The 456,719-nt window shown below is 59.5% G+C and carries 408 protein-coding genes, 25 tRNA genes and 3 rRNA genes (2 of these 436 only partly in view); 234 read left to right on the forward strand and 202 right to left on the reverse strand.

The genetic code is table 11. The features are described 5' to 3' along the window. Together FAZ30_RS09100 and FAZ30_RS09105 are read right to left on the reverse strand one after the other, a co-directional pair. On the reverse strand, positions 1-162 hold the start of the coding sequence (locus FAZ30_RS09100) for a methyl-accepting chemotaxis protein (protein WP_137009323.1). It extends 1,173 nt beyond the left edge of the window; 162 of the gene's 1,335 nt are visible here — the first part of the coding sequence; it begins with the start codon at positions 160-162; its stop codon lies off the left edge, out of view. Positions 163-193: 31 nt separating this feature from the next. Further along, a complete protein-coding gene (locus FAZ30_RS09105; RefSeq protein WP_137009325.1) occupies positions 194-1,141 on the reverse strand; it encodes a LysR family transcriptional regulator in 948 nt (315 codons plus the stop codon). Between the two features lie 132 nt (positions 1,142-1,273). Between FAZ30_RS09105 and FAZ30_RS09110 the strand changes: the two genes are divergently transcribed. Next, positions 1,274-2,032 (forward strand): SDR family NAD(P)-dependent oxidoreductase, encoded by a 759-nt coding sequence (locus FAZ30_RS09110; RefSeq protein ID WP_137009327.1) that lies wholly within the window; start codon positions 1,274-1,276, stop codon positions 2,030-2,032. 393 nt (positions 2,033-2,425) lie between these two features. Continuing rightward, entirely contained in the window at positions 2,426-2,785 is a 360-nt protein-coding gene (locus FAZ30_RS09115; protein WP_124643157.1) for a hypothetical protein, read from the forward strand. 114 nt (positions 2,786-2,899) lie between these two features. Here the strand turns inward: FAZ30_RS09115 and FAZ30_RS09120 are convergent, their stop codons facing one another. The 4 genes from FAZ30_RS09120 to FAZ30_RS09135 form a co-directional block, all read right to left on the reverse strand. Continuing rightward, entirely contained in the window at positions 2,900-4,516 is a 1,617-nt protein-coding gene (locus FAZ30_RS09120) for a methyl-accepting chemotaxis protein (protein ID WP_137009328.1), read from the reverse strand. A gap of 559 nt (positions 4,517-5,075) precedes the next feature. Continuing rightward, positions 5,076-5,170 (reverse strand) — tRNA-Sec (locus FAZ30_RS09125). A 22-nt stretch (positions 5,171-5,192) separates the two neighbouring features. Further along, positions 5,193-7,118 (reverse strand): selenocysteine-specific translation elongation factor, encoded by a 1,926-nt coding sequence (gene selB / locus FAZ30_RS09130; protein ID WP_137009329.1) that lies wholly within the window; start codon positions 7,116-7,118, stop codon positions 5,193-5,195. Beyond that, positions 7,115-8,053 carry a cation diffusion facilitator family transporter gene (locus FAZ30_RS09135; RefSeq protein ID WP_124643151.1) on the reverse strand — a complete coding sequence of 313 codons (939 nt, stop codon included), beginning with the start codon at positions 8,051-8,053 and terminating at the stop codon, positions 7,115-7,117. The genes selB and FAZ30_RS09135 overlap by 4 nt, the downstream gene beginning before the upstream one ends. A 174-nt stretch (positions 8,054-8,227) precedes the next feature. Between FAZ30_RS09135 and FAZ30_RS09140 the strand changes: the two genes are divergently transcribed. Continuing rightward, positions 8,228-8,572, forward strand: a complete 345-nt coding sequence (locus FAZ30_RS09140) for a GlpM family protein (protein ID WP_246043425.1) — start codon at positions 8,228-8,230, stop codon at positions 8,570-8,572. On the opposite strand, the gene selA is transcribed toward FAZ30_RS09140, so the two are convergent. Both selA and FAZ30_RS09150 read right to left on the reverse strand, forming a co-directional pair. After that, positions 8,569-9,987, reverse strand: a complete 1,419-nt coding sequence (gene selA / locus FAZ30_RS09145; protein WP_137009330.1) for an L-seryl-tRNA(Sec) selenium transferase — start codon at positions 9,985-9,987, stop codon at positions 8,569-8,571. The genes FAZ30_RS09140 and selA overlap by 4 nt on opposite strands. 9 nt (positions 9,988-9,996) lie before the next feature. Then, positions 9,997-10,224: a hypothetical protein gene (locus tag FAZ30_RS09150; RefSeq protein WP_124643145.1), complete on the reverse strand. Its 228-nt coding sequence runs from the start codon at positions 10,222-10,224 to the stop codon at positions 9,997-9,999. Positions 10,225-10,324: 100 nt separating this feature from the next. Here FAZ30_RS09150 and FAZ30_RS09155 point away from each other — a divergent pair, with 100 nt between their 5' ends. Further along, positions 10,325-11,317 (forward strand): serine/threonine protein kinase, encoded by a 993-nt coding sequence (locus FAZ30_RS09155; RefSeq protein ID WP_124643143.1) that lies wholly within the window; start codon positions 10,325-10,327, stop codon positions 11,315-11,317. Positions 11,318-11,333: 16 nt separating this feature from the next. Here FAZ30_RS09155 and FAZ30_RS09160 read toward each other — a convergent pair whose 3' ends face one another. The 13 genes from FAZ30_RS09160 to fdnG all read right to left on the reverse strand — a co-directional run bounded on the left by FAZ30_RS09160 (position 11,334) and on the right by fdnG (position 25,569). After that, on the reverse strand, positions 11,334-12,545 hold the full coding sequence (locus FAZ30_RS09160) for an EAL domain-containing response regulator (RefSeq protein ID WP_137009331.1): 1,212 nt from the start codon (positions 12,543-12,545) through the stop codon (positions 11,334-11,336). A gap of 13 nt (positions 12,546-12,558) precedes the next feature. Further along, entirely contained in the window at positions 12,559-13,620 is a 1,062-nt protein-coding gene (locus tag FAZ30_RS09165) for a protein-glutamate methylesterase/protein-glutamine glutaminase (RefSeq protein ID WP_124643139.1), read from the reverse strand. Then, positions 13,617-14,141, reverse strand: a complete 525-nt coding sequence (locus FAZ30_RS09170; protein WP_124643137.1) for a chemotaxis protein CheD — start codon at positions 14,139-14,141, stop codon at positions 13,617-13,619. Before FAZ30_RS09170 ends, FAZ30_RS09165 begins: the two co-directional genes overlap by 4 nt. A 132-nt stretch (positions 14,142-14,273) precedes the next feature. Then, on the reverse strand, positions 14,274-14,789 hold the full coding sequence (locus FAZ30_RS09175; protein ID WP_233578398.1) for a chemotaxis protein CheW: 516 nt from the start codon (positions 14,787-14,789) through the stop codon (positions 14,274-14,276). Then, positions 14,782-15,354, reverse strand: coding sequence for a chemotaxis protein CheW (locus FAZ30_RS09180; RefSeq protein WP_124643134.1), 573 nt, complete (start codon positions 15,352-15,354; stop codon positions 14,782-14,784). Before FAZ30_RS09180 ends, FAZ30_RS09175 begins: the two co-directional genes overlap by 8 nt. Positions 15,355-15,364: 10 nt before the next feature. After that, the gene (locus FAZ30_RS09185) at positions 15,365-17,008 is read right to left on the reverse strand and encodes a methyl-accepting chemotaxis protein (RefSeq protein WP_233578396.1); all 1,644 of its coding nucleotides are present in this window, start codon (positions 17,006-17,008) and stop codon (positions 15,365-15,367) included. 2 nt (positions 17,009-17,010) lie between these two features. After that, positions 17,011-19,152 carry a chemotaxis protein CheA gene (locus FAZ30_RS09190; protein WP_124643130.1) on the reverse strand — a complete coding sequence of 714 codons (2,142 nt, stop codon included), beginning with the start codon at positions 19,150-19,152 and terminating at the stop codon, positions 17,011-17,013. Beyond that, complete coding sequence (locus FAZ30_RS09195; RefSeq protein WP_124643128.1) at positions 19,142-19,432, reverse strand: STAS domain-containing protein; 291 nt, start codon at positions 19,430-19,432, stop codon at positions 19,142-19,144. Before FAZ30_RS09195 ends, FAZ30_RS09190 begins: the two co-directional genes overlap by 11 nt. Before the next feature lie 9 nt (positions 19,433-19,441). Further along, positions 19,442-19,810, reverse strand: a complete 369-nt coding sequence (locus tag FAZ30_RS09200) for a response regulator (RefSeq protein WP_124643126.1) — start codon at positions 19,808-19,810, stop codon at positions 19,442-19,444. Between the two features lie 275 nt (positions 19,811-20,085). Next, positions 20,086-21,006 carry a formate dehydrogenase accessory protein FdhE gene (fdhE, locus tag FAZ30_RS09205; RefSeq protein ID WP_124643124.1) on the reverse strand — a complete coding sequence of 307 codons (921 nt, stop codon included), beginning with the start codon at positions 21,004-21,006 and terminating at the stop codon, positions 20,086-20,088. After that, entirely contained in the window at positions 21,003-21,632 is a 630-nt protein-coding gene (locus FAZ30_RS09210; protein ID WP_124643122.1) for a formate dehydrogenase subunit gamma, read from the reverse strand. The genes fdhE and FAZ30_RS09210 overlap by 4 nt, the downstream gene beginning before the upstream one ends. Then, entirely contained in the window at positions 21,629-22,504 is an 876-nt protein-coding gene (fdxH, locus tag FAZ30_RS09215) for a formate dehydrogenase subunit beta (protein WP_124643120.1), read from the reverse strand. The genes FAZ30_RS09210 and fdxH overlap by 4 nt, the downstream gene beginning before the upstream one ends. Before the next feature lie 8 nt (positions 22,505-22,512). Next, the gene (gene fdnG, locus FAZ30_RS09220) at positions 22,513-25,569 is read right to left on the reverse strand and encodes a formate dehydrogenase-N subunit alpha (protein WP_137009332.1); all 3,057 of its coding nucleotides are present in this window, start codon (positions 25,567-25,569) and stop codon (positions 22,513-22,515) included. Positions 25,570-25,768: 199 nt separating this feature from the next. Here fdnG and fdhD point away from each other — a divergent pair, with 199 nt between their 5' ends. From fdhD to FAZ30_RS09245, 5 genes are all read left to right on the forward strand, one after another. Then, positions 25,769-26,587, forward strand: a complete 819-nt coding sequence (gene fdhD, locus FAZ30_RS09225) for a formate dehydrogenase accessory sulfurtransferase FdhD (RefSeq protein ID WP_124643114.1) — start codon at positions 25,769-25,771, stop codon at positions 26,585-26,587. A 217-nt stretch (positions 26,588-26,804) separates the two neighbouring features. Further along, positions 26,805-28,031, forward strand: coding sequence for an aspartate kinase (locus FAZ30_RS09230; RefSeq protein ID WP_059286973.1), 1,227 nt, complete (start codon positions 26,805-26,807; stop codon positions 28,029-28,031). Between the two features lie 59 nt (positions 28,032-28,090). Further along, a tRNA-Ser gene (locus tag FAZ30_RS09235) sits at positions 28,091-28,184 on the forward strand. A 6-nt stretch (positions 28,185-28,190) separates the two neighbouring features. Then, positions 28,191-28,267 (forward strand) — tRNA-Arg (locus FAZ30_RS09240). 2 nt (positions 28,268-28,269) lie between these two features. Then, positions 28,270-28,344: transfer RNA gene (locus tag FAZ30_RS09245), tRNA-Glu, on the forward strand. A gap of 138 nt (positions 28,345-28,482) precedes the next feature. Here the strand turns inward: FAZ30_RS09245 and FAZ30_RS09250 are convergent. Continuing rightward, positions 28,483-29,700, reverse strand: a complete 1,218-nt coding sequence (locus tag FAZ30_RS09250; protein ID WP_124643112.1) for a DUF1615 domain-containing protein — start codon at positions 29,698-29,700, stop codon at positions 28,483-28,485. 199 nt (positions 29,701-29,899) lie between these two features. On the opposite strand from FAZ30_RS09250, the gene FAZ30_RS09255 reads away from it, so the two are divergent. Next, a complete protein-coding gene (locus FAZ30_RS09255; protein ID WP_124643110.1) occupies positions 29,900-30,823 on the forward strand; it encodes a 2-hydroxyacid dehydrogenase in 924 nt (307 codons plus the stop codon). On the opposite strand, the gene FAZ30_RS09260 is transcribed toward FAZ30_RS09255, so the two are convergent. Beyond that, on the reverse strand, positions 30,817-31,491 hold the full coding sequence (locus FAZ30_RS09260; RefSeq protein ID WP_124643108.1) for a peptidoglycan DD-metalloendopeptidase family protein: 675 nt from the start codon (positions 31,489-31,491) through the stop codon (positions 30,817-30,819). The two genes, FAZ30_RS09255 and FAZ30_RS09260, sit on opposite strands and share 7 nt — an antisense overlap. 105 nt (positions 31,492-31,596) lie before the next feature. Between FAZ30_RS09260 and FAZ30_RS09265 the strand changes: the two genes are divergently transcribed. Then, positions 31,597-31,842, forward strand: coding sequence for a CDGSH iron-sulfur domain-containing protein (locus FAZ30_RS09265; RefSeq protein WP_103524883.1), 246 nt, complete (start codon positions 31,597-31,599; stop codon positions 31,840-31,842). Positions 31,843-31,899: 57 nt separating this feature from the next. Here the strand turns inward: FAZ30_RS09265 and ettA are convergent, their stop codons facing one another. The 8 genes from ettA to gpmI form a co-directional block, all read right to left on the reverse strand. Continuing rightward, entirely contained in the window at positions 31,900-33,567 is a 1,668-nt protein-coding gene (gene ettA, locus FAZ30_RS09270) for an energy-dependent translational throttle protein EttA (protein WP_124643107.1), read from the reverse strand. A gap of 84 nt (positions 33,568-33,651) precedes the next feature. After that, on the reverse strand, positions 33,652-34,131 hold the full coding sequence (locus FAZ30_RS09275) for a DUF456 domain-containing protein (protein WP_124643105.1): 480 nt from the start codon (positions 34,129-34,131) through the stop codon (positions 33,652-33,654). Between the two features lie 99 nt (positions 34,132-34,230). After that, a complete protein-coding gene (gene ppk1, locus FAZ30_RS09280) occupies positions 34,231-36,288 on the reverse strand; it encodes a polyphosphate kinase 1 (protein WP_124643103.1) in 2,058 nt (685 codons plus the stop codon). 71 nt (positions 36,289-36,359) lie between these two features. Continuing rightward, positions 36,360-36,632, reverse strand: coding sequence for an oxidative damage protection protein (locus tag FAZ30_RS09285; RefSeq protein ID WP_059286551.1), 273 nt, complete (start codon positions 36,630-36,632; stop codon positions 36,360-36,362). Between the two features lie 97 nt (positions 36,633-36,729). Beyond that, positions 36,730-38,037: an amino-acid N-acetyltransferase gene (gene argA, locus FAZ30_RS09290; protein ID WP_124643101.1), complete on the reverse strand. Its 1,308-nt coding sequence runs from the start codon at positions 38,035-38,037 to the stop codon at positions 36,730-36,732. A gap of 152 nt (positions 38,038-38,189) precedes the next feature. Further along, a complete protein-coding gene (locus FAZ30_RS09295) occupies positions 38,190-39,602 on the reverse strand; it encodes a S41 family peptidase (RefSeq protein ID WP_124643099.1) in 1,413 nt (470 codons plus the stop codon). A gap of 47 nt (positions 39,603-39,649) precedes the next feature. Then, positions 39,650-40,978, reverse strand: a complete 1,329-nt coding sequence (locus FAZ30_RS09300) for a murein hydrolase activator EnvC family protein (RefSeq protein ID WP_124643097.1) — start codon at positions 40,976-40,978, stop codon at positions 39,650-39,652. Between the two features lie 106 nt (positions 40,979-41,084). Beyond that, complete coding sequence (gene gpmI, locus FAZ30_RS09305) at positions 41,085-42,605, reverse strand: 2,3-bisphosphoglycerate-independent phosphoglycerate mutase (RefSeq protein WP_137009333.1); 1,521 nt, start codon at positions 42,603-42,605, stop codon at positions 41,085-41,087. A gap of 113 nt (positions 42,606-42,718) precedes the next feature. Here gpmI and FAZ30_RS09310 point away from each other — a divergent pair, with 113 nt between their 5' ends. Further along, positions 42,719-43,015, forward strand: coding sequence for an ArsR/SmtB family transcription factor (locus FAZ30_RS09310; RefSeq protein WP_045845528.1), 297 nt, complete (start codon positions 42,719-42,721; stop codon positions 43,013-43,015). Between the two features lie 36 nt (positions 43,016-43,051). Here FAZ30_RS09310 and FAZ30_RS09315 read toward each other — a convergent pair whose 3' ends face one another. After that, positions 43,052-43,510, reverse strand: coding sequence for a DUF4442 domain-containing protein (locus FAZ30_RS09315; protein ID WP_124643093.1), 459 nt, complete (start codon positions 43,508-43,510; stop codon positions 43,052-43,054). An 85-nt stretch (positions 43,511-43,595) separates the two neighbouring features. Next, a complete protein-coding gene (gene xseA / locus FAZ30_RS09320; RefSeq protein WP_124643091.1) occupies positions 43,596-44,951 on the reverse strand; it encodes an exodeoxyribonuclease VII large subunit in 1,356 nt (451 codons plus the stop codon). A 382-nt stretch (positions 44,952-45,333) separates the two neighbouring features. On the opposite strand from xseA, the gene FAZ30_RS09325 reads away from it, so the two are divergent. The 7 genes from FAZ30_RS09325 (at position 45,334) to trhA (ending at position 49,902) form a co-directional block, all read left to right on the forward strand. Then, positions 45,334-45,957, forward strand: coding sequence for a MotA/TolQ/ExbB proton channel family protein (locus FAZ30_RS09325; RefSeq protein WP_124643089.1), 624 nt, complete (start codon positions 45,334-45,336; stop codon positions 45,955-45,957). After that, a complete protein-coding gene (locus FAZ30_RS09330) occupies positions 45,954-46,373 on the forward strand; it encodes an ExbD/TolR family protein (RefSeq protein WP_124643087.1) in 420 nt (139 codons plus the stop codon). The genes FAZ30_RS09325 and FAZ30_RS09330 overlap by 4 nt, the downstream gene beginning before the upstream one ends. Next, complete coding sequence (gene lpxK, locus FAZ30_RS09335) at positions 46,370-47,401, forward strand: tetraacyldisaccharide 4'-kinase (protein ID WP_233578395.1); 1,032 nt, start codon at positions 46,370-46,372, stop codon at positions 47,399-47,401. Before FAZ30_RS09330 ends, lpxK begins: the two co-directional genes overlap by 4 nt. Beyond that, complete coding sequence (locus FAZ30_RS09340) at positions 47,391-47,573, forward strand: Trm112 family protein (protein ID WP_137009334.1); 183 nt, start codon at positions 47,391-47,393, stop codon at positions 47,571-47,573. Before lpxK ends, FAZ30_RS09340 begins: the two co-directional genes overlap by 11 nt. Then, positions 47,570-48,331, forward strand: coding sequence for a 3-deoxy-manno-octulosonate cytidylyltransferase (gene kdsB, locus FAZ30_RS09345; RefSeq protein ID WP_124643085.1), 762 nt, complete (start codon positions 47,570-47,572; stop codon positions 48,329-48,331). The genes FAZ30_RS09340 and kdsB overlap by 4 nt, the downstream gene beginning before the upstream one ends. Positions 48,332-48,410: 79 nt before the next feature. Then, positions 48,411-49,067, forward strand: coding sequence for an adenylate kinase (gene adk, locus FAZ30_RS09350; RefSeq protein ID WP_124643083.1), 657 nt, complete (start codon positions 48,411-48,413; stop codon positions 49,065-49,067). A gap of 217 nt (positions 49,068-49,284) precedes the next feature. Further along, complete coding sequence (gene trhA / locus FAZ30_RS09355; RefSeq protein ID WP_103524899.1) at positions 49,285-49,902, forward strand: PAQR family membrane homeostasis protein TrhA; 618 nt, start codon at positions 49,285-49,287, stop codon at positions 49,900-49,902. 73 nt (positions 49,903-49,975) lie between these two features. On the opposite strand, the gene FAZ30_RS09360 is transcribed toward trhA, so the two are convergent. The 15 genes from FAZ30_RS09360 to FAZ30_RS09430 all read right to left on the reverse strand — a co-directional run bounded on the left by FAZ30_RS09360 (position 49,976) and on the right by FAZ30_RS09430 (position 64,076). Further along, positions 49,976-51,559 (reverse strand): DUF3369 domain-containing protein, encoded by a 1,584-nt coding sequence (locus tag FAZ30_RS09360; RefSeq protein WP_124643080.1) that lies wholly within the window; start codon positions 51,557-51,559, stop codon positions 49,976-49,978. Then, complete coding sequence (locus FAZ30_RS09365; RefSeq protein ID WP_124643078.1) at positions 51,556-53,100, reverse strand: sensor histidine kinase; 1,545 nt, start codon at positions 53,098-53,100, stop codon at positions 51,556-51,558. The genes FAZ30_RS09360 and FAZ30_RS09365 overlap by 4 nt, the downstream gene beginning before the upstream one ends. Before the next feature lie 257 nt (positions 53,101-53,357). After that, positions 53,358-54,239 carry a DMT family transporter gene (locus FAZ30_RS09370; RefSeq protein ID WP_124643076.1) on the reverse strand — a complete coding sequence of 294 codons (882 nt, stop codon included), beginning with the start codon at positions 54,237-54,239 and terminating at the stop codon, positions 53,358-53,360. A gap of 98 nt (positions 54,240-54,337) precedes the next feature. Then, positions 54,338-55,795 carry an NAD(P)H-hydrate dehydratase gene (locus tag FAZ30_RS09375; protein WP_124643074.1) on the reverse strand — a complete coding sequence of 486 codons (1,458 nt, stop codon included), beginning with the start codon at positions 55,793-55,795 and terminating at the stop codon, positions 54,338-54,340. A 3-nt stretch (positions 55,796-55,798) separates the two neighbouring features. Beyond that, entirely contained in the window at positions 55,799-56,419 is a 621-nt protein-coding gene (locus FAZ30_RS09380) for a flavin prenyltransferase UbiX (RefSeq protein WP_124643072.1), read from the reverse strand. Between the two features lie 106 nt (positions 56,420-56,525). After that, positions 56,526-57,368 (reverse strand): RNase adapter RapZ, encoded by an 843-nt coding sequence (rapZ, locus tag FAZ30_RS09385; RefSeq protein WP_137009335.1) that lies wholly within the window; start codon positions 57,366-57,368, stop codon positions 56,526-56,528. Next, positions 57,349-58,305, reverse strand: coding sequence for an HPr(Ser) kinase/phosphatase (hprK, locus tag FAZ30_RS09390; RefSeq protein ID WP_059287117.1), 957 nt, complete (start codon positions 58,303-58,305; stop codon positions 57,349-57,351). The genes rapZ and hprK overlap by 20 nt, the downstream gene beginning before the upstream one ends. After that, a complete protein-coding gene (gene ptsN / locus FAZ30_RS09395) occupies positions 58,298-58,762 on the reverse strand; it encodes a PTS IIA-like nitrogen regulatory protein PtsN (protein WP_103524905.1) in 465 nt (154 codons plus the stop codon). The genes hprK and ptsN overlap by 8 nt, the downstream gene beginning before the upstream one ends. Before the next feature lie 121 nt (positions 58,763-58,883). Further along, the gene (hpf, locus tag FAZ30_RS09400; protein ID WP_124643068.1) at positions 58,884-59,207 is read right to left on the reverse strand and encodes a ribosome hibernation-promoting factor, HPF/YfiA family; all 324 of its coding nucleotides are present in this window, start codon (positions 59,205-59,207) and stop codon (positions 58,884-58,886) included. Positions 59,208-59,276: 69 nt separating this feature from the next. Next, complete coding sequence (locus FAZ30_RS09405) at positions 59,277-60,707, reverse strand: RNA polymerase factor sigma-54 (RefSeq protein WP_124643066.1); 1,431 nt, start codon at positions 60,705-60,707, stop codon at positions 59,277-59,279. Between the two features lie 3 nt (positions 60,708-60,710). Then, positions 60,711-61,442, reverse strand: a complete 732-nt coding sequence (gene lptB / locus FAZ30_RS09410) for an LPS export ABC transporter ATP-binding protein (protein WP_124643064.1) — start codon at positions 61,440-61,442, stop codon at positions 60,711-60,713. Further along, positions 61,439-61,996, reverse strand: coding sequence for a lipopolysaccharide transport periplasmic protein LptA (gene lptA / locus FAZ30_RS09415; RefSeq protein WP_124643062.1), 558 nt, complete (start codon positions 61,994-61,996; stop codon positions 61,439-61,441). Before lptA ends, lptB begins: the two co-directional genes overlap by 4 nt. Continuing rightward, positions 61,986-62,546, reverse strand: coding sequence for an LPS export ABC transporter periplasmic protein LptC (gene lptC / locus FAZ30_RS09420; protein ID WP_137009336.1), 561 nt, complete (start codon positions 62,544-62,546; stop codon positions 61,986-61,988). The genes lptA and lptC overlap by 11 nt, the downstream gene beginning before the upstream one ends. After that, on the reverse strand, positions 62,543-63,067 hold the full coding sequence (locus FAZ30_RS09425; protein ID WP_124643058.1) for a KdsC family phosphatase: 525 nt from the start codon (positions 63,065-63,067) through the stop codon (positions 62,543-62,545). Before FAZ30_RS09425 ends, lptC begins: the two co-directional genes overlap by 4 nt. 28 nt (positions 63,068-63,095) lie before the next feature. Continuing rightward, positions 63,096-64,076, reverse strand: a complete 981-nt coding sequence (locus tag FAZ30_RS09430; protein WP_124643056.1) for a KpsF/GutQ family sugar-phosphate isomerase — start codon at positions 64,074-64,076, stop codon at positions 63,096-63,098. 216 nt (positions 64,077-64,292) lie between these two features. Between FAZ30_RS09430 and FAZ30_RS09435 the strand changes: the two genes are divergently transcribed. Continuing rightward, on the forward strand, positions 64,293-66,260 hold the full coding sequence (locus tag FAZ30_RS09435; protein WP_137009337.1) for a monovalent cation:proton antiporter family protein: 1,968 nt from the start codon (positions 64,293-64,295) through the stop codon (positions 66,258-66,260). Positions 66,261-66,354: 94 nt separating this feature from the next. Here FAZ30_RS09435 and FAZ30_RS09440 read toward each other — a convergent pair whose 3' ends face one another. Continuing rightward, entirely contained in the window at positions 66,355-68,505 is a 2,151-nt protein-coding gene (locus FAZ30_RS09440; RefSeq protein WP_137009338.1) for an AsmA family protein, read from the reverse strand. Positions 68,506-68,891: 386 nt separating this feature from the next. Further along, positions 68,892-69,134, reverse strand: a complete 243-nt coding sequence (locus FAZ30_RS09445) for a hypothetical protein (RefSeq protein WP_137009339.1) — start codon at positions 69,132-69,134, stop codon at positions 68,892-68,894. 53 nt (positions 69,135-69,187) lie between these two features. Here FAZ30_RS09445 and FAZ30_RS09450 point away from each other — a divergent pair, with 53 nt between their 5' ends. Then, entirely contained in the window at positions 69,188-70,432 is a 1,245-nt protein-coding gene (locus FAZ30_RS09450) for an ammonium transporter (RefSeq protein WP_205676657.1), read from the forward strand. Positions 70,433-70,547: 115 nt separating this feature from the next. On the opposite strand, the gene FAZ30_RS09455 is transcribed toward FAZ30_RS09450, so the two are convergent. Continuing rightward, positions 70,548-70,621, reverse strand: a tRNA-Gly gene (locus FAZ30_RS09455). A 278-nt stretch (positions 70,622-70,899) separates the two neighbouring features. Here FAZ30_RS09455 and FAZ30_RS09460 point away from each other — a divergent pair. From FAZ30_RS09460 to pbpC, 8 genes are all read left to right on the forward strand, one after another. Beyond that, positions 70,900-71,466: a DUF4337 domain-containing protein gene (locus FAZ30_RS09460; protein ID WP_158613567.1), complete on the forward strand. Its 567-nt coding sequence runs from the start codon at positions 70,900-70,902 to the stop codon at positions 71,464-71,466. Positions 71,467-71,600: 134 nt separating this feature from the next. Then, the gene (hflK, locus tag FAZ30_RS09465; protein WP_124643048.1) at positions 71,601-72,659 is read left to right on the forward strand and encodes an FtsH protease activity modulator HflK; all 1,059 of its coding nucleotides are present in this window, start codon (positions 71,601-71,603) and stop codon (positions 72,657-72,659) included. Further along, complete coding sequence (hflC, locus tag FAZ30_RS09470; RefSeq protein WP_124643046.1) at positions 72,659-73,537, forward strand: protease modulator HflC; 879 nt, start codon at positions 72,659-72,661, stop codon at positions 73,535-73,537. Before hflK (FAZ30_RS09465) ends, hflC (FAZ30_RS09470) begins: the two co-directional genes overlap by 1 nt. Continuing rightward, entirely contained in the window at positions 73,534-74,784 is a 1,251-nt protein-coding gene (locus tag FAZ30_RS09475; RefSeq protein ID WP_199730981.1) for an NRAMP family divalent metal transporter, read from the forward strand. The genes hflC (FAZ30_RS09470) and FAZ30_RS09475 overlap by 4 nt, the downstream gene beginning before the upstream one ends. A gap of 33 nt (positions 74,785-74,817) precedes the next feature. Further along, positions 74,818-76,002 carry a YjbE family putative metal transport protein gene (locus FAZ30_RS09480; RefSeq protein WP_124643044.1) on the forward strand — a complete coding sequence of 395 codons (1,185 nt, stop codon included), beginning with the start codon at positions 74,818-74,820 and terminating at the stop codon, positions 76,000-76,002. Positions 76,003-76,125: 123 nt separating this feature from the next. Then, complete coding sequence (locus FAZ30_RS09485) at positions 76,126-77,379, forward strand: DUF1615 domain-containing protein (RefSeq protein ID WP_124643042.1); 1,254 nt, start codon at positions 76,126-76,128, stop codon at positions 77,377-77,379. Positions 77,380-77,467: 88 nt separating this feature from the next. After that, entirely contained in the window at positions 77,468-83,158 is a 5,691-nt protein-coding gene (locus FAZ30_RS09490) for an alpha-2-macroglobulin family protein (protein WP_137009340.1), read from the forward strand. Next, entirely contained in the window at positions 83,148-85,340 is a 2,193-nt protein-coding gene (gene pbpC, locus FAZ30_RS09495; protein ID WP_137009341.1) for a penicillin-binding protein 1C, read from the forward strand. The genes FAZ30_RS09490 and pbpC overlap by 11 nt, the downstream gene beginning before the upstream one ends. Positions 85,341-85,396: 56 nt before the next feature. On the opposite strand, the gene FAZ30_RS09500 is transcribed toward pbpC, so the two are convergent. The 5 genes from FAZ30_RS09500 to FAZ30_RS09520 form a co-directional block, all read right to left on the reverse strand. After that, positions 85,397-86,047: an HAD family hydrolase gene (locus FAZ30_RS09500; RefSeq protein ID WP_233578394.1), complete on the reverse strand. Its 651-nt coding sequence runs from the start codon at positions 86,045-86,047 to the stop codon at positions 85,397-85,399. Further along, the gene (locus tag FAZ30_RS09505) at positions 86,047-87,051 is read right to left on the reverse strand and encodes an ABC transporter ATP-binding protein (RefSeq protein WP_124643035.1); all 1,005 of its coding nucleotides are present in this window, start codon (positions 87,049-87,051) and stop codon (positions 86,047-86,049) included. Before FAZ30_RS09505 ends, FAZ30_RS09500 begins: the two co-directional genes overlap by 1 nt. A gap of 26 nt (positions 87,052-87,077) precedes the next feature. After that, on the reverse strand, positions 87,078-87,869 hold the full coding sequence (locus FAZ30_RS09510) for an ABC transporter permease (protein ID WP_103524931.1): 792 nt from the start codon (positions 87,867-87,869) through the stop codon (positions 87,078-87,080). Continuing rightward, complete coding sequence (locus FAZ30_RS09515; protein ID WP_124643033.1) at positions 87,866-88,780, reverse strand: ABC transporter permease; 915 nt, start codon at positions 88,778-88,780, stop codon at positions 87,866-87,868. The genes FAZ30_RS09510 and FAZ30_RS09515 overlap by 4 nt, the downstream gene beginning before the upstream one ends. Before the next feature lie 186 nt (positions 88,781-88,966). Beyond that, positions 88,967-90,064 (reverse strand): ABC transporter substrate-binding protein, encoded by a 1,098-nt coding sequence (locus FAZ30_RS09520; protein WP_124643031.1) that lies wholly within the window; start codon positions 90,062-90,064, stop codon positions 88,967-88,969. Between the two features lie 214 nt (positions 90,065-90,278). On the opposite strand from FAZ30_RS09520, the gene FAZ30_RS09525 reads away from it, so the two are divergent. The 11 genes from FAZ30_RS09525 (at position 90,279) to FAZ30_RS09575 (ending at position 98,991) form a co-directional block, all read left to right on the forward strand. Further along, positions 90,279-91,043: a UTRA domain-containing protein gene (locus tag FAZ30_RS09525; RefSeq protein ID WP_124643029.1), complete on the forward strand. Its 765-nt coding sequence runs from the start codon at positions 90,279-90,281 to the stop codon at positions 91,041-91,043. Between the two features lie 149 nt (positions 91,044-91,192). Further along, positions 91,193-91,708 carry a hypothetical protein gene (locus tag FAZ30_RS09530; protein WP_137009342.1) on the forward strand — a complete coding sequence of 172 codons (516 nt, stop codon included), beginning with the start codon at positions 91,193-91,195 and terminating at the stop codon, positions 91,706-91,708. A gap of 65 nt (positions 91,709-91,773) precedes the next feature. Further along, a complete protein-coding gene (locus FAZ30_RS09535) occupies positions 91,774-92,316 on the forward strand; it encodes a hypothetical protein (RefSeq protein ID WP_137009343.1) in 543 nt (180 codons plus the stop codon). Between the two features lie 248 nt (positions 92,317-92,564). Beyond that, positions 92,565-93,557: an asparaginase gene (locus tag FAZ30_RS09540; protein ID WP_124643024.1), complete on the forward strand. Its 993-nt coding sequence runs from the start codon at positions 92,565-92,567 to the stop codon at positions 93,555-93,557. A gap of 838 nt (positions 93,558-94,395) precedes the next feature. Continuing rightward, complete coding sequence (locus FAZ30_RS09545; protein ID WP_124643022.1) at positions 94,396-94,935, forward strand: AAA family ATPase; 540 nt, start codon at positions 94,396-94,398, stop codon at positions 94,933-94,935. Between the two features lie 200 nt (positions 94,936-95,135). After that, a complete protein-coding gene (locus FAZ30_RS09550; RefSeq protein ID WP_124643020.1) occupies positions 95,136-95,351 on the forward strand; it encodes an RNA-binding S4 domain-containing protein in 216 nt (71 codons plus the stop codon). Then, complete coding sequence (locus FAZ30_RS09555; RefSeq protein ID WP_124643018.1) at positions 95,351-95,554, forward strand: oxidoreductase-like domain-containing protein; 204 nt, start codon at positions 95,351-95,353, stop codon at positions 95,552-95,554. The genes FAZ30_RS09550 and FAZ30_RS09555 overlap by 1 nt, the downstream gene beginning before the upstream one ends. Positions 95,555-95,557: 3 nt before the next feature. Then, entirely contained in the window at positions 95,558-96,424 is an 867-nt protein-coding gene (locus tag FAZ30_RS09560) for a 3',5'-nucleoside bisphosphate phosphatase (RefSeq protein ID WP_124643016.1), read from the forward strand. Positions 96,425-96,444: 20 nt separating this feature from the next. Continuing rightward, positions 96,445-97,065, forward strand: coding sequence for an L-threonylcarbamoyladenylate synthase (locus FAZ30_RS09565; protein WP_124643014.1), 621 nt, complete (start codon positions 96,445-96,447; stop codon positions 97,063-97,065). 73 nt (positions 97,066-97,138) lie between these two features. After that, positions 97,139-97,780 (forward strand): site-2 protease family protein, encoded by a 642-nt coding sequence (locus tag FAZ30_RS09570; RefSeq protein WP_137009344.1) that lies wholly within the window; start codon positions 97,139-97,141, stop codon positions 97,778-97,780. 14 nt (positions 97,781-97,794) lie between these two features. Beyond that, complete coding sequence (locus FAZ30_RS09575) at positions 97,795-98,991, forward strand: tryptophan--tRNA ligase (RefSeq protein ID WP_124643010.1); 1,197 nt, start codon at positions 97,795-97,797, stop codon at positions 98,989-98,991. A gap of 547 nt (positions 98,992-99,538) precedes the next feature. Here FAZ30_RS09575 and FAZ30_RS09580 read toward each other — a convergent pair. Further along, positions 99,539-100,531 (reverse strand): arginine deiminase-related protein, encoded by a 993-nt coding sequence (locus FAZ30_RS09580; protein ID WP_137009345.1) that lies wholly within the window; start codon positions 100,529-100,531, stop codon positions 99,539-99,541. A 101-nt stretch (positions 100,532-100,632) separates the two neighbouring features. Between FAZ30_RS09580 and FAZ30_RS09585 the strand changes: the two genes are divergently transcribed. The 6 genes from FAZ30_RS09585 (at position 100,633) to greB (ending at position 105,918) form a co-directional block, all read left to right on the forward strand. After that, positions 100,633-101,529: a LysR family transcriptional regulator gene (locus tag FAZ30_RS09585; RefSeq protein ID WP_137009346.1), complete on the forward strand. Its 897-nt coding sequence runs from the start codon at positions 100,633-100,635 to the stop codon at positions 101,527-101,529. Further along, a complete protein-coding gene (locus FAZ30_RS09590) occupies positions 101,526-102,356 on the forward strand; it encodes a segregation and condensation protein A (RefSeq protein ID WP_137009347.1) in 831 nt (276 codons plus the stop codon). Before FAZ30_RS09585 ends, FAZ30_RS09590 begins: the two co-directional genes overlap by 4 nt. A 145-nt stretch (positions 102,357-102,501) precedes the next feature. After that, positions 102,502-103,134 (forward strand): SMC-Scp complex subunit ScpB, encoded by a 633-nt coding sequence (scpB, locus tag FAZ30_RS09595; protein WP_137009348.1) that lies wholly within the window; start codon positions 102,502-102,504, stop codon positions 103,132-103,134. A 382-nt stretch (positions 103,135-103,516) separates the two neighbouring features. Further along, positions 103,517-104,737 carry a 23S rRNA pseudouridine(2605) synthase RluB gene (rluB, locus tag FAZ30_RS20730; RefSeq protein ID WP_425456399.1) on the forward strand — a complete coding sequence of 407 codons (1,221 nt, stop codon included), beginning with the start codon at positions 103,517-103,519 and terminating at the stop codon, positions 104,735-104,737. Between the two features lie 107 nt (positions 104,738-104,844). Further along, positions 104,845-105,297, forward strand: a complete 453-nt coding sequence (locus FAZ30_RS09605; protein ID WP_158613566.1) for an NUDIX domain-containing protein — start codon at positions 104,845-104,847, stop codon at positions 105,295-105,297. Between the two features lie 66 nt (positions 105,298-105,363). Next, positions 105,364-105,918 (forward strand): transcription elongation factor GreB, encoded by a 555-nt coding sequence (greB, locus tag FAZ30_RS09610; protein WP_124642998.1) that lies wholly within the window; start codon positions 105,364-105,366, stop codon positions 105,916-105,918. Between the two features lie 78 nt (positions 105,919-105,996). Here greB and FAZ30_RS09615 read toward each other — a convergent pair whose 3' ends face one another. Beyond that, positions 105,997-106,452, reverse strand: coding sequence for a MarR family winged helix-turn-helix transcriptional regulator (locus FAZ30_RS09615; protein ID WP_124642996.1), 456 nt, complete (start codon positions 106,450-106,452; stop codon positions 105,997-105,999). A gap of 201 nt (positions 106,453-106,653) precedes the next feature. On the opposite strand from FAZ30_RS09615, the gene FAZ30_RS09620 reads away from it, so the two are divergent. Then, on the forward strand, positions 106,654-107,808 hold the full coding sequence (locus FAZ30_RS09620) for an aminotransferase-like domain-containing protein (RefSeq protein ID WP_124642994.1): 1,155 nt from the start codon (positions 106,654-106,656) through the stop codon (positions 107,806-107,808). 256 nt (positions 107,809-108,064) lie between these two features. Here the strand turns inward: FAZ30_RS09620 and FAZ30_RS09625 are convergent, their stop codons facing one another. From FAZ30_RS09625 to minC, 4 genes are read right to left on the reverse strand one after another with little or no spacing between them, the layout of a single operon-like run. Continuing rightward, positions 108,065-109,006, reverse strand: a complete 942-nt coding sequence (locus FAZ30_RS09625) for a LysR substrate-binding domain-containing protein (protein ID WP_124642984.1) — start codon at positions 109,004-109,006, stop codon at positions 108,065-108,067. A gap of 3 nt (positions 109,007-109,009) precedes the next feature. After that, positions 109,010-109,267, reverse strand: coding sequence for a cell division topological specificity factor MinE (minE, locus tag FAZ30_RS09630; RefSeq protein ID WP_059286884.1), 258 nt, complete (start codon positions 109,265-109,267; stop codon positions 109,010-109,012). A 3-nt stretch (positions 109,268-109,270) separates the two neighbouring features. After that, complete coding sequence (minD, locus tag FAZ30_RS09635; protein WP_103524951.1) at positions 109,271-110,083, reverse strand: septum site-determining protein MinD; 813 nt, start codon at positions 110,081-110,083, stop codon at positions 109,271-109,273. 24 nt (positions 110,084-110,107) lie between these two features. Beyond that, on the reverse strand, positions 110,108-110,821 hold the full coding sequence (minC, locus tag FAZ30_RS09640) for a septum site-determining protein MinC (protein ID WP_124642982.1): 714 nt from the start codon (positions 110,819-110,821) through the stop codon (positions 110,108-110,110). A gap of 354 nt (positions 110,822-111,175) precedes the next feature. On the opposite strand from minC, the gene FAZ30_RS09645 reads away from it, so the two are divergent. Continuing rightward, a complete protein-coding gene (locus FAZ30_RS09645) occupies positions 111,176-111,745 on the forward strand; it encodes a phasin family protein (protein WP_137009349.1) in 570 nt (189 codons plus the stop codon). 209 nt (positions 111,746-111,954) lie between these two features. Here the strand turns inward: FAZ30_RS09645 and FAZ30_RS09650 are convergent, their stop codons facing one another. Together FAZ30_RS09650 and FAZ30_RS09655 are read right to left on the reverse strand one after the other, a co-directional pair. After that, complete coding sequence (locus FAZ30_RS09650) at positions 111,955-112,680, reverse strand: hypothetical protein (RefSeq protein WP_124642979.1); 726 nt, start codon at positions 112,678-112,680, stop codon at positions 111,955-111,957. Between the two features lie 9 nt (positions 112,681-112,689). Further along, positions 112,690-113,589 (reverse strand): LysR family transcriptional regulator, encoded by a 900-nt coding sequence (locus FAZ30_RS09655; RefSeq protein ID WP_124642977.1) that lies wholly within the window; start codon positions 113,587-113,589, stop codon positions 112,690-112,692. 213 nt (positions 113,590-113,802) lie between these two features. Here FAZ30_RS09655 and FAZ30_RS09660 point away from each other — a divergent pair, with 213 nt between their 5' ends. After that, positions 113,803-114,012: a hypothetical protein gene (locus FAZ30_RS09660; protein WP_124642975.1), complete on the forward strand. Its 210-nt coding sequence runs from the start codon at positions 113,803-113,805 to the stop codon at positions 114,010-114,012. 121 nt (positions 114,013-114,133) lie between these two features. Here the strand turns inward: FAZ30_RS09660 and ppa are convergent, their stop codons facing one another. After that, entirely contained in the window at positions 114,134-114,661 is a 528-nt protein-coding gene (ppa, locus tag FAZ30_RS09665) for an inorganic diphosphatase (RefSeq protein WP_103524956.1), read from the reverse strand. A 128-nt stretch (positions 114,662-114,789) separates the two neighbouring features. On the opposite strand from ppa, the gene coq7 reads away from it, so the two are divergent. Continuing rightward, positions 114,790-115,410, forward strand: coding sequence for a 2-polyprenyl-3-methyl-6-methoxy-1,4-benzoquinone monooxygenase (gene coq7 / locus FAZ30_RS09670; protein WP_124642973.1), 621 nt, complete (start codon positions 114,790-114,792; stop codon positions 115,408-115,410). Between the two features lie 68 nt (positions 115,411-115,478). Continuing rightward, the gene (locus FAZ30_RS09675; protein ID WP_137009350.1) at positions 115,479-115,958 is read left to right on the forward strand and encodes a RidA family protein; all 480 of its coding nucleotides are present in this window, start codon (positions 115,479-115,481) and stop codon (positions 115,956-115,958) included. Between the two features lie 55 nt (positions 115,959-116,013). On the opposite strand, the gene FAZ30_RS09680 is transcribed toward FAZ30_RS09675, so the two are convergent. The 4 genes from FAZ30_RS09680 to FAZ30_RS09695 all read right to left on the reverse strand — a co-directional run bounded on the left by FAZ30_RS09680 (position 116,014) and on the right by FAZ30_RS09695 (position 116,331). Beyond that, a tRNA-Glu gene (locus tag FAZ30_RS09680) sits at positions 116,014-116,088 on the reverse strand. Positions 116,089-116,090: 2 nt separating this feature from the next. Then, positions 116,091-116,167: transfer RNA gene (locus FAZ30_RS09685), tRNA-Arg, on the reverse strand. Positions 116,168-116,172: 5 nt separating this feature from the next. After that, positions 116,173-116,247 (reverse strand) — tRNA-Glu (locus FAZ30_RS09690). Between the two features lie 7 nt (positions 116,248-116,254). After that, positions 116,255-116,331, reverse strand: a tRNA-Arg gene (locus FAZ30_RS09695). Between the two features lie 258 nt (positions 116,332-116,589). Here FAZ30_RS09695 and FAZ30_RS09700 point away from each other — a divergent pair. Continuing rightward, positions 116,590-117,987 (forward strand): 3'-5' exonuclease family protein, encoded by a 1,398-nt coding sequence (locus FAZ30_RS09700; protein WP_124642969.1) that lies wholly within the window; start codon positions 116,590-116,592, stop codon positions 117,985-117,987. A gap of 270 nt (positions 117,988-118,257) precedes the next feature. Here FAZ30_RS09700 and FAZ30_RS09705 read toward each other — a convergent pair whose 3' ends face one another. The 6 genes from FAZ30_RS09705 to flhB form a co-directional block, all read right to left on the reverse strand. Continuing rightward, entirely contained in the window at positions 118,258-119,007 is a 750-nt protein-coding gene (locus FAZ30_RS09705) for a flagellar motor protein (RefSeq protein WP_124642967.1), read from the reverse strand. Between the two features lie 165 nt (positions 119,008-119,172). Then, a complete protein-coding gene (locus FAZ30_RS09710; RefSeq protein WP_124642965.1) occupies positions 119,173-119,919 on the reverse strand; it encodes an RNA polymerase sigma factor FliA in 747 nt (248 codons plus the stop codon). Then, entirely contained in the window at positions 119,916-120,797 is an 882-nt protein-coding gene (locus tag FAZ30_RS09715; protein WP_233578391.1) for a MinD/ParA family ATP-binding protein, read from the reverse strand. Before FAZ30_RS09715 ends, FAZ30_RS09710 begins: the two co-directional genes overlap by 4 nt. Next, positions 120,794-122,299, reverse strand: a complete 1,506-nt coding sequence (gene flhF / locus FAZ30_RS09720) for a flagellar biosynthesis GTPase FlhF (RefSeq protein ID WP_124642961.1) — start codon at positions 122,297-122,299, stop codon at positions 120,794-120,796. Before flhF ends, FAZ30_RS09715 begins: the two co-directional genes overlap by 4 nt. 6 nt (positions 122,300-122,305) lie before the next feature. Then, positions 122,306-124,390, reverse strand: coding sequence for a flagellar biosynthesis protein FlhA (flhA, locus tag FAZ30_RS09725; protein ID WP_124642959.1), 2,085 nt, complete (start codon positions 124,388-124,390; stop codon positions 122,306-122,308). A gap of 6 nt (positions 124,391-124,396) precedes the next feature. After that, positions 124,397-125,563, reverse strand: a complete 1,167-nt coding sequence (flhB, locus tag FAZ30_RS09730; protein ID WP_124642957.1) for a flagellar biosynthesis protein FlhB — start codon at positions 125,561-125,563, stop codon at positions 124,397-124,399. Positions 125,564-125,744: 181 nt separating this feature from the next. Here flhB and FAZ30_RS09735 point away from each other — a divergent pair, with 181 nt between their 5' ends. Next, positions 125,745-126,539 (forward strand): thymidylate synthase, encoded by a 795-nt coding sequence (locus tag FAZ30_RS09735; RefSeq protein ID WP_124642955.1) that lies wholly within the window; start codon positions 125,745-125,747, stop codon positions 126,537-126,539. Beyond that, positions 126,536-127,033 (forward strand): dihydrofolate reductase, encoded by a 498-nt coding sequence (locus FAZ30_RS09740; RefSeq protein WP_124642953.1) that lies wholly within the window; start codon positions 126,536-126,538, stop codon positions 127,031-127,033. Before FAZ30_RS09735 ends, FAZ30_RS09740 begins: the two co-directional genes overlap by 4 nt. A gap of 241 nt (positions 127,034-127,274) precedes the next feature. Here the strand turns inward: FAZ30_RS09740 and FAZ30_RS09745 are convergent, their stop codons facing one another. The 3 genes from FAZ30_RS09745 to FAZ30_RS09755 all read right to left on the reverse strand — a co-directional run bounded on the left by FAZ30_RS09745 (position 127,275) and on the right by FAZ30_RS09755 (position 130,410). Further along, positions 127,275-127,946: a GntR family transcriptional regulator gene (locus FAZ30_RS09745; protein WP_124642951.1), complete on the reverse strand. Its 672-nt coding sequence runs from the start codon at positions 127,944-127,946 to the stop codon at positions 127,275-127,277. Between the two features lie 439 nt (positions 127,947-128,385). Continuing rightward, positions 128,386-129,087, reverse strand: coding sequence for a bifunctional 2-polyprenyl-6-hydroxyphenol methylase/3-demethylubiquinol 3-O-methyltransferase UbiG (gene ubiG / locus FAZ30_RS09750; RefSeq protein WP_124642949.1), 702 nt, complete (start codon positions 129,085-129,087; stop codon positions 128,386-128,388). 3 nt (positions 129,088-129,090) lie between these two features. Then, entirely contained in the window at positions 129,091-130,410 is a 1,320-nt protein-coding gene (locus tag FAZ30_RS09755) for a TRZ/ATZ family hydrolase (RefSeq protein ID WP_124642947.1), read from the reverse strand. A gap of 246 nt (positions 130,411-130,656) precedes the next feature. Here FAZ30_RS09755 and FAZ30_RS09760 point away from each other — a divergent pair, with 246 nt between their 5' ends. Together FAZ30_RS09760 and FAZ30_RS09765 are read left to right on the forward strand one after the other, a co-directional pair. Further along, positions 130,657-133,464: a bifunctional diguanylate cyclase/phosphodiesterase gene (locus FAZ30_RS09760; RefSeq protein WP_137009351.1), complete on the forward strand. Its 2,808-nt coding sequence runs from the start codon at positions 130,657-130,659 to the stop codon at positions 133,462-133,464. 174 nt (positions 133,465-133,638) lie between these two features. Next, entirely contained in the window at positions 133,639-134,583 is a 945-nt protein-coding gene (locus tag FAZ30_RS09765) for a sensor domain-containing diguanylate cyclase (protein ID WP_137009352.1), read from the forward strand. A gap of 143 nt (positions 134,584-134,726) precedes the next feature. Here FAZ30_RS09765 and lysS read toward each other — a convergent pair whose 3' ends face one another. The 3 genes from lysS to FAZ30_RS09780 form a co-directional block, all read right to left on the reverse strand. Further along, positions 134,727-136,235, reverse strand: a complete 1,509-nt coding sequence (lysS, locus tag FAZ30_RS09770) for a lysine--tRNA ligase (protein ID WP_124642941.1) — start codon at positions 136,233-136,235, stop codon at positions 134,727-134,729. Positions 136,236-136,358: 123 nt separating this feature from the next. Further along, positions 136,359-137,426, reverse strand: coding sequence for a peptide chain release factor 2 (gene prfB, locus FAZ30_RS09775; protein WP_158613565.1), 1,068 nt, complete (start codon positions 137,424-137,426; stop codon positions 136,359-136,361). Between the two features lie 150 nt (positions 137,427-137,576). Continuing rightward, a complete protein-coding gene (locus FAZ30_RS09780) occupies positions 137,577-138,557 on the reverse strand; it encodes a malate dehydrogenase (protein WP_124642937.1) in 981 nt (326 codons plus the stop codon). A 204-nt stretch (positions 138,558-138,761) separates the two neighbouring features. Here FAZ30_RS09780 and FAZ30_RS09785 point away from each other — a divergent pair, with 204 nt between their 5' ends. From FAZ30_RS09785 to FAZ30_RS09850, 14 genes are all read left to right on the forward strand, one after another. Further along, a complete protein-coding gene (locus tag FAZ30_RS09785; RefSeq protein ID WP_124642935.1) occupies positions 138,762-139,496 on the forward strand; it encodes a GntR family transcriptional regulator in 735 nt (244 codons plus the stop codon). Positions 139,497-139,720: 224 nt separating this feature from the next. After that, on the forward strand, positions 139,721-140,095 hold the full coding sequence (gene sdhC, locus FAZ30_RS09790; RefSeq protein WP_045845607.1) for a succinate dehydrogenase, cytochrome b556 subunit: 375 nt from the start codon (positions 139,721-139,723) through the stop codon (positions 140,093-140,095). Next, positions 140,089-140,433, forward strand: a complete 345-nt coding sequence (gene sdhD / locus FAZ30_RS09795; RefSeq protein ID WP_124642933.1) for a succinate dehydrogenase, hydrophobic membrane anchor protein — start codon at positions 140,089-140,091, stop codon at positions 140,431-140,433. Before sdhC ends, sdhD begins: the two co-directional genes overlap by 7 nt. Further along, positions 140,433-142,205 (forward strand): succinate dehydrogenase flavoprotein subunit, encoded by a 1,773-nt coding sequence (sdhA, locus tag FAZ30_RS09800; protein WP_124642931.1) that lies wholly within the window; start codon positions 140,433-140,435, stop codon positions 142,203-142,205. Before sdhD ends, sdhA begins: the two co-directional genes overlap by 1 nt. Before the next feature lie 13 nt (positions 142,206-142,218). After that, positions 142,219-142,929, forward strand: a complete 711-nt coding sequence (locus FAZ30_RS09805) for a succinate dehydrogenase iron-sulfur subunit (RefSeq protein WP_045845610.1) — start codon at positions 142,219-142,221, stop codon at positions 142,927-142,929. Continuing rightward, positions 142,926-143,174 carry an FAD assembly factor SdhE gene (locus FAZ30_RS09810; RefSeq protein WP_059285416.1) on the forward strand — a complete coding sequence of 83 codons (249 nt, stop codon included), beginning with the start codon at positions 142,926-142,928 and terminating at the stop codon, positions 143,172-143,174. The genes FAZ30_RS09805 and FAZ30_RS09810 overlap by 4 nt, the downstream gene beginning before the upstream one ends. A 63-nt stretch (positions 143,175-143,237) precedes the next feature. Beyond that, on the forward strand, positions 143,238-144,527 hold the full coding sequence (gltA, locus tag FAZ30_RS09815) for a citrate synthase (RefSeq protein ID WP_103524276.1): 1,290 nt from the start codon (positions 143,238-143,240) through the stop codon (positions 144,525-144,527). A 227-nt stretch (positions 144,528-144,754) separates the two neighbouring features. Next, entirely contained in the window at positions 144,755-147,583 is a 2,829-nt protein-coding gene (locus FAZ30_RS09820) for a 2-oxoglutarate dehydrogenase E1 component (RefSeq protein ID WP_124642929.1), read from the forward strand. A 67-nt stretch (positions 147,584-147,650) separates the two neighbouring features. After that, positions 147,651-148,901, forward strand: coding sequence for a 2-oxoglutarate dehydrogenase complex dihydrolipoyllysine-residue succinyltransferase (gene odhB, locus FAZ30_RS09825; RefSeq protein ID WP_124642928.1), 1,251 nt, complete (start codon positions 147,651-147,653; stop codon positions 148,899-148,901). Positions 148,902-148,955: 54 nt separating this feature from the next. Then, entirely contained in the window at positions 148,956-149,144 is a 189-nt protein-coding gene (locus FAZ30_RS09830) for a hypothetical protein (RefSeq protein ID WP_124642926.1), read from the forward strand. A 13-nt stretch (positions 149,145-149,157) separates the two neighbouring features. Further along, positions 149,158-150,591, forward strand: coding sequence for a dihydrolipoyl dehydrogenase (gene lpdA / locus FAZ30_RS09835; RefSeq protein WP_124642923.1), 1,434 nt, complete (start codon positions 149,158-149,160; stop codon positions 150,589-150,591). Positions 150,592-150,758: 167 nt separating this feature from the next. Further along, positions 150,759-151,928, forward strand: coding sequence for an ADP-forming succinate--CoA ligase subunit beta (sucC, locus tag FAZ30_RS09840; RefSeq protein WP_103524281.1), 1,170 nt, complete (start codon positions 150,759-150,761; stop codon positions 151,926-151,928). Positions 151,929-151,955: 27 nt separating this feature from the next. Continuing rightward, a complete protein-coding gene (gene sucD, locus FAZ30_RS09845) occupies positions 151,956-152,840 on the forward strand; it encodes a succinate--CoA ligase subunit alpha (protein WP_103524282.1) in 885 nt (294 codons plus the stop codon). 156 nt (positions 152,841-152,996) lie between these two features. Further along, positions 152,997-153,431: a hypothetical protein gene (locus FAZ30_RS09850; protein WP_124642921.1), complete on the forward strand. Its 435-nt coding sequence runs from the start codon at positions 152,997-152,999 to the stop codon at positions 153,429-153,431. Between the two features lie 6 nt (positions 153,432-153,437). On the opposite strand, the gene FAZ30_RS09855 is transcribed toward FAZ30_RS09850, so the two are convergent. Both FAZ30_RS09855 and FAZ30_RS09860 read right to left on the reverse strand, forming a co-directional pair. Further along, entirely contained in the window at positions 153,438-153,875 is a 438-nt protein-coding gene (locus FAZ30_RS09855) for an LEA/WHy family protein (protein ID WP_124642919.1), read from the reverse strand. A 16-nt stretch (positions 153,876-153,891) separates the two neighbouring features. Then, positions 153,892-154,782 carry a LysR family transcriptional regulator gene (locus FAZ30_RS09860; RefSeq protein WP_124642917.1) on the reverse strand — a complete coding sequence of 297 codons (891 nt, stop codon included), beginning with the start codon at positions 154,780-154,782 and terminating at the stop codon, positions 153,892-153,894. A gap of 106 nt (positions 154,783-154,888) precedes the next feature. Between FAZ30_RS09860 and FAZ30_RS09865 the strand changes: the two genes are divergently transcribed. Both FAZ30_RS09865 and FAZ30_RS09870 read left to right on the forward strand, forming a co-directional pair. Then, positions 154,889-155,308, forward strand: coding sequence for a CidA/LrgA family protein (locus tag FAZ30_RS09865; protein WP_124642915.1), 420 nt, complete (start codon positions 154,889-154,891; stop codon positions 155,306-155,308). A 1-nt stretch (position 155,309) separates the two neighbouring features. Next, entirely contained in the window at positions 155,310-155,993 is a 684-nt protein-coding gene (locus FAZ30_RS09870) for an LrgB family protein (RefSeq protein ID WP_233578388.1), read from the forward strand. Positions 155,994-156,196: 203 nt separating this feature from the next. Here FAZ30_RS09870 and FAZ30_RS09875 read toward each other — a convergent pair whose 3' ends face one another. After that, positions 156,197-156,856, reverse strand: a complete 660-nt coding sequence (locus tag FAZ30_RS09875) for a YiaD family glycine zipper/OmpA-like lipoprotein (RefSeq protein ID WP_168190918.1) — start codon at positions 156,854-156,856, stop codon at positions 156,197-156,199. 129 nt (positions 156,857-156,985) lie between these two features. Next, positions 156,986-157,615: a putative metalloprotease CJM1_0395 family protein gene (locus tag FAZ30_RS09880; RefSeq protein WP_158613564.1), complete on the reverse strand. Its 630-nt coding sequence runs from the start codon at positions 157,613-157,615 to the stop codon at positions 156,986-156,988. A 359-nt stretch (positions 157,616-157,974) separates the two neighbouring features. On the opposite strand from FAZ30_RS09880, the gene FAZ30_RS09885 reads away from it, so the two are divergent. Continuing rightward, on the forward strand, positions 157,975-158,460 hold the full coding sequence (locus FAZ30_RS09885) for an acyl-CoA thioesterase (RefSeq protein ID WP_059287108.1): 486 nt from the start codon (positions 157,975-157,977) through the stop codon (positions 158,458-158,460). Positions 158,461-158,501: 41 nt separating this feature from the next. After that, positions 158,502-159,179: a TIGR01621 family pseudouridine synthase gene (locus FAZ30_RS09890; RefSeq protein WP_124642909.1), complete on the forward strand. Its 678-nt coding sequence runs from the start codon at positions 158,502-158,504 to the stop codon at positions 159,177-159,179. Here the strand turns inward: FAZ30_RS09890 and FAZ30_RS09895 are convergent. The 5 genes from FAZ30_RS09895 to FAZ30_RS09915 all read right to left on the reverse strand — a co-directional run bounded on the left by FAZ30_RS09895 (position 159,176) and on the right by FAZ30_RS09915 (position 164,407). After that, complete coding sequence (locus tag FAZ30_RS09895; protein ID WP_124642907.1) at positions 159,176-159,982, reverse strand: ChbG/HpnK family deacetylase; 807 nt, start codon at positions 159,980-159,982, stop codon at positions 159,176-159,178. The two genes, FAZ30_RS09890 and FAZ30_RS09895, sit on opposite strands and share 4 nt — an antisense overlap. Then, a complete protein-coding gene (locus FAZ30_RS09900) occupies positions 159,979-160,368 on the reverse strand; it encodes a GtrA family protein (RefSeq protein ID WP_124642905.1) in 390 nt (129 codons plus the stop codon). The genes FAZ30_RS09895 and FAZ30_RS09900 overlap by 4 nt, the downstream gene beginning before the upstream one ends. After that, the gene (locus FAZ30_RS09905; RefSeq protein WP_124642903.1) at positions 160,365-161,375 is read right to left on the reverse strand and encodes a glycosyltransferase family 2 protein; all 1,011 of its coding nucleotides are present in this window, start codon (positions 161,373-161,375) and stop codon (positions 160,365-160,367) included. Before FAZ30_RS09905 ends, FAZ30_RS09900 begins: the two co-directional genes overlap by 4 nt. A gap of 17 nt (positions 161,376-161,392) precedes the next feature. Next, a complete protein-coding gene (locus FAZ30_RS09910; protein WP_124642902.1) occupies positions 161,393-162,865 on the reverse strand; it encodes an ArnT family glycosyltransferase in 1,473 nt (490 codons plus the stop codon). A 165-nt stretch (positions 162,866-163,030) separates the two neighbouring features. After that, positions 163,031-164,407 (reverse strand): peptide MFS transporter, encoded by a 1,377-nt coding sequence (locus FAZ30_RS09915; RefSeq protein WP_124642900.1) that lies wholly within the window; start codon positions 164,405-164,407, stop codon positions 163,031-163,033. Between the two features lie 211 nt (positions 164,408-164,618). Here FAZ30_RS09915 and FAZ30_RS09920 point away from each other — a divergent pair, with 211 nt between their 5' ends. The 4 genes from FAZ30_RS09920 to FAZ30_RS09935 all read left to right on the forward strand — a co-directional run bounded on the left by FAZ30_RS09920 (position 164,619) and on the right by FAZ30_RS09935 (position 168,374). After that, positions 164,619-165,224 carry a LemA family protein gene (locus tag FAZ30_RS09920; protein ID WP_124642898.1) on the forward strand — a complete coding sequence of 202 codons (606 nt, stop codon included), beginning with the start codon at positions 164,619-164,621 and terminating at the stop codon, positions 165,222-165,224. A gap of 77 nt (positions 165,225-165,301) precedes the next feature. Beyond that, the gene (locus tag FAZ30_RS09925) at positions 165,302-166,087 is read left to right on the forward strand and encodes a TPM domain-containing protein (RefSeq protein ID WP_246043426.1); all 786 of its coding nucleotides are present in this window, start codon (positions 165,302-165,304) and stop codon (positions 166,085-166,087) included. Next, the gene (locus tag FAZ30_RS09930) at positions 166,087-166,587 is read left to right on the forward strand and encodes a TPM domain-containing protein (protein WP_124642894.1); all 501 of its coding nucleotides are present in this window, start codon (positions 166,087-166,089) and stop codon (positions 166,585-166,587) included. The genes FAZ30_RS09925 and FAZ30_RS09930 overlap by 1 nt, the downstream gene beginning before the upstream one ends. Before the next feature lie 395 nt (positions 166,588-166,982). Continuing rightward, entirely contained in the window at positions 166,983-168,374 is a 1,392-nt protein-coding gene (locus FAZ30_RS09935) for a tryptophanase (protein ID WP_124642892.1), read from the forward strand. A 62-nt stretch (positions 168,375-168,436) separates the two neighbouring features. Here FAZ30_RS09935 and FAZ30_RS09940 read toward each other — a convergent pair whose 3' ends face one another. The 7 genes from FAZ30_RS09940 to ccoN all read right to left on the reverse strand — a co-directional run bounded on the left by FAZ30_RS09940 (position 168,437) and on the right by ccoN (position 174,139). Then, complete coding sequence (locus tag FAZ30_RS09940; protein WP_158613563.1) at positions 168,437-168,847, reverse strand: YbaY family lipoprotein; 411 nt, start codon at positions 168,845-168,847, stop codon at positions 168,437-168,439. After that, positions 168,844-169,371, reverse strand: a complete 528-nt coding sequence (locus FAZ30_RS09945) for a FixH family protein (RefSeq protein WP_124642888.1) — start codon at positions 169,369-169,371, stop codon at positions 168,844-168,846. The genes FAZ30_RS09940 and FAZ30_RS09945 overlap by 4 nt, the downstream gene beginning before the upstream one ends. A gap of 3 nt (positions 169,372-169,374) precedes the next feature. Then, positions 169,375-170,820: a cytochrome c oxidase accessory protein CcoG gene (ccoG, locus tag FAZ30_RS09950; RefSeq protein WP_124642886.1), complete on the reverse strand. Its 1,446-nt coding sequence runs from the start codon at positions 170,818-170,820 to the stop codon at positions 169,375-169,377. 147 nt (positions 170,821-170,967) lie between these two features. Further along, positions 170,968-171,882, reverse strand: coding sequence for a cytochrome-c oxidase, cbb3-type subunit III (ccoP, locus tag FAZ30_RS09955; protein ID WP_124642884.1), 915 nt, complete (start codon positions 171,880-171,882; stop codon positions 170,968-170,970). After that, positions 171,879-172,073, reverse strand: a complete 195-nt coding sequence (locus tag FAZ30_RS09960) for a cbb3-type cytochrome oxidase subunit 3 (protein ID WP_045845631.1) — start codon at positions 172,071-172,073, stop codon at positions 171,879-171,881. The genes ccoP and FAZ30_RS09960 overlap by 4 nt, the downstream gene beginning before the upstream one ends. Positions 172,074-172,076: 3 nt before the next feature. Then, positions 172,077-172,691 carry a cytochrome-c oxidase, cbb3-type subunit II gene (gene ccoO, locus FAZ30_RS09965; RefSeq protein WP_059285217.1) on the reverse strand — a complete coding sequence of 205 codons (615 nt, stop codon included), beginning with the start codon at positions 172,689-172,691 and terminating at the stop codon, positions 172,077-172,079. Between the two features lie 20 nt (positions 172,692-172,711). Further along, the gene (gene ccoN, locus FAZ30_RS09970) at positions 172,712-174,139 is read right to left on the reverse strand and encodes a cytochrome-c oxidase, cbb3-type subunit I (protein WP_124642882.1); all 1,428 of its coding nucleotides are present in this window, start codon (positions 174,137-174,139) and stop codon (positions 172,712-172,714) included. Positions 174,140-174,596: 457 nt separating this feature from the next. On the opposite strand from ccoN, the gene FAZ30_RS09975 reads away from it, so the two are divergent. The 8 genes from FAZ30_RS09975 to FAZ30_RS10010 all read left to right on the forward strand — a co-directional run bounded on the left by FAZ30_RS09975 (position 174,597) and on the right by FAZ30_RS10010 (position 185,270). Further along, positions 174,597-176,378: a M61 family metallopeptidase gene (locus FAZ30_RS09975; protein WP_137009353.1), complete on the forward strand. Its 1,782-nt coding sequence runs from the start codon at positions 174,597-174,599 to the stop codon at positions 176,376-176,378. A 111-nt stretch (positions 176,379-176,489) separates the two neighbouring features. Next, positions 176,490-179,114, forward strand: a complete 2,625-nt coding sequence (pepN, locus tag FAZ30_RS09980; protein WP_124642878.1) for an aminopeptidase N — start codon at positions 176,490-176,492, stop codon at positions 179,112-179,114. A 138-nt stretch (positions 179,115-179,252) separates the two neighbouring features. Further along, complete coding sequence (locus tag FAZ30_RS09985) at positions 179,253-180,173, forward strand: alpha/beta hydrolase family protein (protein WP_124642876.1); 921 nt, start codon at positions 179,253-179,255, stop codon at positions 180,171-180,173. A 64-nt stretch (positions 180,174-180,237) separates the two neighbouring features. Then, positions 180,238-180,885: a 2OG-Fe(II) oxygenase gene (locus tag FAZ30_RS09990; RefSeq protein WP_124642874.1), complete on the forward strand. Its 648-nt coding sequence runs from the start codon at positions 180,238-180,240 to the stop codon at positions 180,883-180,885. A 60-nt stretch (positions 180,886-180,945) separates the two neighbouring features. After that, positions 180,946-182,046: a chorismate synthase gene (gene aroC, locus FAZ30_RS09995; RefSeq protein WP_124642872.1), complete on the forward strand. Its 1,101-nt coding sequence runs from the start codon at positions 180,946-180,948 to the stop codon at positions 182,044-182,046. Positions 182,047-182,097: 51 nt separating this feature from the next. Next, positions 182,098-183,522, forward strand: coding sequence for an EAL and HDOD domain-containing protein (locus FAZ30_RS10000; RefSeq protein WP_124642870.1), 1,425 nt, complete (start codon positions 182,098-182,100; stop codon positions 183,520-183,522). Positions 183,523-183,807: 285 nt separating this feature from the next. After that, positions 183,808-184,044: an acyl carrier protein gene (locus FAZ30_RS10005; protein WP_124642868.1), complete on the forward strand. Its 237-nt coding sequence runs from the start codon at positions 183,808-183,810 to the stop codon at positions 184,042-184,044. Next, complete coding sequence (locus FAZ30_RS10010) at positions 184,041-185,270, forward strand: beta-ketoacyl-[acyl-carrier-protein] synthase family protein (RefSeq protein ID WP_124642866.1); 1,230 nt, start codon at positions 184,041-184,043, stop codon at positions 185,268-185,270. Before FAZ30_RS10005 ends, FAZ30_RS10010 begins: the two co-directional genes overlap by 4 nt. Before the next feature lie 187 nt (positions 185,271-185,457). On the opposite strand, the gene alkB is transcribed toward FAZ30_RS10010, so the two are convergent. The 4 genes from alkB to FAZ30_RS21005 form a co-directional block, all read right to left on the reverse strand. Next, positions 185,458-186,099 (reverse strand): DNA oxidative demethylase AlkB, encoded by a 642-nt coding sequence (gene alkB / locus FAZ30_RS10015; RefSeq protein WP_124642864.1) that lies wholly within the window; start codon positions 186,097-186,099, stop codon positions 185,458-185,460. Between the two features lie 21 nt (positions 186,100-186,120). Then, on the reverse strand, positions 186,121-187,194 hold the full coding sequence (gene ada, locus FAZ30_RS10020) for a bifunctional DNA-binding transcriptional regulator/O6-methylguanine-DNA methyltransferase Ada (RefSeq protein WP_124642862.1): 1,074 nt from the start codon (positions 187,192-187,194) through the stop codon (positions 186,121-186,123). 174 nt (positions 187,195-187,368) lie between these two features. Beyond that, complete coding sequence (locus tag FAZ30_RS10025; protein WP_168190822.1) at positions 187,369-188,391, reverse strand: porin; 1,023 nt, start codon at positions 188,389-188,391, stop codon at positions 187,369-187,371. A gap of 1,269 nt (positions 188,392-189,660) precedes the next feature. Further along, the gene (locus FAZ30_RS21005; protein ID WP_137010208.1) at positions 189,661-189,849 is read right to left on the reverse strand and encodes a transposase; all 189 of its coding nucleotides are present in this window, start codon (positions 189,847-189,849) and stop codon (positions 189,661-189,663) included. A 238-nt stretch (positions 189,850-190,087) separates the two neighbouring features. Between FAZ30_RS21005 and FAZ30_RS10035 the strand changes: the two genes are divergently transcribed. The 3 genes from FAZ30_RS10035 to FAZ30_RS10045 all read left to right on the forward strand — a co-directional run bounded on the left by FAZ30_RS10035 (position 190,088) and on the right by FAZ30_RS10045 (position 196,558). Next, entirely contained in the window at positions 190,088-191,395 is a 1,308-nt protein-coding gene (locus FAZ30_RS10035) for a DUF6119 family protein (RefSeq protein ID WP_168190823.1), read from the forward strand. A 1,732-nt stretch (positions 191,396-193,127) separates the two neighbouring features. Beyond that, positions 193,128-193,757, forward strand: a complete 630-nt coding sequence (locus FAZ30_RS10040; protein ID WP_137009356.1) for a hypothetical protein — start codon at positions 193,128-193,130, stop codon at positions 193,755-193,757. Positions 193,758-194,080: 323 nt separating this feature from the next. After that, positions 194,081-196,558, forward strand: a complete 2,478-nt coding sequence (locus FAZ30_RS10045) for a type I restriction enzyme HsdR N-terminal domain-containing protein (protein WP_137009357.1) — start codon at positions 194,081-194,083, stop codon at positions 196,556-196,558. Positions 196,559-196,794: 236 nt separating this feature from the next. Here FAZ30_RS10045 and FAZ30_RS10050 read toward each other — a convergent pair whose 3' ends face one another. Together FAZ30_RS10050 and FAZ30_RS10055 are read right to left on the reverse strand one after the other, a co-directional pair. Then, a complete protein-coding gene (locus FAZ30_RS10050) occupies positions 196,795-198,546 on the reverse strand; it encodes a site-specific integrase (RefSeq protein WP_137009358.1) in 1,752 nt (583 codons plus the stop codon). Between the two features lie 149 nt (positions 198,547-198,695). Further along, positions 198,696-198,785 (reverse strand) — tRNA-Ser (locus tag FAZ30_RS10055). 241 nt (positions 198,786-199,026) lie between these two features. On the opposite strand from FAZ30_RS10055, the gene FAZ30_RS10060 reads away from it, so the two are divergent. Beyond that, the gene (locus tag FAZ30_RS10060) at positions 199,027-200,178 is read left to right on the forward strand and encodes a pyridoxal phosphate-dependent aminotransferase (RefSeq protein WP_124642815.1); all 1,152 of its coding nucleotides are present in this window, start codon (positions 199,027-199,029) and stop codon (positions 200,176-200,178) included. A 176-nt stretch (positions 200,179-200,354) separates the two neighbouring features. Here FAZ30_RS10060 and FAZ30_RS10065 read toward each other — a convergent pair whose 3' ends face one another. From FAZ30_RS10065 to apbC, 4 genes are read right to left on the reverse strand one after another with little or no spacing between them, the layout of a single operon-like run. Then, positions 200,355-200,633 carry a barstar family protein gene (locus FAZ30_RS10065; RefSeq protein ID WP_124642813.1) on the reverse strand — a complete coding sequence of 93 codons (279 nt, stop codon included), beginning with the start codon at positions 200,631-200,633 and terminating at the stop codon, positions 200,355-200,357. Beyond that, positions 200,624-201,076: a ribonuclease domain-containing protein gene (locus FAZ30_RS10070; RefSeq protein ID WP_124642811.1), complete on the reverse strand. Its 453-nt coding sequence runs from the start codon at positions 201,074-201,076 to the stop codon at positions 200,624-200,626. Before FAZ30_RS10070 ends, FAZ30_RS10065 begins: the two co-directional genes overlap by 10 nt. A gap of 3 nt (positions 201,077-201,079) precedes the next feature. Continuing rightward, positions 201,080-201,859: a glutamate racemase gene (murI, locus tag FAZ30_RS10075; RefSeq protein ID WP_124642809.1), complete on the reverse strand. Its 780-nt coding sequence runs from the start codon at positions 201,857-201,859 to the stop codon at positions 201,080-201,082. 7 nt (positions 201,860-201,866) lie between these two features. Continuing rightward, positions 201,867-202,958 carry an iron-sulfur cluster carrier protein ApbC gene (gene apbC, locus FAZ30_RS10080; protein WP_370449626.1) on the reverse strand — a complete coding sequence of 364 codons (1,092 nt, stop codon included), beginning with the start codon at positions 202,956-202,958 and terminating at the stop codon, positions 201,867-201,869. A gap of 369 nt (positions 202,959-203,327) precedes the next feature. Between apbC and FAZ30_RS10085 the strand changes: the two genes are divergently transcribed. From FAZ30_RS10085 to FAZ30_RS10110, 6 genes are all read left to right on the forward strand, one after another. Continuing rightward, on the forward strand, positions 203,328-204,587 hold the full coding sequence (locus FAZ30_RS10085) for an MFS transporter (protein WP_124642806.1): 1,260 nt from the start codon (positions 203,328-203,330) through the stop codon (positions 204,585-204,587). A 144-nt stretch (positions 204,588-204,731) separates the two neighbouring features. Next, the gene (metG, locus tag FAZ30_RS10090; RefSeq protein ID WP_124642804.1) at positions 204,732-206,792 is read left to right on the forward strand and encodes a methionine--tRNA ligase; all 2,061 of its coding nucleotides are present in this window, start codon (positions 204,732-204,734) and stop codon (positions 206,790-206,792) included. A 232-nt stretch (positions 206,793-207,024) separates the two neighbouring features. Continuing rightward, positions 207,025-207,210, forward strand: a complete 186-nt coding sequence (locus FAZ30_RS10095; protein ID WP_059286504.1) for a hypothetical protein — start codon at positions 207,025-207,027, stop codon at positions 207,208-207,210. Positions 207,211-207,368: 158 nt separating this feature from the next. Further along, complete coding sequence (locus tag FAZ30_RS10100; protein WP_124642802.1) at positions 207,369-207,989, forward strand: VC0807 family protein; 621 nt, start codon at positions 207,369-207,371, stop codon at positions 207,987-207,989. A gap of 397 nt (positions 207,990-208,386) precedes the next feature. Continuing rightward, positions 208,387-208,463: transfer RNA gene (locus tag FAZ30_RS10105), tRNA-Met, on the forward strand. A gap of 187 nt (positions 208,464-208,650) precedes the next feature. Beyond that, positions 208,651-209,646, forward strand: a complete 996-nt coding sequence (locus tag FAZ30_RS10110; protein ID WP_124642800.1) for a 2-hydroxyacid dehydrogenase — start codon at positions 208,651-208,653, stop codon at positions 209,644-209,646. A gap of 25 nt (positions 209,647-209,671) precedes the next feature. On the opposite strand, the gene yaaA is transcribed toward FAZ30_RS10110, so the two are convergent. Both yaaA and FAZ30_RS10120 read right to left on the reverse strand, forming a co-directional pair. Continuing rightward, the gene (gene yaaA / locus FAZ30_RS10115) at positions 209,672-210,445 is read right to left on the reverse strand and encodes a peroxide stress protein YaaA (RefSeq protein ID WP_124642798.1); all 774 of its coding nucleotides are present in this window, start codon (positions 210,443-210,445) and stop codon (positions 209,672-209,674) included. Between the two features lie 51 nt (positions 210,446-210,496). Continuing rightward, positions 210,497-211,336, reverse strand: coding sequence for a PhzF family phenazine biosynthesis protein (locus tag FAZ30_RS10120; RefSeq protein WP_124642797.1), 840 nt, complete (start codon positions 211,334-211,336; stop codon positions 210,497-210,499). A gap of 51 nt (positions 211,337-211,387) precedes the next feature. Between FAZ30_RS10120 and dtd the strand changes: the two genes are divergently transcribed. Next, a complete protein-coding gene (gene dtd / locus FAZ30_RS10125) occupies positions 211,388-211,840 on the forward strand; it encodes a D-aminoacyl-tRNA deacylase (RefSeq protein ID WP_124642795.1) in 453 nt (150 codons plus the stop codon). A gap of 72 nt (positions 211,841-211,912) precedes the next feature. Here the strand turns inward: dtd and FAZ30_RS10130 are convergent, their stop codons facing one another. Further along, positions 211,913-213,730, reverse strand: coding sequence for a lytic transglycosylase (locus tag FAZ30_RS10130; protein WP_233578384.1), 1,818 nt, complete (start codon positions 213,728-213,730; stop codon positions 211,913-211,915). 293 nt (positions 213,731-214,023) lie between these two features. Beyond that, on the reverse strand, positions 214,024-214,782 hold the full coding sequence (gloB, locus tag FAZ30_RS10135) for a hydroxyacylglutathione hydrolase (protein ID WP_124642791.1): 759 nt from the start codon (positions 214,780-214,782) through the stop codon (positions 214,024-214,026). A gap of 20 nt (positions 214,783-214,802) precedes the next feature. On the opposite strand from gloB, the gene FAZ30_RS10140 reads away from it, so the two are divergent. The 12 genes from FAZ30_RS10140 to FAZ30_RS10195 all read left to right on the forward strand — a co-directional run bounded on the left by FAZ30_RS10140 (position 214,803) and on the right by FAZ30_RS10195 (position 226,173). Further along, positions 214,803-215,618: a class I SAM-dependent methyltransferase gene (locus FAZ30_RS10140; RefSeq protein WP_124642789.1), complete on the forward strand. Its 816-nt coding sequence runs from the start codon at positions 214,803-214,805 to the stop codon at positions 215,616-215,618. Beyond that, a complete protein-coding gene (rnhA, locus tag FAZ30_RS10145; protein WP_124642787.1) occupies positions 215,608-216,051 on the forward strand; it encodes a ribonuclease HI in 444 nt (147 codons plus the stop codon). The genes FAZ30_RS10140 and rnhA overlap by 11 nt, the downstream gene beginning before the upstream one ends. 60 nt (positions 216,052-216,111) lie before the next feature. Then, positions 216,112-216,834, forward strand: a complete 723-nt coding sequence (gene dnaQ / locus FAZ30_RS10150; protein WP_124642785.1) for a DNA polymerase III subunit epsilon — start codon at positions 216,112-216,114, stop codon at positions 216,832-216,834. Beyond that, entirely contained in the window at positions 216,831-217,514 is a 684-nt protein-coding gene (gene ispD / locus FAZ30_RS10155; protein ID WP_137009359.1) for a 2-C-methyl-D-erythritol 4-phosphate cytidylyltransferase, read from the forward strand. The genes dnaQ and ispD overlap by 4 nt, the downstream gene beginning before the upstream one ends. A 5-nt stretch (positions 217,515-217,519) precedes the next feature. Next, entirely contained in the window at positions 217,520-217,999 is a 480-nt protein-coding gene (gene ispF / locus FAZ30_RS10160; protein ID WP_137009360.1) for a 2-C-methyl-D-erythritol 2,4-cyclodiphosphate synthase, read from the forward strand. A gap of 85 nt (positions 218,000-218,084) precedes the next feature. Beyond that, entirely contained in the window at positions 218,085-218,744 is a 660-nt protein-coding gene (gene rpiA / locus FAZ30_RS10165) for a ribose-5-phosphate isomerase RpiA (RefSeq protein ID WP_124642779.1), read from the forward strand. A 291-nt stretch (positions 218,745-219,035) separates the two neighbouring features. Then, positions 219,036-219,740 (forward strand): phosphate signaling complex protein PhoU, encoded by a 705-nt coding sequence (phoU, locus tag FAZ30_RS10170; protein ID WP_124642777.1) that lies wholly within the window; start codon positions 219,036-219,038, stop codon positions 219,738-219,740. Between the two features lie 145 nt (positions 219,741-219,885). Further along, entirely contained in the window at positions 219,886-221,379 is a 1,494-nt protein-coding gene (gene ppx, locus FAZ30_RS10175; protein WP_483964202.1) for an exopolyphosphatase, read from the forward strand. Positions 221,380-221,382: 3 nt separating this feature from the next. After that, on the forward strand, positions 221,383-222,450 hold the full coding sequence (corA, locus tag FAZ30_RS10180) for a magnesium/cobalt transporter CorA (RefSeq protein ID WP_233578382.1): 1,068 nt from the start codon (positions 221,383-221,385) through the stop codon (positions 222,448-222,450). Between the two features lie 128 nt (positions 222,451-222,578). Then, entirely contained in the window at positions 222,579-224,921 is a 2,343-nt protein-coding gene (locus tag FAZ30_RS10185) for a heavy metal translocating P-type ATPase (RefSeq protein ID WP_137009361.1), read from the forward strand. Positions 224,922-224,937: 16 nt separating this feature from the next. Beyond that, positions 224,938-225,150: a heavy-metal-associated domain-containing protein gene (locus FAZ30_RS10190; protein WP_137009362.1), complete on the forward strand. Its 213-nt coding sequence runs from the start codon at positions 224,938-224,940 to the stop codon at positions 225,148-225,150. Positions 225,151-225,408: 258 nt separating this feature from the next. Further along, complete coding sequence (locus FAZ30_RS10195; RefSeq protein WP_137009363.1) at positions 225,409-226,173, forward strand: substrate-binding periplasmic protein; 765 nt, start codon at positions 225,409-225,411, stop codon at positions 226,171-226,173. A 122-nt stretch (positions 226,174-226,295) separates the two neighbouring features. Here FAZ30_RS10195 and FAZ30_RS10200 read toward each other — a convergent pair whose 3' ends face one another. The 8 genes from FAZ30_RS10200 to lgt form a co-directional block, all read right to left on the reverse strand. Next, entirely contained in the window at positions 226,296-227,138 is an 843-nt protein-coding gene (locus tag FAZ30_RS10200; protein WP_246043427.1) for a 3',5'-cyclic-nucleotide phosphodiesterase, read from the reverse strand. A 14-nt stretch (positions 227,139-227,152) separates the two neighbouring features. Then, positions 227,153-227,827 carry an amino acid ABC transporter permease gene (locus tag FAZ30_RS10205; RefSeq protein WP_137009364.1) on the reverse strand — a complete coding sequence of 225 codons (675 nt, stop codon included), beginning with the start codon at positions 227,825-227,827 and terminating at the stop codon, positions 227,153-227,155. Next, on the reverse strand, positions 227,824-228,561 hold the full coding sequence (locus tag FAZ30_RS10210) for an amino acid ABC transporter permease (RefSeq protein WP_124642762.1): 738 nt from the start codon (positions 228,559-228,561) through the stop codon (positions 227,824-227,826). Before FAZ30_RS10210 ends, FAZ30_RS10205 begins: the two co-directional genes overlap by 4 nt. Before the next feature lie 88 nt (positions 228,562-228,649). Beyond that, on the reverse strand, positions 228,650-229,456 hold the full coding sequence (locus tag FAZ30_RS10215; protein WP_124642760.1) for an ABC transporter substrate-binding protein: 807 nt from the start codon (positions 229,454-229,456) through the stop codon (positions 228,650-228,652). Between the two features lie 181 nt (positions 229,457-229,637). Further along, entirely contained in the window at positions 229,638-231,206 is a 1,569-nt protein-coding gene (gene phnE / locus FAZ30_RS10220; RefSeq protein ID WP_246043428.1) for a phosphonate ABC transporter, permease protein PhnE, read from the reverse strand. After that, entirely contained in the window at positions 231,200-231,997 is a 798-nt protein-coding gene (locus FAZ30_RS10225; protein WP_137009365.1) for a phosphonate ABC transporter ATP-binding protein, read from the reverse strand. Before FAZ30_RS10225 ends, phnE begins: the two co-directional genes overlap by 7 nt. Continuing rightward, positions 231,994-232,842, reverse strand: a complete 849-nt coding sequence (locus FAZ30_RS10230) for a putative selenate ABC transporter substrate-binding protein (protein ID WP_137009366.1) — start codon at positions 232,840-232,842, stop codon at positions 231,994-231,996. The genes FAZ30_RS10225 and FAZ30_RS10230 overlap by 4 nt, the downstream gene beginning before the upstream one ends. 296 nt (positions 232,843-233,138) lie before the next feature. Further along, positions 233,139-233,990, reverse strand: a complete 852-nt coding sequence (gene lgt / locus FAZ30_RS10235; RefSeq protein ID WP_137009367.1) for a prolipoprotein diacylglyceryl transferase — start codon at positions 233,988-233,990, stop codon at positions 233,139-233,141. Between the two features lie 198 nt (positions 233,991-234,188). Between lgt and ilvD the strand changes: the two genes are divergently transcribed. From ilvD to FAZ30_RS10280, 9 genes are all read left to right on the forward strand, one after another. Continuing rightward, entirely contained in the window at positions 234,189-236,042 is a 1,854-nt protein-coding gene (gene ilvD, locus FAZ30_RS10240; RefSeq protein WP_137009368.1) for a dihydroxy-acid dehydratase, read from the forward strand. An 85-nt stretch (positions 236,043-236,127) separates the two neighbouring features. After that, positions 236,128-236,514 (forward strand): nuclear transport factor 2 family protein, encoded by a 387-nt coding sequence (locus tag FAZ30_RS10245; RefSeq protein WP_137009369.1) that lies wholly within the window; start codon positions 236,128-236,130, stop codon positions 236,512-236,514. Positions 236,515-236,538: 24 nt separating this feature from the next. Then, the gene (gene yfcF, locus FAZ30_RS10250) at positions 236,539-237,177 is read left to right on the forward strand and encodes a glutathione transferase (RefSeq protein ID WP_124642747.1); all 639 of its coding nucleotides are present in this window, start codon (positions 236,539-236,541) and stop codon (positions 237,175-237,177) included. A gap of 746 nt (positions 237,178-237,923) precedes the next feature. Then, positions 237,924-239,033, forward strand: coding sequence for a hypothetical protein (locus FAZ30_RS10255; RefSeq protein ID WP_246043345.1), 1,110 nt, complete (start codon positions 237,924-237,926; stop codon positions 239,031-239,033). 95 nt (positions 239,034-239,128) lie between these two features. After that, positions 239,129-240,376, forward strand: coding sequence for a serine hydroxymethyltransferase (glyA, locus tag FAZ30_RS10260; RefSeq protein ID WP_124642743.1), 1,248 nt, complete (start codon positions 239,129-239,131; stop codon positions 240,374-240,376). Positions 240,377-240,525: 149 nt separating this feature from the next. Continuing rightward, positions 240,526-240,984, forward strand: coding sequence for a transcriptional regulator NrdR (nrdR, locus tag FAZ30_RS10265; RefSeq protein ID WP_103524666.1), 459 nt, complete (start codon positions 240,526-240,528; stop codon positions 240,982-240,984). A 103-nt stretch (positions 240,985-241,087) separates the two neighbouring features. Then, positions 241,088-242,197 (forward strand): bifunctional diaminohydroxyphosphoribosylaminopyrimidine deaminase/5-amino-6-(5-phosphoribosylamino)uracil reductase RibD, encoded by a 1,110-nt coding sequence (gene ribD / locus FAZ30_RS10270; protein WP_124642741.1) that lies wholly within the window; start codon positions 241,088-241,090, stop codon positions 242,195-242,197. Positions 242,198-242,368: 171 nt separating this feature from the next. Further along, positions 242,369-243,100, forward strand: coding sequence for a hypothetical protein (locus tag FAZ30_RS10275; protein WP_205676585.1), 732 nt, complete (start codon positions 242,369-242,371; stop codon positions 243,098-243,100). Positions 243,101-243,186: 86 nt separating this feature from the next. After that, positions 243,187-244,677, forward strand: coding sequence for a carboxypeptidase M32 (locus FAZ30_RS10280; RefSeq protein ID WP_124642739.1), 1,491 nt, complete (start codon positions 243,187-243,189; stop codon positions 244,675-244,677). A 72-nt stretch (positions 244,678-244,749) separates the two neighbouring features. Here the strand turns inward: FAZ30_RS10280 and FAZ30_RS10285 are convergent, their stop codons facing one another. Further along, the gene (locus tag FAZ30_RS10285) at positions 244,750-245,607 is read right to left on the reverse strand and encodes an HDOD domain-containing protein (RefSeq protein WP_124642737.1); all 858 of its coding nucleotides are present in this window, start codon (positions 245,605-245,607) and stop codon (positions 244,750-244,752) included. Positions 245,608-245,748: 141 nt separating this feature from the next. Further along, the gene (locus tag FAZ30_RS10290; protein WP_124642735.1) at positions 245,749-246,621 is read right to left on the reverse strand and encodes an alpha/beta fold hydrolase; all 873 of its coding nucleotides are present in this window, start codon (positions 246,619-246,621) and stop codon (positions 245,749-245,751) included. Between the two features lie 203 nt (positions 246,622-246,824). Between FAZ30_RS10290 and FAZ30_RS10295 the strand changes: the two genes are divergently transcribed. Then, positions 246,825-247,697 (forward strand): AraC family transcriptional regulator, encoded by an 873-nt coding sequence (locus FAZ30_RS10295; RefSeq protein WP_137009370.1) that lies wholly within the window; start codon positions 246,825-246,827, stop codon positions 247,695-247,697. A 13-nt stretch (positions 247,698-247,710) separates the two neighbouring features. Then, positions 247,711-248,196, forward strand: a complete 486-nt coding sequence (locus tag FAZ30_RS10300; protein WP_124642731.1) for an AraC family transcriptional regulator — start codon at positions 247,711-247,713, stop codon at positions 248,194-248,196. An 80-nt stretch (positions 248,197-248,276) separates the two neighbouring features. Here the strand turns inward: FAZ30_RS10300 and guaB are convergent, their stop codons facing one another. Continuing rightward, positions 248,277-249,740, reverse strand: coding sequence for an IMP dehydrogenase (gene guaB, locus FAZ30_RS10305; RefSeq protein ID WP_124642729.1), 1,464 nt, complete (start codon positions 249,738-249,740; stop codon positions 248,277-248,279). Here guaB and FAZ30_RS10310 point away from each other — a divergent pair. The 8 genes from FAZ30_RS10310 to FAZ30_RS10345 all read left to right on the forward strand — a co-directional run bounded on the left by FAZ30_RS10310 (position 249,730) and on the right by FAZ30_RS10345 (position 253,308). Beyond that, on the forward strand, positions 249,730-250,308 hold the full coding sequence (locus tag FAZ30_RS10310; protein WP_137009371.1) for a DUF4124 domain-containing protein: 579 nt from the start codon (positions 249,730-249,732) through the stop codon (positions 250,306-250,308). The genes guaB and FAZ30_RS10310 overlap by 11 nt on opposite strands. After that, positions 250,308-252,113 (forward strand): excinuclease ABC subunit UvrC, encoded by a 1,806-nt coding sequence (gene uvrC / locus FAZ30_RS10315; RefSeq protein WP_124642725.1) that lies wholly within the window; start codon positions 250,308-250,310, stop codon positions 252,111-252,113. The genes FAZ30_RS10310 and uvrC overlap by 1 nt, the downstream gene beginning before the upstream one ends. Positions 252,114-252,137: 24 nt before the next feature. After that, positions 252,138-252,719 carry a CDP-diacylglycerol--glycerol-3-phosphate 3-phosphatidyltransferase gene (gene pgsA / locus FAZ30_RS10320; RefSeq protein WP_124642723.1) on the forward strand — a complete coding sequence of 194 codons (582 nt, stop codon included), beginning with the start codon at positions 252,138-252,140 and terminating at the stop codon, positions 252,717-252,719. Positions 252,720-252,808: 89 nt separating this feature from the next. After that, positions 252,809-252,884, forward strand: a tRNA-Gly gene (locus FAZ30_RS10325). Positions 252,885-252,912: 28 nt separating this feature from the next. Further along, positions 252,913-252,988: transfer RNA gene (locus FAZ30_RS10330), tRNA-Gly, on the forward strand. Positions 252,989-253,014: 26 nt separating this feature from the next. After that, positions 253,015-253,090: transfer RNA gene (locus tag FAZ30_RS10335), tRNA-Gly, on the forward strand. Positions 253,091-253,116: 26 nt separating this feature from the next. Next, a tRNA-Gly gene (locus tag FAZ30_RS10340) sits at positions 253,117-253,192 on the forward strand. Positions 253,193-253,234: 42 nt separating this feature from the next. Next, positions 253,235-253,308: transfer RNA gene (locus tag FAZ30_RS10345), tRNA-Cys, on the forward strand. Between the two features lie 295 nt (positions 253,309-253,603). On the opposite strand, the gene FAZ30_RS10350 is transcribed toward FAZ30_RS10345, so the two are convergent. The 3 genes from FAZ30_RS10350 to FAZ30_RS10360 all read right to left on the reverse strand — a co-directional run bounded on the left by FAZ30_RS10350 (position 253,604) and on the right by FAZ30_RS10360 (position 257,540). Next, positions 253,604-256,114 (reverse strand): fimbria/pilus outer membrane usher protein, encoded by a 2,511-nt coding sequence (locus FAZ30_RS10350; protein WP_137009372.1) that lies wholly within the window; start codon positions 256,112-256,114, stop codon positions 253,604-253,606. A gap of 45 nt (positions 256,115-256,159) precedes the next feature. After that, the gene (locus FAZ30_RS10355; RefSeq protein WP_137009373.1) at positions 256,160-256,891 is read right to left on the reverse strand and encodes a fimbrial biogenesis chaperone; all 732 of its coding nucleotides are present in this window, start codon (positions 256,889-256,891) and stop codon (positions 256,160-256,162) included. Positions 256,892-256,985: 94 nt separating this feature from the next. Beyond that, on the reverse strand, positions 256,986-257,540 hold the full coding sequence (locus tag FAZ30_RS10360) for a fimbrial protein (protein ID WP_124642717.1): 555 nt from the start codon (positions 257,538-257,540) through the stop codon (positions 256,986-256,988). Positions 257,541-257,923: 383 nt separating this feature from the next. On the opposite strand from FAZ30_RS10360, the gene FAZ30_RS10365 reads away from it, so the two are divergent. Then, complete coding sequence (locus FAZ30_RS10365; RefSeq protein WP_137009374.1) at positions 257,924-258,931, forward strand: nucleoid-associated protein; 1,008 nt, start codon at positions 257,924-257,926, stop codon at positions 258,929-258,931. Between the two features lie 70 nt (positions 258,932-259,001). On the opposite strand, the gene FAZ30_RS10370 is transcribed toward FAZ30_RS10365, so the two are convergent. After that, entirely contained in the window at positions 259,002-260,198 is a 1,197-nt protein-coding gene (locus tag FAZ30_RS10370; protein WP_124642714.1) for an amino acid aminotransferase, read from the reverse strand. Between the two features lie 208 nt (positions 260,199-260,406). Here FAZ30_RS10370 and FAZ30_RS10375 point away from each other — a divergent pair. From FAZ30_RS10375 to FAZ30_RS10385, 3 genes are all read left to right on the forward strand, one after another. Then, positions 260,407-260,491: transfer RNA gene (locus FAZ30_RS10375), tRNA-Leu, on the forward strand. Positions 260,492-260,703: 212 nt separating this feature from the next. Further along, entirely contained in the window at positions 260,704-261,123 is a 420-nt protein-coding gene (locus tag FAZ30_RS10380; RefSeq protein ID WP_124642712.1) for a ProQ/FINO family protein, read from the forward strand. 91 nt (positions 261,124-261,214) lie between these two features. Next, complete coding sequence (locus tag FAZ30_RS10385; RefSeq protein ID WP_124642710.1) at positions 261,215-262,351, forward strand: glycerate kinase; 1,137 nt, start codon at positions 261,215-261,217, stop codon at positions 262,349-262,351. Positions 262,352-262,366: 15 nt separating this feature from the next. Here the strand turns inward: FAZ30_RS10385 and FAZ30_RS10390 are convergent, their stop codons facing one another. Further along, positions 262,367-263,236, reverse strand: a complete 870-nt coding sequence (locus tag FAZ30_RS10390) for an ion transporter (protein ID WP_124642708.1) — start codon at positions 263,234-263,236, stop codon at positions 262,367-262,369. 120 nt (positions 263,237-263,356) lie between these two features. Between FAZ30_RS10390 and cysK the strand changes: the two genes are divergently transcribed. From cysK to FAZ30_RS10415, 5 genes are all read left to right on the forward strand, one after another. Then, the gene (gene cysK, locus FAZ30_RS10395) at positions 263,357-264,289 is read left to right on the forward strand and encodes a cysteine synthase A (RefSeq protein ID WP_137009375.1); all 933 of its coding nucleotides are present in this window, start codon (positions 263,357-263,359) and stop codon (positions 264,287-264,289) included. 145 nt (positions 264,290-264,434) lie between these two features. Then, positions 264,435-264,908, forward strand: a complete 474-nt coding sequence (locus tag FAZ30_RS10400; protein ID WP_124642705.1) for a hypothetical protein — start codon at positions 264,435-264,437, stop codon at positions 264,906-264,908. Between the two features lie 7 nt (positions 264,909-264,915). Continuing rightward, the gene (locus tag FAZ30_RS10405) at positions 264,916-265,326 is read left to right on the forward strand and encodes a YchJ family protein (RefSeq protein WP_137009376.1); all 411 of its coding nucleotides are present in this window, start codon (positions 264,916-264,918) and stop codon (positions 265,324-265,326) included. Positions 265,327-265,423: 97 nt separating this feature from the next. Continuing rightward, positions 265,424-266,455: a histone deacetylase family protein gene (locus FAZ30_RS10410; RefSeq protein WP_137009377.1), complete on the forward strand. Its 1,032-nt coding sequence runs from the start codon at positions 265,424-265,426 to the stop codon at positions 266,453-266,455. 217 nt (positions 266,456-266,672) lie between these two features. Continuing rightward, on the forward strand, positions 266,673-266,981 hold the full coding sequence (locus tag FAZ30_RS10415; RefSeq protein ID WP_124642699.1) for a hypothetical protein: 309 nt from the start codon (positions 266,673-266,675) through the stop codon (positions 266,979-266,981). A 380-nt stretch (positions 266,982-267,361) separates the two neighbouring features. Here the strand turns inward: FAZ30_RS10415 and dcd are convergent, their stop codons facing one another. Further along, entirely contained in the window at positions 267,362-267,931 is a 570-nt protein-coding gene (dcd, locus tag FAZ30_RS10420) for a dCTP deaminase (protein ID WP_124642697.1), read from the reverse strand. Positions 267,932-268,153: 222 nt separating this feature from the next. On the opposite strand from dcd, the gene FAZ30_RS10425 reads away from it, so the two are divergent. From FAZ30_RS10425 to FAZ30_RS10435, 3 genes are all read left to right on the forward strand, one after another. Continuing rightward, a complete protein-coding gene (locus tag FAZ30_RS10425; protein WP_124642695.1) occupies positions 268,154-268,384 on the forward strand; it encodes a FeoA family protein in 231 nt (76 codons plus the stop codon). Beyond that, positions 268,381-270,150 (forward strand): ferrous iron transport protein B, encoded by a 1,770-nt coding sequence (feoB, locus tag FAZ30_RS10430; RefSeq protein WP_124642693.1) that lies wholly within the window; start codon positions 268,381-268,383, stop codon positions 270,148-270,150. The genes FAZ30_RS10425 and feoB (FAZ30_RS10430) overlap by 4 nt, the downstream gene beginning before the upstream one ends. A gap of 127 nt (positions 270,151-270,277) precedes the next feature. Then, a complete protein-coding gene (locus tag FAZ30_RS10435; RefSeq protein WP_124642691.1) occupies positions 270,278-271,216 on the forward strand; it encodes a dihydroorotate oxidase in 939 nt (312 codons plus the stop codon). Positions 271,217-271,272: 56 nt separating this feature from the next. Here FAZ30_RS10435 and FAZ30_RS10440 read toward each other — a convergent pair whose 3' ends face one another. From FAZ30_RS10440 to FAZ30_RS10450, 4 genes are all read right to left on the reverse strand, one after another. Continuing rightward, on the reverse strand, positions 271,273-272,052 hold the full coding sequence (locus FAZ30_RS10440) for a DODA-type extradiol aromatic ring-opening family dioxygenase (RefSeq protein ID WP_124642690.1): 780 nt from the start codon (positions 272,050-272,052) through the stop codon (positions 271,273-271,275). 136 nt (positions 272,053-272,188) lie between these two features. Beyond that, positions 272,189-272,347, reverse strand: a complete 159-nt coding sequence (locus FAZ30_RS20395) for a hypothetical protein (RefSeq protein ID WP_158613560.1) — start codon at positions 272,345-272,347, stop codon at positions 272,189-272,191. 220 nt (positions 272,348-272,567) lie between these two features. Next, complete coding sequence (gene katG, locus FAZ30_RS10445; RefSeq protein WP_124642688.1) at positions 272,568-274,742, reverse strand: catalase/peroxidase HPI; 2,175 nt, start codon at positions 274,740-274,742, stop codon at positions 272,568-272,570. Between the two features lie 512 nt (positions 274,743-275,254). Further along, positions 275,255-276,250 carry a recombination-associated protein RdgC gene (locus FAZ30_RS10450; protein ID WP_124642685.1) on the reverse strand — a complete coding sequence of 332 codons (996 nt, stop codon included), beginning with the start codon at positions 276,248-276,250 and terminating at the stop codon, positions 275,255-275,257. Between the two features lie 93 nt (positions 276,251-276,343). Here FAZ30_RS10450 and FAZ30_RS10455 point away from each other — a divergent pair. From FAZ30_RS10455 to FAZ30_RS10465, 3 genes are all read left to right on the forward strand, one after another. Next, positions 276,344-276,420: transfer RNA gene (locus FAZ30_RS10455), tRNA-Pro, on the forward strand. A gap of 79 nt (positions 276,421-276,499) precedes the next feature. Further along, positions 276,500-276,576: transfer RNA gene (locus tag FAZ30_RS10460), tRNA-Pro, on the forward strand. 61 nt (positions 276,577-276,637) lie between these two features. Then, positions 276,638-276,713: transfer RNA gene (locus tag FAZ30_RS10465), tRNA-Thr, on the forward strand. A 328-nt stretch (positions 276,714-277,041) separates the two neighbouring features. Here FAZ30_RS10465 and FAZ30_RS10470 read toward each other — a convergent pair. From FAZ30_RS10470 to FAZ30_RS10500, 6 genes are all read right to left on the reverse strand, one after another. Then, positions 277,042-277,548, reverse strand: a complete 507-nt coding sequence (locus FAZ30_RS10470) for a hypothetical protein (protein WP_137009378.1) — start codon at positions 277,546-277,548, stop codon at positions 277,042-277,044. Between the two features lie 197 nt (positions 277,549-277,745). Continuing rightward, complete coding sequence (locus FAZ30_RS10475) at positions 277,746-278,213, reverse strand: helix-turn-helix domain-containing protein (RefSeq protein WP_137009379.1); 468 nt, start codon at positions 278,211-278,213, stop codon at positions 277,746-277,748. Further along, positions 278,194-278,574, reverse strand: a complete 381-nt coding sequence (locus tag FAZ30_RS10480) for a hypothetical protein (RefSeq protein WP_137009380.1) — start codon at positions 278,572-278,574, stop codon at positions 278,194-278,196. The genes FAZ30_RS10475 and FAZ30_RS10480 overlap by 20 nt, the downstream gene beginning before the upstream one ends. A 326-nt stretch (positions 278,575-278,900) precedes the next feature. Next, entirely contained in the window at positions 278,901-279,683 is a 783-nt protein-coding gene (locus FAZ30_RS10490) for a hypothetical protein (protein WP_137009382.1), read from the reverse strand. Between the two features lie 24 nt (positions 279,684-279,707). Then, positions 279,708-281,054: a tyrosine-type recombinase/integrase gene (locus FAZ30_RS10495; RefSeq protein WP_137009383.1), complete on the reverse strand. Its 1,347-nt coding sequence runs from the start codon at positions 281,052-281,054 to the stop codon at positions 279,708-279,710. A gap of 402 nt (positions 281,055-281,456) precedes the next feature. After that, a complete protein-coding gene (locus FAZ30_RS10500; protein ID WP_124642683.1) occupies positions 281,457-282,470 on the reverse strand; it encodes a LysR family transcriptional regulator in 1,014 nt (337 codons plus the stop codon). 26 nt (positions 282,471-282,496) lie between these two features. Here FAZ30_RS10500 and FAZ30_RS10505 point away from each other — a divergent pair, with 26 nt between their 5' ends. Together FAZ30_RS10505 and FAZ30_RS10510 are read left to right on the forward strand one after the other, a co-directional pair. Next, complete coding sequence (locus FAZ30_RS10505; protein WP_158613559.1) at positions 282,497-283,741, forward strand: NAD(P)/FAD-dependent oxidoreductase; 1,245 nt, start codon at positions 282,497-282,499, stop codon at positions 283,739-283,741. A gap of 14 nt (positions 283,742-283,755) precedes the next feature. Further along, positions 283,756-284,865 carry a polyamine ABC transporter substrate-binding protein gene (locus tag FAZ30_RS10510; RefSeq protein WP_124642679.1) on the forward strand — a complete coding sequence of 370 codons (1,110 nt, stop codon included), beginning with the start codon at positions 283,756-283,758 and terminating at the stop codon, positions 284,863-284,865. A gap of 313 nt (positions 284,866-285,178) precedes the next feature. Here FAZ30_RS10510 and FAZ30_RS10515 read toward each other — a convergent pair whose 3' ends face one another. Continuing rightward, the gene (locus FAZ30_RS10515) at positions 285,179-287,470 is read right to left on the reverse strand and encodes a heavy metal translocating P-type ATPase (protein ID WP_246043346.1); all 2,292 of its coding nucleotides are present in this window, start codon (positions 287,468-287,470) and stop codon (positions 285,179-285,181) included. Positions 287,471-287,479: 9 nt separating this feature from the next. Beyond that, positions 287,480-289,051: a 2Fe-2S iron-sulfur cluster-binding protein gene (locus FAZ30_RS10520; RefSeq protein WP_158613558.1), complete on the reverse strand. Its 1,572-nt coding sequence runs from the start codon at positions 289,049-289,051 to the stop codon at positions 287,480-287,482. Positions 289,052-289,229: 178 nt separating this feature from the next. On the opposite strand from FAZ30_RS10520, the gene FAZ30_RS10525 reads away from it, so the two are divergent. From FAZ30_RS10525 to efeB, 9 genes are all read left to right on the forward strand, one after another. Next, positions 289,230-289,634, forward strand: coding sequence for a DUF1924 domain-containing protein (locus FAZ30_RS10525; RefSeq protein WP_124642675.1), 405 nt, complete (start codon positions 289,230-289,232; stop codon positions 289,632-289,634). An 11-nt stretch (positions 289,635-289,645) separates the two neighbouring features. Beyond that, entirely contained in the window at positions 289,646-290,161 is a 516-nt protein-coding gene (locus tag FAZ30_RS10530) for a diheme cytochrome c (protein WP_124642673.1), read from the forward strand. A gap of 188 nt (positions 290,162-290,349) precedes the next feature. Then, complete coding sequence (locus FAZ30_RS10535) at positions 290,350-290,598, forward strand: FeoA family protein (RefSeq protein WP_124642671.1); 249 nt, start codon at positions 290,350-290,352, stop codon at positions 290,596-290,598. Between the two features lies 1 nt (position 290,599). After that, the gene (gene feoB, locus FAZ30_RS10540; RefSeq protein ID WP_199730986.1) at positions 290,600-292,426 is read left to right on the forward strand and encodes a ferrous iron transporter B; all 1,827 of its coding nucleotides are present in this window, start codon (positions 290,600-290,602) and stop codon (positions 292,424-292,426) included. Then, positions 292,423-292,641, forward strand: a complete 219-nt coding sequence (locus FAZ30_RS10545; RefSeq protein WP_124642667.1) for a FeoB-associated Cys-rich membrane protein — start codon at positions 292,423-292,425, stop codon at positions 292,639-292,641. Before feoB (FAZ30_RS10540) ends, FAZ30_RS10545 begins: the two co-directional genes overlap by 4 nt. Positions 292,642-292,976: 335 nt before the next feature. Further along, complete coding sequence (gene efeU, locus FAZ30_RS10550) at positions 292,977-293,816, forward strand: iron uptake transporter permease EfeU (RefSeq protein ID WP_124642665.1); 840 nt, start codon at positions 292,977-292,979, stop codon at positions 293,814-293,816. 38 nt (positions 293,817-293,854) lie between these two features. Beyond that, complete coding sequence (gene efeO / locus FAZ30_RS10555) at positions 293,855-294,748, forward strand: iron uptake system protein EfeO (protein ID WP_124642663.1); 894 nt, start codon at positions 293,855-293,857, stop codon at positions 294,746-294,748. 74 nt (positions 294,749-294,822) lie between these two features. Continuing rightward, complete coding sequence (locus FAZ30_RS10560; RefSeq protein WP_124642661.1) at positions 294,823-295,191, forward strand: cupredoxin domain-containing protein; 369 nt, start codon at positions 294,823-294,825, stop codon at positions 295,189-295,191. A 40-nt stretch (positions 295,192-295,231) separates the two neighbouring features. Then, complete coding sequence (gene efeB, locus FAZ30_RS10565; RefSeq protein ID WP_124642659.1) at positions 295,232-296,512, forward strand: iron uptake transporter deferrochelatase/peroxidase subunit; 1,281 nt, start codon at positions 295,232-295,234, stop codon at positions 296,510-296,512. A gap of 335 nt (positions 296,513-296,847) precedes the next feature. Here efeB and FAZ30_RS10570 read toward each other — a convergent pair whose 3' ends face one another. The 5 genes from FAZ30_RS10570 to FAZ30_RS10590 form a co-directional block, all read right to left on the reverse strand. Beyond that, complete coding sequence (locus FAZ30_RS10570) at positions 296,848-297,072, reverse strand: hypothetical protein (protein WP_137009384.1); 225 nt, start codon at positions 297,070-297,072, stop codon at positions 296,848-296,850. Between the two features lie 263 nt (positions 297,073-297,335). Further along, on the reverse strand, positions 297,336-300,392 hold the full coding sequence (locus FAZ30_RS10575) for an efflux RND transporter permease subunit (RefSeq protein WP_124642655.1): 3,057 nt from the start codon (positions 300,390-300,392) through the stop codon (positions 297,336-297,338). A 9-nt stretch (positions 300,393-300,401) separates the two neighbouring features. Beyond that, entirely contained in the window at positions 300,402-301,529 is a 1,128-nt protein-coding gene (locus FAZ30_RS10580) for an efflux RND transporter periplasmic adaptor subunit (RefSeq protein WP_124642653.1), read from the reverse strand. Positions 301,530-301,577: 48 nt separating this feature from the next. Continuing rightward, positions 301,578-303,116 carry an efflux transporter outer membrane subunit gene (locus FAZ30_RS10585; RefSeq protein ID WP_124642651.1) on the reverse strand — a complete coding sequence of 513 codons (1,539 nt, stop codon included), beginning with the start codon at positions 303,114-303,116 and terminating at the stop codon, positions 301,578-301,580. Positions 303,117-303,197: 81 nt separating this feature from the next. After that, on the reverse strand, positions 303,198-303,812 hold the full coding sequence (locus FAZ30_RS10590; protein WP_124642649.1) for a TetR/AcrR family transcriptional regulator: 615 nt from the start codon (positions 303,810-303,812) through the stop codon (positions 303,198-303,200). Positions 303,813-304,304: 492 nt separating this feature from the next. Here FAZ30_RS10590 and scpC point away from each other — a divergent pair, with 492 nt between their 5' ends. After that, entirely contained in the window at positions 304,305-305,816 is a 1,512-nt protein-coding gene (gene scpC, locus FAZ30_RS10595) for a succinyl-CoA:acetate CoA-transferase ScpC (protein ID WP_124642647.1), read from the forward strand. Positions 305,817-305,914: 98 nt separating this feature from the next. Here the strand turns inward: scpC and FAZ30_RS10600 are convergent, their stop codons facing one another. From FAZ30_RS10600 to FAZ30_RS20575, 6 genes are all read right to left on the reverse strand, one after another. After that, positions 305,915-306,931: a Gfo/Idh/MocA family oxidoreductase gene (locus FAZ30_RS10600; RefSeq protein WP_124642645.1), complete on the reverse strand. Its 1,017-nt coding sequence runs from the start codon at positions 306,929-306,931 to the stop codon at positions 305,915-305,917. A 57-nt stretch (positions 306,932-306,988) separates the two neighbouring features. Beyond that, the gene (gene iolG, locus FAZ30_RS10605) at positions 306,989-307,975 is read right to left on the reverse strand and encodes an inositol 2-dehydrogenase (RefSeq protein ID WP_124642643.1); all 987 of its coding nucleotides are present in this window, start codon (positions 307,973-307,975) and stop codon (positions 306,989-306,991) included. A 199-nt stretch (positions 307,976-308,174) separates the two neighbouring features. Then, the gene (iolG, locus tag FAZ30_RS10610) at positions 308,175-309,182 is read right to left on the reverse strand and encodes a bifunctional inositol 2-dehydrogenase/D-chiro-inositol 1-dehydrogenase (RefSeq protein ID WP_124642641.1); all 1,008 of its coding nucleotides are present in this window, start codon (positions 309,180-309,182) and stop codon (positions 308,175-308,177) included. Between the two features lie 52 nt (positions 309,183-309,234). Then, positions 309,235-310,059, reverse strand: a complete 825-nt coding sequence (locus FAZ30_RS10615) for a TIM barrel protein (protein WP_137009385.1) — start codon at positions 310,057-310,059, stop codon at positions 309,235-309,237. 26 nt (positions 310,060-310,085) lie between these two features. Further along, entirely contained in the window at positions 310,086-310,823 is a 738-nt protein-coding gene (locus tag FAZ30_RS10620; RefSeq protein ID WP_205676586.1) for a sugar phosphate isomerase/epimerase family protein, read from the reverse strand. Continuing rightward, a complete protein-coding gene (locus FAZ30_RS20575) occupies positions 310,805-310,984 on the reverse strand; it encodes a hypothetical protein (RefSeq protein ID WP_205676587.1) in 180 nt (59 codons plus the stop codon). The genes FAZ30_RS10620 and FAZ30_RS20575 overlap by 19 nt, the downstream gene beginning before the upstream one ends. A 203-nt stretch (positions 310,985-311,187) precedes the next feature. Between FAZ30_RS20575 and FAZ30_RS10625 the strand changes: the two genes are divergently transcribed. The 6 genes from FAZ30_RS10625 (at position 311,188) to FAZ30_RS10650 (ending at position 319,363) form a co-directional block, all read left to right on the forward strand. After that, a complete protein-coding gene (locus FAZ30_RS10625) occupies positions 311,188-312,243 on the forward strand; it encodes a LacI family DNA-binding transcriptional regulator (RefSeq protein WP_137009386.1) in 1,056 nt (351 codons plus the stop codon). Positions 312,244-312,431: 188 nt separating this feature from the next. Continuing rightward, positions 312,432-314,288, forward strand: coding sequence for a 3D-(3,5/4)-trihydroxycyclohexane-1,2-dione acylhydrolase (decyclizing) (gene iolD / locus FAZ30_RS10630; RefSeq protein WP_246043347.1), 1,857 nt, complete (start codon positions 312,432-312,434; stop codon positions 314,286-314,288). Between the two features lie 403 nt (positions 314,289-314,691). Next, positions 314,692-315,630, forward strand: a complete 939-nt coding sequence (locus tag FAZ30_RS10635) for a sugar ABC transporter substrate-binding protein (protein ID WP_137009387.1) — start codon at positions 314,692-314,694, stop codon at positions 315,628-315,630. 58 nt (positions 315,631-315,688) lie between these two features. Beyond that, on the forward strand, positions 315,689-317,236 hold the full coding sequence (locus tag FAZ30_RS10640; RefSeq protein WP_137009388.1) for a sugar ABC transporter ATP-binding protein: 1,548 nt from the start codon (positions 315,689-315,691) through the stop codon (positions 317,234-317,236). A gap of 49 nt (positions 317,237-317,285) precedes the next feature. Next, positions 317,286-318,311 carry an ABC transporter permease gene (locus FAZ30_RS10645; RefSeq protein WP_103525526.1) on the forward strand — a complete coding sequence of 342 codons (1,026 nt, stop codon included), beginning with the start codon at positions 317,286-317,288 and terminating at the stop codon, positions 318,309-318,311. Between the two features lie 140 nt (positions 318,312-318,451). Then, a complete protein-coding gene (locus tag FAZ30_RS10650; protein WP_137009389.1) occupies positions 318,452-319,363 on the forward strand; it encodes a DMT family transporter in 912 nt (303 codons plus the stop codon). Here FAZ30_RS10650 and FAZ30_RS10655 read toward each other — a convergent pair. Then, entirely contained in the window at positions 319,293-320,159 is an 867-nt protein-coding gene (locus FAZ30_RS10655) for a MurR/RpiR family transcriptional regulator (RefSeq protein ID WP_124642627.1), read from the reverse strand. The genes FAZ30_RS10650 and FAZ30_RS10655 overlap by 71 nt on opposite strands. A gap of 235 nt (positions 320,160-320,394) precedes the next feature. On the opposite strand from FAZ30_RS10655, the gene FAZ30_RS10660 reads away from it, so the two are divergent. The 4 genes from FAZ30_RS10660 (at position 320,395) to FAZ30_RS10675 (ending at position 325,666) form a co-directional block, all read left to right on the forward strand. Next, positions 320,395-322,332, forward strand: coding sequence for a bifunctional 5-dehydro-2-deoxygluconokinase/5-dehydro-2-deoxyphosphogluconate aldolase (locus tag FAZ30_RS10660; RefSeq protein ID WP_137009390.1), 1,938 nt, complete (start codon positions 320,395-320,397; stop codon positions 322,330-322,332). A gap of 22 nt (positions 322,333-322,354) precedes the next feature. Beyond that, a complete protein-coding gene (iolE, locus tag FAZ30_RS10665; protein ID WP_124642622.1) occupies positions 322,355-323,272 on the forward strand; it encodes a myo-inosose-2 dehydratase in 918 nt (305 codons plus the stop codon). After that, complete coding sequence (iolB, locus tag FAZ30_RS10670; protein ID WP_124642620.1) at positions 323,269-324,066, forward strand: 5-deoxy-glucuronate isomerase; 798 nt, start codon at positions 323,269-323,271, stop codon at positions 324,064-324,066. The genes iolE and iolB overlap by 4 nt, the downstream gene beginning before the upstream one ends. 106 nt (positions 324,067-324,172) lie before the next feature. Then, the gene (locus FAZ30_RS10675) at positions 324,173-325,666 is read left to right on the forward strand and encodes a CoA-acylating methylmalonate-semialdehyde dehydrogenase (RefSeq protein WP_137009391.1); all 1,494 of its coding nucleotides are present in this window, start codon (positions 324,173-324,175) and stop codon (positions 325,664-325,666) included. A 204-nt stretch (positions 325,667-325,870) separates the two neighbouring features. On the opposite strand, the gene FAZ30_RS10680 is transcribed toward FAZ30_RS10675, so the two are convergent. Further along, positions 325,871-326,707: an SPOR domain-containing protein gene (locus FAZ30_RS10680; RefSeq protein ID WP_137009392.1), complete on the reverse strand. Its 837-nt coding sequence runs from the start codon at positions 326,705-326,707 to the stop codon at positions 325,871-325,873. A 139-nt stretch (positions 326,708-326,846) separates the two neighbouring features. Here FAZ30_RS10680 and ndk point away from each other — a divergent pair, with 139 nt between their 5' ends. From ndk to FAZ30_RS10765, 17 genes are all read left to right on the forward strand, one after another. Further along, complete coding sequence (gene ndk, locus FAZ30_RS10685) at positions 326,847-327,272, forward strand: nucleoside-diphosphate kinase (RefSeq protein ID WP_124642614.1); 426 nt, start codon at positions 326,847-326,849, stop codon at positions 327,270-327,272. Between the two features lie 70 nt (positions 327,273-327,342). Next, complete coding sequence (rlmN, locus tag FAZ30_RS10690; protein WP_124642612.1) at positions 327,343-328,437, forward strand: dual-specificity RNA methyltransferase RlmN; 1,095 nt, start codon at positions 327,343-327,345, stop codon at positions 328,435-328,437. After that, positions 328,434-329,177 carry a type IV pilus biogenesis/stability protein PilW gene (pilW, locus tag FAZ30_RS10695; protein ID WP_233578374.1) on the forward strand — a complete coding sequence of 248 codons (744 nt, stop codon included), beginning with the start codon at positions 328,434-328,436 and terminating at the stop codon, positions 329,175-329,177. Before rlmN ends, pilW begins: the two co-directional genes overlap by 4 nt. Before the next feature lie 2 nt (positions 329,178-329,179). Beyond that, positions 329,180-330,115 (forward strand): RodZ domain-containing protein, encoded by a 936-nt coding sequence (locus FAZ30_RS10700; protein WP_137009393.1) that lies wholly within the window; start codon positions 329,180-329,182, stop codon positions 330,113-330,115. Between the two features lie 14 nt (positions 330,116-330,129). Then, a complete protein-coding gene (gene ispG / locus FAZ30_RS10705) occupies positions 330,130-331,410 on the forward strand; it encodes a flavodoxin-dependent (E)-4-hydroxy-3-methylbut-2-enyl-diphosphate synthase (protein ID WP_124642606.1) in 1,281 nt (426 codons plus the stop codon). A gap of 57 nt (positions 331,411-331,467) precedes the next feature. Next, positions 331,468-332,739: a histidine--tRNA ligase gene (gene hisS / locus FAZ30_RS10710; RefSeq protein WP_124642604.1), complete on the forward strand. Its 1,272-nt coding sequence runs from the start codon at positions 331,468-331,470 to the stop codon at positions 332,737-332,739. A 17-nt stretch (positions 332,740-332,756) separates the two neighbouring features. After that, positions 332,757-333,386: a YfgM family protein gene (locus FAZ30_RS10715; protein ID WP_137009394.1), complete on the forward strand. Its 630-nt coding sequence runs from the start codon at positions 332,757-332,759 to the stop codon at positions 333,384-333,386. A gap of 3 nt (positions 333,387-333,389) precedes the next feature. Continuing rightward, on the forward strand, positions 333,390-334,529 hold the full coding sequence (gene bamB / locus FAZ30_RS10720) for an outer membrane protein assembly factor BamB (RefSeq protein ID WP_124642600.1): 1,140 nt from the start codon (positions 333,390-333,392) through the stop codon (positions 334,527-334,529). A gap of 11 nt (positions 334,530-334,540) precedes the next feature. Then, positions 334,541-335,953, forward strand: a complete 1,413-nt coding sequence (gene der / locus FAZ30_RS10725; RefSeq protein WP_059287277.1) for a ribosome biogenesis GTPase Der — start codon at positions 334,541-334,543, stop codon at positions 335,951-335,953. A gap of 89 nt (positions 335,954-336,042) precedes the next feature. Next, entirely contained in the window at positions 336,043-336,300 is a 258-nt protein-coding gene (gene hfq, locus FAZ30_RS10730; protein WP_124642598.1) for an RNA chaperone Hfq, read from the forward strand. A gap of 142 nt (positions 336,301-336,442) precedes the next feature. Continuing rightward, entirely contained in the window at positions 336,443-337,573 is a 1,131-nt protein-coding gene (gene hflX, locus FAZ30_RS10735) for a GTPase HflX (protein ID WP_124642596.1), read from the forward strand. Continuing rightward, entirely contained in the window at positions 337,560-338,762 is a 1,203-nt protein-coding gene (gene hflK / locus FAZ30_RS10740; protein WP_124642594.1) for an FtsH protease activity modulator HflK, read from the forward strand. Before hflX ends, hflK (FAZ30_RS10740) begins: the two co-directional genes overlap by 14 nt. A 1-nt stretch (position 338,763) precedes the next feature. Then, the gene (gene hflC / locus FAZ30_RS10745; RefSeq protein ID WP_124642592.1) at positions 338,764-339,642 is read left to right on the forward strand and encodes a protease modulator HflC; all 879 of its coding nucleotides are present in this window, start codon (positions 338,764-338,766) and stop codon (positions 339,640-339,642) included. Positions 339,643-339,753: 111 nt separating this feature from the next. Then, on the forward strand, positions 339,754-340,905 hold the full coding sequence (locus FAZ30_RS10750) for an ATP phosphoribosyltransferase regulatory subunit (protein ID WP_137009395.1): 1,152 nt from the start codon (positions 339,754-339,756) through the stop codon (positions 340,903-340,905). 32 nt (positions 340,906-340,937) lie between these two features. Beyond that, the gene (locus FAZ30_RS10755) at positions 340,938-342,233 is read left to right on the forward strand and encodes an adenylosuccinate synthase (RefSeq protein ID WP_124642589.1); all 1,296 of its coding nucleotides are present in this window, start codon (positions 340,938-340,940) and stop codon (positions 342,231-342,233) included. Positions 342,234-342,380: 147 nt separating this feature from the next. Then, on the forward strand, positions 342,381-343,433 hold the full coding sequence (locus FAZ30_RS10760) for an oxidoreductase (protein WP_124642587.1): 1,053 nt from the start codon (positions 342,381-342,383) through the stop codon (positions 343,431-343,433). Beyond that, the gene (locus tag FAZ30_RS10765; protein WP_124642585.1) at positions 343,430-343,921 is read left to right on the forward strand and encodes a heme-degrading domain-containing protein; all 492 of its coding nucleotides are present in this window, start codon (positions 343,430-343,432) and stop codon (positions 343,919-343,921) included. The genes FAZ30_RS10760 and FAZ30_RS10765 overlap by 4 nt, the downstream gene beginning before the upstream one ends. Positions 343,922-343,931: 10 nt before the next feature. Here FAZ30_RS10765 and FAZ30_RS10770 read toward each other — a convergent pair whose 3' ends face one another. Next, a complete protein-coding gene (locus FAZ30_RS10770; protein ID WP_233578372.1) occupies positions 343,932-345,041 on the reverse strand; it encodes a cytochrome-c peroxidase in 1,110 nt (369 codons plus the stop codon). Positions 345,042-345,388: 347 nt separating this feature from the next. Between FAZ30_RS10770 and acpA the strand changes: the two genes are divergently transcribed. The 3 genes from acpA to FAZ30_RS20740 all read left to right on the forward strand — a co-directional run bounded on the left by acpA (position 345,389) and on the right by FAZ30_RS20740 (position 348,575). Continuing rightward, positions 345,389-347,005, forward strand: a complete 1,617-nt coding sequence (gene acpA / locus FAZ30_RS10775) for an acid phosphatase (protein ID WP_137009396.1) — start codon at positions 345,389-345,391, stop codon at positions 347,003-347,005. 155 nt (positions 347,006-347,160) lie between these two features. Beyond that, positions 347,161-347,964, forward strand: a complete 804-nt coding sequence (locus tag FAZ30_RS20735) for an MFS transporter (RefSeq protein WP_246043348.1) — start codon at positions 347,161-347,163, stop codon at positions 347,962-347,964. Beyond that, positions 347,931-348,575 carry an MFS transporter gene (locus tag FAZ30_RS20740; RefSeq protein WP_246043349.1) on the forward strand — a complete coding sequence of 215 codons (645 nt, stop codon included), beginning with the start codon at positions 347,931-347,933 and terminating at the stop codon, positions 348,573-348,575. Before FAZ30_RS20735 ends, FAZ30_RS20740 begins: the two co-directional genes overlap by 34 nt. An 84-nt stretch (positions 348,576-348,659) precedes the next feature. Here the strand turns inward: FAZ30_RS20740 and FAZ30_RS10785 are convergent. The 3 genes from FAZ30_RS10785 to FAZ30_RS10795 form a co-directional block, all read right to left on the reverse strand. Beyond that, positions 348,660-348,746, reverse strand: a tRNA-Leu gene (locus tag FAZ30_RS10785). Between the two features lie 56 nt (positions 348,747-348,802). Beyond that, positions 348,803-348,889 (reverse strand) — tRNA-Leu (locus FAZ30_RS10790). Positions 348,890-348,939: 50 nt separating this feature from the next. Continuing rightward, positions 348,940-349,026 (reverse strand) — tRNA-Leu (locus FAZ30_RS10795). A 76-nt stretch (positions 349,027-349,102) separates the two neighbouring features. Here FAZ30_RS10795 and rnr point away from each other — a divergent pair. The 10 genes from rnr (at position 349,103) to FAZ30_RS10845 (ending at position 361,580) form a co-directional block, all read left to right on the forward strand. Continuing rightward, a complete protein-coding gene (rnr, locus tag FAZ30_RS10800) occupies positions 349,103-351,796 on the forward strand; it encodes a ribonuclease R (RefSeq protein WP_124642579.1) in 2,694 nt (897 codons plus the stop codon). 478 nt (positions 351,797-352,274) lie between these two features. Continuing rightward, positions 352,275-353,810 (forward strand): 16S ribosomal RNA (locus tag FAZ30_RS10805). A 64-nt stretch (positions 353,811-353,874) separates the two neighbouring features. After that, positions 353,875-353,951 (forward strand) — tRNA-Ile (locus FAZ30_RS10810). Between the two features lie 4 nt (positions 353,952-353,955). Beyond that, a tRNA-Ala gene (locus tag FAZ30_RS10815) sits at positions 353,956-354,031 on the forward strand. 276 nt (positions 354,032-354,307) lie between these two features. Next, positions 354,308-357,199, forward strand: a 23S ribosomal RNA gene (locus tag FAZ30_RS10820). Positions 357,200-357,346: 147 nt separating this feature from the next. After that, positions 357,347-357,461, forward strand: a 5S ribosomal RNA gene (gene rrf / locus FAZ30_RS10825). The 16S, 23S and 5S rRNA genes sit together here with 2 tRNA genes alongside, the layout of an rRNA operon. A 162-nt stretch (positions 357,462-357,623) precedes the next feature. Further along, on the forward strand, positions 357,624-359,027 hold the full coding sequence (locus FAZ30_RS10830) for a sensor histidine kinase (RefSeq protein ID WP_158613578.1): 1,404 nt from the start codon (positions 357,624-357,626) through the stop codon (positions 359,025-359,027). A gap of 124 nt (positions 359,028-359,151) precedes the next feature. Then, positions 359,152-359,667 (forward strand): hypothetical protein, encoded by a 516-nt coding sequence (locus tag FAZ30_RS10835; protein WP_124643582.1) that lies wholly within the window; start codon positions 359,152-359,154, stop codon positions 359,665-359,667. After that, positions 359,664-361,010 (forward strand): sigma 54-interacting transcriptional regulator, encoded by a 1,347-nt coding sequence (locus FAZ30_RS10840; protein WP_124643581.1) that lies wholly within the window; start codon positions 359,664-359,666, stop codon positions 361,008-361,010. The genes FAZ30_RS10835 and FAZ30_RS10840 overlap by 4 nt, the downstream gene beginning before the upstream one ends. 237 nt (positions 361,011-361,247) lie before the next feature. Further along, positions 361,248-361,580: a BON domain-containing protein gene (locus tag FAZ30_RS10845; protein ID WP_124643580.1), complete on the forward strand. Its 333-nt coding sequence runs from the start codon at positions 361,248-361,250 to the stop codon at positions 361,578-361,580. A gap of 67 nt (positions 361,581-361,647) precedes the next feature. Here the strand turns inward: FAZ30_RS10845 and FAZ30_RS10850 are convergent, their stop codons facing one another. After that, complete coding sequence (locus FAZ30_RS10850) at positions 361,648-362,001, reverse strand: DsrE/DsrF/TusD sulfur relay family protein (RefSeq protein WP_124643579.1); 354 nt, start codon at positions 361,999-362,001, stop codon at positions 361,648-361,650. 289 nt (positions 362,002-362,290) lie between these two features. On the opposite strand from FAZ30_RS10850, the gene putA reads away from it, so the two are divergent. The 4 genes from putA to FAZ30_RS10870 all read left to right on the forward strand — a co-directional run bounded on the left by putA (position 362,291) and on the right by FAZ30_RS10870 (position 368,807). Then, positions 362,291-365,887, forward strand: coding sequence for a trifunctional transcriptional regulator/proline dehydrogenase/L-glutamate gamma-semialdehyde dehydrogenase (putA, locus tag FAZ30_RS10855; RefSeq protein WP_137009397.1), 3,597 nt, complete (start codon positions 362,291-362,293; stop codon positions 365,885-365,887). 203 nt (positions 365,888-366,090) lie between these two features. Further along, entirely contained in the window at positions 366,091-367,320 is a 1,230-nt protein-coding gene (locus tag FAZ30_RS10860; protein ID WP_124643577.1) for a branched-chain amino acid ABC transporter substrate-binding protein, read from the forward strand. A gap of 137 nt (positions 367,321-367,457) precedes the next feature. After that, positions 367,458-368,201 (forward strand): metallophosphoesterase, encoded by a 744-nt coding sequence (locus FAZ30_RS10865; RefSeq protein WP_124643576.1) that lies wholly within the window; start codon positions 367,458-367,460, stop codon positions 368,199-368,201. Positions 368,202-368,453: 252 nt separating this feature from the next. Further along, positions 368,454-368,807 carry a cysteine-rich CWC family protein gene (locus tag FAZ30_RS10870; protein ID WP_124643575.1) on the forward strand — a complete coding sequence of 118 codons (354 nt, stop codon included), beginning with the start codon at positions 368,454-368,456 and terminating at the stop codon, positions 368,805-368,807. Positions 368,808-368,815: 8 nt separating this feature from the next. Here the strand turns inward: FAZ30_RS10870 and FAZ30_RS10875 are convergent, their stop codons facing one another. Beyond that, positions 368,816-369,949: a M14 family metallopeptidase gene (locus FAZ30_RS10875; RefSeq protein WP_124643574.1), complete on the reverse strand. Its 1,134-nt coding sequence runs from the start codon at positions 369,947-369,949 to the stop codon at positions 368,816-368,818. Positions 369,950-370,357: 408 nt separating this feature from the next. On the opposite strand from FAZ30_RS10875, the gene FAZ30_RS10880 reads away from it, so the two are divergent. After that, positions 370,358-371,179 carry a response regulator gene (locus tag FAZ30_RS10880; protein WP_158613577.1) on the forward strand — a complete coding sequence of 274 codons (822 nt, stop codon included), beginning with the start codon at positions 370,358-370,360 and terminating at the stop codon, positions 371,177-371,179. A gap of 76 nt (positions 371,180-371,255) precedes the next feature. Here FAZ30_RS10880 and FAZ30_RS10885 read toward each other — a convergent pair whose 3' ends face one another. The 12 genes from FAZ30_RS10885 to FAZ30_RS10940 form a co-directional block, all read right to left on the reverse strand. Further along, positions 371,256-372,191, reverse strand: coding sequence for a p-hydroxyphenylacetate 3-hydroxylase reductase component (locus FAZ30_RS10885; RefSeq protein ID WP_124643572.1), 936 nt, complete (start codon positions 372,189-372,191; stop codon positions 371,256-371,258). Between the two features lie 31 nt (positions 372,192-372,222). Next, the gene (locus tag FAZ30_RS10890; protein ID WP_124643571.1) at positions 372,223-373,392 is read right to left on the reverse strand and encodes a p-hydroxyphenylacetate 3-hydroxylase oxygenase component; all 1,170 of its coding nucleotides are present in this window, start codon (positions 373,390-373,392) and stop codon (positions 372,223-372,225) included. Between the two features lie 328 nt (positions 373,393-373,720). Further along, entirely contained in the window at positions 373,721-375,058 is a 1,338-nt protein-coding gene (hpaX, locus tag FAZ30_RS10895) for a 4-hydroxyphenylacetate permease (protein WP_124643570.1), read from the reverse strand. Positions 375,059-375,315: 257 nt separating this feature from the next. Continuing rightward, positions 375,316-376,116, reverse strand: a complete 801-nt coding sequence (gene hpaI, locus FAZ30_RS10900; protein WP_124643569.1) for a 4-hydroxy-2-oxoheptanedioate aldolase — start codon at positions 376,114-376,116, stop codon at positions 375,316-375,318. 132 nt (positions 376,117-376,248) lie between these two features. After that, entirely contained in the window at positions 376,249-377,052 is an 804-nt protein-coding gene (gene hpaH, locus FAZ30_RS10905; protein ID WP_124643568.1) for a 2-oxo-hept-4-ene-1,7-dioate hydratase, read from the reverse strand. After that, positions 377,046-378,515: an NAD-dependent succinate-semialdehyde dehydrogenase gene (locus FAZ30_RS10910; RefSeq protein ID WP_137009398.1), complete on the reverse strand. Its 1,470-nt coding sequence runs from the start codon at positions 378,513-378,515 to the stop codon at positions 377,046-377,048. The genes hpaH and FAZ30_RS10910 overlap by 7 nt, the downstream gene beginning before the upstream one ends. 5 nt (positions 378,516-378,520) lie before the next feature. Continuing rightward, positions 378,521-379,714: a Bcr/CflA family multidrug efflux MFS transporter gene (locus FAZ30_RS10915; RefSeq protein WP_137009399.1), complete on the reverse strand. Its 1,194-nt coding sequence runs from the start codon at positions 379,712-379,714 to the stop codon at positions 378,521-378,523. A 6-nt stretch (positions 379,715-379,720) separates the two neighbouring features. Next, positions 379,721-380,101 carry a 5-carboxymethyl-2-hydroxymuconate Delta-isomerase gene (locus FAZ30_RS10920; protein ID WP_137009400.1) on the reverse strand — a complete coding sequence of 127 codons (381 nt, stop codon included), beginning with the start codon at positions 380,099-380,101 and terminating at the stop codon, positions 379,721-379,723. A 63-nt stretch (positions 380,102-380,164) separates the two neighbouring features. Beyond that, positions 380,165-381,013 carry a 3,4-dihydroxyphenylacetate 2,3-dioxygenase gene (gene hpaD, locus FAZ30_RS10925; protein ID WP_137009401.1) on the reverse strand — a complete coding sequence of 283 codons (849 nt, stop codon included), beginning with the start codon at positions 381,011-381,013 and terminating at the stop codon, positions 380,165-380,167. Between the two features lie 236 nt (positions 381,014-381,249). Then, positions 381,250-382,710 carry a 5-carboxymethyl-2-hydroxymuconate semialdehyde dehydrogenase gene (gene hpaE / locus FAZ30_RS10930; protein WP_137009402.1) on the reverse strand — a complete coding sequence of 487 codons (1,461 nt, stop codon included), beginning with the start codon at positions 382,708-382,710 and terminating at the stop codon, positions 381,250-381,252. 28 nt (positions 382,711-382,738) lie between these two features. Further along, positions 382,739-383,518: a fumarylacetoacetate hydrolase family protein gene (locus tag FAZ30_RS10935; protein WP_124643562.1), complete on the reverse strand. Its 780-nt coding sequence runs from the start codon at positions 383,516-383,518 to the stop codon at positions 382,739-382,741. Beyond that, entirely contained in the window at positions 383,515-384,279 is a 765-nt protein-coding gene (locus FAZ30_RS10940) for a fumarylacetoacetate hydrolase family protein (protein WP_124643561.1), read from the reverse strand. The genes FAZ30_RS10935 and FAZ30_RS10940 overlap by 4 nt, the downstream gene beginning before the upstream one ends. Positions 384,280-384,638: 359 nt before the next feature. Here FAZ30_RS10940 and hpaA point away from each other — a divergent pair, with 359 nt between their 5' ends. After that, positions 384,639-385,526 carry a 4-hydroxyphenylacetate catabolism regulatory protein HpaA gene (gene hpaA / locus FAZ30_RS10945; RefSeq protein WP_124643560.1) on the forward strand — a complete coding sequence of 296 codons (888 nt, stop codon included), beginning with the start codon at positions 384,639-384,641 and terminating at the stop codon, positions 385,524-385,526. Positions 385,527-385,533: 7 nt separating this feature from the next. Here hpaA and FAZ30_RS10950 read toward each other — a convergent pair whose 3' ends face one another. Then, a complete protein-coding gene (locus FAZ30_RS10950) occupies positions 385,534-386,484 on the reverse strand; it encodes a helix-turn-helix domain-containing protein (protein WP_124643559.1) in 951 nt (316 codons plus the stop codon). A gap of 544 nt (positions 386,485-387,028) precedes the next feature. On the opposite strand from FAZ30_RS10950, the gene FAZ30_RS10955 reads away from it, so the two are divergent. The 7 genes from FAZ30_RS10955 to FAZ30_RS10985 all read left to right on the forward strand — a co-directional run bounded on the left by FAZ30_RS10955 (position 387,029) and on the right by FAZ30_RS10985 (position 395,767). Continuing rightward, on the forward strand, positions 387,029-388,528 hold the full coding sequence (locus FAZ30_RS10955) for an aldehyde dehydrogenase family protein (RefSeq protein WP_137010215.1): 1,500 nt from the start codon (positions 387,029-387,031) through the stop codon (positions 388,526-388,528). Positions 388,529-388,667: 139 nt separating this feature from the next. Continuing rightward, positions 388,668-389,999, forward strand: a complete 1,332-nt coding sequence (locus tag FAZ30_RS10960) for an aspartate aminotransferase family protein (protein WP_137009403.1) — start codon at positions 388,668-388,670, stop codon at positions 389,997-389,999. A gap of 63 nt (positions 390,000-390,062) precedes the next feature. Then, complete coding sequence (locus FAZ30_RS10965; protein ID WP_137009404.1) at positions 390,063-390,797, forward strand: helix-turn-helix transcriptional regulator; 735 nt, start codon at positions 390,063-390,065, stop codon at positions 390,795-390,797. Between the two features lie 119 nt (positions 390,798-390,916). After that, entirely contained in the window at positions 390,917-392,428 is a 1,512-nt protein-coding gene (locus tag FAZ30_RS10970) for an APC family permease (RefSeq protein ID WP_137009405.1), read from the forward strand. Further along, positions 392,409-393,020, forward strand: coding sequence for a DUF3156 family protein (locus tag FAZ30_RS10975; protein ID WP_137009406.1), 612 nt, complete (start codon positions 392,409-392,411; stop codon positions 393,018-393,020). The genes FAZ30_RS10970 and FAZ30_RS10975 overlap by 20 nt, the downstream gene beginning before the upstream one ends. A 37-nt stretch (positions 393,021-393,057) precedes the next feature. Further along, a complete protein-coding gene (locus tag FAZ30_RS10980) occupies positions 393,058-394,749 on the forward strand; it encodes an arylsulfatase (protein ID WP_137009407.1) in 1,692 nt (563 codons plus the stop codon). Position 394,750: 1 nt separating this feature from the next. Continuing rightward, on the forward strand, positions 394,751-395,767 hold the full coding sequence (locus tag FAZ30_RS10985; RefSeq protein WP_137009408.1) for a formylglycine-generating enzyme family protein: 1,017 nt from the start codon (positions 394,751-394,753) through the stop codon (positions 395,765-395,767). On the opposite strand, the gene hpaR is transcribed toward FAZ30_RS10985, so the two are convergent. After that, positions 395,764-396,240, reverse strand: coding sequence for a homoprotocatechuate degradation operon regulator HpaR (gene hpaR, locus FAZ30_RS10990; protein WP_124643586.1), 477 nt, complete (start codon positions 396,238-396,240; stop codon positions 395,764-395,766). The two genes, FAZ30_RS10985 and hpaR, sit on opposite strands and share 4 nt — an antisense overlap. A 157-nt stretch (positions 396,241-396,397) precedes the next feature. Between hpaR and FAZ30_RS10995 the strand changes: the two genes are divergently transcribed. After that, positions 396,398-397,186: an SDR family NAD(P)-dependent oxidoreductase gene (locus FAZ30_RS10995; RefSeq protein WP_137009409.1), complete on the forward strand. Its 789-nt coding sequence runs from the start codon at positions 396,398-396,400 to the stop codon at positions 397,184-397,186. 138 nt (positions 397,187-397,324) lie between these two features. Here FAZ30_RS10995 and FAZ30_RS11000 read toward each other — a convergent pair whose 3' ends face one another. From FAZ30_RS11000 to fabI, 3 genes are all read right to left on the reverse strand, one after another. Beyond that, a complete protein-coding gene (locus FAZ30_RS11000; RefSeq protein WP_137009410.1) occupies positions 397,325-398,104 on the reverse strand; it encodes an SDR family oxidoreductase in 780 nt (259 codons plus the stop codon). A gap of 9 nt (positions 398,105-398,113) precedes the next feature. Further along, positions 398,114-398,947, reverse strand: coding sequence for a MoaF C-terminal domain-containing protein (locus tag FAZ30_RS11005; RefSeq protein WP_137009411.1), 834 nt, complete (start codon positions 398,945-398,947; stop codon positions 398,114-398,116). A gap of 460 nt (positions 398,948-399,407) precedes the next feature. Beyond that, positions 399,408-400,196, reverse strand: a complete 789-nt coding sequence (gene fabI, locus FAZ30_RS11010) for an enoyl-ACP reductase FabI (RefSeq protein ID WP_103522851.1) — start codon at positions 400,194-400,196, stop codon at positions 399,408-399,410. Between the two features lie 330 nt (positions 400,197-400,526). Between fabI and FAZ30_RS11015 the strand changes: the two genes are divergently transcribed. From FAZ30_RS11015 to FAZ30_RS11050, 8 genes are all read left to right on the forward strand, one after another. Then, positions 400,527-402,314 carry an extracellular solute-binding protein gene (locus FAZ30_RS11015; RefSeq protein WP_137009412.1) on the forward strand — a complete coding sequence of 596 codons (1,788 nt, stop codon included), beginning with the start codon at positions 400,527-400,529 and terminating at the stop codon, positions 402,312-402,314. Between the two features lie 2 nt (positions 402,315-402,316). Next, positions 402,317-403,366, forward strand: coding sequence for a microcin C ABC transporter permease YejB (locus FAZ30_RS11020; RefSeq protein ID WP_137009413.1), 1,050 nt, complete (start codon positions 402,317-402,319; stop codon positions 403,364-403,366). Beyond that, positions 403,363-404,394 carry an ABC transporter permease gene (locus FAZ30_RS11025; protein ID WP_124643547.1) on the forward strand — a complete coding sequence of 344 codons (1,032 nt, stop codon included), beginning with the start codon at positions 403,363-403,365 and terminating at the stop codon, positions 404,392-404,394. The genes FAZ30_RS11020 and FAZ30_RS11025 overlap by 4 nt, the downstream gene beginning before the upstream one ends. A 1-nt stretch (position 404,395) precedes the next feature. Next, a complete protein-coding gene (locus tag FAZ30_RS11030) occupies positions 404,396-405,967 on the forward strand; it encodes an ABC transporter ATP-binding protein (protein WP_137009414.1) in 1,572 nt (523 codons plus the stop codon). 157 nt (positions 405,968-406,124) lie between these two features. Continuing rightward, on the forward strand, positions 406,125-406,451 hold the full coding sequence (trxA, locus tag FAZ30_RS11035) for a thioredoxin TrxA (RefSeq protein WP_045847065.1): 327 nt from the start codon (positions 406,125-406,127) through the stop codon (positions 406,449-406,451). Positions 406,452-406,573: 122 nt separating this feature from the next. Next, entirely contained in the window at positions 406,574-407,830 is a 1,257-nt protein-coding gene (gene rho / locus FAZ30_RS11040; RefSeq protein WP_103522856.1) for a transcription termination factor Rho, read from the forward strand. 93 nt (positions 407,831-407,923) lie between these two features. Beyond that, complete coding sequence (locus FAZ30_RS11045; RefSeq protein WP_233578429.1) at positions 407,924-408,568, forward strand: trimeric intracellular cation channel family protein; 645 nt, start codon at positions 407,924-407,926, stop codon at positions 408,566-408,568. Between the two features lie 5 nt (positions 408,569-408,573). Continuing rightward, the gene (locus FAZ30_RS11050; protein WP_124643545.1) at positions 408,574-409,182 is read left to right on the forward strand and encodes a CoA pyrophosphatase; all 609 of its coding nucleotides are present in this window, start codon (positions 408,574-408,576) and stop codon (positions 409,180-409,182) included. A gap of 1 nt (position 409,183) precedes the next feature. Here FAZ30_RS11050 and FAZ30_RS11055 read toward each other — a convergent pair whose 3' ends face one another. Together FAZ30_RS11055 and nadC are read right to left on the reverse strand one after the other, a co-directional pair. Further along, positions 409,184-411,052, reverse strand: a complete 1,869-nt coding sequence (locus tag FAZ30_RS11055) for a sensor domain-containing diguanylate cyclase (RefSeq protein WP_137009415.1) — start codon at positions 411,050-411,052, stop codon at positions 409,184-409,186. A gap of 133 nt (positions 411,053-411,185) precedes the next feature. Continuing rightward, positions 411,186-412,028: a carboxylating nicotinate-nucleotide diphosphorylase gene (gene nadC, locus FAZ30_RS11060; RefSeq protein WP_124643543.1), complete on the reverse strand. Its 843-nt coding sequence runs from the start codon at positions 412,026-412,028 to the stop codon at positions 411,186-411,188. 107 nt (positions 412,029-412,135) lie between these two features. Here nadC and FAZ30_RS11065 point away from each other — a divergent pair, with 107 nt between their 5' ends. Together FAZ30_RS11065 and FAZ30_RS11070 are read left to right on the forward strand one after the other, a co-directional pair. Next, a complete protein-coding gene (locus FAZ30_RS11065; protein WP_137009416.1) occupies positions 412,136-412,807 on the forward strand; it encodes an energy-coupling factor ABC transporter permease in 672 nt (223 codons plus the stop codon). A gap of 45 nt (positions 412,808-412,852) precedes the next feature. Beyond that, on the forward strand, positions 412,853-413,233 hold the full coding sequence (locus FAZ30_RS11070) for an MAPEG family protein (protein ID WP_124643541.1): 381 nt from the start codon (positions 412,853-412,855) through the stop codon (positions 413,231-413,233). A 111-nt stretch (positions 413,234-413,344) separates the two neighbouring features. On the opposite strand, the gene FAZ30_RS11075 is transcribed toward FAZ30_RS11070, so the two are convergent. From FAZ30_RS11075 to FAZ30_RS11095, 5 genes are all read right to left on the reverse strand, one after another. After that, the gene (locus FAZ30_RS11075) at positions 413,345-413,971 is read right to left on the reverse strand and encodes an HAD family hydrolase (RefSeq protein ID WP_137009417.1); all 627 of its coding nucleotides are present in this window, start codon (positions 413,969-413,971) and stop codon (positions 413,345-413,347) included. 27 nt (positions 413,972-413,998) lie between these two features. Then, positions 413,999-415,024, reverse strand: coding sequence for a UDP-N-acetylmuramate dehydrogenase (murB, locus tag FAZ30_RS11080; RefSeq protein ID WP_137009418.1), 1,026 nt, complete (start codon positions 415,022-415,024; stop codon positions 413,999-414,001). 11 nt (positions 415,025-415,035) lie between these two features. Continuing rightward, entirely contained in the window at positions 415,036-416,424 is a 1,389-nt protein-coding gene (locus FAZ30_RS11085) for an MATE family efflux transporter (RefSeq protein WP_137009419.1), read from the reverse strand. A gap of 137 nt (positions 416,425-416,561) precedes the next feature. Then, positions 416,562-416,861, reverse strand: coding sequence for a hypothetical protein (locus tag FAZ30_RS11090; RefSeq protein WP_124643537.1), 300 nt, complete (start codon positions 416,859-416,861; stop codon positions 416,562-416,564). A gap of 334 nt (positions 416,862-417,195) precedes the next feature. Further along, positions 417,196-417,933, reverse strand: coding sequence for a hypothetical protein (locus FAZ30_RS11095; RefSeq protein ID WP_124643536.1), 738 nt, complete (start codon positions 417,931-417,933; stop codon positions 417,196-417,198). Positions 417,934-418,140: 207 nt separating this feature from the next. Here FAZ30_RS11095 and pcnB point away from each other — a divergent pair, with 207 nt between their 5' ends. The 7 genes from pcnB (at position 418,141) to FAZ30_RS11130 (ending at position 423,336) form a co-directional block, all read left to right on the forward strand. Beyond that, entirely contained in the window at positions 418,141-419,505 is a 1,365-nt protein-coding gene (pcnB, locus tag FAZ30_RS11100; RefSeq protein WP_124643535.1) for a polynucleotide adenylyltransferase PcnB, read from the forward strand. Next, positions 419,502-420,008 carry a 2-amino-4-hydroxy-6-hydroxymethyldihydropteridine diphosphokinase gene (gene folK, locus FAZ30_RS11105; protein WP_137009420.1) on the forward strand — a complete coding sequence of 169 codons (507 nt, stop codon included), beginning with the start codon at positions 419,502-419,504 and terminating at the stop codon, positions 420,006-420,008. The genes pcnB and folK overlap by 4 nt, the downstream gene beginning before the upstream one ends. After that, a complete protein-coding gene (locus FAZ30_RS11110; protein ID WP_137009421.1) occupies positions 420,005-420,646 on the forward strand; it encodes a deoxynucleoside kinase in 642 nt (213 codons plus the stop codon). Before folK ends, FAZ30_RS11110 begins: the two co-directional genes overlap by 4 nt. A gap of 48 nt (positions 420,647-420,694) precedes the next feature. Continuing rightward, a complete protein-coding gene (gene panB / locus FAZ30_RS11115; RefSeq protein WP_137009422.1) occupies positions 420,695-421,486 on the forward strand; it encodes a 3-methyl-2-oxobutanoate hydroxymethyltransferase in 792 nt (263 codons plus the stop codon). Positions 421,487-421,503: 17 nt separating this feature from the next. Beyond that, the gene (panC, locus tag FAZ30_RS11120; RefSeq protein WP_137009423.1) at positions 421,504-422,337 is read left to right on the forward strand and encodes a pantoate--beta-alanine ligase; all 834 of its coding nucleotides are present in this window, start codon (positions 421,504-421,506) and stop codon (positions 422,335-422,337) included. Between the two features lie 23 nt (positions 422,338-422,360). Further along, the gene (panD, locus tag FAZ30_RS11125) at positions 422,361-422,741 is read left to right on the forward strand and encodes an aspartate 1-decarboxylase (protein WP_124643530.1); all 381 of its coding nucleotides are present in this window, start codon (positions 422,361-422,363) and stop codon (positions 422,739-422,741) included. Between the two features lie 187 nt (positions 422,742-422,928). Then, entirely contained in the window at positions 422,929-423,336 is a 408-nt protein-coding gene (locus FAZ30_RS11130; protein ID WP_246043350.1) for a GFA family protein, read from the forward strand. A gap of 20 nt (positions 423,337-423,356) precedes the next feature. Here the strand turns inward: FAZ30_RS11130 and rraA are convergent, their stop codons facing one another. The 9 genes from rraA to FAZ30_RS11175 all read right to left on the reverse strand — a co-directional run bounded on the left by rraA (position 423,357) and on the right by FAZ30_RS11175 (position 432,811). Beyond that, complete coding sequence (gene rraA / locus FAZ30_RS11135; RefSeq protein WP_124643529.1) at positions 423,357-423,836, reverse strand: ribonuclease E activity regulator RraA; 480 nt, start codon at positions 423,834-423,836, stop codon at positions 423,357-423,359. Between the two features lie 79 nt (positions 423,837-423,915). Continuing rightward, on the reverse strand, positions 423,916-425,394 hold the full coding sequence (locus FAZ30_RS11140) for a DegQ family serine endoprotease (RefSeq protein ID WP_124643528.1): 1,479 nt from the start codon (positions 425,392-425,394) through the stop codon (positions 423,916-423,918). A gap of 102 nt (positions 425,395-425,496) precedes the next feature. Beyond that, complete coding sequence (gene nth / locus FAZ30_RS11145; RefSeq protein ID WP_124643527.1) at positions 425,497-426,129, reverse strand: endonuclease III; 633 nt, start codon at positions 426,127-426,129, stop codon at positions 425,497-425,499. Positions 426,130-426,251: 122 nt separating this feature from the next. Then, on the reverse strand, positions 426,252-427,034 hold the full coding sequence (locus FAZ30_RS11150) for an RnfABCDGE type electron transport complex subunit D (protein ID WP_137009424.1): 783 nt from the start codon (positions 427,032-427,034) through the stop codon (positions 426,252-426,254). Next, the gene (gene rsxC, locus FAZ30_RS11155; protein ID WP_137009425.1) at positions 427,031-428,869 is read right to left on the reverse strand and encodes an electron transport complex subunit RsxC; all 1,839 of its coding nucleotides are present in this window, start codon (positions 428,867-428,869) and stop codon (positions 427,031-427,033) included. Before rsxC ends, FAZ30_RS11150 begins: the two co-directional genes overlap by 4 nt. Next, on the reverse strand, positions 428,866-429,447 hold the full coding sequence (rsxB, locus tag FAZ30_RS11160; RefSeq protein WP_137009426.1) for an electron transport complex subunit RsxB: 582 nt from the start codon (positions 429,445-429,447) through the stop codon (positions 428,866-428,868). The genes rsxC and rsxB overlap by 4 nt, the downstream gene beginning before the upstream one ends. Next, positions 429,444-429,998, reverse strand: a complete 555-nt coding sequence (locus FAZ30_RS11165) for an Rnf-Nqr domain containing protein (protein ID WP_168190825.1) — start codon at positions 429,996-429,998, stop codon at positions 429,444-429,446. The genes rsxB and FAZ30_RS11165 overlap by 4 nt, the downstream gene beginning before the upstream one ends. A gap of 99 nt (positions 429,999-430,097) precedes the next feature. After that, entirely contained in the window at positions 430,098-431,942 is a 1,845-nt protein-coding gene (locus FAZ30_RS11170) for a DUF294 nucleotidyltransferase-like domain-containing protein (RefSeq protein WP_137009428.1), read from the reverse strand. A gap of 125 nt (positions 431,943-432,067) precedes the next feature. Then, a complete protein-coding gene (locus tag FAZ30_RS11175) occupies positions 432,068-432,811 on the reverse strand; it encodes a substrate-binding periplasmic protein (protein WP_168190826.1) in 744 nt (247 codons plus the stop codon). 127 nt (positions 432,812-432,938) lie between these two features. On the opposite strand from FAZ30_RS11175, the gene FAZ30_RS11180 reads away from it, so the two are divergent. After that, complete coding sequence (locus FAZ30_RS11180; protein WP_124643520.1) at positions 432,939-433,856, forward strand: bestrophin family protein; 918 nt, start codon at positions 432,939-432,941, stop codon at positions 433,854-433,856. 116 nt (positions 433,857-433,972) lie between these two features. Here FAZ30_RS11180 and acs read toward each other — a convergent pair whose 3' ends face one another. From acs to FAZ30_RS11195, 3 genes are all read right to left on the reverse strand, one after another. Further along, entirely contained in the window at positions 433,973-435,937 is a 1,965-nt protein-coding gene (gene acs / locus FAZ30_RS11185) for an acetate--CoA ligase (protein WP_124643519.1), read from the reverse strand. A 68-nt stretch (positions 435,938-436,005) separates the two neighbouring features. Continuing rightward, positions 436,006-437,685 carry a cation acetate symporter gene (locus FAZ30_RS11190; RefSeq protein ID WP_124643518.1) on the reverse strand — a complete coding sequence of 560 codons (1,680 nt, stop codon included), beginning with the start codon at positions 437,683-437,685 and terminating at the stop codon, positions 436,006-436,008. Beyond that, the gene (locus tag FAZ30_RS11195) at positions 437,682-437,993 is read right to left on the reverse strand and encodes a DUF485 domain-containing protein (RefSeq protein ID WP_124643517.1); all 312 of its coding nucleotides are present in this window, start codon (positions 437,991-437,993) and stop codon (positions 437,682-437,684) included. The genes FAZ30_RS11190 and FAZ30_RS11195 overlap by 4 nt, the downstream gene beginning before the upstream one ends. A 315-nt stretch (positions 437,994-438,308) precedes the next feature. On the opposite strand from FAZ30_RS11195, the gene FAZ30_RS11200 reads away from it, so the two are divergent. From FAZ30_RS11200 to FAZ30_RS11210, 3 genes are read left to right on the forward strand one after another with little or no spacing between them, the layout of a single operon-like run. Next, a complete protein-coding gene (locus tag FAZ30_RS11200) occupies positions 438,309-439,205 on the forward strand; it encodes a LysR family transcriptional regulator (protein ID WP_103522885.1) in 897 nt (298 codons plus the stop codon). Between the two features lie 26 nt (positions 439,206-439,231). Beyond that, positions 439,232-439,699: a hypothetical protein gene (locus FAZ30_RS11205; RefSeq protein ID WP_137009430.1), complete on the forward strand. Its 468-nt coding sequence runs from the start codon at positions 439,232-439,234 to the stop codon at positions 439,697-439,699. A 46-nt stretch (positions 439,700-439,745) separates the two neighbouring features. Further along, entirely contained in the window at positions 439,746-441,206 is a 1,461-nt protein-coding gene (locus FAZ30_RS11210) for a protein adenylyltransferase SelO (RefSeq protein ID WP_137009431.1), read from the forward strand. A 75-nt stretch (positions 441,207-441,281) separates the two neighbouring features. Here FAZ30_RS11210 and FAZ30_RS11215 read toward each other — a convergent pair whose 3' ends face one another. The 5 genes from FAZ30_RS11215 to ppk2 all read right to left on the reverse strand — a co-directional run bounded on the left by FAZ30_RS11215 (position 441,282) and on the right by ppk2 (position 446,324). Further along, entirely contained in the window at positions 441,282-442,946 is a 1,665-nt protein-coding gene (locus tag FAZ30_RS11215; RefSeq protein ID WP_137009432.1) for an L-lactate permease, read from the reverse strand. 243 nt (positions 442,947-443,189) lie between these two features. Beyond that, entirely contained in the window at positions 443,190-443,912 is a 723-nt protein-coding gene (locus FAZ30_RS11220) for a UDP-2,3-diacylglucosamine diphosphatase (RefSeq protein ID WP_137009433.1), read from the reverse strand. A 107-nt stretch (positions 443,913-444,019) separates the two neighbouring features. Then, positions 444,020-444,511, reverse strand: coding sequence for a peptidylprolyl isomerase (locus FAZ30_RS11225; RefSeq protein WP_124643512.1), 492 nt, complete (start codon positions 444,509-444,511; stop codon positions 444,020-444,022). 82 nt (positions 444,512-444,593) lie between these two features. Next, positions 444,594-445,151, reverse strand: coding sequence for a peptidylprolyl isomerase (locus FAZ30_RS11230; protein ID WP_124643511.1), 558 nt, complete (start codon positions 445,149-445,151; stop codon positions 444,594-444,596). A 117-nt stretch (positions 445,152-445,268) separates the two neighbouring features. Continuing rightward, positions 445,269-446,324, reverse strand: a complete 1,056-nt coding sequence (gene ppk2, locus FAZ30_RS11235; RefSeq protein WP_137009434.1) for a polyphosphate kinase 2 — start codon at positions 446,322-446,324, stop codon at positions 445,269-445,271. Between the two features lie 216 nt (positions 446,325-446,540). Between ppk2 and FAZ30_RS11240 the strand changes: the two genes are divergently transcribed. Continuing rightward, entirely contained in the window at positions 446,541-448,208 is a 1,668-nt protein-coding gene (locus tag FAZ30_RS11240; RefSeq protein WP_124643509.1) for a SulP family inorganic anion transporter, read from the forward strand. 263 nt (positions 448,209-448,471) lie between these two features. Here the strand turns inward: FAZ30_RS11240 and FAZ30_RS11245 are convergent, their stop codons facing one another. Together FAZ30_RS11245 and FAZ30_RS11250 are read right to left on the reverse strand one after the other, a co-directional pair. Then, positions 448,472-449,815: an HD-GYP domain-containing protein gene (locus FAZ30_RS11245; RefSeq protein ID WP_137009435.1), complete on the reverse strand. Its 1,344-nt coding sequence runs from the start codon at positions 449,813-449,815 to the stop codon at positions 448,472-448,474. Positions 449,816-449,927: 112 nt separating this feature from the next. Then, complete coding sequence (locus FAZ30_RS11250) at positions 449,928-452,222, reverse strand: YgiQ family radical SAM protein (protein WP_124641160.1); 2,295 nt, start codon at positions 452,220-452,222, stop codon at positions 449,928-449,930. Positions 452,223-452,517: 295 nt separating this feature from the next. On the opposite strand from FAZ30_RS11250, the gene kdoO reads away from it, so the two are divergent. The 3 genes from kdoO to FAZ30_RS11265 form a co-directional block, all read left to right on the forward strand. Then, a complete protein-coding gene (gene kdoO / locus FAZ30_RS11255) occupies positions 452,518-453,372 on the forward strand; it encodes a Kdo hydroxylase KdoO (RefSeq protein WP_124641162.1) in 855 nt (284 codons plus the stop codon). A 142-nt stretch (positions 453,373-453,514) separates the two neighbouring features. Beyond that, entirely contained in the window at positions 453,515-455,200 is a 1,686-nt protein-coding gene (locus FAZ30_RS11260) for a glutamine--tRNA ligase/YqeY domain fusion protein (protein WP_124641163.1), read from the forward strand. 349 nt (positions 455,201-455,549) lie between these two features. Then, positions 455,550-456,719, forward strand: the 5' portion of a protein-coding gene (locus tag FAZ30_RS11265) for a 6-phosphofructokinase (RefSeq protein WP_124641165.1). The gene runs 48 nt beyond the window's last position; the window shows 1,170 of its 1,218 coding nt (coding positions 1-1,170); it begins with the start codon at positions 455,550-455,552; its stop codon lies off the right edge, out of view.

Below are 456,719 nucleotides of genomic sequence, written 5' to 3' on the forward strand. Positions count from 1 at the left end.
GCCCATGACGGAGAGAAAATTCTGGTTGGCTTCGATGATTCTACCGTCCGGATTGAAGCGGATCACGGCCATGGAGCGGTCAAGTGCCTTGCTCAATTGCTGCCCGGCATAGAGCCCTTGCTTGAGATCGGCTATTTCTTGTTTCAGTTTGCGATCGAACATGTTTTCCCCGTTATCGTCCTGCTTTTAATCGTTATAGCGGATTGGCGTCTGCTCTGACAGTGGCGTCGCCGCTATTGCTATGCAGGCAAGGTTGTAGCAGCTCGCTCAGCCATTGCATGAACACCCGGCAGCGCTGCGGTAACTGGCGGCGGTTGGCATACAGCAGGGAGACCGGCATCGGCGGTGCCTGCCAGTTTGGCAGGATTTCCACCAGCTGCCCCGTGGCCAGCTGGGCTGTCACGCCAGCCTGCGGTGCCTGGATGATCCCCATTCCAGCCAGGCAGGCGGCATGGTAGGCATCAGAATTATTCACCGTCAGTGCGCCCGGCATGCTGTGCTGGCGCAGGCTGCCGGTGCTGTCCTGATATTCGAAACCACCGCGCCGTCCACCCAGTACGCTTTGGTAATGGATCAAGCGGTGGTCGGCCAGATCGTCCAGGCTGTGCGGTGTGCCATGACGCGCCAGATAGTCCGGGCTGGCGCAATTGATCTGGCGCTGCCAGCCCAGATGGCGGGCAATCAGGTTGGAGTCGCGCAACTGGCCCACGCGCAGCACGCAGTCGAAACCTTCGCTGACCAGATCGACCAGCCGGTCGGTGCTGCTCAGCTCGATTTCCAGTTGCGGATGCCTGTGCAGGAAGTCTGGCAAGTGGGGCAGCACGGTGTGGCGGGCAATGGCAATCGGCAGATCCACGCGCAAGCGGCCGGACAAGCGTGTCGGTGTGCTGGCAAACAGCGCCTGCAGCTCCTCCACTTCATCCAGCAAGTCCTTGCAGCGCTGGTAATACATCTGCCCGTCCGGCGTCATGCTGACCTGCCGCGTCGTGCGGTGTAGCAGGCGTGCGCCCAGGCTGTTTTCCAGTTGCTGGATGGCAGTGGAAACGCTGGCCTTGGGCAAGGACAGCTGTGTTGCGGCCCGGGTGAAACTGCCCATCTCGGCCACGCGCAGGTAAATACGCATGGCTTGTAGCTGATCCATGGCATGGCACTCTATTGTCTGGAAATTACGAACAGTATGATCGCAGATGGCATGTTTATCACCATAAAACAAAACAATACACTGCAATCCTGCAGATGCACCCTGCTTCTGCCCTTTCATCAGGAGCTTCACATGCAACAGAAAATTGCCCTTGTCACCGGTGGCAGCCGTGGTCTGGGCCAGAATGCAGCCCGCAAGCTGGCCGCCCGTGGTGTGGCCGTGGTGCTGACCTACCAAATGAATCAGGCTGCGGCCGAGGCGGTGGTGGCGCAGATTACCGCTGCCGGTGGCCAGGCCGCTGCCATGCAGCTGGATGTGGCACTCAGCAGCAGTTTTCCGGCATTTGCCGAACAGTTTCGCCAGCTGTTACAGCAGCGCTGGCAGCGGTCACAGTTTGATTACCTGCTCAACAATGCCGGTATTGGCATCCATGCCGGTTTTGCCGAAACCACGGAAGCCCAGTTCGATCAGTTGCTCAATATCCAGTTCAAGGGTGTGTTCTTCCTCACCCAGGCACTACTGCCGCTATTGGCTGATGGTGGCCGTATCCTGAATGTTTCCACCGGCCTGACGCGGTTTGCTTTGCCCGGCTATGCGGCCTATGCCGCCATGAAGGGCGCGGTTGAGGTACTTAGCCACTATCTGGCCAAGGAATTGGGCCCACGTGGTATTGCGGTGAATGTACTGGCCCCCGGTGCGATTGAAACCGACTTTGGCGGCGGGGCTGTGCGTGATAATGACCAGCTTAACCAGTTTATTGCCAGCCAGACGGCGCTGGGACGAGTCGGCCTGCCAGATGATATTGGTGCGGTAATGGCTTTGCTGTTGTCGGATGAGGCCGGCTGGGTCAATGCGCAGCGTATCGAGGCTTCTGGTGGTATGTTTCTGTGAAAAGAGTGACAGTTTCAAACATTGCCAATACAATTGCATGAGCAATAATAGTCAATATTCAATACAGATAAAGAGCTGCATCTTGCAGCTCTTTTCATTTGCCGCGCACACTTGGCAAGGCAGATTGAAGTGATATGCTTGGGTTGTGAGTTTTCAGCAAGCGATTGTGCTTGTCGATGTGTCACCGTAGTCAGCAGGGTCGCTTAAGTACTTTTGCTGCTCAGATTATTTGTTTTTATTTGAAGATAAATACTTTAGTCGTATGGTATTTGTTTTGTTAATCGATTAATTTTTTGACACTTTGAATGAGTTTGAAGTTACCTGCCGGCTCCATTCTGGCCGGTGAGTGCAGCTTGTTATTCGGCAATAGTCAGTCAAGGTCAGTGTCGCATCATGATAAATATCAAACAAAATTTGACTAATTGCTGTGCGGATCTTTGCTCCGGAAAGGCGGACGAAGAAAAAATCGTCCAGATGATTGCTCTGCTCAAGGCATTTCACGTGCTGTATGTCAATGTTCATACACCGGAAGCCAGGTTGATTCAGCACGTGATCGAAAATCTGAAATCGGTTTATTCGGTTTATCAGTCACGGGATGAAATCGTGCTGATGCCTTACGAAATAAGAGAACTGACCGCTGCCAAGCAGGCCTGTATGGCAAAGTCTGGCCGCCGTGGGGCCAATGTTTTGAATCATCTGTATGCGGTTTATCTTGAATATTACCGCCAAATGTTGAAAGGTAATCTGGCCTGAGTAGCCCATTATGCAAAGGCGGTGTCATCATGCTTTCCGTGCAACTACATCAGTTTGATCATGGTCAGTCAAAAAGCCCGCATTGTGCGGGCTTTTTTAAATGATATTGCTGGTTTAAAGCCGGTAGCGGTGTACGGCCTCCGTCATGGATGCAACTGCCTGATCCAATTTGTCTGCTGTGGTCGCGGTTTCTTTTGCGGCGTCGCTTGATCGTTCTGCCATCTGTGCAATTTGTTCCACCTGAACGGCAATGGTGGTACTGGCAGTGGCTTGCTCACGAATGGCTTCTGTAATTTCTGTTACCAATTCTTTGGCATTTGATGAGGCATGGCCGATCTGCTCAATGGACTGCAAGGCATCATCTGCGCCATGGACACCTGCATCTACCAGTTTCTGCGTATCCGCCATAGCAACTGCACTTTGTCTTGAGGTCTCGGTAATACTGCGAATGACGCTATCTATTTCACTTGTCAGTGTTGTGGTACGTTCCGCCAGTTTACGCACTTCATCTGCCACCACGGCAAAACCACGTCCCTGTTCTCCGGCTCGGGCAGCCTCAATGGCTGCATTCAATGCCAGCAAATTGGTTTGCTCGGCAATATCCTTGATACTCCCAACTGCAGCAGCCACTTTGCTATTTTCCTGCTCCAGCTGATTGATGCGCTGTGTTGCCTGATTCACGGTGGTATGAATTGAACGAATATCTTGTACTGTCTTGCCAATGACCACTTGTCCGGTACCGGCCAAGGCATTGGCTTCGATCGTTTTTTCGCTGGTCGTACCCGCACGTGTACCAACGTGATTGATACTGACAGTCAGTTCTTCCATGGTTGCTGCAATGCTGGCCGACGCTTCATTTTGATGGCTGGCCGCTTGGGAAACATGGTTGGCAGCCAGGGTTAGCTTGCCGGTGTAGTCGGTCACTTGTTTGCATGTGGTGGCGATCTGGCGCAGGCTGCCATTGATGCCTTCAATCAATTTATTGAATGCTGTTGCCGTAGTGCCAACTTCATCATGGGGATGATGTACCGTAACCTTTTTGGTGAAATCCAGGCTGGCCTGAATTTCAGACATGGCATTCTTTAGTTCATTCAGCGGTTTGGTAACGGCGTTGAATGTTCTGTATCCACTGGCTGCCAGTATGATGACAGTCAGTATCAGTGTGATGAGGGTGACTGTTTTTGCATTAGCTGCTTCTTTTTCGGATTTAATGACTTCTTCCGCGACATATTTTTGGTTATATTCAATATGCTTTTCAATATTTTTCAGCAAATCATCTGCTTTGGGAATGACTTGTTCGACGCGTATTTTTTTGGCCAGGGCTAAGTTGCCTTGGTCAAAGGCGGCAAATAATGGCTTGGCTGATTCGTAATAGCTATTGAGTTTTACTTTATCATCATTAAAGTCACGGCGATCTTCATCGCTATTGATGAATTTTTCATAATCGGCAATGGAGTCTTGCGCTATTTTATATCTTTTTTCAAAAAGATCTCTGGTGGCATCTTTTTCATTTTGATTTTCGGATATCAAGTATTGAGTCACCGATAGCCGTAAACGTAGTGCTGATTTTTCAAATTTGGCTAGCGTTATAATGCTTGGATAGTCGCTATTTGAAAAATTTCTAGCAGTATCTGCCAGGGAGTTTTGCGTATAAATGCTGAACCCGCTGATGACTAAAATGGCAGCAAGTGCCAGGCCGATTTGTAGAAGTATTCTCTGAGCGACTGTCATTTTAAATTTCCCTGCTTTGTTTTTTTAAATACTTCGTTGTTGGTAGTGGTTCTCACTGCCCCGGCGATGCATTGAAGAAAATGGTGCATTGAAGCAAATAAAGTGTAGAAGTATTTAACTGCTTATTCAATCTGATCTAGCAGACTTTCCCGTGGCTCTGCGCTTGTCATCCCCGTATTTCCCACTGCATGGACCAAGCCTGTGACCGATAGCTCCACCGCACAGCACACGGTGTAAGGCGCCGCCAGAGTGCAAGCGGGCGGTCAATTTCCATAGTCATTTCCTGCCCACACCCTGCTGTGAAAAGCACGCGCTAGTGCGGATGTCGATTAATGGCGTCGCCGCAAAGAATGAATTGCTTGGGGGCAACAAGAGGCAGCGCTATCGCACTGCGAAGGCTGGTTGCTGCGCCCGGGCTGAATTGCCTTCAGTTTCTTGTGCGAAATTTGTGCGAATTCTGACGCCGCATTAAGCCGCCATCACATCAGCGCTGTTCGGCTGAAATCCTTGCTGGGCCTTGGTTTTACGCGGTTTTGCGCGGTTTGGTGTGGCTTGTGAATGGCGGAAGAGAATGGGAGTCGAACCCACCTGGGACCGCTGGCGGCCCCCTCTGGTTTTGAAGACCAGCCACCCCACCGGGGATGCCTCTCTTCCGTGTCGGCCGATTATACCGGTTTCAGCCGCTGGGTGAAGTTTGGCCCTCCGCCTGGGCGGGGGTGGTGCTGTGGTGGGTGAACAGCAGGTTTTCGCGCAGCAGGTGACGGTCGGCCAGGCGGCGGGTGAAGCCGCTGCGATCAAAGAATTCCAGAATCTGGATCGCCAGCTTGCGGCCACAACCCAGCTGGTTGCGAAAGCTGGCGGCATCGGCATGGCCGTGTTGCTGACACAGCTGGCGGACGATGTCCGCCATGTGCTGCACGGTGTCGGCGGCAAAGTAGCGGTCTTGCACCACGGCGACGACATGGCCCAGCCGGGCGGCCTTGCGTAGCAGCTGCCTGAGCTGTTCTTCTTCGATGTCGCTGGCGGCGGCCAGATCGCGCACCCAGTGTGGCTCGCTGCTATTGGCAAAGCAGGGGGCCAGCTGCTGCCAATGCGCTTCTTCCTGAGACGTGAATCCAAGCACATGTTGCGGCAGGTGCACCCAGCCACGGGTCTGGCGCAGGCTGCCTTGTTGCAGCAGTTGCTCCAGCAGCAGATTGACCGTTGCTTCCGGTTCGCCAGGCAAGGCCAGCCGACGCAGGCGGCCACGGCTGGCACCCAGCTGGTCGGGGTGTTGTTGATGCAGTCTGGCCAGTCCATCCAGCAGTTTTTGCTGCAAGCCGGTCCAGCGCTCGGCCGCGTAGAGGCGGTCCGCTACCTGCTGGCCAGTGTTGTGTTGCAGCAGGGCCTGCATGCTGGCGACCGGCAGCTGGTTGGCCCAGGCAAAGTCGTCCAGCATGACCGCCTGCTGACTGCTGAGCAGCGCTAGCTTGGCTGGCAGGCTCAGCATGGGGTCTTGCAAGTGATGCAGATGGTCTAGCCGCTCAGGCAGGCGCTTGCCTCGCGCTGGCGGTTGCAATTCCAGCACTTGTGCGCCGGCGATGGTGTCGCGGGCGCTGGCGTCACGCAAGATGAGCCGGTCGCCATCGGCCAGCCACAGCGGCTGATCCAGCGTCAGTTCGGCCAGCGTCTGGGCACCGGCTTCCAGCTGGCTGCGGCAGAGCAGCGCCAGGCGGCCGGTGGTGTGGCGGGCGGCGTGGTGGATATGCACGGCCTGCCAGTGCTTGAGCGGGGCAATGGCCTGCAGGGCGATGGTGATGCGCTGGCTGGGCGGCGGCGGAGCGCTGGCCAGCAGCCAGTCGCCACGTTGAAGCTGCTGCTTTTCCACATCGCCAACCAGATTGAGTGCAATGCGCTGGCCGGCCTGGCCATGGGTGGCGGCGGCATTCTGTACGTGCAGGCTACGTACCCGCACCGTCACATTGCGCCCGCTCAGCCACAGCTTGTCGCCAACGGCCACGCGCCCGCCCAGTGCGGTGCCGGTGACCACCAGCCCGGCACCGCTGAGGGTGAAGGCGCGGTCGATGGCCAGCCGGAAGCGCAAGTTGGCGGCAGCCTCCGGCAGGCTGCTTTGCTGCAGCAGATGCTGGCGCAAGCTGTCGATTCCCTCGCCGCTGTGGCTGGAGACGACAAACAGCGGGGCGTCGGCCCAGCGGCTGTCTTGCAGCAATTGGCGGATATCGGTGGCGACTTGTTGCAGACGCGCCGGGTCGACCAGATCGCATTTGCTGATGACCACGCTCAGTTGCGGGATGCCGCTGAGTTGCAGAATGGCCAGGTGTTCACGCGTTTGCGGCATGATGCCGTCGTCGGCAGCCACCACCAGCAGGGCGTGGGGAATGCCGGACAGGCCGCACAACATATTGGCCAGAAATTTCTCGTGGCCGGGCACATCGACAAAGCCCAGCACCCGGCCATCCGCCAGCGGCAGATAGACATAACCCAGGTCTATGGTCATGCCGCGCTTTTTCTCTTCGGGCAGGCGGTCGGCATTGTGGCCGGTCAGCGCCTGCAGCAGCGCGGTTTTGCCGTGGTCGATGTGGCCGGCGGTGGCGAAAATCATGCGATGGAGTGATCGGCCGGATGTTCCAGCCCCACCGGGTCGATATGGGTCATGACATTGAGTACCGGGTGTTGCTGCATCACCATGTCGCGGGCGCGTTCGGCGATGTCGTGGGCATCAAATACATTCATGTGGCCATCCACTTCCAGGTGGACATCCACCACGATCAGGTCACCCATTTTGCGGGTGCGCAAATCATGCAGTGCCAGCACGCCGGGCGTGACCAGCAGGGTCTGGCGGATGGCTTCGGTTTCTTCGGTATCGGCAGCGCGGTCCATCAGGTCGTGCAGCGAATTCCAGGCGAAGCTCCAGCCCATCTTGCCGACGATGAAGCCGACAATCAGTGCGGCGATGGGATCGAGAATCGGATAGCCCATCAGGTTGCCGACAATGCCGATGGCCACCACCAACGACGATGCAGCATCGGAACGGGCATGCCAGGCATTGGCCACCAGCATGCTGGAACGTACACGCTGGGCGACGGCCAGCATGAAGCGGAACAGCAATTCCTTGGAGACCAGCGCCACCAGTGCTACCCACAGCGCAATGCTGTGCACGGTGGGAATGGCCGACGGATCGTGAAACTTCACCGCTGCCGACCACAGCATGCCGATGCCCACGGCCAGCAGCAGCAGGCCCAGTACCAGCGAGGCGGCGTTTTCATAGCGCTGGTGGCCGTACTGGTGGTCGGCATCCGGGGCCTTGCGGCTGTGATGGCCGGCCAGCAGTACCACGAAGTCGGATAGCAGGTCGGACAGCGAATGAATACCGTCGGCCACCAGCGCCTGGGATTTGGCGAACATGCCGATCAGGATCTGTGCGCTGGCCAGTACGATATTGACCCAGACGCTGACCATGGTGCTGCGGTGGGCTGCCTTGTTGCGTGCGGCATCATCTACCGTCTCGTGTGGGGAATGGCTGGTGTGTATGGTCATGGCAAAACAGTCCGGATCAGGTGGGGGAGTGCAGTATGCCATAGCTGGCTTAAGTTTTTATTAATTGGGTTCTATTTTATGGTAAACAAAAACAATAATAAGAATGATCTGCATTTCGGCGATGTTGGCGGCTGATCATGTCAGAATACCGCCTGTTATCCCTCCTGCTCCGGAATGATCTTGGCTCTGTTGCTCAAGTCCCTGCTCGGTGCGCTGGCGGTGGTGCTGATCAGCCTGCTGTCGCGCTCGCGCAATTACTATATTGCCGGCCTGGTGCCGCTGTTTCCCACTTTTGCGCTGATTGCCCACTACATTGTCGGTAGCGAGCGCGGACCGGTTGCGCTGAAAACCACCGTGCTGTTCGGCATGTGGTCCTTGCTACCGTATTTTGTTTACCTGTTCAGCCTGTATTGCCTGGTCGACCGCCTGCGGCTGCCCTGGGCACTGGCCGCCGCCACGCTAAGCTGGGCGGTGGCAGCCTTTGTGCTGATCCAGGCCTGGAGCCGCTGGCACGGCTAGCCGGGCGAACTGGCTGAGTCTGTCGGCAGCAGGTTGGCGAGAAAAGCGGCTTCATCTTCCAGACAGCGCAGGTCCAGCCACAGTTTGCCATCGTATAGCCGGCCAATCACCGGGGCGGGCAGGCTGCGCAGGCGGCTGGCCAGCGCTTCCAGCGTGCTGCCGCGGCCATCGCGGGCACTGAAGGTAATGGCCCAGCTGGGCAGGCGATCCACCGGTAGCGAACCACTGCCAATCTGCGACAGGCAGGCGGCGCTGGCAGTGTCGAATTCAGCCCCGGCAAAGCTGCTCAGACTGTCCTGCAGGCGCGTGGCTTGCTCTTGCATGTCGGCTTGCGGGCGGGTCAGCCGACGCAGGGTGGGCAGTTGCCGGGTCAGCTTGTCCGGTTGCAGATAGAGTCGCAGCGTGGCTTCCAGCGCGGCCAGTGTCATCTTGTCGCAGCGCAGGGCGCGCTTGAGCGGGTGTTGCTGGATTTTGTCTATCCAGCTTTTCTTGCCGATGATCAGCCCGGCTTGCGGGCCGCCCAGCAGTTTGTCGCCGGAGAAACTCACCAGATCCACGCCCTGAGCAATCATCTGCTGCGGCATGGGTTCGGCCGGCAGGCCATGGGCGGACAGGTCGATCAGCGCGCCCGAGCCCAGATCGGTTGCCGCTGGCAAGCCGTGATGGTGGGCCAGTTCGGCCAGCTCGGCTTCGCTGACGCTGTGGGTGAAGCCTTCGATATGGTAATTGCTGGTGTGCACCTTCATCAGCAGCCCGGTTTCCGTATTGATGGCCTGGCTGTAATCGCGCAGATGGGTGCGGTTGGTTGCGCCCACTTCTACCAGCCGGCAGCCGGCCTGACGCATCACATCCGGCATGCGGAAGGCACCGCCGATTTCTACCAGCTCGCCACGCGACACCACCACCTCGCGCCCGGCTGCCACGGTGGAGAGCAGGATCAGCACGGCAGCGGCATTGTTGTTCACCACGCAAGCGGCTTCGGCACCGGTCAGCTCCTGCAGTAATTCGCTGATGGCGTTATCCCGATGGCCACGGCCGGCCCCGTCCAGATCGTATTCCAGTGTTACCGATTCGCGCATGGCGCGGCTGACGGCGGCGACGGCTTCTTCCGCCATCGGCGCGCGGCCCAGATTGGTATGCAGCACGGTGCCGCTGAGATTGAACACCGGCCGCATCTGCATGTGCTGGCGGCTGGCCACACGCTGGCTGGCAGCCTGTGCCAGTTGTTGTTCGTCTTCGGCCCAGCCGGGCAGGCTGTGGTTGGCGCGGATGTACTGGCGTGCCTCATCCAGCGTCTGGCGCACGGCTTCGGCCAGTGCGGCGCTGCCATGGCGGTCGATGACCTTTTCCAGCAGGCGGTGATTGAGCAGCCGGTCTACCGAGGGCAGGCGGGCATACAGGTTTTTCAGCTCCATGGGGCCTTCTCAGAATCGGGAAAATCGGTACAGCAGATACAGCAGGGCCACCAGCAGCAGATTGCCGGCCAGCCAGCCCAGGATGTGCCGCCACTGGCTGTGCTGATCCGTTGCCGGTTCGCAGCGTTGGCGGTGCAGGGTATGGGCGATGCATTGCCAGCCGCTCCAGGTGGCTTCGGCGATATCGGCGGGGAGCGATAGCAGTTTGTTGTCCTGCTGCGGATCACGGGTATGCATGGTGTGGCTCCTGCAAGTTCGGGAGGTCTCTCACCTTGCATACTAGCCGAGCCGACGCAGCAATGGGTAGCGGGTGTGGAACTGCACGTATAATGGCGCGATGACACATGATGCCACTCCCCCCTTTGCCGGCTTGACGCCGGATGCACTGCTGGATGCGGTGGAAAGCCTGGGCCTGCGCGCCTCCGGCAGCCTGCTGGCACTCAACAGCTATGAAAACCGCGTCTATCAGGTGGGCATGGAAGAAGGTCCGCCGCTGGTCGCCAAGTTTTACCGCCCGGAGCGCTGGAGCGATGCACAGATACTGGAGGAGCATGTTTTCAGCCAGCAGCTGGCCGAACGCGAGATTCCGGTGGTGCCGCCGCTGCTGTTTGACGGTGCCAGCCTGCATCAGCATGGCGGTTTCCGTTTTACCCTGTTCGCCCGCCGTGGCGGACGGGTGCCGGAGCTGGGTGACAGCCGCACGCTGGAGTGGATTGGCCGTTTCCTGGGGCGGATTCACGCCTTGGGGCAGGTCGAGGATTACGCCCAGCGGCCGCAGCTGGATATCGACAGTTTCGGGGTGGAGCCGGTGAACTATCTGCTGGCCAACAATCTGTTGCCGGCCGATCTGCGCGAGGTGTATCGCGGCGTGGCGGCCCAGGCGCTGGATGGCGTGCGGCGCTGCTTCGACCGTGCCGGTACGGTGCGCCAATTGCGCCTGCATGGCGATTGCCATAACGGCAACATGCTGTGGACCGACGATGGCCCGCACTTTGTCGACTTTGACGACAGCCGCATGGGGCCGGCATTGCAGGATTTGTGGATGCTGCTGTCCGGCTCGCGCGAGGAGCAGTCAGCCCAGTTGGCTGATGTGCTAGCGGGCTATGAGGATTTCTGCGACTTCAATGTGCGCGAGCTGTATCTGCTGGAGGGCTTGCGTACCTTGCGCCTGCTGCATTATTCGGCCTGGCTGGCGCGGCGCTGGCATGATCCGGCCTTCCCGGCGGCCTTCCCCTGGTTTGCCCAGCCGCGCTTCTGGGAAGAGCAGATTCTGTCGCTGCGCGAGCAGATTGCCCTGATGGACGAGCCGCCTTTGTGGCGTCTGCCCTGAGCCTGCCTGTCGCAAACTAGCGGATGGCCGGAGGCGTTTCGCCGACCATCCGCTGGTGCTGCTTGGCCCAGGGCTGCAGCAGTGCGGCCTCCATGGGCCGGGCAATGAAATAACCCTGCCCCAGATTGCAGCCGCGCGCCTGCATCAGCTCCATGTCCTGCCGGGTTTCTATCCCCTCGGCGACCGTAGTCAGCTGCATGCGCTGACCCAGTTCGATGATGCTGTTGGCGATGGCCTGCAAATGCGGCTTGCTGCTAATCGAGGTCACCAGCGACTGGTCGATTTTCAGCTCGGTGAAAGGAAAGCGCGTGAGCTGCTGCAAGGTGGCAAAACCGGTGCCGAAATCGTCGATGGACAGGCCGAAGCCGGCCAGCCGCAAGCGTGCGGCAATGCCGATGGCTTCCGGCAGATTGTCGGCGATGGCGGTTTCGGTGATTTCAAACGTGATGTAGCGGGCCGGTACTTTGCTGCGGTGCAGGCGGCTTTCCATTTCGCCGATGAGGGTGCTGCCCTGTAGCGAGCGGGCGGACAGATTGATGGACAAGGGCAGGCGCAGGCCTTGGCGGGCCCATTCCTGCCATTGCAGCAGCCCCTGATCCAGCATGGAGAGTGTCAGCTCGGTGGCCCAGCCATGCTGTTCGATCACCGGGATGAAGCTGCCCGGCATGACCAAACCGCGGCTGGGGTGCTGCCAGCGCGCCAGCATTTCCGCGCCCTTGAGCTGGCCGCTGTCCAGGTCGATCTTGGGCTGGTAATAGGGAATGATCTGCTGCTCTTGCAGTGCCAGGCGTATTGCGTCCGGGTCGTATAGCGCGCAGCTTTCCTTGGCCTTGGCGGATTGCTGGCACAGCCGTGCCAGCAGGTCCTGCATTGCTCCGGCTTGCAGCGGTTTTTTCAAACCACCCAGCACTGGCAGCCCCAGCCCGCAGCCCATCAGCTCCAGCGTGGAAATCAGCATGTAGTCCTTGCCAGAGGTGAGGATGATGTAAGGCGTCAGCTTTTCCAGCGCCAGTTGCTGCATGACCTGCACGCCATCCATGCGCGGCATTTCCAGGTCGAGCAGCATCAGGTCCGGCACTTGCTGGCGCACCTGCGCCATGCCTTCCTCGCCGTTGGCCGCATGGCGGATACTGCTAAAGCCCAGCTGGCTGCACAGTTCTGTGGCGAGCAGCCGGTGCAGCTGGCTGTCTTCCACGATCAGCACATCCTGCATGTCAGCAAACGGCATGAATGGCGCTCCCTTAGCGGCAAATGGCCTTGGCCATGGCGTCCAGCGGGATGACCTCATCGGCCGCCCCCAGCTTGATCGCCTCCTTGGGCATGCCAAACACCACGCAGCTGTCTTCGTCCTGGGCAATGGTGCGGGCACCGACATCATGCATTTCCTTCAAGCCCTTGGCCCCGTCGTCACCCATGCCGGTCATGATGATGCCCAGCGCATTCTTGCCGGCGAACTTGGCGGCAGAGCGGAACAGCACATCGACCGAGGGCTTGTGGCGGCTGACCAGCGGGCCGTCCACCACTTCCACCTGATAGAAAGCGCCGCTGCGCTTGATCATCATGTGCTTGCCGCCGGGGGCAATCAGCGCCCGCCCCGGCAAAATGCGATCGCCGGTGGCTGCTTCCTTGACTTCGATTTCCGACAGCCGGTCCAGCCGTTCGGCAAACGAGGCAGTGAATTTTTCCGGCATGTGCTGCACGATGGCCAGCCCCGGGCAGGTGCGCGGCAGCTTGGTGAGAATGGCTTCCAGCGCCTGGGTGCCGCCGGTGGAAGTGCCAATGGCGACGATGCGTTCGGTGGTCTGGAACATCTGCTGCCCGGTGGGGGCGGCCAGGATGGCATCGGCCGATAACTTGGGGCGGGTTTCCAGCGGGGTGGGCGGCAGGCTGCGCATGCGGCTCATGCGGGCGGCGGCCGCACCCTTGACGGCCTGGATCAGCAGATTGTTGCTGTCCTGCAGAAACTGCTTCACCCCGGCGTGCGGCTTGGCGATGACTTCGACTGCCCCGGCGGCCATGGCCTGCATGCTGATGTCGGCCCCCTTCTGGGTGAGCGAGGAGCAGATCACCACCGGGGTAGGGCGGCTGGCCATGATCTGCTTGAGGAAGGTGATGCCGTCCATGCGCGGCATTTCCACATCCAGCACGATGACATCCGGCCAGTGCTGTTTCATTTTTTCCATGGCGACGATGGGGTCGGTCGCCACATCCATCACCTCGATGCCGCTGCTGGCGTTGAAGACTTCGCTCAATACCTGCCGTACCACGGCGGAGTCGTCGACAATCATCACCTTGATGCTCATGTTTTTTTCCTTTTTGTACCGGTCAGGGTCGGGCCTGTATCGGGGTCCTGCGACAGGCGCACCCAGACATCGCCGGATTGCACATCAAATACCACCATTCTGGGACTCGCCCCGCCCAGATCCTCTGCCTGCACCGTCAGCCCCAGTTGCCGTGCCAGCAAACGGGCCATGTCGGCATTGCGTGCAGCAACATCGTTGCTGCCGTGTTCTCCTTCGAGCGTGGCCAGGATGGCTGCGCCACCAATCAGCTTGGCCCGGAATTCCTGCAAGGGCCGTCCGGTGGCCAGCACTTCGCGCAGCAACAGCAACATGGCCTCGTCGCCATAACGACCGGACAACTGGCTGCTCCGCTCGTTGCGGTGCGCCAGCAGGTAATGACACATGCCGCCCACTTGCAGCTGCGGGTGCCACAGCACGATGGAAACGCAGGAGCCCAGCAAGGTGCTGATGACATGCTCCCGGTCGGCGAACAGCCATTCGCCGGGGTGCAGAAACACTTCTTTACGCGGGCTGCTGGTCATGATGCTTTCACTTGTTTGCTGCTGCCACCGGACGCCATGCCGAAGGTGCTGGGCAGGCCCGATGAATTGGCCGCTGCGACCCTGTCGGGCCAGCACCGCAGGGCAGATGGCGTGAACAGATCCTCATCCAATCTAGTTCATCAGGCAGGCGCTTTCCGCCTTTATCTGCACACCCAGTGGCGAGGACAGGCCGGCCATCTCTTCAATCGACAGCACTTTGTCCATGTGCAGCAGCATGATGAAGCCGTGCTGCCGGTGGGTGACGCCGGCAATGAAGTCGGGCCGCAGATGGTTGCCAAAGGCTGGTGCCGGCAGGATGTCGGCGGCACTCAGGCTGATGACCTCGTGTACCGCATCCACCAGCATGCCGATGAACTGGCGCTGTCCTTCATGGCCGGCTTCCAGAATGACGATGCAACTGCGGCGCAGAATGGCGCTGGCGGGGCGGCCGCAGCGCTGGGCCAGGTCGATGACCGGCACCACCGTGCCGCGCAGATTCATCACTCCATGCACGAAAGCGGGCATTTGCGGCACGCCGGTCAGCCGGTGGTATTCCAGGATTTCCTTGACCTGCAGGATATTGCAGGCGAAGACATCGGCACCCAGCTGGAAACTGAGGTACTGCTCCGGTTCGGCCGGCTTAGTCATGGGCATCCTCCTGCAGCAGCAAGTCTGGCTGTGCTGATGGCGCTGGCGGAAGAAGCAAGCCTGCCAGTTCGTCCAGCGCCAGCAGGCGGCTGGCATCCAGCAGCACGGTAAAGCCCTGCGGTTCGCGCAGCAGGCCGGCAATGAAGTGCTCGGTTAGCAGCCCACCCAGCTGCGGTGCGGCTTCGATCTCGCTGCGCGCCAGTTCCAGCACGGCATACACTTCGTCAACCAGCATGCCGATTTCCTGTGTTGGCTGGCTGTCGGCCAGCTGCAGGATGATGATGCAGCTGCGGCGCTGTGGCGCGGCGGTGGGCAGCCCCAGGCACTGCGCCAGTTCGATGACCGGTACGCCGCTGCCGCGCAGGTTGAGCACGCCACACAGCGGCGGCTGCATATGGGGCAAGGTGGTCAGCGGCTGGTACTCCAGCAGTTCGCGCACCACATCGATGCTGATGCCCAGCTGGTGTGGTCCGGCGCGCAGCCGCAGGTATTGCACCAGTTGCGGCAGCGGCGGGGGAGCGGCGGCAGCCTGTTTCGGTTTGCGCCAGTGTTGTTGTGCGCCCATGCGGCTGTGCCTAGTAACGGATGTAGTCGGATTCGTCGGTGGGGTTGGCACCGACGCGACGCAGCTGCTGTGGCATGCCGTACTGCCCGGCCCGGCCACTGGGCGGCGAGGGCAGCGGGGCGGCGCTGTCGTGCAGCCGGAAGAAACTCATCAGCTCCAGCAGGTTTTCCGCCTGGCTGCTCATTTGCTCGGCGGTGGAGGCCAGCTCCTCGCTGGCCGAGGCGGTTTGCTGGGTGGTGGAATTCTGTTGCTGGACGGCGCTGCTGATCTGGTTGACCGCGCTGGCCTGTTCATTGGAGGCGGCGGCGATTTCCTGCACCAGATCAGCCGTGCGGCCACTGGAACGCACCATTTCACCCAGCAGCTTGCCGGCTTGCTCGGCCAGCCCGACGCTGCCGGCGGCAACCTGGCTGATTTCCTGGGCGGCGATCTGGCTGCGCTCGGCCAGTTTGCGTACTTCTGCCGCCACCACGGCGAAGCCCTTGCCGTGTTCGCCGGCACGCGCCGCTTCGATGGCGGCATTCAGTGCCAGCAGATTGGTCTGGTAGGCAATGTCGTCGATGATGACGATCTTGTCGGCAATCTGGCGCATGGCGTGTACGGTCTGGCGCACGGCCTCTCCCCCCTCGGCAGCCTCGCGGGCGGCCTGTTCGGCAATGGCTTCGGTGACGCGGGCATTGTCATTGGTCTGGTTGATGGCGGCCGACATTTCCTCGATGGCGGAGGTGGTTTCCTCGATGCCTGCGGCCGATTCGCTGGCCGATAGCGACAGTGACTGCGAGGTGGCATTCAGTTGCTGGGAGGCCGAGGCCAGATTGGCCGCGCCGTTTTTCACTTCGGCCATCAGGCCGGCCAGGGTGCTGACGGTTTGTGCCACCGAGTACAGCATGCTGCTGCTATCGCCAGGGCGCAGTGGCAGCTGGGTATCCAGCCGGCCACTGGCCAGCTGCTGCATGATGTCGGCGACGGCATGTGGCTCGCCGCCCAGGGTGCGGCGCAGCGAGCGGATGATCAGCACTGCCAGCAGGCTGCCCAGCAGCAGGGCGGCTGCCGATAGCAGCAGCATGATGTCGTGTGCCTGCTGGATGCCGGCTTCACTCTCCTGGCGTGATTGTTCGTTCAGCCGCAGTTCGGTGTCGTACAACTGGCGCAATACTTCGGTGAAGCGGTTCATGGCCGGATTGGCCTCTGACTGCATCAGCTGGATGGCAGCGTCTTTTTCATTGATGGCGGCCTGCGCCTCGGACTTGTCCATGGCAGTGAAGGCGAGTGGGCGGATCGACTGGATCTGCGCGATCAGCTCTCTTTCGCGCTGGCTCAGCGCCGGTTCGGCCAGCATGTCGCGGATCAGCAGCTGTTCGCTGTCCAGATAGCGGCGCTTGGCCTCGTTATAGCGTTGGATGGCATCGTTGATGGCATGCAGATCGGGATAGATGATGATGTTGCGGTAATTGATCCGCAGCTCCTGCGCCTGCTCGATCAGGATGGACACGCGCGTGGCATCACGGTCGTTGATGCGCATGTCGCCCAGCATGCCGTTGATGCGCACGAAGCCGAACAAGGCGACAGAGACGCACAGCACCAGCAGCAGTAGCAGGCTGGCAAAGCCCAATCCCAGCCGCATGGCTATGCTTATGGGTGCAGATTTGTTCATGGTCATTTCCCCGAATGCAGATCGTTGTTATGTGATTGCAGGCCGCCGGCCGGCGGGTATGCTTCCTGCTCCAGCGCGTAGCGGCTGGCTTCCTGCTGGGTGGCATGCTGGATGAGAGCCAGTACGTCCAGAATCAGCGCCACCGCACCATTGCCCAGAATGGTGGAGCCGCTGATGGCTTTCAGATGGCGGAACAGGCTGCCCAGCGGTTTGATCACGGTCTGGAATTCGCCTTGCAGTGCATCCACCACCAGCCCCACCCGACTGGCACCGGTCTGGATCACCACCACGTTCTGGCGGCGGCCGGGCTGCCCGTCCAGCTCCAGAAACTGGCGCAGATACAGCAGTGGCAGGATTTCACCGCGCAGCTGCAGCCGCTCCTGCATGTCACGGCAGCCGGGCGTGGCGGGCAGTTCCATGCACTCGACCACGGTTTCCAGCGGAATGACAAAGGTGGAGCTGCCCACTTCCACCAGAAAGCCGTCGATGATGGCCAGGGTGAGCGGCAGACGCAGGCGGAAGGTGCTGCCCAGCCCGACTTCGCTGTCTATCTCCACCGTACCGCGCAGCGCCTCGATATTCTTTTGCACCACATCCAGCCCCACGCCACGGCCGGACAGATTGCTGACGCGCTCGGCCGTGGAAAAGCCGGCGGCAAAGATCAGCCGGTAGATGTCCTGCTCGCTTAGCATGGCATCGCTGCTGATGATGCCGCGCTGCACGGCCTTGGCCAGGATGCGCTGCGGGTCGAGCCCGCCGCCATCATCGGCCACCTCGATCACCACGCTGCCCGATTCATGATAGGCATTCAGCCAGACATGACCCTGCTCCGGTTTGCCGGCGGCCCGGCGCTGCTGCACATCTTCGATGCCGTGGTCGATGGCATTGCGCACCAGATGGGTGAGCGGGTCGGCCAGCTTGTCGACCATGGATTTGTCCAGCTCGGTTTCCGCACCGCTGATTTCCAGCTTGATGGATTTGCCCAGCTCGTGGCCGACATCGCGCACCACGCGCGGGAAACGGCTGAAGGTTTCACCGATAGGCACCATGCGCATGGCCAGTGTATGCGAGCGGATCTGCTCGATCAGCCCGGCCATCACCACGGTGGATTCCAGCAAGGGGCTGCTGCCATTGCCGCGCGCCAGCAGATTGGCCGCTGCGCCGGCAATCACCAGTTCGCCGACCAGATTGATCAGGCTGTCGAGCTTGCCGGCTTCCACCTTGATGAACCTGCTTTCGCTGCTGCGGGTGGTTTTGCTGTCTGCTGGCGTGGCCACTGCCGCTGTCGTGTCGGTGGCTGTGCTGGGAGGAGTGGCCGGCGCGCTCTGAGCCGTGGGCTGCCACAGCCCCCATTGCTGCCAGATGTCGCTGCAGCGTTGCTGCTCGGCGGCGTCGCCGGCCTGCAAGGCTTGTTGCAGATGGCTGGCCAGCTCGCTGCGCGGGCTGATGATGAACTGGCTGTCCTCACTGGCAAAGGCGAATACGCTGGCCAGTTGCTCAGCATCCACCGCACCGCGGAACTGCATTTCCAGCCGCAGGTAATTGCGCTCCGGGTCGAAGCTGTCATCCGCGGGCAGTGCACTGCAACAGGCGGCAATGGCCTGTATCTGTCCCAGTGTGGCCAGGTAGCGCACAAAGGATGCCGGGTCCATGCCATTGCGCAAGACCTCCGGGCCAAAGCGCAGTGACAGCAGCCAGTCGCTGTCGGCGGCCTGCTCGGGGCTGCTTGCGCTGGTTTCGGCCGGCTGGGGCGACATACCCGGCTGCTGCAACAGGGCCGCGATGTCCGCCAGAATGCGGTCCTGCTCGCCCGCCGGAATGGCCTGCCCGGCGGCCACTGCTGCCAGCTGGGCCTTGACGTGATCGTGGCTGCGCAGCAAGACGCCGCTCAGTTCGGCATCCAGTTGCAATTTGCCATCGCGCAGCTGGTCCAGCAGGTTTTCCGCCTGATGAGTGAAACGGACAATCTCTGCCAGCTCGAACAGTCCGGCCGAACCCTTGATGGTGTGCATGCAGCGGAACAGTGCGCCCAGCTGTTCGGTGCTAATGCTGTCGGCTTCGGCGTCCAGCAGGATGCATTCCATCTCTTCCAGCAGTTCGGCAGACTCTTGCAAGAAGGACTGCATGGCCAGTTCAAGATTCATCCGCAGCCTCCAGTGCACTCTGCAAGGCTTGCAGGCCCAGCAGCCGGATGAAATCCACTAGCGCCGGGCTGGCATGGCGCAGCGTCAGCTGGCATGGCTGCTGTGGCGCGGCCTGGTGCAACCACAGCAGCACCTGTGCGCCGGCGCTATCGATTTCCTCGATTTGCGACAGGTCGATCTCCAGCTGCGCATGCTCGCGCAGGGCCGCTGCCAGCTGCTGGTGCAGGGCCGGGGCCTGGTAGATGGTCTGCTCGGCAGCCAGGGTGATGAGGTGGGCCATGGCGCTGGCTCAGGGCAGGATGAGCCGGGCGATGGCGTCCAGCAGTTGCGGCGGCTCGAATGGCTTGATGACCCAGGCGCAGCTACCGTGTTGCTGACCTTGCCGTTGCAGATGGTCGGCGGTTTCGGTGGTCAGCATGATGACCGGGGTGCTGTGATAGTCGGGATGCTGCTTGATCTGTGCCAGCAGGCTGAGGCCATTCATCACCGGCATGTTGAGGTCCGACAGCACCAGATGGATCTTGCGCCCGTCCAGCAAGGCCAGCGCTTGCTGGCCATCGGCCGCCTCGATGACATCGTAGCCGGCACCTTCCAGTGTCATCTTCACCACCAGCCGCAGGCTGGTGGAGTCGTCCACGACTAGTATGGTCTTGGCCATATTTTCCCCTTGTACGTCGCTGACGTTGCAGCCTGCTGCGGCTGGCGTATTGCCACAGGTTGGCAGGCGGCTGGTGCCCGGACGGGCTATTTTTGTGGCAGCGACTGCTGCTTGGTCTTTCTAGTTTTGTAGTTGCTGCCTTTGTCGAATGCAAAGGGGAATGGCAGGGCGATGTGTTTTATTTATTATTACTGGTCATGATTTTTTAAACATTGTTTCTTGTCGCAATAAAAAAACCGGCCACCCGGGCCGGTTGTTGATTGGCAGTAAGGTATTCAGCCGGGAAACAGCAGCGGGTTAATGCCGCTGCGGGCAAAGCCCTGTTCTTCCAGCGCGGCATCCAGCGCCAGGCTGGCCAGGTCGTCCGCCACGGCCTCGGCCTGCTGATCCTTATCCAGTGACAGGATTTTCAGATAGCTGCCGCAATCGCCGCAGGATTCCCCGCGCACCGCCGCATGCTGGTCTTGCAGCGACCAGTAGCCAATGTCGCGCGTTGCCTCGCAGTTGCTGCACTTTGCCCGTACCAGATGCCACTCGCTTTCGCACAGGCTGCAGTGCAGATAGCGCAGGCCGGCCTCATTGCCCTGATGCACGATGCTGGCCACCGGCGCGCTGGCGCACACCGGACACAGGTGGCGGGCATCGCCCGGCTCGGCCACGGCGGCGATTTTCAGCTGGCTGGCCAACTGGCTGAAGTACACCGACAAGGCCGCCCAGATGAAGGGTGCCTGGGCGCTGTCCACCGCCGCCAGATCACCCGACAACAGTGACTGGGCTGCCTTTTCATGTTGCTCTGCCGGTGCGGCCAGCAACTGCGTCAGCACCTGCTGCACGGCCGGACTGGCGCCATCCACCAGCTGTGTACACAGGGCCTGCAGCAATTGCCGCCATTGCCCGTCGCGTTGCCAGGCCATGGCACCCAGTGGTGGCAGGCCGTGCTCGGCGCACTGCTGGAAGTAGTCCTCCCGCGCGGGCAGCAACACCGGCTGGCTGTGTACCAGCTGGTGTTGTGCTTCGGCAATGCGGCTGGCCAGTTGCAGGTAATCGGCCATGACATGCCCTGCCGCCAGTTGCTGCAGCCGGGCCGCACGCTGACGATACAGCGTGGCTGGCTGCGGCAGCAGCAGCGGGGTGATGTCCAGGCTGGCCGCTTGCCGCTCTGCCAGCTGTTCTACCGGCACAATGCGAATGCTCATGGCTTGTTCTTGTCTCCTGTCATTTCGCGGTACCAGCGCGGGTGATGCTTCTTGGCCCAGGCATGGGTGACCACGCCCTCCACCATGGCGCGGATGGTGCCGCGCACCCAGATGGCGGCGTAGACATGCACGATGATGCCGGCAATCAGCGCCAGGGCGCTCCAGGCATGCAGCAGCAGGGCGACGCGGATCAGCTCGATGGGGAAGTAATAGGCAAAGTAGGGCCGCCAGATGATGACACCGGTACAGATCAACACCAGCAGGCAGCCGGTCATCATCCAGAACATGCCTTTCTGGCCGCCGTTGTACTTGCCGGTATCGCCCACCTCATGGCCTGCCAGCACCGACTTCACCGATTTCATCCACTTGATGTCTTCCTTGTCGATGAAATTGTGATGCCAGTAACGGAAAAACTGGCGGGCAAAGCCGAGGAACATCAGCACCCCGACAAAGGGGTGCACGATGCGCGCCAGCTGCGGCGTGCCAAACACCCCGGTGAGCCAGAAGAAGGCCGGGTAGAAGAAGGCCAGGCCGGAAATGGCCAGCAGCACGAAACACAGCGCCACGATCCAGTGGTTGATGCGTTCTGCGGCACTGTAGCGCTTGATCAGCTTTTCCTTGCTCATACCTTGTCCTCCTCTTCTTCATCCTCGGCCTTGTTGGGGCCGACGCCGATGTAGTGGAAGAAGCCGAACAACACCGAAGCGGCCAGACCAATGGTGGACAGCGGCTTGAGTATGCCCTTCCACAGGCTGACCACCGGGCTGATCTGCGGGTCTTTTTTCAGTCCGTGGTACAGCTCGGGCTGGTCGGCATGGTGCAGCACATACATCACGTGCGTGCCGCCCACGCCTTGCGGATCGTACAGGCCGGCATTGGCATAGCCACGGGTTTTCAGCTCGTCCACCCGTTCCTGTGCGTATTCCTTCATGTCCTCCTTGCTGCCGAAGCGGATGGCCCCGGTCGGACAGGTTTTCACACAGGCCGGCTCCTGGCCGACGCTTACCCGGTCGGAACACAAGGTGCACTTGTAGGCCTTGTTATCCTTCTGGTTGATGCGCGGCACATTGAAGGGACAGCCGGAAATGCAGTAGCCGCAGCCGATGCAGTGCTCGGACTGGAAGTCCACGATGCCGTTGGCGTACTGGATGATGGCACCGGGCGAGGGGCAGGCTTTCAGGCAGCCGGGGTCGGCGCAGTGCATGCAGCCGTCCTTGCGGATCAGCCATTCCAGCTTGCCGTTCTGCTCGGTTTCGCTGTAACGCATCACCGTCCAGCTTTCGGCGGACAGGTCGGCCGGGTTGTCGTACACCCCGACATTGCTGCCCACTTCGTCGCGCAGGTCATTCCACTCCGAACAGGCCACCTGACAGGCCTTGCAGCCGATGCAGGTGGTCACGTCGATCAGCTTGGCCACTTCCGCCTTGTGCTCGCGCGCAATCGGCGGCTGGGTAGGGCTGGCGGAGCGGCGCAGGATATCTTGCGATTGCAGTGACATGGTCGCTCCTATGCTTTTTCAACGTTGACGAGGAAGGACTTGAACTCCGGCGTCTGGGTATTGGCATCCCCGACAAACGGCGTCAGCGTATTGGCAATAAAGCCCTTCTTGGTCAGTCCCTCAAAGCCCCAGTGAATCGGAATGCCGACATGGTGCACCGACTGGCCGTTCACCGGCATGGCCTTGATGCGCTTGGTCACCACCGCCCTGGCCTTGATATAGCCGCGCCGCGACGACACCTTGACCATGTCACCGTGGACGATGCCCTTTTCCCTGGCCAGTTCTTCGCCGATTTCCACGAACTGTTCCGGCTGCATGATGGCGTTGAGCCGCGCATGCTTGGTCCAGTAATGGAAATGCTCGGTCAGGCGGTAGGTGGTGGCGGCATAAGGGAACTGCTGATGCTGGCCCAGTTGCTCCTTGTCGCCCTTGAACAGCCGCGCTGCCGGGTTGGAAATCACCTTGGGATGCAGCGGGTTGGTACCCAGCGGCGTCTCAAACGGCTCGTAATGCTCGGGGAAGGGGCCTTCGGCCATCTTGTCCAGCGCAAACAGTCGTCCCAGACCTTCCGGCTGCATGATGAAGGGGCCCATGGCGCTGCCTGGCGGCTCGTCGGCCTTGAAGTCAGGCACATCCACGCCCACCCACTTTTCGCCATTCCACTTGATCAGCGTGCGCTTCTTGTCCCATGGCGTGCCATCGGGTTTGCAGGAGGCGCGGTTGTACAGGATGCGGCGGTTGGCCGGCCAGGCCCAGGCCCAGCCCAGGGTGTTGCCAAGGCCGGATGGGTCGCTGTTGTCGCGCCGCGCCATCTGGTTGCCAGCCTGGGTCCAGCTGCCGGCAAAAATCCAGCAACCGGACGCGGTGCTGCCATCGGCCTGCAGCAGGGCAAAGCCGGGCAATAGCTCGCCCTTTTTCGCCAGCGTCTGGCCGGGGTTTTTCGGATCGGGCAGATCAGCCAGCGCCTTGCCGTTCAGCTCCTTGGCCAGCTCTTCCGGCTTGGGCTCGTGCGGGTCGCCATAAGCCCAGGACAGGCTGTTGATGGCATCCGGGAAGGTGCCGCCGTCCTTGGCGTACATGGCCTTGAGCTTGAGGAAGATGCCGGCGAGGATTTGCGGGTCAGTCAGTGCCTGGCCCGGTCCTTCCGCACCTTTCCAGTGCCATTGCAGCCAGCGGCCGGAGTTGACGATGGAGCCGTCTTCCTCGGCAAAGCAGGTGGTGGGCAGCCGGAACACTTCGGTGTGGATCTTGGCCGGATCGACATCGTTCTGCTCGCCGTGGTCCTGCCAGAAGGTGGAGGTTTCCGTGGTCAGCGGGTCCATGATCACCAGGAACTTCAATCGCGACAGGGATTCCACGATCTTGTTCTTGTTGGGGAAGGACGCCACCGGGTTGAAGCCCTGGCAGAAATAGCCATTCACCTTGCCCTGATGCATCAGCTCGAAGTACTGCAGCACATCGTAGCCCTTGTCCCACTTGGGCAGCAGGTCATAACCCCAGCTGTTGTCTGCCGTCGCCTTGTCGCCCCACATGGCTTTCATGAAGGAAACAAAGAACTTGGGATAGTTCTGCCAGTAGTTCATCTGGCCATCGGCCAGCGGCTTGCTGGTGTACTTGTCCAGATAGGATGACAGCGTCGGCTCTTTCTCCGACGGCATGGTCATGTAGCCAGGCAGATTGGTCGACAGCAGGCCCAGGTCGGTCAGCCCCTGGATATTGGAGTGACCGCGCAAGGCGTTGATGCCACCACCGGCCATGCCCATATTGCCCAGCAACAGCTGGATCATCGCCATGGTGCGAATGTTTTGCGCACCGATGGAGTGCTGGGTCCAGCCCAGGGCATACAGGAAGGAGGTGGTCTTGTCCGCTGCGCTGGTTTCTGCCAGGTGTGCGCAAATGGCCTGGAAGGCTTCTTTGGGCGTGCCGCAGATATTGGTCACCACGTCGTCGGTATAGCGCGACACATGCTGTTTCAGCAGATTGATCACGCAACGCGGGTCGCTCAGCGTGTCATCGCGTTTGGCCATGCCTTGCTCGTCCAGCTGGTAGGCCCAGGTGGATTTGTCGTATTTGCGCTTTTCCGCGTCATAGCCGCTGAACAGGCCGTCTTCAAAGCTGAAGTCCGGGTGCACCAGCAGTGCCGCATTGGTGTAGGCGAGCGTGTATTCCTTGTTGTATTTGCCGGTTTCCAGCAAATAGCGAATCACGCCGGACAGCAGGGTGATGTCCGTGCCGGTGCGGATAGGCGCGTAGAAGTCCGCCACCGAGGCGGTACGGGTAAAGCGCGGGTCGATGACCAGCAGCTTGGCCTTGTTGCGGGTCTTGGCCTCAATGGCCCAGCGGAAGCCAACCGGGTGTGCTTCGGCGGCATTGCCACCCATCACCACGATCAGATTGGCGTTCTTGATGTCGACCCAATGGTTTGTCATGGCACCGCGACCAAATGTTGGGGCAAGACTTGCCACCGTTGGTCCGTGTCATACACGCGCCTGATTGTCGACAGCCAGCATGCCCAGGCTGCGGGTAAATTTGTGGGTCAGCCAGCCAGCTTCATTGCTGGAGGCAGACGCAGCGAGAAAACCGGTGGACAGCCAGCGGTTCACCGTCACGCCATCGGCGTTCTTTTCGATGAAGTTGGCATCGCGGTCCTGCTTGACGTGCTTGGCGATGCGCGCAAAAGCCTCGTCCCAGCTAAGGCGTTTCCACTCGTTGCTGCCGGCTTCGCGGACTTCCGGATATTTCAGGCGATTAGGGCTGTGGATGAAGTCCACCAGGCCGGCCCCCTTGGGGCAGAGCGCGCCACGATTGACCGGATGATCCGGATCGCCTTCGATGTGAAAAATTTCGGACTTGGCGTTTTTGGCACCATCGCCCAGGCTGTACATGAGAATGCCACAGCCTACCGAGCAGTACGGACAGGTGTTGCGGGTTTCACTGGCGCGCATCAGCTTGTAGCTGCGCACATCAGCCATTGCCTTTTCCGGCAATAAACCCAGCGTTGCAATCGTGGAACCTGCCATACCCCCGGCGCACAGCTTGAAGAACTGCCGCCGATTGACCTGCATGGGGTCTCCTTCATGGGGAATGTTGACTGACTTTCCGCTCTGGTCGTCAAATGCAGCAATATGCTTGCTCGACGCCAATACCGGGCAGAAAGACGGGTCTGGCCAATCTGTGAGAGTTGTCGCCTGACCCCATTATCGTCAGCAATTTCTGTAAGCTCAAATAGCGAGTGACAATGAAACCCCTAAAAAATCCTAATCCATGACCGATTCCGCTCTCGAAGGCTTTGATATCTCCAGCAATATTGCCCGAATCCAGTGGCAGGAGGCACAGCCCATGCTGCACCAGGCCGATGTCCTGGCCTGCGAAGTGCCGGTGGCACTGGTCTACAACGGTCTGGCGCATGTGGTGATGATGGCCAGCCCGCAGCAACTGGAAGATTTTGCCCGTGGTTTCTCGCTGGCCGAGGGCATTGCCCGGCAGGTCAGCGATATCTACGACATCGAAGTACGCAACGCCGCCAGCGGCATCGAGGTGCATGTCGAGCTGGCCACGGCCTGCTTTGCCGCCCTCAAGGAGCGCCGCCGCCAACTGGCCGGCCGTACCGGCTGCGGCCTGTGCGGTGTGGAGCAACTGGCAGAAATCTTTCGTCCCTTGCCCGCTTTGCCGGATACGGTAAGGCTGGGTTGGCCAGCGCTGAAGCGGGCGCTGCAGGCGCTGCCCGAGCGGCAAACCCTGTCGCAGCAGACCGGCTGCGTCCACGCGGCCGCCTGGCTTGATCTGCAAGGCAGCTTGCTGAAGGTGTGCGAGGACGTTGGCCGGCATGTTGCGCTGGACAAGCTGATCGGCCGGCGGGCCATCAGTGACTGGGGCGCGGGCGTGGCACTGGTGACCAGCCGCGCCAGCTACGAAATGGTGCAAAAGGCTGCTGCTGCCGGCATTGAAATCCTGGTGGCGGTTGCCGCCCCCACCGCGCTGGCGGTGCAAATGGCCGAACAGTACGGCCTTACCCTGCTGGGTTTTGCCCGGCCGGGCAGGGTGAATGTCTACACCCATCCGCAGCGGCTATTGGCTGGCTGAGCCAGCGGCTGTCACGGCTGGCCAGCTTGTGGCAGATGGACGGGGCGGCCAGGCAGATTCCAGCTGTGCTTCAGCAGCGGCTGATAGCCGCGTGGCCGCGATTTGTTGCATTGCGCAAAGGCAGATGGGCATTGTCGAACAATGGCCTTGCTTTTATGGCGAAGATCGGGCCAGAATCGAAGTCCGACATATCAACCTTTCTATATAAGAAGCAAGCATGGCACTCATCGTACAAAAGTACGGCGGTACCTCGATGGGCTCTGCGGAGCGCATCAAGAACGTGGCCCGCCGTGTCGCCAAATGGAAAGCGCAGGGACATGATGTCGTAGTAGTGGTATCTGCCATGAGCGGCGAAACCAACCGACTGATTGCCCTTGCCAAAGAGATCCAGGCCTATCCGGACCCGCGCGAGCTGGACGTGATCATTTCCACCGGCGAACAAGTCACCATCGGCCTCCTGGCCATGGCACTCAAGGAAATTGGCGTCGACGCCAAGAGCTACTGTGGCTGGCAAGTGCGCGTCACCACCGACGACTCGCACAACAAGGCACGTATTCAATCCATCGACGAAGCCGCCATGCGGACAGACCTCGCGGCCGGTTCGGTCGTGGTGGTGGCAGGCTTCCAGGGCATTGATGAAAACGGCAACATCACCACGCTGGGTCGTGGTGGTTCCGACACTTCCGCCGTGGCGCTGGCCGCTGCGCTGAAGGCCGACGAATGCCAGATCTACACCGATGTCGACGGTGTCTACACCACCGATCCGCGCGTCGTGCCGGATGCCCGCCGTCTCAAGACCATTACCTTCGAGGAAATGATCGAGATGGCCTCGCTGGGCTCCAAGGTATTGCAGATCCGTTCGGTGGAATTCGCCGGGAAATACAAGGTACGTCTGCGTGTACTGTCCAGCTTCGAAGAGGAAGGGGAAGGCACGCTGATTACGTTCGAGGAAGATGAAAACATGGAAAAGGCCGTAGTTGCAGGCATCGCGTTTGACCGTAACGAAGCACGCATCAATGTGAAGGGCGTACCCGACAAGCCGGGCATCGCTTACCAGATTCTGGGCCCGATTGCCGATGCCAACATCGAAGTCGACATGATCATCCAGAACGTGGGCGAAAACGGCACGACCGATTTCTCCTTCACCGTGCCGCGCGGCGAATTCCCGCGCACCATGGACATCCTGCGCGAAGTGCAAACCCATATCGGCGCCGCCAAGATCGATGCCGACGACAAGGTAGCCAAGATCTCCATCGTCGGCGTGGGCATGCGCTCGCACTGTGGCGTGGCCTCCACCATGTTCCGCACCCTGGCGGAAGAGGGCATCAATATCCAGATGATTTCCACTTCGGAAATCAAGGTATCGGTGCTGGTGGACGAGAAATACCTGGAGCTGGGCGTGCGCGTTCTGCACAAGGTATTTGGTCTGGATCAGCCGGCATAATTTTTTAGGTAGATGCTTGACAGGGCGCGCCAGCTTGCTTAATATGGCGCTCTCTGAACGGAGAAATGGCCGAGTGGTCGAAGGCACTTCCCTGCTAAGGAAGCATACGGGCTTAAACCTGTATCGAGGGTTCGAATCCCTCTTTCTCCGCCAGAATCTGCACCCGTAGCTCAGTTGGATAGAGTATTTGGCTACGAACCAAAGGGTCGGGCGTTCGAATCGCTCCGGGTGCACCAAAGTCCCTATAGTTTAGCGGTTAGAACACCGCCCTTTCACGGCGGTAGCCGGGGTTCGATTCCCCGTGGGGACGCCAGGATTCAAGATCAAGCCCAGTCGCAAGACTGGGCTTTTTCGTTTCTGTTTTCCTTTTCCCTGTTGCGGTATTCCTGCCGTACGTGTTTCCTTCCAGTTCGGCAAGCAGACCATACATGGCCTGCTTGCCTGATCATCGCTATTGCCGTGCCATGCAGGCCTGGTAGCGCACATTCACCTTGTCGGCAAACCATTGTGTGGTCAGCTTGCGGCTGATTTTCGGGCTGTGCAGGTCGATCTGCGGCATGCGTTCGCGTGGCTGGGGCTTGCCGGCCTGCTTGTCTGCCAGTGCAAACAGCTTGCGGTACAGCTCGCTTTGCGCAAAGGCGCTGTTCTTCTCCTGCTGCAAATCCCGTTCGATCTCGCCTTGTTTCATGTCCAGTTTTGTCTTGAGTTCCAGCAGCGCCCGGTAGCTGCTGCCACTGGCCTGTTTGCCGCTATAGCTGAGCAAATCGCCATCCAGTGCCAGCTTGCGGCCGGTGAGCTGGCTGAGCGCGGCCTGGAATGCCGCATTGCGGCTGCTGTAGCGCCCGGCATTGAAGTCGGCGAAGCGATAGCGCATGTCCTGATAGGGAGCCGGGTATTGCAGCAGGATGGCGCTGCCAAAATACACGCCGCCACGGCGGGTGAAGACGTCATTGCGGATGCTGTTGCCGGTCTGGTAAGGATAGGGCCAGATTTTGACGTGGGCTTCGGCAAACTCCACGCTTACCTGCATCGGCCCGCCGGTGCGAATGGGGTTCTTCATATTCATCGGCAGCCCCAGCTTGCTGGCTTCGGCTGACATGTCTTCGAATAACAGATTCATCTCGCGCTCGGTGCGCAGATTGTCTATGCGTGATTTGTAGCTTTTGCCATTGGGCGAGGTTTTCAGCAGGGCGGCTTTGACCACCGGCAGCGGTACCAGGTATTTGTTGGCACGCTCGCCGATCTTGCCCCAGACAATGGCTGGCAGATTAGGCACGCCGGGGTCGCCTTGCCAGCTGGATTCCTGCTCGATCACCGCGGCTACGGCGCAGAAATTGTCGGCTCGGTAGGGGAGCTTGAGTGCGGTAAAGGCACTCAGGATGTCATTGTTCCAGCCCTGGCGATCACCGATGCCAGGTGGCAGCAGGCGGTTCAACAAGGTGCGTGCCTGGCTTTCTGTCAGCGGTGCTTTGCTGCCGGGGGGAGTGACCGGGCTGATAGTGACGGGTGGGGTGACTGGCGGGGGAGTGGTCACAACCGTGGCGGCGGGCTCGCTGGCTGCGGTAGGGATAACGGGTGCAGGTACTGGTACGGGGGCCAGATTTGTCGGCGTGGTGCTACAGGCGCAAAGCCCGGCTAGCAGCGCCAGGCTGAAAAGATGACGGGTCATACGGATAAAGTCCAAGAGGCCAAGCCGAGACCTTAGGCTATCTGCGCCGGTGCGGCAATGCTTGCAGTCTTGCCGTATCGGCAAGCATGGGCCGCTCAGGCAGGAAAATGCTGTTGCTGGCCGCGCTGTTATTTACAATGCATGACCGGGCCGGCGCAAACATCAGCGCCCAGCAACAAGCCACAGGTGGGAGAGACCGATGATTTATCTATATAGCGCGCAAGACGGCGAGCAGTACCGCCAGTTACTGCAGCAAGCGCTGCCACAGCGGCAGGTAGTCTGCTGGCCGCAGCCGGTGGAGGCTACGCAGGTGCGGCATGCCGTGGTGTGGAATCCGCCGGCCGGTTTTTTTGCCGGCATGACGCAATTGCAGGCGGTATTCGTACTGGGTGCCGGTGTGGATCGCATTCTGCGCCGTGATGATCTGGACCCGGCGGTGCCGGTGATCCGGCTGAGCGATGCCGGCATGGCGCAGCAGATGCTGGAGTACGTGCTCTACGGTGTGCTGCATGTGCAGCGCCGCATGGACCAGTATCAGCGCCAGCAACAGCACCGTCAGTGGCAGGCGCTGGCTGCTACGGCTGCCGGCCAGACCCGGATTGGCGTGTTGGGGCTGGGAGAGATTGGTGGCAGGGTGGCGCAAGGCCTGGCGGCAATGGGCTACGAGGTGGCTGGCTGGAGCAGGCAGGGGCGGCAGTTGCCGGGCGTGGCTGATTTTGTCGGTGAGCAGGGCTTACCTGCCTTGCTGGCGCGCAGTGACATCCTGATCAATCTGCTGCCGGCCACGGCAGAAACCCGTGGTTTGCTGAACAGCCAGCTATTGCGGCAACTACCGCGTGGTGCGGCGCTGATCAATGCCGGGCGTGGCGAGCAAGTGGACGAAGCGGCCCTGCTGGGCATGCTGGATAGCGGCCATCTGCGCTTTGCCTTGCTGGATGTGTTTGTAGTGGAGCCGTTGGAGAGTGTCCATCCATTGTGGCGCCACCCGGCGGTGCTGCTGACACCGCATATTGCCGCCATGACGCTGGCCGAGCCGGCGGTGGCGCAGATTGTGGCCAATCTGCAGGCGCTGCAGCAAGGTGTGCCGCCGCAGGGCCTGGTGCTGAGAGAGCGCGGTTACTGAGCGGGCAGTACCGCCAGCGGGTTGGTGGCCCGGCCCTGGTGGCGCAGCTCGAAATGCAGCATGTCGCGTGTACTGCCGGAGCGGCCTAGCGTGGCAATTTGCTGCCCGGCTTTGACTGCCTGGCCTTCTTTCACCAGCAGCGTCTGGTTGTGGGCATAGGCGGTGAGGTAATCATTGCCATGCTTGATGATGAGCAGGTTGCCATAGGCGCGTATGCCCTTGCCGGCATAGGCTACGGTGCCGCTGGCGGCCGCACGCACCGGGTCGCCTGCTTTGCCCGCGATGTCGATGCCCTTGTTGCTGCTGCCATTGAACTTGCCAATTAATTGCCCTGTGGCCGGCCATTGCAGCGTGATGGCGCTGGCGACCGGGCGTGCTGGCGTGCTGGTGGCCGGTTTGACTGGTGGCTTGGCCTGGGTGGAGCTACTGGTGGCCTGCGGGCTGATGCGCAGAAGCTGGCCGGCATTGATGCTGGCCGGGTCTTTCAGTTGATTCCAGCTCACCAGATTGCCGACGCTCTGGCGATGCTTGAGCGCAATGCGGTACAGCGTGTCACCGGGCTGAACACGGTAAAAGCCTGCCGGTGCCGGCGGGTAGTCTGGTAGCGTGCTGCAGGCGGTGATGACCAGTATCAGCAGCAGGTAACAGCGGCGAAGAAGGGATTGCATGCGGGCATTTTAGCATTGCCCTGCACTACCGGCCGACTTGGCTGGTTTTCGTGCCGTTTGCCCACTAAGCTGAAAGCCCCGCTGCAGTTTTGAAAGGAGTGCACGATGGCCGATGAACCGTTCTCGCCACAGAGCTTTCCCTATGCCGTAGAAGTGGAGGCCGGCAAGCATTACTGGTGGTGCGCCTGTGGACAAAGCGACAAGCAGCCGTTCTGCGATGGCAGTCATGCCGGCTCCTGTTTCAGCCCGGTGGAGTATGTGGCCGAGCAAAGCGGGCTGGTTTACTTCTGTGGCTGCAAGTTGAGTGAAGGCAAGCCCTTGTGCGATGGTTCGCACAGCCAGCTGTCCTGAGCTGTTGGTGTTGTAAAGAAAAACCCCGCCAAGGCGGGGTTTCTTGTGACTGGCTGATCAGCGGATGATGGGCTTGTAGCGGATACGCTTGGGCTTGGCACCTTCTTCGCCCAGACGCTTTTTCTTGTCGGCTTCGTATTCCTGATAGTTGCCGTCAAAGAAGGTCCACTGCGATTCGCCTTCCGCCGCCAGGATATGGGTGGCGATACGGTCGAGGAACCAGCGGTCGTGGGAGATCACGAACACGGTGCCGGCGAATTCCAGCAGCGCATCTTCCAGCGCACGCAAGGTTTCCACGTCCAGGTCATTGGACGGTTCATCCAGCAGCAGCACATTGCCGCCCTTGAGCAGGGTCTTGGCCAGATGCAGACGGCCACGTTCACCCCCAGACAGCATGCCTACCTTCTTCTGCTGATCGGCACCCTTGAAGTTGAAGCGGCCCAGATAGGCGCGGCTGGACATTTCAAAGCGGCCAACCGTCAGGATGTCGGCACCACCGGACACGTCGTCGAATACGGTCTTGTCGTCTTCCAGGCCTTCGCGGCTCTGTTCGACAAAGGCCATCTGTACGGTCTGGCCGATACTCACGCTACCGGAGTCCGGCTGCTCCTTGCCGGCAATCATCTTGAACAGCGTTGATTTACCGGCACCGTTGGGGCCGATGATGCCGACGATGGCACCAGCCGGTGCCTTGAACGACAGGTTGTCGATCAGCAGGCGGTCGCCAAAGCCCTTGGACACACCGTCGAATTCGATCACTTCATTACCCAGGCGCTCGGCTACGGGGATGAAGATTTCCTGGGTTTCGTTGCGCTTCTGGGTTTCGTAGCTGGACAGTTCTTCGAAGCGGGCAATACGCGCCTTGGACTTGGCCTGGCGGCCCTTGGGGTTCTGGCGCACCCATTCCAGTTCCTGCTTCATCGCCTTCATGCGCGCGCCTTCGCTCTTGGCTTCCTTCTCCAGGCGCTCTTCCTTCTGCTCCAGCCAGCTGGAGTAGTTGCCCTTCCACGGGATGCCTTCGCCACGGTCCAGTTCCAGAATCCATTCGGCCGCGTTGTCGAGGAAGTAGCGGTCGTGGGTGACGGCTACCACGGTGCCGGGGAAGCGCACCAGGAATTGTTCCAGCCACTCTACCGATTCGGCGTCCAGGTGGTTGGTCGGCTCATCCAGCAGCAGCATGTCGGGCTTGGACAGCAGCAGCTTGCACAGCGCCACGCGGCGCTTTTCACCACCGGACAGCGGGCCGATCTTGGCGTCCCACGGCGGCAGACGCAGTGCGTCGGCGGCCAGTTCCAGCTGCAGTTGTACATTGTCACCGGCACCGGCGGAGATGATGGCTTCCAGCTTGGCCTGTTCTTCGGCCAGGGCGTCGAAGTCGGCATCTTCTTCGGCGTAGGCGGCATACACTTCTTCCAGACGCTTTTGCGCGCCCATCACATCACCCATGCCGCTTTCCACTTCTTCGCGCACGGATTTTTCCGGGTCCAACTGCGGTTCCTGCGGCAGGTAGCCGATTTTCACGCCCGGCAGATGCTGGACTTCACCGTCGTATTCCTTGTCCACATTGGCCATGATGCGCAGCACGGTGGATTTGCCCGAGCCGTTCAGACCCAACAGGCCGATCTTGGCACCGGGGAAGAAGGACAGCGAAATATCCTTGATGATCTGGCGCTTGGGCGGCACCACTTTGCTCACGCGGAGCATAGACATTACATATTGAGCCATGAGGGACCACGCAGAAGGTAATCGTTAATGGGGGGATTCTACCAAAAGCAGGCCGCGCTGGCGTTGCCTGCTTTCGAGACTGCTTTACCAGAACCAGGCGAGGATGGCGGTGGTGAGCATGGCGAAGGCACAGCCGATCTTGGCGGCGGTACCGACCAGAAAGCCGGCCAGCGTGCCCACACCCACGCGACCGGCCTGCCAGGCGTCGCGCCGGGCAATGAATTCGCCAATCATGGCACCCACCAGCGGCCCCAGAATGACGCCGGCCAGCCCCATGGGCAGACCGGCAATGCTACCAATAAAGGCGCCCCACAAGGCTTGTTTGCTGGCACCGGTCATCTTGGCGCCCAGCAGGCCGGCGAGAAAATCGACGGCAACGCCACACAGGGTGATCAGCGTCAGGATGGTGAGCGATAGGCTGCCCAGGTGCTGGAAGTCATCGACCCAGCCGATGAGCAGCATGCCGCCCAGCATCAGCGGCAGACCGGGCAGAGCGGGAAACAGGACGCCGGCCATGCCGATGATGATCAGCAGGCTGGCTAGCAAGTAGAGCAGGATAGTCACGTGGGCTCCTCGAAGTAGCGGCAACACCATGAGAAAGCGGCCGGGCGACGGAAGTTCCGCCGGCCGGCCGCCATGTCATCTGCCTGCTGGGCTCAGGTTTTAGCGGGCGTATTCTTCCAGCAGCACGTTCTGTGCGCAGCGCTCCTTGCCACGGCTGGGGCGACGCTTGTAGCTGCCGTCAGATTGCATGTCCCAGGCGTTGACATTGTCTTCCAGGTACAGGCGCAGCGCTTCCTTGATGATGCGGCGCTTGACCTTGGGGTCGAGGATGGGCGAGCAGGTTTCAATGCGGCGGAACAGGTTGCGGCCCATCCAGTCGGCACTGGCGATGTAGAGGTTTTCCTGCTTGTCGTTATAGAAGTAGTAGACACGCGGATGCTCGAGGAAGCGGCCGACCACCGAGCGCACGGTGATGTTTTCCGACAGGCCCGGCACGCCCGGGCGCAGGGCGCACACGCCACGGATGATCAGCTGGATCTTCACCCCGGCCTGGCTGGCGCGGTACAGGGCATGAATTACCTGTGGTTCCAGCAGGGCATTCATCTTGGCGATGATCTGCGCCGGACGGCCTTGCTGGGCGTGTTCGATTTCGCGTTCGATGGAGTCGAGCAGCAGGCTGTGCAGGGTAAACGGGCTCTGGTACAGCTGTTTGAGCTGGCTGGCACGACCGAGGCCAGTCAGTTGCACGAAGATGTCGTTCACATCGCTGGCGATGTCTTCGTTGCAGGTCAGCAGGCCCAGGTCGGTATAGAAGCGGGCGGTGCGCGGATGGTAGTTGCCGGTGCCCAGATGCACATAGCGGCGCAGGCGTTTGTCTTCGCGGCGGATCACCATCAGCATCTTGGCATGGACCTTGTAGCCGAACACGCCGTATACCACGTGTGCGCCGGCATCTTCCAGGTGGCTGGCCCAGCTGATGTTGGCTTCTTCATCGAAGCGCGCCATCAACTCCAGCACCACGGTGACCTGCTTGCCGGCACGGGCAGCGGCAATCAGCGATTCCATCAGCACCGAGTCGGTACCGGTGCGATATACCGTCATCTTGATGGCCACGACCTGCGGGTCGGTGGCGGCCAGATTCAGCATGTCGATGACCGGCTGGAAGCTCTGGAAGGGGTGATGCAGCAGGATATCGCCCTTGCGGATGGCGTCGAACAGCGGCACTTTCTTGTCCAGCTGGTCGGGCAGGGAGGGTACGAAGGGCGGGAATTTCAGGTCGGGACGGTCGACCAGATCCGGCACCTGCATCAGGCGTACCAGATTGACCGGGCCGTTGACGCGGTAGACATCCTGCTTTTTCAGATTGAACTGGGTGAGCAGGAATTCTTCCATGTGCGGCGGGCAGGTATCGGCGATTTCCAGCCGTACTGCATCGCCAAACTGGCGCTGACGCAATTCGCCTTGCAGGGCGGTGCGCAGGTTTTTCAGGTCTTCGTCTTCCACCGTCAGTTCGCTGTCGCGGGTGACGCGGAACTGGTAGCAGCCCTTGACCGTCATGCCGAGGAACAGCTCGTGCACATGCGAGTGCAGGATGGAGGACAGGAAAACAAAGGTATGGGGGTGGCCGTTGCACACTTCCGGCGGCACCTTGATCACGCGCGGCAGGATGCGCGGGGCCTGCACGATGGCGATGTCAGACTGGCGGCCAAAGGCATCGCGTCCTTCCAGTTCCACCGCGAAGTTGAGCGATTTGTTCAACACCTTGGGGAAGGGGTGGGACGGGTCCAGTCCGATGGGGGTAAGGATGGGCAGCAGCTCGTTACTGAAGAAATCATGCACCCATTGCTGTTGCTGCTCGGTCCATTCAGTACGGCGCAGGAAAATGATGTCTTCCTGACGCAGCGCCGGGAACAATACATCACTCATCACGGCGTATTGCTGGCGGACCAGTTCGTGCGAGGCGGCTGATACCTTGGCCATGATCTGTGCCGGTGTCGAGCCGTCGGCCAGAATGCGGCTGGGGGTGAGCAGGGCGGTATCCTTCAGCCAGGCCATGCGTACTTCGAAAAACTCGTCCAGATTGGAGGAGACGATGCACAGGTACTTCAGGCGCTCCAGCAGCGGCAGGCTTGGGTCTTCGGCCTGAGCCAGTACTCTGCGGTTGAATTCGATCAGGCCCAGTTCACGGTTGAGCAGCAACTCGTGGGTTTGTGACATACGGTTTCGCGCCAATAATTGAGAGTGATTGAGACAAAAAAGCCCTCGGTCAGGAGGGCTCTGCGTATTGCTTACTGCTGCGGCGGCGTGTAGCCGGCTGGTGCATCTGCACCGGCACCGAAGAAATAGGCTTCCAGCTGCGCTGCCAGATACTGGCGGGCACGGGCATCGGCCAGGCTCAGGCGGTTTTCGTTGATCAGCATGGTCTGATAACGCAACCAGCCTTGCCAGGCTTCCTTGGAAACACTTTCATACACACGCTTGCCAAGCTCGCCCGGCAACGGGGGGAAGTCGAGACCTTCAGCCTCGCGACCCAGCTTGATGCAATTGACGTTTCTTGCCATTGCGAATCCTTGCAAAAGTTAAACCGAATATACTGCAGTATTGTGTCACAGACATGAAACCCTTCCAACCATGCCACGGCTGTGGCTGAAGGTGGGTTTACAGCTGTTTGACGAATATTTTCGAGCGGCGCTGATTGTTGTAGAAGGCCTGGCGCGCCAGTGGCAACTGGCCACGGCCGGCTTCGGCAAAACCGCGCTCGACAAACCAGTGTGCGGTCTGGGTGGTCAGCACGAACAAGGCTTTCAGGCCCTGGGTGCGCGCCTGGTATTCCACATGCTTGAGCAGGGTTTCGCCAAAGCGGCCTTCGCGCCGCTCGGGTGCTACCGCCAGGCAAGCCAGCTCGGCCATGCCGGCCTCGGGGAAGGCGTGCATGGCCACGCAGCCATAAATCTTGCCGTCGTGTTCCAGCACCGAATACTGGGAGATTTCCATTTCCAGGTGTTCGCGACTGCGCTTGACCAGAATGCCTTGTTCTTCCAGCGGGCGAATCAGATTGAGTATGGGCCCGACATCATCAATGCTGGCGCTGCGCACCTTCACCAGCGAATCGCGCGCAATCATGGTGCCGGTGCCGCCATTGGTAAACAGCTCAGCCAGTAGCGAGCCATCTTCATGATGGCTGACCAGATGCGCGCGCGGGATGCCGTCGCGGGTGGCTTTCACGGCATAGGGCAGGTAGGCGGTGACATCGCGTTGCAAGTGACCGGCCTGCAGCAGGTCTTCGGCCTGCTGGGCGGTGAGCGAACTGACATGCTGACCCAGCTCGTTGGTGACGCCACGACCCTCGATCACAAAGATAAGCTTCTCGGCTTTCAGTGCCGAGGCCAGTTGGGCGGCCATTTCTTCCATGGTCAGGTTGAAGGCTTCGCCGGTGACTGAATAACCGACCGGCGACAGCAAGACCAGCTCGCCGGCAGTCAGCCGGGTATTGATGCCGTCCACATCGATGCGCCGTACCTGTCCGGTGTACTGCATGTCCACACCATCGAGCACACCCAGCGGCTGGGCGGTGATGAAATTGCCACCGGCCACGCGCAGATGAGCGCCGAACATGGGGGAATTGGGCATACCCATCGACAGTTGTGCCTCGATGCCGTGCCGGGTAACGCCACAGGCTTGCTTGACGATTTCCATGGTACTGGCATCGGTCACTCGTCGGTCGCGGTGGAACAGCCGGTTCAGTCCGAAGCGCTTGAGCAGGGCTTCGATCTGGGGGCGGATGCCATGCACCAGCACCACGCGCACACCCAGACTGACCAGCAGATTGATATCCTGCGACAGATTGTAAAAACCGCCCTCCATCACTGCTTCGCCGCTGATGGCGAGCACGAAGGTTTTACCACGAAAGGTATTGATGTAAGGGGCGGCTTCACGGAATGAGAGGACAAATTCCCGATTCAGCATTGTTGGATTGGCTCCCGCCATGGAAGGACTTCAGAAGTGACAAGCCTAGCAGGAATAGGACGGCATGGGCAGGGCTTTTGCCACCTGTCATCTGCGGGGAAGAAACGAAAACAGCCACCCCGCACGTGGCGGGGTGGCTGTCTGAGGCGGTATCAATTACCTTGTTTGATCAGGAGCTGCTGCACCTTGAGGATGTTCAGACCTTGCGATAGCTGGTAATCCTGCTTCGGATTGGGTTCGCGCGGATTATCCGGGCTGGCGTTCTTGTCATCCTGCTGCTTGGGCGCTTCCTGCTTGAGCGGAGCGGCCACCGGCGGTTTTGCCGGTTTGCTCGCCTTGGCCGGAGCGTCGTCGCCATTGGGGTTGGCCAGATGGTTTTCCAGATCCACTTCGCGCACGCGCAGGGCCTGGTCGGCGGCCGTCACGGTAGCGTCTTCCACCACCACATCCGGCACAATGCCCTTGGCCTGGATGGAGCGACCGCTTGGCGTGAAGTAGCGGGCGGTAGTCAGCTTGATGCCACCGGCACTGCCCAGCGGCAGGATGGATTGCACCGAGCCTTTGCCGAAGGTCTGGGTACCCACCAGCACAGCGCGCTTGTGGTCTTGCAGCGCACCAGCGACGATTTCCGAGGCCGAGGCCGAGCCGCCGTTGACCAGCACCACCAGCGGTACTTTGTGGGTTTCCTGCGGCAGGACCGACAGCGGATCGGGCATGCCCGGGCGGCCGTAGTTCTGCGGCGTGGCAGTCAGCTTCATCTTGGCATCGGCGGTGCGGCCTTCGGTGTAGACCACCAGCGCATCCTTGGGCAGGAAGGCGGCGGATACGCCAACGGCGCTGGTCAGCAGGCCACCGGGGTCATCACGCAGATCAAGCACCAGGCCCTTGAGCGGCTGCTTGTTCTGCTTGGTCATGCTGGCCACGGCTTCGGCCAGGTTCTCGGTGGTGTGTTCCTGGAACTGGGTGATGCGGACATAGCCGTAGCCCGGTTCCAGCAGCTTGAACTTGACGCTCTTGGTTTTGATGATGGCGCGGTTGAGGGTGAATACCAGCGGTTTGGTTTCACTCTTGCGGGCAATGGTCAGCGTGACCTTGGTGCCGGGTTTGCCACGCATGCGCTTGACCGCATCGTTCAACGACAGGCCACGTACCGGGGTGTCATCGATCTTGATGATGAGGTCGCCACTCTTGATGCCAGCCTTTTGCGCCGGCGTGTCTTCAATCGGCGAGACGACTTTTACCAGGCCGTCTTCGGCACCGATTTCAATGCCCAGACCACCGAATTCGCCCTGGGTACCTTCACGCAATTCCTTGAAAGCGTCGGCATCCATGTAGTCGGAATGCGGGTCCAGTCCGCTGAGCATGCCCTTGATGGCTTCGGTGATCAGCTTTTTGTCATCGACCGGATCAACATAATCCTGCTTGATGCGGCCAAATACTTCGGCAAAGGTACGTAATTCGTTCAGCGGCAGCGCAGTGGGTTCCTTGCCGGCAAAAGCCTGCACACTGAGGGTAAGGGCGCCGCCGGCCAGAGCGCCGGCCGCGAGCCAGGCAATTTTTTTCATGCGATGACTAGTCATATTGTGTGTTGGTCTCCGATACCGCGGGTGGCTTAGCGTACCCAGGTTTGCGGGTTGAGAGGTCGTCCCATATGCCGGATTTCAAAGTACAGGCCGGATTCGCCGCTGTCCAGTGCGCCTGTGTTGCCGAGTGTTTCACCTGCTTTGACCGAACTGCCCACGCTCTTGCCGATGGAGGACAGGCCGGTATACACCGTGAGGTAATTGCCGCCATGGTCAATGATCACGGCGTTGCCGAATCCGCGCAGCGCATCAGCATACACTACGTTGCCGTCGGCGACCGCATGCACGGCCTGACCCGCTGCCGTTTTGATGAACAGGCCCTTCCACGAAGTCCCTTCACTACGGGCGCTGCCAAAGCGGCCGGCCAGTACGCCTGATACCGGCATTTTCATGCGGCCCTGCAGGCTGGTGAAAGCCTTGCCGGCAGCGCTGTTGTCTGCCACATCGTCGACGGGTTTTTCCTGTGGCACCGGCACGGTTTTCTTGGCTACTTCCGGCACCGGCTTGCCTTGCTTGCGGGCGTTTTCGGCCAGCTTGCGACGGCGCTCGTTTTCCTTCTTCGCCGCCATGGCCGCGGCCTGTCTGGCCTTGCGTTCTTCTGCCGCCTTGCGGGCGGCTTCCTTGCGGCGGCGTTCGATTTCCTGATTGATCTGGGCAATCAGGTTGGTCAGCCGCTTTTCATCCTCTTGCAGCTTGCCCAAGCGGCTTTGCCCGGCCTGGATTTCTCCGGACAGCTTGTTCAATTGGGCCTGCTTGCTGGTTTTGTTGTTGAGCAGGGCGCTTTTTTCCCGGCTCTTGTGATTCGACAGGGCGTCCAGCCGGGCCAGCTCCTGTTCCAGTTGGTAGGTGAGCGCTTCCAGTTCGTGCTGGTGGGTAATCAGCTGCGCCACCATCTGCTGCTGGGCTTTGGCAATGTGCTGGTAGTACACCATGTCGCGCGAGGTCTGGTTGGGGTCGTCGGCGTTGAGCATCAGCTTCATGGCGTCGTGATCGCCATTCTTGTACTGCCTGGCCAGCATCTGCGCGACATGCTGCCGAGTGGTAGCCAGCTTGTTTGCGGTGTCTTGTACTTGCTTGCGCAGCTCGGCCAGTTGTTGTGCCGAATTGCTTTGCTTGTTTTCCAGCGTGGCAATCACCTTGCTGGTCTTGGCGATGGCCTGTTCCGACTCCTGAATGGCCGATTTGGCTTCCTGCTGTACCACCTGCTTCTGGGCGAGGTCCTTTTTCAAGCTGTCGATTTCCTTGCGCACCGATTGCAGATTCTGCTGCTGTGGTGCGGTAGACAGGGGAGGAGAGGCAGTGGGTGTCGCGGCGTGGGCCGCGCCGGCCAGCAGGGCGAACAGCAGTATCGGTTTCATTCCATTATCGCTTCGGATTAAGCCTGTGGCCTGCATGATAACAGGCGGATGCGGAGGGATGTGGCCGGAGAGGCAGCCGGTCTGCATGGCAGACCGGCGCAGCGACTTACTGGAAGTCGATCAGCGAACGGCCGGTCATTTCTTCCGGCTGGGGCAGGCCCATCATGGCCAGCAGCGACGGCGAGATGTCTCGCAGTGCGCCACCTTCCTTGATCTTGGCTTTGCGGCCGATGTAAAGGAAGGGCACCTTGTCCAGCGTGTGCTGGGTGTGCGGCTGGTGATGCACAGAGTCGAACATCTGCTCGCAGTTCCCGTGATCGGCGGTGATCAGCACTTCGCCGCCGGCGGCGCGCATGGCATCCACGCAGCGCTTGATGCAGCCATCCAGTGCCTCTACCGCCTTCACTGCCGCATCGAACTTGCCGGTATGGCCCACCATATCGCCATTGGCGTAATTGCAGATGATGGCCTGATATTTGCCCGAGGCAATGGCTTCCACGATGTGGTCGGTCACCTGGGCCGCGTTCATTTCCGGCTGCAAGTCGTAGGTGGCTACCTTGGGCGAGGGCACGAGGATGCGCTCTTCACCCGGATACACCTGCTCTTCTCCACCATTGAAGAAGTAGGTGACGTGCGGATATTTTTCTGTTTCGGCAATGCGCAGCTGCTGCAGGCCCTGTGCGGACAGGTATTCGCCCAGACCATTGCTGATTTTTTGCGGAGCATAGGCCACCGGATTGCGGTAAGCCTCGCCATACGAGGTGAGGGTGGCGAACAGGCCCAACTTGGGCTGGCGGGCGCTAAAGCCGCTGAAGGCCGGGTCGGTCAGTGCGGTGGTGAGCTGGCGGGCGCGGTCGGCGCGGAAATTCATGAACAGGGCGACATCGCCGTCCTGCATCTTCACTGGCTGGCCGATGCTGGTGGCTGCGACGAATTCGTCGTTCTCGTCGCGAGCATAGGCTGCGGTCAATGCAGCCAGACCGCTATCGGCATGGTACAGACCTTCGCCTTCCACCAGCAGGCGATAGGCAGGCTCTACCCGCTCCCAGCGTTTGTCGCGATCCATGGCCCAGTAACGGCCGGTGACCGATACCAGACGCGCTGCCGGGCAGTCCGCCAGCACCTCATCCAGACGCTTGAGGTAGGTTTCTGCACTGCGCGGCGGGGTGTCGCGGCCATCCAGGAAGGCATGCACGTAAATCTTGCTGACGCCCGCGGCCTGAGCGGCACGGATCAGGGCAAAAATGTGATTTTCATGGCTGTGGACGCCGCCATCGGACAACAGGCCCATCACGTGCAGCGCAGAGGTTTTTGCTTGCTGGATGGCTTGTTGCAGGACAGGGTTCTGGTCGAAACGGTTTTCTTCGATATCGCAATCGATGCGGCTGATGTCTTGTTGGACAATCCGACCAGCGCCGATGTTGAGATGGCCGACTTCCGAGTTGCCAAACTGCCCTTTGGGAAGGCCAACATGGCCTTCGGAGGCATCGATGACACCGTAGGGAAAAGCCTGTTTCAGTGCGTTCCAGGTGGGGGTATTGGCATGCAGGATGGCGTTGTCGTCGCCCTCCAGTCGGTGTCCGAAGCCGTCGAGGATGAGGAGTAATACCGGTGTGATAGCTGTCATGATGTCCACAATCAGAATATTAGAAATTCTTGATGGTATTGATTTTTTTAGTTAGTATTGTACCGTAGTCAAACCAATATAAATACGCATTGCAATCTACTTAGGAGCAGAGCTTGCTGTTCAACGATGACCAGATCGAACAGTCCTCGAGGGCGATGAAGGCAATGTCGCATCCCTTGCGGTTGAAGATCATTTCGGTACTGGGCGACCAGGAAGTCAGTGTGCAGGATATTGTGGAACAGGTGGGAACCTCGCAGAGCAATATCTCGCAACATCTGGCCATCATGCGCGACAAAGGTGTGCTGCGAACACGCAAGGATGCGAACCGGGTTTATTACCGCGTTGGCGATATCCGGACACTGGAAGTGCTCAAGATGATGCGTGAAGTATTCTGTGGTTTTGTCGACTGACCCATCTGCCAGCCGATATCAATGAAAAAAGGCCGCTCAGCGGCCTTTCTTGCGTCTTACATACAGCGTTTTGTTAACGGTGGCGACAATATCGCCAGCCTGATCCCGGATATCAACCTGCAGCTCCGGCAGATATTTCTCGCCGCCGGCGGTACGTTGGCGGATGTCCTGCAATTGCATCTCGTCCAGGCGGAAGCGCGCGCTGACCACGCCGGTGCCGGGCTTGTGGTATTCGATGGAGCCGGCCTTGTCCCACACCACATAGTCCGGGCCGAGCGACTGTATCAGCATCAGCATGAAAAACGGGTCGGTCATTGAATACAGGCTGCCACCGAAGTGCACGCCGACATAATTGCGGTTGGTCAGACCAAGCCGCAAGCGCACATCAACTTGTTTCCAGTCGGCGGCAATGTGGCAAACCTTGATGCCCGCTCCCAGAAAGGGCGGCCACAGGTTGATGATGGTCTTGATCAGGCGCGGCGAAGGTTTCAACATGGCTGCATTCAAACGGTTGTTTGATTTACATGCTCGGCAAAAAGCTGATCCATGTCAAGTAAACCTGTTTTCGGTTCGTCTGCTTTCAGAATGGCAATTCTGGCTGCGCGCCTTGCGGATGATCGATGATGGCTTCGGTGATGCCTTCGGCCAGACGGAGCAGCACTCTCTCCTGATTCAACAACTCTTGTGGCGATTTAACTGCCTGCCCGTCGCGCTTTTGAACAATGGCATAGCCACGGCTGAGCACCGCTTCCGGGTTCATTGCCTCCAGTGTGGCGTGATGTCGCTGTAGCAATTGCTGTTGTCGGTCCAGCGTCTGGCTGATGCCACGTTGCATGCGCTCGGCCAGGCGGGCAAGGTGTTGCTGCTGCTGGGCAAGCTGTGGCTGGTGCCGCTGCATGCGGCTGCTGGCCAGTTGCAGTGCCCAGCGCCGGCGTGAGAACAGGGTGTCCAGCCCGCGCTGCATACGGTCGCAGGCCTGGGTCAGGGCTAGGGCCTGACGGCGCAGCTTGTCGCCGGGATGTGCCAGACGACGGGCCAGATAGTCCAGTCGTTGGGACTTGTCGGTCAGCAGACGGGACAAGGCCCGCTCCAGCCCGCGCTTGCCTTGCTCCAGTTGCAGCCGCAGTTGTTCCTGACTGGGAGAAACCAGCTCGGCAGCGGCCGTCGGGGTGGGGGCCCGGCGGTCGGCAACAAAGTCGCAGATGGTGAAATCGGTTTCGTGGCCAACGCCGCTGACGGTGGGAATGCTGCAGGCGGCAAGGGCGCGGGCAACGATCTCCTCGTTGAATGACCACAAGTCTTCGATGCTGCCGCCACCCCGGCAGACAATCAGTACTTCCACTTCCTGCCGGGTCGAGGCTTGCTGGATGGCGGTGGCAATTTGCCGGGCGGCCGCTTCTCCCTGCACCTGTGCCGGGTAGAGGATGACGGGAATGCCAGGCATGCGTCGAGCCAGGGTGGTGACGACATCGCGCAGTGCTGCCGCTGCTGGAGAGGTGACGATGCCGATGGCGCGTGGGTGCGGCGGCAAGGCACGCTTGCGGGCCTGATCGAACAAACCCTCGGCATTCAGCTTGGCTTTGAGCTTTTCAAATGCTTCGTACAGTCGGCCCAGTCCGGCCGAGCGCATGGTATCGACATTGATCTGGAAGTCACCGCGGGCTTCGTACAGGGTGACCAGTCCTTTGAGTTCCACCTGCATGCCTTCGGCCAGGCGGAAGGGGAGCAGGCTCAGCTTGTGACGGAACATGACGCAGCGTATTTGTGCGCCGCCATCCTTGAGCGAGAAATAGGCGTGACCGGAGGCTGCCAGCGTCAGATTGGATATTTCTCCGCCGATCCACATGGGGGGCAGGCCCGATTCGAGCAGGTCGCGCGCCATGCGGTTAAGCGAGGAGACACTGATAACGTCGTTGGCCGAGGTATTGAAATTCATGGTTGTCAAGTCATCCACAGCAGGAATACCGTTTTTTGTCGTCTGTAAATTGTCGGACAATGCTTTTGGCTGGGGGTATGTTGCTTTGATTAAATTCTTTTAAAAACAATAGCTTGTGTATTTTGTTCAAATTGCGTGCAGCCGGATGAAAGCGCCGTGCCAGCAGGATATGAGCGGTCTGTTCACAAGCTTATCAACAAAGTTATCCACAGCATCTGTGGATGCGGCCAAATTTCCCTTAGAAAATCGACTCTTAGCGAATTTCCTTACATTGGTTTGGGAAATGTCTTTTTTTATTACCGGCAAGTCTCTGACTACGGTTGCCGAGAACCCTGGCAACCGCTAAAGTTTAGCGTTTAGCTAAAGCTTTGGAGAATGTTTCGTGTGGTCAATCATTGAAGCGGCCGGCTGGCCGATCTGGACCATCATTCTGGCCTCGGTCATTTCGCTGGCCATCATCTTCGAGCGGCTGTTCAGTTTGCGCGCATCGCTGATCGTGCCGGATGGCCTGCTGGCGCAGACTGTAACCGAATATCGCCGGGTTGGCGCCTCTGCAGACCTGCTGCAATTACTCAACAAGCACTCACCGCTGGGCAAGCTGTTTGCCGCCGGCCTGCGCAATGTCAGCGTTAGCCGCGAGGTAATGAAAGACGCCATCGAGGACGAAGGCCGCGTGGTGGCGCATCAACTGGAACGCTTTCTGAATACGCTGGGCACCATCGCGGCCATGGCCCCCTTGCTGGGTCTGCTGGGTACGGTGATCGGCATGATCGAGATTTTCGGGTCGCAGGCTCCGGGCGGTTCTTCCAATCCCCAGCAACTGGCACATGGTATTTCCATTGCGCTGTACAACACCGCCTTTGGTTTGATCGTGGCCATTCCCAGCATGATGTTCTATCGCCACTTCCGCGCCCGCGTGGATGGCTTGCTGGTCGAGATGGAGTCCCAGGCGGTGAAACTGGTGGAAGTGCTGCACGGCGACCGCCAGAACGGCAGCAAGTCATGAATTTTCGTCGCGGACGGCAACGCGAGGAGCCGGAAATCAACTTCATCCCGATGATTGATTTGCTGCTGGTGATCCTGATTTTCCTGATGGTCACCACCACCTATTCCAAATTCGCCGAGCTGAAGATCAATCTGCCCAGTGCCCAGGCCGAAACCAGCCAGCCTGTGGCTACCGAGATCACGGTAGCGGTGGCGGCTTCCGGTGAAATGGAGGTGGCAGGACACAAGCTGGCCGCCGGCGACAAATCTGCCTTGCAGGTGCAGTTGCGCGATGCAGCTGCCGGCAAGAAAGACCCGGTGATCATCATCAACGCCGATGCCAAGGCGACTCATCAGTCGGTAGTGAGTGTCATGGAGGCCGCACGGGCTGCTGGCCTGACCCAGCTGACTTTTGCCACGCAAAACAGCACACCGTGAGTCGCATCAGTCAACGTATCGAACGCCACTGGTATCAACCTACTTGGTGGCTGACAGCCCTTCTGGCTCCGCTGGAAGGGCTGTTTGCACTGGTGTCGGCGCTGCGGCGCACGGCTTATCGCCTGCGACTGCTGCGCAGCCATAAGCTGGCGGTGCCGGTGGTGGTGATTGGCAACATCAATGTGGGTGGTGTCGGTAAAACACCGCTGACCTTGAGTCTGCTGGCCAGCTTGCAAGCCCAGGGCGTGCGGGTGGGGGTGGTGAGTCGTGGCTATGGCGGGACGCACCGGCAGCCAAGGTTGGTGAGTGCCGACTGTAGCCCGGAACTGGTGGGGGACGAGCCACTGCTGTTGGCTGCCAGTGGTGCACCGGTTGTGGTGGGACGGGACCGGGTTGCCGCCGGTGAATGGTTACTGCACTGCCATCCTGATTTGCAATTGATCCTGACCGATGACGGCCTGCAGCACTACCGGCTGGCCCGCACACTGGAAGTGGTGGTGCTGGACGGTGGGCGCGGTCTGGGCAATGGCCATTTGTTGCCGGCAGGCCCGCTGCGTGAGCCGGCCGCACGTCTTGCCAGCGTAGATGCGGTGGTGGTGAATGGCGCAGCCTCCTCCCTGGCACTGCCTGCCACTTTGCCATGCTTTCAGATGCGGCTGAGTGCAGAGCGCCTGGTGGCGCTGGCCGATCCGGCACGGAGTCGCAGCGTGGCGGATTTCGGTGCCGAGCCGGTGCTGGCATTGGCGGGTATCGGTCACCCCGAGCGTTTTTTCAACACCTTGCAAGGCCTGGGATTTTCGCTGCAGCACTGCCTCAGCTTTCCTGATCACCACGATTTCAGCGCGGCGGATTTGCCTGCTGGCGACAGCCCCATCATCGTCACCAGCAAAGATGCGGTGAAATTGCGGCGGGTGATTCATGATGCGGCGCAGCGTGCTAGACTATGGGTCTTGCCGGTTACGGCACAGCTGACGCCGGATCTGGCGGGCTGGCTACTTTCCCGATTGAAGATAAGACATGGACGCTAAATTTCTGGACATCCTGGTGTGCCCGCTGTGCAAGGGCCCGCTGGTATTCGACAAGGCCCAGCAGGAACTGATCTGCAAGGGCGATCGTCTGGCATTCCCGGTGGGGGACGGCATCCCGATGATGCTGGAAACCGAAGCGCGCGAACTGCCGCCGGAAGAAGAAGTAAAATGAGCGGTTTTGCCGTCGTCATCCCTGCGCGCATGGCCTCCAGCCGTTTGCCGGGCAAGCCGCTGGCTGATCTGGCCGGCAAGCCCATGGTGGTGCGGGTGGCCGAGCAGGCGGCAAAAAGTGCAGCCAGCCAGGTGGTGGTGGCTACCGACCATGCCGATATCTTGCAAGCCTGTGCTGCACATGGCATCGCCGCGGTGATGACGCGTGTTGATCACGCCAGCGGCACCGACCGCCTGGCCGAGGTCGCACAGCAGATGCAGTGGGATGACGCGCAGATCGTGGTCAACGTTCAGGGCGATGAGCCCTTGATCGATCCGGCACTGATCGACCGCTTGGCCGCCCTGATGGCCGAGACCAAGGTGCCAATGGCCACCGTGGCCCACCCGTTTCATGCAGCACAAGATATGTTCAATCCCAATGTGGTCAAGGTTGTGCTGGACCATGCTGGGCGGGCCCTGTATTTCAGCCGGGCGCCCATTCCCTATGCCCGTGACGCGTTTGTACACGATACAAGCGTCTTGCCAGCCGACCTACCGGTCTTGCGGCACATCGGCATGTATGCCTATCAGGCAGGTTTTTTGCAGACTTACAGCTCATTGAGCCCGGCACCGCTGGAGCAGTTCGAAGCACTGGAACAGCTGCGCGTGCTGTGGCATGGCTACCCCATCATGGTGGCCACGGTGAGTGAAGCACCCGCGGCCGGCGTGGATACGCCGGAAGACTTGGAACGGGTGCGTGCCGTACTGGCCGGGCGCTGAGCGCCGGGCAAGGCCGCAGCAGAAGACGGCCGATGAACACCAAACACAATAAACGACATACAAACTGACGGGAGTAATTATGCGATTGATTCTGTTGGGCGCTCCGGGCGCTGGCAAGGGCACTCAGGCCAACTATATTCGTGAACAGTTCGGCATTCCGCAGATTTCCACTGGCGACATGCTGCGTGCGGCCGTCAAGGCTGGCACCCCGCTGGGCCTGGAAGCCAAATCCATCATGGATGCCGGCGGTCTGGTGCGCGACGACATCATCATCGGTCTGGTCAAGGAACGTATCGCCGAAGCCGATTGTGTCAACGGTTTTCTGTTCGACGGTTTCCCGCGTACCATTCCGCAAGCCGAAGCCATGATTGCTGCCGGCGTGGATATCGACTACGTGGTTGAGATTGATGTGCCGGATGCGGCCATCGTTGAGCGCATGGCTGGCCGTCGTGTACATCTGGCCTCCGGTCGTACCTACCACATCACCTTCAATCCGCCGAAAGTGGCCGGCAAGGATGACGAGACCGGTGAAGACTTGATCCAGCGTGATGACGACCACGAAGAAACCGTGAAAAAGCGTCTGGCGGTGTATCACGAGCAAACCGAAGTGCTGGTGGGCTTCTATGGCGAGCGCGCTGCCAGCGGCGATGCCAAGGCTCCCAAGTACGTCAAGATCGATGGCACCCAGCCGGTAGATGTCGTGCGTGGCAATGTATTGAAGGCGCTGGGCGCCTGAGCTGCAGACTGAGTGCTTGATGAAACAAAGCGGGCTGCGGCCCGCTTTGTTATTGCTGTCGCAGCATTTTCGCCTTGCCCATGCTTGTATTGCGATGAATTGACGCTATCTTGCTGGTATACACTGGAACTGTGGTGGTGTTTTGCTTGCCCAAGCCTGTCCGGGGCGGCAGCTTCGGTTTTGCCATATTTCCTGCCGGGCAAGAGAAAGAGGTGTTATGTATTACGGAGAGCGCTTCAACGGGATTTCCCACCTGGTGGGCACCGTGCTGGCCATTACCGGGCTGATCAGCCTGGTGTATGTGGCGGCAGAGCAGGGCGATCCCTGGAAAATTGTCAGCTTCAGCCTGTATGGTTCTACGCTGGTGCTGCTGTATCTGATTTCCACGCTGTATCACAGCGCCAGAGGACGGGCCAAGGCCATTTTGCAGAAGTGTGACCATTCGGCCATCTATTTGCTGATTGCCGGCAGCTACACGCCGTATTGTCTGGTCACCTTGCGTGGAGCCTGGGGCTGGACACTGTTCGGTCTGAGTTGGGGCCTGGCCATTTTCGGCATTATCCAGGAGTTGACACTGGGGCGGCGCACCCGGCTGCTGTCGATGATTCTGTATGTGGTGATGGGCTGGCTGGTGGTGATTGCCATGCAGCCGCTGATTGCCGCCATGTCCTGGGGCGGGCTGTTCTGGCTGGCCTTGGGCGGCCTGATTTACAGCGTGGGTATTTACTGGTTTCTCAATGACGAGAAAATCCGCCATGGCCACGGTATCTGGCACTTGTTTGTGCTGGGTGGCAGCATCTGCCAGTTTGTCAGTGTGATGTTTTACGTCGCCTGATTAGCGCCGCCTGACCATGACAAAGCCGCCACAGCGTATGCTGCTGGCGGCTTTGTCATGGGGATGGATTTGCTTACAGTTCAAAGGGCAGCCTGCCTTCGTCCACCATATCGCACAGCGCACTGACCACTACCGGATCAAACTGGCTGCCTGCGCGGCTGCGGATATAGTCCAGGGTTTCCGTCAGCTCCCATGGCTCCTTGTAGGGGCGCTTGTTCAGCAGGGCATCAAACACATCCACCACCGCCACAATGCGGGCAGAGAGCGGTATTTGCTGCTCTTTGAGCTTGTTCGGGTAGCCATTGCCATCGAAGTGCTCGTGGTGGCCGCCGGCAATTTCAGAACCCAGTGACAGATAGCTCTGCCCCTCCACCATCTGTGCCGATTTGGCCAGGATGCTGGCACCAATACCGGCGTGCTGCTCCATGATGCGCCGCTCGTCGGGGTCCAGCTTGCCCGGTTTGAACAGAATGTGATCCGGCGTGCCGACCTTGCCGACATCGTGCAGGATGCTGGCCATGCCCACCATGTCCATGAATTCGGCAGTGAGCAAGTCCAGATACTGCCCGCGCTGGCGGATTTCGCCGGCAATGGCATCGGTGAGCTTCTGCACCCGCAGCACGTGGGCACCGGTATCGGTATCACGATATTCAGCCAGCGCTGCCAGGGCCACCACGGTGGCTTCCTGCGAATGGCGCAGCTGGTTGTAGAGATAAAGGTTGTCGTAGGCCGAGGAAATACGCTGGCAGAACACCTCCAGCAGATTGCGCTCTACATCGTCCAGCGGCCAGGGCGGGGTGAAGTGTACGGCGAATTCGCGCCCGTTCTGCGCGGTAATGCACAGCACATCATAGGGGTGCTGGTAGATATTGCGCTTTTCCTGCAAGGCCTGCCGGATGGCGCTGGCCAGTTCCGGGTAGTCGTCCAGGCTGCCACTTTCCAGCAGGCTTTCATAGGCACCGGCTGCGGCCAGGATTTCCAGTTGTGGCCGGCCCGTCATGTCTGGCGTGCTTTCCACGCAGAGAATGCCATCGGTGCCCACATCCAGAATGGCGCTGATCTGCTTGAGCACGCCAGAGGCGAACTCCTTCAGCGAGAACATCTGGTATAGATCGGCCGCCCCTTCCAGAATCTTGGCCAGACCCTGACGGTTTTTTTCGATGGTGATCAGGTTCTCGTAGGCCCGCAGCGAGGCGATGACCGTGGTAAACAGCTTTTGTACCGTCAGCTCGGTCTTGGTTTTGTAGTCGTTGATATCGTAGTTGAGGATGACTTCCTGTTCCGGTGCCTGGCCGGGTTGGCCGGTGCGCAGCACGATGCGGGTGGTGCTGATCTGCAGTTCCTCGCGGATGCGGCGCACCAGGCGCAGGCCGGCGTCATCGGTCTCCATTACCACGTCCAGCAGTATCAGCGCGACGTCGCCATGCTGTTGCAGCATCTGCAGGGCTTCGCCTGCCGAGTAGGCACTGAGCAGCTCGAGTGCACGATCCTTGTAGCGCATATTGCGGATGGCCAGCGCCGTGGCACTGTGGACATCCGGCTCATCATCCACGATCAGGATTTTCCATGGATGCCTGTACGGGGGCACAGGTGCGCTCAGATCTGGCGGATCATCATCCAGCAGCCAGTCGTCGTCATTTGCTTGCTGCTGGCTCATTGGTTGAACTCCTTGTGCTGAATTTCAGGGGCGATGCAGGGAATGGTGATGATGAAGCTACTACCTTTGCCGACTTCGCTGTGCACCTCGATACTGCCACCCAAACGTTGCCGGATGATGTTGTAGACGATATGCAGACCGAGCCCGCTGCCACCGCTGCCACGGCGCGTGGTGAAGAAGGGGTCGAAGATGCGGCTGAGGTTTTCGGCAGGGATGCCCTTGCCGTTATCCTTGATGCTCAGCTTTACATTATTGTTGCTGCTGCGCTCGGCATGGATGCTGATGGCCCCGCCGGGCTTTTCATCAAAGCCATGCACCAGTGCATTGACCAGCAGATTGGTGATGACTTGCGACACCGCTCCCGGATAGCTGTCCAGCAGCAGGTCGTCTTCGCAGGAGATGTCGATGCTGGTCTGCGAGCGCTTGAAGCGCGGCTTGAGACTGGTGACGATTTCACTCAGATAGTCGTTGAGCTGGAAGTCGCGGCGCTGTTCGCTGGTTTGATCCACCGCCACTTGCTTGAAGCTGTGGATCAGGTTGGCGGCGCGTTCTGCATTGGACAGAATCAGTTCGCAGCACTCTTTGGCGGTATCCAGATAAGCCTGGAAGTCGCTTTTCTTGATGCCGCCGTTATCCAGTTTTTCCGTGATATGCAGGGTCGTGGTGGCCAGGTGTGAGGCCGTGGTCAGGGTAATGCCCACCGGTGTGTTGATTTCATGGGCCACGCCAGCCACCAGGCTGCCCAGCGAGGCGAGTTTTTCAGCCTCAACCAGGGTTTGCTGGGTGTGCACCAGCTGGCGCAGGGCCAGCTCGGCATTGTCCTTTTCCAGACGGGCCTGGGCCTCGGCCGCCGTACGCATGGCGAGGTCAGCCGAAATGCGGTCGACAATGCGGTTGAAGCTGCGGGTGACTGCACCGAACTCATCCTGGGTTTCCTGCGAAATGCGTGAGGACTTGGCGTCATCACTGCTGGCCGCCCGATTCAGTGCATCCTGCAAGCGCTTTAGTGGATCGAACACGAAGCGGTTCAGGTTGTAGGTCATCACGAAGAAGATCAACACGTCCAGTACCACGATTTCCAGCAGGATTTCCAGCAAGTGCACCAGTTGGCGGTGTTCCAGCTGGCTACGGGACAGGTAGACGGTGGCTGTGCCGAGCTTTTCGCGGTTCTGGTAGATGATGGGTAAGCTCAGCACATCATCGCTGCTGGGCTTTTCGGATGGTGCCATGTCGCGCAAGGTGTTGCTGTCGCTGCGGATGCGGCCGATGTTCAGGCCAGCGTCACCGGTAATGCGAATGGCCACCACCGAGTTCCAGCCCAGCTCGGCATCCAGTGTCAGGCGGGTGTAGGAGTCGTCCATCTGCCAGACCCCGTGTGGCAGGGACAAGGATAGCCGCGCCTGCAGTGAGGCGCGTTGTGCCTGGTAGTCTGCTTCATCCTGGCTGCGGTTCTGGTTATAAGACAACAGACCGGTGATTGCCACGATCACGGTCACCCCCATCATCAGCCAGAGCCTGAGCTTTGATTTGATACTGTTCATTGCTTTTATTATCCCTCTTACCCTGTTTGAATCCTAGAAACTCAACACGGGAATTGCTACAACTGTTTGCTAAGCATGTTGGCATCGCAGTATGAAGCTGTCACGGCTGTTATGCGTGATGGGGATAATTTAATGGTTTACGCTTGCAAATGGCAGCACAACCAGCAGGCGTTGGTTGAGAAATGCAGTTTTTTTGCACTCAAGTGCAGCTTGAGCCAGTTGCCATCAGCATATTGGCACTGCTCTGGCTAATGGTGCTAGTTGCTTTTTCCCAGTTTTTGCAGCAGCAGTCCGCCCAGGATCAAGCCCAGTCCGATCAGCGTGGAGGGCAGGATGGGTTCGCCGACAATGAAGTGGATCAATCCCAGTGACAGCAGTGGTGACAGGAAAATCAGGTTGGCGATGCGCGCAGTACTGCTGGTGAGCTTCATCGCGCTTAGCCACAGTACGAAGGTGAAACCCATTTCCAGGCCGCCGACATAGGCGGCACCCGCCAGGCCTTGCCAGGCGACTGGCTTGAGTTCGCCGCTGAAGGCGCAAAAAGCCAGTGTCAGCGGCAAGGACAGCAGGAAATTGAGCGTAAGCCCGATCACCGGTTCGCGTTGATCGCGGGCATTGAAAATCCAGTAGCCGGCCCAGAGCAGGGTGGAGGCCAGGGCGAAGCCAACACCTTTCAGGCTGGAGAAATGCAGTTGCAGCAGCTGGCCATGGGTGCCGATGACCAGCACCCCCAGATAGCAAATCACGGCGGCCAGCATGTCTGGCCGGCTCAGCTTGTGTTTGAGCAGGGGCACTGACAGCAAGGTCATGGTCAGTGCCCAGGTGTAGTTGATGGCCTGTGCTTCTTGCGCGGGCAGCAGGGCGTAAGCCTGGAACAGGATCAGGTAGTAGGCGAGCGGATTGACTGCGCCTAGCAGCAGTGAGCGGCGCCAGTGCTGGCGCAGGGCCGGCAGAAGGCTGGCAAGACGACCTTGCCACAGCAGGATGGAAAACAGGCTGAGTGTGGAGGCGATGCTTGCATACAAAACAAGCTGTGCGGGCGACAGATGCTGCAAACTGATCTTGAAGGCAGCGGCCACCGTAGACCAGGCAAGAACGGCAGAAAGCCCTAGCAGATAAGCTTTTTTTTGTTGAGGCAAGACAATTCTCCACCATATTGGTGGCTCATTTTACACATGGCGAGCGGGCTGCGGGAATCGTTCTTGTATACAAAAACTGGGATTGAACTTGTTGCGGGCTAGAGCAGGCGGTTCAGCCAGTTGCTACAGCGTTGGCTGGTAGCCGATGCAGTCAGGCCGATGGGGCCGCCTGCCTGTTGCTGATATTCATCCCCGGCCAGTCCGTGTACCCGAGCCGCCAGGCTGCTGGCTGCTCGCGCATCCATGCCCTGCGCCAGCAAGGCGGCGATCAGTCCGGTCAGCACATCTCCCTGCCCGGCAGTGGCCAGTGCCGGACCGCCGCTGGTATTGAGCAGATAGGGTTGTCCAACAGTTACGATCAGGCTGCCAGCTCCTTTTAGCAGCACCGTACACTGAAAACGCTCGGCCAGTTGACGGGCGGCGGCTAGACGGTCGCCTTGCACGGTCGCGGTTGAGCAAGCCAGCAGGCGGGCTGCTTCTGCCGGGTGCGGCGTCAGGATGCTGGTGGCTGGGCGCTTGGCCAGTGCCTGCTGAATGTCGATGCTGCAGGCCAGCAGGTTAAGGGCATCCGCATCCAGCACCAGTGGCAAGGAGCTGGCCAAGGCCAGCGCAAGCCATTGCCGGGCCGGTTTGTCCTGTCCCAGGCCAGGCCCAAGCGCCAGCACGTCGGCTGATGGCAGCGGCATGGCCGGATCGGCATGCTGCAGCATCAGTTCCGGGCAGGCGGGGTCGACCGGCAGGCTGCCATCCAGTGTCAGTACATGCACTTTGCCTGCGCCTGCGGCCAGTGCTGCGCGTCCGGCTAGCAGGGCTGCACCCAGCATGCCGCGATTGCCACCAATGATGCATACCGTGCCGTTGCTGCCTTTGTGGCTGTCGCGTCGGCGTTGCAGTGGGCTGGCATCCTGTCGGTTCAGATAGCCTTCGGCTGGTGGTAGCAGCGCTTGCGGGCAGTCGAGTTCGGCCAGTTCGATTTGACCGGCATGGTCGGCACCCGCGGCATAGAACAGTCCCGGTTTGTGGCAGAGAAAAGTCAGGGTATGGCTGGCATCCATGCAGGCCTGTTGTGCCTGCCCGGTGTAAGGGTCCAGCCCGCTGGGGCAGTCCAGGGCCAGTTTCAGGCAGGATAGCTGGTTCAGCCGGGTAATGACGGCCACCCAGTCGGCTGACAGGGGACGGCTCAGGCCGATGCCGAACAGGCCGTCTATCAGCAGGTCTGGCGTGGGGTAGTCGCTTGCCAATTGCTGCAGGGGAATCCCGCCGGCTTGGCGTATGGCCTGCAGTGCGGCCTGGCTTTGCGGACTGGTGGCGGCTTGCGGCAGCAGGATATCCACGCTGTAGCCTGCCTGCATCAGCAACAAGGCAGCATATAGCGCATCACCACCATTATTGCCGGGGCCTGCGGCCACCAGGATGTGTGCGTCGCGGTCCAGGTGTTGGCCCACCCAGTCGGCAGTGGCGCGGGCAGCGCGTTGCATCAGATCGAGGCCTTGTCGTTCGGCTTCGGTTTCGAGCCGGCGCAAGTCCGGCAGGCTCCACAACGCGTTTTCCCGCATGGCTTACTCCTTGTGTGCTTCACCCCAGCGCGGCATCAGGCTATGGGGGATGCGCAGCTGGTCCAGAATGCGTGCCACGACAAAGTCCACCATGTCATCGACGCTAGCTGGATGTGTATAGAAGCCTGGTGATGGTGGCAGGATGACGACCCCCAGCCGGGCCAGTTGCAGCATGTTTTCCAGGTGGATGACCGACAGTGGGGTTTCGCGCGGCACCAGAATCAGTTTGCGGCCTTCCTTGATGCTGACATCGGCAGCCCGCTCGATCAGATTATCACTCATGCCATGGGCAATGGCGGCCAGGGTTCCCATCGAGCAGGGGCAGACCACCATGGCATCTGCCGGATTCGAGCCCGAGGCGACCGGGGCAAACCACTCTTCACGGCCAAACACGGCCAGTTGTTCGGCTTGTGCGCCGGTACGTTCATACAGCCATTGTTGTACTTCGGCGGGGCGAGAGGGCAGCAGCAGATTCATCTCCTGCTTGGCCACCACCTGGGCCGCCTGTGAATATAAAACCCACACGCGGATACCTGCGGCGATCAGTGCATCGATCAGGCGCAGGCCATAAGGCAGACCGGAGGCTCCGGTCAGGGCGACGGTAACGGTTTTGGGTATGGTCATCAGCATCTTCCATGGGCAGGGATCTTGCCGATGCTGTGGGCAGGATCCGCAATGGCCGGGAGGTATGGGGGAGCCGCACTGTCCGGCTGCAGGGGGCCGCGCGGGTTCAGGCTTCGCGGAACAGCTGGCGGTGGCGCAGCAGCACCTGTGAGGCGGGAAAGGCCCGCGCCAGTTGTTCGGTAATATAGACCGAGCGGTGCTGGCCACCGGTACAACCGATGGCGACTGTCAGGTAGCTGCGGTTTTCACGGCTGAATTCCGGCAGCCATTTGGCCACCATGTGACGAATGTCTTCGGTCATTTCAGCGACCAGCGGGTGCTGCAGGAAAAAATCGACAATCGGTTGATCCCGGCCGGTCAGTGGACGCAGGGCAGGGTCGTAGTAGGGATTGGGCAGGCAGCGCACATCGAAGACATAGTCGGCATCCAGCGGGACGCCATGCTTGAAGCCGAAGGACTCGAAGATGATGGTCAGCCGGCTGCTGTCTGCCTCTACCAATTCCTTGATCCAGCTTTTCAGTGCATTGGCCGACAGCTCGCTGGTGTCGATGCGAATGCCCATTTCCTGGATGCTGGCCAGTAACTCCTGCTCCAGCCGGATGCATTCTTCCACCGTGGAGCCGCTGCCGGACAAGGGGTGGCGACGACGGGTTTCAGAAAAGCGCTTGACCAGGGTTTCCGGCTTGGCTTCCAGAAACAGCAGTCGTACGTCCACGCCTTGCTGGCGCAGCTTGTCCACTTCCTGTGGCAATGCGCCGAGCGAAGGGCTGGAACGGGTATCCACGCTGATGGCGATTTGCTCGTAGCCATAGTCGGCATACAGCGACATGGCCTCATGCAGCATGGTGGCTGGCAGATTGTCCACGCAATAATAGCCGGAGTCCTCCAGCGCGCGCAGGGCAATGGATTTGCCGGAGCCGGACAGGCCGCTAATCAATATCAGGCGCATTTTCCTGATCTCTGAGGAAGTTGGTATGGCGTTCGATGAATTCACGCGTGCTGTCGATGCCACGCAGTTGCAGGATGTAATTGCGTACTGCCGCTTCCACCAGCACGGCCAAGTTGCGGCCTGCAGCCACTGGCAGCACCACCTTGCGTACGGTGACACCCAGAATGTCCTGGGTTTCGGACTGGATATTCAGCCGATCCAGTGCCTGCATGGCCTGGTCGTTGGCTTTGACCAGATGGATGATCAGTTTGAGCACCTTTTTCGGCCGGACGGCGGTTTCACCGAAAATGGTGCGGATATTCAGAATGCCCAGGCCGCGCACTTCCAGAAAGTCGCGCAGCAGGGGCGGGCAGCGGCCTTCCAGTGTTTCCGGGCCGATGCGGTAGAGTTCCACTGCGTCATCGGCCACCATGCCGTGACCGCGTGAAATCAGTTCCAGTGCCAGCTCGCTCTTGCCCATGGCCGAGTCGCCCATGATCAGCACGCCGATTTCCAGCACATCGAGAAAAACCCCATGTAGCACTGTTGAAACCGCCAGCGCACGCGCCAGATAGATGCGCAGCACATCCATCAGGTAGGGGCTTTCCAGCGGCGTGCTCATCAGTGGCACGTTATGGGTGTGGCAGTAGTCGCGCAGCAGCTTGGGTACCTGCTGGCCATTGGCCACCATCACCACCGACATGGTCTTGTGGAACAGCTGGTCCAGCGCGGTCTTGGCGGCGGACTGTTCCAGCCGGTTCAGGTAGTCGACTTCGGCCAGACCCAACACCTGTACACGGTTGGGGTGGATGAAGTTGAGGTGACCCACCAGTGCCAGCGTAGGGCGCTGCTCGTCATTGCCGATGGGGCTGTCGGCACCACCGGTGCCGGCCACCCAGGTCAGATTGAGCTTTTGCTGATTGTCCTGATACAGCCGGCGCACGGTGATGCTAGGCATTATTGGTATTCCATGCAGTGAGCAACTGGTAGAGCTCGGCGCGGTTGGTGGCAGTCAGCAATTGTTCGCGCAGCTGTTTGCTGGAGAAGAGCTGGGCCAGTTCCGACAGTACCTGCAGGTGCAGGTCGGTGGCTTGTTCCGGTACCAGCAGTACAAACAGGCTTTGCACCGGCTTGCCATCCGGCGCATCGAAGGGGATGGGGTTCTTCAGCCGAATGAAGATGCCGGCGGCTTCCTTCAGACCACGGGCACGGCCATGCGGAATGGCGACTCCCTGGCCCAGTCCGGTGGAGCCGAGCTTTTCCCGGGCAAACAGGCAGTCGAAAATTTCACTGCGCGCAATGCCGTGGGTGTTTTCGATAAGGAGGCCCACCTGCTCGAAGACGCGCTTCTTGCTGGCGACATCCAGGTCCGGGAGGATGTGATCCTGTGTCAGGATTTTGCCGATCAGGCTCATAGGAATGTGTGCACGCGGCTACAAAAACTGGCCAATTCTACGTTGCCTTCATCAAAATGAAAAAGGCTCCGTGCAAATAAAAACGGGAACCCGCTGGGTTCCCGCATCGTCGGTCAGGTGATTACAGGGTGGCTTCCGGTTGAACCTGCGGAGTCACGCGGTGTTCGCTCTGTTTTTCCTTGTGCTTGAGTACCTGTCGATCCAGCTTGTCCATCAGCGAGTCGATGGCAGCGTACATATCGGAGTCGGTGGCTTCTACGTGGATGTCCTTGCCGGAGAGGTGAACGTTGACTTCTGCCTTTTGCACCAGCTTGTCTACCGACAGTGTGACGGTAACGTCGATAACGTGATCGACATGGCGGGTGATACGTTCCAGCTTGCTTTCCAGAAATTCGCGGAGGGCCGGGGTTACTTCGAGGTGGAGACCGGTTACTTTGAGGTTCATACCCTAACTCCTTCTTGTGTTGACTGCCCGGTCGGGTCGGCCGGGCAAGCGGATATTCTTCAAGGCGTCCTACAATGCCTTGCGCAGGTTGACCGGTGGAATCTGCATAGCTTCACGATACTTCGCAACGGTACGTCTTGCAACCTGCATGCCCTGTTTACCCAATTCGTCGGCAATGGCGCTGTCAGAAAGTGGCTTGGCCGTATTTTCGCCGTCTATCATGCGGCGGATATGGGCCTTGATGGCAGTGGCCGAGCATTCGCCGCCACTGTCGGTTTCCAGGGAACTGCCGAAGAAATATTTCAGCTCGAACAAGCCGCGCGGGCAGAGCAGGTATTTCTGGGTAGTCACCCGGGAAACGGTTGATTCATGCAGTCCCAGCTCGTCTGCGATATCGCGCAGGATGAGCGGACGCATGGCCACTTCTCCGTGTTCAAAGAACGCTTGCTGCCTTTCCACTATAGCTTCCGACACTTTCAGGATAGTGTCAAATCGCTGCTGGATGTTCTTGACCAGCCATTTTGCTTCCTGCAGGCGGCCGGAAAGCTCGCCTGCACCGGCACGGTTTTCCGACAGCATCTGGGCATACAGCTGGTTGACCCGCAGCCGGGGTACGGCACCGTTGTTGAGTTCGGCCACCCAGCGGCCGCGGCGTTTGCGCACGGTGACATCGGGGATGACGTAGTGCACGTCCTCGCCACCGAAACCGGCTGCCGGATGGGGGGTCAGCCGGGCGATCAGTTGCTGGGCCTGGCGGATGGCGGCGTCGTCGACGCCGAGTAGGCGTTTGAGCCGGGTATAGTCGCGATTGCCCAGCAAACCGAGGTGTTCTGCCACGATCTTGCGCGCCAGGGCATGGCCGTTTTCCTGCGGTGGCAGACGGTCCAGCTGCAGGCAGAGCGATTCGGCCAGCGAGCGCGCGGCGATGCCGGCCGGATCGAACTGCTGCAACAGGCGCAGGCCGACCATCAGTTCGTCGGCTTCCAGCTCCAGTTCCAGCGGCAAATGACTGGCCAGTTCTTCCAGATCGACGCTGAGAAAGCCGTTGTCGTCCAGTTCTTCGATCAGCAATTGCACGATGGCCTGATCGCGGGTGGGGAGCGTCAGTTCGCCCAGCTGGGCCAGCAGATGTTCGCGCAGGCTGACCGGGCAGGGGACGTTGAGCATGGGGTCGAACTCGTCGTCGCCGTCGTTGCGGCGGCTGCCGCTGCCCCAGTCGGTGAGTTCGCCGCTGCTGTCGTCACGCGGGTTGCTGTCGCTGTCATTGCTGTCGGAGGCGGGCGTGCTCTCTTCTCCGGCCGCCGGCGTGTCGCTGGTACTGGTGCTGCCTTCTTGTGTCGGGGTGTCGTCGCCGCGTTCCAGCATGGGGTTGTCCAGCAGGAAGCGCTCGACTTCGGTTTGCAGGTCGAGGGTGGACAGCTGCAGCAGCTTGATCGACTGCTGCAGTTGCGGGGTAAGCGTGAGTTGCTGTGAAACCCTGAGCTGTAGTGACTGTTTCATGGCTTACAGGTGGAAGTGTTCGCCAAGGTAGACCTGGCGCACTTTCTCGTTGTTGACCAGTTCTTCCGGTTCGCCGGAGGCCAGTACCGAGCCGTCGCTGATGATGTAGGCGCGGTCACAGATGCGCAGGGTTTCCCGTACGTTGTGGTCGGTAATCAGTACGCCGATGCCACGTTGTTGCAGGAAGGTGATGATTTTCTGGATGTCGATCACGGCAATCGGGTCGACGCCGGCAAAAGGCTCGTCCAGCAGGATGAAGCGCGGGCGGGTGGCCAGTACGCGGGCGATTTCCACCCGGCGTCTTTCGCCGCCGGACAGCGACAGGGCATTGCTTTCGCGCAGGTGGGCGATATTGAGGTCGTCCAGCAGCAGGCTGAGTTCCTTTTCCAGCTTGTCACCTTTGTAGCCGGCGATTTCCAGTACGGCGGTGATGTTTTCCTCCACCGTCATCTTGCGGAAAATCGAGGCTTCCTGCGGCAGGTAACCAAGGCCAAGGCGGGCGCGCTGGTGGATGGGCAGGTGGGTGATGCTGCTGCCATCCAGGGTGATTTCACCTTCATCGGCGCCGATCAGGCCGACAATCATGTAAAAACTGGTGGTTTTGCCCGCGCCGTTGGGGCCGAGCAGGCCGACCACTTCGCCGCTCTGGATCTGCAGGGCGACATCCTTGACGACGGTACGTTTCTTGAAGCGCTTTTTCAGCCGCTCGACTTTCAGAATGCTGGGGCCGCTCATGGTGCGTTTCCGTCGGGTTTCTTGGCGGCAGGGGCGGTGGTGTCCCTGGGCTTGGGCTGGATGATGGCGGTGACGCGGCCGCCATTGCTGCTGGCGCCGCTGCTGACTTCATACAGCTCGGTTTCGGTGTTGTAGGTGATGACGTTGCCGATGACCAGATCGTTGCCGCGCTTGACGCGGGCATTGCCGGTGAGGACGGCGACATGGCTGACCGTGTTGTAGTCCAGTTGGTTGGCCTGGCCTTCAATCCATTCGTTTTTTCCATCCATTTTCTGGCGGAACAGTACCTGACGCCCGGTGGCCTGCATGGTCTGGTTGCCCTGCTTGTCCTGGGTGACGGTGGCGCGGTCGGCGTTCAGTTTCAACGTGCCTTGCACGATGATGACATTGCCCTGCCAGACGGTAACGCCCTTGAGCTGGTCGAGATTGCCGCGATCTGCACTGATTTCAATGGGTTTGTCGCGGTCGGCCTTTTCGGCGTGTGCACTGTGGCCCGCGCACAGGGAAAGCGCCAGCAAGGCCAGGCGGGCGTAAGTGCGGCATTTATTTTTCATAGGTGACCTTTGCATTGGACAGCAGCTGCAATTGGCCGGTCTGCTGTTCATAGATGAAGCCGACGGCACTGCCGCTCGACTTGCCGTGATAGAAGTGGGTCAGCGTGGCGGCCTGCGCGATGTGGCGCACGGTATCGATACGCATATTGCTGCTGACCACGCGGGTTTCCGGCTGGTCTGCACTGGCCGGCTGGATCAGCGTGACTTTCTTGTCAAACAGCGCCTGTCTGGTCTTGCTGTTATAGCGCCCGCTTTCGCCAATGGCGTGGTAGGCGAGCACACCGTTCTTGTAGCTTTGCAGGTCTGGCGTTTCGAAATAGGACTCGGTGCGGTCAGGGTACTGCCACATGCGGCTGGCAATCATTTTTTCCTGCAGCATGCCCTTGGGGTCGTAGCGGGTAGCGACGACAGCATCAACCACGACTTCCGGCTTGTTGGGGTCGAGTTCGCGCTTGCTGGGCTCCCAGCGCGATACGGTATCCAGCCAGACCGTCAGCAGGCCGGTGATGAGGACCAGCAGGATAGGAAACAGCCGGTGCGAGCGGATCATGCCAGATACCTGGCCAGGATGGCATCGAAGTTGCCCTGGGCCTGCATGATGAGTTCGGCCAGTTCACGTACCGCACCCTGACCACCGGGGAAACCGGTGACGTAATGGGCGTGCTGGCGCACCAGGGTGGGGGCGGCCGGTACCGCCACGGCCAGCCCGACACGGCGCAGCACCGGCAGGTCGATCAGATCGTCACCGATGAAGGCGCATTGTTCGGCGCTGACATTGGCCTGCTCCAGCAATTGGGCCAGCGCTTCCTGCTTGTTGTGGATGCCGCCGAAATAGAAATCGATGCCCAGCGCGCGGGCGCGATGCTCGACGCAGCGGTCGGCCCGGCCGGAGATGATGGCCAGCTTGACCCCGGTGGACTGCAGTAGCTTGAGGCCCAGCCCGTCCTGCACGTAGAAGGATTTGCTTTCTTCGCCCTGGGCGTTGTAGTAGATGCGGCCGTCGGTCATGACGCCGTCCACATCCATGATCAGCAGCTTGATTTTACGGGCTTGTTCGGTGATGGCTTGCATGAGTTTCCTTGTTGGCGGGCTAGCGGGGCTAGACCACGCCGGCCTTGAGCAGGTCGTGCATGTGGATGGCACCGGCCAGTTTGCCGTCGGCATCCACTACCAGCAGGCTGGTGATGCGACGCTGCTCCATCAGGTGAACCGCCTCGGTGGCCAGCTTGCTGTGCAGGATGGTTTGCGGGGCGGGGCTCATCACCTGGTCGATGTTCAGGTCGTAGATATTGCCGGAATGTTCCAGCGTGCGGCGCAGGTCACCATCGGTATAGATGCCGCAGATGACATTGTCTGCGTTGGCGATGGCCACCATGCCCAGTCGCTTGTGCGACATTTCCAGCAGGGCGTCTTTCAGCGCGGTGCCGGGGGCGACACGTGGCAGCTCTTCGCCACTGTGCATCAGATCCTTGACGTGCACCAGCAGGCGGCGGCCCAGGCTGCCACCGGGGTGCGACAGGGCGAAGTCTTCCGGGCCGAACTGGCGCGCGTCCAGCAGGGTAACGGCAAGGGCATCACCCAGTGCCATTTGCACGGTGGTGCTGGTGGTGGGGGCCAGGCCCAGCGGGCAGGCTTCCTTTTCCACCTGGGTGTCCAGCAGAATGTCGGCTTCGCGTCCCAGCGAGGAGGCCGGATTGCCGGTCATGGCGATCAGCACCAGACCCTTGCGCTTGAGAGCGGGCAGCAGGGCGACCACTTCGCCGGATTCGCCGGAGTTGGACAGGGCGATGACCACGTCCTGTGCGGTAATCATGCCGAGGTCGCCATGGGCCGCCTCGGCCGGATGAACGAAGAAGGCCGGGCTGCCGGTACTGGCCAGGGTGGCGGCAATCTTGCGGCCGACATGGCCGGATTTGCCCATGCCAGTCACCACGATGCGGCCGGTGCAGGCCAGAATGGCCTCGACTGCTCGCAGAAAGTCGCCGTTCAGACGGCGCGACAGCGCCAGAATGGCGTCGGCTTCGGTGTGCAGCACTTCGCGTGCCAGGTCGAGTCGTGATGTTGCTTGAGCATTTTCCATGGGGGAAAGTATATCAAAGGTTATAATCGGTGGAGTCACAAGCTGGTGCATCTTTTGCTTGTCGGCTGATTAACAATCATTGCGCGGCACCGTTTTAGCCCTTGTGGCGACTGTTTCATACCGGGGTCGGGCGCGATTTATCTTTTAGAGTCCGGCTGGCCCTGTCAGCATCATGTCCTTATTTCTTGCCCGGTTTTACAGGAGATTGTCGCACCAATGCATTCGCTTGCTCCCATTGTGCTGGTTCTGCTGGCCGCCGTACTGTCCGTTACCCTGTGTCGCAGCCTGCGGGTGCCGCCGATGCTGGGCTATCTGGTGGTGGGCTTTCTGGCCGGCCCCGGCGTGACCAGCCTGATTCCAGATGGCGAGGAAACCCAGTTTCTTGGTGAGATCGGCATTGTTTTCATGATGTTCTCCATCGGGCTGGAGTTCTCCCTGCCCAAGCTGCGGGCGATGCGGCACCTGGTGTTTGGCCTGGGGCTGGCGCAGGTGCTGGCGACCATGCTGCTGATTGCGCTGGTGATGGGCTGGCTCTCTGGCTCGGCGCTGTCCGGTTTTGCCGTGGGTGGTGCGCTGGCCATGTCATCCACCGCCATTGTCAGCAAGCTGTTGACCGAGCGGCTGGAGCTGAATCAGCAGCACGGCCAGCTGGCCATTGGCGTGCTGCTGTTCCAGGACATTGCGGTGGTGCCCTTGCTGATCCTGCTGCCGGCCTTTGCCGGGGGCAGCGAAACCTTGTGGATGGATCTGGGGCTGGCTGCGGTGAAAGTGGTGGTGGTGATGGCCCTGCTGCTGTTCTTCGGGCAGCGCCTGGTGCGGCCGTGGTTTCATCTGGTGGCGCGTCAGCGCTCCGGCGAGCTGTTCATGATCAATGTGTTGCTGATCACCCTGGGGGTGGCCTGGCTGACCGAGTTGTCCGGCCTGTCGCTGGCGCTGGGGGCCTTTGTGGCCGGCATGCTGATTTCCGAAACCGAATACCGCTACCAGGTGGAAGAAGACATCAAGCCCTTCCGCGACATCCTGCTGGGCTTTTTCTTTGTCACGGTAGGCATGCGGCTGCAACTGTCGGTGCTGTTTGAGCGCTTTGGCGAAGTGGCGCTGATGCTGGGCCTGCTGCTGCTGGCCAAGCTGGCCATTGTGTTTGTACTGGGGCGTTTGTTGCGCCATCAGCCCAATCATTCCATGCGTGCTGGCCTCGCGCTGGCGCAGGGTGGGGAGTTCGGCTTCGTGTTGCTGGCCCTGTCCGGCAACCTGGGGCTGATTGCCGAAAGCACCGAGCAAGCGGCCATTGCCGCCATTTTGCTGTCGATGCTGGTGGCACCGTTCATGATCATGCACGGCGAAGCCATTACCCGCCGGCTGGTGAAGCAGGACTGGATGATGCAGGCTTTCAGCCTGCACCACTTGCTGGTGGAGAGCATGGGCAAGTCCGACCATGTGCTGATTTGCGGCTATGGCCGTAGCGGTCAGGCGCTGGCCCGTTTGCTGGAAACCGAAAGCATTCCCTTTTTCGCGCTGGATATGGACCCGGAGCGGGTGCGCGAGGCCGGTGAGGCGGGCGACCCGGTGGTGTTCGGCGATGCTGGCAAGAAGGAAGTGCTGGTGGCCGGTGGCCTGATGCGGGCCAAGGTGGTGGTGGTGACGTTTGCCGATACCCATGCCGCCTTGCGCATTCTGCATACGGTGCAGGCTGCCAGGCCGGATCTGCCGGTGATCGTGCGCACCGTTGATGACAGCGATATCGATTTGCTGCGCAAGGCCGGTGCGGACGAGGTGGTGGCCGAGGTAATGGAGGGCAGCCTGATGTTGGCCTCGCAGGCGCTGATGGTGCTGGGCGTGCCGCTGAACCGGGTGCTGCGCCGTATCCGTTCGGTGCGGGAAGAACGCTACAACCTGTTTCGTGGCTTCTTCCGTGGTGCCAGTGATGATGCCGAGGGGCTGGACGAGGCGCTGGTGCCGCGTTTGCTCAGTATTCAGGCTTGCCCCGGTGCCCATGCCATCGGTCGGCCATTGGGTGAGCTGCATCTGGAAGGGCTGGGGGTGGAGGTGAAGTCGGTGCGCCGCAACAGTATTCGCCGGCTGGACTTCGATGCCGATTTTGAAATCGATGCCAACGATGTGCTGGTGCTGCTGGGTACGCCAGAGCAACTGGCGCTGGCCGAGGCGCGGATTCTGGAAGGCTGAAAGGCTGAAAGGCTGACTGGTCGCCTGTCCCCGCTGCAATGAACAAGGCCGTGTCATCGACACGGCCTTGTGCTTGTCTGCCCGGCCTGCTGGCTCAGGGCAGAATGGTAGTGATCTGCTTTTTCAGCTCTTGCTTCAGTGCCTGCTGCTTTTCGCCTTCGGTCTTCTTGCCCTTGACCATGGCGTTGAAGTCCAGCGCATACACTGGTGCATTCAGCGGGCCGGTAATCTTCAGCGGCACGTTGACCCCCTTCAGGCGGCTGAACTCCTGCGGGTTGGCCTCTACATCCATGGTGTAGTCGACGATGTTCTGTGTCAGGTCGACCTTGCCCGAACCCTTCACGTTAACCAGCTGCGACGCCAGCTGCATGTTCTGGCTGCGGGCCACGCCCTTGTCCAGCCGGAAGCCGGCTGACAGCGTCGAGAAGGTGGTTTTCTGATCGGCCTGGGCCTGGGTATTCCACTCTTTCAGCTCGGCTGGCAGGTTTTTCAGTGCGGCCACCAGGTCGATGCCGGACAGCGCGCCCTTGTTCAGGCTGGTTTCCACCGAGCCGGTCAAGGTATTGCGCAGGTCGAGGAAGGATTTGCCATCCGCACTGATGTTGATCTGGCCATTGCCCTTGCCGTCCAGACGGCTGAAGTTGAACAGATCGACCAGCAGCGGGCGGATATTCATGTCCTTCAGCGTTTGTTTGAGCTCCAGGTGAGGCGTATCGCGGCGCGCCAGCAAGATGTCGCCTTGCAAGCGGCCCTGATAGATGTCGGCCGACATCTGGTCCAGCTCCAGTTCGCGCGGATTGATGCGCACGCTGGCGCTCAGGTTGTTCATGCGGAAACGGCCCATGGCCAGTTCACCGACGGCGATCTTGCCGGTCAGGTCGAAATAGTCGAGCCAGTCGAGCGGAATCGGCTTGCTGTTCTGGAAGATGGCCACCGGGTCGCCCTTGCTTTCTGGCAGGTAGCGGTTGAGGTCGAGCTTGCCAACCGACAAGGTGGCCTCATGGCGCGGTTTCATCAGGCCGAACTGGCTTACCGTTACCGACAGGTCGGAGCCATCCAGCTTGCCGGCCACGCGCAGATTGAGGCGCGGTTCGTCCAGATCGCCATCCAGCGCACCTTCCATGCTGGAAAACAGCTTGCCGCGCGGCAGCAGCGGCGTGGTGAGCGTGGCGGTCATGTTCAGCGGCTGCATGCGCAGCTGTTTCATGCCCATCAGCGCGAGTGGGGCATCCAGCTTGAAGTTGAGCCGGGTATCGCCGGCCTGCCAGTTGAAGTCGCCCTTGACCTTGTCTGCGGCCAGTCCGCCTTCGGTGAGCTTGAGGTTGTCCAGGCCGGCATCCAGCTGGTACTGGCTGTGGGCGTAATTGAGCTTGCCGGCCAGATGGGCGGAAGGCATGGTGATTTCATTGAAGCTGGCGTTCAGCTCCGGCACTTTCAGCTCCAGCTGGCTGCTGGGGCGTTCGCTGCTGAAGTTGAAGCCGAGATCCTTGCCGGTGGTTTGCAGCGTGGCGAAGTTCAGTTTGTACTGGCCGGTGGCGGCAAACTTGCTCTCACCCAGGCCGGGCAGCTCGGACAGGGCAACGGCATCCACTTTTTCCAGGCTGACCTGATCGTCCTGAATGGTGAGCGGAGTGCTGATGGCCAGGCGAATGGGGCGTTTGCCATTGCTGAGAATGGCGGCGGCGCTCAGGTTGGCGCTGCTGCGCAGGTCGTCGGCATCCAGGCTGATGGTATCGAGCTTCTGGTCATTGCCGGTCATGCGGTCGGAGTAGACCAGCGTGCCTTCGCGCACCAGCAGGCTGTCCAGCTTCATGCTGACATTGCCCGGTGTATGGCGCTGGAACAGGTCCATTACCGACAGCCGGCCATCGGCGGCGCGGATGATGCTGGCGCTGACGCCATGTAGTTCCAGTGCCTTGATTTCGCGGTTGCCGGTTAAGAGCGGCAGCCAGGACAGATAAACGTCCAGCTGTTCTACCCGGGCAAAGGGCAGGCTGCTGCCGGGTTCGCTGATGGTGAGCTGGTGAATGCTGAGGCCGGGCGAGGGGAAGAGCGTGGGGCTGATCTTGCCTTCCACCACCACCTGGCGCTGGGTATCGCGCAGTGAGGCAGCGAGGGTGGTCCTGATCGACGCTTCATCGAATTTCCAGAAAATCAGTGCCTGGATAATGACAAACAGCGTCAGCAGCGTCGTCGCGCCGTAGACCGAGATACGAAGCCATAGCCGGCCGGAGTTCCATTTCATGAGTGCGTCTTCGGGGGGCTTAGCAGGATGATGTTATTTGCAAGCATGGTGTGGCTGACAGGGGCTTGGCAGCCGCTTGCCCAAATTTGGCGAAGCCAAAATATTACCGGGCAGCCGGCATTTGTAAAGCGTGAATTTTAGCATGCTTTAGCAGGTGGGCCGTAATCGGCCGGCAAGCCCCGGGAAATCAGGCGTAGCAGGGGATTGAATGGCCATGTTGCTGTCGAATTTCCATCCGCCCTGTGCTGGCTTTGGCGCAGCGGTCAGTGGCCAGGGCTGCTCGTGAGCACTCGCGATGCAAGCAAGGGCAGCCCACCTGTCGATATGCGCGCAAGGGGGACTTGCATGCGTAGCTTCCGGCCATGTGCCGGAGCCATGTCAACGTACTATGTCAGGCCGTAAATGGTCAGGCCGTAAACAGTCAGGCCGTAAATGGCGGCTGCCCAGACGGCAATATCGTCAGCGAGCGGACCTGTGCTTGAGTCGCGTGACCGGGCTGTTTTCTGCGGTGATTTCAGCTTTTTTGCCACGGTGTGGCGGCGGAAAAGTGGCACTGCCTGCTGGCTTTTTTCATGTCGTGCATTCACTTGATCTGGAGCAAATGCCGTCAATGCGGCGAGGCGCAGCATCCCACCCACAATAGTATTAGTAAATAATTATTTATCGATTGGGGATGTGTTCGATGACGACTTCGCTCATGCCGCTTAATGTCGGCAATACCGGCTTCATGCTGCTCTGCGCCAGCCTGGTCATGTTAATGACGCCTGGTCTGGCTTTCTTTTATGGTGGTCTGGTCGGCCGCAAGAATGTGCTGACCATCATGGCCCAAAGCTTCATGTCACTGGGCTGGACCACGGTGCTGTGGTTTGCCTTTGGCTATTCGATGTGCTTTGGCCCGACATGGCACGGCATCGTGGGTGACCCCACCTACTATGCCTTCATGCATGGCGTGACCCTGCATACCATGTATACCGGCAACGACGCCGGCATACCGCTGATCGTGCACGTGGCCTATCAGATGATGTTCGCCATCATCACTCCCGCGCTGATCACCGGTGCCTTTGCCAACCGGGTCACGGTGAAAGCGTATTTCCTGTTTCTCACCGGCTGGCTGGTGTTGGTCTACTTCCCCTTTGTCCACATGATCTGGAGTCCTGACGGCCTGCTGGCCAAGTGGGGCGTGCTCGATTTTGCCGGCGGCATCGTGGTGCACAACACCGCCGGTTTCGCCGCGCTGGCCTCCGTGCTGTATGTGGGACGCCGCTCGGTGGTAGAAAACAAACCGCACAATGTGCCGCTGATTGCCCTGGGTACCGGCTTGCTGTGGTTTGGCTGGTATGGCTTCAATGCCGGCTCGGAATTGCGCGTGGATTACATCACCGCATCGGCCTTTCTCAATACCGACGTAGCCGCCTCGTTTGCCGGCACGGCGTGGTTTTTCCTGGAGTGGTCGCATGCCCGTCAGCCCAAATTCATCGGCTTGCTGACCGGCGCGGTGGCTGGCCTGGCCACCATTACCCCGGCGGCGGGTTATGTCTCGCTGGGTACTGCCGCAGTCATCGGCGTGATTGCTGCGGTCGTCTGCTACTACGCAGTGCAATTGAAAAACCGTCTGGGTTGGGATGATGCGCTGGATGTCTGGGGCGTACACGGTGTGGGCGGCCTGTTGGGCACACTGCTGCTGGGCGTGTTTGCCAGCAAGGCCTGGAACCCGGCCGGCGCGGATGGCCTGTTGATGGGTAACCCGGATTTCCTGTGGAAACAGGTGGTGGCCGCGGTGGTGTCCGGCTTGTGGGCCTTCGGCTTTACCTACGGCATGCTCTGGCTGATCAACAAGATGACGCCGGTACTGATTGACGAGCATACGCAGGAAACCGGGCTGGATCAGACCCTGCATGGCGAGGAAGCCTACAGCGGTTCGCTCTGAACAGGGTGACTGGCAAAACCAGACCGGTTGCCAGCTATCGACCAGACAAGAAAAAAGCCAACCGCTGACGGTTGGCTTTTTCTTTTGCAGATCAAGGATCTACAGGAATTCGGTATGGAGCGGGCGATGGGAATCGAACCCACGGCACAAGCTTGGGAAGCTTGGGTATTACCATTATACGACGCCCGCGAAGGGTGGCATTGTAACCGGGTTTTGCATTGCTGGGTAGCCGCTTGTGTGATGTCGGCCAAGGGGCGGTGCTGGTGGGGGAGGGCATGCGGTGGTGGCTATCCCGTGGCGGTGCTGCCCTGGGCGGCAGGGTGGGCCGGCGCTGATACAAAATCAGCACATTAATCCGCTTGTTTTAGCCTGGGTCGCAGGGGAGTATTCCGCACGATGCCCGCGGAATAATTTGACAGTCGCGCGGGTACTGGCGCGCCGCCGTGTCGAGCAAGGGAGGAATGGTGATGGCAGAAGAGGAATACGAAATCGCGGGTCTGCATGAAAAGCTGCTGGAGGAAGAAGCGGAAAAAGGCCAGCTGGCGCAGAAGATCGCCTTGCTGACCGCCATTCTGGCCACTATCGGTGCGGTGTTCAGTTACCAGAGCGGTGCCAAGCAGAACGAGGCGCTGTTTCTGAAGAATCAGAGCATTCTCAAGCAGTCGGAGGCCTCGGATGCCTGGGGCTATTACCAGGCCAAATCGACCAAGGCGCATCTGGACCAGCTGGCGCTGGTGCTGGTGACCGATCCGGCGCAAAAGGCCCAGTTCCAGCTTGATCTGCAAAAGCAGGAAAAGCAGAAGCTGGAGCAGCAGAAAAAAGCGGAAGCCTTGCAGGAAGAGTCGCGCCGGCTGAGCGAGGAGTCGGAGCGGGTATTGCGTCCGCACGAGCGCATGGCGTTGGCGATGACGCTGATCCAGATTGCCGTGGCCATGGCTTCCATCACCGTGCTGACCCAGCGTCGCTGGCTGCTGGCGGTGTCTATCCTGTCGGCGTTGGGCGGCATCGGTCTGGCAGCAAGCAGCTGGTTTTGAGTGGTGGCAGGGGCGGTGTGTCATCCGTCATAACCCTGCTGCGTTGTAGACAATGATGGGTGCAGGGCAGGGGCCGGCACCCAGGTCGCTTGCCGGGCAAGCGAGGGCGACCGTCGCCCAATAGTGAGAGAGGCATGGCTGTGCAACAAGACGAAGCCGGACAACACGCTCCGGCCGCGATAGCGGGCAGTGCCGGGCACCAGCATGGCTGGTCGCAGCGGCTGGATTACTATCTGGATGTAATGGGCATGCGCGGCAAGGGCCTGCTGTTGCTGGGCGGTCTGCTGGCCACCGGCTGGGTGATGGCGGGTATTTACAAGGTGCAGCCGGACGAGCAGGGCGTGGTGCTGCGCCTGGGCCGCTGGGTGGATACCACCCAGGCCGGGCTGCATTATCACCTGCCATGGCCGATTGAAACCGTGCTGCTGCCCAAGGTCACCCAGATCAAGCAATTGAAACTGGCCAACCTGTTTGACGGCGCGGCCACCGACTCCAGCGACCCGCGCGAAAAGCAGATGCTGACCGGCGACGAAAACATTGTCGAGGCCGATTGCGCGGTGTTCTGGCGCATCAAGGACGCCGGGCAGTTCCTGTTCAAGGTGAATAATCCGGAAACTTCGCTGCGTATTGCCGCAGAAAGCGCCATGCGCGAGGTGGTGTCGCGCACGCCGATTCAGGCGGTGATGTCCAACCGCCGCCAGCAGGTGGCTGAAGAAACCCGCGCCCTGCTGCAAAGCCGGCTGGATGAAGCCGAAAGCGGCATCATCGTCACCCAGGTGCAGCTGCAGCGGGTGGACCCACCGGCGGCGGTGATCGATGCCTTCAACGATGTGCAGCGCGCCCGTGCCGACCAGGAACGTGCCCGCAACGAAGCCCAGGCCTACAGCAACGATATCCTGCCCAAGGCGCGTGGCGATGCCGCCCGCATCCTGCAGGAAGCGCAGGCCTATCAGAGCCAGGTGGTGAATCTGGCACAGGGCGAGGCCAAGCGCTTTGATTCGGTCTACCAGAGCTATGCCCAGTCCAAGGATGTCACCGCCTGGCGGCTGTATCTGGACAGCATGGACGAAGTCTTGAAGAAGGCCAGCAAGGTGGTGGTGGATTCGTCTGGCAAGGCTGGCAATGGCGGCGTGCTGTCGCTGCTGCAATTGCAGGACAAGGACAAACCCAAGCCGGCGAAGGAGACCCGCTGATGGCCCGCTCGTACAAAGGCGCCGGCATCCTCGGCGCGCTGGCAGTGTTGTGGCTGCTGTCCTCCTCTTTCTACACCCTCAGCGAGGGGCAGAAGGGGCTGATCATCCGCCTGGGTGCGCCCATCGAGGTGGATGCCGAGCCCGGCCTCAAGTTCAAGCTGCCGCTGGTGGACAGCCTGCAGTTTTATGATGTGCGGCTGCAAACGCTGGCACCGCCGCCGGAACAGATCATTCTGGGTGATGAAAAACGGCTGGAGGTGGAAACCTACACCCGCTACCGCATTGCCAATCCGCTGCGCTTTTATCAGGCGCTGCGCACGGAAGACCAGGCCCGCTTGCAACTGACTCAGCTGGTGAGCACCTCGTTGCGGCGCGAGCTGGGCAAGGTGCCGCTCAAATCCCTGCTATCGGAAGAACGTACCCGCATCGTGCAGCAGATCCAGCAGGAAACCGCTACCCGCGCCCGTTCCTTGGGCATCGAAGTCACCGAAGTCCGCCTGCACCGCGCCGACCTGCCGCTGGAAACCAGCCAGGCGATTTACGACCGCATGAAGTCGGCCCGCCAGCAGGAAGCACGCGAACTGCGCGCCCAGGGCGGGCAGTGGGCACAGGAAATCCAGGCCAAGGCCGATGGCGAACGCACGGTGATCCTGTCCGAGGCGCAGCGGCAGAGCGCCATCATTCACGGCGAGGCCGATGCCCAGGCCAACAAGGTGTTGGCGGCGGCTTTCAGCAAGGACCCCAAGTTCTACAAGTTTTATCGCTCGCTGCAGACTTACCGTCAGGCGCTGTCCGATTCGGCCCCTACCTTGCTGCTGACGCCGGATTCGGCGCTGCTGCATGACTTCCGCAACGGGCCGGCAGCCGGCAAGCCATGAGCCAGCTGGCTGTGCCGCAGTGGCCGTCGGCGAGTCGGCTGCGCCGACTGGCGGCCACGCTGGGGCCGGGGCTGGTGGTGATGCTGGCCGATACCGATGCCGGCAGCGTGCTGACAGCAGCCCAGAGTGGTGCGCAGTGGGGTTATCGCCTGTTGCTGCTGCAGTTCCTCATCATTCCGCTGCTGTTCATCGTGCAGGAGCTGACGGTGCGGCTGGCGCTGTCCACCGGCAAGGGTTATAGCGAGCTGATCCTGCAACGCTTTGGCCGCTGCTGGGCGCAGCTGTCCTGCGCGGCGCTGGTGGCCAGCTGTTTTGGTGCGCTGCTCACCGAAATGAGCGGGCTGGCTGGTGTCGGCCAGCTTTATGGCGTGCCGGTATGGCAGAGCGTGGCGCTGGTGGCCGGGCTGATCCTGCTGATGGTGTGCAGCGGCAGCTATCGGGCGGTCGAACGCGTGGCCATGCTGTTTGGCGTGGCCGAGCTGGCCTTCCTCTACATGGCCTGGCATGCCCAGCCAAACTGGCAGCATATCCGGCAACAGGTGTTGGTGATGCCGCTGCACGATGCCAGCTATCTCTACCTGCTGGCGGCCAATCTGGGCAGCAGCGTGATGCCGTGGACGGTGTTCTATCAGCAGTCGGCGCTGATCGACAAGGGACTGGACCTGCGCGACCTGCGCGCGGCGCGGCTGGATACCATGCTGGGGGCAGTGCTGTGCCAGCTGGTTACCGCCGCCGTGCTGATTGCCTCGGCAGCGGTGTTTGCCGGACATGGCGGGGTGGTGCTGGATACCGTGCCGGAGCTGGCCGATGCCTTTGGTCGTGTGCTGGGTCCGCTGGCTGGCCGTTTGCTGTTTGCCCTGGCGCTCAGTGGCGGCGCGCTGGTGGCCACCATCGTGGTCTGCCTGTCGGCTGCCTGGGCGCTGGGGGAAATGCGCGGCACCCGTCACTCGCTGGCGCAGCATCCGCTGCAGGCACCGTGGTTTTACGGTGCGTTTGCCCTGTTGCTGCTGGCTGCCGCACTGACCGTGGTGCTCAGCCACAGCCTGGTGCGGCTGTCCATTGCCACCGCCGTGCTCAATGCCGTGCTGCTGCCCTTGGTGCTGGGCTTTCTGTTCTGGCTGGCGCGCAGCGAGCTGCCGCCGGGGCTGCGGCTGCAAGGGCGCTATGCCGTGGCCGTGGGAATATTGTTTTTACTGACTGGCGGGCTGGGTTTGTACGCCGGGGTGACCGGAGCCTTGCATGGCTGAACCGGGCGCGTTTGTGCTGAATGAAAGGCTGTGATGGAGCTGGATGGTTTGATGCATGCGCTGGGCATGACGCTGCAAGTGTTTTTTCTCGACCTGATTCTCAGCGGCGACAATGCGCTGGTGATTGCGGTGGCCTGCCGCTCGCTGCCGCCAGCGCTGATGCGCAAGGCGGTGCTGCTGGGCACCGGCTTTGCCATTCTGCTGCGGGTGTTGCTGACCACGGTGGTGGGTTTCCTGCTGCAAGTGCCGCTGCTGAAACTGCTGGGCGCGGCCTTGCTGGTCAGCATTGCCATCAAGCTGCTGCTGGGTGATGACGACGGCGATGCGCTCCCCGGCAGTGCTGCCGACAGCCGTCAGCTGTGGTCGGCGGTGTCGGTGGTGGTGATGGCCGATCTGGTGCTCAGCCTGGACAATGTGGTGGCGCTGGCCGCCGCCGCGCAGGGCAGCGTGCTCTATCTGATACTCGGCCTGCTGTTCAGCGTGCCGCTGCTGATGTATGGCAGCCTGTTCATCGCCCGCCTGCTGGGTGAGATCCCCTTGCTGATTCCGCTGGGTGCCGCCCTGCTGGGCTGGGTGGCCGGCCAGATCGCTGTCACCGACCCGCTGCTGGCTGACTGGATCACTACCCAGGCCCCGGCCTTGCAGGTGGTGGTGCCATTGCTGTGCGTGGTGTTCGTGCTGGTGGAAAGCCGCATTATCCGAGAACGTGCCCAGGCACTGACTCCACCGCCGCCTCTGGGCTGGCTGGATGGCCTGATGGGCCGGCTGGCGCGCATTGGCGAAGCGGGCGCTACGCCCCAGGTCGTCGCTGTGGCTACGCTGGTCGAGCATACCGGACCGCAGGGTAATGCCGAGGCGATGGCGGTGAGCACTGTGCCAGCCGTCATGTCTGCTGATGCGGCCGTGGTGGCCCCGGTATCTGAAAGATCCCCGCCTGCCAGCGTGGAGGAGGTGGCCACAACGGCAGCCAGCAGCGAGCAGCCGCCGGAGACGGCAGCGATCCGCACGGACGCTGATAAGCCTGTCGCCGCCGACAGTGTGGCGCGGCCAGCACGCAAGGACGGTTTGCTGAATTCGCCGCGCATGGCGCTGCTGGTGAAGCTGCTGCTGGGCGTGGCGGCGCTGGTCGGGGTCTGCGCCTTGGGCTGGCTGCTGTTTCATCTGCTCAGCCAGGGCTTTTTGCCGACGCCGGCACCCAGCACCAAGGTGAAACACTGAACACAGGCAGGCCGGGGCGGACAAGTGGCTGGGCAAAACTGCCGCCATTGTTTACCGTTGTGGCCTGCCGCATTTTTGCCTGCCGCGCCGTTAATGGCGTGGGGGATTTCGAGGTTAATCCACATGTATCGTTATCTGTCTGCCGGCTTGTTGCTGGCCCTCGCCGGCTGCGCCAGCAGCGTGGCTCCTGTCCCCGCTCCGGTGGTTTCCCCGGCGGTGCGCCCGGCACCGATGCCCGATCCGCAAACCCTGCTGCCCGCGCCGCTGCCGGCACCGGTCCAGCCGGCTCCGCCGGCGAGTGCGCCGGTAAGCAAGCCAGTGCCGGCTCCGCTGCAGCCGGCCTACAACAACGAACAGGCGGGTTCCGCCTTGCTGGAGCGGCTGTTGCCGCGCGGCATTCCGGCCCGCCGCGAATGGCATGGCGACATCATGAGCGCCTTTAGCCATCTGAAAATTCCGTATGCCCCGCAATACTTCTGCGCGGTGCTGGCAGTGGCCGAGCAGGAGTCTGGCTTCAATCCCGATCCGGTAGTACCCAATCTGTCCAAGATTGTTTGGGGGCAGATCGAGGAGCGGCGGCAGAAGTATTTCATTCCCTCGCTGGTGGTGGATGCCGCCATGCTGAAGAAATCGCCCAATGGCCAGAGCTACAAGGAGCGGGTGAATGCGCTGCGCACCAAGAAGCAGATGAATGCGCTGTTTGAGGACATGATTCGCGAGCTGCCGTTCGGCCAGACCATCTTCGAACACAAGAACCCCATCCGCGATGGCGGGCCGATGCAGGTGAGCGTGGCTTTTGCCGAAACCCAGGTGCGCGCCTGGCCCTATCCCTACAGCTACAGCAGCCTGCGTGATGAGGTGTTCAGCCTGCGCGGCAGCGTGTACTTCGGTTCGGCCATCCTGTTGCAATATCCCATCAGCTATCCGGACATGGTGTACCGCTTTGCCGACTACAACGCCGGCCGCTACGCCAGCCGCAATGCCGCCTTCCAGCAGGCAGTGCAGCATCTGTCCGGGCAGAAGCTGGCGCTGGATGGCGACATCATGCTGTACAGCGACAAGATGAACCGCGTGCTGTCGGGTGCCACCAGCGATACCCAGCGCGCGCTGAATGGCCTGGCCGGTCGCCTGCGCATGAGCCCGGACGAGATGGCACGTGACCTGCGCCAGGAAAAGCTGTCCGGCTTCTCGCAAACCGCGCTTTACCAGCGGGTGTTTGCGCTGGCCGATCAGTCCGGCAAGGCCGCGCCGCGCCAGATCATTCCGCAGATCGTGCTGATCAGCCCCAAGTTCACCCACCAGCTGACCACCGAGTGGTTTGCCCGCCGCGTGGATGGCCGTTATCAGAAGTGCATGGCTCGCGGCACCGCGTCGTGAGCAGCGGGGCAGGGGAATCGTCGCCGCGATAAGTGGGTGAGCGCGGCGCAGCGTTGTATGATGTTGGCAAATTTCACCGGATTGTGCCATGGCAACCCTGCTACGCCCCCTTGTCTTCACCGCTGCCCTGCTGAGCTGCACCCTGGCCAGCGCTTCCAGCATTGTCACCTTCAGCCCGCAAGGTGAGATCAAGACCGTCAGCCAGGTGCGCGCCAGTTTCAGCGACAGCATGGTGGCGCTGGGTAACAGCGCTGCCGCCGCGCCATTCAGCTGGTCGTGCTCGCTCAAGGGCCAGGGCCACTGGGTGGACGACAAGACCTGGGTGCTGGACATCAGCGCCATGCCGCCGGCCAATACCGACTGCCGCTTCAATCTCAAACCCGGCCTGAAAGACATGCAGGGCGGCGTGCCTGGCGGTGTGCGGCAGTTCCGTTTCTTTACCGGGCTGCCGGTCATCAGTAATAGCTGGCCTGATCCCGGCCATATCGAGGAAGATCAGGTCTTTGCGCTGCAGTTCAATGCACGGGTGGTCGAGGCCGGCCCCTTGTTCTGCCTGTCTTCTGCTTCGCCGGAGCGCTTGCCCGCGCAGCCGGTCAGTGCGGCCGAGCGCGGCATCCTGCTCAAGCATCTGCGGCTGGAGAACGAGGCCGCCAGCGTGGCCACCGTGCGCTGCAGCCAGCGCCTGCCAGCGGATAGCAAGCTGACCTTGCTGCATCCGCGCGGCAATGCAATGGCGGACAAGCTGAATTTCCAGGTGCGGCCGCCCTTTACTGCCGCCCTTAGCTGCCAGCGCGAAAATGCGCGCGGTGCCTGCATTCCCTTTGCCTCGATTACTCTCAACTTCACTTCGCCGGTACCGGAAAAGCTGGCCATGGCCATCCGGCTGCGTGGCAGTGAGGGTGAGCGCAAACCGGCAGCGGTGAAAAACAGCCATGGCGAACCGGTGGACAGCGTGCGTTTCGATCCACCGTTTCCGCCACTGGAAAACTTCAGCCTGGTGTTGCCGGACAAGCTGCGTGACGAGGTGGAGCGCCCGCTGGCCAATGCTGCCCGCTTTCCGCTGGCGGTGAAGCTGGCCGACTATCCGCCACTGGCCAAGTTTGCCGCTGCCCCCTTCGGCATTATCGAATCCGGCCCGGATGCCGCCCTGCCCATTACCCTGCGCGGGGTGGAAGCCGGCCTGAACATCAAGACGGTGCAACTGGGCGGGCAGGCGCTGCGCTTGTCCGACGACCGGCAGATGCTGCAATGGCTGAACAAGGTGGAGCGCTATCATGAGTCGCGCATTCCCAACAAGGCGGGCAAGGAGGTGGAAAGCCGGCGGCTGTCACTGCTGAGCCACGAGCGCGCCGCGCAGCCACTGAAGCTGCCCACCCAGCCGGATGCCCAGGGCAAATGGCCGTTCGAGGTGGTGGGCATTCCGCTGCCCAAGCCGGGCCTGTACGTGGTGGAGGTGTCCTCGCGCCTGTTGGGCAAAGCGCTGCTGGCTGCCGACAAGCCGATGTATGTGCGCACGGCGGCCCTGGTCAGCAATCTGGCGGTGCATCTGAAGCGCTCGCCGGAAAATGCGGCGGTGTGGGTGACTACCCTGGACAAGGGGCGGCCGGTGCCGGATGCGCACATCGCCGTGTATGACTGCAAGGGCGCCACCCTGTGGCAGGGCCGTACCGACAGCAAGGGCGTGGCCTTTGTCGGCAGCCGGCTGGACGAGGGCAGCTGCGAGCACGGCGACGAGCAGTCTTCCGGCTTGTTCGTCACTGCCCATGCCCGTGATGCCCAGGGCAATGAGGATGTGTCCTTTGTCCGTTCCGGCTGGAACCAGGGCATCGAGTCCTGGCGTTTTCCCTTCCCCACGCGCAGCGACGCCGCCCCGGCCCTGCTGGCGCACAGCATTCTGGACCGCAGCCTGTTGCGTGCCGGTGAAACCGTGTCGATGAAGCACCTGCTGCGGGTGCAAAGCAGCCGTGGCCTGTCGTTGCTGAAAGCCGGACAGCTGCCGCAGCAGTTGCGCATTGTGCACGATGGCAGCAGCGACGAATTCGTGCTGCCGCTGAGCTGGCGGCAAGGGCGCTATGCCGAAAGCAGCTTTACCCTGCCACGCGAGGCCAAGCTGGGTGAATACACCCTTTATCTGGAACGCAAGGGCAGTCGCAGTAGCGGGGACACGGGCCAGGCATCGAGTCCCGAGCTGGATGGCTACTCGCTGCACAGCGGTAGTTTCCGGGTGGAAGAGTTCCGGCTGCCGGTGATGCGTGGCCGGATCAGCAGTGCGCGTGACGCCGGCATTGCCGCCAGCAGCCTGCCGTTGAACGTGTCGCTCAGCTGGGGCAACGGCGGCCCGGCCAAAGGCTGGCCGGTGGAAGTCAGCGCCATGCTGACGGAAAGCTATGGCCACTGGAAGGGCTACGACGACTACAACTTTTCTGCGCCGCAACGCAGCCGCGAACAGCGCGACAGTTCGCTGGATGGCAAGGTGGTGCTGGACAAGGCCGCCGTGGTGCTGGATGGCAACGGCAACGGCAAAACCATGGTCAACGGCCTGCCCAAGCTGGACCGCCGCTACGATCTGCAGGCCGAAGCCGCCTATCGCGACCCGAATGGCGAGGTGCAGACCATCAGCCGTCGCCTGGCGCTGTGGCCATCCGCCCTGCAACTGGGCATCAGCGTGGAAAGCTGGATGAACAGCGGGCGCGAAGTCCCGCTCAAGGTGGTGGTGCTGGATACCACCGGCAAGCCGGTGGCTGGCCGCAAGGTGCAGGTCAGCCTGCGTGAGCATCGCTATCTGTCCAGCCGCAAGCGGCTGGTGGGCGGCTTTTACGCCTGGGAACACAATGAAGAAGTCGCGGACAAGGGCCAGGTGTGCAGCGGTAGTAGCGATGCCCGTGGTCTGCTGTTGTGCGATATCAGCCTGAAGGATGCCGGTGAAATGGAGCTGGTGGCCCAGGCCCAGGATGACAAGGGCAATCTGGCGCAGGCCGCCCAGCAAGTATGGGTGAGCGAGCATGACGAGCTGTGGTTCGATGTCGACAACAACGACCGCATCGATGTGCTGCCGGAGAAAACCGACTACGCCCCCGGCGATATCGCCCGCTTCCAGGTGCGCATGCCTTTTCGCAAGGCCACGGCCTGGGTCGGCATCGAGCGCGACGGCATCATGGAAACCCGCGTGCTGGAACTGGAAGGCAAGCAGCCGGTGATCGAACTGAAGGTCGAGCCGGACTGGACGCCCAATGTTTATGTGTCGGTGCTGGCCATCCGTGGCCGGGTGCGCGAAGTGCCGTGGTATTCCTTCTTTACCTGGGGCTGGAAAACACCGGGCGAGTGGTGGGATGCCTACTGGCATGAAGGGCGGGATTATACCCCGGCCACGGCGCTGGTGGATCTGGCCCGGCCGGCCTTCAAGTACGGCATTGCCGAAATCCGCGTCGGTGATGCCGCCAAGCGGCTGGCGGTGGAAATCAGCCCGCTGCGCAAGAGCTATGGCATCCGTCAGCCGGTTGAGGCCGACATCAAGGTCAAGCTGCCCAATGGCAAACCGGCACCGGCCGGCACCGAAGTGGCTTTTGCCGCGGTGGACGAAGCCCTGCTCGAGCTGCAGCCCAATCGCAGCTGGGAGCTGATGCAGGCCATGTACCAGCGCCACAGTTACGGGGTGGAAATCGCCACGGCGCAGCAGCAGGTGGTGGGCAAGCGTCACTTTGGCCGCAAGGCCTTGCCGCCGGGTGGTGGTGGCGGCAAGGCACCCACCCGCGAACTGCTGGACACCCTGCTCAGCTGGCAGCCGCGCGTGGTGCTGGATGCCAATGGCCACGCCCGGGTGCGTTTCAATACCAATGACGCCCTCAGCCGCTTCCGCCTGGTGGCGGTAGCCGATGTCGGGCGCGACCAGTTCGGCACCGGCGAGGCCGGCATCAATGTGGTACAGGATGTGCAGATCAGCGCTGGCATTCCGCCGCTGGTGCGCAATGGCGACCAGCTACAGGCTGGCATCACCGTGCGTAATGGCAGCGATCATCCCTTGCAACTGCAAGTTCAGGCTGCGGCCGAAGGCTTGCCCTCACTGCCGCCGCAGGCCATCAGCCTGCCGGTGGGCGAGTCGCGCTGGGTGAGCTGGCCGGTGACCGTGCCGGCCGAGCTGTCGCAGCTGAAATGGCAATTCCAGGCCAGCGAGCGCAATGGCAAGGCCAGCGACCGGCTGGCAGTAGCCCAGCCGGTGGAGCCGGCTGTGCCGGTGACGGTGGAGCAGGCCAGCCTGCAACGACTGGCTCCGTCCCTGTCGCTGCCCGTGGCCTTGCCACCTGCAGCCCTGCCGGGGCGCGGGGGCTTGCGCATCAAGCTGCAGGACCGCCTGGGCAGCAGCTTGCCGGCGGTGCGGCGCTGGTTTGCCGAATATCCCTATCACTGCCTGGAACAACGTAGCGCGGTGGCGCTGGGGCTGGGCGACAAGGCTGCCTGGCAGGTGCTGGGGCAGGAGCTGCCGCTGTATCTGGATGGCAACGGCCTGGCGGCCTACTTCCCGCTGGGCGAGGGCGCGGCCGACCGGGGCAGCGATATCCTGACTACCCATTTGCTGGCCGTGGCGCACGAAGCCGGGGCCAGCCTGCCGCAAGCCGGCAGCCAGCGCATGCTGGACGGGCTGACCGCCTTTGTCGAAGGCCGCATCAAGCGCGAGCTGTTGTCCTCGCACCAGGATCTGGATGCGCGCCGGCTCAGTGCCATGGAGGCGCTGGCGCGCTATGGCCGCTTCCGTCCGGCCATGCTGGAAGTGCTGGAACTGAACCCGCAGAAAATGAGCACGGCGATGCTGCTGGACTGGCTGAGCCTGCTGGATCGCGCTGCCACCATTCCCCAGCGCGCCAGCCGGCTGGTGGAAGCGACCAATCTACTGCGGGCGCGGCTGACTTATCAGGGCAGCCACATGGGCTTTACCACCGAGGCCGCCGACAATGCCTGGTGGCTGATGGGCAATGGCGATGTCAATGCCGCACGCCTGTTGCTGCTGGCCAGCCGTCGCCCGGAATGGCAGGCCGATGTGCCACGCCTGCTCACCGGCCTGCTGGCGCGGCAGAACAAGGGCCACTGGCAGACCACCACGGCCAATCTGTGGGGCAGCCTGGCAGTGGCGCAGTTCTCGCGCCAGTTTGAAAGCACCCCGGTCAGCGGCAGCAGCACGCTGAGTCTGGAAGGCAGCAGCCAGAAGCTGAGCTGGCCGCAGGCTGGCAATCAGGCCGCCGTGTTGTTGCCGTGGCCGGCTGGCGGACGCGGCACGCTGCAACTGAGTCATCAGGGCAGCGGTGCACCCTGGGCCACGGTGCAGGCCGAAGCGGCGATGGTGTTGAAGAGCCCGCGCTACGCCGGCTACAGCATACGCAAGACGCTGACCCCCATCAGCCAGCACACTGCCGGCCGTTATCAGGTGGGTGATGTGGTCAAGGTGACGCTGGAGATCACCGCGCAGAGTGATATGAGCTGGGTGGTGGTGGATGATCCGATTCCGGCCGGAGCCAGCATCCAGGGCAGCGGGCTGGGTCGGGATTCGCAAATCGCCGGCGCGGCCGCGCGGCAAGGCGACAGTGCCGATTATGTCGAGCGGCGCTTTGCCGGTTATCGCGCCTATTACGGTTTCGTGCCGCGCGGCAGCCTGAAAGTGGAATACAGCATGCGGCTGGGCAATGCCGGGCTGTTCCAGTTGCCCCCGACCCGGGTCGAGGCGCTGTATGCGCCCGAGGTGTTCGGCATGTTGCCCAATGCAGCTTTCCGTGTGATCGATGGCCAGTAAGGGAGGGCGTGGCGCGCTGTTGCTGGCGGCGCTGCTGTTGAGCGGCCCCTGCCTGGCGCTGCCCGGCTTTGCGCAAGTGAAGGCGGCATGGCGCTCGTCGGATGTCATCGTGCAAGACCGCCACGGCCAGCCGCTGCAGCGCTGGCGGGTGGACAAGCAGGGGCGGCGACAGGACTGGGTCAGCCTGGTCGATACCTCGCCGGCCTTGCGTCAGGCGCTGGTGCTGTCGGAAGACAAACGCTTCTACCAGCACAGCGGGGTGGACTGGTCCGGGGTGGCTGCCGCGGCCTGGGGCAATCTGTGGAATACCCGTACCCGTGGTGCCTCCACCCTCACCATGCAGCTGGCCGGCTTGCTGGATCAGCAACTCAAGGCCGGGCGCAATGGCCGCAGCCTGTGGCAGAAAATGGGCCAGAGCTGGTCTGCCGCCGAACTGGAACAGCACTGGAGCAAGGCGGAAATCCTGGAGGCTTACCTGAATCTGGTGGCCTTCCGTGGCGAGCTGGTCGGCCTGTCTGCCTTGTCGTCCACTCTGTTTGGCAAGCTGCCTTCCGGGCTGAACCAGGAAGAATCCGCCATCACCGTGGCGCTGATCCGCGCCCCGAATGCAGCAGTGGAAAAGGTGTCGGCCCGCGCCTGCCAGCTGCTGCACGATCTGGGCCAGTCAGCACGTTGCGATGTGGTGGCCATCCATACCAGCCAGGCGCTGGCGCGCAGCCGCGCCGCCAATCCGCAGGCCGAGCAGGACGCGCCGCACTTTACCCGCAAGCTGTTGCAGCGCCAGCCCATGGCGCAGGGCGGGGTGGTGCGCAGCACGCTGGACCAGCCCCTGCAGCGTTATGCCACTAGCGTGCTGCGCCGGCAATTGGCCGCACTGGCGCAGCGCAATGTGCAGGATGGTGCGCTGGTGGTGCTGGACAATGCCAGCGGCGACATCCTGGCCTGGGTGGGTTCCAGCGGTGCCGCGCTGTCCAGTGCGGCCGAGGTGGATGGCGTCACGGCGCTGCGCCAGGCCGGTTCCACCCTGAAGCCCTTTCTGTATCAGCTGGCCTTGCAGCGTCGTTATTTGACTGCGGCCTCCTTGCTCAATGACAGCCCGCTGGATTTGCAGACCGGCAGCGGCTTGTATGCTCCGCAGAATTACGCCAAGGATTTCAAGGGTCTGGTGTCGGCGCGCACCGCGCTGGCGGCCTCGCTGAATGTGCCGGCAGTGCGGGTGATCAAAATGGTCGGGCCGCAGGCGCTGCGCGACCGTTTGACGCAGCTGGGGCTGAGCAGCCTGCAACAGGACGGCGAGTATTACGGCTACAGCCTGGCGCTGGGGGCGGCCGACATCCGCCTGCTGGAACTGGCCAATGCCTACCGCACCCTGGCCAACCAGGGGCGTGCCTCGGCATTGCGCTGGACCATGGCCGATCCGCCGCCGCGCTGGCAGCGGCAGCTGGATGCCGCCAGCAGCTTCATCATTGCCGACATCCTGTCCGACCGCACCGCCCGCGCGCGCACTTTTGGTCTGGACAGCGTGCTGTCCACCCGCTACTGGAGCGCGGTGAAAACCGGCACCAGCAAGGACATGCGCGATAACTGGGCGGTGGGTTTCTCGCGCCAGTTCACCGTGGCCAGCTGGGTGGGCAACAGCAATGGCGAACCGATGTGGGATGTGTCCGGCATGCATGGTGCCGCACCAATCTGGATGGCCGTGCTGGACAAGGCGCAAAGCAGCACCGGGCCATCGCTGCCACCGTCAGTGCCGGCCGGCGTGGTGCGTCAGTTGGTACGTTACCGTGGTGGCGAGGAGGCCGAGCGCCAGGAGTGGTTTCTGGCGGGCAGCCAGCGCAGCCTGATCGAGAGCGCGGACAGCAAGGCCACGGCGCAAAGCCCGGGCATCGTGTCCCCGCTGGATGGCAGCATTTTTGCCATCGATCCGGATATTCCACCGGCCAATCAACGGCTGCTGCTGCGCGCTCGTGGTGTGGTGGCGGCACAGTGGTGGCTGGATGGCAAATGGCTGGGCAAGGGCGCGGCCTTGCGCTGGTTTCCCTGGCCGGGCCGGCACCGGCTGGAGCTGCGCGATGGCAAGGGCAACAAGGTGGAGGCCGTCGGCTTCGAGGTGCGGGGTGCCATGCTCAAGCCGCCAGCCCGGCCGCCGGGGCGCAGCACGCCCCCCGGCATGCCGCACTAGGGCGGCAGGGCCTGCACTGCAATACAGATCGCGTCGACAGGCCCTGGCCAGCGGCTTCAGCGCTGCCAGTTCAGCTGGGTCCAGCCGTGCTGGGCAGCCACTGCCGCCAGTTTCGGGTCGGCATTCACGGTATGGGCCTGTTCCACTGCCTGCAGCAGCGGCACATCGTTGATGGAGTCGCTATAGCCATGGCTGCCTGCCAACGCAGCCCCGTGCTGCGTCAGCCAGTCTTGCAGGCGCAGCACCTTGCCGTGTTGATAGGTCAGCACGCTATGGGTGCGGCCGGTATAGCAGCCATCGTGGGTTTCCAGGCAGATGGCCAGAAAGTCGTCCGCCCCCAGAAAGCGTGAAATCGGCCCCACCAGATGCTCGCCAGTGGCAGAAATCACCAGCAGGGTGCGCCCCTCCGCCTTGTAGCGCGCCAGTGTTTCCCGCGCGGCCGGAAAGACGATGGGCGCGATCTTGTCGGCGATGAAGCGTTCCACCCACTCGGCCATGTCCGCCATGCTGCGGCCCTGCATCGGCTGCAGGGTGAATTCCATATAGTCTTCCATGCGCAGTTCGCCACGGCGGTAGGCTGCCATCAGCTCGGCCTCGCGCGGCAGCATGTCGGCAGCGGCCAGGCCGTGTTCCACCATGAATTGCAGCCACAGGCTGGAGCTGTCGCCGTCAGTCAGGGTGTCGTCCAGATCAAAAATGGCCAGCATCAGCGTACCTCGCGCATGTCGTCGCGGCTGATTTGCAGCCTGACTTCGGTGCCGGCGGGCATCAGGTCGCTGGCCGTGCGGTTCAGCCGGTCTACCTGCAGGGTGATGCCGGCGCTTTCAATCTGGTAGCGGATGATATTGCCCAGCAGCTGGTGCTGGCGGATGGTGCCGGCCAGGGTGCCATCCTGCTGGCTGTGGCCGTCCAGCACGTGAATGGATTCCGGGCGGATGGCCAGGTGGCCGCTGATGTTCAGCCCCAGCAGGCGGTTGGTGTCGGCAGCGCCCAGCAGGTTGTAATTGCCCATGAAGCGGGCGACAAACTCGGTGGCCGGTTCGGTGTAGACGATTTCGGCGCGGCCTTCCTGCTCCACCTTGCCCTGGTTCATCACGAAGATGCGGTCGGACATGGTGAGCGCTTCTTCCTGATCGTGGGTGACGAAAATGGTGGTCAGGCCAAGGCGGCGCTGGATGTCGCGGATCTGCTCGCGCAGGTTTTTGCGGATGCGAGCGTCCAGTGCCGACAAGGGTTCGTCCAGTAGCAGGATGCGTGGCTCCACCACTAGCGCGCGCGCCAGTGCCACCCGCTGACGCTGGCCGCCGGACAATTCGTGCGGGTAGTGGCTCTCCTTGCCGGACAGCTCCACCAGCTTGATGACCTCGGCCACCTTGCGCTTGATGTCATCGGCCGGGCATTTGCGCATTTTCAGGCCAAAGCCGATGTTCTGCGTCACGTTCATATTGGGAAACAGCGCATAGCTCTGGAACACCATGCCGATGCCGCGCTTTTGTGCGGCCTGGTGGGTGATGTCCTCGCCGCCGACGCAGATGCGGCCGGAGGTAGGGGTTTCAAAGCCGGCGATCATGCGCAGTACCGTGGTCTTGCCACAGCCGGAGGGGCCGAGGAAAGTCACGAACTCGCCCTGTTCGATACTCATGTTGAAGTCGTGCACCACGACGTGGTCGTCGAAGCGCTTGTGCAGATTATTGATGGTGAGATAGGCCATGCTGGTTCCTTGAGTTCTGTCTGTGCTCAGGCCGTCTTGCGGGCCGGGCGGGCATTGCGGGCGAATACCTGGATCAGCCCCATCGAGGCCCAGGTCACCATGAAGGCGATGATGGCCAGCGCCGAAGGCTCGTAAGCCCGGTTGGCACCAATCAGCTGCAGATAGGGGCCGAAGGCCGGGCGGCCCAGCAGGCTGGCCATGGTGAATTCGCCAATCACTACCGCAAAGGTGAGAAAGGCGCCGGACAGGATGGCCGATTTCACATTGGGAAAGATCACCTGCAGCAGGATGCTGGGCCAGCTGGCACCCAGGCTCTCGGCCGCTTCGGTCAGCGTGCGCACGTCGATGGCCCTGAGGCCGGCATCGACGGAGCGGTACAGATAGGGCAGCGCCAGCGTGACATAGCTGCACATCAGCAGCAGGTCGGTGGCGCGCTCGTTGCCGGTCAGCGGCAGCCAGGAGCTGCTGTTGTACAGCTTGAGGTAGCCAAACACGATGACGATGGCCGGAATCACCAGCGGCAGCAGGGTGATGAACTCCACCAGCGGCCGCAGCCGTGGCAGTTTCAGCTGAATCCAGTAAGCGGTGGGCACCACCAGCAGGATGCCGACGATGATGGTGAGCACCGCCATCAGCGTGGAATAGCCAAAGGTAGCCTGAAAGCCGGGGTCGGCCAGCACCACCTTGTAGGCCTCGAAGCTGTAGCCGTCGCGGTTCATCTTCAGGCTGAATTCGAAGGTAGCGATCAGCGGCAGTACAAAGTAGAGGGTGCCGATGGCAATGGCCACCCAGGCGCCCAGTCGGGATGTCGATTTCATTCACGCCCCCTTTCGGCGCGGCTGCGCAGCCAGATATAGCCGGCATTGGACAGGCCGGTCACCACGATCATGCCCAGAGCCAGGGCGTAGCCCAGGTTCTGGTCGTGCAGCACGTCGCCGCGAATCTGCGCATACAGCAGGATGGGCACGATGTTGAGCGAGCTGCCGGTGAGCGCATAGGCCGTGGCCACCGCGCCAAAGGCATTGGCAAACAGCAACAGCGCCGAGCCCATGATGCTGGGCCACAGAATGGGCAGGGCAATATGCCACCAGTAGGCCACGCTGCTGCCGCCCAGGCTTTCGCAGGCTTCGCGCCATTCGGCACGCAGGCCATCGATGGCCGGGGTGACGATCAGCACCATCAGGGGAATCTGGAAGTACAGGTAGGTCAGCGTGAGGCCCAGAAAACTGAGAATGGAAAAACCGCTGCCGTAGAGGTCAATGTCGGCATAGTTGCGCAGCAATACCGTCACCAGGCCCATGCGGCCCAGGGTGGACAGGAAGGCGAAAGACAGGGGAATGCCGGCAAAGTTGGAAGCCACGCCGGAAAAGGTCATCAGCGTGGGGCGTATCCATTGCGGCAGGCCGCCCTGAATGGCGGCCAGCGCCAGCGCCAGACCGATTACCGTGCCGCCCAGCGCCGAGGCAGCGCTGACTTCAAAACTGATCCAGTAGGCCGACAGAATGCTGTCGTCGAACAGTTTGGCGATATTGCCCAGGGTGAAATGGCCGTCGGCATCCTGAAACGCGCCTATCATCAGCGTGGCGGTGGGCAGGATCAGAAACAGCAATGCAAACAGGAAAAACGGTGCCACGCCCAGCCAGTTGAGCGAAGACAGCGTCAGGCCCTTGCGGATCTGGCCTGTCCCGGGCTCGGGATGGTGGGTGAGGGAATCGGGTGAAGTACTCATCCGTGGTGCAGCCTCGTGTACAAGGGAGTGCCCGGCATCAGCAACGGTGGAGCCGGTGGGCTGCCGCTGCCTTGCTGTTGTACTGCCACGCGGGCAGGGTCGGGTCTGGTCCCTGATGGGTGGGATCAAAAACCGTCATGGCCGTTTGCACGGCCATGAGGTCTGGGTGCTCAGATGCTGGCGGGCTTACTTGACGTTGCTGCCCACCACGCTGTCCCACTGTTTGGTGATGGTGGCCTTGTACACTTCCTGTTGTTCCAGGGTGGGGAACACGGCCTTTTTGTAGCTGGCGGCAGCCGGCAGCTTGGACAGCAAGTCAGCCGGTACTTTCTTGCGCGCAGCCAGGTCGTTGAAACGGCTCGGGTGGCAATAGCCCTTCAGCCAGCCCAGTTGGCCTTCGTCGGAGTACAGGTATTCCATCCACAGCTTGGCGGCATTCGGGTGCGGGGCGTAGGCGCTGATGGCCTGTACATACACGCCAGCCACCACGCCGGATTTCGGCACCACTACAGCCACTTTCGGGTTGCCCTTCAGGGTGTCGCGGTCGGCCAGGGCGTTGTAGTCCCAGCGTACGATGATGGGGGTAGTGCCCTGGGCCAGCGAGGCAGCCTTGCCGATCACCGGCACGAAGTTGCCGCTCTTGTTCAGCTGCGAGAAGAATTTCAGGCCGGCATCGGCGGCCTTGGCCGGGTTGCCACCTGCTTGCGACAGGCCGGCAGCGTACACGCCCATGATGGCCTGGTTGGCGGTGCGCGGGTCACCGGCCAGCGCCACAGCGTTCTTGTATTCCGGTTTCAGGAGGTCAGCCCAGTCGGCCGGTACTTTCTTGATGATGTCGGTATTCACTTCGAAGGCCAGCACGCCGTAGTAGTCGCCGTACCAGAAGCCATCCTTGTCCTTCACTTCAGCCGGAATGCTGTTCCAGGTGGAAACCTTGTACGGCTGGATCAGGCCAGCGGCCTTGGCCTGCGGGCCGAAGGACAGGCCAACGTCGATCACGTCCGGCGCTTGCGGGCCCTTATTGCCCTTGTTGGCCTTGATGGCTTCGATTTCATCGCCGGAGCCGGCGTCCGGATTCAGTTCGTTCACCTTGATGCCGTATTTGGCCTTGAAGCCGGCCACCAGGTCGCCATAGCCACACCAGTCATGCGGCAGGCCGATGGTGGTGAGCTCGCCTTCCTGTTTTGCCGCCTTGATCAGGCTGTTCAGATCCTGTGCATGCACAGCGGAAGCACCAACACTCAGTGCGGACAATACAACTGCGGCCATCAGCTTCTTGTTCATTGGTTCCATCCTTTGGACTAGGTCAATATGAGCAGGGCGATCATAGGCAGTGCAGGTGACGAAATGATGTGAGGCAAGTTTCAGTTCCGTGTCTATTGTGTGAAGTCTTGCGTGCGACCTGTTTTGGTCATATTCCGACATGCTGTCGCAGGCTTGTCATTTGAGTTTGCTAAACACTAAGCTCCAGTCAAATCAATATGGACTAGTCCAGAGCATGTCAGTAGAAAATAACCAGACACAAGTCGCCCGGATAAGACAGTCCCTGCTGGCACAGATCGAAGGCGGACTGCTGCCGCCCGGCGGCAAATTGCCGTCCGAACGCAGCTTGTCCGAGCTGTTCGATACCACCCGTATCACCCTGAAGGATGCTCTGCTGGCGCTGGAGGCCGAAGGCTGCATCTACCGCGAAGACCGGCGTGGCTGGTTTGTCGCCCCGCCCCGGCTGGAATACAACCCGCAGTACCGGGTGCATTTCCAGCAGATGGTGCAACAGCAGCAGCGGCGGGTGGATACCCGGGTGCTGTCGGTGCGCAGCATGGTGGCGACACCGGCGATGAGCCAGCGGCTGCAATTGTCGGCGCTGGCGCGGGTGTTGCAGATTTGTCGCCAGCGCAGCCTGGATGGCCGCGTGGTGATGTATGTCGAGCACTATCTGAAGCCGGAATGCTTTCCCGGCATCATGAACGAAGACCTGTCGCAATCGTTGACCGAGCTGTACCAGACGCGTTACGGCCTGCATTACCGCCGTTCGCGCTTCGACATCACTCCGACAGCCGCGCGCGGCGAGGTGGCACAGGCACTGATGCTGGCCGATGGCAGCCCCATCCTGCGCATCACCCGCATCAACTACGACCAGCAGCAGCGCATCATTGATTGCGATGTCGAGTACTGGCGGCACGATGCCATCCGCTTGTCGGTGGACAGCCAGTTGCCGACAGAGCCAGGTGATCTGGGTATTACGGTCATGCCAATGGGTTGATGTGTGAATTATTTGTCATTTTTGTCATGAATTAACAATTGCACACAGTTCCATTACAAATGCTTACCAAGCGATACAGCATGGCTACAGACCGGCAATGACTGCGTGCGACATGCTGCAAGCAGTTCCTCATTTCCGGAGAGCATTCAATGAAAGCGCAAATCCTGCGTAGTGGCCGCTGGCTGATGCTGGCCGCCGCTGTGTCTGGCCTGAGTGCCTGCGTGGTGGTTCCGCCGCGCACCCAGGTCGTCTACAAGCCCGCCCCGGTGGCTGTCGCCCCGCACTGGAATCCTGCCGAACACCCCTATTACGGCCATGCCATGAGCGATCTGCGCCAGGCGCGTGCTCTGCTGGCGCGTCCGGATGTGCAGCCGGTGCAGGATGACGAGCGCTGGGCCGTCGGTGCCATCGATGCCGCCCTGAAGGAAATGACCCAGGCCTCGATCCAGGACGGCAAGAACCCCTGGCAGCCACAACCCATCGATACCCGGCTGAACCCCACCGACCGCTTCCATCAGGCCCTGCAATTGCTGGAACAGGCCCGGCGCGATGCCAGCCACCGCGAGGATGATCCCTGGGTGCGCGATCTGCAGGGGCGCATCCTGCATCACATCGACGATGCTCACCGCGCCACCCAGCAAGCCATTGCCGACGCACTGCGTTGAGCCAGGCTGTCATACCGATTTACCGCAACAATAAAAAACGTCGCTTGCAATCAAGGAGAGCAACCATGTTGATCCTGAAGAAATCTGTCGCCAACCTGCTGCTGGCTGGCTTGGCCCTGTTGGCAACGGGTACGGCGATGGCCGACGACTGGCACGGCAATGACTGGCGCCCGGACATGCAGCGCGAGTGGCGAGAGGGCATGCCCTGGCGCTTCGAGCAGCACCACTGGCAGCCGGAGCAGCATCCTTACTACAGCCATGCCATGACCGACTTGCGCATCGCCCGCGATTTGCTGTCCCGTCCGGACCAGCCGCGTGTCGAGCAGGGCGAGCGCCGTGCCGTGGAAGCCATCAACCAGGCCCTGCATGCCATGCATGATGCGGCTATTGATGATGGCAAAGACCCCTTCCAGCGCATGCCGCCGGATGCACAGTACCGCCCGGACGACCGTTTCCATCAGGCGCTGCGCCTGCTGGACAAGGCCAGGCAGGATGCCAACCATGAGGAAGACGACCCCTATCTGCGCGGCCTGCAGCATTACATCATCGGCCAGATTGCTGTTGCCCAGCATGCTGTGAATGACGCCATCAACGAAGCATTGCGCTAAGACTCGCTAACAAAACCCCCGCGCCTGCGTTGCGTCTCCTTGCCGTACTCTTGGTACTGTCTGGGTCGGCGCGCCCTGGCCCGGGTTCTCTGCGAGGTTTTGTTCGCGGCGTTAAACCCTCACCGCTGCGTCCCCCCGCCACCGCCCGACTGTCGCGGGGGTTTTTACTGCCAGGCGGGCGGCTTGCCGCCAAGTTGCCGGTTTTGCGCTACCATGCCGGCTGTTTGATGTTGACCAAGGATGCAACCATGACCCGCCTGCTTGTCCTCTATAGCGGAGGCACCATTGGCATGGACCACAGCCCGGATGGCCTGGCCCCGGTGCCGGGCCTGCTGCCACGGCTGCTGGAACGTTTTCGCACGCCGGCGCTGGATTTCGATGTGCTGGAATACCCGCAGCTGATCGACTCGTCGGCCATCATGCCGGCGCAGTGGCAGCAACTGCTGGATGACCTGATTGCCCGCTATGCCGACTACGACGGCTTCGTGGTGATCCACGGCACCGACACCATGGCCTATACCGCCAGCGTGCTGGCCTTTGCCCTGCAAGGCCTGGCCAAGCCGGTCATCGTCACCGGTTCACAACTGCCGCTGGTGCATCCGCGCTCCGATGGCTGGAGCAATCTGGCCGATGCACTGGAAGCCGCCAGCCAGCCCGATCTGCACGAAGTGTGCATTGCCTTCAATCGCCTGCTGTTGCGCGGCTGCCGTGCGCGCAAGCTGGATGCGGCCAGCTTTGCCGGCTTTGCCAGCCCCAATGCGCCGGCCTTGGCCAGCTTTGGCATCCAGGCCCAGTGGCAGCGCCAGCACTGGCTGACGCGCACTGGCGCTTTTGCCCCGGTAAAGCTGGATGTCTCGCTCAAGCTGGCCACCTTTTTCCTGACTCCCGGCTATGCCAGCACGCTGGCGGGCCAGATCATGCAGGATGGCGAGCTGGATGGCGCAGTGCTGATGAGCTATGGCAACGGCAATACCCCGGCTGATGCGGCCTTGCTCGCTGGTGTGGCCGCGCTGACGGCGCGTGGCGGTGCCGTGCTGAACATCAGCCAGGTGGTGCATGGTGCGGTCGAAGTAGGGGCTTATGCGGCGAGCCAGCCATTGGCGCGGGCCGGGGCGGTGGCCGGGGCAGACCTGACGCCAGAAGCGGCCACAGCCAAGCTGCTGGTGCTGTTGTCGCAGGGTTTGCGTGGCGAGGCCTTGCGCCAGCAGCTGGCTACCCCGCTGCTGGGTGAGAGCAGCTAAGCTTGCCAGGCTAGTCTGTAGTAAAGAACAAGGGCGTGCCTGCGGCACGCCCTTGTTGCTGTCCGGTGCAATAAATTGCCTAAAAAATAAGCGGTCTGATTTTTCATTGCCAGATCAGTAGCTTGCCCATGCTATCCACAAGCCCTCCACACCGTGGTACACGCGGGGTGGGGAAAAACATGGCAACTGCCCAAAAAACAGGCAATGGCAGAAAGCCTGTTACCACTCAATGGTTTAGACAGTTTGTCCACAGCCCACACACAAGGCTGTCCCCTCTGCTTGTGTAAAACCGTGTGCTACCGCGCAGGAGGGCTGGCTTGGTGTGGACGGCTGGCTGCTGCCTAAAAAAGCAGCAGGTCAGGAAAAGTCCATTTCTTTCAGTGCTTTGCTTCAGTTGCCCACAGGCGGTGCACAAGCCTGTCCCCGCCTGCTGTGCAAAACCATGGCCAACAGCCAGTTTCAGCGGTGGAGAGCGCCAGCAGGCTGCATAAAATGGCCATTGCCTAAAAAACAGGCAGTCAGTAAAACCCTGTCGCGTTTCATGCACTTAGCCAACTTGCCCACAGACCGTGCACAAGGCTGTCCCCGCGCCATGTGTAAAACTGCGGCGACGCTGCCAGGCACAGGCAGGCAGCAGGAAACGGGTACTTGCCTAAAAAACAGGCAGTATAGAGAAGGCTGATTGCTTTCAGCGACTTAGCCTGTTTGTCCACAAGCCACGCACAAGGCTGTCCCCGCTGGCTGTGCGAAACCGTGCACCGTGTGCAGAAATGCGCGGCAACACTACTGGCAGGCTGCCATCCCGACGTATAATCAGACTCTTTGCCGGTGCCGTGCCGTGTCAGTCATCAGAATCGCCGTGATCGGGCCGGAATCCTGCGGCAAGAGCACCTTGTCGCTGCAGCTGGCAGCCGCCTTGCGCAGCCAGGGCTTGCGCGCCGTGGCCGTGGCCGAATATGCGCGCACCTATTACGCCGAACGGGACTACCAGGTGAGCATGGCCGATATCGAAGCCATTGCCGCCGGCCAGTTGCAGGCCGAACAGGACGCGGCAGCAGGGCAGGACTGGCTGGTGTGCGATACCACGGTGCTGACTTGCAAGATCTGGGCCGATGTGGCGTTTGGCCAGCCTTCGCCGGCCCTGCTGCAGCTGTACCGGCCACAAGACTATGGGTTCACCTTGTTGACCGCGGCCGACATCCCCTGGCAGCCGGACCCGCTGCGCAGCCATCCCCAGCAGCGCGACTGGTTGCTGGGTTTGTACCAGGCCGAGCTGGCGCGGCAAGGCGTGGCATATACCCTAGTGCAGGGCGGGCAGGCCGCACGGCTGGCGCAGGCCTTGCAGGCGCTGGGCCGCGCAGATTTGCCTAAAAAATAAGCAGTAGTGACAAAGCCTTTATATTTCATGGCCTTGTCCCCATTTTCCACAGCTACCCCACAGCCCTGTCCCGCAGGCAGGTGGAAAAGCGGCAGTACCTGCCTAAAAAACAGGCACTGCGAAAAATGGCTTTTCGCTCAAACAGTTGCAGGTCTTGTCCACAGCCGGTGCACAAGCCTGTCCAGAATGGATGTGTAAAAATGAATGAAATCTACAAACTGACTACCGAATACATCGCCCTGTGCGATCTGCTGAAAAGCTGCAGCGTGTGTTCTTCCGGTGGCGAAGCCAAGCATTTCATCGCCGAAGGCAATGTAGCGGTGAATGGCGTGCAGGAATTGCGCAAGACCTGCAAGATCCGCGCCGGCCAGGTGGTGAGCGGGCAGGGCTTTACCATCAAGGTGCTTGCTGCCTGATGAGCGAGCCGCTTCCGTTGGCGCCAGATGCTGCCGATCCCATGCCGGAGCCGCCGTTCGAGGTGAGCGACGACATGTGCTGCGGCAGCGGCTGTGATCCCTGCATTCTCGACACCTATCAAGCCGAACTGCGCGACTACCGCAGCCGGCTGGCCGCCTGGCAGGCGCGGCAGCCGTTACGGCAGAACAAGGACGGACAATAAGCCATGGCCAGTATCGATCTGCATTTTCATTCGCACGCCTCCGATGGCGCGCTGCCGCCGGCCGAGGTGATTGCCCGTGCCGCTGAGCGCGAGGCCACGCTGGTGGCGCTGACCGACCACGATTGCACGCGCGGGCTGGCCGAAGCCCGTGCTGCCGCCGCGACCCATGGCGTGGATTTTCTCGACGGGGTCGAGGTATCGGTCACCTGGAATGGCAAGCACACCGTGCATATTGTCGGCCTGGGCATCGACCCCGAGCATGCCGGCCTGCTGGCCGGTCTGCAGTCCATCCGCGATGGCCGGGTGGAGCGTGCCCGCGAAATGTCCGACTCGCTGGCCCGTATCGGTATCCACGGTGCTTTCGAAGGGGCGATGGCGGTATGCGAAAACCCGGAAATGATAGGCCGTACCCACTTTGCCCGTTTCCTGGTGAATAGCGGCGAGGTGAAAGATGTCCGCACCGTGTTCCGCAAATACCTGACGCCGGGCAAGCCCGGCTATGTGCCGCATGAATGGACCAATCTGGCCGATGCAGTAGGCTGGATCGTCGCCTCCGGCGGCATGGCGGTGATCGCCCATCCCGGCCGTTACGATATGGGCCGCACCCTTACCGAGCGGCTGATCCTGGATTTCAAGGACGCTGGTGGTCGTGGCATCGAAGTGGCCAGTGGCAGCCACAGCCTGGACGATATGCACAAGTACGCGTTGATTGCCCAGCGCTACGGCCTGCTGTCCAGTGCCGGCAGCGATTTTCACGCGCCGGGCGAAGGCGGCCGCGACGTGGGCCGCACCGATGACCTGCCGCCCATCTGCCAGCCGGTGTGGCAGGCACTGCAAGAGCGCATCATCCGCGCCCCACGCGCGGCATAAACCAACACAAAAGCACACACATGGCACAGTTCTTCATGATTCACCCGGACAATCCGCAGGCGCGGCTGATCCGGGAAGCGGCGACCATCCTGCGGGGCGGCGGGGTGGTGGTGTATCCCACCGACTCCTGTTACGCGCTGGGCTGCATGCTGGGTGACAAGAAGGCGATGGAGCGCATTCTGGCCATCCGCCAGATCGAGCTCAAGCATCACCTGACCCTGGTCTGTCACAACCTGTCGGAGCTGGCCAACTACGCCCGCGTCGACAACAGCCAGTTCCGCCAGCTCAAGGCCGCCACGCCGGGCAGCTACACCTTCATCCTGCAGGCCACCAAGGAAGTGCCGCGCCGCACCTTGCATCCCAAGCGCGCCACCATCGGCCTGCGCGTGCCGGACCACAAGGTGGCGCTGGCCCTGCTGGAAGAGCTGGGCGAGCCCATCCTGTCCTGTACCCTGCTATTGCCGGGCGATGACGAGCCACTGACCGACCCGTATGAAATCCGCGAACGGCTGGAGCACAGCGTGGATGCGGTGATTGACGGCGGCTGGTGCGGCACCGACCCCACCACGGTGATCGACATGACCGACGGCGTGGAACTGCTGCGTCGCGGCAAGGGCGACCCGGCCGTTTTCGGTTTATAGCCAGCCCGGCTGGAACCATGGCCGGCTGTCCCCATCTAGTAGTGGTTCATCTTACCCAACCAGAAAAGAAGCTATGGGCGATACCTCTCAACTGATCCAGCAGATCAGCATCTATGCCTTGCCGGTGCTGCTGGCCATTACCCTGCACGAAGCCGCGCATGCCTATGCCGCCAAGCGTTTTGGCGATGCCACCGCCTATATGCTGGGGCGCATGACGCTTAACCCGCTCAAGCACATCGACCCGGTCGGCACCGTGCTGCTGCCCCTGCTGTCGCTGATGATGGGCGGCGTGCTGTTTGGCTGGGCCAAGCCGGTGCCGGTGAGTTTTGGTGCCTTGCGCAATCCGCGCGTCGGCATGCGCTGGGTGGCGGCAGCCGGCCCGCTGGCCAACTTTGTCATGGCGGTGATGTGGGTCTTGCTGCTGAAACTCGCCATCATGATGAACAACAGCTATTCCGAACCGCTGGCGCTGATGAGCAAGGCCGGCATCAATATCAACGTCATGCTGATGGTGCTCAACCTGCTGCCACTGCTGCCGCTGGATGGCGGGCGCATCGTGGAAAGCCTGCTGCCGCCGGGCCTGGCCTACAAGTATTCCCGGCTGGAACCCTATGGCATGTGGATACTGATCGCGCTGATCTTTACCGGCGCGCTCATGCCGCTGCTCAATCCGCTGCGCCAGCTGGTGTATCATCTGCTCAGTCTCTTTTTCTAACTGGAATCCGCTCCATGTTTGCCAACCGCATCCTTTCCGGCATGCGCCCCACGGGCAGCCTGCACCTGGGCCATTACCACGGCGTCATCAAGAACTGGGTAGAGCTGCAGAGCAGTCACGATTGCTATTTCATGGTGGCCGACTGGCACGCCCTCACCACCAATTACGATAATGTCTCCATCATCGAAAAGAGCATCTGGGACATGGTGATCGACTGGCTGGCCGCCGGTGTCGACCCGGACAAGGCCACGGTATTCCTGCAGTCCAAGGTGCCGCAGCATGCCGAGCTGCACCTGGCGCTGTCCATGGTGACCCCGCTGTCCTGGCTGGAGCGCGTGCCCACCTACAAGGACCAGATCGAAAAACTGTCCACCAAGGATCTGGGCACCTACGGCTTCCTCGGCTACCCGCTACTGCAGGCCGCCGACATCCTGGTGTACAAGGCCGGGCTGGTGCCGGTGGGCGAAGACCAGGTGCCGCACATCGAACTGACCCGTGAAGTGGCACGCCGCTTCAACAATCTGTTTGGCCGCGAACCCAATTTCGACGAACTGGCCCAGGCCGCCGCCAAGAAAATCGGCAAGCAGGGCAAGCAGTTCATGCAGCAGCGCACTGCTTATTTGCAGGACGGCAACGCCGAAGCCTTGCAAGCGGCGCGCGAGATTCTGGCTGCCAGCCAGAACCTGGGCGTGGCCGACCGCGAACGCCTGGCCGGCTGGCTGGAAAACAAGGGCAAGACCATCCTGCCAGAGCCAGAAGCTAAGCTGACCGCCGCCTCGCGCATGCCGGGCCTGGACGGGCAGAAGATGTCCAAGTCCTACGGCAACACCATCACCATGCGCGAAGCGCCGGAGCTGGTGAGCAAGAAGGTCAAGGCCATGCCGACCGATCCGGCCCGCGTGCGCCGTACCGATGCCGGCAATCCGGAGAAATGCCCGGTATGGCAGCTGCATCAGGTGTACAGCGATCACGAAACCCGCGAATGGGTGAAGCAGGGCTGTACCAGCGCCGGCATCGGCTGTCTGGATTGCAAGCAGCCGGTGATCGAAGGTGTGCTGCGCGAACAGCAACCGATGTTCGAGCGGGCCGAGCAGTATCTGTCCCACCCGGACCGGGTCAAGGAAATCGTGTTCGAAGGCTGTCGCCGTGCCGAGAAAGTGGCCAAGGAAACCATGACCGACGTGCGCGCGGCCATGGGGCTGGGTTTCTAAGCGCAGCTGACAAAACCCCTGTTGCGGTGTCGCGCCTCCTGTCTGCGTCGGCGCGCCTTGCGCCAGGGGCGCTATGCTAATTTGTCAGCCGCACCATGCTGTAGCAGCGGTGGTGGATGGAAAAAAGCCGGAACAAACGTTCCGGCTTTTTCATTTTCTGGGGAAGGTACTACCCCAAGCGGATCTCCATATGGCTTGTCATGCGGCTTTTTCTCTATGAGGAATTTGGGGTAGCGCGCAGTGTGTATGTGGAGGTGAGTGGCAGGGAAGCGGAGATTCGAACCGATATGCCCGATCCCTCGTTGGCACGCGCCGACGGAATGGCCACGGTCAAGGTTTTAAGCCACCGCATGTCTGAGAGGTGTGACGATAGCGCGCCGCGAGTTCGGTGGCGCCTTGGCCGTGGTCGGGCAGGCGGAAATACGCGGGCCGTCGAGGTCGCCTGGGGTTGCAAGGGGGCTGGCGAGGCCGCCCCGCCATACGATGCAAGCACGTTGTCCGGCGCGTACCAACGAGGCATGGGGGTATCCTGCTTTTGCCTGGCGGCTCAGTGCTCCATCCGTGGCAGGAAGATTTCCGCCAGCATGCAGCGACAACTGCCACCCCCTACCGCTTCGATGGTGGGAATGGGGTTGACCACCGGCTGGCCGTGCCGCTCCAGTACCCGCTGCTGTTGCGGGGTGAAGCCGTCCCAGGCGCGTTGCGACATGGCCAAGAGCGGGGTGCCATCCTGCGCCGCCAGTTGCAGGATATTGCCGCAGAAGTGCTGTTCTACCTGCTGATGACTGATGCGGATCACCTCGTGGGTGGATTCCAGCGCCTCCAGCACCCGGCGTCGTTCTTCCGGCTGGTACAGGCTGTCGGCGCAGATCACCGCGATGTCCTGCCCCACCGACATCATCACATTGCTGTGATAGATGGGCACGCCGTGGCTGTCGGCGGTGTCGAACAACTGGACATCTTCCAGCCCGCGCAGCCTGGCGTAGCGATACAGTGCCAGCGGGTGGCAACGCTGCGAGCGGGCGGCATATACACGGTGGCGGGCGTGGTCGAAAATCATCACCCCGGTGCCTTCCAGAATCAGCTGCTCCTCCCAGGGATGGCCAATCCAGCTGATCTGGTTGATCTGATAGCCATGGCCCAGCAGCAGTCGCGCCAGTTCTTCCACCCGGCGCTCCTGGCGGCGGTTGGGGGTATGCATGGGGTAGACCTGCAGGCTGCCATCGGCACTGGTGCTGAACCAGTTGTTGGGAAACACCGCATCCGGGGTGGCAATGCCATCGGGGCTTTTTTCCAGCACCATCACCTGCAGGCCGTGCTGTTGCAGGCGCTGTACCATAGCCTCGAATTCGGCGAGAGCCAGTGCGGTGACCTCGGCCGGTGCCAGCTGCAGCCGGTGCTGGAACACATTGTCGGCACCGGTTTGTTCGTTGAAGGCAAAGTCGACCGGGCGCACCATGACCACGGCGCGAGCCAGTTGTGCTTGTGCCGGACGGGTCAGTGACAGGGGGGCGACCCAGGGCAGATTCTGATTTCCCATGTAATGGTTTCGGAGGCAAAGTGTGGAGGGTGCTGGTATAGTAGCCAGACCTATATCAAACAAAAAGTTGGATTTGTTTGACATCTCCATAATGATTTGGAATGGATTTTCATCTAGCCGCCCTCAAGGCCTTTGTCAGTGCCGCGCGCGAGTCTTCATTTTCGCGGGCCGCCGACTGCCTGCACCTCACCCAGCCCGGCCTGTCCAAGCGCATCCGCAGCCTGGAGGATGCCCTGCGGGTGGAGCTGTTCGACCGCATCGGCCGGCGCACGGTGCTGACCGAGGCCGGGCGCGCTTTCCTGCCCTATGCGCTGCGCATCCTGGCCGAAGCCGAAGAGGCCGGCCAACTGCTGCGCAGCCTGCTGCCAGCGCAGATCGGCAAGCTGCATCTGGCGACCACCCAGCACATCGGCTTGTACTACCTCAAGCCGCTGCTGGCGGAGTTTGTGCGCCAGTATCCGGGCATTGATCTCACCGTGGATTTCAAGACCTCGGCGGAAACCCACAAATTGCTGTGTCAGGGCGAGCTGGAACTGGGCTTCATGTCCGAACCGCCGCTGCATGAGCAGGCGCTGGAGTATGTAGAGGTGCTGAACGAGCGGCTGTGCTTTGCCGTGGCACAGCAGCATCCGCTGGCCTTGCTCGAGGCGCTGACGCTGCAGGATCTGGCACGCTATCCGGCGCTATTGCCCGGCAGCAATACCCGTTGCCGCCGGCTGATCGAAAACCTGTTTCAGCAGCATGTCACCCCGCTGGATGTGCGCGAGCCGTCCAATTATCTGGAAGCCCTGCGCATGCTGGTGGAGGCCGGGCTGGGCTGGAGCGCCCTGCCCGAGGTGATGATCAGCAGCGGTCTGTGCCGGCTGCCTTTGCAGTCATACGAGCCAGCTCGCACCATCATGCTGGCCTATCACCGCAAAGTGAGCCTGTCCGGCCCGGCCCGGCTGTTTCTGGAATGGCTCAAAGACCACCCGCCTGGCTTACACTCTGTCGCATGAGCACCTTGACCACCGCCACCGATTTCACCCTGACTGCACCGGAACTGCCGGCCGGCCTGCCCATTGCCCATGTCTTTGGCCAGCCGGTGCTGGAAGTGCCGCAGGATCTGTTCATTCCCCCCGATGCCTTGCAGGTGATTCTGGAAAGCTTCGAAGGCCCGCTCGACCTGTTGCTATACCTGATCCGCAAGCAGAATCTGGATGTGCTCAACATTCCCATGGCCGACATCACCCGCCAGTACATGAGCTATGTCGATGCCATGCAGGGCGAGCGGCTGGAGCTGGCGGCCGAATACCTGCTGATGGCGGCCTTGCTGATTGAAATCAAGTCGCGGCTGCTGCTGCCACGCCCGCAGCTGGACGAAGAGGGCGAAGTGGACGACCCGCGCGCCGAACTGGTACGCCGCCTGCTCGACTACGAGCAGATGAAGCTGGCCGCGCTGGCGCTGGACAAGCTGCCACAGGCCGACCGCGACTTTGCCTGGCTGGCCGTGCTGATCGAGCAGGGCGCCGAAGCGCGCCTACCCGATGTGGCAGCGGTCGATCTGCGCCAGGCCTGGCTGGCGATTTTGTCGCGGGCCAAGCACAAGCGCAGCCACAAGGTGGAAAAGGACGAACTGTCGGTGCGCGAGCAGATGAGCTGGATCCTGCGTTATCTGGCCGAACGCGAGTACGTGCCGTTCGAGGAACTGTTCGAAGTCGACAGGGGCGTGCCACACCTGGTGGTCAACTTCATCGCCGTGCTGGAACTGGTGAAGGAAGGGCTGATCAAGGTCAGCCAGGAAGTCGCCTACCAGCCGATTTACGTGCGTATCGCCATCAGCTGATGGCCGCGACTGTTGCGCGCATGACAGTAACGCGTCAATTGACCGTGCTGCTTGGCGGGAAATCAGGTAAAATCCGCGCCTTCCCCGCGCAATGTATATTTTTTCGCCCCCAGTCCTGTGCGCAGGCCGGGCGAGACCTGGTCCGATGTCCACCATCACCGACTTAAACTATCTCAAGATCGTGCTGGAAACGGCATTGTTGACCGCGACGGAACCCTTGTCGGTATCCCAGCTCAAAAAGCTGTTTACCGAAGACATCAAGGCCACCCTGCTGAACGACATTCTGGAAGACATCCAGTCTGACTGGCGTGGCCGTGGTGTGGAGCTGGTGAAACTGGCCAGCGGCTGGCGCTTTCGGGCACGGGCCGAGTTCACACCCTACCTGTCACGGCTGAATCCGGAAAAACCGCCGCGTTATTCACGCGCCGTGATGGAAACCCTGGCGATTATCGCCTACAAACAACCTGTTACCCGTGGTGATATCGAATCCATTCGTGGCGTATCGGTGTCCACCAGCGTGATGCAAACCCTGCTGGAGCGGGGATGGATTGAAGTAATCGGGCACAAGGACGTGCCCGGCCGGCCGGGGCTGTATGCCACCACCCGCAAGTTTCTGGATGATCTTGGCTTTGTTTCGCTAAGGGACCTGCCACCACTGGCAGACTTGGGAACACTGGTCATACCCGATGCCCAGCCACAAGAGATCGGCAGCGATGAAGCCGAAGACACTCTCCCCCTCGACGATGAGGCGGACAATCTGGAGCCACAGGCAGAATAGGCTGGACGCCGTTTTGCTGTGCGCTCGTACTGAAAGAGCATGATTTATGTCTACCAAAGGACAAAACAACGCCCGCCAGCCGGTGGCGCGTGTAAAGGGCCGCGAATCTTCTCCGCGCCGTCAGCCCGATGCGCCGCGCGGCAACGCCCCGCAGCAACAGGGTCGTGGCAAGCCGGGAGGCTTTGGCAAGGCGCGCAATCCGCAAGACGCGCAAGGCCAGGGTGGCAAGCCGCAGGGCCGTCGTCCTGCTGCACCGCGCGATGCCTATGGCAATCTGCTGCAATCGCAGCCGCATGCCGCACCGCATGAAAGCGCCCCGCTGTTCAAGATGAGCCGTTCCGAGCTGGCCCAGCTGGAACTGCAACGCCAGGCCCGTGGCCAGGTGGTACGTGGTGAAAACGGCGAGGCCAACGGCAATGTTGCTGAGCCGAAAAAGCCGGCTGCTGGCCGTCGCAAGGAAACGGTCAACCGCCGTGGCGAAGTACAGAGCAATCCCACCGGCAGCGGCAAGCGCAGCCAGTCGGAAAACAACCGCCAGCAGCAAGCTGCCCGTCGCCAGGAAAAAGCCGAGCGTCTGCAAGGCCAGGGTGGTGAGGCATTGCAGCACGAACGCCGCTTTGGCAACAAGAATGCCGCCATGCCGGTGGCTGAAGGTGAGCAAAGCCCGCGTGAACAGCGCCGTGCACCGGCCGCGGGCAAGCCGCGCGCAGAAGGCAAGTCGCTGGTAATCAAGGCAAAAAAGTTGCGTCTGCGCAGCCCGAGTCAGGACGTGAAAGAAAAGTCCAAGCGGCTGCGCGAGGTGCGCCTCGACAAAGAACAGATTGAGCCGGTTCGCCTGCAAAAGGCCCTGTCGGCTTCTGGCGTCGGTTCCCGTCGCGAGATGGAAGAGTGGATCGAAGCCGGCCTGGTGCTGGTAAACGGCAAGAAAGCCAGCCTGGGTGACCGCGTGGGTCCGGAAGACCGCGTGACCGCCAAAGGCGATGTGATCAAGCTCAAGTGGGCCGACCGCCTGCCGCGCGTCATCATGTACCACAAGCAGGAAGGCGAAATCGTTTCCCGCGACGACCCGGAAGGCCGTGTCAGCGTGTTCGAACGCCTGCCGCAAGCCAAGAGCAGCCGCTGGGTGGCCGTGGGCCGTCTGGACGTGAATACCTCCGGCCTGCTGCTGATCACCACCAGCGGTGAACTGGCCAACCGCATGATGCACCCCAGCTTCGAAGTGGAGCGTGAATACGCAGTGCGCGTGCTGGGCGAGCTGACCCCGGAAATCGCCAAGGAAATGACCGCTGGCGTGGAACTGGAAGACGGCCCGGCCGCTTTCCAGCGCGTGTTCCAGCGCGGTGGTGCCGAAGAAGGTGCCAACCAGTGGTACAACGTGGTGATCAAGGAAGGCCGTAACCGCGAAGTGCGTCGCATGTTCGAACACTTCGGCCTCACGGTCAGCCGCCTGATCCGCGTCCGTTTCGGTAACCTGGGCCTGCCCCCGCGCCTGAAGCGTGGCCAGTTCTACGAACTGAACGAAGCCGAAGTGGCTGCGGTGATGAAGTGGTCTGACCTGACCATGACCGGCCGCAAGAAAACCCGCGGAAGCAAGGCAGAGTGAGCCGTGGCAGCTGGCCGTTGCTGACGGCACTGGCTGCGCGCTGCTGCAAATGGGTGACCGCCTGGCGGTCGCCCGTTTTGCTTTCGGCGGGCTTGCAGGATGAGGTCGTGCCGCCGGCTGCCACCGCAGGTGGTGGTGGCCTGCTGGGCTTGCGTCGCGGACCGCGTGCTTCGGTGGTCATCATTCAGGATGGCCGCCTGCTGATGATGCAGCGTATCAAGAATGGCAGGGAGTACTTCGTACTGCCCGGCGGCACCATCAAGGCGAGCGAAACCCCGGCCATGGCCTGCGTGCGCGAAACCCGCGAAGAAACCGGCCTGAGCATCTGGCTGGCCGAGCAGCTATGCACGCTGGAGCACAAGGGGCGCATCGAGCATGTGTTTCTGGCCAGCAAGTTTCGTGGCACGCTGCGGCTGGGTGGCCCAGAGCTGGCGCGCATGACGCCGGATAATCAATACCATCTGGTGTGGCTGGATTACGCGCAACTGCAGCAGGTCAAGCTGCGGCCGAAGAATCTGCTGGTGTACTGCCGGGAATGGCTGTGGCCGGTTGACGAGTGACAACTTGCCGCTGCCGCCATTCTCGACGTAAGGTAGCGGATTGCAGCGCAAGGCAGGGAAGCAGGCATGAGCAAGGCATTTACCAAAGAGAATGACGAGGCCGAAGACGATCTGCCAGTCGAGCAGCGGCTGCCGGCCTCCAGCAAGAACTACATCACACCCGGTGGCTGGCGTCGGCTGAAGGACGAGCTGTACCAGCTGGTCAACAAGGAAAGGCCGGAGGTAGTGCAGGTGGTCAACTGGGCGGCCAGCAATGGCGACCGCTCGGAAAACGGCGACTATCTGTACGGCAAGCGCCGCTTGCGCGAAATCGACCGCCGTATCCGCTTTCTGACCAAGCGGCTGGAGCTGGCTGAAGTGGTCGATCCCGAGGCGCGTGAAGCCACTGACCAGGTATTTTTCTCCGCCACCGTGCTGATCGAGCGGGGTGATGGCAGCGAGCAGTTGCTGAGTATTGTCGGGGTGGACGAGATTGATCTGCCGCGCGGTCATATCAGCTGGATTTCGCCGATTGCCCGCACCCTGATCAAGGCGCGCGAGGGAGATAGTGTGTTGTTTCGCGGCCCGGACGGCGACGAGGACATCGAAATCCTCGAAGTGTACTACCAGAAAATCAGCTGAAGCGCTGTGTTCTGCCCAAACAAAAGCCCGTGTCGGAAGACGCGGGCTTTTTTATATGCTGCCGAAGCTTGGCCGGGTTTAGTGCTTGGCGTCGTCGGCGTCTGCACGGCCGGCCAGTTGGCCGTTGACGGCCATCCAGTCGCGGGTGGCGGTATCGCCGATACGACTGAACGCCTGGCTGAGCAAGCGGGCTTGCTCTTTGTGCAGGGCTTCTTCCAGCTTGCGGCCTTCGCCGGTCAGCGTCAGCTGCTTGACCCGCTTGTCGTGGTTGGCGGCCACGCTGGCAATCAGTCCCATCTCCACCAACTGGCGCAAGGGCATGTTGATGGCCTGTTTGGTCACGTCCAGCGCGCTTAGCAGATCCTTGACCGACAGACCGGGATAGCGGGCCACGAAGAACAGTATGCGGTGATGCACCCGGGCCAGGCCACGCCGGGCCAGGATTTCATCCGGCTTGGCGGTAAAGGCTTTATAGGCATGGAAGAACACTTCCATGGCTGCGCGCAGATCAATCGCGTTATCGCTGTCAGGCATGTTGACGACATCCCCTGTCAGGGGTAAATTAGGTCAAAAAAATTGACGTTTATTGTCTATTGGGCTGGCGCAATAGCAGACCATAAAGCGGTAGCAGAAGAAATCATCCTTACTGCTGCAGGAGCTGGGCTTCCGTAGGCTTACCACCCTCGGCCACGGCAATATGGCAGACATGCTGGTGCGACAGTCATGGAGATTACCATGTTTTCAGAACGTATCGAACGACTGATGGGTTCGCTGATCCGCGAAATCCTTGCCGCCGCCCAGCGCCCTGAAGTCATTTCCTTTGCCGGTGGTCTGCCTGCAGCCAGTTGTCTGCCGCAGCTGGATTTCAGCGGCCTGCCGCCTGATCTGGCGCAGTACGGCACGACCGAGGGCGAGCCGCAGCTGCGCGAACTGATTGCCGCCCAGGCCAGGGCTCTGGGGCTGGAGTGCAGCGCCCAGCAGGTGCTGGTGTTGTCCGGCTCGCAACAAGCCATTGATCTGGCGTCCAAGCTGTTCATCGATCCGGGTACACCGGTGGTGACGGAAGGGCCGACCTATCTGGCGGCCTTGCAGTCCTTCAATCTGTTTGGTGCCGCCATTACTGCCGTTGCCCAGGAAAATGGCCAACTACCGCCGGCCAAACTTGAGCAGGCCCTGCGTACGGCGAAGCCACGGCTGACCTATCTGATCCCCAGCTTCCAGAATCCGTCCGGTGCCTGTTACAGCGAGGAAAACCGTCGTGCGCTGGCCGAGGTGATTGATGCCCACGGCTTGCCGGTGTACGAGGATGATCCTTACCGCGCCCTGTCTTATGATGGCGAAGCACCGGCACCGCTGGTGAGTCACTTGAAGAATACACCGTGGATTTATGCCGGTTCCTTCTCCAAGACACTGGCTCCCGGGCTGCGTATCGGCTACCTGATTGCTTCGCCCGAGCTGTACCCGCATCTGGTCAAGCTGAAGCAATCCACTGATTTGCACAGCAACCGTCCGGGGCAGTGGTTTATTGCCCAGCAGTTGGCTGACCCGGCGTTCCCGGCCCATCTGCAATCGCTGCGCGATACCTACCGTGTGGGTCGCGATGCCATGCAGGCTGCGCTGGAAAAGCATTTTGCCGATCTGGCCGACTGGCAGGTGCCCCAGGGCGGCTTGTTCTTCTGGCTGACTCTGAAGCAGCCGCAGGACACGCGCGAGCTGCTCAAGACCGCATTGGCCGAGCGCAATGTCGCCTTCATGCCGGGCGAGCCGTTCTACCCGAATCCGCAGGATGGCATCGGTCACTTGCGCCTCAACTTCAGCCATGCTGCTGTTGAGCGCATCGACGAGGGCATTGCCCGTCTGGCCGAGTTGGTGCGTGCCGCTCACCGTTGAGTTTTGCTGCAATGAAAAAGCCGCTCACAGGAGCGGCTTCAGGCTGCTGACAAAGTAAGTTGGTACGATTACGCGGGACCCGGCAAAGCCGGGCCTTTCGACTCACTTAATTAATTCCGCAGCCTTCCATTTATTCCCAATCCCCCCGCCCTTGCCCTGCAAGGGAGCCTCGCTTTCCTTTGAGAAAGCGAGACGGGTTTGTCAATAATCTGAAAAGCCGCTCACAGGAGCGGCTTTTTTATCTGCAGTGTCCGGATCAACTGCCAAGCGGACCTTCGTTTTCCAGCATTTCCACACCGGCCAGGCCAGAGCGGAACACCGCCTGCTGCAGGGTTTCCACGGCTTTCTTGCGGAAAAACTGCTTGCGGGTGACCAGCAATACCCGGCGTTGCGGTGCCGGTTCCTGGAAGGGCAGGATGGACAGCAGGCTGTCATCACCAGGGCCGATGGAGGTGGATGGCATCACGGTCACACCCATGCCGCTGGCCACCATGTGCCGGATGGTGTTGAGCGAACTGCCTTGCAGGGTGGTGGCAAGGCCGGACTGGTGGTTCTGCTTGCTGGCCAGTTCGCTGCAGGCCTGCAATACCTGGTCGCGGAAGCAGTTGCCCTGGTTCAGCAGCAGTACGCTCTCGTCAGTCAGCTGGCTGGCTTCGATGCAGGCCAGCTTTTCCCATGGATGGCCCTTGGGTGTGGCGACCACGAAGGATTCATCGTACAGCGGCCAGGTCATGGTGCCGGCTTCTTCGAAGGGGTCGGCCACGATGATGGCGTCCACTTCACCGCGCTTGAGCATTTCAGCCAGACGGACGGTGTAGTTCTCTTCCAGAATCAGCGGCATGTCCGGTGCCAGAATGCGCAGGGCCGGAATCAGCTTGGGCAAGAGATAGGGGCTGATGGTGAAGATCACCCCCAGCTTGAGCGGGCCGACCAGCTCGTTCTGGTGCTCACCCGCCAGCCGTTTGACGGTTTCGGCTTCTTCCAGCACGCGTTGCGACTGCTCGATGATGCGTTCGCCAATTTCCGTCACCGCCACTTCCTGGCCACCACGTTCGAACAGGGTGATGCCCAGCTCGTCTTCCAGCTTCTTGATGGCGATGGACAGGGTGGGCTGGCTGACAAAGCAGCTTTGTGCGGCGCGGCCAAAGTGGCGCTCGCGCGCCACTGCCACGATGTAGCGGAGTTCGGTCAGCGTCATGGTTTAGCGCTGGTGCTCCGGCAGGACGATATTGACCTCCAGCACCTCGAAGTCATCCTGGCGTTCTACCTGCACCTTGATGTCATCCAGATTCACCGCCACGTATTTGGAGATCACCTCCATCAGTTCGCGTTGCAATGCAGGCAGGTAGTCAGGGGCGCTGCGACCATTGCGCTCGTGCGCCAGAATGATCTGCAGACGTTCTCTGGCGATGGCGGCCGTCTTCTGGCGCTTGCCGAACAGAATGTCGATAAGAGACATGGTTTAACCTCCGAACAGGCGCTTGAGCAGGCCCACCTTGGGCGCGTCCAGGAAGCGCATGGGGCGATCTTCGCCCAGGAAACGTGAAATCACGTCGGAATAGGCCTCGGCCACATCGCTGCCCTTCAGGTGAATGGCCGGCGTGCCGGAGTTGGAGGCTTGCAATACGGTCTGCGATTCCGGAATCACGCCAATCAGCGGCACGCGCAGGATTTCCTTGACGTCGTCTACCGACAGCATTTCGCCCTTGTCGACACGGGCCGGCGAGTAGCGGGTAATCAGCAGGTGTTCCTTGACCGGATCACCACCCTGTTCGGCACGGCGCGACTTGGAGGCCAGAATGCCCAGGATGCGGTCGGAGTCGCGTACCGAAGACACTTCCGGGTTGGTGACGATCAGCGCTTCATCAGCAAAGTACAGTGCCAGCAGGGCACCCTTTTCGATACCGGCAGGCGAGTCGCAGACGATGAACTCGAAGCCGCTGTCGGCCAGTTCCTTCAGCACCTTTTCCACGCCCTCTTGCGACAGGGCATCCTTGTCGCGGGTTTGCGAGGCCGGGATGATGTAGAGGTTGTCGCAGTTCTTGTCCTTGATCAGGGCCTGGTTCAGCGATGCCTCGCCATTCACCACATTGATCAGGTCGTACACGACGCGGCGTTCGCAACCCATGATCAGGTCCAGGTTGCGCAGGCCGACGTCAAAGTCGATGACCACAGTCTTGTGTCCACGCAGGGCCAGGCCGGATGCAAAGCTGGCACTGGTAGTGGTTTTGCCGACACCACCTTTGCCGGAAGTCACGACGATGATTTTTGCCACGGTAAATCCCTTTGGATAATTGAATTATTCGCCAAGCGCGGTCATGACCAGGCGCTCGTTTTCAAGATAGATCTGGGTAGGCTTGCCCTTGATACTTTCGGGCAGGGCCTGTTCGATAGTGCGATAGACCCCGGCAATGGAAACCAGTTCGGCCTCCATGCTGCGCACGAAAATGCGGGCGGCTGTGTTGCCACGTGCGCCAGCCAGTGCGCGGCCACGCAGCGGGGCATAAATATGGATGTTGCCATCGGCAATCACCTCGGCACCGGCGCTGACCATGGCCAGGACCACCAGGTCGCCGCCACGGGCGTAAATCTGCTGTCCGGCACGAACCGGGCGGTCGACGATCATGGCGGCCACCGGGGCGGGGGCGGCTGCCACCTCCACCGGCTTGGCCACGGTCTCGCTCAGGTTCTGGCGTGGCGGCGTATTGCCGCGCACATAGGCCAGGCCATAGCGGCTGGCGACCTCGGCCATGCTGCTATCCGGATGGCGCAGGGCGACGGCACGAATGCCATGGCGGCTGAGCATGGGGAGCAGGCGGCCGTAATCGGCGTCGGCTGCATTTACCAGGGCTTCCACATCCAGCAGGAAAGCTTCGGCCGGGGCATCACCGGCCGGGCCGAAACGGGCCTCCAGCGCAGTAGTCAGTTCTTCCAGATTGTCCGTGCGGAGAATCAGGGCCAGCAGATCAAGGCTGGCAGATTTGATGTCAAAGGCGGTGACCGCAGAGCTCATGAGTAGGCTTTATATAAATAGATTTCTTCTATGGAGCGAGTGTACTGGCTTGCCGCCCCCCTTTCAATGCCGGTGAACTAATCGGCGAGCACGGCCTTCTGTTGATATTGCGCTGCAAAAAATACCAGCAGCCTGGCGCAGGCTGTAATTGTCGCAATACTGTCATTCATTTGGAATGTTGATGTTGTAAAAACACATACAAAATAGTTGTTTACGTGATTGTGCGGTGCAGCATTTACTTGACCGGAACCAATCATTTGGTTAAATTACATTTGCTGCTGTGCAGCATTGGCGGCGAAACGGTTGTTGTGACTGTTAAAGCTGAGTTGTATTTCGACATTTCCAGGAGTAGCCATGTTTACCAACACCCAAGAATTTTCTGCTCTCGGCCAGGCGCAGTTCGACAAAGCCGTTCGCCTGTCCTCCATCGTTCTGGCTGGTGCCGAGCGTTTTGCCAACCTGCAGCTGGAACTGACCCGCAAGCTGCTGGACAACAACGCCAAGCACTTCAAGGCACTGACCGAAGTGAAAGACCCCAAGGCATTTGCCGAGCTGCAAACCAGCCTGGCACAGCCCAGCCTGGATCAGGCTTTCAGCGTGGCGCGCGAAGTTTACGACGTGGCTGTTGCTACCCAGGGCGAACTGAGCTCCTTCGTGGAAGAACAACTGGCTGAACAGAACAAGCTGCTGCTGAGCAATCTGGACCGTCTGTCCAAGAACGCCCCGGCTGGTTCCGATGTTGCCGTTTCCGCACTGAAAACCTTCGTTAACAGCTCCAATGCTGCTTTCGAAAGCGTGTCCAAGACCGCCAAAAAAGTTAGCGCCGAAATTGCTGAAGCCAGCGTAGAAGCTGCCAGCACCCAGGCCAAGGCCACTGCTGCTGCGGTAAGCCGCAAAAAGCCGGCTACGCCCGCTGCTGCCTGATTTGTTGCAGTAATACAGAAAACCCGCCTAACCGGCGGGTTTTTTTATTGCCTGCCATTCTGCTGGCTAAGAGCCTGTTCAAAGTCTCGCGAGCTAGAGTGAGACAAGGCGAAAACGGCTAAGGAAGCGGAGTTTACATAGAGTAAATGAGCATTCCGCAGACGTTTTTAACGCGGTATCACCGAAGCGCAGCAGACTATGAACAGGTTCTAAGGCTGGTGCAGGGTGGAAAACACCTGCTGCAGCATGCTGTGCAAGGTGTCACGCTGTTGCATGGCCAGTACGATGAGGATGGCCAGATTGGCAGCAAAATGGCTTTGTGCGGCGGCAGGCAGGGCGAAGTTGCTGCGCGCCTCGCTGGCGCTATATGCGGCAGGGTTGATGCCCTGGCGCTGCAGATAGTCGGCGGAGAGCAAATACAGCTTGTCAGCCAGTTCGCTCTGCTGCTGCATCAGCTGTTCCCAGTTGATGCTGGCGGGCTGGCCATTGGCTGGCAGCTGTTGCAAGGCCAGTTGCCAGGCATGGCGCATGGCGTTGATGACATGCAGGGTGTAGCGGGCGCTGCCCAGCGGCCCGCAATGCAGCCAGCCTCCTGCCAGCGGCGCGGCGCAATCCAGCCAGTGGCGGGCTTCGCTGCTCGCGGGGAGTTCTCCGCCGCAAAGCAGCATGAAACCGAACTGCTCACCCTGTGGCAGCCATTGGCCACACACTTCCAGCAAGGCAATGTCGTGCTGCCGGCAATGCCCGGCACGCTCCAGCAGGTGCTTGCTGTCGTCTGCCGCCAGATCCAGCCAGCAGTGCTCTCCGGCAAAGCCTTGCCACTCGGCCGGTAGCCATGTGGGCAGGCCTGCTTCCGCTGCGCGCAGCAGGGTGCCTGCTTGCAGGCGCTGGCTGAGCCAGTGCAGATGAGGAGCGCTGCCCTGAGGCTGAAACATTGCTTGGCCTTATATGATCAGTTGCTGTTGCTGAATGGCGAGTGCCAGGTTGTCAATAAACCAGGCTAGTGCTTTGCCGGGACATTCTTCTTTCCATGCGTAAAACATCTTGGTGCAACTGCGCTTTTCCTTGAGTGATTTTTCCACAAGTTGGCCGTTTTGCAGATAGGGAGCGGCGAGCATGCGTGGCAGGTAGCCAATGCCCAGTCCCGCAGTCATCAATGCGAGCTTCGCATCCAGTGTATGCACGGTCAGCACGTCCTGCCCGTTGAGTATGCCTGCAGTTCGTGTCGGCAAGCGGCGCGAGGTGTCGCCCAGCGAAATAATCCGGTGCTGGCGCAAGGTGTGGGCGGCCAGTGGTTCGGGGGCGGTGGCCAGCGGATGTTGCGGGCTGACCAGAAACACGAAATCGATGGTGCCGATTTCCCGGTGGAAATAATCACCTGCTGGCGGGTGACCGGGTGCGCCCAGCACCAGGTCCGCACGCGCGTCATACAGCGCATCCCAGATGCCGCCGAAAACCTCACGGGTAAAGCGCAACTGTGTGCCGCTGCCCAGCTGATCGAAGCGGGTGATGAGCGGAATGAGCTGCTCGAAGGGGATGAGATCGCCGATGGTGATGACCAGCTCACTTTCCCAGCCGGCCGCCTGTTGCAGCAGCCGGTGTTCGACCGTGCGCGCGGCATCCAGCAGATTACGGCCATCGCGCAGCAGGACTTGCCCGGCAGCGGTCAGGCGGGCGCGGTGTCCGCTGCGGTCGAATAGCTGTACATCCAGATCTTGTTCCAGCTTCTGGATGACGTAGCTGACGGCCGAGGTGACCCGGTGTAGTTCGTCTGCTGCTGCGGCAAAGCTACCGTTGCGATCGATGGCATCCAGAACCAGCAGGGCATCCAGGGATATTTTCATGTTCGAATTTTTTGAATGAGCCGTTCAGATCATTTCGCTATCAACAGGAATCGCTCGCGTTTAATATCTGTTTCACCAACCCGATGCAAGTGACAAGGCAGTTTTTCAAGCATTAATTGTACAGACCTATCAGGTAGTGACATCAAAAAAATTGAAGCATTTTGATGCTCAGCTGCACAAAGCTTGCATCCTGCTAACCGAATGGAGTGAATCATGTTGAAGAAATTGATGCTGGCCCTTGTTGTTTCGAATGCACTGGTAGCAACTGCCATGGCCCAGAGCGATGTACGCAGCCGCCCGGACAAAGATGTCGTGCAAAAGTACGAACAGCAGTTCAGTCAGAGCGATGCGCAGCGCAAGGCTGCTGATGATCGTGCCGGCAAGGCTATTGCAGCCAATGCCGCCGATTATCGCAACCACTAAGCAGACTGCCGGCAGCTTTCCCTGCCTGGCACTCTCCCATACAAAAACGCCAGTGCATGCACTGGCGTTTTGTCTTGTCCGCAGGGACAGCAAGCCCGCAAGGCGGGCTGGGTAGGCAGGCTTACTTGCCGAAGCGGGCAATGCCTTCTACCAGTTCGGTCTTGGCATCTTCCAGCGTGCCCCAACCGTTGATCTTGACCCACTTGCCCTTTTCCAGGTCCTTGTAGTGCTCGAAGAAGTGCACCATCTGCGCGCGCAGCAGTTCCGGCAGGTCTTCCAGTTTCTGGATGGACTTGTACATCGGGCAGAGCTTTTCTACCGGTACGGCAACCAGCTTGGCATCCACGCCGCCGTCGTCTTCCATCTTGATCAGGCCCAGGGCGCGACAGCGGATGACCACGCCGGGCGGCAGCGGGAAGGGGGTAACGACCAGCACGTCGACCGGATCGCCATCGCCGGCCAGGGTTTGCGGCACAAAGCCGTAGTTGGCCGGGTACATCATGGAGGTGCCCATGAAACGGTCAACCACCAGGGTGTTCCACTCTTTGTCGAATTCGTATTTGATCGGCGCAGCGTTGGCGGAGATTTCGATCACGACGTTGAAGTCGCCCGGCATGTCTTTGCCCGGGCCGATGAGTTCCAGGTTCATCAGGCAGAATCCTTTGTTAGATGGTGGTTGTTTACATGGAAAATCATGCCGGATTATATCAGCAGCTGCCGTCTTGTGCGGTGCACGGGTATAATCTTTGACGGATTTGTGCACCAGTCGGGAACCATATGTTTGATACGCTGATTACTGAATTCGACAAGGGTTTGCGTACCCTGTTTGCCCAGGCGGAAAGCCAGCGGCCACGGCCGGATGCCGGGCTGGAGGAGGCGGAGTTGAGCGCTGCGGAAAAGCGCCATGCCATGGGCCTGATGCGGGTGAATCACTGCGGCGAAGTATGCGCCCAGGCACTGTACCAGGGGCAGGCGCTGACTGCGCGCAACCCGCAAGCGCGCGAGGCGCTGCAGCATGCCGCATTCGAAGAGGTCGAACACCTGGCCTGGACTGAGCAGCGCATTCGCGAACTGGGTGGTCACCCCAGCCTGCTGGGTCCACTGTGGTATACCGGTTCGCTGGCGCTAGGCGTAACGGCCGGCCTGCTGGGGGATAAATGGAATCTGGGTTTTCTGGAAGAAACCGAGCATCAGGTTGGCGCTCACCTGGATAGTCATCTGACTGCACTGCCCGAGGCGGATGCCAAAAGCCGCGCCATCGTGACGCAGATGCGGGATGACGAATTGCGCCATGCCGACATGGCGCATGAGTTTGGTGCAGCCAGCCTGCCGGCTCCGGTTAAGGGATTGATGAAACTGACTGCCAAGCTGATGACCGCTACCAGCTATCGCGTATAGTGGGCAGGGGAGTCGCGGTTCAAGTCCATACGCCACCTCATGGTGGCGTTTTTATTGGAGAAGAGACAATGGCAGAAACCAGGGCACAGCTCTTTTTGCAGCAAGCGGCAGCAGTGGGTTTTGATGCGGACGATGAAATACGTATTGGCGGCAATTATCAAGCGCTGGTCCGTGATGGCAATCTCTTGTATGTCAGCGGGCAGGTGCCGCGTATCGGTAGTGAGGTGGTGGTGAAAGGCGCAGTGGGTGGGGAGATTGATCTGGCCGCTGCTCAGCACGGCGCGCGTATTGCCGTGCTGCGCTGCTTGGCCTTGCTGCAACGGGAATTGGGCAGCCTGGAGCAGATTGCCCGCATGTTGACCATGACGGTTTATGTGCGTTCGGCGGCCGGTTTTGCGCAGCAGAGCGAGGTGGCGGATGCCGCATCGGAACTATTGCTGCAGGTAATGGGCGACGCCGGGCGTCATGCACGTACTTCGGTAGGGGTGGCTGAACTACCCAAGGGGGCTGCAGTAGAGATTGCCTTGCAGGCTCGGGCAAACAGCTGATTGCGTGATGGCCATGAAAAAGCCCAGTCTGGTGACTGGGCTTGATCTTGAATCCTGGCGTCCCCACGGGGAATCGAACCCCGGCTACCGCCGTGAAAGGGCGGTGTTCTAACCGCTAAACTATAGGGACTTTGGTGCACCCGGAGCGATTCGAACGCCCGACCCTTTGGTTCGTAGCCAAATACTCTATCCAACTGAGCTACGGGTGCAAAGCTGGCGTCCCCACGGGGAATCGAACCCCGGCTACCGCCGTGAAAGGGCGGTGTTCTAACCGCTAAACTATAGGGACGCTGTAGTGGTGCACCCGGAGCGATTCGAACGCCCGACCCTTTGGTTCGTAGCCAAATACTCTATCCAACTGAGCTACGGGTGCACTGTCTCGAAAACGTTTTGTCTTTCGAGAGGGCGAACTATACAGATTCACTTTTTTTGTGTCAACACTGCGACAAATATTTTTTTGCTTTGCCCGCCGAAGCGCGGGGCGAGCCTGTTGCACCAGCCGCAACGCGCCCTGGCGAGCGGGTTCGGCAAATGCGGGCAGCCCGTGTAAGATGGCGCTGCGGATCAGCCTTGGCGCTTGATCCATCCCCTGCCGGTTGTTCCGGCTCATTATTTCGCCCGATGAGACTGCATGCTGTTTGATATCCCCTGGGCCATTGTCGACCTGGAAACCACTGGCGGCCATATCGGTCGCGACCGCATCACCGAAATCGGCCTGATCATGCTGGATGGTGATCAGCTACGTCGCTATCAGACACTGGTCAATCCCTTGCAGCCGATTCCGCCATTCATCGAAAACATGACTGGAATCAGCAACGAGATGGTGCAGGTACAGCCTCCGTTTGCGGCTATCGCTGGCGAGCTGTTGCCCATGCTGCAGGGGCGTTTGCTGCTGGCACACAATGTGCGTTTCGATTACGGCTTTTTGCGCAACGAATTCCGTCGCCAGGGCTTGCGTCTGCAAAGTGCAACCCTGTGTACGGTAAAACTGTCACGCCGGCTGTATCCGCAGCATTTCAAACATAATCTGGACAGCATCATTCAGCGTCATGGCCTGCAATTGCCGGACCGGCACCGCGCCATGGCCGATGCCGAGGCGCTGTTGCTGTTCTTGCAGTCGGCTATCGCCGAGCTGGGCGAGGCTACGGTGCAAGATGCCATCCGTCAGGTGCTGGCACAGCCGGATCTGCCACCAGGAGTGGACGCCGCGCTGGTGGATGATCTGCCTGATCTGCCCGGCGTCTATACCATTTGGGGTGAAGAGGGCGCTGCGCTGTACGTGGGGCGCGCCAGCAATGTGCGTGGCAAGGTAGTTTCGCAATTGGCGCAGGATGGCAAATACGGCAAGGACCCGTCGATACAGCGGCCTATCCGGCGTATCGAGTGTCAGGAAACGGTGGGCGAGCTGGGGGCGCATCTGCTGGAACAGCGCCTGCTGCGCGAGTTGCAGCCGTTTTACAATCACCGCAGCCGTCTGGCGAATGATTTGTGCTCGATTCAGCTGGACCATGGCCAGGGTGAGTTCATGCGACCGGCCATCGTGTATGCCGACCAGCTGGATTTCAGCCGCACGGCTGATCTGTATGGGCTGTTTCGTAGCCCGAAAGAAGCGCGCAAGGTATTGGCCGAAATCGCCAATGGCAATGGCTTGTGTCAGTCGGTACTGGGAGTGGAGGCGCTGACCAGCCGCAAGGGCGTGGGCTGTGCGGGCATCAGCAGCGGGCGTTGCCGTGGCGCTTGCATCGGTAAGGAAGCCGCGCCGCAGCACAATATGCGGCTGATGCAGGCGTTGGCGCGCATCAAGGTCAAGCCCTGGCCGTTTCCGGCACCGGTGGCCGTGGTGGAAACCGACGAAGTCACCGGCGTGGCGATGGAGCATGTCTTCGACCGCTGGTGCTACCTGGGTTCGCGTGCCGTCGGTGAGCAGGCCCTGGCTGGTGCGCCGAGCTTTGACATCGATACCTACAAATTGCTGGATGCCTATCTGAAAAAGCCGGCAGAGGGTAGCAGCCTGAGGCTGCTGGCCTAGGGCCTGTTAACGCTATTTTTTTCACGGCGGCGGATATTGAGGGGATGCAATGCGCGAAAAACCGCGCGCCGCAGGGCATTCCCTGCCAGCGCGGTTTGACAAGGCAGTGCGCCGCTCAACATCTGCCCCGCAGGGCAGGCCCGACCAGCTTGCCACTGCTACGTTGTCGGATTTGCGCTTGGGGCCACCAAGCGCTGCACCCTCCGCCTTGCATTGACAAGCTTTCAGGGCCTGCGCCGCAGAAAACATAGTGTTAACAAGCCCTAGCTGTTACTCGTGCATGGCCTGGAAGCTGCGCAGGCGGCTTTCGATGATGCGTGGATTTTCACCATTGGCGATGGCCACCAGGCCTTCCACTACCATTTCTTTCAGGGCGATCTCGGCGGCGACCAGGTGCTTGAGTTTGGCGGCCACCGGCAGGAAAAACAGGTTGGCGGAGCCGACACCATACACGGTGGCGACAAAGGCCACGGCAATGCCGGCGCCTAGCTTGGACGGGTCAGACAGGTTTTCCATGACGTGGATCAGCCCCAGTACCGCGCCAAGAATACCCATGGTGGGCGCATAGCCCCCGGCCGATTCCCACACCCGCGCCGCCTGCTTGCGGGCATGTTCGAACATGCCGATTTCCACTTCCATCACCCCGCGCAGCACATCGGGTTCGGCACCATCCACCACCATTTGCAGGGCTTTCCTGGTGAACGGATCTTTCTGTTGGCTGACATAGCCTTCCAGCGACAACAGGCCGCCGCGACGGGCAGTCTGGCTCCAGTTCACTACTTCGCGGATCAGTTTTTCGTGGTCTTGCGGCGGCGGCTGGAAAATCCACTTGACCATGCGCATGCCGGCGACAAATTGCTTGGGCGTGCTCTGCAGCATGACGGCACTCATGGTGCCGCCGATCACGATCATGAAGGCAGTCAGTTGCAACAGGGAGCCAATATTGCCCCCTTCGATGGCCTGGCCGGCAATGATGGCCGTCAGGCCCATGACGATGGCGATGATGCTGATCTTGTCCACGCTGAATTCCGTTATCTTTATCTGAGCAAGCGGATGGTTTCACCAGCGGTTTCCGATGTGCTGCTATCGGATGGCCGGGCACGGCGGTCGCTTGGCCTGGCCTGCCCGGGAGGCGGGGCAGGGGGGGCTTGTGCGAGCCGCAGTGCGCCAGACCGTCAACACGCTCTAGATCCATTCCTTCATTTTGGCCCGAATACGGGCAATAGCCTGGGTATGCAACTGGCAGACGCGGGATTCCGATACTTCCAGTACCGCGCCAATTTCTTTCAGGTTCAGTTCCTGCTCGTAGTACAAGGCCATCACCAGCTGGTCGCGCTCGGGCAGGGTCTTGATGGCATCGACCAGTGCCTGGCGGAAGTCGCCGTCGGCCAGTACCTGCAGCGGGTTGGGGGCGTTGTTGTCTTCGATATTGGCAATGGCGTCATTCAGGCTTTCGCCTTCGCCATCGGAGAAATCTTCGAAGTGCACCAGGCTCAGCCCCTTGCAGTCGCCCAGCATGCCTTGGTAGTCGTCCAGCTCTACGCCCAGTGCTGCAGCGATTTCCGATTCCAGCGGTGCGCGGCCCAGCTTTTGTTCCAGCTTGTTGATGTTGTCTTCGATCTGCCGTGCCTGACGGCGTGCCTGGCGCGGCAGCCAGTCCTCGCGGCGCAGCTCGTCCAGCATGGCACCACGGATGCGCTGGCTGGCAAAGGTCTCAAACTGCACGCCCTGGCCGGGGTCGAACTGGCGGGCGGCATCAATCAGACCGATGATGCCGACCTGGACCAGATCGTCCATTTCCACCGAGGCCGGCAGGCGGGCCATCAGCATGCCGGCCAGTTTCTTAACCAGCGGCAGGTGGTTCTGTACATCGATTTCCGGGGCGGTGACCGCACCCGCATAGCCTTTGCGGCGTAGGGACGGCAGTGTCATCGTCGTTTTGCTCCATCTGCCTCGGCCCAGTCGCGCGAGGTGGCTATCAGCATGTCCATGAAGCCGGTGTCGTGGCGCTCGGTTTCCGGGCTGTCCCACTGTGGCAGCACCGCCGCCAGCTGGGCGAAGGCGGTGGCGGCTTCGCTGTCGGGGAAGGCTTCCATCAGCGGACGACGCAGGGCCTGGCTGCGGCGCACTGCATTGTCGGCCGGCACAAAGCCGACCCAGCGCAGCGAGACGCTGAGAAATTCGCTGGTCACGGCGGCCAGCCGGTTGAACAGCTCACGTGCTTCTTCCAGATGCCGGGCGCGGTTGATCAGCACATTGAAGCGTTGGCGGCCAAAGCCGGCGGACAGGCGTTTGATGTTGGCGTAGGCGCTGGTCATCGAGTCGGCCGCCGGGCTGAGCACCAGAATCAGGTTGTCCGCCACGCTGGCGGGCACCGGGTCGGTGGAGGTGGCGGGGACGTCGATCATCAGTACCGTGCTGTCGCGCTCCAGTGCGGCAAATTCGCTGCCCAGCCTTAACCATAGCTGGGCCGAGAACAGGGCGCGTTCTTCCGGTCTGGCATACAGGTTGATCAGCTGGATGCCCTGGCGCGAGGTGGTCATCATTTCATCCAGCCCGCCCACGCTGACCATCTGGCTTTCCAGGGTGGCGGTAGTGGGGGCGCCCAGGCGGCGTGCCTGTATCTGCCCCAGGCTGCAGTCGACGACCAGCGGCCGGTGGCCGGCGTAGGCCAGACCCAGCGACAGCTCGGTGACCAGCGTACTGGCACCGGCCTTGTCTGAACCGATGAAGGCAAAGCTGGGCGCACGGCTGGCCTGGGCGGAAAGACGGCGCAGGCTGGCGGCCTGGTCTTGCATATTGCTGCTCATAACCAGCTGGCCTGAGCGGAGTTCATGATGGTCAGTTCATCACCTTGCAGGCTGAAAGGGGAGCCCGGTTGTGGCGCGCGCAGGGCACGGTCCACCAGGAAGGCCGCGCTGGCCGAATGCAGGTCTTCCGGCACGCGCTGGCCATTGGTGATGTAAAACAGCTTGAGCCGGTTGCGGATGATGACATCCATGCTGGGGCCCATGCTGACGGCTTCGTCGATCTTGGACAGGATGCAGCCGGCCAGACCGTTGCCGCGGTAGTGGCGCACCACGTCTTCCAGGGTATGGCCGTCGGCATTGGCGGCCAGCAGCAGCAGGCGTTCCACCTGGCGGCCTGCACCACGGAACATCTCGATCTGGCCGGTGACGCGGGCATCGCGCTGACTCATGCCGACGGTGTCGATGAACACCAGATGGCGATTGGACAGGTCGGCCAGGGTCAGTTGCAGATCGCCTTCGTTCTGGATGGAAAACACCGGGATGCCGAGAATCTTGCCGTAGATGCGCAATTGGTCCTGGGCACCGATACGGTAGCTGTCGGTGGTGATCAGCGCCACATGCTGGGCACCGAAGCGCATGGTGGCGTGCGCGGCCAGCTTGGCCACGGTGGTGGTCTTGCCCACGCCGGTGGGGCCGACCAGTGCATACACGCCACCCTTGTCCATGATGTCGTGATTGGCGTCGGCGCATTTCAGATTGTGCATCAGCGCCGAACGAGCCCATTTGATGGCGATGTCACCCTCGTACTGGGCTGGCATCTTTTCGATCAGCTGGCGAATCAGGTTGGCAGAAAAACCCATGCCCAACAGATGCTTGAACAGCTCGATGCGATTGGGCGTCTTGCCCTCCATGTCCGACCAGGCAAAGCTGGCCAGCTGGCTTTGCAGCAGGCTGCGTAGCAGCTTGATTTCATCGCCGATCTGCTTGAGTTCCTGCGCCATCACCTCCGGCTCTTCATCTTCCGCAGCCGGAGCCGCCTTGCCCGGTCGCGGCGTATTGCCGTTGACTGCCGGACCGGCCGCTACCGTCTGCATCTTCACCAGGGACTCCGGCACCATGCTGGCCGGCACTGACCGAGCCGGGGGCGGGGTTTGCGGGCTGACGTTGAAATTGACGGCGGGTGTTTCGGCCAGTGAAGGTTCGATACGCTGCTGCGGGCGCGGGGCAGGGCTGTCGATGCGGGGTGGTGCCGGGCTTTCCAGCGGCTCCACCGGCATGGCATAGGTACGGGCAATGGCGCGGTTGGTGGCGGCGTTGGGGGCCGCCGGCGCAGGCTGCACCGGACGGCTGACCGCCGGCGCGTTACGGGCCGGGTGCTTGCTGCCAGGCGTGGACAGATTGGTGGCCAGGTTGGCGACATCTGCATCCGCCACGGCCATGATCTCTACGCCGCCCCCCATTGTCGGGCGATTGGACAAGATGAGGGCGTCGGCACCCAGCTCCTCGCGGACCTGTCTGAGTGCATCACGTGTGGTTTTTCCGAAGAATTTTTTTACCACCATTGTTTATCAGCCCTTGCTTCCCCCAATTACCGCAATTATACGAATGGATTTATTGTCCGGTACTTCATTATGCGAGATCACACGCAGTTGTGGGAGAGCCCTTCTCAAGAATCGTGCCAGTAGTGGCCGCAAACCTGGTGGTGTCAGCAATACCGGATTGTAACCTTGAATCTCCACTTGTTCGGCTTGTTGTGCAGCGCTGGACAGCAGGTTTTCTGCCAGACCGGGTTCCAGACCGCCGCCGGTCTTGGAGTTGACTGCCTGTGACAGCACGTTTTCCAGTGCGGGGTCCAGCGTCATCAGCGGTAGTTCGGTCTCGCCGGGGAACAGCTGCTGCACGATGACCCGCGCCAGCGCAGTCCGTACCGAGGAGGTGAGGTCGTCCACGTCCTGGGTGGTGCCGATGTGGTCTGCCAGGGTTTCCAGAATGGTGCGGAAGTCGCGGATATGGATGCCATCGGTCAGTAACTGCTGCAATACCTTTTGCAGAATGCCGATGGGGACAATCTTGGGCACCAGGTCTTCCACCAGCTTGGGCGATTCCTTGGCCTGATGGTCGATCAGCGCCTGCACTTCTTCGCGGCCCAGCAGTTCGGCGGCGTGGGTTTGCAGCAGGTTGGAAATATGGGTGGCCACCACGGTGCTGGAGTCGACCACGGTATAGCCCATCTGTTGGGCTTCTTCGCGCTTGGCGGCATCGATCCACACCGCCGGCAGGCCGAAGGCCGGGTCGGTGGTGGGCGTGCCGGGCATATTGCCGTTTACCCGCCCCGGATTGATGGCGAGGTATTGCCCGATATAGGCCTCGCCCTGTCCGATTTCCACGCCCTTGAGCAAAATGCGGTAGGCATTGGGCTTGATTTCCAGATTGTCGCGGATGTGGACTGCGGGTACCAGAAAGCCCAGTTCCTGGGCGATTTTCTTGCGGATGCCGCGAATGCGGCGCAAGAGTTCGCCATCCTGGCTGCGGTCGACCAGCGGAATCAGCCGGTAACCGACCTCCAGTCCCAGTGCGTCCACGTGTTGCACATCGTTCCAGCTGACTTCGGCCATGGGCTGGTCGGGTGGGGCGGCGGCCAGGGCTTCCTGCTTGCTTGCCTTGGCGGCGGCGGCCATTTCCTTCTTGTCCATGGTCCAGCCCAGCGCGCCCAGCAGGCTGGCGATCAGCAGGAAGGCGAAGTGCGGCATATTGGGGATGAGGCCGATCATGCCGATGACGGCGGCCGTGATGTACAGCACTTGCGGTTTGGCAAACAGCTGGCCGAAGAACTGCTCCGACATGTCCTTGTCGGTCCCCACACGCGACACCACGATACCGGCGGCGGTGGAGATGATCAGCGCGGGAATCTGTGCCACCAGGCCATCGCCGATGGTGAGCAGGGTGTAGGTCTTGGCGGCGGTGCCGGCATCCAGATCATGCTGTACCACGCCGACAATCAGGCCGCCGACGATATTGATGACGATGATCATGATGCCGGCCATGGCATCGCCGCGCACGAATTTGGAGGCACCGTCCATCGAGCCGAAGAAGTTGGCTTCTTCGGAAATGGTGGAGCGGCGCTTGCGGGCTTCGTCTTCGCCGATCAGGCCGGCGTTGAGGTCGGCGTCAATCGCCATCTGTTTGCCGGGCATGGCATCCAGGGTGAAGCGGGCGGATACTTCGGCGATACGGCCGGCACCCTTGGTGATCACCACGAAGTTGATGATGGTGATGATGACGAATACCACGATACCAATGGCGACGTTGTCGCCGATCAGGAAGTGGGCAAAGGATTCGATCACCTTGCCGGCGGCATCCGGGCCGCTGTGGCCTTCCAGCAAGATCGTCCGGCTGGATGCCACGTTGAGCGACAGGCGCAGCAGGGTGGTGACCAGCAGTACCGAGGGGAAGGATGAGAAGTCCAGCGGCTTGCGGACATTGATGCCCACCAAGAGAACAATCACCGACACCGCAATATTGAAGGTAAAGAACACGTCCAGCAGCACCGGTGGCAACGGCAATACCATCATCGACAAAATGAGGATGATGAGGATGGGGCCGGCCAGCTTGGTGACGTTGAACTGCTTCAGCTGGGTGAGGAAATTATCCATGCGGGATTACTGTCTCGCTTTCGGGGCCGCATCTTGCTGGCGTTTGCTTTCCGGGTCAAGGTCGGCGGGGACTTCCAGCTGGTCCGGGTAGACCGGTGCCAGGCCGCCGTTGTATTCATAAGCTTTCAACTGGTAAACATAAGCCAGAATCTGCGCTGCCGCAGTATACAGCCTGGCGGGGATTTCCCGGCCCAATTCGCCATGGAAATACAGCGCCCGGGCAAAACTGGGCGAGCGCATCACCGTGACCTTGTGTTCTTTGCCGCTTTCGATGATTTTTTCGGCCAGTTTCAGCGTGCCCATGGCGACAATCTGTGGTGCCTGCATGCCTTCTTCGTATTTCAGTGCCACCGCATAGTGGGTTGGGTTGGTCACGATCACATTGGCCTTGGGGATTTCAGCCATCATGCGCTTGCGTGCGGCTTCCCGTTGCAGCTGGCGGATACGGCCCTTGACCTCGGGCGAGCCTTCCATTTCCTTGTATTCCTGCTTGATCTCTTCCTTGGTCATGCGCAGTTGCTTGTGGTAGTTCCACAGCTGGAAAGGCACGTCGATCACCACCAGCATCAGCATGGCGGCGGTGACGGTGAAGAAGGTGGTGATCAGCATGTCGGTCATCTTGAGGATGCCTGCTTCCAGCGGCATGGTGAGCAGACCGAGAATGTCGCTGCGCTCGCGCCAGATGATCCATACCGCCACGCCGCCGATCAGCATGCTCTTGAGGATGGCCTTCAGGCCTTCGGTGGCAGAGTTGAGCGAGAAAATGCGCTTGATGCCGCTGGCCGGGTTCAGCTTGGTCAGCTTGGGCTCGAGCGGACTGAGGGTGAAGTTCCAGCCGCCGATCAGAATGGGAGTGGCTACCGCCACCAGTGCCAGCCCGCCCAATATCGGCATCAGCTGCCACAGCATGGAGAACAGTGCCTCCTTGAAGCGGATGATGGCCGGCTCGGCCTGTTGCACCGTGTGCTGATCAAAGATCAGCAGCTGTTTCATCATCAGCATGATGGCGCCGGCGAGCTTGCCGCCCAGGGTCATCAGCAATGCGACTCCGGTCATGGTGACTGCGAACGTGGACAATTCCCGCGAGCGCGGGATATTGCCGTCGTCCCGTGCGGTTTGCAGCCGTTTGGCTGACGCGGGTTCGGTCCGTTCGAGATCGGAATCTTCTGCCATTGAGCTCCAGTTTTCTGACGTTGTATTTTAAAGCGGATGGTAGCGTATGCCGGGGGCGGCCGGCCAGTCCGATTTGGCATCATGGTTATTGCCCCTGCTGTTTTTACAGCAAGGGCGGCCGAGGCGACGGGCTGCGGCTGCCTGCGGTACAATCGGCGGATTCTTATGGATGGATGGCAGCATGCAACAGTACCTCGACCTGATGCGCCATGTGCTGGAACATGGCCATGACAAGTCCGACCGCACCGGCACCGGCACCCGCTCGGTATTCGGTTACCAGATGCGCTTCGACCTGCAGCAGGGTTTCCCGCTGATCACCACCAAAAAATGCCACCTGCGCTCCATCATTCACGAACTGCTGTGGTTTCTGACCGGCGATACCAATATCCGCTATCTGAAAGAAAACGGGGTATCGATCTGGGATGAGTGGGCCGATGAAAATGGTGATCTGGGCCCGGTTTACGGCTACCAGTGGCGCAGCTGGCCGGCGCCGGATGGCCGCCATATCGACCAGATCAGCAATGTGGTGGAGATGATCAAGCGCAATCCCGATTCACGCCGGCTGATGGTTTCCGCCTGGAATCCGGCGCTGGTGGATGAAATGGCGCTGCCGCCTTGCCACAGTTTGTTCCAGTTTTATGTGGCGGACGGCAAGTTGTCTTGCCAGCTGTATCAGCGCTCGGCCGATATTTTCCTGGGTGTGCCCTTCAATATCGCCTCCTATGCCTTGCTCACCATGATGGTGGCGCAAGTGTGCGGCCTGCAGCCCGGCGATTTCGTGCACACGCTGGGCGATGCCCATTTGTATAGCAATCATCTGGAACAGACCCGCCTGCAGCTGAGCCGCGAACCACGCCCGCTGCCGCAGATGAAGATCAACCCGGCGGTGAACGATCTGTTTGCCTTCACCTTTGATGACTTCACGCTGGAAGGGTATGACCCGCACCCGCACATCAAGGGAGCGGTGGCGGTATGAGCAAGCCTGTTCTGACGCTGGTCGCCGCCATGGCCAGCAACCGGGTGATCGGCATCAACAACACCTTGCCCTGGCACTTGCCGGAAGACCTGAAGCATTTCAAGGCGGTGACGCTGGGCAAGCCGGTGCTGATGGGGCGTAAAACCTACGATTCGATTGGCCGCCCACTGCCGGGCCGACGCAATATCGTGATTACCCGGCAAGCCGACTGGCAGGCGGCTGGTGTGGAAGTGGCACATTCACTGGAGCAGGCTTTGGAAATGGCCGCTGACGTGGAAGAAGTCTGCCTGATTGGCGGTGCCGAGCTGTACCGGCAAGCGATTGCCGCAGCGGATCGCCTGCGGCTGACTGAGATTGCCCAACCCTTCGATGGCGATGCGCATTTCCCAGCGTTTGATGTGGAGGCCTGGCAGGAGGAGTCGCGCAGCGAGCATTGCAGCGAACAGGGGCTGGCCTACGCTTTCGTCGATTACCGACGTTGCAGTGTTGGCTAGGCAGAAGCTGATCTGACCATGACAAAAGCCGCGAGCAAGCGGCTTTCAGGCTGCTGACCAAGTAAGTTGGTACGATTGCGCTGGACCCGGCGAAGCCGGGCCTTTCGACAGCTGCTTGCTTCCGCAGCCTTCCCGTTTATTCCCAATCCCCCCGCCCTTGCCCTGCAAGGGAGCCTCGCTTTCTTTCCAGAAAGCGAGAGGGACTTGTCAACAATTTGAAAGCCGCTTGTGACTACCCGGCTCAGTGCTGGCTGCCAGCCAGTGCCTCGGCGGATTTCTGTGCCAGCTTGCTGTAGTCCTGGCCAAACTCCGCCACCATGATGCGCAGGCGCGTGGTGTCGCGGGCGATGATGGTTTTCAGCAGGTCTTCCAGAAACTGTTGGGTAAGATCCATTTGCGACCGGCCAGCACGCAGGATGGCGAACAGGCAGCGCTGGGTCAGCGGCAGCAAGTCTTGCAGGGCAGCGCTCATGTAGCGGTTGCTGGAGAAGTCGTACAGCGCACGCAGAAATTCCACGCCGCTATCAAAATAACCCGGCATGTCATCCTGGCGATGGCATTCCGCCAACTGTGTCATCAGCTCGAAAAAGCGTGCCAGATCGTCGTTTTTCCAGTTGCTGGCCAGGTTGCTGACCACCCGGTCCAGCAGCATGAACCACAGTTCGAAGAAGTCGCGTACATCCTGGCCGGAGATGCTGGACACCACGGCACCACGGCGCGGAAAAATTTCCACCAGATGACGCCGCTGTAGAATCAGCAAGGCTTCCCGTACCGAACCCCGGCTGACCTCCAGCTCGGCCGCAATGCGCAGTTCCTGTATCCGCTCGCCCGGTGCCATTTCTCCCTGGATGATCTTTTTGCCAAGGTATTGGGCTATTTGTTCCGTGAGCGAGTCGTTGGCCTTGAACGTCATCAGCGTCTCCATTATCGAATATTATTATTTTCATATATATTGGCCTGCACGGCAATTGGAATGTGGAATTGTCTGGCAATTGGGCTGTCGGGCAGGGTGATGCAATTAGGCAAAGCCTGTTGCATTTTGATGATGTTTCTTTGCCTTGTTAGGGAAATCCCTTGTCTGTATTCGGAATAGGCTTTAGGATTAAAACGCTTGTTTGAAATGGCTGACACGAGGAATGGGGCTATACAAACTTGCCTGAGGCAAGCAGTGCACCTGAGGGTGCGGTGTGTTTTCTCACAATCTAGCGGGTTGTTTACCGGTCCTGGACCGGGGGATGATTGGGGCCTTCGCTGCGGCGAAGGCCTTTTTTTATCTGCATGGGTGCCGTGGAAAAAAGAAAACCCCTGGCCGGCTTGGAGCGGGGCAGGGGTCTGGCGCAGGCGTGCTGTGTTTACAGCGCCGCGCGGCGGGTGGCCATCAGGTAGTTGACCTGGGTGTCGTCGCCCAGCGAATAAATGCGCGTCAGCGGCTTGTAGCTCATGCCGCTGACGTTGCCGATTTCCAGCCCGGCATTGCGCGCCATGCGCGACAGCTCGGACGGCTTGAGGAAGCGGGCATACTCATGGGTGCCGCGCGGCAGCATGTTGAGCACGTACTCTGCGCCCACGACTGCCAGCAGATAGGCCTTGGCATTGCGGTTGAGGGTGGAGAAGAATACCCAGCCACCCGGCTTGACCAGACGGGCACAGCTGCGCACCACGCTTTCCGGGTCTGGTACATGCTCCAGCATTTCCATGCAGGTGACGACATCAAAGCTGCCCGGCGCTTCGTCGGCCAGTTCTTCCACGGCGATGCAGCGGTATTCCACGGCCACGCCCGACTCCAGGCTGTGCAGCTGGGCCACTTTCAGCGATTTCTTGGCCAGATCAATGCCGGTGACCTGCGCGCCGCGCAGGGCCATGCTCTCGGCGAGAATCCCGCCACCACAGCCCACATCCAGTACCTTGAGGTCCTTGATGCCGGCAAAGTCATCGATATAGTCCAGCCGTAGCGGGTTGATCTCGTGCAGCGGCTTGAATTCGCTGTCCTTGTCCCACCACTTGTGTGCCAGCTGGCTGAATTTGTCGATTTCCAGTTCGTCTACATTGCTCATTGCTTACCTCGCCAGAATACGGTTGCGCCAGTCTTCACCGCGCGCTTTCAGTGCAGCTTCGTCCATGGTCTGCAGCTGGCGTGCGTCCAGCAGGCAGCGGCCCTTAACCCAGACATGGCTCACCTGCTCGCGGCCGGCGGCGTACACCACATGCGATACCGGATCGAAAGCCGGGGCGGTTTCCAGTGCCGACAGGTCGATGGCGATCAGGTCGGCCTGTTTGCCCACCTTGACCGAGCCTACCTTGTCGGCGATACCCAGTGCGCGCGCGCCGTTCAGCGTAGCCATGCGAATGGCGGTGGCTGCCGGCACGGCGGTCGGGTCCAGCGTGCCCACCTTGGCCAGCAGGGCGGCCAGACGGGTCTCTGCCATCATGTCCAGCTTGTTGTTGGACGCTGCACCATCGGTGCCGATACCGACGGCCACACCGGCTGCCAGCAGTTGCTGTACCGGGGCGATGCCGGAGGCCAGCTTCATATTGGATGCCGGATTGTGCGCGACCGCCACGCCATGCCGGGCGACGATGTCGATTTCCTCAGCATTCAGATGCACCATGTGGGCGGCAATCAGGCGCGGCGACAGCAAGCCCAGCTGTTGCAGGCGCGCCAGCGGGCGTTGTTGCAGTTCCTTGACGCTGTTGCTCACCTCATCCGCGGTTTCGTGGATGTGGCAGTGAATCCGCATGTCTTCGCGCTCGGCCAGATCAACCACCTTGCGGAAGGTGTCATCAGATACGGTGTAGGGGGCGTGCGGGGCCAGGGTGAAGGTAATCAGCTCTTCGCCCAGGAATTCGCTACGCTCGGCCATGCCCTTGCTGATGTATTCATCGGCATTGCTGGCGTAATTGGTGGGGAATTCCAGAATCGAGCAGCCGACAAAGGTGCGCATGCCGGATGCCAGGCCGGCGCGGCCCATGGCGGCATGGTAGAAGTACATGTCGTTGATGGTGGTGGTGCCACCACGAATCATTTCCGCCATCGCCAGGCTGGCACCGTCGAACACGAAATCATCGCGCACGTGCTTGCCTTCGGCCGGCCAGATATGATTGTTCAGCCAGTCCATCAGCGCCTTGTCGTCGGCCAGACCGCGCAGCAGGGTCATGGCCGAGTGGCCGTGCAGGTTGATCAGGCCAGGCATCAGCACATGATTACCCAGTTCCAGTCTTTCACTGGCGTTGATTGCAGGGCACTGGCTGGCGGGCAGAATGGCGGCGATCTGGCCATCCTTGATGGCGACCGCATGGTTTTCCAGCACTTCGCCATCTTGTTCTACCGTGATGATCCAGCGTGCCGAAATAAGCGTGTCGTATTGTGTTGCTGACATGGATAAAGTCCTGCCGAATTCTGAATGCTGGGGATTGTAGGCTGCTGCTCTGGGCATGGCAAATTGACCGCGTGGGCGGTGGCCGTACCGCATAAACTGTTATGTAAAGAAAAAATCGCTTATAACTGGGAAAGGTCTGCCTTATTATGCGATTAATCTGATTGACAGCACATGAGCTGCAATTTTGCAGCTAAATATTGATAGCGGGTTTTCCGCGCCATGAACGTTTTTTGATAATCGATACCGATGGCATCCCAAGAAGAAAAGAACCCAGTCACCTCTAGCCTCTCCCTGCGCACGGTCTTCATGATCGCCGTGGTACTCGGCTTGCTGATTCCCGCCTCCATCATCAGTTATCTCAGCATCAATATTCAGCGGGACAACCTCACCGCCCAGCTGGAAACCGACGAAAAGCGCTTGCTGGACATTGTGGCGCTGGGCATGCAGGAGCCATTGTGGAACCTCAGCCGTCAGGCCGGCAGCCCGCTGATTTCCTCGGTCATGGAAGACGCCCGCGTGGTGTCCATCCGGGTGACCGACACCCAGTCCAACCAGGTTTTCCTGTCCGCCTTGCGTAGCGAGCGGCGCGTCGGCGGCGTTTCTTTCGTACAAAAACCAGTGATTTACCGTGGCGAGGAAATTGGCCAGGTCACGCTGGAGTTTGATACCGAGCATCTGGCCAACGCCCTGCACAATCAAGTGAAGAACATCCTGCTGATTCTGGTGGCGCAGCTGGTGTTGTCCATTCTGCTGATCATGAGCATTCTGCATTCGCGTTTCCTGCGCCCCATGCACAGCCTCACCGAGCAGGCCACCCAGTTGGCCGAACTCAAGCTGGAGTCGCCGTTTTACTGGGCGCGGCGTGATGAAATCGGCAAGCTGGGCAAGCACCTGGAATGGACCCGCTCCGAACTGAAACGGCTGATTGACGAGTTGCGTGCGAAAACACTGGCGCTGGAGGCGGATATTTCCCGCCGCCGCGAGGTGGAAGATGCGCTGCGCCGCTCGGAAAACAAATACCGTGAACTGTTCTGGTCCAATCTGGATGGCATTGTCATCAGTTCGCTGGATGGCCAGGTGATGGATGCCAACCCGGCCTTTCTCAACCTGATGTGCTACAACCTCGACCAGCTCAAGCAGCAGAATTTCTGGTCGCTGGTGGGGCAGGAGAGCGAGGCGCTGGAGCGCTTCAACCTGGATAACAAGGTATTGCGCTTCGGTTATTGCGACGAATTCGAGGCGGTGTACATGAACCGCTTCAGCAATCAGGTGCCGGTCAGTGTCAAGACTGTGGCCATGCGTGATGCCTTTGGCCGCATCAATGCGGTATGGCGCATGGTGCGCGACATCTCCGAAAAGCGTGCGGCAGAAGAGCGGGTGCAACTGGCGGCCAAGGTGTTTGAAAACACCGTCGAAGGTATCATGATCACCGACAGCGACAAGCGCATTCGCAGCGTCAACAAGGCATTCACCGAAATTACCGGCTATTCGCAGCAGGAAGTGTTGGGGCAGAAAACCAGCATCCTGTCTTCCGGCCGTCACGATGAAGCCTTCTACGGCAATATGTGGCTGGCCATTGATGGTCAGGGTTCCTGGCAGGGCGAAATCTGGAACCGGCGCAAGAATGGCGAAATCTACCCGGAGTGGCTGGCTATTAACGCGGTGCGTAACCCGCTGTCCGAAATCACCCATTATGTCGCCATCTTCAGCGATCTGACCGAGCGCAAGGCCGCCGACGAGCGTATTCAGTTCCTGGCGCATTTCGACGTGCTGACCAGCCTGCCCAACCGCGCCCACATGCACGACCGAGTCGAGCTGGCGATTCACAATGCCTGCCGCGATAACGAGCAAATGGCGCTGCTGTTGCTGGACCTCGACCGCTTCAAGACGGTGAACGAGTCACTGGGGCACTCTGCTGGCGACATCTTGCTGCAGGTGGCGGCCGACCGCATCAAGTCCTCGCTGGCTGCCGGTGAAACCGTGGCGCGGCAAGGGGGCGACGAATTCATCATCCTGCTGCCGGCGATTTCCGACCCGAGCGAGGCTGCACTGGCGGCGGAGCGCATCCGCGAATCCTTCAATGCTTCCATCGAGCTGCATAACCACACCATCACCATCACGCCGTCCATCGGTATCAGCGTCTACCCGGATGATGGCCGCGACTTCGAAACCCTGGTGCGCAATGCCGATGCCGCCATGTACCACGCCAAGTCGTCGGGCCGTAACAGCTACAAGTTCTACACGGCCGACCTGAACGCCCGTGCCCGTGAAATTCTGGCCATTGAGAGCCAGCTGCGCTTTGCACTGGAGCGCAACGAATTCATCCTGCATTACCAGCCGCAAGTGGCGATGGCCGATGGCCGCATTACCGGGGCCGAAGCACTGATACGCTGGAATCACCCCTCGCTGGGCATTCTGGGACCGGCGCGCTTTATCGAAGTGGCCGAGGAGCGCGGCTTCATCGTGCAGATCGGCAACTGGGTGATCCGCGAAGCCTGCCGCCAACTGGCCTTGTGGCATGGCCAGGGGCTGCCCAAGATGTCGCTGGCAGTCAATCTGTCAGCCTTGCAATTCCGCCAGCAGGATCTGGCCGAGGTCCTGGAAACCGCTCTGCGTACCCATGGCTTGTCTGCCGACATGCTGGACGTTGAGGTGACGGAAAGCGTGATCATGGAAGACGTGACCAGCACCGTGCAGGCCATTGACAGCATCAAGGGCATGGGGGTACAGCTGTCCATCGATGACTTTGGCACCGGCTATTCCAGCCTGTCCTACCTCAAGCGCTTCAAGGCGGACAAGCTGAAGATTGACCGCTCCTTCGTGCGCGACATTCCCAATGATGCCGACGATTCCGCCATTGCCCGGGCCATCATCAACATGGCGAAAAACCTCAATATGCAAGTCGTGGCCGAAGGCGTGGAAACCATCGATCAGTGGCGCTTCCTCAAGCAGGAAGGGTGTGACCTGATTCAGGGCTATCTGCTGGCCAAACCGATGCCGCCGGAGGAGTTTGCCGGCCTGCTGGCCAGGGGTAGCTTGCTGCCCGAGGAATAAGGCAGCTTCCGCGCCGCGCCAGCTGGCTTTCTTTCAGTAAATTGGTATCTTGAATATATATATTCAGATAGTTCCTGTTGATGTGTTCGTTCGGTTATCAATGTGCCTGGCACTCGCGCAGTGTGTTAGCGCACTTCGACAAGCCCGGACTGGCGCTGAAAGAGAAAGAAAGCCATGTTTTTTGAAAATGATCAGGCCATGTCGGCTGTCGGAAGAGAACTGCTGGCCAACAGTTTCGAATTCATTCCCATCCCCATCCTGATTTCCGAATGCAGCAATAGCGGCGACATCAATTCCGGCCGCTGGCATCGTTTTTCCAATCAGGCCTTTCGTCAGCAGATTGGCTACAGTCTGGAAGACATGCCGGATATCGATAGCTGGTTCCAGCTGGCTTATCCCGATGCGGGCTACCGGGCGGAAGTCATGCAGACCTGGGAGCGGGAGGTGGAGCGTTGCCTGGCCAGTGGCCAGCCGCTGGCTGAACTCACCGCCCTGGTGTGCTGTGCCGATGGCCAGCAACGCTGGTTCATCATCACCGCGCAGACGCAAGCGGCCACCTTGCCATTTCTGCAGATCATCACCTTTCGCGATGTGCACGAACTCAAGTGCACGGTGGACGAGAACATCCGGCTGTCCCGTACCGATTTTCTTACCCGGCTGCTGAACCGGCGTGAAGCCAGCAAGCGCTTGCAACTGGCCTGGGAAGGCTGGCAACGCGAGAGGGAGATGTTCTCGGTCTTGCTGTGTGATATCGATGGCTTCAAGCATGTCAACGATCAGTACGGCCACGCCTGTGGCGACCACATGCTGGTGTTTTTTGCTGATCAGCTTACCGCCTTGTTTGATGGGCAAGCGGATATCGTGCGCTGGGGCGGTGAGGAGTTCTTGCTTATCCTGCCAGCTACCGATCTGGCGGGTGCCGCCATCGCCGCCGAACGGCTACGCCAGCAGATAGCCGACAGCAAGCCGGTATGGCAGCAGCAACAGCTTGGTTTGACCGTCAGCATTGGCTATACCTGCGCCGCTGATCATGGCGAGCTGGAGGGCATATTGCATGCCGTGGATGTAGCCATGTACCGTGCCAAGCTACAGGGGCGCAACTGTATTTGTCAGGGCTAAGTGTCATGGCTGGCAGGGGCTTGTTCAAGGCCCCTGCGTGCGGGCGGTTTTGGCTGGCCTGCTGCGTGATTGCTGTTCGCCCACAATGCAAAAAACCACGCCGTAGCGTGGTTTTTTGTTGAGTCCCCAGCGGAGCTGGCGGCTTATTCTGGTCTCATTTGCGGAAAGAGAATGACGTCGCGGATGGACGGGGCGTCGGTCAGCAGCATCACCAGACGGTCGATGCCGATGCCGCAGCCTCCGGTCGGCGGCAGGCCGTATTCCATGGCGCGGATGTAGTCGGCGTCGTAGTGCATGGCTTCGTCGTCACCAGCGTCCTTCTGGGCCACTTGCGACAGGAAGCGTGCTGCCTGGTCTTCCGGATCGTTCAACTCGGAGTAGCCATTGGCGTGTTCGCGGCCGACGATGAACAGCTCGAAGCGTTCGGTGATGGCCGGATCAGCATCGGAGCCACGCGCCAGCGGGGACACTTCCACCGGGTAGTCGATGATGAAGGTCGGGTTCCACAGCAGGCTTTCGGCACATTCTTCAAACAGGGCCAGTTGCAGGCTGCCCAGGCCCGGTGCCGGCGGCAGCTTGCCACCCAGGCGCTTGATTTCGGCGGCTACCCAGGCGGCATCGCCCAGTTGCTCATCGGTATATTGCGGGTTGTAGTGCTTGATGGCGCCAACGATGGTGAAGCGGTCGAACGGTTTGCCCAGTTCCACTTCCTTGCCGTTGTAGCTGATGGTGGTGCCGCCACAGACGGTTTCGGCACAGCGGCGGATGATGTTTTCGGTCATCTCCATCATGCGCTGGTAGTCGCTGTAGGCTTCGTAAAATTCGATCATGGTGAACTCGGGGTTGTGGCGTGTGCTCATCCCCTCGTTACGGAAGTTGCGGTTGATCTCGAACACGCGTTCCAGACCGCCAACCACCAGGCGCTTCAGATACAGTTCCGGTGCGATGCGCAGGTAGAGCGGCATGTCCAGCGCATTGTGGTGGGTGACGAAAGGCTTGGCTGTGGCGCCGCCCGGGATGGGGTGCATCATCGGGGTTTCCACTTCCAGATAGCCTTCGCTCACCATCACGTCGCGAATCTTCTGCACGATCTGCGAGCGCTTGATGAAGGTGTTGCGGCTGTCTTCGCTCATGATCAGGTCGGCGTAGCGCTGACGGTACTTTTGTTCCTGATCGGTCATGCCGTGGAATTTTTCCGGCAGCGGACGGATGTTTTTCGACAGCAGGCGCACTTCGCTGGCCTGTACCGTCAGTTCGCCGGTCTTGGTCTTGAACAGCACGCCGCGGATGGCGATGATGTCGCCCAGGTCGTAGTGCTTGAATTCGGCATGTACTTCTTCGCCCACGCCATCATTGGCGATATAGGCCTGGATGCGGCCACTGCCATCCTGTAGGGTGGCAAAGCTGGCCTTGCCCATGACGCGCTTCAACATCATGCGGCCGGCAACGGCAACCTCGATCTTTTCGGCTTCCAGAGCTTCCTTGTCTTTACCCGCGTGTTTTTCCTGAAGATCCTTGGCAAAGTGGCTGCGTTTGAAATCGTTGGGGAAAGCGACGCGTTTTTCGCGGATGCTCTTCAGCTTCTGGCGGCGTTCCGCCATGATCTGGTTTTCGTCCTGACTTGGGGATGATGCTTGTTCACGTTCAGACATGATGACTCCGTTGACTACTGCGGGTAAGGGCAGGGGGCCATTCCCCCGCCAGGCCTCATCGGCCAACAATTAAGGTATTACGCTGCGCTAATGCAGGCTGGCTGTAGCAGCCAGCCCGGACGTTTACACGCCCTGCTTCAGGCTGGCTTCGATGAAGCCATCCAGGTCGCCATCCATGACGCCCTTGATATTGCCCACTTCATAGCTGGTTCGCAGGTCCTTGATGCGCGACTGGTCGAACACGTAGGAGCGGATCTGGTGACCCCAACCCACATCGGTCTTGGTGTCTTCCAGGGCCTGCTTGGCCTCGTTGCGCTTTTTCAGTTCCAGCTCGTACAGCTTGGCGCGCAGCATCTGCATGGCTTCATCGCGGTTGCGGTGCTGCGAGCGGTCATTCTGACACTGCACCACGGTGTTGGTGGGCAAGTGGGTAATACGTACGGCCGAGTCGGTCTTGTTGATGTGCTGACCACCGGCACCGGAGGCGCGGTAGGTATCAACGCGCAAATCAGCCGGGTTGATGTCGATCTCGAAGCTGTCGTCCACTTCCGGATACACGAATACCGAAGAGAACGAGGTATGGCGACGGGCATTGGAGTCGAACGGTGACACGCGCACCAGGCGGTGTACGCCCACTTCGGTACGCAGCAGGCCGTAGGCGTATTCGCCCTCGATCTTCAGCGTGGCACTGCTAATGCCGGCGACTTCACCTTCGGAGACTTCCAGCACGTCTACCTTGAAACCCTTGCGCTCGGCATAACGGGTATACATGCGCAACAGCATGCCGGCCCAGTCCTGTGCCTCGGTGCCACCAGCACCGGCCTGGATGTCCAGGAAGCAGTTGTTGGGGTCCATCGGGTCGTGGAACATGCGGCGGAATTCCATCTTGGCCACTTTGGCCTCGACTTCTTCCATGTCGGCTTTTACCGCGAAGATGGTTTCGTCATCTTCTTCGCTCTTGCCCATTTCCAGCAGTTCGCGCGCATCGGCGATGCTGGCGTTGATGCTGTCCAGCACCAGTACCACATCTTCCAGTTGCTTGCGTTCGCGGCCCAGCTCCTGGGCGCGCTTGGGGTCGTTCCAGATATCGGAATCTTCAGTGAGGCGGCTTACTTCTTCCAGACGGTCTTTTTTTCCGTCGTAGTCAAAGATACCCCCGAATATCGGTGGCGCGCTCGGCCAGGTTTTCAATCGTGGCCGCAATCTGGTTCAGGACTTCGACTTCAATCATGCTCTTGCTCCAGTAGCAGTCTGTATTAGTAAATTCAAATGTACTTGCTTGTATTGATCAAACACAAAAAGCGCACCAGTTGGTGCGCTTTTCGCTGATCTGGCTAGTGCTTAGCCAAACAGGTGAGCGACAGCTGCGCGCTCTTCTTCCAGCTCGGCCAGGGTGAAGTTCATGCGTTCGCGGCTGAACTCGTCCACTTCCAGACCTTCGACGATTTTGTATTCGCCATTTTCGCATACAACCGGGAAACCGTACATCACGCCTTCCGGAATGCCGTAGGAACCGTCGGACGGAATGCCCATGGTCACCCACTTGCCATTGCTGCCCAGCACCCAGTCGTGGATGTGGTCGATGGCGGCATTGGCGGCGGAAGCAGCAGAGGACAGGCCACGTGCTTCGATGATGGCAGCGCCACGCTTGCCTACTGTCGGCAGGAATACGTCACGGTTCCAGGCTTCGTCGTTGATCATGGCTTTTACCGATTGGCCATCAATGGTGGCGAAGCGGTAGTCGGCGTACATGGTCGGCGAGTGGTTGCCCCATACCGCCAGGTCCTTGATCGAAGCCACCGGCTTGCCGGTCTTGGCAGCCAGTTGCGACAGGGCGCGGTTGTGGTCCAGACGCAACATGGCGGTGAAATTTTTCGGGTTCAGGTCCGGAGCGCTCTTCATGGCGATCCAGGCGTTGGTGTTGGCCGGGTTGCCTACCACCAGAACGCGGACATTGCGGTCGGCATGGTCATTCAGTGCCTTGCCCTGAACGGTGAAGATGGCGCCGTTGGCTTCCAGCAGGTCCTTGCGTTCCATGCCCTTGCTACGCGGGCGGGCACCCACCAGCAGTGCAACTTGAGCGTCCTTGAAAGCGACGTTCGGGTCGTCAGTGGCAACCATGCCGGCCAGCAGCGGGAAGGCACAGTCTTCCAGTTCCATCATCACGCCCTTAACGGCGGTCTGGGCTTGCGGCAGGTCGAGCAGTTGCAGGATGACCGGCTGGTCTTTGCCCAGCATTTCACCACTGGCGATACGGAACAGCAGGCTGTAGCCAATCTGACCAGCAGCGCCGGTAACGGCAACGCGAACGGGAGCTTTCATTGGTGGACTCTCCTTTAGATATCCGGGACTGTCTCAAATTGCAGATGTTGCTCTGCACTATAAGTGTGAAGCGAGTGTATCACGGAGTGTAGACCATGTGGCACTGGATTCCCCATCAGAAATTCTGATAAGCTGCCTTATGTCTTGTGTCTTATATAAGACATCCCTTTACGCTTGATTTATTTGATGATACAAAGCCACTACATGATTGCTAATGCTCCGCGTCGTCAGCCGCTTTATGTGCAAATCAAGCAGTTTTTGCTGCGTCGTATCGCCGAGGGCGAGTGGCTGGAACATGATGCACTGCCCAGTGAATGGGACCTGGCGGCAGAGATGTCGGTGAGTCAGGGAACAGTGCGCAAGGCGCTGGGTGAGCTGGTGGCGGATGGCCTGCTATACCGTCAGCAGGGCAAGGGCACTTTTGTTGCCGCCGTGCTCAGTGACTGGGGAGCGTCCTTGCTGCAGTCGCCCGGGGTGTTCGACGAAATGCCGGATCGTCTGAGCTGTGAGTTTCTTGCCATCTCGCGGGTCAATGCCAGCGATGACATGGCGGTGGCGCTGCAGTTGCGCCGGCATGCGCCGATGTTTCGGGTGCGCCAGTTGTGGCGCGGGCAGGGCAGGCCGGTGGCGCTGGATGAAGCCTACCTGCCGGCTGAACGATTTGATGGCATGGAAGCGCGCTGGTTTCGCTCTGCAACCGGGGTGTATGCCACCTTGCAACAGCGCTTTGGTGTAAGGGTGGTAGAAAGCCGCGAGCAGTACCGCGCTGTCATGTTGCCGCGCGAAGATGCGAGTTTGCTGGGTTTGTCCGGCGCAGCGCTGGAAGAGCCGGTATTGAGTGTGCTCAGACTGACCTTTTCGTCAGTTGGAGAGAGAGTGGAATGGCGGCAGCGCTACTGCCTGAGTCGTGATCTGGCGCTGCTGCAAAAGGGCTGTTGATGTCGCCTGCCAGCATGGCAATGTCGCTTGTCCGGCAAAAAACGGGCAGCAGGCAGGTGATTTTTGCTAGAATTTCCAGATCATATTGCCCTGCAGCATCGGGCAGCATGATGTTCAGTATTGAGAGGGACCACCCGGTTTTTACAAGGGCGGACCTTTCAGGCGGGCTTCCAGACAGGGGCCCGGAGATAACCACTTGGTTCAAATACATCCAAGGAAGCCATATGCAGAAGCAACGACCGAAGCACCTGGATCTGGCCACGATCAGACTGCCCATCCCGGGTATTGTCTCGATCCTGCACCGGGTCAGTGGTGTGGCGCTCTTCTTTTCCCTCCCGCTGTTGATCTACCTCCTTCATGGTTCGCTCAGTTCAGCAGAGTCCTTTGAAACCTACCGTGCCGTAGTCGCGCATCCGCTGATGAAGATCATCCTCATCGGCTTGTTGTGGGCCTACATGCATCACTTCTGTGCCGGTATTCGTTTCCTGTTCCTGGATATCCACAAGGGTCTGGAACTGCAAACTGCCCGTGCTACCGCCAAGACTGTGGTGGTGGTTAGCCTGGCCCTGACTCTGATTCTGGGAGTAGCTCTATGGTAAACCGCTCTGTCATCGGCGCTCACTACGGTTTGCGCGACTGGGTCATGCAGCGCGTGACGGCCACCATCATGGTGATCTATACCGTAGCTCTGGCGCTGTTCCTGCTGACCATGCCGTCCAGCTATGCAGGCTGGAAAGACTTCTTCGCACAAACCTGGGTGCAAGTGCTGACCCAGACCACCCTGCTGGCAGTCTTCCTGCACGTATGGGTTGGTATTCGCGATGTGTGGATGGACTACATCAAGCCCACCGGCCTGCGTCTGACGCTGCATGCCTTCACCATCGTGTGGCTTGTGTCCTGTTTCATCTATTCCGTTAAAGTTGTCTGGGGGCTGTAATGGGCGTACCTGTTCGTCATTTTGATGCAGTAATCGTTGGCGCAGGTGGTGCCGGCATGCGTGCCGCCCTGCAGCTGTCCGAAGCTGGCCTGAAGACTGCCGTACTGTCCAAGGTATTCCCCACCCGCTCCCACACCGTGGCAGCACAGGGCGGTGTATCCGCCTCGCTGGGTAACTCCGAGGAAGATCACTGGCACTGGCATATGTACGACACCGTCAAGGGGTCGGACTGGCTGGGCGACCAGGATGCCATCGAATTCATGTGCCGCGAGGCACCGAAGGTCGTGACCGAGCTGGAACACTTCGGCATGCCGTTCGACCGTAACGCTGATGGCACCATCTACCAGCGTCCGTTTGGCGGTCACATGTCCAACTTCGGTGAAAAGCCGGTGCGTCGCGCCTGTGCTGCCGCCGACCGTACCGGTCATGCCATGCTGCACGCGCTGTATCAGCGCAATGTGCGCGCCAACACCCATTTCTTTGTGGAATGGATGGCGCTGGACCTGATTCGCGACGCCGACGGCAATGTGCAGGGCGTGATCGCCATGGAAATGGAAACCTCGGAAATCGTGGTATTCCAGGCCAAGGCCACCCTGTTTGCTACTGGCGGTGCCGGTCGTATCTACGCTTCTTCCACCAATGCCTTCATCAATACCGGTGATGGCCTGGGTATGGCCGCTCGTGCCGGCATCCCGCTGGAAGACATGGAATTCTGGCAGTTCCACCCCACCGGCGTGGCCGGTGCTGGTGTGCTGATTACCGAAGGCGTACGTGGTGAAGGCGGCATTCTGCGCAACAGCGAAGGTGAGCGCTTCATGGAACGCTATGCACCGAATGCCAAGGATCTGGCTTCGCGTGACGTGGTATCCCGCGCCATGGTGACCGAGATCAACGAAGGTCGTGGTTGCGGCCCGAACAAGGATCACGTGCTGCTGGACATCACTCACCTCGACCCCGAAGTGATCATGTCCAAGCTGCCGGGCATCCGTGAAATCTCGATCAAGTTTGCCGGTGTTGACCCGATCAAGGCGCCGATTCCGGTCGTGCCGACCTGCCACTATCAGATGGGCGGCATCCCCACCAACTACCACGGTGAAGTGGTGGTAGGCGGCAAGCCGGTAAACGGTTTCTATGCTGCTGGCGAATGTGCTTGTGCATCGGTACACGGTGCCAACCGTCTGGGTACCAACTCCCTGCTCGACCTGCTGGTATTCGGCAAGAGCTCGGCCAATTCGATGATCGACTTCATCAAGCAACAACCGCTGGAGCTGCCGGATCTGGCCACGTCCGATGTTGAGCGTTCCGTCGCTCGCGTTGAGCGCCTGAACAAGCAGACCAATGGCGTTGCCGTGAACGATGCCCGTACCGCCATGCAGCGCACCATGCAGGCGCACTGCGGTGTGTTCCGCTTCAAGGACATGCTGGCACAAGGTGTTGAGAAAATTCTGGAAGTGGAAAAGATGGTTCAACAGACCGAAATTTCCGACCAATCCAGCGTATTCAACATGGCGCGTATCGAAGCCCTGGAGCTGGAAAACCTGATCGAAGTGGCCAAGGCCACCATGATCTCGGCCAATGCCCGTACCGAATCCCGTGGTGCCCACGTGCGTGACGATGCGCCGGATACTGCCGAAACGCCGAATGGTCGTGACGATGCCAACTGGCTGAAGCACACCCTGTGGTCGCGCGATGGCAACCGTCTGGAATACAAGCCGGTGAACATGCAGCCGCTGACTGTCGACACCATCGCTCTGAAGACCCGTTCCTACTAAGGGCTTGAACAAGATGACTACTGAAACCGTCAAATTCCGCATCTACCGTTACGATCCGGACAAGGATGCCAAGCCCTACATGCAGGACATCAGCGTCGAGCTGGATTCCACCGACCGCAAACTGCTGGATGCGCTGACCAAGCTCAAGGTGAAGGACGACACCATCACCTTCCGCCGCTCCTGCCGCGAAGGCGTATGTGGTTCGGATGCCATGAACATCAACGGCAAGAACGGCCTGGCCTGTCTGACCGATTTTCGCGATCTGAAGCAACCGATCGAACTGCGCCCGCTGCCGGGCCTGCCGGTGGTGCGCGACCTGATCGTGGACATGACCCAGTTTTTCAAGCAATACCACTCGATCAAGCCGTATGTGATCAACGACACGCCGCCGCCGGAACGCGAGCGCCTGCAAAGCCCGGAAGACCGCGAAGAGCTGAACGGTCTGTACGAGTGCATTCTGTGCGCCTGCTGCTCCACGTCCTGCCCGTCGTTCTGGTGGAATCCGGACAAATTCGTTGGCCCGGCCGGCCTGCTCGCAGCGTATCGCTTCATTGCCGATACCCGCGACACCGCCATCAACGAGCGTCTGGACAACCTGGAAGATCCCTACCGCCTGTTCCGTTGTCACACCATCATGAATTGTGTTGATGTCTGCCCCAAGGGTCTGAACCCGACCAAGGCCATCGGCAAGATCAAGGACCTGATGGTCAAGCGTGCAGTATGACCGCCTACGATCCGATTGAACTCAAACGGATCCGTTGGCGGTCCCGCCGGGGCTTGCTGGAGCTGGATCTGGTGCTGGAGCGGTTTTTTGCCCAGCGTTTCGATTCACTCTCCCCGGCGGAGATCGACGCCTACAAGCGTATTCTCGATTTGCCCGACACCGATTTTCTGGATGTGGTGAACGGCAAGGCTGACCTGGACGATCCGGAAGAGGCCGCCATCATCGAGATCCTGCGGGCTGTCTGAGCCACAGGATGCAGGGCCCAAAACGATTATTACAACACCACAAAACTGACTGGGAGTATTGCTGTGGAAACCAACCGCAAAGTGACGCTCACTTACAACGAGGGCAAGGACAACCTGGAAATGCCGGTTCTGTCCGGCACTCTGGGTCCGGATGTCGTCGATATCCGTGCCTTCTCCAAAACCGGCATGTTTACCTTTGACCCGGGCTTCCTGGCTACCGCCAGCTGCGAGTCCGCCATCACCTTCATCGACGGTGATCTGGGTCAGCTCTACTACCGCGGCTATCCGATCGAACAGCTGGCAGAAAAGAGCGATTACCTGGAAGTGTGCTACCTGTTGCTGAACGGCGAAATGCCGACTGCCGCACAGCGCAAGGAATTCGAACGTGGCGTGATGCGCCACAACATGCTGCACGATCAGCTGATGAGCCTGTTCAAGGGCTTCCGTCGTGACGCACACCCGATGGCCGTGATGGTGGGTGTGGTAGGTGCGCTGTCTGCCTTCTACCACGACTCGCTGGACATCACCAATCCGGAACACCGTCGCATTTCGGCCCACCGTCTGGTGGCCAAGCTGCCGACCATCGCTGCACAAGCCTACCGCTACAACAAGGGCCTGCCGTTCTCCTACCCGAAGAATGGCCTGACCTATGCGGAAAACTTCCTGCACATGATGTTCTCCACCCCGTGTGAAGAGTACAAGGTGAACCCGGTTCTGGCGCGCGCGCTGGACCGCATCTTCACCCTGCACGCCGATCACGAGCAGAATGCCTCCACCTCCACCGTGCGTCTGGCCGGCTCCTCCGGTGCCAACCCGTTCGCATGTATCGCTGCCGGTATCGCCTGCCTGTGGGGCCCGTCCCACGGTGGTGCCAACGAAGCCGTGCTGAAGATGCTGGACGAAATCGGCAGCGTGGACAACGTGGCCGACTTCATGCAAGGCGTGAAGGACAAGCGTTACAAACTGATGGGCTTCGGCCACCGCGTGTACAAGAACATGGACCCGCGCGCCGCCATCATGAAGACCACTTGCGACGAAGTGCTGAACGAACTGGGCCTGCACAACGATCCGAAGTTCAAGCTGGCCATGGCGCTGGAAAAGATCGCCCTGGAAGATCCGTACTTCATCGAGCGCAAGCTGTACCCGAACGTGGACTTCTACTCGGGTATCGTGCTGTCCGCCATCGGCATTCCGGTATCGATGTTCACTCCGATCTTCGCCCTGGCCCGTACCGTGGGCTGGATCGCGCACTGGAGCGAAATGATCGGTGACCCGGCGATGAAGATCGGCCGTCCGCGTCAGCTGTACACCGGCGCCCCGCGCCGCGATATTGTCGATATCGACAAGCGCTGATCAAGCTGTGACAAGTTGGCCGGACACGTTTCGGCCAACTTTTTAGCCTGTTTAACAGAATACAGTAGCCGGTTTCACGACAGACGCCGACAGAGCGCTGCGGAAAAGAATGGAGACGGATTTGCCCTTCCTCACGAAGGCCCTTCTTGCGTCTTTTCCACAACGCTTTCTCCACGCAGCAATGTAGCCAAACGTAGATACGTACGTAGATAACAAAGGGTCGAATAATGATGCAATCCATGTACAGTCATTCCTACCTGTTCGGTGGGAATGCACCGTTCATCGAGGAACTGTACGAACAGTACCTCGCTGATGCGAATTCGGTTCCAGCCGAATGGCGTGAATACTTCGACAAGCTGGCCCAGGCACCGGGCGCAGCCGAGCGCGATGTACCCCACATGCCCATCCAGGAATCCTTCATTCAACTGGCCAAGAAACCGGCCAGCGGCCCGCGCAACAGCAGCGGCGGCGAATGGGAAACCATGCAAAAGCAGGTGGGTGTGCTGAAGCTGATTTCGGCCTACCGCGTACTGGGTTCCCGTCAGGCCAACCTCGACCCGCTCAAGCGCATGGATCAGGAAACCCTGCGCGAGCTGGATCCGGTCAAGCATGGCCTGACCGATGCCGACATGGCGGTGCAGTTCAATGTGGGCTCGCTGGTGGCTCCGCAGAAGCTGCCGCTGTCCGACATCCTGTCGCGCCTGAAGCAGACCTACTGCGGCAACATCGGCCTGGAGTTCATGCACATCACCAAGTCGGACGAGAAGCACTGGGTACAGAAGCGCTTTGAAGGCGATCTGTCCACCCCGCGCTACGACGCCGGCAAGAAACTGCGCATTCTCAAGCAGATCACGGCGGCCGAGACCCTGGAACGCTATCTGCATACCAAATACGTTGGCCAGAAACGCTTCTCGCTGGAAGGCGGCGAATCGACCATCGCTGCGCTGGATCACCTGATCCACAACGCCACCTCGGTGGGCGTGCAGGAACTGATCATCGGCATGGCCCACCGTGGCCGTCTGAACGTGCTGGTGAACACCCTGGGCAAGCAGCCGCGCGACCTGTTCGCTGAATTCGAAGGCAAGGCTGCCCAGCAAATGGCCTCCGGCGACGTGAAGTACCACATGGGCTTCTCCTCCGACATCCCCACGGCCAATGGCCCGATGCACGTGTCGCTGGCGTTCAACCCGTCCCACCTGGAAATCGTCAACCCGGTGGTGGAAGGTTCGGTACGCGCCCGTCAGGATCGTCGCAAGGACAACGAGCGCAAGTGCGCCGTGCCGGTGCTGATCCACGGTGACTCCGCCTTTGGCGGCCTGGGTGTCAACCAGGGTACCTTCAACCTGTCGCAAACCCGTGGCTACGGTACCGGCGGCACCATCCACATCGTGATCAACAACCAGGTTGGCTTCACCACCTCGGATACGCGCGACATGCGTTCCACCCTGTACTGTACCGACGTGGCCAAGATGGTCGAAGCGCCCATCCTGCACGTCAACGGTGATGATCCGGAAGCCGTCTGCTATGTGATGCAGGCTGCGCTGGACTACCGCATGCAGTTCAACAAGGACGTGGTCATCGACCTGGTCTGCTACCGCAAACTGGGTCACAACGAAGGTGACGATCCCTTCCTGACCCAGCCGATGATGTACAAGAAGATTGCCAAGCATCAGGGCGTGCGCGCCATGTATGCCGAGCGTCTGGTACAGGAAGGCGTGCTGAAGGCCGAAGAAGCCGAAGGCATGATCCAGGCCTACCGCGACGCGCTGGACAAGGGCGAGCACGTGGAACAGACCGCGCTCACCAACTACAAGCGCGAACACGCCCTGGACTGGAGCCAGTATCTGGGTACCCACTGGGCACACCCCACCGATACCTCGCTGCCGCGCGCCGACATCCAGCGTCTGACTGAAAAGTTCACCACCCTGCCGGAAGGCTTCAAGCTGCACCCCACCGTGCAGAAAGTGCTGGCTGCACGCAAGGCGATGGCCGCCGGTGAACAGAATGCCGACTGGGGTATGGCCGAGACTCTGGCCTACGCCAGTCTGGTGACCAATGGTTTCGGTGTACGCCTGTCCGGTGAAGACTCCGGTCGCGGCACCTTCTCCCATCGTCATGCCGTGCTGCACGACCAGAACCGCGAACGTTGGGACCAGGGTTCCTACGTACCGCTGCGCAATATGTCGGACAACCAGGCTGATTTCCTGGTGATCGACTCCATCCTCAACGAAGAAGCCGTGCTGGCCTACGAATACGGCTATGCCTGTTCCGCTCCGGACCAGCTGGTGATCTGGGAAGCCCAGTTTGGCGACTTCGCCAACGGTGCCCAGGTGGCCATTGACCAGTTCATTTCTTCTGGCGAAACCAAGTGGGGCCGTCTGTGTGGCCTGACCACCATCCTGCCGCACGGCTACGATGGCCAGGGCCCGGAACACTCCTCCGCCCGTCTGGAACGCTGGCTGCAACTGTGCGCCGAGCACAATATGCAGATCGTGATGCCGTCCGAAGCCAGCCAGATGTTCCACATGCTGCGCCGTCAGGTGCTGCGTCCGTATCGCAAGCCGCTGGTGATCTTCCTGTCCAAGCGCCTGCTGCGCTTCAAGGATTCCATGAGCCCGATCGAAGCCTTCACCAACGGCAGCTTCCGCCCGGTGATCGGCGACGCCGTGGTGCAGGATCCGAAGAAGGTGAAGCGCGTCGTGCTGTGTGCCGGTCAGGTGTATTACGACCTGGCGGCTGGCCGCAAAGACAAGGGCGTGGAAGACGAGGTTGCCATCGTGCGTATCGAGCAGTTGTATCCCTTCCCGACCGAGCAGGTAGCCGCCGAACTGGCACGCTTCCCGCAAGCCAAGGAAGTGATGTGGGTGCAGGAAGAGCCGCGTAACCAGGGTGCCTGGTACCAGATTCGCCATCGCCTGGAAGGTCTGCTGAGCGGCAAGCAGTTCTTGTCGTTCGCTGGTCGTCCGTCCTCTGCTTCCCCGGCCGTAGGCTATATGAGCAAGCACGTTGCCCAGCTCAAGTCCTTCGTCGAAGAAGCCATGACGATTGCCAAGTAAGTACACGCCATCACAACGAATGATATGACGGGGGCAGCACCGCAGCTGCCCCGTTCTGGAGAAGAACATGATTATTGAAGTCAAAGTCCCCCAACTGCCTGAGTCCGTTTCCGAAGCCACGCTGATGACCTGGCACAAGAAAGCCGGCGATTTCGTCAATCGCGACGAAAACGTCATCGATCTGGAAACCGACAAGGTCGTGCTGGAACTGCCGGCACCGCAGGCTGGCGTGATTGTTGAAATCATCGAACAAGACGGCGCCACCGTGGTTTCCGGTCAGCTGATCGCCCGTATCGACACCGCCGCCAAGGCAGGTGATGCACCGGCTGCGGTTGCTGCAGCGCCGGCTGTTGCCGCTCCGGCTGCCGTACAAGCTGCTCCGGCCGCTGCACCGGGTGGCGCTGCCATGCCGTCGGCTGCCAAGCTGGCTGCCGAAACCGGCGTCAATCTGGCCAATGTGGCTGGCTCCGGCCGTGACGGCCGTGTGCTGAAAGAAGACGTACAGGCTGCTGCCGCTGCACCGTCGCAAGCTGGTCCGGTACTGGCCCACGCCGGCAACGCCGGTGTTGCCCTGGCCGCCACCCCGGCTGCCGTGAACGTGGCTGCCGTGCTGGGCGATCGTCCGGAACAGAGCGTGCCGATGTCCCGCCTGCGCCAGCGTGTGGCCGAGCGTCTGGTGATGAGCCAGCAGACCAACGCCATCCTCACCACCTTCAACGAAATCAACATGAAGCCGTTGATGGACCTGCGTGCACGCTACAAGGACAAGTTCGAGAAGGAACACGGCGTGAAGCTGGGTTTCATGGGCTTCTTCGTCAAGGCCGTGGTTGCCGCGCTGAAGAAATACCCCATCGTCAATGCTTCGGTTGATGGCAACAACATCATCTACCACGGCTACTTTGACATCGGCGTGGCCGTAGGCAGCCCGCGTGGTCTGGTAGTGCCGGTGATCCGCAATGCTGACCAGCTGAGCCTGGCTGAGATCGAGAAGCAGATCGCCGACTTCGGCAAGCGCGCCCAGGAAGGCAAGCTGACCGTGGAAGAGCTGACCGGCGGTACTTACACCATTTCCAATGGCGGTACTTTCGGTTCCATGATGTCCACCCCCATCATCAACCCGCCGCAATCGGCCATTCTGGGCATGCACGCTACCAAGGAGCGCGCCGTGGTTGAGAATGGTCAAGTTGTTGTGCGCCCGATGATGTACCTTGCCCAGTCGTACGACCACCGCATCATCGATGGTCGCGAAGCGGTACTGAGCCTGGTAGCCATCAAGGACGCCATCGAAGATCCGGCCCGCCTGATCCTCGACCTGTAATAGTTGTTGGCCGCAAGTTGTCTTGCGGCCACTTTGAATAATGTGAACGGAGAAATGATGATTTTGCCTGACTGGCTTTATGCGGTAGCTTCCATCCTGGCCGGTGTGGCCATCGCGGTACTGACCTGGAAGAAGCATCAGCGCGGCATTCGCGAAGACCGCTACAGCCTGGTGGGCAAGCTCATCATCGCCGTGTTCATGATTGCTTTCGGGATCTTGCTGTTCAAGGTCGGCAAGTTCTGATCAAGGAAAATCAATGAGCCAACAGTTTGATGTCGTCGTTATCGGCGGCGGCCCCGGCGGTTATGTGGCTGCCATTCGTGCAGCCCAGCTCGGTTTCAACACCGCTTGCGTGGATGCCTTCAAGAACCCGGAAGGCAAGCCTTCGCTGGGTGGCACCTGCCTGAACGTGGGTTGCATCCCGTCCAAGGCGCTGCTGCAGTCCTCGGAAAACTTCCACGCGGTACAGCACGACTTTGCCAAGCATGGCATCACCGTGTCCGGTGCCAAGATGGACGTGGCCGCCATGCTGGATCGCAAGACCGGCATCATCACCAAGAACGCCGCTGGTATCAGCTTCCTGTTCAAGAAGAACAAGGTCGCCAATATCCACGGTCTGGCTGCGCTGAAAGGCCGCCAGGGCGACAAATGGCTGATTGAAGTGACTGACAACGGCGCGGTGGTTGACACGCTGGAAGCGACCAACGTCATCATCGCCACCGGCTCCAGCCCGCGTCAGCTGCCGGGCCTGGCTACCGACAACCACATGGTGCTGGACAACGAAGGCGCGCTGGCGCTCACCGCTGTACCGAAGCGCCTGGGCGTGATCGGTGCCGGTGTGATCGGCCTGGAAATGGGTAGCGTGTGGAAGCGTCTGGGTGCAGAAGTCACCATCCTGGAAGCCGCACCGACCTTCCTGGCTGCTGCCGACCAGCAGATCGCCAAGGAAGCCTTCAAGACCCTGACCAAGGACACCGGTCTGGACATCAAGCTGGGCGTGAAGATTGGTGAAATCAAGGCCACCAAGAAGCACGTTACCGTTCACTACGAGCTGAACGGCGAAGCCGTGGCTGCTGAATTCGACAAGCTGATCGTGTCCATCGGTCGCGTACCGAACACCGCTGGTCTGGGTGCGGAAGCCGTTGGCCTGCAACTGGACGAGCGTGGTTTTGTTGCCGTGGACGACCACTGCCACAGCAATCTGCCGGGTATCTGGGCGATTGGCGACGTGGTACGTGGCCCGATGCTGGCACACAAGGCTTCGGAAGAAGGCGTTGCGGTGGCAGAGCGTATCGCCGGCCAGAAGCCGCACGTCGATTTCGGCGTGATTCCGTGGGTGATCTACACCTCGCCGGAAATCGCCTGGGTGGGCAAGACCGAAGAACAGCTCAAGGCTGAAGGCATCGAATACAAGAAGGGTACTTCCGGTTTCGCTGCCAACGGTCGCGCGCTGGGCCTGGGTCAGGCGCAGGGTACGGTCAAGATCCTGGCCGATGCCAAGACCGACCGCATCCTCGGCCTGCACATGATCGGCCCGATGGTGTCCGAGCTGGTGACCGAAGGCGTGGTATCGATGGAGTTCAAGGCCGCCAGTGAAGATCTGGCGCGCATCGTGCACGCCCATCCGAGTCTGTCGGAAGTGGTGCACGAAGCCGCACTGGCTGCCGACAAGCGCGCATTGCACGGCTAATTGCCGTGGGGCCGTGTACAATTCACACGGCCCGAAAGAGGGTATGGGGCAGGACCTGCCGCGAGAACAGGTTCGCCCCGATACATTAGGGTTGAGGAAGCGACCAAGGAATAGAGACGTTGGCCAGACAGGGCCCCGCCATCATTTCCACCGAAAGGAAACCATAGATGAACCTGCACGAATACCAAGCGAAAGAGCTGCTGGCCAAATACGGCTTGCCGGTACAACAGGGCATTCTGGCCACCACGCCGGAAGAAGCCGCTGCCGCTTATGACAAACTGGGCGGCAAGTTTGCCGTCGTCAAGGCCCAGGTGCATGCCGGTGGCCGTGGCAAGGCCGGTGGTGTCAAAGTGGTGAAGAGCCGCGAAGAAGCCGCTGAAGTTGCCAAGAGCCTGATCGGTATCAATCTGGTGACCTACCAGACCGACGCCGCTGGCCAGCCGGTCAACAGCGTGTTGGTGTGCGAAGACATGTACCCGGTACAGCGTGAACTGTACCTGGGCGCCGTAGTGGACCGTGGCAGCCAGCGCGTTGTGTTCATGGTCTCCACCGAAGGCGGCGTGGAAATCGAAAAAGTAGCCGAAGAAACCCCGGAAAAGATCATCAAGATCGAAATCAACCCGCTGGTGGGCATGCAGCCCTTCCAGGCGCGTGATGCCGCCTTTGCCCTGGGTCTGTCCGGTTCGCAAATCGCTGCTTTCAGCAAGCTGATGCTGGGTGCTTACCAGGCTTTCGTGGAAAACGATTTCGCCCTGTTCGAAGTCAACCCGCTGGCGCTGCGTGAAAACGGCGAACTGGCCTGCGTTGATGGCAAGATCAACCTGGACTCCAACGCCCTTTACCGTCACCCGGCCCTGCTGGCACAACGCGACAAGTCGCAGGAAAACGAACGTGAAGTGAAAGCTTCCGAATTCGACCTGAACTACGTGGCGCTGGAAGGCAATATCGGCTGCATGGTAAACGGCGCTGGCCTGGCCATGGCCACCATGGACATCATCAAGCTGAAGGGTGGCCAGCCGGCCAACTTCCTGGACGTGGGTGGTGGTGCCACCAAGGACCGCGTGATTGAAGCCTTCAAGCTGATCCTGGCCGATGATTCGGTCAAGGGCGTGCTGATCAACATCTTCGGCGGCATCGTTCGCTGCGACATGATTGCCGAGGCCATCATCGCCGCCGTGAAGGAAGTAAACGTGACCGTGCCGGTGGTTGTGCGCCTGGAAGGCAACAACGCCGAATTGGGCGCCAAGATTCTGGATGACTCCGGCCTGAAGCTGGTTTCCGCCCAGGGCCTGAACGACGCAGCCGAGAAGATCGTTGCTGCCGTTGCTGCGCTTTAATCACCTGCACCGCATAAGGATTTCAAAATGAGCGTATTGGTAAACAAAGACACCAAAGTGCTGGTGCAAGGTTTCACCGGCAAGAACGGTACCTTCCACGCCGAACAGGCACTGAAGGTTGGCACCAAGGTAGTTGGTGGCGTGACCCCGGGCAAGGGCGGTTCCGAGCATTTGGGCCTGCCGGTGTTCAACACCATGAAGGACGCCGTGCGTCAAACCCAGGCTGATGCCTCGGTCATCTACGTACCGGCAGCTTTTGCCAAGGATTCCATCCTGGAAGCCATCGACAGCGGCGTGAAGCTGATTGTCTGCATCACCGAAGGCGTGCCCACCCTGGACATGCTGTACGTGAAAAAGGCTGTGGACGAAGCCGGCATCCGCCTGATCGGCCCGAACTGCCCGGGTATCATTACCCCGGGTGAGTGCAAGATCGGCATCATGCCGTGGCACATCCACAATCCGGGCCGCATCGGTATCGTGTCCCGTTCCGGCACCCTGACCTACGAAGCCGTGGCACAAACCACCGCGCTGGGTCTGGGTCAGTCCACCTGCATCGGTATCGGCGGCGACCCGATCCCGGGTACCAGCCACATCGACGCCCTGAAACTGTTCCAGGACGATCCGGATACCGACGCCATCGTGATGATCGGTGAAATCGGTGGTACCGCCGAAGAAGAAGCAGCCGAATTTGCCAAGGCCTACGTGACCAAGCCGGTAGTCGGCTACATCGCCGGTGTGACTGCTCCCAAGGGCAAGCGCATGGGCCACGCTGGTGCCATCATCTCTGGCGGCAAGGGTACGGCCGAAGAGAAGTTCAAGGCCTTCGAGCGTGCAGGCATTGCCTACACCCGCAGCCCGGCCGAAATCGGCAAGACCATGTTCGAACTGCTGAAAAGCAAGGGCATGATCTAATCCCTTAGCGGATAGCCGTACACTGAAACGCCACCCTCGGGTGGCGTTTTCTTTTTGCGCTAGAATGCAGCTTTGCCAGTGCCCGCGCTGGCTGAACTGCGCGGCTTCAGCTTGGTCTATCCAGCCCGGCTCCATGATGCAGAAGAAAGGAATGTCATGCGCAAATGGCTATGTCTGCTGGTGTTGCTCACCAGCGCCTGCGGCAGTTTTCCCAGCCGTGAGGGCTATGCCCAGAAGGCTTACTATTGGCAGGGCCGGGATGCCAATGAATTGCTGGCAGTCTGGGGTGCCCCCAGCAAGAGCATGAGCATGCCCAATGGCAACACGCTATATACCTACAGCAAGTCCTATACCCAGCAGCAACCGTATTTTGACAATCGCCGCTTCGAGCCGGGCAGCCGCTTTACCGTGACGGAAAACGGCCAGAGCCGGGTGATCGAAACTCCGGGGCGCTGGGTCTATGACGGCACCAGCGGTGGCGGCATCCAGCACTACAGCTGCACCACCAATTTTGTGGTGAACAGCAAGACCCAGCAGGTGGAGTCAGTCAGCTTTGAGGGTAATGACTGCGTGGCCGTACCGCGCCAGTAAGCCTGCTTACGGCAGCTTCCATTCGCCGCTGCTGCTGAAGGGCAGGCTGGCTACGCCTTGCAAGCCCTCCAGCCGGCCTTGCAACTGGTAGTCGAGCTTGCCCGTGCCATTCACTGCCTTGCCCAGCTGCTTTAGCCAGCTCAGGGTGGAGGTATGGACCCGTACCGTGATCTCGGCTTCGCCCAATGCCGGCACGGCAATCGCCTGATTGCTGAGGCCGCTGGCCAGTCGGTTGCCTGCAACATCCAGATCAAAGCTCAGTCCGCTGGCGCTCAGTGGCAGTGTGTTGGGGTTCTGCAGCCGCAGGGTGACATCGAAGTTCTGTTCCAGCAGGGTGGAGGCGGCCGGATGGATGTCGACCAGGCTGACCTGTGGCTTTTGCAGGCCCAGCGTGCTGCAGCCGACCAGCCACAGGCAAATGAGCAGAGCAAGACATGGTTTCATGTGCATTCCTTGAGTGTTATTGCAGGCCACCCAGTACTTCCTGGGTGACGGCGATCCAGGCGCGGGCCGCATGGGACAGATAGCCGCCTTGCTGCCAGATCAGCGCCAGATGCCAGATCAGCCAGGGGTTGGATACCGGAATCACGTCGTAGAGTTCCCGGTCCAGTCTTTCCACTACCGAACGTGGCAGCAGAGTAACACCCAGCCGCGCGGTAACCAGCTCGACGATAAAGTCCCAGTGTGCGCTGCGGCCAACAATATGCAGCGGCTTGCCCATTTCGTGGAAGGCATGGCTGATGCGGCTGGACAGGGTGAAGTCTTCCGGGTACAGCACGAAGTCCTGGTCGGCGATATCGGGCAGGGTGACCACCGAACGGCCATGCCAGGGCGAGCCGGCCGGTGCCACCAGGCAGAGCGGGTCGCGCACCACGGCAAATTGCTGAAAGATGCTGTTGTCCACCGGCAGCACCGCCACGCCGATTTCCAGTTCGCCGCAACGCACGCTGTTTTCGATGGCCAGCGCGCCGTCTTCCACCATTTTCAGCTCGATGCCGGGATAGCGTTCGCGAAAGGTACTGACCACCGGCGCGAAAAAGGCCACACCCACCATGGGGGGCAGGCCCACCACCAGCTCGCCGCGAGAGAGACCGGCCAGATCGCTCAGCTCGTGCTTGAGCTGGCTCATGGCCGACAGCACATCCAGCCCCCGTTCAAACGCCACCTTGCCAGCATCGCTCAGCCGGAAGCTGCGTCCCTCGCGGATGATCAACGGTGTGCCCAGTTCTTCTTCCAGCTGTTTCACCATCTTGCTGATGGTGGGCTGGGTCACGAACAAGGCTTCCGCTGCCTTGGTGAAACTGTGCCGTTTTACCACTTCGACAAAGTAGCGCAGCGCCCGGACATCCATGATCGATTCCATTTAAGAATGAGTTGGATAATTTTAATTCATTTTTTGAATGAAATGGTGGCGACTATACTCGATTCACGTTTCCTGGTTGCGGAGTGACCGGATCATGAAAAACCTGCCGAACATTGCCGTCAAGCAAAGCCTGTCCACGCTGTCGCAAGTGGTACTGCTCAGTCTGGTGTGGCTGCTGGCCAGCCGCCTGAGCCATTACTTCCTGCCTGCGGTGCCCGCTGGTGTGCTGGGCATGTTCCTGGTATTGGGCGCATTGGCGCTGGGCTGGTTGCCCCTGTCCTGGTGCAAGAGTGGCGCGCGCTGGCTATTGGCCGAGATGTTGCTGTTTTTCATTCCGGCCACGGTTGCCGTGGTGCAGTATCCGCAGTTGCTGGGCAGCATCGGTCTGCGCATCGTGCTGGTGATCCTGTTGTCTACCGTACTGGTGATGACAGTGACTTCGCTGGTGGTGGATGCCGGCTACAAGTTTGAAATCCTGCTGAAGCGTCGCAAGCGACAGCATGGAGTGTCCTGAGATGGAAAACCTGCTGGCTTTTGGCTGTCTGGTGTTGACGCTGGTCTTGTACTGGCTGGCCAAGACGCTGTACCGCCGTACTGGCAACTGGTGGAGCGCACCATTGCTGGCGGTTCCCTTGCTGGTGATTGGCGCTGTGGTGGCCGGGCATATTCCCTACCACACCTATTTTCAGGATACGCACTGGCTGAGCTGGTTGCTTGGCCCGGCTACGGTAGCGTTTGCCATCCCGATTTACGAGCAGCGCCAGGTTATCCGCAAGCATGCGCTGTCGCTCAGTTGCGGTGTGCTGGTGGCGATGCCGGTGGCGGTATTGAGTTCGGTGTGGCTGGCGCGGGCTTTTGGTTTGTCCGAGCTGCTGCAGAAAAGCCTGGCACCACGGTCGATCAGTACACCGTTTGCCATGGCGACGGCATCCAGCATCGGTGCCTCGCCCGACCTGACTGCCGTGTTCGTGGTGATTACCGGTGTAGCCGGGATGCTGCTGGGTGAATTGATGCTGATGCTGCTGCCGCTGCGGTCGCGTCTGGCCAAAGGGGCCTTGCTGGGTGCTGCCGCACATGGTGCCGGCACCGCCAAGGCCAATGAGCTGGGAGCGGAAGAAGGCGTGGTAGCCAGCCTGACCATGATGCTGGGTGGCATTGCCACGGTGTTTGCCGCGCCATTGATTGCCTGGTTCGTCTAATACAGAGCGGACCCAAGATTTCTCTGTAGTAAGCCCATGCCATCGGGAGTGGTGTGTGGTGTCTCTCCTCTTGTTGTACTCCCATACGAGCGTTGTTCGGGCTGACCCTATCCGGTCAGCCCATTTTTTTGCCTATTGTCCGCCCCTTATAGCAAAACACCCGGTATGGCCGGGTGTGGTGGTGTGAGGCTGTTTGCGCCTGACTATGCCGCCTGGTCCGGCGTAATCAGCACTTCGACCCGGCGGTTCTTGCTGCGGCCTTCTATGGTGGCATTGCTGGCTACCGGCTGGCTGGGGCCAAAACCCATGGTGCGAATACGCACGGTGTTGACGCCCTTGGTTGCCAACTGGTCGGTAACGGCCTGGGCGCGCTTCTCGGACAGGGTCTGGTTATAAGCTGCCGGCCCCGTGCTGTCGGTGTGCCCGGCGACGGTAATGCTGGTGTCGGTGTACTGCACCAGCACGGCGGCGATATCGCTCAGCGGCTGCTGCGCGGCGCTACCCAGCTGGAAGCTGTTGGTGGCAAAGGTGACGTTGTCCGGCAGCGACAGCTTGATCTGATTGCCTACGCGCTCAACACCAATTCTGGTGTTGGCCAGTTTTTCCCGCAGTTTCTTTTCCTGATTGTCCATATACGCACCAACGCCAGCACCGATGGCACCGCAGGCCAGTGCCGAGTTGCGGGCGCCGACGCTGCCGTGGGTGGCGGCACCGATCAGGCCGCAGGTCACCGCACCGCCAATGCCGTACAGCGCAGCCTTGTTGATTTCGGTCTGACCGGTTTGCGGGTTGGTGGTGCAGGCACTGGTAGCGATAGCCAGCACCAGCGTACACAGCATGGCTGGCTGCGACAGGCGATTCATCATCAAAACATCTCCGGAAGCTGAACAGTCATGATGGCCGCGCGGGCGCATCATGCTGCAAAGCAGGCATTCTAATACGGGCAAGCTGCCAGGGGATGAAATGTTGGTCGGGTAGACCGTGACAGGGTCTCAGGCAAAAGTATCGACCGCCCGGCCCTTGCTGCTGGCCTGCGGGTTGGCGATGGCGGCAAAAATCGCCTTGGCGGTATCGATGGCGGGGTTGTGCTGGGCTTGCTGCAGTTGCTGTTGCTGCTGTTTGTCGATTTCGGACTGGGCTTGCTGTGCCATTTGTTCGGCTGCGGCCGCCACGGCACGGTCCTGGCCGGAAGGGTCGGTCGGGGCGAGCGCCGCTGCAGCCACCTGTCTGGCATTGCGCAGCGTTTCCTCTGGGCTTTGTCCACCGGCCAGCCGGATGCTGACTTCACCGCCTATGGCATATTGCTTGCCATCGGGGCCTTCCTGATAGCTGTAGCTGGCCCCGCCACTGACCAGAGCGCCACCGGTCGCCATGTGGGCTTGCTCGTGCTGGCGGACATCGGTATCACGCGAGCGCAATTCATCCAGCTGCTTTTGCTGGTCGGGGCTGAGGGTCTGACCGCTGTAAATGGCGGAAGGGGAGGGTGGTGTCACGCCAGGTACCGGGGTGGCAATCGCGGCCATGCGCGCCGCCGTGCACGTCGGGCAGCTGCATGCCGGGCCGTGTTGCAGCCCGCTGCTGATTGGGTAGCCAGTGCTGGCGGAGAGGGAAGAAATGCTCATGATTTGCACCATCCTGAACATTTTCAGTGTAGTGCATGGTGCTGTTCGATTCATTGAATAAAAAGATTATTTGCTGGGTTTTTCAAGAGCTTGTGGCTTGTCTGCATGATGGGTAAGGGCCAGACCAACTCCCGCATTGCTGCGGCAAGGTGGCTATGGTTTCTGGCCGGTCAGCATGGCTGCTTGGCGTATGGGCCGCATGTCGAACGCGACACTGCGCAGTGGCTGCGGCAGAATGGCGGAACATTGCTTAAGTTCGATCCAGCCAGAGCACGCCATTGGGCTAAGCGCTGGACACAAGGCATTGGCTCGCTATGCGTGATGCCACCACAATGAATAACGGTAAGGAAAGCAGGGATATGCAAGATCAGGCAGCACAGGAAAACCAGCGTGAACTGGTGATGTCGGTATTGATGATGCCGGACATGGCCAATTTTTCCGGCAATGTGCACGGCGGTGTGTTGCTCAAGCTGCTGGACCAGGTGGCGTACGCCTGTGCCAGCCGCTATGCCGGGCGCTATGTGGTGACCCTGTCGGTAGACCAGGTGCTGTTCAAGCAGCCTATCCATGTGGGCGAACTGGTTACCTTCATGGCCAGCGTCAACCATGTTGGCCGCACTTCGATGGAGATCGGCATCAAGGTGGTGGCCGAGGATATCCAGCGGCGCAGTGTGCGCCATACCAATAGCTGCTACTTCACCATGGTGGCCTTTGAAGATGGCAAGGCGGTGGCCGTGCCGCCATTGAGCCTGGACACCGACGAGCAGAAAAAGCGCTTCCGCGATGCCGAGATCCGCAAGAAGCTGCGCATGGAAGCCCAGCAAAAAACCAGCGATCCCTGCTGAGCGGGTAGAATGCCGGCTTTGTCCTGCTGGTGTTTCTGGCCATGTTTACCCTGCTGCATACCGACCCACGTTTTTACCTGATCAACAAGCATGCCGGCGTCAGCTTTCATCGCGAGGGCGAAGAGGCCGGCCTGCTGGAGGGCGTGCGGTCGGCCTTGCAGGACGAGGCGCTGTGGCCGGTGCACCGGCTGGATCGCATTACCTCGGGGCTGATCCTGCTTGCCCGTTCCAGTGAGGTGGCCAGCCAACTGGGGGCAGCCTTTGCCGCGCATCAGGTGGAGAAATATTATCTGGCGCTGTCAGATCGCAAGCCGCAGAAAAAACAGGGGCTGATCAAGGGCGATATGGACAAGGGCCGTGGTGGGGCGTGGCGGCTGCTGGGCAGTCAGGCCAATCCGGCGATTACCCAGTTTTTCAGCTTTTCGGTACAGCCCGGTCTGCGCCTGTTCCTGTTGCGGCCACATAGTGGCAAGACCCATCAGCTGCGCGTGGCGCTGAAATCGCAATCGGCACCGATTCTGGGAGACACCCTGTATGGCGGCAGCGCGGCAGATCGTGGTTATCTGCATGCCTATGCGCTGCGCTTCAGTCTTGATGGCGACGATTTCGCCTTTGTCTGCCCGCCGGAGCAGGGTGAGCAGTTTGTCAGCCCGGCCTTGCAGGCCTGCATGGCCCGCGAGGTCGCTACTCCGTGGGCGCTGGCCTGGCCCCGGCTTTAATTCCTGAATTTCCCCAGCTGTACACCCGCTTCGCGGCAGGCATCGGCAAAAGCTGTGCTGCCCAGATGGCAGTATTCCACAGCACGGGCAGCGGCGATCCGGTCGCTGGCATCGTCTGCCGGCAGGCCGGGGTGACACATCATCAGGCCACCATCCGGGCAGGCGTTCAGCCATTGCTGCATCAGCGTGGCAAAACCGGCTTCCGCTTGTAGCGCATACAAGCCGGCAAACCAGCGATTGCACACCAGCCCGTGCTGGCTAGCCGCCTGGGCAAAGCCGCGACATACCATTTGCAATACCACAGCCTTCAGACGGCTGTCGCCGGGATGGCCCAAGTGGTCCGGTGCGCGCAGATAGGGCTTGCGGCTGTCTGTCCAGCGCAGGGCGATGGCAGCGAACAGGGCGTCGCGCACTACCGGCAGCGCATGCACATGCTGGTGGCCATCGATAAAGTCCGGCAGGCGTCCAAAGTGCTGGCTGAACAGGTCGATCTGTTGCAGCAGGCTGTCCAGCAAGGTCTGATACGGCAGGCAGCGCAGCTGGCTGAGCAGCAGCCAGTGCGACAAGGGCTTGATCAGCTGCCGCTCGCGGGCGAAATCATGGGTGAGATTGAAATGCAGGCCGATGTCGGCTTGCTGCTGCAGCTCGGACAGTGGCGCGGCGAGGCCGGGCCAGTGCGGCGACTGCGTCATCACGCTGGTGGCCGACAGCCGGCCAGCCTGCAGCAGGTCGAGAATGCCCTGGCTGATGGCCGGTGACTGGGCGAAGTCATCCGCACACAGGGTGAGGCGACGTGTGCTCATGCCGGCTGTGCCTTGCCCGAGAAAGCCCACAGCTTGCTCAGGACAAAGGTGAACACGGCCACGCTGCCCAGCACGATCAGCAAGGCGATACGGTAATCCAGCGCAGTAAAGTGCAAGAGCAGGAAATACATGGCTTCGTTCAGGGCAAAGCTGAGGCAGGACACCATGAAGAAGCGTGGCAAGGCCTGGCGATGCGGCACATGGCCGGCTTCGAAGGTTTTATGGCGATGTCCCCAGTAGCTGATCTGGAAGGCCAGCAGAAAGGCGACGATATTGGCCAGCAGCGGCGGCAGGCCGGCGGGTACCAGCAGGCAGGCCACCAGCAGGAAATGCACCAGCATGGCACTGACGCCGACCACGCCAAACCAGAACAGCTCGCGCTTCATGGCTTGTCCTGTTCGGCGCGGCTGACGCGGCTGAGCAGATAAATGGGGCGCTGCTTCACTTCGCTGAAGATGCGGCCGATGTACTCGCCCAGAATGCCGATGGACAGCAGCTGCACCCCGCCAAGAAAGGAAATGGCCACGGCCAGCGTCGGCCAGCCTGGCTGGTCGTTACCGAACAGCAGGGTGTGAATCAGCTCCCAGCTGGCATACAGAATGGAGGCCAGCGAGATGGCGCTGCCAATCAGCGTCCATATCCGCAGCGGTACATTGGAGAAGGCGGTCAGACCGGTCAGCCCCAGATTGAGCAGGCTGAAGAAGTTGAAGCTGCTCTTGCCGGCCCGGCGTTCCTCGGTATGGGTTTCCACCGGCAACTGGGTAAAGCCTACCCAGTTATACAGGCCCTTCATGAAGCGGTTGCGCTCCGGCATCTGGCGCAGGGCATCCAGCACGCAGCGGTCCATTACACGGAAGTCCTGGGTGTTTTCCGGAATCTTGTGCCGCGCCCCGCTGTTGAGCAGGGTATAGAACACGCGGGTAAACAGCCGCTTGCCCAGGGTTTCGTTATCGCGACTGGAGCGCACGCTATAGACCATGTCGTAGCCGGCGCGCCATTGTCGCAGGAACTCCGGCACCATTTCCGGCGGATGCTGGAAATCGCTGTCGATCAGCACCGCCACATCGCCGTGGGCATGGTCGATGCCGGCGGTGAGCGCCAGTTCCTTGCCGAAATTGCGGGACAGCTGCAGCAGGGTGACCGGCAGTAGTTCAATCTGGCTCATCACCTGCTGTACGGTGTCGTCGCGGCTGCCGTCATCCACCACGATGAATTCATGGCGAAAGCCGGCCTCGCTCAGCAAGCCATGCAGGGTCTGCAGCATGGGAACGATGTTTTCGCTCTCGTTGTAAGCCGGCAAGATGCAGCTGACCAGCGGGTCGGCCGGGCGGTCTGCGGCGCGCTGCTGCAGCAGATAAGGTGGTACGAAGGCGCGGGGTGGCGTAGCGGTCATCGGCGTCTCCTGGCTTGTCATGGTGTGGCGTCGGCGCCCTTGGCGCGTAACAGCAACATGTGGTCTTTCATCACTTCAAAGCTGGCCACCGGCTGGAAGCGGGCGGCCACAGCAGCCGGAAGGCTGGGCAGATCGCGCTGCTCGGTGACGATGAAGCGGTTGTGCGGGGCGGCCAGCAGCTGCAGTAGCTCAGCCGGCTTGTTGGTGGTGACCACCTTGCCCTCGCTGTAGAACTCGGCTGAAAACTCGCGGCGGCTATCCCAGTAGATCAGCTTGCTGCCGGCAGCCGGGTGTTGCTGCTGCCAGGCTGTGATGACCTGCTGCTGGGTGCGGAAGTAACGTTGCCCCTGGCTCCATTGCAGGCCGACAGCAATCAGCAACAGCAGCCCGGAGGCCAGTGCCAGCCAGGGCAGGCTGCTGCCCTGTTGTGGCTGGCGTCCAGCTTGCCACAGCGTGGCAAACAGCAAGGCACAACCTGGCAGCATGGGCAGCGGATAGGGGAAGATGATATTGCCGGAGATGGTGAAGAACAGCAGCGTCATCAGGCTCCACAGCAGCACATACAGCCGCCAGCCGTCGCCATCCTTGCTCAGGCCGAGTGCCTGCTTGCCATGGCGTGCCAGCCAGACCAGCATGGCCAGCGACCACGGGAAGATCGCCCCCAGCCAGTACAGCCAGATCATGCCGCGCGGCGTCGCGTGGGCATAGCCGTACTTGTCGCCCTTCCAGCCGGGGTCGAGAAAGCGGCTGACATGCTCGCCCATGATGAAGTAATTGAGAAAGCCGGGAGTGCGGTATTCCGCCAGCAGATACCAGGGCAGGGCAATGGCCAGCATCAGCAGGCTGCCGCTGATCCACGGCAGGCGCTGCCACAGGGCTTTCCAGTCATTACGCAGCAAGGTCCAGACAAAAATCGGCATGCCGACCAGTACGATGGCCAGCGGTCCCTTGGCCAGCAGGCCCAGACCAAGGCCAACGAAAAACAGGTAGTTCCACAGCTTGCCGCGTCCTTGCATGGCATGCCAGAAGGCTAGTTGGGACAGTGCCACGCAGAACATCAGAGCCGGATCGGTCATGACGGTGCCGGCCGCACCGAAGAACAGCAGGCTGCCGGCCAGAATCAGGATAGAGGCGAGTGCCGCATCGCGCCCCAGGCGCTGACGGGCGGCATCGGCCACCAGCCACAGTACCGCCAGTGACAGCAGTAATGCGGGCAGGCGGGCGGCAAGCGGATTCACACCGAATAGCCCCATGCTGGCGGCCGAGGTCCAGGTGGATAGCGGCGGTTTGGCCCAGAACGGTATGCCGTAGTCGTGCCACAGCGTGACCCAGTTGCCAGTTTCCAGCATCTTGCGGGCGATTTCGGCGTAGCGCGCTTCGGTGGTGTCGGTCAGTGGAATGGCCCACATCGCCAGCAGGCGAATCAGCAGCAGGGCAAACAGTGCATAGGTGGCAAATCGCTGCCAGCGGGTATCGGAGGACGGTCTCATGTAGTCCAGTCAGCACGCCGCAGGGCGGCCGGGGAAGTCGGAAAAAACCCGCACAGCTTACCATGCCCGCCTTGTTTTAGTCTTAAGCGCCGCCGTCCGCCCATGCAAAAACGCCGCCCTGAGGCGGCGTTTCAAGATGGCAGGCCAGCTTGGCCCAGCATGGATTTACTGCAGGCCGTGCATCATTTTCTTCAGCTTGCTCGACAGCAGGAACAGAATCAGCGAACCGACCCCCGCCATGGCGACGAACACCATGAAAAAGTCATGCAGATTGTTGATGCTGTAGCCCAGCAGGTGCGGGGCCGGCTTGGTCGGGTCCGGATAGAGTTCGGACAGTGTGCCGGCCAGCTTGTTGGCGGCGGCATTGGACAGGAACCAGATACCCATCATCAGGCTGGTAAAGCGTGCGGGCGACAATTTGACCACCAGCGACAGGCCGATGGGCGACAGGCACAGCTCACCAAAGGTGTGCAGCATATAGAGGCTGACCAGCCACAGCATGCTGACCTTGACGCCGGGTTCCAGCCCATCCACGCCAAAGGCGATGACCAGATAGCCAATCGCCAGGAACAGCAGGCCGCAGGCCATCTTGACCGGCGAGGTCGGCTCGCGGCCCTGCTTGCCCAGCATGGTCCACAGCATGGCGAACAAGGGGGCGAAGATCACGACCGAGATCGGGTTGATCGACTGGAAGTAAGAGGCGGGGACGGTAAAGCCCAGCAGGCTGCGATTGGTCTGTTCTTCGGCAAAGAAGGTGAGCGAGGCACCGGCCTGTTCGAAGGCGGACCAGAAGAAGATGACAAAGGCTGACACGATCAGGATGACGGCCAGACGCTCTTTTTCCACCCGGGTCAGCGGTGCATGCACCACTTTTTCACCGCTGGCGTGGTGACGTGCCGGTGCCATGCCGATGGGTTTGCCCTCTGGGGTGACCAGGTATTTGTTCTTGAACAGGCTGAATACCAGCAGGCTCAGCAGCATGCCGAAGCCCGCTGCCATGAAGCCCCATTTGAAGTCGCCCGGATGACCGGTGTCGCCCAGCGTGCCGCAGATCAGCGGGGCCATCAGCGAACCGGCATTGATGCCCATGTAGAAAATGGTAAAGGCCGAATCCACCCGCTTGTCGTCCGGTGCATACAGCTGGCCCACCATGGAGGAAATATTCGGCTTGAACAGGCCATTGCCGGCAATCAGCAGGCCCAGGCCACCGTACAGCAGCCAGGAAGCCATCGGTACATTGCTGTCGTGCAGGTTGCCAGAGAAGAACAGCATGAACTGGCCACAAGCCATCAGCACGCCGCCAGCCAGAATGGAGCGGCGATTACCCCAGTAGCGGTCGGCGATATAACCGCCGATCAGCGGTGTAAGATAAACCAGCCCGGTATAGGTACCATAGATGTCGGCGGCGTGTGCCTTGTCGAACATCAGGGCCTTGATCATGAACAGGACAAAGATGGCGCGCATGCCGTAGTAGCTGAAGCGCTCCCACATCTCCGTGACAAAGAGCAGGTACAGCCCTTTGGGGTGGGATCTGGAGGTCATAAAGATTTCCTTGTGTAGCTGGGGAAGTCACTCTGCGGTGACGTGTTGTAGTGTTTTATTGCCAGTTTTTCTGGCAGGCGGCGATAGTAGCGACAAAATCTACAGTTGTGGAAGATTTATTTGCGGATTACTGCTCTTGTTGGTGATTATAAGGTTATTCGAATATTCTATGTTTGATATTAGGCAAGTATTTCAATCGAAAGGAAATTTCATGCTGAAAAAGTGGCTGATCACCCTGTTGCTGCTGTCTGGCCTGACCGGCTGCGGCTACAACACCATGCAGACCCAGGACGAGGCTGCCAATGCGGCCTGGTCGGAAGTCGTCAACCAGTACCAGCGCCGGGCCGACCTGATCCCCAATCTGGTCAACACGGTGAAAGGCTACGCCAGCCATGAAAAAGACGTGCTGACCCAAGTGACGGCAGCGCGCTCGCGGGTGGGCAGCATCCAGCTGGATGCCAGTACCGCGACCGACCCGAAAAAGCTGAATGATTACGCAGCGGCGCAACAGCAGCTGGGCTCGGCGCTATCGCGCTTGCTGGTAGTGTCGGAAAACTATCCGCAGTTGAAAGCCGACGGTGCCTTCCGTGATTTGCAGGCCCAGCTGGAGGGCACGGAAAACCGTATTGCGCTGGCGCGCAAACGCTATATCGATGCCATCCAGTCGTATAACAGCACGGTGCGTACTTTCCCCGGCAACCTGACGGCCATGGCCTTCGGCCTGAAAACACGGCCGAACTTTACCGTGGAGAACGAGAAAGCCATTGCGGCAGCGCCGGCCGTGAGCTTCGGTCAGCCTGCTTCGGCCGGGCAGTAAACATGCGGCCCCTGTTCTGGTGTTTGTTATGGCTATGCACTGCTGTGCTGGGCTCGCTTGTGCTGGGATCACTTGCCTTGGCACAGCAGCCCTTGCCTGCGCCCAGCGCGCCCTTGATTGATACGGCGGGTTTCCTGAGCGCGAGCGAACAGCAGCAGCTCAAGCAGCAATTGCTCGATTTTCACCAGCAGCAGGGTAGCCAGCTGGCGGTGCTGATCGTGCCGAGCATCGCCCCGGAGACGCCCTTCGATTACGGCACTCGTGTGATGGAAAGCTGGAAGCTGGGCCGCAAGGGTGTGGATGATGGTGTGTTGTTGCTGATCGTGGCCAATGAACACCAGACACAGCTGCTGGTGGGGCGTGGGCTGGAAGGGCCGATTCCGGACGCAGTGGCAAAGCGCATTCTGCAGGACACGCTCAAACCCAAATTGCAGGCAGGGCAAAGGCTGGAGGGCATCATGCTGGCGGTCGGGCAGATCGAGGGCCTGATCAAGGGTGAAGCTTTGCCTCCCCCCAAATCCACGACCCATGCTGCCGGCAGCATCGAGGACAATCTTCCCCTGCTGGGCTTTATCGCCCTGTTTGGCGGTGGTGTGCTCACCCGGATGTTTGGCCGGCTGATCGGTAGCTTTATTGCCGGTTGTGCAGCCATCGTGCTGACCTTGTTACTGGGCGGCGGCGTGTTGCTGGCTTTGCTCTCCGGCGTGCTGGCTGCGGTATTTGCCCTGTTGCTGGGCAGTCACGGCATTGTGTTGGGAGGCGGCGGCGGAGGAGGCTGGGGCGGTGGCGGTGGCCGCAGTGGCGGCGGCTGGTCGGGCGGCGGTGGTGATTTTGGTGGCGGTGGTGCTTCGGGGAACTGGTGATGAGGCATTGGAAAAAAGCATGGCAAAACCTGCGCAGCACCGGCTGGCAGGCTCGGCGATTGTTTCCGCAAGCCAGTGTGCAGCAACTGGAGCAGCAGATTGCCTTGTCCGAGCGCGAACATGCCGGACAGCTGCGCTTTGTGCTGGAGTCGGCACTGGACTGGCAGCTGGCCTTGCACGGCATGACAGCGCGTGAGCGCGCCTTGCAATGGTTTGGCCAGTTGCGTATCTGGGATACCGAGCACAATAGTGGGGTGCTGGTGTATGTCCTGCTGGCAGAGCGGCGCATCGAAATCATTGCCGACCGTGGCATAGACCGCCGGGTGCCAGCACAAGCCTGGCAGGACATTTGCGCCGGCATGCAGCAGTCGTTTGCGGTGGGTGATTATATGGATGGTTTGCAGCAGGGCTTGTGGCGCATTCATGCTCTGCTCATCGTGCATGCTCCGGCACATGGGCCGCACGCTAATGAGCTGCCGGATACGGTGATCGTGCGCTGAGTGCTGGCGCAGTACCGGCCGGATGCCGGTGAAGCTGTCTGGGTGGCCGGTTGACAATTTTCTTGCCGGCCGCAATGGCTGGTAGTAATCTGGCTCCGCCATCCGGCTCTGATTTTTACTAAGGTGTTGTTGCATGAACACGTTGGCATGCTTGAACCGGGCGGCTGCCAACCACGGCAGCCTGCCGAAAAACTGGTTTACTCTCGATATCGTGCTGGCCTACGACTTCCCCCGTCGTTGATCTCCCCACGTAGCGGCTCCGCGCCAGCTACGTTCTGTTGCATTCATTCTTTATATTCTGAATTGACAGCTTTGGCCTTGTTGCGTCCAGATCACTGCCCTGGCGGGTAGTCGTCTGTGGCTTATGCATGCGGCCAGGGCAGGGAGTATCACGCATGGCACGTCGCATTCCTGAACCGTTCCGCATCAAAATGGTTGAACCGATCAAACAAACCACCCCTGAATATCGCCGTAGCGCACTGGCCGAGGCAGGCTGGAACCCTTTCCTGTTGCGTGGCGAAGATGTCTATATCGACCTGCTGACCGATAGCGGCACCGGTGCCATGTCAGACCGGCAATGGGCCGGGTTGATGATGGGAGACGAGGCCTATGCCGGCAGCCGCAATTATTTTCATCTGGCCGATACCGTCAGGGAGTTGTTCGGCTATCAGCACACCATTCCTACGCACCAGGGCCGTGGTGCGGAGCAGATTCTGTTCCCCGAATTGGTCAAGCGCTGCCGTGGCAGCCAGCCGGTGTTTATTTCCAATTACCATTTTGATACCACCAAGGCGCATGTCGAAATTGCCGGTGCCCGTGCCATCAATGTGCTGACGCCGCACGCGCTGGATACCGAAACCGCTTATGACTGGAAAGGGGATTTCGACCTGCCGCGTCTGGCCGAGGTCATTGCCAGCGAAGGGGCCGAGAATATTGCCGGGCTGATCATTACGGTGACCTGCAATAGCGCCGGCGGCCAGCCGGTTTCCATGCCGAATATGCGTGCGGCCAGTGCGCTGGCGCGCCAGCATGGCATCCCGGTGATTATCGATGCGGCCCGTTTTGCCGAAAATGCCTGGTTTATCCGTCAGCGCGATCCGGACTACGCCGGTCAGTCCATTGAAGCCATCGTGATGGAAATGTTTGGCTATGGTGACATGCTGACCATGTCGGCCAAGAAAGACGGACTGGTGAATATCGGTGGCCTGTGCTGCTTCAAGGACGATGCCGATCTCTTCCGTGCGGTGCAGGTACGCTGTGTGCCGATGGAGGGCTTTGTTACCTACGGTGGCCTGGCCGGCCGCGATATGGAGGCGCTGGCCATTGGCTTGAAAGAGGGGCTTGATCCGGCATATCTGACCTATCGCATCGGCCAGGTGGAGTATCTGGGCGAACGGCTGCGCGAAGGTGGTGTGCCCATCCAGTACCCGACTGGTGGCCATGCGGTGTTTGTCGATGCCAAGCGCCTGCTGCCGCATATTCCGGCTGCACAGTTTCCGGCACATGTACTGGCGTGTGAGCTGTATCTGGAGGGTGGGGTACGCGGGGTGGAGATCGGTTCGCTGCTGCTGGGGCGCAATCCGCAAACCGGCGAGCAGGAAGCCTCTCCGCTGGAACTGCTGCGGCTGACCATTCCGCGCCGGGTGTATACCAACGACCACATGGACTACATCGCCGACTGCCTGATCGAAGTCAAACAGCGTGCCGCCAGCATGCGTGGCCTGACCTTTGAATATGAACCGCCCATCCTGCGTCATTTCATGGCCCGGTTGAAGCCGCTGGCCTGATCGCTATCGCAATAAAAAATGGCTGCCATTGGCAGCCATTTTCTTGGTGTGGCTAGTCGAGCCTACTTGATCAATTCCACTTGCAGCTGTGGCATGCCGCTGCTGAAAGCATTGACCCGGCTGGTGTTTTGCAGTCGCAGTTCACCGTCGACATACACCTGGGCCTGCAGGCTGTAACTGCCGCCACTTTGGATGGCGTGCTTGTCATAGCACAGCGAGAAGGCCAGCGGGAAGGCTTTGGGCTTTTCCAGTGTCTGCTCTGCCAGCAGACGTGCCGGCGCATCAGCCTGGCCATTGTCGTCCAGCAGTCGTACCCGGACCAGTGTGGTGGCCAGCGGCAGCTTCAACGACGGTGCTTTGAGCACCACGCTGCCGTTGAGGTATTGCGGCTGATAGCCATGGCTGGCACAGCCAGCCAGCACGGCCAGCAGGCCGGCTGCCAGCAAGCTACGCCGTGTGCTACGGCCCATCATTCCACGGCCTCCAGCTTGGGTTTGCCCAGCATCACCACCGGGCCTTGTTCCGGCTTCCATTCCGCCTGTACCCGCCACTGATTGCCCTTGTCTTCCAGCTGTGCATACCAGTGATTGGCCTTGACCAGATCCTTGGCAAAGCTGCCGCTGTACTGATTGGCGGCAATCTTGTGCATGTCGGCGGCCACGTCGTAATCATCCTGCGCCGGGTGAATCAGCTTCAGGATCAGCACATCCGGCAGGGCCTGCTTGCTGGTGGTGTTGACGGTGACGCTGCGGCCATCGCTGCTGAACATGACCTGGGCCGTAATGCCCATGGCGGCTGCGGCCGTGTTGCGACGCAGTTCCATATTGATGGCCTTGCCCTTGTTGTAGTAGTCGTCGGTTACCAGGCCATCATCGGTCTTGATGGCGGTGGTGATGTAAAGCGAACCGACGATGACGGCAGCCAGTGGAAAGCTGATCAAAAACCATACCCAGGGCTCTTTATACCAGGGGCGGGAAACAGGACTGCTCAGTTGCATGACTTACTCTCCGATGAAGCTGGATTTTTCTTCCACATGCAGAACCGGGCTGCTGACCGTTTCTACCTTGAAGTGGATCTCGTGGCTGCCCTTGGTGGCAACCTGGGGATCGGCCTGCACGCGAACACCGAAGCTTTCGGTTTCAGTTGCCTTCACCTTGAGGTGCTTGCTGTCGCTTTGCAGCTTCAGGTCGGGCATGCCGTCTACCGAGATTTTAAACTCTTGATCGCGTTCTGTGGTGTTGATGATCTTGATGGTATAGGCATTTTCCAGCAGGCCGGCATCGGTCTCTTTCACCAGCGAGGCACGGTCACGCAAGATGTCCACCTTGAAGGGTTTGCGCATGGCCAGTGAACCCAGTGCAGCACCCAATACAATCAGCAGCACCACCGTGTACATGATCACACGCGGGCGGCGCAGGTGTTTGACGATGTCTTTTTCCGGGTATTTGCCTTCCAGCGCGTTTTCCGTGGTGTAACGGATCAGGCCGCGCGGGTAGCCCACCTTGTCCATCACTTCGTCACAGGCATCGATACAGGCGGCACAGCCGATGCATTCGTATTGCAGGCCGTTGCGAATGTCGATGCCAACCGGGCAGACCTGTACGCAGATGCCGCAGTTGACGCAGGAACCGAGGCCTTGCTGCTTGAAGTCGACGCCTTTTTTGCGGGCACCACGCGGTTCACCACGGGCTTCGTCATAGGAGATGATCAGGGTGTCGGCATCGAACATCACGCTCTGGAAGCGGGCATAGGGGCACATATACTTGCACACTTGCTCGCGCATGAAGCCGGCCAGCAGGTAGGTGAATCCGGCATAGAAGAAGATCCAGAAGCTTTCCCACGGGCCATAGTCGAAGGTGGGCATGGCCTTGACCAGATCGCGGATGGGGGTGAAATAACCCACCAGCGAGAAGCCGGTCCACAGGCAGAACAGAATCATCAATGCGTGTTTGGTGAGTTTGAGCCTGATCTTGCGCAGGCTCATCGGGGCATTGTCCAGCTTGATGCGCTTGTTGCGGTCGCCTTCCACCCATTGCTCAATCCACAGCATGATCTCGGTGTAGACGGTTTGCGGACAGGAGTAGCCGCACCACAGGCGGCCGGCAATGGTGGTCCAGACAAACAGACCAAAAGCACAGCTCATGAGCAGGGCTGCGAGGTAAACGAAGTCCTGCGGCCAGATGGTCAGGCCGAAGATGTAGAACTTGCGGTTCACCATGTCGAAGAACAGTGCCTGCCGACCATTCCAGGTCAGCCAGGGCAGGCCGAGGAAGGCCAGTTGGGTGCCGAGTACGAAAAGAATACGCCAGTTGTTGAAGATCCCTTTGACGCTACGCGGGTAGATCTTTTTTTGTGCCTCGTACAAGGACACGGTTTCCGGAGCGGCCTTGTGGGAGGGGGGAGTGTGTTCTACTTTGACCGGTATATCTTTGAGCGAATCAGACATGGTGTTTCCCTGAAGAGGATTTCGCAAAGTTCACTCTCAACATGGACTTTGCGCAAGCCTCTTGCCAGCTTTTTCATTATACCGAATTATATATTAATTGTCATAAAGCATACTGCCCGCTTGCGCGGGCAGTATGTCAGCTAAGGCTTACTGCGCCTTGGCGTTGTTGGACAGGCCCCATACATAGGCTGCCAGCAAGTGAACCTTGCCATCGCCCAGGAAGTCCTTCCAGGCCGGCATCTGGTTGTTGCGACCATTGGTGATGGTCTCAATGATGGTCTTTTCAGTACCACCATACAGCCAGATGTTGTCGGTCAGGTTAGGTGCACCCAGTTGCTGGTTACCCTTGCCATCCGGGCCGTGGCAGGCCGCGCAGATGGTGGCAAAGGTTTCCTTGCCACGGCTGGCGCGTTCGGCATCATGCTTCTTGCCGGACAGCGACATCACGTAGTTGGCGGCATCCTTGACCTTCTCTTCACCCAGTGCAGCACCCCAAGCCGGCATCTGGCCGTGGCGACCAGCTTGAATGGTGGTTTCGATGGTTTTTGCATCGCCACCCCACAGCCAGTCGTTGTCGGTCAGGTTCGGGAAGCCCTTGGCACCGCGTGCATCAGAGCCGTGGCACTGTACGCAGTAGGTCTGGAACAGGCGCTTGCCCATTTCCTGTGCCTTGGGATCAGCCGCAACGGCCTTCAGATCCTGTTTCAGGTAGTTGTCGTACAGGGGCTGGTATTTGGCTTCGGCTTGTGCGCGTTCTTCCTTGTACTGACCAACGGAAGTCCAGCCACGAATACCTTGCCATTTGCCCAGGCCCGGGTAGAGCACCAGATAGCAGGCACCGAAGATCAGCGTGATGTAGAACATCAGCATCCACCAGCGCGGCAGAGGATGGTTGTACTCCTCCAGATCGCCATCCCATACATGACCCATGGTCTTGACCTGCTCACCCTTGTTGACCGTGGTCTTGGATTGGGTGAACAACAGCAGGGACAGGCCAACAAAACCTGCAACCACGATGGCCGTGATCCAGATGCCCCAGAAATCGCTTACGAAATCACTCATTGTTTTGCTCCGTTAGAAGCCGACTCATGGTTATCGGCCTCCTGCACCTTGTCGTCGTCGAGAAAGGGCACATTGGCCGCTTCATCGTACCGGTTCTTTGAGCGCCTGCTGTAGGCAATGAACAACACCAGAATAAAGAAGGTGAAGCACATTACGGTGAAGGCAGAGCGCCCAATCGTTACCCAGTCCATGACTTAGCGAACGTTCTTCAGTGCAAGACCCAAGCCCTGCAGGTATGCAATCAGGGCATCCATTTCCGACTTGCCTTCGACCTGAGCCTTGGCTTCGGCGATATCCTTGTCGGTATAGGGAACGCCTACGCTGCGCAGCGCTTCCATTTTCTTCGGCATGATTTCGGCGTCAGCCAGGTTCTTGGACAGCCACGGGAAGGCCGGCATGTTGGATTCCGGTACCACGTCACGCGGATTGGTCAGGTGAACACGGTGCCATTCGTCGGAATAGCGACCGCCTACACGAGCCAGGTCCGGACCGGTACGCTTGGAGCCCCACTGGAAGGGGTGGTCGTAGACCGACTCGCCCGCAACGGAGTAGTGACCATAGCGCTCGGTTTCGGCGCGGAAGGGACGGATCATCTGGGAGTGGCAGTTGTAGCAGCCTTCACGGATGTAGATGTCACGGCCAGCCAGTTGCAGTGCGGTATAGGGCTTGACGCCTGCTACCGGCTGGGTCGTGGACTTCTGGAATGCCAGCGGCAGGATTTCTACCAGGCCGGCAAAGCTGATCACGATCAGCGTGAACACGATGAGATAGCCTACGTGTTCTTCAATCAGTTTCTGGATCTTTTCCATGTTCTTCTACCTTTATCCGCTTAAGCGTGAGCCGATGCGTTAACAGCCGGGATCTTGGCGTCAACAGCGCGGCCACCAGCTACGGTGCGGAAGGTGTTGTAGGCCATCAGCAGCATACCGCTCAGGTACAGCGTACCACCCAGGAAACGTACGAAGTGGTAGGGGTACGTTGCTTTCACGGCTTCAACAAAGGCGTAAGTCAGGGTGCCGTCGGCATTCAGGGCGCGCCACATCAGGCCTTGGGTCACACCCGAGATCCACAGTGCGGCGATGTACAGCACCACGCCTACGGTAGCCAGCCAGAAGTGAGCTTCGATCAGTTTCACGCTGTGCATGGACTCGCGGCCAAACAGACGCGGCAGCAGGTAGTACATGGAACCGATGGTGATGAAGCCTACCCAGCCCAGGGCGCCGGAGTGCACGTGACCGATGGTCCAGTCAGTGTAGTGCGACAGGGCGTTGACGGTCTTGATGGACATCATCGGGCCTTCGAAGGTGGACATACCGTAGAAGGACAGGGAAACCACCAGGAACTTCAGTACCGGATCGGTACGCAGCTTATGCCAGGCACCGGACAGGGTCATGATGCCGTTGATCATGCCACCCCAGCTCGGAGCCAGCAGCACCAGGGAGAACACCATGCCGATGGATTGGGTCCAGTCAGGCAGCGCGGTGTAGTGCAGGTGGTGAGGACCAGCCCACATATAGGTGAAGATCAGCGCCCAGAAGTGCACCACGGACAGACGATAGGAGTAAACCGGACGGCCAGCCTGCTTCGGAACGAAGTAGTACATCATGCCCAGGAAGGCGGCGGTCAGGAAGAAGCCTACGGCGTTATGGCCATACCACCATTGCACCATGGCATCCACGGCACCGGCGTACACGGAGTAGGACTTGGTCAGGGAGACCGGTACGAAGGCGCTGTTGACGATGTGCAGCAGGGCTACCGCCAGGATAAAGGCACCATAGAACCAGTTGGCTACATAGATGTGCTTTACCTTGCGGATGGCGATGGTGCCGAAGAATACGATGGCATACACCACCCAGGTCACGGCGATCATCAGTTTGATCGGCCATTCCAGTTCGGCGTATTCCTTGCCGAAGGTATAACCCAGCGGCAGGGTGATGGCAGCAAGGACGATGATCAGCTGCCAGGCCCAGAAGGTAAAGGCGGCAAGCTTGTCCGAGATGAGTCGTACGTTACAGGTGCGCTGCACGACGTAGTAGGAAGTGGCAAACAGGCCGCAACCGCCAAAGGCGAAAATCACGGCGTTGGTGTGCAGCGGGCGCAAACGACCAAAGTGGAACCAGGGCCCAAAATTGAGCTCCGGCCACACCAATTGGGCCGCAATGATGACGCCCACCAGCATGCCTACAATGCCCCAGACTACGGTCATGATGGCAAACTGGCGCACCACCTTATAGTTATAAGTGGATTGCGTTTCCATTTAGGGTTTTCTCCAAGGTTGCTAACTTAGAACGTGACAAACCATGGCGACTTGATTTCCTGCCCACTGCCCCAAGCTGTAGTTGACAGGAAAGCCGCAGGGGAATCTGATCATTTTCAGATTAGTAAAGCGTTTGACCCGTGCTGACAATTTGCTGCCAAAAAAACTTGGCAAATCATGTCAGACACACGCTTTTTCCCATTTATTCAGCGAGGCATTCTAAAGCAAATACCCATGACGGGCCAGTTGATTAGTATGCTCGCGGGATTTTTACGTCCACCATTTTCTTGATTTCAAGCGAGCGGGCCGCAGGTGCTGAACACCTGATGCCGCTTACTGGGGATTATATTGTCATGTCAGTGCAAGCCCTTGACTTAGGTCAAATCGCCATCGGCCACGACGACTGTATGGACCCGGTGCTAAAATCTGCTGTTTCCGCCCCATCTTCAGGCAGATCATGACCGCCCCAGTTCACTATTCCATCCGTCCGTGCTCACCGCAAAGCCATTGCTTCGAGATTACGCTCAAGGTTGCCAAGCCCGCCAAGAAGGGGCAAGTGTTTACCTTGCCGGCGTGGATTCCCGGCAGTTATCTGATCCGTGAGTTTTCCCGTCATATCGTCAGCATTCAAGCGAGCAGTGCTGGCAAAGAGGTTGGGCTATGCAAGCTGGACAAACACACTTGGCAGGCCGAGCCGGTGGCCGGCAGCCTGACGCTGGTGTATCAGGTCTACGCCTATGATCTGTCAGTGCGGGGTGCTTATCTGGATGAAGAGCGTGGCTTCTTCAATGCCAGCAGCGTTTTCCTGGCGGTAGAGGGATACGAGTCGGTAGCCTGCACGGTGGAGATCCGAGCGCCCAAGGGCAAGGCATTCGCTGACTGGAAAGTAGCCAGCAGCCTGCCGGCGCTGGAGACCGACCGCAATGGTTTCGGCGTGTACCGTGCCGGCGATTACGATGAGCTGCTGGATCACCCGGTGGAGCTGGGGGCGTTTCAGTCGGTCAGCTTCAAGGCCTGCGGCGTGCCGCACCAGTTTGTGGTGTCCGGGCGTTTCCGTGGCGACCTCAAGCGCCTGGCGCGCGACACCAAGAAAATCTGTGAACACCAAATCAAGCTGTTCGGCACCCCCGCACCTTTTGATCGCTATGTTTTCATGCTGTATGTCGGCAAAGACATCTACGGCGGGCTGGAGCATCGCGCCTCGACTGCCTTGGTCGCCAACCGCGACGATTTGCCGCAAGCGGCAGATGAAGCGATCTCGGATGGCTACCTCAAGCTGCTGGGACTGATCAGCCATGAATACTTCCACAGCTGGAATGTAAAACGGATAAAACCCGCTGCCTTCAGCCCTTATGACCTGAGCCGCGAGGGCTATACTCGCCTGCTGTGGGCATTCGAGGGCATTACCTCCTATTACGATGATCTGACTCTGCTGCGCTGCGGCCTGATCGACAGCAAGCGCTATCTTGGCCTGCTGGCGCAGACCATCAGCGGAGTCGAGCGCGGTGCCGGTCGCCTCAAGCAGACGCTGGAAGAATCCAGCTTTGATGCCTGGACCAAATACTATCGCCAGGATGAAAACAGCCCCAACAGCATCGTCAGCTACTACACCAAGGGCTCGCTGGCGGCGCTGGCGCTGGATCTGACCATCCGCCAGCAGACGGATGGCCGCCAGTCGCTGGATGACGTGATGCGTGCCTTGTGGCAAAAGTGGCAGGCCGATGGCCAGGGGCTGGCGGAAGACGAGTGGGAGCAGATTGCCCAGAAGGTCACCGGCCTGGACTTGCAGGCCTTCTTCGACAGCGCCTTGCGCTCCACGGCAGATCTGCCCTTGGCCAACTTGTTGGCAACGCAGGGGCTGGACATGTGCTGGGACTACGCGGATCATGCCGGCGATGCAGGGGGTGTCGGCCCGGTGGCAGCAGACCGTCGGCCACGTGCCAGCCTTGGCGTGAAGACCGCTGCGGACCCGCTGGGCCTGCGGCTGGTCAACGTACTGGATGGCAGCGCAGCACAGCAGGCTGGTCTGGCTGGCGGAGACATACTGATTGCACTGGATGGCCTGAAAGTGGCTGATCTGGACAAGATGCTGGCACGCTATGGCGTGGGGGAAACCGTGACCCTGCATCTGTTCCGCCGCGATGAGCTGCTGGTGCGGGATGTCAGTTTGCAAGCCGTGCCACGGACATGCTGCCGTTTGCAGCTGCTGGGCGAGGAGGCCGGCTGGCTGCGTGGCTAAGGCATTCAGCCACTGGATAGTGCACCCATAACCGGACCGGGGCGGCGATCCCGCCCGGTCCATGAGCAAGACCGGATCAAGCCGGCAACGACTACTAATAGAGAGAAGAACATGGCGCAGCAGCCTCAAGTCAACTATCTGAAAGACTATACCGTTCCCCCTTACCTGGTGGATCGGGTGGATTTGAAGTTTGATATCGAGGACGCACAGACGCGTGTGCACTCGCGTATGGTGGTCAAGCGCAATGACAAGTCTGCTGCTGCCAGCGCGCTGTGGCTGGACGGTTCGGCCCGGCTGCTCAGCCTGACGCTGGATGGCGAGCGGCTGGATGCCTCTGCTTATCAGTTGGCGGCCGACGGTGTGCTGATTCCTGCCGTGCCCGACAGCTTTATCCTGGAAGTGGAAACCGAGCTTGAACCGGCGACCAATACCAGCCTGATGGGCTTGTATGCCTCCAAAGGCAATCTGTTTACCCAGTGCGAGCCGGAAGGCTTTCGCAAGATCACCTTTTATATGGACCGTCCAGATGTGATGGCCAAGTTCACCACCACCATCGTTGCCGACAAGCAGAAGTTTCCGGTGCTGCTGTCCAATGGCAACAAGGTGGGGGAGGGCGTGCTGGACAAGAAGCGCCACTGGGTTAAATGGGTCGACCCCTATCGCAAGCCGTCCTACCTGTTTGCCCTGGTGGCCGGCAAGCTGGTGGCCGCGCGTGACAAATTCATCACCCAGCGCGGCCGCGCTGTCGCGCTGGAAATCTGGACCGAGCCGGCCGACCAGGACAAAGTTGCCTTTGCCATGGGGGCGGTCAAGCGCGCCATGAAGTGGGACGAGCAGCGCTTTGGCCTGGAATACGATCTGGACATCTACATGATCGTGGCGGTCAGCGATTTCAATATGGGGGCCATGGAAAACAAGGGCCTCAACATCTTCAATACCTCGGCGGTACTGGCGCGCAAGGATACCCGTACCGATGCGGAGTTCCAGCGCGTGGAAGCCATCATTGCCCACGAATATTTCCATAACTGGACCGGTAACCGTGTCACCTGCCGCGACTGGTTCCAGCTGTCGCTGAAAGAGGGGCTGACGGTATTCCGCGATCAGGAGTTCAGCTCTGATCTGGGCAGCCGTGGCGTCAAGCGCATCGACGATGTCAAAAGCCTGCGTGCCTTGCAGTTCCCGGAAGATGCCGGCCCAACCGCGCATCCGATTCGTCCCGATTCCTATATCGAGATGAACAATTTCTACACCATGACGGTGTATGAAAAAGGCGCGGAAGTGGTGCGCATGTATCACACCCTGTTGGGTGAGTCTGGTTTCCGCAAGGGCATGGATCTGTACTTCAAGCGCCACGATGGCCAGGCGGTAAGCTGCGATGATTTCCGTGCGGCCATGGCCGATGCCAATGCTGTCGATCTCGGCCAGTTTGCCCTGTGGTATAGCCAGGCGGGCACGCCGCTGCTGCAAGTCAGCAGCCATTACGATGCCGCAGCGCGGCGCTATGAATTGACCGTTGCCCAGTCCTGCCGGGCCATCAGCGGCCAGCCCGCACCACAGCCGCTGCACATTCCCCTGGCACTGGGGCTGGTAGGCAGTGATGGCAAGGATCTGCCGCTGCAGCTGGAAGGCGAGGAGCAGGCACAGCCTGGCACGCGTGTGCTGGATATCAAGCAGGCCAGTCAGACATTTGTGTTCGTTGATGTGCCGGAAGAACCGGTGCCTTCGCTGTTGCGCGGTTTCTCCGCGCCGGTTCGGCTGGAGTACGACTGGCGCGATGAACAGCTAGCCTTCCTCATGGCCAACGACAGCGACAGCTTCTGCCGCTGGGAAGCCGGTCAGACCCTGGCCGAGCGGCTGTTCCGCCAGTTGATCGAAGCTGCGGCGCAGGGCCGTGCACTGAGCTTGCCCGAGACCTTTGTCACAGCCTTCCGTGCGGTGTTGAAAGATCCGGTGGCCGATCCGGCCTTCAAGGCCATGATGCTGGGCTTGCCGTCGGAAGCAGAAATGCTGGAAATGGTGGAACTGGCCAACCCGGCAGTCATTCATCAGGTGCGTGATTTTGTGCTGGACCAGTTGGCCGAGGCGCTGCGTGGCGAGTGGCATGAGGCTTATCACCTGAACCAGACCCGTGAATACAAGCCGGAAGACGCTGGCCGACGCGACCTGAAAAACCGTGCCTTGCAGATGCTCACCCGCTTGAGCGTGGCCTGGCCGGCTGAGGCCGCCCGCAAGCAGGCTCTGGAAGCTGACAATATGTCAGACCAGATGGGAGCCATGCTGGCGCTGCGCGATCATGACGGCGAAGAACGCGACGAATGCTATACCGACTTCGCCGCCCGCTGGCAGCATGATGCGCTGGTGATGGACAAGTTCTTCATGCTGGTGGCTTCCAGCCAGCTGGAAGGCACGCTGGATCATGTCAAAGCCGCCATGGAGCATCCGGCCTTTACCTTGAAAAACCCCAACAAGGCACGGGCGCTGATTGGCAGCTTTAGCAATAATATGGTGCATTTCCATGCTGCCGATGGTAGCGGCTACCGCTTCCTGGCAGACCAGGTGCTGGCGCTGGATGCCATCAATCCGCAAGTAGCCAGCCGCATCGTGCGTGCCTTCAATCGCTGGAAGAAGCTGGAGCCGGGCCGTCAGGCACTGATGAAGGCCGAGCTGGAGCGTCTGTTGGCCGCGCCCTTGTCCAATGATGTCTACGAGATTGTCTACAAAAATCTCAATGCCTGAGCAGACTTGCACGGGTAGCAATAACGGGTCGCCATGGCGGCCCGTTTTTCATGGGGCGTGCGTATAGCAGATTGACCTGCCGCTGGACTTGCCTTAATCATACGGTCGTTTGCTTGGTGATCTGGCAAGGTGAGGGTGATGGCGGAAAAGCAGCAGCAGGACTTGTATGTGGAAGTTGAGCAGCAGCGGCTGCATCTGCGGCGTATCTGGCGCGAGGCAGACGGACCACCGGTATTGCTGGTGCATGGTGTCATGGCCGATGGCCGGATTTTCTATAGCGATAGCGGCAAGGGCCTGGCCCATTTCCTGGCCGATGCCGGCTACGATGTGTTTGTGGCCGATTTGCGTGGTCGTGGCCGCAGTACACCGAAGATCGACGCTACCTCACGCCATGGTCAAACCGAAATCATTTGTCAGGACCTGCCGGCGCTGCATGCGGCCATCTTCAAGCTGAAGGGCGGGCAGCGCCTGCACTGGATGGCGCATTCCTGGGGTGGGGTGCACATGAGCAGCTGCTTGTTGCGCTACCCGCAGCTGGCGGCCCAAGTGGCCAGCCTGGTGTACTTTGGCAGCAAGCGCAGCATAGCCGTACGCAATCTGCGCAAATGGCTGGAGGTTGACCTGATCTGGAATATCGCCGCGCGCTGGCTGATTCGCTGCTATGGCTACCTGCCGGCCAGGCGTATTGGCCTGGGTGCCGACGATGAAACCGAGAAAAGTCATCGCCAGAGCAAGCGCTGGGCCAAGCTACGCCCCTGGGTGGATAGTGATGACGGCTTCGATTATGGCGCGGCCGCCCGCCATGTCTCCTTGCCACCCGCCCTGTATTTTGCTGCCCGCAACGACCCCTGCCGTGGCCATGTCGACGATGTGCGCCGCTTTCGTGACGAGTCTGGCCCGCATCTGTCGCGGCTGCGCTTGCTTGGACGCGCCGCCGGGCACTGGCATGACTATGATCACGTGTCCCTGCTGACCCATCCGGATGCCCCGGCCGACCATTTTCCGCTGGTGCTGGACTGGTTGCGTGGCCGGCATGACAAGGTTATGGAAAACCACTGACAAATATCATGCCGCAGGCCGGGGGGCTGTGGTAGAACAGCCGGCTCTAGTGGAGAATGCCGCCATGACTCAAGTGACAGACCAATCCCCAGCCTGCCTGGACCCCATTATCGATACCCTCGCCGAGCAGGGCTGGGTCGTCGATCACACCCTGTTCAGTGCCGAAGACATCCGCCGCCTGCAGCAATGCTGTCTGGCGCAGTGGAATGAAGGACGGTTTCATGAGGCTGCCGTCGGACGGGCCGACCAGCAAGGACGACGCAGTGAAATCCGTTCCGACTCGGTATTGTGGCTGGAGCCGCAGGATGCCGAACCGGCCATTGCCCATTATTTCGCCACGCTTGATCAAGTACGCCAAGCAGTGAATCAGGCCTTTTATCTGGGGCTGGAAGACCTGGAATCGCACTTCGCGGTCTATCCGCCGGGCAGCTTCTACAAGAAACACCTGGATCGCTTTCGTGACGATGACGCCCGCACACTGACTGCCGTGCTGTACCTGAACGAAGACTGGCCTGCCGATGCCGGTGGCCAGATGCGCCTGTACCTGGATGATGAATGCAGTCGCTCGCTGGACGTTGCGCCGCAGGCCGGCACGCTGGTGTTGTTCCTGTCTGACCGTTTCTGGCACGAAGTCTTGCCAGCCTCACAGCAGCGGCTATCGGTCACCGGCTGGTTTCGCCGGCGTCAGACGGGACTCGCTTGGTCGTCGTAGACAGGTTTTGCCGTGCTAGAATCAGGCCAAACCAGATGAAATGACAAGGGACGAATCAAGATGTCAGGCAACACCATGGGGCTGCTGTTTACCGTAACTTCCTTTGGCGAAAGCCACGGGCCGGCCATCGGCTGCGTGGTGGATGGCTGCCCGCCGGGCCTGGCCATCAGCGCCGAGGACATCCAGCAGGAACTGGACCGGCGCAAACCCGGCACCAGCCGACATGTGACCCAGCGGCGCGAGCCGGATGCGGTCGAAATTCTGTCTGGCGTTTATGAAGGCAAGACCACCGGCACACCGATTGCCTTACTGATCCGCAATACCGACCAGCGCTCCAAGGACTACGGCAATATCGCCGACACCTTCCGTCCCGGTCATGCCGATTACACCTATTGGCACAAGTATGGTGTGCGCGACCCGCGTGGTGGCGGCCGTTCCAGCGCCCGCGAAACCGCCGTGCGCGTGGCGGCGGGTGCCATTGCCAAAAAATGGCTGCACGAGCGCTATGGCATCGTGATCCGTGGCCACATGACCCAGATCGGCAATGTGGAAATCCCCTTCAAGAGCTGGGATGTGGTCAACAGTAATCCTTTCTTTGCCGCCGACGAAGCCGTGGTGCCGCAGCTGGAGGAATACATGGACTCCATCCGCAAGAGCCTGGACTCGGTGGGTGCCCGCTTGCGCGTGGTGGCGGAAAACGTGCCGGTGGGCTGGGGTGAGCCGGTATTCGACCGTCTTGATGCCGACATCGCCTATGCCATGATGAACATCAACGCCGTGAAGGGTGTGGAAATTGGCGCGGGCTTTGCCAGCGTGACCCAGCGCGGCAGTGAGCATGGCGACGAGCTGACACCGCAAGGCTTTGCCAGCAACCACGCCGGCGGCATTCTGGGTGGCATCTCCACCGGGCAGGACATCGAAGTATCCATGGCGATCAAGCCAACCTCGTCCATTGCCCAGCCGCGCCGCTCCATCGACAGACAGGGCAATCCCATCGTGATGGAAACCCACGGTCGTCATGATCCGTGCGTTGGCATCCGTGCCACACCGATTGCCGAGGCCATGCTGGCGCTGGTGCTGATCGACCATGCCTTGCGCCACCGCGCCCAATGTGGCGACGTGGTGGTGGATACCCCAAAAATACCGGGCCGAATCGACTAAACTGCACTGAGGCTGTCTGTCCCTCAGCCGGGTGTCATGAGAGAGCGAACCATGTTGAAAAACCTGATTGGCGGTTTGGCCGGTCGTCTGAAAAAAAATGAAGAAAGTCAGGCCGACGAAATTGCCGCTGTAGAAAAAGAATTGGAAGCTTCACCGGTCAAGCGTGCAGTCGAGCCGGAAATTGTCGATCAGCTGCCGCCGACCCTCGGCTTCGTCACCCACCAGCCGGTCATGGACCGGCAACACCGCGTGGTGGCTTACGAGTTTTTCGTCAAGTCCGGTGCGGCAAGCAAGGGGGGCAAGCATCAGGATTTTGATCGCCTGATGCTGACCACGCTGCAGAATATGGAAGTGTTCCGCCTGCTGGCCTATCGACGCGCGCTGGTTCACATTTCCATCAGCTCGCTGTCCGAACCATTGCTGCTGCAGATGCCTGCCAAGAGCGTGATTTTCGTGCTGGAGCCGGACCCGAACGAGCCGGTCACGGCCGAAGTGATGCAGGTACTGGACGAGCTGCGCATCAAGGGCCTGCGTTTTGCCATCGAGCCGGCGGCTTTCGATGCCCATGTGCTGGTGGAGCGTTTGCAGCCGGAGCTGTTCAACCGCATGGATTTCATGCTGCTGGATTTCGCCGCACCCTCTACCCGCGTGCTGGCCCCCATTCTGGACCAGCTGCCGCGCCGCTACCCCAATGCGCGCTGGATGGCACGCAATGTTGGCACCGCCGAAGATCTGGACGTTTGCCTGCGCGCGCCGGGCAGCAATCGTTTTGCCCTGTTCCATGGGCCTTTCATTGCCACCGTGCGTAGCCTGGAGAGCGGCAAGGTCGACAGCAACCAGACTCGTGTGCTGCAGATCATGCGCATGCTGCGTGCCAACGCCGAACCACGCGAACTCGAGGCGCAATTCAAGCTGGATTCGGTCTTGCTGTTCAAGCTGCTGCGTTTCATCAATTCCCCGGTGAACGGCCTGGCCCGCAAGGTGCAGACCATCGAGGAAACCCTGCTGCTGCTGGGGCGCGAAACCCTGTTCAAATGGCTGTCCATGCTGCTGTTTACTGCCAAGAAGGAAGATGGCACCGCATTGGCCTTGCTGGAGAAGTCGCTGATCCGCGCCCGCTTTCTGGAGCGGCTGGGCGCTTATCGCGGCAACAAGCTGGAGGCCGAGCATCTGTTCCTGACTGGTATGTTCTCGCTACTGGACGTACTGCTGAACCAGCCCTTCCCGGATGTGCTGGACCCGCTGGAGTTGCCGCCCACCGTGCGTGACGCCGTGGTGGAGAACAAGGGCATGTTCAGCCCTTATCTGGCCTTGGCACTGGCTTGTGAGCAGGGAGATGACCAGCGCATCAATGCCCTGTGCAAAGTGCTGAATTTCGAAGTGGAGCATGCCTGCCGCTATTACATCGACTCGGTGGTATGGGCACAGGAAGTCTTGCGCGAAAGCGAAGTGCACAACGACGTGGAAGCCGTTTAAGGCGGCAGCTACCGCTGTGTGGGCAATCAGGCCAGCACCGCGGTGCTGGCTTTTTACATTGTTGCGCGACAATTTGTAACAGCAATATAGTGTGGCCTCGGTATGCTTGCCGACAGAGATAATGATGCGGGCTTGATTGACGTGGGGCATCGCTGTCAACAACCGGCATAAAACTCGACAATAAACACTATAAATTTCCATCAGGCGCAGGCATACAATAGCGTCTTATGAAAAAATAACCCCCGCCATGGTCCAGGTGCCTGACTGTGCGGGCAAGGCAGCGTGATGAACACTATCGAGCAGATCAAGCAAGTCATTGTAGAAAAATTTGGCGTGAACGCCGACGAAGTCGAGGCAGAACGTCCGCTGGGCGAATACGGCCTGGATTCGCTGGGGCAGATCGAACTGTTGTTCGCCATCGAAGAGCATTTCGATGTATCGATTCCCGAGGAAGAAGCCCACGTTGCCAATTTGCAGGAGCTGGCCAACCTGGTGGACCGCCACAAGGCAGCAAAGGCATGAGGACTGCCGTTGCCATTACGGGCATTGGCCTGATTTCCCCGCTGGGCAATCAGGCAGAGGCGGTTTTTTCCCGCCTGATGGCCGGTGAGTCGGGTATCAGTCTGCTGGATGAAGCGGCAACTGGCTGCAAGCCCGCTGTGGCCGGCGTTGCCGAGTTCGACCCGGCACCGTGGTTTACCCGCCTGCAGTTGTCCGGGGTGGATCGCGTCAGCCAGATGGCTGTTGCTGCTGCCACGCTGGCATTGGAAGATGCTGCGCTGACCCTGCCAGAGGAGCGGGAGCAGCTCGGCGTGTATGTAGGCTGCGCGATGGGGGGGAGTGCCGCGCTGGACAAGGGTTTCCATAATTTTTATGCCGACAAGTCGCGGGTATCGCCGCTGTCGGTCATTGCCAGCATGGCCAATGCCCCGGCAGGGCACATCAGCATGCGTTTCGGTATTACCGGCCCCTCGGTCAATTATTCCGTGGCTTGTGCTTCGTCCGCCATTGCGCTGGGTGAAGCCATGCGAGCCATTCGCCACGGTGAAGTCACCCATGCCATCGCCGGTGGTGCCGAGGCCATGTTGTTGCCTGGCATCATCAATGCCTGGCAATCCATGCAGGTGCTGGCCAGTACCGCTGGCGAGCACCCGGAGCAGGCCTGCCGCCCTTATGACAAGGAGCGTAGCGGGCTGGTACTGGCGGAAGGTGCTGCTTTCCTGATCCTGGAACGGCTGGATCTCGCCTTGGCGCGTGGCGCACGTATCTATGCCACGCTGGATGGCTATGCTTGCCGCAGTGATGCCACCCATATCACCAAGCCCGATGTCGGTGGTCAGGTGCGGACCATGCGGGCCGCGCTGGCGGATGCTGGCCTGGCTGCCGGGCAGATTGGCTATTGCAATACCCACGGCACGGCAACCCAGGTGGGCGATGTCGTGGAATGCCAGGCATTGCAGACCATCTGGGGGGAAGATACCCCCGGCTTGCAAGTGAGTGCCACCAAGTCCATGCATGGCCATCTGCTGGGTGCGACGGGTGGGCTGGAAACCGCCATCACCGCACTGGCGCTCTACCATCGGCAATTGCCACCCACGGCCAACTGCCGGCAGCTGGATGAGAACTGCCGGGTGCAACATGTGCTGGGCAAGGGCGTGGCGGCTCCGCATTTGCAGGCAGCCATCAGTAATTCTTTCGCCTTTGGTGGCAGTAATGCCTGCTTGGTATTGCAACGCCATCAGGCGTGAAGTGTTGCCTTGAGTCTCAGGCCTGCCACTGCGCTGTGCTGCAACTGACGATGTGAAGGTAATGACAGAAGACCCGGCCATGGCCGGGTTTTTTCACGTCAGAGTCTGAGCCGCACGTTGTCTTGCACTGCCTAATCTGCCCGCTCTTGTGGAGCTTTGAGCGGCCAGCCCCCGTTTTGATGGAGCTTCAGGCACAACGAAACGTCAGGCTGATACGCCGACTGCCCAGCAGCGGGTGCCAGCCATCCGCCAGCGGCATGATGCCGTGAAAGCACAGGCGGGCCGGACCGCCAAACACCAGTACATCGCCATGGTGTAGTGGAATTTTCTGGTGAACCGACTGGCGTTGTATTCCTCCCAGCATGAAGCGGGCAGGAAGTCCCAGCGACAGGGTGACGATGGGTTGAGTGAAGTCACGCTCATCCCGGTCCTGATGCAAGGACATGCGGCTACCCGGCTCGTAGCAATTGATCAGACAAGCATTGCTGTGGAATCCATCAAAGCCGGCTGTCGCCGCCCATGTGCCAGCCAGTGCGGCCAGTATGGGTGGCAGCTCAGGCCAGGGCTGGCCGCTTGCCGGGTCTTTTGCACTGTAGCGATAGCCGTGCAGGTCACTGATCCAACCCAGTTGGCCACAATTACTCATGGCAACGGACATGGTATGGCCGCCGGGTGTCTGCATCTGCCGCAAGGGAGCTCGCTGCAGTATCTGACTGACTGCTTGCCAGATGGCCTCCTGTTGCGCCAGCGCTTGGCCGGGCAGCAAAACTGCACCTGGAGCCAATGGCTGTGGCGGACCAACCAAGCTGTCGGGGAAAAGATCATCCATGATGAACGGTGCTTGGCAATGTCATGATTGCTCCTTGTCCAGCAAAGCCTGTTTGCGCGCGATACCCCAGCGGTAGCCCGAGAGCTGTCCATCCTGGCGCACTACCCGGTGGCAGGGAATGGCAACCGCCAGGACATTGGCCGCGCAAGCCTGTGCCACGGCGCGGACCGCGCTGGGGCTGCCGATTCTTGCTGCCACCTCGCTATAGCTCAGTGTTTGCCCAGGCGGAATGTCGCGTAGCGCCTGCCACACCCGTTGCTGAAAGGCCGTACCGCGAATATCCAGCGGCAGCGGCAGGCCCTGACGCGGATTATCGATCAGGCCGATGACCAGAGCCACTTGCTGCTCAAAATCATGGTCGGCACCGATCAGCTGGGCTTGCGGGAACTGGTCTTGCAGCTGTTGCAGCAATTGCTCTGGCTGCTCGCCCAGTAAGATGGCACAGATGCCCTTGTCGCTTTGTGCCACCAGAATGGACCCCAGCGAGCACTGGCCGATGGCGAAATGAATCACCGCCTGCTTGCCACCTGCACGGTAGTTGCGGGGTGTCATGCCCAGCAGCTGTGCCGATTCGGCATAAAAACGGCTGCTGGACTGATAACCGGCGGCATAAATGGCGGTGGTGATGCTGGCGGCGCTGCCTAGCTGCTGTTGCAGCCGTTGCTGGCGTGCCGCCATGGCATAGCCACGCGGTGTTAAGCCGGTGGCCGCCTTGAACAGGCGGTGAAAGTGATAGCGGCTCATGCCTGCTTCGTCTGCCAGTTGTTGCAGGTCTGGAGCCTGTTCTGCCGCAGCAATGCGCTTGCAGGCGGATTCGATCAGTGCAGCCTGACGCTGCCGTGGCGATTGCTGGTGTGGGGTGCAACGCAAACAGGGGCGATAGCCAGCTTGTTCCGCCGCCGTGCAATCAGCAAAGAAATGCACATTATGCGGCTTAGGCTGGCGTGCCGGGCAGCTGGCACGGCAGTACACGCCAGTGCTGGCCACACCATAGACAAAGTGCTCGTCTGCCTCATGATTACGCTGTAACACATCCTGCCAGCGCGGATCACGGCTGATGAGTTCTGCGTGTTGTTGCTGTTTGCGGCTGGCCATGGCGGGCTCGATTCATCAGGAAGATGGCGTACTGTAGCTCCGGTGAGCAGGGTTGACACCTCGTGGCTTGCGCTCAAATTCTAGCAGTTTGCCCAGCCGGCCAGTCTGCTGCAGGACATAAAAAAAGCCTGCATAAGCAGGCTTGAGAAGGATATCACTGACTTTCGAAAAGGCTTAGAAGCTCTTGGACAGGCCAATCAGCTCGCCATTGCGGGCACTGCCACCAGCTTGCGGCTTGTCGTGAGACAGTTCGACATAAGCCATGGTGTGCTTGCTCAGGCTGTAGTGCAGCAGCAGGTTGACGTATTTTTCAGTGCCGGACACCAGTTGCGGCGAATTGTCCTTGCGTACCCCGGTTTGCAGACCCAGTTGGGTATTGCCGATGGTGTAGTAAGCGTACAGCGAGGTGGCGTTGATCACACTGTCATCCGCCAGCTTGTTACGCTGATATTCCACGGCCAGTTCCAGCGCATCGATGGGCTTGTAGTTGGCAGTCAGGTGCAGCTGACGGTTGCTGCCCAGCTGGTTGATGTTGGTGGCATTGCTGTTGGTGGTGTTGCTGGATGCGCCATAGTTGGCAGAAACCGTCCAGTTGCTGCCACTGAAGCCGGCCAATACTGAATAACGGTTGGTACCGCTGCTGGTGCTGGTTTTGTTTTCATCGGTGGAGAATTGCACCCCGCCGTAGAAGCCACCCAGATTACCCGGCAGGTCGTAGCGCACCATATTGTTGCCGGTCACGCCACCGTACCAGCCCAGGTGGTTGTCCGGGCCTGCCCAGACGCTGTAATCGAATTTGCCGTCTTCCACGTTACCGGTGCCTTTGCCGGCGCGAATCATACCGAAGCTGCCCTTTAGGCCGACAAAGCTGTCATCGCTGGCAAAGGTATTGGCCTGCTTGCCCATTTCGTCGTAACCGCTGCCGGTAGGCGAGAACCGGTTATTCACCTGGAAGATGGCGCTCAGGCCATTGCCCAGATTTTCTTCACCATTGAAGTTGATCTGGCCACGACCGGCCACATTGGTGGTGGACACCGCCGCCGGATTCGTGGTGTAGCCCCAGGCATTGTTGGCCGCACCGTTGTACTGCAGCACGCCGGCACGGACAAAGCCGGAGATGGTGACGCCAGAGTCTTCGGCATGGGCATAACCGGCGCAGGCCGCCATCACGGCCAGCGCAATATACTTGCTTTGCATTTTGTCTTCTCCAATTGTCTCGTCTTGTTGTTTTGCTACTTTTGGCGACAGATTTCCGCTGAGTTTCTTGGCGGTTCCTGGCGCTGTTGAAAGCACGGACATTGTTAATTTCTGTGTTCTTGGCGGTCAAACGTATTCTATGTAGCCGAATCGCTACATTTTGATGGGTTCTTGTGTAGTAATTAAACTACATTAAATTTGAGTGATAAATCGGCGTGGCTAAGTATTTATCACTAGAAAATTGCATGAATCATCATTTGGCAGCATTAAATAACCATGTTGGCAAAGTGCAACGTATTAGCATTTTCTGTCTCAATTTGCGATTTTTGAGGCGTTATGCTGCAAGTGCACATTGAGGCTAGGCAGGTGCAGGCCTGGATCAGGCTGTCCAGAACGGCAGCTTGGTGTGGAATTCTCTGGGATGGTTGGGGGAGAAATCGAGTGTTTAGACCATTCTGGTGCGGCCAGGTTGGTCAAAACAAGCAATCAGGTGCCGCTGTCAGGTGTATATGCAGCATGGCGGTGCAACCTTGCTCCGCTAGGGTGCTGTCCCGTTGGCTGGAATGTCCGGCAAGATTTATGGCAGTCTTGCGCAATAAAATTGCGTGGCGTGCAGGTGCGACTGGAATAGTCTGATCTGGCGGGCTGGTCATGCATTTGGTGGCGATGGATCTGCATGAGCAGGCCATGGCCGATGCCGTGGGTTACCCAAGCGGGCCGGATGGGGGTGCCTGTCGCGTGGGATATATCGCAGGCAATAAAAAAGCCCTTGATTTCTCAAGGGCTTAGCTGTTTGGTCTGGCGGAGAGGGAGGGAGGGATTCCGAAATTTATCGCATAACCCTCTGTTTTCCTGGCGCTTTTCAGTACTTCTACACACGTAGAGGAGAGCCTTTGTGTAGTACTGATTTTGCAATTGTAGTTGATGTATTGACTGATTGTAAGGCCCCGTTGGGCGCACTGGAGCGGCAAACCAGATTGGATAGCTTGGCTACGCTAACGCTTCTATTACGTCTACGCCATGAGGAGGGCAAATCGAATTGAGTCCGGCTCTACGCCGACAGCATCTTTCGAGTGCTAGTGATGATTGGAACGGATCTTGACCAGTATTGGGTCGCTGAAAGGATGTTTCAGCTCTATGCGTAATGAATGTCCAGGTTGGACGAGTTCAAGGGACATCGTATGGATCTGTCCTGCTATGACTATGTTTTCGTGGCGTATCCGCCAGCAGATGCCGGCAATCCTACTTCTTCTTTCGCTGAATACGTACCTATAGGTCCTTCTTGCGGCGGGAACGTATGCTAAAGACTGGGACAGCCCAGTCAAGTACAGCCAGGTGCAAGTTGCTCTCAATCATACCTGTGGCTTGGCTTAAAGCAAGGCCGTATAGACATTTGATGGTGAGACCGAACGTGATGGCGGCATCGGAAAAAGTTGGTTGCCACCCCTCGTTAACCAGTGGCGGTAGTCTGTCAGTTCATGACTTTGTCGATCCCTAGAAGTAGCTGCCTGGTTGCTTGAGGGACTGCTTGTAGGCCTGCCTGTTTGTGATTTGGTACTTGGGAGGGGGCACATGCCGTCATTCAACCGGATGGCCGTAAGGTCTGATGCGTGCAATAAAGCCATGCTGCATGACAAATCAATTTATTATGCATATAATTATTTATATATATTTTTATTTTTGAATGGGAAATGCCATGAGTACCACTTACAACATATACAAACTTCCCCCCCCAAATTTAGAGCCTTTAAAAGAAAAAATGGACAGTGTTGGATTGAAAGAACAAAAAACTAAAGTCGTAAGTGATTACACTATTACATTTTATTTTTCAGAAAATGTTGCAGAAAATCTAATATGGTGGTGGAAAGCATATGAAGAATACTTTAATGATGGCATTGCTGAGCCTAAAAATAAGTTTTACTTTGCGTTACTTATTGGAGTAAGCCAGATAAAACCAGAAAATATATACGTAATCAGTCTGGGGAAGTCGCATTTTTATCTAAATAAGTTCATATTGAAAGATTTTGGAATTAATTTTGCAACGAGAATTGGTGATGAGAAAACGACATTGCTTAAGAAAAGTCGCTATTTTGCTGGAAGTAAGAGAAATGATATTGCATCGTACACAAATTTTGTACCCAACAATTATGAGCCAGGGGAGTCAGTCGATCACATAAAAATTAAAGCTGCTGATGAAAATGAATGGGGGAAGAAGAATATAATTCTAGCAGATTCTATTCAAATTGATAGTGAGCGTCGCATTGAGGATATTGCTGAACTTTTTGATAAAATTGAGAGTGCGCTTGCTGGTGAGGAGTTAATACAACTGCCAAAACTTGAAGAGGTAAAAGATGCATCAATCATTAAATCTCTTGATGAAGAGCTACTTGAGTTAATAAAAAACGATAACGCAGAAATAGTTCTTGAGGAGTTCACTTCTTACGGGACTCATATTAATTTCAGATCTGAAATTTACGATTGTACTATATTCACAAGGGTTGGAAATGGGCCAATGGAAAATCGGCATGATTTAGGCGGTAGTATAGCAATTGATCAAATTTCTGAATATTTAACAAAAAACTCTGCAATAGATGATATAAACACCGTGAAAATAAAATTCAGGTCAGAGTTTGATTTCACCAAGGATTTAAAAGAGTTAATAGATTGCAGGCTGAAAGATCATTATCTATTAAAAAATGGTGATTGGTATTATTTTAATCAACGATTTATTGACTACTTGAAATATTCCATTGAAAGCATCGAGCATGAACAAATGGATGATCTTGACGAAGAAAAATATTTAGAGTGGAAAGAAGAAAAAGAAAAAATAATTGTTGAGGCTGAAGCAGAAGCAGCTGCTGGAAATGATGTTGAGTTTGATATGTTGACATATAGAGAATTCTATTTCAATGAAATGCAATCATTAACAAATGGCTATGTATTGCTAGATAGAATTACAGTAAAAGTTGAATCAATTTTAAAGGGGGGAGAAAGTACTCTGTAGAAATTGCTGACTTATATAAAAATGAAGAAATTATATCAGTCAAAATATCTAATGATAAAATTGACTTAATATATAATATTGCCCAATCAATTGCAGCATCCACTGTGATTCAGAAGAATGCAGCTGAATGTACATACTCCGTCAAAACAGCTGCGCTATGGTTCGTATTTGACAAACCTATTGCTAAGCTAACTGAATTTAACTCTCTTCCATTTCTTTTGGCTGTCGAGTCATGGAAGAAATGCATAGCCGGCTTGGGTTTGAAGCCTAAAGTTTACATATCACAGCATGTGAATAAGGTTAAATAATTTTTCCATAACTAAATACATTAACTGATGCGGGACTTGTTCCACAAATCAGGGCTTGCGACCATCCGGTAGAATGGCGGCATGAGCAAGCCCCTTCCGCCCAAGTACTCATTAATTTCCAGACCAATAACCAGTCACTCTGGTCTGACCCGCTCTACGGGGTCACTAACTCAAGATGGTACATGCTGACATATGGAAGATTGGATCTGGCGTGATACTGACCGGCATACGCCAACAGACAAGAAAGACCGGGCATCGAGCATGATGCCCGGTCTGGAGAGAGAACAATTTCCTCATCAACATTACCTTATCCCGCTCACTGATCCGCCAAGACCAGTTATCGTGTCTCCTGCCGCCAAGCAGAGAACACGGCACATCACTGCAATGGGCCGCCAAGCCCTTCCCCCGAAGGGGCACACACATTTTCCACCGCTGGCAGTTTTCGAGTACCGTTCATCTGGTTCACGCCTCCCTTGACTGATTAGGTCTCGAGATTTGCTCAAACTCTACTCTCCGCCGCTCCCTCTCTTGCGCCGTCCCGGGTGCCAACCCGGTCAAATGGCCGTCAGAGATTCCCACGTTAGCTGATTGTGTCGAAACCACGATTCAGGAATACGTCATTTCAAAGTGAAGGCATCGCATACGCTTACCCAGTTGCCCAGTTTCTGTCGCGCGATGTTCCATAGCCGCAACTTACCCGCCCTCACTCGTCATCAATGAATCACCCCATACAAGGGCGTACCCAAGGTTTCTCACTGCGATAAAGGGGACTCTCACCCCTATTTACATGCTTAAGCTATCCAGCGACCCATCCATTACGATGGTGCCATGTACCCAGGACAGAAGGTGATGCCCCCCTGTGTATTTTTACCCCGGTACACCTACGCCATTTCTGACGCATCAGCAGCCTGCACGCACAGTCTTCGTCACGCCGTTCATTTTCAAACGCCCCGAAGTCCGGATTTTCACCGGTTCACAATCAGCAGGGTTGGTCTGCGTTACCGCAGCTCCCGTTTCCGTGTCGCCCAACCTCGTAGGAGGATCGGGTCGAACATGGCATGTCTGCCACTAGCGCCCGTTTCAGCCGCACCAGCCAGCGTTACCCGGCATGCAGCTAAGGCGGTGTACGAAAAGTTGGCAGCTTTTCGCGTGTCTTTCGACATGTGTGTGTTTGCAGGTTGGCGTCCTGCGTTTTGCCTCCTCACCAGGGTAAAGGGGCATAACGCAGAACACCGTGCATGCGAGCCGGCCAGATCTTCACCTGGCTGCCTGCCCTGAAACACAACGTTCCTGATGGTGTATAGCGAAATGCTCTGAAAATCTTGGAACATCATTACGTGCAGGTCGCAGCTACCGAATCACATTGCAAGGACATAGGTTTTCTTCGCTATACAGTGCATCGCCACTTGAATGAGAAAACTTGTATGTCTGCTTCAACACCCATCGCACGCAACAAAACCGCAGCACTGGTCCGCATCGTGGACAGCGTTCCGAAAGGCTATCACCGCTACACGCACGGCACTGTTGCCGCGAGCAAAGCCGAAGCCTTGGCGAGGAAGTTTCATGCTCTGTACGGGATTGGCTGCTCTCCAGCCCAGCGACTGACGCGTAAGGGAAAGGGCTTAGCTAATGCCGTGTTGGTCATGTATTGGCCCCTGGCTGCAGAAAAAGTGGAGTGGCTACTGCTGGCAACGGATGGGGAAGGACTGGAGCAGGAAACCTTGCAGGATGTCGGAGATAAACCGTACTTGAATTGGCTTGGGTATGAGCTGGTACGCCAACCCAGCCGAGGCAGGGCTGCGTGGACATGGCGACGGTCAAAACAGGAAATGGAAGAACTGCATACTCTACTCGCGATGCAGGCGAATCGGAAAAACAAAGCCGCGATAACGGAAACACTGGAACGCATCGCCAGGCAGCCTGGCTTTCATGGCGTACGAACCCAGTCATGGGCACTATGCGAGGCGGCGCTACAGCGCGGATACGATGGCCCACTGCCGCACCTGTTTTTTGTGCAAAAGATAAGTCATGGAGAGCGGCTGGCGTTGGGATAACTTACAGGTGTCTGCCTGCTCTCTCGAGGTATCTACAGATACGCAGAAGATAAACCAAAAAGCTGCTGTAAGCTTTGGCTCAGTGTTATCACCAGCGGCAGGTAGTGTTGTTTGTGATGTAGTTGATGCCGAGGTAACTTTCGGGGTAGATACAACAGTGAACTTGATCTACTGCAAAGCAAGAGATGTATCCTTGAATCATCTCTTATATGCATTTAGGATTGCATGTATGGTAGTGAGAAAATTTTTCGATAAGTACTAATTTTATTCATTGAGCTTGAACAAAAATTATGTTTAGGCCTGATTATTTTGGGATCAATTCAATGATTGATTACGAAACGGCATCTAGAAATTTAGTTAAAATTACTAGTGACTATAATGAGTTGGGTGTCAAAAATGAGGCTGAAACACGTTTTCACTTTATTGATTCATTTCTCACGCAGTGTTTAGGTTGGGATAAGTCAGATATTGATCTTGAAAGATATTTGAGTGGGGAGCGTAGCGATTATGAATTGGGTTGCCCTATTGCTATTATTTTAGAAGCAAAGCGAGATGCTGTTGTTTTTGACATCCCAGTAAGAAAACGGGGTGAAATGATTGTTCCTATCCGCCAATTAATGGATCTTGGCCAGGAGGCGAAAGCTGCTATTGAGCAGGTTCAAGGTTATTGTGCACGCCGTGGAGTAAGGTATGCTGCTATTTGTAATGGTCCTCAATTAATTTCTTTTGTAGCAACTCGGACGGATGGAAAGCCTCCCTTGGAAGGACGTGCTTTTGTAATAGATGGATTTTCACAAATGCGTAGTGAATTCTCCACTATTTTTAATTTATTGTCTCCATTGGCTACAGCATCTAATAAATTGCTTTCATATTTAGATGCAAATGGAATTGCAGGCATTCCTGAGAAAATTTCAACAAGGCTTCCTAATCATCCTTCCTTCAGATATCAAAATGAATCGCAAAGTAGCTTGCGTATGATTGCCGAGCTTTTGTTGGAGGATGTTGCCCGAACAGATGATCTCGAACAGCGCTTTTATCGCGAATGCTATTGTGATAGTGGGCCATTGGCTCAAGATGCATTGGTGAGCAAGAATCTATTAAAAACTAGATACGCCGCATTATTTCATCCTAGTGAAGAAGCGCCTGTTGTTGTTCCTGTTAAGTCAAAAGATAAAAGTGCTTCATCAGAGATATTGGCAGAAAGCCTGTCCAGAAGGCCAATTATCTTATTGGGTGATGTCGGCGTTGGTAAAACTTCATTTATAAAAAATCTGATGCTCGTTGAGGCGGAAGAAGAGTTTAAAAAGTCAATCTATATTTATTTGGACTTGGGAGTTAATGCATTTTTGCATGGTGGATTAGAGAGTTATGTCAGAAGTGAAGTTGAGCGACAATTGTATGAAAAGTATGAAATTGATATAAATTCAGAGAAGTTTATATACTCGGTTTATGGTAATGATATCAAGAGGTTTAGAACTGGTCTGTATGGGAGATTGGCGGAGTCAAATCCAGCCTTGTATGAAGAGAAGTTGCTTGACTATCTTAGTGGCAAGTTGGAAAGCAGCGAGGAACATTTGGGACTGGTTGTTAAACATATTCAAAAGTCAACTAGCAAGCAGATTATTGTTATCTTTGATAATGTTGACCAAAGAGAGCTGGAGATTCAACAGCGAGCATTTATAGTTTCACAAGGCGTTGCAGAGCATTGGGGAGCTATTGTCTTCTTGTCTGTAAGGCCGAATACTTTTCACCAATCTAAGCGGGCAGGCGCACTTTCTGCATATCCGAATAAAGTTTTTTACATCATGCCACCCAGGCCTGAAATGGTCTTGGAAAAAAGATTGATTTTTGCACTTAATGTGGCAGAGGGTAGGTTGCCAATTGAGTCTATTTCAAGTGTCAGCCTTAATCTAGAAGGAGTTTCTACTTTTCTTAAAGCACTGCTCTATGCTTTAAGAAAAAATCCGGCTGTTGCAGAGTTTTTATCTAATATAACTGGTGGTAATGTAAGATCAATGATTGATTTTGTTACAAAATTCACGGGTAGTCCAAATGTGGATAGTGATAAGATTATTGAACTATTTGGTTCCTCTGGGGATTATTTAATACCAGTTCATGAATTCTCTAAGGCAGCCTTGCTTGGTGATTATTCGCATTATGATTCTCACTCATCTTGGGCGATGAATATTTTTGATGTTAGATTTCCTGATGCAAGAGAGCACTTTTTGTGCTCACTAATTTTGGCATATTTGAATTATGATTCATCTCATCGAAATAGAGAAGGTTTTGTAACTGTTAAAAGAATACAGCAGGAAATGCAATCTCACGGATTTTCAATTGAGCAGACTGAAAATGCATTGATAAGAATGACTAATAAAAAATTGATTGAAACAACTCAGCGTATAACTTTCGAAGAAAATGCAGGTGTCGAACATATAGAAGATTTCACAGATGCGTTTCGTGTAACAACTATTGGGGCGTATCATCTAATTCGTTGGTCTGGTACTTTTGCATATCTTGATGCGATGGTTTTTGATACGCCAATTTTTGATGCTGAAGTGGCTAAAAGATGTGGGCTTAATATCGAATCGTTTGATATTAAGCATAGATTTTTGCGGACAACAAATTTTAGAGATTACTTGTCTCACATGTGGGATGCGTCAGCTATTTTTGTACCATATTTTAATTGGAAATCTCTCGCGGATGCAGGCGAGCCAACTTTTGACAGCGTCCAAAGTTTCATTAGTGGAAATAGGACTAACTTCGCTTCGGGGAAAGGGAAGTCGTCAAGACGTCGGTAATTCTTTATTGGTTATAATTTACGTTTATCGTATGTTTATTCGGTGGCGCGTGATTGTTATCAATACTTCTGTGAGCTTCTTGGTGAATAGTTATGGTACATGTTATTGATATTTAGTCTGAACAATAAAATCATGTATTAGTCGCACAGAGAAGGAGAATGAGTGTCAGGATTTTGCGGATAGAGCTGGGAAGACTTCTAAACCGGAGTACTTCCCATTTTTTTGTGACGTAGCTCTTATTGCTTATCCGCCCGAATGAACTCCACCTCCGGGAAGGTGATGCGCGACAGGATTTCCAGTTTCTTGTCGATCGGCAGTTCACCCCGGTATTTCTTCACCACTGCTGACGCTTCCTGATTCACCTGTCTGTTCTGAATGGTTTCGATGCTGGTGATATTGCTGGCATGGCCGGTGATGGTTTCCGCACTGACCACGCCCAGCACCATCGCCCGGTGCAGGAAGGTGGAGCGGAAGGCGTGCATGCCGACAATACGGGCATTCGGGGTTTCGTCGCGTAGCCCGATTTCCTGCAGGAATTCGGTGAACCATTTCATTGCCTTGGGCGAGGCGCGGCCAGCAGCGGTCGGGAAGGCCTGGAACAGCAAGGTATCACCACGTTTCTTGGCTGCCGCCACATAGTCGAGGAAGCCCAGCTCAATCAGCTTGGGATGGATGGGCAGCTTGCGCTTGGAGCCACCGGTTTTGACCGATTTGTCGATGCGGGCGTCACCTTCGGATTCGTCTGTGATGTCCATATACCAGATGCCGGTCTGCGCATCTTGGGTGATATCGACCTGCGGGTTCAGCTGACATAGCTCATTTACCCGTGCGCCGGTAAATAGACCCAGATGCGGAAGCCAGTATTTGTGGGCCATGGCTGGCCGTTGGGCGAAACGTGCCATTTCCGGCCCTTCAAACAGGCGTTTCAGCTCTGCCGATTCAAATGCCCGCTGCCCACCCTCAGGGTCGCGGCGGGAGCCGAGGTATTGCACCCCTTCGGTGGTGAGCGTCATCGGCCAGCCGTGGTCCTGCCACTTGCGGCGGCAGTATTTGATGAACGGCGTCATCACGGCGAGGTAGGTGCCGTCGAAGGTCCCCTTGCTCATCTCGCCGCGCTGCTGCTTGGCCAGTTCCAGTGGGCGCAGTTTTTCCTGACGGCAAATGTCTTTCCAGCGCGGTGGCAGAGTTTGCACGGCTTCGAAGTAAGCCTCCAGGTCGGTTTGCTTGAGCAGGCCGATGGGCTTGTCCCCGATGATGTCGACCAGCAGCGGCATCACTGCCGTCACCTTGCGTAGCATCGCCACCTTGTCCAGTTTCTGGTAGTAGGCCAGATAGCTTTGGGTGACTTCTGACAGCATCGGCGTTTCCAGCCGTTGCGCCATCACCGGCGTCGGCACTTCCTTGCCGTCATAGCGGCTGAGCAGTTTCTCGTTGGTGCGGATGGCCATGCGGCCATAGGCCAGTGCCAGGCGGCGCATTTCGGGTTCAGTGGCTTTGAGCTGGTAGCGGTACAGCCGCAGGAATTGTTCCAGAGGGCCACGCAGCAGTTCGTAGTCACCAATGGCTACTGCACCCTTGAGGATGCGGTTGGCCTCGGTATAGCCGGTCTGGTATTCCTCGATTTCGTCAAGCGTGTAGTGGCCGTTTTCGCGGCGTGCTTCGTCTCCAGCCAGGCTGGCAGCCTCGGCATGCAGGCAGATGGCGTCGATTGCTTCGGGGGTGAGTGCGTCGATGTGAGTGATAGCGGCGAGTTGCGTACGCGCGTAACGCTCCGCCTGCCGCTGTCGCTTGTCTTCCCATTCGGTCGTCAGACGGGCTTCTTCGGCACGATGGCGCTCGACGGCCGTGCGGTAGTCCTTGGTGCGTAGTGAAAACGTGATTTCTTTTTTGCCGGGATAGCAAACAAGAACGTCAGTCGGGATGCGACGACGAAGATAGTAGGTGCCGGATTGGGGGTGGCGTTGCAGGCCGGTGGGTAACATTGGCATGGTTCATTGAGTTCCGATCCAGAGTATAGGGAACCAGGAAGAAAACTGAACTCATTACCGCCAATGTGTAGGAGTGTTGTGTAGAACTCAGGGGCTAAAAAGCCTTGCTATGCCTGAATTTACTGCAAAATCAACACTTTAGATGGGTCTGGCGGAGAGGGAGGGATTCGAACCCTCGGTACGCTCGCACGTACGCCTGATTTCGAGTCAGGTACATTCGACCACTCTGCCACCTCTCCGACTCAGAGCGACGAATTCTATGGTTAGTCGGGCCGGCTGTCAATAGCTTGATCGCTTGGCTGCGCATTGTTTTTGACAGTGATGCCACCGGGTCCGGCTTGAGCTGCGGATTGGCTGGCGAGTATCACTGTGCCGGCTGGTGAAGGGCTGTGCTGGAGGGGGCGTGGCGGGCTTGTTACACTGGGCACAACCGCCATCGCGTGCCGGGTGCTGCCGCTGGCGACATAACAGGGGATTGTGGTGCGACTATCAACAAGACTGAATGACATTGCGCCGTTTCAGGTGATGGCCATTCTGGAGCGGGCCCGGGCCTTGCAGGCGGCGGGCAGGGATGTGATTCATCTGGAAGTGGGCGAGCCGGACTTTGCCACGCCGGCAGCCATTGTCGAGGCTGGCCGGCAAGCATTGAGCGAGGGCCATACTTTTTATACTGCCGCGCAGGGCTTGCCCGCCTTGCGTGAGGCGATTGCGGCATTTTATCTGCAGCGTTATGGCGTGGAGGTGGATGCGCGCCGCATCATCGTGACGCCGGGTGCGTCAGGTGCGCTGCAGATTGCCTTGTCCTTGCTGGTGGACCAGGGCGACCAGGTGCTGATGGCGGATCCGACTTATCCGTGCAACAGGCATTTTGTCAGCCTGCTGGGTGGTGAGCCGGTCTGTCTTGCCGTGGGACCGGAATCCCGTTACCAGTTGCTGGCCGGGGATGTGGATGAGGCCTGGGCCGAGCGCACGGTGGCGGCGATGGTGGCCAGCCCGGCCAATCCGACTGGCACCTTGTTGACGGCGGCAGAACTGGCCGCCCTGAGCGCCAGCTGCAAGCGCCATGGTGGCAGCCTGATCGTGGACGAGATTTATCATGGTCTGACCTATGGCTGTGATGCAGCCACGGCGTTGGCGGTGGACCCGGATGTGTTCGTGATCAACAGTTTTTCCAAGTATTTCCAGATGACCGGCTGGCGGCTGGGCTGGCTGGTGGTGCCGGATGCTTATGTCGAACCGGCGCTGCGGCTGGCGCAGAACCTGTTTCTGTGTCCGCCGACGATGGCGCAGCATGCGGCACTGGCGGCTTTTCAGCCGCAGGTGATTGCGGAGCTGGAGCAGCGTCGTGCCGAATTTGGCCGGCGGTGCGATTTCCTGTTGCAGGCATTGCCGTCGCTGGGCTGGAAGCTGCCAGTGCAGCCGGAGGGGGCTTTCTATCTGTATGCGGATGTGAGTGACGTTACCGATGACAGCTTCGCCTACTGCGCACGGCTACTGGAGGAGGTGAATGTCGCCATTACGCCAGGGGCGGATTTTGGCTGTTATCGTGCCGCACAGCATGTGCGGGTAGCTTATACCACCAGTATTGAGCGACTGACTGAGGCGGTGGCGCGTATTGCTAGCTTGGCTTAGACCGCCGGCAAAGCTTCTTCTGAGGGCACCTTGATTGCCGTACTGGGTGTTCTGTCGGCATCCGTGCGCCTTGGCCCAGATACTGTGCGAGGGTTTGTTCGCCGCTCTTGGCGCTGCGTGTGTCAGACGTGAAAAAGGCTGCCTTTGTGGCAGCCTTTTGCATGGTGCAGGTGATGTCAGTGATGAATATCCAGGGTGACATCGCCGCGTTCTTCCGCTACCGATTGCAGGATTTCCAGCAGGGTGGCGTAGAGGTCGGCACCCAGTTGCTGGCGGGACTGTTCGGTATCGCGCCAGATGATTTCGAAGGGGCCGCTGACATCTGCACTCAGGCTGTCGTACAGCGCATCCAGATTGCGGCCGAAATGCGCAGGCAGATGCAGCTGGCGGGTCAGCTCGTCATAGAACTGTTCCAGCGAAGTGATGTGATGAAGTTCGCAAATGCTTACTGACATGCTGGCACCTCGATAAAGCGCTGGTAATGGTCGAGAGAGACAAAACGCTGGCCGGCGCGCGAAAACACCAGTCGATAGGCACCGCGCTTGCCTCCTTTATAGTTCAGATCGGCTTCCTGCCACTGCCCCTTGGGCAGCTGCTTTTCATAATTGCCAAAGCGGTCGCCGCCTATCGACTTGCCTTGCAGTCCGGGAACGGCCCACAGGCTGCGGCCGGGTTGCCAGCCAGCCTGTTGCGCCTGGCGCTTGGTGAGGAATTGATCCGGCAGCCTGCCGCTTTGTCCCAGTGTTTGCAGCACGGTGGTCAGTTCCCGTGCGTCCAGCCGGTTGCCGGCTTGCTGATTGACACTGCTGGCAACGCTGGCGCATTGCGGCAAGGCCCAGGCGGCAGGGGCGAGCAGGGCGCTGAGCAGCAGGCTCGGGATGGCACGGCGTAGCAACATGATTTACTCCAGGTTCAGGGATTCGACAGCGTAGCCATGGCCGATCAGCAGCGGCAGCATGGTTGCCATCGCGTGCGGGTCTTCCGCTGTGGTGATGAAACGGTAGCAATGATCACCGACGCTGTCACTGCCGTGCAGTTGCAACAGCGAATCGACACGGCGGGCGATGGCCTCGGCCGGGTCGTACAGGGCGATGCTGTCGCCGGTGAGTTCGCGAATCAGCGGTGACAGGAAGGGGTAATGGGTACAGCCCAGCGCGATGTGGTCGATGTTTTCCTGCAAGAGCGGGCGGACAACCTCAGCCACGCGGCGGCGGGTGAGGGTGCTGTCCAGTTGGCCTGCTTCCACCTGTTCCACCCAGCCCAGCCCCGGCCGGCGCAGGACTTCTACCTCGCCGGCATGTTTGTCCAGCAGTGCCTGTACCCGCTCGCTGGCCAGCGTAGCCGCGGTGGCCAGTACGGCAATGCGGCCGGTGCGGCTGGCTGCCGCTGCCGGCTTGATCGCCGGCTCGACCCCGACGATGGGAATGGGCAGCTGCTGGCGCAGTGCCGCCACGGCTGCCGTGGTGGCGGTGTTGCAGGCCACCACCAGCAGGCTGGCCCCCTGCTGGTGCAGGTAGTGGCCGATTTTCAGGCTGCGCTCGATGATTTCGGTCTTGCTGCGGCCGCCATAGGGGCAGTAGGCCTGATCAGCCAGATAGGTAATCGGCCAGGCAGGCAGCGCTGTTTGCACGGCGCGCCAGATGGATAGCCCGCCCAGGCCGGAGTCGAACATCGCAATCATGCTGTGCTTAGTTGTTCTGGATGACGATCTTGGGAAACTTGCCGGAGAAGTCCTGCGCCTTTTCACCCACCTTGACTGCCAGCTTGCGCGCAATGTCCTTGTACAGGGTGGCGATGGCTCCATCGGGGTCGGCCGCAACCGTCGGCTTGCCTTCATCCACCGCCAGGCGAATGCCCATGTCCAGCGGCAGCGAGCCCAGCACTTCCACACCAAAGTCGGCAGCCATGCGCGCGGCACCGCCCTCACCAAAGATGTGTTCGGCGTGGCCGCAGTTGCTGCAGATGTGAATGGCCATGTTTTCCACCATGCCCAGGATCGGCACGCCTACTTTCTGGAACATGGTGACGCCCTTGCGCGCATCCAGCAGGGCGATGTCCTGCGGGGTGGTGACGATCAGCGCGCCGGTAACCGGCACTTTTTGCGACAGCGTCAGCTGGATGTCGCCGGTACCCGGCGGCATGTCGATGACCAAGTAATCCAGATTGTCCCAGCGGGTGTCGTTGAGCAATTGCTGCAGCGCTTGGCTCACCATCGGGCCGCGCCACACCATGGCCTGGTCGGCATCCACCAGATAACCGATGGACATGGTCTGGATGCCGTAATTGACGATGGGCTGCAGGCTTTTGCCATCCGGCGTTTCCGGGCGCTGGCCTTGCAGGCCCAGCATCAGCGGCTGCGAGGGGCCGTAGATGTCGGCATCCAGAATCCCCACGCGTGCGCCTTCGGCTTGCAGCGCCAGGGCCAGATTCACGGCGGTGGTGGATTTGCCCACGCCACCCTTGCCGGAGGCCACGGCGATGACATTCTTGACCCCGGGCAGTAGCGGCACGCCGCGCTGTGCGGCATGGCTGGTGATCTGGCTGCGCACCGTGACCTGCAGCGTACGGCCTGCTGCAATGGTTTGCAGGGCGGTTTCGAACTGGCTGCGTACCAGCGCAAACTGGCTGGCCGCCGGGTAGGCAAGTACCACGTCCAGTGCCAGTTGCTCGGCACTGATCCTGATGTTCTTTACCGCCTTGGCGGCAACATAGGGTTTGCCGGTATTGGCATCGAGCAGGCCGGCAACGGCCTCCAGTACTTGGGCATCGGTCAGGGTCATGGTGTCGGCTGCGCTATCTGCGTCCGGTTTGGCACCGAACAGCTTGGTCAGTTTGGAGAGCATGGGGGCAATAGGGATGGGTGGAATACCCGACAATTTTACTATGTTTTAGCACGGGTGCGTTGCTCCCGTTGCGCCAGCTGGCATGTTACTCCCGCCTTGCCCGAGTGGCTATGGCCATCGCTTGGTGGCCGGTCGCTGGCTGTTATTGATTGCTTCATCTCGAAAGATTTTGCCGTAAGCGCTTGATAAGCGTAGAATTAGCCCCTTTTTTTTCACGCCACGGTACGTATTTCGCGTGTCGTCCGGCACCGGCTCGGCCCTGTCAGGCCATGGCTTTGCTCTTTGTCATCAAGAAAGGTTGTTGCATTGCAGTCCAAACATGTTTCTCTCAGTCCGGCCAATCTGCTGTTTCCCCTCGCGCTGGTCTTGTTCGAATTTGCCGTTTATATCGCCAATGACATGGTGCAGCCCGCCATGCTGCAGGTTACCCGTGAATTCATGGTGAATACCTCGTGGGTTCCCACCTCGATGACCGCTTTTCTGATCGGCGGAGCCGTGCTGCCCTGGCTGACCGGCCCGCTGTCGGACCGTATCGGCCGTCGCCCGGTGCTGCTGTTTGGCGTGGCGTATTTCGTCCTGGCCTGCCTGGCCAGTTATCTGGTGCATTCCATCGAAAGCTTTATTGCCCTGCGTGTGTTGCAGGGCATGGGGCTGTGCTTTATCAATGCCGTGGGCTATGCCGCCGTGCAAGAGGCTTTTGAAGAAACCGCAGCGGTCAAGGTAACGGCGCTGATGGCCAATGTGGCGCTGATTGCGCCGCTGGTTGGCCCGCTGGCTGGTGCCGCGCTGGTGGAAATCGCCCCGTGGCGCAGCTGCTTCCTGGTGATTGCCGCCATGTCCTTTATCGCGCTGCTGGGCCTGATCTGGAAGATGCCGGAAACCGTCAAGCCCAGTCATGACAAGCTGCCGCTGTCGCAAATGGGCCGCGATTACCTGCGCCTGTTCAGCCAACGCCGCTTTGTGCTGTCTGCCCTGTGCATTCCCTTGCTGGCTTTGCCCTTGATGGGCTGGATTGCCTTGTCGCCAGTGCTGCTGGTGCAGGACCTGGGCATGAGCACCCTGCAATACGGCATGATGCAGCTGCCGGTGTTTGGTGGCCTGATCGCCGGTAATTTCGCGCTGGTGTTGCTGGCCGACCGCTGGCCGCTGGGTCGTTCGGTGTTTGTTGGCATGGGGCCCATCGTCAGTGGCCTGCTATTGATGCTGGCTGGCGTGCTGTTTGCCGCAGAGCCGGTATGGCTGATGGTGGCCGGCATGAGTTTGATGAGCTTTGGCGAAGGCCTCAGTTTTGGTGTGCTGTACCGCTTTGCCCTGATGTCTTCCCCGGTGGCCAAGGGCACGGTATCGGCTTCCATGAGCATGCTGTCGATGGCCGGCTACGCCTTGGGCATCGAAATCTTCCGTCTGGCCTACATGCTGGGCGGCATGGCCGGCTTTGCCGCGTGCTCGGTGCTCACGGCGCTGCTGTTTGTCCAGCTGGCACGCAGTACCGTGCCGCAGGCCATGGCCGAGCGCGCTGCACCGGCAGATTATCTGCCGCCGGAACTGCAAACCCAGAACAGCTGATTTTCCGCGACGTTTCCCCCAATCAGCCCGGTTGGCCCGCCTTTGCCGCGGTCCGCCGGGTTTTTGCCGATCTGCGCCGTGACCGGCAGCGGCATCCGGCTCTATAATCGTCCGCTTGAGATCGCTTACCTTCAGGAACACCCAATGAGCAAACGCAAGATTCTGGTGACCAGCGCACTGCCTTACGCCAACGCGGGGCTGCATCTGGGCCATATGCTGGAACAGATCCAGACCGACGTCTGGGTACGCTTCCAGAAAATGCGCGGCCACGAGTGCTATTACGTGTGCGCCGACGACACCCACGGTGCGCCCATCATGCTGGCCGCCGAAAAGCAGGGCATCACCCCCACTCAGCTGGTGGATGCCGTGCGCGAACTGCATCTGGCCGATTCGCAGGGTTTCCTGATCGGTCACGACAACTACTACAGTACCAACAGCCCGGAAAACAAGGCCTTTGCCGAGCAGGTGTACAAAGCCCTGCGCGCCGATGACAAGATTTCCAGCCGCACCATCGAGCAGCTGTTCGATCCGGAAAAGCAGATGTTCCTGCCGGACCGCTTCGTCAAGGGCGAATGCCCCAAGTGCGCGGCCAAAGACCAGTACGGTGACAACTGTGAAGTGTGCGGTGCCACTTATAACCCGACCGAACTGAAGAACCCCTACTCGGCCGTGTCCGGTGCCAAGCCGGTGCTGAAAACCTCCGAGCACTATTTCTTCCGTCTGGGCGAGTGTGCCGACTTCCTCAAAGGCTGGACCAGCGGCAGCACCACCCGTGCCGATGGCGTGAGCCAGCCGCATCTGCAGCCGGAATCGCTCAACAAGATGAACGAGTGGATCGAAGGCGGCCTGCAGGATTGGGACATCAGCCGTGATGCACCGTATTTCGGCTTTGAGATTCCAGATGCACCGGGCAAGTACTTCTATGTCTGGCTGGACGCGCCGATTGGCTACATGGCCAGCTTCAAGAACCTGTGCGACAGCAAGGGCATCGACTTTGATGCCTGGTTCAAGCCGGGCTCGGATGCCGAGATGTACCACTTCATCGGCAAGGACATCCTGTATTTCCACGCCCTGTTCTGGCCGGCCATGCTGCAGTACTCCGGCCTGCGTGTGCCCACCGGCGTGTTTGCCCACGGCTTCCTCACCGTGGACGGGCAGAAGATGTCCAAGTCGCGCGGCACCTTCATCCAGGCCAAGAGCTACCTGGAGTGCGGCCTGAATCCGGAATGGATGCGCTATTACATGGCCGCCAAGTTGAACGGCCGCATCGAAGACATCGACCTCAACCTCAATGACTTCGTTGCCCGCGTCAATTCTGATCTGGTAGGCAAGTACATCAACATCGCCAGCCGCTCTGCCGGTTTCATCAGCAAGCGCTTTGCCGGCAAGCTGGCCGACAGCGTGGCCGACACTGCCATCCTGCACAAGCTGCAGGCCGCCGCCGCCGAGCTGGCCGCTGCGTTTGAAGCACGCGAATACGCCAAGGCCCTGCGCGACGTGATGGCGCTGGCCGATGAAGTCAACGCCTATGTCGATGCCAACAAGCCGTGGGAACTGGCCAAGCAGGAAGGGCAGGATGCGCGTTTGCAGGAAGTCTGCACCGTGCTGCTCAATGCCTTCCGCCTGCTCACCATTTACCTGAAGCCGGTACTGCCCAAGCTGGCCAAAGACGTGGAATCCTTCCTTGGCGTGGCGCCGCTGACCTGGGCCGATGCCGACAGCCTGCTCTTGGGCAAGACCATCAACACCTATCAGCACCTGATGCAGCGCATCGACCCGGTGCTGATCGACAAACTGATCGAAGCGAACAAACAGAATATGCAAGCTACTGCCAACACCCCGGCGGCTGCCGCCCACGAACCGCTGGCCGACACCATCAAGATCGACGACTTTGCCAAAATAGACCTGCGTATCGGCAAGGTACTGGCCTGCAATTTCGTGGAAGGTTCGGACAAGTTGCTACAGTTCACCGTGGATCTGGGTTTTGAACAGCGCAATATCTTCTCCGGCATCCGCTCTGCCTATCAGGAGCCGGAAAAACTGGTAGGGCGCAATGTGGTGGTGGTGGCCAATCTGGCCGAGCGCAAGATGCGCTTTGGCGTGTCGCAAGGCATGATCGTCTGCGCCTCTGGTGCTGACGACAATAGCGGTCTGTTCCTGCTGGATGTGGACCAGGGCGCTGCACCTGGCATGCGTATCGGTTAAGCCCTACACCAATACCCAGCTCAAAGCCCTGCCGATCCCGTATCGGCAGGGCTTTGTTTTTTGTAGCATTTTTGCCGGAAAATCGTCACGAATGTGTCATTTGCCACTGTTACAGTGCTTCATCAGTGCGATACGGAACTTTATTGTTGGCTAATTTGTCAATAACGTGTTAAACCTTTAGATCAAACTAAAAATTTTGTCGCAATGATAAAAAAAATAAGGAAATACCTAAATGAAAATCTCTCAATTGCAACCGGGTTATACCGTTCTTGAGCATAAAGACAGTGGCGATATCGTCCACTACACCGTCGTCAGCATTCGCCAGGTTGGCAAGATGTTCGAAGTCACTTTCCAATCCGTGCTGGGTCTTGCCAGCGCCTTTTATCCGGCCAACGGTTTTATCCACGCCGCCGCATAATTGCAGTACCTGCTGACCGCACAAGCCGGTCAGTACACAGACAACAAAACCCCGCCGCCGGCGGGGTTTTGCTTTGTGGGCCTCCTGTCATGCTGCAGTTGGCTGGTAGCAGGCATGGTTTCTGCCCTATCATCGATTTTTTCCCCTTCCACTTGCTCATGTCCCGTTTTTTCAAACTGCTGCCTGAATTGGTCTGCAATTTCCTGCTGCCGTGGCTGTGCTACCGCTGGGCGCTGCCGCAGTGGGGAGAAACCACCGCGCTGATGGCTTCCTCGCTCCCTCCCATTGTCTGGAGTGTGGTCGAGTTGCTGCGTTTTCGCCGGGTAGACACCCTTAGTTTGCTGGTTGTTGGCGGTATCGTATTGTCACTGCTGGTCATGTTGCTGGGGGGAAGTCCGCGCGTATTGCTGATGCGGGAATCCTTGCTGTCGGGCTTGTTTGGCGTGGTTTTCCTGCTGTCGCTGCTGATGGGGAGGCCGCTGGTTTACCATCTGGCACTTGCCATGCTTGCGCGCGAGTCAGCAGATGGGAAAGCGCGTTTTATCCGGCGCTGGCAAGAGCCGGCCTTTCGTCAGGCAATCCGCCGCATGACCGGTTTGTGGGGCTGGGGGCTGACACTGGAAGCCGTGATTCGTGCCGCCATGATCTCGCAGCTGTCGGTAGAGCGCTTTCTGTTGCTTTCGCCCTTTGTCAGCTATGCCATCATGGCCTTGCTGATTGGGCTGACCTGGCTTGGGCGGCAGCGTTTGCGCAGCCTGGGTAGCGCATTGCCATTCTGAGGACAAAAAAAGGGGCCGCCAACAGGCGGCCCAAAATTTCCGTGATGAACACTTAGGAGAATACGCGCTGCACTTCGCCTGAGCTGGCGCAGTACGATTCAAACTGCACTGGCTACCTGTCTGCAACACGTTCGCCTCTCGGGGAAGTCGACGGGGTGTGCCGCAAGCGGCCAGCCACTCATGGGGCAGAAGTGACTGGCGGTAACACAGGTCCTACTTTAGGCCAGCGGTATTGAGGAGATGTGTCAGGCAAGCGGCTAAATGTTAATAAGTTTTACAAATGATTCCGGCAGCATATTAAATTTATTTTAAGAAAGTATTGACGCTGCCCATGATGGCAGGTACTATGCACTCCTCTTCTGAAGAAACAGCGCAGAAGACAGCGACAGAACACTGACGCGGGATGGAGCAGTCTGGTAGCTCGTCGGGCTCATAACCCGAAGGTCGTAGGTTCGAATCCTGCTCCCGCAACCAATTCCCTGCAGCTTGCTGCACGGTAGTAAAAACCCCAATCAAGCGATGCTTGACGGGGTTTTTGCATTGTCGCGCTGTCTATGGTGATGCCAATATCGCGGGCAGCTGCGCTGCTGCATTCATGCCTCGGGGCTGTGTTGTGCCCGCGTTATACTGAAAGTCCTCCCACTTTCAGGCGACAACCACCATGCGCATCGCTGTTTTCGATACCAAAAACTACGACCGGCAAAGCCTGGATCTCGCCAATCAGCAGTTTGGCCATCAGTTGAGCTATTTCGAACCCCGACTCAATCAGGACACGCTGGAGCTGGTGCATGACGTCGATGCGGTCTGCCCCTTTGTCAATGACCGGCTGGATGCCGAGGTCATTGCCCGCCTGGCGCAGCGAGGCGTGCGTTTGATTACCTTACGCTGTGCTGGCTTCAATGGAGTGGATCTGGCGGCGTGTCAGCAGCACGGCATCGTGGTTACGCGGGTGCCGGCCTATTCGCCGCACGCGGTGGCTGAGCATGCCTTTGCCTTGCTATTGGCCGTGGTGCGTCGCATCCACAAATCCTATGTGCGGGTGCGCGAAATGGATTTTTCACTGGATGGTCTGGTGGGTTTCGACCTGTATCGCAAGACTATCGGTGTGGTGGGCACCGGGCGCATCGGTCAGGCAACCATTGCCATTGCCAAGGGCTTTGGCATGCGGGTGCTGGCTTTTGATGTCTATCCCCAGGCCGGGCTGGACCAGCAGCTTGGTTTTGAATATGTGTCGATGGCGCGTTTGCTGCAGGAGTGCGATGTGGTCAGCCTGCATTTGCCGCTGACGCCGCAAACCCAGCACATGATCAATGCCGATGCGCTGGCCGGCATGAAAAGCGGTGCGGTGTTGATCAATACCAGCCGTGGTGCGCTGGTGGAAACCACGGCCTTGATTGCTGCCTTGAAGGATGGCCGGCTGGCCGGGGTTGGGCTGGATGTGTATGAGATGGAGGAGGGGGTGTTTTTTGAAAACCACTCTGAAGTCGGCCTGCAGGATGACCAGCTGGCGCGCTTGCTGACCTTCCCCAATGTGCTGGTCACTGCGCACCAGGGCTTTCTCACTCGCGAGGCGCTGGACAATATCGCGGAAACCACGCTGGCCAACGCCACGGCATTCGAGCAGGGGCTGGCGCTGGCCAACAAGGTGGGAAGCTGAGGGTCTGGTGGCTGCTAGGCCGGGTTCAGGCAAGCTGGCGGCGGAATACCCAGCGCTGGCTGTCTGATTCGGCTGTATCAAACCGGTAGCCGCCCAGATTGAAGTCCTGCAGTGCTTCTGGGGTGTCTACTGCATGCAGGGCGGCCCAGCGCGCCATCAGGCCACGCGCCTGTTTGGCGTAGAAGCTGATGATCTTGTACTGGCCGTTTTTGAAGTCCTGGAATACCGGGGTAATCAGCCGGCCATGCAATTGGGCCGGTTTGACCGATTTGAAATATTCGTCGGAAGCCAGGTTGACCAGTGTCGGGTTGTCTTTTGCATCCAGCAGCTGATTCAGCGCCTGGGTAATGCGTTCTCCCCAGAATGCATACAAGTTGGCACCGCGCGGATTGGCCAGCCGTGTTCCCATCTCCAGCCGATAGGCTTGCATCAGGTCCAGCGGCCGCAGCAGGCCATATAGCCCGGAGAGGACGCGCAGGTGGTTTTGCAAATAGTCCAATTGCGTTTCGTTCAGGCTGGCTGCATCCAGCCCCTCGTAAACATCACCCATGAAGGCCAGTACGGCCTGCTTGGCATTGCCAGGCGTGAAATCGGGAGTCCAGTCGTGATAGCGGCCCACATTCAGTGTGGCCAGCGCGTCGCTGATGCTCATCAGGCGGGCAATATCTGCCGGGCTTTTTTCGCGCAGCACCGTGATCAGTTGCTGGCTGTCGGCCAGAAAGTCGGGCTGACTGTAGCGCGTGGTGTGCGGTGGCGTGGTGTAGTCCAGCGTTTTGGCCGGGGAGAGTACCATCAACATGAGGCGAATCCTTGCAGCGGGGTAGGGTGGGATTGTAGCGGAGCCGGCCGCCTAGCGCGCCGGCTCCATGAGTCTGGCGGTGCCGGATACGCGGATTGAGCTGCCTTTTTCAGCCGGGATCATGGCCTGCAAGCAAGAACGCTGGCCCATGTCTTCACCCTGTACTACTTCGATATGGCCGCCATGCTCCCAGCCAATATCGCGCAGATAACCGGCTAGAGCTGCCGTGGCGGCGCCGGTGGCCGGGTCTTCATAGACACCGCCCGCAGCGAAGGCATTACGGCTGTGAAAGCGTTGCCGGTCTTCTGCCCACAGCAGCAGGATGGTGGTGAGCCCGGCACGGCGCATCAAGTCGCGGCCTGCTTCCAGCGAATAGCGCATGGCGGACAGGGTGGCGCGCTCTTGCAAGGCCAGTAGCAGGTGCTCGGCTCCGGCATGGATCAGGGCCGGGGGCAGCTCTGGAGAGAGTTGGTCGGGGCTTAGCCCAAATAAGGTGAGTGCCTCTTGCAGCAATGCTGCCGGTGCCGGCGCACTGCGTGTCGGTGGTGACTGCAGGGCGGCACTGAGCTGGTCTGCCTGGAATTGGCCACTGACGCTGATGTTGGCCTGATTCAGTTGCAGGGGGAAATCCCCATTACCGTATTGCATGGCCAGCGCCGCACCCAGGGCAATGGTGGCATGGCCGCAAAACGGGACTTCTGCTTCCGGTGAAAAATAGCGTACGCGCCAGCCCTCGCCCTGCGGCATGGCAAATACGGTTTCCGAGAAGCCTAGCTCGGCGGCAATCCTTTGCATTTCACTGTCACTGGGCAAGCTGGGCTGGATCACAACACCGGCCGGGTTGCCACCGTTGTCGCCATCGGAAAATGCGGCAATCTTCAGAATATTCATCACAGGCTCCTGCCGGGTAGAATGGCACGTCAGATTCTAGGAGATGTGGGCATGCGGGTCGTTGTTCAACGGGTAAGCGAAGCAAGCGTGACGGTTGCCGGCGAGGTGTGCGGCCAGATTGGCGCAGGGCTGCTATTGCTGGTGGGGGTGGAGGAGGTGGATGGCCAGCAGGATATCGACTGGCTGGTACGCAAGATCAGCCAATTGCGCATTTTCAATGATGCCGCCGGCGTGATGAATCTTTCCCTGCTGGAAGGTGGTGGCGAGGTGCTGGCGGTCAGTCAGTTCACCCTGTTTGCCTCAACTCGCAAAGGTAATCGGCCTTCCTATAGCCGGGCTGCGCGTGGTGATATTTCCCGGCCCGTATTCGACCAGTTTGTTGTCAGCCTGGGCCAGGCGATTGGCCGTGCAGTGCCGACGGGAATTTTTGGGGCGGACATGCAGGTTGCGCTGGTCAATGACGGGCCCGTGACCATTTTGCTGGACAGCCGCGACCCTGAGTGAGCGCCGCAGTGGCTGATGGCAGACAAGAAAAAACCCGCGGCAGCGGGTTTTTCATTGGCAGGAGCAGGTGAATTACAGGCCCTGGGTCTCGATGCGTACGCGCTGGCCCGGTTGCAGGCGGGTCAGCTGGTTGGCATCGTTCCAGCGCTGGATATCAGCGTGGTTGACACCAAAGCGGCGGGCAATGCTGTAAACGGTATCGCCGCGTTGCACCACGTATTCGGCCGGTACTGCTCCGGTGGCCTGAGCCATGCTGCCACTGACTTTGACCATCGCTTCATCCTGCGCACTGGGAACCGGTACGGCTTCGGCCAGCATGGTGTTGGCAGCCAGCGGGTTGCCCTTCACCTTGATGACCTGACCCAGCTTGACGGTGTTATCCGCCATATTGTTGAAGGCTTTCAGGTCTGACACGCTGACATTGTAGCGGCGCGCAATATTGAACAAGGTATCGCCACTGGCGACAGTGTGCTGGCTGGCGGCGGGGTTGACGCTGGCCAGACGGGCTTCCAGCGGCTTGGGCGGCGGCGTGGTGCTGGAGGGCAGGTTGGGTGCTTCAGCCTTGGCCAGCAATACCGGTTTGGCAGCAAGCACTGGCGGTGCAATTACTGCGGGTTTGGCCGGTGTGCTGTCGGCAATGATGGTTGGCTCAACTGTGGCAACCGTGTTGGCAACTGGCGGCGTGGCCACGCTGGCCGCTGCTACTGCTACCGAATTGCTGACAGGCAAGGGTTTGGCCACGCTGGCAGGTGCAGCACTGGCAACCGTTTGAGTCTCGATCCTGCTGGCCAGGACCGGCGAGCTTGTCACCGGGGCCGGAGCCGCGGCGATCAGGCTGCTGCTATCGCCCAGGTTGCCATCGCCACCATCCAGCGGGCTGGCACCATCACTCTTGCCGCGCAAGGCAACCAGTACCGGGCGGCCGGCAGTCAGATTACGTGAACCTACCTTGTTGACGTTCTGCAGTTCTGCCGAGGTCATGCCATAGCGCTCGGCAACGCTGGCCACGTTTTCTTCGCTGCTTGGGGTATATACCTGCCAACTGAGCAAGGGTTTGTTCCAGTGCGACAGGTTGTAATCGAACTTGTCGGCCTTGGATAGCGGAATCAGCATCTGCCGGCCCGGCTTGTGCGCGTATACCGGCAGATTGAAGGCGGGGTTCAGTTCCTTGAATTCGGCAACGGAAATGCCCGCCATCTTGGCTGCGACGTCGATGTCCATGTGACGACCGGTGGACACCGCGATGAAGTAAGGCTTGTTCGGGAATTTATCCAGCTTGACGCCGAATTTTTCCGGCTGGCTGAGAATGTTGCGCACGGCAATCAGCTTGGGAGCGTAATTGCGCGTTTCATTCGGCATCTTGATGTTTTCGTAGGTCGGTTCAAGACCTGCGGCCTGGGCGCGGGCAATGGCGCGTGCCAGATTGCCCTCGCCCCAGTTGTAGGCGGCCAGGGCCAGATTCCAGTCGCCAAACTGCGCGTACAGATTCTGCAGATAATCCAGCGCGGCGCGGGTGGCTTCCATGACATCGCGGCGGCCGTCGTACCACCAGGTCTGTTCCAGACCGTAATGACGGCCGGTGGCGGGCATGAACTGCCACAGCCCGGCCGCGCCCACTGGCGAATTGGCGGTGGGGACAAAGGCGCTTTCCACTACCGGCAGGAAGGCGATTTCGGTCGGCATGCCACGGCGTTCCACTTCATTCATGATGTGAAACAGGTATTTGTGGCTGCGGTCCAGCATGCGTTTGAAGTATTCGGGCTTGCTGCTGTAGAGGCGTTCCTGCTTGTGCACGATGTCGGCGTTGACTTCGGTCAGCTGGAAACCTTCGCGTGCGCGTTCCCACACATTGTCGCCATTGCGTAGCAGGGTGGAGTTCAGCAGCATCATGTCCAGGCCAGCGGCCTGAGCTTCGTCGACACCGACGGATTGCCGGAATGCCCCTGAATCGGCATGTGCCAGGGATGAAACGGAAAATGCAAATGACAACGAAAGTGCCAATGGTGTAATTCTTTTCATTTGGCCAGCCCGGAATTCTGATCTCGGCCGATGCTAAACACCCCCCAAGGGTGTGTCAATCGAAAAAGGCAAATCATTTCATGAGCTTTGCTTGAATGAGTCGATATATTTAATAAAGGTTGGCAGCCAGCCTTTTGGCAAGAATGATCTACCCGGAATGCATGTCAGCGGAAGCTGTTCTTCCATTCGCGCAACACCGTGAACACCTGCAGGCGGTCTTGCAGCGCATGTCCGGCCTGCCGGCTGGCCTGCTGTTGCACGGCCGGTTTGTTGCAACGCATGAAGGGGTTGGTGGTTTTCTCCAGTCCCAGCTCGGTTGGCAGCGTGGGCAAACCCATGGCGATCTGCTTTTGGTCCAGCAGCTGGCGCAGCTGTATTTCGTCATTGTCCGGCTCTACTGCCAGCGCAAACTTGAGGTTGGACAAGGTGTATTCGTGTGCCGGATAAAAACGGGTGGTATCTGGCAGCGCGGCCAGCTTGTCCAGCGAGGCCAGCATCTGCGCCGGGCTGCCTTCAAACAGCCGGCCACAGCCCGCTCCGAACAGGGTGTCACCGCAGAACAACTGGCCATGGCCGTAATAACCCAGGTGGTCCAGCGTGTGGCCCGGCAGGGCCAATACTTCGAATTGGTAGCCCTGCCAGTCAATCCGGTCGCCTTCTGCGACTGGCTGATTGACGCCGCTGATGCTGGCCGGGCCGTACACCTTTGCCTGTGGCCAGCGCTGCAACAGCTCGGTCAGTCCGCCACAGTGGTCGGCATGGTGATGGGTGATCAGAATGCCTTGCAGCGCCAGACCGCCGTGCTCCAGAAAGGCGATCAGTGGTGCCGCGTCGCCCGGATCAACTGCAAGTGCGCCGGTGCCCTGCTGCAAAACCCAGATATAATTGTCGGCAAATGCCCGAACGGGGGTAATGGTAAACATGGTCGGATCGGACTCCTTCAATGATGCAAGCGTTTTCCACGTGGCTGGCCACGACCGAACTGGGACATTACCTGCTGGAGTGCGAACAGGCGTTTTTCGATCGGGCTGTCGCCGATATTTTCGGTTTTCATGCGGTGCAGATGGGCTTGCCGGAGGTGGATTTTCTGGCGGCTAACCGCATCCCCTGGCAATGTCGGGCGGCCGAAAGCGGCCAGACGGCGCAGATCATCTGTCACCCGGCACAACTGCCTTTCGAATCGCGCAGCCTCGATCTGCTGGTGATGCCACATTTGCTGGATTTTACCACCGAGCCGCACCAGGTACTGCGTGAGGTGGAAAGAGTGCTGGTGCCGGAAGGGCGTCTGCTGATGACCGGTTTCAATCCGGTGTCCTTGTGGGGCGTGCGCCGCTTGATACAGGGCCGGGCAGATACACCGTGGCGTGGCAATTTTTTCCCGCTGATCCGCATTCGCGACTGGCTGAAACTGCTGGATCTGGAGCCGGTCGCTGGCTGTTTCATGGCTTATGCTCCCCCCGTTTCGCAGCGAGACTGGCTGGACCGCTTTGGTTTTCTGGAGCGGGCTGGCGACAAGTGGTGGCCGCTGGCCGCCGGCGTGTATGGCATTGAAGCCATCAAGCGTCAGCGCGGCATGCGGCTGATTACCCCAAAATGGAAAACCGCCAAGTCGCCACAGGGGCTGGTGGTGGCCGGTGGCAACGAGCGCCACCCTACGCACAAGCAAGCTGCCACCCCCAGCCGGTGTACGGAGACAGCCAACATGACCATGCCCGGTCGGCAGGACGGGGCGGAACTGACAGAGACACATGACAACTGAAGATCGCGTTGAGATTTATACCGATGGTGCCTGCAAGGGTAATCCTGGCCCTGGTGGCTGGGGTGCGCTGCTGCGTTTCAAAGGCAAGGAAAAGGAATTGTTTGGTGGCGAGCGTGGTACCACCAATAACCGCATGGAGCTGCTGGCGGTGATTCGCGCGCTGGAGGCATTGAACCGGCCTTGCAGTGTGGTGGTCTACACCGACTCGCAATATGTGCAGAAAGGCATTTCCGAGTGGATCCACGGCTGGAAGGCACGTGGCTGGAAAACCGCCGCCAAGGAACCCGTCAAGAATGCCGACTTGTGGCAGGCGCTGGATGCCGAACGCAACCGCCATGCCCATGTCGAGTGGCGCTGGGTGAAGGGCCACGCCGGCCATGAGTTCAACGAACGCGCCGATCAGCTGGCCAACCGTGGCGTCGACACGCTGTAAACCCCCTGACAGATTTATTGATTGCGACCGGCTCCGTCCGGTCCGTCCGAAAGCAGCAGCATGAGACAGATCATTCTCGATACTGAAACCACCGGCCTCGACCCTGATCAGGGCCACCGCATTATTGAATTCGCCGGTCTGGAGATGGTGAACCGCAAGCTGACCGGCAAGCATCTGCACGTTTACATTCACCCCGAGCGTGATATCGACCCGGATGCCGAACGGGTACACGGTATTTCACTGGCCTCGCTGGAGGGCAAGCCGCGCTTTGCCCAGGTGGCGGCCGAGCTGGCCGACTTCATGCGTGGGGCCGAGCTGATCATTCATAACGCGCCGTTTGACGTCAAATTCCTCAATGCCGAATTCGACCGCATGGGCCTGCCGCGCATCAAGGATGTGGCCGAGCAGGTGACCGACACCCTGGCCATGGCGCGTGACCAGTTTCCCGGCAAGCGCAACAGTCTGGATGCCTTGTGTGACCGCTTTGAAATCGACCGCTCCAACCGTACCCTGCACGGCGCGCTGATCGACTGCGAACTGCTGTCGGAAGTCTATTTGTGGATGACCCGTGGCCAGGAAAGCCTGGTCATGGATATCGATGTCGATAATGGCAGCCAGCAGGCCGGCGACATCCAGTTCGAGCGCAAGCCCTTGTCGGTGCGCCGGGCCAGCGAGGACGAACTGGCTGCGCACCAGAGCTATCTGGGCGATCTGGACAAGGCGGTCAAGGGCAGTTGCCTGTGGCGCACGCTGGAGAACCCGCCGGCGGGGGATGCTGCATGAGCCGTTATCTTGCCCTGGTGCCGGCCGCTGGTTCCGGCAGCCGTTTTGGCGGCCCCAGCCCCAAGCAGTATCTGCAACTGAACAATCGTCCGCTGATGTGGCACACCTTGCAGGTACTGTGTCAGGTGGAAGCCATCAGCCAGGTGGTGGTGGTGATTTCGCCGGGCGACGAATGGTTTGATGATTTTGAATGGGATCTGCCCAAGCTCAGCGTGCAGCGCGTGGGCGGTGCCAGCCGCGCCGAAAGCGTGCGCAACGGTTTGCAGGCCATGGAAGCCGCCGAGCAGGACTGGGTGCTGGTGCATGATGCCGCGCGCTGCTGCCTGTCTGTCGCTGCCGTGGAGCGGCTGATTGCCACGCTGGCCGATGACCCGGTGGGCGGCCTGCTGGCCTTGCCGGTGCCGGATACGGTGAAGCGGGCGGATGGAGAAGGCCGCATCAGCGCCACCGTGCCGCGTCAGGGGCTGTGGCTGGCGCAGACGCCGCAGATGTTCCGTGCCGGGCTGCTGGCCCAGGCACTGGCCGCTGCTGCTGTGGCGGATATCACCGATGAAGCCTCCGCCGTGGAGCAATATGGCCACAAGCCCCGTCTGGTGGAGGGCGATGCACAGAATTTCAAGGTGACCTACCCACGCGATCTGGCGCTGGCGCGCGCTATTCTGGCCGCAAGAAAGGATTGAACAGCATGTTCCGAGTTGGACAAGGTTACGACGTGCATCAACTGGTGGAAGGCCGCCCGCTGATTCTGGGGGGGGTGACCATCCCGCACAGCCATGGCCTGCTGGGGCATTCCGATGCCGATGCCCTGCTGCATGCCATTACCGATGCGATTTTGGGTGCGGCTGCGCTGGGCGATATCGGCCGCCACTTTCCGGATACCGACGAGCGCTTCAAGGGCGCGGATAGCCGGGTGCTGCTGCGCGAGGCCGCGGCACGGGTGCGTGCGGCGGGCTGGCAAGTAGTGAATGTGGACGCCACGCTGATCGCGCAGCGCCCCAAGCTGGCACCGCACATCGATGCCATGTGTGCCTGCATCGCCGCCGACCTGGGGCTGGCTGCCGGTGCGGTCAACGTCAAGGGCAAGACCAATGAAAAACTGGGCTATCTGGGACGTGGCGAGGCGATCGAAGCGCAGGCCATTTGTCTGCTGATGCCGGCGCAGTGATGGTTGGCGCACCGACAGAAGCCAGCCGATGTGGGATAATCCCGTTCTGAATGCGGAATCGAACTCACCTGATGGAGGTATCAACATGCTGACCCAAGACCAACTCAAGCTGGCCGTGGCCCAAAAGGCGCTGGAATTCGTGCCGGACGACTGTATCGTCGGTGTGGGCACTGGCAGCACGGTCAATCTCTTCATTGAAGAACTGGCCGCCATCAAAGGCCGTATCAAAGGCGCGGTATCCAGCTCCGAGGCCTCCACCGCCCGTCTGAAAGCTCACCACATCGAGGTATTCGAGCTGAACGAGGTGGAAAAGCTGGAGGTGTATATCGACGGTGCCGACGAGATCAACCATCACCTGCACATGATCAAGGGCGGTGGCGCGGCGCTGACGCGCGAGAAAATCGTGGCCAGCGTGGCCGAGCAGTTCATCTGCATCGCCGATGAAAGCAAGTATGTGCTGCAACTGGGCAAGTTCCCGCTGCCGGTCGAAGTCATCCCGATGGCCCGCAGCTCGGTGGCGCGTCAGTTGGTGGCACTGGGTGGCCACCCGGAACTGCGCCAGGGTGTGGTAACCGACAACGGCAACCTGATTCTTGATGTGCATGGCCTCACCATCAACACCCCGGTCGAGCTGGAAGAAGCCATCAACCACATCGCCGGTGTCGTGACCTGCGGCCTGTTCGCCCGCCGTCGTGCCGATGTATTGGTGCTGGGCCGCCAGAACGGCGTGGAAGTGATCCGCTAACACCGGGCCGCTGTGGACCTGTTCAGTTTATTGACCAACCCCATCTCGCTTTCTGATAGGAAAGCGAGGCTCCCTTTCAAGGAAAGGGCGGGGGGAAAGGGGAATAGATGGGTAGGCTGCGGAATCAATAAGTAAGTCGAAAGGCCCGGCTTTGCCGGGTCCAGTGCAATCGCACCAACTTACCCTGTCAGCAGCCTGACAGGCCCGTTTTGATTAAATGTCATCAGCCTGTCATCCAGCGGGCTTACCATCATCCATTCTTTGAAATCCGGATTCGTTTAAGAGGCAGACATGGCAGAACACATCTCCAAGCAGTTTGACATGGAACTGGAAACCATCCGCACCCGCGTCCTGCAAATGGGCGGTCTGGTGGAACAACAGATCCTCTCTGCTATCGATGCGCTCATGTCCGGTGACATCGCCAAGTTTGACAAGGTGATTGCCGAAGATGCGCTGGTCAACTCGATGGAAGTCACCATCGACGATGATTGCCAGCACATCATTGCGCGCCGCCAGCCAGCCGCCAGCGACCTGCGCATCATCATCACCGTGATCAAGACCATTACCGATCTGGAGCGTATCGGTGACGAGGCGCAGAAAATCGCCCGCATGGGCAAAACCATCTACCAGTCCGAGCGCTACCAGATGCCGCGTTTCCGCGAGATCCGCAAAATGGCGGAAGTCGCTCTGGCCATGCTGCGCCGCGCACTGGACGCCTTTGCCCGGCTGGATGCCAGTGCGGCACTGGAGCTGGCGGAAGAAGACATGCGGCTGGACGACGACTTCGCTGCCGAACTGCGCCAGCTGATTACCTTCATGATGGAAGACCCGCGCACCATCAGCATGTCCATCGATACCTTGTTCATCTCCAAGGCCATCGAACGCATTGGCGACCACTCCAAGAACATCTCGGAATACGTGGTGTATCTGGTCAAGGGCAAGGATATTCGCCACACCTCGCTGGAAACCATCAAGCGGGAAACCCTGGGCCACTGATCAAGCGCAATGACGCAAGGGCATGAATGGCGGTAACATCGCGCATGTTACTGCCATTTTTTATTGAATAATCCATGGCGTAGCCGGGTACAGGCTGAGCCCTGAACATGGCTGCGCAGCAAACCATATTGGAAAAGGCTAGCCTTTGACCACAACCCTGCCCACCCCGGATGTGCTGGCCACGGTCGACCTGGGGTCCAACACCTTCCGTCTGCAAGTCTCCCGCGTTGTAGAAGACCAGCTTTACCCGCTGGACGCCATGAAAGAAACCGTGCGTCTGGGGGCCGGCCTGACTGCCGACAAATACCTGGACGACGTCACCCAGGAAAAAGCCCTGGCCTGCATGGCCCGTTTTGGCGAGCGTCTGCGCGGCTTCAACCCGGCCCAGGTACGTATCGTCGGCACCAATACCCTGCGCGTGGCAAAAAACTCGGCCGATTTCATCCAGCGGGCCGAAGCACTGCTGGGCTTTCCCATTGAAATCATCGCTGGGCGCGAAGAAGCCCGGCTGGTGTATATCGGCGCGGCGCACTCCCTGCCCGCCACCAAGGAAAAACGGCTGGTGGTGGATATTGGCGGCGGCTCGACCGAGTTTGTCATCGGCAGCCAGTTCAAGGCCCATGTAACCGAAAGCCTGCCGCTGGGCTGTGTCAGCTACAGCATGCGCTATTTTGCCGATGGCAAGCTCAGTCGCAGCAATTTCGCCGATGCCACGCTGGCGGCACGCAATGAAATCCAGCGCATTACCACCGAATACCGTCCGGAAGAGTGGCAACTGGCGGTGGGCACCTCCGGCACGGCCCGTTCGCTGCGCGATATTCTGGAAATCAATGAGTGGTCGGCTTCCGACATCACGCTGGAAGGCATGTTGCAATTGCGTGCCGAACTGATCAAGCGAGAGTCCCTGAAAAACGTCAGCCTGAACGGCCTGAAGGTGGATCGCCTGCCGGTGCTGCCGGGCGGGCTGGCCATCATGATCGCCATCTTCGAAGAGCTGGGCATCAGCAAGATGACCGTGGCCGAAGGCGCGCTGCGTGATGGCGTGCTGTACGACCTGCTGGGCCGCCAGCGCGAAAAGGACATGCGCGAAAGCACGGTGCAGCTGTTCAAGCGCCGTTATCACGTGGATGTGCCGCAGAGCGAGCGCGTGCAAGTGCTGGCCGAACGGCTGTATCGCATGGTGGCGGGCGAAGATGTGGACCAGGACATGCTCAAGCGGCTGATCTGGGCGGCCAAGCTGCATGAAATCGGCCTGACCATTGCCCACACCGCTTACCACAAGCATTCGGCTTATATCCTGCAGAATGCCGACATGCCGGGTTTCTCCAAGCGCGAACAGGCCATGCTGGCCACCATCGTGCTGGGCCATCGCGGTGATATGGGCAAGATGCAGCAGGTTGTGAACGACCCCGCCTTGTGGCAGGCGGTGGTGGCGCTGCGGCTGGCAGTATTGTTCTACCGCAGCCGCATGGCGATCACGCTGCCGGAATTGCTCGACCTCAAGCTGGATGTGAAAGGGTTTGTGCTGACCATGAGTCAGAATTGGCTGAATGATAATCCGCTGACTGCCAGCGCCTTCCGCCAGGAAGTGTTGCAGTGGAAGAATGTCGGTTTCGAACTCGACGTCAGCCAGCTCTAAATCATGCGCCATGCCGAAGTGAAACAGCGGGTACCCACGCTGGGCGAAGCGCCCGGCGCACTGTTGCCGGTCGGGACCCGCAAAGTGGAGGCCGCCAGCATTGCCCTGCTGGAGTTCGGCCCGCAGCAACTGAATGAAAGCCGTTTTGACAGCATCGCGGCCGGGCTGGCGTATCAGCCGGCGCAGCCGGTACTGTGGCTCAATGTCTATGGCCTGCACGACCCTGCCGTGATGCAGGCCATCGGCGAGCGTTTCCAGCTGCACCCGCTGGTGCAGGAAGATATTCTCAATAATCGTCAGCGTCCCAAGCTGGAAGACTATGGCGACTATCTGTTCATCGCCACGCGGGTGTTCGATTTTCCCAAAAACGGCGGCCGGCTCAGCTACGACCAGATGTATCTGGTGGTGGGAGAAAACTTTGTCCTGAGCTTTCAGGAAAGGCCGACCGGGGTATTCGAACCGGTGCGCGAGCGGCTGCGCAATCCGCACAGCATGCTGCGCAGCAAGGGGGCGGACTATCTGGCTTATTCACTGCTGGATGCCATCATCGATGATTATTTCGGCGTGCTCAGCCAGTTTACCGAGCATGTCGAGCGCACCGACCAGTTGTTGCTGCATGGCCGGGAGCAGGGCGTGCTCAACAAGGTGCAGCGTCTGAAGCACGATTGCCTCAAGCTGCGCCGCTCCATCCTGCCGCTGCGCGAGATGCTGCTGACCATGCTGCGCGGCGAATATCGGCTGATCCGCCCGGAAACCCAGGTGTATTTGCGCGATGCCTACGACCACACCATGCATGTCATCGAGTCACTGGAAATGTCACGCGAAATGGTGGCCGACATGCTGGATCTCTACCTGTCCACCCAGTCGCACCGGCTGAACCTGCAAATGCGTGTGTTGACCGTGTTCAGCATGATCTTCATGCCCTTGACGTTGATTGCCGGCATCTACGGCATGAACTTTGAAAACATGCCGGAACTGCATTGGCACTATGGCTATTTTGCCGTGCTGGGCCTGATGGCCGCCATTGCCGGCGGGCTGGTCTGGCTGTTCTGGAAGCGTAACTGGATCTGAACCACATCCGGTTGCAGCCACTGCCGCAGCGCCATTGGCCCTGCGGCTTTTTCACGTCTGCCGATGTGCTGATGATGGTGTTCACATACCCCTTGGGGGTATATACTGAAATACCTGAGGAGGCCGTCATGAATGAATCTGCCATTTCCCTGCCCATTGCCGGAATGAGTTGCGCTGCCTGCGCCATCCGCTTGGAGAAGGTATTGAACCGACTGGAAGGTGTCAGTGCCAGCGTCAGCTTTGCCAGCGAACAGGCGCTCATCCGTTACCAGCCAGATACCACTTCCATCGCACAGTTGCAGGCCGCCATCGACAAAGCTGGCTTCAGGGTACCGCAGCAGCAGCTGCAACTGGATATTGCCGGCATGAGCTGTGCCGCCTGCGCCGTGCGTCTGGAAAAAGTGCTGAACAAACTGCCGCTGCTCAATGCCGAGGTCAATTTCGCCACGGCCACCGCCCGCCTGCAGTTTGCGCCGGGCACGCTGCACGCGGCTGATGCCATTGCCGCGGTGGCCAAGGCTGGCTTCACCGCCACGCTGCAGCAAGATGCCGGCCAGGATGGCGCGTCGCAGACGCAGTCATACCGGCGCGAGCTGCTGTGGTTTGCCGCCTCGGCGCTGCTCACCCTGCCATTTTTCCTGGAAATGCTGGCCATGCTGTTCGGCTGGCATCAGCTGATGTTGCCACGCAGCCTGCAACTGGCCCTGGCCACGCCGGTACAGTTCATCATTGGCTGGCGCTTTTATCGCGGAGCCTGGCATGCGCTGCGCAGCGGCGGGGCCAATATGGATGTGCTGGTGGCGCTGGGCACCAGCATGGCCTGGTTGCTGTCCACCGTGGTCACCCTGTCTGGCTGGCAGCAGCAACATGTGTATTTCGAGGCCAGTGCCGCCGTGATTACCCTGGTGTTGCTGGGCAAGCTGCTGGAAGCGCGGGCGCGTGGCAAGAGCGCAGGGGCCATTGCCAGCCTGCTGCGGCTGGCACCGCGCACGGCGCGAATCGAGCGTAATGGCAGCCTGCAGGAGATCGCGGTTGACCAGCTGCAAGTGGGGGATGTGGTGCTGGTGCGCCACGGTGAAAGCCTGCCGGTGGATGGTGTGGTACTGGAAGGACATGCCAGCCTCGACGAAAGCATGCTGACCGGCGAGAGCATGCCGGTGGCCAAGACGGTGGGCGACAAGGTCTATGCCGCCACGCGCAATCTGCAAGGCATGCTGAAAATACGCGCGGGCAGTGTCGGTGCTCATACGCAGTTGGCGGAAATCATTCGGCTGGTCGGGCAGGCGCAGGGCAGCAAGGCACCGATCCAGCGCCTGGCGGACCGCATTGCCGGCGTGTTCGTGCCGGTGGTGGCCGGCCTGGCTGCCCTCACCCTGCTGCTGAATGGCTGGTGGCTGGGCGACTGGAGCCAGGCACTGATCAATGCCGTGGCGGTGCTGGTGATTGCCTGCCCCTGCGCGCTGGGGCTGGCGACACCGACTGCCGTCATGGTGGGCGTCGGCAAGGGAGCCAGCCGTGGCATGCTGTTTCGCAATGCGGCGGCACTGGAAACCGCTGGCCGCATCCAGCTGCTGGTGGTGGACAAGACCGGTACGCTGACCGAAGGCCGGCCGCAGCTGAGCAGCCTCTGGGCGGCCGATGGCGATCAGGACCAGCTGCTGCGCCTGGCGGCGAGTGCCGAGAGCGGCTCGGAGCATCCGCTGGCACTGGCCCTGCTGCAACAGGCGGCTGCGCGCCAGCTGTCCTTGCTAGCGGTGCAGTCCTTCCGTGCCGAAGTGGGGCAGGGGGTGATTGCCGATCTCGCCGCTTACGGCGAAATACGGGTCGGGCGACCGGAGTGGGCCAGCAGTCAGCCCCTGCCGCCGCAGTGGAGTGCGCCGGGGCAAAGCGTGATTGCCGTTGCCCGCAATGGCGTCTTGCTCGGCCTGCTGGCCATTGCCGACCGTTTGCGTCCCACCTCGGCTGCTGCCGTACGCAGCTTGCAGCAAATGGGGGTGCGGGTCATCATGCTGACCGGCGATAATCCATCGACGGCGGCTGCCATTGCCGCCGAGGTCGGCATCGACGACTACCGCGCCAGCTTGCGGCCACAGGACAAGGCGGATGCCCTGCGCCAAATCCAGGCGACGGGCCTGAAGGTGGCCATGCTGGGCGATGGCATCAACGATGCGCCGGCGCTGGCGGTGGCGGATGTCAGCTTCGCCATGGGGGCTGGCTCGGATGTGGCGCTGGAAACTGCCGACATCACCCTGATGCGCGGCGATGTACAGCAGGTAGCTGATGCCATCCGCCTGTCGCGTGCTACCTTGGGCAAGATCCGGCAGAACCTGTTTTTTGCCTTTATCTACAATGTACTGGGCATTCCGCTGGCGGCATTGGGGCTGTTGAATCCGGTGCTGGCAGGTGCTGCCATGGCCATGAGTTCGGTGTCGGTAGTCAGCAATTCGCTGCTGCTGCGCCGCTGGAAATAAACTGAAAGGAACAAACATGAGCGAACTGAAACTGAATATCGAAGGCATGACCTGCGGCGGCTGCTCCAACAGCATCAGCAAGGTATTGTCCACCATGGCGGGTGTCAGCAGCGCCGAAGTCAGCCTGGAAACCAAGCAGGCACACATCGTTTACGATGCGGCCACTGTCTCGCCGGAAGAACTGGCGGCAGCCGTGGTGGATGCCGGATTTGAGGTGCTTGCCAGCTAATGAATAGGTACCGGCCATTGGTATAAACACTTATACTGCTGTCATTGCAGATGCCGGTCCCTCAGAACCTGTTCATCGTCTGCTGCGCGTCGGTGATACTGCGTTAAAAACGTCTGCGGAATGCTCATTTACTCCAGGTAAACTCCGCTTCCTTAGCCGTTTTCGCCTTGTCTCACTCTAGCTCGCGAGACGCTGAACAGGCTCTTAGACCGGCATCAGTCGTTTACAAGCAGACGGCTACAGGCCGCAGATGACGCGATGATGCGCTTTTCGATCAAGTGGGTAGCAGTATGGTGTTGGCTGGCGGTCTGCAGCGGGCTGGTCATGGCGGCGGCACTGCCCGTGCTGGCCGAGAGTAATGTGCCTTTTTCCTATTGGCAGGATGGGGCAATACAGGGCTATTGCACCGACATCGTGCGTGCCACCCTGGGTGCCGCCCGTTTGCCCTACCAGGTGGACATCCAGCCCTGGGCCAGAATCTACACCACCACGCTGGCCCGGCCGGGCACGCTGATGTATCCGGTGGCCAGAACACCGGAGCGTGAGAACAAGTTCAAGTGGATAGGCCCGCTGGTGAGCAACCGCATTGCCCTGTTTCGCAAGAAAGGGCGCGGCGACGTGGTGGTACACAGCCTGGATGATGCCCGACGCTATCGCATCGGCGTGGTCAATATGGATTTCCGCGAGGAGTACCTGCGGCGCAAGGGCTTTGCCGATGGCGGTGACAAGACCTTGATGGTGGTGAGTTCCAGCGATCTGTTGCTGCCCATGTTGCAGGCGGGTCGTATTGATCTGGTGCCGCTGGGGCTGGCCAAGTGTGCGCCGCACGGCCTGGATTGCAGCCAGATCGAGCCGGTTTATGTGCTGAGCGAGCTGGAGTCCGGCCTGTACATGGTGTTCAACCGTGATACCAGCGATGCGCTGGTGCAGCAGGTGCGGGATGGTTTTGAGCGCATCCGGCGCAGCGGCAGGCTGGCACGCATCATGGAACCGCTTAACCGCATTTATGGCATGAGCGAGTAAGAGCGGCTAACAAAATAGCGTAGCGTCCCTGGGGCAAGGCCTGCCGACGCAGACAGTACAAATAGTAGGGCAAGGAGGCGCAACGCAGCCGCAGGGTTTTTGTTAGCGGCGCTAAGCGGCGCTCATAGCTCGATGGTGATGCCTTGCTCCAGTGGATGCAGGTGCAGCAGCGAGGGCAGTTCCTTGCGTACCTGCTCCAGCATCTGGCTGCGCAGGCTGTGTTCGGTGTGGGTAATCCACACGTGGACATTGGGTGGCAGGATTTCCAGCAGCGGCAGCAGCAGGGCCGGCGACATATGGCCGCCTTTCATCGCCTGCGCCGATTGTTCGTTCAGATAACTCAATTCGCAAATCACATCCGTCAATGACGGGACATGGCTGATCCAGTGCCAGAAGGCCAGGCAGGGACCGGAGTCACCGGTAAAGGCCAGCGCCCGCCATGGACCTTCCAGCAGCCAGCCCAGTGCCGGCACGCTGTGCTCGGCCGGCAGCGCGGTGGCCATGCCATCGGGCAAGGGAATCGAGTCACCCACTTCCAGTGCATGCAGCCTGACCCACGGCATATTCCCCGGGGCCGACTTGGTATAGTCCGGCCACAGCAGGCCGTTGAACATGTGCTGCTGCAGCGCGCTGATGGTTTCCTGCTGGGTATAGACGTCTAGCCCCCTGCCGCCATGTGTCACATGGGCATCGGCCAGCAGCGGCAGGCTGCCGCTGTGATCGAGATGGCTGTGGGTCAGCAGCACGGTGTCGATCTGCAACAGGGCGTCGGTATCGAGGTCGGCGACGCCGCTGCCGCAGTCGATCAGGCAATTGCCATCAACCAGAAAACTGGTGGTACGCGCCGCTTGTCCGATACCGGCGGACGCACCCAGAACCTTGACATGCATGTGGAACACCTCGCTCATCAGCCGGATCAACCTGTAGCCAGTGTAGTCGATGGCGCAGCATTGCGCCGCAGCCATCAAACCGGATGGCCTCAGGCCGGCATGCGGCCGGCGCGCCGTCCCAGCCATTCCAGCGTACTGCACAGCAGCAGATAGCCGATGGCCAACAGGCCGAAGATTTGCAAGGGATAGACCTGCTCGCGATTGTTGATCTGGGTGGCGACAAAGGTGAATTCCGCCACACCCACCACATAGGCCAGCGAGCTGTCTTTCAGCAAGGTGATCCACTGGTTGACGAAGGACGGCAGCATGGCACGCAAGGCCGGCGGCAGGATGATGTAGCGCAGGGCTTGCCAGCGGGTCATGCCCAGAGCCTGCGCCGCGCGCCATTGCCCGTCGCCGATGGCGTCGATGCCGGCCTTGACCGACTGGCTCAGATAGGCGGCATTGATCACGGCCAGGGCGGCAATCACCGTCAATACGCCGGGAATATCAATGCCGAACAAAATCGGCAGCAAAAAATAGCACCAGAAAATCAGCATCAGTACCGGGATGGCACGCAGAATCTGCACCAGCGTGTTCAGCACCCGGCACAGGCGCGGCCCGCCCATGCACAGTGCGATGCCCCCGGCCAGCCCGCCCAGTGTGGCCAGCACGCCGGCAGCCAGGCTGATGCCCAGGGTCAGCAGCAGGCCGCCCGGCTGGCCGCGGGTGAGATTCCCCCACAGCAAATAGTCCAGATTGTCATGCAGCAAGGTCAGCATCATGGTGCTTTCACTCCCGGGCGACGCTGGCTGCCGATGACTTGTGTCAGCACCACCAGCAACAGATAGAGCAAGGTGGCCACGGCAAAGGCCTGAAAGGCCAGCAGGGTTTCGCTTTCCACCTGGCGCGAGGTATAGGACAGCTCCGCCACGCCAATGGCCATGGTCAGCGAAGTATTCTTGATGATGGCGGTGTACTGGCCGAGCAGGGGCTGGCGGATGTGGCGCAATGCCTGCGGCAGCACGACAAAACGGAAAATCTGCCATTCGCTCATGCCCAGGGCCCGGCCGGCCAGCCGCTGCCCACTGCCTACGGTACGCAGCCCGGCAGCCAGTTCGCCGCTGATGAAGCAGGCCGAATACAAGGACAGGGCAATCCAGGCGGCCAGCCATTCAAACGAGGGCCAGGACAGGCTCAAGCCCAGCGGTAGCTGCAGCTGGTGCGGGCTATTCAGCCATTGCATGGCCTGATCCGGCAACAGGCCGCCCACGCCGAAATACCACAGCAAGACCTGCACCAGCAGCGGGCTGTTGCGATGCAGGCTGCAAAACAGTCGCGCCGGCCATTGCAGCCAGCGCTGCTTGCTGTCCTGTGCAGCGGTCAGCAGCACACCCAGCACGGTGGCACTGAGGCAGATGCACAGTGCCAGTGCGGCAGTCATGGCCGCACCTTTGAGCAGCCAGCCCAGATAGTGCGGCGCCAGCCAGCCTTGTCCCAGCCAGGAAGGCGGAGTCATCGGTCCATTCTTTCAGTAAGGGAGATGAAAATGCAGAAAACCGGCCTGTGCGACAGAGGCGCAGGCCGGTTGGCTGATCCGGGAAAAATCAGGCGGCGTCGCCGATCTTGAAATCACGCGGCAGCGGGGCCTTGGTCTTGGGGCCAAACCAGCGGTCGTAGATCTTGCGGGCCTGGCCAGATTTTTCCAGTTCCACCAGCGTGTCATTCACGGCCTTGCTCAGGCGGGCTTCACCCTTGGGCAGGCCGATGGCCTGGTATTCGCGGGTGAGGGTGAAGGGAGCCAGCTCGTACTTGGCCTTGTCCGGTGCGTTGGCCAGCAGCGCAGCCAGCTTGGAGCCATCCTGCGAAATGGCCTGCACATTGCCGTTACGCAAGGCGGTAAAGGCCAGCGGGGTGTCGTCGTAGGCAACCACGGTGGTCTTGCTGTATTTTTCGCGCAGATAGATTTCCTGGGTGGTGCCCTTGTCCACACCCACGCGCAGGCCGGCCAGTTGTTCCGGCTTGCTCAGGCTGCCCTTGCGGGCAATGAATTGCTGGCCGGAGGCAAAGTAGGGCAGGCTGAAGTCCACCTGCTTCTTGCGTTCGTCGGTCACGGTAAAGTTGGCGGCGACCAGATCGGCCTTGCCGGCTACCAGCAGCGGAATGCGGTTGGCCGGGTTGGTGGCAACCAGTTCCAGTTTCACCTGGAGTTTCTTGGCAATGGCCTGGGCTACTTCCACATCCAGACCGCTGATCTGGTGGGTCTGGGCATCCAGGAAGCCGAAGGGCGGGTTGCTGTCGAAAGCGGCGACGCGCAGTACGCCGGCTTTCTTGATGTCGTCCAGACGGTCGGCCAGGGCGTGGCCGGCGTTACCCAGCAGGGTGAGTGCCAGCAGCAGGGAGGTAGTCTTCATGAGTAAGCCTCTTGTGGAGTTGGATCGCAGTGACAGCGGGCACCGGTAAGTGCTGCTGTGAATGGGAGCCATGCTAGGCGAGGCTTGTCATGAGGTAAAACGATTAAAACAGCGTTTTATATCTGTATTTGGAATAAGCGAGCGAGTGAACGGGCGCGGCAAGCCAGCACTGAAGCGGGCCTCAGCCCATGCGCTGCCGGCAATAACGACTGAGCTGCTCCACCGCCCACGACAGCAGCAGCATGGCGATGATCAGGCTGGCCGCCCGATGCTGCTGGAACAAGGACAAGGCCAGATACAGCTGCTGCCCCAGGCCACCAGCACCTACGATGCCCAGCACGGTGGCGCTGCGAATATTGTTTTCCCAGCGGTACAGGGTATAGGCCAGCCATTGGCTGAATACCGTGGGCAACTGGCCATAGGCAAAGGCTAGCAGCCTGCCGGCCCCGGCCTGTTGCAAGGCCAGCTCCGGCTCCAGGTCGGCGTTTTCCAGTGTCTCGGCAAACAGCCGCCCCAGCACGCCGGTGGTGTGCAGAGCCAGTGCCAGTACCCCGGCGGCCGGGCCAAGGCCGACCGCCAGTACGGCAATGGAAGCCCACAGCAGGTCAGGCACGCCACGCAGCAGATTCAGCAAGAGCCGGCTCAGCCATTTTGCGACCCAGCCAAAGCGGCCGGCTGCCGGCATGGCCAGCAGCGCGCCAAGCAACAAGGCGAGCACGCTGCCCAGTCCGGACATGGCCAGTGTTTCCACAATGCCGTGGGCGATTTCGTTGAGCATGTCGCTGGCCGGGGGGAAGAAGTCCCGGGCAAAGCGCGCGATGGCGCTGGTGTCGAAACCACTATCACGCCAGCCAGGCCACAGCCACAACACGCTGGCAGCCACGGCCAGCAGGCCCAGCGCCGGCAGCATGCGGGTAGCGGCCGCACTGCCCAGGGCACGGCGCGACAACAGGCTGATGCCTTCGCTCAAGCTGACCAGCAGCAGGAAAACCAGCAACAGGGTGCTGACTTCGCCGCCATTCAGCATTTTCAGGCTGGTGTCCAGCAACTGGCCCACGCCACCGGCACCGACAAAGCCCATCACTGCCGAAGCGCGGATGGCGCACTCCCAGCGATACACGCTATAGCTCAGCAGCTCGGGCAGGGCTTGTGGCCACAGGCCGTACAACAGGCACTGCCAGCGGCTGGCGCCTTGCAGATACAGGGCAGAAGCCAGCTCGCGTGTTTGTGATTCCAGAATCTCGGCATACACCTTGGCCAGCATGCCGCCATAAGCGAGGCCGATGGCCAGCACGGCAGGCAGGCTGCCCAGGCCAACCGCCCGCACCAAGAGCAGCGCCCAGACGATTTCCGGAATGCCGCGCAATATCACCATCAGCCCGCGCAGCACGCTGGCGAGCCAGCAGGCCAGGCGGGCCGGGCGTTCGCCGCCCAGAACATGGCGCTGCAAGGCGTGGCTGGTGACAAAGGCCAGCGGTGCGCCCAGCAGCATGGCCAGGGCGATGCCGGCGGTGGCACTGGCCAGGGTGGTCAGGGTTTCGCGTGCCACATCGCGCAGAAAATCCGCCTGCAGCGCCATGGGAAAGAAACCGGCGACAAAGCCGGCCATGGTGCGCCAGCTATCCGGGTTGGCCAGGGTGGCGGGGTTGAACTGGGTCAGGCTGAAGCTGGGGGCCAGCAAGGCCAGACACAGCAGCAGGGTAAGCAGGCGCGGCCAGCGCGCCGGGTCGCGTGGATGGCTGCTCAGCATCGCAGGCCCTGACGGCTGTTGGCTGCGGCGTGCGGTTCCGCTGCCTCGCGCAGCCTTTCACCGGCATACAGGGCGCTGACCACGCCGGGGTGTACCTGTTCGCGTGGCAGGTCGAACATGATCTGGCCGGCGCGCACACCGATGATGCGCGGGAAATAGGCCAGTGCCAGTTCAACCGAATGCAGGCTGACCAGCAGGCTGGACTGGCGTGCGGCGGCTTCGTCGCACAGCAGGCGGATGGTGTCCTCAGCCAGCCGGGGGTCGAGCGCCGCGACCGGCTCGTCCGCCAGCATCAGCGCGGGACGCTGATGCAGCACCCGGGCAATGCCGACACGCTGGCGTTGCCCGCCGGAAAGCTGGTCGCAGCGTTGCCACAGCTTGTCGGCCAGCGCCACCCGCTGCAGGCTGTCCAGGATGGCTGCGGTGTCGTCTGGCCACAGCAGCTGGCGCAGCGCGCTCCAGCCGGACATCTGGCCCAGCCGTCCGGCTGCCACCGCATGCACCACCCGCTGGCGTACCGGCAGCGGTGCCGCCTGATAGATCATGCCGATGCGGCTGCGCAAACCGGCCAGCCAGCGCGGCGACAAGTGCCAGGGATTGTCACCCAGCAGATTGAGGCTGCCGTGGCTGGGGCGGTAGCGCGTGGCGGCCAGCAATAACAGCGAGGTCTTGCCGGCACCGGACGGCCCAATCAGCGCCGCCTGCTCACCCTGGGCCAGGCTCAGGCTGATATCGCGCAGGATGTCCGTGCCGCCCAGTTGTAGGCCGACGCTGTCAAACTGCAGGCTCACTTGAGCAGGCCTGCCGCTTCTGCCGCTGCTTCGATGCCCTTGTAGTTGTCAGCCTTGGTGGGAATGAAGCGGCTGGCACGTTGCAGATCGAGAATGGCTTTGTCTTGCGGATTTTTCGAGTCCAGCTTGAGGAAAGCAGCGCTGATTCTGGCCTGCAGCTTCTTGTCCAGATTGCCACGCACCGTCCAGTTGTAGTCGTAGAAGGCCGGGGTGGTGGCCAGCAGTTTCACCTTGTTGCCATCCACCTTGCCACTCTGCACCAGCTTTTCCCATACCGAGGCATTGAGCGCACCGGCATCCACCTTGCCGGAGGCTACCCAGGCCACGGTGGCGTCATGTGCGCCGGAGTAGGCGACGTTCTTGAAGAAGGTTTCCGGCTTGATGCCTTCCTTTTGCAGGAAGTAGCGCGGCATCAGGTGGCCGGAGGTCGACGAGGCCGAGCCGAAAGCGAAGCTCTTGCCCTTGAGGTCTTGCAGCGATTTGGCCCCCACTGCCGCATTGACGATGAATTTGGAGGTGAACTTGCTGTCCTCCTCGCGCTGCACCAGCGGCACCACCTTGCCATGCAGGCTGGCCTGCACAAAGGTAAAGCCACCCAGCCAGGCCAGGTCGATCTTGTCGCTGTTGAGCGCAGTCACCACCGCGGCGTAGTCGGTCACCGGCACGAATTGCACCTTCATGCCCAGCTCCTTTTCCAGATACTGGCCCAGCGGCGCAAACTTGCGTTGCAGTTCGGTAGGGGCCTCATCGGGAATGGCAGAGACTTTCAGCACGGCTTCTTCGGCCGAGGCCAGAGCGGAGACGGCCAGCAGGGCAGTGGCCAGCGTGAGCTTGAGGGTTTTCATGCCTGGTATTCCTTATCTGTGCGGGCAAAAGGCCGCAGGATCAATAAAGCAGGCTGTTGACAAGCCCCCTCTCGCTTTCTGCAAAGAAAGCGAGGCTCCCTTGCAGGGCAAGGGCGGGGGATTGGGAATAAATGGGAAGGCTGCGGAGGCAATAATCTGGCCGCAAGGCCCGGCTTTGCCGGGGCCTGTACCATCGCATCAAATCATGGTGTCAGCAGCCCGAAAAGCCAGTCGATGACTGGCTTTCTGGATAAAGCGATGGTGGCAGACGAAAAGCTGCCAGCGGCAATTATAGCCTAGCGTGGCTGGCGCTTGCCGAACAACAGCAGCAAAGCCACGCCGATGACGATCATCGGCAGGCTCAGCCACTGGCCCATGCTGATGGTGTAGGAGTGGCCAAAAATCCCGGCATCCGGGTTGCGGAAAAACTCGCTGACAAAACGCGCCAGACCGTAACCAATCAGGAACACCGCCGACACCTGGCCACGGGCGCGCGGCTTGCTGCTGTAGATCCACAGCACGGCAAACAGGGCAATGCCTTCCAGCAAAAACTCATACAGCTGCGAGGGGTGACGCGGCAGCGCACCGTACTGCATCAGCATGTTGAGCAGGTCGGACGAGGTCTGGCCCTCGGCCAGATCATTGGCCCTGGCGGAAGGGAAGAGCATGGCCCACGGCAGATCAGGGCTGGCCACGCGGCCCCACAGCTCGCCATTGATGAAGTTGCCGATACGCCCGGCCGCCAGCCCCAGTGGTACCAGCGGGGCGATGAAGTCGGTCAGCTCCCAGAAGCTGCGCTGCTGTTTGCGGGCAAACAGCGCCATGCCTATCAGGACCCCCAGGAAACCGCCATGAAAGGACATGCCACCCTTCCACACCATGAAGATTTCCGCCGGATGGCTGAAGTAATAGCCGGGTTCGTAAAACAGTACCTCGCCCAGCCGGCCGCCGATGACCACGCCGAGCACGCCATACATCAGCAGGTCGTCCAGCAGTTTTACGGTAAGAAAGGCATGGCCCTGGCGGATGCGGTAATTGCCCAGCAGCAGGAACAGGCCAAAGCCCAGCAGGTACATCAGGCCATACCAGTGAATGGCCAGCGGGCCCAGGTGAATGGCGACGGGGTCAAACTGCGGATGAACGATCATTTGTCAGGTCGGTGCGTTTGCGGTAAAAGAATATGGACGAAATTATACGGAATGCGTTCCGCCGCGTCCTGTCATTACCGTGACAGAATGTGGCCAGCCCGATCCTGCGGCACCCCGGAGAGGGCAGACCTGCCTGCAACACAGGCACGGTCAGCGGCAATGTGCTCTGCAAGCATCTGATCATCAAGGAAACAAGACATGCCCCAATACCGTTCCAAAACCTCTACCGCCGGTCGCAACATGGCGGGTGCCCGCGCCCTGTGGCGCGCCACCGGCATGAAAGACGAGGATTTTGGCAAGCCCATCATCGCCATCGCCAACAGTTTCACCCAGTTCGTGCCCGGTCATGTCCACCTGCACAATATGGGGCAGTTGGTGGCACGTGAAATCGAACGCGCCGGCGGTGTGGCCAAGGAATTCAACACCATCGCCATCGATGATGGCATCGCCATGGGCCATGGCGGCATGCTGTACAGCCTGCCCAGCCGCGACCTGATCGCCGACAGCGTGGAATACATGGTGAATGCCCACTGTGCGGACGCGCTGGTGTGCATCTCCAACTGCGACAAAATCACCCCCGGCATGCTGATGGCCGCCATGCGCCTGAACATTCCGGTGATCTTCGTCTCCGGCGGCCCGATGGAAGCAGGCAAGGTGCAGTGGGGCAACGACATCCGCAAGCTCGACCTGGTCGACGCCATGGTGGAAGCGGCCAACAGCGCCATTTCCAATGAAGACGTGGAACGGGTGGAGCGCTCGGCCTGCCCGACCTGCGGTTCCTGCTCCGGCATGTTTACCGCCAACTCGATGAACTGTCTGACCGAGGCACTGGGTCTGTCGCTGCCGGGTAACGGCAGCCTGGTGGCCACCCATGCCGACCGCAAGGAGCTGTTCCTGCGCGCCGGCCGCATGATCGTCGACATCACCAAGCGTTATTACGAGCAGGACGACGCCAGTGTGCTGCCGCGCGCCATCGGCACCAAGCAGGCCTTTGAAAACGCCATGAGCCTGGACGTGGCCATGGGCGGTTCCACCAATACCGTGCTGCACCTGCTGGCTGCTGCCAGCGAAGCGGGTGTCGACTTCAAGATGGCCGACATCGACCGCATTTCGCGCTCGGTGCCCTGCCTGTCCAAGGTGGCCCCGGCCACGCAGAAATACCATATGGAAGACGTGCACCGCGCTGGTGGCGTGGTGGCCATTCTGTCCGAACTGGACCGTGCCGGCCTGATCCACCGCGATGTGCCCACCATCCATAGCAAGACGCTGGCCGAGGGGCTGGAAGCCTGGGACATCATGCGCCATGGCGAAGACAGCGAAGCGCGCCGTTTCTACCGCGCCGCACCGGGTGGCGTGCCGACCACCATCGCCTTCTCGCAATCCATGCGCTACCCCGGCGTGGATGACGACCGTGCCGGTGGCTGCATCCGCGACAAGGCCAACGCCTACTCGCAGGATGGCGGCCTGGCCGTGCTCTACGGCAATATCGCCGAGCGTGGCTGTATCGTGAAAACCGCCGGTGTGGATGATTCCATTCTCAAGTTCACCGGTCGCGCCCGCATCTTTGAAAGCCAGGATGACGCCGTGGCGGCCATTCTTGATGATCAGATCGTGGCTGGTGATGTGGTGGTGATCCGTTACGAAGGCCCGAAGGGCGGCCCGGGCATGCAGGAAATGCTCTATCCCACCAGCTATCTCAAGTCCAAGGGCATGGGCAAGGCCTGCGCCCTGCTGACCGATGGCCGTTTCTCTGGTGGTACTTCCGGCCTGTCCATTGGCCATGTGTCGCCAGAGGCGGCCGAAGGCGGTGCGATTGGTCTGGTGGAAGAGGGCGACACCATCGAGATCGACATCCCCAACCGCGGCATCCGTCTGGCCATCAGCGACGAGGCACTGGCTGCCCGCCGCGCCGCCATGGAAGCCCGTGGCCGCGATGCCTGGAAGCCGGTTGATCGCCAGCGCCCGGTCAGCGCCGCCCTGCGTGCCTACGCCGCCATGACGACCAGCGCGGATACCGGTGCAGTGCGCGACGTGACCCAGGTGGAAAAATAAGCGGACTGCCCGCTACATTGAACAGAAACGGCAGCCACGGCTGCCGTTTTTTTTAGCGCTTACCGCTAACAGGAGAATACCTGGCATGGCCGAAACCCTGCATTCATCCCCGGACACGGTGGTCCAGCAACAGCTGGATGCCTATAACGCACATGATCTGGAGGCCTGGCTGGCTACCTATGCGGCAGATGCCTGCCAGTATCAGCACCCGGCTACCTTGCTGGCACGTGGTCATGCCGAGATTCGCCAGCGGGCCATCGCCCGTTTCGCCGAGCCCGATCTGCATGCGCAGCTGCTGCATCGTCAGGTACTGGGTCAGGTGGTGATTGACCACGAAATGGTCAGGCGCAATTTTGCCGAAGGCCCAGGCTATATCGAGCTGCTGTGCCTGTATACCGTGGAAGAAGGCAAGATAAGCAGCGCCAGCTTTGTCGCGGGGCCTGTGCAACTAGACCAGGCCCAACCTGCTTGACGCCACCGCCGGAGGAGATCACCGATGAACAGCCACGCTGCACTGCATCTTACCGTTGATGCCCAGTACTGCAGCCCGTATGCCATGTCGGTGTATGTGGCGCTGCAGGAAAAGCAGCTGCCCTTTACCCTGTCGACGCTGGATCTGGATGCCGGGGCCAACCATGCGCCGGCCTATGCCTTCAGCTCGCTGACCGCACGGGTTCCCGCCCTGCAGCATGGAGATTTTGTGCTGAGTGAATCCACTGCCATCACCGAGTATCTGCAGGACAACTTCACCGGTCCGGCGCTGTATCCGCAGCAGGCCCAGGACAAGGCGCGGGCGCGGCAAATCCAGGCCTGGTTGCGCAGTGATTTGCTGGCACTCAGACAAGAGCGCGACACGCTGGTGGTGTTTTATCGGCCTGTGAGCAAGCCCTTGTCGGATAGCGGCCAGCGCGCCGCCCACAAGCTGCTGCGTGTCGCCGAACAGTTGCTGTTGCCGGGGCGAGATCATCTGTTTGCGCAATGGAGTATTGTCGATGTGGATCTGTCGCTGATGCTCAACCGTCTGCGGCTCAATGGCGACGCCCTGCCGCAGCGGCTGGCAGACTATGCGGCCTTGCAGTGGCAGCGGCCATCCGTACGGCAGTGGCTGGAGCTGGAGCGTCCGGCGCTGGCCTAATGGTGCGCAGCAGGCGTGCTGTGTACTGCTTGCCACATGCGGGAAATGCGCTGTGTGGAATTTTCTACAAGTCAGAACTTAATTTCTTTGCCTCAGTCTCAACATTTCCAGTTTGGTCCCCAGGCTGGATTCCCCGATCAACAGCGCAATTCCCGCTGTTTTACCTTGCTAGCTCAGCAAGACCGAACATTTCCGCATGTTCGGTTTTTCTTTTTTGTCACAATTTGAACTTGTATACAGTGTATGTTTCATTTGCTGCAGCAGATTGCGCAAATTCGAACATGCCAATGTGCATTCCAATGTCCTGGCATCGCAGTGGCTTTGCGCGTGTGCAGTGTGGGGCATGACAGGGCCGTCATGGCTGCCAGCGTGATTCTTAATAAGAAGGGGAATAGTATCGCCAGTATAAAAAATCTTTAATAACATTGTGTTATGTAGATTTTTCCTGGGCTTGGCTGACGAATGGACAAAAAAATGCGCGGTGCCGTGAGGCCCGCGCCAAGTCTACAAAGGAGAAATAGAGGAGAAACTATCAAGAAGCAATTGCTGCATCTCAACGAGTACGGATTATCCGGATGTCGCGCTCGGGTGTCAACATCCGTATTTTCGAAAAGCTAAAAAATATCCGTTTCTGTCGCTAATTAGCACATGCTTATGTTTGAAAGTGAAAGTCAAGCGCTTGCTTGGTGAGCCGGGTGCGGCTGATTGTGCGACAATATGGCCTTTCCCGATTTCAGCAGGATGACATGATGTCGCAGCCGCTTCTCACTCTTCCGGACCCGCGCCAGTACCACCCGCCGGTGTCGCTGACCAATATGCTGATCCACAACGCGCTGTCGGTGCAAAACGCCACGAGCGATGCCGACCGCGAGCTGTGGTTTGTCGCCATTCGCGATGCCATGGCGCAAATGCTGCAGCGTGGCGAATTGCTCTCCATTTCGGTCGCATTGGCGATGGTGCCGTCGCAAGACACTTATAAGATTGTCTGGGATGCGTTGCGTGCTGCGGTGGAACAGCCGGATGGCCGTCGTGCTCACCTGTTTGCCCTGCCGCTGGTGCTGGTGGCTGGCAGCAAGAATCAGGCGACGCTGCCGGCGCAGATTGCTGATGAAGATGGCCTGAATGCCTTGTTGCGCCAGCACGGCGTGCTGAGTTCGGACGGCGAGGCCCGCGTGTTCGGCCAGCTCTTGCATCCGGACAGTGTGGTGGCCATGGATGCGGCCAAGCTCTACCGCCTGACCCGCGAACTGGATTCGGCTGCCCCCCTGGCTGGCGAAGCGCTGGAGGGTGCGGCCATTACCCTGAAGGAAGAGGGCGTATTCCTGCGCTACCTGCTGGGTGTGGCGATTCAGCAGCCGGGCGATGCCGCACCGGTCCAGCTGGGAGGTGCCGTGGGAGCCTGGGGCATGCCCTTGATGAAATTCCTGGGCGAGCAGCTGCACACCGATGGCGTGACGCTGTTCCCCATCGCCCGTCCGCCCCTGCCGGTGATGCAGGCGCTGGTGGCTGGCAATTTCGCCCGTTTCGAGGTGGCTTTGCAGGTATTTGCCAGCAGCCAGATCCGTCGTTTGCGCGAGCTGTCGAAAGACCCGGTGGCGATTCTGTCCGCTCATGATAACGGTGAGCTGCATATCACGCTGTCGGCCGAAGGCGACGAGCGTAACTGGGAAGCCTTTGTCTGGCCGCTGGCGGCCATGGACAATGTGGCACTGATTGAATCGAACTTCCGCGAACTGATGGCGGAATGCCGGGTGCGCGATGTGCATGTGCTGCCGGCGGTTTACCCGGAAAGTCGTGATGGCATTCCGCTGTTCTTTACCGCAGACGACTTGCCGCAGTTGAACGGGCAGGCCTGAAGCGGCGCTGGTAAAAACGCTTCATGTGAAAATGTTTCAGAGGGCGATTCGTGTAGAATGGCCTCATCGTTAACCCTTTGATGGAAGAGTCAAAGATGTTTGCAGCTGACCAGACGATTGCCAAGTTCGACCCGGAATTGGCCGCCGCTATCAAGGCCGAGTGCCAACGCCAGGAAGATCATATTGAACTGATCGCTTCCGAAAACTATACCAGCCCCGCAGTCATGGAAGCCCAGGGCTCCCAGCTGACCAACAAGTACGCCGAAGGCTACCCGGCCAAGCGTTTCTACGGTGGCTGTGAACACGTGGATGTGGTCGAGCAACTGGCCATCGACCGTGTGAAGCAACTGTTCGGTGCCGAATACGCCAACGTGCAGCCGCACTCCGGCAGCCAGGCCAACCAGGCGGTGTACTTCTCCATCCTGAAACCAGGCGATACCGTAATGGGCATGAACCTGGGCCATGGTGGTCACCTGACCCACGGCTCCCCGGCCAACCTGTCCGGCAAGATGTTCAACATCGTGGCCTACGGTCTGAACGAGCAGGAAGAAATCGACTACGACGACATGGAACGCGTAGCGATGGAAACCAAGCCCAAGCTGATCATTGGCGGTGCTTCTGCCTACGCCCTGCGCTTCGATTTCGAACGCATGGGTCAGATCGCCAAGAAGTGCGGTGCTTACTTCATGGTCGACATGGCGCACTATGCCGGCCTGATCGCCGCTGGTGTGTACCCGAATCCGGTGCCGTACGCCGACTTCGTGACCTCCACCACCCACAAGACCCTGCGTGGTCCGCGTGGCGGCATCATCCTGGCCAAGGCCGAGTTCGAGAAGAGCATCAACAGCAACGTCTTCCCGACCCTGCAGGGCGGCCCGCTGATGCATGTGATTGCCGGCAAGGCCATCGCTTTCAAGGAAGCGCTGCAACCGGAATTCAAGGTGTATCAGGAACAAGTGCTGAAGAACGCCGATGCCATGGCCCGTGCCCTGGCCGAGCGCGGTCTGCGCATCATCTCCGGTCGTACCGAAAGCCATGTCTTCCTGGTGGACCTACGTCCCAAGGGCCTGACCGGCAAGGCTGCCGACGCGCTGCTGGGCCGTGGTCACATCACGGTCAACAAGAACGCCATTCCGAATGACCCGGAAAGCCCGTTCGTGACCTCCGGCATCCGTATCGGTTCGCCGGCCATCACCACCCGTGGCTTCAAGGAAGCCGAAGCGGTCATGGTGGCTAATCTGGTTGCCGATGTACTGGATAATCCGACTGACGATGCAGCCATCGCCCGTGTTGCCGAACAAGCAACCGCGCTGTGCCACCGTTTCCCGGTTTACGCCAAGTAAGCGCAACACTGATTGCCAGAAAGGCAGCCTGTGGGCTGCCTTTTTTCTTATCTGCGGCAAATCAAGGCGGCTTTACTGTTGCAGGCATTAACCTGTCTGATCTTTGCTGATACCATCAGACCTCATCAAACATACTGGATTGACACGTCATGAAATGTCCTTTCTGTGGCAATGCCGATACTCAGGTCATCGACTCCAGAGTCAGCGAGGACGGTGCCAGCATTCGTCGCCGTCGTCGTTGCCTGGCCTGCGAAAAGCGCTTCACGACATTTGAAACCGCTGATGTGCGCATGCCGCAGGTGGTGAAATCCGGCGGCCATCGTTCCGAGTTCGATATCGAGAAGGTGCGCACCAGTTTCCTGCGCGCCCTGCACAAGCGTCCGGTGCCTACTGCACTGGTAGATGATGCCATCGACCGCATCTGTCACAAGCTGCTGCAACTGGGCGAGCGCGAAGTCTCCAGCCGCCAGATCGGCGAAATGGTGATGAACGAACTGGCCAAACTGGACAAGGTCGCCTACGTGCGTTTTGCCTCGGTTTATCGCAGCTTCCAGGATATCTCCGAGTTTTCCGACGCCATCAAGGAAATCCAGAAGTCCAATCATTGAACAAGGACAGGCCAGCCCGCTGCGGCGGGCCTGTTTTCCGTTGCCGGTCGCTGGCGCTATACGGCGTGGCGCGGCCATACTCATTCCGCTGGAAGGTTGCTTGATGTCGTCGTTTTCCCCGCAAGATCATGTGTTCATGCAGCAGGCCCTGCGCCTGGCCGAAGCCGCAACCCGCCGTGCCGCACCCAATCCCGGCGTAGGTTGTGTACTGGTACGTGATGGCCAGATCATCGGTGAAGGGGCAACCTTGCAGGTCGGTGGGGATCATGCCGAAATTCAGGCAATCAAGGATTGTCTGGCGCGCGGTAACACCCCTCGCGGCGCTACCGCCTACGTGACACTGGAACCCTGCAGTCATCACGGCCGCACCCCGCCTTGTGCCGAACGGCTGATACAGGAAGGGTTGGCGCGGGTGGTGGCGGCCATGGTCGATCCTTACCATGAAGTGTCCGGCCGCGGCCTGGCCATGCTGCGTGCAGCCGGCATCGATGCCCGTGCCGGACTGCTGGAAACCGAGGCGCGCCGGGTGCATCGCGGTTTTCTGTCGCGGGTGGAGCGCCAACGCCCCTGGGTCACGCTGAAAGCAGCGGCCACGCTGGATGGCAAGACGGCCTTGCTCAATGGCAAAAGCCAATGGATTACCGGCCCGGCGGCCCGTCATGATGTGCAAAAGCTGCGCGCCCGCCACTGTGCCATCCTCACCGGTAGCGGTACGGTACTGGTCGACAATCCGCAGCTGACGGTACGCGATTTCATCCTGCCGCAGCAGCCCTTGCGCGTGGTGCTGGATAGCCGGCTGGTCACCCCGCCGGATCGGCGCATATTCCATGGTGGCAATACCCTGCTGGTCACCAGCAGTGCCGACCTGGCCCGTCATCAGCCTTATCTGCAGCGTGGTGCCGAGCTGATGGTGCTGCCGGAAGATGCCGGTCATGCCAATCTGCCGATGTTGATGCGCCATCTGGCTGAGCGCGGCATCAATGAATTGATGATAGAAGCGGGTGCTGGTCTGAACGGTGCCCTGGTGCGGGCTGGTCTGGTTGACGAAGCCATTCTGTATCTCGCTCCAGCGCTGGTCGGCAGTACGGCACAGGGCCTGTTTGCCTGGCCGGCGCTGGAAGACCTTGCCGACAAGCAGCAGGTAAAAATTCAGGATGTACGCATGGTAGGGGCGGATATCCGCATCAACATGACATTTGCCGCGCCTCTGTGACCCGCACAGGCAAGGCTGCAGCGGATATCAGGCTGGCTGAACAGGCTGGCTTGTTCCACAATGAAGCAGTGTATTCATTGCTCCGGCTGCCGCCTGGCACGGGTGTGGTGAAACACAAGACTGGCGGTAGCCGCCAGTATCGGCCTGGGCTGCTAGCATGAGTAGACAACAATGACTGACTCAGCCTCATCACTTCCCGCCATGGACACGGCCGGCTTGCAGCAGGCGCTGGATGCCTATCTGCGCCTTATCATGCGCCAGGGGGCGGCCGAACAGGTGCTGGACGAGCGGCGGCAATTGCTGGATCAACTGCTGCCACTATTGGAAGGGGTAACACGCGATGCCCATTCCTTCCGGCGCGTGGTGGAGCGCTTTGTCGGCAGCTGTGCCGTGATCGACCGCGTCACGGCGTTAACCTGCGCGCGCGAGTTCTATTATTTCTGGCTGGGTGATGTGAAAAAGCTGGTGGAAATTACCGCCCGCTCCGGCTTTACCACGCGCAATGTCCGGCTGGAGATGGCCGACTCACTGGCCTCGCTGCTGGAGCGCATGCAGCGCCAGGGCTTCGATGCCTTTCCGCCCTCGCTGGAAATCTATCTGGGCAAACTGTTCGAGGATGGCATGGCGGAAGCCGACATTCACGAACGCGAAATGCTGCTCAAGGGCATGCTGTTCCTGCTGTCCGGGCAACCTTACCGGCCAGACAGCTTCCGCATGGTGGTCGATGCCATGCTGTTGCACCTGAACGATAGCCGCAACAAAAAAGCCTTCGTGCAACTGGCGCGCGAATACTTCTACTATTGGCTGTCTTTCCCGCCGGCGCACGAACGTATACATCTGGCAGAGGAGGCAGCTCAACCCATCAGCCTGCTCCAGCCGGGCAGTACCACGCGCCAGCGCTGAGCGCACACCACTTTTGCTGTCCCCGGCTGGATTTGCCGGGCAGCGGCGTGGCATCATGCTCCCACTCATCTCTTGCAGGAGCACGCATGTCCCAGCCTTCGGCCTACCAGTCCCTCGTTGCCAGCTTTACCCGGCTTTACCGTTACGAACATCTTTCCGCCATGGTCAGCTGGGATCAGGCCACCATGATGCCGCCCAAGGGGAATGACGCGCGGGCCGCGGCGCAGGCCGAGCTGGATGTGCTGATGCACGCCACCCTGACCGACCCCGCACTGGCCGAGCAATTGCAGCGGACTGAGCAGGAAGACCTCAGCCTGCAAGAGCGCGCCAGCCTGCGCGAAATGCGCCGGGAATGGCAACGTGCCAATCTGCTGCCCGCCACGCTGGTGGAGGCACAAGCACTGGCAGGGGCGCGTTGCGAACATGCCTGGCGCAGCCAGCGCACAGCCAATGACTGGGCTGGATTTCTGCAGAATTTCCGCGAAGTGGTGGCGCTGTCGCGCCAGGAAGCCCGGCTACTGGCCGAGGCGCAAGGTTGCAGCCCCTACGATGCCTTGATGAACAAATACGAGCCGGGTATGCAGAGTGCCGATATCGACCGCATATTCGGCGAGGTGAAGCAGTGGCTGCCGGGCTTGATTGCGCAGGTCATGGCCAAGCAGGGCAGCGAACCCCTGCTCTTGCCGCAGGGCAGTTTTCCAGTGGAGCAGCAGCGTCAGCTGGGGCTGGCCGTGATGCAACGCTTGGGTTTCGATTTTGACGGGGGGCGGCTGGATGTCAGCGTTCATCCTTTCTGCGGTGGTGTCGCGGAAGACGTGCGCATCACCACGCGCTATCGCGAAGACGATTTCATGCAAAGCCTGATGGGTATCATCCATGAAACCGGCCATGCCCGTTACGAACAGGGCTTGCCGCGTGACATACTGCATTTGCCAGTAGGGCGTGCTCGCTCCATGGGCATTCATGAAAGCCAGAGTCTGTCTTTCGAGATGCAGCTGGGGCGCAGCCCGGCCTTCCTCAGCCTGATTGCACCGCTGGTCGGCCAATATCTGGGCGAGCAGCCGGCCTTGTTCGCCGAAAACCTCGCTGGGCTGTACAGCCGGGTCCATCCGGGTTTTATCCGGGTCGATGCCGACGAACTGTGCTACCCGGCACACGTCATCCTGCGCTATGAAATCGAAAAAGCCCTGATGGAAGGCGAGATCGAGGCCGAGGATATTCCGGCGCTGTGGGACGAGAAAATGCAGGCTTATCTGGGGGTGGATACCCGTGGTAATTACCGTCAGGGTTGTTTGCAGGATATTCACTGGACGGATGGCAGCTTTGGCTACTTCCCCAGCTATACGCTGGGTGCCATGTATGCGGCGCAGTATTTCGCCGTGATGCGGCGTGACACGCCGGATCTGGATCAGCGCATTGCCGCAGGTGATCTGGCGGTGGTGTTTGACTGGCTGCAGCAGCATATCTGGAGCCAGGCCAGCTTGCATGACACCAACGAGCTGGTGCAGCGTGCCACCGGAGAAAGCTTGAATCCGGCTTACTTCCATGCCCATTTGCAGGCGCGCTATCTGGGTTAGTGCCCGGCTGCTGACATGAAAAAACCGCGGCCATTGTGGCGCGCGGTTTTTTTATGGCGAGAGGCCGGGCGTTTAGCCAGCGACGGCCAGCTCCAGATGCATGGCATCCACCCAGTCTTCAAATTCCACGTCCGACATGCCCAGATAGTTCAGCACTTCGTCCTTGCGTGCCTCCCAGCCGGCATCTTCCTTGCCCGGTGTCAGCGTGCGCCAGACATGGCGCGCCGCCCGGGTGACCGCCACCATCATGCGGCCATCATGATCCAGTGGTGCATCCGGCCCGGTGCTCATGACCGTGTCGTCGTTCTGCATCAGGATCGCTTTGGCAAAGTTCTCCGGCATGTTCCAGCTGCGGGCCACCAGGTAGCCAACCACGTCATGGCGAGTGCCATGCAGCTCTTGCTCAACCAGGCCAACCCGGTCGTCGCTGGCCATTTCTGTCAGCCGCAGGGTGCGATGGTAAGTGGGGTAGCGCATCAGCATGAGGGCTATGCCGCAGCTGTGAAACAGGGCAAAGCTCTGGCAGTCATCCGGTACATGCACGATCTTGTCGCATAGTGCGGCGCTGATCGCGGCAATCTGCAAGGTGTTATCCCAGAATTGCTCTAGCGCCGGTGGTGTTTCTGCTGTCAGCCGGGTACGCAGTACCAGACCGCTGACCAGGCTGATCACATTTTTCACGCCCAGCAGGCTGATGGCCTGATGGATGGAGGTAATGTGGCGGCCACGGCCAAGAATGGGGGTGTTGGCCGCCTTGAGCATGGCGACGCACAGGGCCAGGTCTTCGCTGATGATGTCGTCCAGCTTTTGCAGCGTGACATCCGGGTCATTGCGCAGTCCCAACAGCTTGTCCAGCACATCCGGACGCGGGGGAATAACCAAATTTTTCAGGAGCTCGTCACGCTCGTCGGTACTGATCAGTGGCGTCATGCTGGATGCTATCAGGAGATAATTTGCGTTCAGTTTATCAGCCTTCCTGCCAAGCGTTAGGCCATCTTATAGGCTATCCGCTAAATTTTGACCGCACGCAAACGCGTATGGACCAGGTCTTCAATCGGGCCTGGTTTCAGCTTAAATCAGGAAAGGCTGAATCACCTCTGCCAGCGCTGTCGGTTGCTCCCACTGGATCATGTGGCCGGCGTTGGCAATCACGTTTTCCTGCAGCCGGGCAAAGCAGGCACGCCGCTCCGGCAGGGTGTCCAGCACACCTTTGGCCATGGGATGGTCCCACATATCGCCGCCCATGACCCATTGCACCGGCGCGCTGATGCGCTGCCAACAGCACTTGGCTTCTTCCAGCCGGTACAGCACCGGGTTGACCATCTTGTGGCGTGGATCAGCACGGTAGACCAGCTGGCCGTCATCCTGCTCACGCGTCAGCATGGAGGCCAGCCAGTGCGCCCGCGATGCATCCAGGCGCGGGTTGCGTTCAATCAGCTTGCTGGCAACAGCTTCCAGCTGGCCCAGTGGGTTGAATGCGGGAGCGTCACGCCGCTCGCGCAACCAGCGGGCATAGCGGCCGGGTGCTTCGGCCGGACGGGTGGCATTCAAGCCAAAGCCTTCCACCAGCGACAGGCGTTCGATGCGTTCCGGGCGTACACCGGCATAGATGCCGGCAATCATCGCCCCCATGCTGTGTCCCAGTAGCCGGACCGGCTGGCCGGGGGAGAGATGCTGCAGCAGGGCATCCAGATCGGCCAGGTAGTCGGGAAAGTAATAGCTGCCGCTATTCCAGTCGCTGTCGCCAAAGCCGCGCCAGTCAGGCGCTACGACATGCCAGTGCCCGGGCAGGGCATCGATGAGGAACTGGAAAGTGGCCGAGCTATCCATCCAGCCATGCAGCATGATCAGCAAGGGGGCCGCAGGCTCACCCCAGTGGCGCAGATGGTAACGGTGCTGGTTCAGGCTGATGAATTGGCTACGGCTGGGTTGAACAAGGGGCATGGCGAGCTAATCGTCTGGGTTGGGCAGGGGCTTAGTGTACGGAAAAAGCAGGGCGTACTCACCATCAACGGTAGACGAAGGGCGCTGCCGCCTGCATGACAGGGGAGGGGCTGCAGGAGACATTCGGGCGGAATGTGCATCGTGCTGGCGAGGCAGGCTAGAATCGCAAAATCGATCAATGCATCTCACCTAGACTGTCCGTCATGAGCAAACCCTATCGCCAGCACGGCCCCGGTACCCTGTATTCGCAACGCTTGATGCGCGCACTGGATTATCTGTGGCGGCATCTGGATCAGCCTGTCTCGCTGGAGCGGCTGGCCGAGGAGGCCTGCTTCTCGCCCTACCACTTTCATCGCTTGTTTCATGCGCTGATGGGCGAGACGCTAAGCCAGAGCCGGCAGCGCATGCTGTTGCACCGTGCTGCTGGCGAACTGGCTGCGGGCCGGCGAGCACTTCCGGTGATTGCCAGCCGCGCCGGTTATGGCAGCAGTGCCGCTTTTGTGCGGGCCTTTGGCAAGCACTACGGCGAGACGCCCGGGCGTTATCGCCAGCGCCGTTTGCTCATTTCCGCCACTTCACAGGAGCGTGTCATGCACAGCGTCAGCATCATCTTGTTACCCGCCATGCCAGTATTGCAGCGGCATCATCGGGGGCCGTATATGGGGATAGGGCAGGCTTTCGATGCCCTGCATGCCTTGGTGGGGCCCATGCCGGCTGGAGGTGAACCCTTGCAGGTGTTCGGCCAGTATCTGGATGATCCGGATGAGGTGGCAGCGGCCGATTTGCGTTCCATCGCCAGTGTCAGCCTGCCTGCCGGATTCAGCCTGAGTGATGCAGCGCTGGCGGCCCAGGGATTTTCCCATGGTGAAATCCCGGCCAGCCGTTATGCTTGCCTGGAGCATGTGGGCCCGTATGCCGAGCTGAAAACGGCATGGGATCAGTTGTATCGCCACTGGTTGCCGCAAAGCGGCGAGGAGCCCGCCGACCTGCCTTGCCTCGAGCAGTATCTGAACTCCCCTTACAATACGCCGCCCACTCAGCTGCGCAGCCGTCTGCTGCTGGCCTTGCAAGATTAAACCGGAGCCCGCCATGTATCAGGTAGAAATCATCCATTACCAACAGCCGCTGCCGGTGCTGATGAAACCGCATCTGGGGCCTTATTCTGGCATTGCTGCTGCTTTTGCCGCCTTGCGCACGCTGTTGCAGCAGCATGCGGCTGGCCCGCAAACCTTGCGGGCATTCGGTCAATATCTGGATGACCCGGCCACCGTTGCACCGCAGACGCTGCGTGCGGCGGCTTGCCTCACGCCGCCACCGGTTTTGCGCTTGTCAGAGGAAGAGCTGGGTGCAATGGGATTTGTCCATGGAGAGCTGGCGGCAGGGCGCTATGCCAGCATTGTGCATCAGGGGCCTTATCAGGGACTGGCAGAGGGCTGGAACTGGCTGCTGCAAGAGTGGCTGCCCGCCAGTGGTGAGCAGTTTGGCCTGCGGCCCCTGTTGGACGAGGCACTGAATGCGCCATTCAACACGCCGCCAGCGCTGTTGCGCACGCGCTTGCTACTGCCGCTGGCCTGAGCGTTGGCCACAAAAAAGCCCGTGTCTTGCGACGCGGGCTTTTGATCGTCAAGCGGTCGAGGACCGGCTTTGACTGAGGATTAACGCGAAACGTGGTAGTTCGGCGCTTCCTTGGTGATTTGCACATCATGCACATGCGATTCCTGCATGCCGGCGGAGGTGATTTCCACGAAGCCAGCCTTTTCATGCATTTCATCGATGTTGGCGCAGCCCAGGTAACCCATGGAGGAGCGCAGGCCGCCCATCAACTGATGGATGACGGCAGCGATCGGGCCCTTGTACGGTACGCGACCTTCAATGCCTTCCGGCACGAACTTGTCGGCAGCGTTGGAGCTGTCCTGGAAGTAGCGGTCAGCTGAACCCTGGCTCATCGCACCCAGCGAGCCCATACCACGGTAGGACTTGTAGGAACGGCCCTGATACAGCTCGACTTCGCCCGGTGCTTCTTCGGTACCGGCGAACATGCCACCCAGCATCACGCAGTTGCCACCGGCGGCCAGCGCCTTGGAAATGTCACCGGAGAAGCGGATGCCGCCGTCGGCGATCATCGGCACGCCAGTGCCTTTCAGTTCTTCGGAAACATTATGGATGGCGGTCAGTTGCGGAACACCTACGCCAGCCACGATACGGGTGGTGCAGATGGAGCCGGGGCCAATGCCCACTTTCACGCCATCGGCACCGGCTTCAACCAGTGCACGCGCGGCAGCGGCGGTGGCGATGTTGCCGCCAATCACGTCCACCTGCGGGTAGGTCTGCTTGACCCAGCGTACGCGGTCGATCACGCCCTGGCTGTGGCCGTGAGCCGTATCCACCACGATCACGTCCACGCCGGCAGCCACCAGCGCGGCAACGCGCTGTTCGGTATCGCCACCGGTGCCAACTGCAGCACCCACACGCAGACGACCCTGATTGTCCTTGTTGGCGCTCGGGTGTTCGCTGGTCTTGATGATGTCCTTGACGGTGATCAGACCCTTCAGCTCCCACTGGTCGTTGATGACCAGCACACGCTCCAGGCGGTGGGTATGCATCAGCTCGCGGGCTTCGTCGATGCTGGCACCTTCCTTGACGGTAATCAGGCGCTCACGCGGCGTCATGATCGAGCCGACAGTCTGTTCCAGACGGGTTTCGAAACGCAGGTCACGGTTGGTGACGATACCCACAACCTTGCCGTTTTCGATCACCGGCAGGCCGGAAATCTTGTGTTGGCGGGTCAGCAGCACCAGATCGCGCACCAGCATGTCAGGTGCGATGGTGATCGGGTCTTTGACCACGCCGCTTTCGTGGCGTTTTACCTTGGACACTTCCGCAGCCTGTTTGTCGGCCGACATATTCTTGTGAATGATGCCAATACCACCTTCCTGCGCCATGGCAATGGCCAGCCCGGATTCGGTAACCGTATCCATGGCAGCAGAAACCAGCGGCAGGTTCAGCGTGATATTGCGGGAGAGTTTGGTAGAGAGGACTACGTCGCGCGGCAGAACTTCAGAATGGGCCGGGACGAGGAGAACGTCGTCGAAAGTATAGGCTTTCTCGATGATACGCATCTGGCGTTTCCTTTGCGGCAAAGCGGCATTATACCGAGACTATAGAAGTGTTGCAAAAAATGCTGTCGCTTGTTTTTGCGATCAGCGTGCCGACACCGTACAATCAGCGTGTTTCAGCTTAGGACACCAAAGAATGAAAACCCGCGCGATTCTGAGTGTGCTTGTTGCATTTTTGCTATCGGCCCCGGCCATGGCCGAGGTCTACCAGTATGTCGATGCCAACGGCAAAACCGTGTTTTCCGATCAGCCGCCGCCGGGAGCCAGGGCCAAGCAGCTGAATGTACGGGCATCGGCAGCCGCGTCTGCGCCAGTCAAAGCCTCCAAGACGACCGCACTGAGCGATGTTGAAAAGAAAAACGCCGAGATTGATGCTGAAAACGCCAAGGTAAAAGAGCAGAACAAAAAAACAGCGCAGGAAAATTGCAAGAACGCACGCAATAACCTGGCTGCGCTGCAGCAAGGCGGCCGGGTCAAGATGCCGGGTAGTAATGCCCTGGCAACGGACAGCCAGCGCAGCGAATTATTGCAAGCAGCCCAGCAAAATGTAGCCAGCTGGTGTAACAAGTAGTGTCTGCCAGCGTATTCGATTACAAGTCGGTACTGGCCAGCCTTCCGAATTTGCCCGGCGTCTATCGCATGTTCGATACGTCGGGCAATGTGCTTTATGTGGGCAAGGCCATCGATCTGAAAAAGCGGGTCAGTTCCTACTTCCAGAAAAGCGATCTGTCACCGCGCATCCAGTTGATGGTGCGGCAGATCGCCAACATCGAAACCACGGTGACCCGTTCGGAAGCCGAAGCGCTGATTCTGGAAAACAACCTGATCAAGGCGCTGGCCCCCAAGTACAACATCCTGTTTCGGGATGACAAGTCCTATCCCTACCTGATGCTGACCGGCCATGACTACCCGCAAATGGCTTATTACCGTGGCGAGCTGAAAAAGCCACATCAGTACTTTGGTCCTTATCCCAATGGCTATGCGGTGCGGGAAAGCATACAGATCCTGCAAAAAGTATTCCGCTTGCGTACCTGTGAAGATGCGGTCTTCGCCAATCGCTCCCGCCCCTGTCTGCTCTACCAGATCAAGCGCTGCTCTGGCCCCTGTGTCGAACATGTTTCGGCCGAGGATTACCGCAGCGATGTGCAAAGTGCAGTGGCTTTTCTGCAAGGCAGGCAAAGCGAACTGATCGACACCCTGACTGCCCGCATGGAGCAGGCTGCCGAGCAGCTGGAGTTCGAACAGGCGGCAGAGTTGCGCGATCAGGTACAGGCGCTGAGCCGGGTGCAGGAAAAACAGTTTGTCTCCAGCAACTCCAGCCAGCTCGATTGCGATGTGGTGGCCGTGGCGGCGGAGGGCGGGCTGGTGTGCATCAATCTGGTGATGATTCGTGGCGGCCGTCACCTGGGGGACAAGAGTTTCTTCCCGCAGGGCGCGCAAGAGGAAGATGCCGGGGCCAACCTGGATGCCTTCCTCGCCCAGCACTATCTGGGCGCGCCCATGCCGCCGGTCATCATCTTCAATGGCGACGTGTCAGCGGCGCTGTGCCAAACGCTGGAAGAACAATCCGAACGCAAAGTACATCTGGTCAGCAATCCCATCAGCGAGCGCCGTGTATGGCTGGAAATGGCCGAGAAAAATGCCATGCTGACCATTCAGCAGCGCCACAGCAGCAAGGCCACCCAGCAGCATCGCGTGGCACAGCTTAACGAAGCGCTTGGGCTGGAGGGGGTAGAGCGGCTGGAATGCTTCGATATCAGCCACACCATGGGCGAAGCCACGGTGGCTTCCTGTGTGGTGTATGACAAGGAAAGCATGCAGCCCAGTCAGTATCGCCGTTTCAATATTGAAACCGCCAAGGCCGGTGACGACTATGCCGCCATGCGCGAAGTCCTGACGCGGCGTTACAGCAAGCTGGCGGCAGGCGAGGGCCTGTTGCCTGATGCCGTGCTGATTGATGGTGGCAAGGGCCAGGTCGGGGTTGCTGTAGAAGTATTTGCCGAACTGGGGCTGACCCTGCCCATCATCGGGGTGGCCAAAGGGGAAGAACGCAAACCCGGTCTGGAAACGCTCATCCTCCCTTATCAGCAAAAGACGCTACAATTGCGCAGTGATCATCCTGCCTTGCATCTGATCCAGACCATACGCGATGAAGCACACCGCTTTGCCATCACCGGCCATCGTGCCCGCCGTGCCAAGGCCCGGACCGCCTCCACGCTGGAGGATATTCCGGGGATTGGCGCCAAGCGTCGTCAGCAACTGCTGCTGAGGTTTGGCGGCTTGCGTGGTGTGGTGGCGGCCAGTGTGGATGAACTGGCGCTGGTGGATGGTATCAGCCGTACGCTGGCAGAAAAGATTTACCACGCGCTGCATTGAACAAAACATAACCAGATAATCCAGATGCCCTTCAATTTGCCGATCTTCCTTACCTGGCTCAGAGTCGCCCTGATACCGCTCTGCGTTGCCGTGTTTTTCCTGCCGGATACCGTGCTGCATGCCAGTGACCGCAATAATGTAGGGGCCATGATCTTTTTCCTCGCGGCCTGGACCGACTGGCTGGACGGGTTCCTGGCGCGCAAGCTGGGCCAAACCTCTGCCTTTGGTGCCTTTCTGGATCCGGTCGCCGACAAGCTAATCGTTGCTGCCGCGCTGATCCTGCTGGTCGAGATGGGGCGCACCCCCGGCTGGATGGCCATGATCATCATCGGTCGTGAAATCACCATCTCTGCCTTGCGTGAGTGGATGGCGGGGATGGGCAGCCGTGGCAGCGTGGCAGTGGCCTATATCGGCAAGCTGAAAACTGCGGCGCAGATGCTGGCTATTCTGCTATTGCTGTATGCCGGTCCGCTGTTGCCGGGGCTAGACAGCCTGCTGCTTGGAAATATTTTCATGGTGATCGCAGTAATTTTGACTTTGTGGTCAATGGTTTATTATCTGCGCATGGCTGCACGCGAGTTTTCCGGTAAAAAAATTGATGTGTGAAGTGTTGACAGGGTCCGAGAAACCCTTATAATTCGCACTCTCTCGACGCCACTTCGGTGGCAGACAAGAGAAGCAAAAGTAGTGTGAGTGCGGGAATAGCTCAGTTGGTAGAGCGCAACCTTGCCAAGGTTGAGGTCGCGAGTTCGAGCCTCGTTTCCCGCTCCAGCATCACTTTTGCCGCTGTAAATGCGACGCGGGAATAGCTCAGTTGGTAGAGCGCAACCTTGCCAAGGTTGAGGTCGCGAGTTCGAGCCTCGTTTCCCGCTCCACTACAGTTCAAGCAGTACCATGCGACGCGGGAATAGCTCAGTTGGTAGAGCGCAACCTTGCCAAGGTTGAGGTCGCGAGTTCGAGCCTCGTTTCCCGCTCCATTACAGTTCAAGCAGTACCATGCGACGCGGGAATAGCTCAGTTGGTAGAGCGCAACCTTGCCAAGGTTGAGGTCGCGAGTTCGAGCCTCGTTTCCCGCTCCACAATTCATCAGGCAGATATAACGCTGTCTGAATACAAGCTACGGCGCGGTAGCAAAGCGGTTATGCACCGGATTGCAAATCCGTGTAGGTCGGTTCGACTCCGGCCCGCGCCTCCAAATAAATCCTTGTAAATCAAGGTTGTAAACGCCCAGCTTAGTCTGGGCGTTTTCTATTTATCTTCCTGAAACGCATTCCGATATGACTTTATTGCCAGCGTAAATAGATCATACTGTGATTGCCCTGGTTTTCACCTATGCAGAAAAATAGCCCAACAGAGATTTAGTCCGTTGGGCTGTTTAGGCAAGCTTGGCCATCATCTTTACTTCTACACAAACCTGCAGTCAGTCTTGATATTTTTGTGCAGACCGTGGAGTAGGTGGTAGGAATATCTACCTACTGTACGACAATCCTTTATTTCCCAGTATTCAGTACAGTGCATTCGACTATTTTTATTTCATCTTTCTTTTGTTTTTCTATGTCGTAAGCAAGGTTACATGTTCTGTTTTCTGAGTATTTAACTACTAACTGACCAGAGCTATATTTCACTCGGGCAAATAGTTTGCCTGCCTGGCCAATTTCACCAACGGTATTTCCATCCTTGTCATATACACTGGCACCAAATGGTAGCGGCTGCCCATTGGAAAAACTGGTTTTGAAAAGTAATGGTATTCCTTTTTTTGTTTTGAATTTTGCCAATACCACAGAGCCACTACGTGGAACGACTTCGGTACTGGTATAGTCAAGCTCGACCCCGTCGCTCATGCTGCCAGTTTCCAGGAGTACGCTATTAATTCGATATGAAGACAATGATGGTAATAGAGCATATCCATCAGGGTTGATTTTAACGCCAATGCTAGGAGCGACTTGTGCTCCTTCAGCATCTTTGGCTTGAATAATAGCGGTGCTATCTCCAAGTGGCTGACCAAATAGAACAGTTCCTGCTGCGCCTACGACTGAGCCGGTCAATCCCAGTGACATTTGACTGGAGTTGTTACTGCTGCTAGCGCTGGCGCTGAGAATTCCATTACTTCCCTGATAGTTCAAGTTTCCAGCAATATTATTGTTTTCATTTTGCTGATTTTTATTATTGATAATGTTAACGCCGTAGCTGAGTTTCCTTTCCTCTCCAAGCGTTCCGTTCATATTCAGTTGGCTACTATTATTACCATTTGAGTCATGCTGAAAAGACGTACTGAATGTTTTTCCTTTGTCCAGATTGAAGTTTACAGTGAACATAATAGTATCAATGTTTTTTCCGTTAAAGTCAGTTTGTCTTCCGGCATTTAATCCTATATTTCCCCAGCGATATCCTTGTCTTATCCCCGCCTGGAATTGGCTGTTACTGCGCTGTGCCGCCCAGTAGCTTTGTGTCGAGCCACTGATGTAAGCCGAACTATTCGTACCAAATGTTTGATTGATGTTTATTTCTGCACGGCTACGTACGCGTGCATAGCCATCAATGAAACCTTGTGAGTTACTATAGTTCTCAATCTTATCTCGCGCATTTAATGCATCTTGTATATTTAAATAACCGGAAGTAGAGTAGCGATAAGCGGCTAATGTAACATTTGTTCCTGTATTGTAGAATAATTTGTTAAAACTGATGCGATAGGATTGACCAGTTAATGATTGGCTACCTAGTTGTGTATTTGATGTAGTCATGTCAAGACCGATTGCACCGGCACTTGTATTGAATACACTTCCTAATTGCAATGCTGTATAGCCATCACTAGCAGTCAGGCCGCTATTCATGGTTAACAGATTGGATAGGCCTCGCTGGTAAGTCAATTGCCCTAGCCATGGCTGGTTGTTGGTCAATTGGCGTACTTTGCCTAAGCTGAAACTGTAACGATCAGATCCTTCTCGCAAGGAGCGTGGTACTGCTGAAAATGGAACAGAAAATGTCGAACTCCGGCCATCCGCTTCGGTAACGGTTACTTGCAAGTCGCCATTATAGCTTGAAGGTGCAATGTCTTTTATTTCAAATGCACCTGGTGCAACAGTTGTTTCTGCAATAATATAGCCATTTTGTTTTATCGTTACTTTTGCATTGCTATTGGCAATACCACGTACGACAGGGGCATAGCCTGTGTCATTGATCGGTTTCATTCGCTCATCACTAACCAAGCGCATCCCGCGTAATGAAACGGAATCAAACAGGTCACCATCGGTAAAATTATCCCCAATAATCAGCTGGGATTTTAACGAGTCGATATCACGTTTTAGATAACTTTCAATGGGAGTGATGGATCTTCCGGATGTATTGTTCCAGCTGGCTGATGTGGTGTTGCGGAATTGCCAGCTGCCAATATTTACGCCTGATTTTGCTAGCAAATAGGCATTTTGTGCTGTATCTCCACTATTTTTTGCATAGTAGAAATTGCTGTTGTAATCCAATAGAAATGCAGGTAAGCCACTTTCCCATCTTTCGGGTGGTACATAGCCTTGTAACTGCTGTGACATATCTATTTGTGGAGCGCTAATGTTTAGTTGCAGATCATTGCTGTTGAATTCGTAGAAGGCATTTTTTATACGGTCAGCAATATCCACACATTCGTCGTCACCAGGTTCTGCTGCGATAGGTAGGCTTTCTGGTTTGACGCCAAATTCTAAAAGAAGCTCACGAGGCACGCAGGGTATTGCAGTATTTTTGCTGGATTTTTTGATGACTGTTAAGTCACGCCGGCCCTTTACAATTCCATTGATGCTCAAGTCAATACTATATGTACCATCGGGTAAGGTGTTTGAAGTGCCATATTTGCTAAAATCAAGGTTTTTTAACGACTCACCCCATAGCATACTTTTGTCAAAAGCCGGCGCTTGAGTGTTATCCTCGGCCTGAACTGATCGACTCATTGTTGCTAGTATGGCAGCGATAAGAAGGTAAGTTGGATTTCTATTGAATGGAGTGGTCGTGTTCACGTTGATTGCTCTGTAGTATGCATTTTATAATTAATGCATATTGTTTTATTCCCCGGTATTTGCAGTAAAGCTGCTTTGGCCACCGTAGTCATTGATAATGCTGAAATTAATACCTTGTTTTAATTCTGACTTGGAAGATTTTAGCTCATATTCTGTATCGCTATTCGGTGCCAGCATGGAGTTTTGGGGGGCTAGCTCTACGGTGCTATTTATATATTTTGTTTTAATATTTATTACGCTGAATGTAATATAGTAGGGGCTATTATTTTTAATAATGGCAACCCATTTTCCATTTTTCTTTTCAACTTGCCAATTGAGCTTTTCGGTGGCATTTTCTGGTTTTATTGTTAGGTTATTTGGTCGAAAGAAGAATTTTATTCTGGTGCGTAAACCGATTCGTAGTTGATTTGGTGCATCGATGTTTTGGGGGATTTCCAATACATTTACCCAGAAAAGTGACTCCTTCTCTTCTGGTAATTTTTTCTCTGCAGTGTAACGCACGCGGATATTTTGACTTTTTTCAGGTGAAATAACTGAAATAGGGGGGGTGAGGATGAATGGTGCTGTAGTATTGTCTGGCGTATCTTTCGGATTGCCTTCATCGACCCAGCTTTGTACTAGCGATGCTTTTTTACCATTATTATTTATTGTGAAAGTAATTTCTCGCTTGTCTGCAGGGTAGATGATGCGGGTGCCATTGATAGAAGTATCGGCACTAGCTGGTGCTAGCCAGCCAGTAATGGAAATGAAGGTGCAATAAGTAATGAATTTTTTCATATGGTCCTCCCCGAGGTATTTTAATTTAAACAAGGAGGCCTTTATCAGCCTCCTTGTCTGTGTTACTAAATCTAGTTAGTTACTACTGATATTATTATTGGTATTGAATGGTGTAGTTGACCTTGCCGGCTACAGGACCTGCACCTGCGGCACCGGTGGCGTAGTATTTAGCTTGATAATTCAATGTAGCCGAGCCGCTGGTGATTGGGTAGGCAGTACCACTGCTGCCAATTGCGCCACTGCCGGCACCAATCGCAATAGGACTAGTGGAGGTCAGGTTGTAGAGCGCGATTTCCACATTTGATGCACCACCGGCAGCAGAATTGATCAGACGGCCAGCAGCATTAACATCGCCACTGTTTTCGAACCAGGCCGCGGCTTGAGTCGGGGCAGGGGAGCCGCCGGTACAACCGGTCAAGTTGATGGCAAATTGCGTGGTGCCTGCGGTGGCACCAGATGTTGCCAAGCTGCTTTTCGCTACGGTCGGCAGCGTAACGGTGCCGGTCGTGGTGCCACCAGCGGCGCTGATGGTGCAAGTAACCGCAGATACGGTACCGGTGAAATTGATGGTGCCATCAGCGGCTTGAGCTTGGGTGGCAATGCCTGCGAGCAGCAAGGTGGCGGATGCGGTGGTGAGCAGTTTTTTCATGGCTTAAGTCCTTGATGAAGGTGTGTTAACAACAAGCAGTGATTGCTTAGATGGCACTATCAACGATCGCGGACGCTAAGTAATTGAGAGCAATCTTTTTTGAAGCTAGGAAAATTCCTAAGGATTGGGTGTGGTAATCCACTTGATGCAATTTCTAATTAATGAAACGCATTGAGTTGTGCCATGTTTATTAATGAGGTGTCTTGAAGCTAGCTTTGGCGCTTGAGGCTGCTGTGTTGGTCGTTGGTCGGTGGGGCCGATCACGCAGGGATGATGAGGCTGTGGGTCCGGAATTATGCGGTTTGGGTGTGGGGTAAGCGTATTGCGATTGTCAGCCCGTTGCGGCGCGGCAATAATCTGGTTTTAGATGTCAAAGGCTGCGTATGTTGATTGGTGAATCGCGTGTTGAACGCTTGGTGGTGCATCGGGTAGGCAATCAGGCCAGAGGCGAAGGCTTGCAACTGTCTGAGCGGGCCTGTGATGTCGATGACGGCGTTTCTTCGCTCATTTTGAGTGGCTACTTAAGAGGTGTGGTTTCTGACAAGAAAAAGCACCAGTTTTTTCATGAGTCCGATCTCAATCTGAACGAGATCTACCACTACACGCGGCAATTTTTCCGTGATGAACTGGACTTCCTCACGCTGTCACAGCGTATTGCCAAGCATCTGTATGCGCGTTCACAGCATCCGAATATCAGTGCCGGCGATTTGTTTGTCATTCTGTTTGCTGGTTTGTCTGATGGTGAGCGTGAGCTGCGTGCTTTGGGGGTGTTCAAGTCGGAAGTGCGTGATGACTTTCTGTCGGTGATCGAGGCTGGTGAAGTATTTGATATTCGCCATGCTTCCGGGATCAATCCGCGCTTGATCGACAAGGGAGCATTGATTCTGGAGAGCAGCCCGCTGGTGTATGCCGTGGACCGGGGTGGGCAGCAAGCCAAGTTCTGGCTGGATGATTTTCTCAAAGCCATGCGGGTGCCGGATGCCAATAGCAGTAGCCGTATGGTGGCCAGCGTGGTCGAGCAGCTATCGGAAGAGATCGCCGACCCGCTTGAGCAGGCCCGCTTCAAGGATGAGTTCCTGGCGGTATGTGGTGCGGAAGAGGAGATGTCTACTGGACAGGTCAGCTCCATCGCTGAAAAATTTGTTGGCAAGGAGCAGGTGAGCCAGGCCTTTGACAGCGCGGCCGAGACATATGGCTTTGCGTTGGATGAGGAGGCACGGCTGCCTGCGCAGAACATGGCCAAGCGATTGGAAAAGTCGCTATCGAAATATGGTATTGGTCATGGCATCAGCGTGCTGTTGCCTACAGGCATTACCCTGAAAAATATCCAGTCAGTGAATGATGGAGAGGGTGAGTTAAGCCTGACCTTGAAACTGCACAAGCGCGACTGAGTCGTGCTGTTGTGACAAAAAAAGCCCGTCAGTGATGACGGGCTTTTTACTTGGCGTGGTAAAGACAATCTCAGTCTTCCAGCACGCTGGCCATGGCTTGTGCGACATAGTCCACGTTGCGGCTGTTCAGGCCAGCTACGCACATGCGACCGGAGCGCACCAGATAGACGGCAAATTCATCACGCAGGCGATCCACCTGCGCCGGGCTGAGTCCGGTATAGCTGAACATGCCTTGCTGGGAGGTGAAGTAGCTGAAGTCGCGGCCAGGCAAGCGGGCGCTGAGCACGGCAAACAATTGCTGGCGCATGGCCTTGATGCGGACTCGCATCTGCGTCACTTCGGTTTCCCATTGGGCAAATAGTGCCGGATCGTTCATGACGGCGGCGGTAATCTGGCCACCGTGGGTGGGTGGGCTGGAGTAGTTGCGACGCACGGTGGCTTTCATCTGCCCCAGTACGCGCTCCGCTTCTTCCTTGCTTTGGCAGATGATGGACAGGCCACCACAGCGTTCACCATAGAAGGAAAGATTCTTGGAAAAGGAATTGCTGACAAAGAAACTGATTCCGGCATTGGCCAGTGCACGGATGGCGTACGCATCTTCATCCAGCCCCTGGCCAAAGCCCTGATAGGCGATATCGAGGAAAGGCAGCAGATTGCCGTCCTTCAACACGGGAATCAGTGCATCCCACTGTGCAGTGCTCAGGTCGACACCGGTCGGGTTGTGGCAGCAGGGGTGTAGCAGAACCACGCTGCGCGCCGGCAATTGCTTGAGGGTGGCCAGCATCTCATCGAACAGGAGGCCACCGCTGTGGGCATCATAGTAAGGGTAGTCATGTACCTGGATGCCGGCGCCTTCAAAGATGGCGCGGTGGTTATCCCAGCTGGGATTGCTGATCCAGGCTTCGCTCTGCGGGAAATAGCGCTTGATGAAGTCCGCCCCCACTTTCAGCGCACCAGAGCCGCCTATGGTCTGGATGGTGGCAATGCGCTGTTGCTGCACGGCAGGGTGTACTGCACCAAACAACAGCTTTTGTACGGCGCTGCGATAGTTGGCTGCGCCTTCCATCGGCAGGTAGGGGCGTGGCGAGGGCGCGGCTGCGCGTGCGGCTTCCGCTTGCTGCACGGAATTTAGCAGCGGGATGCGACCTTCTTCGTCATAGTACAGGCCGATGCCCAGGTTTACTTTCTGGCTACGGGTGTCGGCATGGAAGGTTTCCACCAGGGTCAGGATGGGGTCGCCGGGGTAGGCTTCGACATGTTCGAACATGAGACGGCAATTCCTTGGAAGCGATCATGATAAGTAGTCGGCAGCGGCCAGTCGAAAGACAGGGCGGCAGCGATGCACAAGTCATGCATCTTCGCGCAAAGCAGTCGACAGCAGCAAGTCATGTACGGCTTGCTGCCGCAGGATAGGGCAAATTGCGTGTGCAAAGGGTGACTCTGCGGCCGAGTGCTGGCATAATCCGCCACTCGGTGCGCCCATGGCGAAATTGGTAGACGCAAGGGACTTAAAATCCCTCGACTTCGGTTGTGCCGGTTCGACCCCGGCTGGGCGCACCAACACCGTTACACTGTTCGAGCCACATGGCTAGCAGACCAGTTGGTATACGCCGGCTTTTGCTGGCATGCGCTGGTAAGCTGCATTACCATACAGGGCGCAGCAGCGTCATGCAGATGACGATATGCTGTGCTAGCGACGGGTTGTACACCGTCACCCCGTCTGGCAGGCTTGCCTGTCATTGAAAAGCATCACTGGATCTAGATAGAAGTTCATGAAGCCAAATACCGAAACGGCACTGGGTGCTGCTCTCAAGTCCGCAGTGCAGAGTCTGTCGAAGAAAAAACAGACTGAAATGATTGCGGAACATGTTTACAGCAAGTTCGAAGTGTTTCGTCAGTTCCGTCCGCTGGCTCTGGGCATCCATGAGAGCCTGATTGCTGCCCTGCCGCAATTTGAGCCCACGCTGATTTCCCGTGTGGTGGCCAATCACTGCCGCAAGCCGCGCTATGTCAAATCCCTGGCGCGCGGCGGCAAGCGCTTCGACCTGGCGGGCAAGCCCACCGGTGAAGTGACTGCTGAAGAGAAAAAGGCTGCCCAACTGATGTCGGCACCCAAAGCAGCAGTCGAAGCCAGCGCTGTGCCAGAAGCCAGTGCAGCTCCGCTTACGCCGGAAGGCCAGTCTGCAGAATAAGCGTTAACTCGCCCCCGTTACCAACCCCTCCTTGCCTTGGCAAGGAGGGGTTTTGCATTTATGTTGTCCGTTTTCGGCTGGAGGATGACCTATGCGTTGGCTACTTGCACCGGATTCCTATAAAGGCTCGCTGGATGCTGCTGCGGTGGCAGAGGCGATGCAGCGTGGCATTGAACGTGCCGACCCGCAGGCGGAATGTATGCGGCGGCCGATGGCTGATGGCGGCGAGGGGACGCTGGATGCCTTGCATGCCGCTGTTGGCGGCCAGTGGCTGCAGTTTCCTGTTTGCAATGCCACGGGTGAAACCATCATGGCGCCTTGCCTGCTGTTGCCAGATGGAACCGCCGTATTGGAGGTGGCGCGCATCATCGGTTTGCCTGAAGCCGGGGACAGCCCGGTGGCACAGCGCAGCAGCCGTGGTGTTGGTCAGATGCTGGCTGCCTTGTTGCAGTCGGGGCAGCGGCGTATCGCGGTGGCCTTGGGTGGTTCCAGTACCAATGATGGCGGGGCTGGCTGTCTGGCCGCCCTCGGTCTGCAGTTGCTGAATGCTCAGGGGCAGCAATTGGTCGGCGCGCTACAGGATTTGCCGCAGCTGTTTACGCTTGATGCCGATGGCTTGCTGGACGCCTTTGCCGGTGTCGAGCTGGAAATCTGGTCTGACGTGGATAATCCGCTGAGTGGCCCACGCGGTGCAACGGCGGTATTTGGTCCACAAAAGGGGGTGGCTGCGGTGGATATCGCCCGTATCGATGGTGAGATCACCCACTTTGCACAACTGCTGGATGCCCGTTTGCAGCAAGATACCCGGCACTTGCCCGGTAGTGGTGCTGCCGGTGGACTGGGCTATGCCATGCTGTTGCTGGGCGGGCGCATGCAATCGGGAGCCCAGGCCGTGGCGCGCCACCTCCGCCTGGAAGCAGCACTGCAGACGGTTGACTGGGTGCTGACCGGGGAAGGACGCAGCGACAGTCAAACGCTGGCGGGCAAGGCACCAGCCTGCGTGGCTGCGCTGGCGCGTGCGGCTGGTGTGCCAGTCAGCTTGTTGTCCGGTGCGGTCATCGTGGATGAGGAGGGCGCCTTGGCGGCCAGTTTTGATGGTTGCTTTTCCCTCTGTAACCGGCCAATGCCGCTGGATAGCGCGATGCAGGAAGCCCCGCAACGCCTTGCCCAGTTGGCCGAGCAACTGGCGCGCACCATTCTGGCGGCCCAGGGTAGTCGTCTGCCTTGAGCCGGTTTGTGGCTGCTAGCTGACCTCGCCCTTGGCTGGCCTGGGCAGCGTGCCACCGCAATGCTTGCAAAAGCGCGCATCCCAATCATGACCTTCACTGAAACAGTGGGGGCAGAGGCGGGTAGCCGACTGATCATCAGCTGGCGTTGCGGAGGCGCCACGGGCTATTTCTGCCGTCACGATGCCGGTGGGCACGGCGATGATGCCATAGCCGGTAATCATCACCAGGCTGGCCAAGCCCTGGCCGAGCGCGGTTTTGGGGGTGATGTCGCCAAAGCCGACCGTGGTGAGGGTGACAATGGCCCAATAGATGCCAACCGGAATGCTGGTAAAGCCATTGGCCTCGCCTTCGATGACATACATCAGCGTCCCCAGAATGATCACCAGCAGCACCACTGTGCCGAGAAAAACGATGATCTTGCGGCGGCTCGCCAGCATGGCTCGTTTCAGTTCACGTGCCTCGCCCATATAGCGGGTGAGCTTGAGGATACGGAACATCCGTAGCAGTCGCAGCACGCGGATATCGGCGAGGAAACGGCTTTCCGGGATGAACAGGCCAAGGTAGAGCGGCAGGATGGACAGGAGGTCGACCACGCCGAAAAAGCTGCGGGCGTAACGCAAGGGTTTGTGGATGCAGGCCAGGCGCAGCAGGTATTCGACTGTGAAAAGGATGGTGAACAGCCAGTCCAATACTTTTAGCTGAGTGCCCCATTGCTGGCGAATACTGGCCACGCTCTCCAGAATCACGGTGAGTAGCGACAGCACGATGCAGACAATCAGTGCGAGATCGAACAGCCGGCCAGTGCGTGTGTCCGCCTCGAATATGATGATGTACAGCTTGCGGCGCCAGCCGCTCAAGGGAATCAGCTCTTCCTGGGTCGGCATGATGAATGTGGGATCTGTTGGTTCATTGAATAGAAGTAAACACTATTAGAGTTTTTTTGCCGCTCATATATTATAAGCGTTATTAAATCTTGCATTAATGTTGCCCGGGAGAATAAGACGATGCGTATCGCCAATACCGTAACCGACCTGATCGGCAATACCCCTCTGGTCAAACTGAACCGTGTTACCGATGGCTGCGTCGCCACCGTGGTAGCCAAGCTGGAGTTTTTCAATCCGGCACACAGCGTCAAGGACCGTATCGCGGTGGCCATGATCGATGCTGCCGAGCAGGCTGGCAAGATAGGGCCGCAGACCACCATCGTCGAACCGACTTCCGGCAATACCGGCATTGGCCTGGCCATGGTCTGCGCAGCTCGTGGCTACAAGCTGGTGATCACCATGCCGGAAACCATGAGCCGTGAACGCCGCCAACTGCTGAAAGCCTACGGTGCCGAGCTGATCCTGACCCCGGGGCCGGATGGCATGGGTGGTGCCATCGCCAAGGCACGTCAGCTGGTCGAAGAAAACCCGGACAGCTGGTTTATGCCGCAGCAGTTCGAAAACGCAGCCAACCCGGAAGTTCACCGCAACACCACGGCGGAAGAAATCTGGCGCGATACGGATGGCCAGGTCGATATCTTTGTGGCCGGTGTCGGTACTGGTGGCACCATTACTGGTGTCGGTGAAGTATTGAAAGCCCGCAAGCCCGGTGTTCAGATTGTCGCTGTGGAGCCGGATGCTTCGCCGGTGCTGTCCGGTGGGCCAAAGGGTCCGCACCCCATCCAGGGTATTGGTGCCGGTTTTGTCCCCCCCATCCTGAATACCGAGGTCTACGACGAAATCATTCGCGTGAAGAATGATGATGCCTTTACCACGGCTCGGGCCGTGGCGACCCAGGAAGGGGTGCTGGTTGGTATCTCGTCCGGGGCAGCCGTCTGGTCGGCCATTCAGCTGGCCAAGCGTCCGGAAAACGCCGGCAAGCTGATCGTGGTGGTCATTCCTTCTTTTGGCGAACGTTACTTGTCGACACCGCTGTTCGAACATCTGGCCTGATCGCTTCTGGCCACCCGCCCAAACCGGTATCGCCGGCCGCGCAGCTTCTGCCCGGCCGGTTTTGTCGTCTGTGTGCCTGCTGGCAGCGAACTGCGTGACCGCGTATTTTGTCCAATCTGCCCCCACATCCGCTACACTACCGCCCATGCATTCCACCCTCAAAGTGCTTAGCCGGGTAGCCGGCCTGTCGCTGCTGTTGTCTGCCTGCAGCTTGCTGCAACAGCCAGCCGCTCCGCAAACCGGGACACGCCCGGTTCATCCTCCGCAGGCCCAGCCTGTGCCGGACAGCAAGGTAGACGCGCTGTTGAAGGAAGCCAACCGCCTGGCCGGCAAGGTGAAAAGCGGTGAGCTGAATCGTGTGGCGGCGGCTGATCAGCTCAACATCTATCGCCTGCGCCTGATCGGTGCCAACCAGGTCGATGACAATAGCTTTGCCATGTATCGCTATCTGGCCGTGGAGCGCGATGCCGGGCGGCTGACTCAGGAAGAGTCGCAGGCACGGATGGAAATGCGTTTGCGCGAATGGATGCGTCGCTGGCCCAAGCTGCAGCCCAAGCCGCCCGCTCCGGTATTTACCAATTTTCTGTTGAAACTCTATGGATTGCCCGCCCTGGGCTGATAAAGCAATGAGCAAGAAGAAACATTCCAGTGCTTGCCCCTGTGGCCTGACTGCCCCCTTTGCCGACTGTTGTGGCCGCTACATTGATGGCGCACAGCTGGCCCCGACGGCCGAGAGCCTGATGCGCTCCCGCTATGCGGCCTACACCATGAATAATGGTGACTATCTGCTGGCTAGCTGGCACTCCTCCACCCGTCCGGCAGAGCTGGACCTGTCGCGCGAAGAGCGCTTTGTCAAATGGCTGGCACTGGACGTGCTCAGCACCCAGGCAGGCAGTGCCACTGACGATGCTGGTGTGGTGGAGTTTGTCGCCCGCTACAAAGTCAACGGCCGTGCCCAACGGTTGCATGAAGTCAGCCGCTTTCGCAAGGAAGACGGCCGCTGGTTCTATGTGGATGGCGATGCCGAAGAAGGCTGAGCAACCAGTCTTGCGCCCGGGCAAATCATGCTCCGGTCGCTGTTGACCCCACCGCCCCATCGCGCCAGCATGGGGCTTTTTCTTGCCGGATATTCCCATGCTGACCATCTATAGCGACAAACACCGTTTGCAGCACGGCAAGGCCGAGCTGATCGATGGCACCCTCAAGCCTTGTTTCGAAAATCCCTCACGTGCCGACATGGTGTTGCAGGAAGTCAGGTCACGTGGCCTGGGCCCGGTAATCGAGCCGCTGGCACATGGGCTGGAGCCGGTGCTGCGGGTGCACGATGCCGGCTATGTCGAATTTCTGCAAACGGCCTGGCAACGCTGGTCCGCCATGGGGCGTGACTACGACGCCTTGCCCAAGATGTGGCAGATCCGCCGTCTGCGCGCAGCCATCCCCCAGCATGTGGAAGGCCAGCTTTGTTATTACTCGATGGACTGTGGTACCCCGCTGACTGCCGGCACCTGGCCGGCCATCACTGCTGCGGCTGATGTGGCACTGACTGCCATCGATCAGCTGGCAGCTGGCCAGCGTGGGGTGTTCGCCCTCACCCGGCCGCCGGGTCATCATGCGGCTCGCGATTATTGCGGTGGCTATTGCTTCTTCAATAATGCTGCCATTGCGGCACAAAGCCTGCTGGACCGGGGTGCGAAGCGGGTGGCCATCCTGGATGTCGACTATCACCACGGCAATGGCACGCAGGATATTTTCTATCAGCGGGATGATGTGTTGTTCCTGTCGATTCATGGCGACCCGGCTACCGAATACCCCTTCTTTCTCGGCTTTGCCGACGAACATGGTGAAGGTGCCGGTCTGGGTTACAACTACAACTTTCCGTTGCCGGCGGCTTCCAGCGTGGCTTTGTGGTTTGCCGCGCTGGACACCGCGCTGGGTGAAATCCGCCGCTATGCGCCGGATGCACTGGTGGTGTCGCTGGGGGTGGATACCTTCGAGGGCGATCCCATCTCGCGCTTCTCCTTGGCCAGTGCAGACTTTCTGCGACTGGGCGAGCAGATTGGTGGGCTGGGTCTGCCCACTGCATTCTGCATGGAGGGTGGGTATGCGGTGGAGCCTATCGGGCTGAATGCGGTCAATGTGCTGGATGGGTTTTCAATGCGGCAATAGCCAGTGCCGCTTGGGCGCGAGCTACCGTGCCGTCTCCTTTCATTTGCCATGAGGGCATTATTTCCGCAGTCCGGCTGGCTCCCGCATATTGATGGAACAAGCCTGTTTGCGGCGATGGTCGATGAATATTTTGTTTCAAGTCAATATCTTGGCGGTGGCAGCTTGGTTTTTTGACAGCCCGCAGCTAGCGTTAAAGTGTGGGTGAAAGGAGATGGCAATGGGACTAGCTTTGAAAGGCTTGCTGGGCGAGCTGGAAAGCTGCCGCAGCAAAGGCGTGGCCACTAATGCGGTGACACAGATTGATGTGGTCCGTACGCTGGAAATACCACTGGATCTGCATGCTTGCCGCGAGCTGCGGGTATTGGCGCATGTGTTTAGTGGCGACCAGGCCGCACTGGCCGCCATGGTGCTGAAGGCCGCCTTGCTGGATATGCAGGAACATCTGGATGAAGATCTGGACAGGCTGGCGGAAAGTGCCCGGATTTTGCTGGAAGATCCTTGCTATAAGGCAAGCGAGATCATCTAGGCCGGATATAACAACGGGGTCACCGGGGAATGAGGGAATAGCAGGGCCGGCTTTGCCGGCCCTGTTTCTTTGTATCGGCAGTATTTCATGGTGGCCGTGTCATGGCTAAAGTGGCGCACTATTTTCATTGCGTGAAAATTTTTAATAAAAATGCCAATTGAATTTTACGTGGATAAAAAAAGGGACGTAACGGCAAGGGGGAACCGCGACGTCCCAAGAAGAAACCATGTGCTGTATTGAGTTTGCTGCTGAAATCCGGCAAGCCACAGTTCATCCTAGAACAGACAGCAGAAATTGCGCGACAGATTTTCATGCATATGAAATAAAAAAGGACAGCGTGGGCTGTCCTTGTCGTAAGGGCTTGTCGCACAAGGCGACAATCAGGGGCGGGGCAGCGTGACGCCAACCTGGCCCATGTATTTGCCAGCGCGATCAGCATAAGACACATCGCACACTTCATCGGATTCGAAGAACAGCACCTGTGCCACGCCTTCGTTGGCGTAGATCTTGGCTGGCAGCGGGGTGGTATTGGAGAACTCCAGCGTGACATAGCCTTCCCATTCTGGTTCGAAGGGGGTGACATTGACGATGATGCCGCAGCGCGCATAGGTCGATTTACCCAGACACACGGTCAGTACCGAACGCGGGATGCGGAAATATTCCACCGTGCGTGCCAGGGCGAAGCTGTTGGGCGGGATGATGCAGTAGCCCTTGCCAGAGACTTCGACAAAGGAGTCAGGGTCGAAATTTTTCGGGTCGACAATGGTGCTGTTGATATTGGTGAATACCTTGAATTCATCGGCACAGCGGATATCGTAGCCATAGCTGGATGTGCCGAAGGAGATCACCTTTTCGCCGTTGAGATTCTTGATCTGGTTGTATTCAAACGGCTCGATCATGTTGTGATCCTGCGCCATGCGGCGGATCCACTTGTCGGATTTGATACTCATGGTCGGGGGTCCGTTACAGAAATTTAGATGGGTCCGATTCTAAACGGTATGACCCGGCACGGCCATATCTAGTCATGTGTTGCCGGCTTTGGCGAACGACTTGGGTTTGCTGGCAGTTGATGTTGCGCAAACCTTGGCCAGATGACGGGCAACAGCCCTGATGGCTGCAAAGGTCTTTGCGCTTATAATTAATGCAAACTATTCGCGTTATGGGGATGCAAGATGTTGTCACTCGACCAGTTTCCTCTGGGCTGCAAAGGGGTGGTGGACAGCCTGGATTTGTCTGATGAGGCTTTTCGTCGTGTTGCGGCTTTTGGGCTGATTCCCGGCAGCCACTTCAGCCTGACGCGCAGTGCGCCCTTTGGTGGCCCGCTGGTGCTGGAAGTGGGGAGTACCCGCTTTTTGCTGCGTCGCAGCCTGGCCAGTTTGATTCAGGTACGGGTGGCTGAATGAAGCGTTTTGCTCTGCTCGGTCTGCCCAATACAGGTAAGTCCACGGTATTCAACCGCCTGACCGGCATGTCGCAGCGCGTTGGCAACTGGCCCGGACTGACGGTCGAACTGACCAGCGCACGTCTGCTGCTGGGCGGCAAGATGGTGGAATTGGTCGACTTGCCGGGCGTGAATGATCTGACCGGCTATAGCGACGACGAGGCCGTCGTACGTGATGTGTTGATGAGCAGCGCATTTGATGCGGCCATCCTGGTGCTCAATGCCGCCCAGCTGGACCGCCAGCTGCCACTGGCGCTGCAGGTTCTGGCCAGCGGCCTGCCTGCCGTCGTGATGCTGAACATGGCCGATGAAGCCAGGATGCTGGGGATTACGCTTGATCTGGAGCGATTGCGCCAGCGTCTTGGCGTGCCGGTGGTGCTGGTGTCGGCCAAGCGCATGGAGGGCTGGCCCGTGCTGATGGAGGCATTGCATCGTCAGGCGGCCAGTGACGCAGCCGCCAGCCATGCCCAGCTTGACCGCGTACCGGAGACGGAGGATGCCATCATGCAGGCGCGGGCGCTGCTGGATGGTTGCTGGAACTTGCCAGCGGTATTGCCTGAGGGCATGACGGAAAAAGTCGATGGCTGGCTGATGCATTCCTGGCTGGGCTTGCCGCTATTCTTCGCCTGCATGGCCTTGTTGTTCAATCTGACGTATCAGATTGGCACGCCACTGCAAGGGCTGGTTGGCGACGGGCTGGACTGGTTCAAGACTGCAGCGTTACAGCAATGGCTCGCCCCCTTGCCTGCCATTGTGCAAAGCCTGTTGCTGGAGGGCGTCTGGCAAGGGGTATCCACCGTCCTCACTTTTGCGCCCATTCTGTTCGTGTTTTTCATTCTGATGGCGATGGTGGAAGATAGTGGCTACCTGGCGCGTGCGGCCTATCTGACCGATGCCTTCATGGCCAGGCTGGGGCTGGATGGCCGTGGTTTTGTCATGCAGCTGATGGGGTTTGGCTGCAATGTGCCGGCAATCCTGGGTACGCGGGTGATGCGCGAGCGCAAGCAACGCCTGCTCACCATGCTGATCATTCCCTTCTCCCTGTGTTCTGCGCGGCTGCAGGTGGTGGTGTTTTTTGCCGGCATTCTGTTCACTCCGCATCAGGCGCCGTGGGTGTTGCTGCTGCTATACCTGCTGAGTTTTGTGGTCGCCATTTTCACCGCCTGGGTGTTCAAGCATCGTTATCACGGCAATGAAGCGTTCTTGCTGGAGGTGCCGCCTTATCGCCTGCCGGGTTTGCGCCATATGCTGATCCGTGCGGTGGCCGAGGTGCGTGCCTTTCTCGAACTTGCCTCCAGTTTCATCCTGATGGGGGTGGTGCTGGTGTGGCTGGTATCGCATATCCCGGCCGGCGATAACAAGACGCTGGCCGATATGCTGGGTACGGTGATGGCACCGGTACTCGACCCCATCGGTATCAAGCACGAACTGGCAGTGGCCCTGCTGGTGGGCTTTGTTGCCAAGGAGATCCTGCTGGGTGGCCTGGCTGTGATCTATGGCGTGCCGGAAGCCGGATTGGGGGCCGCGTTGCTGCACCATCTGGACTGGGCCTCGGCCATGAGCTTCCTGATCTTTACCCTGGTGTATGTGCCTTGTCTGTCCACGGTGGCGGCGATCCGCCGTGAGTCGAAAAGCCGCGCATTTACCGCGCTATCCGTCGGCTGGTCGGTATTGCTGGCCTGGTTGATTTCCTTTGCCTTCTATCAGGGCGTACAGCTATTGCGCTAGCTGAATGGGCAAGGCCGAGAAACGACCGCTGCGGCGGTCGTTTTGCATGGAGGCTTGACGTGGCGCAGAGCGACAGTGGCGTGGCGGGTGCAGACTGCGTTTTTTGTTTTGTCGGGAAATCCAAGGCATGCATGTAGACCTGTCTGTCTCCTGGCTTGGTCTTGCCATGGCCAATCCTCTGTATAACGCCTCGGGCGTCATGTGCCGCAGCGTGGCGGAGCTGGAGCAAGTGCGCACTTCGGCTGCCGGTGCGGTGATCACCAAAAGCTGTACGCCGCAGCCGCGTATGGGCAATCCGGAGCCGCGTTATTGTGCGACGCCGCTGGGCAGTATCAATTCGATGGGGCTGCCCAACGCGGGCTATCCCTATTACCTTGACTATGCGCGCAGCTATCCCTATGCCGCAGGCAAGCCGCTGTTTCTGTCGCTCTCCGGCATGACGCTGGATGAGAATCTGGACATGCTGCGCGATCTGGCGGCCGCGCAGCTACCCTGTTTGCCGGAAGTCAATCTGTCCTGCCCCAATCTGCCGGGCAAGCCACAGCTAGGCTACGATTTTCAAGCTTGCAGCGAGGCCCTGACGCAAATCACCCGTGTTTACCATGGCCCGTTCGGGGTGAAGTTGCCGCCGTATTTCGATCCGGTGCATTTTGCCCAGATGGCCGCCGTGCTCAATGCCTTCCCTGGCTTGCGCTTTGTCACCTGCATCAACTCCATCGGCAATGGCCTGGTGATCGATGTCGAGCGCGAAAGCGTCGTGATCAAGCCCAAGGACGGGCTGGGTGGCCTGGGCGGCAGCTATGTATTGCCGACGGCGCTGGCCAATGTGCGCGAGTTTTACCGCCTGCTGCCTGGCAAGCATGTGGTTGGCTGTGGGGGTATCAATAGTGGCCGGGAGGCTTTCATGCATATCCTGGCCGGGGCGACAGCGGTGCAGATTGGCACCTGTTTGTACGAAGAAGGCGAGGGGGCGTTTGCCCGCATTCTGGATGAGCTGCGTGTATTGATGGCGCAAAAGAGCTATCAGTGCCTGGATGACTTCCGTGGCAAATTGAAAACCCTGTAAGTAACAAGCAGGGCTTGGATAGCAGCAGGGCCACCTGAGGGTGGCCCTGTTACATTTCAGTCGAAGCGCCAGCAGGCCATCGACAGTGAACCCATGCGCCAGTCATCGTGCAGCTTTTCTGGTGGCGTGTCATCGGATGCCGCCCCCATGGCCACCAGCAGCGGATTGAAGTGCTCGTCGCTGGGGTGATTTTCACGGGCATGCGGTGCCAGCTGCTTCCAGTTGAGGATGTCCTGTACCTGATTGTGGCTTAAGGCAGCGTCCATCCAGCCGGCAAAATCTTCGGCCCAGGATTGCGGCGCACTGCCATCGCGATCGAGCTGCCACAGATTGTGGGTATAGCTGCCAGAGCCAATGATCATCACATTGTCATCGCGCAGCGCGCGCAGCGCGCGGCCCATCTGGTAATAAGTGTCGGCCGTCGCTGCATGCGGCAGCGACACCATGACCAGCGGAATATCTGCTTGCGGATACATCAGCATCAGCGGTGTCCACATGCCGTGGTCCAGAGCGCGCTGATCGGTGCTGCCTACGCGCAAGCCGGATTGGCGCAACAGGTCCATCACCTCTGCGGCCAGGGCCAGATCTGTGCTGGCGGGATAGCGCAGGGTATAGAGAATGGGCGGAAAGCCGCCGAAGTCATATAGCGTCCCCGGCTTCTCTGCCAGATTGACCATGGGCAGTGTGCTTTCCCAATGAGCGGATAGCACCACGATGGCCCGTGGGCGGGCGAGCTGCTGGCCAAGCTGCTGCAGAAAGTCGCGGGTAGGGCTGTGCTCAATGGGGAGCGTCGGGGCTCCGTGAGAAATAAACAGGGCGGGTTGTCGCGTGGTCATGGTGGTATTACCTGCATTGATTGCCATGTGAACAGCTTAACCAGCTTTGCCTGTCAAAAAAACCGTGAATTTCTCATTATATTGTTTACCAATGGTAAATAGTATCGCGGACCTTTGCTGATGTGTATGCCTTGGCCTAAGCCGGGTGGCTGGCGACTGGCTGGCTACCCATGGCGCTGTGTCCTGCTGGCTGCAATATCAAGGCCCAGCCTGCGCAGACGATGGCAAGGCCAACCAGTCGACGTGCCATCAGGCGAAAACGGCTGCGCTGCAATGTGGTGTGCTGTTGTTTCATGTGCTTCTCCCTGTGAATGCTCTTATTTTAATGAGAATAATTCGCAAGTAAAATTAATCTTTTAAAATTACCGATTTGTTTTGGCAATGATCGTTGCTGGCCAAGGTTACGGAAGGGTATGCAGGGGATATGCAGGGGAGGGGAATGTGCTGCAAGCCAACCGGACAGCTTGTGCTGTCCGGTTGGCTTGCTGTGATGACGCTGCTAAGCGCCAGGGCTATCAGTTCAGATCAAAGCGATCTGCATTCATCACCTTGGTCCAGGCCGCGACGAAGTCCTGGACGAATTTCTCCTGGCCATCATCTTGTGCATACACCTCGGCGTAAGCACGCAGCACCGAGTTGGAACCGAATACCAGATCGACACGGCTTGCTGTCCACTTGACTGCGCCGCTCTGGCGATCGCGCAGCTCGTAAAGATTGTGCGCGGCCGGCTTCCAGGTATTGGCCATATCAGTCAGATTGACAAAGAAATCATTCGTCAGCTGACCAACACGGTTGGTGAACACGCCATGCTGGCTGCCGCCGTGATTGCTACCCAACACACGCAGGCCACCCACCAGAACGGTCATCTCGCAGGCTGTCAGGCGCATCAGCTGGGCACGGTCGAGCAGCATTTCTTCTGCGCTGACCACGAAATCCTGCTTCTGCCAGTTACGGAAACCATCGGCCACCGGTTCCAGCACATCAAAGGATTCGGCATCGGTCATCTCGGCCGTGGCATCACCACGACCCGGTGCGAATGGCACCGCTACGGCATGGCCTGCTGCCTTCGCTGCCTGTTCGATACCGACATTGCCGGCCAGAACAATCACGTCGGCCACGCTGGCTCCGGATTCGGCGGCGATTTTTTCCAATACCGCCAGCACCTTGGCGAGGCGGGCCGGTTCATTACCCGCCCAGTCCTTTTGCGGAGCCAGACGGATGCGTGCACCATTAGCACCGCCGCGCTTGTCAGAACCACGGAAGGTCCGGGCGCTGTCCCAGGCAGTGCTGACCATCTCGGCCAGGCTCAGGCCGCTGGCGGCAATCTTTGCCTTGACTGCGTCGATGTCGTAGTCGGTGCGGCCAGCCGGAACCGGATCTTGCCAAACCAGATCTTCCTGCGGCACATCGGGGCCGACATAGCGAGCCTTGGGGCCAAGGTCGCGGTGAGTCAGCTTGAACCAGGCACGGGCGAATACTTCAGAGAAGTAGGCCGGGTCCTTGTGGAAGCGCTCGGAAATCTTGCGATATTCCGGGTCTACCTTCATGGCCATGTCAGCATCGGTCATGATAGGCGTACAGCGGATGCTGGGGTCTTCCACATCCACCGGCTTGTCTTCTTCCTTGATGTCGATCGGCACCCATTGCCAGGCACCTGCCGGGCTCTTGGTAAGCGTCCATTCATGGCCCAGCAGCATGTCGAAGTAGCCGTTATCCCATTGTGTCGGGTGGGTGGTCCAGGCACCCTCGATACCGCTGGTCACGGTGTCGCGGCCAATGCCACGGCTGGTGTGATTCATCCAGCCCAGGCCCTGTTCTTCCAGCCCGGCACCTTCCGGCGCTGCACCCAGATTGGCGGCACTGCCGTTGCCATGGGTCTTGCCCACGGTATGGCCGCCTGCCGTCAGTGCTACGGTTTCTTCGTCGTTCATTGCCATGCGGGCAAAGGTGACGCGTACGTCGTGAGCGGTTTTCAGCGGGTCTGGCTGACCATTCACCCCTTCCGGGTTGACGTAAATCAGGCCCATCATGACAGCGGCCAGCGGATTTTCCAGGTCGCGCTCTCCGGAGTAGCGGCTGCCTTCGCCACCGCTAGGGGCAAGCCATTCCTTTTCCGAACCCCAGTAGATGTCCTTCTCGGGTGCCCAGATGTCTTCACGACCGAAAGCGAAGCCATAGGGCTTGAGGCCCATGGACTCATAAGCCATGGTGCCGGCGAGAATCATCAGATCGGCCCAACTGATCTTGTTGCCGTATTTTTTCTTGATCGGCCACAGCAGGCGGCGTGCCTTGTCGAGGTTGGCATTGTCCGGCCAGGAGTTGAGCGGAGCAAAGCGCTGGTTGCCGGTACCGGCACCACCACGGCCATCGGCGATGCGATAGCTGCCGGCAGAGTGCCAGGCCATGCGGATCATCAGCCCGCCATAATGGCCCCAGTCAGCCGGCCACCAGTCCTGGCTGTCTGTCATCAATGCCTTGATGTCATTTTTCAGTGCTGCAACATCAAGCTTTTTGAGTTCTTCGCGATAGCTGAAACCACTGCCCAGCGGATTGGTCTTGCTGTCGTGCTGGTGCAGGATGTCCAGGTTCAGGGATTTGGGCCACCAGTCCATATTGGACATGCTTGCCTGGGTCATCCCGCCATGCATGACCGGGCACTTGCCTGCAGAACTTGCGTTGTTGTTCGCCATCACTTGCTCCTGTTGCGTGGGTTGTGAGTTGTTGCGGGCGTTTTCCCCGCTAACAGATAAGGGTTTTCAAGAATCCAGTGCAACGGATGGTGTCCGCTTGCACTTTCAAGGCAGAGTCCGGCGAAGAGTCACCAGAGGCTTTGCACCTGATAGCACTATTGCAGGCCGGCAAATGCGGCCAGCATGTCGAGCAGGACTTCCTGCCATGTCTGATTGTTTTGCATGACGTTCTCCCGGTGTACTGGATTGATAGCCTAATTTGTACTGCATCACCTGTTCTTTGTTACTGGGATAATTCCGTAATATTGGCAAGAAAAATCCTATCCAATAGCTGGACAGCGTATTGGGCCACCGGTTCAAGCCTTTGCTACCTGCCCAATAGCAAGGTGATGGGATGAGTATGGTTGTTGTTGATAGTTTTGTTAAATTGATTGTTATTAATCGATTGTTAGTTTTGTGCTATCAAAAAAAAAGAGCCCGCAGGCTCTTGGTCAATCTCGTGGTGTCTGGGCTCAGTCCCAGGGCAGCTTCTCATCGCTGCCATCCTCTACTGGCACAGCAACTTGCCGGGTTGGTGCTGGTGCTGAAGTAGTCTCTGGCGATGCCTGGCTGTCTTCCAGGCCTCCCAGTGCTTCAATCAAGGCCTCTACCAGTTCGCCCAGTTCTTCACTCATCAGGGTGAATGTCGCTTCAAACAGGCTTTCCCGGTCATCGCCGGCCTGGCTGGCTTCTTCCTGCAGAACATCCAGAAACTGGATGCGCTTGAGTTGCAGGGTATCGGTCAGCATGAAACGAACCTTCTCCTGCCAGATCAGGCCGACGCGGGTCACCTGCTTGCCGGTGGCGATATGCTGGCGGATTTCTTCCGCAGTCAGATCCATGCGCGTGCAGCGAATGACTGCACCGTTTTCGCTGCCATCCTTCAATTCGCAGTCGGCATCCAGCTCGAAGCCATAAGGTGCCTCGCCAGCAGCCAGCCAGTCCGTCATCGCCGTATGCGGGGCCAGTTTGGTGCGGGGCAGGGCAGCCGGGAAGGGCGGCAAGGCCTCACGCAGTTTGGAAACCAGCGCTTCGGCCTTACTGGCGGTACCCGAATCCACCATCATCCAGCCGCGGCGGCAATCAAGATAAGCAGTCGTACGGTGGGTGCGAACAAAGGCACGTGGCAGCAGATCATCGGTAACCTGTTCCTTCAGCGCCAGCTTTTCCTTGCGGCCAACCTTGCGTAGCTCCTTCTCTTCGATCTCCTGCACCTTCTGTTCGACAAAATCGCGGATCACGCCAGCGGGCAATACCTTGTCTTCCCGTTTGAGTGACAGCAGCTGACATTCGCGGGCGGAGAATACCGGGCTGTCCAGGTGTGAAGCCGGTGCTACCCAACCCTCACTAAACCAATCCAGCCCGCCGCAATGCTGAAAGGGGCTTTTCTCCAGCGCGGCGGCCAGCTTGTCGGTTTCATGGATGGATTCGGAAGTCAGGCGATAAAAAGATAGTTGCTTAAACCACATAATTGTTCCATAATGCGCGTCCTCTGATGCCGCTGATTGTAACCCGGAAACGGGCCGCGCAGCAGACAACAGATTGCAGATATTAGTGGGAAGCGGAGTGTAGCTTAGCCTGGTAGAGCGCTACGTTCGGGACGTAGAGGCCGGAGGTTCGAATCCTCTCACTCCGACCAAAAATATTGCAAAAGTATTGTGAAATACTTGGATTTGAGTTAAATTGCTGTTCTCGCGCTGATGCACGAAAACACAAATCGGAGTGTAGCTTAGCCTGGTAGAGCGCTACGTTCGGGACGTAGAGGCCGGAGGTTCGAATCCTCTCACTCCGACCAGATTCAAAAAAGCCTTGAATTTCTTCATAAGAGACTCAAGGCTTTTTTACCAAGTTGGTTCGCCGGTATAGCTCAGTTGGTAGAGCAGCGCATTCGTAATGCGAAGGTCGGGGGTTCGACTCCTCTTACCGGCACCATGTAAAACAAGCACTTAGGCCAATCCTTCGGGGTTGGCCTTTTTGTTTTCTGGTTTCATGTACTCGCTATGTACTTGCCAGCGTGCAACGGTGGCTATCTGGGTGTCCATGCATGGTGTTGAATTGTGCCGTCCGCAGGATATATCCATGACTGAAAGCGTATATATACCGTAAACAGGGCAAGAGTCGGCTGGGTGCATCTGTACTGCCGTATGGATGCATCCAACGGCGGTGTATGCATCCCCAAAGCAGCTTTATTTGCAGATAGCTGACAAAAGAAAAAAGCCCGCATTGCACGGGCTTGTGTTTGAAGTACATCCCAAGGCTGCTACGGCAGCATGTCTACCGGGAACCAAGCCTCAGCAAAACCTGAGCTGACATATCTTTGCAGTGCGGCTTCCCGTTCAAGAAGTCTCATCCGTTCTGTATCGTTGGTGCTGGGCGATATGGAGGGTAGCAACTTGGCAATCTGTTCTGCATCAAGTCCGGCATCACGGAGCTTTTCTGCTTTCTCTGTATGTGCTTGCTCCTCAAGCTGTGCTTTTCGTTCAAGCTGTGCCAGTTGGGACGGAAGCGACATGAGTAGGGCTACTGCTGTTCGGGCCTGCGGCGTGTTTGCGTTGTCTTGGCGTTCTTTGCGAGCCAAGATGCTTTCCTCCCTCATTGTCTGCCGTGCGGTTTGCACGCTTGCCATCATTGCTTTGGCCGTGTCGGTAGGGTTCGACGATTGACGTATCTGCTGGAGTAAGTCGCAATCGCCGCCTTCTGCAACAAGTAATGCTTGTTCATTGAGAATCGCAGCAGCTAGTTTTCTTGCAGTGTAATCAGTGTTCATTCTGTGTCCTCTATACGCGTTATAAAATTCCCGCGCATTTTTGTCTGGCCCCTCGTTTCTTGACCACAAGATGGCAACCTCTAGAGGGTGTACGCCAGACGTACCAAAGATTGTGTAAAAACTACCGCCATTAACCCGCCAAGCGTGGCAAAGCTTGCTTTGCCTGAGATTCATTGCCCCGCCTTGCGTGTCAAAGTTCAATCGTTTGCCACGTGTGGCGGGGCACGGGATTTTTTATCAGGTATCAGTGCGGCTTGTTTTCTCCAGTACCCAAGAGGGCCTACGGTCGGTTTTATATCAAGCGGCTTCCCCGGCACGTGGTCGTCAATACGAAAAAATGAAAAGCCAAAAAGATTGCAAATTCTGCGTCCACCTTGTCTTGTGCGTACTACCCATCCTTCAGTCTCAAGCTCATTCAGGGCCTTGGCGAGGGTGTCCTTACTTCGCCAGCCGCGTTTCTGCATGAGTGTCCAGCTTGCTGACAAATAACCATTCCTACCCATGTGATGCTGTGCAGCCATATCCATCATCAACTTGACTGCAAATGGGCTGAGTGTGGCGAACTCGTCTGATTCGAGAACACACTTTGGCAGTGCAAAGAAACTGCCAGGTTCACGCCCTTGCTTCGCTTGGCGTAATGCAGATTTATTTGTGCGGCGACTCATGGCTATTGGCTTTCCAGATTGCGACTTGCCGCCGACCCATTGGTGTTAAGAAGTAACGGCCACGAAGGCATTTTCTACCATCCCGGTCTATAAATTCTTCTTTTAGGCAGACCCAGCTAAGTCCTTTTCTTTGAAGTTCAGCCATCAGTTCGGGGCCATTCGAGCATCCTGCAATTTTGTCGACCTGCTCACGAAGGAGTCCTTCATTCTTTAGTAGGGCTTCAATTACCCGCTGGTGTCGCGGGTTGCTCGTTCCAGTAAAAGCTGGGGTTGAAAGCTCGAATAATTCGCCTTGGCGCAGTAGAATTGCCGGTGTGAGTGTGGCGCTCGTCTTTGCTTTGGCAGGGCGGGCGTTTTTCATTGTGGAGCCACTCCGCTTATGAGCATTGAAATATCAGATAAGCGCCAGCGGAGTTTTCCAGCCACACGGACAGGACGGATTGGGCCGGTGTCATAGCAGGCCCAGCGGCGGAGGGTTTGTGGTTTGAAGCGCAGGAGTGCTGCTGCTTCATGCGTGGCTAGTAATGTGCAGTTTGAAGCAGTGCAGGGTTTTGTGTTGGTATCCATGTTATTTCCGTATCGCTACGTTGCAGCGTGTTAATTACGGCATGGATATTTCCAGCTATTTTAAAATAGTGTCTTTCCCCTTGGGAATGGGAAGTTAGTTGGGAGTCTAGGTGGGAACTTTCAAGTTTTGGGAATGGAGCCATCTCTTTTCATGTCTGAGATGGCGTTGGAAAACGTCTTCAGTCCGACTGGTTTTTTGGATGGCTTTCCATTAGCCATTACCCAATAGAATTCATCCTCATTTCCATTTTGTTTGAAGGTGCCTTCTGTGTCATTTTCTTTGAGCCACTGCAAAATTTTCCTTGCAATAGGTTCATTATTGTCATGGGCTTTTAACATTGAGTTCCAGTTTTTTATTAGAGCTTCTCTCCAAGCAATTTTTCCTTTTGGATTGGCTATGGGGTTGGTGGTGCTGCTATCGTTTTGTAAGTTATCCTGAGGTGCTATATTTTTATTATCAAATGTTGTGTCGATGTGATTGTGTGCTGTGGCAGCCTTTTTAATCCAATTTTCAAAATCTACGCGTGAAATGTATACTTGATTCATACATTTTTCTTTGTTACGTAGTATTGCCCGTCCGTATGGTGTCTTGATTTGGTGCTGGAGCCACTCCCCCAAGAGGGTGTAGTTAAATCCAAGCCTCGGGTGAGGCTTGGTTATTTCTTTTTGATGCCAAATTTCCGCACAAATTTCACTCTTGCGGATAGCCGTCAAAATTTTATCTTCCAGTGCATCCATCTGGCTTATTTGTTTTTCAATGTATTCAATCCACTCGCCATCATCATTTTCCTCTAGCATCATATCTAGTAGTTGACCAAGTGTGCTGAATTGGATGAAATCCCTTGTGGGCCCGTCTTGTTGTATATTGGCCGTTTGAGCATTCATGCTATCTGTTGAACTCATGTTCATTCCTTTACTAAATTTAAATTAAGCAATTAGTCGTAAACCAGAGCTGATTCTTTCTGTGTGGGGTTGTTCGATTTCAGCCTGTTCCAAAATGAATGCTTCTATCTTGGTGTGCCACATGCGTAGCAGGTCTAGCGGGCGGCGTCGATAGTGCTTTTCAGCAATCGCACTGGGCTTGTGGCCTTGAATCTGTGCGACAACACCAGCGGGACACTCTACCCACTCGGCCAATGTGCCAAACGAACGGCGCAGGCCATGCAAGCTGACATGAGGTAGTCCAGCAGCATCGAGGGCGCGGGTGTGGGCTTTGGTGGGTTCCATCAGTCTGCCTTCTGCTGCGGTGGGGCTTGAGAATACCCATTCATTACGGCGGGGCAGGGCGGCTAGTAGCTGGCTGGTGTATGGGGTCAGCGGTATGACGCGCTCTCCCTCAATTTTGTCTTTGATGGTCAGGCTGGCCCACTGGAAATCGACGTTCTCCCAGCGTAGTCCGGCCAGTTCCTCGCGTCTTGCTCCGGACAAAAGCAGGGCTTGCAGATAGGCCGCAATAACCGGGTTTGATAACTGCCGCATGGCGGCAAACCATGTGGCGAGTTGTTCCCGTTGCAAGCAATCGTCCTTGCTCTGGCTTGCGGGCAAGTGTTCTTTCACACGCTGGGCTGTGCATACGTTGGCATCTACCAATCCCGCGTAGCTGTCACTTTCTGCCATCCATGCCACAAAGGCGCGTAGTAGACGATAAGCATGTGCAGCGACTGCTGGGCGTTCCGCTGCCTCATCATTGAGCCAGCTTGCGACTGTCTTGTCGGATAGCTCTGATATGGGCAATGCCATGAGTGGGTGCAGTGGCCCTGCTACGGTCTTACCCTTGCCGCGTTGTTTTGTCTCGCCACCGGCTGCTGCCAGATTGATATGGTCGGCAAGGTAACGGGCAGAGCGCGGTCGCTTGGTCTTGGCGCTGACTGTGGTTTGTAAGTGATGCAGGTAGTCTGCCCATGCATCAGCTACCGTCGCAGACTTGCGCTTGGCCTCTGCTTGTTTCTGTTCGGCTTCTGCTTTTCTGTCCTGTTTTTCTTGGCGTGGGTCTATTCCGGCATCACACAGTGACTGTAGGCGACGGGCTTCCTTGCGGGCGCTGTTGTCATTGCTTCTCGCAGGTGCGTCCAGTCGCCATGATTTTACGTCACCAATCGTCATGCGGAATTGCTTGCCGTGAACGTAGCCTTGAAAAATGAATGACTTTGCCCCGTTGGAGGTTGTGCGCAGACCCAAGCCTGGGGCTTCTGTGTCGTAGTCGAAGGATGAGGTCTTGCCAGCAGGGCAGTTTGCATCTGCTATGCGGTCAATCGTGAATTTGAAGGTTGCCATTTCAGGTCACAAGTACAAATACAGAGTCCATGTACTTGCAGTGTACTTGTAAATCGTCAATTTGTATCAACGCATGTCAACCTGAACTACTGGCTGAATTTCATTATATTGCTGAAAATAAAGAAAAATATTGAATTTATGGATATGGGTCAACACAGAGAAACAGCAAGAAAGTCGTATTCGTAATGCGAAGGTCGGGGGTTCGACTCCTCTTACCGGCACCATGTAAGTCAAGCAATTAAGCCAGCTCTCCGGAGCTGGCTTTTTGCTTTTCTGTCGCTTGTAAGACTGGCGAGGGGAATTTTCTCGCGGTGTCGAGGTGCTTACCAGTCAGGACGAAGTATCTACATAAAACAGAGGCAGTTCAGTCTACCTGTACCGCGATGGTGCAATCTAGCCGACCTATTGGCATAAGTGCTGATGTAGCCATTGTTTGACTACTGGCGCATGTGGATGCGCGGCTCCACTTTTCTTGAAGCTTAATACGTAGACATTATTGGTTGCCAATTCTGCCGCGATAGGTATCAGCAGACGTTTGCTGTCCAATAAAGGTTGTACTAGCTGCTTGTCTACCATGGCGATACCCACTCCACGCACAGCGGCCTCGATGGCCAGCTCATCGAGATTAAAGAAAATATGTGTTTGGGATATATCCAGCGACCAGCCATGCGCTAAGGTCCAGCGTTCCCAATCGATGCCATTGAGCGAGCCATGCAGTAGCGTGTAGCCAGAAAGCTGATCCATATTTTGCGGAGGTACTTTTCCAGCAACACATTGTGGATGGCAGACCGGGATCAGGCACTCTTCAAATAACAGCAAATCCTCCTGGCTAAGTGCTGACTTCTCTTTGTAGCTGACAAATGCATCATATTGAGCCAGATCGCCATAAACAAGGTCTGATTCTGTTTCTATCGTCAGACTCAGACCGGGATTATCAACGCAAAATTGTGGCAGCAATGGAAGAAGTATCTTCGCTGCTAAGGAAACATAAATCTTAAGGCGGAATGGCCTGCTTTTTCGTGAATAGCGTTTTTCAACATTACTTAATTCACGAAATATCAGTTCGGTGGATCTCAGTAATTCAATTCCCTCTGCTGTCAATTCCACTTTGCGCGCACTGCGATTGAACAATGTTACCGAATAATGTTCTTCAAGCAGTTGTATCTGGCGACTGACTGCACTTTGCGTAAGGTGCAGGCGTTCGGCTGCTTCCGTGAATGAGTTACACTCACTCAGCATCAAAAAGGTCTGTAGCGACTGGATGTTAGGTGGGCGTATGATCATGTGGATGAAATTCCGGAATGGCAGAATGAAAATAAATTGTTTGCTATGGCATCTTGCGATTTTTATACTTAAAAAATCAATAAAATCAAATGGCGAGATGAAAAATGGATCGGTGCGGATGGATAGAGACAAGTAATGGCATAAATAAACTGCCTACGTTGGGAAAAGATATTAAAACAGATTTTCTCATTGTGGGTGCTGGTTTTGCCGGAATTTCCTGTGCCATTAATTTGGCAAGGATCAATCCATCGCAGCGTATTGTGCTGGTAGAAAAAAACAGGCTGGGACAAGGTGCATCATCCCGTAATTCTGGTTTTGTTGTTTGCCATGAGAAGCCTGGTGATGGCGAATATATTAATCAAGCCGGATTTGAGCGATATCACCAGGAAACACAATTTGGTACTGCAGCCAGCCAACTGGTTGCCCAGTATGTAAAGCAATTTGATATCGATTGTGATTTTGATCAGTCCGGTTACTTCATCGGCGTGAGTGACAGCAGCAAGATGTCAGATCCAGCGCAGTTGCTGGCCACGCTCAAGGCGGCGGGAGCCCAGGTCTCGCTGCAGGAGGGGGATGCACTCGCAGCTCGGCTGGGGACCGACTTTTACAAGATAGCCGTCCACTGTGCAGGCGGCAATGCATTAATTCAGCCGGCCAAATACGTTCAGGGTCTGATTGCTGCACTACCTCCCAATGTGGAAGTGTACGAACAGGTCAATGTTCATGCCATCCGCGCCGTTGCTGGTAATGCCCTGGAGGTACGTGGCAATGGCCATTGCATCACTACGGATCGAGTCATTGTCTGTGCCGGTGCCTATCCAGGGCGTGCGGGTGTCAAATCAGCTCATATCTTGCCACTGGAGCTGACCGCCTCACTAACCCGCCCCCTCAGTCAGCAGGAGCTCAACGCCATGGATGCTCCCCAGCCCTGGGGCATTCTCTCCGCAGCCCTGACCGGAGCCACCGTCAGGTTGACACAGGATCGGCGGCTCATGATTCGCAACACACTGGAATACCGATGCCGCGATGTGTCTGCCGCAGAATTGCAAGCCAGGCAGAACGTGCATCTGGCGGGTCTGCAGCGGCGCTTTCCCTGGCTGGTCAAGCAGGATATCGCTTACACCTGGTCTGGCCACCTGAGTGGTACGCGCACCGGAAATCCCCTGTTTAAACAATGGGGAAACCAGATGTTTGCCGTATCTGGCTGCAATGGTTCCGGTATTGCTCGCGGTACGCTGTGGGGCAAGCTGCTGGCCGAGTATGCCTCTGGAGTATCCAGCGATCTGCTGCGCTATGCCGTGAAGCATGGCGAACCCGGCTGGCTGCCACCCCGTCCATTCCTCGATATCGGTGCCAGTTTGAAAATTGGCTACGAGCGCTTCAAATCAAGCAGTGAAATCTAACAAGGAGAGACAGCATGGAGAAATGGTTGAAACAGGCAGGCACGATGATGGCGACTTCCGGTCTGCTGGTCATCGCACTGCAGAGCGCACCGGCAACTGCTGAAACGCTGAACGTGTATAACTGGTCCGATTACATTGCCAAAGATACCGTACCCAATTTCGAAAAGCAGCAAGGTGTAAAAGTCCGTTACGACAACTACGACAGTAACTCCACCCTGGAAGCCAAGCTGATGGTTGGCAACTCTGGCTATGACCTGGTGGTGCCCACCACCAATTTCATGGCACGGCAAATCAAAGCCGGCATCTACCAGAAGCTGGACAAGAGCAAGATCGACAACCTGAAACACCTTGATCCCACTTTGATGAAGCTGATTGAAGGGGCTGATCCTGGCAATCAGTATGGTGTGCCCTGGGCCTATGTCACGATCGGCATCGGTTATAACAGCCAGAAGGTCGCTCAAGCCTTGGGAAATGGCGCTAAAGTCGATTCGTGGGAGGTGCTGTTCAATCCGAAACTGGCCGCAAAGGTAGGGAAATGTGGACTGTCCGTCGTGGATGAACCCGTGAATGTGTTTGCAGCGGCCTTGCAATACATGCATCGCAATCCGAGCAGTACCAATCCCAAGGACTATGAAGATGCCTATGCCTTGCTGAAGCAGGTTCGTCCCTACATTACCCAGTTCAATACCTCCGGCTATATCAACGACCTGGCAAATGGGGATGTCTGTGTCGCCATGGGCTTTTCCGGTGACGTCTACATTGCCAGCAAACGAGCCCGTGAAGCTAAAAGACCGTACACGGTTGGTTTTTCCAATGCCAAGGAAGGCGGCTTGCTGGCCTTTGACGTGATGGCAGTTCCCAAGAGTGCCAAGAACCCAGCGTTGGCAATGAAGTGGATAAACTATATTGAAGACCCCAAGGTGAATGCAGCCATCACCAATGAAATCTTCTATCCGACAGCCAACAAGGAAGCCCGTAAATACGTGAACCCGGTTTTGCTTGCAGATCCCATTCTCTATCCGCCTGAGTCTGAGCTCAAACGCATGGCGCTGATCAAGCCACTGCCGGAGGCCATCATGCAGCTGCAGAACCGCCTGTGGTCGCAGTTGAAGGTCAATAAGTGAAAATCATGCAGCGCAGAGAGAAGGCATTAATACGTGCTTGAACTGCTCGCTGCTTCATGGCTGTCCTCCTGAGAGGGGGCAGCCATTTTTATATGTATGAGAGTTGCCTTGCTTACGGATTGATTAATTTTCAAGATAAAAAAATTGCCCGCATTGTCATGGCAGGGGCAATTAACGGTTACTTTATTCTTTGTTTCTTCTAAAACAATGTATCGAAAAGTGTGGTCATCAATTGGCTGTGCTTTCTCCTTGATTTGACTGCTTGCAGATACACAATTACCGTAATTCAATGTGTTTGTTCACATAGAATGGCTTAGGTCATGCTCAGATATAACTCATCCTCCTGGGCAAAATGTAGTTGCAAAATGGTGTCCAGGCCGTAAAGCGTCCGTTGCAATTCCTGTATTTCCAATGCGGAAGCCGAAATAGGTAGTGCTGCAATTTGCATCGCCAAGCGCCGAGACTGTTTGAAAATTTCCTGATGGCTGCGGCTGAGCGCCGCTAGAGGGTCTTCCCCTCCCAGTAATCGTGCCATTGCCGGATAGACCTGATGTTCCTCCCGCTTTTCATGTGGCAGCAGCTGTTCTTGCAACATGGCGTCCAGCCGGGTCAACTCTTCCACCAATGTGGCATGTTCCAACTGGGGTAGGCTGCGCGCCAAGGCCGCCAAATGCTGCAACAGTGGATTAAGCTGGGCGTGCTCCTCATTCAGTTTCGATATCGTGCCGACAGTAAAGCGCTGCCGCTGTCGCACTGCAGCCGGTGGGGCTAAAGCCCGCAGTGCATTGAGGATCACGGCAACATCAATGATCTCCTGCAAAACGGCCCCGGCAACCGGTGGCAGCCAGCCCCATGCGGCAGCCAGCATGGCCGTGACCGAGAGCCCCATGCCGGCAACGACGCTTTGCCGGGCGATGGACATGGTGCGATGTGCAGCTATGACCGTTTCCGCCAGACGATCCAGGCGATCATTGAGCAATACGACGCCAGCGCTCTCTGCCGCAGCGGCTGCGCCTTGCGCGCCCATCGCGACGCCGACATCGGCTGTCCGTAACGCCGGCGCGTCATTAATGCCATCGCCCACCATGATGGCAACACCGTGTTGGCGAGCCTCCTGGATGTGGGAAAGCTTGTCCTGAGGCTGTAATCCGGCAAACACCTCATCCACCCCGATGCCGTTGCCGATCGCCTCGGCTACATCCTGGCGGTCGCCGGATAGCATGGTAATGCGCTTGATGCCCGCTCTCTTCAGCATGCGTAAGGCCCTGGGGGTTTCCAGTCGCAGGCAATCTGCCATCTCCAGCGCGCCTAACAGCTGACCCTCTCTGGCAACATACACCGAGCTTGACCCTTCTATGTCTAACCTGGACTGCAACTGTGTCGCCCACTCCGGCAGGAAAGACAGCTGACCCGTGATGTAGGCGAAGTTGCCCAACGCCACCCTGCGGTTTTCAAGAAGGCCTGTCAGCCCGGCTCCAGCCGTTTCAGTGACGTCACTGGGCATGGGCAAACGGGTTTCCCCCCGCTCGTTCGCAGCTTGCACCACCGCCGTCGCCATCACATGATTCGACATCTGATCCAGTGCCGCAGCCAGCCTCAACACTTCATCCGTGTGCACGCCATCCGCTGCATGAATTGCCGTCAGCCGTGCCTTACCCCCGGTCAGGGTGCCGGTTTTATCAAAGAAGAGCAGGTTTGCGCGTGCCAGCGTCTCCAGCACTTCACCACTTTTCACCAGCACCCCTCTGCTGGCGCACTGGGATATCCCGGAAATCATTGCCACAGGCACGGCCAACAGCAAGGGGCAGGGGGTGGCCACCACCAGAACCGCCAGTGCCCGCATGACATCGCCACTGGCCAGCCAGGCAAGGCCGGCAAGCGCGAGGGTAGCAGGAATGAACCAGAAGGCGTAGCGATCGGCCATGCGCGTTACCGGTGCCTTGGCCCGCCCGGCTTCTTCTACCAGTTTGATGATGCTACTGAAGGTGCTGGCCTCGGCAGTGGCGATCGCAGTCATCCTGAATGCGTCACCCGCATTAATCGTGCCGCTTCTGAGCAGTGCGCCGGCATTGTAATTGACCGGGGTGGGCTCGCCGGTCAGGGTCGCTTCGTCAAGAACGGCAAGCGGATCTTTCAGGCGTCCATCGACCGGTACCACCTCGCCAGATTTGACGAGTAAAAAATCGCCAATAGCTATTTCCGCCAGCGGCACGCGCTGCTGGCTTTCCCCCTCCAGCCGGTTGGCGTAGCGCGGCACCTTGGCCAGCAAGCTGGTCATTTCCCGCTCGGCGCGTCCGGCTGCATAGCTGTCCAGCCAGCGACCGGTAGCCGCCATGGCTGCGATGATCGCAGCTGTCAGCCATTGATCCAGCATCATGGAGCCGCCGATGGCCAGCAAGGCCAGCAGGTCGACCCCCAGTGCTTGCTTGCTCAAGGCAACTACCGTGTCTTTTACCAGCAGAACCATGACTGGCACTGCCGAGACAAGCAAGAATATGTCCACTGAAACATCAAGTGAAAACACCCGCTGCACGCACCACAGCAGTACTGCCACAGTAGGTGGCAGCAACAAGGCTGCGTTGATCAGACTCTGTTTTTTTCCCACCGTAACTCCCTAATGGTGATGAGTGGAGGACGCCGCCCCCGCAGTATCATCGAAGGAAACTGTCAGGACTGAAGTCTGTGCCTCGGCCTGACACGCCAGGGCCCAGCCGGCTTCCACCTCTGCTTGCGACAGCACCAGATTACTGCGCATTGCCACCCGGCCCTCGCTCACTTTGCAGCGACAGCTTCCGCACATGCCCGCGCGGCAGTGGCTGGGCGCTTGCAAACCTTGACGCTCCATCGCATGCAGCAGCGTAGCACCTTCGTCCAGCACGATGGCGTGCTGTTTCCCGTGCAGACTCACCCGCGCCGAGGCGGCTCTGCTGTCCATGCCTGCAGCCTGCCGGCCCACCGCAAAACGCTCGCGATGAAGGGCGGCTGGTGGCATGCCCAGATTAGTCAGGCAGGTCTGCGCCATGCTCATCAGCCCATCAGGCCCGCAAAGGAAGGCTTCAGTGTGAGTCCAGTCGCGTACCAATATTTCCAGCCTGTCCGCATCAATCCGGCCTTCGTCTTCCGTGATCCATAGCGTGGCGACCAGTCGCTGAGCGTAACGGTCCTGCAAAGATGCCAGTTGTTGGCGAAAGATCACATTATCAGCTTGTTGGCTGACATAGATCAGCCTCACCCGACCCTGGCTTTGGCTCAACACGTAACGAAGAATCGAATACAGTGGCGTGATACCGCTGCCGCCTGCTAGCAATAGCAGATCCCCTGCGGGCACTCGGGGCCGGAACTGGCCTGCGGGCGGCAAGGCAGCCACGGTCATGCCGACACGCAAACCCTCATGCAGCCAGTTCGAAACCAGTCCGCCAGCCACGCGCTTTACCGTGATCGCCAGGGTGGCCTCGCCTGGCAGGCTGGTGATGGAGTAACACCTCCAGTGGCGCATGCCATGAATATCCACCCCGATGGTCAGATGCTGGCCAGGCTGATGCTGAAACCGCCACCGGCGCTCAGCCGGCAAGGCCAGCACAATGGTGATGGCATCCTGCGTTTCCTGACGCAATTCACACACGGAGAGATTGTCATGCTGCACCGCAGAGCGGGACGGCTCGGCTGGCTTTGCCGTGTGTGTGCCACCCAGCAGAAACCACACCATTTTCCGGCGATACACCATCAGCCAGCCTATATGTAAAGCAATCAGCCCCAGGCTCAGCGTCGCAACCATTTCATGGAGTTCCTCGCCCTTAAGCTGTGGCAGGCCGGCGACAAGGTTGCCTATGGATTCCGCCTGTGCTGGCGGAATAAAGAGCTGTAAACCGGCATTGATGAGTGCAGCGTTATCCACCATCAGGACACCCGTCAGCGAAATCAATATCAAGGCAGCCACCATTCCCCATATCAGCGTCTTGCCCCATATTTCTGCCGCGATACCTTTCTGCAGTGTGGCATTCGGCAGAATGCGCGGAAATCCATTAATCCGCATTAATACTATTGCCACCCGAATAATAATAAGCGCTATCAAGCCATAACCAAGCCAGGCATGTGCCAATCCTGCATCATCGCCGGTCAGATAAGCCAAAACAAACAGGCCAGCCAGCGACCAATGAAACCAATGGAATCGGGTGAATTTTCGCATGCTCATCTCCTTGTATTTTGAGATACGGATTTCACAGTAAGTCCATCAGCTTAAGCAGTAATTAATTCCATGATTGTCAAATAATAATAAAACCCATTATCAAAAATTAAATGGAAAATTAATCATAAATTAAGCTTGTCCTCCTAAGGTAAAAGCGTCAATAAAACAGGAGGAGATCATGCGCACTGCAATTATCCTGGTAATCGCGCTAGCAAGTGTAGGCACAAGCGCAAGCGCCACACCGGCCATCATCAGCGACTATGCCACGCAGGCCAAACAGGCCAATCCCGGTTTTACCGGCTTTGCGGCCGATCGCGGCAAAACCCTCTATTTCAGGGAGACCCTGCAAAACGGCAAGAAAATCAGCTGCGCCACTTGCCACTCGGCAGATCCACGCCAGGCAGGGAAAACACTTGCCTTTCGCACTATCGACCCGATGGCGACGTCGGTTACGCCTTCCCGATTTACTGATTCGAAGAAAGTTGAAAAATGGTTTCGCCGCAATTGTGATGATGTCTTCAAGCGCGAATGCACCCCGCTGGAAAAAGGAGACTTCATTACTTATCTGAGTAGCCTGAAATAAGGACAAACAACATGAAGAAAATCTTGTTGCTGGGTGCCATCGCCCTGATGGGCATCAGCGCAGGCCAGATCATGGCCGATGACGGAGAGCACCATGAAGGTGGCAAGCGGCCAAAACAGCTGGCCCGCTCACTATCGCAAGCGCCAGCTGTCTGGAAAACGGAATGCGGCAGCTGCCACATGGCTTACCCGCCGGGCTTGCTGCCGGCCTCCGCCTGGAAACGGCAGATGGACACCCTGAAAAACCATTACGGCAGCAACGCTACGTTAACGCCTGAAGACGAGAAGATCATTCGTACCTACCTGACCGGGGCCGCTGCGGACGGCAAATACGCAACGCCAAGCCAGAGCAACAAAGTGGAAGCGCCCAGAATCACCAGCAGCGGCTGGTTCATCCACAAGCACGACGAAATCAGTCCTGCAGTCTGGAAACGCAAATCCATTGGCAGCGCCGCCAATTGTCAGGCTTGCCATGCCGGTGCAGCCAAAGGCGACTTCAACGAGGATGGGGTGAATATTCCACGCTAACGCTGTGCTGCTGCACGGGAGCCACTCGAGACGTAGGCCGGTCGGCGTAAGCCAACGGCGGCTGGATGGATCAAGCAGGTTGAGCACCGGTTTGCCCCCCGCAAAGACGCAGGAAAAATATTGACATTAGAGGGCGAGGGGGTATTATCCGGCCAATCAAAATTGATTTTCATTTACGGGTGATGTGGATGCGACTTAGCGAACTGGGAAAGCAACAAACAGCCAGTGTGGTCGGTGTGGAAAAGCTGCAGGCTGATGACGCGATTGCCGCGCGCCTGCAGGACATCGGCTTTGTCGCAGGTGAGACGGTAAAGGTCATTACCCGTGCCCCGTGGGGAGGCGATCCGATACTGGTGCAGGTGGGCACCAGCCGCTTTGCCCTGCGCCGGGAAGAAGCCAGCCGCATCGTGCTGCAACAAGGAGTTCAGCGTGGCTGAGATGGCTTTGCGCATTGCCCTGGTCGGTAATCCCAATTGCGGTAAAACTGCGCTGTTCAACCAGCTGACCGGCGCCCGGCAGAAAGTGGCCAATTACGCCGGCGTGACTGTCGAGCGCAAGGAAGGCCATTTCTTCACGGCGTCCGGCCACCGCATCAGCCTGCTCGACCTGCCCGGCACCTATAGCCTGGAGTCCGCCAGCCAGGATGAAAAAGTCACGCTCGATGTGCTGCGCGGCCAGCACCGTGGTGAGCAGACGCCGGAAATGATTATCTGTGTCGCCGACGCCACCAATCTGCGGCTGCATTTGCGCTTTGTGCTGGAGGTGCAGCAACTGGGCCTGCCCATGGTACTGGCGCTGAATATGGTGGATGCGGCACAGCGACGTGGCATCCACATTGATGTGGCGCGCCTGTCTGCCGAACTGGGCATTCCGGTAGTGGAAACCGTAGCAGTGCGTCGTGGCGGGGTGGATGCGCTGGTGCAGCTGGTCGATCAGACAGCCAGCAAAATCCCTGCGGCCGCCGCCGCTCACCATGGTGACCTGCATCAGCGTGTGCGCCACATCATGGCCGATTGCGTCAGCATTCCCCAGCTGTCCGATGCGAAAGTGGATGCGATTGATCGCTGGGTGCTGCATCCGGTGCTGGGGCCGCTGATTCTGCTGCTGGTGATGTTCATGGTGTTCCAGGGGGTGTATTCGCTGGGCAAACCGGTGACCGACCTGATTGGCGACAACTTTGACCTGTTGAACAAGCTGGTGGCCGGGCTGCTGCCGGATGGCCCGCTGCGCGGCTTGCTGTGTGATGGCCTGATCAGCGGCCTGGGCACGGTGCTGGGCTTCCTGCCGGAAATTTTGGTGTTGTTCTTCTTCATCCTGGTGCTGGAGGAGTCGGGCTATCTGCCGCGCGCCGCCTTTCTGCTCGACCGCGTCATGTTGTCGGTTGGTCTGACCGGCCGTTCATTCATTCCGCTGCTGTCCAGTTTTGCCTGTGCCATTCCCGGCATTATCGGCAGCCGCAGTATCAGCAATCAGCGTGACCGCTGGACCACCATTCTGGTCGCGCCTTTGATGACCTGCTCGGCACGCTTGCCGGTTTATGCCTTGCTGATTGGTGCGTTTATCCCGGCGCACAGCATTGGTGGAATATTGAATCTGCAAGGCCTGGTGCTGCTAGGCCTGTACCTGCTGGGTATTGTGGGGGCCATGGCGGTGGGCTGGGTGTGCAAGCGGCTGCGGCCTCGTGATGCGCAGCAGCCGGCTTTGATCATGGAATTACCCGCCTACCGTGTGCCGCAGCTCCGCGATCTGGCCTTGGGGCTGTGGGAGAGAGGCAGCATCTTCCTGAAGAAGCTGACCGGCATGATTCTGGCGCTGACGGTGTTGATGTGGTTTATTTCCAGCTTCCCCAATCCGCCTGTCGGCGCTACCGGCCCGGCCATCGATTACAGCATCGCCGGCTATCTGGGCAAGTCCTTGCAGTTTCTGTTTGCGCCACTGGGCTTCAACTGGCAGGTCACGTTGGCGCTGATTCCAGCCTTTGCCGCACGGGAAACGGCAGTGGCTACCCTGGCTACGGTTTACTCGGTGGCCAATGCCGATGATGTCGCTTCGCTGGGCCATGTGCTGGCGCATCAGATCTCGCTGGCCAGTGCCTTATCCTTGATGGTGTGGTTTGCCTTTGCCCCGCAATGCATGTCGACGCTGGCGGTGATCCGCAAGGAAACCGGCAGCCGGCGGCAGGTGGTGTTGTCCTTCAGCTATATGTTTGTGGTGGCTTACGCCTGCTCGTTTCTGACTTATCACCTGGTGAAGGCCTTTGCATGACTACCAGTCTCTTGCTCCAGTACGGCATCATCGCCATCGTTGTCTTGTTCGCCCTGCGCAGCCTGATTCAGCGCTTTGCCCGCAAGCAGGGTGCTTGTGGCACGGGTTGCGGTTCGTGTGGAGGAGGCTGCGCGTCCAACAGCGCTGCGCCTGCAGTCGTGCTTAAGCAGGTGTCACCGGCGAAGAAAGGCGGCGATTGCTGCTCGGGTGACTGAGTCGACTTGCTCTCCGGCGCTGGCCCGCAGGCCACTGCCCTTGCCATGGAAATGCCACGCTTAGTCGTGGCATTTTGCATTTTTGGCGGGAATGGCAGCGTTCATTGTTCTTTGGCACGGCTCAGGCACGGCTCATTCCATGCGGATGCAGCGTGCTGCACGCTGATGGCACTGGCCACGGGCTTATCCCGGCAGCCGGCAGCACCCCGCAACCGCCGGCGTGTAGAGCGGCAGATGGCTGCAGGGAAGGGCTGGCGGGGTGGGCGACAAAATTTTGCGTTGACAGTTCAAATGCAAATGAGCATGATTCTCATTTTCAAAAAATGAGCCTGGTCATGTTGATCCCGTTTCTCATCATGTTGCGCGAAGGCATGGAGGCCGCGCTGATTGTCGGCATCATCGCCAGCTATCTGCGCCAGTCCGGCCAGCAGCGCTGGATGCCCGCCGTATGGCTGGGCGTGGTGCTGGCCTGCCTGCTCAGTCTGGCGGTGGGCTGCGCACTGGAACTGACCCAGCAGGAATTCCCGCAAAAGCAGCAAGAGCTGTTTGAGGCGGTGGTGGCGCTGATTGCCGTCGCCATTCTCACGTCCATGGTGTTCTGGATGAAGCAGGCGGCGCGTTCCATCAAGGGACAGCTGCATGAGTCCATGGCGGCGGTGTTCAGCCGCGGCCGGGGACAGGCTTATGCATTGGTCGGCATGGCGTTTTTTGCCGTGGCGCGCGAGGGGCTGGAGTCGGTGTTTTTCCTGCTGGCGGCTTTCCAGCAGCAGGCGGAAAACCCGCTGGCCTGGCTGGCCGCCTTGCTGGGCCTGGTGGTGGCGGCGGCCATCGGCTACGGCATTTACCAGGGCGGCGTGCGTATTGATCTGCGCCGTTTCTTCCGCCTGACCGGCTTGTTCATCATCTTCGTCGCTGCCGGCCTGCTGGCTGGTGCCATCAAGGCCCTGCATGAAGCCGGCCTGTGGAACCAGCTGCAAACCGTGGTATTCGACCTGAGCCATGTGCTGCCCATCGACACCCCGCTGGGTGTGATTCTGGCCGGCATGTTCGGCTACAACGACACCCCCACCATCAGCGAAGTGCTGGCCTGGTTGCTGTTCCTGATTCCGGCCTTGTTCCTGTTCATGCGCGGCAGCCAGCCTGCCGTCAGTCCGCTGCCTGCAACAACGCGCTGACCCTGCTTCAGCCTTTTATTTCTCAAGGAAAAATCCTGATGACAAACCGTTCCCTGTTCAAGCTGTCGCTACTGGCGCTGCTGGTATCCACCCTGGCCGCCTGCGGCAAAACCGAAGATGCACCGGTGGCGCAGGCCAGCAGTGCGGCCGTGGCTGCCGCCTCGGCACCCGCGGTGGACTATAGCGCCCAGTTGGCCGGCCCGATTGCCGATTACAAGCAATACGTGACGACCGAGCTGGCCGGCCTGCTGACCCAGTCCAAGGCTTTTGCGGCTGCCATCAAGGCTGGCGAACTGAAAAAGGCGCAGGAGCTGTACGCCATCACCCGTCAGCATTACGAGCGTATCGAGCCGATTGCCGAGCTGTTCTCCGATATGGATGGCGCGATCGACGCCCGTGAGGATGACTTCAAGCAAAAAGCTGCCGACCCGAAATTCACCGGCTTCCACCGTCTGGAAAAAGCCCTGTTTGGCGAGCACACCACCAAGGGTCAGGCGGAGTATGCCGACAAGCTGGTAGCGGACATCACCACCCTGCAAAGCCGGGTGCAGACGCTGAGCATTCCGCCGGCCAAGATGGTGGGCGGCGCGGCCGGCCTGATCGAAGAAGTGGCGGCCACCAAGATCAGCGGTGAGGAAGACCGCTACAGCCATACCGATCTGTGGGACTTCCAGGCCAATGTGGACGGCGCGCAGAAGATTGTCGAACTGCTGCGCCCGCTGCTGCAGAAAGCCAGCCCGGACCTGCTGGCCAAGGTGGATGAAAACTTCAAGACCGTGGACAGCCTGCTGGACAAATACCGCAGCGAAGACAAGCAGGGCTTTGTCAGTTACGACAAGGTGACTGACGCGGACCGCACCGCCATGAAGGGCCCGATTACCGCCCTGGCGGAAGACCTGTCCAAGCTGCGTGGCGTGCTGGGTCTGGATTGATCAGTCACGATGCCGCCCGGCGCTGCCAGCGGGCAGGCCGGGCGAGCTTGAACACATTGCCTTAGAAAGTCCTTATGTCCAGAGTATTCCCCGTATTGCTGCTAGCGGCCTTGCTGGCCGGCTGCAGCCAGGAGGCCCCGGCACCACAGGCAGCTGCCGCAGCAGCGGCTGCCGCCATTCCGGTGGTGAATGTCGGCATCAGCAATGAGGCCTGCCAGCCGATGCAGCTGACCGTGCAGCGCGGCAAGACCCAGTTCATGATCAAGAACAACAGCGGCCGCACCGTGGAGTGGGAAATCCTCAAGGGCGTGTATGTGGTGGAGGAGCGCGAGAACATCGCCCCCGGCTTCAGCCAGAAGCTGACTGCCAGGCTGGAACCCGGCAAATACGAAATGACCTGCGGCCTGCTGAGCAATCCGCACGGTGTGCTTATCGTCGAATGACCATGCTGCGCGGCAGCACAACCCAGACAAACTTCACATCATGACAGAACAAGACAAGCCAGCCATTGCCCAGGCTGCAGCGATAGCCAACCCCCAGCGCCGCAGCCTGCTGCGCGGAGCCGGGTTGTTTGGAGGTGGCCTGCTGGCTGGTGGGCTGGGAGCAGGGGCCTGGTTTGGCAAGCTGGCACCGCCGGTGGACCCGGCGCAGGACCTTGTCCCCTATCGCGGACAACATCAGGCGGGTATCACCACCCCGGCACCACAGGAAGCCATCTTCATTGCGCTGGACGTACTGGCCAAGGATCGCCAGGGCTTGCAGGGCACCTTGCAATTGCTGACCGAACGCATCGCCTTCCTGACCCAGGGCGGCCCGGCACCGGTTGATCACCCCAAAATGCCACCGCCGGACTCCGGCCTGTTGGGTGGCAATATCGCCGCGGATGGGCTGACCATGACCGTGGCGGCAGGTGCCTCGCTGTTTGACCAGCGCTTTGGCCTGCAGGCACAGCGCCCGCAGCACCTGAGCCAGATGCAGGCCTTTGCCAATGACGCGCTGGACGCGGCATGGTGCGATGGCGACCTGCTGCTGCAATGCTGCGCCCATTCCCGCGAAACGGTGATTCATGCGGTGCGTGACATTATCAAGCACAGCCCGGACAAGCTGGCGGCCCGCTGGAAAATGGATGGTTTTCTGCCAGCGGGGGCGGTACGCCACAGCAGCACGCCAATCAATCTGTTCGGCTTCAAGGATGGTACCGGGAACCCCGACACGGCAGACGCCACCCAGATGAATGCGCTGGTGTGGGTGGATGACAAGGATAAGGAACCGGCCTGGGCCAAGGGTGGCAGCTATGTCGCCATCCGCCTGATCCGCTTCACGCTGGAGCAGTGGGACCGCACACCGCTGGGCGAGCAGCAGGGTATTTTTGGCCGCGACAAGGCCAGTGGTGCGCCGCTGGGCAAGACCCACGAATTCGACGACCCCGGCTTTGCAGCAGACCCGCATGGCCAGCATGTACCACTGGATTCCCACATGCGCCGTGCCGAACCACGCAAGCATGGCCGCCATGATGCCAAGCTGCTGCGTCGCAGCTACAGCTATTCGCTGGGGCTGACCAAGTCCGGCCAGCTGGACATGGGCCTGGTGTTCATCTGCTTCCAGTCCAATCTGCAAACCGGCTTTATCGATACCCAGCACCGGCTGGATGGCGAACCGCTGGAGGAGTACATCAAACCCTTTGGCGGCGGCTATTTCTTTGCCCTGCCCGGCGTGAGCGGCAGTGAATATCTCGGCGCCAGCCTGTTGCAAGCCGGGCGTTGATGCCGGCCCGGCCATCAGGCTGGAACAGAGTTTGCTGCAGCGAGCACACCAAGGTTGTCTTTTTCCCCTGCCTAAGAGCCTGTTGATAGGCTGCTGTGCTTCGGCGATAGCTCGTTAAAAGTGCCTGTGGAATGCTCATTTTTGCCGTGTCGCTGGGTATTCTGAATGCTTTGTGGGGGGAGCATGAGGAAGAGCGCCAGGCGCTGCATTAAGCTGCACTGCGCTGTCGAGGCCAGCCACTGAGTCGCTGGCCCAAAACAACAGGGGCTGTAGTCCGCAATGGACACAGCCCCTGTTGCATGCCGGGTGGCCGCCGCGGCGACCGTGTGTGTGGCTCAGCCGATATCCAGCCGGCGGATCACGGTTTCCAGCACTTGCGCCCGGTCGGCCCATTGCGGCTTGAGCAGTTTTTCTGCCCGCTGGATGGCCTGGCAGGCCGGGCAGTCATCCTGGCGGTCTTCGGAACCGTCCACCGGGCAGTTGGCGCGGCGGATATGCTGGGTTTCACCGGTGGCGACGCGCAGCAGGCCTTCCATTGCAGCCTTGATTGCCTTGTCCATTGTGTTATCTCCTGTTGGGGGATGTCTTGCAAAGATGGAAAGCAGTGACAGGGACGGGCTCCCGGTAGGGAGTCGCTGGCCAATGCGTTAGGTGTTCGCATGACGCCATGTGCAGCATGGCGCGCCCTGTGCCTGCATTTGTCGTCAGCATAAGTGACAATTGCAGGCAAAGTTTTCGTCTAGGTCAAGAAAGCCGCATTCATTGCCGGCCGGCATGAAAAAAGCCCGGCAGTGCCGGGCTTGTGGGGGGAGCGTGCTGCGGTTTAGCCGACGGTTTCCACCTTGGCGGCGGCCGTCTGCTTGCCGTGATGTTCCGACGCCAGTGCCATATACATGGCCGGTACCACGAACAGGGTGAACAGCGTGCCGATGGACAGGCCGCTGAAAATCACCAGACCCATGGCATGGCGGCCGGCGGCACCCGCACCAGAGGCGATCACCAGCGGCACCACGCCAAACACCATGGCGGCGGTGGTCATCAGGATGGGGCGCAAACGCACTACCGCCGCACCTTCGATGGCTTCACGCTTGCTGGCGCCCTTGGCGCGCAGGTCGTTGGCCACCTCCACGATCAGGATGCCGTGCTTGCTGATCAGGCCCATCAGCGTCACCAGTCCCACCTCGGTGTAGATATTGATGGAGGAGAAGCCGAGGAAGATGAAGATCATCGCCCCGAACAGCGCCAGCGGCACCGATACCAGAATCACCACCGGATCGCGGAAGCTCTCGAACAGCGCCGCCAGCGTCAGGAACACGATGATGACGGCAAACAGCATGGTGAGCGCGAAGCCACCGGATTCCTGGCTGAACTGGCGCGACTGGCCGGCGTAGTCCACCGTATAGCCGCTGGGGGCAATTTCCTTCAGCGTGTCTTCCAGGTATTTCAGCACTTCACCTTGCGCCTGGCCGGATACTCCGGACAGGGTGGCGGAGTTCTGCTGCTGGAAGCGGGTGATGGATTCCGGTACCACGTCCGACTTCAGATGCGCCACGGTGGACAGCGGAATCACCCCGGCATTCGGCGTGCGGATGTAGTAGTTCAGCAGCTGTGCCGGATTGAGACGGTCTTTCTGCAGCAGTTGCGGAATCACCTTGTAGGAGCGGCCGTCGATGGAGAAGTAATTGACGTAGCCGCCACCCATGGCCGCGCTCATCGCATTGGCCACATCCTGTTGCGTCATGCCCAGCGCGCTGGCCTTGTCGCGGTCGATCACCACCGTGGTTTGCGGGGCGTCGATCTTCAGGTCCACGTCGGCAAAGTAGAACTTGCCCGAGCTGCGCGCCTTGTCCAGCAGCTGTTGCGATACCTCGTTGAGGTTTTCGAACGGCTCGGTGGTCTTGATGACGAACTGCACCGGCAGGCCGGACGAACCCGGCAAGGGCGGGAACTGGAAGGCCGCTACCCGGGCACCGGCAATCTTGTTCCAGCGGGCTTGCAAGTCTTGCTGGATTTCATGCGCACTGCGGCCGCGCTCTTCCCACGGCTTGAACAGCACGCCGCCGATACCGGCATTGATGGTGGGGGTGCCGGTGATCTGGAACATCTGCGCGTACTCCGGCATGCTCTTGCTGATGGCATACATCTGCTGCGCGTAAGTCTGCATCTGGTCGGCATTGGCGGTGGGCGAACCTACGATCTGGCCCAGCACGATGCCCTGGTCCTCTTCCGGTGCCAGTTCCGATTGCGACATCTTGGTCATCAGGCCCAGCAAGGCCAGCAGAATGGCGGCCATCACCACCAGCACCGGCCAGGTTTCCAGCAGGCTGTGCAGCAGGCGGCGGTAGCCGTTCTGCACCTTGTCGAAGGTGTGGTCGATGGCCTTGACCAGCCGGCCTTCATCCTGCTCCGGACGGAAGAAGCGCGAGCACATCATCGGCGACAGGGTCAGTGCCACGATGCCGGATACCGTCACGGCGGAGGCCAGGGTGAAGGCAAACTCGGTAAACAGCGCACCGGTGAGGCCGCCCTGGAAGCCGATGGGCACATATACCGCCACCAGCACCACCGTCATCGCCAGAATCGGACTGCCCAGTTCGCGGGCGGCGATGATGGCCGAATCATAGGGCGATTTGCCTTCCTTCATGTGGCGGTCGACGTTCTCCACCACGATGATGGCGTCGTCCACCACCAGGCCGATGGCCAGCACCAGCGCCAGCAGGGTCAGCAGGTTGATGGAGTAGCCCAGCATCAGCATCATGAAAAAGGTGCCGATCAGCGACAGCGGCATGGCGATCACCGGTACCAGCACGGCGCGGAAGCTGCCCAGGAAGAAGAAAATCACCACGGTGACGATCACCAGCGCTTCCACCAGCGTCTTCACCACTTCATGAATCGAGGTGTTGATGAAGTCGGTGGAGTCGTAGACGATCTGCCCGGTCAGGCCGGACGGCAATTGCTGCTGAATGCCGGGGAAGGCAGTGCGCACGCTCTTGGCCACATCCAGGATATTGGCCTCCGGTGCCACCTTGATACCGATGAATACCGAGCGCTCACCGCTGAAGGCCACGTTGAAGTCGTAGTTTTCCGAGCCCAGCGTCACCGTGGCAATGTCTTCCAGCCGCACGATGGCATCGCCACTTTGCTTGACTGCCAGCTTCTTGAATTCGTCCACGCTGTGCAGGTCGGTCGCGGCAGTCAGCGGAATACTCACCATCTGCCCCTTGCTGGTGCCGACAGCCGCCAGCACGTTATTGCTGGCCAGCGCGCTGTTGACATCGGTGGCGGTAATGCCGTGGGCGGCCATCTTGTCGGCATCCAGCCAGGCACGCAGGGCGAACTGACGCGCACCCAGCAGCTCGGCCGTCTGTACGCCGGGGATGGAGTCCAGCTTGGGCTTGACCACACGGTTAAGGAAGTCGGTGACGTTGTTGGTGGGCAGGGTCTTGCTATAGAAGCCGATATACATGGCATCTGTGGTCTGCCCGGTCTGCACCGTCAGCACCGGCTGCTGGGCTTGCGCCGGCAGCTGGTTCTTCACCGTGTTGACCTGGGTGTTGATCTCGGTCAGCGCGCGGTTGGCGTCGTAGTTCAGCCGCAGGGTGGCGGTAATGGTGGAAATACCGCTATTGCTGGTGGATGACAGGTAATCGATACCCTGTGCCTGGGCGATGGCGCCCTCCAGCGGCTGGGTGATGAAGCCGGCCATGGTCTTGGCGTCCGCACCGTAATAGGTGGTGGACACGGTGACGACGGCGTTCTGGGTCTGCGGGTACTGATTGATCGGCAAGCCGAACAATGAGCGCAAACCCAGCACGACGAGCAGCAGGCTTACCGTCGTCGCCAGCACCGGCCGGCGAATGAAGATGTCGGTAAAGTTCATGGCTGGGCCTTAGTGTTCCTGCGGGGTCGGATTGGGGTTGTTGGTCGGCTGCACTGCATTGTCCACCGTAACGGCCGTGCCGTTCTTCAGCTTGACCTGACCGGTGGTCACCACCTGTTCGCCTTCGCTGACCCCACTGAGGATGGCTACCTGATCACCACGGGTCGGGCCGGTGGTGACAAATACCTGTTTCACCACCAGGCTGCCGGCAGCGGCCGAGGCCTCCTTGCCAGCGGCCTTCACCACGAACACGGTGGAGCCGTAGGCGTTATAGGTAATGGCTGTCTGCGGCAGGGTCAGGTAGGGCTGTTCGCGTCCGGTGTCCAGGCTGGCGCTGGCAAACATGCCGGGCAGCAGCTTGCGGCCGGGGTTGGCGATCAGTGCCTGTACCTGCACATTGCGGGTGCTGGTGTCGATCTTGGGGTTGATGGCGTTCACATTGCCGGCAAAGGTCTTGTCGGCGGTGCCATCGGTCTTGATCACCACCTTCTGGCCAATGCTGACTGCAGCCAGCTGGCTTTGCGGCAGGTTGAAATCGACATGGATGGGGTCGATCTGCTGCAGGGTGACGATCTTGTCGCCGGCATTCAGGTACTGACCGGGATTGACGCTGGTGATGCCCACACGGCCGGCAAACGGCGCGCGAATGGTTTTCTTGGCCACCAGCGCAGCTTGTTGTGCCACTTGCGCCTTCTTGCTTTTCAGGTCGGCCGCGTCGTTATCCACCTGTGCCTGCGCTACGCCTTGCACCGCCAGCTGGGCCTGATCGCGCTTGAGCGTGATGGCGGCCAGTTCGGCGGCGGCTTCCAGCGCATGTTGCTGGGCGAGATCGGCATCGGCATTCAGTTGGACCAGCACATCGCCGGCCTTCACATCCTGGCCAGACTGGAAGTGCAGGCTGCGTACCTGGCCAGCCACTTCACTGCTGATATCCACGCCATGCACGGCGCTGAGGGTGCCGACCGACTTGAGCTGCGGCTGCCAGCTGGTTTTCTTGGCGATGATGGTGCTGACAGTCTGCGGCTGTGGCTTGGGTGCACTGGCCATCAGGGTACGGATATGCATGAAGAAGCCCAGCCCCAGTACCACTACCAGCAGCACTATGCCTCCCAGCATGATGAACATTCGCTTGGTCATATTGCTTTCCTTGTTTTCTCTTGATTGCGTGTCGTCTACCGGCTGCGATCAGGGCTTGGCCTGGGCGGTAGGGTCGGGGTTGGCGATATCGTCGCTGCGGTTCCACCAGCCACCACCCAGCGCCAGGAACAGCGCGGCGGTATCGGCATAGCGGCTGGCGCTGGCGCTGACCAGATTGATGCGGGTCTGCTGCCAGGTGCGCTGTGCATCCAGCAGGCTCAACTGGCTGACTGCTCCCAGGCGGAAACGCTGCTGGGTCAACTGCAGTGTTTCGCGTGCCTGTGCCTCGGCATCGGCCTGGGCTTGCAGGGTGCTGGCATCGGCGCTGACTGCGCGCAGGCTGTCGGCCACATTCTGGAAGCCCTTGAGCACGGTCTCGCGGTACTGGGCCTGGGCCTGTTCGAAAGCCGCCTCGGCAGAACGCTTTTTGGCACGCAGCGCGCCGCCGTCAAATAGCGACTGGCTGACGCTGGCGCCCAGGCTCCACAGGCTCAGCCCGGCAGTGGCCGGACCCACAAACAAACGCTCGCGGGTGAAGCTGCCGGTCAGGCTGATTTGCGGATACTGGTTGGCCGTGGCCACGCCGACCTGGGCACCCGCCTGCTGCAGCAAGGCTTCGCTGGCGCGAATGTCCGGCCGCTGGCGCACCAGTTCCGAGGGCAGCGATACCGGCAGTTCGGCCGGCAGATGCAGGCTGTCCAAGGTGAATTCCGGCAGGCCGCCGCTTGATGGCAGCTTGCCCACATACACCGCCAGTTGGTTGCGGGTGAGGTCCAGCGCCTTTTCCAGTGGTGGCAACTGGGCGCGGGTCTGTGCCACCAGCGTAGCCTGCGACAGCACGCCACTGCGGGCGACTGCACCCAGCGCGGCCTGTTTTTCCACGATGCGCAGCTGCTGTTCGGCAGCGGTCAGCATTTCCCGTGTGGCTTGCAACTGGGCACGCTGCGAGGCTTCCTGGATGGCGGTGGTGACCACATTGAAAATCAGCGTCTGGTAGGTGGCTTCCAGCTGATAGCGCTGGTAGTCGCTGGCGGCCATCAGTCCCTGCAATTGCTGGCGGTTGGCACCGAACAGGTCCAGCGTGTAAGACACATTGAGGCCGGCGCTCAGTACATTGAAATCACTGGGGGTGCTGCCGGACTGGGTCTGGCGCTGGCGGCTGCCGCCCAGCTGGCCGCTGACCGAGGGATATTCCAGCGTGCCGGCGGCGGCATTGTAGTTTTCCTGAGCCTGGCGCAGGGCGGCACGAGCGGCAGCCAGGCTGGGATTGTTGTGCAGGGCTTCGCGAATCAGCTGGTCGAGGGCGGGCGAGCGAAACAGCTGCCACCATTCCGGCTGCAATTGCTGGCCCAGCGCCAGGTGCTGCGCGATGCCGGCGGCACCCGCCTGCCGGCTGGCCACCGTGTGTTCGGCCAGCGGGCTGCTGCCATAGCTGCGGCTCTGGCCATCAACCAGTTGCGGTGTGCTGGCTGGCGGCGTCAGGGTGCAGCCCGACAATGCCAGACCGAGCAACAGCGGCAGCGCTGCCCGGGGGAGGGTTGACGCCGCTGTTGCCGGTGGGCGGCCCGGTGAGTGCTTGGGATGCATCCTGTACTCCTGTTCTTGACCTGCGCAGCCGTGGTGGTGGCTTTGCATTGTCCTGCCTTGTGGGCGAGTTGATTCTTCGGATTATTCTGATATTGCTGCCGGATGCGACGCTTTGATCAGCCGGTCAAAGGCATACAGAAAGCGCCGACGGGCTTCTTCGCTATCCTGCGGGCCGCTACTGTTCAGATTGCGTAGGGCAATGCCGGCAATGGTGCTGTGGAACAGGGCCATTTCGTCGTCGCTGGCGTGAACGCCCAGCCGCTTGAAGGCTTCTTTCTTGTTGTTCAGCATGCGGCGGTCAAAGTCGCTGATCCAGTCCTTGAGTTTGGGGTCGACCTCGGCCGCCACGGTGACCGCCACCATCAGCCGGGCAATGCGGCTGTCGCAGATGTTGTTGCACATGGCCTGGCGAAACGCCTCCAGCGTGGGCATGGGCGCTGTGTCATGGCAGCCCTGGGCGTTGATCACCATCAGGCAGCCATGCTCCACCACCACGGTCAGCAGATCGTTGCGCGTGGGGAAGTAATAGGTCAGGTGGCTCTGGCGTAGGCCGGCCTGCTTGGCAACCTTGCTCTGGCTGAAGCCCAGGATTCCGTCATGCAGCAGCACATCCAGCGCGGCATCAATCAGCTTGGTGCGGATGTCCTTGCAACTGGCGGCCGAGCAGGGCGGGGCGGATTGTTGGCTTGCTGTCATGGTTTTTGGTCAAGTTACCAAGAAGTGGCAATCTAACAATATTCCATGTGATTTGCCAGCCTGTGTGGCGGATTATTTTGCGCGGGCCGGTTTCCCCAGTGATCTGAGGCAGATTTGACACAGGTGGGGAGCTGTACAAGCCGGGTGGGAATCAAGACAAGGGGAAGGATGTTGCGGGGAGTCATGCATTTTGCCAAAAAATACCAAATGACTTTATTTTCACTTTAAAAATGTAAATGTCATTAAGTGTGGGCGCAAAAGCAAGCCATAACCTATGGCATGGCTGGGCAAACAGGTTTTGATGCAGATCATGCTTGTTGTCATTAGTCTGCGAGGCGGCGGTGGAAGCTGCTTAAGTAGCGGGTCTGCCAGCCTGACGTAAAGGTAAGGATAAGCGTCAGCCGGCAGCATGAATCTGGCCGAGACAGGCCGGAACAACGCTCGATAAAACAGCAGGCCGCAAGCAGGCCGCAAATTGCAAGGGATAAACAAGTGGAAAGACGTATCCACCATGCCGGACTGGCAGGGAAAATCATGTCGGCAGAAAATGCCGCAGCACAAATCCAGCCGGGCATGACCGTGGGCATGAGCGGTTTTACCGGCTCGGGCTACCCCAAGGCCGTGCCATTGGCACTGGCTGGCCGCATTGAGGCCGCACAAGGACGGGGTGAAAAATTTGCCCTGCGCGTGCTGACTGGCGCCTCCACCGCGCCGGAACTGGATGGCGCGCTGGCCAAGGCTGGGGGTATCGACTTCCGTCTGCCCTATCAGTCTGATCCGGAGCTGCGCGCGCGCATCAACCGTGGCGAAATCGAATACATGGATGTGCATCTGGGCCAGGTGGCGCAATACACCTGGTTTGGTTTCCTCGGCAAGATCGATGTGGCCGTGGTGGAAGTTGCCGGCATCCTACCGGATGGCCGGCTGATTCCTTCGACTTCAATTGGCAATAACAAAACCTGGCTGGACCTGGCCGACAAGGTGATTCTGGAAGTCAACAGCACCCAGCCGCTGGGGCTGGATGGCATGCACGACATCTATTACGGTACGGCGCTGCCGCCCAATCGTCAGCCCATTCCGCTGACGCAAGCCGGCGACCGTATCGGCGAGCCTTATCTGCGGGTTGATCCGGCCAAGGTGGTGGCGGTGGTGGAAACCCATGCGCCGGACCGACTTGGCCGCTTTAGCGCCCCGGACGAAACCAGCCAGCGTATTGCCGGCCATCTGGTGGAATTCCTCAAGCATGAAATCAAGGTGGGGCGTCTGCCGGAAAACCTGCTGCCCTTGCAGTCTGGTGTGGGCAATATCGCCAATGCGGTGCTGGGCGGGCTGCGTGATGGCGGCTTTAGCAATCTGACTGCGTTTACCGAGGTGATTCAGGACGGCATGCTCGACCTGATCCGCACCGACACCATCCGCATGGCCTCGGCTACCGCGCTGTCGCTCAGCCCGGAAGGAGTGCAAGAGTTCGCCCGCAATATCGAGCACTACCGCGAGCGCATAGTGCTGCGGCCGCAGGAAATCTCCAATCATGCCGAACTGGTGCGCCGCCTGGGCTGTATCGGCATCAACGGCATGGTAGAGGCCGATCTATACGGCAACGTCAACTCCACCCATGTGGCCGGCACCTCCATCATCAACGGCATTGGCGGTTCTGGCGACTTTGCCCGCAATGGCTTTTTGTCCTGCTTCGTCACCCCCAGTACCGCCAAGAACGGGGCGATTTCCTGCATCGTGCCCATGGTCAGCCATGTCGATCACACCGAGCACGACGTGTGCATCATCGTCACCGAACAGGGGTTGGCTGACCTGCGTGGCCTGTCGCCCAAGCAGCGCGCCCGCGCGGTGATTGCCAACTGCGCCCACCCGGACTATCGCCCGCTGCTGCAGGATTACTTTGACCGCGCCTGCCGCGACAGCAAGGGCAAGCACACCCCGCATCTGCTGGGCGAGGCGCTGTCCTGGCATGAGCGGCTGCTAGGGCAGGGCAGCATGCAGCGCTGAGTCGCGCTCAGGGGCTTGCCTGCCCGTTCGATGGAAAGGAAAAGGCCATGCCATACCCGGCATGGGCCTTTTTGACGGGGTCTGGAGCGGGGGCGGGTTTACAGCTCCACCACCTGTTTGCTGCGCAGTGCCTGGGTGATGGCCAGGCCAATGCGCGTCGCCTCGGTGGCATCGGCCAGGCTCAGTGCCAGCGGTTGATCCTGCAGCACAGCATCGACAAAGTGCTGGGCCTCGCTGACAAAAGCTTCGGCAAAACGCTGGTAGAAGTCCTGCACACATTCATTGCGCACGCCATGGACATCGCTGATGTCCACCCGGTTGGCGCGCGGGTTGGCTCCCACAGTCAGCCGCCCGGCACTGGCGAAGATTTCGGTCAGGGTTTCATGGCCATGCGCCTGGGTGCGCGAGGCATAGAAGCAAGCCAGCTTGCCATCGGCAAACTCCAGCATCGCCACGCCATTGTCCACGTCGCCACAGTCGGCCAGTGCCGGGTGCAGGGCATTGGTGCCAGTGGCCCAAGCGCGTAGCGGCTTGGGTGAGCCCAGCAGCCAGCGTGCCAGATCGATATCGTGAATGCTGCAATCCATGAAAATGCCGCCGCTGCTGGGGGAAAATTTCACAAAAAAACCATTCTCGTCATTCAGGTCACAGGTTTGTGAGCGCAATAGATAAGGCTGGCCCACCAGGCCCTGTTGCAGCTTGGCGGCGGCATCCTGATAGCTGGCATCAAAGCGGCGGACAAAACCCACCATGGCCTTGAGTTGCGGATGGTCTGCCGCTACTGCTTCTACTTTCTGGCAATCTTCCACATTCAGCGCCAGCGGTTTTTCGCAAAACACATGCTTGCCGGCGCGCAGGCTGGCGATGATCTGCTCGGCATGCAGCGCGGTAGGGGTGACCAGAAATACCGCTTGTAGCTCTGGCTCTGCCAGCATCGCATCCAGCGTGGCGTGGCGCTGCACGCCGGGCAGGTTTTCCGCTGCCCAGTCCAGTTCTTGCGCCAATGGCGAGCAGGCCGCCAGCAGTGTTGCACCGCGAATGCGGTCGCGCAGATTGAGCGCATGGCGGCGACCTAGCCGGCCCAGGCCGACAAGGCCGATATTCAGTGTGGACATGACTTCTCCTTGCCCGCCGGATTTGTGCGCGGCGGGCTGCTTGGCAATCGGGGAGATTTACAGGGTGATCAGGCGGTTTTCCTGCCAGGAGCGGGTGGCCGCATCGGCCAGTTCCAGTGCCTTGACGCCATCCTCCACCGTGGTACGCGGGCGGGTGCCGTGCTGCACTACCTCAAAGAAGTGGGCCATTTCCAGTGCATAGGCGGCGCGGTAGCGTTCCAGGAAAAAGCGTTCCGGCAGATCGGTGCTGACCTGCTGGCTGCCATAGGCGGTGACTTCGGTGGGGCGGTGATTACCGGCCTGCAGCATCCCCAGATTTCCCATCACCTCGAAACGCTGGTCATAGCCATAGGCGGCACGGCGGCTGGTGTTGATCTGGCACAGACGGCCAGAACGGGTGCGGATGGTGACCGCCGTGGTATCGGCATCGCCAGCCGCACCGATGGCCGGGTCGGTCAGGACGCTGGCGCTGGCCTGCACGCTGACGGCTTCGTCGGCCAGAATCCAGCGGCAGATGTCGAAATCGTGAATCAGCATGTCCTTGAAAATGCCGCCAGAGCGCTTGATGTAGTCCACCGGCGGTGCGCCAGGGTCGCGGCTGGTGACAATCAGCACTTCCGGCTGGCCGATTTCCCCGGCCTCGATGCGCGCTTTCACTGCGGCAAAGGTGGGGTCGTAGCGGCGCTGAAAGCCGATCAGGCAGGCTACGCCAGCTTCTTTCACCGCAGCGGCGCATTGGCGTGCGCGCTCCAGGGTAAGGTCTACCGGTTTTTCGCAGAAGATGGCCTTGCCACGGGCTGCAGCACGCAGGATGAGGTCGGCATGGGTATCGGTACTGGAGGCAATGACGACAGCGCCCACTTCCGGGTCGGCCAGTGCGCTGTCGATATCAGTCACGCTGGCACCATAATGTGCGGCCAGTTCCTGTGCGGATGGCTGGTGGGTATCGACGACATACTTCAGGCGGGCGCCGGACTGGGCGGCCAGGTTGGCGGCGTGGATCTTGCCGATACGGCCGGCTCCGAACAGGGCTACTGCGGTCATTGCTGTCTCCTCATGCGTGTTGTTGGCCTGCCATATGCCTGGCGCGGCAGCTTGCCTGAGAGTATATGTTAGAAAAAAATTTCTGAAAAATATTTATTCGGAAATTTTATTTTCTGAAGTGCAAAAGGAAAAAAAGCCACAGTAGTCGATGGCCACCGTGGCAAGTCCGAGGAAGTGTGCTGCAGAAGAAACTGCCGGGTCAGTAAAAGTCCGGGCGCGGTGGCATGCTGATGTTCACCACGCTGCCGTTTTGCTGCGCCAGTACGCAGGCATCCGCGGCCACGGCGGCGGCATAGCCATCCCAGGCGGAGGGGCCGGTGAGCTGGCCGGCCAGCACGCCGTCGATGAAGGCTTGCAGCTCTACGTCGTAGGCAGCGATGAAGCGTTGCTTCCAGTCGGTGAGAATGGCAGTGGAGTAGCTGGCCGCGCTGCGCAGCGGCACGCTGCTGGGTTCCGGCAGGCTGGCAATGCCGGTTTCGCCCACGATCTGGCACTGGATGTCATAGCCGTACTGGCAGTTGACGAAGATTTCCACGTCAATGCGCACCCCGCTGCGGGTTTCCAGCAGCACGATCTGCGGGTCGGCCAACTGTGGCCGGGCGTGGCTGCTCTTGCGCGGGAACACCACCTGGGCCGAGACATAGTCTTCATCCAGCAACCAGCGCAATACGTCCAGCTCGTGAATCAGCGTGTCAGTAATCGCCATCGGCGTGGTGTAGCCTTCGCCGACCGAGGGATTGCGATGGGCGCAGTGCAGCATCAGCGGCGCACCGATACGGCCTTCCTTCAGCACCTGTTTGAGCGCACGGTATCCGGCGTCGTATGGGCGCATGAAGCCCACTTGCACCAGCCGTTTGCCGTGGGCACGCTCAGCCTCGACGATGCGCATGCAACCTTCTGCAGTAACTGCCAGCGGCTTTTCGCAGAACACCGGCTTGCCGGCGGCAATGGCGGCCAGCACGAATTCTTCATGGCTGGGGCCCCAGGAGGTCACCAGCACGGCTTCCACTGCCGGGTCGCGGATCAGCGCCTGGGCGCTGTCGTGCACGGTGGCGGCCAGCCAGTATTGCTGCACCGTGGCCTGGGCTTGCTCGGGGTTGATGTCGTGGACGGCAACCACGCGCGCCCCGGACAGGGTCTGGCTGAGGCGGCGGATGTGGTCCTGGCCGATGGCTCCGGTGCCGATGACGCCGATGGCTAATGTCATGTCTGTCTCCTTGGTTTTGCTTGTTATGTGATGTGCAGGGGTGCCTGCGGGCTTAGCTGGCAAGTTGCTGGCGGATGTAGTCCATGCTGCTCTGCAGCAGGGTTTTGCTGTCGGGGGCTTGCATGATGTCGCTGGCAAACGGCTCGAACGACACCACACCCTGATAGCCACGGACCAGCAGTTCCTTGAGTTGGGAGATATTGCCCAGCCGGTCGGCACTGCCCACCAGCACGCGGTGGCCGTCGCGCATTTCATGACTTGCCAGGGTGGTGGATTCCACGCCGGAGATATGAACCAGCCCGGTCAGTTCCGGAAAGAAAATGTCTTCGCCGGCCAGATGGTGGTGGAAGGTGTCGTGCACCAAGCGGAAATGGCGCTCGCCGGCGGCGGCGTAAATGGCGGTAACGGCCTCGGATTTGCGGCGCAATGCGCATTCCTCGAAACCCAGCGGCTCGACCAGACCGGTCATGCCGTGGTCGTCCAGAATCGGCTTGAGCTGCTTGAGCGCATGGATCAGATCCTGCTGGCGCTGGCTGGGGTTGCGGGCATCGTCGCGGCTGTTGAGCGGACACATCACCAGTGCCTGGGCGCCACAGTCGCTGGCATAGGCAGCCAATTGCACAGCACGCTGTTGCAGCTGGGCATCGAATACGTCAAACGGGTAGAGTGCATTGATGCTGCGGATGGTGATGCCTGCTTCGGAGGCGGCAGCACGCAACTGGGCGGCCGGGGTGCCATTGCTGATTTCCACGCCATTCAGGTCGTTGCGGATTTCAATATCGGCAACGCCCAGTCGGCGGCACATGGCCAGATAGTCGGGAAACGACAGGCGTGGCGCGCTGATGCGGTTGATGGCAAAACGGATGCTGTTGTTCATGATGGGCTTTCGGCGGGTGAGGGGGCTTACTTCGGTTGCCAGTGGCGGTAGTGCTGGTTCAGGTAGCGCTGCATTTCGCTCAGCATGAAGCGCGACGATTCATCGGCGCGTTCTTCCCAGGCAAACACGCAGGAAGACAGCACGCCGTCAAAGCCGATCTCGGCCAGGGTGGCGAAGAACACATCCCAGTCGATTTCGCCCTGGCCGATATCCAGATGCTGATGTACGCGCACATTGGCCCCCGGCGGATTGACGATGTAGCGCAGACCGGATGACGCCCGGTGATTGAAGGTGTCGGCCACCCGCACATGGGTTAGTACTGGCGCAGCGGCACGCAGCATGGCGGCCATGTCGTCGCCGTAATAGAAGGTATGTGGCGCGATATAGGACAGCTTGACCTGAGGCGAGCCGATTAGCTGCACGATGTCCAGTGCCGGCTGAAAGGTTTCGATCCAGTCTTCCGGATGCGGCTCTATCGATAGCTGCAGGCCTTCACGCTCGAAAATCGGTAGAAGTTCGTCCATCGAACGCCAAAATGCCGCCTCGCATTGCTCCGGGGTGTTGATGCCTGCTCCCATGCCCAGTGACCGTTCTGGCGCTGCGCCACGACCAAATTCGGAAATCAGGGTGTCGCACTCCAGCTCCACCGCAATTTCGATGGCCCGCTTCCAGTATTTCATTGCCGCCTGGCGTTCATCTTCGAACGGGCTGGACCAGCGGTACATCGGCTGCAAGGTGGCCAGGCTCACGCCATGCTCGCGCATGGGGCCAGCCGTACGCCATTGGCACGCGGCATGGCCCACCATTGCAGCAGGTCGGCACGTGGCGATAACTCGATATGGCGGTAACCCAGCTCTGCCGTCTTGCGGCACAGCTCTGGCAGGCTCAGCTGCCGGTGCATGTAAGGGTCCAGAGCAATTTTCATGTCGTCCTCCTGTTCTTGTCGTATGGCCGGATAATGTTGCGGTGCACACCATGCCAAGCGCTTGATGCCTTGTGGCGGAAGGGGGGCAGGCTGGTGTGGTGGGACTGACTCTAGGGGAGGGAGAACAGCTTTTCAGTTGCTGTTTTGACGATAAATCGTCAATGTGGGCCGATTGCCCAGCTAGCAGCACAGGAAGGCTCCCCATGACGGCACCCGCTCGTCGCAAGAAAACCGCCCGCTTTATCGAAATTGCCGCCGCCGCCGGGGTGAGCGTGGCCACGGTGGACCGGGTATTGAACGAGCGCGGCAGCGTATCTGCCCAGGCGCGGGACAGGGTAGTGGCCGCTGCACGCGAACTGGCAGTGCCACGGCTGTTACCGGACACCCGTCACGGGCTGATTCATATCGACATCCTGTTGCCGGACAACCGCTCGCCATTTTTCCAGCGCCTGCGCCAGGCCTTGCTGCAGGCACTGCCCATGCTGGACCAGCGGGTGGTGGTGCATCAGCAAACGCTGGGCGAAAAAGACGAGGCAGGCCTGCTGCGCGCGCTGCGACCACGGCCCTACCTTCGGCAGGGGCTGATTGTGGCGGCACCGGATACCCCTGCAGTGCAGCTGGCCTTGCAAGCAGCCATCCAGCGTGGCGAGCAGGTGGCCCTGGTGGTGAGTAATGTGGCCGGCCTGCCACAGGCGCGCTATGTCGGCATCGACAACCACGCTGCCGGGCGTACTGCCGGCCTGTTGCTGGGGCGGTTGTGCCGCCAGCCGGGGCGGGTGCTATTGCTGTCCAGCCGGCCGGATTATCGTGGCCATCTGGAGCGCGCCAGCGGCTGTGCCGAGGTGCTGGCGCAGGACTTTCCCCATTTGCAGTGCGATCAGGTGGCCACCGCCACCCATGACGATGCCGACCGTTGCCATGCTGCGGTCAGCCTTGCCTTCAAGCAGGGGCAGCCGATTGCCGGCATTTACAACAGTGGAGCCGGCTCCCCGGGCATCGAAGCTGCGCTGCACCGCTATGCCATCCACGACAAGGTGTGTTGGGTGACGCACGAATTGTCGGACGACCACCGTCTGTATCTGCAACAGGGCCTGCTGGACGTGGTGATTGATCAGGACCCGGACGGCCAGGCCATCAAGGCCTTGCAGCATGTGCTGAGTGTGGCGGAGCAAGCGCCCGCCGCTGCCAGGGCTGGTCCGGCGGAATTCCGGTTGTATCTGGCAGAAAACATGTCAGCCCAGCCTTATCTGACCGGCTGAATCTGCCTGGCCGCAACGCCTTGGTTTCGCATTCAAGGAAATCAATTTCCAAAATAAAATAAAATGAAAAATATTTTGCAATTTGGTTGAAATCTTATATCGTAGTGGCAGACAAGCCCCTTACCGTTGATGGCCTGCCAGCGGCTCCGCCCAGCCGGGCGCAGGCTGTCTCCCCCTGGAGAATGGATGTGAAAACCGTACGTCTCACCGTGGCCCAGGCGCTGGTGCGCTATCTGGCCGCGCAGTTTGTCACCCTGCCGGATGGCCGCCGGGAGCGGCTGTTTGGTGGAGTGTGGGCCATTTTCGGCCATGGCAATGTGGCTGGTCTGGGCGAGGCGCTGCAGGCTGCGCAGGATGTGCTGCCCACCTTGCGCGCGCACAACGAACAGGGCATGGCGCTGGCCGCCACCGCTTATGCCAAGGCGCATTTCCGCCGCCGCATGATGGCGGTCAGTACCTCCATTGGCCCTGGTTGTACCAATCTGGTGACTGCCGCTGCCGTGGCCCATGTCAACCGCCTGCCCATGCTGCTGTTGCCAGGTGATGTGTTCATCTCGCGCGCACCGGACCCGGTGCTGCAACAAGTAGAAGATTTTCAGGATGGCGGCGTGTCGGCGGTGGACTGCCTGCGCCCGGTATCGCGCTATTTCGATCGCATCGTGGTGCCATCGCAACTGCTCACCGCCTTGCCACGTGCCATCGCCACCCTGACCGATCCGGCGCAGTGCGGCCCGGTGACGCTGGCGCTGCCGCAGGATGTACAGGCCCAGGCCTGCGACTGGCCGGAGTCCTTCTTTGCCGAGCGGGATATCCATTTCCGCCAGCCGCCGCCGGAGCCGACCGAGCTGGCCCGGCTGGCTGCCTTGCTGCGTCAGGCCAAGCGTCCGCTCATCGTCTGTGGTGGCGGGGTGCTGTATAGCGCTGGCGGTGTGGATGCACTGAAAAATTTTGTGGAAAGCCATGGCATTCCGGTGGGCGAAAGCCAGGCAGGCAAGGGTGCGCTGGCCTGGGATCATCCGCTGCTGGCGGGTTCCATTGGCGTAACCGGCTCGCCTGCGGCCAATGAACTGGCCGAACAGGCTGACGTGGTGCTGGCCGTGGGTAGCCGCTTGCAGGACTTCACCACCGGCTCGCACACGCTGTATGCCCAGGCCACTTTGCTGTCCATCAATGTGAATGGCTTTGATGCCATCAAATGGGGTGGTCACAGCCTGCAATGTGATGCTGCGGTGGGTCTGGCGGGGCTGAGCAGTGCACTACAAGGCTGGCAGGCAGACGCTGACTGGACGGCACACAGCCAGCGGCTGTGCCATGGCTGGCGGCGTCAGGTGGCGGAGATCGTGCACAGCCCGCGTGCCAGCTTGCCGACCTATGCCGAAGCCATCGGCGCGGTACAGGCATCGGCGGTGGATTCGGCCGAACGCGACATCGTGGTGTGCGCGGCGGGCACCTTGCCTGCCGAATTGCACAAGTTGTGGCGCACCAGTACGCCGGGTGGCTATCACATGGAATATGGCTTCTCCTGCATGGGCTACGAGGTAGCCGGCGGCCTGGGGGTGAAGATGGCCAGGCCGGAGCGGGAAGTCATCGTGATGGTGGGTGATGGCAGCTATCTGATGTTGAACAACGAGCTGGCCACCTCGGTGATGCTCGGCTACAAACTCATCGTGGTGTTGTTGGACAATGCCGGCTATGCCTGCATCAACCGCTTGCAACAGGCCTGCGGCGGTGTGCCATTCAACAATATGCTGGCCGATTGCCTGCACGGCGAACATGGCATCCCGCAGATCGACTTTGCCCGGAATGCCCGTTCGCTGGGGGCGGAGGCGGAAACGGTCAGTACGGTGGCGCAACTGCAGGCCGCCATGCTGCGCGCCCGTGCCGCCAGCCGCAGCTATCTGATCCAGCTGCGCATTGATGGCCCGCAATGCACGCCGGAAGGTGGCAGCTGGTGGGAAGTGGGTATCCCGGAAGTATCGGAACGCGAGCAGGTGCGTGACGCTCGTGCTGCCTATGAAGAGGCCCGCCAGCGTCAGCGCCAGTGAGGCGGCTTGCTGGCGCCGCGGGGCTAGGCTGCTTGACCGAGCAGTACTGCGCTAGCCTGTTGAGAAAGCCACAGGTCTGAAAGACAGTAGCCATGCCATCGCGGCATGGCTTTTTCATTTTCTTTTTCAATATTTTTTCAGTAAATAATTTTAAAAAACAATTGGATAGATGATTTTTTTGCGCAGGGTGCTAGGTGATGGCAGGAAGATGTGTGGTATCTGTCAAAAGCAAAAATGGAAAAATATTTCTACTAATTTTTATTTGTGAAATTTTATTTGCAATAATGCGTGTGCTCACTTATCTTAGCTGCACGACCAGACGATATGCGCCTTGCATTGCACTGCAACATGGAAAACGGCGCATCTCGGGATCGAACCACTAATAAGGACAGGAGACGCATCAATGAAACGCATCACCAAGCTTGCTGGTTCCGCAGTGTTCTTTTCCCTCACCATGCTGGCCATGCCGGCCTCTGCTGCCAAACTGGGCGTGACCATGTCCGCCTTCGACGACAATTTCCTGACCGTGCTGCGCAACAATATGAAGACCTACGCCGGCAGCCAGAAAGGCGTGGACATCCAGTTTGAAGATGCGCAAAACGATGTGGGCCGCCAGCTCAGCCAGGTACAGAATTTCATTGCGCAGAAAGTCGACGGCATCATCGTCAATGTGGTGGATACCGACGCCACCCCGAAAATCACCAAGCTGGCCCAGAGCGCAGGCATCCCGCTGGTGTACGTAAACCGCATGCCGGCCGACAAGACCTTGCCATCCAAGGTAGCCTTTGTCGGCTCCAATGAAGCCGAGTCCGGCACCGTGCAAATGAAAGAGGTATGCCGCTTGCTCAAGGGCAAGGGCAATATCGTGGTGATGATGGGTGATCTGTCCAACCAGGCTGCGCGCCAGCGCACCAAGGACGTGGAAGAGGTCATCGCCAAGGCACCGTGTAATGGCATCAAGATTGTGGAAAAGCAGACTGCCAAATGGTCGCGCACTGATGGCCGCGACCTGATGATGAACTGGCTGAGTGCCGGTGTGCAGTTTGATGCCGTGGTGTCCAATAACGACGAAATGGCACTGGGTGCCATCCAGGCGCTCAAGTCCGCCAAACGTCTGGACAAGACCATCGTGGCTGGCGTGGATGCCACCCAGGATGCGCTTACCGCCATGAAAAACGGCGAGCTGAAAGTCACTGTGTTCCAGAATGCCGCAGGTCAGGGCAAGGGCGCAGTCGATACCGCCCTCAAGCTTTCCCGTGGCGAGAAGCTGCCGTCGATGATTTGGGTGCCGTTTGAGCTGGTGACCCCGGCCAATCTGAAGAACTATCAGTCGCGCAACTAATTGCCGCAGCGGGCGGCATCTGCTGGACGATGCCGCCCGGCACGAGGAGGAGCAAGCCATGTTGAGCCTGGCCCCAGAAAAACCACTGACTACCGCCCCATCCCACCCGCCGGTGGCTGCCCAGCAGCTGCTGATCGAAGTGGAAGGTGTACGCAAGGCCTTCCCCGGCGTGGTGGCACTGGATGATGTGTCCTTTCGCCTGCGCGCCGGTACGGTGCATGCCCTGATGGGCGAGAACGGTGCTGGCAAATCCACCCTGATGAAGATTCTGGCCGGGGTGTATATCCCGGACCAGGGTGTTTATCGCCTGCACGGCCGCGAGATCGCCCTGACATCGCCGCTGGATGCACTGGAAAACGGCATCGCCATGATCCATCAGGAACTGAACCTGATGCCCTTCATGAGCATTGCCGAAAACATCTGGATCCGCCGCGAGCCGCTGAACCGTTTCGGCCTGATCGACCATGCGCGCATGTATCAGATGACGCGGGAGCTGTTTGCCCAGCTGTCCATCGAGCTGGACCCGGAAGCCAAGGTCGCCAGCCTGAGCATTTCCAGCCGCCAGATGGTGGAGATCGCCCGCGCCGTATCGTACAACTCCGATGTGCTAATCATGGACGAGCCCACCTCGGCGCTGACCGAGCACGAAGTGGCGCATCTGTTCCGCATCGTGCGCATGCTGCGCGAGCAGGGCAAGGGCATCATCTATATCACCCACAAGATGAACGAGCTGTTCGAGATTGCCGATGAGGTGTCGGTATTCCGCGATGGCCATTTCATCGGCTGCAAGCAGGTGGAGCAACTGAGCCACGATGAAGTGATCCGCATGATGGTGGGGCGTGAAATTACCGAGATGTTCCCCAAAACCATCGTGCCGATTGGCGATGTGGCACTGGAAGTGAGCCATCTCACACTGGATGGCGTATTCCACGATGTGTCTTTTTCGCTGCGTCAGGGCGAGATTCTCGGGGTGGCCGGCTTGATCGGCTCCGGCCGCAGCAATGTGGCGGAAACCCTGTTTGGCGTCAGCCCGGCCAGCAAGGGCGAGATTAAGGTGTTGGGCCAGGCGGTGACGATCGATTCACCGCGCACCGCCATGCAGCACGGCATGGCCTTTCTCACCGAAGACCGCAAGGACACCGGCTGTTTCCTCAGCTTGAGCATTCAGGAAAACATGCAGATTTCGGTACTGGGTGGTGACAATCTGCAAGCCGGCTTTGTGCGGCAGCAGGCTCTGGATGCCATGTGCGAGGCCATGTCCGGCACCTTGCGGGTTAAGACACCCAATCTGCAGGAGCGGATTGAAAACCTGTCCGGCGGCAATCAGCAAAAGGTGCTGATTGGCCGCTGGCTGCTGACCAATCCGAAAATACTCATTCTGGACGAGCCCACCCGCGGCATCGACGTCGGGGCCAAGGCGGAAATCCACAAGCTGATCTGCAAACTGGCAGGGCAGGGCGTGGCCGTGATCATGATTTCGTCGGAGCTGCCCGAGGTACTGGGCATGAGTGACCGCATCATGGTGATGCATGAAGGCCGGGTCACCGGCATCGTCGACCGCGCCGATGCCACCCAGGTCAGCATCATGACACTGGCTGCCGGCTGACCTCAGTTGGCCACGGCAGGCAAGCACAATAACAGCAGGAGAAGACAAGATGGCAATCAGCAATACGCAAGCACTGGGCAAATCTCCCAAGCCCGGTGCATTCCGGTTCAAACTGCCGGCCGAAGCACGCATCTTCATGGTGCTGCTGGGCGTGGCCCTGATTTTTGAACTGTTGGGCTGGATATTTGTTGGCCAGAGCTTTATCGCCAACAAGGAAAGGCTCATCGTGATGATTCTGCAGGTATCGGTCATCGGCATCATCGCCGTGGGGGTCACCCAGATCATCATCATGGGCGGTATCGATTTGTCCTCGGGCTCGGTAGTCGCGCTCACCGCCATGGTGTCGGCCAGTCTGGCGCAGACCTCGGATTTTGCCCGTGCAGTCTTCCCCACGCTGACCGACCTGCCGGTGATTGCACCGCTGGCTGCCGGCCTGCTGGTGGGGCTGGTATGCGGGCTGATCAACGGTACGGTAATTGCCAAGACGGCCATTCCACCCTTCATCGCGACCCTGGGGGTCATGGTTACGGCACGCGGCATGGCCAAGTGGTATACCCAGGGCGAACCCATCAGCATGCTGTCGGACAACTACGCAGCCATTGGTGCCGGCATCAATCCGGTCATCATCTTTCTGGTGACGGCGCTGGTGTTCCACATCATTCTCAGCTACACCCGCTACGGCAAATACACTTATGCCATCGGTGCCAACCGTGCGGCCGCCCGCGTGGCCGGCATCAATGTCAATCGCCATCTGATTCTGGTGTACACCGTGGCCGGCCTGCTGTCCGGCCTAGCCGGGGTGGTGACCTCGGCACGGGCGGTATCCGGTCAGGCCGGCATGGGCATGATGTACGAGCTGGATGCGATTGCCGCTGCGGTCATCGGTGGCACCTCGCTCAATGGCGGTCTGGGCAAGATTACCGGCACCGTCATTGGCACGCTGATCCTGGGCACCATGACCTCTGGTTTCACCTTCCTGCGCATCGATGCCTATTACCAGGAAATCGTCAAAGGCATCATCATCGTGGTGGCCGTGGTGGCGGACCAGTACCGTCAGCGCAACCGCCGCAGCTAACAGTCAACTGACACGACGCAGGGTGTGACACCGGTTAAACTGCTGCCGGCGTGACACCCTGTCGCAATTTCTCTGCAGGGTGTTGATCGGGAAGGCGAGCCTTCCCGTTTTTTCATTAATGGCGGGAAGGTGTTGTTGTTTTGAATCGTGCTCTGCGCCCCAGGCTGGCCGAAGCCAGCCTGATACTGGTTACCCTGATTGCCGGCTTTGGCTGGCTGTGTTCCAAGGAAGTGCTGCGCGGCATGCCGCCGCTGTTGTTTCTGGGCGTGCGTTTCGCCTCTGCCGGTGCGGTGCTGGCTGTGCTGGCACGCCTGCGCGCTCAGCCATTGCCGTGGCGGCTGCATGCCACTAGCTGGTGGAGTGCGGCCATGCTGGCGCTGGCCATGGTGTTGTGGATGCTGGCCTTGCAACTGAGCCATAACCTGGGGGTGGGCGCCTTCATCGGCAGCCTGGGCGTGGTGCTGGCCCCGGTGCTGGCGCGGCTGATGTTTGGCACGGTGCTGCTGGCGCAGACCTTGTGGGCCATGCCGCTGGCGGTGCTGGGAGTGGCTGCCATGGCCTTGCATGGCGGTTGGCAGCTGGATGTGGCGGACAGCCTGTTTCTGGCTTCGGCTCTGGCGATGTCGGTGTTTCTCAATCTGAACGGGCGTGCGGGTGCGCGGGCACCGGCCTTGTCACTGACTGCCTTGCAGCTGTTGCTGGCCGGGGCGGCTGGTTTCGCCGGCAGTGCGCTGGTGGAGCCGTGGCCTGCCAGCCTGAGCCCGGCAGTGTGGGGCTGGCTGCTGGTCAGCATCTTGCTGGCCACTTGTGGCCGTTTCTTTTTGCAGGGTTGGGCGCAGGCCAGGGTGCCGATGCAGCGTTCGGCCTTCATCCTGCTGCTGGAGCCGGTATGGACCGCCGTGCTGGCCTGGTGGTGGTTTGGCAGCGGCATGAGCGCCAGCCAACTGACCGGCGCCGGCCTGATCATGTCGTCCTTGCTGATCAGTCGTCGTAAGCCCCGGCGTCGCGGGTCTCTTCAATCACCAGTTCCAGCCGGTAAGACAGGGCAATGAACAAGGCCTGGCACAGACTGATGGTGCTGGTGAGCGAACGGAAGGCGAAGGCACTACCTTCTTTTACCGTCAGCACCGCATCGGCATGGCGCGACAGCGGGCTGAGCTGACTGTCGGTAATCACCAGCTGCCTGGCCTTGCTTTGTGCGGCCACGCGCGCGCAGTAGCGGGTTTCCTTGCCATAGGGCTGAAAGCTGATGGCAATCAGCAAGTCGTTTTCGCGGATGCTGCGGATCTGGTCGTGGTACATGCCGCCCAGCCCGGATACCAGGTGCACGCGCTTGGCTGTGTGTTGCAAGGCGTAGCTGATATAGCTGGCAATCGGAAACATGCGCCGCACCGCTACTACATAGATATTGTCTGCCTTCACCAGCAAATCAACCGCCTTGTCGATGGCGACCGGGTCCAGGGTCTGGCCCAGCTCGTCCAGGCCTTGCTGGCAGGCGGCAATGAAGTTCTGCGTTACCTGGGTGTTGCTCAGCGGCGTGTCCTGGGTGGCAATCACGCTGCGGATGCGCTTCTGGTAGTTGTTGACGTTGCTGGCTGCGGGGGCAAAGGCATCGCGGAACACCGTCTGCATGTCGGAAAAGCCGCTGAAGCCAAAGCGCTGGGCAAAACGCACAATGGCCGATGGCTGCACTTCGCAGGCATGGGCGATATCGGTTATCCGCTCCAGGATCAGTGTCTGGCGGTGTTCCTCGATATATTTGGCAATCACTTTCAGCTGCTTGCTCAGGCCTTCGTACTCCTCGGCAATCCGCTGCATCAGCTGGTCCGCGCTCATTTCCTTGCTCATGTTGTGAAGTTTCTGCTGTCTGGACCGTCCTATTTTAGAGGGAATCGGCCAAGTTAGAAAAAATTATTTCGGAAATAAATTTCTATTAGAAATTAAATACGAAAAAAATGTTGCATTTGCCGTGGCCGCGTTTTATGCTGGTTGCAACCGATATGGCTGACGGATTGCTTCCCCGGGCGGGTGGGGGCAGCTTGCAGCGGCGGACAGTCACTCAACCAGACATAGAATGCACACCATGCAAAACACCACCCATTTTGCTGCCGACCGACCGCTGGACCTGATTTGCCTGGGTCGGCTGGCCATCGATCTGTATGCCCGCCAGCTGGGAGCCAGGCTGGAGGATGCCGCCAGCTTTGCCCGCTATCTGGGCGGCTCCTCTGCCAATATCGCTTTCGGTACCGCCAGGCTGGGCCTGAAGTCCGCCATGCTGTCCCGTGTGGGCGATGAGCACATGGGCCGCTACCTGCTGCAAACCCTGTCTGACGAAGGCTGCGATGTCAGTCAGGTGAAAGTCGACCCGGAACGGCTCACCGCGCTGGTGCTCTTGGGCATTAAGGACCGCGATACCTTCCCCCTGCTGTTCTACCGCGAGAACTGCGCCGACATGGCGCTGGAAGAAGCAGATATCGATGAAAGCTTTATCGCTTCCAGCAAGGCGCTGCTGATTACCGGCACTCATTTTTCCACCGCCAAGGTCAACGCCGCCAGCCGCAAGGCATTGGCCCTGGCGCGCCAGCATGATGTACGCACCGTGCTGGACATCGATTACCGCCCGGTGCTGTGGGGTATCACTGGCCGGGGCAATGGCGAGGAGCGCTATATCGCCAGCGACGGGGTGACTGCACATTTGCAATCGGTGCTGCCGCTGTTCGACCTGATTGTGGGTACCGAAGAAGAAATCAATATTGCTGGCGGTTCGGCTGACTTGCTGACCAGCCTGGCCACCGTGCGCCAGCTCGCACCGCAAGCTACCTTGGTGGTGAAGCGTGGTCCGCTGGGTTGCGCGGTCATTCCGGCGGCCATTCCTGAGCGCATTGAGGATGCTTTCTCGGTCAAGGGCGCACAGGTGGAGGTGATGAATGTGCTGGGGGCCGGCGATGCCTTTTTGTCGGGCTTTCTGTCTGGCTGGCTCAATGGCCGTGACTATGACTGGTGCTGCACGCGCGCCAATGCCTGCGGTGCGCTGGTGGTGTCCCGTCATGGTTGCTCGCCAGCCATGCCCACCCCGGCCGAGCTGGATTACTTCCTTGGCCTGGAGCAAACACCGCTACGCCCAGGTGAGGATGCCACCCTCAGTCGCCTGCATCGGGTCAGCATCAAGCGCAAGCAATGGGACGACCTGTGTGTATTCGCCTTTGACCATCGCAAGCAGTTTTTCGAGCTGGCACAGCAGAGCGGGGTAGATGAAGCACGGATTTCCACTCTCAAGAGCTTGCTGGTACAGGCAGTCGCCGAAACCGAGACCGCGCTGCAACTGCAAGGCCATATCGGCATTCTGGTGGATGACCGCTACGGCGAGGACGCCATGTACGCCGCCACTGGCCGCGGCTGGTGGCTGGGCCGTCCGGTGGAGCTGCCCGGTTCCAATCCGCTGGAATTCGACCGTGGCCGCACCGCTACGGCCCGGCTGGAAAGCTGGCCGCAGGAACACATCATCAAATGTCTGGTGCAGTACCACCCGGATGACACGCTGGAAAACCGGCTGGAACAGGAAGCCCAGGTGCGTGCCATTTACGAGGCGGCACAGCTGAGCGGACACGAACTGCTGCTGGAAGTGATTCCATCGAAAAAGCTGCCGCAACAGCCGGATACCGTGCTGCGCGCACTCAAGCGTTTCTACAATCTGGGCATTTATCCGGAGTGGTGGAAGCTGGAATCCATGTCGGCCATGCAATGGCAGGCAGTGGATGCTCTGCTGGCCGAGCGCGACCCTTACTGCCGTGGCGTGGTGCTGCTGGGTCTGCATGCCTCGCTGGATGTGCTGCGTCAGGGCTTCGCCGACGCCGCCGTCAGCACCAGCTGCCGTGGTTTCATGGTGGGGCGCACCCTGTTCCATGAACCATCACAACGCTGGCTGGCCGGCGAACTGGACGATGCCGGGCTGATCAGCGCCGCCCGTGCCAATTTTGAAACCCTGATCGACATCTGGCACAGCCGTCGCCAGCCGCGCTAAGCATCACCGGAGGAGCACAATAATGAGCAAGCCATTCAAGGTAAGAATCGGCATCAACCCCATTTCCTGGTGCAATGACGACCTGCCTTCGCTGGGTGGAGAAGTGACGCTGGAGACCATCCTTGCTGAAGGCTCCCGCATCGGCTATCAGGGTTTCGAGCTGGGCAACAAGTTTCCGCGCGACCCGGCCGCGCTGGCCGCCGTGCTACGGCCCTATGGTGTGGCCTGCATTTCCGGTTGGCACTCCGGCTTGCTGGCCGAGGGCACGGTAGAAGACGAAATCCGTCGGGTCGAGCCGCATCTGCAATTACTGGTGCACAACGGCTGCAAGGTGATGGTGTACGGCGAAGTGGCCAGCGCCATTCAGGGCCAGCCACAGCCGCTGTACAAGCGCCCGCGTTTCAACAGCCAGCAGCAATGGCTGGCCTATGGCGCGCGCCTGAATGAATTTGCCCGCCACCTGCAATCCCGTGGCATCACTCTGGCCTACCACCACCACATGGGTGCTTATGTGGAAACGGCACAGGACATCGACCAGTTGATGGCGGTGACTGGGCCGGAGGTCGGTCTGCTGTTCGATAGCGGCCATATCACCTTCGCCGGTGGCGATGCCCTCGCCGTGCTGAAAAAACATATTGCCCGCGTGGTGCATGTGCATTGCAAGGACGTGCGCCCGCAAGTGGTGGCGCAGGCCTGGAACGGCAACTGGAGCTTTCTGCAGGCGGTGATCAACGGTGCCTTTACCGTGCCGGGCGATGGCTGCATCGATTTTGCGGCAATCCTGCAAACCCTGGCCGATCACGACTATGCCGGCTGGCTGGTGGTCGAGGCCGAGCAAGACCCGGTGGTGGCCCCCAGCTACGAATACGCCGACAAGGGCTATCGCACCCTGTCCGGCCTGGTGGCTGCCATCAATCAGCAGGAAAGGAATGTGGCATGAGTTTGCTGGTAAAGGCAGGCAAGGGACGCGAGATTGCCGATATCACCCCGCACCGTGCGGGCTGGCAGCACGTTGGCTTTCGCGCACTGCGGCTGGATGTGGGCGAGCAGGAAAACTGGCTGGACGCCGGGCGCGAATGCTGTCTGGTGATCCTGAGCGGCAAGCTGGCAGTGCGCGCAGGTGATCAGGCCTGGGATAGTCTGGGCGAGCGCAGCAGCGTGTTCGATGACCAAGCGCCGTGGGCGGTCTATGTGCCGGCCGGTACGGCGCTGACCATGGCTGCGCTGACTCCGGCCGAAGTGGCACTGTGCTCGGCTCCGGGCCAGGCAGGGCGCGAGGTACGGCTGATTGATCCTGCCAGCATGCAGCGCAGTGTGCGCGGCAAGGGGGCCAATACCCGCTATGTCACCGACATCCTGCCGCAAACCGAGCCTGCAGATGGCCTGCTGGTGGTGGAAGTGATTACCCCGTCCGGCCACTCCTCCAGCTACCCGCCGCACAAGCACGATCTGGACAATCTGCCGGCGGAAAGCGCGCTGGAAGAAACCTACTATCACCGCATCGACCCGCCGCAGGGTTTCGCCTTTCAGCGTGTGTATACCGATGACCGCAGTCTGGACGAATCGCATGCGGTGGAGAACCACGACGTGATGATGGTGCCACGTGGCTATCACCCGGTATGCGTTCCTTACGGCTACCAGTCCTATTACCTGAATGTAATGGCCGGGCCCAAGCGCCAATGGAGTTTTCGCAACGACCCGCAGCACGAGTGGCTGCTGCAGCTACCCGACTGAAGCCGACAGACCCGCCCTGTAGGGACGGGCCGCTCCGATCCCCACCGATTCCGTTTTGATGCCGAAGACAGGCAGGCCACCGGCTTGCCCGCCGCAAGGAGATTTCATGTTACAGATTCCGCATTTCATCAATGGCCAGCGTACGGCTGGCTCGGCACAACGCCATGCCGCGGTGTTCAACCCGGCATTGGGACGCCCGCAGGCCGAAGTGGCCCTGGCCGAACCACAAGATGTGGCCGCCGCGGTGGCAGCCGCCCATGCGGCCTTTCCGGCCTGGGCGGCACTGTCGCCGCTCAAGCGCTCGCGCATCCTGTTCCGCTTCAAGAGCATTCTGGAAGAACGCCAGCGCGAACTGGCTGCGGTGATTTCCAGCGAGCATGGCAAGGTGGAGTCCGACGCCCAGGGCGAAGTGCAGCGCGGGCTGGAAGTGGTGGAGTTTGCCTGCGGCATTCCGCAGTTGCTCAAGGGCGAATACACCGAGCAGGTGGCCAGCGGTGTGGATGCCTGGACCATGCGCCAGCCGCTGGGCGTGGTGGCCGGCATCACGCCTTTCAACTTTCCGGCCATGGTGCCGATGTGGATGTTCCCGGTGGCGCTGGCCTGCGGCAATAGCTTTATTCTCAAGCCCTCCGAGCGTGACCCATCGGCCAGCCTGCTGATCGCTGAATGGCTGAAAGAAGCCGGCTTGCCGGATGGCGTGTTCAATGTGCTGCAAGGCGACAAGCTGGCGGTGGATGGCCTGCTTACCCATCCGGATGTGGCGGCAGTCAGCTTTGTCGGCTCCACACCGATTGCCCGTTACATCTACGAAACCGGTGCTGCGCACGGCAAGCGGGTACAGGCGCTGGGCGGGGCCAAGAATCATATGGTGGTGCTGCCGGACGCCGATCTGGACATGACTATCGAAGCGCTGATGGGCGCGGCCTATGGTTCGGCTGGCGAGCGCTGCATGGCCATCTCCGTGGCCGTGGCCGTGGGCGATGTGGCGGACACGCTGGTGTCGCGGCTGGCCGAGCGTACCCGCCAGCTACGCATCAATGTCGGTACCGACCCCAAGGCCGAAATGGGCCCGCTGGTGACGCGCCAGCATCTGGACAAGGTGACAGGCTATATCGCCCAGGGCGTAGCCGAAGGTGCCCAACTGGTGGTGGATGGCCGTGGGCTGGTGGTGCCTGGTTGCGAGGAAGGCTTCTTTATTGGCGGCACGCTGTTCGATCACGTTACGCCGGAGATGGCCATCTATCAGGAAGAAATCTTCGGCCCGGTGTTGGCCGTGGTGCGGGTAGACACTCTGGACGCGGCAGTACGGCTGATCAACCAGCATGCCTACGGTAATGGCACGGCCATCTTTACCCGCAATGGCGGTGCTGCCCGCGAGTTTGCCCACCGCATCCAGGTGGGGATGGTGGGCATCAATGTGCCGATTCCGGTGCCAATGGCCTTCCACAGCTTTGGCGGCTGGAAAGCCTCGCTGTTTGGCGACCATCACATGCACGGCCCGGAAGGGGTGCGTTTTTACACCCGCATGAAGGCCATTACCAGCCGCTGGCCGGCAGGGCAGGTGCAGAGCGCAGAATTTGCCATGCCGACACTGGGCTAGGCATCGTCAGAACTTCATTCCCTCATCCACAGTGGGACTTCCCGGGCAGCGCAGGCTGCCTGTTTTTACTCTGCAGAATGCAACAGGCCCGCCCTCATTAAATGAGGGCGGGCCTGACGTCTGCCAGCAAAAGGCTTGGAGCGGCTAACAAAATCGCGTAGCGCCCCTGGTGCAACGCCGCAGCGGGATTTTTGTTAGCAGCACTTATTGCGCGGCAGGCCCCAGTAGCGGGGTGTAGCCAAGGTTGCGCAGCTTGGCCATGGCCTCGTCCGCTTCGGCGCGGGTCTTGAACGGGCCGAGCTGAACGCGGGTTTCGGTGTGGGCTTCAATGCCCTTGGCTTTTAATTCCTTCACCAGTTTTTCCGCATTACCCATGCTGGAAAACAGCCCAAGCTGCAATTTGTAACCCAGCGAGCTGCCTTCCGGTTTGGCTTTGACCAGTGCGGTGGGCGGTGCGGTCACGCTGTTGTCGCTGTCGGTGCTGCTGCGTACTGGCAGGGGGGCAGGGGCTGCCTTGGCTGGTGCACTATGTGTGGTGACCACTGCAACGGGCGGCGTGGCGGCTTGTGGGGCAGCCGCCGCGGCTGGTGCTGCCGGTGCGGGTTTGCTGGCAGGTTTGGCAGCGGCAGGGTGGGCTGCCGGCGGTGTGACCGGTTTGCTGCTGGCGACCGCCGGGGTCTTGCTGATGTCTGGAGTCTGCGGTGGCGTTGCCGTCGGCGCTGCTGGCGAGGCCGAGTTGCCGGCGTCAGTCTGGGGTGCGCTAGCCTCTACTGCGGGGGCGCTGCTTTCAACTGCTGGCTCTGCTGCGGGCTGTTCCAGTGCCGGGGCTGAGCTGGGGTTGACGATCTTGCCCGAACTGCCAACTGGGGTGGTGGCCGTCATTTCCACTTTGGGTTTTTTCATGCTGTCCAGCACGGGAATGGCCGCCAGTGCCACGGCAACGAGTCCGCCAGCAATCGCCAGCCGCTTTTTCAGCTTGCTGTTGAGGTCTTTTTCATCCGGAGCAGAGCCGGGGTCTTGCCGTTGGTTTTGTTCTGTCATGGCCTTGAATTTTTATGCAGCAGAGGCTTGAAAAGGCTGGTAAAATATCGGGTTCCTCAGAATTGCGTAACCCGAGTGGCTGAGCTAGAGCCTAGTTTAGCCACTTGTTCTGTTATTTGGGAGTATTTGGGAGATTTTTATGGCAATTGAACGTACCCTGTCCATCGTTAAACCGGATGCCGTAGCCAAGAACGTTATCGGCAAGATCTACGACCGTTTCGAATCCGCCGGTCTGAAGGTGGTTGCAGCCAAGCTGAAGCAGCTGTCCCGCGCTGAAGCCGAAGGCTTCTACGCCGTGCACAAAGAGCGTCCTTTCTTCAAGGATCTGGTTGATTTCATGATTTCCGGCCCGGTGATGATCCAGGCTCTGGAAGGTGAAAACGCCATCGCTAAGAACCGCGAACTGATGGGCGCCACCGACCCGAAAAAGGCTGACGCCGGCACCATCCGCGCCGATTTCGCCGATTCCATCGATGCCAATGCCGTTCATGGTTCTGACAGCGCTGAAAACGCAGCAATCGAAGTGGCTTATTTCTTTGCCTCTTCCGAGGTTTACTCCCGTTAATCTCGCTTTGCCGCTTTAAGTTGTACCGGGCGGCAGCCATTCAGGCTGCCGCTGTTTTACCGAGGACTGCATGAAAACCAACCTGCTCGACTTCAATCTGGACCAGTTGACCGAACACTTTGCCGCCATGGGCGAGAAGCCCTTCCGTGCCAAGCAGGTGATGCGCTGGATGCACCAGATGGGCGAAGACGATTTCGACGCGATGACCGACCTGGCCAAAAGCCTGCGTGCCAAACTGCACCAGCATGCCGAGGTGCGCGTACCGTCGCTGATGACCGGGCAGGCGTCCAGTGATGGTACCCGCAAGTGGCTGCTCGACGTCGGCACCGGCAACGGTGTGGAAACCGTGTTCATTCCGGAAGACGAGCGCGGCACCTTGTGCGTGTCATCCCAGGTGGGCTGTGCGCTGGAGTGTACTTTCTGCTCCACCGGTCGCCAGGGTTTCAACCGCAACCTGAGCACTGCCGAAATCATCGGTCAGTTGTGGTGGGCCAACAAGGCCATGGGGATTACCCCGAAAAATGAACGCGTGGTGTCCAATGTGGTGATGATGGGCATGGGCGAACCGCTGGCCAACTTTGACAATGTGGTCAGCGCCCTGCAAATCATGCTGGACGATCACGGCTACGGCCTGAGTCGCCGTCGCGTGACGCTGTCTACCTCTGGCCTGGTGCCGCAGATGGATCGTCTGCGCGAAGCCTGTCCGGTTGCGCTGGCTGTTAGCCTGCATGCGCCGAATGATGCCATTCGCGATGAAATCGTCCCCATCAACAAGAAATACCCCCTGAAGGAATTGATGGCTGCCTGCCAGCGTTATCTGGAAAAGGCCCCGCGCGATTTCATCACCTTTGAATATGTCATGCTGGACGGCATCAACGATCGCCCCGAGCATGCCCGGCAGCTGCTGGAACTGGTGCGCGACGTACCGTGCAAGTTCAACCTGATTCCTTTCAATCCTTTCCCCAATTCCGGTTACGATCGCTCCAGCAATAACGCGATCCGCATCTTCCGCGAATTGTTGCAGGAACAGGGTTACGTGGTTACCGTAAGAAAAACCCGCGGTGACGACATCGACGCTGCCTGTGGTCAACTGGCCGGACAGGTGATGGACAAGACCAAGCGTCAGGTCAAATGGATGCAGATAGCCCAGGAGCGCGAAGAATGAGCAAGTGGCGAGTGTGGATGGCGGTGTGCCTGTTGGCGTATTCCCTTGTCGCATTCGCCGCGCCGGCCAACCGGAAACTGGCGGAAATCCGCAGCCAGCTGGCCGTTGAATATGCCGGGTTGGGTAATTTGCCGATAGCATTGGCCTCTGCCAATGAAGCCGTCCAGGCCGACGACAGCTTTGTCGGTGCTTATCTGACCCGGGCCTATGTGTACAATCTGATGCATCTGGATAGCGATGCGGAGAAGAACTTTCTCAAGGCGCTACAGGTCGATTCCTCCAGTCCAGAGGCAAATAATAATTACGGCCAGTTTCTGTGCGAACATGAACGCCCACGGGCAGCCATGGATTATTTCGCCAAGGCGATAGCCAACCCACTGTATCAGACACCCCAAACGGCCTATCTCAATATGGGCCGTTGCAGTGTCAAGCTGGGTGAAAACACCCAGGCCAACGATTACCTGCTGACTGCATTGCAGATGGCCCCCAATTATTTGCCCGCATTGCGCGAATTGGCTGCCTTGCATCTGGAGCTGGGCAATGCCAAGCTGGCGTCCTTTTATTTCGGACGCCTGCAACAGGCCGCAGGTAATGCGCTGCAGGGAGCCGATGTCTTGTGGCTGGGCGTGCAGATTGCCAGGAAAGGGGGAGACCGGGTGCATGAGGCGGAGTATTCCTCCGCGCTGAAAAGCCGCTACCCGGACTCCAAGGAAACACAACTGTTGTTGAGCGGAAGCTGAAGATGGAACAGGAAGCGCATGGCCAGTCGACCAGACTGGGTGTCGGCGCAGCGCTGAAAGCAGCGCGCGAACAAGCCGGCATGAGTCTGGGTGAAGTGGCCGAACGGCTGAAACTGTCTGTGCGGCAGCTGGATGCCATTGAAAAAGATGACTTCCAGCAATTGCCGGGTGCAACGTTCGTACGTGGTTTTGTCAGAAATTATGCCCGTTTTCTCAAGGTGGATTCCGAACCCTTGATGGCACAGCTGGAGGAGCATTTCCCCTCGGCAGTCAATGACGTGGTCAATCTGGTCAAGCATGACCCGTCCAGCGAGCCGGCCAGCATGGCCGAAACCCTCGCCCGGGTGTCGTCGCCAGCTGGCCGTAGCGGCAAAACGGGCAAATGGCTGCTGTGGTTGGTGCTGGCGGCTGCCGTGGCGGGTGGCGCAGTGTGGCTGGCTGGCTTGCAGGGCAAGTCTGCTCCCGTTGCTGACCAGGCATTGCAGCCCATGTTGACGCAGCAGGCTGCTTCTGCGCTTGCTGCATCTGCGCCGGTGTCGGCCTCGGCTGCCGTGGTGGCAGAGCCGGCCACGACTCCGGCTACGGCCAGTCAGGCTGTTGTTCAGCCGACTACCATCGCCTCTCCGGTAGTGACCGCAAGTGCAGCCACTGCTGTCAGTACCGGCAAAACGCCCGCCAGTGCAGCGGCGGCCGACAGCGCCAGCGGGCATATCCAGCTGAATGCACAGCAGGCTGCGTGGGTTTCGGTGATCGATGCCACCGGCAAGAAACTGCAATTCGGCATACTGGAGGCCGGCAGCAGCAAGGAATTGAGCGGCACGCCGCCTTTCCAGCTGAAAATTGGCAATGCCGCCCAGGTACAGCTCAGCTTTAACGGACAGCCCGTCGCTCTGACGGACAAGATTCGTGGCACTACCGCCAAAATTGAACTCAAGTAGATGCGGATTTTTGCATGAATAGCGTGAATATCGCGCGACGTCCCACCCGCCAGGTCAGGGTGGGACATGTCATGGTGGGGTCGGATGCGCCGGTTGTGGTGCAGTCCATGACCAATACCGACACGGCTGACGCCATCGCCACCGTAGAACAGGTTTACCAGTTGTCCCAGGCCGGCTCCGAGCTGGTGCGCATTACCGTGAATTCGCCGGAAGCCGCCGCACAGGTGGCGGAAATCCGCCAGCGGCTGGATGACATGGGTTGCAATGTGCCACTGGTGGGTGATTTCCACTTCAATGGCGATCGTCTGCTGAAAGAATATCCGGACTGCGCCCGTGCGCTGGCCAAATACCGTATCAACCCCGGCAATGTCGGCAAAGGTGCCAAGGGCGACGACAAGTTTGCCTTCATGATCCGCACCGCGGCCGAACTGGACAAGCCGGTACGCATTGGCGTCAACTGGGGCAGTCTGGATCAGGTCCTGCTGGCGCGCATGCTGGATGCCAACAACAGCAAGCCGCATCCCTTGCCGCTGGAACTGGTGATGCGCGAGGCGCTGATCGTGTCGGCGCTGGAATCAGCAGACAAGGCGATGGAATTGGGCCTGCCGGCCGACAACATCCTGCTGTCGTGCAAGGTCAGCAATGTGCAAGACCTGATTACCGTTTACCGCGATCTGGGCAGCCGTTGCGATTTCCCGCTGCATCTGGGCCTGACCGAGGCCGGCATGGGCAGCAAGGGTATTGTGGCGTCTTCCGCCGCCCTGGCCATCCTGCTGCAAGAAGGCATCGGCGACACCATCCGTATTTCGCTGACCCCACAGCCGGGCGAAGCGCGCACCCGTGAAGTCATCGTGGCGCAGGAATTGCTGCAAACCATGGGTTTGCGCAGCTTCACCCCGCTGGTGACAGCCTGTCCTGGCTGTGGTCGCACCACCAGTACCTTCTTCCAGGAACTGGCCGACCAGATCCAGAGCTATCTGCGCGAGCAGATGCCGATCTGGCGCTTGCAGTACCCCGGTGTGGAAGAGATGAAAGTGGCGGTGATGGGCTGCGTGGTCAATGGCCCGGGCGAAAGCAAGCTGGCCGATATCGGCATCTCCTTGCCAGGTACCGGCGAAGTGCCGGTTGCGCCAGTGTATGTGGATGGTCAGAAGGGCGTGACGCTGAAGGGCGATAATATCGCTGGCGAATTCAAGGCGCTGGTCGACGATTATGTGCAGACCCGCTACGGCGAAGGTGGCAGCAAGCGTCGTGACAGCAGCAGCCGCATCATTCCGATTCAGCCGCAACGCTGAGCCGGGCCGGCTGGCACCGGTGACAAGATCAATCGAATAGCAAAAAGAACTGTATAAATGGCGCAAAAATTGCAGGCAATCAAGGGCATGAATGATGTACTGCCCGCCGAATCCTACCAATGGGAATATTTTGAAGGTGTGCTGCGCAAGCTGCTGGCCGACTATGGCTATCAGAACATCCGCACCCCCATCGTGGAAACCACCCCGCTGTTTGTGCGCGCCATCGGCGAAGTGACCGATGTGGTCGAGAAGGAAATGTATACCTTCATCGATAGTCTCAACGGCGACAGCCTGACGCTGCGCCCGGAAGGCACCGCAGGCACCCTGCGCGCTGTGGTTGAACACACCCTGCTATACAACACCACGCAAAAACTGTGGTATATGGGCCCGATGTTCCGCCACGAAAAACCGCAGAAAGGCCGCTACCGTCAGTTCCACCAGATGGGTATCGAGGCGCTGGGCTTTGCTGGCCCGGATATCGACGCCGAAATCATCGCCATGACCGCCGACCTGTGGCAGCGCCTGGGTCTGAGCCAGTATGTGCGTCTGGAAATCAACTCGCTGGGCAATGCCGAAGAGCGTGGGCAACACCGTCAGGCGCTGATTGCCTATCTGGAGCAGTTCGTTGACATTCTGGACGAAGACGGCAAGCGCCGGCTGTACACCAATCCGCTGCGCGTGCTGGATACCAAGAATCCTGCCTTGCAAGATATGGCCGACAAGGCACCGCGCCTGTCCGATTATCTGGGCGAAGCTTCGCGCGCCCACTATGAAGGCTGGAAGAGCATGATCGCCAGCCTGGGCATTGAGTTCGTGGAAAATCCGCGGCTGGTGCGCGGGCTGGATTATTACAACCAGTCGGTATTCGAGTGGGTGACCACCGAGCTGGGTGCGCAGGGTACGGTGTGCGCTGGTGGCCGTTACGATGGCCTGATCGAACAGCTGGGTGGCAAGCCCGCCCCGGGCATCGGTTTTGGTATGGGGCTGGAGCGTGTGCTGCTGCTGTTGCAGGACAAGGGCCTGCTGCCGGCAGCCCGCAGCGTCGATGTCTACATCGTGCAGCAGGGGGCAGGCGCGGCCATGTATGCCATGAAGCTGGCTCAGCAAATGCGCACGGCCGGCCTGTCCGTTATCCAGCATCTGGGTGAGGGCAGCTTCAAGTCGCAAATGAAAAAGGCCGATGGCAGCGGTGCGGAATTTGCCGTCATCATCGGTGAAAACGAAATGGCTGCCGGTCAGGCCGTCGTCAAACCGATGCGTGCCGACGCGGCACAGCAGACGGTGACGCTGGACCAGGTAGCTTCGACCATTGCCGCTATCAAGGCTTGATATAAGGGGGGTGCGCCATGGCGTACGACTTGCAGGAACAGGAACAGATCGACTCCATGAAGGCCTTCTGGCAACAGTGGGGCAAGCTCATCAGTGGTGCGGTAGTGGCCATCAGTGTGGCTTATCTGGGTTACAAGGCTTTCGGCTATTACCAGAGCGCACAAGCCAGCAAGGCCGCCGTGGTGTTTGCTGATGTTGAGCAGGCTGCCCAAAGCCAGGATCTGGCCAAGGTGAGAAGTTCGGCCGGCCTGTTGCAGTCGGATTATTCTTCCACGGCCTACGCGGCAGATGCCGCCTTGCTGGCAGCCAAGATGGCTTTCGAAAAGAATGATCTGGCCACAGCCCAGGCGCAGCTATCCTGGGTGGTGCAAAACGTGAAGGACGAATCCATGGTGGCTGTCGCACATTTGCGCCTGGCTACCATCGAGCTGGATCAAAAGCGCTATGATGCTGCGATTGCCGAACTGGGCCAGGCGCATCCGAGTGCATTTGATGCGCTGTTCCTGGATCAAAAGGGTGATGTGCATGCAGCCAAGGGCGACAAGGCCGCGGCACGTGATGCTTATAAGGCTGCCCTGGCCAAGCTGGTAGGCGAATCGCCCAACCGCCAGTTCATACAGACCAAACTCGACGCACTGGGAGGTTAATTGATGCGCCGCCAACTGCTGGTTACTGCTGTTCTTTCCTCGTTCTTGCTGGCCGGCTGCGCCAGCTGGTTTGAAAGTTCCTCCGCTGCTAAACCCACACCGCTGGCGGCCATCAAGCCCATCCAGGCCTTGAATGTGAAATGGACGCTGTCGCAAGCAGCCTCTAACAGCGGTTTTACCCCGGTTTACGCCAACGGCAACGTAGTGTCGGCTGATCCTTCCGGTCATGTCCGTACTGTCGATGCCCTGTCCGGCCGCGTGAGCGCCGATGTCACACTCAAGCGCGACTTGTCATCTGGTGTTGCCGTTGCCGGTGATACCGTCATTGTCGGTAGCCAGGATGGCAAACTGCTGGCAGTGGATCGCAGCAGTGGCAAACTGCTGTGGGAGCAGTCGCTCACCAGCGTGATGCTGGAAGCGCCGCAAGTGGCTGGCGGCATGGTGGTGGTACGCAGCAACGATGGCCGCCTGACCGGCTTCAGCCTGGCTGATGGCAAGCAGCAATGGTCGATTGCCCATGCCCAGCCGCAATTGCTGGTGCGCAATACCGGCTCGATGCAGGCGGTTGGCAACGAAGCCGTCATGGTAGGTCTGCCCGGTGGCAAGCTGGACATCATCAGCCCGGCCAACGGCAATACGCTGTGGGAAGGTGTGGTCGCCAACCCGCGTGGTGCTACCGAACTGGAGCGCATCACCGATATCACCAGCCGTCCGGTCTACGACGGCGGACAAGTTTGCAGCGTGGCCTACCAAGGGCGCGTGGCCTGCTTCGATGCCAAGAGCGGCAGCCTGATGTGGGCACGCGAACAGTCCTCCAGCCGCGGAGTGGCGCTGGATGCCAGCAAATTGTATGTGACTGCGGAAGATGGCTCGGTCTGGGCCTATGACCGCAGTACCGGTCGCAGCCTGTGGAAGACCGATGCCCTGAAATTCCGCAATGTATCCGGCCCCGCCATGCTCGGACGTTTTGTCCTGGTGATCGATGGCGAAGGCTATGGCCACCTGCTGTCCAATGAGAGCGGCAGTCTGGTGGGCCGTGTGAAACTTGGCAGCGAAGGCGCAACCGCCCAGCCCGTCTCCCTGGGCGCATCTGCCCTGGTGCAGGGGCAAAATGGTCGCCTGTCGCTGCTGTCTATTGAGTAAAAGCTGTAACCATGAAACCTACCGTAGCGCTGGTCGGCCGCCCCAATGTGGGCAAGTCGACCCTTTTCAACCGGCTGACCCGCAGCCGTGACGCCCTGGTCGCCGACCAGCCTGGCCTGACCCGCGACCGCCATTACGGCCATGGTCGAGTGGGGGGCAAACCGTATCTGGTGGTCGACACCGGCGGCTTTGAGCCGGTAGTGGATGAAGGCATTCTGTTCGAAATGGCCAAGCAGACACTGCAGGCCGTGGATGAAGCCGATGCCGTGGTATTCCTGGTGGATGGCCGTACCGGCATCACCCCGCAGGACAAGATCATCGCCAATCGCCTGCGCCAGATCGACCGCCCGGTATTCCTGGTGGTCAACAAGGCCGAAGGCATTAGTCACGCCATCGCCAGCGCGGAATTCCACGAACTGGCTCTGGGCCAGCCGCTGGTGATTTCTGCCGCGCATGGTGATGGTGTGCGCGAACTGATGGAAATGGTGCTGGAAGACTTCCCCGACGAAGTGGAAGAGGAAGCCCGTTACCATCCCAAATTCGCCGTGATCGGTCGCCCCAATGTTGGCAAGTCGACGCTGGTCAATGCCATTCTTGGCGAAGAGCGCGTCATCGCCTTTGACCAGGCCGGTACCACGCGTGACAGCATCTATATTGATTTCGAGCGTGATGACCATACCTATACCATCATCGACACCGCCGGCGTGCGGCGTCGCGGCAAGGTAAGCGAAGCCATCGAGAAGTTCTCCATCATCAAGACCATGAAGGCCATCGAAGATGCCAATGTGGCGGTGCTGGTACTGGATGCGCAGCTGGACATCTCCGAGCAGGATGCCACCATCGCCGGTTTTGCACTCGAAGCAGGCCGTGCCTTGGTGGTGGCGGTGAACAAGTGGGACAATCTGGACTTCGAGAAAAAGGAAACCGTGAAGCGGGAAATCGCCCGCAAGATCAGTTTCCTCGATTTTGCCAAGTTCCATTACATCTCGGCCATCGAAGGCCGTGGCGTGACCGACCTGTTCAAATCCATCGATGAAGCCTACCAGGCAGCCATGGTGAAGCTGGCCACGCCGAAGCTGACGCGGGTACTGAATGTTGCAGTAGAACGTCAGGCACCGCCGCGCTCGGGCCTGATGCGCCCCAAGATGCGTTATGCTCACCAGGGTGGCATGAACCCACCTATCATCGTGATTCATGGCAATGCGCTGGATGCGATCCCGGCCAGTTACACGCGTTATCTGGAACATACCTTCCGTAAGGTGTTCAAACTGCAGGGCACGCCGCTGCGTGTGCAGTACAAAACCTCGGAAAACCCCTTCGATACTGAAGAATCCAAGGAAAAGTCCCGGGCTAAACCGAAACCGATGTCTAAGCTGCGTGGACGCGAGAAGGAAGTACGCTGGGGCAAGAGTGGTAAAAAATAGTAGGCTGGGGTTTTTTCTGCTAAAAATAAGCATACCAGCCGGGCTTTAAAGATTATTTAATACAACAATCAACGATTCGGAGAAAACGAATGAGCTCTAAAGGGCAAATGTTACAAGACCCGTTCCTGAATATTCTGCGTAAGGAACATGTGCCGGTATCCATCTATCTGGTGAACGGTATCAAGCTGCAGGGTCAGGTTGAGTCTTTTGACCAATACGTAGTGCTGTTGAAGAACACGGTTACCCAGATGGTTTACAAGCATGCCATCTCTACCGTTGTTCCGGCCCGTCCGGTTACCATCCCGCACGAACATCCGGGTCAGAAGCAGGATCAGCAAGACGCCTGATCAGGCTGAAGGCTGTCTCCCCGCGGGCCGCCAGGCTGTGTCTTGCTGACACGGCTTGTCGGCCTTTTTTCATGCATGATCCTGCCACTGCGTGCTTGCAGCAGTCATGACGGCAGAATCCTCATCTACGGTTTTCTATACAGTGTTTGATCGTCCCGATATTGGAGACCAGGCAGTGCTGGTCTGTCTGGATTTTGGTGATCCCGATCATCAGGAAAATGTAGCCGAGTGCGTCGAACTGGTTGGCTCTGCCAACGTGACAGTCACCGGCATTGTTCAGGGCAAGCGCCAGCGTCCTGATGCCGCGCTGTTTGCCGGCAAGGGCAAGGTGGAAGAGGTCGGACTGATGGTGCGGGCAACCGGTGCCAATGTGGTGATCTTCAATCACCAGCTGTCGCCCGGGCAGGAGCGCAATCTGGAACGTGCTCTGCAATGCCGGGTGATTGATCGCACCAGCCTGATTCTTGACATCTTTGCCCAGCGCGCCCGCAGTCATGAGGGCAAATTGCAGGTGGAACTGGCCCAGTTGTCGCATATCGCTACCCGGCTGGTTCGTGGCTGGACGCACCTGGAGCGGCAAAAGGGTGGTATCGGCCTGCGTGGTCCGGGTGAAAGTCAGCTGGAGACCGACCGCCGGTTGCTGGGTAATCGGGTCAAGGCACTCAAAGAGCGGCTGGCCCAGGTACAAAAACAGCGCAATACCCAGCGACGGGGCCGCCAACGCACCGGTATCGCTTCGGTTTCCATTGTCGGCTACACCAATGCCGGCAAGTCAACGCTATTTAACGCACTGACCAAGGCCCGCAGTTATGCGGCCGACCAGCTGTTCGCCACGCTGGACACCACCAGTCGCAAGCTGTTTCTCAATACTGAAACCTCGATCATCGTTTCAGATACCGTGGGCTTCATTCGCGATTTGCCGCATACCCTGGTGGCTGCTTTCCGTGCCACACTGGAAGAAACCATTCAGGCCGATTTGCTGTTGCATGTAGTGGACTCCTCCAATCCACTGCGCGATGTCCAGATTGATGAAGTCAACAAGGTGCTGGCTGAAATCGGTGCAGATGGTGTGCCCCAACTGATCGTATGGAACAAGACCGATTTGCGGCAGTTGCCAGCCGCCATCGAACGCGACCAGGAGCAGCTGGCACAGGCAGTTCGCCTCTCCGCGCTGACGGGCGAAGGGCTGGAACTCTTGCGGACAGTACTTGCCGAACGTTTGCAGTCATCTGATAACCAACACGAAGAACAAGACGAATATGTCGCAGAATGATCCAAATCGGGGACGTCAGGGCAGTGACGGTCCGCCGGACCTTGACGAAATTTTCCGTAATCTCAATCAGCGCCTCGCCCGTCTGCTGGGGGCCAAGCCATCGGGCGAACAGCCAAGCCCCGAGCCGCGTGCCGCCTTCAAGGGTGGTGCCATCGCCGTTGTCGGCGTGCTGGCAGCGCTATGGCTGGGTAGCGGTTTTTATGTGGTGGATGCCAAGGAGCAGGGCGTGGTGTTGCGCATGGGCAGTTTCAGCCGCGTGACCGACCCCGGCTTGCAATGGCATGCACCTTACCCCTTTGAAAAGGTGGAAATCGTCAACCTGACCGAGCTGCGCAGCGTGGAAGTGGGCTATCGCAGCAATGCCAAGAACAAGGTGCCGGAAGAGTCGCTGATGCTCACGGCTGATCAGAACATCATCGATGTGCAATTGTCAGTGCAGTTCGACGTGAAGGACCCCAAGGCCTTTCTGTTCAACAATGCCGCCGCTGATCGCAATGCCAACGATATCGTGAAGCAGGCAACCGAAACCGCCATCCGCGAAGTTGTCGGTCGCAACAATGTGGATTTCGTCCTCAATGAAGGTCGTGCGCAAATAGCGGCTGAATCACAGAAAGTCATTCAGGACATCCTGGACCGCTACGCGCTGGGTGTGCGTATTGCCAAGGTCAACATCAATGCCGTGCAACCGCCCGAGCAGGTCCTGGCGGCATTCGACGACGCCGTGAAGGCTGGTCAGGACAAGGACAAGCTGCGTAATGAAGGCCTGGCTTACGCCAATGATGTCGTGCCCAAGGCCAAGGGTATGGCCGCCCGCCTTGAGCAGGAGGCCGAAGCCTATCAGCAAAAAGTGGTGTCGCAAGCGGAAGGGGATGCCTCCCGTTTCAAGCAAGTGTTGTCTGAATACAACAAGGCTCCCAAGGTCATGCGTGACCGTCTCTATCTGGACATGATGCAACAAGTGATGAGTGCCACCAGCAAGGTGATTGTTGACCAGAAAAACGGCAACAGCCTGCTTTACCTCCCGCTGGACAAGCTGACCCAGGCGGCAAGCCCTGCAGCGCCAACCACGGCAGCACCCGCTGCCACCACGCCGGCACCGGCAGCTGCGCCGGCAACTGCACCTGCACGGAGCAACAAGAGTGGTCGGGATTTCGGCCGTAGTCGCGACATTCTGGGTGGGGAGCACTGAAATGCAAAAAATCATGCCAACCCTGCTGGCCGTGCTCGGCATTCTGTTTGTCGCCAGCCTGTCGCTGTTTACCGTGGACCAGCGCCAATACGCCATGGTCTTCCAGTTTGGCGAAGTGGAACGGGTGATCAAACAGCCTGGCATCCAGTTCAAGATTCCGCTGCTGCAGAATGTGCGCTATTTCGACAGCCGGGTTCTGACCATCGACGCCGAAGCACCCGAGCTGTTCAATACGCGCGAGAAGAAAAACGTGCTGGTGGATAGCTATGTAAAATGGCGCATTGTCGATGTCGAACAGTTCTACAAGAGCGTGGGATCGGAGAATGCCGCCGTGGCCCGTCTCAAGCAGACCATCAACGACGGATTGCGTGCCGAATTCGGTCAGAAGACTGTAGCTGATGTCATTTCCGGCAAACGCGACCAGGTGATGGAGACGGTTCGCAAGCGCGCAGACGCAGATGCGCGTAAAATAGGCGTGGAAATTCTCGACGTACGCTTAAAACGTGTCGATTTTCCGGATAAAATAAGCAGCTCCGTCTATGATCGCATGCAGTCGGAACGCCGTACCGTCGCCAGCCAGTTGCGTAGCGAAGGTGCTGCCGATGCCGAACGTATTCGTGCCGAAGCGGAGAAGCAGCGCGATGTGCTGTTGGCCGATGCCTACAACAAGGCACAGCAACGGAAGGGTGAGGGCGATGCCAAGGCTGCCGCAATTTACGCGGAAGCTTATGGGCGTAGTCCGGAGTTCTATGCCTTCTGGCGCAGCATGGATGCCTATAAAGAGTCGTTCAAGAACAAGAGCGACGTGATGGTGCTGGACCCCAACAGCGAGTTCTTCAAGTACTTCAAGAACCCGCAGGCGGCCAGCAAGGGCAGGTAGGCGCTGCCTGGTAGTTACAATTAGTTTTCATGACTGGCCGGACACCCCGGCCAGTTTGCCGTAAACAGGGCGGGGTGATGAATCCCGCCTTTTATTTGTCGAAACCGGAATATGCGTAACTGGCTGTTACCCGAATACATTGCAGACATCCTGCCGGCTACCGCCCGCCAGGTGGAGTCTGCCAAGGCAGCGATGCTGGAACAATTCCGCTGTGCAGGCTATGAGCTGGTCCTGCCGCCGCTGATCGAATATGTCGATTCGCTGATCGCCGAAGGTGATACTGCGCTGGACCTGAAAACCTTCAAGCTGGACGACCAGTTGTCTGGTCACCAGCTGGGTCTGCGTGCGGATATCACCCCGCAAGTGGCGCGCATTGACGCCCACTTGCTGGGCCATCGCACTGGTGTTACCCGCCTGTGCTATGCCGGCAGTGTGGTGCATACCCGTCCCAATGGCTTGATGAGTTCGCGCCAGCCCATGCAGGTTGGTGCCGAGTTGTACGGCTATGCCGGTATCGAAGCCGATATCGAAATCATCGAACTGATGCTGTCCACGCTGGGTCAGGTCAAGGTGCCGCAGCTGCGACTGGATGTTGGCCATACTGCCATCTTCCGTGGACTGGCCACCGCAGCTGGCCTGTCGCCGCAAGCCACGCGCGAACTGTTTGCCGTGCTGCAAAACAAGGATGCCGCCAGCATTGCCGAACAGGTAGCAGGTCTGGCCGAGCCTTACCGTTCTGCCTTCCTCGCCTTGCCCGAGCTGTATGGCCCGGCATCGGTGCTGGAAAAAGCCCGCACCCGCCTGCCGTCCTTGCCGGAAGTCGAGCTGGCACTGATGCAGCTGTCGGCCATTGCCCGCGCCTTCGAGGGGCGTGTCGCAATCAGCTTTGACCTATCCGAACTGCGTGGTACGCACTACCACACCGGCCTGATCTTTGCCGCCTATGCGCCTGGCTGGGCGGTAGAGCTGGCTCGTGGCGGCCGCTACGACAATGTTGGTCGTCGTTTTGGTCGTGCCCGTCCGGCTACCGGTTTCAGTCTGGACTTGCGCGATCTGATCCAGATTCTGCCGGAACGCGGTAGTGCCATGGGTGTACGTGTTTCCAATCGCCACCTGCCGGCGGCCCAGGGCGAAGTCGAGCGCCTGCGCGCGGCTGGTGAGGTGGTGATTATTGATTATCTGGGGGAATCAGCCGAGGCCATCGGCTGCAACCGTGAACTGATTCCGGCCGCTGACGGCTGGCAGATCGTCCCCTTTAACTGATTTTTAGTTTGACTGAAGAAGAGGTTTTTCCAATGTCCAAGAATGTTGTCGTGATCGGTACCCAATGGGGTGATGAAGGCAAGGGCAAGATCGTTGACTGGCTGACCGACCACGCACGTGCTGTGGTGCGTTTCCAGGGTGGTCATAATGCTGGCCATACCCTGGTGGTGGGTGGCAAGAAAACCGTGCTGCGCCTGATTCCGTCCGGCATCCTGCGCGAAGGCGTCGAGTGCTTTATCGGCAATGGCGTTGTCCTGTCGCCGGAAGCGCTGCTGAAGGAAATCGACGAGCTGGAAACTGCCGGTGTCAATGTGGCGGCCCGTCTGAAGATTGCCGAAGCCTGCCCGCTGATCCTGCCTTACCACGTGGCTCTGGACCAGGCACGCGAAGCGGCCAAGGGTGCCGGCAAGATCGGTACCACCGGTCGCGGTATCGGCCCCTGCTACGAAGACAAGGTTGCGCGTCGTGCATTGCGCGTGATCGACCTGTTCAATCCGGAGCGCTTCGCTGCCAAGCTGAAAGAGAACGTCGAGTTCTACAACTTCCAGCTGACCCAGTATTTCAAGGCAGAGCCGGTCAGCTTTGAAGCCATTCTGGAGCAGACCATGCTGCTGGCCGAACGCATCAAGCCGATGGTGGCCGATGTGTCGCGTACCCTGTATGACATGAACCAGGCTGATGTGCCGCTGCTGTTCGAAGGCGCACAAGGTACGCTGCTGGATATCGATCACGGTACTTATCCGTATGTGACTTCGTCCAACTGTGTGGCCGGTGCTGCCGCGCCGGGCGCTGGCGTTGCCCCGCAAATGCTCAATTACGTACTGGGCATCGTCAAGGGTTACACCACCCGAGTGGGTTCCGGTCCCTTCCCGACCGAACAGGAAAACGAAATTGGCGCCTTCCTGGCCAAGCGTGGCAATGAGTTCGGTTCGGTTACCGGTCGTCCGCGCCGCTGTGGCTGGTTCGATGCCGCCGCACTCAAGCGTTCCATCCAGATCAACGGCGTATCCGGTCTGTGTGTCACCAAACTGGACGTGATGGATGGTCTGGAAGAGATCAAGCTGTGCGTGGGCTACAAGCTGGATGGCAAGGAAGTCGACATCCTGCCCTTCGGTTCCGATGCCGTGACCCAGTGCGAACCGATCTACGAAACCATGCCTGGCTGGAGTGAAACCACTTTCGGCACCAAGCGTTGGGAAGACCTACCGGCCAATGCTCAGGCTTATCTGAAGCGTATTGCTGAAGTCTGCGGCGCGCCGGTTGATATCGTTTCTACCGGTCCGGATCGCGAAGAAACCATCGTATTGCGTCATCCCTACGGCCTGTAAGCTTGGTATGACTCACAAAACCCACCCCGCGCGGTGGGTTTTTTTATGGCTGCAATTCGGTATGATAGCGCTAACATTGCTGTTTTTCTCCCCTCCTACCAACCGCAGCTATCCGTTTTCCTGCAGATAGCACAGTCAGGATGATGCATGTCTACTCCATTGAATGTCGTGCTGGTCGGCTATGGATATGCCGGTAAAACCTTTCATGCTCCGTTGATTGCCGCCTGCCCGGATTTGCAGCTTTACGGCGTGGTCAGCAGCAAGGCCGATGTGCTTAGCGCAGATTGGCCAGCGCTACGGCAGTGGCCCACGCTGCAACAGGCCCTGCAGGATGCGGCAGTCGATCTGGTGGTGATCGCCACGCCGAATGATCTGCATTTTTCCCAAGCCGAAGCGGCCTTGCTGGCAGGCAAGCATGTGGTGGTGGACAAGCCATTTACCCTTACCCTGGCACAAGCCCGACAGCTGGATGCGCTGGCCGACCGGCTGGGTCTGTTGCTGTCGGTATTCCATAACCGGCGCTGGGATGCCGACTTCCTCACTGTGCAGCACTTGCTGGCAAGTGGCCGGCTGGGGAAGATCAGCCAGTTTGTCTCGCACTTTGATCGCTATCGGCCACAGGTACAGCAGCGCTGGCGCGAGCAGGGTGGTGCCGGTAGCGGTTTGTGGTATGACCTGGGCCCACATTTGCTGGATCAGGCCTTGCAACTGTTTGGCCAGCCACTTGCCGTATCAGCCTATCTGGCCAGGCAGCGGCAAGCGGCACAAGCGACCGACTATTTCCATGTGCAATTGCGCTATCCGGCAGTACATGTGGTATTGCATGCTTCCTGCCTGGTCGGTGGTGGTATCCCGCGCTTTGCCGTGCACGGTGATCTGGCCAGTTACACCAAGTACGGGCTGGACACGCAAGAGACCGATCTCAAACTGGGCAAACCGGCAGGTGGTGCCGACTGGGGGCTAGACCCCTTGCCCGGTCAATTATTCCTGTCATCAACGACCATGGCACAGACGGAGAGCGTAGCTAATCTGCGCGGGGACTATCGCGATTATTATCGCCAGCTGGCTGCGGCCATCCGTGGCGAAGCGGACAATCCGGTCACCGCCCGGCAGGCGGCCAGTGTCATGGACTGGCTGGAGCGTGCTGAATACAGTGCGGCACAGGGTAGGGATGTGAGCGCTGAGGAGGTATTGCCATGAGTGTGGAAGACGATCTGCTCATCATCGCCGAGCAGGAAGCACGGCTGGAATTCAGTCAGTTTGATTCGGATACCGTGTGGGAACTGGGCTGTCGCCTGCGCGAGGCCGCCCGCCAGCGCAGCGCAGCACTGGCCATTGTCATTACCGTTAACCAGGTACGCCGTTTCCAGCTGCTGATGGCAGGTGCCAGTGCCAATAACGAGGACTGGGCCCGTCGCAAGCACAATGTGGTACAGAAGTTTGAACGCAGTTCGCTGGCTGTCGGCTTGGACTGCCAGCGACAGCACACCAATCTGCAGGAGAAAAACGGGCTGTCCCTGGCGGAACATGCGACCCATGGCGGTGGCTTTCCGCTGCGGCTGCAAGGCGTCGGTTGTATTGGCTCCATCGTGGTGTCCGGTCTGCCACAACGGCAGGATCACCAGCTGGTGGTCGATGTGCTGGCCAGCATGCTGGCAGTCCGGGATGTACCCGCGCTGGATTGTTAGCCTATGGCGCTTATCTGCTGGCCGGTAAAACATCTGCATCGGTCAGTGTCTGCAGAAAAGCCAGCATGGCGTCAATATCGCTGGCATTGAAAGCTGCCCGGGAGCCGGCCTTGCCGCCAAAGGGTGGTTCCTGATTGATATTGCTGTGGTAGCGACGGGGCAGATCATCGAAACGCTGGTCTTTTTTCCCATGTCCATACCATTTGGCTGGGGCGCTATCACGGCTGGCGTAAAACTCCAGCACTTGGCGTAAATCATGGAATACACCATTGTGGAAAAAGACCTTGCGGCTCGCGACATTGCGCAGCGATGGCGTACGGAACAGCCCGCAATATTCATCCTGCTGCATATCCTGTCGCAATGGTCCGCACAAGCCCATATCAAAATAGCCAGGGTTACGATTGACCGCCAATGCCATATTGCGTGGCACACCCAGTGCGATCAGCCCGAAATCGCTAAAGGCCGGAAAGGAGCCATCTGGCTGTCGCTGGCTGAGATGACAGGAAGCACAATTTCCCTTGGCCGGATCGTTAAAGACCTGCAAGCCGCGCAATTCCAGCTTGCTCAGTGATGCCTGCCCGCGCAGCCAGGCATCGTATTGGCTGCTGTAGGGGTAAAACTCGGCTGGATTTTGCTGGAACACCTCCAGCGCCAGTAGCAGTTTTTTGAATGCGGCCTGCTTGTCGTGAAAGATGTCTTGACCAAACAAGGCAGCAAATGCGCCGGCACTCGGGCTAGCCCGCAGTTGTTCAACGACTTGCTCCGGGCTGCGATTGGCCATCTCATTGGCCGCTAACAGCGGCAGACTAGCCTGCTCATGCAGGCTGGCGGCGCGACCATCCCAGGTCAGTCCTCCGGTGGGACCGGCATCTTCGCTGTCATTGCCATCGTTATCGCGGAAGTGTTCGCTGAATGGCGGTACGCCTTGCAGATAGCGCAAGGAGGGCACGGCGCGGCTGCCTTGCTGTTGACCATCTACGCCGCCGAACTGGGCAGGCTTGCCATCCGCTGGACCATAAGCATGAGTCGGGCTATGGCAGCTGGCGCAGGATTGTTTGCCGGAAGCCGACAGCGCAGTTTCGTGGAATAACTGTCGCCCCAGCGCTTCCAGTTGTTTCACGGGTCGTGGATGGCTATCTGCATAAACAGCCTGCGTAGCAACTGTGCTGATCACGGCAGGTGCTGCTGCCTGGTGGCAGGCCGTCAGCAGGGAGAGCAAGCTCAGCCAGGGCAGCAGTATGCGCAAAGCTGGAGTGAGGGGAGGGCAAGACGACATGACTGAGGGCAATCGGATGGAATCGGCAGCAGCATACGCCAGTTTTATCTCCTCATGATGACGTAATGACAGGCCTTACGGGCAGGGCTGCCCTGTCTTGTCTGTGCCCGGTTTTGGCCGTCTAATTCGTCCATCATACGCGTGCAACACGATGCCGGCACAATCTCCCGAACCCGCACAAGGATACCCACATGCACAACTGCCAACCTGCTCTGCTCTCCCTTGCCCTGACGGCGGCACTTGCCGGCTGCGCCAGTAACACGCCTCAGGCACCGGTTACCAGCGGCTCGCTGGATGCCATCCAGAATGTTGTCGTTATTTTCGCTGAGAACCGCGCCTTCGATAACCTGTATGGCTTGTATCCGGGGGCTAACGGTATCCCGGGTGTCAATCCTTCGGCGCGTGGTCGCTATGTGTCGCAGAAGGATTTTGATGGCTCGGTCTTGCCAGTGCTGCCGCCGACCTGGAATGGCCTGACTGCTGCCGGCCAGAGTGTCACCCTGACCCAGGCGCAAACCATGGGCTGGCCCAATAAGCCTTTCCAGATTGATGATCCTGCCGGTGTAAATGGCAGCGGTGTGCAGCTAGGGCAGGGAGTAGTGACCCGCGATCTGGTGCATCGCTTCTATAACAACCAGATGCAGATCAATGGCGGCAAGAATGACAAGTTTGCTGCCTATTCGGATGCCGGTGGTCTGAGCATGGGCTACTACGATGGCAGCAAGATGGCATTGTGGAAGCTGGCGCGCCAGTACACGCTGGCAGACAACTTCTTCATGGGGGCGTTTGGTGGCTCTTTTCTGAACCACCAGTATCTGATCTGTGCCTGTGCGCCAAGCTATCCCAATGCCGATGCGGCTGACTCACCAGCCAAGGATTCGATTTCTGCCATCGATACCGATGCCAAGGGGCAGTTCCTGCGCCTGACGCCTGCCGCTGCTGCCAAGGCCTCGGTGCTGGATGGCAAGCCGACCTACAAGAATGACAGCAATCTGACGCCCAAGGATGGCCAGGGCATGTTCTATGCCGTCAACACCATGCAGCCCTTGTATCAGCCCAGTGGCAATGCGCCGGGAGCCAAGGGGCCGAGCCAGTATGCCGATACCACCAAAGCCACCACGCTGCCAGCACAGACTGCCGCCACCATTGGTGATCGCCTGACTGCCAAAGGTGTCAGCTGGGCCTGGTACGCTGGCAGCTGGAATGCTTCAGTGGCTCAGCGCAGCAATATCTACAATGGTGGACAGCCGAATTTCCAGGCCCACCATCAGCCTTTCAACTACTACGCGGCCTTTGATCCGCTCACGCAGCAGGCTTATCGTCAGGCTCATCTGAAGGATTTTGATGCGGAATTCCTGCGGGATGCCCAGGGCGGCAAGTTGCCGGCGGTTGCTTTTTACAAGCCGCAGGGCAATCTGAACCAGCATGCCGGTTATGCCAGCGTGGCCGATGGTGACGAGCACATTGCCCAGCTGATTACCAAGCTGCAGCAGAGCCCGCAGTGGAAGAACATGCTGATCGTGGTTACCTACGATGAAAATGGCGGTATTTATGATCATGCTCCGGTTCCCAAGGGGGATCGCTGGGGGCCGGGCAGCCGCATTCCGGCCATCATCATTTCACCGTATGCGCGCAAGGGCTTTGTCGACCATACCCAATACGACACTGCTTCCATCCTGCGTTTCATCAGCCGACGTTTCGATTTGCCAGCGCTGCCGGGCGTTATCGAGCGCGATGCCGCCTTGCAGGCCAATGGCGAAGCAGTCATGGGTGACTTGAGTAATGCGCTGGAGCTGGGCACGCATTAAGCCTTGTTTATCGTTGTGTGGCGTAAAGAGAAGGCAGCCTCATGGGCTGCCTTCTCTTCATTTTCACAACTGCTAACACTTCTTCCTCACATCCGTTCTGACTGCATGGGTCAAGCTGCTAGACTGAACGACACATTCCTTCGCAGACTGATGCTATGCAGTTCAAACTGGCCAGCGGCATGCTGACGCCGCTTATCATTGCCACCGCCCTGTTCATGGAAAACATGGACGCTACCGTGATCGCTACCTCTTTGCCGGCAATTGCCCGCGATTTGCTGGTCGATCCTGTCGCTCTCAAGCTGGCACTGACATCCTATCTGGTCAGTCTGGCGGTATTCATTCCGGTCAGCGGCTGGATGGCAGATCGGTTTGGTGCCAGACGGATATTCCGCTCGGCCATTGCCGTTTTCATTCTCGGTTCGGTGCTGTGTGGTTTCAGTGCTTCGCTGGAAGGATTTGTGCTGGCACGCTTTGTTCAGGGCATGGGCGGGGCGATGATGGTGCCGGTGGGGCGGCTGGTCATTCTGCGAACTACTCGGAAGGAGGAACTGGTAAAAGCCCTGAGCTACCTCACCATTCCGGCTTTGCTTGGCCCGGTGATGGGGCCACCGCTGGGCGGTTTCATTACGACCTATTTCCACTGGCGCTGGATCTTCTTTATTAACATTCCCATTGGGATACTGGGCATGGTGTTGGCGGGGCGCTATATCGAGAATCTGAAGGAAGATCATTTGCCGCCGTTGGACAAAACCGGCTTTGCTCTGACCGGAGTCGGCTTGTCGATGTTGATGCTGGGCCTGGCCACGGAAGGCAAGCACATGTTGTCGCTGCAACTATCGCTGGCAGTCAGCTTGCTCGGCGCGGTGTTGCTGCTGCCTATCGGTGGCATTACCGCCGCGTGGCAGATCCATTGCTGGACCTATCCTTGTTACGCCTGCCGACGTTTCACGCCAGCGTGATGGGGGGCTTTCTTATCCGGATGGGTGTCGGAGCCACGCCATTCTTGCTGCCGCTGATGTTGCAGCTCGGTTTTGGCTATACGCCATTCGAGTCTGGCATGTTGACCTGTTCCACTGCCATCGGGGCCATCTTCATGAAAACCATTGTGGCCAAAGTGCTGGAGCGCTTTGGTTTCAAGAAGGTCCTGAGTTGGAATGCCCTGCTGGTGGCGCTGTCAATGGCGGTGTATGGTCTGTTCCGTGCAGACACACCGCATGTGCTGATGCTGGTGGTGTTTGTGCTGGGTGGATTTTCCCGCTCACTACAATTTACCAGCCTCAATGCCATTGCTTTTGCCGACGTGGAACAAAGCCGCATGAGTCATGCCACCAGCCTGTCCAGTGTGGCGCAACAGTTGGCTGCCGGCTTTGGGGTGACCGTTGCGGCAATGACGCTACAGGTAGTCACTACCCTGCAAGGACATCAAATCCTGGTTAGCAGTGACTTTGCCTGGTCATTCCTGGTGATGGGCTTGCTGACTTCGTGCTCGGTGTTTTTCTTTTTAGCTCTGGATGCGAGGTCTGGCGCTGCACTGGCAGGGGCGTCAACGGACAGGTCTGTCACGCGCTGATTGCAAGGGAAGGCAGTGAGCTGCTGCGAGTGCTGAGCTGGAATGAAAAAAAGCCGCTGATCTGAGATCAACGGCTTTTTTAATTGGTGCCCAAGAGAAGACTCGAACTTCCACACCCTTGCGGGCGCTAGGACCTGAACCTAGTGCGTCTACCAATTCCGCCACCTGGGCAAAGCAAATTGTATGTACTGCAAGCTGGTGATGTTAAGCCAACCTTAAAAAATTGTTGGTGCCCAAGAGAAGACTCGAACTTCCACACCCTTGCGGGCGCTAGGACCTGAACCTAGTGCGTCTACCAATTCCGCCACCTGGGCAAACCAAATTTTTCATTGCAACAGCAATAAGACTATATAATACAGCTGAATGGTGCCCAAGAGAAGACTCGAACTTCCACACCCTTGCGGGCGCTAGGACCTGAACCTAGTGCGTCTACCAATTCCGCCACCTGGGCACTGCTTTGCTGTATCATTCTGTTGCTGTAGTGCTGCAACGAGATGCGAATTATAAACAAGTTTCTGAGGGTGTCAATGGCCCAATCTGCAAAAAAACAAAAAAATACATCCCTGCGTCTGCAGGATCCTTTCTTGGAACGAGAAAAACTCAAATATTCCAATCCTTTACCTAGCCGGGAATTTGTTCTGAAACTCCTGGAAGAGCGTGGTGTGCCGCTGTTCCCAGATGAACTGGCCGCTATGTTGTCCATCCAGAATAACGAACTGGGCTTCTTTGAACGCCGCCTGCTGGCGATGGAGCGTGAAGGCCAGATCATCATCAATCGCAAAGGCGCGATCTGCGCCGCAGAAAAACTCGACCTGATCAAGTGCAAGGTTTCCGGCCACCGCGATGGTTTTGGCTTCGGCTTGCCAGATGAGGGCGAAGGCACGGGTGTGGATATATTCCTGCCAGAACGTGAAATGAAGAAAGCCATGCATGGTGACCGGGTACTGGTGCGGCCATCAGGCGTGGACCGGCGTGGCCGGCAGGAAGGCAAAATTGTTGAGGTGCTGGATCACGCCGTCAGCAAGCTGGTCGGTCGCATTCACCTCGAGCGTGGTGTATGGATCGTCACACCGGAAGATCGCCGTATCAGTCATCAAATTTTGATTGAGCCGGGTAGCCAGGGTGAAGCCAAGCATGGCCAGGTAGTAATGGTGGAAATCCTGCAGTATCCGGATGCCTACCGTCAGCCGGTAGCCCAGGTAGTCGAGGTACTGGGTAATTACGCCGATCCGGGTATGGAAATCGAAATCGCCTTGCGTAAACATGCCTTGCCGCATGAATTTCCTGAAGATGTCGTGGCACAGGCCAAGGCAACGCCAAAAAAAGTCCGTAAAAAAGATCTCACCGCAGATCGAGTTGATCTGCGCCATTTGCCTCTGGTGACGATCGATGGTGAAACTGCGCGCGATTTCGATGATGCGGTCTATGCCGAGAAGCAGGGCAAGGGCTTCCGCCTGATCGTCGCCATTGCCGATGTCAGCCACTATGTTCAACCCGGCGATGCGCTCGATACCGAAGCGCTAGAACGGGGTACTTCGGTTTACTTTCCGCGCCGTGTCATTCCGATGCTGCCGGAAGCGCTGTCCAATGGCATCTGTTCGTTGAATCCCGATGTCGAGCGCCTGTGCATGGTGTGTGACATGCAGATCAACGGCAAGGGTGAGGTCAAGCGCTACCAGTTCTATCCTGCGGTGATGCTGTCCAAGGCTCGCCTGACTTATAACCAGGTGTGGGACTGGATACAGCATGGTACGGATAACGCGCTTCTGCCCAATATCCAGACACTCTATAGCTTGTTCAAGATTTTGCTGGCCGCTCGGGCCAAGCGTGGTGCGATCGAGTTTGACTCTGTTGAAACCCAAATGCTGTTCAACGAGCAGGGCAAGATCGACAAGATCGTGCCAGTAGTACGTAACGATGCTCATCGTTTGATTGAAGAGTGCATGCTTTCCGCCAATGTCTGCGCTGCCGACTTCCTGCTCAAGAGCAAGCAGAAATGCTTGTACCGCGTGCATGAAGGCCCGACGCCGGAGAAACTGGAAAACCTGCGTAACTATCTGCAACTGGTTGGTCTGACGCTGGGTGGCAATGACAAGCCGTCTGCCAAAGACTACGCCAAACTGGCTGAGCAGATTCACGGTCGCCCGGATGCGCCTGTTTTGCAGACTATGCTGTTACGTTCCATGCAGCAGGCGGTTTACACGCCAGACAACAACGGCCACTTCGGTCTGGCATATGAGGCTTACACTCATTTCACCTCGCCGATTCGTCGCTATCCCGACCTGCTGGTACATCGCTCCATTAAAGCGGTGTTGCAAGGTGGCAAGTACAAGCCAGGCAAATGGGCGCAATTGGGCATACATTGCTCGATGACAGAACGGCGCGCGGACGATGCCAGTCGTGATGTCGAGTCCTGGCTCAAGACTTATTATATGCAGGACAAGATTGGCGAAGTTTTCCAGGGCAAGATCAGTGCTGTGACTAGCTTTGGTGTGTTCGTTCTGCTGGACAATGTTTACGCCGAAGGTTTGGTGCATATTTCCGAATTGGGCAAGGACTACTTCCACTTCCGCAAGGATATCCAGGCTATCGTCGGGGAGAAGAGTGGGGTGCAGTACCGTTTGGGCGACACCTTGACGGTGAAAGTCATGAGCGCCAATCTGGAAAGTGCGCAAGTTGACTTTGCACTGGTACGCGAATTGACCGAAGCCGGGTTGTCGACATCTCCGACCCACACTGCCAAGCGCGAACAGCAAAAGCATGGGCATCGTGGCGGAAATAACCATCACAAACAGGCCGGGCAGGGTGGTCATGGTCGTGCCCGCCATGGGCGACATACCGGTGCGACAGCGGAGGTGGTAAAACCTGTCCCCAGTGCCCCGCGTCCTAAGCCAGTTAGTCCGAGGGTCGAGTCCGTTGCCGAGCAGCCAGTCTCGCCACCCGCTGTTGCGCTGCCGAAGTCCCCGGTAGGCCGGCGCAAACAGCCTGCTGCACCAGTCCGTCAGCAGGCTCCGGTAGCTGCTGAACCTGCTGTGATCAAGCAAGCACCTGCGCGACGCCGCAAGCCGGCGGCGGCCGCACCGGATGTTCCGCCTGTCGTGCCTGCAGCCACTCCAGCTCCGCGTGTGCGCAGCAAGCCGGCTGCTGCCGGTGAGGCCGCAGTTACACCGGCACCGCGCAGCCGGCGTCGCACGACTAACAAGACGACGGGTGACGAATAATCCTCGCCTTGTTCTTATATAAGCAGGATTGATGAAACAAAGCCCGGCGTCAGCCGGGCTTTTTGCTGCCGGTGTTGGTGTGGTGACCCCTTTTTACGCCAGCCAGCCCCACCCATCATGGCAAGTGCGAATGGGGATGTGTTTATTTTTGTGCGTCCGCAGCAAGGCCGTAATAAAACCCCCATTGCATAATCCGTTTCCCCTCAGACACTTAGCCCGATGAGAGTCGATGTTTGGCCAGAATCTGCACTTTTCTTCGCACAAAGTGTTGACGAGGACAGGGTGCGGCGGTATAGTTCGCCTCCTCAGCAGACAACGCAGCGACGGAAACGAAACGCAGCGACCTGCACCGCTCTTTAAAAAACAGAATAACCGATAGGTGTGAGTACTTGGCGAAAGCCAAATACTTGCACTGCAAGAAGAAGAAGTACTTGTTTATTTCTTTGATCTTGCGTGCCAGAAAATTTGCTATGAGATTGAACTGAAGAGTTTGATCCTGGCTCAGATTGAACGCTGGCGGCATGCTTTACACATGCAAGTCGAACGGTAACAGGGAGCTTGCTCCGCTGACGAGTGGCGAACGGGTGAGTAATGCGTCGGAACGTGCCGAGTAGTGGGGGATAACTATCCGAAAGGATAGCTAATACCGCATACGCTTTGAGAAGGAAAGCAGGGGATCGTAAGACCTTGCGCTATTCGAGCGGCCGACGTCTGATTAGCTAGTTGGTGAGGTAAGAGCTCACCAAGGCGACGATCAGTAGCGGGTCTGAGAGGATGATCCGCCACACTGGGACTGAGACACGGCCCAGACTCCTACGGGAGGCAGCAGTGGGGAATTTTGGACAATGGGCGCAAGCCTGATCCAGCCATGCCGCGTGTCTGAAGAAGGCCTTCGGGTTGTAAAGGACTTTTGTCAGGGAGGAAATCCCTAAGGTTAATACCCTTGGGGGATGACAGTACCTGAAGAATAAGCACCGGCTAACTACGTGCCAGCAGCCGCGGTAATACGTAGGGTGCAAGCGTTAATCGGAATTACTGGGCGTAAAGCGTGCGCAGGCGGTTGTGTAAGTCTGATGTGAAAGCCCCGGGCTCAACCTGGGAACTGCATTGGAGACTGCACGGCTAGAGTGCGTCAGAGGGGGGTAGAATTCCGCGTGTAGCAGTGAAATGCGTAGAGATGCGGAGGAATACCGATGGCGAAGGCAGCCCCCTGGGATGACACTGACGCTCATGCACGAAAGCGTGGGGAGCAAACAGGATTAGATACCCTGGTAGTCCACGCCCTAAACGATGTCAACTAGCTGTTGGGGGTTTGAATCCTTGGTAGCGTAGCTAACGCGAGAAGTTGACCGCCTGGGGAGTACGGCCGCAAGGTTAAAACTCAAAGGAATTGACGGGGACCCGCACAAGCGGTGGATGATGTGGATTAATTCGATGCAACGCGAAAAACCTTACCTGGTCTTGACATGTACAGAACTTTCCAGAGATGGATAGGTGCCCGAAAGGGAGCTGTAACACAGGTGCTGCATGGCTGTCGTCAGCTCGTGTCGTGAGATGTTGGGTTAAGTCCCGCAACGAGCGCAACCCTTGCCATTAGTTGCTACCATTTAGTTGAGCACTCTAATGGGACTGCCGGTGACAAACCGGAGGAAGGTGGGGATGACGTCAAGTCCTCATGGCCCTTATGACCAGGGCTTCACACGTCATACAATGGTCGGTACAGAGGGTCGCGAAGCCGCGAGGTGGAGCCAATCTCATAAAACCGATCGTAGTCCGGATCGCACTCTGCAACTCGAGTGCGTGAAGTCGGAATCGCTAGTAATCGCGGATCAGCATGCCGCGGTGAATACGTTCCCGGGTCTTGTACACACCGCCCGTCACACCATGGGAGTGAGTTTCACCAGAAGTGGGTAGGCTAACCGTAAGGAGGCCGCTTACCACGGTGGGATTCATGACTGGGGTGAAGTCGTAACAAGGTAGCCGTAGGGGAACCTGCGGCTGGATCACCTCCTTTCTAGAGAAGGCGATCGTCAAGTATTCACAACCTATCGGTTATTCGTGATTTAAGGGTAGTAACTGGGTTTGTAGCTCAGCTGGTTAGAGCACTGTGTTGATAACGCAGGGGTCGTAGGTTCGAGTCCTACCAGACCCACCAGTTTGGGGGATTAGCTCAGTTGGGAGAGCACCTGCTTTGCAAGCAGGGGGTCGTCGGTTCGATCCCGTCATCCTCCACCATTCTTACAGTGCAAACAAAAGCGCACACAACCTGTCAGGGTTGCGTGAATTTCTGTTTGCGTTGTTTTTACAATGCCCGATCTTTAACAAACTGAAGAAGCCGAATTAATTAGACGGCGAGATGAAATACATGGAGTTAATTCTGCATGTAGGACAAATCGTCATCTTGGGAATTTGATTGTATCTAGTGTCATGTCGCCATATCAAAAGGGGCGGTGTGGCACGTCGCACAAACACATTCTGTCGGATTGGTAATTTAGGTTACTGAAATGATAGGGTCAAGCGACTAAGTGCATCTGGTGGATGCCTTGGCGATCACAGGCGATGAAGGACGTGTAAGCCTGCGAAAAGCGCGGGGGAGCTGGCAATAGAGCTTTGATCCCGCGATGTCCGAATGGGGAAACCCACCTAGCAATAGGTATCCCAGACTGAATACATAGGTCTGTGGAGGCGAACCGAGTGAACTGAAACATCTAAGTAACTCGAGGAAAAGAAATCAACCGAGATTCCGTCAGTAGTGGCGAGCGAACGCGGAATAGCCTGTATGTGATAGAGATTGAGATAGTGGAAGGACCTGGAAATGTCCGCCATAGTGGGTGATAGCCCCGTACACGAAATTTCATTCTTGGTACTAAGCATACGAAAAGTAGGGCGGGACACGCGAAATCCTGTTTGAAGATGGGGGGACCATCCTCCAAGGCTAAATACTCGTGATCGACCGATAGTGAACCAGTACCGTGAGGGAAAGGCGAAAAGAACCCCGGGAGGGGAGTGAAATAGAACCTGAAACCGGATGCATACAAACAGTGGGAGCCTCGTAAGGGGTGACTGCGTACCTTTTGTATAATGGGTCAGCGACTTACGTTCAGTAGCAAGCTTAACCGCATAGGGGAGGCGTAGGGAAACCGAGTCCGAATAGGGCGATTTAGTTGCTGGGCGTAGACCCGAAACCGAGTGATCTATCCATGGCCAGGATGAAGGTGCGGTAACACGCACTGGAGGTCCGAACCCACTAGTGTTGCAAAACTAGGGGATGAGCTGTGGATAGGGGTGAAAGGCTAAACAAACTCGGAGATAGCTGGTTCTCCCCGAAAACTATTTAGGTAGTGCCTCATGTATCACTTCCGGGGGTAAAGCACTGTTATGGCTAGGGGGTCATTGCGATTTACCAAACCATGGCAAACTCTGAATACCGGAAAGTGCGAGCATGGGAGACAGACGGTGGGTGCTAACGTCCATCGTCAAGAGGGAAACAACCCAGACCGCCAGCTAAGGTCCCAAATGATCAGTTAAGTGGTAAACGAAGTGGGAAGGCCCAGACAGCCAGGATGTTGGCTTAGAAGCAGCCATCATTTAAAGAAAGCGTAATAGCTCACTGGTCGAGTCGTCCTGCGCGGAAGATGTAACGGGGCTCAAACTGATAACCGAAGCTGCGGATTTGCACGTAAGTGCAGATGGTAGGGGAGCGTTCTGTAGGTCTGTGAAGGTGTCTCGTAAGGGATGCTGGAGATATCAGAAGTGCGAATGCTGACATGAGTAGCGATAAAGCGGGTGAAAAGCCCGCTCGCCGAAAGCCCAAGGTTTCCTACGCAACGTTCATCGGCGTAGGGTGAGTCGGCCCCTAAGGCGAGGCTGAAAAGCGTAGTCGATGGGAAACGGGTTAAAATTCCCGTACTTTTGTGTAGTGCGATGTGGGGACGGAGAAGGTTAGGTCAGCGGCCTGTTGGAATAGGTCGTTCAAGCTGGTAGGTGGTTAGGGTAGGCAAATCCGCCCTTTCATTCAACACCGAGAAGTGATAACGAGGGTCTACGGACCTGAAGTGACTGATACCACGCTTCCAGGAAAAGCCACTAAGCTTCAGCTACACAAGAACCGTACCGCAAACCGACACAGGTGGGCAGGATGAGAATTCTAAGGCGCTTGAGAGAACTCAGGAGAAGGAACTCGGCAAATTGATACCGTAACTTCGGGAGAAGGTATGCCTCTTTAGGTGAGATCCCTTGCGGATGGAGCTTGGAGAGGTCGCAGAGAATCGGTGGCTGCGACTGTTTATCAAAAACACAGCACTCTGCCAACACGAAAGTGGACGTATAGGGTGTGACGCCTGCCCGGTGCTGGAAGGTTAAGTGATGGGGTGCAAGCTCTTGATCGAAGCCCCAGTAAACGGCGGCCGTAACTATAACGGTCCTAAGGTAGCGAAATTCCTTGTCGGGTAAGTTCCGACCCGCACGAATGGCGTAACGATGGCCACACTGTCTCCTCCTGAGACTCAGCGAAGTTGAAGTGTTTGTGAAGATGCAATCTCCCCGCTGCTAGACGGAAAGACCCCGTGAACCTTTACTGTAGCTTTGCATTGGACTTTGAAGTGGTTTGTGTAGGATAGGTGGGAGGCTTTGAAGCCAGGACGCTAGTTCTGGTGGAGCCAACCTTGAAATACCACCCTGACCCCTTTGAGGTTCTAACCTTGGTCCGTTATCCGGATCGGGGACAGTGCATGGTAGGCAGTTTGACTGGGGCGGTCTCCTCCCAAAGTGTAACGGAGGAGTTCGAAGGTTACCTAGGTACGGTCGGAAATCGTGCTGATAGTGCAATGGCAAAAGGTAGCTTAACTGCGAGACCGACAAGTCGAGCAGGTGCGAAAGCAGGACATAGTGATCCGGTGGTTCTGTATGGAAGGGCCATCGCTCAACGGATAAAAGGTACTCCGGGGATAACAGGCTGATACCGCCCAAGAGTTCACATCGACGGCGGTGTTTGGCACCTCGATGTCGGCTCATCACATCCTGGGGCTGTAGCCGGTCCCAAGGGTATGGCTGTTCGCCATTTAAAGTGGTACGTGAGCTGGGTTCAAAACGTCGTGAGACAGTTTGGTCCCTATCTGCAGTGGGCGTTGGAAGTTTGACGGGGGCTGCTCCTAGTACGAGAGGACCGGAGTGGACGAACCTCTGGTGTACCGGTTGTCACGCCAGTGGCATTGCCGGGTAGCTAAGTTCGGAAGAGATAACCGCTGAAAGCATCTAAGCGGGAAACTCGCCTGAAGATGAGACTTCCCTGAGGGCTTGACCCTCCTGAAGAGTCGTTCGAGACCAGGACGTTGATAGGTCGGGTGTGGAAGCGCTGTGAGGCGTTAAGCTAACCGATACTAATTGCTCGTGAGGCTTGATCCTATCATTTGAGTGGCTTGGGAGACCAAGACCGAATGGATAGTGAGTGTGCGACGCGATCAAAGATCCAAGAGTAAGATATCTAATTAATTCAGTGTTCCAGACGGAGTCTGGGGTACAAAGCTTCTTCGAGTTTGTTGACAGTTTATGTCTGGTGGCCATAGCGAGGTGGTCCCACGCCTTCCCATCCCGAACAGGACCGTGAAACGCCTTAGCGCCGATGATAGTGTGGCATTCGCCATGTGAAAGTAGGACACCGCCAGACTCCCCATACACAAGCCCAGCTCAACAGAGCTGGGCTTTGTGCGTTTGGGCTGCGGCCTTATACCCCGACTTGCAATCCTTTTCTTGCTGCACTTTCCGTGCTGATTTGTTGTGCTGCCAACTCTGGCAGACAATAGCCCATCCTGTTGCACGCATGAGAGACATGATGCTATTGCGCCATTTGTCCTTTAAGACCTTGCTGGTTGCCAGCCTGTTTGTGGTAACCCTGATTCCGTCCTTGGCCCTGGTACAAACCTGGTGGCATTTGCAGCAATTGGCTGAACTGGTGGGGCAAAGCCAGAAACAGGCAGAGGGATTGGCGGAGCTGCAGCGCAGCTATGCCGAGCAGAGCGATCTGTTTGAGCGTTCTACCCGTCAGTGGAATGTCCTGCATGAGGAGGCCTTTTCCCGTACCGGAGTGCAGGCTGTGCTGAGTTTGCAGCAGCTGGCCGGACGTTTGCAGCAGCTTGATGAGACCCACTTGCAGCAGCTGGGGAGCCATCTGGCTGCATGGTGCGGGAAATCGCGTGGCCTGTTGCTGGGTGCTGCAGGTCAGGCGGAGCCATGGTCTCGTCAATATGAGGAGCTATCCCGACTTGGCAATGAGCTGGATGCTCAGGTGAGGCGTGTGAGTGCCGTGCGTCGCTTGCAGTGGGACAGCAGTTTGCGTGATAAGCGGCAGCAAGCCGACCGGGTGGCGATATTGTCCTTGTGTCTGGCGGTAGCGCTGGGGCTATTGCTGGCATGGCTACTGGTGCGACCCTTGCAACAGTTGCGCGACAAGATTGGCCGGCTGGCGCTGGGGCAGCGTGGTCAGCAATGGAGCATGTCGGCCCCGGCGGATATCTTGCAACTGGCCGCTGCCTTGCGTGAGCTGGATGGGCGGCTGGCACAGCTGGAGCAGGACAAAGCCAGTTTTTTCCGGCATGTCTCTCATGAACTGAAGACACCGCTGGCTGCGATTCAGGAGGCTTCTTCCTTGCTGCATGATCAGATTCCCGGCCCCTTATTACCCTCACAGCAAGAAATCATTGGTATAACGCTGTCGAATACCCGCTTATTGCGCCAACGTGTGGATGCCTTGCTGCAACATGATGCAGCCAACTGGCTGGGCCGTCCGCTGATGATGGAGGCGCATGATGTACGCGATCTGGTCCAGCATGCGGCTGCGGCCATGCAGCCTTTGTTACAGCAAAAGAAGTTGCAGCTGAAGCTGCCAGGGCAAGCGGTGGTACTGGTGGTGGATCAGGAAAAATTCCGAACCATTATTGATAATCTGCTTTCTAACGCCATACGATTTTCACCAGAAAATGGCGTAATTTCTGTTGAGGCTGGGAGAAGTGCTGATCATTCATGGCTGGTTGTTGCCGATCAGGGACGAGGTATTTCTGAGCAGGAGCGTAGCCTGATATTTCAGCCTTTCTATACCGGACAAGCTCCCGCCGGCGAATCGCCGGGAAGCGGCATCGGGCTGACCATGGTTAAAACCTTTGCCCAACTGATGGGGGGCGATGTTGAAAGTCTGCCTGCCGAGCAGGGCGCAAGGCTACGCGTCTGGTGGCCTTAGTGCCGCTAGCGAAACCTCTGCTGGCCGTACTCGCTGTACTGTCTGCGTCGGCGCGCCTTGCCGCAGGAATGCTGCGCTATTTTGTTAGCCGTTCTTAATAACGATTGCAGGGCAGGGAAGCGGAATGATGAAAAGATTGATGAGTGCCGTGCTGTTGCTGTCGGTGCTGGCTGGCTGTAGCAACTTGGGCAGACCGGGCAGGGAAGCATCCGGCGCGGTGGCGGGGAGAGCGCTGGCAAGAGCCTGCCATGATGCAGAGGCCGTCCTGGCCGGGGTTCGGCGGGGAAGGGAGCTGGCCTTGCCTGGCAAGGATAGCTGCGCAGGTGAGCGCCTGCGCTATGTGGCGGTACAGCTGCTGAATAGCGATGGCCGGCCTGATATGGCACGGCTACAGCAGCAACTGGACCTGGCGACCGTGCAACTACGTCAGGAACAGTCTGATGGTTTGGCTGGCCTTGCCGCATTATTGGCGGCCCAGTTGAGCGAGCGACGGCGTCATGACGAGGCCGCTACGCGCGCGAATGCGCAATGGCTGGAGCAACAGCGCCGTGCGGATGAATTGGCAGCCAAGCTGGATGCCTTGCGTTTGATCGAACAGTCCATGGCCGACAAGGCCCAGAAAAAGAAGATAAAACCATGATGCGAACAGGGCGGGTATTGCTGGTTGATGATGATGCAGATTTGCTCCGGCTGCTGAGTTTGCGGTTGGAGGCGGCTGGCTATCTGGTGGACAAGGCGGCGTCGGCGGAGGCTGCCTTGAGTGCGCTGGCCGTGCGGCGGGCTGATGTGCTGCTCACTGACTGGCGCTTGCCGGGTATGGATGGAATGGCCTTGTTCGAGCTGGTGAAGAAGAGTTATCCGGCACTGCCGGTGATTATTCTGACCGCGCATGGCACGATTCCCGATGCGGTGAAGGCGGTGAGTCGTGGCGTTTTTGGTTATCTGGTCAAGCCTTTTGACAGCACGACCTTGCTGAGCAAGGTGGAGCAGGCCTTGTCGCTGTCTTCCCCTGCGGTGTCCCAGGCAGGCCAGGAGTACTGGCGTGCCGAAGTGGTGAGCTGCAGCCCACTAATGGAAGAGTTGTTGGCAGAGGCACGGCTGATTGCGGCTACCGATGCCAGCGTGCTGATCCGTGGTGAGAGCGGAAGTGGCAAGGAGATTCTGGCGCGAGCCTTGCATCGTGCCAGCCCGCGTGCTGCCGGACCCTTTGTGGCGGTCAATTGTGGAGCGATTCCTGACAATTTGCTGGAAAGCGAATTGTTCGGCCATGAAAAGGGGGCATTTACCGGCGCGGCGACACGGCATGAAGGCTTGATTGCCCAGGCGGAGGGCGGCACGCTGTTTCTGGATGAGATTGGCGACATGCCATTGGCCCTGCAGGTCAAGCTGTTGCGCGTGCTGCAGGAGCGGGAGCTGCGACCAGTGGGAGCCAGTAAATCGCGAGCGGTGGACGTACGGGTGATTTCGGCGACGCATCGCGATCTCGAGGCGCTGATCAGTGATGGCCTGTTTCGCGAGGATCTGTTTTACCGGCTGAATGTCGTGGCCTTGAATCTGCCACCGCTGAGTGAGCGGCGGGAAGATATCCCCTTGCTGGCACAGCATTTCCTGACTCAGCTGGCAGAGCGCTATGGCAAAGAGGTGGCCGGTTTTGCACCGGACGCGATGGAGTATCTGTGCAGCCTGCGCTGGTCCGGCAATGTGCGGCAGTTGGCTAATGCGGTTGAGCAATGTTGTGTGTTGAACACCTCCGGCCTGATTCCGCTGACCTCAGTGCAGAAAGCGGTTTCCGACGGCATGGCCAGCATTGCCACCTTGGCCGAGGCGAGGCGGCAGTTTGAACGCGACTACCTGGAAAAGTTGCTGCGGGTTAGCGCCGGTAATGTCAGCGTGGCGGCACGGATTGCCGATCGTAATCGCACCGAGTTTTATCGCCTGCTGCAAAAGCATGATCTGGTGGCTGCCGCCTTCAAGGACTTCTGAAGTGTATGTGTAGCATCCAACCCCTGTCGCTAATCGGCGACAGGGGTTTTTTCATATGAATCAGCTACTTGGCGAGCATGGCTTGTCATGTTGTCGCCATCTGGCGACAGATTGGCGTGGTTTGATGGGCTGTTGTTCTGGCTTTTTATTTCAACTACTTGATTATTAATGATTTTCTGGTGCTGGCATGATGCTTGCAATACTCAGTGACAAACTGACCTGTCGGGAGTCATGGCAATGAAAATAAATCATCTTGGATTAATGCTGTTGGTGCTGTTGCCGATCAATCCGGTCCGGGCCTTGGGCATGCTGTCGATTGATCCGGTAGCAGAGCATGTGGCCGTGTCGAATATTTCGGCCGATGAAAAAATTGCCTGGGAATTGAATGAAGTGTTGAAACCACTGGCCGATGGTTCGGGCTCCGTGGTCCGGCCACAGGTTAAAGCGGGGATGGTGAAATTGCTAGGCTCCAGCCCCAATCGCGATACCGTGCGTCATCTGCTGGAAGTGGCCGCGAATGTACCCGGGGTGCGTGAGGTCCGCTCCGAAATACTGATCCGTCCTATCTGAATCCTTGTTGCTTGAAGTGAACTGCCCTTTGGCCTGCCTTCCCCCCGAGAGGCAGGCCTCTTTTTTGTCAGAAGCTGAGTACCTTGTCGGCGGCCAGCGTCCATTCAGCCAGCTCGGGCATGCTGCCGATCTGCACGCCCGGCAGTAAGCGGTCTGCCAGCAGGCCACGTGCATCGGCACAGCTACGGCAAACGTGTACCTCGGCGCCCAGCGCGATGGCTTCGCTCAGCATTTCCCCCAGATTGGGTGGCGTGGCCACGGCTTGCTGGCTCATGGCGGTGCTGACGGCATCGGACAGCAAGAACAGTCTGACACGAGCGGCCCCTGGGTGGCTTAGCAAGGCAAGGGTCAGGCGCAAGGCGCTGAGCATGCGCTCGCTGCCGTAGGGGCTGGCGTTGACGGTCAATAAAATAGTTTGCATAGAGCTTCCTGTGATCGACTAAAACACTTGCAGGGGCAGGTGCTTGTGGCATTGGGCCGTTTTCTGGCAGACATGGGGTGCTGACGTTGTGGTCATGCAACAAAGCGGCATGTGTGGCCTACCGCCGATAATAGGACAAGCAGCTTGATTTTCCTTGATCTGTGGCCAGTCGCGGCCCATGTGGCTGTAAGAATATTTTATATTGTCGAACAAAGAAAAATGCAATTGTATACAATAGGCAAATCTTAACCGGTACAAACCGGGCTGCGAACAAAATCGGGAGTTTTCCATGCAATTCGAGGTGTTTGCCCTAAACCAGAGCGCTTTGCGCGATGCCATTACATCCGCATATCGCCGTGACGAACAGGAATGTGTGCAAGCCTTGCTGCCGCAAGCTGCCCTGCAGCCGGCACAAGTCACTGCCACTCAGGAACTGGCCCGCCGTCTGGTCAGCCAGGTGCGTCATGAGCGTACCCGCTCCAGCGGGGTGGATGCCCTGATGCATGAGTTCTCGCTGGACAGCGCCGAGGGCATTGCCCTGATGTGTCTGGCCGAAGCACTGCTGCGTATTCCTGACAAGGAAACCGCTGACAAGCTGATCCGCGACAAGATCTCCCGTGGCGACTGGAAAGCCCACTTGGGCAATAGCTCGTCGCTGTTTGTGAATGCTGCGGCCTGGGGCCTGGTGGTCACCGGCAAACTGGTGTCCTCGCATAGCGAGCAGGGTTTGTCCGCTGCCATGACCCGCCTGATTGCCAAGGGTGGCGAGCCCTTGATCCGCAAGGGTGTGGACATGTCCATGCGCATGCTGGGCAAGCAGTTTGTGACTGGCGAAACCATCGAGCAGGCGCTGGAAAACGGCCGTGAGCGCGAAGCCCGCAGTTATCGCTTCTCCTACGACATGCTGGGTGAAGCCGCCATGACCGAGGATGATGCCCAGCGTTACATGAAGGACTATGTGATGGCGATTCACGCCATCGGCAAGGAGTCTGCCGGACGTGGCATCTACGATGGCCCGGGCATCTCGGTGAAGCTGTCGGCCATTCATCCGCGTTACAGCCGTGCCAAGCGCGAACGCGTGATGAGCGAGCTGTACGACCGCCTCAAACAGCTGCTGTTGCTGGCCAAGCAATACAATATCGGCCTGAATATCGACGCCGAAGAAGCCGACCGCATGGAGCTGTCGCTGGACCTGCTGGAACAGCTGGCTTTTGATCCGGACCTGGCCGGCTGGAATGGTATCGGCCTGGTGGTACAGGCTTACCAGAAACGCTGTCCTTTCATTATCGATTATCTGGTTGATCTGGCTCGCCGTTCTGGCCACCGCTTCATGGTGCGTCTGGTCAAGGGCGCGTATTGGGATGCCGAAATCAAACGCGCTCAGGTTGATGGCTTGCCGGGTTATCCGGTGTATACCCGCAAGGTGTATACCGATATATCCTACCTGGCTTGCGCCAAGCGCCTGCTGGCGGCACAAGACGCCATCTACCCGCAGTTTGCCACCCACAATGCTTACAGCCTGTCAGCCATCTACCAGCTGGGTCAGGGCCTGGATTACGAATTCCAGTGCCTGCACGGCATGGGTGAGACCCTGTACGACCAAGTGGTGGGCAAGGACAATCTGGGCAAGGCCTGCCGTATCTATGCACCGGTAGGCTCGCATGAAACCCTGTTGGCCTATCTGGTGCGCCGCTTGCTGGAAAATGGCGCCAACAGCTCATTTGTTAACCGCATCGTCGACGAAAATGTGTCCATCGACGAACTGGTGACCGATCAGGTGGCCGAAGCCGCCAGCCATGGCGGCGAGCCGCATCACAAGATCGCTCTGCCGGTGTCCCTGTACGGCAGCGAACGCAAGAATTCCAAGGGGCTGGACCTGTCCAGCGAACACGTGCTGGCTGCGCTGCAAATGGGCCTGCAGGCGTCTGAGCAACAAACCTGGAGCGCATTCCCGCTGCTGGGTGATGCCGATATCAATGTTGGCGATAGCCAGCCGGTACGTAATCCGGCCGATCATGCCGATATCGTCGGCCAGGTGATCGAAGCGACTCCCGAGCATGTGGAACGCGCGCTGCAGCTGGCTGAATCTGCGGCCGCACGCTGGGCGAATACCCCGATTGCCGACCGAGCAGCCTGCCTGAACCGCATGGCCGAGCTGATGGAAGACCACATGCCGGCGCTGATGGGCCTGGCCGTGCGTGAAGCCGGCAAGACCCTGAGCAATGCCATTGCCGAAGTGCGCGAAGCAGTGGATTTCTGTCGTTACTATGCCGCGCAGATCGTGGCCAATTTTGACAATGCCACCCACCAGCCGCTGGGCCCGGTGGTGTGTATCAGCCCGTGGAACTTCCCGCTGGCCATCTTCATTGGCGAAGTGACCGCCTCGCTGGCTGCCGGTAATCCGGTACTGGCCAAGCCGGCCGAGCAGACCAACCTGATCGCTGCTTACGCCGTACGCCTGCTGCACGAAGCCGGTGTCCCGCGTGACGTGCTGCAATTGCTGCCGGGCCGTGGCGAGATCGTCGGTGCCGCACTGACCAGCGACCCGCGCATTCAGGGCGTGATCTTTACTGGCTCCACCGAAGTGGCGCAAATCATTAACCGCACCCTGGCCAAGCGTGGCGAAGACGTGGTGCTGGTAGCCGAAACCGGTGGCCAGAACGCGATGATTGTCGACAGTTCGGCGCTGCCGGAACAGGTGGTAACCGATGTGTTGAGTTCGGCTTTCGACTCCGCCGGTCAACGCTGCTCCGCGCTGCGCGTGCTGTATCTGCAAAGCGATATCGCCGACAAGGTGATTGCCATGATCAAGGGTGCCATGGCCGAACTGACCGTGGGCAACCCGGCCCAGCTGAATACCGACGTTGGCCCGGTGATCGATGCCGAAGCCCAGGCCGGCCTGCTGGCGCACATCGACAAGATGAAGTCGCGTGCGCGCTGGACCTACCAGACCCCGCTGACCGACGCTTGTCAGCAGGGTACTTTTGTTGCGCCTACCCTGTTTGAAATCGACAACCTGTCCGATCTCACCCGCGAAGTGTTCGGCCCGGTACTGCATCTACTGCGTTTCGACGCCAATGAGCTGGACAAGGTGGTCGCCGAGATCAACAGTACCGGCTATGGCCTGACCCACGGCATTCATAGCCGCATCGACGAAACCATCAACGACATCGTCAGCAAGATCAAAGTGGGCAATGTCTACGTCAACCGCAATATCGTGGGTGCCGTAGTGGGTGTGCAGCCGTTTGGCGGCGAAGGCAAGTCTGGTACCGGCCCCAAGGCGGGCGGTCCTTACTATCTGTATCGCCTGACCCGCGCCCACTGGCAGCCCAAGCTGGCCTTGCAGCCGGTGAGCGCCGACCTGTCCGGTCTGGACAAGCTGGCCGGCGTGGCCACCAGCCTGGGCGTGAATGGCCTGGATGCGCGTATCGCGGCCGCCCGCCGTGCCTCGCCGCTGAGCCATCAGGTTTGCCTGCCCGGCCCGACCGGCGAAAAGAACACGCTCTGCTTTGCCGCCCGCGGCAAGGTAGGGTGCGTGGCCAGCAGCAGTGCGACGCTGGCCGAGCAACTGGTGGCCGTCATGGCTACCGGCAATCTGGCAGTGCTGGCGGACTCGCCGGCCAATCGCCAACTGGCCAGCGCGCTGGCCGGCCACGTCGAGCTGGTGCAAGACGTGCTGGCCGCCGAGCTGGATGCCGTGCTGTACGAGGGTGATGCCGCCGCCAAGGCGCGCCAGCAACTGGCGCAACGTGATGGCGCGCTGATTCCCCTGCTCCTGGCCGGTGAAGAGGGCTACAACCTGCACCGTCTGGTGGTGGAGCGCGCTGTCAGCGTCAACACCACGGCGGCAGGGGGTAATGCCAGCCTGATGAGTATCGGTGACTGATGATTTACCCTCCCGCGACCGCTCCGCTGTTTGGCGAGAATGGTCACAAAGCGGGAGGGAAGATGACAATCTGTCAAACGCCACTTGTCATGTGCTGTCGGCATTGGAATAATGCCGCCAGCGTTTCAACTTACAACAAGCTCGCTGCATGAGATCTGTCCGCCACAAGCGGACAGGAGAGACCGAAAGATAGAGGATTCAAGATGCAATTCACCAAGCTGACTACCGTTACCATCGCTGTCGCTGCCGCCCTGGCACTGTCTGCATGTGGCAAAAAAGATGACGCAGCCGCTTCGGCTGGCGCTGCTTCCGCTCCGGCGGCTGCCGCTGCCGGCGATAGCGTCAAGATCGGCTTCGCCGCTCCGCTGACCGGCCCGCAAGCTCACTACGGTGAGGAATACAAGAACGGCGTGACCCTGGCCATCGAAGATGCCAACGCCGAGAAGCCGACCATCGGTGGCAAGCCGGTGACTTTCGAACTGAACGCCCAGGATGACCAGGCCGATCCGAAAACCGCTACCCAACTGGCACAGAAGCTGGTTGACGACAAGGTTGCCGGCATCATCGGTCACTTCAACTCCGGTTGCGCCATCCCGGCCTCCAAGATTTACTCCGACGCCGGCATTCCGATGATCTCCATGGCGACCTCGCCGGTGTTCACCGCACAAGGCTTCAAGAACACCTTCCGCTCGATGACCTCCGACACCCAGCAGGGTAGCGTGATGGGCAAATTCGTAGTGGATACCCTGAAGGCCAAGAAAATCGTCATCGTTGACGACCGTACCGCTTACGGCCAAGGCCTGGCTGACGAATTCGAAAAAGCCGTCAAGGCTTCCGGTGGCGAAGTGGCCAAGCGCGAATTCACCAATGACAAGGCGACTGACTTCGCTGCCATCCTGACCTCCATCAAGGGTGTAAACCCGGATGTGGTGTTCTACGGTGGTGCTGATGCCCAGTCCGCGCCGATGGCCAAGCAGATGAAGCGTCTGGGCCTGAAGGCTCCGCTGATCTCCGGCGAAATGACCAAGACCCCGAACTTCCTGCAACTGGCTGGCAAGGACGCCGAAGGCAGCATCGCTTCGCTGGCTGGCCTGCCGCTGGAACAAATGCCCAAGGGCAAGGAATACGCCGACAAGTACAAGGCACGCTTCAAGGCTGACGTAGCCACCTACTCGCCGTACGGCTATGACGCTACCCGCGCCCTGATCCAGGCCATGAAGGATGCGAACTCCACCGATCCCAAGGCTTATCTGCCGGTTCTGGCCAAGATCAAGTACTCCGGTGTGACTTCGGCTAACTGGACTTACGATGACAAGGGCGACCTGAAAGACGGCGGCATCACCGTGTACAAGGTTGAAGGCGGTCAGTGGAAGGTTATGCAAACCATCGGTGGCGGCGCAGCTGCACCGGCGGCGGCTTCCGCAGCACAGTAATTCGCAGTTTATTGCAACATGCCAACGGCGCCGACTCGGCGCCGTTTTTTATTGTCTGAGGCGCGACTCCTTCCCGCAACAGCCGGCGAGCCGGGCATAATGGATGCGGTATAGCTATCAGATCGGTGTGATTTCGCATGAGTGAGTTGTTTGTCAGCCTGCCGGCCAATCAGCAGGGGCGGGATTTTGTTGTGGGCGATGTCCACGGTTGTTTTACCGAGTTGCGCGCCTTGCTGGAGCAGGTGGTGTTTGACGGCAGCCGTGACCGCCTGTTTTCTGTGGGTGATCTGGTGGATCGGGGGCCGGAATCGCGCCAGGTACTGGAGTGGCTGGCCAAGCCATGGTTTTATGCCGTGCGTGGCAATCACGAACAGATGGCGCTGGATTTTGATCTGGCCGATACCGATGGCTGCGAGCGCTATCTGCATAATGGCGGTGGCTGGTTTATCTGCCTGGACGAGTTGGACAAGCAGGCTTACCGCACTGCGTTCAGCCGCCTGCCGCTGGCCATCGAGCTGCCCAGTCCGCACGGGCTGATCGGCTTGCTGCATGCCGATTGTCCGCAGGATGACTGGAATGCGCTGCGCGAGCAGCTGTCTCTGCCCCAGCCCTGGGGCGAGGAGGGGGGCCGGCTGTTGCGGCAGATCATCTGGTGCCGTCTGCGAGCACGCGGTACGCCGCGCCAGCCGGTGCGCGGAGTATTCATGCTGTGCGTCGGTCATACCCCGCAGCGGGAAGTCCGCAGCATCGACAATGTGCGCTACCTGGACACGGGTGGTGTCTATGGCCGCAGCCTGAGCATGCTGCAGCTGGATATATTGCAGATACACAGCATCGGCGTGGCGGACAAGGGCTATTCCAGTGCGGAGCTGGATGGCTGAGTACAGATTGTCTGGTTTAAATCACCATGTCATGCTGTGCCGTTGATATCATGTCGTCTGTATTTCGGGTGCCTGGTCCCGCGTGACGGGTTAGTGCTGTTCCCCTTGTTCAGATTGTGCCTTCATGCATTTCTCTTCTAGCATTTCCGCTCTTGCCATACCGGCCATCGCCTGTGGCAAGGCTGCATTTCCCTCTCTTTCCCTGCGCTGGCCTACTGGCATGCTGCCTGAGCCAGGCTGCGGGGTCGTGGCATGAACGGCACCATTCCTTCTCCTTGCCAGCAGCGCTGCCAGCTGGATGATGCCGGCGAAAGCTGCCTGAGCTGCCGCCGTACCCTCAAGGAAATTGCCGGCTGGCCCGGCTTCAGTGATTTCGAGAAAAAAGCGGTGTGGAATCGCCTGCTGGCTTTGCCGCCACAAGGGCAGTGCAAGCAGTGCCCGGCGTGTGGCGACAGTTTCACTTGTCGTGCAGGGGATGCGGCAGAGGAGTGCTGGTGCGCCAGACTGCCACACATCATGCCCCTGGTGCCGGAGGGCAGCGACTGTCTGTGCCCGGCCTGCCTGCTACAGGCGCTGGCTACCCAGCCACCCGCCGCAGGCGTCTAGCTATTGCCTCAGGCTGACAACAGCTTGCCTGACTTGAATGCCTGTGCCGTGGCCACCTTGGCCACTGTCATGCCGGCGGTGGCATAGGGGTGTAGCTCATGGGCATACAACATGCCGCCATGTGCCGAACTGAGCACCGTGACCTTGTCCTGCAAGGGGTCGATGACTTCTGCTACGGGCTGTCCGGCGGCCACCACATTGCCTGGTGCGACCAGGAAACTCACCACCCCTGGGTGGGGCGCCACCAGGTTTTCCGAGCCAGCCAGCGGTGTGGCCGGATAAGGCAGTGCTGGCTGCGCGGCTAGGCTGTCGGTGGCGATCAGGCCGCGAAAGCGCAGGAAGTCCAGAATGGCAGCGGCATCCTGCCGCGCCAGCTGCTGGCTGACCTGGTGCTGACCACGTAGCTCTACCGTGACCGACAGGCAGGCCATTTCAATCGGCACATCCAGCCCGTCCTGCTGGCACAGGGCCTGCAGTTCCCACCAGGTTTGGCTGCAGGCTTCATCGAAAGGATAGTCGCCGGAGTCGGTGGCCAGCAGTTGCGCATGCGACTGCAGATAGCGCGCCAGCGGTTCGCACTGCTCCCACAGCGGGGTGCCGGTATACACGTGCAGGGCGGCGTTGCAGTCGCAATGCAGGTCGAGCACGATGTCGGCGTCGGCGGCCAGCTGCATCAGGTTTTTGCGCAAGCTGACCAGCTCGCTTGGCTCAGCCAGCTGTTGCAGATGCTGACGGATGGCTGCGCGGATCAAGCGGGTGTTGGCCTTGGCATCGGCACCCAGCTGTCCTTTCACTGCGGCATAGACCGCCGTGGTCAATTGCGGATAGTGGCGGTTGAAATTCTGCCCGCTGGCCAGGTCGAAACGACCCATCTGGTAACCCTGAATCGACTGCGCATGACCAATCGGATTGGCCTGTGGCACCAGAATGATTTCCCCGACAATTTTCCCCTGCTGTTCCAGTTCGCGCAGTGCCTGCTTCAGCACCCAGGCGGTCAGCATGCCCGGTAGCTCGTCGGCATGCAGCGAGGCCTGGATATAGGCTTTGCCGGCGCTGCTGCCGGGCTGGCCAAAGTGGAAGCTGGATAGCTGACGCTGCGTGCCCAGGCAGCTGGATGTCAGGGGATGTTGGTGGTGAATCATGCTTGCTCCGTGTTTGCCGCAATAATGTGCTGGCCTGGTGGCCATCAGACAGCAATGTAGCGCTTTGCATCGCAGCTGTCTGCACCGATCACCGTGTGCGATCTGGTCAAGCGGACCGGCCGGTGGCGGCTGTAGCCAGCTGAGGCTGCTTTGCCACACTGTTCGCCATTGCCGACGCTATTTTTCCACCATGGGCTGCGATGGCAGCATGATCAGAAATTTCCTATTGTTTGTTAAGAAAGAACCCGGATAGTGATGCCGTTCCCCTTTCTAAGCTTAAACAGGCTGCAGTGTGGCTGCGTAGAACAAGCGGGCAGGCCGTAACATGATCTGAAGCTTGCCGGAGGCGGAGTGTCTGAATAATCAGAAACAGGTGTCAGTGTCATGTCAAATAATCAAATGCTTTCGATGAGGCAAGGTCTCGCCAGCAAGCCGCTGGCCGGGGTGTCGGAATCCGGCCCTGCCGGCTATGGTCAGTCCGAGCTGCAAAATGCGCCGGAAGGCGCGCTGTGGGCCGAGGGTTTGCAGCCGCATGTCCTGGTGGCCGAGGATAATCTGGCCAATCTTTTCCTGCTCAACAGCCAGTTGCAGCGCCTGGGGTGCAAGGTGGTGGCCGTCAACAACGGGCAGGATGCGCTGGAGCAATGGCGGCAGGGGCAGTTCGACTGCCTGCTGACCGATCTGAGCATGCCGCAGCTGGATGGCTTCTGTCTGGTGAAACAATTGCGCGGTGAGGGAGATCAGCGGCCGGTGATCGGTATTTCTGCCGACCCGACCGAGCAAGACCAGCAACGGGCCATGGCGGTCGGTTTCAATATACTGTTGGCCAAGCCGGTGGCGCTGCCTGTTCTGCATACCACTTTGTTGCGTTTCAGCCTGGGCAGCAGCATGCAGCGCTTGCCGGTGTATGCCGGCAGCAGTCTGGCCGCCTTGTTTGATGGGGATGCGGTGCTGATGCGCAAGTTTGTGGCCAAGCTGCTGGCCAGCAATGAGCAGGATCTGGCCGAAGCGCAGTCCTTGTTCCGCCAGCAGCAACTGTGCGAGCTGGCGCATGTCCTGCACAAGATCAAGGGTGCCGCGCGGCTGATCGACGCCCAGCAAGTGGGACGTGACTGTGAACAATTGGAGAAAGCCTGCAAGGCGGGGAATCCGGAACAGATCGACATCTTGTTGCAGGACCTTGCCTGCCGCCTGCAAGAGCTGGCGCAGCGCCTGCAGCGCATGGTGTAGGTGGGGTTAGACGTGGCTAGACAACAAGGGCAGGGAGCCTGGCTCCCTGCCCTTGTTGCATGCTGCCAGCGCTTGCTTAGCGGTGGCGGATGATGGCGCGCAGGATGTTCTTGAGTGCGGCCACCTCCTGTTCGCTGAAGCCTGCCAGCATTTCCCTTTGCTGCTGTTCGGCCAGATCGTGCAGCGCTTCAGCCTGTTGCATGCCTTGCGGCGTCAACTGGTAGTGCTGCTGCTGCCTGCTGATCAGCTCCTTGCGTTGCAGCATCTCCATGGCCTGCTCCACCTCGCGCTCCGGCATGTTGACTTCGCCATGCAGGGCGGCGGCCTCCAGACCGTGTTCCAGCACCAGCAGCATGCGCGCCTCGCTGATGCGCAGGCCGGTTGCCATCTGGCGCGGCTGGTAGTGGTGCTGGTAGGCCCGCACTGCCTGGGTCAGCAGGTAATAGATATTGTCGTTCAGCCGCCGTTGCAGCGAATCGCTGGCCGGTGGTGCGGCATCTTTTTTCTGCTGCAGGCTGTGGGGGAAGGCCATGGCATAGCTGCCCTGGTGATACAGCAGCGGGGCGCGACCAAAATCATCCAGTGCCACCACCTTGCCGATGACGATCCAGTGGTCGCCCCCTTCATGCAGGACATGGCGCTCACAGACAAAGCGCGCGGCACAGCCTTCCAGCAGCGGCACACCGCCGGCTCCGGTTTGCAAGGTCAGGCCGGCAAACTTGTCCTCGGCCGGGCGGGCAAAGCGGTTGGACAGTTCGATCTGGTCTGCTGCCAGGATATTGACGGCAAAGTGGCTGGCGTCGCGAAACACCGGGTAGCTGCCGGAGCGCTTGTCTATGCTCCACAGGATGAGCGGCGGGTCGAGCGAAACCGAATTGAAGCTGTTGGCGGTAACGCCAACCTGCTGCCCATCCGGCCCGCAGGCAGTCATCACCGTGACCCCGGTGGCGAAGTTGCCCAGAGCACGGCGGAACAGGCGCGGATCGTCGGCGCTGGCTGGTGTGTGATTCATGCTGGTCTCCTTTATTATTTTCTTGTCGGTCTCAGACCATGCTCGGGTCAGGCTCCAGGCCCATCAACTCGCGTCCCAGAATCTGGGCGCAGACATCGTAATCGGTGTAGGCATGGGCGCCGGTCATGTGCGAATCGCGGAACAGGCGTTGCAGCTCGTTGCCCTCCATCCAGCTGGTGGCACCGGCAGCACTGAACAGTCGGTCCACTGCCTCGATGCACATCTTCACGGCATAGGCCTGATTAGTGCGCCAGAAGGCCAGTGTCTCGCGGCTGGGGTATTCATGACGACGGCCATGGGCGGCGTGGTCCTGCCAGGTTTTTTCCAGAAAGGCACGGGCAGCGGCAATCTGATGAGTGGATTCGGCCAGTCGCATCAGCGCCGGGGTCGCGGTGCCGACATTGACGCCGGTATAGGCGCGCACGCGGTTCTGGGTTTTCTCCTTGAAGGCCTGCAGCATGCGTTCGGCCAGTCCCAGGCTGATAGAGGCGAAGCCGCTGGCAAAATAAGGGCGATAAGGGGTGTAGAAGATAGCGCTGTCCGGGTAGAGGCCAAAGCCACTGGAGCGGCCTTCCATCATGTCCTTGGCGGCCTCGATACGGTGATTGGGGATGAAGGCATTGCGGATCACCAGCGTTTTGGAACCACTACCTTTCATGCCCATGGCGTACCAGTTGTCGCGGATTTCGTAGTCGCTGCGCGGCAACACGCCAAAGCTGTATACCGCTTCGCCGGCTGCATTCTTGCGGCGCATGCCGACAATGGCCCACTCGGCGTGATCGCAGCCGCTGCTCCAGCCCATTTCACCACTCAGATACACTCCGCCTTCGGCTTCTTCGATCTGACTGAAAGGGGCGATACTGCTGCTGGCGGTGGCATCCGGGTTGCTGCTCCATACCTCGTCTTGCAGACGCTGCGAGAACATGGCCAGCTGGTGGCTGTGGGTGCACAGCAGGCTGAAGGCCCAGGCAGTGCCGCCACAGGCACCGGCCAGCGCGGCGACGCAGTCGGCAAATTCCGGCAGGGAGATTTCCAGCCCGCCATATTTCTTCGGCTGGAAGGCGCGGTGCATGCCTATGCTTTTCAGCAGGCGGATATTGTGTTCCGGTACCTGGCGCAGTTGTTCTGCTTCATTGGCATTGGCGGCGATTTCCGGCAGGATGCGTTGCACTTCTGCCAAGAGGGTGTTGTTGGCGCTCATGATGTTCTCCTGTTGCAGCTGGGTATTTAATTAACAAGTTAAGTAGTTGCCCCGGCTTGGGATGGTGGGCAGCTGCATGGCTTGTGTAAAGGATGATGTTGTTGTTATCGGGACGAGATGAAACTGCATGGCGCAGATTCAGCATGCATTATGTGTTGTGTTTTTTGGCCATGAAATACAAGTTTCAGGTGCTTGCTTGTACTTTTCATGGAATACCGGCATGGCCATCATTCTGGCGGGGCATGGCGTGCAGGCAAAAAAATCAGCAGGGCCGCGGACGCTACCCTGCTGTCAAAGGAGCTGCTGATGTGGCTGTGGCCGGCCTGCCTTAGCGTGGTGCCGGTTTGACGATGGGGATCAGATAGATGATCAGTGCGCCCAGCAGCAGGGCTGCGGCACCAAACAACAGCCCGGAGGTAAAGCTGTGGGTGAGGTCTTTCAGCCAGCCCACCACCACCGAGCTGAGCGCCGAGCCGACATTGCCGGTGGCGTTGATGACGGCAATGCCAATGGCCTTGGCCTTGAGTGACAGCACCGCGTCTGGCGTGGTCCAGAAAATGGTCATGGCGGTAAAGGCCCCGGCCGAGGCCATGACGATGCCGGTCAGGCGCAGCAGCGGGTCGCTGCTCCAGGCGCACAGCAGCCAGCCGGCCGCAGCAAACAGCATGGGCTGGATGGTGTGCCACTTGCGCTCTTGCTTGCGGTCCGAGCGTGCACCCCACCACAGCATGGCGAGGATGGTGCCGATTTGCGGTATCGCCGCCAGCAAGCCGATGGTGGCATTGCTGCTACCCACATTGAAGCTTTTGACGATTTGCGGCACCCAGATGTTGACCATGCTCAGGGTGTTCACCAGACAAAAATAGCCAAATGCAAATTTGACGATACTGGGACTGAGCATTTCGCGCCACACGCTTTGCGGTCGCACCGGGCGCGGTGCGGCGTCCTGTTCGGCCTGCAACATGCCGTGCAGGCAGTCTTTTTCATCCTGGCTCAGCCAGCGCGCATCGGCGGGCTTGTCATCCAGATAGAACCACACGGCGATGCCCAGCAGCGATGCCGGCAAACCCTCCACCAGAAACAGCCATTGCCAGCCATGCAGGCCCCACAGCCCGTTCAGCTCCAGCAGATAGCCGGACACGATGGAGCCGGCAGCTGCAGTCAGCGGCATGGCAATCATGAACAGCGCATTGGCGCGGGCACGGTGGCTGCGTGGAAACCAGAAGGTGAGATAAAGCAGCATGCCGGGCAGGAAGCCGGCTTCGGTCACACCCACCAGTGCGCGCAGGATATACAGGCTGTGCGCATCGTAGGCGAACAGGGTGGCGGTAGAGGCGATGCCCCAGGCCACCATGATGATGGCGATCCAGCGCCGGGTGCCGAAGCGGCTGAGAATGATGTTGCTGGGAATGCCGCACAGCACATAGGCCACGTAGAAAATGGTGGTGGCCAGGCCAAACATGGTGGCGCTCAGCCCCAGGTCCTGGCCCATGGTGAGGCCGGCAAAGCCGATATTGATGCGATCCAGAAAGGAAAATACGAACAGGATGAACAGAAACCAGATCAATCGTTTCGATACCTTGGCGATGACTTGCTGTTCCCGCTGCTGCTGTGTGGCGCTCTGTGGCGGGTGGCCCGCCGTGGTACTGCCAGAATGCGTGGTCATGCTTTTCTCCTCATTATGTGGTGCGACGCTCTGTGGCGTTTATGCAGTGCTGTCGATGGGAACTGTCCAAAAGTGAAGATGTTAACGATGGCAACTTCGGCGGCCTGCCGGCGGAGCCATGCTGGCAGCTCCGCCATCAAGAGTTTGAGAGCGGCTAACAAAATAGCGTAGCGTCCCTGGGGCAAGGCGCGCCGACGCAGACAGTACAAGTCGTACCGCTAGCAGGCGCAACGCTGCAGCAGGGTTTTTGTTAGTGCTTAGTACACGCCGCTACTGCCGACTGCGCTGCTTGTCGACTTGAAGCGGGCAGACAAGGCCTCGCTGCTGCGCGCCAGCACGGTGCTGTCCACGCCAACCGCAACAAACTGTGCGCCCAGCTCGATATAGCGCCGTGCCAGTTTTTCATCGGCCATCAGAATGCCGGCGGCCTTGCCCTGGGCGCGGATGCGGGCGATGGCCTGTTCGATGGCGGCCTGGACTTCCGGGTGGGTGGGCTGGCCGAGATAGCCCAGGTCGGCTGATAGATCGGCCGGGCCGATGAACACACCGTCTACCCCTGGCGTGGCGGCGATGGCATCCAGATTGTCCAGACCCTGCCGCGTTTCAATCTGCACCAGCACGCACAGCTCTTGTTCGGCCTGCTTGAGGTAGCCCTCGATGCGATTCCAGCGCGAGGCACGGGCGATGGCACTGCCCACGCCGCGGATGCCATGCGGCGGATAGCGGGTGGCGGCCACCGCCAGCGCGGCTTCCTCCGCGGTTTGCACCATGGGCAGCAGCAGGGTTTGCGCGCCGATATCGAGAATCTGCTTGATGCGCACCGGGTCGTTCCACACTGGCCGTACCACCGGGTGGCTGGGGTAGGGGGCGATGGCCTGCAACTGGCTCAGCATGTCGTTCAATTCATTGGGCGCGTGTTCGCCGTCGATCAGCAACCAGTCGAAGCCGGCACCAGCCAGTAGTTCGGCGCTGTAGGGGCTGGCCAGGCTCAGCCACAGGCCGATCTGCACCTCGCCGTTTTTCAGTGCTGCCTTGAAGCGGTTGGGTGGGTTGTGCATGGAATTCTCCTTAAAAAACAAGAGCAGCTAACAAAATAGCGCAGCGCCCCTGATGCAAGGCGCGCCGACGCAGACAGTACAAGGTGTACGGCCAGGAGGCGCAACGCAGCAGCAGGGTTTTTGTTCGCTGATCTAAACAAAGCGGCAGCTGATGGCACCCAGCGGGCCATAGTCGACATGGAAAGTATCGCCAGCACGCGCTGGCACCGGGCGGGTGAAGGAACCACCCAGAATCACCTGACCCGGCTGGAGGCTGACATCAAACGGCGCCAGCTTGTTGGCCAGCCAGGCCACGCCATTGGCCGGGTGGTTCAGTACCGCCGCCGCCACCCCGGACTCCTCGATCACGCCGTTGCGGTACATCAGCGCGGAGACCCAGCGCAGGTCCAGCTCGGATGGCTTGATCGGGCGGCCACCCATCACCACGCCGGCATTGGCGGCATTGTCGGAAATGGTGTCGAACACCTTGCGCGGCCGGCCGGAGGCCGGGTCGATGGACTGGCTGCGGGCATCGATGATTTCCAGCGCCGGAATGACAAAATCGGTGGCCTGATACACATCGAACAGGGTGATGTTCGGTCCTTTCAGCTCTTTGCCCAGGATGAAGGCCAGCTCTACCTCTACTCGCGGCACAATGAAGCGACTGGTCGGAATATCGCTACCATCGTTGAAGAACATGTCATCCAGCAGGGTGCCGTAGTCCGGTTCGTTGATCTGCGAGGACATCTGCATCGCGCGTGAAGTCAGGCCGATCTTGTGGCCCTTGATGGTGCGGCCCTCGGCCAGCTTCATGTCTACCCAGCAGCGCTGGATGGCGTAGGCGTCTTCGATGGTGATGTCAGGGTAGTCCAGTGAAATCTGGCGGATCTGCTCGCGTTGTTGTTCGGCCTGATGCAGGCGGCGGGCGGTATCCTGGATGATGTCTGGTGTCAGCATGATGTCTCCTTGTTGGCGAGTCTGCCAAAGCACAGGTATTTGATTTCCATGAAATCCTCCAGACCATGGCGTGATCCCTCACGCCCCAGTCCGGATTGCTTGATGCCGCCAAAGGGAGCCACTTCGGTGGAAATGGCACCTTCGTTGATGCCGACCATGCCGGCTTCGATGGCTTCCGCCACCCGCCAGCAGCGACCGATATCGCGACTGTAAAAGTAGGCGGCCAGCCCCGATTCACCGTGATTGGCCAGGCGGATGGCTTCGGCTTCGTCGTGAAAGCGGATCAGCGGTGCCAGCGGGCCAAAGGTTTCTTCCTGCGCCACCTGCATCTGTTCGGTGACATTGGCCAGTACCGTGGGCTGAAAGAAGTTGCCACCCAGCGCATGCGCAGCGCCGCCGGTGAGCACGGTGGCCCCCAGGCTGACGGCGTTATCGATGTGGCGCTGCACCTTGGCCACCGCCGCCGGGCTGATCAGCGGGCCTTGCTGCATGCCCGGCTCGCTGGCCGGGCCGACTTGCAGCGCGGCTACGGCAGCGGCGAGCTTGCTGGCGAAGGCTGCGTAAATACTGTCCTGTACCAGCAGGCGGTTGGCACAGACACAGGTCTGGCCGCTGTTGCGGAACTTGGCGAACAGTGCGCCCTGTACCGCTGCGTCCAGGTCGGCATCGTCAAACACGATGAAGGGGGCATTGCCACCCAGTTCCAGCCCCAGCTTCTTCACCGTGTCGGCACACTGGCGAATCAGCAATTTGCCCACGGCGGTGGAGCCGGTGAAGCTGAGTTTGCGTACCTGCGGGCTGGCCGTCAGTTCAGCGCCAATGGCGGCGGCATCGGTGCCGGTGACCACATTGAACACGCCGGCCGGTATGCCGGCCTGCTCGGCCAGCGCGGCCAAGGCCAGTGCCGACAGCGGTGTTTCCGCTGCCGGTTTCAGTACCACGGTACAGCCGGCAGCCAGTGCCGGGGCTACCTTGCGGGTGATCATGGCGTGCGGGAAATTCCACGGCGTGATGGCGGCCACCACGCCGATGCCTTGGCGGATGGTGAGCAGACGCTTGTCGGCAAAGGGGCTGGGAATCACCTCGCCGTAGGCGCGTTTGCCCTCTTCGGCAAACCACTCGATATAACTGGCACCGTAGGCGATTTCCCCCAGGCTCTCGGCCAGTGGTTTGCCCTGTTCCTGGCTGATCAGCGCGGCCAGTTGTTGCTGGTGTTGCAAGATCAGCGCGTGCCAGTGCAGCAATATGGTGGCGCGCTGTTTGGCGCTGAGCGCTTGCCAGGCGGGCAGGGCCGCATGGGCGGCGGCAATGGCAGCGCGGGCGTCCTGCGCATCCAGGTCGGCCACTTCGGCCAGTAGCTGGCCACTGGCCGGATTGCGCACGGCAAAGTGGCGGCTGCCGGGCAACCACTGGCCATTGATATAGGCTTGCTCGCGCAACAGGGAAAGGGTTTGGCTTTGCATGGGATTCATTTCTGCCTCAGGGGAAGGCGGATCAATTGCAGGCACAGCCATGCAGCCAGGCCGCAGACCATCACCAGCAGATTCATGGCGTGTGGGCTGCCATCGAACAGGCTGGCCACCAGCGAACTGGCCAGCATGCCGCAAGCAAACTGGCCGGATACCGCCAGTGCCATGGCCGCTCCGGCGCGCGTGCTATGCAGCTGCAGCAAGCGCGCCATGGCATTGGGACCGATGCTGCCGGTCATGCCCACGGTGAACAGCAAGGGCAGCACCGTCAGCCACAGGCTGCGTCCGCCGGTCAGCCACAGCACGATGCCGGCCACGGCGACGATGGCGCATTGCCATTGCAGCAGGGTGTCGATGCTGTGCCGGTGCAGCAGCTGGCGGTTGAGCAGGCTGAACAGCACGATGGCGACGATGTTTAGCCCGAACAGATAGCCGTAATGCTGCACCGCCACGCCGAAGTATTCGATGTAGACAAAGGGCGAGCCGGTGATATAGGCGAACATGGCACCAAAAGTCATGCCCAGTGCCAGGCTGTAGCCCATGGTGGGCAGGTCTAACAGCAGGTGGCCGTAGGCACGGAAGGCCTTGCCCAGCGTGATGTCGTTGCGGCCGCTGGGCGGATGGCTTTCCGGCAGGCGCAAGGTCACCACTGCAAGGCAGATGGCTCCAATCACGGCCAGCAACACGAACAGGCTGCGCCAGCCGGCCAGCAACAACAGCCAGCCGCCCAAGAGTGGCGCCAGCAGCGGTGCAATCATGGTGATCTGCTGCATCAGCGACAGCACGTGGCCAGCCTGGCTGAGCGGAAAGGCATCGCGCACGATGGCGCGTGCCATCACCGTGGCCGCTCCGCCACCCATGGCCTGGAGCACGCGCAGGGCAATCAGCTGCTCCGCAGTCTGCGCCGCAGCGCAGGCCAGGCTGGCTGCCAGATACAGTGTCAGGCCAGTCAACAGCACCGGGCGACGGCCATAGCGATCGGACAGCGGGCCATACAGCAGCATGCCGCCGCAAAAGCCAGCCAGAAAACCGCCTATGGTCAGCTGGATGCGCGCCACCGACGCGGCCAGATCGGCGGCGATGGCGGGCAGGGCCGGCAGATACATGTCGATGGACAGCGGGCCAAAGGCCACCAGCACGCCCAGCAGCACGATCAGTCGCACCTGCTGCTGTGGATTGCGGACAGAGTGCATGCTGGCTTACTTGAAGCGCTGGTGGACGTTGTTGTGCTTGTAGCTGAGCTGGGCGTCCAGCTCGCTCAGTTCGAAGGTGAGCGCCAGATAGCGTGCCTCGAACAGCGTGGCAAAGTGTGCCTTGATCAGCGCAAACAGGCCCTGTGCGGTGCGTTCGCGCTCTTCAAATGTGCGGCCATGGCCGATTTTCAGGCTCATGTGCACAAAGGCGTAGTCGGCCTCGCCATCGGCCATGCGCCAGGTGTCCAGCCAGATGGCGCGGCTGCGGATGCCGGCCACCGGATAGAGACCGGTGCCGATCAGGTAGGCATGGGCTTTTTCGAACAGGGCGGGCAGGTCGGCCTGCTCACGGATATTGTCGGTACATTCGACGATGAAGTGCGGCATGGCATTCTCCGGGGCAATGCCGCCAGCCCGTTCACGGCGGGGCTGGCGGCGGTGGACAACAAATCAGACCGGTAGCACGACGTTGATCTGGCCAGTGCCGGAGCTACCAAAGTAAGGCGTGATGACTTCGGCCTTGCCCTGGTATTCGTCCCAGCCCAGCGCGCCCAGCAGCATGGCGGTGTCGTGCATGAAGCCTTCGCCATGACATTTTTCCGCATACTCCGGCAGCAGGGCGCAGAAGGTTTTCCAGTCGCCGCGCTGCCACATGGCTACCACTTCATGGTCGAAGGTTTCCAGGAAGGGGCTCCATACCTTGTGCAGGTATTGCTCGGCCACGCCGTTCTGGGCAAAGCGGTGCGACAGCGAACCGCTGGCGAGAAAAGCCACCTTGCCGTCGTACTGTTCTTCCACGGCCTGGCGCATGGCCATACCCAGGCGGGCACTGTCCGCCAGACTGTGTACCGTGCACATGGCCGAGACCGATACCACCTTGAAATGCTGGTCGGCATTCATGTAGCGCATCGGCACCAGCGTGCCGTATTCCAGCGCCAGCGTGGTGGCATCGTGGGCGCGGGTGTGTACCCCGGCCGCGGTGGCGGCCTCGGCCAGCAGCTTGCCCAACTGCGGATTGCCCGCATAGGCATAGGGCAGGTTCTTGATGAAGTGCGGCAGTTCGTTCGAGGTATAGATGCCCTCGAAGGCCGGCGCGCAGTTGACGTGATAGCCGGAATTCACCAGCCAGTGGGTGTCGAACACAACAATGGTGTCCACGCCCAGTTCACGGCAGCGGCGGCCGATTTCCTTGTGGCCGTCGATGGCGGCCTGACGGCAGCCCTGATGCTGGCCGGGCAGTTCGGATAGATACATGGACGGCACGTGCGTGATCTTGGCCGCCAGGGCGAGTTGTCCCATGGTGTGTCTCCTTTGTAGTCATGAGGGGCGGTGGGGCTGATGTGTGCCACTGCCAAGAGGCCGGGCGTTCTGTGGCACCCTGACCGTTTGTTGTTTTTCCTGACCATCTGTTGTATCAAGAGCTGCTAACAAAATAGCGCAGCGTCCCTGATGCAAGGCGCGCCGACGCAGACAGTACAAGCAGTACGGCTAGGAGGCGCAACGCCGCAGCAGGGTTTTTGTTAGTAGCGATAAGTTCACAGGCCCCAGCGCGGAATATGGTGCCCGCCCATCGAGATGCAGACGTTCTTGATTTCGGCAAACACCTCAAAGCTGTACTCGCCGCCTTCGCGCCCGGTACCGGAAGCTTTCACGCCACCGAAGGGCTGGCGCAGGTCGCGTACGTTCTGGCTGTTGATGAATACCATGCCGGCCTCGATACCGCGTGCCAGCCGATGTGCCTTGCCGATGTCCTGGGTCCAGATATAGGACGCCAACCCGTATTCCACATCATTGGCCAAGCGCAGCGCGTCGGCCTCGTCGTCAAACGGCATCAGGCACACCACCGGGCCGAAGATTTCTTCCTGGGCAATGCGCATGCGGTTGTCCACATCGGCAAACACCGTGGGCTGGATGAAGTTGCCACGCGCCAGATGGGCGGGCAGGTTCGCCGGGCGTTCCAGGCCGCCAGCCACCAGCCGCGCGCCTTCTTCCAGACCGATACGGATATAGCCGGTGACCTTGTCGTAGTGTTGCGGGGTGATCATGGAGCCGACCTGGGTGGTCGGGTCTTGCGGATCGCCCACCCGCAGACGCTGGGCGCGGGCGGCAAACTCCTGCACGAACTGATCGTAAACCGGACGCTGGATGAAGATGCGGCTGCCAGCGGTACAGCGTTCGCCATTGAGCGAGAAGATGGTGAACAGCGCGGCATCCAGTGCACGGTCCAGATCAGCATCGGCAAAAATCAGCACCGGCGACTTGCCGCCCAGCTCCATGGAAAACTTCTTCAGGCCGGCATTCTGCATGATGCGCGTGCCGGTGGAAGTGCCGCCGGTAAACGACACGGCGCGCACATCCGGATGGCGTACCAGCGCGTCACCCGCGGTGGCACCATAGCCCTGCACCACGTTGAACACGCCGGGCGGTACGCCGGCTTCCAGCGCCAGCCGGCCCAGTTCGTTGGCAGTCAGCGGGGATAGCTCGGACATCTTCAGCACAGCAGTATTGCCCAGCGCCAGGCAGGGCGCGGTTTTCCAGGTGGCGGTCATGAAGGGAACGTTCCACGGCGACACCAGGCCACACACGCCCACCGGCTGGTACAGCGTGTAATTGAGCATGCTGTCGTCCACCGGATAGCTGTGGCCGTTCATGCGGGTACACACTTCGGCGAAGAAGTCGAAGTTGTGCGAGGCGCGCGGAATCAGCACGTTTTTGGTCTGGTGAATCGGCAGGCCGGTGTCCAGTGTTTCCAGTTCGGCCAGCATGGGCACGTTCTGGTCGATCAGCTCGCCCAGACGGCGCATGATTTTGGCGCGTTCCTTGGCCGGGGTGCCGGCCCACTTGGGGAAGGCTTGCTTGGCGGCGGCCACGGCGGCGTTGATCTCTTCTGCGCCGCCGGAGGCCACTTCGGTAATCACCTCACCGGTGGCCGGGTTGATGGTTTCGAAGGTTTCCTTGCTGTCGACCTCACGGCCGTTGATCCAGTGCTTGATCATCTTGTTGTCTCCTGTGCCGGAATAGGGTTCAGACCGCTGTTGTGTGCAGAGCGGCGTATTGCGTTTCGCTGACGATATGGTTGACCAGGCGGCCCACACCTTCGACCTCCACGACAACTTCATCGCCCGGCACCACATCGGCCAGGCCTTCCGGCGTGCCGGTGGCGATCATGTCGCCGGGCGACAGGGTCATGAAGCTGCTGAGGTATTCGATCAGGTAAGGGATGTCGAACACCATGTCACGGGTATTGCCCTGCTGGCGCAGCTCGCCATTCACCCAGGTGCGCAGGGCGAGCGCTGCCGGGTCGGCCACGTCGTCGCGGTCTACCCACCACGGGCCGATGGGGGTGAGGGTGTCGCGGTTCTTCACCCGCAGATTCGGCCGGTAGTAGTTTTCCAGGTAGTCGCGCACGGCGTAGTCGTTGCACACGCTGTAGCCGGCCACATAGTCCATGGCCTGCGCGCGTTTCACGTTTTTGGCAGTCTTGCCGATGATCACCACCAGCTCGCACTCGTAATGCATGTAGAGCAGATTGTCCGGTCGCACCGATACCTGACGGTGGCCGGTGAGCGTGGCGGGCGACTTGAGGAAGACCAACGGCTCGGTCGGTGCCTTGAAGGCCAGTTCGGCGGCATGGTCGGCATAGTTCAGTCCCAGCGCGAATACCGTGCCTTCTGCCGGTGGCAGCCACTCGACAGCGTCTTCGGCAAAGCGGCGGCCATCGGCCAATTGCACCGAGTGGTCTGCCTGCACCAGCACCGGATGAATGTCGGCCTGACCGGGCAGGCGGATGCGGGCGTGTTTCATTGGGCGCTCTCCTCGGCGATAAAGCGGTTTTCCAGCCGGCCAATGCCGTCGATTTCCACAGCCACGCTATCGCCGGGGCGGATTTCCAGCTGGCGCAGCGGGGTGGCGGGGATGATCACGTCGCCCGGCTGCAGAGTCATGAACTGGCTGAGGGCGGCAATCAGCTGCGGCACGGAGCGCAGCCAGTCGCGGCTGTGGTTGGTTTCGGCCAACTGCCCGTTCAGGTAGCTGCGGATTTCCACGTTGAGCGGATCGATGGAGGCTGCATCCACCTGCCAGGGGCCCATCGGGCAGAAGCCGTCACGGCATTTGGCCTTGACTGCCGGGCGGTAGAAGCTGCTTTCTTCCAGGCTGATTTCATTTACCACGGTGTAGCCTGCGACAACATCCAATGCCTGTTCTTCAGCCAGCTTGCTGGCCGTCTTGCCGATCACCACACCCAGTGTGCCACCGGCAAATACCTTGCCGGCCTGTGCTGGCAGGGCGATGTTGCTGGCGTGGCCCGCATGGGTGTTGCGCGGCTTGATGAACAGCACCGGTGTGGCCGGGGCTTTCTGGTAGGGGGGCTGTTGAAAGTCGGCTGCCAGCTTGTCCAGCAGGCTGCGGTGGTTCAGCGCCACGCCATACACGGTGCCGCTGGTGGGGGCGAGCCATTGTGGTTGGTCCGCCAGCGGATTGCCGTTGTCCAGCAGCAGCTTGCCATCGGCCAGCGGCGTCACGTGGCGGGCTTGTTGGTCCAGCACGATGCGGCCTTGCTTCATCGGTCTCTTCCTTGTTGTGAGCATGGCCTGCGACTGCTGGCCATTTATTTAATATGTTAACTTTATACGGTCGGGGCAAAGGGTTTGTCAACGCAGCTAGCCGGCCAGTTGCTGGCCTGTCTGTCACTATGCCGGCAGTGGGACAGTACTTTCTGTACAAATAACTGTACTTTTCATGAGTTTATGGATGGCATTATCTGATGTGATAAACCTGATTGATGCTGTATTTTCAATTTAACTAGATGAAAATAAAACGATTTAATTTTTATGGCGGTATCGATGAGAAATGGTGGCTGTACAAAAGCTGACATTGCCGGGCGGCTGTAGTATTTTCAGCACAGCGATGCACTGGAGTGGACATGGGGCAGAACAGGCGTACACCGATACCCAATATCGACATCGGCAGGGTGTATGACAGCCGCTATGGCGAGTCGGACATCAATATCGAAGCCTTTGGCAAACTGGCGGAATTCTTTGGCCGCAATATGCCGGTGCATCGGCATGACCGCTTTTTCCAGCTGCATTATCTGGCTAGCGGGCAGATCCGCCTGTATCTGGAGGAGCAGCAATACCTGGCGCGGGCGCCGCTGTTCTTCTTTACGCCACCCACGGTGCCGCATGCCTTTATTACCGAGGCAGATGCTGAAGGTTTTGTGCTGACGGTAAGGCAGGAACTGGTGCGCCAGCTCTTGCACACCTTGCCGGCACCACAACTGGAGCCATGGTTGATGCAGCCGGCCTGCGTTGAACTGCAGGATGAACCGGCAGCCCAGCGTCTGCCCTTACTGCTGACCATGCTGGGTGAGGAATTCATGGGCGAGGGGCGGGGGAGGGAGGCGGCCATGCAGGGGCTGACCCAACTGATCCTGGTCGCAGCCCTGCGCTTGTCACAGCATACCGAGCCTGCCGCGCACTTTCGGCGCGAAGATCTGCAAATCTTCCACCGCTTCAATGCGCTGATCGAGGCGCATTACCGCGAGCATTGGTCGCTATGGCGTTATGGTGAAGCCATAGGGGTGACCGAGTCGCGGCTGAATGACATTTGCCGGCGCATGGCGGATCTGCCATCCAAGCGGCTGATTCACGACCGCCTGCTGCAGGAAGCCAGGCGGCTGCTGATTTTTTCCGCCAGTTCGGTCAACGAGATTGCCTACCATCTCGGCTTCAAGGACCCGGCTTACTTCTCGCGCTTTTTCTTGCGTGAAACCGGACTCAAACCCAGCGATTACCGTCGGCGTAACAGTTGATGCCAGCCTATTGCAGCAAGCCACGGCTGCGGGTATCCGACGGCAGCTCGCAAAACAGCTTGCGATAGTCGCGGGCAAAGTGGCCCAGGTGGTAAAAGCCCCAGTAACCGGCCGCTTCACGTATGCCCCTGGCGGCATGCTCGGGGGAAAGCAGCATGCGCCGCACGGCATTGAGCCGGATCGAGCGCAGATAGTCCACCGGCGTGGTGTTGGCAATTAGCTGAAAACTGTTCTGCAGGGTACGCCGGCTGACGCGCAATTGCTGGCACAGGTCCAGCACGGTGACCGGTTCGTCGCTGCTATCCATCACGATGGCCTGGCTGCGCCGCACAATATCGCTGTGGGTGGCATAGGTCAGATTCAGCCGCTGCTCCGGCACACTGTCATGCAGCATGTCCAGCAGCAGGCTGATCAACTGGTGCTGCACCAGCTTCTGGCTGCCGGCAAATTCCAGCAGGTCGGGGTTTTCCAGCGCCTGTTCGAACACGCCAAGCAGTGTGCTGCGGGTGCTGGCCAGTTGCTCTGGCCTGACTTGTATCACCGGCTGCCAATGGCGTTTTCCCGATAGCTGCTGGTAAAACTCCGGTGCCAGTGCAGCCAGGTCTTCGTTGCGCACCGACAGCTGGATGGAGTCCACCGCCGGTGGTACGTGCATGATGAATTCTTCATTGCTGCGCAAGGCAGTAATGGCATGGCTGCCCACCGAGCGGCCTTGCAGGGTGAGAGGCAGCGGGGCGTGGATGGGAATGGCAAAGTGCACCATGTCGGCTGGCGCACGGCCATATTGCACCACGCGCTGGTTGAGTACTTCGCGAAACACTTCCAGGTGGCCGGTGTGCAGCCGCGATAGCGAGCTGCAAAAGCGACCGCTGCTGATCTGGTCGTAAACCTGTTGCCAGCCGGGCAGATGGGCGGCATGGTGCTGCGCGTCGTTGAAATGACGGATTTCGGCCAGCATGGTGGACCTCCTGATGCGTTGTCTCTCTGGCGGCGGGGCAGGCCCGGCCACTCCATTTCTCTATTGGCGTTTCTTAGTGAGCTGACCGCTGGGCGGACTGGCGGGCGGCATCTTGGTGTCGCTCCTGCCGGTTTGGCATGCCGGACAGCTTAAAGCATATTCGGCCTGCCTTCGTATCTTCAGGGATTTGTCTGCTACCCGCAAAAAATACTTAATATATTATCTAATTTCCCAGGGCGCAGCGGGGGCCGCACCAAGCCAAGCCTTGTCTGACAAGGGTTGCGCTGCTGTGCTGTTTGTTTCATCCCTGCAACAAGACAGCCGTTTTTCAAGCTCGTCCACCTGGCCTGTCTTTCAGTAGAGGTCGGTGCAGGCTTTGCCGATTTGGGATAAGCCGGCGAAAAAGTGCCGCGTATATTGACCTGCAACAAGATACCTCGGGAGAGCGCCTGCTAAGGGCGGCGCCAAGAGGACATCAGAACATATTGCCGTGAGCGCTGGCCTGGCCGCTGCGATTGGCACATCTACTGAGGAGTAAAGCGTGATGGATCAAAACCTGGTGGCAGTACTGCCGCAAGTCACAGCATTCGTGCAAAAGGAACATGGCCTGTTGATCGATGGCCGTGCGGTTGCGGCCTTGTCCGGCCAGCGTAGCGAGGTGCGTAATCCGGCGACAGGGCAGGTGATCGCCAGTGTGGCCGATGGCAATGAACAGGATGTGGATGCGGTGGTACAAAGCGCTCATCGCGCATTTCGCTCCGGCGTGTGGTCTGGTCTGCGGCCGGCTGAGCGCGAACGTACTCTGCTGAAGCTGGCCGATGTGCTGGAAGCCCATGCCGAAGAACTGGCCCAGCTGGAAACGCTGAACCAGGGCAAGTCCATCCATATTTCGCGTGCCATCGAAGTGGGGGCCGCCATCGAGTTTGTCCGCTACATGGCCGGCTGGGCCACCAAGATAGGTGGCGAAACCATGGATGTGTCGATTCCGGTACCGCCCGGCACCCACTACACCGCCTACACCCGGCGCGAGCCAATTGGTGTGGTAGCCGGCATCGTGCCGTGGAATTTTCCGCTGATGATTGCCATCTGGAAGATGGTGCCGGCGCTGGCAGCCGGCTGTACCGTGGTGCTCAAACCCTCCACCGAAACCCCGCTCACCGCACTGCGGCTGGGCGAGCTGGCGCTGGAAGCCGGTATCCCGCCCGGCGTGGTGAATGTGCTGACCGGGCGTGGTTCCCGCGCCGGGCAGGCGCTGGCCGCTCATCCGCTGGTCAGCAAGATTTCCTTTACCGGCTCCACTGAAATCGGCAAGACCGTTGGCCATGCTGCCATCGATAACATGACCCGCTTCTCACTGGAGCTGGGCGGCAAGAACCCGATGATCATGCTGGGCGACATCGATGTCGACAAAGCCATCCAGGGTGCCTTGATGGGTGGTTTCCTCAATCAGGGCCAGGTGTGCGCTGCGGCCTCGCGCCTGTACATCCATCGCAGCAAATTCAACCAGGTAGTCGAAGGGCTGGCCGCTGCCGCCAACAGCATGACGCTGGGCAGCGGGCTGGACCTGAACGCCCAGGTCAATCCGCTGGTGTCGGCACGGCAGCAGCAGTCGGTGTGCCGGCTGATCGAGGCCGGTCGCAGCGAAGGGGCCAGCATTCTGGCCGGCGGCGGCGCGGCCGATCTGCCGGGTTATTTCGTCAAACCCACCATCATGATCAATGCGGCACAGCACAGCACCATCGTGCAGGAAGAGGTATTTGGCCCGGTGCTGGTGGCATTGCCTTTTGACAGCATCGAAGAAGCCGTTGCCATGGCCAATGACTCGCGCTATGGCCTGGCCGCCAGCCTGTGGACCAACGACTTGTCTGCCGCCATGCATATCGTGCCGCAAATCCAGGCCGGCACGGTGTGGGTCAACAGCCATATTCCGCTCGACCCCAGCCTGCCGTTTGGCGGTTTCAAGCAGTCCGGCATCGGCCGCGAGTTTGGTCGCGGTGCGGTGGAAAACTTTACCGAGACCAAATCGGTCTGCATCGCGCATTGAATCAGTAGAACCCCCGGTCCTGCCTATCCCTGCCTGGCTATCCATCTCGTGATGCCGGCAGACATGCAAGCAGAACCGGGGATATATCAGATTTTGTTGGCCCCGACTGGCCACAAACTGTCTTCAAAGGAGCAACACCATGTCTTACGACAAGTCCCGTTTCTGGCACCCCATGCTGCACCCCAATGAAATGCAGCAGCGCGAGCCCATCCGCATCGTGCGTGGCGAAGGCTGTCATGTATTCGACGATCAGGGCCGCAAGCTGGTGGATGGCGTAGCCGGGCTGTGGAACGTCAATGTCGGCCACAACCGCCCCGAAATCAAACAGGCCATAGTCGCGCAGCTGGACGAACTGGAGTATTTCCAGCTGTTTGACGGCATCTCGCATCCGCGTGCCGAAGAACTGTCCGCCACCATCATCGACATGCTGAAACAGGAAGACATGGCGCGCGTCAGCTTCAGCTCCGGTGGGTCGGATGCGGTGGAAACCGCACTCAAGCTGGCCCGCCAGTACTGGCGTGTTTGTGGTCAGCCGGACCGCACCAAATTCATTTCGCTCAAGCAGGGTTACCACGGTGTGCATTTTGGTGGTGCTTCGGTTAATGGCAATACCGTGTTCCGTCGCAACTACGAACCCTTGCTGCCGGGCTGCTTCCATGTGGAAACCCCGTGGCTGTACCGCAACCCCTTCACTGAAGACCCGGAAGAGCTGGCGCAGATGTGTGCGCAGATGCTGGAACGCGAAATCCAGTTCCAGAGCCCGGATACCGTGGCCGCCTTTATTGCCGAGCCCATTCAGGGGGCTGGTGGCGTCATCGTGCCGCCGGCCAGCTACTGGCCGCTGATCCGTGCGGTGTGCGACAAGTACGGCGTGCTGCTGATTGCCGATGAAATCGTCACCGGCTTTGGCCGCTCCGGCTCCATGTTCGGTAGCCGGCTGTGGGGCGTGAAGCCCGACATCATGTGTCTGGCCAAGGGTATTTCTTCCGGTTACGTGCCGCTGGGGGCAACCGTGGTCAACCAGCGCGTAGCCGATGCCTTTGCCCAAAACCAGGACTTTGGCGGCGTCATCATGCATGGCTACACCTATGCCGGTCATCCGGTGGCCTGCGCCGCAGCCATTGCCAACCTCAAGATCGTGCGTGAGGAAAACCTGCCGGCCAAGGCGGCAGCGCAGGGCGAATACTTGCTGAACAAGCTCAAACCGTTTGCCGACAAATATGCCGCCGTGGGCGAAGTGCGTGGCAAGGGCCTGATGATTGCGCTGGATCTGGTGCAGGACAAGAAAACCCGCGAACCCATCGACCCGATGGGCGGCTATGCCGGCAAGGTGGCCGAGATCGCCCGCGAGGCTGGTGTGCTGGTACGCCCGGTGGGCACCAAGATCATCCTGTCGCCGCCGCTGGTGATTGGCCAGGCCGAGTGCGATGCCATCGTGTCGGCGCTGGCTGCCGGTTTCGACGCAGCCTGAGTTGCCTGATGGCAGAGCGGCGCGCTTGCCGGTGCGCCCTCTGCCTGCTGATGGGGCCTTGTCATGCACATTCTTGTCGCCTCCGCACCAGCGGAAAAGCAGTTGCAACGCAGTCTGGACGTGCTGCAGGATTTGCTGCCCTTGAGCGCCTGTGCCTTTTATCGGGTAAACCGGCAGCAGCAGCCACATGACTTCGTGCTGCGCAGCATGCCGGATACCGTGCATCAGCGCTATGTCAGCCGTTATATGCAGTACGACCCCTTGCATCCGGCGCGGCTCGCCGTACAGCCACGCAATGTGGTCGCGCTGGGCGAGGTGCTGGCTGCACCCTTGCAGCCGGTATCCCGCTACGGCCCGTTTCTGACCAGCAGCCGGGTGGTGGACGTGGTGGAGATCCTGCTGCGTCGTGGCGGGCGGGTGGTCGCCGGGTTTTCGCTGCTGCGGCAGGGCCACATGCATGGTTTTGCTGCCGAGGAGTTGCAGTTGTTGCAGCGGGTCTATGGCTTGCTGGATATGGCGTTGGAGCCATGCTTGCAGTCAGGCCGTGAGGCCCATGCACAGGTGTCACTAACCGGGCGCGAGGCCGAGATTGCCCGGCTGGTGTGCGCCGGGGCCTGCAACAAAAGCATGGCCCGTGAGCTGGATATCGGTCTGGCCACGGTCAAGACCCATTTGCTGCACCTGTTTCGCAAGTTTGCCGTATCCAATCGTACCGAACTGGCCTGCGCACTGTTTGCACAGCAGCAAGCGGCAGCGCCGGGCGCAGCCAGCCAGGACTTCGCCGGAAGTCATCCATAACAACAAGGATTTCCGGCTTCAGCATGGGAAAGAAAGTCGCGGTGCGCCACAGACGGGCCAGCAGCCCGCTGCCGTGCTGACTTTGCCATGGTTAGCGTATCTTCAGGAGGAGAAACCAGATGTCGATAGAGAAGAAACTCAGCCAGCACCTGCAGCAAGGGGTGGTTGGCTTTCCGGTGGCGCTGGCCAGTTCGGTCGGCGTGGTGATGGCCAGCCCGGTCATCCTTACCGTTACCAGCGGTTTTGGCATGGCCGGCAGCACCTTTGCCCTGGCCATGCTGATTGCCTTCATCATGATGCAGGCTCAGGCCACCACCTTTGCCGAGGCCGCATCCATGCTGCCCACCTCGGGCGCAGTCTACGATTACATTTCCGGTGGTCTGGGGCGCTTCTGGGCCATTACCGGTACCATTTCCGCCTATCTGCTGGTGCATGTGTTTGCCGGTACTGCCGAAACCATCCTGTCCGGCATCATGGCGCTGGTGAATTTCGAGCACCTGAACACCATGATGGAGCACAGCGGCACGTCCTGGATGGTGGGGGTGGGGCTGGTCATTCTGTTTGGCCTGCTCAATGCGCTGGGCATCACCATTTTTGGCAAGGCCGAAATCATCCTCACCTTCGTGATGTGGGCGACGCTGACGGTATTCGGCGTCATCGGCCTGCTCAAGGCACCGGCCGTCTCGCTGCAGGGCTGGTTTGGCAATCCGCTGGATCTGTCTGACCCCAGCGGCGTGCTCAGCCTGATCGGCATGGCCATGTTCATGTTTGTCGGCTTCGAGCTGGTGACGCCACTGGCCCCCGAGCTGAAAAATGCCGGCCGCAATATTCCGCGCGCTGCCCGGCTGGGCCTGACCGGCGTGGCCGTGACCATGGCCATTTATGGCGCGGCCATGGTGCATCAGGTGGCCAATGTGGCAATGGACCCGAAAAACCCGGCAGGGCCGCATCTACTGGATACCCCGATGGCGATTCCGGCCTTTGCCGATCAGGTGATGGGGCCGTTTGGCAAGATCTGGCTGGGCATCGGCCTGTTGTTTGCCGGCGCAGCCACCATCAACACCCTGATTGCCGCCTTGCCGCGCATCCTGTACGGCATGGCCATTGATGGCGCACTGCCCAAAGCCTTCACCTATCTACACCCGCGGTTCAAGACCCCGCTGCTGGGCATTCTGGTGGCGGTCATCATTCCCTGTAGCCATGCCTGGTTCATCCAGGGCGATCTGGACCGCATCATGCCGCTGGTGCTGGCTGCCGTGTGCGCCTGGGGTGTGGCTTATCTGCTGGTCAATCTGGCGGTGGCACGCTTGCGTTTTACCCGGCCTGATTTTCCGCGCGCCTACCGCTCACCGTGGTTTCCGCTGCCGCAGATCGTGTCCTCGGTAGGTATTCTGCTTGCCATCTGGTACATCACCCCGCCCGGCATGCATCCGCGTGATATCTATCTGCCCTTCGGCATCATGCTGGGCCTGACTGCGCTGTATGCGCTGGTGTGGACCGTGTGCGTACAGAGGGTCAACCCCTTCCGGGCCGTGGCGCTGGAGGACATTCTCGCTGCCGAGTTTAGCAAGGTGGGTGGCCATGCCTCGCTGATCGACGAGGAGCTGAAGCGTGTGGCAACGAGCGCTTGATTTCGCCTTGCGCCCCAGGCTGCCCAAGGGCTACCGGCCGGGGGTGACCCTGGCGCGGCTGGAGCGTGAGCTGAGCGGTCTGGACTACCTGGGAGAAGAGGATGGCCAGCGTCGCTATGCTCTTCCGGGCAGCCACTGGAGCGTGCTGGTGAGCGAAGTGGTGGACAGCCAGCTGCTGCTGCATACCGTCAGCTGTCGCTTCAGCCTGCAGCTGGCTCTTGCGGGACCGGCACAGCCTTGCCGGCTGGCCTTCCGCCACCGTGGCAGCTGGCGGCGCAGCGGCATTGCCTGCCATCTGCTGCGTGGTGATGCCAGCGAACTGGCGGCATTGCGGCAGCAGCTGGAGCAGGATGCCGACTTGCACACCGCGCTGATGCCGTTGGATTTCAAACGCTGCGAGCTGCTGGGCGATGCCGCAGGCTGGCGGGTGGAAATCGAGCCTTTCGCTGCCAGCGAAGTTGTCGGCAGGTTTCCGCCATTTCGCCGCTATATCCGTCTGATCACTACCCAGAAACTGGCCGTGCTGGCCAGTATGGCAGCATTGCGCCGCCTGCTTTTGGCGCAAGATGGCCCTCCCCTGAAACAAGACTGAGGGCGGCTGCCAGGGTAGTCCGTCCGGGAGGATGGACATGCGGCAGAGCAGATTTACACTTGGCAGCACGCTTCTCTGGCTGGGCAGCCTGTGGCTGACCACGGCGGTGCAGGCAGCCCAGCCAGTGCCACGGCCCAATATCGTGCTGCTGGTGGTGGACGATATGGGCTATTCCGATCTGGGGGCGATGGGCGGTGAAATCGACACCCCCAATCTGGATGCCTTGCTGCGCGAAGGCCGGCTGTTGTCCAGCATGCTGGTGGCACCCACCTGTTCACCCACCCGCGCCATGCTGCTGTCCGGCATGGACAATCATCTGGCTGGTGTCGGCAATATGGCCGAGATGATGACGCCCACGCTGACCCCGCATCAGGTGGGGCAGGCTGGCTACGAAGGCTATCTGGCCAGCCGGGTGGTGGCCCTGCCGCAGCTGCTGCGCGAGGCCGGTTATCACACTTATATGAGTGGCAAGTGGCATCTGGGCATGGCCGATGGCCAACGGCCGGAGAGCCGTGGCTTCGAACGCTCTTTTGCGCTGATGAATGGTGGTGCAGCACATTTCAATCAGTCAGCTCCACAGCAGATCATGGCAGGCACGCCGGCTCCGACTTATCGGGAGGACGGCCGCATTGTCTCCTTGCCAGCCAATTTCTACTCCAGCACTTTTTTTACCGACAAGCTGATCAGCTACCTGGACACGCAGCCCGCCGACGGCCAGCCCTTCTTTGCCTATCTGGCCTATACCGCGCCGCATCTGCCCTTGCAGGCTCCCGACCGCTTTCTGCAGCAATATCGTGGCCGCTATGCGGCCGGTTACGAGGAAGTTTCCCGCCAGCGCATTGCCCGCATGCAGCGGCTGGGGCTGATCGGCAAGCAGGTTAAGCCCGTGCCCATGCCGCCCGGTGTCCGACCCTGGGCCAGCCTCAGCCCGGCCGAGCAGGCCCGTTCTGCCCGCGACATGGAAGCCTATGCCGCCATGCTCAGTGCGCTGGATGCCGAAGTGGGCCGGCTGGTGGCGCATCTGAAGCAGCGCGGCCAGTTTGACAATACCGTCATTCTCTTTCTGTCCGACAACGGGCCGGAAGGCAATGACTGGGCGGCAGATGGGGGTAACAAAAGCTGGATACCCGCCAACTTCGACAACCGGCTGGAGAATATCGGCCGCCCTGATTCCTTTGCCTTTCAGGGGCCGGCCTGGGGCCAGGTCAGCGCCCAGCCTTTCCGCTATTTCAAGGCTTTTACCAATGAGGGCGGGGTGCGCTCGGCTTCGTTCATCCGCTATCCCTCTGCTATCCGGGCGGGTCGCAGCACGCAGCTGCTGACCGCCATGGATGTGATGCCCACCCTGCTCGAGCTGGCGGGTGCCCACCATCCCGGCCTGCTGTGGCAGGGACAGACGGTGCTGCCTGTGCAAGGGATGTCGATGCTGCCTTATCTGCAAGGCCGTGCTGCCGTGCACAATCCCGATTATGTGTGGGGCATGGAGCTGATGGGACGGCAAGCCTTGCGCAAGGGCCGCTGGAAAATCGTCTACCACTACCAGAACCGCAGCCAGGGGCGCTGGGCACTATACGACCTGCAGCAAGACCCGGGCGAACAGCATGATGTTGCTAGCCGCCATGCCGCCAAGCTGGACGAACTGCTGACGGAATGGGCGCAGTATGTGCAGCGCAATAATGTGCGCCCCGGCACGCGTGATACCGGTTATCCGCTGACAGGAGGCGAATGACATGCGGCGCGGTTTGATGGCCGGCGGCTTGCTGTGGGTGAGTCTGGCGGCGGCCGCCGCGCCGCTGCTGGGCAGTGCTGCTGCCTGTCGGCGCTATGGCGGCGTGCCAGACACGGCGGCCACTGCACAACGCTGGCTGCCGGGCGGACGTTTCATCATGGGGGCGGATGATGCCTATCCCGAAGAAGCGCCTGCGCGCGAGGTCGCCGTCGCAGGCTTCTGGATGGATAGACACGAAGTGAGCAATGCCCAGTTTGCCCGCTTTGTGCGCGCCACTGGCTATCGCACCCTGGCCGAGCGCGGGCTGGATGTCCGGCATTATCCAGCTGTGCCGGCCAGGCTGCGCCAGCCCGGCTCCATGGTGTTCATCATGCCCACCCGGCTGGCTCCGGACCAGGTCAACTGGTGGCACTTTGTCCCCGGTGCCAACTGGCGGCAGCCGGAAGGGCCGGGCAGCAGCTGGCGCGGGCGGGAGAACCACCCGGTGGTGCATATTGCTCGTGAAGATGCCATGGCCTATGCCCGCTGGGCCGGGCGCAGCCTGCCGACCGAGGCTGAGTTCGAATATGCCGCGCGTGGTGGCGTCGACAGCCGTTTTCCCTGGGGGGATAGCCTACAGCGACAGGGGCGGCAGATGGCCAATACCTGGCAGGGGCCTTTTCCCTTCAAGAACAATACTGAGGATGGCTTTGCCGCTACCGCACCGGTGGGCTGTTTTGCGGCCAATGGCTATGGCCTGTTCGACCTGATTGGCAATGTGTGGGAATGGACTGCAGATGACTGGAGTACGTCGCTGGCCAGCGCTGTGGCACAGCCAGCGTTGAATCTGGAGGATGCCCTGTCATTGCAGGCGCTCGGCAGCAAGCTTGGCACCATCAAGGGTGGTTCCTTCCTGTGCTCGCCGCTGTATTGCCAGCGTTACCGGCCCAGCGCCCGCCATGCACAGGAGCTGAGCCTGGGCAGCAGCCATATCGGTTTTCGCACCGTATCCCACGCGCCTGGGCTGGCCAAGCCTTAAGCTTCCTCTGTCATGCTGCTCAGCAGCACACCGGGCTGGGGAGCAGGCAGCTGTTCCAGCTCGCTGAGCAGGCCGATCAGCAGCTCCAGTTTTTCCTCGCCGAAATGGGCTTCGATCTGTTCGTAGCAGGCGGTGGACAGCGGGGCCACCTGGCGGGTGAGGCGGCGTCCTTCCTTGGACAAGGACACGATCAGCCGGCGGCTGTCCACCTTGTCGCGGCTGCGCAGCACCAGTCCGGCTTTTTCCATGCGCACCAGAATGCCGGTCAGGCTGGGCGACAGGATGCAGGCCAGGTCGGCAATCATGCCGGCTTCCATTTCGCCGCGATCATCCAGCAAGCGCAAGATGCGCCATTGCTGTTCGGTCAGGCCCACGCTGTTGAGCAGAGGGCGGAAATAAGCCATCACCGCTTCGCGGGCGCGCAGCAAGTGTTGGGGCAGGCGGTGCTGGTGCTGGGGATTCTGTTTGGGCATGGGGCACAGGATAAGCAATGTTTTTAACATCTTAACATTCAGTTTCCTGCAACCCAAGTTCGCTGCTGTTTGCCCATGTGTTCTCCACCATTTGATTGATGGGGCGCTGCCGCTCTGCAGCCTAGACTGGGCCATCATCCACCAACAGGAGCAAGACATGAGCGAACAGGCCAGAACCATCGTCATTACCGGAGCCGGCAGCGGCATTGGGGCCGCCTGCGCCCGGCTGCTGGCCGCCGATGGCCACGCGTTGGTACTGATAGGCCGCCGCGCCGCGCCATTGCAGGCGGTGGCACAGGATTGCGGTGCGCTGGCACTGGTGGGCGATGCCGCCAGCAGCGCCGATTGGCAAGCGATGCTGGCACAGATCATGCAGCGCTACGGGCGGATTGACGGCCTGCTGTGCTGCGCCGGTGGTCTGGGCATGGGCAGTGCGCTGGCGACCGACGATGCAGCATGGCAGGCTGCCATGCGTGCCAATCTGGATTCGGCCTTTGTCAGCACGCGCGCTTGTCTGCCAGCCCTGATCGACAGCCGGGGGGCCGTGGTGTTGCTGGCATCGATTGCCTCGCTCGCCGCCGGCCCGGAAGTCTGTGGCTACACCACGGCCAAGCATGCCCTGATCGGACTCACCCGTTCGCTGGCACGCGACTATGGCCCGCAAGGGGTGAGAGTGAATGCGGTCTGCCCCGGCTGGGTGACTACGCCGATGGCCGACGAGGAAATGCAGCCGTTGATGCAACACTACGGTGACAGCCTGCAGCAGGCGTATGCCCGGGTGACGGCAGACGTGCCCTTGCGCCGCGCTGCCGCACCGGAGGAAATCGCCGCGGTGTGCCGCTTTTTGCTGTCGGAACAGGCCAGCATCATCACCGGCGCGGCCATTGTGGCTGATGGCGGCTCCAGCATTGTCGATGTGCCGACGCTGGCGTATGGCCAGCTCTGACGCCATGTAAGCAACAAGACCGCCGGGTGGCGATCTTGTTGCGCGCTGCGAACAAAACCCCTGCTGCATCGGCCCGCCTTGCCTCAGGGACACTAGGCTATTTTGTTAACTGCTCTTAATTAGCTGAGCCATTCCTGATCAATGCATGGCGGCGCTACTCTCCGGCAGGGTGGCTCCACCATCCACCACGATGGTCTGTCCGGTGATATAAGCCGCAGCATCGGAGGCCAGAAACAGCATCGCCGCCGCGATATCCATCGGTTCCCCCAGCCGGCCCAGCGGAATGCTGCCGGCAATGGCCGCATTCAGGCCGGCATCGCCCAGATTGTCCATGGCTGGTGTGCGTATCATCCCGGGCTCCACCCCGTTGACGGTAATGTGATCAGCCGCCAGTTCCAGTGCGGCGGCGCGGATAAAGCCGTTAACCCCGGCCTTGGAGGCGGCGTAATGCGCCAGCCCCGGATAGGCAACCCGCGGGCCGGTCACCGATGAGGTGGCAATGATGCGCCCGCCACCCTGGTGACGCATGGCTGGCTGTGCGGCCTGACTCAGCCAGAACAGCGCCTGCAGGTTGACCGCCAGCGTGCGTTGCAGAAGTGCCGGGCTGATATCGGCAAACGCCGTCAGCGGGAAATAAGCGGCATTGTGGATCAGCACATCCAGCCGGCCCTGTTGTTCCAGCACACGGCCTACCAGTGCGGCGGCCTGCTCTGGCTCGGCCAGATCGCATTGGCAGGCACTGGCCTGCAGGCCTTGCGCCCGCAAGGCTGCGGCCGTGGCCTGAGCCAGTTCTCCCTGCAAGTCCGCCACCACCACCATGGCCGCATGCTGGGCAAACAGCTGGCAGATGGCCGCGCCTATGCCTTGCGCGCCGCCGGTCACCAGCACCACCTTGCTGGCAAAGTCGAGCTTGAGCATGGCAGCTCCTCAGTCGTGTAGCGGGTGGCGGGTACGATTGAGAATCTGCGTTTTTGCACCGACCGGGAAGTTGGAAATGGTAGTGAAGTCATTGCCCTGATAGCCGAAAATCTTGCCGTCGGTTTTCAGTTGCTGCAGGTCGATCAGCACCACACCCAGCGTGGGGATAATTTTCTCGCGCCAGACAAACAGGTAGAGCTCGCTGTCCAGCTTGAAGTAATGGCAGCGGTCCACATCGGCCAGCCCCTGTTCCACCCCTTGTAAACACTGCCAGGTATAAAAATGGCTGTTCAGATAGATATGCTCGTAACACTCGGTGGGGCTGTAGCGGTACTGGTTGCGCAGGCCGATCAGTTCGTCGCTGACGTGGTGCAGAGTGGTGCTGGCCGTAACCGGCTGATTGAGGCTGCCATGGGCAAACTGGCAGCGTACTGCGGTCAGCTCCTGACCCTGATTGACGCGACTGAAGGCCGATTGCGCCACCTCCTCGGCTTGGGGCAGTTGTCCGGCCACGGCGGTAAACACAGTGCGTTCCAGATCCAGCACCAGACTGAGCGAATGGCCATGTTGCTGGCGCGGAATGAAATCCAGCAGCACGATGCCGGGACGCAGGCTGCTGGCGCGGTAAGCGCCCTGGCCGACAAAGCTCTCGGCGCTGCCCTTGCTGATGGTTTCCAGCTGGCAATCCTGCTCACCCACCTGCAGGCTGGCGCTGCTGCCATCGGCAAAGTGCAAGACAAACTGCCGCCCTTGCAGGGAAGTACTGAAGGGAAGAATGTGGCTATCCGGGGCAAAACCATCGGCCAGATCGCCGACGGGAATGAATACGGGTTGGCTGCTCATGTTGTTCTCCTGATGGGGTAAAGGCCCGATCAGTGTGCGAGAGCAGTGCTGCTGACACCATCCACCATTTGGTTGAAGCCGCCGGACTCATATAGCAAAACGGGCAGCTTCCGCTAAAGGAAAGCGCCCCGTGGCCGCCATGTCAGCAGCGCAACCAGGCTGCGCCAGTACCGCTACAACTTTGCAAGACCCAACTCACGACGACTTCCCGCTGTTCAGGCGTACCGCGCAAGTGTTCCTAACAGATGGACAATGCGGAATGGCATGTATGCGTAGTTGTACTGATCGTCATTGATACAGGGGAGGGCGAACTGTCGCGAGAAGAGGGAATGAGGCGAAAATAAAAAACGGGGCCATCCTTGCTGGAAGGATGGCCCCGCTTTGGTGTGCGGCTTGAATGGGTCGGGAATGATGCCTTGGCTTTCGCCCAAGCAACTTCCCTGCATACCGCGCAGGTGGCTCAGGCGTCCGGTACGTTCATCGAGTTGATGCTGAAGCCAGCATCAACATAGGTGATTTCACCGGTAATGCCGGAGGACAGGTCCGACAGCAGGAAGGCGGCGGTGTTGCCCACTTCCTCGGTGGTCACATTGCGGCGCAGACAGGATTGGCCGGCTGCAATCGACAGCAGCTTGGAGAAGCCGGAAATGCCGGCGGCAGCCAGGGTCTTGATCGGACCGGCGGACAGGCCGTTGACACGGATATTGTCCTTGCCGAGGCTGGCGGCCATGAAGCGTACCGACGATTCCAGGCTGGCCTTGGCCAGACCCATCACGTTGTAGTTCGGGATGGCGCGGATGGCACCCAGATAGGACAGGGTCAGCAGGGCGGCATTGCGGCCTTGCATCATCGGGCGTGCAGCCTTGGCCAGCGCCGGGAAGCTGTAAGCGGACACATCATGCGCGGTGTGGAAAGCTTCGCGGGTCAGTGCGTCCAGGAAGTCGCCTTCCAGCGATTCGCGCGGGGCGAAGGCAATGGCATGCACCAGGCCGTCCAGCCCATCCCACTGTTTGCCCAGATCGACAAACAGCTGGTTGATTTCATCATCACTCTGCACATCGCAGCGGAAAACCAGCTCGCTGCCGAAATCCTTGGCCATTTCACGTACACGGTCTTCCAGCTTGTCCACCACGTAGGTGAAAGCCAGCTCCGCGCCTTGCTTGTGGCACGCCTGGGCGATGCCATAGGCGATGGAGCGGTTGGAGATCATGCCGGTAATCAGAATTTTTTTGCCTTGCAGAAAGCCCATTTGGAGTCCTTCTTGGTAGAAACAGGGGGGCATTATACCCAAGCCTGCGCTACGCTGTCGTGGTGATTGTCCGACAGCCGTCGTGCACGCGGCGGCAAGGCCGCGAATCGCGCGTCCGGCAGACGGTCGGAAAAAGGTTTATATCGTGGTAACAGGCCGTGCGCCACGGGCTGGAGCGTTCCGCCGCCAGCCGGAAACAGGCTATCCTGTCCACGATGCATGATTATTCCGTTCTGCCCGGGCTGGGTGGCAGGCTGTTGCCGCTAGCCGCAAAACGGAAAACCGCAATGATAAGCTAGTCATGATTAATGCGTAAGCAGTCACAACAATATGAAACAACAACATTGGCTAGGGGTTTTGCTGCTGCTGTGGGCTGCCAGGGGGATGGCTGCTCCGGCTCAGGCCATGGGCTATACCCCGAAATACGCCGCCGGTTTTACACATTTTGACTATGTCGAGCCGCAGGCTCCCAAGGGCGGGCAGTTGGTATTGCCGGCACAGGGCAGTTTTGACACGCTCAACCCCTTCACCCTGAAGGGGGACAAGGCCGATGGCGTGCAGGCGCTGCTGCTGGATACCCTGGGGGTGTCCAGCGAGGACGAACCCTATAGCTGCTATGGCCTGCTGGCCGACGACATGCAGCTGGCGGCCGACAAGTTGTCGGTACGCTTTCACCTGAACCCGCTGGCGCGTTTTGCCAATGGCCGTCCGCTGCAGGCGGCCGATGTGGTGGCCTCCTTCAATACCCTGACGCGTGACCCGGCCGCCACGCCGCTATATCGCCTGTACTGGGCCGATGTGAAGCAGGCGATTGCGCTGGATGCCGCCACCGTCCGCTTTGACTTCAAGCGCAAGAATTCCGAACTGCACATGACGCTGTGCCAGTTGCCGGTGTTTTCCCGGCAATGGATTGCCGCTGGCAAGTCGCTGGCCGATGTGGCGCTGCTGCCACCTGTCGGTTCCGGCCCCTATGTGCTGGAGCGTTACGATCTGGGCAAGAACATCAGCTTCAAGCGCAACCCGCAGTACTGGGCAGCCAAGCTGCCGGTACGCAAGGGCATGTTTAATTTCGACCGTATTAGCTACCGCTATTACCAGGACGAAACCGCGCGGCTGGAGGCGTTCAAGGCTGGTGAGTTCGATGTATCGGCCGAAAACATGGCCAAGCAGTGGGCGCGCGGTTATGCCGGGGCCAAGTTTGACGATGGCCGCATCATCAAGAAAGCCCTGCCGCACCAGCGCGGTGCGGGCATGCAGGGCTTTGTGTTCAATCTGCGGCGGCAGCAGTTTGCCGACAAGCGCTTGCGTCAGGCCATCAGCCTGGCCTTTGATTTTGAATGGGCCAATCGCAATCTGTTTTATGGCCAGTACCGGCGCAGCAACAGCTTTTTCACCAATAGCGATCTGGCCGCCAGCGGTCTGCCGGGGCCGGACGAGTTGAAACTGCTCAATCCGATCAAGGACAAGCTGGACCCGCTGGTATTCGGCCAGCCGGTGGAGCCGCCGTTTACCGATGGCCGCTATGGCATCCGCCGCAATCTGCGCCAGGCACGCCAGCTGTTGTTCGAGGCTGGCTGGCGCTACGAAGGCGGTTTGCTGGTCGATCACCGTGGCCGGCCCTTGCGCATCGAGTTTCTGACCTATTCCAAGGTGTATGACCGGGTGGCCAGCGGCTGGCAGCAGAATCTGGCCAAGCTGGGCATCACGCTGACGGTGCGCCTGGTGGACCCGGCCATCTACCAGCGCCGGCTGAATGATTTCGACTACGACATGACGGTGGTGGTGTACGGTGCCAGCAACAGCCCGGGTAACGAGCAGCTGGACTTCCACAGCTGTCAGGCGGCGCAGACCCCCGGTTCGCAAAACTGGGCCGGACTGTGCGATCCGGCGGTGGAGGCCTTGCTGCCCAACTTCCAGCAGTTTGCCGACCGCCGCCAATTGCAGGCCGCCAGCCGGGCGCTGGACCGGGTATTGCGCGCCGGCTATTACCTGTTGCCCAACTGGTATCTGCCTTATTACCGCATGGCCTGGTGGAACCGCTTTGGCCAGCCCGCCAAGCTGCCTTTGTATTACAGCCCGACCACGTGGGCCATCGAAACCTGGTGGGAGAAAAAATGATCATGTGGCGCTATATCCTGAAACGCCTGTTATTGATGATTCCCACCCTGATCGGTGTGCTGGCACTCACCTTCGCCATCATCCAGCTGGTACCGGGCGGGCCGGTGGAGCAGATGGTGCAGCAACTGGGGCACAGCGGTGTGGCCGGCGAGACGGTCAGCAGTGGCAACCCGTATCAGAGCCGTGGTGGCCTGCAGCCAGAGGAGCTGCAGGCATTGCGCAAGCTCTACGGTTTTGACCAGCCGCCCTTGCAGCGCTTTGGCCACATGCTGGCCGGCTTTGCCCGCTTTGATCTGGGTGACAGTTTTTTCCATCACCAGTCGGTGGCCCAGTTGATTCTGTCCAAGCTGCCGGTGTCGATGAGCATCGGCCTGTGGACTTTTTTCATCACCTATCTGCTGTGCATTCCACTGGGCATTGCCAAGGCGGTGCGTGACGGCAGCCTGTTCGACCTGGCCAGCAGCACGCTTATTCTGATCGGTTATGCCATTCCCGGTTTTGTGCTGGGGGTGGCCTTGCTGGTGCTGTTCGGTGGCGGCAGTTTCTGGCAGCTGTTTCCGTTGCGTGGGCTGGTGAGCGACAACTGGTCCAGCCTCAGTCTCCTCGACAAGGTGCTGGATTATCTGTGGCACATCGTGCTGCCGGTGACCGCGTCGGTGGTGGGTAATCTGGCGGTGATGACCATGCTCACCAAAAACGTGTTCCTGGAGGAAATCCGCCGCCAGTATGTGTATACCGCTCGCGCCAAAGGCTTGTCCGAGCGGACCATCCTGTACCGCCATGTATTCCGCAATGCACTGATTCCGCTGATTACCGGCTTTCCGGCCGCCTTTATCGGCGCGTTTTTTACCGGCAGCCTGCTGATTGAAACCCTGTTTTCGCTGGACGGGCTGGGCCTGCTGTCTTACGAGTCGGTGATGCGCCGCGATTATCCGGTGGTGATGGGCAGCCTGTACGTGTTTACCTTGCTGGGCTTGCTGGCCAAGCTGCTGTCTGATCTGAGCTATGTGCTGGTCGACCCGCGCGTCAGTTTCGATGGAGGTGAGCGATGAGCCATGCGCCCAGCCTTACCCCCGGTCAGCGTGCCTGGCGGCGCTTTTGCCAGCATAAGCGCGGCTTTTTCAGCCTGTGGCTGTTCTTGCTGCTGCTTGTGCTGTCGCTGGGCGCCGAGCTGTTGTCCAACGACCGGCCACTGGTGGTGCGCTATCACGACCAGCTGTATTTCCCTTTGCTGTTCGATTACCAGGAAACCACCTTTGGTGGCGACTTTGATACCGCTACCGACTACCTCGATCCCTTCATCCAGGACCAGTTCGCCCGGCCAGGCAATTTCGCCATCTATGCGCCCAATCCTTACAGCTACAACACCGTCAATTATTTTGCCGACAGCCCCAATCCGGCGGCACCATCGGTCGACAATGTACTGGGCACCGATGATCGCGGTCGGGACGTGCTGGCGCGGCTGATCTACGGCTTTAGGGTGTCGGTACTGTTTGCGCTGGCACTGACTGTGTCCGGCACGCTGTTGGGGGTGCTGTTTGGTGCCTTGCAGGGCTTTTTCGGCGGCAAGTTCGACCTGATTCTGCAGCGGCTGCTGGAAATCTGGGGCAGCCTGCCCGAGCTCTACCTGCTGATCATCCTGGCCTCGCTGTTCAAGCCCAGCCTGCTGCTGCTGTTATTGCTGCTGACGGTGTTCGGCTGGATGGGGCTGGCTGATTATGTGCGCGCCGAGTTCCTGCGCAACCGCCAGCTGGAATATGTGCTGGCGGCCCGCTCGCTGGGGCTGAACAGTCTGCAGATCATGTGGCGGCATTTGCTGCCCAACAGCCTGACGCCGGTGTTGTCCTTTCTGCCGTTTCGGGTGAGTGGGGCGATTCTGGCACTCACCAGCCTGGATTTTCTCGGTCTGGGGGTTCCGTCCAGTACGCCCAGCCTGGGCGAGCTGCTAGCGCAGGGCAAGGATAATCTGGATGCCTGGTGGATTGCCCTGCCCACATTCGCCGTGCTGACCACCACACTGCTGTTGCTGATTTTCATCGGCGAAGGGCTGCGCGCAGCCATGGATACCCGGAAAGGCTGAGATGGAAACCCTGTTGACCGTTGCCGCATTGAATGCCCACTTTGGTCGTCAGCAAGTGCTGTCCTCGGTGGGCTTCAGCGTGGCGGCCGGCGAGAAGGTAGCGCTGGTAGGCGAGTCCGGCTCCGGCAAAACCGTGACTGCCCAGGCCCTGCTGCAGCTCAATCCTGATGTCCGGCTGAGCGGCTCCATCCGCCTGGCCGGCGAAGAGCTGCTGGGGGCGGGCGAAAAGCGCCTGCGCCAGATACGCGGCCGCGATATCGCCATGATTTTCCAGGAGCCGATGCATGCGCTGAATCCCTTGTTCACCATCGGCCGGCAAATCTGCGAAACCCTGACCCTGCATCTGGGGCTGACGGCACGCGAGGCCCGTGCCGAAGCCATCCGCCTGTTGCTGCGCACCGGCATCAGCGAGGCCGCCGACAAGATCGACAGCTACCCCTTTCAGCTGTCTGGTGGCCAGCGCCAGCGCGCGATGATCGCCATGGCCCTGGCTTGCCGGCCACGCTTGCTGATTGCCGACGAGCCGACGACGGCGCTGGATGTCACGGTACAGGCACAGATCCTGCAACTGCTGGATGAATTGCAGCAGGAGCTGGGCATGGCCGTGCTGTTCATTACCCATGACCTCAATCTGGTGCAGCGTTTTGCCGACAAGGTAGTGGTGATGCGCGGGGGGCTGGTGGTGGAAAGCGGCAAGGTGGCGCAGGTGTTCCACCAGCCTTCTCACCCGTATACCGCCGAATTGCTGGCCAGCCGGCCGGATGTACTGGACGAGGAAGCCGCCTCCACCATGCCACCCCATCTGCTGGCACGCAATCTGGCCGTCAGTTATGTACAGAAACGCGGCCTCCTGCGCCGGCGCGAGCAGACGGTATTGCATGATGTGTCACTGAGCGTGCCGGCCGGGCAGACGCTGGGCATTGTCGGGGAGTCGGGCTCGGGCAAAACCACGCTGGGCCTGGCCCTGTTGCGCCTGCTGCCGTGCCGGGGCGAGATCAGCCTGGATGCAGTTGATTTGCAGGGCTTGCGCGGTGGAGCCCTGCGCCGGGCGCGCAAGGATTTCCAGGTGGTATTCCAGGACCCGTTCGCCGCACTGTCGCCACGGCTGACCGTGGGCCAGATCGTGGCCGAAGGGCTGGAGCTGCACCAGCCGCAGCTCAGCCGCGCCGAAATCCGCCAGCAGGTGGTGGCCACCCTGGCCGAAGTGGGCCTGCATCATGAATTCATGGAACGCTATCCACATGAATTCTCTGGTGGCCAGCGCCAGCGCATTGCCATCGCCCGCGCACTGATTCTCAAGCCCAAGCTGCTGCTGCTGGACGAACCAACCAGTGCCCTGGATGCCACGCTGCAAAAACAGGTGCTGCAGTTGTTGCGCAGCCTGCAACGCAAATACGGCCTCAGTTATCTGTTCATCAGTCATGATCTGGCGGTGATCCGCGCGGTAGCGCATCAGGTGCTGGTGTTGCAGGCCGGGCGGGTGGTGGAGCAGGGCGCTGCCGGCCAGCTGTTCGCTGCGCCACAGCAGGCGTATACCCGCCAATTGCTGGCGGCGGCCTTGCCGGACTCTTGAAAAGCGCCGCTGGCGCTCCCATTGTCTATAGATAGCCGCAGATCACCGCACTGTGCCGGCCGGCAGGGCGGCAAAACCGCGGTTGCCCCGCAGGCAGTCAATTGTTAACATCAGCGGCTAACGACACTGCAAACCACCCCGAATACTAGAGGAAGCCATGAGCGATCTTATCCTGCACGTAACCGACGACTCCTTTGAACAAGACGTCCTGAAGGCCGATGTGCCGGTACTGGTCGACTACTGGGCGGAATGGTGTGGTCCGTGCAAGATGATCGCCCCCATCCTGGACGAAGTGGCCAAGGAATACGCCGGTCGCCTGAAAGTGGCCAAGCTCAACATCGACCAGAACGAGCTGACTCCGCCGAAATTCGGCATTCGCGGCATTCCGACGCTGATGATTTTCAAGGACGGCCAAGTGGCCGCCACCAAGGTGGGCGCACTGGCCAAGAGCCAGCTGGCCGCCTTCATTGACAGCCACATCTAAAGCGTCTATTCTCGACTGAACATTCTTCAAGCAGGCGGCGCATCAGCCGCCTGTTTCGTATCCGCATCTACACCCCACAAACAGCGTTCTGCTCAATCTTTACGAGTCGACCAACGGCCGCTATGCATTTATCTGATCTCAAACACCTTCATGTATCCCAGCTCGTGGAAATGGCTATTTCCAACGAGATCGAGGGCGCGAACCGCCTGCGCAAACAAGACCTCATTTTTGCGCTTCTGAAAAACCAGGCCAAAAAAGGCGAAAGCATCTTCGGCGAGGGCACCCTGGAAGTGCTGCCGGACGGTTTCGGTTTCCTGCGCAGCCCCGATACCTCGTATCTGGCTGGCCCGGATGACATCTATGTCAGCCCGTCGCAGATTCGCCGCTTCAATCTGCACACCGGGGACTCCATCGAAGGCGAGATCCGCACCCCCAAGGATGGCGAACGCTACTTCGCGCTGGTGAAGGTGGACAAGGTCAATGGCGAGCCGCCGGAAAACTCCAAGCACAAGATCCTGTTTGAAAACCTCACGCCGCTGTTCCCGACCGAGCAGTTCAAGCTCGAGCGCGACATCCGCAGCGAGGAAAACATTACCAGCCGCATCATCGATCTGATTGCCCCCATTGGCAAAGGCCAGCGCGCCTTGCTGGTGGCACCGCCCAAGTCCGGCAAGACGGTCATGTTGCAGCACATCGCGCATGCCATCACCACCAATCACCCGGAAGCGGTGATGATTGTGCTGCTGATTGACGAGCGTCCGGAAGAAGTGACCGAAATGCAGCGCTCGGTGAAGGGCGAGGTCGTATCCTCCACCTTCGACGAGCCGGCTACCCGCCACGTGCAGGTTGCTGAAATGGTCATCGAAAAAGCCAAGCGTCTGGTTGAACACAAGAAGGACGTGGTCATCCTGCTGGACTCGGTGACCCGTCTGGCCCGCGCCTACAACACCGTGGTACCGGCCTCCGGCAAGGTGCTGACTGGTGGTGTGGATGCCAACGCCCTGCAGCGCCCCAAGCGTTTCTTCGGTGCCGCGCGTAATGTGGAAGAGGGCGGTAGCCTGACCATTATCGCCACCGCGCTGATCGATACCGGCAGCCGCATGGACGATGTGATCTACGAAGAATTCAAGGGTACCGGCAACTGCGAAATCCATCTGGATCGTCGTATGGCGGAAAAGCGCATCTTCCCGGCACTCAACATCAACCGTTCCGGTACCCGTCGCGAAGAGCTGCTGGTGCCGCAAGACCAGCTGCAGCGCATCTGGGTATTGCGCAAGCTGCTGTACCCGATGGACGACATCGAGGCGATGGAATTCCTGCAGGACAAGATCAAGGCCACCAAGTCCAATCTGGCCTTCTTCGACTCCATGCGCCGCTAAGCCGGCAGCAAGAACGGCATTCTGCGGAATGCATAAGCAAAACCCGACGCCGGGCCTGACAAGGTCTGGCGTTTTTGTTGATGATGGTCTGTGATGGAAATCAGTAGCCGCTTTTTTCAGATGGAAGTGTTTTCCGCCCTGGGCACGGTTGCCTTTGCCTTTTCCGGTTATCTGATCGGCGTACGCAAGCAACTGGACCTGCTGGGCATCGTGGTGGTGGCCTTGCTCACCGCCATTGGCGGCGGCATCATCCGCGATGTGCTGGTGGCCAGGGTGCCGTTGGTGTTTTTCGATTACACCAGTCTGGCCATTATTGCCGCCACCTTGCTGGCTTCGGCGCTGCTGCGCCTGCACCGGCGACAGAGCCGCACGCTGGAGCGCTTGTTCATCATTGCCGATTCGCTGGGGCTGGTGGCTTTCAGCATTACCGGTGCCCAGGTCGGGTTGATGTATGACCTGAACGCTTTTGGCGTGGTGTTGCTGGGTTTCATCACCGCAGTCGGGGGCGGCGTGGTGCGCGATATGATGGTGAATGACATTCCCTTCATCTTGCACAAGGATTTTTACGGCACGGTGTCCATACTGGTAGCAGGTGGTCTGTTTGTGATGGACCAGCTGACCTGGGTGAATACCCTGTTATTGCAATTGCTGTTTCTGGCAGGGCTGGCGGTGCGTCTGTTTGCGCACTGGAGTGAGCTGGCCCTGCCCAAGATAGGGCCGCAATCAAAAAAAGGATGACAGCCATGTGGCCGGCGGACAGAGATGAAGCCCAGGACTGGATACGCCAGTGCCTGGCCGGGTTTGTCTTCGATGGACAGGCCGGTGATATTCCGTGGCGCGGCGTGCAGGAGGGGCAGCGACCGGCCGCCGTGCTGGTACCGCTGGTCTGGCACGACAGCGGCCCCACGGTGCTGCTGACCCGACGTACCGAGTCCTTGTCGACGCATGCCGGCCAGGTCAGCTTTCCGGGTGGCAAGGTGGATGCCGAGGACAGCTCGGCCATTGCCGCCGCGCTGCGCGAGGCGCGCGAGGAAATCGGGCTGGCTTCCGAACAGGTGGATGTGCTGGGTGTCTTGCCGCAGTACGTCACCATTACCGGCTTTGTGGTGACACCGGTGGTGGCGATGGTGCAGCCACCCTTGCAGCTAAGCCTGGAACCAGGCGAGGTGGCCGAGGTATTCGAGCTGCCGCTGCAACTGGCGCTGGATGGCCGGCAGTACGAAAAGCACAGCTATGTGCGCGATGGAGTGGCTGGGCATTATCTGGCCATGCAGTGGCAGCAGTTCACCATCTGGGGGGCGACGGCGGCCATGCTGCGCTTGCTGTCGCAGGCGCTGGACACGGCGGACTGACTCAGTCGGCGTTGCTGTCGCTCAGCATCAGGTCGCGTCCGGCCATCTTGGCCTGATAGAGTAATTTGTCGGCGCGGCTGAGCATGCCGGATGGCGTGTCGCTGGGGCGCCAGTCGGTAATGCCACCGCTGAAGGTGACTTTCTGGTCGGTAAAGGGAAATACCGTGCCGGCCAGCACTTGCTGTATGCGCGCCATGACTTTTTCCGCATCACGCAAGCGGGTGCAGGGGAAAATCACCAGGAATTCTTCGCCACCGATACGGGCACATACATCGGTGCTACGGGTACAGTCCACCGCGGCATTAGCCACGGCCAGCAGCACATTGTCGCCGGCCTGATGGCCAAAACTGTCATTGAACTGCTTGAAGTGGTCGATATCGAACACGGCTACCGACATCGGCTGACTGTAGCGCTCGCAGCGCTGCAATTCTTCCTTGAGGGCCTGGTCGGCATGACGGCGGTTGCTCAGGCGCGTCAGCGGATCGGTGATGGCCATCTCGTTCAGCAGGCGGTTCTTGTCTTCCAGCTCGTTTTCCAAAGCCTTGCGTTCGGAAATATCGTAGAGCGCGATCAGTGCGGCCGGGATCTGCTGCTGCGGCATCAGCTCCACCGAGACGATGGCCCACAGCTTGCTCTGGTCTGCGCGCTCCAGTTCGGCTTCGCGGTTGGAAATGACTTCGCCGCTACGCAGCCAGTCGCAGACCGGCGCCAGCTGCAGCGGCAGATCCAGCATGGCCGATTGGCCATCCGCACGCTGGGGAGCGGCTGGCAGCTGCAGCATGTCGCGCGCCGGTGCATTGGCGCGCAGGATGCGCAGGTTGTCGGTGGCCACCAGCAGCAGCGCCACCGGTGCGGTGTCCAGGGTGAGCCTGGCCAGCTCTTCGCTTTCGCGGATGCGTGCGGCGCTGGCAGACAGCAAGCGGTTCTGGCGGATGCTGGCCAGATGGTTGCGCAGGGTCAGCATGGTCAGGGCAGCGGTAAACAGCCAGGCCAGAATGGCCACCGTGGCCTTGTCGTTATAGGCGCGGGTAAAGTCGCGTTCGGCAATGCCCACCACCACATGGAAGGGAAAGCCTTCCATCAGGCGCGAGCTATAAAGCCGCACTTCCTGATCCAGGATGGAGCGGGCACGAAACTGCAGATAATTGTCGTGACGTTCCAGTACTTCGGTGCTTTGCAGCTCGTTGAGGGCCTGCTCGGTCCTGCCCTTCTGCGCCGGCCAGCTGGCTTGCAGTACCTGGCGCTGATCCAGCACCAGGATTTCACCGAAACGACCTACCGGCAGCTTGGCCACTTCGGCCTGGAAGAAATGTTTGTCCAGCAGGCCCACTACCATGCCGATGGCTTCGTCATCCTGGTTCAGCAGCTTCTGTACCAGCACGATGCCATCCTGCTCCTGTTCCTGGCGGGTGGAGGTAAAACTGCTGTCCTGGCCGCCATTGCGGTGATACCAGCGGCAGTAGTCGGTTTTCAGCTGGGAGGACGGGCTGTGCTTCTGGCTGGAATACAGCACGTAGCAGGAGCTATCCAGAATGTCGATCTGCTTCAGATAGGGCATCTGGCGCAGCTTGCCGCGCATCTGCACGTCGATGCGCTGTTCCTGCTCCTGCGACAGCATGTGCTTGTTCAGCAGCAGCTGTACCAGATTGCTGTCGCTGGCACTTTTCAGGATCAGGCTGGTTTCGCGCAAGCCGGACGATAGCCGCTCTTCCAGTAGCTCGGACAAGCCGGCAGCCTGGTTGCGTGCTTCACTCTCGCCCTGACGGCGGGTTCCGGCCAGGTCGAGAATGACCACCAGCAAGGTGCTGGCCAGAAAGATCGCCGCCAGCCATTTGGCGCGCTTGCCCTTTGCCTGTTGTTGCTTGCGCAAGATGTGGTTTTCCCCGTTTAAATGATCGCAGCCTGTACGGCTGTCTTTCCGGTGTGCTCTATCCGGTATACCTCGTAAATCCGCAAATGGACACTTTTACGCTGAGCACGGCGGTGTGCCGGCCGCTATGGCCTTAGTGCTGAAAGCGCATGGACAGGTCGATGGCCTGAATATCCTTGGTGAGCTTGCCGATGGAGATGCGGTCGACCCCGGTTTCGGCGATGGCACGCACGCTGTGCATGTCCACGCCGCCGGAGGCCTCCAGTAGCGCACGGCCGGCACTCAGCGCCACGGCGGCGCGCATGTCGTCCAGTGACATATTGTCCAGCAGGACGAGTTTGGCACCGCCATCCAGTGCCTGTTGCAGCTCGTCCAGGTTTTCCACCTCGATCTGCAGGCTGACGCCGGGTGGAATGATGCGGAAAGCCTGCTCCAGCGCCTGGCGGATGCCGCCGGCTGCCATGATGTGGTTTTCCTTGATCAGGATGCCGTCGTACAGACCGATGCGCTGGTTGTCGCCACCGCCGACGGTTACCGCGTATTTCTGCGCCAGTCGCAGGCCGGGCAGGGTTTTGCGGGTGTCCAGAATGCGCGCGCGGGTGCCGGCCACCACATCCACATAGCGCCGGGTCTGGGTGGCCACGGCCGACAGGGTTTGCAGGAAGTTGAGCGCAGAGCGCTCGGCCGTGAGCAGGGCGCGGGCCGGGCCGCTGATTTCGCACAGCACGCTGCCGGCAGCGATCTTGCGGCCTTCGCGGACCTGCCAGATGACGCTGCAGCGTTCGTCAACCTGACGGAAGCACTCTTCAAACCACGCCTTGCCGCACAGCACGGCCTCTTCGCGCAGCAGTACGGTGGCGCAGCCTTCCTCAGACTGCTCAATCAGCTGGGCGGTCCAGTCGGCCTGACCAATATCCTCGGCCAGCGCAATGCTGACCTGCTGGGCGATAAGGTGGTGGGCTGGCTGCTTGCTCATGTCGGAACCCTGATGGCAAAAGCGCTATTGTACCCAGCGATGCCGGTGCTGTGGGGCTTATCGTCGCGGTGGTATCATGCGCAACACCTTGTCGGGCTGGAGTATTCATGGATTTGCCTGCTGTCTTGTTTCCCTTGTGGCTGCTGTGGACGGCGGCGGCTGTGGCCGGGCTGGCGCTGGGTTTTGCCGCCACGCGGGTGCGCTGGCGTCAGCTGGATGCCGCTGCCTGCAACGCCTGGATGGGCGCGGCGGTGTTGCTGCTGGGCCTGTGGCTGATGAAGGGCGGGCTCAAGCCCGGCCTGTCCTTTCACTTGCTGGGGGCGACGGTGCTTACCCTGTTGATGGGACCCTGGCTGGCCTTGCTGGCCATGGCGCTGCTGTTGCTGGCGCTGGTGGCCGGCGGCCATGGTGATGTGCTGGCGCTGGGGCTGAACTGGCTGCTGGCAGGTGCACTACCGGTAGCGCTGAGCAGCCTGTTGCTGCAGCTGGCACGGCGACACCTGCCGGCACAGCTATTTGTCTATGTCTTCCTCAATGCCTTTGTGGCTGGCGGGCTCAGCCTGTTCCTGAGCGGTGCCGCCGGCATGCTGGCGCTGGGTTTGAGCGGTAGCTACGCTGTGGACTATCTGCTGGAAGAGGCGCTGCCCTTCTACTTTTTGCTGTCCTGGTCCGAGGCTTTCATCAGCGGTTTGGTGATGGCCATTCTGATCGTCTACCGGCCGCAGTGGGTCATGACCTTTGATGATGCGGCCTATCTGGGGCGCGGACCGGAAATCTGAGCCGGCTGCCGGCCGGCGCTTCACCCCTTTTCAGGAGAAACAGTCATGCCCTTTGCCCTGTGGAGTATCTTGCTGGTTTCGTTGTTGCCGCTGTTGTGGACCTTGCTGGCCAAGGCGGGTATCCCGTATGACAACCATCAGCCGCGTGTCGGTCTGGCGGCCGCCAGTGGCTGGCGCCAGCGTGCCAACTGGGCGCAGCAGAATGCCTGGGAGGCTTTCCCCAGCTATGCCGCAGCCATGTTGCTGGCCTGGATGATGAAGGTGCCGGTTGGCCGGCTGGATCTGCTGGCTGGACTGTACCTGCTGCTGCGACTGGGACATGGCCTGTGTTATATCGCCGATCAGGCCACGCTGCGTTCGCTGTGCTGGCTGGGTGGCATGGCCATGGTGGTGCTGCTGTTTGTCAGTGCGGCCGGGGTGTTTTAAGGATACTTGGCACCGCTGACAAAACCTGGCAGAGAATCCGGGCCAAGGCGCGCCGACGCAGACAGTAGCAGTTGCTCAGCAAGAAAGTGCGCGGGGTTCTGTCCGTGGGTTTTAATCCAGCAGGCCTTGCGCCTGCACCGCCTGTCGTACCGCCGGCAGGCCCACGGTGTGAAATGCCTGCCAGCCTGCCTGCTGGGCCGCCTGTACGCATTCGATGTTGTCATCGAAAAACACGATTTGTCCTGCTTCTACCTGCAGTGCTTCTTGTACGTGGTGATAGGCGGCGGCATCCGGCTTGCGCAGGCCGATCAGGTGGGAGGCAAAGCAGGCTTCAAAGTGCTGCAGCAAATCGAATTCGCGCGCGATCTTGCCCCAGTGCAGGGCGTTGTTATTGCTTAGCACGGCCAGCCGGTAGTGCTGGCCCAGCTGCTGCAGCAGTTCATGGGCACCGGCAAATGGCCCTTGCAGCCAGTCGTCCAGCGCCTGCAGCATGGCCTCGGTACTGATGCCCAGTTGCAGCTTGTCCGCCATCAGTGCGGCGAATTCGCGTGGTGTGGCTCGGCCGCTATCCAATAGTGCCACTTCTGGTGTGTGTAGCCAGAATTGCCTGGCCTGCTCGCGGCTGAGGCGGCCCTGCGACAGTGCCATCAGCGGATCGATACCGTTCCAGTCCACCAGCACACCACCCAGATCGAAGACCAGTACCGGTGCGTGTTGCCGTGTATGTGTCTGTTGCATGATGGTTCGCTTTGTCGTGGCCGGGTTTTACCAGACCAGTGGTTCGGCTTCCAGTTCCACGCCATAGCGCTGGCGCACCGCATCCTGTACATGGCGGGCCAGTGCCCACATCTGGCTGCCGCTGGCCTGGCCGTGGTTGACCAGCACCAGGGCCTGGCGTTCATGCACACCGGCATCGCCCTGGCGATAGCCTTTCAGGCCCGCCTGCTCGATCAGCCAGCCTGCCGCCAGTTTCACCCGGCCTGGGCCGGCCGGGTAATGCGGCAGGGCAGGGAAGCGCTGCAGCAGTGCATCGGCCTGGACCTGCTCAATCACCGGGTTCTTGAAAAAACTGCCGGCATTGCCCAGTACGGCCGGGTCTGGCAGTTTGCTGGCGCGGATGGCCATCACCACATCGCTGACATCCAGCGGCGTGGGCTGCTGGATGCCGCGTTTTTCCAGCTCCTGCTGGATATCGCCATAGCCGGTTTTCAATTGCGGCTGGCGCGACAGCCGGAAGCGCACTGCCGTCACCAGCAGCCGGCCAGCGGCCTCGTGTTTGAAAACGCTGTCGCGATAGCTGAAACGGCAGGCCGCGTTATCCAGTTCCAGCGCTGCGCCATTTGCGGTCAGGTCAGCGCATACGACCTGGGCAATGCGATCCTTCACTTCCACGCCATAGGCACCGATGTTCTGCACCGGGCAGGCCCCCACGGTGCCGGGAATCAGGCTGAGGTTTTCCAGCCCGTACCAGCCTTGTTGCAGGCTGTAGCGCACGAAGTCATGCCAGCTTTCGCCGGCTGCGGCTTCCACCAGCACGCTGTCGGCGCTTTCTTCCAGCAAGCGGATGCCGCGTAGCGCCACCTTGATCACCAGGCCGGGGTAGTCTCGTGTCAGCAGCAGATTGCTGCCACCGCCCAGCCACAACACCGGGCCGGTCTGGTAGGCAGTGCTGGCCAGTAGTGCCGGCAACTGCGCCGTGTCATCCAGTTGACAGAAGTGGGCAGCCTGCACCGCCATGCCAAAGGTGTTGTGGGGCTTGAGTGAAATATGCGACTGAATGGCGAGTGTCATCTTCAGCTTTCTTATGGGGTTTGACGGTGCAGGCGGCGGCGACTCTCGCGCGCCAGATAGCTGACCAAGAGCAGGGCTGCGATGCTCAGGCTGAATACCAGTGCCAGCCAGAAGCCGTAGATACCCATGGGGGCGACCAGCCAGTCGGTTAGTCCCAGCGTGATGCCCAAGCCCAGCCCGATACCCCAGAAGGCGGTGATGTGAATGATCATCGGCACTGTGGTCAGTTTGTAGCCGCGCAGCGCGCCGGAGGCGATGGTCTGGGCGGCATCGGTCAGCTGGAATACCGCAGCGAACAGCAGCAGGGCCGAGCCCATGGCGATCACCTGCGGGTCGGGCGAGTAAACCGCCATGATGTCCTGGCGCAGCCACAGCACCAGCAACATGGTGCCCACGGCGGTGGCCAGCCCCACCAGCAGGCCCACGCCGGCCACGAAACGGGCGCCATGATAATCGCCGGCACCGGCCCGCTGGCCCACGCGCACGGTAAGGGCGGTGGAGATGCTTTGCGGCAGCATGTAAATGATGCTGGAGAAGTTCAGCACCGATTGATGGCTGGCCACCACCGTCATGCCCAGCTTGGCAATCAGCAGGGCGATAAAGGAAAACAGGCTCACTTCCACAAAGAAGGACAGGCCGATGGGTAGGCCCAGCTTGAGAAATGCGCCATAGCGCTTCCAGTCCGGCCAGCTCATCTGGCGGGTCAGGCCGTAGGGGCGGAAATGGCGGTGCCAGCAGATATAGGCAAACAGGGTGAGGCAGTTGAACCAGAACACGATGCCGGTGGCCCAGCCGCAGCCGGCACCCCCCAGGCGCGGCAGGCCGAACAGGCCGTGGATCAGGGCGTAATTGAGCGGAACGTTCAGTGCCAGGGCAATAAGGCTCACTACCATGATGACGCGTGGCCGGTTCAGGCTGGAAGCATAGGCGTGCAGGGCGCGGTGCATCATGGCAGCCGGCATGCCGACAGCAGCGCCGGTGATGAACAGCATCACCTTGTCTTCCACATCGGTGGGCAATTGCAGCCACAGCCGCAAGGGATGCTCGGCCAACAGCATGGCAGCCGCACCGAGCAGGCCGACGAACAGGCCGAACCAGATGCCTTGTCTGCCGGTTTCGCCTAGCTGATCGGTCTGGCCTGCACCCAGTTGGTGGGACAGTACCGGATTGAGCGCGGTCACCACCCCCATCAGCGTGACATACACGGTAATGAAAATGCTGGCACCCAGTGATACGGCAGCCAGATCATCGGTGCTGACCCGGCCAGCCATCACGGTATCGACAAAGCCGGTGGCGACCTGGGCGATCTGGGCAATCATCATCGGCAGGGCGAGGCGGCTGATCTGGCGGGCTTCGGTGCTGATGGCACCGGGAGGGGCGCTTTTCAGTTGCTGCAACATGGCGGTGCGTCAATTCGGCGGGGTGGGCAAGCGCTCCATTATAAGGAGCGCCCGGCTACCCTGTCTTGCCCAATGGCGACGCCGCGCAACAGCACGGGCGCGCAATGCGGTGCTTGGGCGGCGGCAACACGACACGCTCAGAAGCGTACCGGCGTCTCGCGGCGCAGGTCACAGCTGATGATCAGCTCCTTGCCAAAACGGTTATTGATGGTGAGTGCGTCCATCAGGCCCACGTCATGAATGGTCAGCAGCCGGTTGTCCAGCTGGCTGTCATAGCCAAGCTGGCTGGCGAAGTCGATCAGTGCTTGCAGCGGCAGGGTAGTGTCGGCGCACAGGGGGGTGGCAGTCAGGCTGCCTTGTAAGGGGCGTTTTCTTCCCACGGCATCGTATACGGCAAAGGAAAAGTCGCTACAGCTATCTTGCAGGCAATCGTACATGGTGAAACTCCATCGGGTATGAGTGAGCGCTGTTGCGTGCCCGACTCTCCGTCAGGCGACGCTTTAGCAGGATTTTTGGGCGCCCTGCAAGTTGTCGATTAACTCGGCGCCTGTGCTCCGGCCTTGGCCGGAGACGGTAAAACCAGAACTGCTTACAACAAACAACATGCCCGATGTCGCATAGCGAGCGCACTATGACGGAAAAAGAAAAACCCGCCGGCCAGAAGAGCGCAGCGGGTTATCCGACTCACGCTTTAGCTGGCATTTATAGTGCGCCCAGCAAGCTGTATCAAATCGGCGCATGAGAAAAGATTATTCCTGACCAGATAGCCTGTCAAGCCCTGTTGTGTGCGGGCCACTGTTGCAGAAATTCCTGCCAGTGTCCGCCGGTTTGGCTCAGCAGTTGTGCCAGTTTTTGTTCATGCTGGCTGCGAGTGAGTGCAGAAATCTGCCCTTGCAGCGCGGCCAGGCGCAGCCACATCAGGTAATGGCAGGCAGCGCGCTGCGCGCTGCTCTCCAGCAGACCGGGCAACTGTCCTGCCGCTGCGGCAGCCCAGGATTGCGGCGCATCGTAATCGGCAATGCGCGGCAGGCCGCACAGGCCGGCCATTTCCTGCTGCGGCACACAGCCGGGCTGTGCGCCCTGGCACAGCAGGCGGCTCAGCTCCAGCGTCTGGCCGAACAGGCCTGTGGGGCCGCCAGGAAACGCCACATTGTGCAACATGGCCCGGTGGCGCAATACCGGCAACAGCAACTGGGAACCCTGCCAGCTGACAATTTGCGGCATATGTTCATTCAGCAGTGCCGCCAGCGCTTGCAGCATGGCCGCTTCGTCCTGTCCGGCTGCCGACTGGTGCAGCGCCACTTCCTGCCGGCTATGCAGCACGGCATTGACCGCGACCACGCGATGCAGGTGGTAGGGCATGAATTCATCCGCCCGGCTGGCCCGGCTGCGCTGCAGGGCAAAGTAGACGACATCGGCATCGCTGATTTGCGCATCCAGCTGATACAGGGTACGGATGCCGGCGACATCGGGCAGGGTCTGGATATCCAGGGCGAGTAAGGGAATCACGTGGTGTCTTCACACAGAAATGGCGGCAATGGTGTGCGATTCTAGGCCGGCTGCGCACGGCGGGCAATCGCGGCGGCGTGGGTCTGGCCATGGTCATCGCGATTAAATGGGCCATGGCGGTGTATCTTGTCAGAAGATTCAGGCTATAATCTGCCGCTTGAATTCCTTTCTTGCGAATCCCTTCATTCCACGTCCTTATTCCTCTAAATGATCCGCAAGCTTATCCGTAAAGTATTGGAGCTGCCGTCAGGCATGGGCAAACGCCGTAGCAAACCACGCGTGATTCCGCTGTCCCAGCATGGCGTACGCCGCGATCAGCTCAGCAATGCTGCGCTCAAGGTGACTTCCCGCTTACAGGAAGCCGGTTTCTCTGCCTTTGTGGTAGGGGGAGCCGTGCGCGACCTGTTGCTGGATGTTTCTCCCAAAGATTTTGACGTCGCCACCAATGCCACGCCGGAACAGGTGCATCATCTGTTCCGCCGCTCGCGCATCATTGGCCGTCGCTTCCGCATCGTGCACGTGATGGTGGGGCCGGAAACCATCGAGGTCACCACCTTCCGTGGCGGTGGCATCGATGATCAGAATGAGTCTGGCCGCATCATGGCCGACAATACTTTCGGTAGCCAGGAAGAGGACGCACATCGCCGTGACTTCACCGTCAATGCGCTGTTCTTCGATCCTTCTGACGAATCCATCATCGACTACCACCACGGGGTCAAGGACCTGAAGGCGAAGAGACTGGTGATGATAGGCCAGCCGGCACGCCGCTATCAGGAAGATCCGGTGCGCATGCTGCGCGCGGTACGCCTGGCGGCCAAGCTGGGTTTCGAGATCGACGACGACACCCGCAAGCCGATTCGCGCCCACGCCCATCTGCTGCGCAAGGAGCCGCCGGCGCGCCTGTTTGACGAAATGCTCAAGCTGCTGATGTCCGGCCATGCCTACGCCTGCCTGAAGAAATTGCGCGACGAAGGCTTGTCGCGCGGTGTCTTCCCGCTGCTGGATGCCGTGATGGGTGAGGACGGCGACGACTTGTTCCTGCAACTGGGGCTGCAAAGCACTGATGCGCGCATTCGTGCCGACAAGCCGGTATCGGTCGGTTTCCTGTTGGCCACCTTGCTGTGGCAACAGGTGAACCAGCACTGGCAGCAGCATATCGCCGCCGGTGAAAAGCCCTTGCCCGCCTTGCAACTGGCCATTTCTGATGTGGAAAACGAGCAGGACAACGATTTTGCCATTCCGCGCCGTTTCAGCGTGACCATGCGTGAAATCTGGACACTGCAGGCCCGTTTCGACAGCCGCAGTGGTGCGCGTCCTTACCGCTTCCTCGAACAGCCGCGTTTCCGAGCCGCCTTCGACTTCATGGCTCTGCGTGCCGAAGCCGGCGAGCTGCCGCTGAGCCTGGTGGAGTGGTGGGAAGCCTTCCAGCGTGGCGATCAGGCCGAGCGTGAAGCGCTGATCAATGACGCCAAGAACAGCGGTGAGGAAGAACCGGCGAAAAAACGCCGTCGCCGTCGTCCATCCGGCCGTCGCCGTACCGATCAGGCCGGCGGAGGGGGAGAGGCCGCGTGAGCCTAGCCTACGTCGCTCTGGGAAGTAACCTGGAGCAACCGGCTGACCAGATCAGGGCCGCGCTCGCGGCCCTTGCCGCTCTTGACGGCAGCCAGCTGCTCAGCCATTCCTCGCTCTACCTCACCACGCCGGTGGGTTATCTCGACCAGCCCGACTTCATCAATGCCGTTGCCCTGCTGGAAACCGCGCTGACGCCTTATCAGCTACTGGATGCGCTGATGCAGATCGAGGCCGGTTTCGGCCGCGAACGCAGCTTCCGCAACGCACCGCGGTTGCTGGATCTGGACGTTTTGTTGTATCAGGACACCGTACTGGACGACCCGCAACTGCTGTTGCCGCATCCGCGCATGCACCAGCGGGCCTTTGTCATGGTACCGTTGGCGGAAATTGCCCCCGGCCAGCAGGTGGGGGAACACGGTCTGGCCGCCGACATTGCTGCTGCACTGGATTGTGCCGGCGTGGTGCGGCTGGAGTCGTCTGCTCAGCCAAGGAGACAAGCATGAGTCAGAGTCATTTGCGCTATGTGGTGGTGGAAGGGCCGATCGGTTCCGGCAAATCGGCGCTGGCGCGCCGTCTGGCGGCCTACTGGGGCGTGCAATTGCTGGCGGAAGACCCGGCATCAAATCCTTTCCTGCCGCGTTTTTACCGCAATGTGGCCTCGCATGGTCTGGCCACCCAGCTGACTTTTCTGATGCAGCGCGCCGACATGGCACGTGGCATGTTGCTGGGCGATAGCCTGGCCAGCCCGGTGGTGTCGGATTTCCTGTTCGAAAAAGACGCCCTGTTTGCCCGGGTGAATCTGGACGAGCAGGAACTGGCGCTGTATCAGCGCCTGGCGCAGCAATTGTTGCCGCAATACCCGGTACCTGACCTGGTGATTTACCTGCAAGCCTCCGAGCAGGTCTTGCTGGATCGTAGTGCCGCCCGTGCCAGCGAACTGGAACAGAACTTCCCGGAAGGCTACCTGAAGCGCGTGCACGCCGCTTACAGCGAGTTCTTCCATCAATACGAAGCAGCCCCCTTGCTCATCGTCAATACCGACCACCTCGAGCTGGTTGATGGTAACGAGGATTTCGAGCTATTGTTGCGCTGCATCAGCGAGATGCGCGGACAGCGCAGCTATTTCAACAAGAGCGTCTGAATACAAGTGACGCCTTGCATTTCCCGACCACACCGAGGAAGTACAGGTATGAAAATTACCGTCAACACCCTGCAGAAGATGGCCGCTGAAGGCCAGAAGATCGTCATGCTCACCAGCTATGACGCAAGCTTTTCCACCCTCCTTGATCAGGCGGGTGTGGAGATTCTGCTGGTGGGTGATTCACTGGGCATGGTGATCCAGAACCGCGATTCCACGCTGCCGGTAACCATGGAAGAAATGGTTTACCACACCCGCTGTGTCGCCGCCGGCGCCGGCGATGCCATGGTGCTGAGCGACCTGCCTTTCGGCAGCTATCAGGAAAGCCCGCAGCAGGCCTTCGCCAATGCCGCCCGCCTGATGCAGGCCGGTGCGCACATGGTGAAGCTGGAAGGTGGCCGTTTCATGGCGGAAACCACCCGTTTTCTGGTGGAGCGCGGCATTCCGGTCTGTTCGCACATCGGCCTCACCCCGCAGTTCGTCAACACCTTTGGCGGCTACCGGGTGCAGGGCAAGAGCGAGAGCGACGCCGAACGCCTGCTGGATGACGCCCGCCAACTGGCCGACGCCGGTGCCAGCCTGGTGTTGATGGAATGTGTGCCGGCCGATCTGGCCCGCCGCGTCACCGAAACGGTTGCTGTACCCACCATCGGCATTGGTGCCGGTGCCGAGGTCAGCGGCCAGGTACTGGTATTGCACGACATCCTCGGCGTCTATCCGGGCAAGAAAGCCCGCTTCGTCAAGAATTTCATGAATGAGGCAGGCAGCATCCAGGGTGCGGTCGAAGCCTATGTCAAGGCAGTCAAGGCCGGCAGCTTCCCCGCTGCCGAGCACACCTTCTAAGCCAAAAGGGTAAGGAAATGGAAATCATCCGCAGCGTGGCAGCCATGCGTGCATGGCGTGGCCAGGCCGGCAAGCTGGCTTTTATACCCACCATGGGCAATCTGCACGAGGGCCATCTGGCTCTGGTTGAGGCGGCGCACCAGCACGCCGACAAGGTGGTGGTCAGCATTTTTGTCAATCGCCTGCAATTTGGTCAGGGCGAAGATTTCGACGCTTATCCGCGCACCTTTGAATCCGACTGCGCCAAGCTTGAGGCGGCCGGGGTGGATGCGCTGTTCTTTCCCACCGAAGCCGAGCTTTACCCGCGTGTGAAGCAGGATTTCAATGTCGAGCCGCCGCATATTCAGGACGAGCTGTGCGGCGCTTTCCGCCCCGGTCATTTCCGTGGTGTGGCCACCGTGGTGAGCAAGCTCTTCAATATTGTGCAGCCTGATGTGGCCTGCTTCGGCAAGAAGGACTTCCAGCAGCTGCATGTGATCAAGGCCATGGTCGACGACCTGAATATTCCGGTGGCAGTCATTCCGGTGGATACCGGCCGTGCCGAAGACGGCCTGGCCTTGTCCTCGCGTAATGGCTATCTGACCGCAGAAGAACGTGCCGAAGCCCCGCGCCTGTACCGCAATCTGTCTGCCATGCGTGCCGCCCTGCTGGCCGGCGATAGCGATTACGCCGCGCTGGAAGCCCATGCCAGTGCCGATCTGCAGCAGGCTGGCTGGGTGGTGGATTATGTCGAAGTACGCCAGGCCGATACCCTGGAAGTGGCCCATGCCGGCGAAAAGCGCCTGGTGGTACTGGCTGCCGCCCGCCTGGGCCGTACCCGTTTGATCGATAATGTGGAAGTGTCCCGCTAAGCCGGGCCAGGAAAGACCGTACCATGCAGCGCATCATGCTCAAGTCCAAGCTTCATCGTGTTACCACCACCCATGCCGAACTGCATTACATCGGCTCCTGCGCCATCGACGAAAACCTGCTGGAAGCAGCGGATATTCGCGAATACGAAGAAGTACAGATCTGGAACGTCAATAATGGCGAACGTTTTGCCACTTATGCCATCAAGGCCGAGCGTGGCTCCGGTGTGATTTCGGTGAATGGCTCGGCTGCGCGCCGCGCCGCCCCGGGCGACCTGCTGATCATCGCCTCTTTTGCCCAGTACGAAGATGCCGAGCTGGCCAATCACCAGCCCAAGCTGGTGTTCGTGGACGAGCGCAACCAGATGACGGCGCTGGACAGCAAGACCCCGACCCAGCCGGCCTGAGTACCAGACAAGCAGGCAAACCTGGCGAAAGCGATGCTGCGGCATCGCTTTTTTCATGGCCATCGACTGACTCAGCCACCCGCCACCGGCCATGCTTTGCATGGTTGTTTATAACTGTCTATAGTTTCTGAATGAGTTGCCGCACCAGCCCGGCCGGCTGGTTCGTTTGCCACGACAGGAGCATGACATGAGCAGCATTCTGCATGGAGGCTGTCTGTGTGGTGCCGTGCATTACCGGGTGCATGGTCAGCCTTTTCATGTGACCCACTGCCACTGCGTCAGTTGTCGCAAGGCCAGCGGTGCGGCTTTTGTCACCTGGTTCACCATCCGGCTGATCGAGCTGGAGTGGCTGGGAGAGAAGCCGCTGTTCTACCATTCTTCCGCTGCCGCCATGCGCGGGTTTTGCCCACATTGCGGAGCCACGCTCAGCTATCAGCACGAATCTGATCCGGACGATATCGACCTCACGGCCGCTTCGCTGGACATGCCGGAACTGCTGGTGCCGGAATTCCATATCTGGTGGCAGGACCATATCAGCTGGGGCGAGCCGCAACAGCAAGCAGCCTTGCCGGTACATGCGCGCAGCCGCGACTGAGCACGGCTGCGTCGCTGTGTTTACAGCAGCGGCGTGGCCGACACGATCACGCCATCTTCATCGGCATACAGCCATTCGCCCGGCACGAAGGTGACGCCACCAAAGGTCACCGCCAGGTCGCGCTGGCCTTCGCCACGTTTTACCGATTTGAGCGGGTGGGTATTCAGCGCGCGAATGCCCAGCGGCAGCTGGTTGAGCGCGACCGAATCGCGGATGCAGCCGTAGATCACCACGCCATCCCAGTGATTGGCCACTGCCAGGTCGCCGATCTGGTCCCCCAGCAAGGCGCAGCGCAGCGAGCCGCCACCATCCACCACCAGTACCTTGCCATGGCCATCCTGCGCCAGGGTTTCCCGGACCAGGGTGTTGTCTTCAAACAGTTTGAGGGTGACGATCTGGCCATAAAAACGCTGATGATTGCCATAGCGCTGGAATAGCGGTTCCACCACGCGGACATGGCCTTCGTTGGCATCGCACAGATCGGTTGTCAGAAAACTCATGCTCTTTCTCCTTGGCAGATGATGGTTGCGCTGGATGGCGGACGCAAAAAAGCCGCCTTGCGGCGGCTTGTCGCGTACATCAATCCAGGCGTAGTGGTACAAACAATGTACTGTCCTGGCGGCGTACCAGCAGGGCGATATTGCCACGGGCACTGGCCAGCGCCTTTTCAAAGCTCTTCACCGTGGTGATTTCATTCTGGTTCAGGCCCATGATGATATCGCCATGCAGCAAGCCGGAGCGGGCTGCCGCGCCCTGTGCCTTCTGCACCAGCAGGCCGCCGTTCAGCCCCAGCTCGCTGCGCTGCTTGGCGGTCAGTTCGGTGACGGTCAGGCCCAGCTTGCCAAACTGGAAGTTCTGCGGCGCAGCTTCATCTTGCTGTTTGGCCTGCGGTGTGACTTCCGCTGCCAGTTCGCCCAGCGTGGCCTGAATGGTTTTCTCCTCACCCTTGCGCCATACCGACAGCTTGACCTTGGCACCGGGCTGCAGCGAACCCACCATCATTGGCAGATCCTTGGAGCTTTCGATGGCACGGTCATCCAGCTTGAGGATGATATCCCCGGTCTGCAGGCCAGCCTTGCCCGCCGGGCCTTGCGGATCGACGCGCACCACCAGCGCACCACTGGGGCGTGGCAGGCCGAAGGATTGCGCCAGCTCCTGCGACACTTCCTGGATATTGATGCCCAACTGGCCACGGCTGACTTTGCCCTTGGCCTTGATCTGCTCGGCCACATTCATGGCCAGGTCGATTGGAATGGCGAAGGAAATCCCCATGAAACCACCGGAGCGGCTGTAGATCTGCGAATTGATGCCGACCACTTCACCCTTCAGGTTGAACAGTGGGCCACCGGAGTTGCCCGGATTGATGGCGACATCGGTCTGGATGAAGGGCACGTAGTTTTCATCCGGCAGGCTACGGCCCTTGGCCGAGACAATGCCAGCGGTGACGGTGTTTTCAAAGCCGAAGGGCGCGCCGATGGCCGCCACCCATTCCCCGACCTTGAGCTGGGACGGGCTACCCACCTTGACCACCGGCAGGCTGGAAGCATCCACTTTCAGCAGTGCCACGTCGGTACGCTTGTCCAGGCCGACCAGGCGGGCTTTCAGCTCGCGCTTGTCGGTCAGCATGACCTTGATCTGGCTGCCGCCATTCACCACGTGGGCGTTGGTCATGATGAAGCCGTCATCGCTGATGATGAAGCCGGAACCGAAAGAGATGCTTTCTTCCGGCGTCTGATCTTGCTGATTGGGCTGGTTGGGGATGAAGCGTTTGAAGAAGTCGAATAGCGGATCGTCTTCCGGCACCGGGAAGGGCATTTCACTTTGCTGTGGCGCCGCATCGGTGCGATTGGCCTGAATGTTCACCACGGCCGGCCCGTCGCGTTCGACCAGTTGGGTGAAGTCAGGCAGCAACATGGCGACGCGACCGTCCGACTGGGCAGGAACCGCGACCGGAGCCGGCTGGTTCTGCTTGTGGAACAGGCTTTCGATCTTGTCGCAACCCGAGAGCAACGACGCAGCCAGAAGGGCGCCGACAATGGTGCGAAGATACGGAGTCACAGAGTTATCCTTTCGGGGAGGCTTTCAGACGGATATAGGGGCGATCCGCTGTATTTCCAGGTCATCCAGCCTGAATTGTCATCAGGCACAGATTGTGTTCAATCATACCGGTTTTGCCGGATATTCGCAGAGATCGACAATCACGCAGTGCTGGCAGTCCGGTTTGCGGGCCTTGCAGACATAGCGGCCATGCAGGATCAGCCAGTGGTGGGCATCGACCCTGAATTCGGCCGGCACGTACTTCAGCAGCTTGTCTTCCACCTCGCGCACATCCTTGCCGGGGGCCAGCCGGGTGCGGTTGGCTACCCGGAAAATATGGGTATCCACGGCGATGGTGGGGTGGCCAAAGGCGGTGTTCAGCACCACATTGGCGGTTTTGCGGCCCACGCCGGGCAGCGCTTCCAGTGCCGCCCTGTCATCCGGTACCTCGCCGCCGTGTTTTTCCAGCAGCAGGCGACAGGTGGCAATGACGTTTCTGGCCTTGGTGCGGAACAGACCGATGGTCTTGATGTAATCGGAGACTGTCTCTTCACCCAGCGCCAGCATGGCGGCCGGGGTATTGGCCACGGCATACAGCGGGCGGGTGGCCTTGTTGACGCTGACATCGGTCGCCTGGGCTGACAGTAACACCGCAATCAGCAACTCGAAGGGCGTGCGATATTCCAGCTCGGTGGTCGGCTTGGGAGTGTGCTCGCGCAGGCGGCGGAAAATCTCGTAGCGCTTGGTGGCGTTCATGGCATGTCGGCTTGGGGCTGGTTCGGTACGGGGGTGACGGCTGCGGACAGGCTGTATTGCCGGTGCTTGCAGCCTGCGCCATTGTAACGCAGGCCGCTGCCGGCTCGCATGTGCTGCGGTTTCTACGTGCGGCGGCCCGGCGACAGGGTCATGCTGTCCAGCAAGGGGGCGCTGGCACTGAGCAGCAGCAGGCTGGCCGCCAGCGTCACCGCAGCATCCGGGTGGCTGGTCAGGGTGACAACGCTGATGCACAGCATGCCGGCAGCCTGGCCATAGATCAGCCGGCCACGCGAGGTGATGGGGGTGCAGCTGCCATCGCTCATCACCCAGCCGGCTAGTAGCCACAGCGCACTCTGACCCAGCAGCCAGCCGCTGCCCACCGGCAGGGCAATCAACACCACCAGCAACAGTCCCAGCGGCGCTTGCCACCGCAGCAGGCCGCGCCAGAGCAGCCACAGGCCACCGGCCAGCAAGGCCAGCGACAGCGGGAGGTTGGCATGGGGCAGGCTGGCGGGCAGCCAGGGCGCGGCCAGCAGCAAGCCGCCGGCCACCGGATGGAACAGGCTGCCGCCAGTGCCACCAAACAGCTGGCGTAGCAGCAGGATGGCAGCGCAAGTAGATATGCACAGCAGCGGCAGTGTGGTGACGGGCAGCAGCAGGGTGAGCAGCACTGCCGACAGCAGTGCTTCACCCTGGCGCAAGGCCGGCCATACGGCCTGTCGGCGCAAGGCCAGGCCTACGCTGTCGGCTAGCAGGGCGCTGGCCGTGGCCAGCACGAGTGCCAGCAAGGCCTGCGGCCCCAGTTGCCAGAACTGGATGGCCAGTGCCGGCAGCAGCGCCAGCAGTTGCTGGTGGTTGCGGCCTGCCAGGGTGGGGGCGAGTCGTATTAATGGGGGGCTCATCATTTTTCCTGCTCTCCGGCATCGCGTGCGGCTTTCTGGGCGGCGGCGCGAGCCATGGCGGCGGCAATCAGCGCCTTCTTGTCTTCGTCCATGGCTGCCGGGCTATTGGTAGCTGCTGCAGACTTCTGCGCATTGGCCCGTTGCATGGCGGCCTGAATCAGCGCGTGCTGTTGCTGGTTCAGCCCAGGTTGCTCACTGTTGTCGGCGGATGTTTCCGCCGCTGCGGCCTTGGCTGCATCCTGTGCCGCCTTGCGGGCGGCGGCGCGCGCCATGGCTGCGTCGATGGTTGCCTGACGGTTGGCCGCAATGGCGGCATCACGCTCACTGTTGCTGACGGACGGTGCGGTATCCGGACGCTGCCGCTGCGCCGCGCGGGCCATGGCGGCGGCGATGGCCGCCTGCTTGTCAGCATTGCTTGCTGTTGGCGTGGTGTTCTGGCTTGGGGCGGTCGCTGCTTGTTGCGCCAATTTGGCGGCTTGTTGTGCCGCGCGTTCGGCCAGCCGCTGCGCTTTTTCCTGCTTGTCGCGCTCCAGGCGGAACTGGCGGAAGCGATGGCGCTGGCGGGCTGCGTCGGCGGCGGTCTGTTGCTGCTCTGCTGCCAGCAGTTGCTGGCTGGCCTGGCGGAAGGTGTCGAGCAAGGGCAGCTGGCTGGGGCAAACTGCGCTGCACAGGCCGCACTGGCTGCAGTCAGCCAGCCGCCAGTGTTGTGCTTGTTCCAGCTGTTGCTGGCTGCAATGCCAATACAGCTCCTGCGCTTGCAACTGGCTGGGGCAGATGCTGGCGCAATCGCCACAGCGGATGCAGGGCTGGGCAATCAGCTCAGACTGAGCGGGTAGGGCCAGCAGGCAATTGCTGTGCTGGTGTATGCCAATCGACGTATCCGCCAAGCCAAAGCCACGCAGTCCACCGCCATGGACGATGGCATGGCGCTGTGTCGGCAGGCCGGCGCAGGCCAGTAGATCGGCGACCGGGCTGCCGAGCAGGGCGAGGATGTTTTGGGGCTGCTTGACGGTGCCGCTGACGGTGCCGCTGACGGTGACGATGCGGCTGATACATGGCTCGCCATGCAGGATGGCCCGTCCGGCCGCATATACGCCGGCTACTGGCAGGCACAGGCTGTTGCCGCTTTCTTCCGGCCGCGCCAGCGAGCGCAGCAGTGGTGCGTCATCACCAGCCGGGTAGGGGGCTTGTATTACCTCCAGCTGCCAGGTTTGGTTGTGGGCCAGGCTGCGCAGGGCATTGATGGCGGCTCCCTGTTCGTGCTGGACGGCCAGCACCAGCCGTGCCGGCTGCAGTATGCGCCCCAGCATGGTCATGGCGTCGGCTACGGCGGCGGCCTGTTCGCGCAACAGCATGCTGTCGGCCTGCAGAAAAGGCTCGTTTTCCGCCGCATTGATGATGAGCAGTGCCAGCGGCGGCGCGGCTGCTGCCCAGCCCAGCGGCAGCAGCGGGCCGTGCTGGCCCATGACACCCATGTCTTGCAACCGGATGGCCAGCGCCAGTGGTGACAGGGCTGGCCAGCTGGTATCGGCTTGCAGTGGCAGCGCTTCGTCCAGCCCGTCTGGCTGCAGTTGCAGGCCATCCAGCCGTGGCGCACCGGGTAGTGCCTGCGGCTGCGGGCCGATGGCACGGATATGGCCGGAGGTGGGGGCATGGACGGCCACGCCGAACTCATTGTCGGCCTGGGCCAGCAACTGGTGCTTCAGTACGCGCTGGCCCACTTCGACACAGCAGCGACTGCCTTGCAGCCACAGGTTTAGCTGGGCCGGCAGCGGCAGGGTGGCCAATGGCTGGCTGCTGGCGGCGGTGTACACCGGCAGGATGGTCTGGCGGCTCATGTGCTGCTACCTGGCTTGATGGCCTTGATGGCGATGACCGGGTAAGCCCAGCGCCAGTCGGCTGGCAGGCTGGTGGCCGGGCGCATGCTGATGCAGTCCACCGGACAGGGGGCAAGGCACAATTCACAGCCGGTGCACTCATCAGCCAGCACGGTATGCATCTGCTTGGCAGAGCCGAGGATGGCATCCACCGGACAGGCCTGAATGCACAGGGTACAGCCGATACAGGTGGCTTCATCGATCAGTGCTACCGCCTTGGGCTTTTGTGCTGGGGCATCGGCGGCAAAGGACAGGTAGTCGACTTGCAGCAGCGTGGCCAGCTTGCGTATGCCATCCTCTCCGCCGGGCGGGCAGCGATTGATGCTGTCTTCACCGCGCGCCAGCGCCTGAGCGTAAGGCTGACAGCCGGCGTGACCGCACTGGCCGCACTGGGTTTGCGGCAGCAGGGCATCGATGCGCTCAGCCAGCGGTGGCAGGCTGGCGGCAGCAGGGCGCAATTTTTGTGCGCTGCTGCGCAGGATTTTTCCCAGCAGCCAGATGGCCAGCAAGAGCAGCAGCAAACGGAGAACAAGGGTCATGACAGGCGGGCTCCAAGGCCATGCAAGGCCAGCGCGATGATGAGGGCACACAGCAGCAGGGCAGGCCGGCCGCGCAGCCATACGGGCAGGGCGCAGCGTTGCAGGCGTGGTGGCAGCGTGGCGAACTGGGCCAGCAGCAAGGTGAACAGGGCTGCGCTCAGCAAACCGGTGAGCAGGGATGCCAGCGGGCTGCTGGTGGATGGCAAGCAAGACAAGGGCAGGCCGGCCACCAGACTGTTCAGCAGCAGCATGGGCCAGCGCAGCCCAAGCTGGACGGCTTCGCCAGCGGCAAGGCGCGGTAGTGCGCCCGTCAGCAGCAGGGCGCTGGCGGCTTGCGACAGGATGGCGGACAAGGGCAAGGGTAGATCGAGGCGTGCGCTGTCTGCCAGCGCCAGCAGGCCGCCGCCGAGCAGCAGCATGATGGCTGTGGCCAGCCCCATGGCGATGGCGGCTGGCAGCGCCAGCGCAGCCGCCTGGCTGTCATCGGGGCGGCGGCATTGATTGCAGAATGCCAGCCCGGCAAGCAGCGGCAGATAGAGCCCAAAATTCATGGCCGGATAATCCAGAAAGCAAAACCGCAAAATTATCCGGGTTTCCCGCCCGGACCACAACCTTGCTGCCATGAGGGCGGGGCGGCGCTGCCTGATGGCTTAAGGAATATATTGGGCCAGCCAGGCTTGCAGCTTGCGTGCCTGACGCAGGGTTTCTTTCAGGATGCGTGCATCCAGTGCACCCAGTTCGGCCGGACGGATCATATTGTCCAGCCGCGCTGCCGCCTCTTGGCAGGCCAGTTGGTGGCGCAGCCGCAGCTCCTGCAGGAATTGCGCACTGTCGGCAAAAGACTGGCAGGCGCTGGTGGACAGACCGGGCAAACTGGCGGCGGCAGCAAAGCGTTCGCTGGTACGGCTGGCGGCCGAGCCGGCGTGCAAGGCCAGAATGCGGGCGGCGTCGACGAAGAAGTCGACGGCGGCTTTCAGGTCCAGTTGTTCATCCTGGTCGGTTTGCAGGCGTCCGCTCCAGCCCAGTGGCGGCTGATAGCGGCGGGCGCTGCGGCTGAGTGCACTCAGTACCGCTGGCTGAGTGGCTGCCTGGCGTAATTGTCCGGCCAACTCCAGCCCCAGCTTGTGCTGACCCCAGGCCGGGCGCAGGTCCAGATACAGGCCGATATGCCCGGCATCCTGCGGTGCACTTTGCAACTGCTGAATCACCGTGTCGCTCCAGTCGGCGTAGGACAGACAATGACTGGGATTGCCCGCCATCAATCCGTTGCGGCACAGCGGAATGCCGCAGGCGCTGAGGGCCGAGCCGATGCGCTGGGCGATGGCCGGCAGGTGTTGGGCCAGTTGTTGCTGGCGCAAGGCATCGTTGCAGCGGAAAACCAGTGCGCTGTCCTGATCCGAGGTCAGGGTGTTTTCCTGGCGACCGCTGCTGCCCAGTTGCAGCCAGCAGATTTCCACTTCCTCCAGCCCGGCTCCGCTCAGGTGCAGCTGGCATAGCCGGGTCAGCAACTGGTCATTGAACAGGCTGAGCAGACGGGTGGTGGCATTGGCATCCATGCCCTGCTGAAACAATGCCAGTACCTGACGACGGAAGGTGGCTGCCACGCCGGACAGGGCCGCCGTGCTGTCGCAGCGGCTCAGGCGTTGCAGCATTTCCTTCATGTCCAGCCGCGACAGGCGGTATAGATCGTGCTCGGACACGATGCCTACCAGCGTCATGCCTTCACATACCATGACATGGCGTTCGCCGCTCTGGGCCAGAGCCAGCATGGCTTCGCTGGCCAGGGCGCTGGGCGGCAGCAGGCAGGCGGGCTGGCGCATCAGCTGCTGTACCGGGGTGTCGTCACCGTGGCCGGCCAGATGGGCGTCCAGCAGGTCGCGCAGGGTGAACAGGCCCAGCAGGCGCTGCTCGGGGCTGGTGATGACGACCGAGCCCACCCCTTCTTGCTGCATCAGTTGCAGCAAGGGGCGCAGCGTGGTTTCCGGGCGGCAGCAGACTGCCGGACGCTGGATCACCGCGGCAAGCGGAGTGTGCAGGCTAAGCCCCTGTCCGCCCAGCGCGGCCGGGTGTAATTGGCGGGCGCGCGACAGCAGGTTGGCCAGCCGCTGGGTGCAGAACAGCTGGAAGGCGGCCGACTGCTGGCACAGTGTCACAAAGGCCGCCTGTGGCAGCTGCAGCACCATGCAGTCGCTGTCGGCGCGGTAGTGATTGGTGACCGGCCGCTGCGCCAGCAGGGCACCCAGTGGAAACATTTCACCCTGCCCCAGCAGGGCAAAGGCCTGGCCGCTGTAGATGTCTTCGGCCAGCACCTGGCCTTCCAGCACGATGAACAGCTGGCTGGCGGGGCCGGCTTGCGGGCTGGTGAGGCTGGCTCCACGCGGATAGTGCTGGCGGCGCGCCTGCCCGGCCAGCTGTGCGAGCTGGTCCTCGGTCATGGCGGTAAAGGGTTCGTGCTGGAGCAGGGCCTGCCAGTCGGCCGGAAAGGGGGTTGGCATGGTAAGGCTCCGGTGAGGGCTGGGCCGAGATGGCAGCCTTAATATAGTGAGTGCAGTGGCTGGCCGGTATTGGGGAAATCCGCCCGTCGCGCAGCTTGCAGCAGGGGCAGTGCGCCATGAGCAGCCTAACTGTTCTGGTTGAGGATCTTCTGATAGCGACCATCGTGCTTGATGGCGTCCAGCGCCTTGCGGAAGGCATCTACCGTGGCGCGTGGTGTGCCGAGGCTGAAGGCCATGGACATGCCCTGTGGCAGCTCGCGGAACACAAAAGCGGTTTGCAGCAGGCGGCCAGGATCGTCCTGTAATTGGCGCACCGTGGAAAAGGCGGTCAGCTGATTGGCGGCCCACAGATCAATCCGCCCGGCGCGCAGCATCTGGTAACCCTGGGTATAGGAGGCAAACGGCTCCAGGGCGGTAAAGCCATGTGCCAGCAGATATTTTTCCTGATAGGAACCGTGCAGCACGCCGATGGTGTAGCGACGGTAGTCGTCCAGCCGGCCGTCATTGGGCAGGTGCTGGCGATTGTCGGCCAGCATCAGTAATACCGGTGGCGAGTGGATCACCTCGCCCACCCACTGAAACAGGTTTTCCCGTTCCGGCGTGCGCGCCATGGCGCAGACCAGGGTGTTGGGCTGGTTTTGGCCCATGGCATAGACCCGGCTCCAGGGAAACAGGTGGATGGCATCGCTCAGGCCGAGATCCTTGGTGATCTGGCGGATGATCTCTACCACGATGCCGTGCTCCTGCCCGCTGGGGCCGCTGGAAAACGGCGGCAGATTGTCTTCGCAGGCGATGGTGATGGCGACCGCTTGCGCCGCGCCGATATGCAACAGCAGGCCCAGAGTCAGGGCCAGCAGGGTAGGGGACATGGATTCCATCAGTCCACTGTAGATCATGGCCGGCGTGGTGCAAGCTGGAATGCTGTTATTTTGCACTGCAACAAAAACGGTGATGTTTTATCATGCCCAGATCTCTGGTCCTGATTGATATTTGCCCATGATTGTCCGCTCTCCAGTGTCCTGGTTTCGTTTGCTGTTCGTGTGGAATGGCTCGGTGTTGCCGCGCATTCTGTCACGCTTGCTGCTTGTCTTTCTGATTTCGCTGCTAGCGACTGCTGCGCGGCATTGGTGGCTGAGCAGCCATGGTGATTCGGCATTAAGCATTCCCACCTTTACCCTGCTGGGGGTATCGCTGGCGATTTTCCTGGGTTTTCGCAACTCGGTCAGCTACGAGCGCTTCTGGGAGGCACGTAAGCTGTGGGGGGGCCTGCTGGTGGTGAATCGTTCGATTACCCGCCAGCTGCTGGCTGCCGCGCCTGAGCATCCGCAGGTGGCACAGGTGCTGGACCTGATTTGTGCTTTTGCCTATGCCTTGAAGGCACAGCTGCGCGAAGAGGAGGGGTGTGATCACATGCCACGTCTGCTGCCGGCTGATCTGCTGGATGAGGTGAATGGCGCGCGCTTCCGGCCGGGCATCATTCTGCGTCGGCTGGGCCAGCTGATCCTGCAACTGCAAGCCGAGGGTGTCATCAGCGAATGGCAATGGCAGGCGCTCGATCAAAAGCTGAATACCATGTCGGAAGTGCTGGGTGGTTGCGAACGTATCGGCAGCACGCCCATTCCCTACACCTACCGGGTTTTGCTGAACCGCACGGTCACCATCTATAGCTTGTTGTTGCCGTTGGGCCTGGTCAGCAGCATAGGCTGGCTGACACCGCCGATAGCGGTGTTCATCGCTTATACCTATCTGGCACTGGAAGTGATTGGCGAGGAGCTGGAAGAACCATTTGGCCGCGAGGGCAATGATCTGCCGCTGGCCGCGCTGTGCCACACCATCGAACTGGCCGTGCGCGAGATGCAGGGGCAGCCGATGCCGGTCACGGCGCCGCAGCCGCAGGGTATTTATCTGTATTGAGCGGTATTGCGCCCGGTATTGCACCGGGGGCGTAGGACAAGCTGACTGCTGTCGTGCAGACAAAAAAAAGCCCGGTGAAATCACCGGGCGCAAGGTCAGTGTGCTCCTGAATTGATTTACAGCGGATTCTGCAGTTGGCTGAGAATCTGCGGGTTTTCCAGTGTGGAAACGTCCTGGGTGATTTCTTCGCCCTTGGCGATCGAGCGCAGCAGGCGGCGCATGATCTTGCCGGAGCGGGTCTTGGGCAGGTTTTCGCCAAAGCGGATGTCATCCGGCTGGGCGATCTTGCCGATTTCATGGGCAACCCAGTTTTTCAGCTCGGCAGCAATCTTCTTGGCGTCATCACCCTCCGGACGGGCACCCTTCAGTACCACGAAGGCCACCACGGCTTCACCCTTCACCTCGTGCGGCTTGCCAACCACGGCGGCTTCAGCCACCAGCGGATTGGCTACCAGCGCCGATTCGATTTCCATGGTGCCCAGACGGTGGCCGGATACGTTCAGCACGTCGTCGATGCGGCCCATGATCCAGAAGTAGCCGTTTTCGTCGCGGTTGGCCGAGTCACCCGCCAGGTAGTACTGGCCGTTGAATTCGTCCGGGAAGTAGGTTTTCTTGAAGCGGTCCGGGTCGTTCCAGATGGTGCGCACCAGGGATGGGAAAGGCTTCTTGATTACCAGGAAACCACCACGGCCCGGTTCCACCTGGGCACCGGATTCGTCCACGATGTCGGCAACGATGCCCGGCAGCGGCAGGGTGCAAGAGCCCGGTTTGGTCGGTACCGCACCCGGAATCGGCGCAATCATGGCCGAACCGGTTTCGGTCTGCCACCAGGTATCCACGATAGGGCAGCGGCCACCACCGACCACTTCGTAATACCACATCCAGGCTTCCGGGTTGATCGGCTCGCCCACCGTGCCCAGAAGGCGCAGGCTGGACAGGTCGTATTGCTTGGGCAGGTCGTTGCCCAGCTTGATCAGCGAACGGATGGCTGTAGGGGCGGTATAGAAGATGCTGACCTTGTGCTGCTCGATCATGCGCCAGAAACGACCGGCATCCGGGTAGGTCGGCACCCCTTCGAATACCACCTGGGTGGCACCGATGCCCAGCGGGCCGTAGCAGATATAGGAGTGACCGGTGATCCAGCCCACATCGGCCGTGCACCAGTACACATCATTCGGTTTGTAGTCGAAAGCCCAGCGGAAGCTGTTGATGGCACCCAGCAGATAGCCGGCGCTGCTGTGCTGGATACCCTTCGGTTTGCCGGTGGAGCCGGAGGTGTACAGAATGAACAGCGGATCGTCCGCCAGCATCCATTCCGGTTCGCAGGCTTCGGCCTGGCCTTCCACCAGCTTGTGCCACCAGATATCGCGGCCTTCGGTCCACTGTGCGCCGCCATTGGTGCGCTGGTAAACCACTACGTTCTGTACCGATTCGCAGCCTTCCAGTGCCATTGCTTCGTCAACGGTGGCCTTCAGGGGAACGGTCTTGCCACCACGCAGGCCTTCATTGGCGGTAATCACCAGCTTGGCTCCGGCGTCCTGAACACGGTCACGTACGGCACCGGCAGAGAAACCGCCGAATACCACCGAGTGAATGGCACCGATACGGGCACAAGCCTGCATGGCAACGATGGCTTCAATCACCATCGGCATATAGATGACTACACGGTCGCCCTTGGCAATGCCCAGGCTCTTCAGGCCATTGGCAAACTGGCAGACACGGCGGTGCAGTTCGGAATAGGTAACACGGGTGACTTCGCCATCATCTGCTTCAAAGATCAGGGCGATCTTGTTGGCATTCAGCGGCAGGTGACGGTCGAGGCAGTTATAGGAAACGTTCAGCACACCATCGTCAAACCACTTGAAGAAGGGGGCATTGCTGTCATCCAGAACCCGGGAAAACGGTTTTTTCCAGGTAATCAGCTCGCGGGCCAGATCACCCCAGAAGGACAGGTAGCTGTCGTCGGCCTGCTCGCACAGTGCGTTGTAGGCCTCCATGCCCGACACGGTCGCCTTGTGGCGGAAGTCGTCGGACGGCGGAAAACTACGGGTTTCCTTCAGAATGGATTCGAGAGTGGACATTACCTTCTCCTTGTAAGTCTTGTTGTGCTGTAGCCGCATCCCGCAGGATGCGGCCCCAGGTGAAACGATTAGTGCTTGGAAGCGCCGGTTGCGCCGATACCGGTCATGGAGCGGACAAACTGCGCATCGAACTTGGCTTTTTCTTCTGCAGCCGATTTGGATTTGTCAGTTACCGAGAACAGCCAGGTGCTGACGAAAGCCAGGGTGATGGAGAAGATGGCCGGGTTCTTGTACGGGAACAGGGCAGCCTTGTGCTTCATCACATCAACCCATACTGCCGGTCCGAGGACGATCAGTACCACGGCAGTAGCCAGGCCAATGAAGCCGCCAATCACCGCGCCACGGGTCGTCAGGCCCTTCCAGAACATCGACAGGAACAAGACCGGGAAGTTGGCGGAAGCCGCGATGGAGAAGGCCAGACCCACCATGAAGGCGATGTTTTGCTTCTCGAACACCAGGCCCAGCACGATGGCGATGACACCCAGTGCCACGGTGGTGATCTTGGATACGCGGATTTCGTCAGCCTCGTTGGCCTTGCCCTTCATGATGACGGAGGCGTACAGGTCGTGCGAGACAGCAGAGGCACCGGAGAGGGCCAGACCTGCCACAACGGCCAGGATGGTGGCGAAGGCCACGGCAGAGATGAAGCCGAGGAACATGTCACCGCCAACGGCATTGGCCAGGTGAATGGCAGCCATATTGCTACCGCCAACCAGCTGGGTGATCTGCTTGCCATCCTTGGTGATGGTTTCCATCATGCCCGGCTGGTTCAGTACCAGCATGATTGCGCCAAAGCCGATGATGAAGGTCAGGATGTAGAAGTAGCCAATGAAGCCGGTTGCGTAGAACACCGACTTGCGGGCTTCCTTGGCATCAGACACGGTGAAGAAGCGCATCAGGATGTGCGGCAGGCCTGCAGTACCAAACATCAGCGCCATACCCAAGGAAATAGCATCAATCGGGTCGGTTTTGCCCGGTGCCATGATGGCGGCGTGCTTGGCGTGTGCGGCGACTGCTTTCTCGAACATCAGCTCAGGGCTGAAGCCTACGGTGGACAGCACCATGAAGGCCATGAACGACGCACCACACAGCAGCAGTACGGCCTTGATGATCTGTACCCAGGTGGTAGCCAGCATGCCGCCAAACAGCACGTAGCACACCATCAGGATGCCTACCATGACCACGGCAGAGGAGTAGTTCAGGCCGAACAACAGCTGGATCAGCTTGCCGGCACCCACCATTTGCGCGATCAGGTACATGGCGACCACGACCAGGGTGGAGGTGGCGGCAAACATGCGTACCGGTGTTTGTTGCAGGCGGTAGGAGGCCACGTCGGCAAAGGTGTATTTGCCCAGGTTGCGCAGGCGTTCTGCTACCAGGAACAGAATGACCGGCCAGCCCACCAGAAAGCCCATGGAGTAGATCAGGCCATCGTAGCCCTTGTCGAACACCATGGCGGAAATACCCAGAAAGGACGCTGCCGACATGTAGTCACCGGCAATGGCCAGTCCATTCTGGAAACCGCTGATGCCGCCACCGGCCGTGTAGAAGTCCGAGGCGGAGCGGGTGCGACGGGCTGCCCAATAGGTGATGCCCATGGTGAAGGCTACGAATACCACGAACATGATGATGGCGTGCCAGTTGGTTGCCTGTTGCTTCACATCACCTTCGATGGCGCCGGAAGCAAAGGCGAGTACCGGGAAAAGCGACAATGCTGCCAGAGCGAGAGAGCCAGTGCATTTTTTCATTTTTGTGCCTCCTCGACGATCTCGCGGTTGAGCTGGTCAAACTCGCCATTGGCTTTGCGCACGTACAGGCCGGTCAGCACGAAGGCGGAGAGAATGATCAGAATCCCGACCGGGATGCCTACAGTCATGGTCATGCCGGGAGCCAGCGGTGCGCCCAGCGTAGACGGTGAAAATGCCAGAATCATAATGAAGCCATAGTAAATGACCAGCATTGCGATGCTGAGCTGCCAACCCAGGCTTGTCTTCTTTTGAACAAGCTCTTTGAACTTCGGGTTGGACTGTACTTTCTTGAGTACGTCCTCGTTCATTGCATCCTCCTTTGTCGTAACGATCGTCTGACCGCTGTTCGAAACATAAGGGACGACAGGCTGCTCCTGCTAATCGCTTTTTTTGATTAATAAAATTTGTCAGACGGATGTTGCATTGCAAAAAATTATATTAATCATACGGTTGCGGTGGTATTTTTACTCCATTCACCATGTGGATGGTGCGGTTTTTTTTGCAAAAATACCGTGAAATTCTTGTGGTAAATACCGTAATGACGCCAAAATGTTGGCAAAGACAAGATCCGGAAAACAGGAAAATGTAGTCACCTTGCTACAGGCAGAGAGAACAGGTCGTACATGGAAATCTATCAGTTAAGGACCTTTGTCACCGTGGCCCAGCAGGGCCATCTGACACAGGCAGCAGAATTGCTGCATTTATCCCAGCCGGCAGTCACGGCACAGATCAAGGCGCTGGAAGAAGAAGTGGGCATGCCCTTGTTCGAACGCACTGCTGGTGGCGTCACCATGACGCGTGCCGGGCAGGAATTGCTGCCACAGGCACAGTCCATCCTGGCGTCGGCACGTGAAATCATCAATCACGCCAAAGGCTTGAAAGGGCAGACCGGAGGCAAGGCGCTGATTGGGCTGACCTTGACGCCGGCCACCCTGAAAGCCGGCGAGTGGGTGGCTGCGCTGGTGGAAAAATATCCGCTGCTGGACCTGCGGCTGCAACACGGAGTAACCGGCGAAGTGCTCAACCTGGTGCGCAAGAAGGAGCTGGACGCCGGCTTTTATCTGGGGAAAAACCCCTATGTCAACGTCAATACCGTGCTGCTCACCAATCTGCCTTTCCGCATCGTGCTGCCCAATGGCTGGAAAAATCGCATTGATCTGAACAACACCAAGGAGCTGGGGCGCCTGCCCTGGGTTGGGTTGTCGCAATTTTCCAGTTTGTCGAAAATTACCGCCGAACTCTGGCGCGAACTGAATATTTCGCCGAAGAAGGTGACAGAAAGCGACAATCTGGCCGCTGTGCTGGAACTGGTGGCCTGCGGCGTGGGCGTGGCACTGGCACGTGAGGAGGAGGCGCTGGAGTGGGAAGCCGCCGGACGATTGACGGTTGTGCCGGCTGTGCGCAAACTGGCCGAGCTGCAGTTTGTCTATCCGTCCGACCGGGTGGGCGATCCGATTCTGGAGGCTTTGCTGCAGGAATTGATCCGTGTCTGGGCGCTCAGCCCGGATGTAGCACACTAACCCGCAGCGACCGACGAGGAATATCCATGGCTTACGAGTGGTTTGCCAGCGTTTTTCAGCGCTACCTGAGTGCCATGGAGCTGAGTCAGCGCCGCCTGCTGGACGCCCAGCAGGATGCCTGTCTGAGCTGGACCGCCGCCTGGCTGCCAGCCTATCCCCTGGCCGAGGGCGAGGTGCAAAACCGCATCGATGGCAGCCTGCTCAGTGGGGTATCGCTGTTGCAGGCTCAGGCGGACAACCAGCGCGACCTGATGCTGGCCACGGAAAAATCACTCAATGAGATGCACAAGCACCTGCTGCGGCAGCTGGAGCAATCCGGCCAGCACCCTTCCTACGCCGTGATGAAGCAGGCCCTGCAACTGGGGCAGAGTTCCGGCAGTGCTGTCAGCAAGATGAGCCGACAGGTCGGACATTTTGCCGCTACCAGTTTTTCATCGGCCTCGCTCAACGCCGCCCGCGATATGCGCCGGGTGTGGAAGCAACAAAAACCCTGATCATCCGCTGGTGTTTATCTGCCGGACACCCGACTAGAATCGGGCAATGAGCCCATTTTCTTCTCTGACCTTTGGTCAACGCTTGCTGGAGCTGCCGCCTGTCTTCTACCAGCACATCCAGTCCCAGCGGCTGAGTGAACCCTATCTTGTGGCCGGCAATGCCCGCTTGTGCGAGACATTGGGTGTGACAAGCAGTGAGCTGTCCCAGCCCGCCGGGCTTGCCTTGCTGTCCGGCAACCAGTTTGTCCCGGGTGTGCCCGCACTTGCAGCACTGTACGCCGGTCACCAGTTCGGTGTGTATGTTCCCCAGCTTGGTGATGGTCGTGCCTTGTCGTTGGGCGATACCGTTGATACCGCAGGACAGCGTTGGGAGTGGCAACTCAAGGGGGCCGGTCTGACCCCGTTCTCGCGCATGGGCGACGGCCGTGCCGTGCTGCGCTCCACCATTCGCGAATATCTGTGTAGTGAAGCCATGCACGGACTGGGCATTCCCACCACGCGCGCCCTGGCCATGACTGGCTCGCCCGACCCGGTTTATCGCGAACGCCCGGAAACCGCAGCAGTGTTGACGCGTCTGGCAGAAAGCTTCATCCGCTTTGGCAGTTTTGAAGTGTTTTACCACCGTGGACAACATGATGAAATCCGGCTGTTGGCCGACTTTGTCCTACGCCATCATTTTCCGCACTGCGCCCACGCAGACCAGCCCTATGCGGCACTTTTTGCCGATATTGTCGCCAGGACGGCGCAGTTGATTGCTCACTGGCAGGCTGTCGGCTTCTGTCATGGCGTCATGAATACCGACAATATGTCCATCCTGGGCCTGACGCTGGACTATGGCCCTTTTGGTTTCATGGACGGTTTCAATGCCGCACATGTGTGCAACCACAGTGATCATGCCGGGCGTTATGCTTACAACCAGCAACCGCAAGTAGGTCTGTGGAACCTGCATTGTCTGGCATCGGCCTTCTTGCCGCTGGTAAGCGAAGAGCAATTGTTGGAGGCACTTTCCGGCTATCGGGAGCAGTACTCGCAATACTGGTTGATGTTGATGCGCAACAAGTTGGGTCTGGAGCTAGAGCTGGAGGACGATGAGGCCTTGATCGAAGCACTGCTGCTGGCCATGCATGCGCACCATACGGATTACACCCTGTTTTTCCGCAGGCTGGCGGACTTTGAGATTGCGGGCGACAACCACGCTTTGCGGGATTTGTTTGTGGATCGCAGTCTGTTTGATGACTGGGCTGCACGTTACGCTACGCGTATGCAGCTGGAAACAAGGTCCACGGCAGAGCGCAAGCTGGCCATGCTTGCCGTTAATCCCAAATACATCCTGCGTAACTACCTGGCAGAGCAGGCGATACAAGCCGCGCAACAGGGGGATTTCTCCCTGATTGCCAGCCTGCATGATTGCCTGAGCCATCCCTTTGACGAGCAGCCGCAATACCAGGCTTTCGCCGGAGAGCCCCCGGCCTGGGCGCAGGAAATCAGTGTCAGCTGTTCAAGTTGACCGATAGAGCATTGTCTCTGGCAGAAAAGAAAAAAGCTCCCGAACGGGAGCTTTTTTCAATGCTTACACATGCGTTTAGTGCAGTACCAACAAGGTGAACGGCGGCAGGTAGGCCATGGCCGTTACCACCAGACCGACCAGGCAAGCCAGTGCCAGCGAATGGAAGAATACATAGCGCAGGATCACGCCTTCCTTGCCGTAGTACTGGGTTGCGGTGGAGGCTACCACGATGGATTGGGCGTCGATCATCTTGCCCATCACACCACCAGCCGAGTTGGCGGAGGTCATCAGCACCGGCGACAGGCCCAGCTGGTTGGCAGAAGCTTTTTGCAGGCCGCCAAACAGTACGTTGGCCGCAGTGTCCGAGCCAGTCAGTGCAACGCCCAGCCAGCCCAGCAAGGTGCCGAAGAAGGGGTAGAGCACGCCGGTGTGCGAGAACGCTAGGCCCAGGGTGATGTCCACGCCGGAGTAGCGGGTGAGGTAGCCCAGTGCCAGCATGGCCACGATGGTGATCAGCGAGTAGCGCAGCGACCAGAAAGTCTGGCCATATACCTTCACCAGTTCGCTCGGGCGGTAGCCCATGATCAGGCCGGACAGGATGCCGGCTACCAGAATGCCGGTGCCAGTGGTGGACAGCAGGTTCAGCTTGTAGATGGCGGCTTCAAGATGCGGTGTCGCAACTACCGGCGGCATTTTCTGCACCAGGTTGTGCAGGCCGGGCCACTGGATTTCCAGGGTGAAAATGGAGTCCAGCAGCTTTTTCACGCTAGGCGAGCCCCAGGCGAACACCAGTACCGACAGGATGAGCCAGGGCAGCCAGGCGCGGATCACATCGCTGGTGCTGTAGCCATGTTTGGGTTGCAGACCGGTGTTGCCGGCGGCTTCTGCCGCAGCACCAGCCATGGTGCCAGCGGTGGAGGTGTAAACCTCTTTCGGGTGCCATACCTTGAGGAAGAACACCAGTGCTGCGATGGAGCAGACCGAGGCAATCACGGCTACCAGTTCCGGGCCCATGAGGTTGGACACAAGCAGTTGCGGAATGGCGAAAGACAGACCGGCCACCAGTACGGCAGGCCAGATGCGCATGGTGTTTTTCCAGCCGCAGAAGGCAATCAGCAGCCAGAACGGCACGATGATGGCGAAGATGGTCATCTGGCGACCGACCATGGACGAAATCAGCATCACGTCGATGCCCGTTACCTTGGCCAGGGTGGTGATCGGCGTACCCAGCGCGCCATAGGCGACCGGAGCGGTATTGGCGATCAGCGACAGACCGGATGCGGCCAGCGGCGAGAAGCCCAAGCCGATTAGCATGGCACCGGTGACTGCAACCGGGGTACCGAAGCCGCCGGCACCTTCGAAGAAGGCACCAAAGCAGAAGGCAATCAGCAGCAGTTGCAGGCGACGGTCTTGCGTGACGCCGGTAATGCTCTCGCGCAGGATGGCGAACTGGCCTTTGCGCTCGGTCAGCTGGTACAGGAAGATCACGTTGAGAATGATCCAGCCAATCGGCAGCAGGCCATTGGCAGCGCCCATCAGGGTGGCGCTAAGCGCCATGCTGCCCGGCATGCCGAAGATGCCGATGGCGACGACGAGCGAGGTGATCAAGCCCATTACGGCAGCAATGTGTGCCTTGATATGGAAAATGCCGAGCGCGCCCAGCAGCACGATGATCGGCAACGCTGCGCACAGCGTAGACAGCCACGGGTTGCCCAGTGGGTCGTAGACGTGGGACCACATAATGATTCTCTCCAATGATTGTTGGCGTTGATCGGGCTGCGCGTCGTGTGACGGACCCGTTATCGAGCGTTCCGCCTGTTTTTGTGCTGGTGGCGGATGGCGCAACTGTAGTGATTGCGCCGCCAATCGTCATTTAGGGCTTGCCCTTGCGGGTTTACCCTTGGAGATGATGTGAACTTGAGGGAAATGCTGGGTGGGTGAGGCTTGTTGCAGCAATGCTTGCAGCGTGTTGCTGGTGGGGCCTTAGCCCAGCGGCAGTGCCGTGAGACCGGACGCATCCAGGCGCAGATAGCCACCCTGGGCACCGTGCCAGTCGCGGATGACCCAGCGTTCGGCCTGGTGGCTGCCTTGCTGGTGCGTGTGGGTGGCCGGGCGGTGGGTATGGCCGTGAATCAGCGTGGGCCAGTCATGCTGTGTCAGCAGTTCCAGCACGGCGCTGTCGGTTACGTCGGTAATAGCGCTCAGGCCTTGTTGCTGCTTGGCTGCTTCACTCTGCATGCGGGCCTGTGCGGCGATGGCGTGGCGCTCGGCCAGCGGCCTGGCCAGCATGGCGGCTTGCCAGGCCGGATTGCGGCTCATGGCGCGGAATTGCTGATAGGCGGTATCGGCCGTGCACAGGGCATCGCCATGGCTGAGCAGGTAGCGCTGGCCGAAGGCTTCCAGCAAGTAAGGATCTTCAAGCAGTACGGCACCGGATCGCTGGCTAAAACCATCACCCAGCAGGAAGTCGCGATTGCCGCGCATCACATACAGCGAAGTGCGCTGCGAGAACTGCTTCATCGCCGCCAGTAATGGCTGCAAGAACGCGCTGTCATCATCATCGCCCACCCAGTATTCGAACAGGTCACCCAGAATGAACAGGCTGTCGATCTGTCCTTGCCATTGCTGCAAGGACTCTACAAACAGCTGACACAGTACAGGGCAGTCTTCGCTCAGGTGCAGGTCGGAGATGAAGTGATGGCTCATAGTAGGTCGGCAGCGGCAAATGAAGGGCAGGTGGGTAAAGCAAAGCCAGCTGCCTGACGGCTGCTGGCTGGTGTGGCAAAGCCCGGCCCTGGAGCCGGACCGGCGGATCAGATGATCTCGGCTTTTTCCAGCACGACGGCTTCTGCCGGTACGTCCTGATGGCCACCGCTGCGACCGGTGCGTACGGTCTTGATACGGTCAACCACGTCCTTGCCTTCCACTACCTGACCAAAGACTGCATAGCCCCAACCCTGGGTGGTTTCGGACTTGAAGTCGAGGAAGTCGTTGTCGGACACGTTGATGAAGAACTGTGCCGAAGCGGAGTGCGGGTCCATGGTACGGGCCATGGCAACGGTGTAGGTCTTGTTGGAGATACCGTTGTTGGCTTCGTTCTTGATCGGATCGCGGGTGTCTTTCTGCTTCATGTCGGCATCAAAACCGCCGCCCTGAATCATGAAACCGTTGATGACGCGATGAAAGATGGTGCCATCGTAGTGACCGCTCTTTACGTATTCTTCAAAGTTGGCTGCGGTAACCGGAGCCTTGTCGCTGAACAGTTCCAGCACGATTTCGCCAAAATTGGTGGTCAGTTTGATCATGAGGGTCATCCTTGTGTCTGAAGCGAATGCTTGCTGATGTGGTGGTGTGCGGTCCGGACCTGCCGGACCGACTGGTGGCGGGTCAGGGTTTGACTACCACCTTCTGAATCACGATGGGCTCGAACGGCACGTCGTCCATGCCTTTCATGTTGCCGGTGTGGGTCTTGGCAATGCGATTGACCACGTCCATTCCCTTGCTTACCTTGCCGAACACGGCATAGCCGATGCCTTGCGGTGTCGGGTTCTTGTAATCAAGGAATTCGTTGTTGGCCACATTGATGAAAAACTGTGCGGTCGCCGAGTTCGGATCGGCGGTGCGGGCCATGGCAATGCTGCCGATGGTGTTTTTCAGGCCGTTGGCAGCTTCATTCGGAATGGGTGCGTTGGTTTTCTTCTGTTCCAGTTTGCCGTCAAAGCCGCCGCCCTGGATCATGAAACCGTCGATGATGCGGTGAAATACCGTGCCGTTATAGAAACCGGCTTTGGCATAACTCACGAAGTTGGCCACTGTCTTGGGTGCTTTGGCCGAATCCAGGGTGATTTCGATCACGCCTTTGTTGGTGGTCATTTCCACGACCGGTGCGGCTTGCGCCAGCAGCGGCAGCGCACATAGAGCGAGGCTGGAGAGCAGTTTTTTCATGGGCGTATCGGGTGCTATCGGCAGGAACAATGCCGAATTCTAGCACAGCAGCCGGCCGTGGATGCGACCGGCTCCACCAGTCGGCCAGCATGCTGGCCGCTGCTTCTGCCCGGGGACTCAGACGCCGAAGCGCATCAGCTTGTCTTCGTCTTCGTTCTGCATGTGCTTGGGTGCGCCGACAATCAGCGGGTCGGCATTGTGTGCCACGCGTGGGTCTTTGTCGGGATAGTCCAGGCTGGCCAGGAAGTGGCGGATGCAATTGAGGCGGGCGCGCTTCTTGTCGTCAGACTTCACCACCACCCACGGTGCATCGCCGGTATTGGTATGGAAGAACATCGCCTGTTTGGCGGCGGTGTAGTCGTCCCACTTGTCCAGCGACTGAATGTCGATGGGGGAGAGCTTCCAGTGCTTGAGCGGGTCGTCGCGGCGCGAGATGAAGCGGCGCAGCTGTTCTTCGCGGCTGACCGAGAACCAGAACTTGAACAGATGGATGCCGCTGTTGACCAGCATGCGCTCCAGCTGCGGGGTCTGGCGCATGAATTCCAGATATTCATCCGGATTGCAAAAGCCCATGACGCGTTCGACGCCAGCGCGGTTATACCAGGAGCGGTCGAAGAACACGATTTCGCCGGAAGCCGGCAGATGTTCGATATAACGCTGGAAATACCACTGGGTGCGTTCGCGCTCGGACGGCTTCTCCAGGGCTACCACGCGGGCACCGCGCGGGTTGAGGTGTTCCATATAGCGCTTGATGGTGCCACCCTTGCCGGCTGCATCGCGGCCTTCAAACAGGATGACGATTTTCTGCCCGGTTTCTTTTACCCAGTTCTGCACTTTCAGCAGCTCGATCTGGAGCTCAAGCTTGATTTTTTCGTATTCGGTGCGCCGCAGGCGGGTGCGGTAGGGGTAGCTGGCAGGCAGTTCGGCCGTGGTGCTGTCTTCGCTGGTGCCGTGCGGTGCTTCGGCTACTTGCAGGGCGACCGGCTCCTGGCTGATGGTTTCGATGGCCTTGATCGATTCCTGATGTACGCGTTTGACATTGCTTTGACGGCTGCTGCCGCTACGAGCGGGTTTGCGGGCCGGGGTGTTGCTGGCAGCGGCTGCGGGGGCGGCAGCGGGAGCTTCCGGGTTGACAGCGGGGGTGGTGGGGTCGGTATTTTTGTCTTGTGTCATGGTTTTCCCTCATGCTGAAGTGGTCATGAAATCATCCTACGCCTGTTGAATTAGGGTGTCGATATGCCTCCGCCATGGCCCGCGCCGCAGCCGGAATGCGACATGAAGTCGTGCATCCCTTGCGTGGCAAGGCGCTGGCGTCGATGATGACAAGATAACCCTGCTGCCGGTGTGCCAGAGCCTGCCGGCCATTCACAACAATAGAAAGCTGTCGCCATGTTCAGTCTGGGTTTCCGTCCCCGCGTCCTCGATACCCTGCAACACTACAATCGCAATCTGCTGCGCGATGACGTCATGGCGGGTCTCACCGTGGGCATTGTCGCATTGCCACTGGCGATGGCCTTTGCCATGGCCAGCGGAGTGACGCCGCAGGCCGGCATCTTTACCGCCGTGATTGCCGGTTTCCTGGCGGCGGCGCTGGGCGGCAGCCGTCTGTCGGTGACCGGGCCGACCGGGGCCTTCATCGTGATCATCTATGGCATCGTGGCCAAGTATGGAGTGGCCAATCTGCTGATCTGCACCTTCATGTCGGGGGTGATGCTGGTGTTGATGGGGCTATTCCGGCTGGGGCAGGTGATCCGCTTTTTCCCGCTACCGCTGATTACCGGCTTTACCAATGGCATCGCCGTGCTGATTTTCCTGACCCAATTGAAGGATTTCTTTGGCCTGCCGGTGGATAAAATGCCGGCCGGTTTCTTTGCGGTGATGCAGGTGTTGCGTGAGCAACTGGGCAATTTCCACTGGCCCACCTTGCTGCTGTCAGCGGCCAGTCTGCTGCTTATCCTGTTCTGGCCGAAGCGGCTTAACCGCGTATTGCCGGCACCTTTTGTGGCACTGGTGCTGGCGACTCTGATCACCGCGCTATTCGGGCTGCCGGTGGCGACGCTGGGCAGCAAGTTTGGCGGCATCCCGCAGGGGCTACCCAGTTTTGGCGGGCTGGATCTGGACCCGACCCATCTGTCCGACCTGTTGGCTCCGGCTTTTACCATTGCCCTGCTGGGTGCCATCGAATCGCTGCTGTGCGCGGTGGTGGCCGATAGCATGACGGCGGACAAGCACGATTCCAATCAGGAGCTGATTGGCCAGGGCATCGCCAATATGGTGGCGCCTTTCTTTGGTGGCATTCCGGCCACCGGGGCGGTGGCGCGCACCGCCACCAATATCAGCAATGGCGGTAAAACGCCGGTGGCCGCCATGGTGCATGCGCTGTTGCTGTTGCTGATTCTGCTGGTGGCCGCGCCCTTGGCCGCCAGCATCCCGCTGGCGGTGCTGGCGGCCATCCTGATTTCAGTGGCGCTGAAAATGGGCGACTGGGATATCCGCAAGGCTTTCCAGTTCCCCAAGCGCGACACGGCTGTGCTGGTGGTTACCTTTGTACTGACCGTGGTGTTCGACCTGACGGTGGCGGTGCAGATCGGCCTGCTGATGGCGGCGGTGTTCTTCATTCGCAGCATGGCCAGCCATACTTCGGTTAACCGGCTGTTGCCGGAATACGCCCAGCTGTTCGAGCGCCACACCATTGCCGGCAAGCATGTGCCGGATGGCTGTGCGGCCTTTCGTGTTGAAGGGGCCCTGTTCTTTGGCGCGGCGGACAGCGTGGAAATCATCCACCAGCAGGCCGAGCAGGCGCGGGTCATCATTCTGCAATTGCACCGGCTGGTGCTGCTGGACACCACCGGTCTACTGGCACTGGACAGTCTGAACGACAAGCTCAGGGCGCAGGGCAAGACGCTGATTCTATGTGGCGCGGCGGATGAAGTGCTGGCCATGCTCAAGGGTTCGCGGCTGGCTGATGACCTGGGTAGCGACAATCTGCAGCCGGATCTGGCCGCAGCACTGCTGCGTGCCGAGCAGCTGCTGACCAGTGGCGTGGTGTGGGGTTAGGGCCTGTTAACACGATGTTTTCTGCGGCGCAGGCCCTGAAAGGTTGTCAATGCAAGGTGGAGGGTGCAGCGCTTGGTGGCCCCAAGCGCAAATCCGACAACGCAGCAGTGGCAAGCTGGTCGGGCCTGCCCTGCGGGGCGGATGTTGAGCGGCGCACTGCCTTGTCAAACCGCGCTGGCAGGGAATGCCCTGCGGCGCGCAGTTTTTCGCGCATTGCATCCCCTCAACATCCGCCGCCGTGAAAAAAATAGCGTTAACAGGCCCTAGTCCAGCTGTCCTTCTGCACGCAAGACCTGGCTTAGCGCCTCGAAGCAGTGCGGGTCGATGGCGCTGTGCAGGTTCTGCCGCATGATGTCCAGCGTTTTGTCCACCGGCGTGGCCGGATGGTAGGGGCGCTCGGCATTGATGGCATCGAAAATGTCGGCGGTGGTGATGATGCGGGTTTCCAGGGTAATGGCATTGGCAGCCAGGCCGCGCGGATAGCCCTTGCCGTCCAGCCGTTCGTGATGGGCTGAAGCCACCTCGGCCAGTTCGGCAAAGATGTCCATCCGTCCCAGAATGGCGTGGGTATAAGCGGCATGCTGTTGTACTGCGGCCCATTCCTCGGCGTCCAGTTTGCCTGGCTTGTCCAGAATGCTGTTGCTGACGCCCAGCTTGCCCACGTCGTGCAGCAAGGCACCGCGTTTCAGCCAGCGGCGGCGGGCATCGTCCATGCCCAGCGTGGCGGCAATACGGTCGGCGTAATGGCCTACGCGCTGGCTGTGACCGGCCGTGAAGGGACTTTTCGAGTCGACCACCTGACCAAAGCCTTCGGCGATCTCATCCAGATAGTCTTCATCCACCTCGACGTGATGCTGGGCTGGTTCCAGTGCCAGTACCGCCTGATCCACTGCATCGGATTCCAGCACCTGCCAGAAGGCGTCGTCGCGGGCTACGCTGGCAAAGCAGGCGACCAGCTGCGGGTCGAACCAGCCGCCGGCTCGGCTGCTGATTTCCGCCAGTGCACCATCGCGGCCGCTGGTGATGTGGAACACATCAATCACCTGCGCCAATAGCGCAATGCGCGCATTGAGCGGAATGGCCTCGCCCTGCAGGCCCAGCGGCCGGCCTGAGCCATCCCAGTGTTCGTCCAGCGACTGGATGCCGCGCGCCACCTTTTCGTTGAAACGCAGCTGGCGGGCGATGTCGGCACCACGGTGGCAGCGGGTGTGGATCAGTTCGTCGGCAATTTCCTTGCCGTTGCGCATGATATTGACGATGGAGGCTAGCCGGTCGGCCCAGCCGGCGTGGCGGCCGGTATGGCTGAACACAAAGCCCAGCTTCTGCGGCAGGCTCTGGCCTATCCGTTTGAAGTCCTGTTTGAACTGCCGGTCGTCAGTGAGATAGAGCTCGCTGATGCGGGCGGCATTGCTGCTGCAGCCCAGGTCTTTCAGCAGAATGGCGTAGTACAGCTCCCATTGCGACTGGCTGTCCAGGCCGATGGCGCGGCCGATATGCATGCCGATCCAGCAACTGCGGACGCAATGGCCCTCGGGTTGGCCTTCGGTGATATCCAGCGCATAACTGAGCGAGCCCAGCAGTTCGGCCAGCTTGAGTGAGGCGCCCATTGTGCGTGTCCTGTTTATAAAGCCTGACTGTACTTTAACTGGCGCTGGCGGATTTGCCCAAGAAAAACGGCATCGTCATGGACAATGCCGTTGCTTGGTCGGTCCGCCTGGCTTAGCGTTTGGTCTTGTGGCGGCTATTGCCGCTGCCCGCCGTGCCGGTGCCGGCCGGTTTGCTGCCGGGCTTGGCTCCGGGGCGACCAGTGGCTTGCGGGCGGCCGCCGAAGGGCTTGGCCTGCGGTGTGCTGGCTTTGCCACTGCCCGTGCGCGGCTGGCCCGGTTTGCCACTGCTTTGGCGTGCGGCCGGCGCACCCAGGCGGTGGCGGATGGCGGCTGATTTGTCACCCGGCGGGGTGGGCGGGATCAGGCAGTGCTTGCTGTGGCCGATCAGGTCGCTGCGGCCCATATTGATCAGCGCGTCGTGAATGATCTGCCAGTTGTCCGGGTGGTGGTAGCGCAGGAAGGCCTTGTGCAGCTTGCGGCGGTAGCCATCGCGCACCACGTCCACCTTTTCCGAGCTGCGCGACAGGCGCTTGAGCGGATTGCGCCGGGTATGCCACATGGTGGTGGCCATGGCCATCGGTGTCGGGGTGAAGGTTTGTACCTGATCCAAGCGGAAGTTGTTCTTCTTCAGCCACAGCGCCAGATTCATCATGTCCTCATCGCTGGTGCCAGGGTGGGCGGCAATGAAGTAGGGGATCAGATACTGCTCTTTGCCAGCCTGGCGGCTGAAGCGTTCGAACAATTCTTTGAACTTGTCGTAAGCGCCCATGCCCGGCTTCATCATCTTGGACAGCGGGCCGTCTTCGGTGTGTTCCGGGGCAATTTTCAGGTAGCCGCCCACATGGTGCTGCACCAGTTCCTTGATGTACTCGGGCGAGCGCACCGCCAGGTCGTAACGCAGGCCGGACTGGATGTTGATCTTTTTCACGCCGGGCAGGGCACGTGCCTTGCGGTACAGCTGAATCAGATGGCTGTGGTCGGTATTCAGGTTTTCGCAGATGTCCGGGAACACACAGGACAGCTTGCGACAGGAGCGCTCGATATTCGGGTCCTTGCACGACAGGCGGTACATATTGGCGGTCGGGCCACCCAGATCGGAGATGTGGCCGGTAAAGCCCGGGGTCTTGTCGCGGATTTCCTCGATCTCGTGCAGGATGGATTCTTCCGAGCGGCTCTGGATAATGCGGCCCTCGTGCTCGGTAATCGAGCAGAAGGTACAGCCACCAAAACAGCCGCGCATGATGTTGACCGAATACTTGATCATCTCCCACGCCGGAATTTTGGCATCGCCGTAGGACGGGTGCGGATTGCGGGCGTAGGGCAGGCCGTAGACGTGATCCATTTCCTCGGTGGAAAGTGGAATCGGCGGGGGATTGAGCCACACATCGCGGCTGCCGTGCAGCTGTACCAGCGCGCGGGCGTTGCCGGGGTTGGATTCCAGATGCAGGGTGCGGCTGGCGTGGGCATACAGCACCGGATCATGTGCCACGGCTTCATAAGCCGGGATGCGGATGACGGTCTTGGCACGTTGGGCGCGGCGTTTGGCCAGGCGCTCTTCGCGCGATTCGATGCGGATGACCTGCGGCGCAGACGGGTCGATACCTGCAGTCGCTTTCGCAGCCTGCTCCGGAATCTCCTCGTAGGGATTCAGGTGCGGATCGACATGGCCGGGCAGGTCCACCACGCTGGAGTCCATTTCCTGCCACTCATCATCAGGCCGCCAGCCTTGCTGCACCACAAATGCCGTGCCGCGCACGTCGCGCATTTCACTGAGTTTTTCGCCCTTGGCCGCGCGATGGGCAATTTCCACCAGCGCCCGCTCGGCATTGCCGTACAGCAGGATGTCGGCCTTGGAGGTAATCAGCACCGACTGGCGCACCTTGTCGCTCCAGTAGTCGAAGTGGGCGATGCGGCGCAGGCTGGCCTCGATGGAGCCGATCATCACCCCCACGCCAGGGTAGGCTTCGCGGCAGCGCTGGGCGTAGACGGTAACGGCACGGTCCGGGCGCTTGTTCGGTTCGGCATGCGGGGTGTAGGCGTCGTCGGAGCGCGGACGACGGTCAGCCGTATAACGGTTGATCATCGAGTCCATATTGCCGGCGGTGACGCCAAAAAACAGATTGGGCTTGCCCAGCGCACGGAAGGGTTCGGCCGATTGCCAGTCCGGCTGGGCAATGATGCCGACGCGGAAGCCCTGCGCTTCCAGCAGACGGCCCACCAGGGCCATGCCGAAGCTGGGGTGATCGATATAGCAGTCGCCGGAAATCAGGATGATGTCGCAGGAATCCCAGCCCAGCTCGTCCATTTCGGCGCGGCTCATCGGCAGGAAGGGCGCGTTGCCAAAGCGGCTGGCCCAGTACTTGCGGTAAGAGGTGATCGGTTTTGCGGCGGCTGCTAGTGTCGTCATGCTGATGGAATGCGGTAGTGGCGCTGGTGTGCGAGCAACCCGGCATTATGCCGCACTTTTTGGGTTTTATCACTATAAACAGTTGTTTTTTATGGTGAATTGTCGTGCTGCAAGTAGGGCTTAGTCTGACGGAGGCTTTTGCTTGGGAATCAGCAGCTTGTCCGCCGCATGCCGGCGGGATGTGACCTGGGGCGCTGATTGGCGTAACCTGCTGCTTTGTCGCCCATGGCAACCGGCATGTTTTCTGTCTGATAGACGCCGTTGCCAGCAGAACCCAACAGAAAGCCGTTGAGACATGAGTAGCCAGATACTACAGCTAGCGGGCATGCCGCAGCACTCACAAGTCGCCGCACTGGAAAGCGGCAAGGTACTGTTTTTGCCGCAGCTGGATTTTGCCATCCAGCCGACCGAGCTGGCCTTGCTCAATCCGCAGATAGCCGACCCCAAGCGCAAGAACATCAGCCTGGATCCGCAAGCGGATGGCAAGCTGCACGGCGTGGCCGATCCGGCCAATGAAGCAGCGGTACGGGCGCTGATCAGCCGCTATCGCAGCTGTGCCTTTGCCCTGGTCGAGCAGTTGCTGCCGGAATACCGTGGCAAGCTGCGCGCCGCGCCCACCAGCCTGCGGCTGCTGCGGGTGGAAGACCGCCAAACCTCCTGGCGCAAGGATGACAGCCGCCTGCATGTCGATGCCTTCCCGTCGCGGCCCACCTATGGCGAGCGCATTCTGCGCGTGTTCTACAATGCCAACCCGAATGGCGAACCGCGCGTGTGGCGCGTGGGTGAGCCGTTTGCCGACATGGCACGGCGCATGTTGCCGCGCATTCCCCGCCAGTGGCCAGGCTCGGCCGCGCTGATGGCGGCGCTGAAGATTACCAAGCGCAAGCGCAGTGCCTACGACCACCTGATGCTGCACCTGCATGATGCGATGAAGGCCGACATGGACTACCAGCGCACCTGCCCGCAGGAAACCATGCCGTTTCCGCCCGGCTGCGGCTGGGTGTGTTTCTCTGACCATGCCTCGCATGCCGTGATGTCCGGCCAGTTCATGCTGGAGCAGACCTTCTGGCTGCCGGCACCGGACATGGCTGACCCGGCACGTTCGCCCCTGGCCGAACTGCAGGCCATCACCGGCCGTACCCTGCTGTAAACCAAGCGGGCGGATGGTCAGTCAAAGCGCCAGCCCGCCTGCTTTTGCCAGGCAGCTCCCGCCATGCCGGGACTGGCCCTCCCCATCAAGGGCAAATCGGTTACAATCACCGATTGCTTTCATTTAGTCTGCAGCCAGAATCATGAGCACGGAAAACAACGCGCCAGTAGTCAGCAACTTCATTCGCAACATCATTGACGAGGACCTGGCTTCCGGCAAGCACAGCGCCATCGTCACCCGCTTCCCGCCGGAGCCCAATGGCTACCTGCATGTTGGTCACGCCAAATCCATCTGCCTCAACTTCGGCCTGGCCGAAGATTACCAGGGCAAGTGCAATCTGCGCATGGATGACACCAACCCGGAAAAAGAGTCGGACGAATTCGTGCAGTCCATCAAGGACAGCGTCGAATGGCTGGGCTTCCAGTGGGATGGCAATGTCCGTTTCGCCTCCGATTACTTCGATGCGCTGTATGACTACGCTGTCGAGCTGATCAAGTCCGGCAAGGCCTTTGTCTGCGACCTGAACGCCGAAGAAATGCGCGCCTATCGCGGCAGCCTGACCGAACCGGGCAGGAATAGCCCCTTCCGCGACCGTAGCGTGGAAGAAAACTTCGATCTGTTCACCCGTATGCGTGCCGGCGAATTCCCCGATGGCAGCAAGACCCTGCGTCTGAAGATCGACATGGCCTCCGGCAACGTCAATCTGCGCGACCCGGTGATCTACCGCATCCGCCGTGCCCATCACCACCGTACCGGTGACAAGTGGTGCATCTACCCGATGTACGACTACACCCATTGCATCTCCGATGCACTGGAAGGCATCACCCACAGCCTGTGCACGCTGGAGTTCGAAGACCATCGCCCGCTGTACGACTGGGTGCTGGACAACATCACCATCCCTTGCCACCCGCGCCAGTACGAGTTTTCCCGTCTGGAACTGCTGTATGCGCTCACCTCCAAGCGCAAGCTGCAGGCGTTGGTGGCCGATGGCCTGGTGGATGGCTGGAACGACCCGCGCATGCCCACGGTGGAAGGCATGCGTCGCCGTGGCTTCAGCCCGGCCGGCATCCGTCTGTTTGCCCAGCGCATTGGCGTATCCAAGGGTGAAAACATCATCGACATGAGCGTGCTGGAAGGCGCCGTGCGTGAGATGCTGGAAAACGAATCGCCGCGCGTGATGGCTGTACTGGACCCGATCAAGGTTACCCTGGCCAATTTCGATGCCGCCGTCACCGCCAGCCGCAGCGCGCCTTTCCATCCGCATCACCCGGAGTTTGGCGAGCGCGAAGTGCCCATCGCCCGTGAAATCTGGATCGAGCGCGACGACTTTGCCGAAGTGCCGCCGCCCAAGTGGCAGCGCCTGACCGCCGGCGGCGAAGTGCGCCTGCGTTACAGCTATGTCATCAAGTGCGAAGAAGTGATCAAGGACGCCGACGGCCAGGTGGTGGAACTGAAATGCTCCATCGACCACGACACCCTGGGCAAGAACCCGGAAGGCCGCAAGGTCAAGGGCGTGATCCACTGGGTATCGGCCGAACATGCCATCGAAGCTGATGTGCGTCTGTACGACCGCCTGTTCACCGAGGCGCGTCCGGATGCCGTGCGTGGCGAAGATGGCGAATATGTCGATTTCCGTCAGTTCCTCAACCCGGAATCGCTGAAAACCGTCACTGCCTATGTGGAAGATGCCGTGCTCAAGGCGGCGCCGGAATCACGCTTCCAGTTCGAACGCCTGGGTTACTTCGTGACCGACCGTTATGAGCATCAGCCGGGTACGCGTGCCGTGTTCAACCGCACGGTGGGCCTGCGCGACACCTGGAGCAAATAATTTTGTGCCCAATAAAGTTAAGTCAGCACTGACTTACTTGGTGCGGCATATCTCTCAAGCGGGCCATTGGCCCGCTTTTTTCACGCCCTTGCTGCGGATTACACCGTTCAGTTGGCACTGACAAGCTTCGCCAGCGCAGCATTTGATGCGTATCGACTTTCCCTTGATGTAATTTGCTTGCTACAAAGCCGCCGCCTAGCATCGAAGCCATTCAGCGCCACTAACCACAACCCTGTTGCAGCGTTGCGCCTTCTTGCCCTACCGCTGGTACGGGCTGCGTCGGCGCGCCTTGCCCCAGGGAGGCTACGCTCTTGTTAGCCGCTCTCAGTCTTGCTCGCGGAGAAATGCCATGAACCAGCCTCGTATCCTGTATCTGCAATCCGGCGGCCCCACCGCCGTGCTCAATGCCTCGGCCCAGGGCGTGATTGAAACCGCCCGCAAGCTGGGGGTGTCGGTGTATGCCGCCCGCGACGGGCTGGCCGGTTTGCTGGAAGACCGGCTGGTGAATACCGATGGCGTGTCCGATCACGATATCGCCCGGCTGGGCTTTTTGCCGGGCGGGCATTTTGGTGTCAGCCGCCGCATGATAGGCAGTTTTGCGGAGGCCCCGGCCGACTGGCTGCGCATGAAGGAAGTGCTGGCGCGCCATGGCATTCATTACCTGCTGATCAATGGCGGTAACGGCTCGCTGGGCTGTGCGGCCCGGCTGGCAGACTTTCAGCGCCACACCGGCCATGCCCTGCATGTGGTCGGCGTGCCCAAGACCATAGACAACGATCTGGTCGGCACCGACAACAGCCCCGGTTATGGTTCGGCGGCCAAGTTTCTGGCCAGCACCATGCTGGAAGTGGGCATGGACATGATCAGCATGGGCCGTGGCCGGGTGTTCATCATGGAGGCCATGGGCCGGCATACCGGCTGGCTGGCGGCAGCACCGGCAGCGGCGCGGCTGCATGGCGGTCTGGCCCCGCATATCGTGTTGCTGCCGGAGGTGCCGTTTGATCAGGACAAATTTCTGGCGGCAGTGGATGCCAGCCTGGCGGCGCATGGCCAGTGTGCCATTTCGGTGGCCGAAGGGCTGACCGATGCCAGCGGGCGCTTTGTCACCGAAGCCAATGCCTCGGCCATTTATGGCCACGAGCAACTGGGCGGGGTGGGCAGCTGGCTGGCTGGCCTGCTCAAGCGCGAGCGCGGTCTGTCGGCCCACGTGGCGCAGGTGGACTATCTGCAGCGCGCTGCCGGCCATCTGGCCTCGGCCACCGATGTGGAGCAAGCCTACCGGATGGGGCAGCAGGGTGTGGAGTGGCTGCTGGCTGGCCGTTCTGGTGTGATGGCTGGCATTCGCCGCCTGTCCGATCATCCTTATCGCTGGGAAGTGGCTGCAGTACCGCTGGAGGAAGTGGGCGACCAGGAAAAAGCCTTCCCGGCGCATTTCATCTCCGCCGATGGCTATGGCGTGACCCAGGCCTTTCTGGATTACCTGCTGCCACTGATGGAAGGCGAGCGCATGCCGCCTTTC

It is taken from the genome of Aquitalea aquatilis (genome assembly GCF_005155025.1).
Taxonomy (GTDB): domain Bacteria; phylum Pseudomonadota; class Gammaproteobacteria; order Burkholderiales; family Chromobacteriaceae; genus Aquitalea; species Aquitalea aquatilis.

Bases quoted from the DNA above. Each gene is read 5' to 3' on its own strand.
- FAZ30_RS10195 (WP_137009363.1), top strand. From the start codon at position 225,409: ATGATGCGCTTTTCGATCAAGTGGGTAGCAGTATGGTGTTGGCTGGCG.
- nrdR (WP_103524666.1), top strand. From the start codon at position 240,526: ATGAAATGTCCTTTCTGTGGCAATGCCGATACTCAGGTCATCGACTCC.
- yfcF (WP_124642747.1), top strand. From the start codon at position 236,539: ATGAACAGCCACGCTGCACTGCATCTTACCGTTGATGCCCAGTACTGC.
- FAZ30_RS11250 (WP_124641160.1), bottom strand. From the start codon at position 452,222: ATGACGACACTAGCAGCCGCCGCAAAACCGATCACCTCTTACCGCAAG.
- FAZ30_RS10635 (WP_137009387.1), top strand. From the start codon at position 314,692: ATGAAACGCATCACCAAGCTTGCTGGTTCCGCAGTGTTCTTTTCCCTC.
- FAZ30_RS10850 (WP_124643579.1), bottom strand. From the start codon at position 362,001: ATGCAAACTATTTTATTGACCGTCAACGCCAGCCCCTACGGCAGCGAG.
- adk (WP_124643083.1), top strand. From the start codon at position 48,411: ATGCGATTGATTCTGTTGGGCGCTCCGGGCGCTGGCAAGGGCACTCAG.
- FAZ30_RS10675 (WP_137009391.1), top strand. From the start codon at position 324,173: ATGTTACAGATTCCGCATTTCATCAATGGCCAGCGTACGGCTGGCTCG.
- FAZ30_RS09625 (WP_124642984.1), bottom strand. From the start codon at position 109,006: ATGACGCTGACCGAACTCCGCTACATCGTGGCAGTGGCGCGCGAGCGC.
- FAZ30_RS10300 (WP_124642731.1), top strand. From the start codon at position 247,711: ATGTATCAGGTAGAAATCATCCATTACCAACAGCCGCTGCCGGTGCTG.
- FAZ30_RS10660 (WP_137009390.1), top strand. From the start codon at position 320,395: ATGCAAAACACCACCCATTTTGCTGCCGACCGACCGCTGGACCTGATT.
- phnE (WP_246043428.1), bottom strand. From the start codon at position 231,206: ATGCTGAGCAGCCATCCACGCGACCCGGCGCGCTGGCCGCGCCTGCTT.
- xseA (WP_124643091.1), bottom strand. From the start codon at position 44,951: ATGAATTTCAATACCTCGGCCAACGACGTTATCAGTGTCTCCTCGCTT.
- FAZ30_RS09260 (WP_124643108.1), bottom strand. From the start codon at position 31,491: ATGCAATCCCTTCTTCGCCGCTGTTACCTGCTGCTGATACTGGTCATC.
- FAZ30_RS09920 (WP_124642898.1), top strand. From the start codon at position 164,619: ATGCTGAAAAAGTGGCTGATCACCCTGTTGCTGCTGTCTGGCCTGACC.
- FAZ30_RS09870 (WP_233578388.1), top strand. From the start codon at position 155,310: ATGGAAAACCTGCTGGCTTTTGGCTGTCTGGTGTTGACGCTGGTCTTG.
- FAZ30_RS09405 (WP_124643066.1), bottom strand. From the start codon at position 60,707: ATGAAACAGTCACTACAGCTCAGGGTTTCACAGCAACTCACGCTTACC.
- efeO (WP_124642663.1), top strand. From the start codon at position 293,855: ATGACAAACCGTTCCCTGTTCAAGCTGTCGCTACTGGCGCTGCTGGTA.
- FAZ30_RS10580 (WP_124642653.1), bottom strand. From the start codon at position 301,529: ATGACCAAGCGAATGTTCATCATGCTGGGAGGCATAGTGCTGCTGGTA.
- FAZ30_RS09515 (WP_124643033.1), bottom strand. From the start codon at position 88,780: ATGAGTACTTCACCCGATTCCCTCACCCACCATCCCGAGCCCGGGACA.
- FAZ30_RS10290 (WP_124642735.1), bottom strand. From the start codon at position 246,621: ATGCCCCTTGTTCAACCCAGCCGTAGCCAATTCATCAGCCTGAACCAG.
- FAZ30_RS09555 (WP_124643018.1), top strand. From the start codon at position 95,351: ATGAGCGAGCCGCTTCCGTTGGCGCCAGATGCTGCCGATCCCATGCCG.
- FAZ30_RS09460 (WP_158613567.1), top strand. From the start codon at position 70,900: ATGGCAGAAGAGGAATACGAAATCGCGGGTCTGCATGAAAAGCTGCTG.
- FAZ30_RS11030 (WP_137009414.1), top strand. From the start codon at position 404,396: ATGGAAACCCTGTTGACCGTTGCCGCATTGAATGCCCACTTTGGTCGT.
- FAZ30_RS09745 (WP_124642951.1), bottom strand. From the start codon at position 127,946: ATGACGTTCAAGGCCAACGACTCGCTCACGGAACAAATAGCCCAATAC.
- pepN (WP_124642878.1), top strand. From the start codon at position 176,490: ATGGCGCAGCAGCCTCAAGTCAACTATCTGAAAGACTATACCGTTCCC.
- FAZ30_RS10965 (WP_137009404.1), top strand. From the start codon at position 390,063: ATGCACATTCTTGTCGCCTCCGCACCAGCGGAAAAGCAGTTGCAACGC.
- efeB (WP_124642659.1), top strand. From the start codon at position 295,232: ATGACAGAACAAGACAAGCCAGCCATTGCCCAGGCTGCAGCGATAGCC.
- FAZ30_RS10010 (WP_124642866.1), top strand. From the start codon at position 184,041: ATGAGGACTGCCGTTGCCATTACGGGCATTGGCCTGATTTCCCCGCTG.
- FAZ30_RS09755 (WP_124642947.1), bottom strand. From the start codon at position 130,410: ATGTCAGCAACACAATACGACACGCTTATTTCGGCACGCTGGATCATC.
- FAZ30_RS10985 (WP_137009408.1), top strand. From the start codon at position 394,751: ATGCGGCGCGGTTTGATGGCCGGCGGCTTGCTGTGGGTGAGTCTGGCG.
- FAZ30_RS10870 (WP_124643575.1), top strand. From the start codon at position 368,454: ATGAACGGCACCATTCCTTCTCCTTGCCAGCAGCGCTGCCAGCTGGAT.
- FAZ30_RS09165 (WP_124643139.1), bottom strand. From the start codon at position 13,620: ATGAGCATCAAGGTGATGATTGTCGACGACTCCGCCGTGGTACGGCAG.
- bamB (WP_124642600.1), top strand. From the start codon at position 333,390: ATGCGCCGCCAACTGCTGGTTACTGCTGTTCTTTCCTCGTTCTTGCTG.
- FAZ30_RS10625 (WP_137009386.1), top strand. From the start codon at position 311,188: ATGACGGCACCCGCTCGTCGCAAGAAAACCGCCCGCTTTATCGAAATT.
- dcd (WP_124642697.1), bottom strand. From the start codon at position 267,931: ATGAGTATCAAATCCGACAAGTGGATCCGCCGCATGGCGCAGGATCAC.
- FAZ30_RS10525 (WP_124642675.1), top strand. From the start codon at position 289,230: ATGCGCACTGCAATTATCCTGGTAATCGCGCTAGCAAGTGTAGGCACA.
- ubiG (WP_124642949.1), bottom strand. From the start codon at position 129,087: ATGAGCAATGTAGACGAACTGGAAATCGACAAATTCAGCCAGCTGGCA.
- FAZ30_RS10910 (WP_137009398.1), bottom strand. From the start codon at position 378,515: ATGCAAAGCCAAACCCTTTCCCTGTTGCGCGAGCAAGCCTATATCAAT.
- FAZ30_RS09805 (WP_045845610.1), top strand. From the start codon at position 142,219: ATGACTACTGAAACCGTCAAATTCCGCATCTACCGTTACGATCCGGAC.
- FAZ30_RS09185 (WP_233578396.1), bottom strand. From the start codon at position 17,008: ATGAACAAATCTGCACCCATAAGCATAGCCATGCGGCTGGGATTGGGC.
- hpaI (WP_124643569.1), bottom strand. From the start codon at position 376,116: ATGCACAACCCACCCAACCGCTTCAAGGCAGCACTGAAAAACGGCGAG.
- FAZ30_RS10620 (WP_205676586.1), bottom strand. From the start codon at position 310,823: ATGCGCGAGCATGGCGTGAGCCTGGCCACCTTGCAGCCGATGTACCGC.
- FAZ30_RS10680 (WP_137009392.1), bottom strand. From the start codon at position 326,707: ATGACAGAACAAAACCAACGGCAAGACCCCGGCTCTGCTCCGGATGAA.
- fabI (WP_103522851.1), bottom strand. From the start codon at position 400,196: ATGGGCTTTCTGCAAGGCAAAAAAATTCTGATTACCGGCATGATCTCC.
- efeU (WP_124642665.1), top strand. From the start codon at position 292,977: ATGTTGATCCCGTTTCTCATCATGTTGCGCGAAGGCATGGAGGCCGCG.
- FAZ30_RS10110 (WP_124642800.1), top strand. From the start codon at position 208,651: ATGCGCATCGCTGTTTTCGATACCAAAAACTACGACCGGCAAAGCCTG.
- rraA (WP_124643529.1), bottom strand. From the start codon at position 423,836: ATGAGTTTTCTGACAACCGATCTGTGCGATGCCAACGAAGGCCATGTC.
- FAZ30_RS09715 (WP_233578391.1), bottom strand. From the start codon at position 120,797: ATGAGCAGCAATATGCAAGACCAGGCCGCCAGCCTGCGCCGTCTTTCC.
- sdhD (WP_124642933.1), top strand. From the start codon at position 140,089: ATGGTAAACCGCTCTGTCATCGGCGCTCACTACGGTTTGCGCGACTGG.
- FAZ30_RS09150 (WP_124643145.1), bottom strand. From the start codon at position 10,224: ATGCATACCCGTGATCCGCAGCAGGACAACAAACTGCTATCGCTCCCC.
- FAZ30_RS20575 (WP_205676587.1), bottom strand. From the start codon at position 310,984: ATGAAAATTGCTCTGGACCCTTACATGCACCGGCAGCTGAGCCTGCCA.
- FAZ30_RS10450 (WP_124642685.1), bottom strand. From the start codon at position 276,250: ATGTGGTTTAAGCAACTATCTTTTTATCGCCTGACTTCCGAATCCATC.
- FAZ30_RS11220 (WP_137009433.1), bottom strand. From the start codon at position 443,912: ATGAGCCATCACTTCATCTCCGACCTGCACCTGAGCGAAGACTGCCCT.
- FAZ30_RS11045 (WP_233578429.1), top strand. From the start codon at position 407,924: ATGGAAATCAGTAGCCGCTTTTTTCAGATGGAAGTGTTTTCCGCCCTG.
- FAZ30_RS10570 (WP_137009384.1), bottom strand. From the start codon at position 297,072: ATGGACAAGGCAATCAAGGCTGCAATGGAAGGCCTGCTGCGCGTCGCC.
- FAZ30_RS09960 (WP_045845631.1), bottom strand. From the start codon at position 172,073: ATGGACTGGGTAACGATTGGGCGCTCTGCCTTCACCGTAATGTGCTTC.
- FAZ30_RS09760 (WP_137009351.1), top strand. From the start codon at position 130,657: ATGGCATCCCAAGAAGAAAAGAACCCAGTCACCTCTAGCCTCTCCCTG.
- FAZ30_RS09560 (WP_124643016.1), top strand. From the start codon at position 95,558: ATGGCCAGTATCGATCTGCATTTTCATTCGCACGCCTCCGATGGCGCG.
- FAZ30_RS09990 (WP_124642874.1), top strand. From the start codon at position 180,238: ATGACTCAAGTGACAGACCAATCCCCAGCCTGCCTGGACCCCATTATC.
- ilvD (WP_137009368.1), top strand. From the start codon at position 234,189: ATGCCCCAATACCGTTCCAAAACCTCTACCGCCGGTCGCAACATGGCG.
- FAZ30_RS10140 (WP_124642789.1), top strand. From the start codon at position 214,803: ATGATGCAAGCGTTTTCCACGTGGCTGGCCACGACCGAACTGGGACAT.
- alkB (WP_124642864.1), bottom strand. From the start codon at position 186,099: ATGGATGATCTTTTCCCCGACAGCTTGGTTGGTCCGCCACAGCCATTG.
- sucC (WP_103524281.1), top strand. From the start codon at position 150,759: ATGAACCTGCACGAATACCAAGCGAAAGAGCTGCTGGCCAAATACGGC.
- apbC (WP_370449626.1), bottom strand. From the start codon at position 202,958: ATGACCCTGACCGATGCCCAAGTACTGGAGGCCGTTGCCGGCCTGCTC.
- FAZ30_RS11090 (WP_124643537.1), bottom strand. From the start codon at position 416,861: ATGTACGATTGCCTGCAAGATAGCTGTAGCGACTTTTCCTTTGCCGTA.
- FAZ30_RS10390 (WP_124642708.1), bottom strand. From the start codon at position 263,236: ATGCCGACCCAGGAAGAGCTGATTCCCTTGAGCGGCTGGCGCCGCAAG.
- FAZ30_RS10535 (WP_124642671.1), top strand. From the start codon at position 290,350: ATGCGACTTAGCGAACTGGGAAAGCAACAAACAGCCAGTGTGGTCGGT.
- hpf (WP_124643068.1), bottom strand. From the start codon at position 59,207: ATGAACCTCAAAGTAACCGGTCTCCACCTCGAAGTAACCCCGGCCCTC.
- fdxH (WP_124643120.1), bottom strand. From the start codon at position 22,504: ATGTCACTGCAATCGCAAGATATCCTGCGCCGCTCCGCCAGCCCTACC.
- FAZ30_RS10615 (WP_137009385.1), bottom strand. From the start codon at position 310,059: ATGAACAACAGCATCCGTTTTGCCATCAACCGCATCAGCGCGCCACGC.
- FAZ30_RS09525 (WP_124643029.1), top strand. From the start codon at position 90,279: ATGTCAGTAGAAAATAACCAGACACAAGTCGCCCGGATAAGACAGTCC.
- kdoO (WP_124641162.1), top strand. From the start codon at position 452,518: ATGAGTAGCCAGATACTACAGCTAGCGGGCATGCCGCAGCACTCACAA.
- FAZ30_RS09710 (WP_124642965.1), bottom strand. From the start codon at position 119,919: ATGACACTGCCGTCCCTACGCCGCAAAGGCTATGCGGGTGCGGTCACC.
- FAZ30_RS09485 (WP_124643042.1), top strand. From the start codon at position 76,126: ATGTATCGTTATCTGTCTGCCGGCTTGTTGCTGGCCCTCGCCGGCTGC.
- rnr (WP_124642579.1), top strand. From the start codon at position 349,103: ATGGCCCAATCTGCAAAAAAACAAAAAAATACATCCCTGCGTCTGCAG.
- FAZ30_RS10405 (WP_137009376.1), top strand. From the start codon at position 264,916: ATGAGCAAGAAGAAACATTCCAGTGCTTGCCCCTGTGGCCTGACTGCC.
- aroC (WP_124642872.1), top strand. From the start codon at position 180,946: ATGTCAGGCAACACCATGGGGCTGCTGTTTACCGTAACTTCCTTTGGC.
- FAZ30_RS09190 (WP_124643130.1), bottom strand. From the start codon at position 19,152: ATGAATCTTGAACTGGCCATGCAGTCCTTCTTGCAAGAGTCTGCCGAA.
- FAZ30_RS10840 (WP_124643581.1), top strand. From the start codon at position 359,664: ATGATGCGAACAGGGCGGGTATTGCTGGTTGATGATGATGCAGATTTG.
- panB (WP_137009422.1), top strand. From the start codon at position 420,695: ATGAAAATTACCGTCAACACCCTGCAGAAGATGGCCGCTGAAGGCCAG.
- FAZ30_RS09535 (WP_137009343.1), top strand. From the start codon at position 91,774: ATGTTGATCCTGAAGAAATCTGTCGCCAACCTGCTGCTGGCTGGCTTG.
- murI (WP_124642809.1), bottom strand. From the start codon at position 201,859: ATGATTGCGATGTTCGACTCCGGCCTGGGCGGGCTATCCATCTGGCGC.
- FAZ30_RS09250 (WP_124643112.1), bottom strand. From the start codon at position 29,700: ATGACCCGTCATCTTTTCAGCCTGGCGCTGCTAGCCGGGCTTTGCGCC.
- FAZ30_RS10385 (WP_124642710.1), top strand. From the start codon at position 261,215: ATGCGTTGGCTACTTGCACCGGATTCCTATAAAGGCTCGCTGGATGCT.
- coq7 (WP_124642973.1), top strand. From the start codon at position 114,790: ATGTTTGATACGCTGATTACTGAATTCGACAAGGGTTTGCGTACCCTG.
- FAZ30_RS09590 (WP_137009347.1), top strand. From the start codon at position 101,526: ATGAGCACCTTGACCACCGCCACCGATTTCACCCTGACTGCACCGGAA.
- ispD (WP_137009359.1), top strand. From the start codon at position 216,831: ATGAGCCGTTATCTTGCCCTGGTGCCGGCCGCTGGTTCCGGCAGCCGT.
- FAZ30_RS10230 (WP_137009366.1), bottom strand. From the start codon at position 232,842: ATGAAAACCCTCAAGCTCACGCTGGCCACTGCCCTGCTGGCCGTCTCC.
- FAZ30_RS09365 (WP_124643078.1), bottom strand. From the start codon at position 53,100: ATGAACAGTATCAAATCAAAGCTCAGGCTCTGGCTGATGATGGGGGTG.
- FAZ30_RS11015 (WP_137009412.1), top strand. From the start codon at position 400,527: ATGAAACAACAACATTGGCTAGGGGTTTTGCTGCTGCTGTGGGCTGCC.
- dnaQ (WP_124642785.1), top strand. From the start codon at position 216,112: ATGAGACAGATCATTCTCGATACTGAAACCACCGGCCTCGACCCTGAT.
- FAZ30_RS10875 (WP_124643574.1), bottom strand. From the start codon at position 369,949: ATGATTCACCACCAACATCCCCTGACATCCAGCTGCCTGGGCACGCAG.
- FAZ30_RS10980 (WP_137009407.1), top strand. From the start codon at position 393,058: ATGCGGCAGAGCAGATTTACACTTGGCAGCACGCTTCTCTGGCTGGGC.
- FAZ30_RS10865 (WP_124643576.1), top strand. From the start codon at position 367,458: ATGAGTGAGTTGTTTGTCAGCCTGCCGGCCAATCAGCAGGGGCGGGAT.
- FAZ30_RS10185 (WP_137009361.1), top strand. From the start codon at position 222,579: ATGAATGAATCTGCCATTTCCCTGCCCATTGCCGGAATGAGTTGCGCT.
- iolE (WP_124642622.1), top strand. From the start codon at position 322,355: ATGAGCAAGCCATTCAAGGTAAGAATCGGCATCAACCCCATTTCCTGG.
- FAZ30_RS10830 (WP_158613578.1), top strand. From the start codon at position 357,624: ATGATGCTATTGCGCCATTTGTCCTTTAAGACCTTGCTGGTTGCCAGC.
- FAZ30_RS10050 (WP_137009358.1), bottom strand. From the start codon at position 198,546: ATGCCAATGTTACCCACCGGCCTGCAACGCCACCCCCAATCCGGCACC.
- hprK (WP_059287117.1), bottom strand. From the start codon at position 58,305: ATGCCTAGCATCACCGTGCGCCGGCTGTATCAGGACAATCAGCAAAAG.
- FAZ30_RS09865 (WP_124642915.1), top strand. From the start codon at position 154,889: ATGAAAAACCTGCCGAACATTGCCGTCAAGCAAAGCCTGTCCACGCTG.
- FAZ30_RS09500 (WP_233578394.1), bottom strand. From the start codon at position 86,047: ATGCTGGCCATTTTTGATCTGGACGACACCCTGACTGACGGCGACAGC.
- corA (WP_233578382.1), top strand. From the start codon at position 221,383: ATGCGCCATGCCGAAGTGAAACAGCGGGTACCCACGCTGGGCGAAGCG.
- FAZ30_RS10860 (WP_124643577.1), top strand. From the start codon at position 366,091: ATGCAATTCACCAAGCTGACTACCGTTACCATCGCTGTCGCTGCCGCC.
- FAZ30_RS09160 (WP_137009331.1), bottom strand. From the start codon at position 12,545: ATGCCGTTTGCTGACATGCAGGATGTGCTGATCGTGGAAGACAGCCAG.
- FAZ30_RS10470 (WP_137009378.1), bottom strand. From the start codon at position 277,548: ATGAACACTGATTACACTGCAAGAAAACTAGCTGCTGCGATTCTCAAT.
- FAZ30_RS09340 (WP_137009334.1), top strand. From the start codon at position 47,391: ATGGACGCTAAATTTCTGGACATCCTGGTGTGCCCGCTGTGCAAGGGC.
- FAZ30_RS09945 (WP_124642888.1), bottom strand. From the start codon at position 169,371: ATGCAACTGAGCAGTCCTGTTTCCCGCCCCTGGTATAAAGAGCCCTGG.
- FAZ30_RS09520 (WP_124643031.1), bottom strand. From the start codon at position 90,064: ATGAACAAGAAGCTGATGGCCGCAGTTGTATTGTCCGCACTGAGTGTT.
- FAZ30_RS10355 (WP_137009373.1), bottom strand. From the start codon at position 256,891: ATGAAAAAATTCATTACTTATTGCACCTTCATTTCCATTACTGGCTGG.
- FAZ30_RS09265 (WP_103524883.1), top strand. From the start codon at position 31,597: ATGGCCGATGAACCGTTCTCGCCACAGAGCTTTCCCTATGCCGTAGAA.
- FAZ30_RS10935 (WP_124643562.1), bottom strand. From the start codon at position 383,518: ATGAAACACGCCCGCATCCGCCTGCCCGGTCAGGCCGACATTCATCCG.
- lysS (WP_124642941.1), bottom strand. From the start codon at position 136,235: ATGTCTGAACGTGAACAAGCATCATCCCCAAGTCAGGACGAAAACCAG.
- FAZ30_RS09615 (WP_124642996.1), bottom strand. From the start codon at position 106,452: ATGCCTGACAGCGATAACGCGATTGATCTGCGCGCAGCCATGGAAGTG.
- FAZ30_RS09375 (WP_124643074.1), bottom strand. From the start codon at position 55,795: ATGCGGGAAAACGCGTTGTGGAGCCTGCCGGACTTGCGCCGGCTCGAA.
- putA (WP_137009397.1), top strand. From the start codon at position 362,291: ATGCAATTCGAGGTGTTTGCCCTAAACCAGAGCGCTTTGCGCGATGCC.
- FAZ30_RS10585 (WP_124642651.1), bottom strand. From the start codon at position 303,116: ATGCATCCCAAGCACTCACCGGGCCGCCCACCGGCAACAGCGGCGTCA.
- FAZ30_RS11170 (WP_137009428.1), bottom strand. From the start codon at position 431,942: ATGCCAACCCCCTTTCCGGCCGACTGGCAGGCCCTGCTCCAGCACGAA.
- FAZ30_RS10590 (WP_124642649.1), bottom strand. From the start codon at position 303,812: ATGACAGCAAGCCAACAATCCGCCCCGCCCTGCTCGGCCGCCAGTTGC.
- FAZ30_RS09110 (WP_137009327.1), top strand. From the start codon at position 1,274: ATGCAACAGAAAATTGCCCTTGTCACCGGTGGCAGCCGTGGTCTGGGC.
- FAZ30_RS10560 (WP_124642661.1), top strand. From the start codon at position 294,823: ATGTCCAGAGTATTCCCCGTATTGCTGCTAGCGGCCTTGCTGGCCGGC.
- FAZ30_RS09860 (WP_124642917.1), bottom strand. From the start codon at position 154,782: ATGGATGTCCGGGCGCTGCGCTACTTTGTCGAAGTGGTAAAACGGCAC.
- lptC (WP_137009336.1), bottom strand. From the start codon at position 62,546: ATGATCCGCTCGCACCGGCTGTTTCCTATCCTGCTGGTCCTCATCACC.
- feoB (WP_124642693.1), top strand. From the start codon at position 268,381: ATGAAGCGTTTTGCTCTGCTCGGTCTGCCCAATACAGGTAAGTCCACG.
- ccoG (WP_124642886.1), bottom strand. From the start codon at position 170,820: ATGTCTGATTCGCTCAAAGATATACCGGTCAAAGTAGAACACACTCCC.
- FAZ30_RS10520 (WP_158613558.1), bottom strand. From the start codon at position 289,051: ATGCGAAAATTCACCCGATTCCATTGGTTTCATTGGTCGCTGGCTGGC.
- FAZ30_RS10275 (WP_205676585.1), top strand. From the start codon at position 242,369: ATGACTGACTCAGCCTCATCACTTCCCGCCATGGACACGGCCGGCTTG.
- rsxC (WP_137009425.1), bottom strand. From the start codon at position 428,869: ATGAGCCGCCAGACCATCCTGCCGGTGTACACCGCCGCCAGCAGCCAG.
- FAZ30_RS11070 (WP_124643541.1), top strand. From the start codon at position 412,853: ATGCCCTTTGCCCTGTGGAGTATCTTGCTGGTTTCGTTGTTGCCGCTG.
- der (WP_059287277.1), top strand. From the start codon at position 334,541: ATGAAACCTACCGTAGCGCTGGTCGGCCGCCCCAATGTGGGCAAGTCG.
- FAZ30_RS09650 (WP_124642979.1), bottom strand. From the start codon at position 112,680: ATGTTTCAGCCTCAGGGCAGCGCTCCTCATCTGCACTGGCTCAGCCAG.
- FAZ30_RS09550 (WP_124643020.1), top strand. From the start codon at position 95,136: ATGAATGAAATCTACAAACTGACTACCGAATACATCGCCCTGTGCGAT.
- iolG (WP_124642641.1), bottom strand. From the start codon at position 309,182: ATGACATTAGCCATCGGCGTCATCGGCACCGGAGCCATCGGCCAGGAC.
- FAZ30_RS09490 (WP_137009340.1), top strand. From the start codon at position 77,468: ATGGCAACCCTGCTACGCCCCCTTGTCTTCACCGCTGCCCTGCTGAGC.
- dtd (WP_124642795.1), top strand. From the start codon at position 211,388: ATGCGGGTCGTTGTTCAACGGGTAAGCGAAGCAAGCGTGACGGTTGCC.
- FAZ30_RS09585 (WP_137009346.1), top strand. From the start codon at position 100,633: ATGGATTTTCATCTAGCCGCCCTCAAGGCCTTTGTCAGTGCCGCGCGC.
- FAZ30_RS10890 (WP_124643571.1), bottom strand. From the start codon at position 373,392: ATGAGCGCCAACAACACCCTCTTGGCAGAAGTGCAACGCATCCTGCCG.
- FAZ30_RS11230 (WP_124643511.1), bottom strand. From the start codon at position 445,151: ATGAAAAAACTGCTCTCCAGCCTCGCTCTATGTGCGCTGCCGCTGCTG.
- FAZ30_RS10440 (WP_124642690.1), bottom strand. From the start codon at position 272,052: ATGACCACGCGACAACCCGCCCTGTTTATTTCTCACGGAGCCCCGACG.
- FAZ30_RS09890 (WP_124642909.1), top strand. From the start codon at position 158,502: ATGTTTACCCTGCTGCATACCGACCCACGTTTTTACCTGATCAACAAG.
- acs (WP_124643519.1), bottom strand. From the start codon at position 435,937: ATGTCCACTCTCGAATCCATTCTGAAGGAAACCCGTAGTTTTCCGCCG.
- pilW (WP_233578374.1), top strand. From the start codon at position 328,434: ATGAGCAAGTGGCGAGTGTGGATGGCGGTGTGCCTGTTGGCGTATTCC.
- FAZ30_RS09505 (WP_124643035.1), bottom strand. From the start codon at position 87,051: ATGGCCTATCTCACCATCAATAATCTGCACAAGCGCTTCGACGACCAC.
- FAZ30_RS09230 (WP_059286973.1), top strand. From the start codon at position 26,805: ATGGCACTCATCGTACAAAAGTACGGCGGTACCTCGATGGGCTCTGCG.
- FAZ30_RS10200 (WP_246043427.1), bottom strand. From the start codon at position 227,138: ATGGCTGCGGCGCAATGCTGCGCCATCGACTACACTGGCTACAGGTTG.
- FAZ30_RS10645 (WP_103525526.1), top strand. From the start codon at position 317,286: ATGGCAATCAGCAATACGCAAGCACTGGGCAAATCTCCCAAGCCCGGT.
- FAZ30_RS10285 (WP_124642737.1), bottom strand. From the start codon at position 245,607: ATGACGCCACTGATCAGTACCGACGAGCGTGACGAGCTCCTGAAAAAT.
- ispG (WP_124642606.1), top strand. From the start codon at position 330,130: ATGAATAGCGTGAATATCGCGCGACGTCCCACCCGCCAGGTCAGGGTG.
- hflC (WP_124643046.1), top strand. From the start codon at position 72,659: ATGGCCCGCTCGTACAAAGGCGCCGGCATCCTCGGCGCGCTGGCAGTG.
- rho (WP_103522856.1), top strand. From the start codon at position 406,574: ATGCATTTATCTGATCTCAAACACCTTCATGTATCCCAGCTCGTGGAA.
- FAZ30_RS11175 (WP_168190826.1), bottom strand. From the start codon at position 432,811: ATGTCCCCTACCCTGCTGGCCCTGACTCTGGGCCTGCTGTTGCATATC.
- FAZ30_RS10370 (WP_124642714.1), bottom strand. From the start codon at position 260,198: ATGTTCGAACATGTCGAAGCCTACCCCGGCGACCCCATCCTGACCCTG.
- FAZ30_RS09975 (WP_137009353.1), top strand. From the start codon at position 174,597: ATGACCGCCCCAGTTCACTATTCCATCCGTCCGTGCTCACCGCAAAGC.
- lpdA (WP_124642923.1), top strand. From the start codon at position 149,158: ATGAGCCAACAGTTTGATGTCGTCGTTATCGGCGGCGGCCCCGGCGGT.
- FAZ30_RS10955 (WP_137010215.1), top strand. From the start codon at position 387,029: ATGGATCAAAACCTGGTGGCAGTACTGCCGCAAGTCACAGCATTCGTG.
- iolG (WP_124642643.1), bottom strand. From the start codon at position 307,975: ATGACCGCAGTAGCCCTGTTCGGAGCCGGCCGTATCGGCAAGATCCAC.
- FAZ30_RS10190 (WP_137009362.1), top strand. From the start codon at position 224,938: ATGAGCGAACTGAAACTGAATATCGAAGGCATGACCTGCGGCGGCTGC.
- ispF (WP_137009360.1), top strand. From the start codon at position 217,520: ATGTTCCGAGTTGGACAAGGTTACGACGTGCATCAACTGGTGGAAGGC.
- FAZ30_RS09180 (WP_124643134.1), bottom strand. From the start codon at position 15,354: ATGGGCGCACAACAACACTGGCGCAAACCGAAACAGGCTGCCGCCGCT.
- lptB (WP_124643064.1), bottom strand. From the start codon at position 61,442: ATGAGCGGCCCCAGCATTCTGAAAGTCGAGCGGCTGAAAAAGCGCTTC.
- FAZ30_RS10365 (WP_137009374.1), top strand. From the start codon at position 257,924: ATGTTGATTGGTGAATCGCGTGTTGAACGCTTGGTGGTGCATCGGGTA.
- FAZ30_RS09510 (WP_103524931.1), bottom strand. From the start codon at position 87,869: ATGAAATCGACATCCCGACTGGGCGCCTGGGTGGCCATTGCCATCGGC.
- odhB (WP_124642928.1), top strand. From the start codon at position 147,651: ATGATTATTGAAGTCAAAGTCCCCCAACTGCCTGAGTCCGTTTCCGAA.
- FAZ30_RS09880 (WP_158613564.1), bottom strand. From the start codon at position 157,615: ATGAGCATTTCTTCCCTCTCCGCCAGCACTGGCTACCCAATCAGCAGC.
- feoB (WP_199730986.1), top strand. From the start codon at position 290,600: ATGGCTTTGCGCATTGCCCTGGTCGGTAATCCCAATTGCGGTAAAACT.
- FAZ30_RS09170 (WP_124643137.1), bottom strand. From the start codon at position 14,141: ATGACCAGCAGCCCGCGTAAAGAAGTGTTTCTGCACCCCGGCGAATGG.
- FAZ30_RS10025 (WP_168190822.1), bottom strand. From the start codon at position 188,391: ATGCAAAGCAAGTATATTGCGCTGGCCGTGATGGCGGCCTGCGCCGGT.
- panC (WP_137009423.1), top strand. From the start codon at position 421,504: ATGGAAATCATCCGCAGCGTGGCAGCCATGCGTGCATGGCGTGGCCAG.
- FAZ30_RS10495 (WP_137009383.1), bottom strand. From the start codon at position 281,054: ATGGCAACCTTCAAATTCACGATTGACCGCATAGCAGATGCAAACTGC.
- FAZ30_RS10545 (WP_124642667.1), top strand. From the start codon at position 292,423: ATGACTACCAGTCTCTTGCTCCAGTACGGCATCATCGCCATCGTTGTC.
- ppk2 (WP_137009434.1), bottom strand. From the start codon at position 446,324: ATGACACAAGACAAAAATACCGACCCCACCACCCCCGCTGTCAACCCG.
- FAZ30_RS10130 (WP_233578384.1), bottom strand. From the start codon at position 213,730: ATGATGCTGCTGAACTCCACCCTGCTACGCAATGGCGACAATGTGTGG.
- FAZ30_RS09740 (WP_124642953.1), top strand. From the start codon at position 126,536: ATGAGCAAGCCTGTTCTGACGCTGGTCGCCGCCATGGCCAGCAACCGG.
- FAZ30_RS09735 (WP_124642955.1), top strand. From the start codon at position 125,745: ATGCAACAGTACCTCGACCTGATGCGCCATGTGCTGGAACATGGCCAT.
- FAZ30_RS09140 (WP_246043425.1), top strand. From the start codon at position 8,228: ATGATCTTGGCTCTGTTGCTCAAGTCCCTGCTCGGTGCGCTGGCGGTG.
- FAZ30_RS10210 (WP_124642762.1), bottom strand. From the start codon at position 228,561: ATGACTCCGCCTTCCTGGCTGGGACAAGGCTGGCTGGCGCCGCACTAT.
- FAZ30_RS09330 (WP_124643087.1), top strand. From the start codon at position 45,954: ATGAATTTTCGTCGCGGACGGCAACGCGAGGAGCCGGAAATCAACTTC.
- FAZ30_RS09155 (WP_124643143.1), top strand. From the start codon at position 10,325: ATGACACATGATGCCACTCCCCCCTTTGCCGGCTTGACGCCGGATGCA.
- rsxB (WP_137009426.1), bottom strand. From the start codon at position 429,447: ATGACCCTTGTTCTCCGTTTGCTGCTGCTCTTGCTGGCCATCTGGCTG.
- FAZ30_RS10120 (WP_124642797.1), bottom strand. From the start codon at position 211,336: ATGAATATTCTGAAGATTGCCGCATTTTCCGATGGCGACAACGGTGGC.
- FAZ30_RS09940 (WP_158613563.1), bottom strand. From the start codon at position 168,847: ATGATGGGCCGTAGCACACGGCGTAGCTTGCTGGCAGCCGGCCTGCTG.
- FAZ30_RS10920 (WP_137009400.1), bottom strand. From the start codon at position 380,101: ATGCCGCACTTCATCGTCGAATGTACCGACAATATCCGTGAGCAGGCC.
- FAZ30_RS11130 (WP_246043350.1), top strand. From the start codon at position 422,929: ATGAGCAGCATTCTGCATGGAGGCTGTCTGTGTGGTGCCGTGCATTAC.
- FAZ30_RS09620 (WP_124642994.1), top strand. From the start codon at position 106,654: ATGTTTTCAGAACGTATCGAACGACTGATGGGTTCGCTGATCCGCGAA.
- cysK (WP_137009375.1), top strand. From the start codon at position 263,357: ATGCGTATCGCCAATACCGTAACCGACCTGATCGGCAATACCCCTCTG.
- FAZ30_RS09855 (WP_124642919.1), bottom strand. From the start codon at position 153,875: ATGAAACCATGTCTTGCTCTGCTCATTTGCCTGTGGCTGGTCGGCTGC.
- FAZ30_RS10035 (WP_168190823.1), top strand. From the start codon at position 190,088: ATGAGTACCACTTACAACATATACAAACTTCCCCCCCCAAATTTAGAG.
- FAZ30_RS10360 (WP_124642717.1), bottom strand. From the start codon at position 257,540: ATGAAAAAACTGCTCACCACCGCATCCGCCACCTTGCTGCTCGCAGGC.
- rapZ (WP_137009335.1), bottom strand. From the start codon at position 57,368: ATGCGCCTGATATTGATTAGCGGCCTGTCCGGCTCCGGCAAATCCATT.
- FAZ30_RS09425 (WP_124643058.1), bottom strand. From the start codon at position 63,067: ATGCAAGCCATCACCGAACAAGCCCGTAAAATCAAGCTGCTGATCATG.
- hflK (WP_124643048.1), top strand. From the start codon at position 71,601: ATGGCTGTGCAACAAGACGAAGCCGGACAACACGCTCCGGCCGCGATA.
- FAZ30_RS10885 (WP_124643572.1), bottom strand. From the start codon at position 372,191: ATGAATCACACACCAGCCAGCGCCGACGATCCGCGCCTGTTCCGCCGT.
- argA (WP_124643101.1), bottom strand. From the start codon at position 38,037: ATGCTGAATCGGGAATTTGTCCTCTCATTCCGTGAAGCCGCCCCTTAC.
- FAZ30_RS10835 (WP_124643582.1), top strand. From the start codon at position 359,152: ATGATGAAAAGATTGATGAGTGCCGTGCTGTTGCTGTCGGTGCTGGCT.
- FAZ30_RS10765 (WP_124642585.1), top strand. From the start codon at position 343,430: ATGAGTGTGGAAGACGATCTGCTCATCATCGCCGAGCAGGAAGCACGG.
- FAZ30_RS10065 (WP_124642813.1), bottom strand. From the start codon at position 200,633: ATGTCAGTAAGCATTTGCGAACTTCATCACATCACTTCGCTGGAACAG.
- FAZ30_RS11025 (WP_124643547.1), top strand. From the start codon at position 403,363: ATGAGCCATGCGCCCAGCCTTACCCCCGGTCAGCGTGCCTGGCGGCGC.
- FAZ30_RS09120 (WP_137009328.1), bottom strand. From the start codon at position 4,516: ATGACAGTCGCTCAGAGAATACTTCTACAAATCGGCCTGGCACTTGCT.
- FAZ30_RS09430 (WP_124643056.1), bottom strand. From the start codon at position 64,076: ATGGAAAATGCTCAAGCAACATCACGACTCGACCTGGCACGCGAAGTG.
- FAZ30_RS11050 (WP_124643545.1), top strand. From the start codon at position 408,574: ATGTGGCCGGCGGACAGAGATGAAGCCCAGGACTGGATACGCCAGTGC.
- gpmI (WP_137009333.1), bottom strand. From the start codon at position 42,605: ATGACAGCTATCACACCGGTATTACTCCTCATCCTCGACGGCTTCGGA.
- FAZ30_RS10575 (WP_124642655.1), bottom strand. From the start codon at position 300,392: ATGAACTTTACCGACATCTTCATTCGCCGGCCGGTGCTGGCGACGACG.
- FAZ30_RS09285 (WP_059286551.1), bottom strand. From the start codon at position 36,632: ATGGCAAGAAACGTCAATTGCATCAAGCTGGGTCGCGAGGCTGAAGGT.
- selB (WP_137009329.1), bottom strand. From the start codon at position 7,118: ATGATTTTCGCCACCGCCGGCCACATCGACCACGGCAAAACCGCGCTG.
- FAZ30_RS09450 (WP_205676657.1), top strand. From the start codon at position 69,188: ATGACGACTTCGCTCATGCCGCTTAATGTCGGCAATACCGGCTTCATG.
- lptA (WP_124643062.1), bottom strand. From the start codon at position 61,996: ATGAAAAATAAATGCCGCACTTACGCCCGCCTGGCCTTGCTGGCGCTT.
- FAZ30_RS09780 (WP_124642937.1), bottom strand. From the start codon at position 138,557: ATGAAAGCTCCCGTTCGCGTTGCCGTTACCGGCGCTGCTGGTCAGATT.
- murB (WP_137009418.1), bottom strand. From the start codon at position 415,024: ATGACACTCGCCATTCAGTCGCATATTTCACTCAAGCCCCACAACACC.
- FAZ30_RS10475 (WP_137009379.1), bottom strand. From the start codon at position 278,213: ATGAGTCGCCGCACAAATAAATCTGCATTACGCCAAGCGAAGCAAGGG.
- FAZ30_RS09785 (WP_124642935.1), top strand. From the start codon at position 138,762: ATGATTGCTAATGCTCCGCGTCGTCAGCCGCTTTATGTGCAAATCAAG.
- FAZ30_RS09935 (WP_124642892.1), top strand. From the start codon at position 166,983: ATGGCACGTCGCATTCCTGAACCGTTCCGCATCAAAATGGTTGAACCG.
- FAZ30_RS09930 (WP_124642894.1), top strand. From the start codon at position 166,087: ATGAGGCATTGGAAAAAAGCATGGCAAAACCTGCGCAGCACCGGCTGG.
- FAZ30_RS10005 (WP_124642868.1), top strand. From the start codon at position 183,808: ATGAACACTATCGAGCAGATCAAGCAAGTCATTGTAGAAAAATTTGGC.
- FAZ30_RS09210 (WP_124643122.1), bottom strand. From the start codon at position 21,632: ATGAGCAAGGAAAAGCTGATCAAGCGCTACAGTGCCGCAGAACGCATC.
- FAZ30_RS10750 (WP_137009395.1), top strand. From the start codon at position 339,754: ATGCGTAACTGGCTGTTACCCGAATACATTGCAGACATCCTGCCGGCT.
- ada (WP_124642862.1), bottom strand. From the start codon at position 187,194: ATGGCCAGCCGCAAACAGCAACAACACGCAGAACTCATCAGCCGTGAT.
- FAZ30_RS10215 (WP_124642760.1), bottom strand. From the start codon at position 229,456: ATGAAGACTACCTCCCTGCTGCTGGCACTCACCCTGCTGGGTAACGCC.
- hisS (WP_124642604.1), top strand. From the start codon at position 331,468: ATGGCGCAAAAATTGCAGGCAATCAAGGGCATGAATGATGTACTGCCC.
- FAZ30_RS09820 (WP_124642929.1), top strand. From the start codon at position 144,755: ATGATGCAATCCATGTACAGTCATTCCTACCTGTTCGGTGGGAATGCA.
- FAZ30_RS09540 (WP_124643024.1), top strand. From the start codon at position 92,565: ATGACCCGCCTGCTTGTCCTCTATAGCGGAGGCACCATTGGCATGGAC.
- FAZ30_RS09875 (WP_168190918.1), bottom strand. From the start codon at position 156,856: ATGAATCGCCTGTCGCAGCCAGCCATGCTGTGTACGCTGGTGCTGGCT.
- FAZ30_RS10490 (WP_137009382.1), bottom strand. From the start codon at position 279,683: ATGAGTTCAACAGATAGCATGAATGCTCAAACGGCCAATATACAACAA.
- FAZ30_RS11165 (WP_168190825.1), bottom strand. From the start codon at position 429,998: ATGAATTTTGGGCTCTATCTGCCGCTGCTTGCCGGGCTGGCATTCTGC.
- flhF (WP_124642961.1), bottom strand. From the start codon at position 122,299: ATGGTGGTAAAAAAATTCTTCGGAAAAACCACACGTGATGCACTCAGA.
- FAZ30_RS09445 (WP_137009339.1), bottom strand. From the start codon at position 69,134: ATGCTGCGCCTCGCCGCATTGACGGCATTTGCTCCAGATCAAGTGAAT.
- FAZ30_RS11000 (WP_137009410.1), bottom strand. From the start codon at position 398,104: ATGCTCAAGCTCGACTTTGCCAGCAAGGTGGTGCTGGTGACCGGCGGC.
- FAZ30_RS09480 (WP_124643044.1), top strand. From the start codon at position 74,818: ATGGAGCTGGATGGTTTGATGCATGCGCTGGGCATGACGCTGCAAGTG.
- FAZ30_RS10700 (WP_137009393.1), top strand. From the start codon at position 329,180: ATGGAACAGGAAGCGCATGGCCAGTCGACCAGACTGGGTGTCGGCGCA.
- FAZ30_RS10280 (WP_124642739.1), top strand. From the start codon at position 243,187: ATGTCCCAGCCTTCGGCCTACCAGTCCCTCGTTGCCAGCTTTACCCGG.
- rlmN (WP_124642612.1), top strand. From the start codon at position 327,343: ATGAAAACCAACCTGCTCGACTTCAATCTGGACCAGTTGACCGAACAC.
- iolB (WP_124642620.1), top strand. From the start codon at position 323,269: ATGAGTTTGCTGGTAAAGGCAGGCAAGGGACGCGAGATTGCCGATATC.
- FAZ30_RS11180 (WP_124643520.1), top strand. From the start codon at position 432,939: ATGATTGTCCGCTCTCCAGTGTCCTGGTTTCGTTTGCTGTTCGTGTGG.
- FAZ30_RS09910 (WP_124642902.1), bottom strand. From the start codon at position 162,865: ATGAGACCGTCCTCCGATACCCGCTGGCAGCGATTTGCCACCTATGCA.
- FAZ30_RS10655 (WP_124642627.1), bottom strand. From the start codon at position 320,159: ATGAGCAAGGAAATGAGCGCGGACCAGCTGATGCAGCGGATTGCCGAG.
- FAZ30_RS10995 (WP_137009409.1), top strand. From the start codon at position 396,398: ATGAGCGAACAGGCCAGAACCATCGTCATTACCGGAGCCGGCAGCGGC.
- FAZ30_RS09570 (WP_137009344.1), top strand. From the start codon at position 97,139: ATGGGCGATACCTCTCAACTGATCCAGCAGATCAGCATCTATGCCTTG.
- rnhA (WP_124642787.1), top strand. From the start codon at position 215,608: ATGACAACTGAAGATCGCGTTGAGATTTATACCGATGGTGCCTGCAAG.
- FAZ30_RS09435 (WP_137009337.1), top strand. From the start codon at position 64,293: ATGCATTCGCTTGCTCCCATTGTGCTGGTTCTGCTGGCCGCCGTACTG.
- FAZ30_RS09475 (WP_199730981.1), top strand. From the start codon at position 73,534: ATGAGCCAGCTGGCTGTGCCGCAGTGGCCGTCGGCGAGTCGGCTGCGC.
- hflC (WP_124642592.1), top strand. From the start codon at position 338,764: ATGCAAAAAATCATGCCAACCCTGCTGGCCGTGCTCGGCATTCTGTTT.
- FAZ30_RS10045 (WP_137009357.1), top strand. From the start codon at position 194,081: ATGATTGATTACGAAACGGCATCTAGAAATTTAGTTAAAATTACTAGT.
- ribD (WP_124642741.1), top strand. From the start codon at position 241,088: ATGTCGTCGTTTTCCCCGCAAGATCATGTGTTCATGCAGCAGGCCCTG.
- FAZ30_RS10530 (WP_124642673.1), top strand. From the start codon at position 289,646: ATGAAGAAAATCTTGTTGCTGGGTGCCATCGCCCTGATGGGCATCAGC.
- FAZ30_RS10760 (WP_124642587.1), top strand. From the start codon at position 342,381: ATGTCTACTCCATTGAATGTCGTGCTGGTCGGCTATGGATATGCCGGT.
- FAZ30_RS11240 (WP_124643509.1), top strand. From the start codon at position 446,541: ATGTTCAGTCTGGGTTTCCGTCCCCGCGTCCTCGATACCCTGCAACAC.
- FAZ30_RS09295 (WP_124643099.1), bottom strand. From the start codon at position 39,602: ATGAAAAAAATTGCCTGGCTCGCGGCCGGCGCTCTGGCCGGCGGCGCC.
- ettA (WP_124643107.1), bottom strand. From the start codon at position 33,567: ATGGCTCAATATGTAATGTCTATGCTCCGCGTGAGCAAAGTGGTGCCG.
- FAZ30_RS10245 (WP_137009369.1), top strand. From the start codon at position 236,128: ATGGCCGAAACCCTGCATTCATCCCCGGACACGGTGGTCCAGCAACAG.
- gloB (WP_124642791.1), bottom strand. From the start codon at position 214,782: ATGTTTACCATTACCCCCGTTCGGGCATTTGCCGACAATTATATCTGG.
- FAZ30_RS09905 (WP_124642903.1), bottom strand. From the start codon at position 161,375: ATGACCGCTACGCCACCCCGCGCCTTCGTACCACCTTATCTGCTGCAG.
- metG (WP_124642804.1), top strand. From the start codon at position 204,732: ATGAGCAAACGCAAGATTCTGGTGACCAGCGCACTGCCTTACGCCAAC.
- ppk1 (WP_124643103.1), bottom strand. From the start codon at position 36,288: ATGTCACAAACCCACGAGTTGCTGCTCAACCGTGAACTGGGCCTGATC.
- FAZ30_RS09530 (WP_137009342.1), top strand. From the start codon at position 91,193: ATGAAAGCGCAAATCCTGCGTAGTGGCCGCTGGCTGATGCTGGCCGCC.
- selA (WP_137009330.1), bottom strand. From the start codon at position 9,987: ATGGAGCTGAAAAACCTGTATGCCCGCCTGCCCTCGGTAGACCGGCTG.
- panD (WP_124643530.1), top strand. From the start codon at position 422,361: ATGCAGCGCATCATGCTCAAGTCCAAGCTTCATCGTGTTACCACCACC.
- hpaD (WP_137009401.1), bottom strand. From the start codon at position 381,013: ATGGGACAACTCGCCCTGGCGGCCAAGATCACGCACGTGCCGTCCATG.
- FAZ30_RS09675 (WP_137009350.1), top strand. From the start codon at position 115,479: ATGGCAGAAACCAGGGCACAGCTCTTTTTGCAGCAAGCGGCAGCAGTG.
- FAZ30_RS09440 (WP_137009338.1), bottom strand. From the start codon at position 68,505: ATGAAATGGAACTCCGGCCGGCTATGGCTTCGTATCTCGGTCTACGGC.
- FAZ30_RS10410 (WP_137009377.1), top strand. From the start codon at position 265,424: ATGCTGACCATCTATAGCGACAAACACCGTTTGCAGCACGGCAAGGCC.
- FAZ30_RS10960 (WP_137009403.1), top strand. From the start codon at position 388,668: ATGTCTTACGACAAGTCCCGTTTCTGGCACCCCATGCTGCACCCCAAT.
- ndk (WP_124642614.1), top strand. From the start codon at position 326,847: ATGGCAATTGAACGTACCCTGTCCATCGTTAAACCGGATGCCGTAGCC.
- FAZ30_RS09985 (WP_124642876.1), top strand. From the start codon at position 179,253: ATGGCGGAAAAGCAGCAGCAGGACTTGTATGTGGAAGTTGAGCAGCAG.
- FAZ30_RS10040 (WP_137009356.1), top strand. From the start codon at position 193,128: ATGTCTGCTTCAACACCCATCGCACGCAACAAAACCGCAGCACTGGTC.
- FAZ30_RS09645 (WP_137009349.1), top strand. From the start codon at position 111,176: ATGTTTACCAACACCCAAGAATTTTCTGCTCTCGGCCAGGCGCAGTTC.
- FAZ30_RS11215 (WP_137009432.1), bottom strand. From the start codon at position 442,946: ATGTGGTCCCACGTCTACGACCCACTGGGCAACCCGTGGCTGTCTACG.
- ccoO (WP_059285217.1), bottom strand. From the start codon at position 172,691: ATGGAAAAGATCCAGAAACTGATTGAAGAACACGTAGGCTATCTCATC.
- sucD (WP_103524282.1), top strand. From the start codon at position 151,956: ATGAGCGTATTGGTAAACAAAGACACCAAAGTGCTGGTGCAAGGTTTC.
- FAZ30_RS09655 (WP_124642977.1), bottom strand. From the start codon at position 113,589: ATGAAAATATCCCTGGATGCCCTGCTGGTTCTGGATGCCATCGATCGC.
- FAZ30_RS09115 (WP_124643157.1), top strand. From the start codon at position 2,426: ATGATAAATATCAAACAAAATTTGACTAATTGCTGTGCGGATCTTTGC.
- FAZ30_RS09810 (WP_059285416.1), top strand. From the start codon at position 142,926: ATGACCGCCTACGATCCGATTGAACTCAAACGGATCCGTTGGCGGTCC.
- trhA (WP_103524899.1), top strand. From the start codon at position 49,285: ATGTATTACGGAGAGCGCTTCAACGGGATTTCCCACCTGGTGGGCACC.
- katG (WP_124642688.1), bottom strand. From the start codon at position 274,742: ATGGCGAACAACAACGCAAGTTCTGCAGGCAAGTGCCCGGTCATGCAT.
- FAZ30_RS10295 (WP_137009370.1), top strand. From the start codon at position 246,825: ATGAGCAAACCCTATCGCCAGCACGGCCCCGGTACCCTGTATTCGCAA.
- acpA (WP_137009396.1), top strand. From the start codon at position 345,389: ATGCACAACTGCCAACCTGCTCTGCTCTCCCTTGCCCTGACGGCGGCA.
- FAZ30_RS09895 (WP_124642907.1), bottom strand. From the start codon at position 159,982: ATGAGCACACGTCGCCTCACCCTGTGTGCGGATGACTTCGCCCAGTCA.
- hpaA (WP_124643560.1), top strand. From the start codon at position 384,639: ATGGGGCAGAACAGGCGTACACCGATACCCAATATCGACATCGGCAGG.
- FAZ30_RS10880 (WP_158613577.1), top strand. From the start codon at position 370,358: ATGAGGCAAGGTCTCGCCAGCAAGCCGCTGGCCGGGGTGTCGGAATCC.
- FAZ30_RS09765 (WP_137009352.1), top strand. From the start codon at position 133,639: ATGTTTTTTGAAAATGATCAGGCCATGTCGGCTGTCGGAAGAGAACTG.
- FAZ30_RS10095 (WP_059286504.1), top strand. From the start codon at position 207,025: ATGAAAATCTCTCAATTGCAACCGGGTTATACCGTTCTTGAGCATAAA.
- FAZ30_RS09300 (WP_124643097.1), bottom strand. From the start codon at position 40,978: ATGAAACCGATACTGCTGTTCGCCCTGCTGGCCGGCGCGGCCCACGCC.
- FAZ30_RS09200 (WP_124643126.1), bottom strand. From the start codon at position 19,810: ATGGCCAAGACCATACTAGTCGTGGACGACTCCACCAGCCTGCGGCTG.
- FAZ30_RS11005 (WP_137009411.1), bottom strand. From the start codon at position 398,947: ATGAGCAGCCAACCCGTATTCATTCCCGTCGGCGATCTGGCCGATGGT.
- FAZ30_RS10915 (WP_137009399.1), bottom strand. From the start codon at position 379,714: ATGCACTCTGTCCGCAATCCACAGCAGCAGGTGCGACTGATCGTGCTG.
- FAZ30_RS10435 (WP_124642691.1), top strand. From the start codon at position 270,278: ATGCATGTAGACCTGTCTGTCTCCTGGCTTGGTCTTGCCATGGCCAAT.
- FAZ30_RS11260 (WP_124641163.1), top strand. From the start codon at position 453,515: ATGAGCACGGAAAACAACGCGCCAGTAGTCAGCAACTTCATTCGCAAC.
- FAZ30_RS11085 (WP_137009419.1), bottom strand. From the start codon at position 416,424: ATGTTGCAGCAACTGAAAAGCGCCCCTCCCGGTGCCATCAGCACCGAA.
- FAZ30_RS10100 (WP_124642802.1), top strand. From the start codon at position 207,369: ATGTCCCGTTTTTTCAAACTGCTGCCTGAATTGGTCTGCAATTTCCTG.
- trxA (WP_045847065.1), top strand. From the start codon at position 406,125: ATGAGCGATCTTATCCTGCACGTAACCGACGACTCCTTTGAACAAGAC.
- FAZ30_RS09660 (WP_124642975.1), top strand. From the start codon at position 113,803: ATGTTGAAGAAATTGATGCTGGCCCTTGTTGTTTCGAATGCACTGGTA.
- FAZ30_RS11245 (WP_137009435.1), bottom strand. From the start codon at position 449,815: ATGGGCGCCTCACTCAAGCTGGCCGAACTGCTGGGCTCGCTCAGTTAT.
- FAZ30_RS11205 (WP_137009430.1), top strand. From the start codon at position 439,232: ATGGCTTACGAGTGGTTTGCCAGCGTTTTTCAGCGCTACCTGAGTGCC.
- FAZ30_RS10255 (WP_246043345.1), top strand. From the start codon at position 237,924: ATGATGTCGCAGCCGCTTCTCACTCTTCCGGACCCGCGCCAGTACCAC.
- ccoN (WP_124642882.1), bottom strand. From the start codon at position 174,139: ATGGAAACGCAATCCACTTATAACTATAAGGTGGTGCGCCAGTTTGCC.
- pbpC (WP_137009341.1), top strand. From the start codon at position 83,148: ATGGCCAGTAAGGGAGGGCGTGGCGCGCTGTTGCTGGCGGCGCTGCTG.
- FAZ30_RS09900 (WP_124642905.1), bottom strand. From the start codon at position 160,368: ATGAAGCGCGAGCTGTTCTGGTTTGGCGTGGTCGGCGTCAGTGCCATG.
- FAZ30_RS09575 (WP_124643010.1), top strand. From the start codon at position 97,795: ATGTTTGCCAACCGCATCCTTTCCGGCATGCGCCCCACGGGCAGCCTG.
- FAZ30_RS10070 (WP_124642811.1), bottom strand. From the start codon at position 201,076: ATGTTGCTACGCCGTGCCATCCCGAGCCTGCTGCTCAGCGCCCTGCTC.
- guaB (WP_124642729.1), bottom strand. From the start codon at position 249,740: ATGCGTATCATCGAGAAAGCCTATACTTTCGACGACGTTCTCCTCGTC.
- FAZ30_RS09105 (WP_137009325.1), bottom strand. From the start codon at position 1,141: ATGGATCAGCTACAAGCCATGCGTATTTACCTGCGCGTGGCCGAGATG.
- FAZ30_RS11020 (WP_137009413.1), top strand. From the start codon at position 402,317: ATGTGGCGCTATATCCTGAAACGCCTGTTATTGATGATTCCCACCCTG.
- FAZ30_RS10755 (WP_124642589.1), top strand. From the start codon at position 340,938: ATGTCCAAGAATGTTGTCGTGATCGGTACCCAATGGGGTGATGAAGGC.
- FAZ30_RS10205 (WP_137009364.1), bottom strand. From the start codon at position 227,827: ATGATGCTGACCTTGCTGCATGACAATCTGGACTATTTGCTGTGGGGG.
- nadC (WP_124643543.1), bottom strand. From the start codon at position 412,028: ATGAGCAAGCAGCCAGCCCACCACCTTATCGCCCAGCAGGTCAGCATT.
- FAZ30_RS10970 (WP_137009405.1), top strand. From the start codon at position 390,917: ATGTCGATAGAGAAGAAACTCAGCCAGCACCTGCAGCAAGGGGTGGTT.
- FAZ30_RS10415 (WP_124642699.1), top strand. From the start codon at position 266,673: ATGGGACTAGCTTTGAAAGGCTTGCTGGGCGAGCTGGAAAGCTGCCGC.
- FAZ30_RS11195 (WP_124643517.1), bottom strand. From the start codon at position 437,993: ATGAACGAGGACGTACTCAAGAAAGTACAGTCCAACCCGAAGTTCAAA.
- FAZ30_RS09850 (WP_124642921.1), top strand. From the start codon at position 152,997: ATGCGCAAATGGCTATGTCTGCTGGTGTTGCTCACCAGCGCCTGCGGC.
- FAZ30_RS20395 (WP_158613560.1), bottom strand. From the start codon at position 272,347: ATGAAACAACAGCACACCACATTGCAGCGCAGCCGTTTTCGCCTGATG.
- FAZ30_RS09175 (WP_233578398.1), bottom strand. From the start codon at position 14,789: ATGACTAAGCCGGCCGAACCGGAGCAGTACCTCAGTTTCCAGCTGGGT.
- FAZ30_RS11065 (WP_137009416.1), top strand. From the start codon at position 412,136: ATGGATTTGCCTGCTGTCTTGTTTCCCTTGTGGCTGCTGTGGACGGCG.
- hpaE (WP_137009402.1), bottom strand. From the start codon at position 382,710: ATGATCAAGCACTGGATCAACGGCCGTGAGGTCGACAGCAAGGAAACC.
- FAZ30_RS10600 (WP_124642645.1), bottom strand. From the start codon at position 306,931: ATGTCCACACTGAATATCGGCCTTGTCGGCCTGGGCCGGCTAGGTCGC.
- FAZ30_RS10480 (WP_137009380.1), bottom strand. From the start codon at position 278,574: ATGAAAAACGCCCGCCCTGCCAAAGCAAAGACGAGCGCCACACTCACA.
- minC (WP_124642982.1), bottom strand. From the start codon at position 110,821: ATGAGCTCTGCGGTCACCGCCTTTGACATCAAATCTGCCAGCCTTGAT.
- FAZ30_RS10400 (WP_124642705.1), top strand. From the start codon at position 264,435: ATGCATTCCACCCTCAAAGTGCTTAGCCGGGTAGCCGGCCTGTCGCTG.
- hpaH (WP_124643568.1), bottom strand. From the start codon at position 377,052: ATGCTGACACCAGACATCATCCAGGATACCGCCCGCCGCCTGCATCAG.
- flhA (WP_124642959.1), bottom strand. From the start codon at position 124,390: ATGGATAATTTCCTCACCCAGCTGAAGCAGTTCAACGTCACCAAGCTG.
- FAZ30_RS09565 (WP_124643014.1), top strand. From the start codon at position 96,445: ATGGCACAGTTCTTCATGATTCACCCGGACAATCCGCAGGCGCGGCTG.
- FAZ30_RS09255 (WP_124643110.1), top strand. From the start codon at position 29,900: ATGATTTATCTATATAGCGCGCAAGACGGCGAGCAGTACCGCCAGTTA.
- FAZ30_RS10950 (WP_124643559.1), bottom strand. From the start codon at position 386,484: ATGCTGGCCGAAATCCGTCATTTCAACGACGCGCAGCACCATGCCGCC.
- hpaR (WP_124643586.1), bottom strand. From the start codon at position 396,240: ATGCCCAAACAGAATCCCCAGCACCAGCACCGCCTGCCCCAACACTTG.
- FAZ30_RS10845 (WP_124643580.1), top strand. From the start codon at position 361,248: ATGAAAATAAATCATCTTGGATTAATGCTGTTGGTGCTGTTGCCGATC.
- glyA (WP_124642743.1), top strand. From the start codon at position 239,129: ATGTTTGCAGCTGACCAGACGATTGCCAAGTTCGACCCGGAATTGGCC.
- yaaA (WP_124642798.1), bottom strand. From the start codon at position 210,445: ATGTTGATGGTACTCTCCCCGGCCAAAACGCTGGACTACACCACGCCA.
- FAZ30_RS10640 (WP_137009388.1), top strand. From the start codon at position 315,689: ATGTTGAGCCTGGCCCCAGAAAAACCACTGACTACCGCCCCATCCCAC.
- FAZ30_RS11075 (WP_137009417.1), bottom strand. From the start codon at position 413,971: ATGCAACAGACACATACACGGCAACACGCACCGGTACTGGTCTTCGAT.
- FAZ30_RS09700 (WP_124642969.1), top strand. From the start codon at position 116,590: ATGCTGTTTGATATCCCCTGGGCCATTGTCGACCTGGAAACCACTGGC.
- ptsN (WP_103524905.1), bottom strand. From the start codon at position 58,762: ATGAGCCTGATCGGCAAAATCCTGACACAGGATCACATCCTCCCGGAC.
- FAZ30_RS11190 (WP_124643518.1), bottom strand. From the start codon at position 437,685: ATGAAAAAATGCACTGGCTCTCTCGCTCTGGCAGCATTGTCGCTTTTC.
- FAZ30_RS09360 (WP_124643080.1), bottom strand. From the start codon at position 51,559: ATGAGCCAGCAGCAAGCAAATGACGACGACTGGCTGCTGGATGATGAT.
- FAZ30_RS09580 (WP_137009345.1), bottom strand. From the start codon at position 100,531: ATGGGAAATCAGAATCTGCCCTGGGTCGCCCCCCTGTCACTGACCCGT.
- hflK (WP_124642594.1), top strand. From the start codon at position 337,560: ATGTCGCAGAATGATCCAAATCGGGGACGTCAGGGCAGTGACGGTCCG.
- FAZ30_RS09195 (WP_124643128.1), bottom strand. From the start codon at position 19,432: ATGGCCCACCTCATCACCCTGGCTGCCGAGCAGACCATCTACCAGGCC.
- ccoP (WP_124642884.1), bottom strand. From the start codon at position 171,882: ATGAGTGATTTCGTAAGCGATTTCTGGGGCATCTGGATCACGGCCATC.
- FAZ30_RS10000 (WP_124642870.1), top strand. From the start codon at position 182,098: ATGTTGAAAAACCTGATTGGCGGTTTGGCCGGTCGTCTGAAAAAAAAT.
- sdhA (WP_124642931.1), top strand. From the start codon at position 140,433: ATGGGCGTACCTGTTCGTCATTTTGATGCAGTAATCGTTGGCGCAGGT.
- rpiA (WP_124642779.1), top strand. From the start codon at position 218,085: ATGCTGACCCAAGACCAACTCAAGCTGGCCGTGGCCCAAAAGGCGCTG.
- flhB (WP_124642957.1), bottom strand. From the start codon at position 125,563: ATGGCAGAAGATTCCGATCTCGAACGGACCGAACCCGCGTCAGCCAAA.
- FAZ30_RS20735 (WP_246043348.1), top strand. From the start codon at position 347,161: ATGCAGTTCAAACTGGCCAGCGGCATGCTGACGCCGCTTATCATTGCC.
- FAZ30_RS10310 (WP_137009371.1), top strand. From the start codon at position 249,730: ATGATACGCATCTGGCGTTTCCTTTGCGGCAAAGCGGCATTATACCGA.
- pgsA (WP_124642723.1), top strand. From the start codon at position 252,138: ATGCCCTTCAATTTGCCGATCTTCCTTACCTGGCTCAGAGTCGCCCTG.
- ppa (WP_103524956.1), bottom strand. From the start codon at position 114,661: ATGAACCTGGAACTCATCGGCCCGGGCAAAGACATGCCGGGCGACTTC.
- FAZ30_RS09315 (WP_124643093.1), bottom strand. From the start codon at position 43,510: ATGTTGAAACCTTCGCCGCGCCTGATCAAGACCATCATCAACCTGTGG.
- FAZ30_RS11110 (WP_137009421.1), top strand. From the start codon at position 420,005: ATGAGTCAGAGTCATTTGCGCTATGTGGTGGTGGAAGGGCCGATCGGT.
- FAZ30_RS11200 (WP_103522885.1), top strand. From the start codon at position 438,309: ATGGAAATCTATCAGTTAAGGACCTTTGTCACCGTGGCCCAGCAGGGC.
- FAZ30_RS11150 (WP_137009424.1), bottom strand. From the start codon at position 427,034: ATGATGAGCCCCCCATTAATACGACTCGCCCCCACCCTGGCAGGCCGC.
- FAZ30_RS09380 (WP_124643072.1), bottom strand. From the start codon at position 56,419: ATGACCATACCCAAAACCGTTACCGTCGCCCTGACCGGAGCCTCCGGT.
- minE (WP_059286884.1), bottom strand. From the start codon at position 109,267: ATGTCTCTTATCGACATTCTGTTCGGCAAGCGCCAGAAGACGGCCGCC.
- FAZ30_RS10940 (WP_124643561.1), bottom strand. From the start codon at position 384,279: ATGAAGCAAGGCCGCATCGTGCTGGACCAACAAGCCCGCCACGTGACG.
- lgt (WP_137009367.1), bottom strand. From the start codon at position 233,990: ATGATCGTTCATCCGCAGTTTGACCCCGTCGCCATTCACCTGGGCCCG.
- FAZ30_RS10715 (WP_137009394.1), top strand. From the start codon at position 332,757: ATGGCGTACGACTTGCAGGAACAGGAACAGATCGACTCCATGAAGGCC.
- sdhC (WP_045845607.1), top strand. From the start codon at position 139,721: ATGCAGAAGCAACGACCGAAGCACCTGGATCTGGCCACGATCAGACTG.
- FAZ30_RS10510 (WP_124642679.1), top strand. From the start codon at position 283,756: ATGGAGAAATGGTTGAAACAGGCAGGCACGATGATGGCGACTTCCGGT.
- greB (WP_124642998.1), top strand. From the start codon at position 105,364: ATGAGCAAGGCATTTACCAAAGAGAATGACGAGGCCGAAGACGATCTG.
- hfq (WP_124642598.1), top strand. From the start codon at position 336,043: ATGAGCTCTAAAGGGCAAATGTTACAAGACCCGTTCCTGAATATTCTG.
- FAZ30_RS10380 (WP_124642712.1), top strand. From the start codon at position 260,704: ATGAAGCCAAATACCGAAACGGCACTGGGTGCTGCTCTCAAGTCCGCA.
- FAZ30_RS10425 (WP_124642695.1), top strand. From the start codon at position 268,154: ATGTTGTCACTCGACCAGTTTCCTCTGGGCTGCAAAGGGGTGGTGGAC.
- phoU (WP_124642777.1), top strand. From the start codon at position 219,036: ATGGCAGAACACATCTCCAAGCAGTTTGACATGGAACTGGAAACCATC.
- FAZ30_RS09135 (WP_124643151.1), bottom strand. From the start codon at position 8,053: ATGACCATACACACCAGCCATTCCCCACACGAGACGGTAGATGATGCC.
- scpB (WP_137009348.1), top strand. From the start codon at position 102,502: ATGTCCACCATCACCGACTTAAACTATCTCAAGATCGTGCTGGAAACG.
- nth (WP_124643527.1), bottom strand. From the start codon at position 426,129: ATGAACGCCACCAAGCGCTACGAGATTTTCCGCCGCCTGCGCGAGCAC.
- pcnB (WP_124643535.1), top strand. From the start codon at position 418,141: ATGATCCGCAAGCTTATCCGTAAAGTATTGGAGCTGCCGTCAGGCATG.
- fdhE (WP_124643124.1), bottom strand. From the start codon at position 21,006: ATGAGCATTCGCATTGTGCCGGTAGAACAGCTGGCAGAGCGGCAAGCG.
- fdhD (WP_124643114.1), top strand. From the start codon at position 25,769: ATGACCGATTCCGCTCTCGAAGGCTTTGATATCTCCAGCAATATTGCC.
- FAZ30_RS11210 (WP_137009431.1), top strand. From the start codon at position 439,746: ATGAGCCCATTTTCTTCTCTGACCTTTGGTCAACGCTTGCTGGAGCTG.
- hpaX (WP_124643570.1), bottom strand. From the start codon at position 375,058: ATGACCACGCATTCTGGCAGTACCACGGCGGGCCACCCGCCACAGAGC.
- FAZ30_RS11225 (WP_124643512.1), bottom strand. From the start codon at position 444,511: ATGATCAAACTGACCACCAATTTTGGCGAAATCGTGCTGGAACTGTTC.
- FAZ30_RS09885 (WP_059287108.1), top strand. From the start codon at position 157,975: ATGCAAGATCAGGCAGCACAGGAAAACCAGCGTGAACTGGTGATGTCG.
- kdsB (WP_124643085.1), top strand. From the start codon at position 47,570: ATGAGCGGTTTTGCCGTCGTCATCCCTGCGCGCATGGCCTCCAGCCGT.
- FAZ30_RS09830 (WP_124642926.1), top strand. From the start codon at position 148,956: ATGATGATTTTGCCTGACTGGCTTTATGCGGTAGCTTCCATCCTGGCC.
- FAZ30_RS09915 (WP_124642900.1), bottom strand. From the start codon at position 164,407: ATGACCTCCAGATCCCACCCCAAAGGGCTGTACCTGCTCTTTGTCACG.